Origin of the sequence: Methylocella silvestris BL2 (genome assembly GCF_000021745.1) — a bacterium.
GTDB lineage: Bacteria > Pseudomonadota > Alphaproteobacteria > Rhizobiales > Beijerinckiaceae > Methylocapsa > Methylocapsa silvestris.
In genome coordinates this window covers 1,081,316-1,538,279 of record NC_011666.1, presented here as the reverse complement: position 1 = coordinate 1,538,279, position 456,964 = coordinate 1,081,316, and the positions used below count along the sequence as shown (strand labels likewise).

Genomic DNA, 456,964 nt, shown 5'->3' with positions numbered 1-456,964 from the left:
TTATTGAGCGGTTCTCGATCCCGTCTTTTCGGCGGTGATCAAAAAAGGGGATAAACACCCCATCTTGATCTGCGAGCAACACATCGCTCCAATAGCGAACGGTTTCAGTTATACCTATCGGAAGGCGACCCATAGGAAAGTGTACCGCCGACCATCCTTTGCGTCGTGCCCCCTCGAATAAAACCTTGCCGACTTCTAGGTTTGCCTGCGCCTGGACTTCGCCTCTCTTGCAAGCGATCTCGATTTGCCGCCCTATTTTTTCCCACGGTGGCTGAGCAAGACGTTCGAAAAGAGGAGTGTTCGCGCCGACAATATCGGAAGTCGAGCTTCTCACCGGATCGTAGGACCAAGCGCCGCCACCTGCGTCGTAGGAGCGGAGGGCATGCTCAAGCTGTGGACCGGGCGTGAGCGCCGCGAGTCTCGCTAAGTCAATTTCCGATAAGCGGCGTGTCTTCATTAGGCTCCCCGACGCGGCTTTGCAGGCCGACCGTAACCTTCTGGTGCTTAAAGCATTCCAGCGTAATACTATCTGGGATTCGTAAGCCGAGCGCAACAGATGTTTTTGCTTTGTTCACAACAGTAGCCCATGGCCCTTTCGCCGCGTGCGCAATGTCAACGAGACGGCCAGGGCTCAGATGGCCATACGCGCGGAGAACTTCCTTCAAGTGGCGGCGAACTTGCCTATCGTCAGGAATTTCCAGGGCGTAAACCGCTCCCGTCATCGGGTTCCGCCCGGTTGCTCGCGTTCGGATGGGCTGATCGGCTTCGCCCTTGAATGCTTGATAGACAGCCGGATGGACCGGCCCGTATTTCCACGCTTCAAAAGCTCCCTGTACAAGCGGAACGCCGGTCCTAATGAGGAAATGACCGTGAGCGAAGTAAAGCAGCTTTTGGAGCGCGAGGTTGCTGATTGGCATCGGACCTTCCTCCTCCTTGGCGGCTAATTCCAAGAGGAGGTTAGCGACGGCGCGCGGGTCATATGGAGGCTTGATCATGACCTTTGTACCCTGTCCTTCGCTTCTAGTAATCTGATTGAGGGCGAGCTGCAAGCCAGCAATCGTTGCGGGATGGTTAGCCCAAATTTTGATGCAGCTGAGCTTTTTCGCGGATTACGCTGACACGTAAATCCGTTTACCCGCTCGTCGCCGGCAGCCGTCCCCTCTTATGCGTATGCCACAGATACCAGGCGAGCAGCGCGACCGGTATTCCGATCAGCGACGTGCCGACAAAAAACCACTCAAAGCTCATCCGTTCGATGATGAATCCCGAGGCGCCGGCAAGAAAGCTGCCGGGCAGGGCGCAGAGCGAAGTCAACAGCGCATATTGGCTCGCCGCATAATCGGTCGAGGTCAGCGACGACATGTAGGTGATCAGCACGATCGAGGCGAAGGCGTAGGCGAAACTGTCGATGCTGACGGTCGTCGCAAACAGCCAGAACTCGCCGCCGCCGTGATCGCCATGCACGGCGAGATAGGCGAGGCTCAGATGCGAGGCGGAGGCGAAGACGGTTCCGGCGAGGAGGCTCGCCATCATGCCGATGCGGGGGATGACATAGCCCGCGCCAAGGGTGCCTCCCAGCGCAACGCCGAAGCCGAAAAGTTTCGTCACCGTGGCGATGTCGCTATCCGAATAATGCAGGCTCTTGAACAGCGGGATGGCCATCGCGTTTGAAATATAACCCGGCATGCGAAACCCGGCCACCATCAACAGGATGAGAACCGCTGGCGGTCCGAGCCGGCGCATCAGATCCTTGATCGGATTGACGATGGTCGCGACGATATCGAGCGGCTCGGAATGCGCGGTCTTGTCCGACTCGGGCTCTGGCGCGAGCAGGGCGGCGATCATGCCGGGCGCCATCAACGCGGCCATGCAGAGATAGGCGGCGCGCCAGCCAAAAGCGTCGGCGAGATAGAGCGCGCCGGCGCCCGCGGCAAGATTGCCGAAGCGCCAGCCGATCTCCGACCAGGAAGACATCAACGCCTGCCGCTCTTGCGGCGCCACCGTGATCCGCCAGCCGTCGATCGTAATATCCTGCGTCGCGCCAGCGAAGCCGAGCGCGAGGCTGAAGCCGACTGTCCAGGCAAGCCAATGCGCCGGATCGCCGAAGGCGACGCCGATCAGCGAAAGCATGATTCCGATCTGCGAGAGCACGATCCAGCCGCGCCGTCGGCCGAGCAGGCGACTGAACAGGGGGGCGTCGTAGCGGTCGAGAAAAGGCGCCCACACGAATTTGAATTTATAGGCGAGCGTCAATTCGCTCATCAGGCCGAGCAGGGCGATCGGCACCTTCGCCTCCGACAGCCACGCCGATTGCGTGATGTAGACGAGCAGAAAAGGCATGCCGGAGCTAAAGCCGAGGCCGAACATCGCGCCGACGGATCGATCGGAGACGAGATGGCGCAGTCTTATCTTGTTATGCTCGCCTGCCGCCGCGACCTGATCCTGCATGACGGTGAAACCTCATCTCCGGCGTGGACGTCGGAGATTAGCACCGTGATGCGGCGGGACAGAAATCAGCCTCCCGGACGGGCGGGCGCGCTTATGCGGCTTTGCCGGACGCCAGCGCATGAACATCGGCTGCGGTGAGCATTTTCCCGCCGATGCCCCAGTCGCCTTGCTCGATTTCCTGAATACGGACCCAGGTGACAGAGCGCATCGCCTCGCCCTCGACGGAAATCATGGCTTCCGTGACCTTTTCGATCAGGCTGCGCTTTTGATGCGGCGTGAATACATCCTTGATGACATCGATTGTTACGAGCGGCATGTCTTATCTCCACAGATACTGTTTGGAAATTCGGTTCTCCTCATCCTGAGGAGCCATTTCCTGAGAAATGGCGTCTCGAAGGATGTAGTCAGAGCACGCTGTCGACGCCCTCGTGGTTCGAGACGGGCTCTTCGAGCCCTCCTCACCATGAGGCCTCTTGGAGGAAGCAAATTCTCAAACAGTCTCTCAGCAGGCGTCGATGTCGTAAAGTTAACCGGACGCCCGGCTGATTGCTTGGAGACGATCTGGAGATTTTCCGGAGAAATCGCGGAAAATTGCTATAATCCGCCCCGATGATCTATCTTTTCGAAGATTTTGAACTGGACACGGCCAGGGTCGAACTTCGGACGAATGGCGTCGCGATCGCGATCGAGCCACAGGTCTTTGCGCTGCTGTGTTTCCTCGTCGAAAGCCGTGACCGGGTCGCGACGAAGGAAGAGATCGTCGCGCGCGTTTGGAACGGGCGGGTCATCTCCGATTCCGCGATCGCCAGCCGCATCAAATCGGCGCGCCGCGCGCTCGGTGACGATGGAGGCGCGCAGCGCCTCATCCGCACAATCCATGGAATTGGCTTCCGCTTCGTCGCGGATGTCCGGCTGGCGGCGACGCGCATCGAGTCCATCGCGCCCACGGCCGAGACGGCGCCGGATACGGATCGGTCGCAAGCCGTCGAGACGTCGCGGCCGAGCATTGCGGTCCTTCCTTTTCGCCTTCTCGGCGCGGCGGATCCGCAATTTTCCATCGGCGACGCGCTTCCTCACGATCTCATCACCGAACTGTCGCGGCTACGCTGGCTCTTTGTCATCGCGAGAGGTTCGTCCTTCCGCTTTCGCGGCGCGGAGCCGGACGTCGGCCGCGTCCGGACGGCGCTGAACGTCCGCTATTGCCTGTCCGGCGTCGTAGAGATCCACCATAGCGCAATGATCATCTCGGTCGAACTTTCCGACGCCGAGGACAGCGGCGTCGTTTGGAGCGAGAGATTTCGAACGCAAGCCAGCGCGGTGCATGAGATCCGCGAAGAGATCGTCCGCGCCGTGATCAATGCGCTCGAATTGCAGATCCCGCTCAACGAGGCGCGTCGGGCGCGGCTGAAATCGCCGGAGCGTCTCGACGCATGGTCAGCCTATCATCTCGGGCTGCATCATATGTATCGCTTCAACAAAGCCGATAATTCTGTCGCAACCGCGCTGTTCGAGCGCGCTGCCGCGATGGAGCCGGGATTTGCGCGCGCCTATGCCGGCCTTTCGTTCACCCATTTTCAAAGCGCCTTTCTGAGCTACGCCGACAATGTTTCCGAGGCGGCGAATCTGGCGCAGCGCGCCGCCGAACAAAGCCTCGAACGCGATCCTGTCGATCCTTTCGGCAATTTCACCATGGGCCGCGCCTTCTGGCTTTGCGGCGATCTCGACGCCAGTCTTCCCTGGCTGGAGCGCGCCAATGCGCTCAACCCGAATTACGCCCAGGCCAAATATTCGCGAGCTTGGGCGCAGGCGCTGCTCGGCAACGCTGCGTCGAGTCGCGCGAATGTGGACGAAGCGCTGGCCCTGAGCCCGCTTGACCCGCTTCTCTATGGCATGTTCGGCGTTCGCGCTTTTTCCCATCTTGTGATGGGAGAGTCCGCCGAAGCTGCGGAATGGGCCGAGCGCGCGGCGCGCTCTCCCGGGGCGCACGCCTTGATCGAGATGATCGCCGTCCTCGCGCATGGCCTCAACGGAAACGATGCGCGCGCGAAAGCGTGGGCCCGTTCCGCGCGCGCTCGGGTTTGCGATCTCAACAAGGCCGCCTTCCTGCGCGCTTTTCCGTTTCGCGACCAACTCATGCTCAAGCGCGTTTCCGACGAGCTTGAGAGGTTCGGGTTTTAGCAAGACGCGCCAGCGCAAATGAGCGCTCTCAATCCGGGAAGCCCGCAGATGCTGCGCTGTCGTCGGTCGCGCGGAGCGCTCCGCCCGCCATCGCGGCCCACGCCCGCGCCCGCGCCTCCGGGTCGGCGTTCAGCGTGATGTCGGTCACGACTGCCGCGCTGTCGGCCCCGGCCTCGAGCACGCCCGGCGCGCGCTCCAGCGTAATCCCGCCGATGGCGACAAGGGGGATTGTGCCAATGCGCTTTTTCCATTCGCCGATGCGCGCGAGGCCTTGCGGCGCAAAGGGCATTTTCTTCAAGATCGTCGGATAGATCGGGCCGAGCGCGATATAGTCCGGCCCGGTTTCGAGCGCCCGCGCAAGCTCGGCCTCGTCATGCGTCGAGACGCCGAGTTTCAGGCCGGCCTGGCGGATCGCTTTCAGATCGGCGGTTTCGAGATCTTCCTGGCCGAGGTGAATGAAATCGCAGCCAAGGTCGATGGCATGACGCCAGTAGTCATTGACGACGAGCTGCGCGCCGCCAGCCTCGCATAAGCTCCTGGCCCTTATGATCTCTTTGCGCAAAACCTCGTCGGAGAGGTCTTTGGCGCGTAGCTGCACCAGTTTGACGCCGTAGGGCAGGAGGCGGGCGATCCAGTCGGAACTGTCGACGATCATATAAAAGCGGTCAAGCACGCTGCGCGCCCGAAAAGGCGCGGCCGATCACCGGCGTCGAGGGGGAGGCCATGTCGCGCGGCTGCATCGGATCGGCGAGGAAGCCGAGCCGGCCGGCCTCGACCGCCAGCGCAAAGGCGCGCGCCATCACGACCGGATCGCCAGCCTTGGCGATCGCCGTATTGAGCAAAATCGCATCAACGCCGAGCTCCATCGCCGCCGCTGCATGGGAGGGCGCGCCGAGACCGGCGTCGACAATCAGCGGCGTATCGGGAAAATGCGCGCGCAAGGCGCGAAGACCATAAGGGTTGTTAAGGCCGCGCCCGGTGCCGATCGGCGCGCCCCATGGCATCAACACCTCGCAGCCGGCGGCAAGTAGTTTTTCCGCGACGACGAGATCTTCTGTCGTGTAGGGAAACACCTGAAATCCGTCGCGGACCAGAATCTGAGCCGCCTCGACAAGGCCGAACACGTCGGGCTGCAGCGTATCTTCCTCGCCGATGACCTCCAGTTTGATCCAGCGCGTGTCGAACACCTCGCGCGCCATCTCGGCCGTGGTGACGGCCTCTTTCACGGTGCGGCAGCCGGCTGTATTCGGCAACACGCGCACGCCAAGTTCGCGGATCAGCGCCCAGAAATCTTCGCCGGCGCGACTTGCGCCCGACTCGCGGCGCAGCGACACGGTGACGATCTCGGGCTGGCCCGCCCGAATGGCGGCGGCGAGGATCGCGGGAGAGGGATATTGCGCCGTGCCGACGATGAGTCGGGACAGCATCGAGACGCCATAGAGGCTGAGTGTGTCCTGCGCCAACTTAGCCTCCCTGTCTAGGGCTGACGATTTCGACCGCGTCGCCTTCCTTGATCTTCGTTTGCGCGCGCTGGGTCTTGCGCACGAAACCCCGGTTAAGCGCGGTCGCTACATGACCTTCATCATAATCAAGCTCGTTCAGGAGCGCGGCGAGCGTCGTCGCGGCGACCTCAAGCGTCTTGCCGTTCACTTCGATCTTCATGCAATATCTCCGCAGCGTCGGCGCCGCGCAGCGCGACGTCGACGGCCCGCATCGCCAGCGCCGGCGCCAGCAGAAAGCCGTGCCGGTAAAGGCCGTTCAGATGGATGGTTCGATTGTCGAGTCTTATGCGCGGCAGGTTGTCGAAAAAGGCCGGCCTAACGCCGGCGCCTGTCTCGACGATCTCGGCTTCCGCGAAGGCGGGATGGACGGCATAGGCCGCGCCGAGAAGTTCGAGCATGGCGCGCGCCGTCACCCGGCCTACCTCGTGGTTTTCGATCATCGTCGCGCCGATCATGAAGCGTCCGTCGCCGCGCGGCACGATATAGACGGGGTTGCGCGGATGGATCAGCCGCACCGGGCGCGACAGCCGCACCTCTTTGGTGAAGAGGACCAGCATCTCGCCCTTGACGCCGCGCAGGTCCGGCAGGGCGTCCTTCGCGTCAAAGCCGCGGCAATCGACTGTCCAGTCGACGTCATCTTCGGCCTGCGAGGCGTCGACGCCAAAACGAAGCGCCACTTTGTCCATGGCTTTGAGGCGATCAAATAGGGCCGCGACGGCTGCGCGCGGATCGAGATGCGCCTCGTTCGGAAAAAACAGCGCGTCGTCGAAGCGGCCGGCGAGATCGGGCTCCAGCTCCGCGATCCGCTCCGCGCCGATCCGCTTGAATTCGCGCGTGCGCCGTGAAAAGCGCGTCAGCTCCGGCCGGTCTCGGGCGGGGGCGATGACGAGCGAGCCGCGCTTGAGCGCGACCGGGACGATTTGCGTCCAATAATTGAGCGATTCGATCCCGAGATCGACGACAAGAGGCTCGGCGCTCTCGGCCTCGCACCAGGGCGCGATCATGCCGCCAGCCAGAAACGAGCAGCCAAGCCCCGGCCCCTCGCGGCGCTCGATGAGTTCGACCGCGCAGCCGGCGCGCGCAAATTCAAGCGCCGCGGTCAGGCCGGCGACGCCGGCGCCGATGACACGAATGCGCAGAGGCTTCATCGGCGCGCGCCTTCGCCGCCGGCGAATTTGCCGAAACAACTACGAAGCCAAGGGTTTGGAAAAAACATGAATCTCACCATCCCTACGCCAGTGCGAGCTGGATCAGGTTCGAAGGGTCGCCGGGCCGCTTCTTGTGAGCGTCGCCAGCCTCTCAGCCCCCTGTCGGGGATCCCCTAGGCATCGTTTACAGGTAGGCCCCCACGAAAGCGCCGTCAAGGCGCGCCGACTGCGCCTCTTGGCGGAGGGGGGCGGCAAAGCGCTTGTGGAAAAGCGCGGGCAGCCGGGTAGGATGGCGGGCCGGCGCGCCGCATGATGGCGCACGCGTCGCGACCGGACGGACCTTTGCCAAAAAAAAACGTCTTCACCATCGCGCCCGGGGCGCCATTTCTGAAAACTTTTGCGGAGGCGTTTCTGGATGGACGCGTCGTCGAAGGGTTTTGCGCGGGCGAAAATCCGCTGGAGCTGGCCGAGGCGACGATCTATGTGCCGACGCGCCGCGCCGCCCGCGCGCTCACGGATGAGTTTTTTCGCGCGCTGCCGACAAAGGCGGTGCTGCTGCCGCGCATCCTGCCGCTTGGCGCGCTCGACGAAAGCGAGACGGAGCTCCTTTTCGAGGATGGCGGGGCGGATGAATTTTCGGCGCCCCTCGAACCGCCGCTCGCCATTGGCGAGATCGACCGGCGCATGCAGCTTGCCGAATTGTGTCTCTCCTGGTCGCGCCTGCTGCGGCACGCCATCGTGCGGGTCGAGGCGGACGGCGCCCGCGTCCTCGACGAGCGCGAATCGCTGCTAGTCGGCGCGACCGCCGCGGACGCCTGGGGGCTTTCCGGCGACCTTGCGCGGCTGATCGACGAACTGATCATCGAGGACATCGACTGGGCGCGCCTCGATCCGCTCGCCTCGGAGGGATTCGACGATTATTGGCGCATCACGCTCGATTTTCTCAAAATCGCCATCACGCAATGGCCGCATATTCTGGAGCAGCGCGGTCTTGTTGACCGGGCGCGGCGTCAGGTCTCGCTGATCGAACGGCAGAGCCTCGCCCTGCGCGATGCGCCGGGACTCGGTCCCGTGGTCGCGATCGGCTCCACGGGCTCCAACCGCGCGACCGCGCGGCTGCTTGACGCCATCGCCAGCGCGCCGCGCGGCGCCATCGTGCTGCCGGGCCTCGATCTGAAGCTTGACGAGGCGGCGTTCGCTCTCGTCGCCCGCGCCGCGGACGAGGGCGAGCCGGCCTTCACCCATCCGCAGGCGGCCCTGTGCCGGCTTTTGCGCACCCTCAATATGTCGCGCGACGAGGTGAGGCCGCTTGGCGCTCTTACGAAAGCGCAGGACGCGCGCGAGCGTTTTATCTCCGAGGCGCTGCGCCCAGCGGAGGCGACCGACGCCTGGATCGCCTATCGGCAGGCGATCGATCCCGCGCTGCTTGAAGAAGCGCTGGCGGGCGTGACACTGATCGAAGCCGCGGACGAACGCGAGGAAGCGCTCGCCCTCGCCATCGCCATGCGCCACGCGCTGGAGCGCCCGGACGGAACGGCGGCGCTGGTGACGCCGGACCGCGAACTTGCCCGCCGCGTCGCCGCCGAACTGCTGCGCTGGGGCGTCCGCGTCGAAGATTCGGCGGGAGAGCCGCTTGGCTCCGGCGAGGCCGGATTGCTGGCGCGACTCGTCGCCGCCTGCGCTGCCGACGATATGAGCGCGGCCACCGTCGCCGCGCTGATGGCGCATGGCGCGCTTCGTCTTGGGTTTTCGCGCGAGGAGATCGCGCGGCTCCGCCCGCTGCTTGAGATCGGCGTGCTGCGCGCGGCGGCGGGCGGGAAGCTGCGCGATCCCGCGCGCGCGATCGAACTGGCCGCAGCGCAAGCGGATGGGCCGCACGCGCATCCGGCGCAGAAGCGCATTTTTCCACGCGAATCCGACGCCCTGCGCGACTTCCTCATGCGGCTTGAGGCGGCTCTGCGGCCAATGCTGGAAGCGGGCGGCGAGCGCGATCTCGCCTTCTGGGTCGAGGCGCACCGAACCGCGCTCGCGGCGATCCGCGCCGGCGAGCCCGAAGAGGAGGATTCGGGCGAGGACGGCGAGGCTCTGGCCGCTCTGTTCGAGGAGCTTGCCTTGAGCGCGACGTCGGAAATGCGCTTCGACGCCGAGGCCTATCAGTTTTTCTTCGCGGCCGTCGCTGGCGAGGCGCGCCTCGGCGCCGCCGGCCGGACGCATCCGCGCCTGAAAATCCTCGGCCTCCTCGAAGCGCGGCTGATGGACGTCGATGTGATGCTGCTTGGCGGCCTCGATGAGTCCGTCTGGCCGCCTCAGGCGCGCGCCGACGCCTTTTTGAACCGGCCCATGCGGGCGGCGCTCGGCCTCTCGCCGCCAGAGCGCAAGCTTGGCCAGACGGCGCATGATTTCGTGCAGGCGATGGGCCGGGACAAGGTCGTTTTGAGCCGGGCGGCGAAGCGCGGCGGCGCGCCGACGGTCGCCTCGCGCTTCATCCAGCGGCTCGCCGCGCTCGGCGGTCCGGCGTGGGCGGCCTGCGCCGCCCGCGGCAAAACCTATCTTGATCTGGCGCGGCTGATCGACCGGCCGGCGGCGGCGCCGGCTCCGCTGCGGCGGCCTGAGCCAAAGCCGCCGGTCGCGCTGCGCCCGAACCGGCTCAGCGTCACGAAAATCGAGACGCTGCGGCGCGATCCTTATGCGGTCTACGCCGAGACGATTCTAAAGCTGCTTCCGCTCGATTCGATCGGCCGCACGCCGGGGCCGGCCGAAACCGGCAGCGCGATCCACGCCGCGATCGAGGCTTTTACCGCATCGTTTGGGCCGGGACCGCTGCCGGCGGGGGCGAGGGACACATTGCGCGCCCTGCTGCTCAAGGCGCTGGAGGACAATCTGGCCGATCCCGGCTTTGCCGCTTTCTATGTTCCGCGGCTCAAGCAGATGATCGATTTTTACATGGGTTTCGAGGCGTCAAGGCGCAGCGGGCTCGACGAAATCAGGACCGAGGCGGCCGGCCGGCTCGAATTTTTCCTGAGCGACGGCTCGCCCTTCGCCCTGACCGCGCGCGCCGACCGAATCGAGCGGGCAGCCAGCGGCAAGCTCAGCCTGATTGACTTCAAGACCGGCGCGCCGCCGGGGATCAAGGAAATCGAGGTCGGCTTTGCGCCGCAGCTGACGCTAGAGGCGGCGATGGCCAAGCGCGGCGCCTTCGGCCCTGCGGGGCAGGACGAGATCGACGCGCTTTACGTCAAACTCAACGGGCCGGGCGGCGGCAAGGTCAAGCCCGTCGTCTTCAAGGGGAGGACGGTCGAAGACGTCGCGGACCAGCATTTCGCGCATCTTGTCGAATTGCTGAGCCAGTTCCGCGATCCGGATCGCTCCTACCCGCCGCGCCCCTTTCCGAAATTCGCCAAGGCCTACAACGCCTATGATCACTTGGCCCGCGTCAAGGAATGGTCGGCGGGCGGCGAGAGCGAGGACGCCTGATGGACCTCGCCGCGATTTCGCCGCAGACGCTGCAAAAGCAGCGCGAAGCCTCCGACCCCGCCGCCTCGGTCTGGGTCTCCGCCAACGCCGGTTCGGGCAAGACCCATGTGCTGGCGCAGCGCGTGGTGCGGCTGCTGTTGCAGGGAACGCCGCCGTCGAAGATTCTCTGCCTGACGTTCACCAAGGCCGCCGCCGCCAATATGTCCATGCGCGTCTTCAACACGCTCGCGCGATGGACGGCGCTCGACGATGCGGAGCTGAGGCGGGCGATCGTAGCCACCGGCGCGCCGTCGCCGGACTGGCGCGAGATGCGCGAGGCGCGAAAGCTGTTCGCGCGTACGGTGGAGACGCCGGGCGGGCTGAAAATCCAGACCATCCACGCCTTCTGCGAAAGGCTGCTGCATCTCTTTCCGTTCGAGGCGAATGCGCCTTCGCGCTTCGAGGTCGCCGACGAGGAGCGGCAGGGTGAACTGCTCGCCCGCGCCCGCAACGACGTGCTGGGCAGCGCCGCGGAGGCCGATCACGAGCTTAAAGCGATCGTCGATCGAGTCGCGGGAGAATGTTCCGAATATGGCTTTGCGACGCTGCTCGAACAGGCGCTTCGCCTTCGCGCGCGGCTGCGCGAGGCCTGGCCGAAGGATCACGAGAGCGTTCTGCGCAAGGCGCTGGACGTTGCGCCGGGCCGCGACGTTGCGGCGATCCGGCAGGATATGCTGGAGGGCGGGATCGCGCCTTCGCGCTGGAGCGAACTGGCGGCCTTTCTCGAAACGGGAACCAAAACCGATTGCGATAGGGCGGCCGCTTTCCGCGACGCGGCGGCGCGTCACGCCGCTGGCGACAGTGAGGGTTGCCGCGACGTCTATCTCCAGATCTTTTTTACCGACAAAGGCGAGAAAGCCAAAAGGCTCCTGACCAGAGGCCTCGCGGCGAAAAATCTCGCGATCGAGGCCGCGCTCTACGCGGAACAAGAGCGTCTCGATCGTCTGCGGGCCGAGGAAAAATCGGCCGCGACGCTGGAGCGCTCGGCCGCGCTCGGGCGTCTCGTCGACGCCATCTTCGCGCGCTATCAAAAACTCAAATATGAGCGCGTCATCCTCGACTTCGACGATCTCGTCGCGAAGACGCTGACGCTGCTGGAGCGCTCCGACGCCTCCTGGGTGCTCTACAAGCTCGACGCGGGCATCGACCATATTCTGATCGACGAGGCGCAGGATACAAGCGAGGCGCAATGGCGCATTCTTGAGGGGCTGATGGCCGATTTCGCCGTCGGCCATGGCCGCAATCTTGCGCCGCGAACCTTCTTTGCGGTCGGCGACGAAAAGCAGTCGATCTTTTCGTTCCAGGGCGCAGCGCCGCATATGTTTCACGAGATGCAGCGCAAATTCGAGCGCAAGTTCATCAACGGCGGCGAGCGTTTCTCGCATGTGCGGCTGACCCATTCGTTCCGCTCGGCGGCTGGCGTGCTCGGCGCCGTCGACAGCGTCTTTGGCCGGGCCGAAAGCCAAAGCGGGCTGGTCGCGCCCGCCGACGTCTGGATGGGGCATGAGCCGCTAAAAACTCTTCCGAGCCTTGTCGAGATCTGGCCCTCGGTTGGAGCGGGCGGCAAGGCGGAAAACAGCGATTGGCGCCTCCCGCTCGATTTCCGCGATGAGAGCGACCCTCCGAGCCGCGTCGCAACGCGCATCGCCGAAAAAATCGCGGCGCTCATCGAGCCTCGCTCGGGCGAGCGCGTCCATGACGGCGAGAGCGGCGTTTTGCGGGCCGTCCGCGCCGGCGACATTCTCATTCTTGTGCGCACGCGCGGACCTTTCTTCGAGGCGGTGATCCGGGCGCTGAAGCAAAAGGGCGTTCCGGTCGCCGGCGCCGACCGGCTGAAGCTTGGCGAACATATCGCGGTGCAGGATCTCGTCGCGGCCGGCCGCGCCGCCCTGCTGCCGGAGGACGATCTCAATCTCGCCGCGGCGCTGAAATCGCCGCTGATCGGGCTCGACGACGACGATCTCATCGCCTTGGCGCCGGGGCGTCCCGGCAGTCTTTTTGCGGCCCTTCTTGCGTCACCCGATTCGCGCTTCAGGCCGGCGCGCGAGACGCTCGGCCGATGGCGCGCGCGCGCCGCCGCGCGGCCCTTCGCCTTCTACGCCAGCCTTCTTGGCGAGGATCAGGGCCGGCGCGCCATCGAAGGCCGGCTCGGCGTCGAGGCGGTCGACGCGGTCGACGAATTCTTGCGCCTGGCGCTCGCCCACGAGGCCGAGCCCGCGCCTTCGCTCGCCGGTTTTCTCGCCGATTTCGAGACCGTGCAGCGGGAGGTCCGGCGCGATATGGAGAGCGGCGGCGACGTCGTCCGTGTCATGACGGTCCATGCCGCGAAGGGGCTTGAGGCCAAAATCGTCTTTTTGCCCGATACCTGCGGCGGGCTCTCCGCGCAGCACGATCCAAGCGTCTTTGCGCTGGAGGAAACCCACCTCGGCGCGGCGCCTGTCGTCTGGTCGCCGCGGAAGGCCGAAGACTGCGACAAGGCGGCGGCGGCGCGAAAGCGCCTGCGCGAACTTGCCGAGGACGAATATCGCCGCCTGCTCTATGTCGCCCTGACGCGCGCCGAGGAGCGGATCTATATTTGCGGCTTTCACGGCGCCAAAAAGCCGCCGGAGCTTTGCTGGGCGAATATGATCGAGGCGACGCTCGCGCCGACCTTGCAGCAGGCGCCGGCCTTCTGGAATGTGGAGGAATTTGTTCTGCGGCGGCTATCGCCGGGGGCTGATCTGGCGGTTCAGGAGACCGCGGCGCCGGTAGAGGGAGGAAGCCTCATCGCTCCCGGATGGCTGTCGCGCCGGCTCGATCCGCTGGAAGAGCCGGCGGCGCCAATGCGCCCGTCGAGCGCGCTCGCCGCCTCCGACCGCCGCGCCGACGCCGCGGGACGGCGCGAGGCGCTGCAGCTTGGCTCGCTTACGCACATTTTGCTGCAATATCTCCCCGATCAGCCGGTCGAAGCGCGGGCGCGCGCGGGGCTGGCCTATCTCGCCGTTCGGGCGAAGGGTCTCGACGAAGCGGCCCATGAACGTCTCCTGCAAGCCGCCTTGGCGGTCATCGCCGCGCCGCAGCTTGAGCCCTTGTTCGGTGCGGGCTCCAGGGCGGAGGTCGCCGTCGCCGGCAAGATCGCGCTGCCGGGCGGAGCTTCGGTCGACGTCATCGGCCGGATCGATCGGCTGGGGCTGTCGGAGGGCGAGGTTTGGGTCGCCGACTTCAAGACCGGAGCGCCGCCAGCGCCTGGCGAGGTCCCGCAATCCTATCTGACGCAGATGGCGCTCTACCGCGCGGCGCTGCGGCCGCTTTGGCCGGAACGCCGGCTGCGCATGATTTTGATCTTTACGGAAGGCCCGCAAATCATTGAGCTCGCCGAAGCAGCCCTCGACGCGGCGCTGGCTGCTGTCGCCGCTGCGAAACGCCCGGCTCCTTGACGGGGCGGCGGCGTCTTCTTACGTTAAAATCCGAATCTGGCGGGGACTGTCCCGCCGTAGGGCGGGCGCGCCTGTCGTCGCCCCAAACGAGAGTTGCTCATGTCGTCGACCGTCAAAGTCACCGATGCGAATTTCAAATCCGACGTGGTCGGCGCCGGCGGTCCCGTCGTCGTGGATTTCTGGGCGGAATGGTGCGGCCCGTGCAAAATGATCGGTCCGGCGCTCGAGGAGATCGCCGCCGAGCTAGAGGGCAAGGTGACCATCGCCAAGCTCAACGTCGATGAAAATCCGGGCGTCGCCGGCGCTTACGGCATTCGCAGCATCCCGACGCTGATGCTGTTCAAGGACGGCAAGATGACCTCGACCAAGGTTGGCGCCGCGCCGAAGGGCGAGCTGAAGAGATGGATTTCCGAGGCCATCTGACCTTTCAAATTACCTCTGATCTTCATCCCCGGATCGGGCGAGTGTTGAAGATCATGCTTTAAAAAGCGTGCTTCTTCCGGCAAAAGGACCTCGCGAGAGGTCCTTTTTGCTTTAGAGGCCGCGTTTGGGGACAGGCATGGGCCGCTATGCGGTGAAGGAGATTTTTCCGACCCTGCAGGGGGAGGGCGCCCAGGCCGGGCGCGCCGCCGTGTTCTGTCGCTTTGCCGGCTGCAACCTCTGGTCGGGGCGCGAGAAAGACCGCGCCGCCGCCGCCTGCCCCTTCTGTGATACCGATTTCATCGGAACCGACGGCCCCGGCGGCGGCGTTTTCGGCGGCGCGGAGGAGCTCGCGGGCGCCATCGAGGCGGCCTGGCTTGGCGGACCCGCCGGCCGCTATGTCGTCTTCACCGGCGGCGAACCCTTGCTGCAACTCGACGACGCGCTGATTGCGGCCGTCCACGCCCGCGGCTTTGAAGCGGCGGTCGAGACCAATGGCACGCTTGAGCCGCCCGCCGGCGTCGATTGGCTCTGCGTCAGCCCCAAGGCCGGAGCGCCGATCGTCGTGACCGCCGGCTCGGAGCTAAAGCTCGTTTATCCGCAGGACGATCTTCTGCCGGACGCCCTGAGCGGGCTTCAGTTCGCGCATTTCTGGCTGCAGCCCATGGACGGCGCCAATGTCGACGCCAACACCAAAGCGGCGGTCGCCTATTGCCTCGCCCATCCCGATTGGCGCCTGAGCCTGCAAACCCACAAGCTCATCGGCATTCCCTAAAATAAAGCCTCAACCTTATGAAAATCACTCAGGCCTTCCATTTCGAGGCGGCGCACCGGCTGCCGCATGTCGCCGAGACGCATCGCTGCCACAGGCTGCACGGCCATTCCTATCGCGTCGAACTCGAGCTTCAGGGACCGGTCGATCCTGTGACCGGCTTCGTCGTCGATTTCTTCGATATCGAGGCGGCGTTCGGTCCGCTTCTGGCGCGTCTCGACCACCATTTTCTGAATGAGATCGAGGGTCTCGAAAACCCGACGGCCGAGCTGATCGCGATCTGGATCTTTGAGCGCATCCGGGGACCATTGCCGCAGCTTTCATGCGTAAAAGTGTTCGAGACGCCGGATTGCTGGGCCGAATATGAGGGCGCCTGAAGCCGCATGGCGGCTCGCGCGATTTTTTGTGATTGGCGCGCCGGCCTGATAAAACGAGGCGAAGCGGCCAAGCCGACGGGCCACGCGGCGTCGTCGGCGAAAGCGCCGCGATGAGGGAGCCATGGCCCGAATCAATATCGTCCATACGACGGAATACAGCTATCGCAATCCCGTCGGCCTGACCCGCCATCGCCTGATGCTGCGTCCCCGCGACAGCCACGATCTGCGGCTCAACAGCGTGACGCTTGCGGTTCATCCGACGCCCGCGAAAATGCGCTATGCGCATGATGTGTTCGACAATTCGATCTGCTATCTCGAATGGGCCGAGCCGCTGCGCACGAAAGAGCTCAGCATCGTCTCGACGCTCGACCTCACCCATTATCCGATCGGCGCCGCGCTGCCTGTCTACAGCCTCGATCCGGCGGCGGAGCTGTTTCCCTTCTCCTACGCCTCCGAGGAAGTCCCTGATCTCGGGCGCCTCACCGAGCGGCAGCAGCCGGACCCAAACCGCACGGTTGACGCCTTCGCGCGCCGCTTCGTCTCCGGGCCCGGCGAGACGCGCACGCTGCAGCTCCTGGAAGATATGACGCACGCCATAAAAGCGGAGCTGACCTATGGCGCGCGCCATGAGGAAGGAACGCAAACGGCGGCGCAAACGCTTGAGCTCGGGACCGGAACCTGCCGCGATTTTGCAATGCTGATGATCGAGGCGATCCGCAGCCTCGGCCTCGCCGCGCGTTTCGTCAGCGGCTATCTCTATGACGATCTCACCGGAACGCAGCGCGGCGGCGGCTCGACCCACGCGTGGGTCAGCGTCTACCTCCCGGGCGCCGGTTGGGTCGAATATGATCCGACCAACGGGCTGATCGCCGGCGCCAATCTCGTGCGCGTCTGCGAAACCCGCACGCCGCAACAGGCGCTGCCGGTCGCAGGCGGCTATTTTGGCGAAGCGGCTGACTTCCTTGCCATGAATGTCTGCGTTTCGGTCAGCGCCGCGCCTGTGCCTGTAGCGGCGCAGCGCGCCGGATGAGCCGCGACTCCAACGACGCCGCGGCCGCCTTCGTTTCGACCGGCCGCCTACCGCCCTCGGATCGCGTCGATGCTCTCGTTGAGGAAGCGCATCGCCTGTTCAAGGGCAACGCCGAGGGCGCGAACGCGGACATCTACCCCTCGCTGGCGCGCATGCCGAGCGACCTTTTCGGAGTCGCGGTTGCCGGCGTCGACGGCGCGCTGCATGCAAGCGGCGATTCTTCCCATGAATTCGCGATCATGAGCGTGTCGAAGCCCTTCGTCTTCGCTCTTGTCTGCGATCATCTGGGATTCGAGGCGGCCCGCGAGAGGCTGGGAGTCAACGCCACCGGATTGCCGTTCAATTCGCTCGGCGCAGTCGAACAGAGTCCGACCGGCGCGACCAATCCAATGGTCAATGCGGGAGCCATCGCCGCGACGAGCCTCGTTCCCGGCGCGAGCCTCGACGAGAAATGGGCTTTCATCGCGGAGGGGCTGGCTCGCTTTGCCGGCCGCGCGCTCGTTGTCGACGACGACATTTATGCCTGCGCCCTCGCGAGCAACGCCCGCAACCGGGCAATCGCGCAATTGCTCGAGGCGCGCGGGCGGATCTATTGCGATCCCCTTGACGCCATCGACCTTTATACGCGCCAATGTTGCCTGCAAGTCAGCGCCCTGGACCTCGCGCGGATGGGCGCTTGTCTTGCCGACGGCGGCGTCAATCCGCTGACGAAGCAGCGCGCGGCCAGCGCCGACTCCTGCAAGCGAACGCTGGCGGTAATGGCCAGCGCCGGATTCTATCAGGACTCTGGGGATTGGCTTTACGAGGTTGGCCTGCCCGGCAAAAGCGGGATCGCCGGCGGCGTCGTCGCGGTCGCGCCTGGCAAGGCAGGGCTCGGCGTGTTCGCGCCGCGGCTCGATGATGCGGGCAATAGCGTCAAGGGGCGCCTCGTCGCCCGCTTTCTGTCGGAGCGGTTGGGACTGAGCCTGTTCGCTTCACAGCCTGACGGGTGATCTCAATTGGGGTGGCCGAGCGCCCAGACATAGGCCGCGACCGCGCGAATCTCGGGCTCTGACAGGCTGACGCCGCCCATCGGCGGCATGGCGCCGCCATGTTGCTTCGGCTCCGGCACGCCGTTCGTGATCGTCGTAATGAGCGACTCAAGGCTTCCGTCGCCCCACAGCCAGGTTCCGCTCGTCAGATCGGCGCCGACCGGCGTGCCCTTGCCGTCGGTGCCGTGGCAGCCGCCGCAGGTCGCCCCGGCGATTTCGCCGGCGAAGATGCGCCGACCGAGAGCGACTTCGTCCGGGCTTGCGCCGGGGGGAATCGGCAGCGCCGCCTCGGCGCTTGCGTCGGGATGAACGCCTTCGGGCGGCTCGGCCGCGGCGGCCGTCGCGGCGGCGGAAGCCGGCTCGGGCGCGGCCTCGATCGCCGTGATGTTCGCGCCGCCCTCGAAGGTCACGCGCCAGATGCGGCCGCCCTGATCGTCCGAGATATAGAGCGCGCCGTCGGGCCCGATGGCGAGGCCCGAGGGACGATGTTCGGCTCGGCCGGGCTCTTTGTGCGCCCCGGCGAATCCGTCGGCAAATATCACATAAGGATCAGAGGCCCTGCCGTCGGAGAGCGGCTGAAACACGACATTGTAGCCGCCCTGCGGCCCCGGCGCCCGGTTCCAGGAGCCGTGAAACGCGATAAAGGCGCCGCCGCGATAGGCGGCGGGAAACTGCGCGCCATGGTAGATTTTCATGTCATTCGGAGCCCAATGGGCGGGAAAGAAGGCGACGGGCGGCGTCTTTTCCGCGCAAACGCCGATTTTCTGGCCGCCGTCTCCGCCATATTCCGGCGCCAGCACGAGCTTTTCCTGCTTGTCGTCGAAATAGCATTCGGGCCAGCCGTAATCGGCGCCATGTTTCAGCTCGACCAGAATTTCGGCAGGAAGATTTTGGCCCTCTTCCGGCGTATAGAGGCGCGGCCAATTCTCGGCGAGCTGGTCGCGGCCATGTTGGGTCGCGAAGATCCGGCCCGAGGGGTCGACGGAAAGCCCTTCGGCGTTGCGCAGCCCGGAGGCAAAACGCTCGGCCGGCGAAAAATGCTGATCGCGCTTGTTGGCGTCGTAGCGCCAGACGCCGCCTCGCGTCTCCAGCTCGACGCAAGGGTTTCGTCCGGGCGATAGCGGCATGCGGTTCTTTTCCTCGCAGGCGTTGTCGGCCGAGCCGAGATCGACATAAAGATCGCCGGCGGAGCCGATTGCGAAGGGGTGCATCGGATGATCGCCCGTTACCGGCAGGCCCGAGACGATGGTTTCCGGCTCTTGCTCCGGCGCGCCGCCGATGAGGGCGTAGCGGACGATGCGGTCGTTGATTTCCGCGTAAACCGCGCCCTTGTAGAGCGCAAGGCCTGTCCCGCCATGCCCGCCAGTGGCGACCGTCTCGCCGAAGCGGACGATCTCGTCGGCGCGTCCGTCGCCGTCCTTATCCTTGAGCGCGACGAGAAAGCCGCCTTCCGGCGGCTTGTCGTTCTTGTAGTAGACGCCGCTCCATGTGTTCACATAGACCGTGCCGTCCGGCGCGACGGCGAGCTGCCTGGCGTGGCCGATATTGTCGGCGAAGATCGTCGCGCAGAAGCCGCGCGGCAGCGAGAGGCCGGCCGAATCGCACGCCTGTTTGCGACCGCTTTCGCCTGTTTCCTGCGCTTCGGCCCACGGCGCATAGGCCGCGATAATCAACACCGCCAAGGGCGCTGCATAAAGACTGCTGAGGGTCGCGGCGGGGCGGTTCATCAGCATCATCCTCTTTGTTTTTTGGCGGGGTTTGGACCGTCAGTCGGCGCGCGGCGAGAGCGGCGCGGCGTAAAGCCTGAAGGGCAGCCGCGGACTCTCTCCGCTGCCTGAAAACAGCCCCGGGAGCTGGCCGTCCGTCACAAAAGCTGTCTCGCCGACCTGCGTCACGCTGGTCGGCGCGCCGAACCCGTCTGCGATCGTCTCGATCCTGGCGCTGTCGCCGGACACCGTCACGCGATCGAGCTTTCCGTCGCCTTCGATCATCAGGAAGTGGCTTTGATCGAGCCGCCGCAGCGCGTCAGGCGTCGTCAGCGGCCGCGACGTCTGCAGCCGCGTGATCTTGGCCGGCGCGCCGCCTTTGACGTCGATGCGGAACAATTCGCCCGGCGTGAAGGTGTTGACATAGAGATTACCGTCGCCGTCGAAGGCGATCCCATCGAGGCCGCCGCCATTTTTGGGCGGCTCGAAAAGGGAGTCGCGCAACCACACCTCGAGCCGGTCCCGAGCGCGGTCGAGTTTCAGGATTTCAGGGGCGAAAGTGTTGGTCACATAGACCGCGCCGCCGGGACCGATCGCGATGTCGTTACAGAGGGTGTGCTCGCCGGGCAGCCGGGCGCTTGTCTTTGGCGCCCCGGTCGTGAGGTCGAAGCCTTTCAGGAAGCTGCCCTCGACCTTGCTCGGTCCGGGCGTATTCAGCATCGAGGCGTCGTTGGAGCATACCCACAGGGTGTTCGATGCGTCGTCGGCGAGCACGCCGAAGATCGATCGGCTGCCAAAGGCTCCGGGCTCGATAAAAGATTCGGCTTGGCCCGCCTCTTGGGGGATTCGCATGACGCCGCCCTTGGCGACGCTGCCCACAAAGAGCGTCCCATCGGATTTCGAGGTGATGCTTTCGGGATAGACGTCGGCCCCGGGAAGGTCGATCGTCGCTGGCGCCGCGGGGGCGGGCAGAGGGGCGCCGATAAGGAGGACGAAGGCTAGGCAGAGCGCGCGGCGGCTGGAAAACTCCTGGCGCATATCGGTTCTCCTGCCGCTTTTGCGTAGCGCTGTGTATTAACGTTTTGCATAGGCTGAAAACGCGCTCAAGCGGGCGGCGTTCCGTTTAAAAGCAAAGCTTCGCCGGCGAGATAAAGGCTGCCGGCGATCAGGATGCGGGGCGGCTGACGCCAGTGCTGGACCGCGAGGAAACGCAGCGCGGCCTCGATGCTCTCGGAGGCGACCGCTGGCAGGCCAACTTCGCTTGCGGCGGCGGCGACGTCACGCGCGGGCTTGCCATAATGCTCGGCCTCGACGGGAACGGCGATCACCTGCTGGGCGAGTCCCTTGAAGGAGCGCAGAAAAGCGCCGGTGTCCTTTGTCGTCAACGTGCCGCAGATGATGACGAGCGGGCGTTCGCTCTTGTCGGCGAAATCCGCCATGGCTTCGGCGATGGCGCGGCCGCCGTCTTCATTGTGGCCGCCGTCGATCCAGATTTCGGCGCCTTTCGGGCCAAGCGCGGCGATCCGGCCCTTGACCAGATTTTGCAGGCGCGCCGGCCAATCGACCTCGATGAGGCCCCGCTCATAGACCTTCGCATCAAGCTCCGGCTCGATCAGCCGCGTGACGGCGATGGCGGTTGCGGCGTTCTGGTGCTGGTGGCGGCCGAGAAGCCGGGGCAGCGGCAGATCGATGAGGCCGCGTTCATCCTCGAAGATGAAGCGGCCATGCTCCTCCCGCGCCGAATAATCGCGCGAGGCCGCCGTCACCGGCGCGCCTTTTCGCGCCGCCTCCATGCGCAGCACGGCAAACGCCCGTTCATCCTGCGCGCCGAGCACGGCGGGAACGCCCGGCTTGAAAATGCCCGCCTTCTCATAGGCGATCTTCTCGATTGTCGAGCCGAGAAATTCCGGATGGTCGATTGAGATCGAGGTCACCACCGTCGCCAGCGGATCGGAGATCACATTGGTGGCGTCGCCGCGCCCGCCAAGACCGACTTCGAGCAGCAGATAGTCGGCCGGCGCTTCGCTGAAGATCTTGAAGGCGGCGGCTGTCGTGAACTCGAAGAACGTGATCGGCGCGCCGGCGTTGACCTCCTCGCAATGGCTGAGGGCGTCGAACAATTGGGCGTCGCCGACGAGTTTGCCGCCTCCGGCGGCGCCGAGCCGGATCCGCTCGTGGAACCGCACAAGATGCGGCGAGGTGTAAACATGGACGCGCCGGCCCGCGGCCTCAAGGATCGCCCGCATGAAGGCGATGGTCGAGCCCTTGCCATTGGTGCCGGCGACATGGATGACCGGCGGCAGTTTCTTTTGCGGCGAACCCAGCGCGACGAGCAGCCGCTCCATCCGCCCGAGCGTCAGCTCGATGTCTTTCTTGTGCAGCAGATAAAGGCGCGCCAGCAAGGCGTCGAGGGGTGTCATGGCGGCGCGCGTTCCGGACAGGTTCAGGCGGCCTCAGAGGCGCGCGGCGTGCGGGTCAGGATCGAGCAGAGGCGGGCGAGCGTCGCGCGCATGTCCTGGCGCTGCACCACCATGTCGATCATTCCGTGCGATTCGAGATATTCGGCGCGCTGGAATCCTTCCGGCAGCCGCTCCCGGATGGTCTGTTCGATCACGCGGGGGCCAGCGAAGCCGATGACGGCGCCGGGTTCGGCGATGTGGATGTCTCCCAGCATGGCGTAGGAGGCCGTGACGCCGCCGGTCGTCGGATTGGTCAGGACGACGATATAGGGCAGGTTCGCCTCGCGCAGGCGCTGCACGGCGATGGTCGTGCGCGGCATCTGCATCAGCGAAAAAATGCCCTCCTGCATGCGGGCGCCGCCCGAGGCGGTGAAGATGATGAAGGGCGCGCGGCGGTTCAACGCCGTCGTCATGCCGGTGATGATCGCCTCTCCGGCGGCCATGCCGAGCGATCCGGCGAGAAAATCAAAATCCTGGATCGCGGCGACGATCTCCATGCCCTCCAGCCGGCCGGCGGCGAGCTTGACGCAGTCCTGCGCCTCGGTTTTGGCGCGATATTCCTTGAGCCGGTCGGTGTAGCGCTTGACGTCGCGGAATTTCAGCGGATCGACCGGCGCCTCGGGCGTCGGCAGATCTTCGTAGATCCCTTCGTCGAACAGATTGGCGAGCCGCGCCTTGGGGCTGAGCCGCATATGATAGCCGGAGCCGGGCACCACGAAGAGATTGGCCTCGAGGTCCTTGTGGAACACGAGTTCGCCGCTCTCCGGGCATTTGACCCAGAGATTTTCCGGCGTCTCACGGCGAAGGAACGACCTGACCTTGGGCGGCACGACGTTGGAGATCCAGTTCATTGACCATCCTGATGCGGCGCGAAGGCGCCGTCACACACTGTCTGCGGCCCCGCCGGCGAGACCCTCGGCTCAGCCTGTCGGGACCTGGAGCTATTTAGGGGCATAAGGACCCGTTTGCGACAGAAATATAATCGTGGGCCGGAACGGAGCGCGCCGGCCCCTCAAGCCGGCGCCCGCGCAGCGGTTCGGACGCCGCCGGCAAGATCTTCGACGAGCTTCGCCACTGCCGGGACCGTGCCGGGGGTCGCGCGGCCCTCGGCGTCGAGCGAGCCGCGCAGCGCGTCGACGATCGCCGATCCGACCACGACCCCGTCGGCATGGGCTGCGATCGCCGCGGCGTCGGCGGCGGTCTTGACGCCGAATCCGACCGCGACGGGCAGTCCGGTATGGCGCTTGATCCGCGCGACGGCGCTCGCCGTCGCCGAAAAATTCGGCGTCGCTGCGCCGGTCGTGCCGGTGATCGAGACATAATAGACAAAGCCGGAGGTGTTCGCGAGCACGGCCGGGAGGCGGGCGTCGTCGGTCGTCGGCGTCGCGAGACGGATGAAATTGAGCCCCGCGGCCAGCGCCGGCAGGCAAAGCTCGGAATCTTCTTCCGGCGGAAGATCGACCACGATCAGCCCGTCGACGCCCGACTCTTTCGCGGCCTCGAGAAAGGCGTCGACGCCATAGACGTAGATTGGATTGTAATAGCCCATCAGCACGATCGGCGTCGTTTGATCCTCGCCGCGGAAGTCGGCGACGAGCTTTAGGGTTTTTGCCAGAGTGGCGCCCGCCGCAAGAGCGCGGAGGCCGGCGGCCTGGATCGCCGGCCCGTCGGCCATTGGGTCGGTGAAGGGCATTCCGACCTCGATCACATCGGCGCCGGCTTTGGGCAGCGCCTTCAGGATATCGAGGCTCGTCGCCAGATCGGGATCGCCCGCCATGACGAAGGCGACGAGCGCCGCGCGGCCCTCGACAGCGAGGTCTTTGAAGCGGCGGTCGATACGCGTTGAAGAAAAATTGTGCATGGGTTTCGCGTTCTGAGCCGTCAGGGCGCGCCCGAGGCGCATGGGAACGCAGGGCAATAGAGGATTTTTCGCATGTGGGAAAGTGTCGGGCGCTCTTGTTCGCGGACGTGGACCCATGATATTCTAGTCAGAATGACTAGAACTGATCAGCCAGGCGCCCCTCGTCCCAAAGCATCCCGACGCGCTTTGCCGCCGGGCTATTGGCTGCTGCAGGACGCTAAGGCGCGGTTCAGCGAATTGGTGCGCCGCGTGCGCAGCGAGGGGCCGCAGCATGTGACAATCCACGGGCGCGAGGAAGTCGTGGTGGTCTCCGTGGAGGAGTTCCGCCGCCTCAAGGGCGAACGCGGCGGCGAAGCGCTGATCGCCGCGATGGCCGCCTCTCCAAGCCGCGACATCGGCCTTGGCTCCACGCGCGCGCCTATGCCGGTGCGCCCCGTCGATTTGTGATGTGACGACATTTCTGCTCGACACCAACATCCTCTCCGAGCTGCGGCGCCCGAAGCCAGAACCCAAGGTGGTGTCCTTTATTGCCGCGCAGCCGCTCGAAAATCTTTACGTCAGCACAGTGACCTTCGCAGAAATCCGCTTTGGCATCGAGCTTGTCGCGGACGTCGGTCGGCGTTCGGCGCTCAATACATGGTTGGAGCAAAACCTGCGGCCGATGTTCGACCAGCGAGTCCTGCCGGTTACCGAAGACGTCATGTTCAAATGGCGCCTTCTGGTGGAGGAAGGACGCAAGGCGAGACATACATTTTCGCAACCGGACCTCATCATCGCGGCGACAGCCCTTTGCCACGGCCTCACAATTCTCTCCCGTGATACGAGCGACTATGAGCGCGCCGGCGCTCCCGTCGTTGATCCGTGGCGATAGCGCCGAGTCCACGCCGTCGCCGGGGTTGACTTGCGAACCACCGACAAGATTCTTTTGCGGCGCGGGGTTTGTTTGACTTCACGGACGCCCGGGCCGGGCGCATTATGACGCCGGCGTTTGCAACGCATCCTAACGCAAACTCGGCCAGCCTCGGAACCATAAGATGACCCCGCCGCCAGTCACTCCGGTTCCGCTTCTCGACTATCCCGACGCCTCGGTCACGGATTATCGCTTTGCGATCAGCCCGGGTGGGACGCAGGTCATCTTCGAGCGCTCGGTAGAGGCGTGACTCGGAAGCGGGAGGCATGATCCAAATTCTATCGTCCGCCTCGCGTTTTCGCCGCTGACCCATGCCGCAGCGCGCGCTTTCCCGTATCTTGGCCGCCGCCGCGACGCTCTTCATCGTGATCGCGCTGTCGTTCTTTCTGATGCGGCTTGCGCCGGGCGGCCCGTTCGATTCCGAGCGTCCGCTCGATCCGAAAATCGCCGAGAATCTGCGCCGCATCTACCGCCTCGATCTGCCGCTCTGGCGTCAGTTTCTGTTCTATCTGCAAAGTCTCGCGCAGGGCGATTTCGGGCCGAGCCTGCATTGGCGCGATTTTTCGGTAAATGAGTTGTTCGCCCATGCGTTGCCGATCTCGATGCGGCTTGGCGCGGAAGCATTGATCGTCGCGATGCTGGTCGGCGGCGCGCTCGGGATCATCGGCGCCTCCCCCAGCGCGGAGCTGCGCCAGAAGCTTGGCGCCTTCGCCGTCGACGCCGCAGCGCTGATCGGCGTCATCTTGCCGGCCTTCGTCATTGCGCCGTTGATGCAGCTTCTGTTCGGCCTGACATGGCGCATCCTGCCTGTCGGCGGCTGGGAGGACGGCGCCTGGCGCAACCAGATCCTCCCCGTCGCGACGCTCGCCTTGCCGCAGATCGCGATCGTCGCGCGGCTGATGCAAACATCCTTGCGCGACGTTCTGGCCGAGCCGCATATCCGCACGCTGCGCGCCTTCGGATTGCCGCCCCGCCACATCTACGCCCACGCGCTGCGCGCCGCGATTCTGCCGACCCTGTCCTATCTCGGCCTTGCCGCCGCCAATCTGTTGACCGGTTCGGTGATCGTCGAAACCATCTTCGGCATTCCGGGCATGGGACGCTATTTCGTCGATGGCGCGCTTGGCCGCGACTACACGCTGGTCATGGGAACCGTGGTCGTCGTCGCTGCGCTGGTCATCGCCTTCAATCTTCTCGTCGATCTCGCCTATGCCTGGCTCGATCCGCGCGTCGCGGAATCGGCGTCAGGATGAGCAGATCTATTCTGCCTTCCCTGTCGGGCGCCAATTTCTGGCAGCGGATTCCCGCGAGCGCCATGCTGCTCATCTTGATCGCGCTCGCCTGTATTTTCGGCCCTTTATTCACGCCGCATCCATTCGATCGCGTCTATCCGGATTATGTGCTGGCGCCTCCCTCGCTGGAGCCGCGTCCGAACGCGGAAGAAACGCGCGAGGCGGTCGAGGAGCTCGCCGCGCGGCTCGGCGCCAAAATAGTGTCGTTTGAACCAACAGGCGACAACGTCATCGCAAAATTCTCAAGCGACCGGACCATTGACGCGGCGGCTCTCGCGGCGCTGCCGCGCTCGGACAGGATTGGACCGCCGCGCCTCGTCTCCAGCGGCCACGACGACCAAAAAATCAGCCTCTCCATTCCCTTGCTGCGAACAATGTTTCCTTTTGGCGCCGACGCCAATGGCCGCGACCTCTTGACCCGGACATTGATCGCGGGGCGCGTCTCCCTCGCGGTTGGCTTGCTCGCCTCGCTGGTGGCGCTCGTCATCGGCGTTCTCTATGGCGCGATTGCCGGCTATGCCGGCGGGGCCGTCGACGCTTTGATGACGCGCATCGTCGAAATCATCTACGCGCTGCCCTTCATCTTTTTCGTCATCGTGCTTGTGATGGTGTTCGGGCGGCATTTCGTGCTGATCTTCATCGCCATCGGCGCGGTCGAATGGCTCGACATGGCGCGCATCGCGCGAGGACAGACGCTCGCCATCAAGGAGAAGGATTATGTCGCCGCCGCGCGCGCCTTGGGGGCGAGCCCTGCCGCGATCATCCGGCGCCATATTCTGCCCAATGCGAGCGGCCCGATCATCGCCTATCTGACGCTGCTTCTGCCGCGCGTCATATTGCTCGAAAGCTTCATTTCCTTCCTCGGTCTCGGCGTGCAGGAGCCTCTGGCGAGCTGGGGCGTATTGATCGCCGACGGCGCCCGCAACATTCAGGGCGCGCTCCACCTACTCTTTTTTCCGGCGCTGTTTCTCGGCGCAACGCTCGGCGCCTTGCAGAGTTTTGGCCAATATCTCCAGGCGATCTTTACCGACGCGGCCGGCTTCGGCGAGGAGAGCGAGCCGCGATGAGCGAGCCGCCCCTGCTCGAATTCTCGAACCTCAGCGTCTTTTATGGCGCGCGCACAATTGTCGATAACGTCAGCTTCGCTCTGGCGCGCGGCGAAACGGCGGCGCTCGTCGGCGCTTCGGGCTCCGGCAAAAGCCAGACGGTTCTCGCCGCCTTGCGGCTCCTCCCGCCGCAAGCGCGGGCGTCCGGCCGTGTCGCCTTCGAGGGCGAAGACCTTTTGAGTCTGCCCGAGCGCCGCCTCAACGCGATACGCGGCCGGCGCGTCGCGATGATTTTTCAAGAGCCGATGTCGGCGCTCGACCCGCTGTTTACGGTCGGCTCGCAGATCGCCGCCGTGCTGCGCCTGCAGGCCGGGTTTTCGCGCCGCCAAGCGCTGACGCGGGCCGCCGAGCTCCTTGACCTTGTCGGCATCGATGCGGCGAAGGAGAGGGTCGGCGCTTTTCCGCATCAGCTGTCGGGCGGCCAGCGGCAGCGCGTTTCGATCGCGATGGCGATTGCTTGCGAGCCCGACGCGCTCATCGCCGACGAGCCGACGACGGCGCTCGACGTCACCGTCGCCGCGCGCATCCTGGATCTTCTGGGCGAGCTCCGCGCGCGGCTCGGGCTCGCCATGATCTTCATCAGCCATGATCTGCAACTGGTGCGCCGTCTCGCAAGCCGCGTCTATGTGATGGAGGCCGGCTGCATCGTCGAGGCCGGCGCGACGGAAGCTGTTTTCCGCAACCCGCAGCACGCCGCAACGCAGGGGCTGGTCATCACCCCGCCGTCGCCGCGCGCGCCGCGCCAAGGTCCGGCGCCGGAAATTCTCAACGTCGAGAATCTTGGCGTCGCCTATAAGCTCCGCGGCGGCTGGTTTGGCGGGCGAGGCGAGGTCAAAGTGCTGGAAGATGTCAGCCTCAGCCTTAAGCGCGGACGAACGCTCGGGATCGTCGGCGAGTCGGGCGCCGGCAAATCCACGCTCGGCCGGGCGATTTTAAGGCTCGTCCCGGCCAGCGGCATTATCCGCTTCGAGGGGCGCGACATCGGCGGCCTCGATGAGGCGGCGCTGCGTCCGCGGCGCCGCGCCATGCAGATGGTGTTTCAGGACCCCTATGGGGCGCTCTCGCCGCGCATGCGTATCGGCGACATCGTGTCGGAGGGCCTGCTGATCCATGAGCCCGCCATTGCGCGGCGCGCGCGCGACGTGAGGGCTGCGCAGGCGCTCGAAGAGGTCTCGATCGACCCCGCCCGGCGCGACCGTCCGCCGCGCGAGTTTTCCGGCGGCCAGCGTCAGCGGATCGCCATCGCGCGGGCGATCATCCTGCGGCCGCGCCTCGTCGTGCTCGACGAGCCGACCTCGGCGCTCGACCGCGCGACGCAGATGGATATTTTGCGGCTGCTGCGCGATCTGCAGGAGGCGCATGGCCTCGCCTATATTCTGATCAGCCATGATTTGACGGCGATCAGAGCGATGGCCGACGATATCGCCGTCATGAAAAGCGGCCGCATCGTCGAGCAGGGCCCCGCCGCGGAGATCCTGGGCAGCCCGCGCGATCCCTACACGCGATTATTGATCGAGGCCCATTTTGACACGTATGGCGCGCGGCGGGATTTTTCGTCCCGCCGCTGCTAAGACGAAGCCGTTATGCTATTGGATGTGCGAACGATTGAGGCGACACAAATTTCGGGTGCGACATGATTTTTGACGGCGAGACGATCCGGGTCGAAGCGCTCGGCGGGGGGCTTTTCGAGCTGCGCTTTGATCGGAAGGGAGAGGCCGTCAACAAGCTCGACCGCCTGGCCTTCAGCGAACTGGCTCAGGCCGTTGACGCCCTCGTCAAGACGCCGGGTCTTGAGGGCGCGCTCATCACCAGCGCCAAGGACGCCTTTATCGTCGGCGCGGATATTTTCGAGTTCGTCGACGTTTTCCAGCGCGGCGAGGCGGAAGTCGCCGAATTCGTCGCGGCCAATGCGAAGATCATCACGGCGCTGAGCGATCTGCCCGCGCCGACGGTCGCCGCCATCAACGGGCTTGCGCTCGGCGGCGGCTTCGAGGTTGCGCTCGCCGCCGATTATCGCGTCATCGCCGACGCCGCGAAGGTCGGCTTTCCCGAGGTTACGCTCGGCATTTTCCCCGGATATGGCGGCACGGTGCGGCTGCCGCGCCTGATCGGCCTTGTCGAGAGCGCCAATTGGATCATCTCCGGAACGCCGCGCTCCGCCGCCGTCGCGCGAGATCAGGGGGCGGTCGACGCCGTCGCCGCGCCCGACTCCCTGTTCGAGACAGCGTTGGCGCTGCTGAAGCAGGCGGCCGCGAATCCTGGCGAGTGGCGCAAGCGCCGCCGCGAGGGAGAGCAAAGCCTCGGCATGAGCCAGGAAACAATCGCCGATTATCTCACCGGTGCGAAAGTCGAGGCGGCGCGGGCGCTGCCGCATTATCCGGCCGCCCATGACGCGGTGCAATTGCTCGAAGCCGCGGCCGGGCTCGCCCGCGACGAGGCGCTGGCGCTCGAGGCGAAGACTTTTGCGCGGACTGCGCGTTCGCAGGCGGCCGCCTCGCTGGTCGGCAATTTCGTCAACGAGCAGGCGCTGAAGAAAATCGGCAAGACATACGCCAAGACGGCCGCGCCGGTGCGCAAGGCGGCGGTCCTCGGAGCGGGCGTCATGGGCGCGGGCATCGCCTATCAGAGCGCCGTGCGCGGCGTGCCCGTGCTGCTGAAGGACGTCTCGCAAGCTGCGCTGGAATCCGGCATGGCGCACGCCGAACAGCTCCTCGACAAGCTGGTCGAGCAGGGAAGAATGCCGCAGGATCGCGCCGACGCGGTCGCGCGCTCGATCAAGCCGACCGAAAGTTTCGACGATTTTTCGGATGTGGATGTCGTCGTCGAGGCGATCATTGAGGATATCGCCATCAAATCGTCCGTCTTCCGGCAAGTCGAAGCGTCGACCGACGCAAAGACGATCCTCGCCTCGAACACCTCATCCCTGCAGATCGCCGACCTGACCCACGGCCTCGCGCGGCCGCAGAATTTCATCGGCATGCATTTCTTCAATCCCGTGCCGAAGATGGCGCTGGTCGAGGTGGTGCGCGGACCGAAAACCTCCGAAGCAGCGGTCGCCACCATCGTCGGCTATGCGAGCGCGATGGGCAAGACGCCCGTCGTCGTCGGCGATTGCCCCGGCTTCGTTGTCAACCGCGTGCTGACGCCCTATCTCATCGCCTTTCTGCAACTGGTGCGCGACGGCGTCGATTTCCGCCAGATCGACAAGGTGATGGAAGCCTTCGGCTGGCCGATGGGGCCGGCCTATCTCATCGACGTCATCGGCCTCGATATTTCGCATCACGTGGTCGAGATCGTCTCGGCCGGCTTCCCGGAGCGCATGGTCGCCGCGCACCCCTCCGCCATCGACGCACTGAAGGCCGACGGACGCCTCGGCCAGAAGAACGGGCGCGGCTTTTATCTCTATACGAAGGACGCCAAGGGGCGCCCGCGCAAGGAGACCGATCCCGCCGTCGCCGCGCTGCTCGCCTCCGTCCAGCCGCAAGGCGAAAGCTCCCTGCCGGATGCGGATATTCTCGAGCGCATGATGATCCCCCTGATTCTTGAAGCGGCGCGCTGCTTCGAGGATGGCGTTGCGGCGAGCCCCGGCGAAACCGACATGTGCCTCATCCTCGGGCTTGGCCTGCCGCGTTATCTTGGCGGCGCGCTGCGCTACGCCGACTGGCTGGGGCTGAAGAAGATTGTCGAGACCGCCGGCAAATGGCAGTCGCTTGGCGAAATCTACCGGCCGAGCGAGAAATTTTCGGCGCTGGCGGCGAGCGGCAAGGGATTTTATGGGTAGGCGGGCGCCATGAGCCATGACTTCGGGGCGCTGCCGGCTGAACTGACGCAAACGCATCCGGGCCTCGGCCTCCTGCGCTTTGCCGCTCTGCTTGGCGAAAGCGGCGACGGGCTCGATGACGAGGCGTGGGACGATATGCGCGCCGCGGTCGAGGCGGGCGTGTTGATTGGCCTCAAGCCATCCAAGATATGGCCGGAGTTGGCGCACGGCCTGATGGCCGGCGCGCCCTCCCGAATGATCGAGGCGCTACGCGCCTGCGGGGCGCTGGCCATCGCGCTGCCGGAAGTGGACGCGCTGTTTGGCGTGCCGCAGATCGCCGACGATCCGCCGCAGGTCGATCTTGGCGCCCATCTCATGAAGGCGCTCGACGAGGCGGCGAAGCGCGGCGCGCCGCTTTCCGTGCGCTTCTCCCTGCTCGTGATGAATGTCGGCAAGTCGGATTCGCCGCGCGAGCATCTGCCGTCCCACTACCGGCATATCGAGCGCGGCGGTCCGCGCATCAGGGCGATTTGCGCGCGCTTCCAGATTTCGGAGGATTGCCGTGCGCTCGCCCTATTGGCGCTCGCCGAATGCGAGCGCGTGCATCGCGCATCCGAAGTGCGGGCGGGGCCCGTCGCCCTGATGCTGGAGCGGCTCGGCGCCTTTGACGCGCCCGAAAATTTCGCGCTGCTGATGAGCATTTGTGCCTGCGACTATTGCGCTTATGGCGAGCGCTCCGGCGGCCCCTATCCCAAGGCCGAGCTGCTGACCGCCGCCCTCAACGCCTGCGCCGGAATAGGACTGGCGTCGGATCAAGGCGGGCTCGATTCCGCGGAAGCCGTCCAGACTGCGCGCGCCGCCGCAATCGCCAAGGCGTTCGGTTCGCAGCGCTGGTCCGGAAAGGCGGAATAGAACGGAAGTCCGGCTTCTCACCGGCCCTTGTTGCGGGGCTTTAGCGGGCAGGTTGCGTCGTGGCACCAGTCGATCGAGGCGAGCGCCGTGGCGGCGCCCGCGTGAATGATGACCTCTCCCTTGGAATTTGTGACCCAGATGCGCGCGCCGCTCCGGGTCTTGAGCTGAGAGGCCAGAAATTCGACATAGCACCAGGCTGCTTTCTGGTTTGGCAATTCCTCCACCGTCACCGCGGATGGACCGTCTTCGTAACTGATCTCAAACGTAAAGAGCGCCATCGCGTCAGCCGCCCGAGCGGCGGGATTCGTGCGTCGCGCGCTGAGAGGCGCTTCTGATCTGCGCCGCGACCGCGCCCTCCGCGTTTCGCACCGTGATCTCGACGCCCTGCCGATGCGCCATTTCCGTCTTTAGAAGTTTAGCGTAGCGGAGGGCGGCCTTGCGATCGGGCAAGTTCCGGACGCAGCGACTAATCGGCCCCTCTCCGTCAAAAACCTCGAAGGTGAAAAGCGGCATCGGGGACCCGGCGGCGTGTTCTGTCTATGACTCTAGAGCCGCGGCTGGTTGAAATGGCGACCCCGGTCACGGGATGAGGGCGCATCCCACAGTCACTTCAAAGCAACGGCCTTGATTCAAATCAAAGCAGCCAAAAATTGGACGAATCCAACAATCACTTTTTGAGTTTTTGCCGCCGTCTGAGGAAATTACTGTGCAGTGCAAAATGAAAGCCCAGCCCGGTTTATTGCATAGGCTTAACTATAGGTGAGACCCGCTTGGCCGCTGAATTCATTGATCATCGTGATATGCAAAATCTACGCATCGATGACCACGATTGTGGTCAAAATCAGCGCCCGGCGCGCGCGTTTTTCTGTATGGGCGGACTGAATCATTCTGCTCGAAAACAATGCGCTCAAGCGTTTGAGGCTTGGCTTGGAAGACGATTGATCGCGGAAAAGGGAAGTACGAGCGAGGCGTAGCCTAATGCGCCTCGTCCCAGTTCTGCGCCGCCTTGGCGTCGACTTGCAGCGGCACGGCGAGTTGCAGGAACGGATGCGGCGCGTCGACCATCACCTTGCGCACCACATCGATCGTGGCGTCGATCTCCTCGTCCGGCGCTTCAAACACAAGCTCGTCATGCACCTGCAACAACATCTGCGCGCTCAAGCCCGCTTTTTCCAAAGCCTCGTCCATGCGGACCATCGCGCGCCGGATGATGTCCGCCGCCGAGCCCTGGATCGGCGCGTTGATGGCGGCGCGTTCGTTAAAGGCGCGTTCCGATGGGTTTGAGGCGGTGATGCGCGGATAGTGGCATTTGCGGCCAAAAATGGTTGTCACATAGCCATTCTCGCGCGCAAATTGTTTGGTTGCGTCCATGTAGGCGCGGATGCCCGGAAAGCGCTCGAAATAGCGCTTGATATAGGCGCCGGCCTCCTCGCGCGGAATGGCCAGCTGGTTGGCGAGGCCGAATGCTGAAATGCCATAGATGATGCCGAAATTGATCGCCTTGGCGCGGCGGCGCACCTCGGGCGGCATGCCCTCGACCGGCACGCCGAACATCTCGGACGCTGTCATCGCGTGAATGTCGAGGTTCTCGGCAAAGGCGGCTCTCAGTTGCGAAATGTCGGCAATATGAGCAAGCAGGCGCAATTCAATCTGGCTGTAGTCGGCCGAGATCAGCTTCCTGCCGGGCGGCGCAATAAAAGCCTTGCGGATCTTTCGCCCCGCCTCGTTGCGCACGGGAATATTCTGCAGATTGGGCTCCGACGAGGACAACCGTCCTGTTGTCGTCGCCGCGAGCGCATAGGAGGTATGCACGCGGCCGGTCTCAGGATTGACATAGGAGGGCAGGGCGTCGGTGTAGGTCGATTTCAGTTTCGACAGCTGGCGCCAGTCGAGAATGCGGGCGGCGAGCGGGACGCCCTGTTCGGCGAGGTCGTCCAGCACGCCGGCCGCCGTCGACCAGGCGCCGGTCGCGGTTTTGCGCGCTCCCGCAAGGCCCATCTTGCCGAATAATATGTCGCCCAATTGCTTCGGCGAGCCGAGATTGAAGCTTTCGCCGGCGAGCTCGAAAATAACCGCCTCCAGCCGCGCCATATCCTGTGCGAATTCGCCGGAGAGCCTCGATAAAATCGCCCGGTCGATCGAGACGCCGCGCCGCTCCATGCGCGCGAGAGTTTCGACCATCGGCCGCTCCAGCGTCTCATAGACGGCGCTCATGCGCTCGGCCGCAAGGCGCGGCTTCAAAACCCGCCAGAGCCGCAAGGTGACGTCGGCGTCTTCGGCGGAATATTCCGTCGCCTTGTCGAGCGCGACGCGGGCGAAGCCGATGAACGTCCGGCCCGAGCCTGCGACGGCGCCGAACTGAATCGGTCTATGGCCGAAGTATTTTTCGGCGAGCACGTCCATGCCGTGATCGGTGCGGCCGGCGTCGAGCACATAAGACAGCAGCAGCGTGTCGTCGACGGGAGCGAGCCTTATGCCGCGCTGCGCCAGTACAAGCTGGTCGAATTTGGCGTTCTGCGCGATTTTGAGAACGTCCGGCGCCTCCAGCATCGGCTTCAGCCGCGCCAGCGTTTCGTCGGAGTCGAGCTGGCCGGGGACGAGATCAGCGCCGCCAAAGAGATCGCCCGCGCCCTCGCCTCGGTGGCGCAGCGGAACATAGGCGGCGCGGCCGGGGGCGAGGCAAAGCGACAGGCCGACGAGCTCGGCCTGCATCGGATCGAGCGAGGAGGTTTCCGTGTCGATCGCGATAATGCCGGATTCGATCGCTTCCGCGATATAGGCCTCGAGCCGCTCGAAGCTCACAATCGTCTCATACGCCCCGAGATCGAATTTTTCCGCACGCGCTTGCGCCGCCCGCGCAGCGGCAAGTTCGCCGGGGCCCGTCGCGATGGTCTGTTGCGGCGCCTCGGCGCCATAGCGCGCATTGCGCTTCGGCCCTTGCGGCAGATTTTCGGCGGATGGCGTTTCGGCCGCGGTGGAAACGGGCGGGGGCGCCCCGTTGCGGCCGCGCCATCCGGCTTCGCCGGCGAAATCCGGGTCCGGCTCGATCAGCGCCGGCTCGACGGCGCAAGCCTCGGCCACACGCCTGGTGAGCGTTGTAAATTCAAGCGCCTTGCAGAAGGCGACGAGGGTCTTGCCCTCCGGCGCGGCGAGGCGCAGATCGTCCAGCGGCGTTTCGACCTCGACGTCGCAGACGAGCTCCACGAGCTTTCGCGATGTGCGGATCAGCGCGACGCTATCCGCGTCGGTCAGAATCTCGCGCCGCTTCGGCTGCTTGATCTCGCCGGCGCGCGCCAGCAGCGTGTCGAGATCGCCATATTCGCCGATAAGCTGCGCGGCGGTTTTGAGGCCGATGCCGCGCGCCCCGGGCACATTATCGGTCGAATCGCCGGCCAGCGCTTGCACGTCGACGACTTTTTCGGGCGGCACGCCGAAATAAGCCAAAACCTCGTCGACGCCAATGCGGCGCTCCTCTCGCGAGCCTTTCGCGCCGGCCTCGCCGGACGCTGGATCATACATCGAGACGCCGGGCCCGATCAGCTGCATCAGATCCTTGTCGGCCGAGATAATCGTGACGTCGGCGCCGCGCTCGCGCGCTTGCCGCGCATAGGTGGCGATGAGATCGTCGGCCTCATAGCGGTCCTGCTCGACGGGAAGGAGGCCGAACGCGCGCACCGCGGCGCGCATAAGCGGAAACTGCGGGATCAGATCCTCAGGCGGCTCGGAACGGTTGCCCTTGTAGGGCGGGTAGATTTCCTTCCGGAACGAATTCTCGGATTTATCGAAAATAATGGCGAGATGGGTCGGCTTCACGCCGGCCGCGCCCTCGCGCACGAACTGGAAGATTTTGGTGCAGAACAGCCGCACCGCCCCCGTCGGCAGGCCGTCGGAGCGGTAATTATATTTGGCGTCCTGCCGGATCGACTGGAAATAGGCGCGGAACACGAAAGACGACCCGTCGACGAGAAAGACGTGGTCGCCGGACTGGACAGGCGTTTGGGAGGCTGGGGTTGGCATGGGGCTCTTGCATGAAGAATGATCGCGCCAGCATAGGCGCCAAGGCGGCGCGGCGCCACCATCAGCAGAAAATCGGCGCCGGATAAGCCGATCCCAATCCCGAATATGCAACCAAACAGGGTTCTGCTCGTTGTTGTTGGCCTGTGCTGGCGATATCCGAGGCCGGTCCGCCGGCGGCTCTCTGTTCGCGAACCCCGCTTCTTACGAGAGCACAAAATATCTCACGATCATGAAATAATGGCGTTCATAAAAAGTTTGAGAGGTTCAATCGCGGTTCTTGTCGTAAGCCTCGCAGTATCGTAGTCGACGCCTGCAGCATCAGGGGCGCGGCTATTCGTTTCCGCCGAGGCTTTTTATCAGCCAAGGTCCATTCTCGAAATCTTTGGATGAAGTTGGTCGATTGCATGGACTTCGAGGCTGTCTTCAATAGTCTTCCCGCCCCGACTATGGTTATGGACGCCGATCTGAATATCGTTGCGGCCAATCGCGCCTATCTCGACGTGACGGGTCGCGACAGCGCCAGCCTGATCGGCGTGAATGTCTTCGAGGCTTTTCCGGGCGAGGGGCCGAGCCGCGTCAAATTGCAGAAATCCTTCGAGCGGGTGCGCGACGAAGGCGTCGTGGACGTGATGCCGAGCCTCGACTATCCCATTGCCGGCGCGTATGGCGTCGAACCCCGGCGCTGGACCTGCACCCATACGCCGATCCACGGCGCGGATGGGAAAGTCGCCTATATCGTTCAGAATACAAGGGATATTTCGGCGCTCGCGCCGCCCGCCGGGCCGCAGCCGGGGCCGGGCGCGACGGGCGCAACCTCCGCGCAGCGTCTGGAGATGGCTCAGGTGCTGAACCAGACGCTTCTCACCACCGCTCATTATTTGCACCGGCTGTTCATGCACGCGAGCAATTTCATGTGCGTGCTGCGCGGGCGCGACTACGTCTACGATATGGTCAATAAATCCTACGCCGAATTTATCGGCGGACGCGACGTTGTCGGCAAGCGCATGCGTGACGTCCTGCCCGAACTGGCGAGCCAGGGCTTCATGGACGTCCTCGACAAAGTGTATAATTCGGGAGAGGCGTTCGCCGGCCGCAAGATGCGCATCCTGTTGCAGGGCGGCGACGGGCAGATCAGGGAATATTTCATCGATTTGACGTGCCAGCCGATCCTTGGCGAGGATGGAGAGGTAAGCGGCATTTTTATCGAAGGATCGGACGTCACCAACATGGTCCGGGCCGATCAGCGGCAGGCGTTGCTCATTCGGGAATTGCATCACCGCGTCCGCAACACGCTCGCGACGGTGCAGGGCGTGATGAACACGACCGCCAAGAGCTCCGCGACCATCGAGGAGTTTCAGGAAGCCTTCGCCGGGCGCATCGGCTCGCTCGCCAAGACGCATGCGGTCATGACCGATGAGCTCGATCAATGCGTCTCTTTCGAGCATCTGCTTATTCAGGAGCTTGGCCTCTACGCCGGCAATGGCCGCAATCGCGTCCATTTGAAAGGGCCGCCTGTCGAACTGCCCTCGCAGATCGCGGTGCCGCTCGGCATGGCGGTTCATGAGCTGACGACCAACGCCGTCAAGTTCGGTTCGCTTGCGTTCGAGTCGGGCCATGTCGCCGTCGAGTGGAGTCTCGCCGAGGGGCCGGCCGGGGCTGCGCTGCGCTGGGAGTGGAGCGAATCCGACGGGCCGCGGGTCGCTCCGCCCGGCCGCGAGGGATTTGGCTCGATGCTGCTGAAGCGCGTGCTCTCTCAGCAAATCGGCGCCGAGGTCAATGTCGCCTTTGAGCCGGAGGGATTCCGGCTGCGCATGCTGGTGCCGCTGCGCGCCGAGCGCTAAAGCCTAATTTGATCGATTCCAAATATTTAGTGCATCATGCCGGCCGGTGCGCCGCGCGTCGATCAACAGGAGGACGTGATGGCTGGGAAGGCGGATTTTACGGCCGACGAATGGAGCAAGATCCTCACCGCGCCGGTGCTCGCCGGCATGGCGGTCACGCTGGCGGAGCCGAGCGGCCTGTTCGGCATGATCAAGGAGGGATTCGCCAGCGGACACGCTCTCCTTGAGGCGAGAAACGATCCGGGCGCGGCCGCGCTGGCCAAGGCGGTCGTCGCCGACATTGAAACGTCGGAGGGCAGGACCGCCTCGCGCCAAGCGCTCGAGGCCGAGTTTACCGGAGCGGACCCCGGCGCGCTCAAGGCGAGGGCGCTGTCGACCCTTGCCGAAGTTGGCGCGCTTGTCGACGCCAAGGCGCCGCAGGATGCGCCGGGCTTCAAGGATTGGCTGAAACACATCGCCGAGAAGACCGCCGAAGCCTCGAGCGAAGGCGGCTTCCTTGGATTCGGCGGCGTCAGGGTGACCGAGGCGGAAAAGGCGACGGTTTCCGAAATCGCTTCGGCGCTCAAGCTTCCGGCGTGAACAACGCCTGAGGCGGCCTGCCATGGCGCTCGCCACGGCAGGCGCCGATTTTATTCGTCGCCGTTATCGTCCCCATCGTGATCGCCTGGATGGTCGTGATCGCCATGGTCGCGGTCCATCATCCCTCCGCCGGCGTGATCGTCATGCGTCATCATCGGGCCGCCATGGCCTCCCCACGGGCCAAAGCCATGCGGCCTGACGCCGTGCAGCAGGAATGGCAGGCGACGCTTCTGATCATCGCTTAAGGATTGGTAGAGCGGCGCCGCTGCGTCGGCGAGCGATTTCAAGGATTCGCCTTTGGCGAGGTCTTCTTCGCTCATCTTTCGCAGCCAGGCGATGGCGTTGGTCGGCGGCGGCTCGCTGTGGGCTTTTTCGAAGCGGTCGGAGGCGGCTTTGGCCCCGGATTTAAGAGCCGCCTCGACCGGCGGCCACAGCTTCTCCTGATCCGGCGTCAATTTGAGGCCGACGTGCAGGGCGGCGAGCCGCGCGTCGAAGAAGGCTTCGCGGTCGGCCGCCGAAAACCGCGGATGCGGCGGTCCATGCTTCTCAGGCTTGTCGGCGCCGGCGCTGGGCGGGGCGGGAGGTCCGCCGTGCGGCATGTCCTGCGCGAAGGAGTGGGCGGAAACAGCAAGGCCGCAGACGAGAGCGGCAGCGGTCAACAAAGGCAGGCGCATTTTCATTTTTGGCTCCAATGGCTGCACGATAGCCGGCTTAGTTGTTGGGCATAAAGCTTTCAAGTGACGCTTTTGTTATTCGTCCGCCCGCCAAGCTGCGATCCGGGCAAGGGGAGATTTCGCGGCCTGGACTTAACGCAAATTCAACTGCTCCCGATCAGACTCAACCGACGGTCCCCAAGGCTCTGCCAAAGGGTACGGAAAAATGGTCCGGCATAGCGGAGTGGCTCGCGTCGATGATCCAGGCGAAAAAATCGGGATCCGCCGACTTCGGCGATATTCTGGCCGGACTCCGTGGTCACGAGCCGGCAAAAGCGGCGCCCCGCGATTCATTCAAGCCGTCGAGCGATCGCAGCCCTGGCCCAGCGTCGACGATCGACGCATCTTGGGTGAAATCCGCGCAGGCGCGGGCAAAAGCCGCCTATATGGCGCAGCAGGCAGCGAAGGCGCCGAATGAAACCGCGGCGCCGCGTCCGGCCCGGGGCGCCGAACGAACCCGCGCCTCCGGGCCTTTTTCATGGGACTGGCGCGATTTCGGCGCCCGTCCGGCGCAAAACGATGCGGACGCCGCGCCGCGCGGAAGCGCTGGCGCCGCGCCGCCGAACGGGGACGAGCCGTTCGCAAACGGGCCGGTTGGCAACCCGGTTCACGCGCTGCGGCGGCTGCTCCAGCAATTTCCCTTCGCATGGCGGCGGATGAAAACGCCGGGACTCGCGGACGCTGCTCAAGAGGCGCCTGCGTCGTCGCTCCGCACCGCCCCGCCGCCGATGGGAGAGGATGAGGCTATCGCCGAAGAGCTCGGCCTCAGCGCCGATCTGGCGATCGTCGATCTGCGCCGCATCCGTCGCGATTTCGCCAAGAAGAACCATCCCGATCGCTTCGCGCCGGCGCAAAGAAGCGGCGCGGCGCGGCGCATGACCATCGCCAATATGCTCATCGACGAACGCATGAAACAGCGCCCACCGCCAAAATAGGCTTCGAGGCCTATTCGCGCCGGCGTCGATCCTAGCGCGGTCGATTGCGCGTAAGATGCGCCGAGGCGACGCTGGATTTGAATCCATCCGGCCGACAAGACTATGCTCCGCCTTTCGAAGCTGGAGCAACCGCTCCAGCCTTTCCGGATGAGGGGCGATGAGCGGACCGCAAGGCGAAAGCGTTAGTCTTTCGGTCGATCTCAACTGCGATTGCGGCGAGGGCTTCGGTCCCTACGCGATGGGCGATGACGCCGCGATGCTGGAGATCGTGTCGAGCGCCAGCGTCGCCTGCGGCTTTCACGCGGGCGATCCGCAGATCATGGCCGCCGTCTTCGCGACCGCCAGGGAGAAGGGCGTCGCGCTCGGCGCCCATCCCGGCTATCCCGATCTCTGGGGTTTTGGCCGGCGCCCGCAACAATTCAGCCTTGGCGAACTCGAGCGCCTGATCGCCTATCAGATCGGCGCGGCGCTCGGGGTCGCGGCCTTGGCCGGATGCCGCATCTCCTATGTCAAGATTCACGGCGCCTTGAGCAATCTCGCCATGGTCGAGCGCGACGTCGCGCGCGCCCTCGCCCACGCAACGAAGGCAGTCGATCGCGGCCTCTCCTTTCTCGCCATAGCCGGCACGCCGCTTGAGACAGAGGGCGCCGCTGCGGGTCTTGACGTCGCGCGCGAGATTTACGCTGACCGCGCCTATACCGATGAGGGCCTGCTCGCGCCGCGCGCGGCGCCGGGCGCCGTGCTGACCGACAAGGACGCAATCGCCGCCCGCGTTCTCGCCATGATCGGGGAGGGGGCGATCATCGCGCAATCGGGAAAACGGATCGCGGCGGCCATCGATTCCATCTGCGTGCATGGCGATCATCACGGCGCCGTCGCGACAGCGAAGCAGGTGCGGACGCGCCTCGAGGCGAAGGGAATCCGCATCGCGCCCTTTGCGGCTCCGGCTCAAAAATGATGATTGTCATATGACGGACGCCGTGGCCTACCCACGCTTCCTGCTCGCCGGCGAGCGCGCGCTGGTCGTCGAATTTGGCGAGACGATCGACCCTGCCGTCAACGCCCGCGTCGTCGCGCTCGACGCCGCGCTGGGCCGCGCCGGCCTTGACGGGGTCGTGGAGACGGTTCCGACCTATCGCTCGTTGATGATCCATTATGATCCAGCTCGAATCGCGCTCGGCGCGCTACGCTGCGCCGTCAGCATCCTGATCGTGCAGCCGGCGGGCGTCCGTGCGCCGCGCCGCTGGCGCGTGCCGGTGTGCTATGATGCGCCCTTCGCCGAAGATCTTGGGGACGTCGCCAAAAGCCTCGGGCTCTCGACCGGAGAAGTCGTCGCGCTGCAAAGCGCGGCGGTCTATCGCGTCTATATGTATGGCTTTGCCCCGGGCTATATCTTCCTCGGCGGCCTGCCGCCTGCGCTCAACATCTCGCGCCGGCCGGCGCCGCGTCCGCCTGTTCCGCCGGGATCCTTGCTGATCGCCGCGGGGCAGGCCTTGATCGCTAGCATCGCCATGCCGACGGGCTGGCATCAGATCGGCCGGACGCCGGTCAAAATCTTCGATTTCGACCGCGAGCCGATGGTTCTCGCCGAGATTGGCGACGAGATCATGTTCGATCCGATCGACGCCGCGCGCTTCGTCGAACTCAGCCAATCGGGCGCGGCAAACGCCTCGGCCTTGCAGGCAGACGGTGGCTAGAACCCTGCGCATCCTTGGCGCTGGCCCCGGCGCGACGATTCAGGACGCGGGCCGAACCGGCTATATGCGCTATGGCGTGACGCCGGCGGGGCCGATGGACCCGGCCGCCTTCGCCACGGTCGCCGCGGCGCTGGAGAACGAGCCGCACGCGGCTGCAATCGAAATTTCGGTGGGCGGTCTCAGCGTCGGTGCGGACGATGAACCCCTCTGCGTCGCTTTCGCGGGCGGGGCTTTCGATTGGCGGCGCAATGGCGACGCGCTGCCGGTCGCGGCGCGCATACGTCTGGCGCCGGGGGAGACCCTGTCCGCGCGGGCGGGGGCGTTCGGGGCCTGGGCCTATCTCGCCGTCGCCGGCGGCTTTGAGACGCCGCTCCGGCTTGGCTCCCGCGCGACTCATTTGCGCTCGCAGATCGGCGGGCTTGAGGGGCGCATGCTGCGCGCGGGCGATGCGCTGCCTTGCGGCTCCGGCGCCTTATTGACGGAGGCCGCGCTTGACGCGCCCTGGCTTGCCTCGTCGGTAGCGCCAATCCGCGTGCTGCCTGGCCCGCAGGACGATTATTTCGCGCCCGAGGCGCTCGCCGCCTTCTTTGGCGAAGTCTTCACCCTGACCCCGCGCGCCGACCGGATGGCCTATGCGTTCAGCGGTCCGCCGATCGACCATGCGCGCGGCTATAATATCGTCTCCGATGGCGTCGCCCTTGGCGCCATTCAGATCGCCGGCGATCGCGCGCCGCTGATCCTGATGGCGGACCGCCAGCCGACCGGCGGCTATCCCAAGCTAGGCCATGTCATCGGAGCCGATATCGGCCGCCTCGCGCAATTGCGGCCGGGCGAGCGCTGCCGCTTCAAAGCGGTCGGCCTGGGCGAGGCGCTGGCGGCGCAGGAGGAGTTGCAGGCGCAGATTTTGACGACCGAGCAGCGCCTGCGTCCGCTTGTCCGGCGCGCGACAACCGAGGCGCTGCTGCGCGCAAATCTGATCGATGGGGCGACCGACGCGCTCGCCGATTGAGGGCGGGCTGCCGGTCTGCCGTTCGTCTATCTGCGGCCGCCGCCGCCGTGGCCGCCTCCGCCGTGGCCCCCTCCGCCATGACCACCGCCGCCATGACCACCGCCGCCGCCGTGCCAGCCCCCGCCGTGGCCGCCGCCGCCATGCCAACCGCCTCCGCCGCCGTGCCAATTTCCGCCGCCGCCGTTCCAGCCCGGACGACCCCCGCCGTTCCAGCCGGGGCGATAGCCGCCGCCGTTCCAACCCGGACGATAGCCGCCGGGCACGCCCCAGCCGCGCCAGCCATAGCCGCCGCCCCAGCCGTAGCCTTGCCTCAATGCGTAGCCGCACCAATACCAGCCGGGGCCCTGCCAGCCATTTGGATACCAGCAATAGTTCCGGCCGCCCCAGGCGTATTGCGCCTCTTCAAGAGGCAGAGCGGCCTCGCCTTGGGCCAGCGCGCCAAGGCCGGGGCCGAACGCGGGCGCCGCTTGAGCGCCCCCTGCTGTGACGCAGGCTGTAAGCGCCAGGCCCGCCGCCATATCGATCAATCGACGCATGATGCCACTCCCTGATGTTGTCGTTGTTGTTATGGGCCCGTGATCATGAACGCCGGATGATCGGCTGGCGCGCCTAAGCCTTTTGTGCGGCGGCGATTTTTCGCGCCCGTTTTCCCAGCGTACGCAGCCGCAACGCGTTCAGCTTGATAAATCCGGCGGCGTCGCGGTGATCATAGGCGACGGCGCCCTCCTCGAAGGTCACGAGATCCTGATCATAGAGCGAGTAGGGGCTGGAGCGGCCGACGACCACCGCCGAGCCCTTGTAGAGTTTGACTCGCACGCGGCCCGCTACGAATTCCTGGCTCTTGTCGATCAGCGCCTGCAGCATTTCGCGCTCGGGCGAGAACCAGAAGCCATTGTAGATGAGCTCGGAATATTTCGGCGCGAGCTCGTCCTTAAGATGCGCTGCGCCGCGATCGAGCGTGATCGATTCGATGCCGCGATGAGCGACATAGAGGATCGTGCCGCCGGGCGTCTCATACATGCCGCGCGACTTCATGCCGACGAAGCGGTTCTCGACAAGATCGAGCCGCCCGACGCCGTTGACGCGCGCAAGTTCGTTCAGCCGGGTCAGCAAGTTTGCAGGCGACAGCGCCTCGCCGTCGATGGCGACGGGATCGCCGCGCTCGAAATCGATCTCGATATAGGTCGGCTTGTCGGGCGCGTCTTCCGGATTGACCGTGCGCGAATAGACATAGTCCGGCACTTCCTCGGCCGGGTCTTCCAGCACTTTGCCTTCGGAGGAGGCGTGCAGCAGATTGGCGTCGACCGAGAAGGGCGCGTCGCCGCGCTTGTCCTTGGCGATCGGGATCTGGTGCTGTTCGGCGAAGGCGATCAGCGCGGTGCGGGAGGTCAGGTCCCATTCGCGCCAGGGCGCGATCACCTTGATGTCGGGGTCCAGCGCATAATAGGAGAGTTCGAACCGGACCTGGTCATTGCCCTTGCCGGTCGCGCCATGGGCGACCGCGTCGGCGCCGGTTTTCTTGGCGATCTCGATCTGCTTCTTGGCGATGAGCGGCCGCGCTATCGAGGTGCCGAGCAGGTAAAGCCCCTCATATTGCGCGTTGGCGCGGAACATCGGAAACACATAGTCGCGCACGAATTCTTCGCGCAGATCCTCGATAAAAATGTTTTCCGGCTTGACGCCGAGCAGAATGGCTTTCTGGCGCGCCGGCTCGATCTCTTCGCCCTGGCCGAGATCGGCGGTGAAGGTCACGACTTCGCAGCCATAGGTCGTCTCGAGCCATTTCAGGATGATCGAGGTGTCGAGACCTCCCGAATAGGCGAGAACGACTTTTTTGATGTCTGATTGTTTGGAGGGCATTGCGAACTCGCAGGCGTTGGCGGGGCGCGCAACTATAGGGCGGGACGGATCAGGCGCAAGGGAGCGGCCCGCGGCGCCGACGGCTCGCAGGCCAATGCGCAACCCCGCGCTTGGTTGCCGCTCGGGCGCCGGACGTCAGCCCTGTGACTATTCCACCGCAATTCCTGCCGTTGATGGCCAAAAGGGCGACACAACGCCGCGCAGAGGGATACGTCATCTTGACCTTAAACGGACTTCGCCTTATCCAAATAGGCGGGACACCCTTCCCCAACGAAGGGCGCACATCTGGAAGGATGGCGAAATGCAAGCGACGATTCCCGCCGTGAAACCGGCGCGGCCCTATTTTTCGTGCGGCCCGGCGTCCAAAAGGCCAGGCTGGAGCTTTGAAAATCTGCAGAACGCCGCCCTCGGCCGTTCGCACCGCTCCGCCGTCAACCGCGCCAAGCTCAAACTCGCCATCGACCTGACGCGCGAAGTTCTGGAAGTGCCGGCGGATTACCGCATCGGCATCATTCCCGGCTCCGACACGGGCGCCGTCGAGGCGGCGTTGTGGTCGATGCTCGGCCAGCGCGGCGTCGACGTGATCGCCTGGGAAGCTTTTAGCGAGCATTGGGTCATCGACGTCGTCGAGCAGTTGCGGCTGCCGAATGTCCGCGCCACGGTCGCCGACTATGGCGAGATCGTCGATCTGTCCAGCCTCAACTTCGACAATGACGTGATTTTCGCCTGGAACGGCACGACGTCCGGCGTCTGCGTCCAGAACGGCGACTTCATCCCGGCCGACCGCAAAGGTCTGACGATCTGCGACGCGACCTCCGCCGCCTTCGGCCAAAAGCTCGATTGGGACAAGCTCGACGTCGTCACCTACTCCTGGCAAAAAGTGCTTGGCGGCGAGGCGGGGCAGGGCATGCTGATCCTCAGCCCGCGCGCGGTCGAGCGGCTTGAAACCTATACGCCGGCCTGGCCGATCCCAAAGCTGTTCCGGCTGGCGGAAAAGGGCCGTCTGATCGAAGCCATTTTCGAGGGCGAGACGATCAACACGCCGTCCATGATGTGCGTCGAGGATTATCTCGACGCGCTGAGCTGGGCGAAATCGATCGGCGGGCTTGACGCGCTGATGGCCCGCGTCGAAGCCAATGATCGGGTGATGTCCGATTGGGTCGAGCGGACGCCCTGGGTCGCCTTCCTCGCGAAGGATCCGGCGATTCGCTCGACCACCGCGGCCTGTCTCAAAATCATTGACCCTGCCGTCACATCTGGCGGCAAGCAGGCCGAGGCCGCCTTCGCAGCCGAAATCGTCAATTTTCTCGAAGCGGAAGGCTTGGCGTTCGACGTCAATTCCTATCGCGACGCGCCCCCTGGCCTGCGCATCTGGTGTGGAGCGACGGTCGACGCCGCGGATCTCGAAGCGCTGACGCACTGGCTCGATTATGCCTACGAGCGCGCGAAAGCCATGCTCTTCGCCGAAGCCGCGTAACGCGTCACACCAGCAAAACTTGCGGGCGTCCAGCTTCGACTGGGCGGCCCTCATGGGGCAATCCGCTACGCCGTCGCTGACGTGGACGTTTGGCGTTGCTTTGCGCCCGTCCCGGACGCCTGCGGGACTCAGCCAGCGGACATCAGCCGTGCAAGAGCCGACCGGTACGGCTGCTTGCAACGGTCGCTCGAACAGCTCTTCTCAAGGAGCGTCCTCATCCCGCAAGCCGCTCTCGATAATGATCGAGGACAGCCGCGACGCCGTTCGAGGATATCGAGGAATTCAGGCCTTCGGCTGCTCCTTCGGCGGCCGGTCGGGCCCTTTGCATCATTATGGATTCATAGGCGGCCACCCGCTCCCATCCCTTTGGGGCGGCAAGCGCTTCGGCGAGATCGGCGGCGTCGGCAAGGGCGAGGTTCACGCCCTCCCCGCTAAAGGGCGACATCAGGTGCGCGGCGTCGCCGAGCAGGGTGATTCCCGCCCGGCTTCGCCAGCGGTGCGAGATGGGCAGCGCATGGAGCGGGCGGACGCCGATGAAGTCGCCGCTCTCGACGATATCGGTCAGCGCGGACGCCCAGCCGGCGAACGCATCGCGCAGCAGCGCCCGAATGCGATCGGGGCCGGTCATCATCCAATCCCGCGCGGCCTGTTCTGGAATCCGCAGTCCCGCATAGCCGCGGATATGATGATGGCCGTTGCGTTGCGCGATCAGCACGCGGTTGTCGCCGACCGCGAACATCTTGCCTCCGCCAACCAGCGCATCGATCTTCGGGTGACGCTCGGCGTCGAAGCCGAACTCGACCAGCGTGACGCCCTCGTAGAGCGGCTTGGCGTCGGACAGTAGAGGACGGACGCGCGACCAGGCTCCGTCCGCGCCGACGACGATGTCGAAGCGTTCCGACGCTCCTCCGGCGACGACATCGCACCCGCCCTCCTTATGAGGGGTGACAACGTCGACTTTGCTCGTCCAGCGCACCGTAGCAGAAGGGAGCGAATTCAGCAGGATTTGGCGCAGCGCGGTTCGATCGATCTCCGGACGATTGTCTCCGGCGCCATCACGATCGAACAGCAGCACGCCATTCTGATCGTAGAGCCGATCGCCCTGATCCTCGGGCCGCGCCGCCGCACGGAACTCTTGTTCGAGCCCGGCGAGACGCATCGCGCGCTGGCCGGTCTCGGCGTGAAGATCGAGCGAGCCGCCCTGTGGGCGATCATCGGCGTGGCGGTCGCGCTCGAAGACGATCGGCTCCAAACCACGAAGGAGAAGCAGGCGAGCGAGCATCAAGCCGCCGGGGCCGCCTCCGACGATGGCAATTTTTGGCTTGGTTGTCATGACACGATCCTCCATATACATAGGAGCCTATATATTAACATAGGAGCCTATGCAATGGTTGGCGACGACTGGGACCCGACGGCTCATCCCGGCCACTATTTCAGCCGGATCGCACGCAGCCTGGCTCGTATCGGAGACGCTCGGCTCGGAAAGCTCGGGCTCGCTACCGCTCAGCTCCCTGTCTTGACCGCGTTGAAGGACGGTGAGAGCCGATCCCAGACGGAGCTCGCCCGCTGGGCTAAAGTCGAGCAGCCGACGATGGCTCAGCTCCTCGCGCGCATGGAGCGGGACGGCATGATCCAAAGGGAGCCCGATCCTGATGACCGCCGCAGCAGCCTCGTTTCCCTGACCAAGAAGGCGAAAAGCCTTTTACCCGCAGGACGCGCCATCCTGCGGCGGAGCAATGAAGAGATGACGCGTGGTCTCTCGCCGGACGAAGTGGAGACGCTGGTGTCGCTGCTCCGCCGCGTCCTGGCGAATATAGAGGTCATGGAGCGCGAATGATCGGAAGGCGGCGAAGCGCCCAAAGCGGCCTCCCCACACCGCTTTTATCGCTCCCGAAAACAGACGTTCGTCGCGCGAAAATCAAGATTTTCGCACCGGCCGCGCGTTCAGCGAATTTTGTGCGGGAGGCGCAATTCTATGCAGGCAGTTTCCCGGACTCGGGTTCATTCATCAGGGCATATTCTACACGCGGCGAATGGCCGAAGAGCTTCTTGTAGGCGCGGCTGAAGGCGGCCTCCGACTCGTAGCCGATGCGCAAGCCGATCTCGCCCACGCGAGCGTCCCGCTTTGCGAGCATGTCCCGCGCCAACGCCAAGCGCCATTCATTTTGGTAGCGCAGCGGCGAGCGTCCGACGAGAGCCGTGAACCGTTCGCAAAAGCTGGAACGGGACATGCCGACAAGGTCCGCCAGGGCGTTGATGCTCCAACGCTGCATCGGCTTCTCGTGGATGGCTTTCAAGGATCGGGCGATGCGCGCATCGGTCAGTCCTCCGAGCCACCCGGACGTCTGTCCTTTATGGACCCAACTGCGCAGGACGCGGATGACGAGAAGGTCGATGATCCGGGAAATCATCAAGGCCGCGCCGGGCTGGATGTCGCCTGCCTCGATCATCAAGAAACGCAGCATGCCATCAATCCAACCTGCCGCATCGGCGCGCTGGATATGAATGCGCTGCGGTAGAGCGAAGATCATGCTTCGAAGGCTATCTGGATCGAACCAAAAGCGGCAGACGACAAGCGTCACGCGTTGATGCGACGCGACCAGCCGCGATTCACCAGGGCCACGAGGCAGCAGCACCAAGTCGCCTGTGTCGATGACGGCGCGCGTCTGATTATCGCTTTCAATATGTAACGCGCCAGCGGTGACCACGATGACATGGGCCTCTCCAGCATCGATGTCCAATTGCTCCGCCTCCGCAAGCGCCCGCGAAAAGACCTGATCCCCGGTAAGGCGGATCTGCGCCAGCACATGGGACAGCAGATCGCCGGAGATAGCGCCACTCGACTCTCCTTCCGGACGAACAATCAAATTTTCCAGCATTTCCATCATGGCGCATCCGGGCTTCTGCCTGCAGATTAGACAGCATAAGAGCACGTTTCTACACGATAAAAAGGCCTGAAATAAAATGCCGTCCTCGGAATCCGGCGCGGTCCGCGTTTGCCAATCATCCGGACCGATGCGGCGACAGACCCGCGCACCCGTCGTCCCTCCCACGACCGGGCGCTCCCCTTTCCACCAACAGAACAGGATGTTTCCAGTGAGCAATCAAACGATCCAGACGACCAATTCGGACGCCGCATCGCAATGGCTGAGATCTTACTATTTCGTCCGCGCCGCCTTTTCGGTGGGCTGGGTGGCGGCGGCCTTTACCCTCGGGAAGAGCTCGCCGCCGGTCGCGGCGGCGCTTCTCGTCGCCTACCCCGCGTGGGACGCGATCGCCAATATCGGCGACGCGCAGCGCAGCGGCGGCGTGAAGGCCAATCCAAGCCAGGCGCTCAACGCAGCGGTTAGCATCGTAACTACAATCGCGGTCGTCATCGCCCTTGGACAAAGCCTGTACGCGGTGCTGGCGGTGTTCGGCGTCTGGGCCATTCTCTCCGGTCTGCTCCAGTTGGCGACCGGCGTGCGCCGCTGGAGGGCGGGCGCGCAGTGGGCGATGATTCTGAGCGGGGCGCAGTCGGCGCTTGCCGGCGCCTTCTTCGTCAAACTGGCGACCGGCGACGCTGCTCCCAGCATCACGGATATCGCGCCTTACGCCGCGTTCGGCGCCTTCTACTTCCTCGTTTCGGCCGTGTGGCTGACCGTGGCGCAAACACGCAGGACCGCTGTCAAACCCACAGCTTAACCTTTTCCGCGGGAGGCGCGATCGGGGCGCAAGTTTAGCTGTTGCCGAAGTCCCGCGAGAATGTCCGCTTTGACTTTCTGGTGATCCGAAGGGACTGTCCGCGCCCGGCCGCGAACGGAATGTGTGGCTCGGCGCGTAGCGGCCCTCAAGCGGACAGGCAGAAACCCGCCCAAAGCCGAACTTCAAACTGTGGCCCTACCCACGCCGCCGCTCCCTTGCGCATGCGCCCTTCGCATCCCATAGATGCCGGGACGGTCCAATCTGCTTTGGGCCGGTCTCGGCGCGACGACGCCCTATGGAATCGCTGGAGATCGCACCCGCTTGGCGCCTCGCGTCCTCATTTCCGATTCGCTCTCGCCGGCCGCGCTCGCCATTTTCAAAGCGCGCGGGGTCGAGGTCGATTTTCAGCCGGAGCTTGGCAAGGACCGCTCGCGGCTTGCCGAAATTATCGGCGATTATGACGGGCTGGCGATCCGCTCCGTGACAAAAGTGACCGCGAAGGTTCTCGAACGCGCGGAACGGCTCAAGGTCATCGGCCGCGCCGGCGTCAGCGTTGACAATATCGACCTTGCCGCGGCGACCGCCAAGGGCGTCATCGTGATGAACACGCCCTTCGGCAATTCGATCACGACGGCCGAGCACGCCATCGCGTTGATGTTCGCGCTGGCGCGGCGCATTCCCGCGGCGGACGCCTCCACCCGGCAGGGCAAATGGGAGAAGGCGCGCTTTCTCGGCGTCGAGATCACCGGCAAATGCCTCGGCCTGATCGGTTGCGGCAATGTTGGCTCGATCGTCGCGGACCGCGCCATTGGCCTGCGCATGCGCGTCATCGCCTTCGATCCGTTCTTGTCGCCGGATCGCGCCTTCGATCTCGGCGTCGAAAAGGTGGAGCTCGACGAATTGCTCGCGCGCGCCGATTTCATATCGCTGCATACGCCGGTGACGCCGCAAACGAAGAACATCCTTTCGGCTGAAAATCTCGCGCGGACGAAGCCCGGCGTCATGATCATTAACAGCTGCCGCGCCGCTTTGATCGACGAGGAGGCGCTGCTCGCCCTGCTTGAGTCGGGACATATTGCCGCCGCCGCGATGGACATCCTGGAAAAGGAGCAGCCCTCCGGCCATCCGCTGTTCAGCCACCCCAATATGATCGTAACGCCGCATCTTGGCGCATCGACCAAGGAGGCGCAGGAGAATGTCGCGGCGCAGATCGCCGAGCAGATGTCGGACTATCTGACGCGCGACGCCATTTCGAATGCGGTCAATTTCCCCTCGATCACGGCCGAGGAGGCCCCGAAGCTCAAACCCTTCATCGCGCTCGCCGATCGTCTCGGCTCCTTTGCCGGCCAGCTGATCGAGAGCAATATCGTCAAGGTTTCGATTACCTATGAGGGCGAGGTTGCCGACCTCAAGATCAAGGCGCTGTCGGCCTCGATGATTGCGGCGCTGCTGCGCCCGCTTTTGGCTGACGTCAATGTGGTGTCCGCGCCGACGGTGGCGCGCGAGCTTGGCGTCGTCATCGACGAGGTGACGCGCGCGGCGGAGGCCGATTTTGAATCAATCGTCACGCTCTGCGTCGAGGCGGGGGGCCAGGAGCGCTGCATCGCCGGCACGGTGTTCAACGACGGCAAGCCGCGCATCATCATGATCAACGGGATCAAGGTCGACGCCGCGGTCGGGCCGTCGATGGTCTATGTCACCAATGAGGACAGGCCGGGATTCATCGGCCGCTTCGCCAGCATTCTCGGCAATGCGGGCATTAATATCGCGACTTTCGCGCTCGGGCGCGATCGCGAGGGCGGATCGTCGATCGCGCTCGTTGAGGTCGACGAGAACGTGCCGGAAAAAGTGCTGGATGCGGTGCGGCGGCTTCCCGGCGTCAAAGAGGCCAAGGCGCTGCGGTTTTAGCTGGAGGCGGCCGGCGAAACTTTGAAAAAGGCCGCCTTTTGGGCGGCCTTTATTTTTGAGGCAAAAGCGCTTTGGAGCTCGCTTACGCCGCAGCGGCGGCGGGCTGCGCTTTCATGATTTCGGGATCGACGTGGGAGGCGAATTTCACGAAATTTTCGCGGAACATGTCGACCAGCTTCGTTGCCTGCGCGGCGAATTCTTCCTTCGAGGCCCAGGTCTCGACCGGATTCAAGATCGCCGATTCGATTCCCGGAACGGCGAGCGGCGTCGACAGGCCGAAATAGGGATCGACGCGATAGGCCGCCTTCGCCAAGGATCCATCCAGGGCGGCGGCAAGCAAAGCGCGCGTCACCTTGATCGGCATTCGCCGGCCGACGCCATATTTGCCTCCGGTCCAGCCGGTATTGACGAGCCAGCAATTGACGCCGTGTTTGGCGACGAGATCGCGCAGAAGATTGCCGTAGACGCTCGGGTGGCGCGACATGAAAGGCGCGCCGAAACAGGTCGAGAAAGTCGCCTGCGGTTCGCTGACGCCCTTTTCCGTCCCGGCGACCTTGGCGGTGTAGCCGGACAGAAAATGATACATCGCTTGCGCCGATTCGAGCTTGGCGATCGGCGGCAATACGCCGAAAGCGTCGCAGGTCAGCATGACGATATTGGTCGGATGGCCGGCGCGCCCGGTTTCCGATGCATTGGCGATGAAATACAGCGGATAGGCGATGCGGGTGTTCTCGGTCTTCGACGCATCGTCGAAATCGGGCTTTCGCGTGCGCGGATCGAGCACCACATTTTCCATGATCGAGCCGAAGCGCTCGGTGGTCGCGAAGATTTCGGGCTCGGCCTCGCGCGACAGCTTGATCGCCTTGGCGTAGCAGCCGCCCTCGAAATTGAAGATCCCGTCCTGGCTCCAGCCATGTTCGTCGTCGCCGACAAGCGTGCGCGAGGCGTCGGCCGAAAGGGTGGTCTTGCCGGTGCCCGAGAGGCCAAAGAACACCGTCGAGGCGCCCTCCTTGCTCACATTGGCGGAGCAGTGCATCGGCATGACGCCCACCGCAGGCAGCACGAAATTCAAATAGCTGAACACCGACTTCTTGATTTCGCCGGCGTAGCTCGTGCCGCCGATCAGTACGATCTTGCGCGTAAAATCGATCGCGACCACCGTTTGCGAGCGGCAGCCATGGCGCGCGGGATCCGCCTGGAACGAAGGCAGGTCGAGAATGGTGAGATCGCTGACGAAAGATTGAACCTCGTCCGTTGCTGGGCGAATCAGCAGGTTGCGGATGAACAGCGAGTGCCAGGCATATTCGGTGATGACGCGCGCCTTGACGCGGTTGGCCGGCTCGGCGCCGCCGAAAAGATCCTGCACGAAAACGTCGCGTCCGGCCGTATGGGCGAGCATGTCGGCGTAAAGAACGTCAAACTGCGCGGGCGTGATCGAATTGCTGTTGTCCCACCAGATAGAGCTTTCCGTCACCGCGTCGCGGACAACGAACTTATCCTTGGGGGAGCGGCCGGTATGGACGCCGGTGTCGGCGACGAGCGGGCCGTCTTTCGCGAGCTTTGCTTCACCGCGGCGGATTGCTTCCTCATAAAGCTGCGGCGCTTCAAGATTATAAAAAATCGACTTCGCCTCTTTGAGGCCGAACTGGTCGACTCCGAAGGAAGGATTGAACAAACCGGTCTCGTTAGACATCGTCTCTCCGCCAATAGGTCGGTGTCGCAGGCAGCTTGCGGCAAAGCGCCAAGCTCCCACGCATGAGCAAGGTAGACGCGCAGAATAGCCGATTAATTTCCCGGCCAATATCCGACGTTTAGGCTATGCGGATTTGATGATTAATTCTGCCCAAGCGCCATAGTTCGCAGAGCAGGCGAGCGCTTGCGTTAGACTAGGCGCGCTCAAGCTTCATCAATGCTCGGCTTCAACTTGGCGCCGCCGAGCTTATTTTGCTTGAGATCACGCATCAGGTGAGGATGTTATAAGGCCGGGCGTCGAACGCGTCCGGTTTCAAGATGGCTGCAGCAATTCGCGCGCCACTTCGGCAAGTTCTACCAGAACAGCGCGCAACTCTCCTGGCGTTTGCGCCCGCCGTGGGAACACGATCCGCGCCGCCTCATCGCCGCGCATAAGGTCGAGACCCTCGGGGTCGAGGCCGGTCGCGACCCAATCCGCGCCGCTTTTTCCGGTGAAAGCGGCAGCGTAAAGCGCGAGCGCGTCGGCGTGATCGGCGTTCATATGAGCCAGCGCGCCCTGTTCGGACGCCAGCAGCGCGTCGGCGTCGCCGACCGAGGTCAGGATCGTTGCGGCGTTGAAATTGCCGGTGCGGCCGAAGCCGCCGTTGAGATGAGCCAGCGCGACCTCGACCCGCCAGAATGAAAAATCGCCGAAATCGGCGTAAAGCGCCGACTTTGGGTGCCGCGCGAGAAAGCGCGCGCGCAGGCGGTCGCGGGCGTCGGCGTCTTCCGCGCGCGCGGCGCGCCCCGAAACCGTCAGGCGAGGATGAGCAAGGGGATCGCCCTCGCCCGTCTGAACGATGAGCAACGAGAGGCGCGGATCGCGCTCAAGCTGGCGGGTGTGCGCCGCAAGCCGCGACATCAGGAGGATCGGCGCCCCGTCGGGCGCGGTCGCTATATTGACCAGAGTGGCGAAGGGGGCGCCCTCCGCCGTCAAAGTGGCGAGCGAAGCTGCGCGGCCGACGCGCAGCAGCAGCTTGGCTTCGGCAAGCGGGTCGTAATCATCCGGCGTGGGTCGCGTCGTGGCGGCAGGCTCTTGAATCATCGCGCCAGACTAAGCGACCTGCGGCGCGATTTCAAACCATGGCGAACCCCGGCGCCGCCTAAAAGATCTATGCGCCGGAGTTTGCCATTTAAGCAAGAGTACGGGTGGGCACCGTCAATGCGCTCAAGACAAAGGTCAGTGCCAAAGAAAATAGAGCAACAGAATAACCGGTATCGGCACGCCGACAAGCCAAAGCAGAACGCTGCGTCCCATGATCGCCTCCTTGAAAGAACTGTATTGCGCGCCAAACGTCGCGAAATACTGGAAAGTTCCCGTTCTTTCGGCGGCGATATGTCCTTGGAGGTCTAGGCAAGCCGGGCGCGCCCGCGCCGCAGCCGCCGCGTTTGGATCAATGCAAGCTCACCATTTCGAGCTCACGCTCCATCGCATTGGCCACGGCCGCGTCGCGCGACTGGGTAACTGCGATCGGCGAGCCGTCGGCGGCAAGCAGAGCGAACAGACGCATTCCCGGCTGCATCACAGGCGCTTGCGGAAACAGCCTGTTCACCTCTTCCGATTGCATCGTGCGCACATAAGCGACCTGGCCGCCGCCAAGGCCCGCCAATTGTTCGTCGGTCAACTGTCCAAAATTTTCATTCTCGCCATGCGAAACCATCGTCTATCTCCTTTTTATCCTTTCCCGCGCCGGCCGGCTCAATCCTGCTTCGACGCGCGCGGCGTCAGCTCAACCGAAAGCAGGCCCCGGTCGAGACTGGCATGCGCCACTTGCATGGCTTCGCCGAGTAGAAAAACGCGCTGAAACTGACGCGTCGCAATGCCCCTGTGAAGATGGGAGCGTTCTCGCTCCTCGGTCTGACGGCCGCGAATGACGAGTTGTTCCTGCTGCTCGACGACTTCAAGCTGATCCGCGGTGAAACCCGCGACGGCGATAATGACGCGAAGCCTCGCAGGCCCGGCGCTGTCGCCTAGCACGCGCTCGATATTATAGGGCGGATAGCCGTCGGAGCTCGCTTTGACGCCGCGCGGAAAGCTGCGCTCTATTGCGCTAAAGCCCAGCACAAAAGGGGAATGTGAGTTCGACCCACGCGACATCAGCGAAGCTCTCGAAGCCTTCGACAAAGGAACCCTCGAGAGGCGTCCCGCGGCGTTTGCCGCCTTCTCGCATATGGCGCGACGCGGCGCCGATTCAAGGGCGTTCGCGGCGGCGAGGCCCCGAACGCAAAAGGCCCGGCGTCACGGCGCCGGGCCTTTTGTCTTGAACGCGCGGCGTAGCGCGCGGATGGAAGTAAGCCGTCAGGCGGCTTGCTCGATCTCCGTTTCCGTGTCGTCGACTTCAATCTCTTCCGCCTTGCCGCCGCGGCGCGGACCCTTCTGCAGCTGCGCCTCGATCGCCTTCAGCGCTTCGGTCTCCGTCAGCTTCTCCACGATGACGACTTCCCGCGCCATGCGGTCGAGCGCGGCCTCATAGAGCTGACGCTCCGAATAGGACTGCTCCGGCTGCGAATCCGAACGGTAAAGATCGCGAACGACTTCAGCGATCGCGATCAAATCGCCCGAATTGATCTTCGCCTCATATTCCTGCGCCCGGCGCGACCACATGGTGCGCTTGATGCGCGCCCGGCCGGCCAGCGTGTCGAGGGAACGGCGGACGACATCGGCCTCGGCGAGTTTGCGCATCCCGACGCTCGTCACCTTGGGCGTCGGCACCTTGAGAATCATCTTGTCCTTGACGAAGCTGATGACGAACAGTTCGAGCTTGAAGCCAGCCACTTCCTGTTCTTCGATCGCGACGATCTGACCGACCCCATGCGCCGGATAAACGATGTATTCGTTCGGCTTGAATCCGCTCTGGCGCGAGCCGGAGGCCTTGGCCGGCTTGGCGAGCGCAGCCTTCGGGTCAATGGCCGCAACCGGGGCGACAGCGGCCTCGACCACCACGGTCTCGGCAGGAGCCTCGACCTTGACCGCTACTTCAAGGGCGGTCGTTTTCTTTTCCACTTTCTTTGTCACTATATCTCGCTCGTCTGGGTCCGGGGGCGACAATGAAAACGCCGCGGCGCGAAGAGGCGCTGCTGCGTGGCTCGTAATTTTTTGCTGCGCGGCCGCCGCAGCCGTTCTGGCGGCCTGAAAGCGGGCGACGGAAACCGCCGAGACGCTCGGCGCAGGCTCCGATTTCTTATCGGCGTCTTCGGGGGCCGGATTCGCCGAATTCTTTCCGGCTGACGTTTTCTTGGCCGAAGCGTTTTTAGCTGAACTGTTTTTGATCGAAGTGTTTTTAGTCGACAAGCTCTTGTCCGAAGAAGAGGGTTTCACTGAAGCGTCGGCTTTCGCCTCGGGCGCGGTTCTCTTGACCGTCTCCCGCTCCGCTTTTCTTTGGTCCGCAGTTCTTCTTTCTTTGCCCGCCGCGCTATCTTTGGTTACAGCCGCGGCGTCGGCGATGATCTTGGCGGCGCTCTTTGGAGCGCTCTTTGCGCGAGACGAATCCGCCGCCGCCGCGCGCTTTGACGGCGCCGCGGCGCTCCGCGCCTTGATCTTGGGCTCCCCCGCATCCTGGCCGGTCTTCGCCTTAATCGTGGACGAAGACGCCTTTAATTGTTTCGATGCATTGGCAGGCGCCGCTGATTTGATTTTTGACGGCTGTAGGGTCTTCTTGACGGACCTCATCTGCGCTCCCTTTCTCGTTCCGCGTTGGAGACGGAACAAACAATCAGCGACGAACCGGGGAATTCGTCGCTGACGCGTATCGCGACGACCGGCGCAAGCCGCTCACGCAAGAGCCCTTACAGGGCGTTCTGAACGAAGACCGTCCGTTATGCGCTGGAAAACCCCCGACAGAAGCGGGGGCGCAGCATCATAAAACTATCGTCATTAGGTATTAGGCAAACCAGGACGCGGACGATGGCGAATTTTTAAGATCCCGAAACTGCAACTGTCACATAAGTGTATAGCACAGAGGTTGAAAAGAATCAAAGGATTCGAGTCCGCGCGCCGCTCTTATCCTCTAAATGCGCAAAGCTGCGCGATCCCCGATGTCAAGCGTGCGGCAGCGAACCACGTCGCAAAAAAGCCTCGATGCGCGCCGGAAACGGACGATCTAGCCTAAACATATGGACCCGGTCGCTCAACATTCCAGATCCAAAGTCATCACGATCTAATCACCCTTGCCGGGCTCGGGCGAGAAAAACTCTTTGAACTTGCCGGGTCTGCCGTCGAACTGCTTCGCGTCGGGCGCGGCTTCCCGCTTCATGGTTATATTGGGCCAGGACTGCGCCATATCAGCGTTGAGCGTGATCCATTGCTCAATTCCCGGCTCGGTGTCCGGCTTGATCGCCTCGGCCGGGCACTCAGGCTCGCAAACGCCGCAATCGATACATTCGTCCGGATGAATGACGAGCATGTTCTCGCCCTCATAGAAGCAGTCGACCGGACAAACTTCGACGCAATCCATATATTTACACTTGATGCAGTTCTCGAGGACGACATAGGTCATCACAAACGCTCCCTTGCGGACAGAGTCCGCCGCCCCGGCGGGTCCGGGGATTTATGCGGCGCGCAGCCGCTCCAACTTGCTGATCAGCCGCCGCGCGCCGAAACCCAAACGCGCGAGGCGTCGCGAAGACGCCAACGGCCAGGCGGAAACGGCTTTCCCTCCGGCGGGAGCGCCCCACTAGCGCCTTTGCGGCCGATAATCAAGGATTGGATGACTGCCCGCCGTCATGGTCGTCGCCTGGCGCAGTCACGCTCTCGCTCAATTCCTCGAACAGCAGCCGCGCTTCCGGAAACGGGCCGCGGCGTGCGCCCGGCTGCAGCACTCTCAAGACCCGCACCTGGCGCTCCAGCGCAACGGTCAGGACGTCGCCTGCTGCAACCGGCTTGGCCGGCGCGTCGATACGGCGCGCATTCAGCCGGACGTGGCCATCGAGGACCAGCCGCGCTGCCAGCGTTCGCGTCTTAGTGACGCGGGCGAACCACAGCCATTTGTCGAGACGTTGCGTCGCAGCCATGCCTTCCCTGAATCTGCGGGCAGGCCGCTCAATTGGTCATGGCGGGCCTGGATTCAAGGGAATGCGCGGGGATTCAATAAAATTTAACCAAGCAGGCCGGATCGGGCGGGCGCCAGCGGATTGTCCTGCAGCGCCGCGGCGTCGGGGCGGTCAAGCCCCGGAACATTGGCGAAAGCCCGCCACAGTCCCTCGACGAAAGCGGGCTCCATATCGCGCAGGATGAAGACGATCCGCGTCGCATGATCGGCGTCGGGCCAGGCCGCCAGCCGCACCGGCGGATGGAACACATGCTGGACGCCATGGATCACCACCGGGCGCATAGGATCGTCGCTGAGCGCGACGATTCCCTTGACCCTCAGCAGGCTGGGGCCGTGGGCGTTGCGCAGCAATTCAAGAAAGAGATCGAACGCCGCCGGCGCGATCGGCGCTTCGAATCGCATGCAAAAGGCGCGGATGCGCTCATCATGGCGGTTGACGTCGGGTTTGGCGTGCTCATGGCGGTGTCCGTCGTGATGACCATGACGGTCGTCATGATCGTGATCGGCCGCGAAAGCCTCGGCGTTGAGCCAGCGGCGCACGTCGAGCGTCTTCCGCTCAGGATTATAGAGCCCCGCGTCGAGCAGGGCGCCGGCGCCGGCCTCGCCCTTGGCCGCATCGAGCACGCGCGCGCCGGGGTTCAGACGGGCGAGGCGCTCGCGCAGGGCCAAAGCCGAGCGCTCTCCCGCTTCGCCGGTCAGAAGGTCGGTTTTTGAAAGGATGATGCGGTCGGCCATGGCGGCCTGTTTGACAGCCTCTTCATGGGCGTCGAGCGTCGCCGCGCCATTGACGGCGTCGACCAGCGTCAGCACGCCGTCGAGGCGAAAGCGCAGCATCAGATAGGGATGATACATGATGGTGTGCAGCACGGGCGCCGGATCGGCGAGGCCGGTCGTCTCGATCACGACGCGGTTGAAGGGCGCGATGCGGTCATTATCGCGCCGCCGCAAGGTATCCTCGAGGGTCGTCACGAGATCGCCGCGGATCGAGCAGCAAAGACAGCCCGAGGTCATGACAATGAGATCGTCGCCCGCCGTTTCGACAAGCAGATGATCGAGGCCGATTTCGCCGAATTCGTTGATGATCACTAGCGCGTCGGACAGCGCCTCGTCGCGCAGGAGGCGATTGAGCAGCGTCGTCTTGCCGGCGCCGAGAAAGCCGGTGATGACCGTCAGCGGGATCGGCAGCGGCGGCCGGCGCGCAGCGGGGTCCGCCTCGCGAGCCGCCGCGGCGTCGGCTTCCCTCTCGTTTCGGGACGAATCCGTGTCGCTCATTGGGTCGCGGCGGCTTGTGCTTTCTTGCCGGCGGGGGCTTGTGCGCCCTTCCCGGCAGGGGCCTGCGCGCCCTTTGTTGCGGCGGCTTTGCCCGGCGCGGGTTTCGCCTCGGCCGCGCCGTGCTTCCCTTTGTGCGACGGCGCTGGCTTGGCCTCTGGCGTCTCGACGGACGCTTCTTCCTTGGCCGCGCCATGGCGCCGGATCTTGGCCTCCTTCGCCGCGGCGGCCTTGCCATGCGGCTTCGCGCTGGCGGTCGCCGCTGCGCCATGATGGCGATGACGGGTCGCAGCGCGCTGGGCCGATTTCTCGCGGGCGGCGGCTTTCGCGCCTTTCATCGGCAGCGCCTTCGCGTCGGGCGCAAGCTTCGCCGCGCCGGCGATTGCGCCGGTTTTCGGCGCGAAGGCGCTGACCGAGGCCGGTTCTTCGTCGGCGTCGCCGCCGCGGCTCTCCGTTGCGCCGTCTGCGCCGGCATAGCCGGCGATCCGGATCGGCACCGGCTCGAAATTCGGCGGCGGCACAAGCGCGATCCGGGTCGCCATCGGCGAAATGCGCGACAGCGCGCTGGAATCATAGAAGGAGGACCCCTGCGTCGAGGAGAAGGCTTGATTGGTCGCTGCTTCCAGCGGGGCCAGCAGGCGCTCGTTTTCGGCATTGAAGGCGACCATCGCCGCGCCGCGGCTGCGGCAGACGGAGGCGCCATTGTCGGGCGGAGCGCCGCCTTGCAGCGGCAGCGCAGCCACCTGGATCGAGGGCCGGTCGATCCCGGCAAAGCCGCGATCGAAAAGGGCGGCGGCTTTGACCGTCCGAAGCGCGACATTGGGCGCGCCGAGAATGACGGCGACGAGCTTGCGGCCGCCCTGCGTCGCGCTGGCGACGACATTGAAGCCGGCGGCGCAGGTGAAGCCGGTCTTCATGCCGTCGACGCCGGGGTAGCGCCCAAGCAGATTATTGTGGTTGGCCATGACCCTGCCGCCGATTTCCAGCGCGCCGATGCTGAACAGATCGGCATGTTCAGGGAAGGTCACATAGAGCGCCCGCGCCAGCAGCGCGAGATCGCGCGCCGAGGAATAATGCTGCGGATCGGGCAGGCCGTTTGGATTGACGAAATGCGATTGCTGCATGCCGAGCGCCGCCGCCGTGGCGTTCATTTCGGCGGCGAAAGCTTCGACCGACCCGGATACGCCCTCCGCCACGGTGACGGACACGTCATTGGCCGATTTCACCATGAGAATTTTCAGCGCCGTGTCGAGCGTCACCATCGTGCCGGGACGAAAGCCCATTTTCGACGGCGGCATCGCCGCGGCGCGGCGCGAAACCACCAAGGGCGTATCGAGCGAGATGCGATGATCGCGCACGGCCTGAAGCGCGACATAAACGGTCATCAGCTTCGTCAGCGAGGCGGGAAACCAGGGCTGCGTCGCATGATCCTCATAAAGCACCGCGCCGCTGGCGAGATCCATGAGGAGGGATGGCGCGGCCTCGGCGCGCAGCGGGATGGCGAGGCAGGCAAGCGCGGCAAGAAGCAGCGCGGCTGCCCGGCCGACGAGACCGCCGCGGCTGCGCCGATGCGCCGAAAATTGCGAACAGTCCCGCGATGAGAAGTCCATGATCCTTGACGCTTCTTTAGGCCGCGCGAATCAACCAAATCCGACGCGATCGATTTCCTAGTCTAGAGCGGGACGCGGGCGAAAAACCAGTTTTCGCGCGCCCTCACGCCCTAATTATTAACGAGACAGCGCCGAGCCGCAAAACACCGTCTTACACGACCAGCTTCCATAAGCTTTGCGCAGGAGCAGCCGCTTCGCCCTGAAGCGCTTGATTTTATCCGCTCCGCCATCCGTTTCATGACCTGAACGCCGGCGAGTAGGTTCGCCGAAATCCCGCTGAAGCAGGGACTTTGCGGTTATGATGCAGCGATATTATGGCGCTCGCCCGAACTTTGCCCACGATGTTCGGGCGCTCATGCCTTGGATCACGATGATTTTTGAATCGAAATCGATCCAAACTCACAAACGCGATCGATTTTAAAAGCTTACAGCATGCGGGCTCGAAAAGGCCGCAACTTCCCCGCATCACGCTCTCGGCGATCGGACCCGTTCCGGCCTGACGCCAAGCCCAATCAGGCGCGCCGGCAGCCGCCGCAGCGGCGGCCAGATCGTAAACAGACGCAAAAACAGCGGCGGCGTCAGCTTTTTGCCCGAAAGAACCTGGGAGATCACCCGAGTTTGAATGAAAGCTTGCATCTCTTGCGTGACCTTGGCTGGAAATTCGCGCCGGGCCTGCACGCGGGCGAGGCACTCGTCCGGCGGCCGCGGCTGGCTCAAGAGCGGGACCGACAGCAGATTGGCCGCCGCGATCGCGTCCTGGATCGCCAGATTAATGCCAACTCCGCCAACCGGCGACATCGCATGCGCGCAATCGCCGATGCAAAGCAGCCCTGGCCGGTGCCATAGCGGCAGCCGGTCGATCGCAACGCTGAGGAGCTTTGCGTCGTCGACGCTGGCAAGCTCCGCGAGGCGATCGCTCATGAAAGGCGCCAGCGCCCGGATCCGCGCGCGCAATGCCTCGATTCCCTCGGCCTTCAACGCGTCGGCCGAGCCCTTGGCGATGACATAGCCGCATTGCCAATGCTCGCCGCGGTTGATGAGAACGAGCATCTGGCCGCTTTCGAGCCGGCCGAAGGTTTCATTCGGATCATCGGCGCGGCGGGACAATTTGAACCAGAGCACGTCCATCGGGGCGCCGATTTCGATTGGCGCAAAACCCGCCTCCGCGCGCACCAGCGAATGGCGCCCGTCTGCGCCAAAGGTGAGATCGGCGCGGATCGTAAAGGCGCCGTCGTCCTTCGTCTTCGCTCGGACGCCGGCGATCCGGCCGCCCTCGGTGACGAGGCCGACAGCCTCCGTCGACATGAGCAGACGGAAGGTCGGATAGTCCGCCGCTTTGCGCGCCAGAAAATTGAGAAAATCCCACTGCGGCATGAAAGCGATGAATTTGGCCTGCGTCGGCAGATGGGAGAAATCCGCGAGGGGAATGCGCGTATCGCCGATCACGGCGGCGAGTTCGCGCGCCTCCTGATGCGGCAAGCGCAAGAACTCATCTAGGAAACCGAGGTCATGCAGCGCCTCGAGCGTCGAGGGATGGATCGTGTCGCCGCGGAAATCACGCAGGAAATCGGCGTGCTTCTCCAGGACGATGACGTCGATTCCGGCGCGGGCGAGCAGCAGCCCGAGCATCATTCCCGCTGGGCCGCCGCCGACGACGCAGCAGCGGCACGACAGATCATGCGCGCCGCCGCGCGGCGAAACATTGTCTTCACGATGCTCCAAGCTGCGCCCCTCCTTCGGGCGGCGGCGCGCGAATTATGCGCCCCCCGCAAGACCTGTTCAGCCGGACGCGCATGCGCCGACTGTCTCAATGAGTGGGGGAAATCTAACCAAAAATGGTTAACGCGGCGGCGGGAGAACAGGCGCCTATTTTAGCCAAGGCCGAGAAGGGAGAAGGGAGGCGAGGCCGACCAATGGATTTCGGGGACGAACAAACAAAAAAGGCCGGCGTCGCGCCAGCCTTAGGTTGATCGCATTATGCGCCGAGCGCCCGCGCCGCGACGGCGCCCGCAAGCGACCGCCGTGAAAGCCAGCGGCAAAGCTCAGTCGTCGCCATGCGCCGATTCATTGATGGTGATCGTTTTCATCTTCGAGAAATCGACCGCGACCGGCATCTTCTCTTTGATGATCATGAGCTGATAAGTCTTGATGACATGCTCAAGCCGGCGATAGGCGTCTTTATATTCGTTGGTTGAGGCGTCGAGGTTCAAAGGCTTCAGGCAGAATTCAATGATTTCGCGCGGGCGATCGAACTTGTCCATTTAGGGCGCTCCTTTTGACCGGACAAATATACAAAAAACCGGGAGCAAGGCGAATGCCAATCGTGTTTTGCGACAAATTCTTGTTGCGCGGCGCGGGTTCGGCGGGGCCGCAAAGCTTCGCCCCAGCCGTCAGGAGCGCGCGGCGGCAAGGGCCAAGATCGAATCCGCGGCGGGCCCCCTTTGCGTCAGAAGCGAACCGCGTCGTCGCGGCTGCGGTAAAAGCCGTTGACGATGACTGCGACAGGGACATTGGCCGCGAGCGCGAGAGGGCCGGAAGAAGTGGCGAGCTTCGAGCCCTCGAACGCCAGCCGGAAAGACCAGCGCGGGCGCGCTCAGCAGCAGCCGCGGAACCGCCCCTTGCCGACTGCGTAGCGCGCCTCCTGACGCTCGCGGAAAAATTCCGTGTGGGTCATGATCGGCTTGTCTGGATGATTGAGCTGACGATGCGCGACATAGGTCTCATAGTCCGGGACGCCGACCATCAGGCGGGCGGTCTTGGTCACCATCTCGCAGACGAATCGGAGCCCTGTCGTCTCAGTCAACTCTGGCCTCCCGCCATTGCCGCGCCGCCGATCTCGACCGCGGTGCTCTTCGAGCTGCCCAGCGCCTTGCGGATATGAACCACCGCATAGAACAGGGTCGTCAGGACGACGCCGACAAACAAGGCGGCAAGCGTCGCGTCCAGATAGTCGTTGAAGATCACCCGCCGCATGGTTTCCAGATCTTTCGCCGGCGCGAGCACGTTACCCGCAGCCAACGCCTCGGAGAACTTCCGGGCGTGGCTCAGGAACCCGACGGCGGGGTTGGGACTGAACACCTTTTCCAGCCCCGCGGTGACCGTGACCACGACGAGCCAGGCGGTCGGCGCAATCGTCACCCAAGCGTAGCGCTGGCGCTTCATCTTGAACAGGACAACGGTGCAGAACATCAAAGCGATCGCGGCAAGCATCTGATTGGCTGTTCCAAACAGCGGCCATAGCGTCCAGATGCCGCCATAGGGATCGATCACGCCCTGATACAGGATGTAGCCCCACAAGACGCAGGCCAGCGCCGAGCCGATGATCGTGTTCGCCCAGGAGTTCGTCGCCTTGAAGGAGGGAACGACGGCGCCGACGTAATCCTGGATCATGAACCGCAGCACGCGGGTGCCCGCGTCGACCGTGGTCAGGATGAACAAAGCCTCAAACAGAATGATGAAATGATACCAGAGGCCCATCATCGCCCGTCCGCCGAGGAAACTCGACAGGATGGTCGCCATGCCGACGGCGAGGGTGGGCGCGCCGCCGGTGCGCGATAGGATGCTGGTCTCGCCGACATCTCGGGCAATCTGGGTCAGCATGTCGGGCGTCACGACGAAGCCCCAGTTCGAGATCGTCTGCGCCGCCTGCTCGGCGGTCGTGCCGATGAGCCCCGCCCCACTGTTCATCGCGAAGTAGATGCCCGGATGCAAAATCGAGGCGCCGATCAGGGCCATGATGGCGACGAAAGATTCCATCAACATGCCGCCATAGCCGATCAACGGAATCTGGCTCTCGTTCTCAAGCATTTTCGGCGTGGTGCCCGATGCGATGAGCGAGTGCCAGCCTGAGACGGCGCCGCAGGCGATCGTGATAAACAGGAAGGGAAACAGCCCGCCGGCCCAGACCGGTCCGGTTCCATCGATAAATTTCGTCACCGGCGGCATTTCAAGATTGGGATGCACGAGGATGATGCCGACCGCCAAAACGGCGATCGTGCCGATCTTCAGGAAGGTCGACAGATAGTCCCGCGGCGCCAGCAAAAGCCAGACAGGCAGCACAGAGGCGACGAAGCCATAGGCGATGATGCTCAGCGCCAGCGTCGTGCCGGAGAGATCGAAATAGGGTCCAATCGCCGGGTTCTCGGAGACGGCGCGACCGAAGACCAGCGAGAGCAGCAAAAGGATCGCGCCAAGGATGGACATCTCGCCAATGCGTCCCGGGCGGATGTAGCGGCTGTACACGCCCATGAACAATGCGATCGGAATCGTGCAGAAAACGGTGAAGGTCCCCCAAGGGCTTCCGATCAGAGCCTTGACGACGACGAGGGCGAGCACGGCAAGGACAATGACGCAGATCAACATCACGCCGAAGCCGGCAATGCTTCCGGCGACTGGACCCATCTCGGAGCGGACCATGTCGCCGAGCGAGCGGCCGTCGCGCCTGGTGGACAAGAACAGCACGGTCATGTCCTGGACCGCGCCGGCGAACACGACGCCAACGAGAATCCACAAGGTGCCGGGCAGATAGCCCAATTGCACCGCCAGAACCGGACCGACCAGCGGCCCGGCGCCGGCTATGGCGGCGAAATGGTGGCCGAAGACCACGTAACGGTTGGTTGGGACGTAGTCGAGACCGTCATTGTGGCGATAGGCCGGCGTCTTCCGCGTCGGATCGATGCCCAGCGCTGTATGGGCGATGAACAGACCATAAAAGCGGAAGGCGATGACATAGATGCAGACCGATGCGACGACCAGCCAGGCGGCGTTGACCGATTCTCCGCGAGTCAGGGCGACGACCCCGAAAGAAAATGCGCCGACGACTGCCACCGCAGCCCATATCAGCTTCGCTTGCAGCGTCATTGTCTCCCCCATCGCTCGACACGGATTGTCGCCCCGGTCGTTTTCGCCAGCATCCATCCTCCGGGCCTGTTTGTCCAGATTTTACATGTTCGCTTAAGCAGGCGGGCGCGTGGCCGTTGATGGTCTCCACTTCGACCGCCTTTCGGGCGCGAGAGGCGGCCGCCGGCCCGCCCCGCGCGTCTATTTCTGCTCGGCGACGATCTTGTAGCGCTCGCCCGCCTGCAGCGGCGCCGAGGCCTCAAGGCCGTTGATCAGCCGGAAGAATTCGAGCGTGCGGTCGGGCGTCGCCATTTTCTCCGCGAGATCTTCCGCGCGCTCGCCGGGCTTTGCCGTGACGATTTCGATTCGCAGCGGGTGTACGGCGCGGATTTCCTCCGGACTTGCGCGATGGAACGACGAGAGCGCGTCCTTGAACTGCCGCTCGCTGTCTTGGCTTTCGATGCGGGTCGCGAAGATCAGCCGGTAGAACTCGCCCGCCTCGAAGCGGATCACGGCGAGCCGAAAACTCCAGTCGCCGGCTTTGGCTCTGGCGATGGCCGCCGGCGAACCGTTGACGTCGACGGTCTCGATCGAGCCCTGTTCCAGACCGTCGATCCAGTCGGAGGCCATATAGGCCTCAAGCGACATGCCCGGCGGGGCCTTGACGCTGTCGAGCCGCAGCGCCTGATTGCCGTCGGCCGAGACGCCCAGCAGCGCCTTCGACGCATTCTCGAGGACAAAGCCTTCGGGAGCGGCAAAGGCGAAGCCGAGCCGGGCGTGAAGGAAGTTGCGTCCGCGCACCGTTCCTTCCGTTGGACTGTCGCCGAACACCATGCCGTCGATGGCGGAAAGATAGGCGTCGCGGTCCGTGACGCCGATGCCCGGGGCGGCGATCTGGCGCGCGACGGCGATCGCCTGCGTCACGCGCTCCGGCGTCGAAGGGTGGGTTGCGAGGATATCCGGCTTGTCCGCGCTGGCGTTCTGGCCGATCAGCGAGGTGCGCAGGACGGCGGATCGTCCGAGCGCGCCAAGGAAACGCGAGGCGCCGTAAGGGTCGAAGCCAGCCTTGGCGATCCCCTTGATGCCCATCTGGTCGGCGTCGAGCTCCTGCTGGCGCGAGAAGGTCGCGATCGTGCGCCGCGCGGAGGCTTCGATCTCCTGGCCCTTTTCCTTGTTCTGGACGACGCTCGCGGCCCGGCTGATCACCGCCGCGCGCTTTTCCTCTTCCTCCCGACGGACCGCGTGCTTTGCAGTGAGATGGGCGATCTCATGGGCCATGACGGCCGCGACTTCCGACGCGTCATTGGCGAGCGCCAGCAGGCCGCGGGTGATGAAGAGATCGTGCGGCGGCAGCGCGAAAGCGTTGACGATCGGCGAATCGAGAATCGTCACCTTATAGGGCTCGCTGCGGCGGTCGTCGGCCTTGGCGAGCTTCGCCAGAATATCATTGAGATAGCGCTCGGCGGCGGGGTCCTTGTACTCGCCGTCGAACAGGGCGACCATGCGGTTGTGCTCGGCGCTCGCCTCGCTTTCCGGCTTTGGCGGGCGCGGCGGCAGCGGCGGCGTCTCGAGTTTGAAGGATTGCTCGCCCTGCGGCTCGATCGACGCGCAGCCCGCGAGCCCGAGGGATGCGGCGAATGCGACGAGGATCGCGGCGCGCAGCGAGGACGCGGGAGGCCGGGTCGTCAGGGCTTTGCGGCGGGGAGCGACGCCGGCAAGATGTCGAGCGCCAACAATTCTCATGAAAGGCATCGCGCTCGAAGACCTGTCTTACCGCCGGGACGAAGCGGCGGCGGCGTCCTGCCCTGGCGTCATCGCTTCGATTTCGTCAGGGCGTTCAATCTCGATCTGCGGCCCGAACCGCATATCGAGCAAGCCTCGCACCCTCACTGTTTTGTCTTTCAGCGTCGAGACATCCAACCCCGCGGCCGTAAAGAGTTTCCGATTGCGTTGCAATATTGTAACGGAAAAATCCCAGCCGCGGCGCTCGCCAAACAGCAGCAGGGTACGGAATTTATCCTCCTCGACACGGGCGACGCGGCCCTCGACGATGACGCTTGTCCCGGTCTTTTCAGCAAAGGAGGCGCGGTCGCTGGCGGCGATTACCGCATAATATGGATCGCCCCAAAGGCCAAGCGCGGCGGCGCGCGCCGCGCCTTCGGCGGCAAGCAGAAAGGCGCGGCACCGCCGTCCCGCCGCGCCGGACTCAAATCGCGCCAGTCCGGCGTCGAGCGCCGCGCCCGCGACGGAGATCGGCGGCGACCCGTCGTCCTCGCCGGCCGGCGCGAACACTTCGGCATTGATGCGCCCCCAGCGATCCGGCGCGGTGAAGACGGGCCGGAAGATCACCGCCTTGCCGGAGAGCCAGGCGCCGAGCTTTTGTCCCGTTTCAATGTCGAGCTCGGGGGCGCCCGGCGTCGGGCGCGGCGGATCGAGGCCGGCGATCTTCAGCCTGCGGCCGTCGTCGAGCGTCAGCTCCAGTCGTTCGTCGACGCTTTTGACACGGGCTTTTTCGAGGTCGACGCGCCGCCGGCCCTGGCTTGCCGGCGGAATGGCGCAGTCCTCAGCCGAGTTCGCCGCTTGATTGGCCTGCGCCGCTTGCGCGGCTTGAATCCCCTCCGCCGACGCCCTCCCTGGCGCGGCGTTGAGCGCAAAACCCGCGACGAGCGCTGCGATCAGGCCCGTGACGCGAGCCTCGGCTTCCCGCTTGGCGGGCGCGGGTCCGGAGCCTGGCGGCCTCGCCGCGCGCAAGGCCTGCTTTTTGCTTCGACTTATCTTCATCGCTGTTTGCGGGCTCCCGTCCGACGACGATGGCGTTTTCATTTCCCTGGGCTTGCGTCTAAATGGGCGCCGTCTTGATCTTGGCCTTCCTTATGGATCCCGCCATCGCGGATCCGCCTCCCCGAACCGGCAGCGAGTAGCCATGGCCCGAATTCGTCGTCTATTGGTCGCCAATCGTTCTGAAATCGCCATCCGCGTGTTTCGCGCGGCGACGGAGCTCGGCATAAGGACGGTGGCGATTTACGCCGAGGAAGACAAGCTTTCGCTGCATCGCTTCAAGGCCGACGAAGCCTATCAGGTTGGCGCCGGCAAGGGTCCGCTCGAAGCCTATCTCTCGATCGAGGAAGTCATCCGCGTCGCGCGGGAAGCCAAGGTCGACGCGATCCATCCCGGCTATGGCTTCCTGTCGGAGAGCCCGGAATTCGCCGACGCCTGCGCCGAGGCGGGAATCATTTTCATCGGCCCTTCGCCGCAGACGATGCGCGAACTCGGCAATAAGGTCGCCGCGCGCAATATCGCCGTTCGGTCCGGCGCTCCGGTCATGCCGGCCACGGACCCCCTCCCGGACGATCCGGCGGAAATCAAGCGCCTCGCGCTCGGGGTCGGCTATCCCGTCATGCTGAAGGCGTCGTGGGGCGGCGGCGGGCGCGGCATGCGCCCGATCGAGAGCGAGGACAAGCTGCTCGACGCGGTGCTCAGCGCCAAGCGCGAGGCCAAGAACGCCTTCGGCAAGGATGAAGTCTATCTCGAAAAGCTGGTGCTCCGCGCGCGCCACGTCGAGGTTCAGATTTTGGGCGATTCGCACGGCAATCTCGTGCATCTCTTCGAGCGCGACTGCTCGATCCAGCGCCGCCATCAGAAAGTGGTCGAACGCGCCCCCGCGCCCTATCTCGACGAGGCGACCCGCCAGGGCCTTTGCGAGGCGGCGCTGAAAATTGGCCGGGCGACCAAATATTGCGGCGCCGGCACCGTTGAATTCCTGCTCGACGCCGACACCAACCAATTTTACTTCATCGAGGTCAATCCGCGCATTCAGGTCGAGCATACGGTGACCGAAGTCGTGACCGGCCTCGATATTGTCAAGGCGCAGATCAAAATCGCCGAAGGCAAGCGCATCGGCCGCCTCGAGGAGACCGGGATCCCCGAGCAGAAGGATATCCGCCTCTCCGGCCATGCCCTGCAATGCCGCATCACCACCGAAAATCCGGAAAATAATTTCATTCCCGATTACGGCCGCATTACAGCCTATCGCGGCGCGATGGGCTTTGGCATTCGCGTCGACGGCGGCACGGCCTATTCGGGCGCGATCGTCACCCGTTTTTACGATCCGATGCTGGAGAAGGTCACCGCCTGGGCGCCGACGCCGGAAGAGGTCATCCGGCGCATGGACCGCGCTCTGCTCGAATATCGCATCCGCGGCGTCGCCACCAATCTCGCCTTTCTGCACAACATCATCAACGATCCGCATTTTGTAGCGAATGACTACACAACCCGCTTCATCGACGACACGCCGTCGCTGTTCGACTTCAAGAAGCGCAAGGACCGCGCGACCAAGCTTCTGACCTGGGTCGCCGACGTCACCATCAACGGCCATCCGGAGACGCGGGGCAGGGCGAAGCCGCCGGCGTCCGCGCGCGCGCCGGTCGCGCCCTATTTCCCGGATCGCCCGATCCCGGACGGAACGCGCCAGCGCTTCGAGGAACTCGGCGCCAAGGGCTTCGCCGAATGGATGCGCGCCGAGGAACGCGTGCTCGTCACCGACACCACCATGCGCGACGCGCATCAATCGCTGATTGCGACGCGCATGCGCACGCGTGACATCGTCGCCGTCGCGGACGCCTACGCCAAGGGATTGCCGCAGCTGCTCTCGCTCGAATGCTGGGGCGGCGCCACCTTCGACGTTTCGATGCGCTTCCTTTCGGAAGATCCGTGGGAGCGGCTTGCGCTCGTGCGCGAACGCGCGCCGAATTTGCTGACGCAGATGCTGCTGCGCGGCGCAAACGGCGTCGGCTACACCAACTACCCGGACAATGTCGTCAAATATTTCGTGCGCCGCGCCGCGCAGGGCATCGATCTGTTCCGCATCTTCGATTGCCTCAACTGGGTCGAGAATATGCGCGTCTCGATCGACGCCGTGGTCGAGACCGGCAAGCTGGCTGAAGGCGCGATCTGCTACACCGGCGACATTTTGGATCCCGACCGCGCCAAATATTCGCTCAACTATTACGTCGGCGTCGCCAAGGATCTTGAAAAGGCCGGGTGTCATATTCTGGCGATCAAGGACATGGCCGGCCTGCTCCAGCCTGCCGGCGCGAGAATCCTGGTCAAGGCCTTGCGTGAAGAGGTCGGGCTGCCGCTGCACCTCCATACGCATGACACGTCGGGGCTGTCGGCGGCGACCGTGCTCGCCGCGGTCGACGCCGGGATCGACGCGGTCGATGCGGCGATCGATTCGATGTCGGGCATGACCTCGCAACCCTGCCTTGGCTCGATCGTCTCGGCGCTCCGCCACAGCCCGCGCGATACCGGGCTTGATCCCGAAATCATCCGCCAGCTGAGTTTTTACTGGGAGGCGGTGCGCCTGCAATACGCCGCCTTCGAGAGCGACCTCAAGGCCGGCACCTCGGAAGTCTATCTGCATGAAATGCCGGGCGGCCAGTTCACCAATCTGCGCGAACAGGCGCGCGGCCTTGGGCTCGAGACGCGCTGGCACGAAGTCGCGAAAGCCTATCGCGCCGCGAACGATCTGTTTGGCGACATCGTCAAGGTGACGCCCTCGTCCAAAGTCGTCGGCGACATGGCCTTGATGATGGTGAGCCAGAACCTGACGCCGCAGGATGTGCTCGACCCCGAGCGCGACATCGCCTTTCCGACCTCCGTCGTCGACATGCTCGCCGGCGATCTCGGTCAGCCGCCGGGCGGCTGGCCGCCGGCCTTGCAGGCAAAAGCGCTGAAGGGCGAGAAGCCGATCGAAGGACGCCCCGGGGCGCTGCTTCCGCCGACCGATCTTGGCGCGGCGCGGATCGAGGCGGAAAAGCATTGCGGCCGTCATCTTTCCGACGACGACCTCGCCTCCTACCTTATGTATCCGAAAGTGTTCACCGAGTTTTCGGCGACCGTGCGCCGCTTCGGCCCGGTTTCGACGCTGCCGACGCCGGTGTTTTTCTACGGCATGCAGCCGGGCGACGAGATCGCGATCGAGATCGAGCCCGGCAAGACGCTGGTGCTGCTGCTCGTAACCATCGGCGAAGTGGACGAGGAAGGCCACAAGAAGGTCTTTTTCGAGCTCAACGGCCAGCAGCGCATCGTCCGGGTCAAGGACCGGCTGGCGGCGGTCACCGCCGTGGTCCGGCGCAAGGCGGAGGAGGGCAATGATCATCATGTCGCCGCGCCGATGCCGGGAGCGGTCTCGACGATCGCGGTCCGCCAGGGCCAGGAGGTCAAGGCCGGCGACGTCGTTGCGACCCTCGAGGCGATGAAGATGGAGACCTCGCTGCACGCGCCCTGCAACGGCAAGATCAAGGAGATTCTTGTCGCGCCGGGTCAGCAGATCGATGCGCGCGATCTGTTGATGGTGCTGGAATAGGGCAGAGCGCTTTTTGGCGAAGCTCAATAACGGGGTTGAGGAGAAAACCGTAATGGCGGCTGACGGTCGCGCTTTTTGGCGGTCCGACTGGTTTTTCGCCGTGGCGGTGGCGACCTGCGCGCTATTTTGGTGGTCGGGCGGCGCGTTTTTCGCCAGCCTCTCCAATCCCCTTATTCTCGCGGCGATCTTTGGCCTGCTCTTCGTTGTGATTCTTGGCTCGGCGCTCTCGGCGGTCCGGCACGCGGATCACCTCGCCGCCCATTTTGGCGAGCCGTTCGGCACGCTGATCCTGACGCTCGCGGTGACCTTCATCGAGGTCATGAGCATTTCCGCCATCATGCTGCACGGCGATCCGAACCCGACGCTCGTGCGCGACACGCTGCTCTCAGTGATCATGATCAGCCTCAACGGGCTGGTCGGGCTGTCGCTCCTCACCGGCGCGCTGCGCCATAAGGAGCAGAGCTATAATCTGCAGGGCGCGAACGCCTATCTCGGTCTGATATTACCGCTCGCCGTGATGAGCGTCGTGCTGCCTGACTATACAGTCACGTCGGCGGGACCAACGCTCTCGACGCAGCAGCGATTTGTGTTGGCCCTGTTCTCCATCGCCCTCTACTGTGGTTTTCTCCTTATTCAAACAGGGCGTCACCGCGGTTATTTCACTCTTGGCGAGGAGCCGGGGCACGAACAGCGCGGCGCGGGAGGGAGTACGGTTCCGTTTCATGTCGCGATGCTGACAGCCTATCTCGTTCCAGTCGTCTATCTCGCCGAACAGATGGCTCATCCAGTCGATTATGTGATCGAGACCTTGAAACAGCCGACCATTCTCGGCGGCGTCGCGATCGCGCTTCTGGTGACGTCGCCCGAGGGCGTGAGCGCGGTGCGCGCCGCAAGAGCCAACCATCTGCAGCGCTCGATCAACATCCTTTTTGGATCGGTTCTCTCGTCGATCGGCCTCACGGTGCCGATCATGCTGCTCATCGTCTACTGGTACGGTTTGCCGATCACCCTTGGCGTCGAGCATGCTGATCTCGTCGTCTTGCTGTTGACTCTCGGCCTCAGCATCGTGACCTTCTCCAGCGGCCGGACCAATGCGCTGCAGGGCGGCGTGCATGTTCTGCTGTTCGTCACCTTCCTTTTGCTTATCGTGCAGGGTTGAGGCGAGCCTGGAGGCAGGACAGCGCCGCCCCGCCTTTCGTCAGACGCTATGTGGCGTCCGCCTCAATGCGCGTCGTCGCTGTCGTAGCCGTGCTTTGAGTCATAGGCGCTGGTATGGTCGCCGACTTCATCGCTGGGGCTCAATGTCTTGTGGGGATTACCGGAGCTCTCGGTCGTGGCGCTGCTGCGCGATTCCGACGTCTGGTTACGCTCCGAGGCGTTCTGGCCCTCGGCTGAAGCTGCGCCGGTAAAGGCGAGCATAAGCAGCGCTGTCGAAGCATAGATGAAGTTCTTCCGCATGTGAGTTCTCCGTTGTGAAGCAAAATATCCGCCGCCGTCGGCGGCGCGATGGGCCTTCTCGTCCTTTCCGAGGATCTGAAGTCCTCGCAACATTGGGCAATGCGGCGCTTTTGGTCCATTATACTTAGGTTTGCGGCCCGGCGCGGAGAGATCAAGTTCGTGATGCGACGGGAGGGTTAGCGGCCGGAGTCCGGCCCGCTCTCAGCCTCGATCCATACGGTTTCGGACTTTGGATCGAACACGATCGTCCCAAAGCTTTTGAGAAAAGATGCGCCGAGTTGGGCCGCGGGGGCCTGCATCGTCGCGATGCCGCCGCAGCTGTTCGGCGCCTTCACTGTCAGATAAAAATCCGCGATGCGCCGGATCGGCGCGCCGGCCTCCGATTCGATCACGAGCGGCCGGTCCTTGAGCCGGTAGACGGCGCGCGGCTCCGACCCGCTGCAAGTCGTGATCGTCGCTTGCTCGACAAGCTCTAGCGCGGCTCCGCTCGCTGCGAGCCGCTCGAACAGCGGCCGGTTGATATCGACGCTGTGGCGATATTTCACATCCTCATAGCCGGTGTCGATTTGCGCAAATATTGACGAGCCGCCGCCAAAATTCAGGAAAACCACCGGCACATTGGGCCGGCCGGCGGGAAGCCGTGAGGGGTCCGACGAAAAGAATCCGGCCTGCGCGATCGGTTTAAGGCCCTTCGCCGCGAGCGCCGACGCCGCGCAAGCCTCTGGTCCGAGAAAAACCTTGTCCCCGCTGAATTGCGCGCTGAGCCGCGCCAGGAAATCGGTCCCGACGACGCCAAGCTGGCCTCCCTCAGGCTGGAGCGACAGGCGCTCGAACGAGCCCGGCTTGAAGCGCCCATGCGAAAAACTGGGAAGCGAAAAATTGGAAATCTCCGTCGATCCGGCCCCGGGCGGGAGCGCGGCGGAGGACATCAGGCTCTCGGTCGCGCCATAGTCCAGAAGGAAGGCGCCGGTTACGGAGCCGGCGGTGAGCCGGATATAGGGCGAGGCGCCGCCGCCCGCGCGCTCGATTGCGAACCGCTCGCCGCCGCAGAGGGCGTCCGCCCCGCGCGCCGCGAAAAACGCGGCGGCGGCAAGGGCGAAACCGGCGATGGCGAAGATTGGAAAGCTGGCTTTGGCGAGCGCCTTCATGCGTCAGCTCTCGAAGCAGAGCGTTTCAGAAGCCGCCGCCGGTGCGGAAGCCGTCGTCGCCGCCAAAGCCTCCGCCGCCATCACCGCCAAAACCGCCGCTGCCGGGATCGATCCAGCCGCCGCCCGCGCCGCCCGGAAAATTGAAGCCGCCGTCGCCGCCAAAGCCGCTGTCGGCGCGCCGGTCGCGCTCCTGAAAGCCGCCCTGAAACACCTGGCCGAGGACGGCGCCCGTGATCGCGCCTTTGAGAAATCCGCCGAGCGCATCGGAAATCGCCGATTCATTGGAGAAGCCGCCCATCGGATTGTCATAGCCGCGGCGATAGAAGCGCGCCCGCTCCGTCTCAATCTCGTGGCGGCGCTGCGCGATCGCCTGCGCCTTGCCCAAAAGATCGACGCGCCGCCGCTCCGCCGCCGCAAGGGTCTTGTCGCCGGCCTCGATCTGCCGCACCAGGCTGTCGTCCGCCGGCGACATGGTCATCGCCGCCTTGCGATAGAGCTCGGCGATGGAGGCGCGGGAATCCGCGTCCGAAACGATTGCGACCGCCTCGGCCCCGGTCGTTTGCGCGGCGGATTTGAGGGTCCTGTCGTGCTCTGCGTCGAGCTTTTGCAGCGTCGCGTCTGCCGCCTTCAGCCGGCTGTCGGCCTCGCTCAGCGCCAGCCGCGCCGCGTCGAGGCGCTCGTTCAGCGGCTTTGCGCCGGCGGCGTCGAGGCCCGCCGCCTCGATCGCGGCCTGCTTGCGCCGCTCCTCGTCGACGGCTGCGCGACAACGCTCGGCGTGCTGGCGCAGCCGCGCCGGGATTTCCTTCAGCATGGCGTAATTCGGCCGCGCATTCTGAAAGCCGACCAGCTGCGCGACCTTTTCGTCGATGAAGCGGACGAACAGCCCGGCGCGATAGGCTGACGTGCCGAAGCCGCGCGACCACAAATACATAAACAGCGGGTCGTCCTCATAGGGCTTGGCCTTGGCCGCGCTATCGTCCGTGGCAGCGGTGGCTTTCGACTCCGCCGCTGCGAAAATTTTTTGCGCGCGGTCGACCGCCTCCTTGCTGGCGATCCAATCGCCCGAGGCGCGCACCTTCGCCTCAACGCCGGCCTGGAGATCTTCGAGCGCATTGAGGATTTCCGCGACCTCGTCGGATTTGGCGCGGCGCGCGCCTTCGGCCGCCATGCGCGCCGCCTGCGCCGCGGCGATCTTCGCCATCAACTGCTCCAGCGCCGCCCGGCCGTCATCCAGCATCTTGAGGGCCCGCTGTTCGGCGGAGGCGAGATCGCCGGCGATCTTTTCGCTTTGCATGGCGTCGAGCCGGGCTCCGGCGAGCTGCCGCAGCAGGGCCGTGCGGCCGGCGCGCAGCCCCGCAAGCTCCCGGTCCGCCGCCGCAAGCGCATTCGCGCTTTGCGTTTCCTCGGCGCGGACGGCCGCGGTCGCCTGCTCCAGCCGCCACAGCGCCTGCTGGCCAGTGATCATGCGCTCACCATTGGGTAATCGCCGCGCCGGAGGCCGGCACGGAATAATCGACGTCGAGGAAGCCGCGCCGTTTCTCGCCGAGGGTCCGATTCTGGATGATGCCGTCATCGGCCTTGTCGGCGCCGACCCGGTCGTAGGTCTGCTTGTCGACCCGCAGGCCCCATTTGGTCGTCATTTTCGTCGTCCCGTCTTCCTCGCTCTTGATCGGCAGCGCGATCGGCTGTCCGTCCGCGCCGACCGCTTCGACAATAAGATAGTAATTGCGCGCATTGGTGTTGCGGTCCGGAATGCGAAAAACGCCGCTCTTCTCGCCTGGGCTGGCGACGACCCTGATCTGATACGATTGGCGCAAATCCGCGCTCAGCGTTTTGAGGCCGTCGAGGGCCGACTTGGCTGCGGCCGGATCGGCGTTCTGCGCCGCGCGCCGTCCGTCGGCGAGCAATTCTGCGGCTCTGTCGCGGGCGGCGGGGGCCTTCGCCTCCGCGCTGGCGTCGGCATAGGCCGCCTCGAGCGCTTTCGGCAGATTGGTCGAAAGCTCGATCTGTCTCTGCTGAGCCGGCCGCTCGGCCAGAATGTAATAGCCGATCCAGGCAAGGCCGAAGAGGCCGAGCAGTCCAGCTGCGAATGCGCCGACGCGTCCGCGCCGCACCCACAGACGCGCAAGCGTGACGCCGAGGCCCGGCCGGGGCGGGGTATAGACGAAGCGGCTGTCCTTCAGGGCTTTGACGCCCTCGGCGATCACCGCATCCGACACCTCGATGCCCTGGTCACGGTAAATCTTGCGCAGCCGCGCGGTCAGCTCCTGCTCGCGGCCCTCCTCGTCAAGCTCGCGCGCGACAAAAGCTTCCTGATGCCGCAGCGTGTCGACGACGTCCATGGCGAGCATGAGGTCGTTGAGTTTTACTTCGGCGGAACCTGCGACGGCGGCGCTGTCAGCCATTGACGTCGAACGCCTTCCCTTCCGTAATCAGCTTGGCGATGCGCCGGTTGCCGGCCTCCACCGCGTCGCGGATCTCGGTGGAGTTTTTCGTCGCCATGTCGCGCATTTCGTCGACGATGCCGATCGCCCGCTCCTGATAATTAACGACGCTGTCGACGAGTTTCTTCACCGCGTCGGCGCGGATGGTCGGGCCGTAGCCGCTGCGCAGCGCCGCCTCCTGCACCGATCCGCCGATCTCGGCCAGCACCTCGATCGACTTTGACACCCCTTCTTTCATCGCATCGAGCGTCGCGGTCGATTCATGCAGGCCGAACAGGCCGGTAAAGGAGGCGCGGAGCGCCGTCAGCACGCTGTCATTGGTCGAGAAGAAGCTGACCGACTGCGCATAGACCCGCTCCTTGGCGTTGGTCGTCTGCATCAGCCGGGCCATGATGACCTCGGAGGTGTTGTAGCTGATGGTCAGATTGTCGGCGAGATCCTTGGCGATCTGATAGCGCTTCTCCTCGTTCTGGACGCGGCGAAGATGCTCATCGCGCACGAGCTCCAGATTGGCGCGTTCCGCCGGCGCTGTTCCGGCAAAATTGGCGACCGCCTCGGCCGCGGTTTTGAGGCCGGCCTTGGCGGCCGCAAGCTTCGCCTCGGCCGATTCCTGAACCTCGAGCGCCATCACTTCGGACTGCTTCATCGCGCCGCGGAAATCGCGATAGGCTTCGAGAATGCGGCCCTCGCGATCGATCTGATCGTGGGTCGCCGCGGTCACCTCGAGATAGACCGATCTGATCTTGTCGAAGCGGACGCCAATGTCGCCGCGGCTGACCTTCATCCAGACGTTGTTGACGCGCTCCATCAGATCGATTTTGCCGTCATCGAGCTGATCGACCATCATCTTGGCGTCGTCGCGGATGGAGTCGAAGCTTTTGGCGATCTCCTGGTAGCGCTGGCCGATCGACATCGCTGCGGTCTCATTGCGCACCACTTCGTTGAACACCGAGGCTTCGCCAAGGGTCTTGGCGATGACGGCGATCTTTTCGGGATCGAGATCGGAGATTTTCTCCAGCAGCGCGTTGATGGGCGCGGCCTCGATTCTGGCCGGCAGCAGTCCAAGCTCGCGCAGCGCGCCATTGGCCCTGTCGAGATATTGCATTGGAGTGCGCAGGACGACATCATTCATGGCGTAATCCTTCAAGTTGAAGCGCGGCCGGACCGCCCATCATTAAGTCAAAAGGCAGCCGACCGAAAGGCGCGGAAGCGATCAGCAAAGCTTGAGCTTCTCATCCCGATCACGAAGTGTTTTTTCTCGATGCGAGGCGGCGAAAAGGTCGATTCGAGGGGAGGATATTTTTCCGCGGTGGGGAGGTTTTGGCGGCCGACTGGGGCGTCCAAGGCTTCTGTTACGATTTGTAACTTGAATTGAGAAGCTTGTTAACATTTTGAAAAATATATGTTTATAGATGTTTACGCGGCGAGGGCGCGGCAAGGTTACAGTTTGGCTTTTGCCGCCTTGAAAACTCGATGCTATTGCTCGCGTTCATCATGGCGATCCGATTGAAATTTTCAACCGGCGCGCCGCGGCGACGAAAAACCTTTCCTTGAACCATTGGACATCCGAGCTAAGTGACCAAGTTCAACAGCCTCGAAGATCACGCGACGCGGCGCTTTCGTCTCGCCGGCAAGGCGTACCTCGAAAGCGGCGACCCCTTTTTCGCTCCGATCGACAGTCTGCGCCAGGAAGCAGCGGCAAGCGGCCGACGCTTCACGAGTTTCGCCAATTATGACTACCTTGGCCTCTCCACTCATCCTGCGGTGAAAAGCGCTGCGGCGGCGGCGCTCGACACATTCGGCGTCGGCGCGCTCGCGTCCCGCCTCGTCGGCGGCCAGCGTTCGCTGCACCATATTCTGGAAGACGACATCGCCAAATTCATCGGCGCGGAATCAGCCGTCACTCTCGTGTCAGGCTATCTCGCCAATGTGACGACAATTTCACACCTGCTCGGCTCGCGCGACGCTCTGTTCATCGACGAACTGTCGCATAATAGCATTGTCAGCGGGGCCAAAAGCGCCGTCGCCGAAACCATTATGTTCCGGCACAATGATTTCGATCATCTCGATTTCCTGCTGCGCGAACGCCGCGATCGCTATCGCAATGTGATGATCGTCGTCGAGGGCCTTTACAGCATGGACGGCGACATCGCCGACCTGCCGCGCCTTGTCGAGATCAAGGAACAGCACAACGCCTGGCTGATGATCGACGAGGCGCATTCGCTCGGCGTTCTCGGCGAGGAGGGCCGCGGCCTTTGCGAGCATTGCGGCGTCGATCCGAAGCGGGTCGATCTGATGGTCGGCACGCTATCTAAAGCGCTTGCGTCCTGCGGCGGCTTCATCGCCGGCAAATCCGCCGTGATCGACTGGATGCGCTACACATTGCCGGGCTTTGTCTATTCGGTCGGCCTGTCGCCGGTGATCTCCGCCGCCGCCGCCGCCGCTCTCCGGCTGATGCAGGAGGAACACTGGCGCATCGAGCGTCTGCGCGCCAACGCCGAACTGTTCGTCACGCTGGCGCATGAGGCCGGGCTCGACACCGGCCCCGCGATCGGACGCGGCGTCGTTCCGATCCTGTTCGCCGACAGCCTCGAGACCCTCGACGCGTCACGCCATTTGATGGAAAATGGTTTCTATGTGCCGCCAATCATCCAGATCGGCGTGCCAAAGGACCAGCCGCGGCTGCGCTTCTTCATCTCCGCCTCGCATACGCAGGAAGAGATCAAGGCGGTGATCGATCTCCTCGCCAAACGCCCGTCGATCGCGGCGGCGGTTCAGGCCGTCGAAGCCGTGAGCGCAACCTGACGCATTTTGGCCGCGCTTGACGCCTTCGCGCCCAGCTGACACCTTGCGCGCCGGTCCGCTCCTGGGGCGGGGATTGTTCCCGAATCCCGGCCGGAGAATCGCGAAATCGCGTAGGAGCGCTTCTCTTTTGGACGCTAGATCCCAAGCCGCAAAGACGGGCGCGGTCGAAATCGTTGTGGCCGACGGCGTGAAGAATTTTCTGAGCTTTTGCCGCCTGCCGCGCCAGCTTTACAAGGGCATGGAGGGTTTTGCGCCCCCGCTCGACGCCGAGCGCTGGACCCTGTATGGCGCGCGGCTCAACCCGCATTTCAAGCTGGTCGACTGGCAGGGCTGGCTCGCGCTGAAGGATGGCAAGCCGGTCGGCCGCATCATGGCGCAGATCTACAAGCCGGAGGTTCCCGCGCCGCTCGGGGCGTCGCGGGCGCAATTCGGCTGCCTCGACGCCATCGACGATGATGAAGTCGTCGCGGCCCTGACGCAAACCGCCGAAGGCTGGTTGCAGGGTCGCGGCGAAAAACTGATCTACGGACCGTTCTCGCCGTCGATCAATGGGGAACTCGGGCTGCTCGTTGAGGGATTTAACTCTCAGCCGATGGTCTTCATGACCTGGAACCCGCCCTATCTCGTCGCGGCGCTCGAGCGGCTCGGCTATGTCAAGGCGCGCGATCTGATCTCCTACCGTTACGACGTCACGCAAAAGGACCGTGAGGCGCGCCCGAGCGTGATCACGCGGCCGGAATGGCGCGACCGGCTGAAGATCCGCGAGCTCCGCCTCAACGATATGGCGGAAGAGGCCAAGATCATCATCGATATCTTCAACGACGCCTGGGCGGACAATTGGGGTTTTGTTCCGTTCACCTTGGAAGAATTCATGTCGAGCGCCGAAAGCCTGCGCTATATCATGCCGCCTGAAGGCGGCGTCATGATCGAGCTCGACGGCGTGCCCCAGGCCTTTGCGGTGGTGCTGCCCAATCTGCATGAAATCACCGCCGACCTCGGCGGACGTCTGTTTCCGTTCGGATTGCCGAAAGTCATTTCGCGCATCAGGAAGCATAAATTCACGTCGGGACGGCTGCTGCTGTTTGGCGTGCGCCGGGCGCTGCAGCGCAAAGCCGTGGGCGGCGCGGTCATCCTCGCCTTCATCGAGGAAATCAGGCGCCGTAGCGCCGACAGCTCCTATTCGAACGTCGAATTCGGCTGGGTGCTTGAAGACAATATGGGCATGCGCCGGCCGATCGAACTTGCCGGCGCGCGCATCGACAAGGTGCACCGGATTTACGAGAAAAGTCTCGCCGCCTGACGCGGGCCGTCTATATCCCTCGGGAAGGCGCGCAACTTGCCGGCGAACTAGAGTTATTCCAAGTGTTCGCCGATCACGCCGCCGCACGAAATGGCGCAAGACTGTCGCATGATTTGAAGTATGATATGAGCTGGATCAGATCGACATGAAGCGGCTCGCTCTAATCTTGGCGCGATCCATCTTCAGGAGACAAAAATGAACCTGCACGCATCAGAGTTCCGAGGCGTCGGCGTCGACGCTGCAGCGCCTGCCGCGGACGGTTTTCTCAAAACCGCTGAGCCGCGTCCCCATCCGATCCGGCGGCGCGCGATCCTCGCGGCCCATCCCGAGGTCGCGCAGCTTGTCGGCTATGACCCGCTGACGGCGGTCATCACCCTCTGCGTCGTGGCCCTGCAGGTCGCGATCGCAGCCTTCATGGGCTCGCTCGGCATCGGCTATTGGTGGCTGGCGCTCATCGTCGCCTTCTGCGTCGGCGCCTTCGCCAATCACGCGATGTTCGTCGTTATCCATGACGCCTGCCACAACGCCATCTTCAAGGGGCCGGTGTGGAACAAATGGGCCGGCATTCTCGCCGATCTTCCCAATGGCGTGCCGACCGCGATGGGCTTTCGCTATTATCACATCAAGCATCACTCCCATCTCGGCGACTACGATTACGACGCCGATCTGCCGAGCCATTGGGAAGCGCGCACGTTTGGCCACAGCTGGTACGGCAAGGCGGCGTGGATGTTCTTCTTCGCGGCCTTCCAGCTCGCCCGGCTCGGGCGGCTGCGGGGCACGGTGCCGATGTGGGGACGCTGGACTTTCATCAACGCCGCCTGCGTCATCCTGTTCGACGTCGCGATCTTGCTGGCGTTCGGGCCGAACGCGCTGGTGTATCTCCTCGCCTCATTCTGGTTCTCGGTCGGCGGCCTGCATCCGCTCGGCGCGCGCTGGGTGCAGGAGCATTTCACCAATGATCCGGCTCAGGAGACGTTCGATTATTACGGCCCGCTCAATTTCGTCGCGCTGAACATCGGCTATCACAATGAGCATCATGATTTTCCCGACATTCCGTGGCGGCGGCTGCCGGAGCTGAAGCGCATGGCGCCTGAATTCTACGATGGGCTGAAGACGCATAAATCCTGGGCTGGCCTGTTGGTCAAATTCATCTTCGACCCGGCCTATACGCTCTACACCCGCGTCGACCGCAGCGCCGCAAACAAGCCGGCGGCTGCGAAGGTCGACGGGTAGATCGCCTCTGGCGTCGGCGAAGCGGGGCTTTACGCGATCATCAAATTTACAAGCGGCCGGCGGCAATTAAATGCGCCGGCCGGGAAATCCAGGGCGCCGCTTAAAATAAAGCGGCGCCCTTTATTTTTGCCTGGAGCGTTTTACGATCTGTGGAATCGTGAAACGCCTTATCCGTTTGAAATAACATATCTTCCCATCGCAAGAGTCTGCGACTTTTGCGGTAGATGCTCTAGCACACCAACGGCGAGGCGGCGCAAGCGGCGTTGACAAGGTTGACGATATTATTGCTCGTGAAGGGCGACGCTCCCTGCTCCTTGGGAGAGGTGACGGTGTAGCCCCAACTGGTCACGCCGACGACGGTGTTGGGATCTGGATCGACGCCGGCGTCTTCGCCCGTAAACGTTGGGCCGATGCCGAAATTGAGGATCCAAGGACCGCCGCTGGAGCCGCCGTCCATGTTGGATCCGATGATCGTGTTGTTGGAGTTAGCCGGATCAATGTAGCTTTGCGAATCGCCACGCTCCATGACAGCGCCTTTGTCGAGGCCGACGGGATATCCGAGCTGCGTGATGTGCGCCTGGCCTGATGGGTTTACGCCAAATCCGCCATATGCGTAGCCGAGCCAGCCTGTCCGCTTGCCCGGCAGCGACCGGCCTTTGTAGAGGGTGATGACCGCGACGTCATTTTCGCAGACGACGCCGGGAGTGGCGCAGGAATCGCTCCCATTCACATAGCTTGGCAGCGCGAAAGCCTGAACGCCTTTCCATTTCCCATAAGGCGCCTTGCCATTATCGTAGGCCGGGACATAGACCCAGTCGGAATAATATTGGCCCGTGCCGAAATTTGCCACGCAATGCGCAGCGGTGACAAGAAGTCCGGACTTGATGAGCGACGCCGAGCAGACAAAGGTTTGGCCATTGTCCAGGAAGAACAGCTTCCCTGCTGCGCGATAGGGAAAGGAATTCTGCGTTTTGTCCTTGAGCGCGCTCGCCTGGGCGATCGTGTAAGGGTGATAGGGAGCGGCCTGTCCATTCGCCTGCGACGTCACTCCATTCGCCTGCGTCACGCCAAGCGAAGGCGTTACAGCCTTCAGCGAAGATTTCGCCGGCGCGAGCTGAATTGGGCTCGTCTGGCCGTCCCCCGAATCAGAGCCGGGAACCACGCCAACCGATGATTTTTTTGCCGCGGAGGGAGCGCGCGGCGCTCCTGGCGCGGGGGCCTTGTCGATACGAGGAAGCGGCATTGGCTTTGCGTTGGCGAAATCGATGACGCCATTGGGGTTGCCGGAAAGGGGCTGCACGCGCGACGACGACACCGCCTGCGCCTGGACTTGCGAGGCAAGTCCGCAAATCAGCACAGATAAACTCGCTGGGCCGGCCATTTTTGCAAGGCCGCTTTTGCTGAATTTCATTACCTCTCCCCGAATTCACGAATATCATTGTTGAATGCAGATAACGCCACTATACGACTCTATCCTTTGGAGTTGCTATAACAACTCATAAATGTTTTTTCAGCTAGCTTTTCTTTGGAATTTATTGTTCACGCGCTTTTAGCTATGCATGAAAGAATACAGTAGCCGCGCGCGGTGCGAACAACGAGATCTCGGCAGTAAACAGTGTCGCTCCAGGCGATGTCAGTTTCATCTCGGATACGCAAAGGCGCGCTGACAAATCCGCTCGTTGGAGCCGGATGATTTTATGGCTCAAAGCCTTCAAAGATGATCTGGTCGGCGAAATGGGCGGCCCGGCGCCGTTCTTCGTCCGTCCGAACTGTCCAGGTCATGACGGGAAGCCCAAGGCTGTGGCGGCAGAGTTGCGGCGCCGCATGCGGCAGATCGGCGACATTCCAGGAGAGAAAATCCGGCCGCGCCAGCGCGAAATCCGTGAACGCTTCCAGGCCGACGCGCTGCTTGACCGAAAGACGCGGCCAGTCGGCGGCCGTAAAATGCGCCTCGGCGATCAGGCCGACCGGCCGTCCCGGCCGGCGCGCCCGCAGGAAGGCGACGATAACGGGATCGAAGCTTTTCAGCGCGGCGGGTCCGGCGTAGGAGGACAACGCTTCGAGCGCGCGTTCGGCGAGGCGGAAATCGCTGTCGAAGCGGCTCTTGATTTCGATGATGAGGGGCGTCCGGCCGGCGACCGCGGCGAGGAAGGCGCGCAGGGTTTTGATATGGGCGTCGGCGCCGCGAAAACCCACAGTTTCGAGTTCGGCGCTGGAGAACTGAGCGACGCGGCCCTCGGCATGGGTTAGCCGGTCCAGCGTTTCGTCGTGAAACACCACAGCTTCGCCATCGCCCGCCAGTTCGAGGTCGCATTCGATGGCGTAGGCTTTAGCGATCGCCGCTTCCGCCGCGGCGATGCTGTTTTCGACGACGCCGCGCGCGATGCAGTGCAGCCCGCGATGGGCGATCGGGCGCGCCGTCAGCCAGGCCGGAGCGTCTACCGTCGCGCGGTGGCGTTTCATCGCTCGCCGTCAGGCCGAAAATTCGAACATGGCCTCGACTTCGACCGCGCTGTTCAGCGGTAGTTCGGCGACGCCGACGGTTGAGCGCGCGTGGCGTCCGGCCTCACCCAAAACCTCGACGATGAAATTGGATGCGCCGTTCATCACAGGCGGCAGATTGAAATAGCCGGGGCCGGCGTTCATGAAACCGCCGAGCCGCACGCACCGCACGATCCGGTCGAGATCGCCGAGGGCGGCCCTGGCCTGAGCCAGAACATTGATGACGCAGAGCCGCGCCGCCGCCTTGGCCGCCTCAGCCGAGACTTCCGCGCCGATCTTGCCCGCATGCGCGGGATCGATCTTGCCGTCGGCGCCAAAGGGCAGTTGACCGGAAATGACGAGCAGCGAGCCTGTCGCCACATAGCCGAGGTAATTGGCGACCGGCGCGGCCGGGGTCGGCAGAGTAACGCCAAGCGCCGCCAGTTTTGCTTCCGTCTTGCTCATGCTCAGGCTCCGTTTGTTTTGCGGAGCATATAGAGCATATTGGCGCCGGCCAGTAGCGCCCGGAGACGAAAATTTCAGCTTTCGTCAACGCCTCGCACTGCTGGCGATTTCTTCGGTCCGCCTACCAGTAGCAGGCGTTCTCGTTCTTATGGACTTCTTCGGGCGTTTCGGCGGCGCTCGGCCGCACCCAGCTGTCGTTGAAGAAGCGCTGGAATTCCTTGTCTTCTTTCCACCTGTTGCCATAGACGCCGAACAGCAGCTGCAGCGATCCGCCCATATGAATGCCGACGCCGCCGCGCTTCTTGGCGTGGGTCGCGAGCGGCAACGAAAAAGCGCCGGCTCCGATCAGCGCGACGTCGAAATCGATCGCGTCCATCTGCGCCTTCAGCTCCTCGACCGCGGCGATCCAGTCCGGTTGTTTCGGCGGGACCAACCCTGCGCTGAACGGGGCCCGGAGCGAGAGCATGGTGAAGGCGGGCAGGATGCTCTTGTCCTCCCAGATCTCCTCACGACGCTGGTATTGCTGCGAAATCGTGTCGATGAAGGGCGAGACGATCAGGACCCGCTTGCCTTCGAGAGCCGCCGTCCAGGGAGCAGACTGCAGATAGGGCTCAAGGCTCATCCGCGTCACAAGAGTCGCCTCGGGCGCGACCGTGTTGAAGATGTTGGCTTCTCCGGCGAGGCCCCAGGACGCCAAGACGTCCATATTAGCGATAGCTTCGATGAAGAAGGCGCCGAAGCGGTCGTAGAATTCGTCGGTCTTTGGAAACACGCCCGAATTGATGAACAGCGTATCCGCCGCATAGGGGGGATAGGGCGGCAAGGGTTGCCGCTTCGCGCGCGCTTCCCTGCGCTTGACGTAATGCCGGACGCCCAGCAATTCCGTGAAGCCGATTTTTCCTGCGGCCATTGGCCGCCCAGTGCGAATGGCTTCGATCACGACCGGGCCGGCGTCGACGATCGGCCGTTTTGGCTGTCCGATATTCTGCAACGCCCAGATGGCCTTGCGCGTCCGCCAAACCAATCGATGTAGAGCCGGGAACCGCCGAATAGAATCTCTGAAGTAGATGAAAGTTCCATACAGCATCAGATAGCCCTTGCGCCTCAAAGATTGAGGTCATTCGCCGATGATAAATACAACAGTTCGAGCACCCTGACAATGACAGCCCCGCCGCTCCGCGGAGAGGATTGGGCGCAACTCGCTTATTGTGTGAGCCTGGCGTGAAATCTTCGTTAGCGGTCGCGCAATCCTTTTGCTTTGCTCGCAAGCCTCCCGACCGGCAAATCGCCGGGCTTGGTTAATTGCCAGATGAATCGTTCAAATAGCGGCTCTCTGTAAGGGAAATTTAACGAAGCGCGACCAATTTTGCCAGTTTGGGGCAGCCTTCCGGCGCCAGCATTGTAACGCCGCGGATCGATTCGCGTTCAAAGCCGCGGGACACGGCCTCTCGAAGATGTCCACCGTTCATTCAAGAAACGCCAAGCAAACATCGCGCCATCCGTGACATTATGGGCGCTCCGCCCCGGACGCAGAGCAGTAAAACCCCGGCCGGCGCTGCGCGCGAGGGCCTGCCCAGCGCGCCATCGGCCTGTATAAGTTGCAAGCGCCGTCCAATCACCTTAGGCTGCACGCCTTGGCAAGATTCGTTTCCTGGGGAGGGAACCGTTTGGCCGTCGCCATCATCAAGGATCAACGAACATGTCTTACTCACATGCACGGCTCCTGATTTCCGGCGCGTTTATTTGTCTAGTCGCTGGCGGGGCCGTTGTCCGCGCCGAGGCCGGCCGAACGGCGCCGGATCAGATCAAGCCCGATCACGTCAAGATGGATCAGCTGAAGGACGCCGATCCAGCAGCCGCCATCTCGCTGACGCCGCATCGCGCCGTCTATGAGTTGAGCCTTTCAAAATCCGTCGGCGCCAAGAGCCCGACCGCCGCGCATGGCCGCATTGCGTTTGATTTCACCGGCTCTCCTTGCGAAGGCTATGTGCAGAACTTCCGGCAGATGACCGAATTGCAGCCGGCCGAAGGTCCGACCCGCGTCTCGGATATGCTTTCGGCGACCTTCGAGGATTCGGACGGCAAGACGTTCGATTTCAAGATGCAGACTCGCGTCGACAATGGCCTTGCCGAATCGATCGACGGCAAGGCGGTGAAGGCCGGCCGCGGTCCGCTGCTCGTCAATCTCGCCAAGCCGAAGCGCAGCAAGCTCGAACTCGGCGACGACGTGGTCTTTCCAACCGAGCACCTGAAGCGCATCATCGCCGCGGCAGAAGCCGGAAAGAATCTTCTCGAACTCAAAGTCTTCGACGGTTCGGACACCGGTGAAAAGCTCTTCGAGACGACGACCTATATCGGCCGTCCAATCAATACGCCGGTTCCGGAAAAGGCGGCGCAGATTGGCGAACTTGCCGGGATGACGCGATGGCCGGTTTCGATCAGCTATTTCGAAACGGGCAAAAAGGATGAAAGCCCAAGCTATATTCTTGCTTTTGACCTATATCAGAACGGAATATCGCGGGCGCTCAAGCTCGATTATGGCGATTTTATCCTCTCGGGCGAGCTCTCAAGCCTCGACATCATAACCGAATCCGCCTGCGCGAAATAGCCGGCCGCGGCGTAAGGCTGCGGCGATCGGGCCGCAGGACCAGCCCTCATTCCGTTTGACGCGCGAGCCTTCCTGCTCCTATAGAGCGGACGCGATCGGCTCCCCCGTCCTTTAACGCTTTCGATTGACACATGGCCGGCCGGACCGCTTCGGCGCGGCGTTGGCGTCATGCCGCCGGCGGTTACAGGAGCGAATTGATGCGCATTCTCGTGACCAATGACGACGGCGTCCATGCGCCCGGGCTTCGCGTGCTGGAGGAGATCGCCGCAGCGCTCTCGGATGATGTTTATGTCGTCGCGCCCGAAAGCGATCAGTCCGGCGTCGCCCATTCGCTATCGCTGAACGATCCGCTGCGGCTGCGCAGGATCTCCGAGCGGCGCTACGCCGTGAAGGGAACGCCCACCGATTGCGTCATCATGGGGGTGCGCCGCATTCTTGACGGGCGCGAGCCCGACGTCGTGCTCTCCGGCGTCAATTCCGGGCAGAATGTCGCCGAGGACGTGATCTATTCGGGAACGGTGGCGGGCGCCATGGAAGGCGCCATTCTCGGCATTCCGGCGATCGCCCTGTCGCAGGCCTATGGCCGCGCGGGCCGCGAGAAGGCCTTCTGGAGCTGCGCGCAGGCTCATGCGCCGGGCCTCATCGAGAAAATCCTGGCGACGGGCGTTCCTGCGAACACCGTGGTCAACGTCAATTTCCCCGATTGTCCGCCAGATGCGGTCGAGGGCGTCGCGGTGACGGCGCAGGGCCGGCGCGGCTATCTCGTCAATGTCGACGCGCGCTCGGACGGCCGCGGCAACCCCTATTACTGGATCGCCTTTGATCGTCCTTTTTCGGAGCCGGGGAAGGGAACCGACGTCGAGGCGCTCGCGCACAACCGCATTTCGGTGACGCCGCTGCGCCTCGATATCACCGACACGCCGACGCTGACTCGCTACGCGCAGGCGTTGCTCTAAATTCATTTGTCGCGCCGCTTCTTTGCGCCGCGCGATGCCTTGAGCTGACCCTACGGGGATCAGCGCGGACGAAGCTGGCTCTCCATCGCCGCGACGACGCTGCGAAATCCTTTCTCGCCGTCGAGCATGCGCTCCATCAACAATGCGCCTTCGAGCAGGGCGATGATTATGCGCGCCTGGCGCTGCGGATCGGCGTCGGCCCGAATAGATCCATTGGCCCGGCCTTCCTCAATCATCTGTTCCAGCCAATGGAAATGCTTTTTGAAGAAGCGCCCGACGGCGTCGCGCATTTCCACCGGAAGAAAATCGGGCGTTATCGCCAGAATGGCGCAAAGGCAGCCGAGATTTTGCTCCAGCCCGTCGAGGTAAAGGTCAGCATAGGCGCGGATGCGGCGCACGCCATCCTCGGTGGAGCGGACAATCTGCGCCATCGCGGCGTCATATCTTTGGTCATATGACGCGATCAGCGCCACGCCGAGGTCTGTCTTGCTCGGAAAATAATAGTGAATGCTTGCGGTGCGCACGCCGACCGCTGAGGCGAGATCGGCATAGCTAAACCCGTTGAAGCCGCGCGTGCGAACCAATGCCTCTCCGCAAACGAGGAGACGCTGGCGCGTGTCGCCTGTGGCCGCTTTCGGCCGCAGGCCAGCCGCTGTCGCTGTTGACGTTTTTGTCATCGGATAATTCTTGGGATGAGGCTTGCCTCCAAGGCAACTACCTATTAATAGGTAGACACTAGAAATTAACAAGGGAGACGCCGGATATGTTGAATTGGGCCGCCTATCGCGAACAGCTCATGGGAACTCTCTCGACGATCGGTGAGATCAGTCCGGGAATATTGAAGGGAAACCAAATACTCTCCGACGCGGCTCCGGCCGGCGCCGGCCTTGGCGCCAAAACGCGCGAGCTCATCGCGCTGGCCGTGGCGGTCACGACTCGGTGCGACGGCTGTATCGCGTTTCATTCCGACCTCGCGCGCAAGGCCGGGGCCACGAAAGAAGAAGTCGTTGAAGCCTTGGGCGTCGCGATCGCGCTGAACGAGGGCGCGGCGCTCATCTATTCGGCGCGGGCGATGGACGCGTTTCAGTCCGCCTGAAATCGAATTGCCGCAAAAATAGAGCCGGGAGCGTCGAGATCCAGCCTGACGCTCGCGGAATCGCGATCCGCGGCATGGCTGTGCCAATTCGGCCGCGAATGATATGAGCGGTCGGGCGAAGCGCCCGCGATTCGACGCCAGACGATGTGCGCCGGGCTCCGCCAGAGGGGAGCCCGAAGCATGCGCCAAATCGACGGGGCGCCGCCCGATCCGATCGCCGCCGCCGGATTTCCGGCTCTGCGCCCGCAATCGAAGGCGGCGTTTCTTCTCGAGATGCGGGCGCGCGGCATCCAGGACGTCAATCTTTTGCGCGCGCTCGAGACGGTTCCGCGCGAGACTTTTGTGCCGCACCGTTACCGCGACCTGGCCCGGCGCAATCTCGCCCTGCCGCTGCGCTGCGGCCAGACTCTGCCCGAGCCCTGGCTCTGCGCGCGGATGATCGAAGCGCTGTCTCTCTCGCCGCGCTGTGTTGTGCTTGAGATCGGCGCCGGCTCCGGCTACGCCGCCGCGCTGATCGCCCGCATCGCCAGCCGGATCGTGTCGTTCGAGCGCTTTCAGACCCTCGCGGTGGAAGCCGGCGCGCGGCTGGAACAGCTCGGCGTTCAAAATGCGCGTGTGATCTGGGGCGACGGCCTCGCTGGCGCCGCTGCATTCGGGCCCTTCGACAAAATCATTGTGCAGGGCGCCCTGGCCGAGCCGCCGGATGCGCTCCTCGGCGTTCTGGCGGACGGCGGCGTTCTCGTCATGGCGCGCCCCGATCGCGGCGAGCCGCGGCGCCAGCATATTGTGCGCGTGACCCGCAACGGCGGGGGCGGATTCGATGTCGCGCCGGTCTGCCCGTGCCGGATGCAGCCGATCCTTGCCGGTAAATCCCGCGCGCTTTGAGGCTGCGCGAAGACTTCCGGACGATAAGCTTAATCATTCTCTCTTTTTGTTGAAGTTGCGTTCATCTTAAACGCTCCCTTAACTCGCGTAGCCCTTAATGCGGTCATAGCTGCTGCGTCGGTGGGTTGCGTCATGAGTCACATTGCATTGGTTTATCGCTCACGCCTCGCGTTCCGGTTCGCGCTCATCGGCGTCTCCGCCAGCGTGCTTGCCGGCTGCGCAGGATCGGAGCGCATGGCCGATCCTTTCTCCAATCCGTTTTCGACGGCGCAGGCGCCGACCGATCCCGCGCCGACGTCGAGCATCAATCCGGGCGCGCCCGTGACGCCGGTGCAGTCCCGTCCGCTCGCGGCGGCCTCATCGCAGCGCCCCGCCGTCGTCGCCTCCCTGCCGGCGCATGGCGCACAGGGCCCCGCCGGCTGGACGGCTGCGGGAGGCACGCCGATCTCCATCGCGCAGGGCGAGAGCGCCGACCTCATCGCCCGCCGCTACGGCGTTCCGACCGACGCGCTGCTCAAGGCCAATGGCTTTTCGAACGCGGCGCAGGTGCAGCCCGGCGCGCGCGTCATCATTCCCGTTTATCATGCGGTTGGCGCGCCGATGGCGGTCGCGCAGGCGCCGGCTGCCGCGCCCGTCTCTGCCCCCAAGCCGGCGCGCACGCCCGACGAGATGCATGCGCAAAAGATCAAGCTTCTGAAGGGCGCCCCGGCGACGCAGCAGTTCGCGAGCGCTTCCGCCAATAGCGCGGCAAAGAGCGAAAAGCTGGGCGCTCCGCCGCGTTCGGCGGCTTTTGTCCCTGAAACCCCGAAGAAAACAGCTGAAGCCGCCGCCAAGGCCGCCGCTGCGCAGCCTGCCGTGAGCACGAAAGCGGCATCCATAAAGACGGAGCCGGTCAAGACCGCCGCTTTGACAAAGGCGGATACGCCCAAGGCTGAGACGGCGAAATCCGCGGCCCCAGCCGTCGAGGCGAAAGCGGCGGCTGAGGACGAGGGCGACTCCGGCAAGGCGGCGGGCGCCAACCCCGAATTCCGCTGGCCGGCGCGCGGCCGCATCATCCAGGCGTTCAAGCCCGGCGGCAATGACGGCATCAACATCGCCGTGCCGGAAGGCACCTCGGTGAAGGCGGCGGAGAGCGGCGTCGTCGCCTATGCCGGCAGCGAATTGAAGGGCTATGGCAATCTCATCCTGATCCGCCATCCGAACGGCTTCGTCTCGGCCTACGCCAACAATGGCGACATCGAGGTCAAGCGCGGCGAGACCGTCAAGCGCGGCCAGACCATCGCCAAATCGGGCCAGAGCGGCAATGTCGCGTCGCCGCAGCTGCATTTTGAATTGCGCAAGGGCGCGACGCCGGTCGATCCGACGCAATATCTCGCGGGTCTCTGACGCGCGTCAGATCTGCGCGGCGAAAACGAGATAGAACAGAATCTCGGCCATCTGCTCGGCGGCGCCGGCGACGTCGCCGGTCTGTCCGCCTAGCGCCACCCTGGCCAGTGCGCTCGCCGCAAGTCCCGCAAGGACGCAAGCGGCGACGGCGAACGCCGGCCGCAAGGGGTTCGCCCCGGCAGAAATCGTTAGAGCGGCGAAGATGGCTCCGAGCATCGTTGCGACGACGAGAGTTGGCGCGCGCAGGCGCCCGGCCGAAAAACCGGCGCCGCTGCTTCGCGCCGGCGGCAGAACAGAGAGCGGAATGAGAGCGGCCGCGCGCGCCGCCGCCGCCGCCCCGATCAACACCGTCCCGGCCAGAAACAGCGACCGTTCGGCGATGGCGGCGAGCGCGACGATGCGGATGAACAGAGAGAGGCCGAGCGCGAGAGCGCCGTAGGCGCCGATTCGGCTGTCGGCCATGATCTCGAGCTTGCGCGGGCGCGTGGCGCCGCCGGCCGCGTCGGCGCAATCGGCCAGCCCGTCTTCATGCAGCCCGCCGCTGGCGGCAATGAGGGCGGCGACAGAGAGAGGCGCGGCGAGGAGGGGCGCAAGGCCCAGAGTGGAAGCGGCGGCCAGAACGACGGCGGCGCTAAGACCGATCAGCGCGCCGGCCACCGGAAAAAGGCGCAGGGCGCGGCCAAAATCAGAAAAATCCTGCGGCGCTGCGGCTTCGAAGGCGAAGACGGGCAGCGGAAGTCGCGTTGCAAAACGCAGGCAGGTCAGAAGATCGATGAGAAGCAAAGAGCCGGGGCGCATTGCTTCTCATCAAGGATCGTTAGCCCCTTGTCGAGGCTCGCATCGCGCAAAGCGACGCTCAGCGCGCGTCGGACGCGGCGCCGGTGTCCTGCTGGCAAACCCAGCCGCGCTGCGTCTTCGTCCCGTCGCGGGCCGCGCCATTGAAACAATAGACCCTGACGCCGTCCTTTTCGGGGGAGGGCGCGGCGATCGAGCCGGTCGGCTCGCGATCGAGATTTTGCTGGGCGGCCGGCTGGGCGCAAACGGCGGAGATCATCGCAAAAGCGCCCGCGAGACCAAGGGCGAAGGGGGAAAATTTGTTAATCATCTCGGGTGCTCCACATAGGCATTCAGAAGATAAGGATTCGCTTCCTTCCATAGAAACGCGTTTCATCCGTTGCGACGTTATGTAGACCTGTAGATGTCGCAGTGCAACATAGAGGCTGCGGGACAGTTTGACGCGGGTTCCCTGCTTGGCCTGTACAATAACGTTTCTGTTAATAATTTCCGTGAAAGTGACTTTTGCTTTCACTAAATAAAATTTGGGGCCGCCGCGTACAAATGTCGCGATTGCGCGGCGCCGATGGCGAATGCTGCGGTGCCGAAGTCGATCCCAAAAGCGCTGCAACTTCTTGGCGTCATGCTAAGGAGGGCCCATGAGCCGGCTTCGACCGGCTATTGCCTGCCGAAAGATTCGCCATGCTCGCAGACGCCGCTCCGCTCGACTCGATCCGCCATCTGATCGGGAAGATGCCTCCTGCATCCGAACGCGCCGCCGCCGCCGCCAGAGCCCGGCAGGCGGAGTTGACGAAGCCGCAGGGCTCGCTCGGACGGCTCGAGGAGATCGCGGCTTTTCTCGCGAGCTGGCAGGGCAAGCCGTCGCCGACGCTCGACCGGCCGTTGGTCGCCGTTTTCGCGGCAAACCATGGGGTCGTCGCCAAGGGCGTCTCGGCCTATCCGCCTTCCGTCACACGCGCCATGATGCAGAATTTTTCGGCGGGCGGGGCGGCGATCAATCAGATTTGCGGCGCGTTCGGCGTCGGCCTGAAGGTTTTCGAACTCGCGCTCGACATCCCGACCAAGGACATCACCGAAGAGCCGGCGATGGAGGCGGCGGAGACAGCGGCGACCTTCGCGTTCGGCATGGAGGCGATCGATGGCGGCGTCGACCTTCTCTGCGTCGGTGAAATGGGCATCGGCAACACGACGGTCGCGGCGGCGATTTTCTATGCCCTCTACGGCGGAAGCGCCGCCGATTGGGTCGGGCGCGGCGCCGGGGTCGAGGGTGAAGCGCTCGCGCGCAAGATGGCGGCCGTCGAGACGGCCGTCGCTTTGCACCGGCCGTTCTTGAGCGACCCGCTCGAAGTGATGCGCCGACTCGGGGGCCGCGAGATCGCGGCGATGGCGGGGGCGATCGTCGCGGCGCGGATGCAGAATATTCCGGTGGTGCTCGACGGCTATGTCGTTTGTGCCGCCGCAGCGATTTTGCATGCAGTCGACAAAAGCGCGCTCGACCATTGCCTCGCCGGCCATCTGTCGGCCGAAGGCGCCCATGGCGAGGTTTTGCGCCGGCTGGGGAAAATTCCGCTGCTGGACCTTGGCATGCGGCTTGGCGAGGGGTCCGGCGCCGCGCTTGCGGTCGGCTTGATCAAGGCGGCCGTCGCCTGCCACACGGGCATGGCGACCTTCGCGGAGGCGCAGGTGGCGGGCAAGGTCGGGGGGTAGGCCGATCCTCCAAAGGGCGGTATTCTTGTTTCTGATAACGATCCGCCTACCCAAGAATCAGTCTTTTGGGAAATTCATACAAGTTGAACCGGATAGCGCCCATTTATTATGAATTCTTTGCTGGCGGCGGTATGGCGCGCGCCGGTCTTGGCGATGGTTGGCAATGCGTATTTGCGAATGACTTCAGCAAGATGAAGGCTGCAGCCTACATTCAGAACTGGGGCTCCAACCACTTTATTTTTGGAGATGTTGCGAAAATCAGGCCAGCGGACATGCCGGGCGTGGCGGATCTGGCCTGGGCATCGTTTCCCTGTCAGGATCTCTCCCTCGCGGGCGATTACCGCGGGTTAGGTCAAGCCCAAGCGAATGTGCAGACGAGATCTGGCACATTTTGGCCTTTCTGGGCGCTCATCAAAGCGCTGAAGGCAGAAGATAGGCCGCCGCGTCTCATCGTTCTGGAAAATGTATATGGCGCGCTCACCTCGCGAGGGGGTGAGGACTTTTCGGCGATCTGCTCGGCTCTTTCGGACGCGGACTATCGTTTTGGCGCTGTGGTAATCGACGCAAGGCTTTTTGTGCCGCAGAGTCGGCCCCGCGTTTTCTTTATCGCCGTCGCGCAAAATCTGCGCGTCCCTGCGACGCTGATTTCTGACGCCCCCGATGCGCGTTGGCATCCGCAAACCTTAATCAAATCGCAAACGGGAATTTCGGCCCAGGCTCGGAAGAACTGGCATTGGTGGCGCCTAGAAACGCCAGAAGCGCGAAAGCATGATTTCGCGGATCTCATTGAGGACGAACCCAAGGGCGTCGCATGGCACAGTTCGACGCAAACAAAATATCTGCTCGGTCTGATGTCTCCCCTCAACAAGGCAAAGGTGGAGGCTGCAAGAAAGCTTGGACGGAAAATTGTTGGAGGCGTTTACCGGCGTACGCGCCTTGATGAAAATGGAGCAAAATGCCAGCGCGCAGAGGTTCGGTTTGACAACGTCTCCGGATGTCTGCGCACCCCGGCGGGCGGCTCGAGCCGCCAGACGATCCTGGTCATTGATCGAGACAAAATTCGCTCGCGATTGCTCTCGCCGCGCGAAGCTGCGCGTCTGATGGGATTGGACGATAGCTACAGGCTGCCGGAACGTTATAACGACGCCTATCATATAGCCGGAGATGGCGTGTGTGCGCCGCTCGTCAGGCACCTCGCCGCGAATTTTCTTGAACCTGTGCTGGCGGCCAATGCGCGGAGCGGCGAACTGCTGGCTGCCGAATGAGCGTGACGATTCTTGGCAATTGATCTTGTTTTTCGCCGCAAGGCCGTTCGCACGCTGGTCAATCAGATTGGCTGTTATGTTCTTTGCGATCTGGACGAAATACCAATTTATGTCGGCCAATCTGTAGACAGCATTAGAAGCAGGGTTAATAGGCATTTAACATCAGCGCGATCCGACATCATCGCGAATCGCCAGATTGACGTTTGGGAAATAGCTTGGGTATGGGCCTATCCCGTAATTAACAGAGCTGAGATCAACGAATTGGAACGTCATCTCTTTCACGAGTATCATGGCAAATCAGCGTTGATGAATGGAAAAGTCCCACCGAAACCGGCGGGTGTTGAAATAGTCACAAAACCTGCTCAAATTGTTCAGGTCATGTCTGATGCCGAGATTGCGGAGAAAAGAGATCCGGCACTCAGATTACCAAGACAAGCAGAACACTACTCGCAAATCGTAGGGCACTTCCTTGCCGTGAAGAATTCGAGAGAGATCGCAGGAGCTATGCAAGCGCATTTCGATAGGCTTAGGAAATATCACAGCGAGCTTCTCGGTCTGGCGACGTCTATCGAAGGCGATAACGGCGAAGAACATTGATCGACGGCATCGCCTCGACCTATTTCCCCTCGATCAATTTGCGCGCGTCGTCGCGCAGGGCGGCCCGGCCGCTTTCGCGGAGCCAGGGCATGTGGCCGCCTTCATAGATTTTGAGCGCGACGCGGCCGGGATCGCCGAAGGGCGGGATCTGGCCGATCAGCAGCTTTGAGGCGAAATAGGGCGTCACCAGATCGGTCAGCCCATGCACAATCAGCACGCGAAACTCCGCATCGATCGCGAGCGCCTGGCTGAGGTCGCTCAAGGACTGGTTCTTGCCGCGTCCGCCGTCCCAATTCCACTGGCGGCTCACGGATTCGTTCAGGATCTCGTAGCGCGCATCGACCGGCCAGCCGAGCTTTGTCGCCGTGAGGTTGGCCATAGCGCTGGCGAAAGGCGTTTTCGTCGCATCGAGCACCGGATCGGAAAAATTCGTGTCGGCGGCGTGCGGCGAGGGATCGAAGCCGGCTATCGTCATGTCGTAGCGGCTGAAGATTTTCGCTTCCGCGCGGCCCGCCTCGCGCGCAAAGCTCGACGGGTCCACCCGGCCGCCCAGGCGGCGGACAAAGGCGGGTTCGAGGCCGGTCAGGCGCGCGACCCCATCGACGATGCGGGTCAGGGCGGCGGGGTCGCGTTCCGAGCGCAAGAGGTCGGTCAGATAAGGCCCGGAGGCAAAACTCTCGACCTCGTCAAGCGCCTTGGCGTCCGCGGGCCTCAGGCCCCGCGCCGCGGCAGTAAGCGAGGGCAATTGGGTCATCACCGGCAAAGGGCTGTTGGCCGCTTCGAACCAGCTGAAATCGATAACCGGAGAGATCAGAATAATCCCCTTGATCCCGACGCCTTCGTTTTCCTGAAGGCGCCGGGTGAGTTTTGGCGCGCGAAAACCGCCGTAGCTTTCGCCGACGATGAATTTTGGGCTTTCGAGCCTTTGATTGGACGTCAGCCATTTGCGGATGACAACGGCGAGCGCCTCGATGTCGCCGTCGACCGACAGTAACTGACGCCGCGCGCCGTCGCCCTTGGCGAGGATGCGGCTATAGCCAGTGAGCGGCGGATCGATGAACACCAGATCGGCGAAATCGAGCCAGGTCTCGGCATTGCCGACGAGCGCGGCCGGGGCGGAGGGCGAGACCGGATCCTTGCCGAGATCGAGCCGCCATGGACCGAGGGCGCCGAGGTTGAGCCAGGCGGAGGCCGCGCCGGGTCCGCCGTTGACGACGAAGACCAAGGGACGTTTGGCCGCGTCCTGACCTTCGAGGCTGTAGGCGACAGTGGCGACGTCGGCCTGCGCCTCGCCGCTCTGCGCATCGCTGAGGCGGATCGCACCGGCGACCGCCTTGAAGCGCAGGGCGCGGCCCGGCAGGTCGACGCTTTGCCGCGTCGTCGCCGGCGGCGGGAGGGGGTGAGGCGGCGTCGTCGGCGCCGCGGTTGCGGGTTTTGACGCAGCGGCCGGGGCGGATTCCGCCTCCGCGCTCGGCGCAGGCGCGGCTTCTTCAGCCGCGGCGCTCGCCAGGAACGGCGCTGTGAAAAGGCGTGCCGCGGTGAGCGAGGCTGTCACAAGGGCGATAGCCAGTGCGGCAGGCGCGGCGGCTCGCCGAAGCGCTGCCGAAACGGTGCGGATCAAGGCCTCTCCTTGCTGTTTTTCCTGCAGCGCCGTCTTTGGCGCGCCATCGCACGCGCTTTATCAGCTTTTCGCGCGCCGATCCGCCCACAAAGGCGTTAAATCACGACGATTTTCGATGAATTATTTCCATTTGCCGGACGCGCGGATCGCAATCAGGCATCCCGTCGGAAAAAATCGGGCGCCCCGTTCAGGCGATCTGCTGCGCCTCGCGCCGGGCGCGGCGGCGCTGCCGCGCGGCGCCAAGGTCCAGGTCGAGGCCGGCGCCCGGCGGAATGATGCGGGAGGCCGGAAAGATCACGATCGCCTCGGCGCCTTCGCCGACGTTGGATTTCAGGATGAAAGTTCCCTCATGCAGCTCGACGAGTCCCTTGACGATCGGGAGGCCGAGGCCTGAGCCTTCCTCGGCGTTTTTGCGGGCGAGCGCGCCGCGGCCGAAGGACGACATGACGATCGGGATCTCCTCCTCAGGAATGCCGGGCCCTGAATCGCGTACGGCGAGATATTGGCCCCCGGCGGCGGTCCAGCCGATCCGGATCCGGACGCGGCCGCCCGGCGGAGTGAATTTGACAGCGTTCGAGAGCAAATTCAACGTCATCTGCCGCACGGCGCGCTCGTCCGCCCGAATGCGCGGCAGATCCGCCTCGATCGCCTCGGTGATCGTGACGCCGCGCTTCTTGGCCCGCAGCGCCAATAGATGATGGCAATCCTCGACAATATGGTCGAGCGCCACGGCCTCCTCTTTCAGCTCCAGCCGCCCGGCTTCGATGCGGGAGAGATCGAGAATCTCATTGATCAGCATCAGCAGATGATGGCCGCTGGCGTGAATGTCGTTCGAATATTCCTTGTAGGAGGCGACGATATGGGCCCCGAACAATTCGCCTTTCATGACCTCGGAGAAACCCAGGATGGCGTTGAGCGGCGTGCGCAGCTCATGGCTCATGGTGGCGAGGAAATGGGATTTGGCGAGGTTCGCCTCCTCGGCCCGACGCCGCGCCAGATCGCTGTTCGCCTTGGACTGCTCAAGTTCGGCGATGAGATCGTCCTTTTCAGCCTGGAAGGAGAGAGCCTCGAGGGCGCTGGCGTAGAGTTTCCGGGCGAGCATCAGGAAGCAGAGCTGCGCGCCGAAGCCGAGCACGATCATCTGCGCGGCGCCGTCGGCGAGATGCGGCGCCCCGAGCAGGCTCAGCATGGCGAGGGCGACAGGGGCCATGCCGCCGACCGCCGCCGCGGGAATCGACGGGCTGATGGTCGCGTTCATCGCGGCGACCAGGAGCCCCATCACCACCGCGCAGGCGAGCGCGGCGGGATCCTCCGCATGCCCGACCAGCGCCACGAGAAGCGCGAAAATGGCGCCTTGAATGGTTTCCGCGGCGATGAAATCGCGCCGCCAGCGCCGCGCTTCGGCGTGCGCGAGGTCTTGCTGCGGGAACCGGCGCGCAATGAGCTGCGTCAGAACCTGCGCCGCGAGGCTGATGCAGAGCCATGTCACGACGGCGTCGACCTCGATCCAGGTCAGCGCGATCGCTGCGAAAATCGCGCTGAGCGTGGCCATGGTGACGGCCGAGGACCGTCGTCCCTTGGCGAACAGGGCGAGCAGGGCGGCGTCGAAATCGCGCGGATCGAAAGTTGGCGCTTCGATTCGCTCAGCTGCTCCGGTAGCGCCATCGCGTCCTTCGCCTCTGAGGCGCCCGGGGGACAGCGGCGCCGGCGGGATGGCGATGAGATCTGCGGCGATTTCCGTCATTGCCGGGCGGTTCCGCTCGTCCTGTGAACCCTTGCGAACTGCCCGGCACTATGCCGCAAAGGCATTAAGGAGCGGCTCTCCGGATCATTCGCATTGTTTGCAGTCGAAGCTGGATCGAGGCTGGCCGAGCAACGGGCAAGCCCGGCGCAAGGGAGAAATGGAAAATCGAGCGGCAGGCGGCCGGCATGTGCGCCAGCGCACATTTCAATCGGGCGCAACCGATTAGTGTTTTTTCTTTCACTCTGCAGCGCGGCGCACGGACGGGTCCGGGAGCGTCGGCGCGGCTCGACGTCGTTCTCGCCGGCCAGGCCGCGCGCCGGCGACAGGACGGTTCATGAAAGTTACCATTGTTGGGTCGGGAGACGCCTTTGGCACCGGCGGCCGCGCGCACACCTGTTTCCGCATTGACTCGGCCGCGGGCGCGGCCATCGTCGATTTCGGTGCGAGTTCGATCGCCTCCTGGAAGAGGCTCGGCCTATCCTTCGACCAGATCGACGCCGTGGCGATCTCGCATCTGCACGGGGATCATTTCGGCGGCCTGCCTTTTTTGCTGCTCGACTGCCAATTTATCGAACGCCGCACGCGGCCTCTGCTGCTGATGGGGCCGCCGGGTTTTAGGGAGCGTCTGCGCCAGGCCTGCGATGCGTTCTTTCCGGGCGGCGCCAAAATGCAGTGGAGCTTTCCCTGGCGCGTCGAGGAGATCGCGCCGGGCGAGCCCGGCCAGCTCTGCGGCTTCGCGATCGAAACCTTCGCCGTCGTCCACTCCTCGGGCTCCGCTTCGGCGGGCGTTCGGCTCAGCGACGGCAAGTCCGTCTTCGCCTATTCGGGCGACACCCAATGGACGGAGGCGCTGTTCGACATTTCCACCAACGCCGATCTCTTTCTCTGCGAATGCTATTCGGGCGACGCCGCCGTTCCGTATCATATGGACTGGCCGACGCTGAAGGCGAAGCTGCCGCGTTTTTCGGCAAAGCGCATCGTCGTCACCCATATGAGCGCGACAGCTCTGGCGCGGCGCGCCGATATGGAGCGGGAGGGGCTGACGGTCGCCGATGACGGACAAATCTTCTGCCTCGAGCCTCTCAGCGATCGCGCAGCGAATCAGAGCGTGTCGGCTATGCCTTGATTCGCCGCGGGGCGCCGTGCTGCCGCATGAACCGCGGCCAGTTCTGCGGGTCTCCGGCTCGGCGCGGCTTCTGATCGCGAGCCAGGCGCCGGGCATTCGCGTGCATCAAAGCGGCCTGCCCTTCAACGACGCCTCGGGCGACCGCCTGCGACTATGGATGAATGTGTCGCGCGACGCCTTCTATGACGAGAGCCGCATCGCGATCGCGCCGATGGGCTTTTGCTTTCCCGGCCATGGGCCGGCCCGCAGCGATCTGCCGCCGCGCCCGGAATGCCGCGCGCTCTGGCACGACGAATTGTTCGCGGCGATGGGGCAGGTCGATTGCGTGCTGGCGATCGGCCGCTATGCGCAGGATTACCACTTTGCGCGTCTTGGCCGTCCCTTGCCCAAGGGAGCCCGGCTCGACGAGATCGTGCGCCGCTGGCGCGAGTTCGCCGGGTCCGCGCCAAAAATCATCGCCCTGCCGCATCCGTCCTGGCGCAATAGCGGTTGGCTGAAGCGCAATCCCTGGTTCGACGCAGAGGTTCTGCCGGCCCTGCGCGAGGAAGTTGCGCGGTTGATCGCGTGACGGCGCCGCAGGACTTTCCAGACGCATAATCTGTCCTGCGCATTCAGCCAATGTTCAGCCGCAATGCTTCTTTCTAACGAAGGCCGGAGCAAGAGGCCGAAAGTCCTTGATTCTGTAGTATCGACGAATGGCGCTCCTGCAGCGAAGGCGCCAATAGTTAAGACCCGCCGCGAACCTCTTTCCTTGGGAAAGCCAATGCTCAGATCCGTCCTGACGGGACTCCTTGTAGCCGCTTTGACGCTTTGCCTTGGCCCCGCCAGGCCGGCGCGAGCCCAGAGCGGGGGCGCGCGGCTGGCGCTCGTCATCGGCAACGCCCAATATGCCGCGCCGCTCGCGACCGCGGCCAATGACGCGGGGCTTGTCGCCGAAACTCTGCGCGGCGCCGGTTTCGATGTCACGGGCGCCGCCAATCTCGACCAGGAATCGCTGCGTCGCGCCTTTCGCGACTTTCTCGAAAAGGCGAGTCAGGCGGGGCCGAACGCCATCGTCTTCGTCTATCTCGCCGGTCGAGGCCTTCAATATGAAGGCGAAAACTATTTCGTCCCGATCGACGCCGTGATTTCGCGCGAGGGCGATGCGGCGTTGCAGGCGGTCCGGGTCTCGGACCTGACGCGCGGGCTTGCCAGCCTGCCGCTGCGCGCCCGCATTGTCGTGCTCGACGCGGCCCGCGCCAATTCCTACGCCGCCGGCGGACACATCGCAGGCGGCCTTGCTCTCGTCGACGCCGACCCCGGCGCGCTCTACGCCTTCAACGCCGCGCCCGGCACGATCGCGCCGGACGAGCCGGGGCCCTATGGCGCCTATGCACAGGCGCTGTCGGAATTGCTGCGGCAGGGCGGCGCGCCGATCGACGTCGTCTTTTCGCAGGTCCGGCTGCGCGTCAACGAGGTGACAAAGGGGGCGTTCGCGCCCTGGGACGCCGCGAATATTTCGCCGCCGCTGATTTTGCTGGAAGGCGCGCCGAACGCCCCGCCGGTTGCGGAAAATTACGCGGCGCTTCAGGCGCGCCCGATGCGCTCTTTTCCGACGCCGGGCGAGGCTTACGCCGCGGCGCTCGAACGCGATACGATTGACGGATACCAGGAATTCCTGAGCCTTTATCCGAAGGACCCGCTGGCCCGCCGGGTACGCGCGCTGGTCGCGGCGCGGCGTGAGGCGATCACCTGGCGGCGCGCGGTGTCCGCCAATTCGGCCGACGCCTATTGGAGCTACATGCAACGCTATCCGAAAGGCCCGCATTATTATGACGCGCGGCGCAGGCTCTCGATCATCGCCGCGCCCGTCGAGCCGCCGCCGGCCTTCGACGTCTATGATTTCGGCGGACTGCCGCCGCCGCCTCCGATCGAATATGAGATCATCGATGGTCCGGTGGTGATCTTTGACGCCGGCTATCCACCGCCTCCGCCGCCGCCGCTCTATTTTCTGCCGCCGCCGCCGGTCGAATTCATCAGCCTGCCGCCGCCGCCCCCGCCGCAGGGCTTCGGATTCCTGCCGATTCCCATTCCGATTCCCATTCCGTTCGGACGCTACAACGGTCCGGCCGGGCGCTTCGATCAGCCGGATTTCGGTCATCGGCAGGGCGGCGCGGGATTTGGAGGCGCGGGAGGACCGGGTGGAGGGCAGGCGGGAGGACCGGGGGGTCAACCGGGCCAGCCCGCGCAGCCGGCGCCCGGCCAACCGCTGCCTGGTCGACCCCTGCCTGCTCAACCGCTGCCCGGCCAGCCGGCGCCGGGTCGTCCCGGTCAAGGAGGGCCGCCGATCCATGGCTTGCCGGGTCCCGGCGGCCCGCATCAGCCGCCTGGTCCCGGCGCTCCAGTTCAAAGCCAGCCTGCGCCAGGTCAACCCATCTCAAGTCAACCCATCCCAGGCCAATCCGTCCCCGGACAGCCGGGGCAGGGCGGTCCTGGAAAGCGAGGGCGCCACGGTCAGCCGGGCGCCGCTCCCGGCGGCCCGCTGGCTCCAACTCCCCCGGGATCGCCGGGCGCGGCGGTTTCAGCGCCGGGGGGCGCAGCGACGCCGCCCGATCATGCCTTGCCGGCAGGAAATAATCTGCCTCCGCTGCCCGCGGGCGGTCACAAGCCGCGGGGTCCAGGCGGCGCGGTGAAGCCGGGCGCCGTTGGCGCTTCGCCGGGCGCTATCGGCGCAGAGCCGAATCCCGTCGGCGCAGCTCCAAGGGGCGGCGGGCGTCCGCAACGGCGCCCCGGCCAGCCCCCGGCGGTTCTGCAGCCGGCGCCTTCCGATGCGGTTCCTGCTGCCCCGAGGCCCGGCGGGGCGCCAAGACCGGGACGGCCCGCTACGGAGCCCGGGGACCGGCTCGCGCCGCCCGCGCAAAGGCCTCAGGCGCCGCCCATGGAAAGGCCGCCGGCGGCCCGACCGCAGCCTGCTCCGCAGCAGATGCAGCAGCCGAGGCCTCAGCCTCAACAGATGCAGCAGCCGAGGCCCCAACCTCAGCAGATGCAGCAGCCGAGGCCCCAACCTCAACAGATGCAGCAACCGAGGCCCCAACCTCAGCAAATGCAGCAGCCGAGGCCCCAGCCTCAGCAAATGCAGCAGCAGCCGAGGCCTCAACCGCAACAAATGCAGCAGCCAAGGCCGCAGCCGCAACAAATGCAGCAGCAGGGCAAGCCGGCCGGCAAACCTCCGGCCAAGCCAGGCGAGGAAAATCACTGATGAGGAGCCGCCAAGCTCCGTCATTGCTGAGCGGCGCCCGCAAAAGGCGCAATTGCCTCGGAAATGACGGCGCTTGGCGTTTGATCAAGCGATTGTTACAGTGGGAATTATGCAACGGAGCCGCCCTTGTCGTTCCGGCGTAGAGATTGCGCGGATGGCGCATGGGAGCGCGTAGTGAGAGCAGGAGATCGCGCCGACCCGGATTTTTCGCGCATCGACGCCGCGGCGGACTCGGCTTTGCGGGGTGAGGATTGCCGCCCGCCGCGCGAGGACCATGCGCCCGAGCCTTGCGCCAAGCGGCGCGAGAGAGACGGCCATGTCTACGCCGCGCTTGATCTCGGCACCAATAATTGCCGCCTCCTGATCGCCCGGCCGCTGCCGTCGAAGCATGGCGACGCCGGATTTCGCGTGATCGATTCCTTCTCCCGCATCGTGAGGCTCGGAGAAGGGCTGTCGGTTAGCGGCCGGCTCAGCGCCGACGCGATCGAGCGGACAATCGACGCTCTCGATATCTGCCGGCAGAAGATGCTGGCGCGCGGCGTGACCCGCGCCCGGCTGATCGCGACCGAAGCCTGCCGCGCGGCGCAGAACGGAGCCGATTTCCTGCGCCGCGCGCGCCTCGAAACGGGGCTCGACCTCGAAATTGTCGATCGCGAGACGGAGGCCCATCTCGCCGCTGCGGGTTCGGCTTCGCTCGCCGACGCTGCGGCCGCCAGCGTCGTGCTGTTCGATATCGGCGGCGGCTCGTCCGAAATCGTCTGGCTCGGGCAGGCCTGTCGCGGCGATGCGTCGGCCGACAAGCCAGCCGAAACGCCGCTGCGCGAACGGGTGCGCTTCTGGGTCTCGCTGAAACTCGGCGTCGTCACTCTGGCCGAGCGGTTCGGCGGCCTCAATGTCTCCGGGGCGACCTTTGACGCCATGGTCGAACATGTCTCCGGCGAATTGCAGGATTTCGTCGCGATGGTGGGAGCGGAGCAACGCTGCGGCCGGTTTCATCTGCTCGGCACGTCGGGCACCGTGACGACCATCGCCGGCGTCTTCCTCGGTCTGTCGCGCTATGATCGCCGCCGGGTCGACGGCCTGTGGATGTCGAGCGAGGAGGTCAGCGGCGCCATCGCCTCTCTGCGCAACATGACCTATGACGAGCGCGCCATGAACGGCTGCATCGGCGTCGGCCGCGCCGATCTGGTGCTCGCTGGCTGCGCCATTCTCGAAGCGATCCGGCGCTCCTTTCCGGCCGAGCGGGTGCGCATCGCAGACCGCGGCTTGCGCGAAGGCATTTTGATGCAATTGATCGATGAGGATCTGGCCCGCGACCGGGCGGTCGAGCGGGCCGCCGGATGAGCGGCGCAAGTTCGGGCCGCGAAGGCGGACGGTCCCTCAAAACCCGCGTGAAGACCGCGCGCAAGCGCACCCTGTCCTCGACGCTCTGGCTGCAGCGGCAATTGAACGATCCCTATGTGGCGCAGGCCAAGCGCGAGGGGTTTCGCTCCCGCGCCGCCTATAAGCTCATTGAGATCGACGACCGCTTCCATTTTCTAAGACCGGGTCAGAAAATCATCGATCTTGGCGCTGCGCCAGGCGGCTGGTCGCAGGTCGCAGCCGTCCGGACCGGGGCCGCCCAGGGCGAGGGACAAACCGGCAGGGCTCGAATCATCGGCATCGACCTATTGCCGATCGAGACGCTGCCCGGCGCCGAATTCAAGGTGATGGATTTTCTTGAACCCGAGGCGCCCCGCCTGCTGACCGAGTGGCTGGGGGGCAAGGCCGACGTCGTGCTGTCGGACATGGCCGCGAACGCCACCGGCCATAAGAAAACCGACCATCTGCGCATTGTCGGGCTGGTCGAGCTCGCTGGCGATTTCGCCTGCGAGGCGCTCGCCCCCGGCGGCGCCTTTCTGGCGAAAGTGCTTCAGGGCGGCACGGAGAATGTGCTTCTCGCGAAGCTGAAGCGCGATTTCGCCGTCGTGCGCCACGTCAAGCCGCAGGCGAGCCGGGCCGATTCCTCGGAGCTTTATGTGCTGGCGACGGGATTTCGCGGCCACGCGTCATAAGACGTCAATGCGCGGTCTCCGCGTCGCCGCCCGAGCGCGACGGCCGCGTGTTGAGTTCAGCGCCCGCATCCGCCGGCAGGCGGATGAAAACCGCCGCCGAGGCGACGCCAAGCAGGCCCATCATCAAAAAGGCGAAGGTGAAGCTCCCCGGCGAAAATACCCCGGCGCCCGGATGAAGATGGGCCCAGCCCTGCAGCGCCGCGGCGCCGGCGGCGATGCCAAGGCTCAGCGACAATTGCTGGATTACCGAGGAGAAGCTGACCGCCCGGCTCATATCGGCCGTGTCGATCTCGGCATAGGCGATCGCGTTGAGCCCCGTGAACTGGAGCGAATTGACAAAGCCGCTGACGAGCAGGACGCCCATCATCAAAAACGTCGGAGTGGCCGGCGTGAAGAAGCCATAAGTCATGAGCAGAAGGCCGCTTGCGAGCGCCGCCCGGACAAGCACGCTGCGGAAGCCAAAGCGGCGCAGGATCGGCGCGGCAGTCGTCTTCATCAAGAGCGCCCCGGCCGAGGCGATGAAGGTGACCGAGCCGGATTGGAAGGCGCTATAGCCGAAGCCGACCTGAAGCATCAGCGGCAGCAGAAACGGCAGCGAGCCGATGCCGACCCGGAACAATGCGCCGCCGAGGACGCTGGCGCGAAATGTTTGCAGCCGCAAGAGCTTGAGGTCGAGCAGGGGCGCGGCGGCGCGCCGGGCGTGGACGAGGTAGCCGACGAGCGCCGCGGCCCCGACGCCGATCAGGGCGGCGATCACGGTCTCCGAGGCGAGGCCGCCGCCGGCCGCCGCGAGGCCGAAGAGGACGGCGGAAAGGCCGACGCCGGACAGGATGAAGCCGAGGACGTCGAGTGGGCCGGGATTTTCTTCCCGAACGTCCTCGACGAAGATCGAGGCGAGGACGATTCCGAGGACGCCGATCGGCGCGTTGATCCAGAAAATCCAACGCCAATGAAAATAGGTGGTGATGAAGCCGCCGAACAAGGGTCCGACTACGGGGCCGAACAGGGCCGGGACGGTCAGATAGGAGAGCGCGCGCACAAGATCGCCGCGTTCGATCGAACGCATCAGCAAGAGCCGGCCGACCGGCACCATCATGGCGCCGCCGAGGCCCTGCGCAAGGCGGCCGAGCACGAGCTCCGGCAATGTTCCGGCGAGCCCGCAGCCGATCGAGGCGAGCGTGAAGATCGCGATCGCCAGCCGGAACACCAGCCGCGCGCCATAGCGGTCGGCGACCCAGCCGCTCGCCGGAATGAACACGGCGAGCGACACGAGATAGGAGGTCAGCGCCAGCTTCAGCGAGATCGGATCTTCGCCGAGATCGGCGGCGATCGCCGGCAGCGAGGTGGCGATGACGGTGGAGTCGAGCGTCTCCATGAAGAGCGCGCAGGCGACGATCAGCGCTGTGACGGCGTAGCGGGGCATGCGGCTCCGAAGCAGGTTTTGTGGCGCTTATAGGCGTGTTTGCGCGCCGCCGCCAAACCCGCTTCGCTTTGCGCCCGGCGATCAACGTGCTATGAGCCGCCCGCAACTCTGGTCGACTCAAGCGCGGACCGCGGGCGCATTTTCGCGGGACTGTCGCTGCTTCGCCGGCAATTCAAGGAGTTGACAGATTGACCTCGATCAAGCGCCCATCGCTCAACGAAGCCTTTACATTCGACGACGTCCTGCTGCTGCCGGGCCATTCCGAGGTGATGCCGAGCGGCGTCGATCTCAAGACGCGGCTCGCCTCGACGATCACGCTTAATTTGCCGGTGATCTCCTCGGCAATGGACACGGTGACGGAGGCGCGGCTGGCGATTGCGCTGGCGCAGGCGGGCGGGATCGGCGTCATCCACCGCAATCTCGAGCCGGCCGAACAGGCCGAGGAAGTGCGCAAGGTCAAGCGCTACGAGAGCGGCATGGTGGTCGATCCGATCACCATCTTCCCCGACGAAACGCTCGCCGACGCGCTGGCGCTGATGCGCCGCCACGAGATTTCCGGCATTCCCGTCGTCGAGAGAAGCCCGGCCGGCAAGCCGGCGCGGCTCTGCGGCATTCTGACCAATCGCGACGTGCGCTTCGCCGATAATCCGTTGGAGCCGGTCTCCAATCTGATGACCAAGGAGATCATCACGGTTCGCGAGGGGGTGAGCCAGGACGAGGCGCGCCGGCTGCTGCACCAGCACCGCCTCGAAAAGCTCGTCGTCGTCGACGATGATTTCCGCTGCGTCGGCCTCGTCACCGTCAAGGACATGGAAAAAGCGACGCTGCATCCGCTCGCCTCGAAAGACTCCGAAGGGCGGCTTCGCGTCGCCGCCGCCTCGACGGTTGGCGACAAGGGTTTCGAACGCGCCGAAATGCTGGTCGACGCCGGCGTCGACTGCATCGTGATCGACACGGCGCATGGCCATTCGCAGGCGGTGCTGGATCAGGTTTTGCGCGTGAAGCGCATCTCGAACAAGGTTGCGCTGATCGCCGGCAATGTCGCGACCGCCGATGGCTGCAAGGCGCTGATCGACGCGGGCGCCGACGGCGTGAAGGTCGGCATCGGCCCGGGCTCCATCTGCACGACGCGGATCGTCGCCGGCGTCGGCGTGCCGCAGCTGACGGCCATCATGGATTGCGCCGAAGCGGCGCGCGCCCAAAACATTCCCGTGATCGCCGATGGCGGCATCAAATATTCCGGCGATCTCGCCAAGGCCATCGCGGCGGGGGCGGACACCGTCATGATCGGCTCGCTATTCGCGGGCACCGACGAGAGCCCCGGCGAGGTCTATCTCTATCAGGGCCGCTCGTTCAAATCCTACCGCGGCATGGGCTCCGTCGGGGCGATGTCGCGCGGCTCCGCGGACCGTTATTTCCAGCAGGATATCAAGGATCATCTAAAGCTCGTGCCGGAGGGCGTCGAGGGCCAGGTGCCTTACCGCGGGCCGGTCGGGGCGATCGTGCATCAGCTTGCCGGCGGCCTTCGCGCCGCCATGGGTTATGTCGGCGCGCGCGATATCGTCACCTTCCAGTCGCGGGCGCAATTCGTGCGCATCTCGGCGGCGAGTCTGCGCGAAAGCCATGTCCATGACGTCGCCATCACGCGCGAAAGCCCGAATTACCCGACCGGCGGCTGAGCGATCTCAACACAATCCACGCTTTAGGGTCGTTAAAATGGCTATAAACCCACTTAGCGTTAAATCTCCTAGGAGCAGATTGGAAAACGTGAACGTAATTCACGTTGTTCCTGACTGGTCCCTAGCCATCGGTATTTGGGATAAAAAAAAGCGGGTCCTATTGGTGCGATGGAACGGCGACGCGGAATATCGTTTAGGCAACCCTGTATCTAGTGGCTACCCGACTTGGTTCGTTCTGCCTGAGGAATTTAATGATGGCTTACTTGCCTTGGTAAACGATCCAAATCGGTCAAGTGCAGAGTCTTGGCTCGACGGGGGTCCTCTGGGTCCTTTAGATATTCCTGCAATCGACCCAGCTCACTTCACGTCATAAATGCATGTCGATTCAATCCATCCTCCTGCCCGTCTTCGTCGAGGTGGCGTTGATCTTTGCGCTCTGCCTGTGGATGATTGCGGCGCGTCACGGCAAGCCCGCGGACCCGTCCGAACCGGCGCCCGCAAAACTCATCGCCGATAGCTTTTCCAACCAGTTCGAGATCCCGGTTCTGTTTTTCGCGCTCATTCCGCTGGCGATTTTGACCCGCAAGGCCGATGTTCTGTTCGTCGTCATGTCGTGGATTTTCGTGTTGTCGCGGCTCGCCCATGCGGGCGTTCACACGACGTCGAATCGTCAGCCGCACCGGGGCGCGCTCTGGCTGCTTGGCGTTGTGACGCTCGCCGTCATGTGGATTGTCTTTGCGGTCCGCATTCTCTTGGCGCCGCTATGATCCCCGGGGCGCGCGTCGCCGCGGCGATCGAGATTCTGGACGATATCGAGACGCTCCGGCGGCCAGCCTCGGACGCCCTGAAGGATTGGGGCCTCGGCCATCGTTTCGCGGGGTCGAAAGACCGCTCGGCGATCGCCTCCCTCGTGTTCGACGCGCTGCGCAAGCGGGCCTCGAGCGCCTTCCTTATGGATGACGGCGCCTCGCGCGGGATCATGCTCGGCGCGCTGCGTCTCGCGCGTGGCCTGTCCGATGAAACCATCGAGGCTTTGTTTACGGGGGAAGGCCATACGCCGGCGCAGCTGACCAGCGCCGAGCGCGACCGGCTGAAGACGGGCGATCTTGAGGGGGCTCCGGCGCATGTCGCCGGCGATTTTCCCGATTGGCTGGAGCCTGCCCTTGCCGCCGCTTTCGGCGACCGGCTGATCGCGGAGACCGCCGCGCTCGCCGAACGCGCGCCGCTCGATCTCCGCGTCAACACATTGAAGGGCGAGCGCGACAAGGCGCTGGCGCGTCTTGCCCGCCTTCACGCGGCGCCGACGCGCTTTTCGCCGGTCGGACTGCGGCTCCCGCTGACCCCGGATGGACGCAATCCATCCCTGGCCGGCGAGCCGGATTACATCAGGGGCCGCGTCGAAATTCAGGATGAAGGCTCGCAGCTCGCGGCGCTGCTCTGCGCGGCGTCGCCCGGCGAGCAGGCGCTTGATCTTTGCGCCGGCGGCGGCGGGAAGGCGCTCGCGCTCGCCGCGATGATGCAGAACAAGGGGCAGATCTACGCCAGCGACGACGAAGGACGCCGGCTGGCGCCGATCTATGCCCGGCTCGCACGGGCCGGCGCGCGCAATGTGCAGGTTCGCCCTCCGCGCAAGGGCGAGGATTTTCTTGCCGATCTCGAAGGGCGCTGCGATCTTGTGTTGATCGACGCCCCTTGCACCGGGATCGGCGCCTGGCGGCGCAACCCAGACGCCAAATGGCGGATCCGGCCGGGCGCGCTGGAGCTGCGCATGGCCGAGCAGGATCAACTGCTCGCCGAGGCCTCGCGCTTTCTAAAGCCTCAGGGTAGAATTGTGTACGTCACCTGCTCGCTGCTGCTGGACGAGAATGAAGAACGCGTCGCGGCGTTTCTTGCCGGACACGCTGAGTTCCGCCCTGTGCCGGCGCAAGCGATGGCGGAGCGCGCCGGTCTGCCCGAGCTTTCCGGCTTCGCCTCGACGCGCGGGCCGGGACTTCGGCTCTCGCCAGCGTCAAGCGGGACGGATGGATTTTATGTCGCCATGCTAGAGCGTGGCTGATGCAGGGGGATTTTTAACGCGGTGAAATTCCGCGCGGAGGATTAGACCAAAAGGCCTATATCTTGGGCGCTTCCTTGCGTCTATTTGCGAGGGCTGGCGCCTGCCTTGCTTTATTCTCGCTCTGGACGCAGGGCATCGGCGCGCGCCTGTCCCGCCGCACCGCAACGCCGCCGCGAGACGTGCGAGGCAGGGCGCTCAACTCGAGGAAACGAGAGGCTCATGGCTTACGCGCAGATCGGACCGATAAGCGTCGACACGGCTTTGCGGGATTTCGTCGAGACCGACGTGCTGCCGGGGACAGGCGTCAAGGCGGACCAGTTCTGGACCGGCCTTGCCGGGCTGATCGAGGATTTCGCTCCGCGCATCCGGGCGCAATTGCGCTTCCGCGACGAGCTTCAATCCAAGATCGACGCCTATCACAAAATCTACGCCGCAAGATCTTTCGACATGGCCGGCTATGAGGCGTTCCTGCGCGAGATCGGCTACATTGTCCCCGAGCCGCCGGATTTTGCCATCCGCACCGAAAATACGCGCGAGGTCGCGCGCGTCTCGGGTCCTCAGCTTGTCGTTCCCGCCTCGAATGCGCGCTTTGTTCTCAACGCGGCCAACGCCCGCTGGGGCAGCCTGTTCGACGCGCTCTACGGCTCCGACGTCATACCGGAAACGCCAGGCGCCGAACGCGGCAAGGGCTACAACAAGGCGCGCGGCGCGCGCGTCATTGAATATGCGCGCAACCTGCTCGACGAGCTGGTCCCGCTGTCCAAGGGCAGCCACAAGGACGTCATCAGCTACAAGGTCGCCAACGGCGAACTCGTCGCCGAACTCGACAATGGGCTTGAGACGCGGCTGAAGCATCCTGGCCGTTTCGCCGGCTGGCGGAGGACTGGCCCCGGCTCCTTTGTCGTGCTGCTGCGCCAGCACGGCCTGCACATCGAACTCGACATTGATCCCGTCAGCCTTGTCGGCTCGGAAAGCAAATCCGGCCTCGCCGACGTCATTCTCGAAGCGGCGCTCAGCGCCATCGTCGACCTTGAGGACAGCGTCGCCGCGGTCGACGCGCAGGACAAGGTCGACGTCTATCGCAACTGGCTCGGCCTGATGAAGGGCGAACTGTCGGCGACGCTCGAGAAGAAGGGCCTGTTGATCGAACGGCGGCTCAATCCCGACCGCGTCTATACCGATCGCGACGGCGCCCCCATGGCCCTGCACGGACGCAGCCTGCTTCTCGTGCGTAATGTCGGTCATCATGTGCGCACCGACGCCGTGCTCGATGCGGACGGTCATGAGGTTCCCGAGACCATCGTCGACGCCGCCGTCACCGCGCTGATCGGCATGCATGACGTCAAGGGCGCGGGTCCGATCCACAACAGCCGCAGCGGCTCGATCTACATCGTCAAACCCAAGATGCACGGGCCGGATGAAGTGGCTCTCGCCAATGATCTGTTCGGCCGGGTCGAGGATATGCTGGGCCTCGATCGCTTCACGCTCAAAATGGGCATCATGGATGAGGAGCGGCGCACCACGGTCAATCTGAAGGCCTGCATTTTTGCCGCCGCCGACCGAGTGTTCTTCATCAATACCGGCTTCCTCGATCGCACCGGCGACGAGATCCACACCTCGATGGAGGCGGGTCCGATGATCCGCAAGGATGAGATCAAGGGGACGCCCTGGATCGCGGCCTATGAAAACAACAATGTGGATATCGGGCTCGCCTGCGGATTGCCGGGCCGAGCGCAGATCGGCAAGGGCATGTGGGCTGCGCCCGACAACATGGCCGAAATGGTCGCCAAGAAAATCGCCCATCCGCTGTCGGGCGCCAACACCGCCTGGGTGCCTTCGCCGACCGCGGCGACGCTGCATGCGCTGCATTACCATCGCGTCGACGTCGCCATGCGTCAGGCCGAGCTGCGCAAGCGCCCGCGCGCCAAGCTCACCGATATTCTGACGATCCCGCTGGCCAAGACCAATTGGGCGCCGGACGACATCAAGCAGGAGATCGAAAACAACTGCCAGGGCATTTTGGGCTATGTCGTGCGCTGGGTCGATCAGGGCATCGGCTGCTCCAAGGTGCCGGACGTCCATGACGTCGCCCTGATGGAGGATCGCGCGACGCTGCGGATCTCGAGCCAGCACATCGCCAACTGGCTGCGCCATGACATCGTGACGAAAGAGCAGGTGCTGGCCGCGTTGAAAACCATGGCCGTCGTCGTCGACCGGCAGAATGCGGGCGATCCGCTGTATGGGCCGATGGCGCCGAATTTCGACGGGCCGGCGTTTAAGGCGGCGCTCGATCTCATCTTCAAGGGCCGCGAGGAGCCGAACGGCTACACGGAAGGGTTGCTCGCCTCCTGGCGGCGCGAAGCGAAAGCTATGCAGGCGTCCTGATTTTGGCGCTCAGCGCCGGGCTGGCGTCGCGGGCTCGCGATGTTATGCTTGCGGACGGGAAGCTGTTTCAGACGGCGGGCATGATGGGAAGGGAGCGCCAGGATGGTCGAGCGGGTCGTTGCGACGGACGAAGCCATCGAGATGATCGGCCGCCTCAAGGCGGTGCACGGCGATCTGCTGTTCCATCAATCCGGCGGCTGCTGCGACGGCAGTTCACCGATGTGCTACCCGCTTGACGAATTCAAGACCGGCAAGAGCGACGTCAAGCTCGGCGCGATCGCCGGCTGCCCCGTCTTCATCGGCGCCGAGCAGTTCGAACTCTGGTCTCATACCCAGCTGATCATCGACATCGTCAAGGGCCGCGGCGCGGGCTTCTCTCTGGAATCGCCAGAGGGGGTTCGTTTCCTGACGCGCGGCCATGTTTTTACCGATGACGAAACCGCCGGCCTCGCCCCGATCGAGTCCGCGGCCTGAGCGCAAAAAAACCTTCCTTCGCAAGCGGCGCTGTTTTTGCTAAAGCTCGGCGGCACTTCCGACCCACCATCGGGTAACGCCAGCTTGGCCCTTTTTTCCGCCCTGGAGCCTGTTCCGATCAGATTGGATCGAGCTGATCGAGAAGAATACGCTCCAGCTCCTGAATCTGGACCGATTTCCTGTCGAGCGACTGATTTCTTTCGATCGGAAAGCGGTCTCGCGCCGCCTCAGCCATGAAATGGCTCTCCAACTCGCTGGCGCGAAACCTTATCCTTGGCGTCGTCTTTGTGGTGATCGTCGCGGCGCTCGGCGTCATCGGCTACATGCACAATGGCTGGAGTTTCGGCGACTCCCTGTTCATGGTGGTGCTGACGATCTTCACCGTCGGCTATGAAGAAGTCCACCCACTCGATACGATCGAACTGCGCGCGCTGACGATCGGACTGATCGCGCTCGGCTGCACCGGCATGATCTACCTGACCGGCGCGATTGTGCAGTTCATCACGCTGACGCAGATCCAGCAGATGTTGGGGCTCACCCGTATGAACAAGCAAATCGAAACTCTCTCCGACCACGTCATTGTCTGCGGGTTCGGAAGAACGGGCGCGATGCTCTCGAAAGAGCTTAAAGCCGGCAAGGCGAAATTCGTCGTCATCGAGCCCAATCCGGAGCGTTGCGCCGAGGCGCGCGAACTCGGCTATCTCTGCGTCCACGCCGACGCCGCCGACGAGGCCGCCCTGAAGCAGGCCGGCATCGAGCGGGCGCGCGCGCTCGCGACCGTCGTCTCCTCCGATCCCGTCAATGTCTTCATCACTCTGAGCGCGCGCAGCCTCAACGGCGCGGTGCAGATCATCGCGCGCGGCGAGGAGCCGTCGACCGAGCGCAAGCTGCTGCAGGCCGGGGCGGATTCGGTGATTTTGCCGGCGCATATCGGCGCCGAGCAGATCGCCTCGATGATCCTGTTTCCCTCGATCGCCGGCGTCATCCAGTCGCCCGAGCGGCGCCGGCAAATGGATCTTGATCTCCGCACGCTCGGGCTCGAACTCGAGGTGGTCGTCGCAGCCGAGGGGAGCGTCTTCACCGGGCTGACGGTCGAGGAGATCGAAAGCAAGGCGGAACGGAGCTTCTTCATCATCGCCGTGGAGCAGGCGGGCAGCCAGAAGGCCGAGCGTCCGCTTCCAGGGACGCGGATCGTCGCCGGCGACGGGGTGACGATTCTGGGCCGCGCCGGGCGCGCCAATATCCTCAATAAATTCGCCGAAGCGGCGCATTAACGCCAAGAATCTGTTTGCGCCGCGCGCGCATCATGCGAATCTGAACGCCGAGCATTCGCTGCGCGTCACGGAGCCTTCCTGCATGTCGAAGATGGCGGCGGCCTTTGCGGCTTTGCTCGCGCTTGTCGCGGCGTCGCAGTGCGCCCGTGCGGCGGACGCCGCAGCGCTCGCTCCGGCGCGGCAGATCGCCGTCGCAGGCGAATTCATCAATGACAAGGGCAAGGTCTCGCGCGATCTCAGCGGAATCGCGTGTCAGCCGGAGCTGGCCGGACGCCGGATCTGCGTCGTTATCGACGATCAGAGCCGCTTCGCTCAAGTCGCTTTTCTTGAGCAGGGCGCGCTGCGGGCCGGCCCGCGCATAAAACTGATCGCGGAGGAAAGCAGGGCGACGATCGTCGGCTCTTCTCCGACGACGGCGCAATGCCCGAAGGACGACGACAAATTCAAGGACCTTGACGGCGAGGGCGTCGCCTACGCCGCTCCCTATTTCTATGTCGTGGGGTCGCACGGATGTTCGCGCCATTCCGGCAAGTTCACGCCGTCCGCCTTCATCACCGTGCGCTTCCGCCTCAACACGTCGGGCGACCTTGTCGACGGGGACGGGAAGCCCGGCCTCGACGCCTCTGCCCCGAACACGAGCGTCGAGGCGACCTACCGCCTGTCGGACGCCCTGGCCGCCGCAGATTCCGTCGGCTCGAGCTTTGGCCGCGTGCTGAACGGGCACGGCGGGAGAACCGATGGGCTGAATGTCGAGGGCCTCGCCGTCATTGACGGGATGCTTTATGCCGGCGCGCGCGCGCCCTCCGTTGACGGCGACGCCTTTGTCATTGGCGCAAAAATCGCCGATCTGTTTGCGCCGGGCGCGAATCGCATTCCGTTGCAGATCTTCGATATTTCATTGGCTTTGGGGAAAAATACAGGGATCAGGGATCTTGCCGCGCTGCCCGGCGGCAAGCTGCTGATCCTCGCCGGGCCGACGCAGGACGATCCCGCGACGCCCTACAGCCTTTTCCTGGCGTCCCAGCTGCTGACCGGCCGCGCCACGGCGACGCCGGTCGCCCGGCTGGAGGACGTCCTCACAACGGATAAAGACGGTCGACCGATGCGGGCCAAAGCCGAGGCCGTGCTGCCGATTGCGTTGTCCGAAGGCGAACTTCGCACGATCGTCTTGTTCGACGGGCCGGCAAACGGCGCGCCGGCGGAATATCGCGCGCCAATTCCGCAGGATTAGGGAATGGTCCGATACGATTTCGATCGGTCCGCTTGGCTATGCCACAATAGATACAGGCGATGGGCGCTTGTTGAGCCTTGAAGGCGATCAAGAACGAACTGCGAAGACACCGTTCGGGCCGGAGGGGCCGCGCCAACATCCGCAATAAATTCGCCGAGGCGGCGCAATGAAAGCAGCTGTTGTCCTGGCGCGCAGGCCTTGCGCAGGACTTCGAGCGGGCGCAAAATTGTATTTTTGTTCGGGAGGGCGCGATGTTCAAGGCGTCTGTGTTTTTGGCTGCGGTGTGCATGCTGGCCTCAGCATCGGCGCTTTGCGCCGAAGCTGATGGACAGATCGTAAGCGGCAAAGAAATTAACGTTGACGGCAAATTCGTCAAGGGCGGAGACGGCGAGAAGCCCTCGCACGATCTCAGCGGGATCGCCTGCCGCCGCGAGAACGACAGTCGGCGCCGTTGCGTCGTGATCGACGACCAGGGCCTTTTCGCGCAGACGGCTATCCTCGAAGATCATGAGCTCAAGCCAAAAGACCCCGTCGAACTGATCTTCAAAACGAAAGAAGTTTACGGTGTCGCCCCTAAAGCCGGATGCCCGGATGTCGGCTTCAAGGATCTCGACGGTGAGGGCGTCGCCTATGACGGCGATTATTTCTATGTCGTCGGCTCGCACGGCTGTTCGCGTAAGAACAACGAGTTCTCCCGGTCGGCCTTCATCACGACGCGCTTCCGGCTTGATGCATCAGGCAAAGCTGTCGAGCCCGCCGAGGCGACCTATCGGTTGTCCGACGCGCTCAAGAAGGCGGATAACGTCCGCAATTTTTTCGGTAAAAACCTGAAAGACGAAAACGGACTAAACATTGAAGGCGTCGCCGTCGTCAACGGAATGCTCTATGCCGGGGCGCGGGCTCCTTCCCTCGGCGGCAAGGCCTTCATCGTTGCGGCCAAGGTCAGCGACCTTTTCGCGCCGGGGCCTTTGGAGGGCTCTTTCGATGTGCGGGAGATTACCCTGGATCTTGGCGAAGGCGTGGGGATCAGGGATCTCGCGCTCCTTTTGGACGGGCGCCTTCTTGTTCTCGCGGGGCCGGCCCAGGACCAGGACACGCTGTTCAGCCTCTATGCGGTAACGCTTCCCGAGGCGTCTGGGCCGGCGAAAAAAAAGTCCATCGCGTCGCTCGAGGATTTACCCTTCGCGAAGGACGGAGACGGAGATATGAAAAGGCCCAAGGCCGAGGCCGTGCTGCCGCTTGATGAGTCCGGCGGCAAGCTGCGTGCGCTGGTCCTGTTCGACGTGCCGAAGAACGGGAGCCCGCGCGAATATCGCGCGACCCTCCCGCCTCCATAAAACCCGCGCGCCGGCGGCCCCCTTACCTGCCGTCGCGCTTGGCCTGCATGTTCTTCGTGTGCTGGCTGACCGCGCCGAGCTTGGCGCGATTGCGCTGCTTCGTCGCCTTGCTGTCGGAGGGGCGCATGCCCTCTCCGGCGGTCCGGGTGGCCGGCCGGCGCGCGGACTCGGCTTCGCGCCTGCTGCGCAAGGCGAGAGCGCGCTGCGCGCTGTCTTTCATGGCTTCCCGCGCGGCTTTGCCCTCGCGCCGCGTGGTCTCGCCATTGATCCGCTTCATGGCGGCGGCGAGCAAATCGCGCTTGCCGCGCGATCCGGTGTCATCGGCGGCCGGGCGCGCGCCTTTCGCCGCCGCCTTGCCGCGCATCTCGCGCCGCTGCCGCGCGGCGATATCGCGGGCGCGGTCGCGCCTTTCGCGCACGAGCGTCCTCAATTTGGCGAGTTCTTCGTCGCTCAAGGCGCCGAGCGCGGGATGATGCGTTGATGCGACTAGAGCGACCTCGTCAACGCTCAATACTTGTCGCTCGTAGCGAATTCCGCGTCCCAAGATTTTCTCCAGCAATTCTTAAAGGTTGTGGTTGAGTGTATGTTCTCGTTGAAAGCGAATCGGCAGGACGATAGATGCGTGTTTCGCACGGGCAGTTTCGGACAGGCTTGTTCAGCAGTGAGGGGCGCACGGCTTTTATTCATCGCCGTCGCTTCGCCAGCGCGTTGCTCGCCGGCTTCGTCCTTGTCGCGATCGCCGTCGCCGCCCCCGAATCCTCGCCAATCCCGCGCGGCGCCACGTCGATCCATTACGCGCCAGCCGAGAATCTGGAACGTATCGACGTCGCCCTAATCGATCAAGCGCAGCGCGAGATCGACATGGCCGCCTATGTGCTGACCGACTGGCCCGTGATGCAGGCGCTGAGCCGCGCCGCGCGCCGCGGCGTCAAGATCCGCATCTATCTCGATTACGGCCGGATTGGCCAGCGCGATCCGAGCGCGCCCTTCATGGATCTCCTCGACAATCCCGACATCGAGATCGGCCTGAAACGCGCCGGCGCGCCGCTGATGCATCTGAAAAGCTACCAGATCGACGGCGCCATTTTGCGCACCGGAGCGGCGAATTTCTCGGCCTCGGGTCTGAAGAAGCAGGACAATGATCTGATCATCGTTGAAAATCCGGCTGCCGCGGCCGAATTCAAGCGGCGCTTCGAGGAGATTTTTGCCGGAAGCGAGCCGCTGCCGGCCGAAGCGCATGACCGGCGCATGAAGTTTTTCGAAGCCGGGACCGGATAGGCTCAACCTCGCAGCGCTTCTTCCAGCTCGCTGCGAAGCGATCTCATCAGCTCCGCCGCCGGCACGGCGCGGGCGAGCGGCGCGCCTTGACCCGCCCATTGCGCGCCGTAACCGCCGTGATTTTTGGCCTTTGCCGCGGCGTTGAGCGCCTTGCCGGCGTCATAAGCGATCGGATAGTCGGGGCGGGGCGCATCCGCGATCTCTTCGCCGAAGCGGGTAAATTCATTGGCGAGGCAGCGCGCCGGCCGGCCGGAAATGGCCGAGGTCATGATCGTATGCGATGCGCTCGGGCTGAACAGCGCGGCGCGATAGGCCGCGTCGGCATTCGATTCCGGGCATCCGATAAACGCCGTGCCGAGCTGCGCGGCGGCCGCGCCAAGCTTCAATGCGGCCGCGACGCCGGCGCCATCCATGATCCCGCCCGCCGCGATGACCGGCGCATCGAGCCGCCGCGCCAGCAGGCGGGTCAGCGCAAGCGTTCCGAGCCTGTCGTCGGGGGCGGCCGGATCGAACACGCCGCGATGGCCGCCAGCCTCGAAACCCTGTGCGACAATCGCATCCACCCCAGCCGCGACCGCGGTTTCGGCTTCTTTGAGGCTGGTCGCCGTCGCAAACAGCGTCGCGCCGATGGCGCGCAGCGCTTCGATGCGGTCGCCGTCGGGCAATCCGAAATGAAAGCTGACGACCTTTGGCCGCGCTTCCAGCAGCGCCGCCAGCATGGCGTCGTCCGCGACGAAGCTCGTGTATGGCTCCTGCAGCTCCTGCAGCGGCTCGGCGCCGAACGCTTCGAAGCGTGGGGCGAGACGGCGCAGCCACGCCGTCTCCCGCTCACGGTCCCGCCGCGCCGGAGCGTGACAGAACAGATTGACGTTGAAGGGCCGGTTGGTCGCCGCGCGAGTCGCCGCAAGCATGGCGCGCGCGCTGGCGGCGTCGCTCGCGCCAAGCCCAATGGAGCCGAGACCGCCGGCATTGGAGACGGCTGCGGCCAGTTGCGGCGTCGAGGTCCCCGCCATCGGCGCCTGAATGATGGGAAGATCGATCTGAAGATTCTGCAAGAATGAATTCAACGCTTCGCTCCGGCGCGGATGGGCTTGCCGCCCTCAGCTTTTGAACGCGGCGATCCCGCCATGGGCCGCCGACCATTTGGCCGGCTCGTTCAAAAAGGCCTCGACTTCGTCCAGCGTCGCTTTCTCAAAATATCGCTCCGCCCGCGCAACCTCCAGAATGTCGCGCCAGGTGACAAGATGATGAAGCGTGACGCCAAGGTCGGCCATGACTTTGGCTGCTTCCGGAAAGATGCCGTAGAAGAAAAACACGAAGACATGGTCGCATTTTTGGCCCGCCTCGCGCAGCGCCTCGCAGAAGCTGACCTTGCTGCGGCCGTCGCTGGCGAGATCCTCGACCAGCAGCGTCCGGGCGCCGTCTTGCAGCACGCCCTCGATGCGGGCGTTGCGGCCAAAGCCCTTCGGCTTCTTGCGGACATATTGCATCGGCAGCATCAGCCGCTCGGACAGCCACGCCGCGTAGGGAATGCCGGCCGTCTCGCCGCCGGCGACGATATCCAGCTGCTCATAGCCGATTTCGCGCTCGATCGTCGTCACGGCGAAGTCCAGCAGCCGGCCGCGTAGCCGCGGGAAGGAGATCAGCTTGCGCATGTCGGTATAGACGGGGCTCGCCCAGCCGGAGGTGAAGATGAAGGGCTTTTGCGGATTGAAAAGGATCGCCTCCACCTCGATCAGCATCTTTGCGGTTTCCCGGGCGATGGTCTGTTTTTCGAGGGAGGGCTGGGTCACGGCGTTCCTGTCCTTCAGCGGCTTCGGGCGGAGCCTGTCGTAATTTATTCGCTCCGATTGGCAAGGGCGCAGCTTGTAAAAAAGCCCGGAGCATTTGGAGCAATTCCAAATATCGCGTGATGAAACAAAGAGATGCGTTACATCATGATACAAAAGTTGCGCTGATTTCGCTTGAATTTATGCGTTGAATCAAATCGAAAGGCGCGTAATTGGTCGACAAAGCCGCGCCGCCCGGACCGTGCGACGGGCGGAGCGCCGGATAGACCCGCGCTGATTTAAGGATGAAGAATGATATTCCGCACCGGAAAGGACGCTCGACTTGACTGACGCGAACGGCGCTCTGCCCATCCCGCTCTCCGTTCTGGCCTTCCTGGTCCAAATGGTCGTCTACCACGGCGTCGGCCTGTGGTTCGAATGGTGCGACCGCACCGGACACATGAGCGCCTATAAGATGCGTTCGGTCGAACGCATGAGCTATTTCGAGCTTTTGCCGCGCGTGCTGATCAATCAGTTTTTCATCCTGCTTCCCTCAATGGCGGCGCTCGAATTTTTGGGCCTCGCCTTCGTCGGCGCGGCGCATCTCAATCCGCTGCATTTCATCGCGGCCATGGTCGCGATGGGCGTCGGGCACGATGTCGTGCAATATATCTCGCACCGTTTCCTGCTGCATCGGCCGGGCTGGATCCGCAAACTCGGGCATAGCGTGCATCATTCGACCGGAGCGAGCCGGGCGATCAGCGCCTGCTATATGGGCCACGTCGATTTCTTCCTCGAGATCGTGCTGCCCTATCTTATTCCCTTGATGCTGGTGTTCGCCGGCGCCGATGTGTTCTTCCATCTGCTCGTCGCCAGTCTCGGCGCGATCGGCGGGCTTTACGAACATTCCGGCTATGATTTCTCGGTGAAGCTGCCGCGCGGCCTGGGCGGGCTGAAGGGCCGCTTCTATGGCGCGCTCGCCGGGCTTTCGACCAGCAAGGCACATGCGGAGCATCATCGCCGCAGCAATGTCAGCTTCAGCGACGGCTTTGGCAGCCCCGGCATCTGCGACACGGTGTTCGGCACGCGCTGGGACCTCGTCGGCGACCGCGGCCGGCCAAGGCCGCAAGCCGGCGAACCGCAAAAAGAAGCGGCTCACCATTAGGCGCAAGCAGCTTAGGCTGGCCTGGGCGGCTGCTGCGCGAGGACGCTGCGGCTAAGGGTGAAGCGCGCCAGCTTGCGCGCTTCGCTGAACCACAGCACCACGCTCGCGAGGCCGATGCAGACCAGCCATTGATCGAGCGTCAGCGGCGCGGTTCCCATCGCCAGGTTGAGGAAGGGGACGTGGACGACCGCGACCTGCAGAGCAGCCGACAAGACGATTGCGCCCCAGAGCCAGCGATTGACGAAGAGATGCGCAAAGGCGCTTGAGGCCTCGGAGCGCGACGCGAAACAGTTGAATAATTGCGCGAGCACGAGCGTCGTGAAGCCCGCCGTGCGCGCATTGGCGAGGTCGCGCGAGCCCTCGATCAAGCCGCCCGGCAAATAGATATCGATCGTCAAAAGCGTCACGATCGCCACTGCGGCGCCGGTCAAGAGAATTTCCGCCCACATGGAGGCGTCGATGATCCGCTCGCGCGGCCGCCGCGGCTTGCGGGCCATGACGTCGTCCGTCGCAGGGTCGACGCCGAGGGCGAGCGCGGGGCCGGAGTCGGTGAGCAAATTGATCCACAGCAATTGCGTGGCGAGCAAAGGAAGCGCCAATCCGCCATAGCCGGCGGCGCCCTGGAGCCCGATGAGCGCCGCCCCGACGACGCCAAAAAAGACCGTCAGCACTTCGCCCATGTTGGACGAGAGCAGATAACGCAGACATTTGCGGATATTGTCGTAGATGGCGCGGCCCTCGGTCACGGCCGCGACGATGGTGGCGAAATTGTCGTCGGCGAGCACCATCTTGGCCGCTTCCTTGGTCGCCTCGGTTCCATTGACGCCCATGGCGACGCCGATATCGGCGGCCTTCAGCGCCGGCGCGTCGTTGACGCCGTCCCCCGTCATGGCGACGACATCTCCGTTCGCCTGCAGAGCGGCGACGATGCGGAGCTTGTGGACCGGCGCGACGCGCGCATAGACCGATGTTTCGCGGGCGGCTTTGGCGAAATCCTCATCGTCAAAGGCGTCCAGCTCGGGGCCGGTCAGCACCGGCGACCCGGCGCTCACAATGCCGAGATCCGCGGCGATGCGCGCAGCCGTGCGTGGATGGTCGCCCGTGATCATGATCACGCGCACGCCGGCTCGATGCGCCTCGTGGATCGCGCTGGCCGCCTCCGCGCGCGGCGGATCGATCATGCCGACGGCGCCGCCGTAGATGAGATCGCTCTCCAGCTCTTCGAGGGCTTGCGGCAGCTCGCCGGGGTCGAGCGGACGATAGGCGACGGCGAGCGGGCGCAGCGCCGCATCGGACAGGCCGTCGACGTCGGCGAGAAGCCGCGCTTTCCAGGCGCCGTCGAGCGCCACGACCTCCGCGCCGACGCGCAGCCGCGTGCATCGCTCCAGCAGCACGTCCGGCGCGCCCTTGGCGATGATGACGCGTTCGTCGGCGTGTTCGCGGTCGATTTCGATCGTCGACATCATTTTGCGCTCGGACGTAAATGGGATCAGCGCGACCCTCGCGAAGCGCCCGCGGCGCCAATCCGTCAGGCCGAGCTTGCGCTCCGCCACGAGGAACGCGGCTTCGGTCGGCTCGCCCTCGATCTCCCACGCCCCATCGTCGGATTGGCGCAGATCGGCGTCGCCTGCGAGACTGCCGCCGCTGAGCACGACGATTTGCTCCTGTCGCGCCATGGCTGCGCGCGTTTCGTCCCCCTGTTCCAGCCGTCCGATCGGCGCGTAGCCGACGCCCGTGATGCGGGCCGAGCCGGAAGCGGTTATCACGCGCTCGATGGTCATTTCCGAGCGCGTCAGGGTGCCGGTCTTGTCCGAAGCGATGACCGAAGCGGAGCCGAGCGTCTCCACGGAGGACAGCTCCTTGACGATGGCGTTGCGCTTCGCCATCCGCTGCACCCCGAGAGCGAGCACGACGGTCAGCGTCGCCGGCAGCCCTTCCGGAACGGCGGCGACCGCGAGGGATACGGCGAGCAGCAGGATCGTGATGACGTCATGCGCGCTGTGGATCTCGGATGAGACGAGAACCGTTCCGGCCACCACGACGCAAATAACGATGACGGCCAGCCCCAGCATGCGGCCGAGATGGCTGATTTCGCGCTCCAGCGGCGTCGGCTTCGGCGCCGTCGCCTTGAGCAATTCGGCGATCGCGCCGATCTGGCTGTCCGTCCCGGTGGCGGTGACGACGGCGCGTCCGCCGCCCCGGACAACCGTCGTTCCCTTGAAGACCATATCGCGCCGGTCGCCGATCGCCGCCGGCTGGCGCAGCGTCGCGGCGTCTTTCAACACCGCTTCGCTTTCTCCCGTCAGCGAGGCTTCCTGGACGCGCAGCGACGCCGCGCTGATGAGGCGCGCGTCCGCCCCGACCGCGTCCCCCTCGCTCAGCAAGAGCAGATCGCCACGCACAAGTTCGGCGCTTGGCGTGCGCAGCGGATGGCCATCGCGCATGACCGCCGAGGTGACGGCCGTCATCCGAGCCAGAGCGGCCACCGCGTTTTCGGCCTTCGCCGCCTGCAGATAACCGAGAAGCCCGTTGAGCGACACCACAATCAAAATGACGACAGCGTCCACCGGCCAGCCGGCTCTTCCCTCGATCACCCAGGCGACGAGCGCGACGACGATAGCGCCCATCAGGAGATAGATGAGCGGATCATCGAATTGCGCGAGGATTCGGCGCCAGACGGGCGGTCGCGGCGCCGCACGAAGTTCGTTCGGGCCGTCTTCCGCGAGACGGCGCGCGGCCTCCTTCGCGGTCAGCCCGCGTTCGAGGTCGGCGCCAACGCCTCTCGCTACGTCCTCGGCGTCAAGGACGGAGGGGTCGGCGAGCGCGTCGGCTCTCTCCATGATTCCCCGATCTTGTGATTTCGACGGCGCTATGGCTGGGGCGGCCGGGCGAATGCCGGGCAGGGCAGGGTCAGGCCGGAGCCTTCTCGACGGTCTGGATCACCTCAAATCCTTCGAACTCGGGATGGCCGAGGGTTTTCGGCTTTTGATCGCCGGCGTTCCGATGCGCAGCCCGGAACTGTTCGGATTTGGTCCAGGCGGTGAAATCATCCTGGCTGTCGAACAGTGTGTGCGAAGAATAGAGGATGTGATCCTCCCGCTCCGGCCCCCGCAGCAAATGGAATTCGATAAAGCCCGGAACCGTGTTCAACTGCGAGTCGCGATTGCGCCAGACGTCCTCGAAGGCTTGCGTCTGGTCCTTCAGGACTTTGAATCGATTCATGGCGATGAACATGGCTGGCGGTCTCCTGCGTCGATTGGTCGAGGTTCCGCATAGCTCATTTTGCCTGGAAGCGCACGCCCGGGAGAGCGCTCAGGGGGGCGCGGCGAAACGCTGCCTTCTTGGCGCGGGCCAATGTGAACCGTTTGCGCTATAATTCGTTTTCCATGAGACGCGGGAAACCCGGGCGTCAGGCGGGACGGCAAAGATCCGATGCCAGAGCATGTCAAATTCCTGCTCCGCCATGCGCTGATCGGCATTGCGATCGGCCTTTGCGCTGTGATCGCCATCGTCACGCTGGACGTCGCCCATATTGGCACCTTGATCGGACGATCGAGCCAGAAATGGCTCTGGCTCACGCTGCTGGCCGCCTCGTTCAGCTTCAGTTTCGGCGGCCTGCAAATGGCCTTCGCCATCATGCTGATCCCAAACGACGAAGAGTAGACGGAGGCGCCGCTCTCCGATCAGCGGCTCTCCGCCGCCGCCGAGGACTGTTTGGCGATGGCGTCGGCGATCTTGTCGACGCTATTGCGCAGCATCCTGGCGTAGGTCGGCGCGGGACCGTCGGGCGGCGAAAGCGATTCAACATAGAGCACGCCGCCCGGCTCTGCGCCCGTCGCCTCGGCGATCTGCTTGACCAGCCGCGGGTCGTTCGAGTTCTCGATGAAATAGATTTTCACCTTTTCGCGTCTGATCTGGTCGATCAATTTGGCGACGCCGGCGGCCGAGGCTTCCGTTTCCGTCGAAAGGCCGAGCGGTGACAGGAAGGTCACGCCATATTCCTTGCCGAAATAGCCAAAAGCGTCATGGCTGGTCAGCACCTTTCGGAGATCCTTCGGCGTCGCGTCGAATTTCGCGTGGGCGTAGGCGTTAAGGTCTTGAAGCTCCTGCACATATTTCGCGGCGTTGGCCTTGAAGTCGGCGGCGTCCTGCGGGTCCGCGGCGGCGAGCGCCTTTTCAATATTGCCAGTCCAGACGATCACATTCAGCGGAGTGTTCCAGACATGCGGATCGGTGACGGTCTTGCCGTCCTCCTCCATCTTCTGCGTCTTCACGCCATTTGAGGCGACGACGGGCTTGCCGTTATAGCCCGCCGCTTTGGCGAGCCGCTGAAACCAGCTTTCAAGACCCTCGCCACTGACGAAGGTGACATCGGCGCTCTTGATGGCCTTCGCGTCATTCGGCGAGGGCTCGAATTCATGCGGGTCGCCATTCGCCGGCACCAGGCTTTTGACGCGCACATGATCGCCGCCGACCTGTTGCACGACGTCGGCGAGGACGGTGAAGCTCGCGACGACGTCAAGCGTCCTGGCGGAAGCGGCGGAGGCTGCGGCGCCGAGGGCGGCGGAGGCGAGCAGCCGGGCGATCAGATTTGCGTAGCGCATGGAAGGCTCCTTGGCGAAATTCAGCCCGCAAGATGCGGACGCGGGAACAGCCGCCGCAAAGCGCCGGAAGGGCTGAGCAGCAGCGAGGCGGCGTAGAGCAGGCTGGCGGTGAGGATGATCGTCGGCCCCGAGGCGAAGCCGAAATGGAAGGAGACGATCAATCCGGCAAGCCCGGAAAAAGCGGCGGAGGCGGCGGCGATCGCCGCCATGCCGGGAAGCGAGCGCGCCCAGAGGCCGGCGACGGCGGCCGGCAGCATCATCATGCCGACCGCCATCAGCGTGCCGAGCGCCTGAAATCCCGCGACCAGATTGAGCACGACGAGAAACAGAAACAGAAAATGATAGGCCGACCCGCGCCCACCGACCGCGCGCAAAAAGCCAGGATCGAAACATTCCGCGACAAGCGGGCGGTAGACGAGGGCAAGCGTCGCCAGAGTGAAAGAGGCGATTCCCCCGACCAGAAACAGCGCCTGCGAATCGATCGCCAGAATGGTCCCGAACAGCACATGCAAAAGATCGATGTTCGAGCCGCGCAGCGAGACGATCAGCACGCCGAGCGCGAGTGAAGTCAGATAGAAACTGGCGAAGCTGGCGTCTTCCTTCAGCGCCGTGGTGCGGCTGACGAGGCCGGAGAGGAGCGCAACGCTGAGGCCGGCGATCAGCCCGCCGAGCCCCATGGCGGGCAACGACAGGCCGCCGGCGATAAGAAAGCCGATGGCGGCCCCTGGCAGAACGGCATGGCTCATGGCGTCGCCGACGAGGCTCATGCGCCGCAGCATGAGGAGCACGCCGACGGGACCGGAGCCAAGCCCGAGCGCGATCGAGGCGACGAGGGCGCGGCGCATGAAACCATAGTCGACGAAGGGCTCGACGATCAGCGCATAGAGGGTCAATGGCCGGCTCCGTTCGCCGGCGCGCAGGGAGGAGCGTCTTCGTCGATGCGTTCGAGCATGGCCTCGGCCCGCTTCAGATTGCCGGGCGAGAGCGCGGCCTCCGTCGGTCCCCAGCCGATTTTTTCGCGCGCAAGCAGCAGCGTTTGCGGAAAATAGGCGCGCACCTGATCGAAATCATGCAGCACGGCGATCACCGTGCGCCCGTCGCCATGCCAGCGCCGGACGATCTCGAGAAGATCGCGAGTGGTGCGCGCGTCGATGGCGGCGAAGGGTTCGTCGAGCACAAGCACGCGGGCGTCCTGCAAAAGCAGCCGCGCGAACAGGACGCGCTGGAACTGGCCCGCCGACAGCGAGCCGATCGGACGGCGCTCGAAGCCGGACAGGCCGACCGCCGACAGCGCCTCGCGCGCCTTTGTGGCGACCCCGGCCGGCACGGCGCCGAACGCGCCGATTTCCTTCCAAGCGCCAAGCAGAACCGCCTCTGCGACGGAGAGCGGAAAATGGCGGTCGATCTCGGCCGCCTGCGGCAGATAGCCGAAATCGCTGATCGCCAAGCCGCCACGATCGATGCGGCCTGCGGCGAGCGGCATCTCGCCCATCAGCGCCTTGAGCAGCGTCGATTTTCCGGCGCCGTTGGGACCCGCGACCGCCGTAAGGCTGCCCGGCGCGAAGGCGCCCGACACGTGATGCACGGCAGGATGACGATCATAGGCGATGGTCACATTTTCGAAGCGGATCGCAGCCGTGCTCATGGCAGGGAGACCGCCCAGAAAATGGCGATCCAGAGGAGGGCGATGACGGCGCCTGCAGCGAGAAGACGCTGCGCGGCTCCGCGGGCCATCAGCGCGGATGAAAAAGGGTCTTGCAGGCGGCGCGTTTTGAACATTTGCAGACAGTTGAACCTCTGGCGGCCTCGGGGAGGGGCACGCAAATGATATAACATAACATCATGGTCCGCCGTCAACCGCGCATTTTTCGCGTTCTTGGCCTCCGACGAAATGGCGGTCAGACGCCCTGCATCAACGCGCCGACATGGGCGGCCGTCGAACGCGCCAGCGCGTCAAGCGCATATCCGCCTTCGAGGAAGGAGACGATCCGGCCGCCGCAATGTTTTTGCGCCGCCTCGACCAGCTTCAGCGTGATCCAGGAGAAGTCCGCCTCGCTAAGGCGCAAATCGGCGAGGGGATCGTTGAAATGCGCGTCGAAGCCGGCCGAGATCAGGATCAGATCCGGCCGGAAAGTGTCGAGCGCGGGAAGAATGCGCGTCGTCATCGCTTCCGCGAAAACGGGTCCGCCGTCGCCGGCCCGCAGCGGCGCGTTGAAGATGTTGCCCGCGCCGGTATCCGTGAGGGCGCCGGTATAAGGAAACAGCGGCGCCTGATGCGTCGAGGCGAACAGGACGTCTTTGTGGTCCCAGAAAATCTGCTGCGTGCCATTGCCGTGATGCACGTCGAAATCAATGATCGCGACGCGCTCTGCTCCATGCCGCGTCTGCGCATAAAGCGCGGCGATCGCGATATTATTGAACAGGCAAAAGCCCATGATCCGGTTGCGTTCGGCGTGGTGGCCGGGCGGGCGCACCTCGCAGAACGCGTTGGCGACGCGCGATTGCGGGTCCATGACGCGATCGACCGCGAGGAGCCCGGCGCCGACTGCGCGATAGGCCGCCTCGAACGAGCCCGCGGAGATCGCCGTATCGCCGTCGAAGGAATAGGGCAAATTCTCGGCGTCGGTCGCGGCTGCCTTGAAACGGGCGAGATGGGAGGCGCTATGGGCGCGCAGGATTGCGGTCTCAATGTCGTCGCGCAGCGGCGCGTCCTCGCGCCGGAGCGTGGAAAACACCGGATCCTTCAGCGCGGCGTCGATCGCCCGGAGCCGCGCCGGCCGCTCGGGATGGCCGGGTCCGGGATCGTGATCGAAAAAGCCGGGGTGGGTCACGAGCAGCGTTTGCAACGCGCCGCCTGCGGCGGCGGCCGAACCCGACAAAAGCTCGGTCTGCGTCATCGCGCTGGCGAGGCAAAGTTTCAGGAATGAGCGCCTTTCGATCATGACGGCGACGAGGGCTAGGCGCGATTTGAAAGCAAGATTCGGAGCGCCATCGGCCCCCGAGACGTCCTATTCTAGCAATCGAGGTCGGCGCTTGTCACGCTCCGTGAAACCGGCAAACTCGGCAGAGAAATCGAAGATGAGCCTATTTTTTATGAACGCGCCCGAAACGCCTTTGCAAGATAGCGGCGATCCAATCGAGGCGCGCTTCGAAGCCATCGCCCGCCGCGATGCGGACGCCGGCTTCGTCTATGCCGTCCGCACCACGGGCGTCTACTGCCGGCCGGACTGCGCCGCCCGGCCGGCGCGGCGCGAAAATGTGTCGTTCTTTGCAACTGGCGCCGAGGCCGAGCGCGCGGGATTTCGCGCCTGCAAGCGGTGCCGGCCCGATCAGCCGGGCCAAGCCGAGCGCGACGCGATCCTCATCGCCCGCGCCTGCCGGACGATCGACGAGGCCGAGACGGCGCCCGCTCTCAAAAGTTTGGCCGTGGCGGCGGGCCTCAGCCCCTCTTATTTTCATCGCCTGTTCAAGGCGGCGACCGGCGTCACGCCGCGCGCCTATGCGAGCGCGAAAAGAGCCGAGCGGCTCGCGGCAGGCCTTGGCGCGGCGGTGCGGATCACCGATGCGATCTATGACGCCGGGTTCAATTCCGCGAGCCGCTTTTATGAATCCTCCAATGCGAGGCTGGGAATGACGCCAAAAGACTATCGCGACGGTGGGGCAGGGGTCGAAATGCGCTTCGCCATCGGCGAATGCTCGCTCGGTTTCGTCCTTGTCGCCGCCACCGACAAGGGCGTCTGCGCCATTTTGATCGGAGACGATCGCGATGCGCTGACCCTCAATCTACATGACCGGTTCCGCAGGGCGCGCCTCATTGGCGCCGATGCGGATTTTGGCGCGCGTCTCGCGCAGATCATCGCTCTTGTTGAGACGCCGCAGCGGAATTTCGACCTGCCGCTCGACATCATTGGCACGGCGTTTCAGCAGCAGGTCTGGCAGGCGCTGCGCGCGATCCCGCTTGGCGCGACGGCAAGCTATGCCGATGTGGCGAAAGCGATCGGCCGACCGCAGTCGGCGCGCGCCGTCGCTGGCGCCTGCGCCGCCAATCCGATCGCGGTCGCCATTCCCTGCCATCGCGTGGTGCATTCGGACGGGTCGATGTCGGGCTACCGCTGGGGCGTCGACCGCAAACGCGCACTGCTCGATCGCGAGAAGAAAAAGCCGTGACCGCAAGGCCAGGACGGCTCGCGCCCAGACGAACACGCGATGATGGGCGTCATATCTGATAGGGCCGGGCGAGGCGCGCGCTATTTCGGCCCTTTTCCGTCAACGTAATAATAGGGCTGCGAGTAGCAACTCTTCCAGGTCCGTACGATGCGCTTGCCATAGGCCTCTTCTTCAAAAGCGTAGCTGGGCCCCTCGTCGAACACGTCGAGGCCCGCGTGTTTGCGGTTCCAATGGATCAGCTCGTGCAGGACGGTCGCTTCGAGGACGAGATCGCGTTCCGGATCATTGCCCGGATTGCCGACGAGATCGCCAGCGATCAAGATCTTGTCTACGCCCTCGAAGGGCACGGTAAGGCCATACCAGTTGATCTGCAGCTTGCGCTGATAAAGATTGTCGCCGATCTTTTCTTCGCCCATGTCTTCGCAGACGGCCCGATCATTGTCGACCTTGATGTAGGGCGGATCGCCCCAGCTCAATCCATCCGATCCGGCGCTGCGTTTCGCATAGGCGCTGTAGACCTTCGGCTTGTTCTTCTTCAAATTAGAGAGATCATAAAACAGCCAGTAATAGAGATCTGGATATTTCTTTTTCTGGTCCGATTCCATCAACATGCGCCCGCTCCTTTCCGCCGCGGCGATCCATTCGGCCGGAGTTGTCGAAAGCCGTTTTAAACAAGGTAGCAGCCCGAGCCGGAAGCCGACGTGCGGGATCGCGCATGGTGCGACGGGCAATGTTGCAGGCGTCATAAGGTTAAGCCGGCAAGCTCTTGCGTCGCATTTCGCGCGGAGCGATACTTTGTTTGCCGCAAGCCGGGCCGAGGACGCTTCATTCGATTGCTAATCGGCGGCGAGGGCAGACATCAAGCGGAGATTTTATGCGTCCAGACGCTCTTAAGCCCCAGGCGGAAAACTTTGGCGTTGCAGGCGCCGCCGTTTGGATCGGCCTTGCCGCCGCCTTTAGCGCTCTGTTCAGCTTCTCCTTCGCTTGCGCGGCTCCATTCGCGGGTTTCGCCGCCTTCGCTGCATTGATAGCGCCTCGCCGTTTCGCGATGATCCTTGTCGGCGCGGCCTGGCTCGCAAACCAGTTCGTCGGCTTTCTGCTGCTCGGCTATCCGGCGACTGCCGGCAGTTTTGCGTGGGGCGCGGCGCTGGGGCTCGCCGCGCTGACCGCGGCTCTCGCCGCTTCGATTGTAATCCGGCAAACTGGCGTCCGGCCGGTCGCGACGGGGCTTGCTTTTCTCGCCGCCTTTGCGTCCTTCGAGATCGTGCTGTTTGCCGCGTCGGCTGTGCTGGCATCCGGCCCTGACGCCTTCGCGCCAGCCGTCGTCGCGCGCATTTTCGCGATCAATGCTGCGTCTTTCGCGGCTCTGTTGGCGGCGCGCCAGCTTGGGCGCGGAATTGGCCGATATGCCCCGCCGTTCCTCGCGTCACGGGGCCGCCAGCCAGCAGGGTAGTCTTCGCGACGATCTTAATGTATTATTGCGATGCGGACGTATATTGCTTAATTTTCTTTAGATATAGTATAAAACCGTTTGAAACGAAGACAATAATTTCTAGCGACAAGATTCATTCTTTATGTATTGGAGGGAGCCATGCCACAGCCCGAGGACCGGCCTGAATTTCAACTGGGCCTTACCATGTCCGGCGCGATCTCCGCCGGCGCCTATACCGCCGGCGTGTTCGATTTTTTGATCGAGGCGCTCGACCAATGGGAGCTCGCGCGCGAGGGCAAAATTCCCGGCGTCGATCCGGCGAAGATCCCCAATCATTTCGTTGGCCTCAAGGTGATCTCGGGCGCGTCGGCCGGCGCCATAACCGCCGCCGTGGGCGCCGTCGCCCTGGCGGACAAGAATCAACACCCAGTCTATTTCGATCCGGAAACGAAGCTGCGGACGAAATATTATTTGCCAAAGCTCTACGAGACCTGGGTGGTCAAGCCCACTCTTGACGCAGGAGATCCGAATTTGCCGGATTTCCTGACCAGTACGGACATCGACGGAACGCCATTCACCGACGATGATGATTATTCCGCAACGTCCGGAATCGCCAAGGCGTCGCAATGGCCGGCAAGCGCCGTCTCCTTGCTGAATGCGCGGCTGCTCGACGGGATCGCCAAATCCGCCCTCGACGTCGACGCCGTGCGTTCGCCGCGCGCCTTCGTTTCGGCTAGGCTTCATATTTATCTGACGCTGACCAATCTGCGCGGCGTGCCCTATCAAGTGCTGTTCGAGGGCGGCGACTATCAAATGCTCTCGCATGGGGATCGCGTGCATTACACGGTAGCCGGGCTTGGCGGGTGGCAGACTTCGAGCCGCTTCTCGGACGGCGACCTTGGCCGCGACATTGACGCCCTATCCTTGGCGGACGGCCGTCCCAATCAGCAATGGAAGGATTTCACCATCTGCGCGCTCGCTTCCGCCGCCTTTCCGGTCGGACTCGCGCCGCGGCAGATTTACGCCCTCTCCAAGGAATATGACGGCGCCGACGCCGGCGCCTTTCGGCGCTTTCCGGATGACGCCCTCGCCGAGTGCCGGCAAATCGAGCCGGCCTGGTCGGCGGGCTTTATCGATTTTCCATTCATGACGGCGGACGGCGGCACGATCGACAATGATCCTTTCGAATATGCCAGATTCGCCTTGAAGCCCGATGATCTTTCGGCGCGCATCGACTTCTGTCTCAAAACGGTCGACCGCGCGGTGATCATGATTTCGCCTTTCCCGCCCAACAAGCCGCCGCTGGCCGCCGGGAAGCCGACAGCCGATGTTTTCAGCATCGCCGCGGCGCTGGTTCCGTCCCTCGTCGACCAGGCGCGCTTCAAGCCGAGCGAACTCGCGCTCGCCGCCAACCCCGATCATGGCAGCCGCTATCTGATCGCGCCGCGCCGCGTGGAGGCCGACGATACCGTCGACCGCTATCCGATCGCCAGCGGACTTCTGGGCGGCTTTGGCGGCTTCGTCGCCTTGTCTTTCCGCGATCATGATTTCCAGCTCGGGCGCCGCAACTGCCAGCAATTCCTCAAAGGAACTTTCGCCGCGCCGGCGGCCAATAAGCGCATCGCCTGCTGGCCGGAGGGCGTGAAGGAAAATTTCGCGGCGGGCCGGACGAAGGAGGAAAAGGCCGACCAGAAGGAGTTGAATTATTGCCTGCTGCCACTGTTTGGCACAGCCGCAAAGGTCGTCGAATTGCCGCGCTGGCCGAGCATGTCGCGGCGCGACTTCGACGCGCTGCAAAAGCGGATCGCCGGGCGGTTCGGCGCCATCGCGCCCGTTCTCCTTCAGAACAATGTCAAAGGCGTCCTTGGATGGCTGCTCTCGCTCGCGCTGCTTCCGGGCGTCGGCGGCATCCGCAACCGGGCGCTCGACTTTATCGAGGCCACAATCCTTACCGATCTTGTGCGGCGCAACCAGATCGAGGGCGTTGGCGATCTGTCCGATGTCCCTTACTTCGCGCCCGACGATCTGCGCGAGATCCTGGCGCGATTGATCAATTGGGAGCGCAAGCCGCGCAGCGCGCAGGACATCGCCGAGTCGCTGGCCACGCTTCAAGCAAACGGTCCGGACGAAGGCAAAATTGAGCGGGCGCTCGACGCTTTGAGCGCGAGGGCCGGCAAACCCAATCTCGTCTGGCGCGCGCCCTGGACCGCCGCCGGCGGCAAAAAACTCTACGCCTTCGCCGACTGGAAGCCTGGGGTGGGCGGCAGCGCGAGCCTCTTCGTTCAGTCGGTGTTCCAGAAGCTGCGCCGTCGCGATCCAAACCAGAACCTGCCATAGCGCGGCGTGCCGGCGCAGGCCGCTCGCCGGCCAGGCGCTTTGCGCCGTCTTCCGGATTGACAAACATGCCGGGCGGCCATTTCCTTTGCGCGGAGTTGAACCGTTCGCGCGCCTGGCCCAAAGGTCGCGCAGGACGGCGCGACCGGCGCCGCGACGCGGCCAACAGCCAGGATCAACATGGCGATCGCCTCGGTATCGGAAGCGGACAGCGCCGGACTGCGGCGCATCACCGCCGTCGACAAGAAGCTCATCTTCGCCTCCTGTCTCGGCACGATCTTCGAATGGTATGATTTTTATCTCTATGTTTCGCTGACCGGCATCATAGGCGCCCAGTTCTTCGGCCAGTTCGACGAGGCGACGGCGGATCTTTTCGTATTGATCGCCTTTGCGGCCGGGTTCCTCGTGCGGCCGTTGGGAGGCCTGGTGTTCGGGCGCCTTGGCGATCTCGTCGGCCGCAAATACACTTTTCTGCTGACCATCCTGATCATGGGCTTTTCGACCTTCGTGATCGGGCTCGTGCCCGGCTATGGCGTAATTGGCGCCGCCGCGCCGGTCCTGCTGATTGTGACGCGGCTGTTGCAGGGATTGGCGATCGGCGGCGAATATGGCGGAGCGGCGATTTTCGTCGCCGAACATGCGCCACAGCGGCGGCGGGGCCTGTTCACCTCCTTCATTCAGGCGACCGCGACGCTCGGCCTCATGTCGTCGCTCATCGTGATCCTGCTCACCAAGGCGATCCTCGGCGAGGCGAATTTCATCAACTTCGGCTGGCGGATTCCGTTCCTGCTGTCGGTGGGGCTGCTTGGCGTTTCCTTGTGGATACGCCTGCAGCTCAATGAATCTCCGGCTTTCGCGAAGATCAAGGCCGATGGAACCGCCTCGCGCGCGCCGCTGAAGGACGCCTTCGGCAATTGGGCCAATGGGCGGATCGTGCTGCTCGCGCTGTTCGGCCTCACCATGGGGCAGGGCGTCATCTGGTACACGGGACAGTTCTACGCACTGTCTTTCCTGCGGCAGACGCTGCGGATCGACAATTTTACGGCGAGCGTGCTGCTCGTCTGGGCGATGGCGCTTGCCGCCGGATTCTTCGTTTTTTTCGGGTGGCTCTCGGACAGGATTGGACGCAAGCCGATCATCATGTTTGGCTGCCTCATCGCGGCGGCGACCTACATGCCGATCTTCGATCGCATCACGGCGATCGCCAATCCGGCTCTCAACACCGCCTATCAAAAAGTTTCGGTCAAAGTCATCGCCGACCCCGCCGATTGCGGCAATCTGTTTAACCCGGTCGACACGCGCAAAGCGGCGACCTCCTGCGATATCGCGCGCGACTTGCTGGCGAGCCATTCCGTGAAATATGCGCGCGAGGCCGCGCCTGCGGGGACGCAGGCGCAGATCGTGATCGGATCGGAGGGGATCGACGTTTTTGCCGCGGAGGATGTCGCCGACCCGCAGGCCGCGCGCGTGGAACTCGATCAAAAGCTCGTCGGCGCGCTGGAGCAGGCCGGCTATCCGCGGACCGACGACACAACGCGCGTTCGCATGTCGAACGCCTTCGACGTGTTTCGACCGCAGGTCGCGATGCTCATCGGCCTGTTGTTTCTTTTGGTTTTATATGTCGCAATGGTCTATGGGCCGATCGCGGCCGCGCTGGTCGAATTGTTTCCAACGCGGATCCGCTACACGTCGCTGTCGCTGCCCTATCACATCGGCAACGGCTGGTTCGGCGGCCTGCTGCCCGCCACAGCCTTCGCGATGGTCGCGGAAACGGGCGATCGTCTTTACGGGCTGTGGTATCCGATGGCGATCGCGCTCGCCTGTTTTGCGATCGGAGTCGCCTTCGTGCCGGAGACCAAGGACCGCGACATTACCGCCGGCGACTGACCCGTCGCGGCGCAACGCAAAGCGGCCGCGCGAGCGGCCGTCCGTTTGCCGCAGGCGTGTGACGATCATAGCCTCGGATATTTGATCGATCCAGAATCGGGAACGGGCCGGATTATTCGCAGACGCGGACGCGACGGTAGACATAGCCGTAGCCGTCCCACACCGCTTCCGGTTGGACCCAACAGCGCGGCGGAGGCGGCGGCGGGTAGCCGCCATAAGCAGGAGCATAATAGGCGGGCGGCGGCGGAGCGGAATTTGCGATGGCGCTGCCGGCGATGGCGCCGACGGCGAGGCCGCCAAGCAGGCCCGCCGCGACCGCGCCGGCGTCGTCGGCCTGCGCCGGAACGCTGACCGCCGCAAAGGATGCGGCGAGAACGCCAGACGCCAGACAAAGCCTGATCGTTTTACCCAAATGGTTCGGCATGAATGTCTCCGCCTTGCCGCCGCGGCGGCAGTTTCCCCTAAGGCTTTCCTTATTTCGCCTATTCGCGGCAAGATTAGGTCGAATCAACTAATAATTGGTAAGCTCAGCGCCCCGGGCGTCAGGCGCGCGACGGCTGAACCGAAAGGGCCCTGTTCTCATCTGATCGCGCCAATCGATGTTTCGTGAAAGAGCCAGAGCAGGGAGAAGCTCGGGCTGCAAAGGCCGGCGCCAATTGCCAATGCGCCGCGTCGCTGCTAGAGGATGGCGCAAAAGCGGCCGTTTAGCTTTGGCCTCGACGCTTCGTGTTCGGCTTAGACGAGGACCGAGGCGCCGATTCCTTCGCCCGTTGAGATGACATAATGCGCGAAAAGGGCAACGGGGGATTGAGACAAGGATTGCGCTCAGCATGGGAAGCCGCGAAGATCGCGGCTTAGCTGATCAAGAGTCGATCAAAGCTGCCGCCAAAACGCCGGCTTAGCTCAGTTGGTAGAGCAACTCATTTGTAATGAGAAGGTCGCGGGTTCGACTCCTGCAGCCGGCACCAAGAACTAACTTAAAATCAATTAGTTAGATTCTCCGATCAAGCGGACGACAAGCCTTGACTGGCTCGGGGCACCACCGGGGCACGCCCAAATCCTGGAAAACCACGACCTTCGTCGGCGCGGCGACTGAGTGTTGTAACAGCGAGTGTGATCGCGGCTCTTTTGACGACGCCTTCGGCGTCGCTTTGACCAAGGTCGATCCTCATACGGTGGCGACGGGCCAACGCGCGTCGAAAATTGTCGGCGCCTCCGTAGTGAATGACGCGGACGAAACGGTGGGCAAAGTCGACGATCTCCTCATAACACCGACCGAGAGGGCGCCCTACGCTATATTGTCTGTCGGCGGCATTCTCGGGCTTGGATCGAAATATGTCGTCATCCCCTTTAGCTCGCTGCAGATGCAAGATAAGCGCATCATGCTTCCCTGCGCCACGAAGGATCAGATCAAGGCCGCCTCGAAGGCGTTGCCCGACCTCGATTGCCAGCGCCTCACGGCTGAATACGCCGACAATGGTCAAGGCCCGAAACTTCTCGCCGTTGCTGAGTGAATGAAGTCGAGGCTGCAGGCTTCATTCAGCTGCTTCGGTCGATGTCGCGGTTTGCGATGAACCGCCATTTTGCGTCGACGCGGCCGCTTGCCGCGAAGAGCAAGCCCTTCTTCGCGATAAAGCCGGTAAACCAGGTTCTTGCCGATCGCCCGGCCCTCGCGTTTCAACAAGATGTGGACACGCCGATAGCCACATCGAATGCGGGTGTGAACAATCTCGTGCATGCGTCGGCGGCGGATCTCCAGACGCAGATCCCGAATGCTTGGCTTCCTCTGGGTCGATCGATGCTGGCGCGTCAGAGCGCAGGCCCGTCGCTCGCTGTAGCCGTGACACGCCGTCACGTAAGCGACAACTTTCTTCGTGAGCGCTGGCCTGGAAACTTTTTTGACAGGACATCCTGCAAGGCGGCTTTGTCCAGGCTCACTCCGCGACCAGTTTCTTCAGCTGGACGTTCTTCTCCGAAAGCTGCTTAAACTCACGGACCTGATCCGATTCATACTGCTTTTTCCATCGATGAAACGTCTGTTCGGAAATGCCGACCTACCGGATCAAGTCCGCCACCGGAGGGCCCAATTCCGCCTGCTTCAAGACTGCGACGATCTGCTCGACCGAAAACCGCTCCCTATTCATCGCCAATCTCCCGCTCCAACTCTGGGAAATCCGCCAGAAAACTAACATCAATCCTGGGCCACTTCCGCCGGGGCGCCTCACGGCCTCCACTATATCCAATTTATGATAGGGGCGGAATTTCGTGGAAGATTATGTACTGTCACGGGTCTATACCAGTAATGTCGCTTCACGTTTTGGTGACCAAGAGAATATGAGGTCAATATAGCAAAGCTAGGGCATCCGGAAGGTTGCCGCATGCTTGCGTCCGCGGATGTGGCCGTTGGCTAGCAAAATAAAGGAGGCCGACATGAGACTTCGTCGTCGGGTCTTTCGACCCATCTCACGACATATCGCCGGACTCGCTTGCATCGCCGCGATACTATCTGTGTTTCCTGTTGCTTCCGTCGGGCTGGCTCAAGATTATGGACAGTACAAAAGACCTCAGGTCATCGCGAAACGCGGTAACTTCTTTGTCGGTGGAACGCGCAACGCCAAGGACCAAATCGTCGGTCAAATGTACGTGGAATATGCGATTCCACAGACGCAGACGCACACTTATCCGCTGGTCTTCGTTCACGGCGGCGGCCAGATTGGCGTTGGCTGGAATGAAACGCCTGACGGTCGGGAAGGGTGGGCACAGTATTTCCTTCGTAAAGGATACGCCGTCTACGTCGTCGATCAGCCTGGGCGCGGCCGCTCTCCCTATAATTCCCAAATGGGGCCCCTCAGCGATCCAGGCGATTCCCTGACGGTTCGAAGGCTCTTCGCGGCGCCGGAGCGCTACAACATCTGGCCGGCCGCGAAATTCCACACACGCTGGGTCGGGCCGGCGGTGGACGGCGATCCGACGTTTGATCAGTTCCTCGCCTCGCAGGCGGCGGCAATCGACAACACGGCGCAGGAGCCGCTGACTGCGGACGCGCTGATTGCCCTCCTAGAGAAAATTGGCCCCTCTATTCTGGTGCCACATTCGCAGCCGGGATTTCCTGCCTGGCTGGTGGCCGACCGCAGGCCCGATCTCCTGAAAGCGCTGGTCACGATCGAGCCGGGCGGACCGCCGGTCGTCGCGCTGAAACCACTTGGGACGCTAAACCTTCCGTGGGGGCTGACCCTCAATCCGCTTCATTACCGCCCGGCAGTCTCAGACCCGTCTCAGCTAAAATTTGTCGACACGCCTATTCAGGGCGACCCTTACGTCAAGAGCTGTCTGTTACAAAAGGAGCCCGCCCGCCAGCTGCCGAGGATCGCACAAGTACGCATCTTATATCTTTCGAGCGAGGCAGGGTACAATACGCTCTGGGATCCGTGCACGACGCGATATCTCACTCAGGCCGGCGTGAAATTCACGTGGACCAGACTGCAGGACATAGGGATCCGGGGGAATAGTCATTTCATGTTTATCGAGAAGAACAGCGACCAGGTGGCTGGCGTGGTTCTCGATTGGCTCCAAAAGAACGTCAAAGACTGATCTCGCTGAGGAGCGGCAAAGAGCAAAAGCATCTTTGCCGCTCCTACGACTCACGCGACGGCGACGTTCGCGCAACCCGCTCGAGCTCGACACTGGGCCCTCAAGCCTAAATGCGACACTACCCAGAAAAGGAGGGGGCAATGTTCAAGATTTCAAAGCTGCGGCTTTGGGCGCGTTCGCGGCCGCGCGGTCTAAGGCTCTCCGCTGGCGCGGCGATGGCGCTAGGCTTGATGTTTGCGCTCGGAGCGCGTGCGCCGCTTGAGAGTGCTGCCGCGGGCCCTCTGGTGAATACGAAAGAGGGGCCCGTCAAAGGCGTTATCGGCAACGGCGTCGCTCAGTTTCTCGGCATTCCTTATGCGGAGCCGCCAATCGGAGATCTACGCTGGCGACCGCCGAAAAAGCACGCCCCCTGGAGCGGCGTTTTACAGGCGACCGCGTATGGACCTGTCTGCGCGCAAAGCAACCTATTCGGAGTGTTCGCCGGGCCAGCCAACAATAACGAAGACTGCCTCTATCTAAACGTCTTTACGCCGAACATCGATCCTGCAGGCAGGGAGAAGCTCCCGGTCATTGTCTGGATCCATGGCGGCGGCAATGTCGATGGTGAAACGCCCGGATACGACGGGAGCAAACTAGCCGCGCAGGGGCATACCGTCGTCGTGACAATGGAATACCGCCTCAACGTTTTTGGTTGGTTATCTCATCCGGCCCTGGACAATGAGGGACATCTCTTCGGCAACTATGGCCTCCTCGATCAGCAACTTGTGCTGAAGTGGGTGCAACGCAACATCGCGCAGTTCGGTGGCGACAAAAACAACGTCACCGTCGGCGGCCAATCCTCGGGAGCGCTCAACGCGGCCCTCAGTATGGTGTCGCCACTTGCAAAGGGATTGCTGCATCGCGTGATCTGTCAAAGCTACTGTCCTGCCCCGCTTCTGCCAGGCGGGTACTCGACCCCCTTGGCGACCGCGGAGGCCAGAGGTGTCGCCTTTGCGGTTGCGGCCGGTTGCGGCTCTGGCACGGATGCTGCCACCGCCAAATGTCTCCGCAGTCTGACGGCGGCGCAAGCTGGAGCGCTCCGGGGTAATTTCACTGCAGGGCAAGGCGTAGTCGACGGCCAAATTGTTCCGATGCAGCCAATGACCGCCTTCGCCACGGGACAGTTTAATCATGTGCCCCTGATAAATGGCGACGTTGAGGACGAACAAAACTTTTTCCTCGCAATTACCGAGTATAACTCCAACACAAACAATGCGCTTCGTACCCCGCCGACTGCAGAGCAATACTTGGCCTATGTCAACAATACTTTTGGCACGAGCGCATACCCGGCCGGCACGCCGGCGCGGATTCTAGCTCGCTATCCGCTGAATGCCTATGCAACGCCGCAACTGGTTTGGGACAGGGTCGGCACAGACGCCTCGATATGCGGGCAACGGGTGCTTGATAAAATACTGGCGCCTCAGATACCGGTTTACGTCTATGAGTTTGCCGACCAGACGGCGCCGTTCTACTTTCCGAAGATGCCGGGATTGGTTTCTCTCGCGTATCACACTTCCGATATCCAGTATCTCTTTCCGCTTTGGAGCGGTGGACCGTCGCCGCCCAGCATCGTGCGTTATCTGAACAATAAGCAGGAGAAGCTCTCAGACCAACTCGTCGCCTTCTGGGCCAACTTTGCCTGGACGGGCAATCCCAACGGGCAAGGCAATTCCCCGTGGCCGCGCTATACAACCCGCCCGTCGAAACCCGCCTGGCTGATTCAGAAGACCCCAGCCAGTTCGACGATGACTGATGCCCAATACGCAGCGCTTCGCAACTGCGACCTATGGGATTCGGTCGTGCCGCCACTGCCGTGATTGTCTGCACCGACCAAATCGCGCGGGCGCGCCGCAGAGATTGATATAACCCAGATTAACGGGTCGGCGCCGGCTTGATGACTGTGCGTCTCGTCCAGCACCACTGCGATCGATAGTCGGTGAACCCTCGACCGTAGACTGCCGCTCGTCTGGGGAGAATGCAGGACGACATTCGCCGGCGAAGGCGGCGGGGAGATTTCAAGGCGAGGATGGAATCAAAGCGGCACCGCCGCTCTCGAATCTGCATCGTCTATGCCGTGCAACCGGCCGCCTGTGCTGGCATGCGGTCCTCAAGCCTTCTCATGGCGGAAGGGCGTAGATCGCGCAGCGCGCCCGATTGACGGCGCGCCCTTGATTGCTTCACGCATGGGGCCCTCCCTTGCCGTCGCGATCGCCCTTCACGCCTGGCAAGCCGAAGAAGCGCCGGCTCGACCAACGCGCGGAGGTGATTGTCTTGGCGATCTGAGTCAGCGAGGGCCAGGTGTCCCGGCGTATTCGAATCCATTTTCCAGCACGGTGACGGTATGGTTGCGGCCATGCCATTCCCGATCAGGTGGCAGCCTGGCTTTCTTTTTGGCTCGTTCTTTGATCAACGAATATGCGTTCTTTAACGTCAGCGGCAACATCAATCACAGCGAGTCTCTGGGCAGAGATCGCCTCACCTTAATCCTAATGAAGCGCAAAATTGAGGATCGCATGCCATAGCAGTCCGTATGGCAAATGCTGCGCTACCTGCCCAGCTCCTCAGGCCAGAGATGGAGGGCCACGTTACAGATTTAGTGGGTATTTGACGAAGCTATCGGAAATGCCACGGGAGGGCGGATAGCGTTCGAAGCGTCCGATCTATCTCCTCAGGAGCCCATATCGCCCCTCCTTTCGATGCTCACAGAATAACGACGATCATGCCGGCTTCTCCATCACCAGCACATGCTCCTCACGGCGTTCGAGGAATTCACCGTCGTATGCTTCATCGACGTGATTGGAATTCCAAACCCCTGATTCCTGATTCGGCCCCTGTCGCAATCGTGGCCGAGCCATCTTTCGGACGGCGCGTCAACAGGCGTCCTGCAGAGGTTGCTGAGCTTCAGCCCGCCCGTTTGATAGACGCTGCAGATTCGATCCTCAGCCTATCCTTCACCGGCTCAACCATTGATGTGCCGGCGATCTGCGACCGTGGTTCCGCTTGCTGAGGTTCACAGGTCTTCCGCAAAGCGACGTGTGATAGAAATCTTGTCGCATGGCTTTGGATAACGTCCGGCACGCGCGTCGCAAGACCCTTTCGCTTTGACGGTGATCTTAGTGTGGGCGGGACCGGCGCCAAATTCATGGGCGCCGGCGATGCCCAGCACGAACTCTGTACGCCGGAATCTCCCCGTTGCCGAAAGGCGCGATTGCCTCGCGCACTTTGTCTCCCTCGAGGTTAGGTGCCAGCTCTCGTAACGGAAGGCGAGGGCGAACGCTCTTGGTCGAGGGCGGCAAGAATAAGCCGCCGAAGGCCTCCCATGCAGCGGAAGCTTCATATCTACTTAAACCGGCATCTCGACGCTGATCGCTTCACGGCGCGCTCTCCCCGATAGCACGAAGAAGGTTGGAGGACCGCCCGTTTTGGGCTCAATTAACGCCGATACTCGATTTCTGCCTACCGAGGGCGTTGCTGGGGTCAGAGCAAAAGCGCCGATTATGCCGATTTACGGGCTAAGTTATCATAATTATTGCTATCGCAGGAGTATTCGTTACGTCAGATTGACGTATAGAAATAAATGTATTTTTCACGACGAGATATTTGTACCAACAAATATGCCGAAAACAAATCCGGCTGCCGGCAGAAGCACATCCCAACGTCCCGCGAAATTGAGCCAAGCAGTCGAAGGGAATCGGCGTTCAAGGCAGCCGCACACCGCCTTCAATCTCTGCGATCGGGTCCGTGCCCTGGTGGGCCGGCGCATATTTCAAGGAAGCCGCGCCATACTTGCCGCTGGCATGGTCCGGCAATTTTAGTTTTACTTTCTGCTCCGCCTTTTCTAGCGTCGCTCCCCTCGTGTCCAGCTCGTGCACTGTCCATCCGTGGAAAGACTGTCCAATTCGGAGCCTCACAAGCGAATGGTTTGTTTCATCAAGAAAAACCGCCATACTTAAGAGCGGTCCATGCACTACACCAATTAGATCTAATTTGGGCTTTTCGGGCTCCCACATCTGCGGAGCCCTTGCAGGTTCTCTCTCTACACTACCTCTTCGGATATAGGGGAGGGCGCCGGACGGCGCGTCACCGAGAAAAGGGGACGCTGGCGCGTCGCGCGCAGCGATTCCAAAGAAATCGACGAGAGCGGATTGCCTTGACCCGAAGCGTTACGCACAGCCGGCGCGCTGCCGGGAACGACCGTCATGCTCTGCTGTGGGCTCATGGATTCATCAGCACCCAAGCTCTGGCTCGGAGCCTGTCCTAAGGCTATTCTGCTCACGCAATAGGCTTCTAGCGCCAAAAATATTGCTGCCCATGCGCATGAATTCATTCGGTCAAACCCTGTGCTAGTGGACGCATCAAAGTTTATGCTCTGTGAGCTATCCTGGGACACGTTCAAACATAACACAAAGTCTTCCTCCCGCGATCCTACACAGTGGCGCGCCGGTGAAAAATGTACAGGTGCGCAGAATCATTATAAAACGTGCAGGATCATGGTAGTTGGCTCCCATAGGTCATGCTAAATTACATCCGGCGAGCGCTGTTGTCTTTCGTCGAACTAGAAGACCAACTCGCGGTCGAGAAGGCTTCTCAAAGCCTCAAATGGGGAGGGAACGCATGGGTCCATTACAAAAGTACACGGCACTGATGGCGCTTCTGCTTTTTGCGGCGCCGAGCGGCAGCGCCCTTGCCCAAGTCCGCGAGGACAGGGGTCATCCGTCGGAACACGGCCCGCCGTATCAGGCTCTGCGGTTCCCGGAGGACTACGGTAGGAAGGACGCCACGGTCAAATTGGACGATGGGACCAAGATCAGCTGGTATGTGCTCGACTCCACCATCTTGTGGCCAAGGGACAATACGGTTGGGGATGCTTGGACATCTTTCAATACGCCAACGAATAACAAAAATAATCCTGGTCCGACCATCGACCGGCATCTGAGCGATCCCATCCTGCGGGGCGCGATCGATCTCCACGCCCATCACGGCCCTGACTCCTATCCGCGCTATGGAGACGCTTTCGAGGTCGCCAAGTTGATGCAGGAGCGCGGGATGCGCGGCGCGGTCTTCAAGAACCATTGGCAAGAGACGGCGAGCATCGCCTTTCTGGTCCGCAAGTACGCGGTGCCTGGCACCGGTTTCCTGGCGTTCGGCGCCGTCTGCATGGACACTCCGGAAGGCGGCGTCAACCCAAACGCCATCCGATACATGTCGGATGTCCAAGGCGGCTTTGGAGCGATCGTCTGGATGCCGACCCACGATTCCGAGCACGAGGTTCAAACCCTCAAGCAGGCTAGGCCCTACGTCCGCGTCTCCGATAACGGCAAGTTACTGCCCGAGGTCTTCGAGGTGCTAGACCTCATCAAGGAACGCAATCTCACCCTCGCCACAGGCCATGTCTCTGCTGATGAAATGATGCTCATCGTCAAGGCAGCGAGGAAGCGCGGAATCACCAAGATCATCATTACCCACGCCAATCTAGGCGCGCAATACACCGACCCGACTATCGACCAGCTCCAGGAGGTCGTCGCCAAGGGCGCTGTCGTCGAGTTTGTGTCTGGCCAAACCGCGCAAGCCGCTATCATCGACAAGATTCGCAAGTTGGGCCCCCAGAATGTCCTCATCAGCAGCGACTCCGGCCTGCCCGGGACCAATCACACCGACGCGCTTGTGACGGCCATTCAACGCCTGCGCACGGCGGGATTCAAAGAGGCGGACCTCAAACGGATGTTTCAGGACAACCCCGCAAAGGCGATAGGGCTGCCTGTTCTGTAGGGGCATCCTTGACTGATCGGCGGGCGCGGGTCGTTGCGCCTGCCGTGACGAGGAGCGTTGCGTTTGAGAATGCGGATAATATAACATTCTTGGGTGCGCGTGAGGCATAAATGCGAGTTCGCGTTCTGAGTAGAGGCTTGGCCGCGCTGTTGGCTAGCGCCGTGCCGGCGGTGGCGTAGGCCACGGCACAAACTCGTTCGGTGAACGGGCCGGTCGAATTGCCGGCTGTGATTGTAACGAGGACGGCGAGTCCAATCGCCGTCGTGGGGCGCGTGCTGAGGAGCTGGAATTATCGCTCGCCGGCCCATGCCAGCGGGATCGAGAGCCTTATGACCCTCGACGCCAAGTATGGTGCGACTCTCGCGAAAGATGCGCCGGCTGACCAGGGCGCTGACCCGATGGCGAAGTTGAAGTCGGTGCACGGCTACATTGAAACGTCTTCGCCGTCATCCAAATGTGGTTCGGGACGAAGCCGCCGGCTTTTACAGAGACGTTTTGAAGATTGGCGCCGATACACAAGAGTTTTGCCCTCTCCTCGCCGGCGCTGGCGTTCGCCAACGACACTAAGGTATATATCTCGCTGGTGATCGGCCACACACAGGGAGGAAAAGTTTTGCGATATGTCTCTTTGACTATCCCGGCACTTTGCGTCGCCATAGTTTGGGGTCAGACGCGCCCCGCGATCGCCCAGTTTTACACCCAACACAATCTGGTGTCGGACGGCGCCGCATCCGCTGATTGCGTCGACCCGAACTTGGTGGACGGGTGGGGCATCGCCGCCGGTCCTACGTCGCCGTGGTGGATCTCCGACGCCGGGACGGGCAAAACGTCTCTCTACAGTGTCGATGCTGTCTCCGCGGCGCCCCCCTGCCCGGCCTTCACCGCTTTCGCGGTTCCGGGTGCCGGAGTTCAAAGCGCGCCGACTGGCGTTGTGCGCAACGACGGGACAGGCTTCGTGGTGAACAATGGTGTCGCCGGAAGCCCGAGCGCCGCCGGCTTTATTCTGGGGAGCGCCGACGGAACCATCTCCGCGTACAGAGGCGACCCCCTCGTGGTCGTGGTGAACAACTCGGCCACGGCAGCCTATACTGGGCTGGCCATTGTCACCGGCACGGCGACCGGTGATTTTCTCTATGCCGCAAACTTCCGTGCCGGCACGGTTGACGTCTTCGACACGACGTTCACCCAGATCAACAGCACCCTTTCCGCCGACGCCTTCACCGACCCCAGCATCCCCGCCGGCTACGCGCCGTTTGGAATCCAAAACCTGGGCGGCGTCATCTATGTGACTTACGCTTTGAAAGATTCAAGCGGCAAAGAAGTGCCAGGCGAGGGACACGGCTTCGTCAACGTCTTCGACACATCAGGCAAACTCCTCTACCGTGTTGCCTCGAAGGGTCGCCTCAACTCGCCATGGGGCCTCGCGTTGGTGCCTTTCCTCGACGAGGACGCTGACCCTGAGGAAGTGAGGCCTTACGCCGGCTTTTTCAACGGAGCCTTGCTGATCGGCAATATGGGCGATGGGAAAATCAACGCCTTCGACCCCACCCAGCATGCCCAGGGTGAGTACGTCGACCGTGGCCCTCTCCTCGGTGTAAACGGAAAGCCAATCGTTATCGAGAAGCTCCGGGCTCTGGCGTTCGGTACCGACTCTTCTGCAGGTGGTAAATGGAATACGCTTTTTTTTACAGCCGGTTCTGCCGATGGAGCGCACGGTCTGTTCGGCTCGCTTGTGGAGACCGTCGGCGATAAACGCGGCGCCCTCGAAATACGCGCCGGCCAAGCAGGGGAGAACTTAACGCAGGCGATTAAGGGCGGCGCGGGGCGGCCGTGATATATCTTCGAGCTCATCCAGAAGCTTCTCGACGAACCCTTCGGAACAATGGCCAGCCAGCGGCCACGAAAAGCAATCATTGATAACTGCCATCCCGTCGGGAACGCAGGCGCTGCTATTGAGCTTGGATCTGCATTTCGACCGGTGGCTTGAGCTTCGCCCCTCGCTCGGCAGCAGGTGCGCACAGTTCCGTTTTTCCTGCTCGAAGAGGATGGTGAGGCTTGCTTGGTCCGCGTTTTGCGACCACGAATCGCCCGACCATGCGCGAAATGATCCCGGCGAGAAACAAACTCGAATCGCGCTGGCATGTGACCATTAATGCGGAATGGCGAGACGGCTATATTCGACGATTTTTTCTCGACGGCAGGCCGACGCATGGATGCAATATCTTCAACGATATAGGGGATTAAAAAACATCCGAGTGGCTAGCCCTCCGTCAGAAATGGGGTTTCATTGGACATTGCGAAACTTGGTTGAGTTCGGCCAAGATGACGTGATCCCTTGAATTCCTGCCACGGATAAGTTGGGTCCTTCGATCAGGAGAAGGACCATGCGGCGCAGCTGTTTCAGCGAGGAGCAGATCATCTCGGTTCTGAAGGAGCACGAGGCGAGGATGAAGACCGCCGACGTGTGCCTGTGCCGCAAGCACGGGATCTCGGACGCCACCCTCTACAAGTGGAAAGCAACGTACGGGGGCATGACGGCCTCCGAGACGGCCCGGCTTCGAGCGCTGGAGGAGGAGACCGGCGGCTGAAGAAGCTCTTGGCTGAGCAGATGCGCGACAATGCAGTACTGAAGGATCGATCTCCTGGGAAAAAAACTGATGTCGCCTGCGGCGCGGTTCGCGACGGTGAAGCGCGTGATCGACGATCACGGCTACTCGGAGCGCCCGGCCTGCAGGCTGATCGGGGTGGTGGTCTGCGCCCCTTGAAGTGATCCATGCCGTATGTTGGTCCGCGGACCCTTTGGAAGGATGGAGCGATGGGAATAAAGGGGCACAAACCGGAGGAGATCGTCGCCAAGCTGCGTCAGGTTGATATTCTGACGGCGCAAGGCAAGTCGATTGCCGATGCGGTGAAAACGATCGCTGTGACGGAGGCGACGTACTTCCGCTGGCGCGCGGAGTATGGCGGCCTGAAGAGCGGCCAGGTCAAGCGGCTGAAGGATCTGGAGCTGGAGAACGCCCGGCTGCGGCGGGCGGCGTCGGACCTGACCCTGGACAAGCTGATTTGACCGAAGCCACGCGGGGACACTTCTAAGCCCCGCCCGTCGCCGCGCCTGCGTGGACAAGGTCAAAGCCGAGCTGAGAGTGTCGGAGCGTCGCGCCTGCGCGGCGCTCCGGCAGCCCCGCTCCACACAGCGCAAGCCAGCCCGCGGCCGCGATGACGAGGCGGCTCTGACCGCCGACATCGTCGAGCTGGCCAAGGCTTATGGCCGCTACGGCTATCGGCGGATCACGGCTTTGCTGCGCCATGCTGGCTGGGTCGTGAACGCCAAGCGGGTGCAGCGGATCTGGCGCGCAGACAAGTTCACGCAGTCTGCGCAACAGCGCGACTGCGAGGGGCTGAAAGTCCCACAGAAACACCCAAAACGCGGCAGGCTCTGGCTGAACGACGGCTCTTGCGTGCGCCCGCGCGCCGAGCGGCCCAACCATGTCTGGTCCTATGACTTCGTCGCGGATCGGACCCAAGATGGACGGAAGTTCCGTATGCTCTGTTTGATCGACGAGTTCACCCGCGAGGCCCTGGCCATCCAGGTCAAACGCCGGCTCAACGCCACCGACGTGCTGGAGACCTTGGCCGATCTGATGATCCTGCGCGGAACGCCAGCCTATGTTCGGTCGGACAATGGCCCGGAGTTCATCGCCGTGGCCCTGCGCGAATGGATCGCCGCCGTCGGTTCAAAGACGGCCTATATCGAGCCCGGCAGCCCGTGGGAGAATGGCGCCTGCGAGAGCTTCAATTCGAATCTCCGCGACGAGCTGCTCAATGGTGAGCTGTTCTTCAGCCCAGCCGAGGCTCAGGCGATGATCGAGGCCTGGCGGCGGCATTTCAACGCCGTGCGCCCACACAGCTCGCTCGGTTACCGATCGCCAGCGCCCGAGACAATTATTCCCTGCGGCGGAAACATCGCGCCATGGGCGAGCGCGCCAGCTGTGGGAGCCGCGCGCCCGCCCACACCAACCATGGCGTCAGAGCCTGCCATGCACTAACATTGAAACTGGATCACACCTCGGGGACAGGCCAGGCCCATTAGCGTGCCGCCATCGCGATCCCAGTCCAAAGACGTGCTCCAATCGCGCGCCGTTCTGAATTAGCGGCTAGGCGCGCCTTCAGGGATGGTTGCAATGCGACGCGTGCATTCGACGTCCTGCCGATCGGGGTTTTGGTTTTCCCCGGCACGGGCATCCAGGACAATCTCGCCGACAAGGCGCGGAAGCTCGGCATTCCGGTCTGGCGGGTCGGCGCCGGCGGCGCGTGAACGCCGCTTCTTACAGCATGTCCGGCCGGAACAGCGATCTCCGGCTGATGATCTTGCCAGAGACCATGAAGACGCCGTCTCCGGTATAGTGCAGCGTCTCGGGATGTTTGGGCGATGGGGCGACATGCGCCTTCACCACCTCGAAGATGAAGAAATTGTACTTGTCGACGAGCGCGTCGTCATGCAACCGGCATTCGAAGTTCGCGTGGCATTCGTCGATCAACGGCGCATCAACCTTCTCGCCTTGCTCGGACGTCAGACCGAATTCCGCGAATTTGTCGATTTCCGCGCCTGACGTGTTGCCGATTCGGACCACCGTGTCCGTCAGCCGCGTCGTCGGCAGGTTGATGACGCATTCGCCGCTGTTCCTTGATCTGAGCATTGGTCCTCTCCAATTACGTGCCATATCGCAGCCCGACACGCGGGGGACAGGGCGAGCTTCGACGCCTCTTTATCAAGCTCTGCGCAAGCTTGCGGGCTCGCGCGGCCAAGTCGGCGGACCGGGCCTTAATGAGCCGCCTGCCGCCCATGCTCGGCGACGCGGCCACTTCTCATATTAGCCGGAATGACGGCTTTGGGCCGTTAGCAGCCGGACGGCTTTGTGGTGGTCAAAACCGAAAAGCAGACGCAACGTGGCGGTATGTTCGGACGGCTGCTTCTGGCCCGAGCTGCGATGGCCAACCAGATGCCTAATCTAGAGCCGACCGCTTTCGTGGCGCGTATTGAGCTATATGGGATGGACCGTTCGGCTGCGGGCTCAAGAATGATTCCGTCAGGCCCTCGGAGGGAATGGAATCTAGGGACAATGAAAACAACCTTAATCGAAAATTATGCGCAGATACTTTGTGCGCCGCAAGCGCCGACAGTGCGCGACCCGCATCTATTGATGGACGCAAAAGATGGCGTTAATATATACTACGCTCCATTCGAGTACATCAACCCAAGTGCACGTATTGTCCTTGTCGGGATCACGCCTGGTCCTACCCAGATGGTCAACGCAAACAACGAGGCGCGTCGCGCACTTCTCGCCGGCCAATCCACCGCAGAGGCAATCCGGGCGGCTAAGAATGTAGGCGCTTTTAGTGGCGAGCCACTTAGAAGCAATTTGATCAAACAGCTTAACCATTGGGGTTTCCACACGTGGCTGGGGCTGCCCGATTCAGCCGACCTGTTCGCGACGGCACGCCACTTAGTACAAACTACCTCCCTCCTGCGTTATCCGGTTTTTGTCAATGATGACGATTACCGAGGAATTCCAGATATGACCAAGCACCCTTTATTGCGGAAGCTCCTACTTGAGAATTTTGTTGCAGAGGTAGAAGAACTGCAAGACGCGGTGTTTGTCGGGCTCGGACCCAGCGTCCAGAAGGTGCTGAGCAATCTAATTCAGCAGCGAGTGTTGAAACCCGAAAGGGTCATTGGCGGAATGTTGCATCCATCCGGCAACTGCACATATCGAATCAATTACCTCATCAGCGAACGAATGGCGCCAGTCCCGCACGCTACCAATCCGGTGCCTTACGACCATGGCCGGCGGGCATTTCGGGAGAGGTTCCTTCTGACTTGCAGCCCCTGAAATTCTGCCGCAGTACCCTCAAGCATTATTGTGACGTGTACGATACGGCATCGGCGGTCGTGGGCTGATAGCCAGTCCGCCACCTCGCGGGGCGTGGGGGTTCGAACCCCCTAGCTTCGAAGCCGACGGGAAATGCAAGGGTTCGGGCGAATGACGTTGATGAGCGCAACTCGGGGCACACCTCCGTCGCCGAGCGAGAACTCCTCGGCGCCCAGGTCGAGGAGTCCATTGCAACGCTATACCTCCGTGCCCTCTGCGAGGGCGAGCGCATCCTCTACGTCAACGCCGAGGTACCGAACGGTGCTTTCGATCTTCGTATGGCCGAGCAAGATCTGCACGGCCCGCAAATTGCCCGTCTGCTTGTAAACGATCGACGCCTTGGTTCGACGCAGCGAATAAGGGCCGTAGTCCTCCGGGCGCAATCCGATTCCGGTTACCCATTCGTCGACGAGTCGAGCATATTGCCGCGTGCTGATGTGATCCGTATGATCGACCCGGCTCGGAAAGACAAAATCCTCGAGCGATGCCAGAATACTGCCTCGAGCGGGTTCGAGGAGCTCGAACTGAACGGGTCGGCCGGTCTTCTGCTGAATGACGATCGCGCACGAGCGAACCCGGCCACCGCTGACGAGATCGCTGATCTTGACCTTGACGACGTCGCATCCCCGCAGCTTGCTGTCGATCGCGAGATCGAACATCGCACGGTCGCGAAGTCGCCGCTCTCGATCCAGCCAGAACCGGATGACCCAAACCTGCTGCGGCCTCAGCGCGCGTTTGGCGCCAAGCTTCCGGCCCGCGTTCCATGGGCGCCGCTCTTGGGCACTCGGGTCATATTCTGAGCGTCCCATTGCCTTTCTCCTCGCGGCCATCATCGGCCAAGAGAAAACTCGGCGCCAGCGCGCTCCGAGCCGGAGGTCGGGCCGACAACGGACCGTCGGCTTTTGCGGACCGCTTCACAAATAGCTGTCGTTTTGCATCTGACCCGTTTGAGGGCATCCAAGTCTTCTCTGCGTCAGTCATCGGATCAATCAACGGACGTGCCCTTAACGCTGCGTCGCTCGAAAACGAGGCTGGGAGAGGGCGTGCCGTTCAGAACCTCCGACGCGACACGACCAAAGCGTTGGTCCTGGCTAGCCCGGTGATGGCTGCTTCGTCATCGACGTCCTCCGTTTCGGGGACTTCGCCAGCTTGGAAGCCGCACATCTCCATGAACATCCACGCCCGCAGCCAGTTGGAGATCTCGTTGACCTTCAGCTTGGAGACATCCTCCTGATAGCCGACTCCTGACGCATTCCGCGCATAGATGGCGTTGAGGTAGCTGACATAGGCCTCGCGCATCATCCCGGTCGGCCGGAATGCGAAGTTGTGCGAAATCGCCACCTCGCTCACTGAGGTGACGACCGCGCTCCACAACGGCAATTCGACCTCGCCATGGCCGCCATGCGTCAGGCCATCATTGGCGACGCGTTGAGCGAGCCGGATCAACCGTCCATCGAAGGCGTAGAGCGGAGCCTCGAACAGGTTTGCATGAAGCTCTTCACCGAGTTGCTCGGTGATTGCGTTGGCCCGCTCTGGTTCGGCCAGCCGGAAAGGGTTCAGAGCGCAGATAAACAGGCTGCTCCGGTTCGACCAAGGAATTGAGTCCCAGAACTTCCTAACGAAGCAGAAGCCGTGCAGCTGTTCTTCCTCCATCAACTGGGCTGCATAATTGCTGAGCCCGGTGAGGTGCTTTCGCGTCCACTCGTTCGGCGAGCCGTCTTCCTCCTTGTTGTCGATCCAGCCCGGCATGTCGTCGATTGTGATTACGACACAGCCCATGGCGTCGTGCGACAGGAGCTGGTTGGTGAAGCGTTTGAACTCGTCGTCGTTCGGCACGTGGAGCTGCAGCCTCAGGCTTTCGAGCGCGTCGGTGCCGAAAACCGGTGCGTAAATTACGACATCACGATCAGCGACCAGCAGGTCATATAGATAGGCCTGGCGGGTGATCTTCACGTCCATCGTCGAGACCAAGACGTTGGTAATGTCTTTATGGCCCGACAAGGCGAACATGCCTGCGACGTAATTGCTGTAGGCGAACAATTCGGAAAACGCGTTGCGCTCTGCCGCGCGGTCCACTTTTAGCTCGAGAATGAAGAGCCCGTCCTCATGGTGCCCCAGGAGATCGAGCTCCATTGGGCGGGTGTGGTCGGTGGGCAGCTTAATCTTGCTGCCCAGAAACTCTCCGTATCGAACGAATTGTGCAGTCTCTTGAGCTTGATCAAGGCCCGCGCTTTGATGATTCGCCAGAGTTGGAAGTCGTCCTCGTCGCCCAAAGGCTTTTCGTCTAACGCCGCGGTCTCGTCGACCAGGTCGGTTAACCCGGTCTTGAACAGGTAGCCGTGGACCGCCTCCTCGCTGAATTGGGCCAAATTGCTCTCCTGCGCCCAGTGGGCGATCATTACCGTCTGCGTGTAGAATACTGGTAAAACTTGGCAGTACAGTGCGGCGGGTATATTAATTTGAAGCCTGATCACGCGCAAACTGAGATTCGGCGCATGGATGCGAAAACGAACACGGAGGCGAACACTTTGGTCGATGTCGCAGGCGCCACGATTCTCCGTTTGAAAATCGAGCGCTATCGCGCCTTCCAAAAGTTCGACTGGTTCCCAAAGGCCGGCTTGAACGTGATCCTCGGCGGCGGCGACGCTGGCAAGACCACCGTCCTCGAAGCGATCGCCCTGTTCCTCAATCCGAGCAACGCTGCCCTTGTGTCTGACAATGACTGTCGGCGACGTCAGCGCAAGGACGGGTTCTTCATTGGCGCCGTGATCAGCCTCCCGCCGGACAGCAGCATCGCCACTCAGTCGCGTCCGGCGTTCCCATGGGAGTGGGATGGCAAATCAGTCCAGCAGGTGCCCGCTAAGCGCAATGGCATGCGCGCGGCCCCGTGAGAAGCCGCCGCGCGCGACAAGGGTAAGGCTCTGGTTCGGAGTCACCCCCAGCCGGCGTCGCCAGCGTATCGAGCATCTTCTGCGGCGCGCGAAAGGGCTGTGCCAGCGTGCCCGGATTGACGTCGCTGCCGGGCGGAAACGCGTCGTCGGCCGCGACGACAATATCGGCCCTCATACCGAGGCCCTGTCGCAGGATGAGCAGGCCATTTCCCGCGGCCGCCTCGCCGCACGAGGCGAGGCGGCCGCCACGACAAGGGCGTCTCCAAGATCTATTGATTTGCTGTTGTCTTTAGAGGCGGGATTAGGAAAGCGGACAGGACGGCGCAGCGCCGCCGCTAGTCGGGATCGTATATCCAGCAGGCCCCCACCCACGCGGTGGGTCCGTATAGCCGTGGCTATAGGCCGGGCTTCCAATTCCGATCCTATATTCATAGGTCGTGCAGAGCGGATTTGCCGTGGTCGGGCTGGTGTCGTTCGGAACAAGCCGCCCAACGGAGTTCATTGTGCCGCCAGCATAGCTCCAATATGTATTCGAGCTGATGGTAGGATAAACGGATTGCGCTCCTCCGGAGACATAGGATGCTGTTCCGCTATAACCAGCCCAGTTGATGTTCTGAACTCCGGCGAATCCTCCAACGATGATGTTGCCGGACCACGTGTTCCCGTTCATGGGCGAGGTGAGCGCGGGCGCGCCGCAGCCGCCATATTGAAGCGTGATCAGCGCGCCTGACGGTCCAAGGTCAAAGATATTATTTGTGATATGATTGTTCTGCCCACAGAGAAGAATCACCGCCGCAGATGCCGGAACTGAGAACGATCCCGGGGTCCCGCAAATATTCCCGGCGAAAGTCACCTGTGAAGTTGCTGCGTCACCATAGAAGCAGCGGTTATTGTCGCCAGTCACGCTGCCATAATCTTTAATGTAATTGTTAGTTATCTGAATGTTAGCAGACGTGAAGTTATAGTCCTGCGTATAGATGGCGCCCCCATCCGAGTTCTGCTGCATGCAGCGTAGGAAGACTGAGTTTCGGATGATCAGATTAGATATGTCATTTGTTCCGCCATTCGCGGAGGCGCGGATGCAAATCCCATTGGAATCCGTGACGACAATATTCGAGATCGTGTTGCTCGGAACATTTCCCTGTAAGTTCACACAGCCAGTGTCAGCATAGCGAGCCCCACTCGGAACCGTGATATTGCTGCACCCCATGTCGTGAACGTAGAGGCCGGTTAGACTGCCCGCCACAGTCGAGTTGGTGCATGTATTCGGCCCGAAGGCCGCTCCAGCGTGCCCGCAAATGCCGTTGTAGGTGACGTTTTGGATTTTGAAGTGTGAGAACTCCACATTAACGACCGAGCCTTGCAGGGAGAAGATTTCCTCCAGTATCCCGCCACCGTCGATAACCGCGCTGTTCCAAGCCGCGTTTGCCGGATCGCCGCGCCATAGCGTGCCCGCATCTGCCGGGGTCAGGACGATCGGCGCGCCGGGGGAGATCAGTCCGGCCTTGACATATGTCGCCTTGATCGCTCCGGAGCGCATCGCGGTCTGCGCCTTGCCGAGAGTGGCGAAAGGCTGCGCGTTTGTTCCTGGCCAGCCGTCACTGCCACCTGGACCGACAAAGTAGGCCGCAACTGGCGGGGCGGAGGCAATGCCAGGCCGCGAGATAAGAACAGCCGACAAAGACAAATCAAAACAATAGCTGCCTGCGGCAAGCATGAGCAGCAAGAGTACAGTGATATGTTTCAATAGGGCGCCCCTACGACGGTTGCTTTTTGAAGCTGAGGGGCGTCAACTCACCGTATACGGCGAGCGACCGCACATGCCCGAACAGTACGGCCGACTCCACGCCCATGCCCATGGTCGTTGGGGCAGCCCACGTACTCGCAGTCGCAGCGCTGGTGGGCGCGGCCCCATTATCAGTTGCGAATGATTGTTCGACTCCAAAAATGCAACCAGAATGGTATGTGACCCCCGCGCTGCGCGTCGTATTGAATACGACCAAGCTGCCGATGCCAGGGAGTGAGCAGTTTGCATTAGTTGCATTAATTGCGAGGGTTGGTTCACTGCCAGCGCCCAATGAGGCGCTGTTTCCGATGAGGCCAAAGAGCGCATCCCACCCGAAGACGATCGCGGCGCGAGTTCCTTCCACGACCCCTGTTCCTGCGAACGTAACATTGTCAAACTGTCGGGCGGCCGTTGCCGCCGTCGCTGTGATGATCGGGGATCGGGGTATAGCGCCAGTCTCTGCCTGGACCGCGTCGATGGAAACGGCATCGCCATTGGTCACGACCTGGATACAGGGCTGCGGGTTCGTTACGGTATGCGCAGCAATGCTCACGCGGGCCCACGAAGCGGTGACGGGCACGGCGCTATAGGTTGTTCTATCGATCGCCATATTGACGACGCCAGTTCCGCTGATCCTCTTGATGCAAAATTATGCTGATTGCTGCGACGAGGCAAGCGTCACTGTCTGGCAGACTGTGCCGTTTCGAGCAGACACGGCCAATGATGAAGCCGAATTGGCCGCATCATCAAGATCCGTTTGCTCCTTGACGGCTGTGGTGTTCGTTTTCGTCCATGCCGCATTCGTCAGATCGCGACTCCATAGCCTGGAGTTCGTGCTGGTACCCTCGATCAAGATATTCCGTGGGGAACTTGTATTAATGTCATGATCAAAGCGCAGCGTATTTGCTGTCGTCGAAGTCAATAGGAAGCCAGATGAGTTGAAGACAGTCGCAGCCATTCCCGTTTGCGAAGCTGTCTTCTTTCCGCCGACGCTATCAACCAGATAACTACCGACAAACACCGGCGCAGAGCGTAACGCTGCGATCGATGTTCGGGGCAGCCCTTGAACGGCTACTTACAAATCGCCCCACTGGCAGAGGATGATGGCGAGAATGTACCTCAAAGTGTTGATTATCCCCTACCGAGTCCAAACTTGATCGAAGCTTGGCTCGTGGTCCTCGTCGGGACGCCGGCGCCTGAATTTACCACCGGACAGGCATATATCAAAGTTCTTAAAGTGGCGTTGAATTCGGAATTCATGGTCCATGTGCCGCCCTGAGATGAGATGTTCGATAGGTGGATCGTTGCAAAGTGCTTTTTGCGCTCTGCCGCCGTAGAGACCGCATAAACAGCGTTATTTACGCAGATCGGACCGGATGGGTTCTGATCGATAGCTCGACATTTATAATGGTGCCGCCCGGGGGCTGGACGTCAAAACTCATCTCGACGTTATAGATTATGCCCACCGTGCCTGCCGCCCCGACAGCTCCAGATACGCGCGTTGGGCCGGAGATTGTAGCTAGCCTGCCGATCGACGTTATCGGCGTAACCGTCGCATTGTCTGTTGTCAGATCGAAAGTGGGGCTATCGCCGTTCCAGTCGGATTCAAGAGCGTGAATTTTGCTTGGGTTGAATGAGGTGAAGCCGGGGAAGACCGTCTGCGGGGCGCCCGACAATATTGCCGACGCCTGCACCGAGTGGCTGCTGTCCTCGCCCTCTGGTCCTTGGCGTTGAGGGTGCCCGAGATAATGCTCGCCTCATTGCCGACGACGCGGTTGAGAGTGCCCCCACGCGCCCGGTTGATTGATGTTGGTGACGCTGCCGGTCTGGCCGATGTTCGCCGAGCCATCAATCGCCACGCCGCCCGAAGGTCCCGCAAGAACGGGACGCGGGAGCGCCAGCAAAGCCGCGATCACGGTCATCGTGGCGAAGGGACCGTACAAAGCGCGCAACCGAGCCGAAAGGCGTTGGCGGCGGGGCAGGGCGACGGTGCGCGGGTCGAGTTGCGCGGCTTCGAATTTCGAAGTGAGCCCTCCCTGGAACGGAACAGTTGTTGCGAGGCGCGGTGAGGGCATGGCGTGCGGGTCTCCAAAGCGCCGCCGACGGACAGTACGCAATATAATATTATATATAGCAATGATATGGCTCGGCTCGCGTCAGCCGCGAAAAATGCGCACCGCCCTGTCGAGATCAGGTTTTGGAAAGACGTTGCAAAACAGGCACACCGCCCCGAGGGCGATGAGAGCGGCCGCTTGACTGGGCGCGATTAATCGCCCGCGCCATAGTCTATGGGATCGCCGCCGCGATTTCTCGCTTGTCGCTATGCCATTTACTGACGAAAAGGCTCTACGCTGGCAAGTCTGTTACGTGGAGGCGGCGGATGCCGAGTTGCGCGGGCAACCCGCCGTCGAACGAGCCTGCGCTCAGAAATTGTGGCGGAGACGACGATTGACTTTTGGTCGTTAATCTCGATGCCGGCCACTGTCTTGCCGGCCCTTTCGACGGCGCGAATTGACTGCGTAATTGCGCTGGGAACTCGACGCCGCCGGCTTTGACGTTAGTAGGGAGGCCCACCGCCGCCGCCGTTCGCATTGGCGAAGTCGATGCCCTCCTGCACCTGAGCGATCGCCCGCTGAATGAGGTCCATCGCCCGCTCTCTATGGCCTCCCTTGTTCGGGGTGGCCGCCTGGAGAGAGCCGAAGGCGTCCTGGAGCGCCCCAAGCGCGCGCTCCATATTTCCTTGATAGGCGGCGGCTGGAGAAACGCTAGCGAGGCTCGCTGCAATCGCGCTGCTTCCGGCCAAGGCCGCGACGTCGCGGCGGGTCAATTTCATCTGCTTCACGGATCGATCCTGAGGAGAATGAAGGGTCACTATGGGTGCACGATTTGCGCCTGGATGGCAATTCCGCCGGGCGTAGTGAGCGCCGAACGCCCAAAGCGGTCTGATCAATTTTGCCGTCCGGGTCGACAACTGCAAGTTGACGGCCCTGGCGGCCAGATCGCAGCAGTAGGCGCCACAGGAATCGCTAAAGACAAATATGGCTGGCGCTTATTGGAGAACGATCCTAAGCATTCGCACAATGCTTTTTCCGCGAAGCTTAGAAAAAGCGTGCTGTATATCGCCGCGCTGCATAAGTTCCACGGAGAAATTATGGGTTATCGTCCCCGCCATTTCCGATTTTGTCGCCAGTTTCGCGCCGCGCTCATTGGCTCATTCGCCGCCTTGTCCGCGCTGTTCGCGCCTGGTTTGGCGGTTCGAGCAAATGCCGCTGGCGACGCCGCGGGGCAGGGCGTTTCGTCCGAGTTTCGCGAGCCCGTAACGCTCGCGAGCAAGGATGGCGTCCTTGAGGTGAGGCTGACCGCGCGTCAGGGCGCGGCATCGCTCGATACGGTGGCCAAGCCTGTCCAGAACTTTTTGCTCTTCGATTATGAAGTGATCCGCGGCGCGCCGTCGGACGGAAAAATGTCAGGCGGCGGCCTCTATCCGGCGCCGACCTTGCAGGTTTTTCCAGGCGAGACCCTGATCGTACATCTCGACAACGCGCTGACCGACCTCACCATCGCGGACTACTTCAGTCCGCAATATACAGCGACGAACGGCGCCGTTCCGCTCTACCCGATACAAATGAAGTCGTCGCCGGTCAATTTGCATGTTCACGGCCTGCACGTCAGCCCGAAAGGCAATTCCGACAACGTCATGCTGCACATCGCGGCGGGAATGTCGAACACCTATACCTACAACATTCCAACCAACATGCCGCAGGGCGCCTACTGGTATCACAGCCACCTTCACACCTTGACAGGGCCGCAGACCTATACCGGTCTGGCTGGGCTTCTGTCGATCGGTCGAACGGACGGCAACCTCCCGGCAGTGACGGAAAAGCAGATCCCCATTCGTAACATGCTGCTTCAGTACAATTTCGTATTCGATCGCGCCGGCGGCCTGGCGCAACTCGACGATCCGGACTGGCCGCAATATGTCAGCACGATCGCCCCTCCCAAGGGCGACGAATTGGCGAAGGGCGTCTATCGCCCGCTGCTCGCCCCCGTCAACTTCGCCCAGTCCAAGGTTGGCGCGACCTATTTCACCGTCTGGTACGCGGGTCCGCTGTCGATCAGCAATGACCGTGGGCTTTTTCAGACGATTCCCAGCAATCTTCAAACGTTCACGGCGGCTAACGGCCAAACCGACAAGGACGTTCCGGCCGATCCGACGCTGCCGGACAGCAAGCGTGACGTTCAGTTCACGGTCAACGGACAGTTCGAACCGACGATCAGGAGCAAGCCGGGCCAGACCGAGATCTGGATGCTCGCGAATATCAGCGACTTTGCCTATATGAGCGTCCAGCTCACGGAGACCGCGACAGGACGGCACCCGCCGATCGCAATCGTGGGGCAGGACGGCAATCCCTCTCCCGCCGTGCATTACCCGATCACTGAAAACGGGACTCGTCTGGTGATCTCGCCTGCCAGCCGGTATGCGATCGCCGTGACGATGCCACCCGAAGGCGATCTGATCCTCGAGATGCCGCCGCGAGGCGGAGGCGCCAAGACCATCACGGCGCCCGGCGTGCTCTACGCCAACAATGGAACGGAAAATCCGCCCGCGGTGCTCGGTAGCCTCAGCGTAGTGCCTTCGGCCGTGAGCTATGTCGACGGGTTCTTCGCCTTTCCCACCCAGCTGCTGGCGCGGGCGACGCCCTCACAGGAAAAGGGTGTGACGACGCCCTTCGTCGAGGGGCAAAAGCTGGGCGCCTACACCTCCTTTGTCGAGCTGGCGGACGCCACGCCCGACGTAAAGCGGCAAATCCTGATTTCCGGCGGATTCCTGAACGACAAGGCGACGACGGCGGACCCGAAGGCCTTCGTCTACGCCTTCGATAGCGCCGCCTTCCCCAACATGCCGCTGATCCAGCCGCGCCTCGACTCGGTCGAGGAGTGGAAATTCATCAACCACAACAATGATGAGCACCCTATCCACGTCCACGTCAACGATTTCCAGGTGGTTGACTATTTCGATCCGACGACGGGCGTGCGCACGGGCCCCGACCATTTTGGCGCCGACAACAGCAACGCGCCGGCCCCGACCATGCAGATCGACGAGAGCGTGATCCAGCCGGGCATCCTGTCGATCCGCACGCGGTTTGACGATTATATCGGGCTGTTCGTTATGCATTGCCATCGCCTCAACCATGAGGACAACGGATTGATGGCGCTCATCAACGTCATTCCGGCGGTGTCCAGCTACGCGGCGGCGGCTCCGGGCGGCTCCGGCAAGCCGACGGAGGTTCGCCTGTTCGACGGCAAGGATGACCGTCATATCGCCACGGTGGTCCCCTTTCCCGGCTACGAAGGCAATGTCAGCATCGCCATGGGCGACGTCGATGGCGACGGCGTCCTCGACCTCGTCGTCGGCGCAGGCAAGGATCACGCGCCGGAAGTCGTCGTCTATTCCGGCAAGAGAAAATCCGCCAAGCCTTTCGAGACCGAACTGGCGCGGTTTCAAGCCTTCCCCTCTGAAATGCGCGGCGGCGTCTCGGTGACCGCCGCACAGATCGACGGAACGACGTCCGACAACATCGTGGTGGGTTCGGGCCCCGGTTCGCCAAGCGAAGTGCGGGTGTATGGCACAAATCTGCCGGCGTCGCCGGGCGTTGCGCCGCCGATCTTTTCGTCGTTCAAGCCGAATGCCGATGACAAGTCGGGCGTCAGCGTCGCGGCCGGTTTCGTGGATTTTTCGACCGGCCGGAACAGCCTCGTCACTGCTTCCGGTCCAGGAAGCATCGCCATGGTCAAGGTGTTCGTCTTTCCGCTGACGACGGCGATTGCGAAGGGCGATGCGCCGAAGGCGGCGATCGACAAGCCGGTCAACGAGACCGCGTTCCTGCCATTCGGCCCGGAGTACCGGGGCGGCGTCTCCATCGCGACGGGCTGGCTCGCCGGATCGCTCGGCGGCGCCAAGCGCATCATCGTCAGCCAACTCGCGGACAGGGGCGCCGTCAAGGTGTATTCGAGCGGTTCGGCGCTGGATGGGGGGCCCGCCATGTATGTGGAAAATCCTGCGCAGCACGATCATGGCGCCAAGTTCCGCGAGATCGCGAGCTTCGAGCCATTTGCCGGAGCCTCTGGCGCGCAGGTCGCCACGACGAGCACAACCATGGGCGCGAACCTGCTGGTGAGCGCAACATCCCCGCAAGGCGCGCGCGTCCTCAAATTCGATTTCGTCAGGGCGGACCCAAAGGCGACGGTTCTGCAGCCAGCGCTCCTGGGGGAGATCGTCCCCCTGGAAGGCGCGCGATCGGTCGTCGTCGGCGGCGACTAGTTCGAGGATTTTTCTGCAGCCGGCGTGGCGCCGAGGCCGCCCCGGATTTTAAGCTATTCGAAGATAAAGGGTAAAATCATAGAGGCCTCGCGACGAAAATTCCTGAAATTGGCCGCCATCAGCGGCATCACGCTTGGCGTTTCGCGCCTCGCCCTGGCTGACTCATCCGCTTTTCTGGCGCATGAAACGCTGCCGGGAAGAGGCGTTTGGAAGCCGGCGGCCGGGCGCGTCGACGGCGTCGCCAAGGCGACCGGCGCCAAGCTCTATGCTTCCGACTTCCGGGCCTCCGATCTTCCCGGTTGGCCGGCCAACACCTCGCATGCTCTCCTGGCGCGCGCAGCGGACGCAACCCATGTTTATGTAGGCTTCGACCTGACGCGGCTGGGCAAGGATGCACAGCCTTCGGTCGTGGTGACGGCCGAGGATCTCGCGCGAATTGGCGCGCGCGCGCCGGAATTCTATGCCGGGGATCTCCTCTGCCCGGTGGGCAAGACCCCGTCTTATCTCGGCCAGCCGGCGGCTTTGCTGATTTTCGAGACGTTCGACGCCTTCGATCGAGCGCGGCTCGTTTTGCGCGACGGCGATTTCCTAAAATTCGGCGCTGAAACCGGCCCGGTGGACGTCCCAAATTATGGCGCGTTCCGTTTCACCCGCGTGGCCGGCGCGACGCCGGACGCCCCCGATATCTATTCGCCGCTGCAGGAAGGCTGGATAAGCCCCGGCCTCCTCGAGAGCTCTGGGCGGCCGATCTGGAAGCCGATGCCGGTCGCCAAGGGCGGTGAATATGTCAAGGGCGCTACCTATGGCGAGGCGATCCGCGCGCGGCTTGCCGGCGATGACCCGGCCGTCCTGACGCTCGACCGTCAATTCGAGACGCAGTCGGTGGATCCGATGTTCCTCGAGCCCGAATGCGGGCTTGCGTGGTATGACCCGCATGCCGCGAACCTGGAAATCGTGCTGGGCGTGCAATCGCCGTTCGAAGCGACTGAGGCGCTCGCGTTCCTGCTCGGCGAAGCGAAGGCCGATTTCAAGCCGAAAAACATCGACGCCCAATTCGCCTATATTGGCGGGGGCTTTGGCGGCCGCGACCACACGCCGTTTCCGCTCTACGTGGCGCTGGCGGCGATGTTCTATCCGGGCCATGCGGTTCGCCTCGCGCATGACCGCCTTCAACAGTTTCAAGGCGGCGTCAAACGCCACGCGATCAAGATGCGGTCGCAGATCGGCGTCGATCGGGCAAGCGGACTGATCACGGCGTTCGCGGCCGACCACGTCCTCGATGGCGGCGGCCTGATGAACTATTCGATCAGCGTCGCCGTTGTGGCCGCAACCGGCGCGATCGGGATCTACGATATTCCCAAGGTCGACGTGACCACCGTCGCCGTTCATTCGCGTGGCGTCACCGCCGGATCCATGCGCGGCTATGGGACGCTGCAAACGATGACCGCGCTTGAGGTGTTGGTCGACGAGGCGGCGGCCGCGCTTCCGATCGATCCGATCGAGTTCCGCCGGCGCAACGCGTTGCGACCCGGCGGCCGGACAATGACCGGCAATCCTTATTCGGTCTCGGTGCGCACCCAGGAAATCCTCGACAAGCTCGATAAACATCCGATCTGGCGAACGCGTGTTGAAGAGAAGGCGCGTCCAAAACCAGGGTTCGTCGTCGGCGTCGGCGTCGCCTGCTCCGCCAAGGACTACGGAACGGGCGCGGATTGTACGCTCGGATCGATCGAGATCGATCCAAACGGCCGCATTTCGATTCACGGCGACGCAGTGGAGATGGGGAACGGCATCGGAACCGCTTTGGCCAATCGGGCCGCGCTGCATGTCGGCGGCATTGCCGACGAGGTGACGGTGGCGCAGGTCGACGTGTTCGACGCGCTCGAACTCACGACGTCCGGCGACGCCTACACAATCACCCAGACGGCCCAGGATGAGGCGGCGAAAAACCCGCGCTGGGTGCCGGCGATCAGTTCGGCGACCAGCGCTTCGATCGGCGCCCATGTCGGAACTCAGGCCGTCGCGGAAGCGGCGCGCATCATATTTCGCTTCGGACTTTGGCCCGCCGCGCTCTCGCTTTGGGGCATCGAATCGACCGATCCGAGAGCCAAGCAGTCGGATGAGGCCTACTGGCAGGGCGAGACTTTGATCATGACCGGGCTTTCCCCGCTGCCCTTGTCGGCGATTGCCGCAAAGGCGCATGCCCAGAAGGGCGTGACAGGCGCCATGGCGCACGCCTTTTCGCGCTGGGCATGGGCGCAGGGCGTATTTAACATCGCCGGCGAGGATTGGACGGCCGACATCGACGCGCTGGCGGTGCGCTACGGAGGCGGCAAGTTCACGCGCCTCCATCGCAAGATGGTCGCCTTTCCGCCCACCGACTACAATCGGATCGGCACGGCCTTTTCGTCGCTTTGCGGCACGCTGGTTCGCATCGAGATCGAGCGCGCGACAGGGGCGCTCCACATCGCGAGGGCCTATAGCGTATTGGAATGCGGCAAGGTGCTCGTTCCCGAGGTGGTGCTCGGGCAGGCGCAGGGCGGTTTTGCGATGGGCGTGGGTTACACACTGCTCGAGACTCTGCCCCCGTTTGAGGACGGGCCCGGCAATGGGCAATGGAATCTCGGCCAATATGTCGTGGCGCGCGGATCCGATTTGCCGCTGCATGATCTCGAGATCGAGATTCTGCCCCCGCTCGCATCGAACGAACCGCCGAAAGGCATGGCTGAGGTGGTGATGATTCCTGTCGTTCCGGCGCTGCTGAACGCCATCTTCGACGCGACAGGGCGCCGCTTCCAATCGCTGCCGGTCACGCAGGACATGCTGAAACAGGCGCTGGCATGACGCAACTTGCCCTGACGATCAATGGTCGCGCCCACGGACCCATGGACGTGCGCGACGATCTGACGATGAACGATTTCCTGCGCGAATATTTGGGGATGACGGGCACCAAGTTCGGATGCGGCGCCGCGCAGTGTTTAAGCTGCGCGGTCATCGTCGATCTGCCGGACGGGACAAGCCATACCGAGCCCACCTGTATTGCGCCGGCGGCAAGCTTTGACGGAAAGACGATCCGCACCATCGAGGGACACGCCGAGAACGGCCAGCTGACCGTGTTGCAGAAAGCCTTCATCGAGCATTTTGCGTTCCAGTGTGGCTATTGCACTCCGGGTTTTCTCAACGAGGGTCAGGTTCTGCTGGAGCAATTGGCGAGAACGCCGGTGGCCCGCGCCGATCTCGAGAAAACCATTGCCGATGCGCTCGACGGTCACCTTTGCCGCTGTACAGGCTACGTCAAATATCATGAGGCCGTGCGGGATGTGATTCTCGCTGACCCACATCGTTTTCTGAAGGGCGGCTGAAGCTGGGACCCGAATGCGCTCCGTGTCCCGACCTCGGCGCCCGCGCCGAACTAGTCGATATTGGCTATAGCTCGGGCGGTGGATTACCTGTCATCCTGGATATCTGGACCTTGCTGTCGGCCTTCGACTTGCCTCCCCTCGCTGCGCAGGCTGCGGCAAATTCCTGCCTTGAACATGGAGCCGGTTTGCGCGCCGGCTCCATTTTTCCATGCGCCTCGCTCTCGATGCTCCGGCGCCGGCGGCTCGACGCTGCCAAGCACGCCACGCGCCGCCGAAACGCGTGGGGTGTGCTTTAGTGGAACTTTCGTGACACATTCAGACTTCACTCATTGCAGCATGCAGGCTGCCCGGAGCAGCTTCAATGTTTAGGTCTACACACGCCTTCACCTCACTTTTGATCGAATCAAACAGCGTGATCGGCCTCCGGTTACTGAAACTGGCCATGGGCGGCTCTTCGGCAAGCGACGAAACCAGCCTCATGATCAACGAAAAGATCGACGCTGGATTTGAGGCGATGTCCACCTTGATCGCGGGCGGCTCTTTCGACGAAGTCATTGGCCGATATCGCGAACACGTCGCGGCCAACGCCGATCGGCTCAAGATCGCTTAAGCGAATCGACCTTGCGTGGTCCGCGCGCCAGCCAGCGGCCGGCGCGCGAGCAATGACGAGTGAGGCGTCTGGGGTCCCGGGCGCCAACGGCCGGCTCCGGCGCATCAGCGTAATTTGGTTCGTTTGCCGCACGTGCAAGCGTCGCGCGCCAACCTGAGTCACGCCGCCGCCCGAAGGCGCGGGAGAACACGCCCCTACAAACGCAAAGTAGCCATTCGTCTCCTCGTCCAGACTGAAGCAGAGAGCCATACAGACCTGCTGTCTGCGAGGCCATTCAGCGTCAGGGCGCTGTTGCGTCGACGGCCCTGCGGCTCATGCGTCGTCCGGCGGCGGAAAGGCCGCAGCGGGCTAACGGCTTCGCAGGCGGAAGGCCGTCGGTCCTGATTGGCAGTTTCGTCTCTGAATTCCAAGCCCGCAGCGGCCGCCGGAACAGGAATGGCCTTGGGAGTATTCCCCTGTCCGTGAATTTGTAAAGGCGCTACGATCTCCGAGCCCGCAGCCCCCAGACTAAATCGCAATCTGGTAACGAAATTATTGCCCGTGCGATGTAAAATGGATTCGCGCGCCGCTGCGTCTCGGCGCGCGTGAGAGCGCTCGAAAAGGCATCCGCCCAAAATCAGCGGACGTACCTAAGAAAATCGGCGCGTGTGTTTAACGAGGGGAAGCCGAAGTGAGCAAAAGAAGCTGGTCGATGATAAAATTCAACTCACCCACGGCGCTTCTCGCCGCAGTCGTCTCCTTTTCGAACGCCAACGCCCAAACGGCAGATCCAGCCATCGGGCGGCAGCTCGCCGAGACCGTCTGCAGCGCCTGTCATCAGGTTGGCCCCGTTCCAACGCCGCAACCTGCGAACTCAAAGGCCCCCAGCTTCGTCGACATCAGCCGCATGCCATCGACAAGCGAACTCGCGATCAAAGTCTTCCTTCGGTCGTCCCATCCGACCATGCCGAATATCATATTGGATCAACAAGAAACCGATTCCATCGCGGCTTACATCCTAAGTCTCGCAAAGCATTAATCCGCAACCGCATGTGGGTCCGCTTTTGGCGCACCGGGTTCATCATGCGGGAATCGGGTGTGAGCCTGACGTGCCGGCCGCCTCGACGCCGCGGGGCGCATCGCCGAGAACGGCTGCGCGGAGGCGCCCGACGTCTGCTTAAGCAAAGTGTTTAAAATGGAGATATGTCGGACTTCAAGACCTCGCCGATTGTAGCGGCCCGGCGACGCGCATGGAGGCGGCTCATCGCGTTAAAGGGCAAACTTACAGCTCATCATGCTAGGCGCAAAAAAAGACGTCCTGCGGGACGGGGCTTCCGCAGGACGTCCGAAGGAAAGCGTCAGAAATGATACCGGCCTGCATCGTTTGAGCCGTTCGGGCTCCAATAGCGCCGCCAATTAGCGCGCCGGTCGATCTACCGAAGGCGAATACTTACGCTTCAATTTGAATTCGATACGCTACTGGAACGAGTCACCGACCGGCCCGCGCAGGCGGCGTCGCGTCCTTTCGCCTCAACGTCACGACAACATCCACCCTTGAAACCTCGTAGCCGTCTGGCGCCTCAATATGAGCGGCGAGGTTCATTTCGCTCGATTCGATATCGCGAACCTCCTTTGTATCCTCAAAGAAATAGTGAGAATGGTCGCTTGTGTTCGTGTCAAAAATCGCCCTGTCTCCCTCGATTGCCAGACTGCGGATCAGTCCCACCTGCGCAAACAGATTGAGAACGTTGTAGACTGTGGCCATTGATGTGTGGGTATTTGCGGCTCTGGCCTCATTAGCCAAAGATTCGGCTGTTACATGCCGATCGTTCTTGCCGAAGAGCAGCCTCACGAGGCCTCGACGCTGACGAGTCGCCCGCAGACCGTAGCTCTTCAAAAAAACGCCGATCTGAGCCTTGGATAGGGCCGGAGTTCCGGCAAGATACTGCCTCCTTGAATCGTTCATGACGCATGTCCCTTTGATTTTTCTTTTTTCTTGGCATTGAAAGTATTTTTTGGAGTAGCGAACGATCGGCCTTCATGTGGTCGATTGATCTTCATGCGGGCAGTTCAAGAAAGGGCTCAATGGGCAGCTGCGGAGCGTTGCCGGCCTGTGCTTGCGCCGCGGGTGGTGAAAGCATGTGGCGCAGCCACGCGATCGATGAAGTCTTGTGTCGTGTCGGTTGTGATCGCCGTCGTGCCGGGCCCAAGGTGTTCGGCGACCTGCGTGGCGCCCGCCAGCCTGTCAATATAGGCTTGCGCAGGATTAGTTTCGATCTTGGTCGAAACCGGACCGGCGCTATTGGTTCTGAACGGCTCCCCGGACAAGCGGTCGATGAATGCGCGCGAAGGATCTTCCGCGCTCGCTTCGCGGCAAAGGAGCCCGGCCATGATGGCGGCCCCGACAAACAAAAAACTCCTGGTATTGCTCATTGAAGCGCCTCCCGCTTTTGTCGGAATTTCGGCGCCCGCATATTTCGCGTTCGCCTTGCTGACAAAGCAATCGCAGGAGGCGTGCCAGTCGACGGCAGGATCAAACAGCAATCGGAACATCGACTCGGAATCTTAAAAAACACACGCTTAAACAGTATGTTAGATGTATACGTTGCAATGGCAAAAAGGTTGACGAAAACATTGCTACAGGCATTTAGCGGGAATTGACCTGCGCTTTTCTATACAGCGTATGTCATCTGAACAGGGACCCGATGCGTCCGGTCGAGCGGTTCGCAGGCGATATGCACAGTGACGGCGACCTTTGGATTAAGCGCGAATGGCATTCCGGCAGAATCACAACAGGGCGCCGTCGCATCGCGCGCGCCCTGCTGCATGATCGCGGCGCCGAGTTTGCCTGCGCCTCCGCGAACATATCGGCGCGGCGCAGGCTTTATCGCGCCGTCACATGGATCTCACAAACGCGGATCTTCGCGCGTCGCCGCCGCCCATTCTCCCGTATAGCCGAATGTCGGATCGTCCGGCGGCAAATTGGCGACGACGCATTCCGTCGTCATGAGCGTGCTCGCTGTGATGGTGGCGTGCTGCAAGGCAAGGCGCGTCACGCGCAGCGGATCGATCACGCCGGCCTCGAATAAATCGCCGAACCGTCCCGTTCTCGCATCGCAGCCGAAGCCTTCATCGCTCGAGGCCAGCGTCTCATACGCCACGGCCAGCGCGTCCTTGCCGGAATTGTCGGCGATCCGGCGCAAGGGTTCGCCCACCGCGTCAGCGATGATCTGAATACCGTGCCTGACGGCGATATCCGTGGACGAGAGGCCGCTCAGGGCTTTTCGGCAGCGCAGAAGCCCCGCGCCGCCGCCAGGAAGCCCTCCTTCGGCTAGCGCCGCGGCGACGGCGTTTCTTGCGTTCTCGACGCGCTGGAGACGCTCTTTCATCTCCGTTTCCGTCCCGCCGCCAACATGGATTGTTGCGGTGACGCTGGACAGATTGCCGATTCGTTCGTCGAATTCCTCGAGGTCGTGCAGCTTTCCCGTGGGAGAGCCCCGATCGTTTTTTTGCAGACGTTCCGCCTCGAACCGGAGCGCATGCACCCTTTCGGCAATCTTGTCGGCGTCGCCCGCCCCGCCGAACAGGGTCGTCTCACTCTCGGTGACTTCAGCGCGGTTGGCGCGGCCGAGATCGGCGAGCTTTACATGGCTCAGTTCGTCGCCATTGTCCTCCAGGATCGCCCGACCGCCGAGAAGGCAGGCGAGATCCGCAAGGGTCTCCTTGCGGCGGTCGCCATAGGCCGGCGGCTTCACCGCAACGGCCTTCAGGACGCAACGGATATGGTTGAGCAAAATCCCGCCGAGCGCCGCTTCCTCGATGTCGTCGGCGATGATCAACAGAGATCCTTCAGCCTGCCGCACCTGATCGAGGATCGGGATCAACTCGTCGAACTGTTTGATGGGGCGATCGTAGAGGAGCACGTAGGGGTTTATCAGCTCTGCAATGCGGCGCGTCTTGTCCGTCATGAAATAGGGCGAGAGCCAGCCCTGTTCCCAATGCGCGCCTTCCTGAAACGCGATTTCGTCGCTCGTCCCATTGCCGAGGCTGACGTTGACGATGCCGTTCGGGCCGACCTTTTTGAAGGCGGAGGCCAGCAGCTCGCCGACAGATAAGTCGCCGTTCGACGCGGTCGCGGCGATGTGAACGATCGAGCGCTCATCGGCGCAGCTCTTCGCCCGTCGCTTCAGGTCCTCGACCGCGGTCTGCGTCGCAAGCTCCAGCCCCGTCCGCAGCCCGTTCGGATCAAGTCCGGAGCTCATGGCCCGCAGAACCTTGCGGGCGATGAAGCGGGCGAGCACGATGGTCGTCGTCGTGCCGTCGCCGCATTCCTTGGAAACGCGGCCCGCCATTTCCTTGAACATGTTGATTCCGGCGCTTTCGAATCGATCGTCGACGGCGATCGATCGGGCGACGGTGACCCCATCCTTGGTTACGACCGGCAGAATCCCCGAGGTGCGATGCTGGATCACCACATTGCGGCCGCGCGGTCCGAGAGTCACCTGAACCGCATCGGCCAGTAGGTTCGCGCCCGCGAGCATCCTGCGGCGCGCGGCGTCGCCATAGCGAATATCTTTTGCCATTGTTTCCTCACCTGGAACGCCGACCGCGTTCTCTTTCGTCGCTTGTGTTCTTGTTCGTTGCGCGTGTTGTATTCGGCTTGCAACGCGTCACAGCCTCTTCGCGCGGCGACGCGCAAAGCCTTGTTGGGCCACGATGCGTTTGGATTTCGCCTAAATCCAAGACCATGACCGTGATCGACCTTCGTGTTTAGAGCATGATGCCGGTCCGAAAGCCGTGATGCTATTCGGCGTCATGCTCCATCCGGCAGCCTGGTTGGCCGGCGAAAAGCCCCGCCGGCTCAGGGCGGCGTCAAAAAAGCGCGGCGCAGCGACGCCGGCTTAAAGAGGTTTGCGAGGCCGCGCGCCGGCTTTCGCTGGAGCGGAAATCGCCGGCGCCGCGGTGCCCTGGCTGTTGATCATATAGGCGCGTCCCGCGGCGACCCGCCGCTCGCGCGAACGCTCGAGGCGGCGCCAGATCCAGATCAACTTTTTGTCGTTCCAATCCATGTAGCGCTTGATGTCTTCTTCATCGGCGGGATCAAGCTGCTGCGTCCAAAGCAGCTCCAGCTCCTCGGCGCGCGCGCCGCCGATCAGGGCGCGCAGCGCCGCTTCCTCGATCTCCAATTCATGGGTTGTGGCGTCGGCGCTTTTTGCCATCGCGGCGAGAAATTGTTCGACGTCTTCGTCCATTTTTCTCTCCCAGCTATGGCGCCGTCTTGTCCCTCATTTACGCAAACCGAGCCGCGCCATCTTATGGTACAGGGTCGCGCGCGTGATCCCGAGCTGTCGGGCCGATTCCGAAATATTGCCCGCCGTCTTGGCGAGCGCCGACCGGATCGCGTCAGCCTCCCAGTCGGCGAGCGCCTTGGCCTCGAGCGAGGGCCGCCATTTGGCAAGCGTCGACAGCGCGGCCTCTCCCTCTTCGTCGCCCTGGGCCGAAGCGCTCATCTCCTTAAGAAAGTCGATCGGGAGATCGGAAACCTGGGTTTCGCGGCCTGTGGTCATGGCCAAACAGGAGCGCAGCACATTGAGCAATTCGCGAATATTGCCCGGCCATGGATGTCGCTCGAAAATATCCCAAACTTCCGCGCTCAACGTCTTGCGCTCGTCGACTCCCTGCGCCTTAAGTTCGAGCTCCCACAAATGCTCGATCAAACCGAGCTTGTCGGGACGCTCCCGCAGCGGCGGCAACCAGAATTGCGCGCCGTTCAGGCGATAGTAGAGATCGCGTCGAAACGCGCCTTTTCTGACGCAGTCGGGCAGATCGCTGTTGGTCGCCGCGATGACTTGAACGTCGACCCGGACCGGCTTCGAGCCGCCGACCGGCACGATTTCCGAACTGTCGAGCGCGCAGAGCAGCGCGGTCTGGAGATCCAGCGCCATATCGCCGATTTCGTCGAGGAACAGAACGCCTGTATGCGCTTCGACGAACTTGCCCGCCTTGCCGCCGGTGCGCGCGCCCGTGAAACTGCCGGGCACGTAGCCAAACAGCTCGCTCGAAATCAGATCGCGCGGGATCGCCGCGCAATTCACCAGCACGAGCGGCCGCCCCTTGCGGATGCCCTGCGCGTGAATCATCCGCACCAAATGATCCTTGCCGACGCCTGACTCGCCAGTGATCAGGATCGGTATCTTCTGTTTCTGGAGATTGATGGCTTTTTGCTGCGCGGCTTCGAGAACGGCGTCGCGCCATTCCTCCCCATTTCCTTCCTTGGCGCCGCGGCCCGGCGCCGCGCCCGGGGCGGCGCGGCTTCCCCCCTTGACCGTAGAGACGCGGCTGGATTGAACAATGTCCTTCTCGGGGCGCCGCCTGACGATGAATTCCGCCTTGAGCCGCCAGCCGTGTGGGATCTCGAGTTCAATCGGTTCGCCCTGGCGCGCGCAGGCGCGCAGATCGCCAAGCGTGACCCCAAGCACCGCCTCCACTTTCTTGGAAAGAATATCCGAATGACGCTCGGCGCGGAGCAGATTGAGCCCCGTGCGCGTCGCGCCGACGATCCGGCCCTGTTCATCGAGTGAGATGAGGCCGTCGAGCAGACAATCCTGGCCGGTCAGACCGGCGCTTATATTGTTCAGGCGCATTCGCAGCATGAAGGCGCCGGGAGCCTGACACTCGAACAAATTGGTTTCGACCAGATAGCCGGCGATCCGAACGAAGCCGAGCAGCGTCTGCGCCGACGAACGCTGATCGGTAATGAGGCCAAGCAGGGCGACGAGGCTTCCGTCATGCGCGAAAAGCGGATGGCCAACCGTTGCGAAGGGATGCAGGATGGACGAGAAATGCTCCTTGCCGTCGAAAGCGACAGGCTCGCGCAACACGGCGGCCGTCCCCAACCCATTGTTGCCGATGATGAGCTCGTTCCAGCTCTCGCCGAGCCGCACCAGGCGACGCCCCATCGGGCCGAGATTGGAGCCCGCGTCGAGGGCGTGAATGAGCGTGCCGGCGCTGTCGGCCAGAAGCAGGCTGACGCTTGTGTCCCGCAGCGCCGGCTGCAGATTGAACGCCATGGTCGCCAGTGCCGTTCTGACGTCGAGATTGGTCGCCGAGGTCGCGCGGGCGCCGTTCTCGAAATCCATGATCGCATGCGGACGAAGAAGGTTCGTGCGCGGCGAGAGCCTGTATTCTTCGATGCATCTGTACCAGGCTTCCGAAACTTGCGGCCGCACCCAGTCGTCGCCTTCGGGCGGCTGACCGGTCTGCATCATCCAATCCCACGCGACTCCCGGCCGATCGACGCCGAACAGGCCCGCGTCCTGTTCAGGCGCAATAGTCTCCGGATTCAGGTGTTTCGGCATTTGGACCACGGTGTACATAGCTAAGCGCCATCCTGAGAGGCGAAAGGCCTCGGAAGTCTGCTACTCTGCGGCCTGATTCTGCCCTGTTGCAAGGAACTTTTCTACATAGACGTGATCTTTCGGCACGCCATAATTTGCTGCAGCCGCGAAGGTGGCGTCGATCATTCCCGGCGGCCCGCACATGTAAATATCCGGCGCCGCTTTCGTCCCTTCAAGATGTTTGAGAAGATCATCGACGACAGTACCCCGGCTGCCCTGCCAATTGCCGTCCGGCTGCATCACCGCGACATGGGCGCTGAAGTTCGGCATCGATTCCTCCAGCTTCTTCAACTCTTCCAGATAAAACAACTCATGCTGGTGGGTGACGCCGAAGAAAAGCTTCGCTTCCTGCGGGTGCTGCTCCTGCTGCATGTAGCGGATCATGGACAGGACCGGAGACAGGCCCGTTCCGCCAGCGACGAAATAGCGAGGCCGAAAGCCATTCTCGCGCAGGTTGAACGCCCCGAATGGACCGCGCAGTTTGACGGTCAGTCCTGGCTTCGCCGCCATCGTCAGGAAATTTGAAAACTGCCCGTCGGGCAAAAGACGGATCAGGAAATCAAGCCGGGACTGCGTGCTCGTCGTCGCCATGGAATAGGATCTGCTGACGGAAGAGCCCGGAATCTCGATATCGACATATTGGCCGGGGACGAAAGGAATGCTGATCGCGGCTCCCGTCTCGGGATCTTTCGGCTCGATTTGCAGCCGCGCCACATTGGAGGAGATGCGCTCCACGGCGACAATCTCGCCCTGCCAGTCCGTATTGACCTTATGAAAGGAAATGCGATCGAAAGTGTAGGGCAGCTGAAGAACGAGATCGCTTCTTGGAAAGGTTCGGCAGAGCAGAACCACGCCCGCCTCTTCTTCATCCGGCGGGAGGGCCTGCACGCTGCAGCCGCCAAGTTCGTAATCGCCGTCGACAATCTCCGCCTTACACGTCGCGCAGCCGCCTTCGCGGCAGGAGGCGAGCAAAATTACGTCCCTCTTCAGACCCGCAGAGATGACGTCCTCGCTCGGCGAACATTCGAAGGTCAGATCGTGCTGATCTTCAGTTATCGCGCGCACCTTGAACATGTTTTCGTCCCCAAATCCCCGAATGGAGGATCGCGTTTGCGATCAGTTTCATGAGAAAAGTTCAGCGCCGTCCCCCGCGCCGGCGGCCAGGCGTTCTGCCTCTTGCGCAAACGTGCACGCCCCAGGTCCACCCGAATGCTCGATCCGCCTTCGAACGCCGGACGAAGGCTGCCGCCCGGGGCGATCCGCAACGCCCGTTTCCGATCCGCAGGGCTTAATACTGCGCGTCTGCTCTGCTGACGTCGCCGCGATCGCGGTGCTGATAAAACGACACAACGTGGCCAACAGCTTCCCGGGAAGACGATTCGCTGAGCGAACATCCCTCCTGAACGAAGTCGCCGTCCCGATGGATCTCCCACCGCCACATGCATTCGAGATCCTGGACGAACGCGCGGTATCGGCCTTCGCTGAAGATCTCCACGCGTGTCGCTTGTTGTGTGAATGAGCCCCGATCGATCGGGGAGGGCGTCAAAACATTCTCTTCTTTTTGATCAACGTTCATTATCGCAGCCCTTGCAAAAGCGCTCCCCGATTTAGTCCGAGCGCCGGCGGGAAAACCGGCCGGCGCCCAAAACGCACTGCAATGTCAAACCACGTTGCCGAGCCTCAACACCTTGACGCCGCGCTTCTTGCGCAAGTCGTCAAGCGAATCCGCATAGTAGTCGGTATTGCGCAGCTCCATCAGGCGGCTGCCAAGATACGTATCCACTTTGAAGAACAAATTCACCGGGAGCACCGGCGGCTTGTAGAGCTGCCGGAAGGTGATCAGGATTTTCTCGGCGGCGAACTTGTCCTTTTCCGCGTCAATCTTGGCGATCCAGTCTTCGGAGACAGCCTGAGCGGTCTCCCCCGTGGTCGCCTTCGTGAAGAGATCGGCGGCGGAGAAGGTCGACGATTTCAGGACGGCGAGCCGCTCCTCGATCTTCGCTTCGATAAAAAGATAATCGACGTCAAGCGCATAGCTCGTGCGGAACGGCGAGGTATTCTTTTTGCGGAAATCCTGAATGAAGGCTGTGGCGTCCTTCACCGACTTCAGCTCGGCGATTTTTTCGAGCCAGTCCGACCGCACGGGATTTTCATGAATTTTGTAGTTGGGCATTTCTTGTTCCTCCCTTTCGATCGCTCAAACGTCGGTGAGCTTGCGATCGAGGCCCATCAGCTCGGATGTAATCGTAAAGGTGTTTCCGAGCGTGTAGGCGCGACCGATGGTCGACGACACATTCACAAGAAAATCATAAATGCTGTAGGTCTTCCCGAGCAAGTCGCTCGCCTTTTCCGTATCGATCTGGATCTTGCCATCGGCCTTGATCCACCAGAAGCCGCCGCGATCCTCGACAACGAGGGTCGGATTGCGCTTCGTTTCCTCGCGCATGATGATGTCTTCGACAATCGCGTCGATTTCGTCGCTTTTCATGAGCACGAGGACCACCGTATTCGACTCATGAACGACCTGGTTTTCCTCGGCGAAAAACTCCGCCGCGAAAGCCTCGCCGGATTTCTTCATGATGCCAGCGTTATATGCGTTCTTTGCTGTCATGTTCCTACACCTTCACTTGACGTCACGAGTAATGCTGGCGATGAGCTGACCGGCGTCGACCTTGAAGTCGATTTTCTTCGCGTAATCCTCGACCCAATCGTTCACGACCCGGCCGACGGCCGCCTTGATGGCGGCGGGGTCGCTAACGCCCGCAACTTTGTCCACCTTCGCGTATATGCCAAGGAAGTCATGGAGGGCCTCGGCGGTCTTCTGCAGCCATTTGTTGGTCCAGGCGCGAAGCCAGGTCCGGTTGTGGTCTCCGAATTCCGGATCGTCTCCGAGCGAATAGAAGAACAGATCGCTCATCGCAGCCTTTGTGGTCTGGAAGTAGGTCTGCGTTTGATTGAGGAAGAACGGCGTCAGGCCGTCGCCATAGTGCGCCGCGAGGCGGCCGAAAAATTCGCGCCGGGCAAATTGACCGAACAGCGGATCATAGACGCCATGCACGGCCCAGAGGATTTCATTGAAGTCCTGAATTCCCTGCCAGGCTTCTTCCACGGTCTCGCGCGCGCCGCGGTAGATCGGGTCGGTCAGCCACACTTTTTTCGGGCCGTCGGTCGACTCCGGAAAGCCCGGAACGATCTTCGACAGAAAATTGCGTTCAAGTTGAATCATCTGGGCATTGTCGACCTTGTCGAGCGCCGCAAAGGTCGCGGTCGAACGGATCGTGTCGGACAGCGCGTCGCGCGAGACCGACGAATGCGCGTTGAACAGCCCGTATTCGCTGAACAGCAAGGCGCCCCAATATTTATCGAGAATCTCGTCGCGCCATGTCGGATCGATCGAGCGCACAGCTCCTTCGGCCGAATAGCCTTCCAGGAAACGCGTCGTGTAGCGCCACTCTTCCGCTTTGTCCTTGACATAGGGCGCATGCCAGCGGCGCGCGGGATCGCGGTGGCGATACCAATCGGTCGTGCGAAGCTCGGTGCTTTCGTTGCCCCAGGACGGCCGGCCGCCATGAAACTTCTGGGTCCAGTCGCCCCAATCGAGGCCGCCGGCGATCCAGTCGGGATTGGGTTGCGTGTAGAGCGTCAGGATTTCATATTCGCTGAGCCGCTTCCAGCGCGGCGTCACGAAATAATTCATCCGGCGTTGCGTGTCGAGTTCATGATCGGGAACGGCGGCGAGAATTTGCGCTGCTTTGTCAGGATCGGTTAGCCCGCGCTTGGTCGTCGAGGCGATAGCCATAGATAGTTTCCTCCGTTGATATTATTTCATGGCGCGACAGAGGCCATGTTGTTCGGCGTCGATCGGAAGCCGTCGGATCGACCTGGGCCGATCCGACGAAAGCTGTTTTTTAGAAGCCTGCGAGCGGATCGGCGAACACACAATTTGCCCGCTTCAGATCTTCGACGGTCCACAAATTGCTGCCTGCGACATGGGGCTGACCGATCAGGGTCTTGCCATCGGCGCGAACGCCATGTCCTTCGACGATCACATCCGACAACTCGCGGCCGCTGTATTGCTCGAAGACGCTCTGGCACTCGTAGCGCTCGGGCTCAGACAACCACATGCGCTCGCCCCAATCATCGCTGAAGGAGTGCTTCTGGCCGTTGAACTCATGCACCCTCAGCGAACCCGAGCACTTTGCGAGCGTCGGGCAGAACGGCACCTGAGACACGCGGTCGACATAGACCTGATGGCCGTTCTGGACGAGCCACTGGATCGGCAGGAATCCGCTCTTCGGATCCTCGCAGCCCAGAGCCTTCCATTCGCGCAGGATCTTGCCGTAATGCGCGTCCCATCCCGGATAGTTCGCCTCGAACCATTCCATGTCTTCTTCATCCGGCAGCGACAGCCGGAAGAAGCCGGTCGGCCACAATGCGTAGGCCAACAGGAAGAGGTCGTGGTGCGCCCAATAGGCGTCCTTTTTGGCGTCGCGCAGGCTCGGCGGGGAATTGACGCCATATTTTGCGAGACGACCAATCCAGATGCCGCCCCAATCTTCATAGACCCAACGATTCCAGGTCTTGACCCACGGCTCGACCTTGAATTTCGAGCCATATTCGAACAGCATTCCGAGCACAGGGGTGAAATATTTCTGCTGCGTCCAGAACGCATTGTTGAGATCTGTATTGAGATATTTCTGCGCCGCCGGATCATTGGCGATCGACACGACCGTCTGGTAGCCGTTCGCCATATGGCGCAGCTCGTCGGTCTCGATCGAGAGAAACACCGTCGGCGTGATTTCGTCGCCGTTCGCCGAAGCCCATTCGGTCACGGCCACGATCAGCGGGTTGGTGAAGCAAGCTTCGCCGACGAGCTGGAGATTGACCGAGCATTCGACCGCGTCGCCGGAAATGAAGCCGTCGGCGAAGACGCGCTTCATGCCCTTCCAAAGCGGTCCGATGGCGCGCGTGCGGCGCGCGTCATTGTGGCCGGCCGGATCATGGTAGTGCTTCGAGAAATAGTAATTCACGAAGCCGCATTGATGGGTGTGGCGAATTTCGTCGAGGACCTGCGCGAGATAGCCGTTCTTCTGCTCGGCGGCGCTCGCTGAATCCCACAACATCGCGGACGCCGCGATGGCGTTGTATTCACCGACTTCGAGGAAGTTGGAGGCGACCTTCATCGTCTCGCCCCAGCGCGGATGTACGCGGTTTCCAGCTTCAAGGCGGGTCAATCCGTCAAGCAGGGTGCCGAACTGGCGCTCATCCTTGACCGATTCCATCCGCGCGTATTCCTTGGCGATGAGCTTGAACTGCTCCTTGGTGTCGTTCGCCATGTGGTACTTGGTGGGGTATTTCGTCCGGTTCTGCGCGAAGTCCCAGTTGAAGCTTTGCAACCACCTATGCACTTCCTGAGGGCTTACACTTGTCGGCGCGCGGTTGGCTCCGAGTGCGTCCGACGCAGCTTTCGTCGCGGTGCTTAATGCCATATGTCTCCTCCTTGGTGCTCACATTGGACGCCGGCAGAGCCAGCAACCTTGATCTGCAGCGCCTTATCGATCGAGCGATTGAGATGGGCTCGATGTGGCGCTACCCTATCAGCAAGTGTGGCGCCGCGCTTGAGATGAATGCCAGCCAATTTAAAAAGACATGTTATTTCAATATGATGTAGAAATTCTCTAATCATGCTTGGCTGGCGCTCTCCGGCTCCTTCGGATTATTTTAATCCAGCCATCTGTCCGCAAATTTGACAAGCGTCAGACTGAACTCGACGCGGGCCAATAGAGCGGGCTTTTTGCAACGCAGCGCGCCGTCGATTGTTGTCTTTCCTGTGTAGAGATCTATTTTCTGCAGGGGGGAGAAGCGCGTCGTCTCCGCCGTTTCCGTTGCAGTGCGGCAGCTCTGTTGTGCGCTGCAATGATGTGTTTATGATTATAGGACGAATTTTCTTTGCCAAAGTCGTGGGAATTGATAGGTTGTTTCCGTGTCGGGGCGCGTTAAGTCTTACGAATGGAACTGGGGCAGGATAAAATGCACTCCGCTTGAGTTGCGCCTCTAGAAAATTTCTTCTCCATCGCAATCTGTATAAGAATAATACATATGTATAATTGCGATACAGATCGACAATGGCGCTCTCCGTTAACCTCCGCTCTGATCCTCCATTCGCTTTGTAGCGCGCACCCCCAGATCAGGGGATCAGCCGCTCGCGCAGCCTTCTGTTTTTCATCTTCAACTGTATCGATATCAGACAGTATCAGTTTTGAACTGTATTGATTTTTTACAGGCGCCGGATTCCGCGTGGGTTCAGGCTTGATGGGTTTGCTTGAGGACAGCATGAAGGGACTCGCGGCGGTTGCGCTTCTGATGATCTGGAGCCTGCCGGTCGCTGCGGGGCCGCCAACGCCGGGCTACGTCGAGGCGGCGCGCGCCTTCAGTCAGCTGCCGATCAGCGAAAGGCTCAAATTCAAAGTCCTGCTGACGGCGGCAGGATATTGGCCGGTGACCGCGGACGCCAATTTCAGCCGCCAGCTTTTTGAAGCGACGGCGCAGTATCAAAGCGACAACGGGCTTTCGGCGACCGGCGCCATAGACGAAGATCTACGCGCGCGGCTTTTTCGCGCTGGCGCGCCGCTGTTCGAGATGTGGGGATTTCGGGCGATCCCGCATCCATCGCGCGGTTACAAGATCTGGGCGCCGATGGGGCTTGGCCTGGTGGCCGAGCGGGACAAGGATGGCCTCACCTGGCGAGATCCGGCCAAGCGGGTTTGGCTGACCTATGACTACCTCCGCGACGTCAATCTCGCCAACGCCTATAAATCGGTGGTCGAGAAAGTCATTGCCGACGGCGGGCAGATCTCTTTCAAGATTTTGACGGATGACTTCTTCATCGTGTCGTCGCGCGCCAATGGGCTCGACAGTTACATTCGCTGCCAAAGCGATCGCCCGGGCGTGATTTGGCTCTCGCTGTTTTGGCTGGAGTCCGCCGCCGATCTGCATCTGGAGCGCGCGGCAGCTTTAATATCTGGGTCGCTCGCAAGTTCGATGAGCGGCGCGCCATTCGCCGATCTCTCTCAGCTGCCCTCGTCGGTCGGCTTGGCGCCGGCGGCGGACCCCGCCGGCGTCAGGCCAACGGCTGCGTTGGCGCCAGAGACGGCGCAAAAGCAGCGCGAGAACATGCCCGGAATGGGCTTCTCTGTGAACGACGAGGGATTTGTTGTAACCAGCGCCCAAATCGTCGCGTCCTGCTCGAACATCGCGGTCGCGCAGAATGGACGCGCCGCGGTCCAAGCCGAACTTGTCGCTCGCGACGACGCCGCGGATCTTGCCCTTCTCAAAACGCCGTTGAAGCCGGACGGTGTCGCCAATATTCGCTCCGACGTCCAGCTCGGCGAAACGATCGAGGCGTTTGCCTTTCCGCTCCCTCCCGCGCCGCTGAACGCGGGCGAGTTTTCTTTCGGCCGCATCACGGGCCTCACTGGCGTTGCGGGCGACGACCGCTTCCTGCAGATTTCGACGCCGGTCCAGCCGGCCGATTCTGGAAGCCCGCTTTTCGACCAGAGCGGCTATGTTGTCGGAGTCGTTTCGGCGAGGCTCGACGCCTTCAAGACCCTTGTAGCGACGAGCGGCGATGCGCCGCAAAAGGTGAACGTCGCGCTTAAAGGAAATCTCCTCGCGGGCTTTCTTGAGGGCAACCATATCGCTTTCACGGGCGCGACCGCGTCGAAGGAGATGTCGGCGCCGGCGCTGACGGCTCAGGCTCGAGCCGTGAGCGTTTCCGTCTCATGCCGATAGCAGGCGAGCGGCTGGCGCCGCTGCCATTTTGTCTGCTCCCAAGCCGAAACGCCCTTATCCTCATGTCCAGATTTGACCGGCTCGGCGGCGTCCCCTGACCGGAATCGCTGCCGTTGCGAGGTCTGTGATATAGAGAGACGACGGCCGGCCGAAGCATCGGCGCTCTCGCGCAGGCGGCTCGGCCCCGTTTTTGCGTCGGCGAATCGAGCGACGTCCAGCTGTGGAGCCATGAGCGAGGCATGACGCAACTTCCGCCGCTGCAAAGCCTCATCGACGCCGACTCGGACGGCCGCCCGGGGCCCGCCAAGTCGGCCGGGTTCGGCGCAAAGATCCGCAACTGGTTCCTGACCGGGATCGTCGTCGCCGGACCGGTCGCCGTCACCGCCTATATCGTCTGGTGGTTCGTCGACACCATCGACGCCTGGGTGCGCGGCCTGCTGCCGCAAAATGTCGTGCCGGATTTCTATTTGCCGTTTCGCGTGCCGGGACTCGGCGTCGTCCTGGCATTCCTCGGCCTGACGCTGCTCGGCTGCGCCACCCACAGCATCGCGGCGCTCGGCCTCTTCAAGATCGGCGAGGCGCTGCTCGCCCGAATGCCCGTGGTCCGCTCGATCTATAAAAGCGTGAAGCAGATTTTCGAAACGCTGTTCTCGCAGTCCGGGCAAAGTTTTCGCAAGGTCGGGATGATCGAGTTTCCGGGCAAGGGCTCCTGGTCCATCGTCTTTATTTCCCTGCCGCCGTCCTCTCTCATTGGCTCTCATCTTGCCAACGGCGAGCCCTATGTTTCAGTTTTTCTGCCCTGCGCGCCGAATCCGACCACCGGTTTCTATTTCTATGTGCCGGCCCGCGAGGTGATCGAACTGGCGATCACGCCGGAGGCCGCCGCAAAGCTGATCATGTCCTGCGGCGTCATCCAGCCCGAGGCGCCGGCGGTACTCGCCGCCGTTGCGCTCAATCCCCAGGGCGAGACCGTCTGATGTCGCGGCAGGGGGCGGCCCGGCTCACTTGGCCCGGCTCAAATTGACCTTGCGGCCCGTTCTCTCTAACACCGGAGCGCCTCCCGCGCCCAAGGGAAGCAGCCCTTTGCGGCGTCCTTGGCCGTGGCCAGGACTCAATGTCTTCAGCGGACCCCAATGGCAGTCTATACCGAAGTCTCCGACGCCGACCTCGCCGCCTTTCTTGAGCATTACAATCTCGGCCGCGTCCGCGCCCTGAAGGGCATCGCGGAAGGCGTCGAGAATTCGAATTTCGTCCTGTCGACCGAAACGGGCGTCTACATCCTGACGCTCTATGAAAAGCGCGTCGAGGAGGGGAGCCTGCCGTTCTTCCTCTCGCTGTTGGATCATCTCGCCGCGCGCGGCCTAAACTGTCCGCAGCCGGTGCGCATGCGTTCGGATGGGGCGCTCGGGCGCCTCGCCGGGCGTCCGGCGGCGATCGTGACCTTCCTCGAAGGCGTTTGCCGCAACCGGCCGAGCATTGCCGATTGCGCCCGCCTCGGGGCCGCGCTGGCGCAGCTTCACCTCGCGGCCGCCGATTTCAAGGGCTCGCGCGCCAATGCTCTCAACCTAGAAGCCTGGCCAAAACTCTTCGCGCCGATCGCCTTTCGCGCCGACGAGGTCAAAGCGGGCCTTGCGGCGACAATCTCCGCCGAGCTGAAATTCCTGCAAGCGAACTGGCCGCGGGATCTGCCGCGGGGAATCATCCACGCCGATCTCTTTCCCGACAATGTCCTGTTTCTCGGCGACGAGATCTCCGGCGTGATCGACTTCTATTTCGCCTGCGTCGACGATCTTTCCTATGACCTTGCGATCTGCCTCAACGCCTGGTGTTTCGAGCCGGGTGGCGCGTTTAACATCGACAAGGGCGCGGCGATGTTCGGCGCTTATGCAAGCCTGCGCCCCTTGAGCGCGGCGGAAGCGAAAGCCATCCCGACGCTCGCCCGGGGCGCCGCCCTGCGCTTCGCGCTGACCCGCCTCGTCGACTGGTTCAACGTTCCCCCGGGCGCGCTCGTCAATCCGAAGAATCCGCTCGAATATTTCGCCAAATTGCAAATGCTGCAGACGATCGGCGACGCGCGAGAACTCGGCGTCCTGATATGAATTGGAAGCGTCGATGCCAAAGCCAGTCGTGATCTTCACCGACGGCGCCTGTTCGGGAAATCCCGGTCCCGGCGGCTGGGGCGCCGTCATGACGTTCGGCGATCACCTCAAGGAGCTTTGCGGCGGCGAGGCGGCCACGACCAACAATCGCATGGAGCTGATGGCGGCGATCATGGCGCTCGAAGCGCTGACGCGGCCCTGCGCCGTGCAGCTCGTCACAGATTCCAACTATGTGAAAGGAGGCGTCACCACATGGCTGGCCGGATGGAAGCGCAATGGCTGGCGCACGGCGGACAAGAAACCTGTCAAGAATGTCGATCTATGGCAAAGGCTCGAAGCCGCGGCGGAAGCCCATGCGATCGAATGGCGCTGGGTCAAGGGCCATGCCGGCGACGAATTGAACGAGCGCGCCGACGCACTCGCGCGGCTCGGCATGGCTCCGTTTCTATCTGCCCGCAAAGCGGCCACGCCGTAACGATTGCAGCGGACGCAAGAGGTTCTGCTCCGCCCCGCGTTAAAGCTGATGCAAAATCGCTTCGGCGCCGGAGACGTCCGCCCTGCTGGCGCTCGCCTCGACATTGAGCTGCTGCACCACGCCGTCGTCGACCACCATCGAATAACGCTGCGACCTCACGCCAAGGCCGCGCTCGGTCAGGTCAAGGGTCAGGCCGAGCGCCTTTGCGAAATCGCCATTGCCGTCGGCGAGAAAGGACATATGCGCGCCGGCGTCGCTGGAGGCCGCCCAGGCGTTCATGACAAAGACGTCGTTGACTGCGGTGACCGCGATGGCGTCGATGCGTTTCTGTTTGAAATCGTCGAGCCTGTTGACGAAACCGGGCAGATGCACATTGCTGCATGTTGGCGTAAAGGCGCCGGGCACGCCGATCAGAACGACCCGCCGGCCTTTAAAAATATCGTCCGTCGAGCGTACGGCCGGACCCTCCGGGGTCATCACGGCGAAGCTCGCGTTTGGCAAACGATCCCCGACTTTAATTGTCATTTTTTCCCCCCTCCGTTCGCTCCGCGGCGGCGCGTCCAGCGCCGAGCTCGAGGCCGAATTCATAGCTCTCGTGCGGCGCAGCCAGCGTCACTGTGATTGGCGTAACTTGGGCAAGATCGAGGCTTTCCTCGCGCGGCACTTCCACCTCGACGATCAGGAACTCTCCCGGCTCTTCGCCGCGCCGCGACTCGAAATACCATCCGGGCGGGGATTCGACGAAGAGATCCGTCGCGCCGATCGCCGCCGCGTCGCCGCGCAGGCTGACCCGCCATGTCGGCTGGCTTGCGCCCAGATCCCGTGTGACAAGAAATTTGCCATCCCGCTCCTCGGCGCCGAGCCGGCGCGGCACCTTCGCCGCCGCCGCGTCGAGCCGGGCTTCATGGTCCAATGCGCGCGCGTCGCCTGGGGCCGCGGCGGGCAGTTTCAGCTCGACCTGGGCATTAACGGGAATGCAGATCTGCCCGCACACGGCATAATTCAGGGACAGCGACAAGAGGGCGGGGCGCCCGGCGTGGGTCAGCTTGAAGTCGAGCGGAAAAACCACCTCATCGCGATAGCCGAAGGCGTCGGAGCCACCTTCGTCGATGCGGCTTGGCGTCGGAAAGCGGACTGTCACATCTTCGACATTGTCCGACGCCGTGAAATTGAATTCCGGCGGAGCCCCCGCCTCGCCGGGATTGCGCCAATAGGTGAGGACGCCCGGCTCCAGACGAATTTCGACGCCGGCCCGGTACGAGCCGGCGTTCGCGCCGGGCGTTGCGATCAGGCGCGCCGAGGATTTCGGCCCGCCGACCCACTCGGTGGCCAGCGGCTCCGCCCGTAATTCAGCCATGAATCCGGCCGAGCATCCGGCTGTGATGGCGGCGGCGAGAAGCAGCGACGAACCGCCTGCGCGGCTTGGTCGCGTTGCCTCGTTGAAAAGCTGGAAAGACATTTGCATCAGAACGATACGATCGCGGGATCTATTCGACGTCCAACCTATTTTGCATGTGACGGCGCCGCAACCTACATTGAGGTGATCTGGAGCACGCAAGGGAGGGGGGCAAGAGTGCGAAGATGGAGTAGGGCGCGGTTTTAACCAGCGTTGGAAGCAGTTCCAGCAGAATATGGCGGAAATCATGGGTTCGAGATTGCCTCGCGACGGTGGAAAACAGGGCCATGGCGCTTTTCTTGACGGGCAATTGCTCGTCGCCATGCCCGGCATGTCCGACAACCGCTTCTCCCGCTCGGTCATCTACCTTTGCGCCCATTCCGAGGAAGGCGCGATGGGAATCATCCTCAACCGGCCTGCGCGCAAAGTGACCTTCTCCGAATTGCTGGTGCAGCTCGACGTCATCAAGGCGGATGAAATGATCCGTCTGCCTGCGCAGGCGGAGCTGGTGCAGGTGCTGAAGGGCGGCCCGGTCGAGACCGGCAGGGGCTTCGTGCTGCACTCCAATGATTTTTTCATCGACGATTCGACGCTGCCGATCGACGCCGGCGTGTCGCTGACGGCGACGATCGATATTTTACGCGCCATCGCCAAGGGCGACGGTCCCGATCGCGCCATTCTCGCCCTCGGCTATGCCGGCTGGTCGGCGGGGCAGCTCGAGGCCGAGATGCAGGACAATGGCTGGCTGAACATTCCAGCCGACCCGTCGCTGATCTTCGACGAAGCGCTCGGCTCCAAATATGAGCGCGCGCTGCAAAAGATCGGCATCGATCCCGGCCGCCTCTCCTCGGATCTCGGCCACGCCTAAGCGGCGGGCGCGGGTCAGGCGGCGCAATCAGGCTGCTATTGTGGCGGCGCCGACAAGCTTTCGGGCTTCGGCCGCGCTGATCGGGTGGCCAAAGGCGAAGCCCTGCGCGAATTCGCAGCCGAGCTGATAGAGCTCGATGGCGTCGGATTCGGCCTCCGCCCCCTCGGCGACGACCTCCATGCCGAGATCATGCGCCAGCGCGACGATCGAACGTAAAATGACGGGGCGTGCGCCATTGCCATTCTGGCGCACGAAAGAGCGGTCGATCTTGATGGTGTCGAATGGAAAACGCTGCAGATAGGCGAGCGAGGAATAGCCGGTTCCGAAATCGTCGAGCGAGAGCCCGGCGCCGAGATCGCGGATGCGGGTCAGGATTTGCGCCGCATATTCCGGATTCTCCATGACGAGGCTTTCCGTCAGCTCCAGCTTCAGCGAGCCAGGCGCGATCTCGACGCGCGAAAGCACCGATTTGACGTCCTGAAGCAAATCGTGCCGCAGCAATTGCCGCGACGAGACATTGACGCTGACGAAGATCGGCGGATCGACGTCGAGCGCGCGCTGCCATACGGCGAGCTCGCGCGCGGCGCGGTCCATGGCGAAAATCCCAAGGTCGATAATGACTCCCGTCTCCTCGGCGACGGAGATGAACTCGCCGGGATTGAGGCGACCGAGACGGGGATGGTCCCAGCGCAGCAGCGCCTCGAAACCGGCCACGGTGCGGTCCTCAAGACGGACGATCGGCTGAAACACCACTTTCATCTCGCCGCGGTCGAGCGCTCGCTTGAGATCGGCGGCAAGCCCGAAACGGTCCGAGCGAAGCGAGCGCATGGTGGCGCGGAACACCTCGATCCGGTTGCCGCCGAGACGCTTGCCGTGGCGCATCGCAATTTCGGCGTCTTTCAGCATGTCCTCGCGCTTGCCGTGGAGCTGCGGATCGTAGAAGGCGAGGCCGATCGAGGCGGTGAGGGGAATTTCCTTGTCGCTGAAGGAGACCGGCGTCGAAGCCACGCGGCGCGCCGTATTGGCGAGAGCCGTGATCTGATCGGCTTCGGATTCCGAGACGATCAGCAAAATGAATTGGTCGCCGGACAGGCGGGCGAGCGTGTCCTGCGGCTTCAGGATGCGCCCGAGCCGGCGCGCCACCGTCAACAGGATCGAATCGCCGGCCGAGAGGCCGACCTGCTCATTGATCTGCTTGAAGCGGTCGATGTCGATGCTCATCACCGCCGGCCGGATTTTCGGATCGCTCTGCGCGAGGGAGAGCGCCGCGTCGAGACGATCGAAGAACAGCTCCCGGTTCGGGAGCCCGGTCAGGTTGTCATGTACCGCGTCGTGGAGCAGCCGCTCCTCGGCGGTCTTGATTTCCGTGATGTCGCTGAGGACGCCGACAATCCGCACCACTTCGCCGTCGGCGCCGATCACCGGCCGCGCTTTCAGGCGGAACCAGAAATGCTGGCCGTCGGCCGCGCGCAGCCTGAAATCCTGGTTGATGCGGCCGCGGCGCTGTTCCAGCATGGCGTCGAGACAGGCGCGGTAGCGGTCGCGCTCGCTTTGATGCAGCACGTCGAACCAGTTCGAGGCGGGCCCTTCGAGGGCGCCGCGCTGAAGGCCGAGCTGGGCCTCGACCTCGGGGCTCACATAGACGCGGTCGGCGCTGACGTCCCAGTCGAAGATGATGTCGCCGCTGCCGGTGAAGGCCAGCGCCTTACGCTCGGCGTCCGGCACTGCGCCATGGGCGAGCCCGGCGCCGACAAAGGCGTTCTGCATGATCGTAAAGCCGATCAGCATGACGATCAGCACAAGGCCGCCAATCAGCGCCGGCGAGACGAGATCATTGGTCAGCGCGCCGGTGACGGTGAAGGCGGCCCCGACGATCCAGGCGAGCAGCAGGAACCAGGTCGGGATCAGCATCACCGCCCGGTCGTAGCCGTGGATCGCAAGATAGAGCACCAGCACGAAGCCGACGGCGCCGATCGTCGCGATGGAAATGCGCGCGACGCCGGCGGCGACCGGCGCGTCATAGACGGAAAGCCCAACGAGAGCGGCAAGGAAGATCAGCCAGATGGCGGCGACATGGGAGGCGCGCACATGCCAGCGGTTGAGATTCAAATAGGCGAAGAGAAACACCAGCAGCGTCGCGGCGAGGATCGATTCCGTGCCGGCGCGCCAGATGCGGTCCGATTGTCCCTCCGAGCCAATGATCCGTCCCCAGAAGCCGAAATCGATGCAGACATAGGCGAGCACCGTCCAGGCGAGGGCGGCGGCTGCGGGAAAAATCACGGCGCCGCGGACGACGAAGACGATGGTCAAAAACAGGGCGAGCAGGCCGGCGACGCCGATGATGATGCCCTTATAGAGGGCAAGGCTCGTCATCCGGTCCTTATAGGCGTCGGGCTCCCAAAGGTGCAGCTGCGGGAGGTTCGGGGTGCGCAATTCTGCGACATAGGTGATGGTGGTGCCGGGATCGAGCGTCAGACGGAACACGTCGGCGTCTTCGCTGTCTTCACGCTCCGGCGGAAAGCCCTGGCTGGCGGTGATCGCGGAAATGCGCGTCGCCCCGAGGTCGGGCCAGATCACGCCCGAGCCGACGAGCCGGAAATGCGGCGCGACGATCAGCCGTTCAATCTGCTCGCTGGTGTCGTTGGTCAGCGCGAACACGATCCAGTTGGGTCGCGTCCCTTCTTCGCGCGCCCGGACTTCGATGCGCCGCACGATGCCGTCCGAGCCCGGCGCCGTCGAGACGAGCAGGCGGTCGCCATCGGAATTATAGCTTTCGACGGCCTTGGTCAGGTCGATCACTTGCGAATCGAGCGGCACGCGCACCGATTCGATCGCGTTCGCCGGGCCGAGCGCGCCGGCCAGCGTCAGCGCGAGCGCACAGAGCAGGAAAAGGCAGCGGCCCAGCGCTGCAAAACCCTGCGCCATAAAACCCCGCGTTCCTTGCGCGAGACTTTTCACAGCCGGCCCTGACGCGGTCGCGCCGGCGTTTGGTCGGTTTCGACGAGGCCGTACAGCAGATGGTCCTCCCAAACCCCGTTGATGCGCAAATAGGCCCGCGCATAGCCTTCGCGCGTAAATCCGACCCGCTCCAAAAGCCGCGTCGAGGGAATATTATGCGGCAGGCAGGAGGCCTCGACCCGGTGCAGCCTGAGCGTTCCGAATGCGAAAATCACTCCGGCGCGCACGGCTCGAGTCATGAAGCCATGGTTGGCGAAAGGCTCGCCGATCCAATAGCCGAGCGTCGCCGCCTGGACGACGCCGCGCTTGACCTGACCGACGGTCAGGCCGCCGACCAGCACGTCATCATCGCGAAAGACGAGGAAGGCAAAGGATTCGTTGCTGTCGATTTCCTGCTGATGGCGCCGGACGCGGCGGCGGAAGGCGGTGCGGGTCAAATCGTCGGCCGGCCAGGTCGGCTCCCATGGCGTCAGAAAATCGCGGCTTCGCTCGCGCAGGCCCGACCATTCCTCGAAGTCGCGCATCTCCGGCGGGCGGAGATATACGCCCTCGCCGCGCAAAAATTGCGCATTCTCATTGTTCGGGCCGATCCGGAACAGAGCCACGGTCATGCCTCCTTCAACTGGCGCGCAGCCTCTGCGCGACGCGATCGGGCGCGGGGACCTTGCTGACCGGCCCAATGGCGGCGACGGTCGGGTTCGAGCGCAGCGCCTGCGCTCCGGCGGCGCGGATGTCGGCAATGTCGAGCCGGTCGATGGCGCCGATGATTTCCTCGCGCGACAGCACGCGGTCGAACGCCATCACCTGCCGCGCAATCTGTTCGCAGCGGGGCGAGGGCGATTCGAGGGCGGTCAGCAGCGAGACCTTCATCTGCGCCTTGGCGCGGCGCGCCTCGTCTTCGCTCAGCGACAAGGCGGCCTCGGCGAGGCAGTCCAGCGCGACCGGCATCAATTCCGCGACGTCCTTGGCGCTCGTCGCCGCATAGAAGCCGAAGAGGCCGGTGTCGGAATAGCCCCAATGGAAGGCGTGAATCGAATAGGCGAGGCCGCGCGTTTCGCGGACCTCCTGGAACAGGCGCGACGACATGCCGCCGCCGACTGCATTGGCGAACACCTGCAGCGCGTAGAATTCCTCCGAGGCATAGGAGAGCCCCTCGAAGCCGATGACGATATGGGCCTGTTCGAGCCGGCGCTTTAGCCGGATTTCGCCGCCCTGATAGACGGCGGCGGGCGCGGCGGCCGCGGCGGCGCGCGGCGCCAGCGCTGAAAAACGCCGTTCGACCTCATCGCAGATCTGCTCGTGATCGATCGCGCCGGCGGCGCCGATGACGGTCGCGTCGCTTGCGTAATGGCTGTCGAGATAGGCGCCGATCGCCTCGCGGCCGAAGCTCGCGATCTGGTCCGGCGTGCCGAGGATCGGCCGCCCGATCGGCTGGCCCGGAAAGGCGGTCGCGTTGAAGAGATCGAAGACAAGATCGTCCGGCGTATCGTCGACGGCGCCGATCTCCTGCAAAATGACGCCCTTCTCGCGCTCCAGCTCCTCCTTGTCGAAGGTGCTTTCGGTCAGAATGTCGGCGAGAATATCGACCGCAAGCGGCGCGTCCTCCGCCAGCACATGGGCGTAATAGGCAGTGTGCTCGGTGCTCGTCGCGGCGTTGAGGTCGCCGCCCGCGGCCTCGATCTCCTCTGCGATGGCGCGCGCGGAGCGCCGCTTGGTGCCCTTGAAAGCCATATGTTCGAGCAGATGCGACAGGCCGTGTTCGCTGCGCGATTCATGGCGCGAGCCGGCGCCGATCCACACGCCAAGCGAGGCGGTCTCAAGATGCGGCATGGCGTCGGTGACGACGCGCAGCCCGGAGGGCAGGGTCGTGATGCGCGCGCTCATGAGGCGGCCTGTGCGGATTGCTCGGCGACCGCGTCGCGGATGAAGCGTTCGACGGCGCCCTGATCGTTGGGAATGATCGAGAATTGCTCGGCGCGCTCAAGCAAGCCGTGAAGATGCGGCGGCAAGGCCGGCCGGACGCCAGTCGCGGCCTCGATCGCGTCGGGAAATTTCGCCGCATGGGCGGTGCCGAGCACCACGAGCGGCGTCGCTGCGCCCCTTGTCGCGATCTCGCGGCGGGCGGCGCCAAGGCCGACGGCGGTGTGCGGATCGGCGAGATAGCCGCTTTCGCGCCAGAGCCGGGCGATTTCCGCAGTGGTTTCCGGCTCACTGACGGAGAAGGCGTCGAAATCGGCCCGAATCGCCTTCAGCGGGGCCGGATCGATGGTGAAGCCGCGCGACTGCGACAGCTGCGCCATCCAGGCGCGGACGGCGGCGCCGTCGCGGCCCTGCGCCTCGAACAGGAGGCGCTCGAAATTCGACGACACCTGAATGTCCATCGAGGGCGATTGCGTCGCGTGAACCTCGCCCACAGCATAGGCTCCGCTCTCCAAGGCGCGCGGCAAAATGTCGTTGGAATTGGCGGCGATCACCAGCCGGTCGATCGGAAGACCCATGCGCTTGGCGATCCAGCCGGCGAAGATGTCGCCGAAATTCCCCGTCGGCGTGACGAAGGAGACCGGCCGGTGGGGCGCGCCGAGGGCCACGGCGGCGGTGAAGTAATAGACGGTCTGGGCGAGGATGCGCGCCCAGTTGATCGAATTGACGCCGCAAAGATTGAGGCTTTCGCGTAGCGGGCGATTGTTGAACAACGCTTTGACCGCGCTTTGCGCGTCGTCGAACGATCCCTCGACGGCGATGGCGTGGACGTTTGGCGCGCCCGTCGTCGTCATCTGGCGCCGCTGCACCTCCGAGACGCGCTGATGCGGATAGAGGATGAAGACTTCGACCTGAGACAGGCCGGAAAATGCCTCGATGGCGGCGGCGCCTGTGTCGCCGGAGGTCGCGCCAACGACGGTGGCGCGCTGGCCGCGCGCCTTTAAGGCGTGATCGACGAGCCGCGCCAGAAGCTGCATCGCCAGATCCTTGAACGCGAGCGTCGGACCGTGGAACAGCTCGAGCGTGAACAGATTATCGTCGAGCTGAACGAGCGGCGCCACCGCTGGATGACGGAAGCCGGCATAGGCGTCGTCGATCATGGCGCGCAGGGCGGCGGGCACGATCTCGCCGCCGATGAAGGGCGAAATCACCGCCTCGGTGACGTCGGTGTAGGATTTTCCCGAGAAGCTGGCGATGCGTTCCGCGTCAAGGCGGGGATAGGATTCAGGCAGATAGAGGCCGCCGTCCGGCGCGAGTCCAGCGAGCAGCGTCTGCGTGAACGATAGAGGAGCAGCCTCGCCGCGTGTTGAGACATATTTCAAGATGATGGATCCAAACCTCGCCGCCGTGGCGAATTCAGCAAGCTAACATAGATCGACAGGGCAAGCAGCATGAGGCGGAAACCGCCGCTGCGACAACGAAAATCAGGAGAATATGGCGCAATTTAGCGAATCGCCCGGCGGTTCTGCCAGACGAAAACGGCAAACACGCCCGCAAGGCCAAGAGCGAGGCCAAACCAGGTGAGGGCGTAGGACAGATGATTGTTGGGAAAGGCGATTTCCGTCGCCCCGCCCTCGGGTCCGCTCGCCGCCCCGCCGCGGTCGGCGTCGATGCTGAAGGGCGCGGCGCGGGTCAGGCCAAAACGCGCGGCGATGAGGGCCGGATCACGGGTGAAATACTCGCCTCTGGCGGGATCGTCGGCGGGGGTGAACAGATTGCGCGGCTCCGGCTGGCGCATCAGCCCGGTGACAGGCTGCGGCGACCCGCTCGCCGGCTCCGGCCGCGCGGCGCGATCCCTTTGCGCCAGCGGAACGAAGCCGCGGTTGACGATGACAGCGGCGCCTGACGCCAGCCTTGCCGGCGTCAGCACGAAATATCCCGGCTGGCGCAGCGCGCCGCCGGCGGCGCGAAACACCAGCGCCTCCTTGTCGAGTTCATAGACGCCCTCGAAACGCACATGACGGTATTCGTAATCCTCGGGCTTGAGCGTCGCCCAGTCGCTCTCCGGCGGCAGCGGCGCGGGAGCTGCGCCGGCGCGCGCGGCGACTTTCGCGATCAGCTCCTCTTTCCAGGCGAGGCGCTGCAATTGCCAGAGGCCCAAGCCAACGAGCAGGGCGCAGGCGGCAAGGGTCGCGGCGGCGGCGAAAGCGAGGCTGCGGCGCCCAATCGGCGGCCTTTGCTCCGTCAACGGTCGAACCGCCCTTCCTCAGCCTTGGTGCGATATTGCTGCGCGACTAGCAGCCCTTTCAGCGGGCGAGCCAGGCCGAGGCAGACGATGAGGGTGAGCGGCAGAAACAGCACAAGGTGAACCCACATCGGCGGCTCATAGACGAGTTCGGTCCAAAGCGCCGCGCCAAGAACGAGAAAGCCGCCGAGGAGCGATACGAAGACCGCTGGGCCATCGGCGGAATCGGCGAAGCCATAGTCGAGCCCGCAGACCCCACAGCGGGGCGCGAGTTCAAGAATCCCTTTGAAGAGCTTGCCTTTCCCGCACCGCGGGCAACGCCCCTTGAGCCCAACGGACAGCACCGATGGCGGGCGGTTAGCGGCTTGCTCAATCATTGAAACCTCGAAAGAAAAGCCGTCGCGCGGCAAGATCCAATCCTGCCGCGGAACGGCGCGGCTCCATAGCACAAAAGCGTCAGGCGCGCGCTGAAACCAAAGCGGCGGAGCGCGCGGGGAGCGATTGTGAATCCGGCAAACCTATGATAGTAATGGAGCTATTCTATCCGCGGTCAGCAATTGTCGCGCGGAAGGCGTCGCGCCGAACAGATGACAGAGATGGGCGGCTTTTGGCTCGTCGGATTGATTAAGCGTCACCGTTCCGCTGGAGGGAATGGCGCAAGGATGCATTTTAAGCGCAAGAGTCTCGCAGGAGACCAGACATAAGATTTCCACTCGCCAATTCGCGAATGTCCGCGATAAACGGCGTCATTGTTGAGGCGGCGAATTTCTTAGATCGAACAGACCTTTGCGGCGAATCCGTTGCGGCCAAGATTTCCTCGGCGCAATCAGGACCTACCCGGCCGCCTAACCTTCGTGGCGACGCGATCGCCGTTATCGACATTGCATCGCGCCGATCTGTTCATAGATAGCGTTAAAGGAGGCATGTGTCGTTGCGCGCGGCGGTAGATGAGAGGCTAAGCCCGCTCGAAATACCTGCATTATCGTTCGCATTTTTGCCACATTAATAAAAATCGCTTTGCCGGATCGCGCTACAGTTATTAAGTTCGCGGTGGCGTTGGAAGTTGAACATTCGCTTTAAATTCAAAGCTGCAGACATGAAATCGGCTGTTTGGCGCCTGCGCCGCGGATTTAAGCGGGTTCAGAAGCGTCATTCCTGAATGGAGACCTGAAGTGAGTTCACACCATTCCGGACAGCCGCAACCGGCATCCCCCGCGCCAAGCTTCGATCGCCGCCGCACGATTCATTCTTTCTTGTTGGAGGCGGCGGACAACTACGCCGATCGTCCGGCCATTCTATATGATGGGCATAAGACCATTCCCTTCGCGGAGCTCGATCGCCGCTCGAACCGCTTTGCCCGCTATCTTGCCGCCAAAGGCGTTCTGCCCGGATCAATCGTCGGCCTCTATCTGCCGCGCTCGCCGGAGGCGATCATCGCGATGATCGGCGCGCTGAAGACGGGAGCCGCCTTCGCTCCGCTGGATCCGTCCTATCCGGCCGACCATCTCGCCTTCATCACGGCGGACGCCGCGCCAGCGGTCGTTGTCTCCGCCGCCTCCATGACTTCGAATGCGAGCGCAGCCAATCTCTGGACTGCGCCGACGATCCTGATCGATGCGGAAGCGGCGGCGATCGCGCACGAGGACGATTCGCCGCTGCCGGAGGCGGCAAGCGGCGAGAGTCCCGCCTATGTCATGTATACGTCCGGCACGACCGGCCGCCCGAAAGGCGCCGTCGTCCCGCATCGCGCCGTGACGCGGCTCGCCTTCAACAGCTTTGCCGATCTCGGGTCCCGCGACGTCGTTCTGCAATTCGCGCCGCTCGCCTTCGACGCCTCGACCTTCGAGATCTGGAACGCGCTTCTGAATGGGGCCGCGATCGCCATCGTCGCAGAGAATCATCCAAGCTTCGCCGAACTCGGCGCCGCGATCAAAGACTACGGCGTCACCGCGGCCTGGCTGACCGCCAGCCTGTTCCACGCCATCGTCGATCGCCAGATCGAGATCTTGAAGCCGCTGCGGCTGCTCCTCGCCGGAGGGGACGTCCTATCGCCGCGCCATGTGCGCCGCGCGCTCGACGCGCTGCCGGACTGCCGCCTCGTCAATGGCTATGGCCCGACCGAGAACACAACCTTCACCTGCTGCTACGAAATTCCCCGCGATATCGCGCCGGACGCTGCGATCCCGATCGGCCGCCCGATCGATCACACTGACGTGTATGTGCTCGGCCCGGACCTCTCCCGCGCCGGCGCCGGCGAAGAAGGCGAGCTTTTCGCCGGCGGCGAGGGAGTCGCGCTCGGCTATCTCAATCGTCCGCAGCTGACGGCCGAGAAATTCCTCGCCGATCCCTTCTGCGGCGAGCCGGGGCGCCTCATGTATCGGACCGGCGATCTCGTGCGCCAGCGCGCCGATGGAATCGTCGAATTTATCGGCCGCGTCGACCGCCAGGTGAAAATTCGCGGCAAGCGCGTCGAAGTCGATGAGGTCGAAGCCCTGATCCGGCGCTTGCCGCAGGTCGCCGACGCCACTGCGCTTGTGCGATCCCGCACAGATGGCGAGCGGCAAATCATTGCTTTTGTCACGGCTCAAGGCGGCGCGACGCTTGAACTCGGAGAATTGCGTCATAGCATGCTCGAGATTGCGCCTGATTATATGGTTCCTGCGCATTTCATGATCCTTGATGAACTGCCGCGAACGCCAAACGGCAAGGTCGACCGCGCGGCTCTGCCCGAGCTTGGCGGCGCAGACGAACAAACCGCGGCGCCGGCGATTTTGGCCGCCGACGACGTGGAGCGGCGGCTCGCCGCCCTCTGGAGCAAAATTCTGAAGGTCGGCTCGGTCGGCCTCGACTCCAATTTTTTCGATCTGGGAGGGGCGTCGCTGGACGTAATGGCTTTGCAGGAAGAAATACTGAAGGAATTTCACATCGACGCGCCGATGACCGCGCTGTTCGAATTCACGACTGTCCGTTCGCTCGCGGCCCATCTCAAAAGCCGCGCGGTCCCGGCGGCGGAGGGCGCGATCGAGGCGGCCTCCGCGGACAGACAGGCGCTGGACGAACTCTCTCTCCGCAAGCAGCGTCAGGCGGAGGCTCTAAAACGCGCCTCGCGCCGCCGCGCCGTCTCCGTCAACTGAGGCGGGGCGCATGAAAGAGAACGTCGCCGTCGAGACGCCGCCGGGTGTCGCTATCATTGGCATGGCCGGTCGGTTTCCGGGCGCGGACGATGTCGCCGCGTTCTGGCGCAATCTGCGCGAAAATGTCGAATCGATCAGCCATTTCACCGACGCCGAGCTTGAGGACGCCTTCGACCCCAGCGTGCGGGGCGATCCGAATTTCGTACGCGCCCGCTCGATCCTCGAAGGCGTCGAGAATTTCGACGCGGGCTTTTTCGCAATGCATGCGCGCGAGGCGGAACTGACCGATCCGCAGCATCGCGTTTTCCTCGAATGCGCCTGGCAGGCGCTGGAGGATGCGGGCTACGATCCGGCCACCTACAAGGACGCCATCGGCGTCTTCGCCGGCTGCAGCATGAGCACCTATTTCCTGCGCAACGTCCTGAAAGACCGCGCGGCGGTGGAGCTGTTCACCAGCAATTATCAGGTCGGCAGCTATGGCGAACTGATCGGCGCGCTGCCGGACGTATTCGCGACGCGGCTCTCCTATAAGCTTGGCCTGCGCGGCCCGGCGATGACGATCCAGACCGCGTGCTCGACCTCGCTTGTCGCCATCGCCGAGGCGTGCAAAAGCCTGCTCCTGTATGAATCCGACATGGCGCTCGCCGGCGGCGTCTCGATCACCTTCCCGCAAAAGCGCGGCTATCTCGCGCTTGAAGGCGCGATGGTCTCGCCGACTGGACATGTGCGCAGCTTTGACGCCAAGGCCGACGGCACGGTGTTCGGCAGCGGCGCCGGCGTCGTCTTGCTGAAGCGGGTCGAAGACGCCATCGCCGACGGCGACACGATCTACGCCGTTATCCGCGGGACGGCGCTGAACAATGACGGCGCGGCGCGCGCGGGCTTCACGGCGCCAAGCGTCAACGGGCAGTGGGAGGTCATCGCCGCCGCCCTCGCCAACGCGGAGGTCGAGGCGCGTTCGATCTCCTATGTCGAATGTCACGGCACGGCGACGCCGCTGGGCGATCCGATCGAGGTCGCCGGCCTCACCCGGGCGTTCCGCGCGAGCACCGACGACACCGGCTTCTGCGCGCTCGGCTCGGTGAAGCCGAATGTCGGCCATCTCGACGCCGCGGCCGGCGTCGCCGGCGTCATCAAGACGGCGCTCGCGCTCAAAACGAAGCAATTGCCGGCGACGCTCCATTTCGAGACGCCCAATCCGCACATCGCCTTCGAGGGCGGCCCGTTCTATGTCAACAAGACATGGCGAGACTGGCCGCAGGAGGCGGAGCCGCGCCGCGCCGGCGTGAGCGCCTTCGGCGTCGGCGGCACCAATGCCCATATCGTGCTGGAAGAAGCGCCCCTCGCCGTCTCGGAGGCGTCAGGCCGGCCGACGCAGATCATCTGCGTTTCCGCGCGCAGCGCCGCCGCGCTCGAAAAGTCGCGAGAGAATCTCGCGGCTTATCTCGCCGAAAAGCCGCAGGCGCCGCTCGCAGACGTCGCCTTTACGATGGCGGTCGGGCGGCGCGCCTTCGCCCATCGCGCCGCGATCGTCGCCGACGATGCGGCCGCCGCTTCGGCCGCGCTGATATCGGGGCGGGACCTGGTCTTCGGCGTCCCGAAGGCGGAGCCGCGCAAGATCGCCTTCATGTTCCCGGGGCAGGGCGCGCAATATCCGGCCATGGGGCACGGTCTGTTCGAGACCGAGCCGGCCTTCGCCGACAGCATGCGGCGCAGCGCCGAAATCCTGCGGCCGATCCTGAACGCCGATCTCTGCGCGCTCCTTTATGGCGACGAGCCTGGGCGGCTGTCCGCGCAGGCGCTGCAGGCGACCGAATTCGCGCAGCCCGCTCTGTTCTCCGTGGGTCTGGCGCTGGCCGAGCTCTGGCGCCAGCGCGGCGTCGCGCCGCAGATGATGATCGGGCACAGCGTCGGCGAATTCGTCGGCGCCTGCCTCGCCGGCGTGTTCTCGCATGAGGACGCGCTGCGCCTCATCGCCGCGCGCGGCCGGCTGATGCAGGAGATGCCGTCTGGCTCGATGATGGCGGTGCGCCTGCCGGAAGCGGAGCTGCTCCCCTATCTGAAGGGCGATGTCGCGCTCGCCGCCGTCAACGGGCCAAAGCTCTGCGTCGCCGCCGGGCCGGATGAGGCGATCGCTGCGCTCGACGCGCAATTGTCCGCGCAAGGCGTCATGACGCGGCGCCTGCACACGTCGCATGCCTTCCACTCGCCCATGATGGAGCCGGCCGCGAACGCCCTGCGGAAAGTGGTCGAAGGCGTGAAGCTTTCGCCGCCGACTGCGCCGCTAATCTCGTCGACGACAGGGGGCTGGCTGACGGCCGAGGAGGCGGTTTCGCCCCATTATTGGGCCGCCCATTGCCGTGAGCCGGTGCGCTTTGCCGCGGGCCTCAAAACCCTGCTCGACGCCGCGGGGGTCGATCCGATCCTGATCGAGGCCGGGCCAGGCCTCGCTTTGTCGGCGCTGGCGCGGCAATGCGGCGCGGGGAACGCGCCGGACGCCGTGGTCGCCTCGCTGCCCGAGGCCTCACGCGAGGCGTCCGATATGGAGGTCTTCGCGCGCGCCACGGCTCAGCTCTGGTGCGCCGGCGTCGCAATCGACTGGCGCGCGGTCTATTCGAACGAAAGGCGGCTGCGGGTTCCGCTGCCGACTTATCCTTTCGAGCGCGCGCGCCACTGGCTTGAGGCGCCGCCTGTCGCGCATGCGGCTGCGGCGGTCTCGAACATCGCGCCGCGCGAGCCCGAAGTTTTGGCGTCGCTCGCCGCCGGCGCCTCTCCGGCATTTCCGACACATGAGATTTTTCCGCCAATGGCTGCAGCACCCATGACGACATCGCAATTCGATTCAGCCCCCGCGGCCGCCGGAACCATCGAGAAGCTGCAAAAACATCTTGTCGATCTTCTCGAGAGTCTGTCCGGCGAATCCGTCGCCGACGCCGCGCCTGACGCGACCTTCCTCGAAATGGGCTTCGATTCGCTGTTCCTCAGCCAAGTGACGCAACAGCTCCAGCGCGACTTCAAGGTCAAGCTGACGTTCCGGCAATTGTTGGGCGATCTCGCCACCATTCCGGCGCTTGCCGCCCATATCGAAGAGGTGCTGCCGCCGGAGATCCGCGCCGCCTATCAGCCGTCCGCGCCAGCCCCCGCTGTCGCCGCCGCGCAAGCGCCCGCCGCCGCGCCGCTTGCGGCTGCGGCCTTCGCGACGCCCGCGGCCTCTTCCCTGCCGCTGCTCGGCGCCGGCGCCTCGGGCGTGGAGCAGATCATTCGCGATCAGCTCGAAACGATGAGCCGGCTGATGGCCAATCAACTCGCTGCTCTCGGTGGCGCGCCCGCGGCGGCAGCGTCGCCTGCCGCTGCTGTCGCTGCGCCGGCCCCAGCCGCCCGGGCTCCCACGCCCGCGCCGAGCCTGGCCGCTGCCGCCTCCGCCGCAGCCGCTCCGTCCGGCGATGAGCCGAAATCCCGCTTCGAGCTCCTGGCCGCGGCCCGCTCCGCGCCGGCGGCCGACATGAATGAAATTCAGCAGCGCGCGCTCGCCGAATTGACGGAGCGCTTCAACGCGCGCTCGCCCTCGTCGAAACGGATGACGGCGGAATACCGCCCTGTGCTCGCCGATCCGCGCGCCGCGGCCGGCTTCCGGCCGGAATGGAAGGATCTCGTCTATCCCGTGGTCAGCGACCGCGCGGCGGGTTCGCGCATCTATGACGTCGACGGCAATGACTACATTGATCTCGTCAATGGCTACGGCCAGACCTTCTTCGGCCATGCCGCGCCTTTCGTCGTCGACGCCGTCGCCGCGCAGCTGAAACAGGGCTTCGCGATCGGACCGCAGTCCCATCTTGCCGGCAAGGTGGCGGCGCTCTTCTCGGAAATGACCGGCAATGAGCGCGTGACCTTCTGCAACACCGGCTCCGAGGCGGTCATGGCGGCGATGCGCATTGCGCGCACCGTGACCGGCCGGTCGACGATCGTGACCTTCACCGGCGATTATCATGGCCAGTTCGACGAGGTTCTCGTCAAGGGCGCGCTACGCTCGGGCGTCGCCCGCGCCATGCCCGCCGCCGCCGGCATCCCCAATAAATCGGTCGAGAACATGGTGGTGCTGCCCTATGGCGCGCCGGACTCGCTCGACTGGATCAGAACCCACGCCGACGACCTCGCCGCCGTGCTGGTCGAGCCGGTGCAAAGCCGCCATCCCGATCTGCGGCCGCTGGAGTTCCTGAAAGAAATCCGCGCCATCACGGAAAAATCCGGGGCGGCGCTGATCTTCGATGAGGTCGTGACCGGCTTCCGAATGCATCCGGGCGGGATGCAGCATCTGTTCGGCATCCGCGCCGATCTTGCGACCTATGGCAAGGTCGTCGGCGGCGGCCTGCCGGTCGGCATATTGGCCGGCAAGGCGGCGTTCATGGACGCGCTCGACGGCGGCCAATGGCGCTATGGCGACGACAGCTACCCTGAAACCGGCATGACCTTCTTCGCTGGCACCTTCGTGCGCCATCCGCTTGTGATGGCGGCGGTCTGGGCCGTGCTCAATCATCTGAAAGAAAAAGGCCCGGCCCTGCAGGAGGCCGTCTCGGCCCGCACGGCGGGACTGGTTCAGCGCCTCAGCGATTTCCTGCGCCAGCGCGGCGTCGATCTCCAGATCGAGAGTTTCGGCAGCCTGTTCTTCTTCAATTTCGGCAATATCTCCCGCTATGCGGGCCTGTTCTATCCGCTCATGCTCGAGCGCGGCGTCTATATCCAGGAGCATTATCCCTGCTTCCTCACAACGGCCCACAGCGAGGCCGACGTCGAGGCGATCGCCCGGGCCTTTGAGGACAGCGTCACTGCGATGCAAAAGGCGGACTTCCTGCCGGCGCCCGCGGGGCTTGGCCCCGAGCCCGAAACGGATGGTCCGCTGACCGAAGCGCAGACCGAAATCTGGCTTTCGGCCCAGCTTTCGGACGAAGCGTCCTGCGCCTTCAATGAATCAGTCACCTTGCGGCTTCGCGGCGATCTGAACCGCGACGCGCTCGAGGCCGCCCTAAACAAGGTCATCGCCAGGCACGACGCCTTGCGGGCCGTGTTCACGGCGGACGGCGCGCGTATGCAGATCCAGCCCGAGCTGACGCTGACGCTGGAGCCGCGCGATCTGTCTGATTTGCCGCGGGCCGAGGCCGAAGCCTCATGGCGGGCGGCTCTGGCGCAGGACGCGCGCACGCCTTTCGATCTCGTCGCCGGGCCGGTGATCCGCGCCAGCCTTGCTCGCTTCGCCGCGGACGATCACGCTCTGGCGCTGACGGCGCATCACATCGTCTGCGACGGTTGGTCGTTCAACGTCATCATCGACGAGGTGACGAAGCTGTACGAGGAGATCGTCGCCGATGTCGCGGCGGATTTGCCGCCGCCCATGTCGTTCCTGCGCTATGGCGCGGAGGAGCGCGCGCGGCAGAAACGCGAAGGCGCGGCAGTCGACGCCTTCTGGCTGCCGCAGTTCACGCCGCCGCCGCCGCCGCTCGAACTGCCGACGGACCGGCCGCGCCGCTTGCAGAAAAGCTTCGCTGGAGCGACATTGACGCGCCGGATCGACGCCGATCTGACGCAGCGCTTCCGCAAGGCGACGGCGAAACAGGGCTGCACGCTTTTTGTCGCGCTGCTTGCGAGCTTCGAAGTGATGCTTGCGCGCCTTGCCGGCCAGAATGAGGTCGTCGTCGGAATTCCCGCGGCGGGGCAGTCGCTCGCCGAAGCCGACAGCCTCGTCGGGCATTGCGTCAATTTCCTGCCGCTGCGCGCGCGCTGGAGCGACGGCGCGACCATGGCCGAGCACCTTGCGGCGACGCGCCAAGGCGTTCTCGCCGCCTATGAGCATCAGAGCTTCACCCTCGGCACGCTGGTGCGCAAGATGGATCGGCCGCGCGAAGCCGGGCGGCGCCCGCTCGTCGAGGTCCAGTTCAATCTCGAAAAGCTCGGCGACAAGATCCACCTGAAGGGGCTTGAGGTCGAGGCGCAGTCCAATCCCAAGGCCGCGGTGATCTTCGATTTCTTCTTCAACGTCACCGAACAGGACGGCGGGCTGCGCATCGACTGCGACTACAATACCGACCTCTACGACGAGGCGACTGTCGAGCGCTGGATCGGTCATTACCGCAGCCTCCTCGGCGCCGTCGCCGACGACGCGGCGCGTCCGATCGCGGCGCTTCCGCTGTTGTCGGCCGAACAGCGCAACTGGTTGACCAAAGGCCTCAACGACACGGCCGCGGACGATCTCGATCTGCGGCCGGTGCATGAGCTCTTCGCCGCGCAGGCCGCCAAGACGCCGGACGCCGTCGCCGCGCGCTTTGGCGAATCCGCGCTGACCTATCGCCAGCTCGACGAACGCGCCAACCGGCTCGCCAATCATCTTGCCGCGGTCGTCAAGGATTCCTCCGCCCGCATCGGCGTCGCCGCCGAACGCTCGCTCGACATGCTGGTCGTTCTGCTGGCGGTCATGAAGACGGGCTGCGCCTATGTCCCGCTCGATCCGAGCCACCCGGCGGCGCGGCTGCGGCTGGTGCTGGACAATGCGGCGGTGTCGGCCATCGTCAGCGACAACGCCTTCATGGGCGCAATGGCCTCGGGGACGCCTGTCGTCCGGCTCGACGCCGACGCCGCGGCGATCGCTGCGCGCCCTGCAACGGCGCCGGCGTTTCCTTCCGATGGCGCGCGGCCAGCCTATGTGATCTTCACCTCCGGCTCGACGGGCGTTCCGAAAGGCGTCGAGATCGCCCATCGCTCCGTCGCCAATCTCCTGTGGTCGATTGCGCGCAAGCTCGAGGCCGGCCCGCGCGACACGCTCGTCGCGGCGACGACGATCTCTTTCGATATCGCGGCGCTGGAGCTCTATATGCCGCTGATCACCGGCGGGACGGTCGTCATCGCCAGCCGAGACGACGTGCGCGGCGGCTTTGGCCTCGCCGCTCTGATCGAAAAGCCCGAAACGACGATCGTCCAGGCGACGCCCTCGCTCTGGCGGATGCTGACGGAGGCGGGGTTCAAGCCGCGCCCGGGCCTGCGGATGCTGTGCGGCGGCGAGGCGCTGCCGCGCGATCTCGCCGATCTGCTGCTCGCAAATGACGGCGAGCTGTGGAACGTTTATGGCCCGACCGAGACGACGATCTGGTCCTCGATCGGCAGGGTCAAGCCGGCGCCGGCGCCGATCACCATCGGCGAGCCGGTCGCAAACACCGGGCTTTATGTGCTCGACAAGGCGCATCAACTTGCAGCCCCCGGCGTCGTCGGCGAATTGTTCATCGGCGGCCTTGGCCTTGCGATCGGCTATTTCCGCCGTCCGGATCTCGACACAGCGGCTTTCTTCAATATCGCCGTCGACGACAGCGGTCCGCAGCGGCTGTATCGCACGGGCGATCTTGCGCGTCGCCTCGCCGATGGAAGCATCGAAGTCCTCGGCCGCGTCGACGCGCAGGTCAAATTGCGCGGATTCCGCATCGAACTCGAGGAAATCGAGGCGGCGATGCGGCAATGTCCCGGCGTGTCGGCCTTTGCCGCCGCGGTCCAGACGCCGCCGCAGGGAACCCCTCGTCTCGTCGGCTATTATGTGGCGGCGCAGCCGATACTCGCGCAGGAGCTTTCGTCCTACGCCGCGCAACGGCTGCCGGACTATATGGCGCCTGCGCTCTGGATGCGGCTCGACGCCCTGCCGTTCACGCCGAACGCCAAGCTCGACCGCAAGGCGCTGCCGCAGCCGGAGGTCGGATCAGGTGAACACAAACGCATCGTCACCGCGCCGCGCACCCCGCTCGAGGCGAAGCTCGCGGCGATCTGGGGCGAGGTGCTTCAGCTCGACGAGATTGGCGTCAATGACAATATTTTCGCGCTGGGCGCCGATTCGATCCATTTGTTCCGCATCGCCGCGCGTATGATGGCGGAAAATTTGGGTCTGGAGGCGCGCCATCTGATGCGCTTTCCTACCATTGCGGAGCTCGCCGGGGCGGCTGGCGATAAATCCGTCTCCGCAGCTAAGGCGCCATCCGCCGCGCCGTCCCTTAAAAGCTTCAGGCGAGGAGCACAGATTAAGGAAACGTCCGCGTGACGATGCCAAGAAGCGAAGAGGAATTCGACTGCATGCCAGATAACGGCGTGCAGCGTCCGGAAGCGGAAACGATGAGCCCTGTCGAAGGGCTGGTCTTTCCCTGCTCGTCCGCCCAGAAGCGCTTCTGGTTCCTCAATGCGGTCAATCCCGGCAATCCGGCGCTCAATGTGGCGTTGCGTTGGGAGGTCACCGGTCGACTGACGCCCGCAACGGCGGAGCAGGCCTTCCAGGCAATTGTCGATCGACATGAGATTCTGCGCACCCGCGTCTTCGAGCAGGAAGACGGCGAGCCGATGCAGGAGGCGCTTGCCCATCTCGCCTTTCGGCTGAGCGTGATCGACCTCAGCATGCTTAGCGAGAGCGAGCAGACCAGGGAGGCGCTGGCGCTCGGCGAACGCGAGGCGCGCAAATCCTTCGACCTTTCGGTCGCGCCGCCGATCCGCGTGACCTTCCTGCGTCTGTCGCTGGAGCGCGCCTTTCTGCTCGTCACGGTGCATCACATCGCTTTCGACGGCTGGTCGATTCGTGTGCTCGCCGAGGAGTTTGGAACGACCGCTGCGGCCATCGCCGCCAAACGCGCGGCCGATCTGCCGCCGCTGCCCCTTCAATATGGCGACTACTGCCTGTGGCAGAAGGAATATCTGGCGAGCGGCGAATTCGAGGAAGAGGCCGGCTACTGGAAGAAGCAGCTTGGCGGCGCTCCCTATTTCGAGCTTGTCCCCGATCACGAGAAACCGCCCGCGCTGACCTACAATGGCGAAATCCTCGCCGCCACCCTTCCCGCAGAGCTTGGGGATAGGATGGAGGCTTTTGCTCGCAGCCAAAATCTCACCCTGTTCAGCCTCGGCTGCGCGGTGATGGGGGCGATGCTGCATCGCTTTTCGGGCGAATCCGACATCGTCTTCGGGACCCAGATCGCCGATCGCAACGATCCGGACCTCGAGCCGATGATCGGCATGTTCGTGAATAATCTCGTGATGCGCCTCGATGCGTCGGGCGATCCGAGCTTCGAGGCGTTCCTCAAACGCGTCAACGGGACGGTGCAGGACGCGCTGATCAACCAGCGCATGCCGTTCGACAAACTGGTCGAACTCCTCAATCCGCCGCGCGATCCGAGCCGCGCACCGCTGATCTCGCTCAATTTCACCGTTCTGCGCGATGTGATGGATCACAAGCGCTACGGCGATTTCGAATTGCTCGGATTGCCCTCGCTGTCCGCCGGCTCGCTCTATGACATCTTCTTTTTCCTGGTCCATTGGCCGAGCGGCTGGCGCGTGGCCATGGAATATAATCCCGACCTATTCCAGCGCGAGACGGCCGAGAAGCTGCTCGACTTCCTGCTCGCGACATTCGACTTCGCGGTGGGGCGTCCGCAACAGAAGCTCTCCGATCTGACGCCGCCGTCGCGCGATCTGATCGACGCGCGCCGGCGCGGCGATGAACTGGGCGCCATTGAGGCCGCGCTGCTTCAGCATCCGGACGTGAAGGAGGCGGCGGTCGCGCTAAAGCCCGACAGCGCCGGCCGCGAACAGCCCTGCGCCTATATCGCGCCGCGCCCGGAGTCGCGCGCGCCGCTCGAATCATTGCCCGGAATCCTTACCGCCCATCTCGACGCCATCCTGCCTTCGGGAGCGGCGAGGCCCGCGGGGATCAGCGTCCTTTTGGCCTTGCCGCGCACCGCTCGGGGAGACGTCGATCTGCGCGGCCTGCCGGCGCCCGCGCCCTCGCTTGCGCCGCCGGTCCCGGCTGCAACGGAAGCCGCGCTCACCCCCGTGGAAATGAGGCTCGGCAAGATCTGGAGCGATCTTCTCAAGGTTGACGCCATCAAGCCGGCATCGAATTTCTTCGAGCTTGGCGGCCATTCCCTGCTCACGGTCAGGCTGATGTCGCGCGTTTTTGCGGAATTCGGCGTAAAGCTCGATCCGCTGACCTTGTTCCTCGCGCCGACGTTGCGGGAATTCGCTTCGAGGCTGCCAGAGCTGCGCAGCGCGGAGCCGACCCAGCGCCTGGTGCCGATCCAGCCTCTTGGCCACAAGACCACGATCATCGCCATCAACCATTCGGTGCTTTACTATAATCTGGCGCGCCAGATCGGCACGGACCGGCCGTTTATCGGCGTTCCGCTCATCGAGCCGGGGAGCGACGAGCCTCCGGAGCGCACGCTCGAAGAAATCGCGGTCGACTATGTCCGCGTCATTCGAGAGGCGCAGCCGCATGGACCCTACATCCTCTGCGGCCTCTGCGTCGCGGGCGCGATCGCCTATGAATCCGCGCAGCAGTTGATTGCGGCGGGCGAAGAAGTTCCGTTGCTGATCCTCTCGGATATTTGGGCGCCCGGCTACCATGCCTCACTGCCCCTGTACAGAAAGCTGATCTATCAATTCAACTATCGGCTTCATACATTACGCCACCGGATCGACACTGTCCGCACGGGCGCGGCGTCGCTGGCCGAGATGCTGTCAAGCTTCACCATCGTGCGGAAATCGCGTCTGCTCGAGGCGCTGGCCTATCTCGGACTTGTCGACGGCGACAAATTGTTGCGCCGGGTGATCGACCATGAGGAATGGCGCTTTTTGTTTTCGCTCGAAGTCGCGCGCAACGCCTATAAGATTCAGCCGATTTCCTCGGACGTCATTGCTTTCAACAGCGATGAAATCGTGACGCGCTTTGCCGATCCCAACATGGGCTGGTCCGGCCTTGTCAAGAAGCTGGCCATTCACTCGATCCCCGGATGGCATCAGGACATCTTCCGCGAGGAGGGCGCCCGTGAGATTGCCGGCTATCTGCGTCCGGAACTCGAAAAGATCGACAGCGAGTACAGGGCTCCGGCCCGCTCTTCCAAGGACTGAGGCGCGGCGTCGGCGTCGTCTTTCGCGCATGGCTCGCCGAAGTCGTTCAGCTTTTGTAAAACGGCTGCAATGTCGTTATGCGGCGCCATCGTCGTCGGGCTCTCTCCCTCGCGCCGCTGGATGCTCACGGTTCCCGCCCGCCCTTCCCGGCAGATGTCTCCATGATGAAATATCTTGATCTGCGCTTCGACCAGCTGATGGGTCGCTATGGCTTCATCCTCGGCGCGATCGTGCTCGTCATCGCGCTCGCCGGCCTGTTGTTGGCGTGGCGCTCCGACAAGGCTCCCCGAGCGCTGATCGCCCTATTGACGATCGCCCTTGCCCTTGGCGCGGTCATGTTCGGACCATCCGCTCCGCGCGTCGCCAAGGCGTTTTGGCGACTGGCCTTCGCTCCGCCGCCGCCCTCGCCCTCAGGCCCCCTGCGCGTCGGCGAGGCTTTTGTCGCGCTGGCGCCGAAGGCGCAGGGGGAAGCGACCTCCGCGCCGATCCTTGCCCGGATCTGGTATCCGGCGGCGCCTGATGCGAAGCTGGAAGCGTCCGGCGGGGCGCCAATCGATTGCGCGGCGCTCTCCCGCGCGCGCCTCGCCGATCCTGGCCCGCAGGGGCGCTTTCCGCTTCTGCTCTATGCTCCGGGCTTTGCAAACGCCGGGGACGATAATTCGTCCACCGCGGCGATGGCCAGCCATGGCTATGTCGTGCTCGCGATCAACCATCTGGACTGGACGCCGCCGCCCGGTCAGCCGCAGTCGTTTTTCGATTATTCGTCCGAGGCCGCCTATCAGGCGACCTTGCGGCGCGGCGCGGAGCATTCGATCGGCGAGGCGAAAGTCGCGCTTCAGGCGCTGGACATTCTGACCGACTGCGCCAAGGGCGATTTCGCGAAATATGTCGCTTTCGACCGCGTCGGCTTTTTTGGCTTTTCCTTCGGCGGCAGCGTCGCCGCAAACGCGGCCATTCTCGATCCGCGCGTCGTCGCTGCGGTCAATCTCGACGGCTGGGTCTTCGGTCCCGCGCTCGAAGGCGGGATTGCGAAGCCCTATATGATGCTTTTCGATGATGAGCCGCTTCCCGACGCCAAGGCGTTTGCATCGCCCGATCCGGCGACGCGCGCTTATGCCAAAGCGCAGGATGATCTGGTGCGCGAGCATGGCCGGCTATTTGAATCGCCGGATAAATACGGCTTCTGGTTCCGCAATGCGGTCCACGCCAATTTCAACGACCGGGCCTTTGGCCGCGACAATTGGCTGAGCTGGTTCTTCGCGGACCCGTCCCGCGTCAAGGCGATCCGGGAGGACTATCTTCTCGCCTTTTTCGACGCCTATCTTCGCCATAGGCCGCAAACTCTATTGAACGCGGACCCGTCGCCCTATATCGGCGTCACCCCGGTCAAGGGCCGGCCGCGATGGGCTGAAGGCGAGGAGAGGGTTCCGTTTCTCGCCTGGATCGGTTTGAGATAAAGGCGACTGATAAAATTGGGCGAGGGCGGGATTTGAGCGGCTGGATCACCGCCGTCTACAGGCTGCGCGCAGGCGCCGCCGAGGTCGAGGCGCGCGCCGAGGCGATTGCGCTTGAACAGAGCGTCGAAGCGCCGCTCGCCGCCGTGCGCGATGATTTCGTGCGTGAAAATATCGTCGGGCGCGTCGCGGCGATCGAGGATTGCGGCGGCGGCTGGTTCGAGGCGCGCATTGAGCTCGCCGCTGCTACGATCGGCTACGACGCTGGCCAATTGCTCAACATGCTGTTTGGCAACAGCTCGCTGCTTGAGGATGTGTTGCTTGTCGACGCCATTTTGCCGGCGCCGCTCGCAGCCGCGTTCGGCGGGCCCTCGCACGGGCTTGCCGCCTTGCGCGCGGAGGCTGGCGCGTCGGGCCGGGCGCTCACCTGCTCGGCGCTGAAACCGCAGGGCGTGCCTGCGGCGGAACTTGCCGAACTCGCCTTCGCTCTCTCCATGGGCGGCCTCGATTTTCTCAAGGACGATCACGGCCTTGCCGACCAGACCTATTCGCGCTTCGAGGCGCGCATCGCCGCCTGCGCCGCCGCGGTGCGCAAAGCGCGCGATCGGACGGGAGGGCGCACCCGCTATGCGCCAAGTCTCTCAGGCTCCTATCCGCAGATGCGGCAGCAGCTTCTGGCGGCGCGCGGCGAGGGGCTCGACGCCGCGCTGATTGCGCCGATGATCGCCGGTTGCTCCAATTTTCAGGCGCTGCGCGTGGAATTTCCCGATTTCGCTTTTCTGGCGCATCCGACGATGACCGGGCGCGCAATCTCGCCCGTTCTTTTCGCGCGGCTGTTTCGCCTGTTTGGCGCCGACGTGGCCATTTTCCCCAATTATGGCGGCCGATTCGGCTATTCGCCGGCGGTTTGCGAAGCCATCGCCGCCGCGCTTTTGTCAGGCGATGACGGTCTTAAGCCGAGCATTCCGGCGCCTGCCGGCGGCATGAGCGTCGAGCGCACGCCGGAACTGCTCGATCGCTACGGGCGGGACGTCATGCTGCTGATCGGCGGGGCGCTGCTCAGCGCGCCGCGCGAGGCGCTGACGGAGCAAACGCGCCGCTTCGTCGAGGCCGTCGCCAGCCATCATTATCGTTGAGCGCTATTTTCTCTTTGGATCGGATCGGGCTTAGATGGGCTCCGTCCTATGTTCCGCGGAGCAGACGCTTCGATTGCAGCAGGCAAGTCATGATGATGAGCGACGATCCTCTGTCCCGCGCCCCCGTGCGAAAATTCGACGGCGCTTTTCGCTGGGAGGGCGTCGAGCGCCGCCCCTATAAGGACGCCGCGACGGCGCCCTTCAGGGCGATCTCGCGGCAAACGCTTGCCTCCGATCCGCGCCTTGCCGGCGAATTACGCTATTTCGAGATCGAGCCCGGCGGCTTCTCGACGCTGGAGCGGCACGAGCATATGCATGCGGTGATGGCGCTACGCGGCAGCGGGTTGTGCCTCGTCGGCGACGCCGTATATGCGCTCGGCGCACATGATCTCGTGACCATCGAGCCGATGGTGTGGCATCAGTTCCGCGCCGGCCGCGACGCGCCGCTCGGCTTTCTCTGCCTCGTCAATGCGGCGCGCGACCGGCCGCAGCTGCCGACCGAGGCGGATCTCGCCGCCTTGCGAAGCTCTCCAGAGGTGGCGGCTTTTCTCGACGGGCTCATTGAGCCGGTCTAAAAAAGGGCGGCTCGAAGCCGCCCTTTTTGCTGATTTCTCTGGTCTCAATGCTCGAAGGCGGCGCCCCACGAGCCCCACACATAGATGGCGGAAAACAGGAAGAGCCACACCACGTCGACGAAATGCCAATACCAGGCGGCGAATTCGAAGCCGAGATGATGGCGCAGGGACAACTGTCCGACAAAGGCGCGCAGAAGGCAGACGGTGAGGAAAATCGTGCCGATGATCACGTGAAAGCCGTGAAATCCCGTCGCCATGAAGAAGGTGGCGCCGAAGATCGAGCCTTTGAAGGCGAAGGGCGCATGAATATATTCATAGGCCTGCACCGTGGTGAACACGACGCCAAGCGCGATGGTGAGCGCAAGGCCCGCCTTCAATCCCTTGCGGTCTCCCGTCAGCAGAGCGTGATGCGCCCAGGTGACGGTCGTGCCGGAAGTCAAAAGGATCAGCGTATTCAAGAGCGGCAGATGCCACGGATCGATGGCTTCGATGCCCTTCGGCGGCCACACGCCGCCGGTGAATTCGGCGCGGAGATATTCCTGCGCTTCACCGGGGAACAGGCTTGAATCGAAGAACGCCCAGAACCAGGCGACGAAGAACATCACCTCGGAGGCGATGAACAGGATCATGCCATAGCGAAGGCCGATCTGAACCACCGGCGTGTGGTAGCCGGCGCCCGATTCCTTGATGACGTCGAACCACCATGAGGCGGCGATGAAGACGAGCGCAATGAAGCTGACGCCAAAGATCAGCCCGCCGGGGGCGAAGGCGCCAAAGCTCAGATGCTTCATCCACACGATGCCGCCGATCGCGAGGAACAGCGCTGCGATGGAGGCGAGGACCGGCCACGGGCTCGGGTCCACGAGGTGATAGTCATGATTGGGTTTGGCGTGGGCGTCCGACATCGAATGTGACCCTTTTCCCGCTTCAAAAAAGGCTCAGCCGAGCCTGTTGCCGTCAACGGCGCGCGATGCGCCGCTCCTTAATCTTGCCTCTGGCGCGCCTAACTCGCCGCTCACAGCGGCTTGCCCGTTTTGCCGGAAGGGCTCTCTCCAGCGGCCAACTTGCCCTTCGGCTTCTGGCCGAAAAGCGTATAGGACAAAACGATCGTGTCGACGTCGGCGAGGGACTTTTCCGCCTCGAGCGCCGGATCGAGAAAAAAGACGACCGGCAGCTCGGCCGTCTCATGGCCCGCAAGGGTCATTTCATTGAAGCAGAAACAGCTGATCTTGCTAAAATAGAGCCCGGCGCTGTCAGGTCCGACATTATAGCCGGCGATCGCCGAGACGGGCTTGTCCGAGCGGTTGACGATTTTGAAGTAAACGGTCGCCGTTTGCCCGGTGCGAAGATTGATCTGCGTCGTTTCGGGCTCAAAGCTCCAGTTCAGTCCCGGCGCGACATTGGCGTCGAAGCGCACCGTCAGCTCGCGCTTGCCAGCGTTCGCCGGCGCCGTTCTCGCGACCTGCGTGGTGCCGCCGTAACCGGTCGCAGCGCAAAACATGCGGTACAGCGGGACGGCGGCGAACGACAGGCCGAGCATGGCGAGGCAGGCGGCGGCGGCGGCGGCCGCGATCAGGCGTCCCTTGCGCAGGTTCGACTTCGGGTCGGGCGAAGCGCTCATGGACATCTCAGAACGGCCGTTCCAGCACGGCGGGGCCGAGCTTGACGACCGTCACGACATAAAACAGCACGACGAAAAAGCCGATCGCAAGGGCGAGCGCCAGATTGCGCTGACGCCGGCTCTTTTCCTGCTCGGGGGTCAGTTTGACGCCCGTCATCACTGGCGTTTGCGCCTTGTCGGTCACAGTTTCATCCTTCGGCGCCGGCTCACCACGGCGTCGCGCTAGAGATCGGCAGCAGGGCGAGAATGCGTTCGGCGACGATCGCCGCGAAAAGCAGGAAAAGATAGAGAATCGAAAAGCCGAACATGCGCATGGCGACGCGGTTTGCCTGATCTCCCTCGCGCGCCAGATAGACTCGCACCGCATGAAGAATCATGACGCCGCCCAGGCCAAAGGAAAGAAGGCCATAGGCCGGCGAGGCGAAGCCGATGAAATAGGGCGTCATGCCTATCGGAGCGAGGAGCAGCGTGTAGAGCAGAATATCCCGCCGCGTGCGGTCCGGCCCCTTGACGTTCGGCAGCATCGGAATGCCGGCGCGCTCGAAATCGCCGGCCTTGACGAGGGCCAGCGCCCAGAAGTGTGGCGGCGTCCAGACGAAAATGATGGCGAACAGCGCGAGCGCGGGCAGGCTGACCTGACCGGCGACGGCAAGATAGGCGACGATCGGCGGAAAAGCGCCGGCGGCGCCGCCGATCACGATATTCTGCGGCGTCGAGCGCTTCAGCCACATCGTGTAGATGACGACGTAAAAGAAGATTGTGAAGGCGAGAAGGGCCGCGGCCGCCCAATTGGCGACGAATCCGAGCGTGATCACCGACAAAAGCGCGAGCACCATCCCAAAGGCGAGCGCGCTTTCCCGCGCCACCCGGCCTGCCGGGATGGGACGCTTCTGCGTCCGCCGCATAATGGCGTCGATGTCAGAATCATACCACATGTTGAGGGCGCCCGACGCGCCGGCGCCGGCGGCGATGGCGAGCAAGGAGGCGAAGCCGATGATCGGATTGACATGGGTCGGCGCGATCAAAACGCCGGTCAAGGCAGTGAAAATGACGAGCGACATGACCCGCGGCTTCATCAGCGCGAGATAATCCGCCGGGCTCGCGATCGAGATGGCGGCCTGGTCGATGGCTGTATTGCTGTCGCTGACGAAACTCATAAACCAGACCGCTTCGAGGTTAGCGTTTTCGCGTTGAGGCTAGGCTCGGAAGGCGGCATTGCGCGACCGCGCCGGTCGCGCAAACGCCTCAAGCGTTCTCCCCAAACATCGCCAGATTGCGGTCCCGTCATGACGGCCGGCGCGGGTCGCCGGCTCTTACGGGAGCCGTCTGGCTTTTCTTGAAGGGCGCGAAAAGCGATGCTTGCTCGTCGCGCCCTCGCGCATTGTTCAAACGCTCGCGGCGTTCTTAATGGTCCGAAGACGCTGTGATGCGCGGCAGCGTCTCGAAGGTATGGAACGGCGGCGGCGAGGACAAAGTCCATTCGAGCGTCGTCGCGCCGGCGCCCCAGGGATTGTCGCCGGCGAGGCGTTTGCGTGCGAAGGCGTCGTAAACCACGTAAAGGAACAGGCCGACGCCGATGATCGACAGATAGGAGCCGAAGGACGAAATCCGGTTCCACAGGGTGTAGGCGTCCGGATAGTCGATATAGCGCCGCGGCATGCCGGCGAGGCCGAGGAAATGCTGCGGGAAGAAGGTGAGGTTGACGCCGATGAACATCAGCCAGAAATGCACATTGGCGAGCGTCTCATTGTAGAGATAGCCCGACATTTTCGGGAACCAGTAATAGAAACCCGCAAACAGCGCGAAGACGGCTCCGAGCGAAAGCACGTAGTGGAAATGCGCCACGACGTAATAGGTCTCGTGCAGGGCGCGGTCGATGCCGGCGTTGGCGAGAACGACGCCGGTCACGCCGCCGATCGTGAACAGAAGCACGAAGCCGGTCGCCCAGATCATCGGCGGCCGGTAGGAGACCGAGCCGCCCCACATGGTGGCGATCCAGGAGAACACTTTTACGCCGGTCGGCACCGCGATCACCATGGTCGCGAAGACGAAATAGCGCTGCGTATCGAGCGACATGCCGACCGTGAACATGTGGTGCGCCCAAACGACGAAGCCGACGACGCCGATCGCGACCATGGCGTAGGCCATGCCGAGATAGCCGAAGATGGGCTTCTTCGAGAAGGTCGAGATGATGTGGCTGATGATGCCGAAGCCGGGCAGGATCAGAATGTAGACTTCGGGATGGCCGAAGAACCAGAACAGATGCTGGAACAGCAGCGGATCGCCGCCGCCCGAGGGATCGAAGAAGGTGGTGCCGAAATTGCGGTCGGTCAGCAGCATGGTGATGCCGCCCGCGAGCACGGGAAGCGACAGGAGCAGCAGGAAGGCGGTGACGAGCACCGACCATGCGAACAGCGGCATCTTGTGCAAGGTCATGCCGGGCGCGCGCATGTTGAAGATCGTGGTGATGAAATTGATCGCCCCGAGGATGGACGACGCGCCGGCGAGGTGCAGCGACAGGATGAGGAAGTCCATCGCCGGGCCGGGGTGGCCGGTGTTCGCCGACAGCGGCGGATACATCACCCAGCCGCCGCCAAAGCCCAGCATTCCCGGCGCGCCTTCCATGAACATCGACATGACGCCGAGCGTGAAGGAGGCCGGCAGCAGCCAGAAGGAGACATTGTTCATGCGCGGGAAGGCCATGTCCGGCGCGCCGATCATGATCGGCACGAACCAGTTGCCAAAGCCGCCGATGAGCGAGGGCATCACCATGAAGAAGATCATGATGATGCCATGCATGGTGATGGTGACGTTGTAGAGGTTCTTGGCGAGGTCCTTCGCCGTGTCGGCGTCGGCGCCCTGCAACACCGCAAGATGGTTGAAGATCTGAATGCCGGGCTCTTGAAGCTCCATGCGCATCAGCACGGAGAGCACGCCGCCGATGACGCCGGCGATGATCCCGAAGATGAGATACATCGTGCCGATGTCTTTGTGATTGGTCGAATAAAGATAGCGGCGCCAACCCGTCGGGTGGCCGTGCTCTTCATGAATTGTCGTGCTGGTCGCCAACGGAAAGCCTCCCTCGGAATATTTTTGTCTTACCGCGTTTCGCGGTCGTCGCCGGCCGATGTGGCGTTGTTCGCCAGTTTGACGGATTCGGAATTATTCGCGGCGAATTTCTTTGCGGCGGAGACGAGCCAAGCCGAATATGTCTCTGGGCTCACGACGCGGATCGCGATCGGCATATAGGCGTGATCTTTTCCGCACAGCTTCGAGCATTGCCCGTAGTAGATTCCCTCGCGTTCGGCCTTGAACCAGGTTTCGTTCATCCGGCCCGGCACGGCGTCGATGCGGATGCCGAAGGAGGGGATCGTGAAGGAATGGATGACGTCGGCGCCGGTGACCAGCATATGCACGACTTTGCCGACTGGCACGACTGCTTCGTTGTCGACGGAGAGCTGCCGGATGTCGCCTGGTTTTAGATCCGACTCGGGGATCAGATAAGAGTCGAAGGAAAAGCCGCCGCCCTGATCCTTTGGATAATCATAGGTCCAGAACCATTGCTTGCCGGTCGCCTTGACGGTGATGTCGGCCGGCGGGATCACAAGTTGATGCGTCAGCAGGCGGAAGGAAGGGATCGCTATGATGACGAGGATCATCACAGGCAGAACGGTCCAGGCGACCTCGAGCAGAGAATTATGCGTCGTCGTGGTGGCGACCGGGTTTTTGTTTTCGTTGTAACGGATATAAATCCAGCCGAGCAGCGCCAGCACGAACAGGCAGATGCCGACGATGATCGGCAACAGGATAAAGTCGTGGAAGGCGTGCATCTCGTGAGCAATCGGCGTGACCGCTTCCTCGAACGTCATTTGACCGGGCCGCGGAAATCCGTCAGCGCGTGCGGGGGCCGCTGAAAGAGCCGCTGCAAGCGCCGTAAACAGCGCCGCGCCCGAGAAGAGGAAAGAGCGGGAATCGAGAAGGCGGCGGGCGGACGGGGAGGCAAATCTCATCAAGATCGAGGCTCCGATTGCGCGGCTGACTACCGCGCCTACCACTTCCAATCGAACTCGTCCAGAGGCGCCGCAAGGGGGTCCCTGAGAATAGTTCAAAAACATAATTCCGGGTTGCGCGCAATCATCCCGGCCGCGCAGTCCATGCGGCGAAACAGCGCGATAGGCGTCTCGCCCGCGCTGCTTCAATGGCTTTTGGGCGCCGTCTGTCGGCGCGCGCGTCGCGGCTCGCGGCGCGGCTTTACTTGACAGCCCGACCCGATTTGCTAGGCAGCCGGGACTCGTGCGGCAAGCTGCGGCGAAGCGGATCTTAAGGCAACGGAAGGTTCAAAGAGAGCATGGCTGACGCCGACGAGGAATTTCAATCGCATGCCCCCAGCACGCTTTTGCGCGCCGCGCTGTCCTCGGCGCGGGCCGGGGCCCTTGCTGCCGCGGCTCTCCTGACCGGATTTGGCGCCGCCTCGGCGCAGGGCGTCGTGAAAAGCAAACATGGCGATTGGGAGATGCGCTGCGAGACGCCGCCCGGCGCCGCCAAGGAGCAATGCGCCCTGCTGCAGAGCGTCGCCGCCGAAGACAAGCCCAATATCAATCTGGTGGTGATCGTTCTCAAGACCGCGGACGGCAAGAGCCGCCTTTTGCGCGTCATCGCGCCGCTCGGCGTGCTGCTTCCTTCAGGGCTCGGGCTCAAGATCGACGACGCCGACGTCGGCCGCGCCGGCTTCGTGCGCTGCCTGCCGACCGGCTGCGTCGCCGAGGTGGTGATGGAGCAAAAGCTGGTCGATCAGATGAAAAGCGGAACCAACGCCACCTTCATCATCTTCCAGACGCCGGAGGAGGGCGTCGGCATTCCGCTCGCGCTCGCCGGCTTCCGCGAGGGGTTTGAGGCGCTGCCCTGAGCGTTGCGCCTGGCGCTCGCGCGATCCCGCAACGCGCCTATTCGGCCGCGAGGCGATGGACTACGAGCTGGGTCGCCGCCGTCACGGCGAGCGCCTCGGCGACCCGCCTCAGGCCGGCGCGAATCTCGGCGAACCGCTCCGAGCGCGTGACGTTCTGCTCGTCCATATAGAGGCCGCGGCTGACCTCGATCTGCAACGCATGGCGGTTGGCGCCGGGGGCGCCATAATTCTCGGTGATATAGCCCCCCGCATAGGGTTTGTTGCGCGCGACGGTGAAGCCGAGACTACGCAATTCAGCCTCGGCGACCTCGGTAAGGATCGCCGCGCAGCTCGCGCCGTGCCGGTCGCCGAGCACGAAATCGGCGCGCTGTTTCGCGGCGCCCGCCTCGGCCGCGTGGGCCGCGTGAAGTCCCGCGCCTCCCGACGGCATGGAGTGGCAGTCGATCAGCACCGCGAGGCCGTAACCAAGCTCCGCCCGTTCGATCAGGGCGGTCAGACGCGCATGATAGGGCTTGTAAAGCGTCTCGATCCGCCGCAGGGCTTCCGCAAGCGACAGACGGCGGCCATAGATTTCCTGCGCCTGGCCAACGACGCGCGGAATCGTCCCAAGTCCGCCGGCGACGCGGATCGAACGCGTATTGGCGAAGGACGGCAGCCGTCCCTCGAACATGCGCGGATCGAGTTCGTAAGGCTCGCGATTGAGGTCGAGATAGGTGCGCGGAAACAGCGCCTTGATCATCGGCGCGCCGATGCGCAGGCAATCGGCGAAAAGCGCGTCGACAAAAGCGTCCTCGGACCGGCGCAGCTGCAACGCGCTGAGCCGCGTGCGATCGAGGAAACTCTCCGGATAGATGTCGCCCGAATGCGGCGATGAAAACACCAGCGGGCAGCAGAGCGTCTCGGGCTCAATGATTTTGTAGCCGGTTCCGAACTCCGGCTCGACGTCGTCATTCCGGCCGGAGGTCTCAAAGATCATCAAGGCTCCTTGGCGGATGCGCGGCGGCGTCCTGGCGGGCAGAGGACCAATTTGCCAAGGACCTACGGCGCTGTCCATATTAATCGCTCGTAATCCGGCGCAGCTTGGAGAGAGGCGTCCGGAAAATGGCTGAGTCGGCGGTTTGCGGCGGGCAAATTTGTCACGCGCGGGCCAAAAAATTCGGCGCGATCGCGGAAACGGCGCCGCCGGCGCGATGCGGGCCGCTTTTTTTATGGGATTTTTACCAAATGATCCTTTGCTTGGGCTCCATTGCGAGGCTCCCATGAACGACATGCAATTCCCCACTCAATCCAAGCTTCAGCTTGGCAAGATCCTGCTCGCGGAAGACGATGGCGACATGCGCCGCTTCCTTGGCAAGGCGCTGCAGAACGCCGGCTATCAGGTCGCCGCGTTCGACAATGGCCTCTCGGCTTACAGCCGGCTGCGCGAGGAGCCGTTCGAACTCCTGCTCACCGATATTGTGATGCCGGAGATGGACGGCATCGAACTCGCCCGCCGCGCCACCGAACTCGACCCGGACATCAAGGTCATGTTCATCACCGGATTTGCCGCGGTTGCGCTCAACCCTGACAACAATGCGCCGCCGCAGGCGAAGGTGCTGTCGAAGCCCTTCCACCTCAAGGATCTCGTCAATGAGGTGCAGCGGCTTTTGACGGTCGAGAACGTGCGCGCGAATTGAATCTGGCGGCGCGGCTCGCCTTGGCGCATCCGTCAGAATCGAAATCGAATGACCGGCGCCTTCCCCGCCTGAAACCGCCGCGGGCGGAAACTGTTTTCGTCTCGCGCGCGTCCCTGATAGATTGGCGTTCATGACATTGCCGGCCCACCGCGCCGCATCTCGGCGATCGTTGTTTTCGCTTCGGTTTGCGCTGGGGCTCGTGTGCGCCGGCGCGACTCCCTCGCAGGCGGCCTCGCTGCAGGAATGCCTCGCCGGCCTGCGGCCGGGGATTCTCTCCAGCGGCGTCAGCGCCGCGACCTTCGACAAGGCGACGGCCGGGCTGCAGGCCGACCCCGATATTTTCGCCCTGGCGCAGGCGCAACCGGAATTCAAGACGCCGATCTGGGATTATCTTGCCGGCCTCGTCGACGACGAGCGGGTCGAGGACGGGCGCGCGCAAATGCGCAAATGGGCGCAGCCGCTGTCCGCCGCGCAGTCGCGCTATGGCGTCGACGCCGCGACGATCGTCGCGGTGTGGGGCGTCGAGTCCGATTTCGGCCGCAGCTTTGGCAAACGGCCGATCATCCAGTCGCTTGCGACGCTGTCCTGCGGCCCCTATCGCGCCGCCTATTTCCGCACGGAGCTGACGGCGGCGTTCAAGATCCTCGATCATGGCGACATCGTCCCGGAGCAATTCGTCGGCTCCTGGGCGGGCGCCTTCGGCCACACCCAATTCATGCCCTCGACCTTCCTGCGCACAGCCGTCGATTTTGATGGCGACGGACGCAGGGATCTCATCAACTCGGTTCCCGACGCGCTCGGCTCGACCGCGGCCTATCTGCGCAAGGGCGGCTGGACGCCGGGCGTCGAGTGGGGGTTTGAAGTGCGGTTGCCGCAGGGCTATGCGGGGCCGTCCGGCCGCACTCGCAAGGAGCCGATTGGCCATTGGGCGGCGCGCGGCCTCGTCAAAGTTGACGGCTCGCCGCTGGGCTCCGGCCCCAACGCCGGCCTGCTGCTGCCGGCGGGGCCGAACGGACCGGCCTTTCTCGTGACGCGCAATTTCGATGCGATCTATTCCTATAACGCCGCCGAATCCTATGCGTTGGCGATCGCGCTCCTGTCCGACCGGCTGAAAGGCCGCAAGGGACCGATAACGCCCTGGCCGACCAATGATCCCGGCCTCTCGCGCGCCGACCGGCGCGAGTTGCAGGCGCTGCTGATGCGGCGCGGCTATGATCTCGACGGCAAGGCGGACGGCGTGATCGGAACCAAGACCAAGCGGGCGATCAGCGACTTTCAGGCGAAAGCCGGCCTAGCCCCGGACGGGCGGGCCAGCGTTTCGGTGCTCGCCGCCGCGCGCGGCCGGTAAAAAACGGGCGAGCAGACGCGCCAGGATGCGCCGCTTGGGGCGGCCCAGCACATAGAGTTCATGCTTGACGGGGACGTCGCCCTCTTGCGCTGGGAAATGCTCGGCGAGCAGCGCGCCGCATTGCTCGATCGCCTTGACGAAACCGGTCGCAAGATCGCCGTCGCGCGTGCCCTGGGAGAGCGAGTCGAGCGCTCCCCGCCAAAGCGGTTTGTCGACTTTTGCCGCGATGCTCTCACTGGCGATGACGCGCACGTAATTTTCCGCAAGGGATACGAAGATCAGCACGCCGGCGGGAGTTTGCCTGCGCGTCAGGCCATGGCAGATGAACTGCTCCATCGCGTAGCGATGCGCGTGCTCAAGGCGGACATGGACGTAGGGCGCGAAATGAGGCGCGAGGCCAAAGAATGACAACACCATATAGAGGGCGGCGCAGAGGAAGATCTGTATGAGTATGAGCGGCAGCGGCGCAAGATGCGTTGTCGCGGCGAGCGCGAAAGCGCAGACGAGCGCGATCAGCGCCGACCAGGCGAGCGCATAGATCGCATATTCCTCGGACGACGGGGTCAGCACGCAGAAGATTTGGCCCTTTGTCTTCTGCTCGGCGGCGGCGATCGCCGCATTGATGCGGGCTTGATCCTCATCGGATAAAATCATGCATGCTCCCGGATCACGGCGATATTGGATGCAAAAAAACCAAACCTGGAACGCGATCGATTCCAAGACTGTCGAGGCGCTTTTCGCAAAAATTGCCGACTTTTAGATGGCGCCCGGCTTCAGAACAGCCGCGACATCGCTGGCCGGTTCAGATCTCATAGATCCGGTCGGGCAAATTGGCGCCGCTCTCCGCAGCCGGGAAATGCTCCGCGAGCACCGCCCCGCATTGTTCGGTGGCTTTGATGAAGCCCGCGGCGAGATCTCCCTCGCGGATGGCCTGCAACAATTGATCGACCGCGCTTTGCCAGACGGCTTTGTCGACCTTCGCGGCGATGCCGTCATCCGCCACGACGCGCACGTAATGTTCCGCGAGCGACACGAAAATAAGCACGCCGGCGTGATTGTCCCTGCGCGCCAGTCCGCGCGTCACGAATTGCTCGAGCGCAGCTCGATGCGCATGCTGGCGGCGCAGGGCGCGCGGCGCCAGCAGCGGGCGCAGCCGGGCGATCGAAAAAATCAGATAGAGCGCGGCGAAGACGACCGTCTGGATCAGCAGGATGCGCTGCACCGAAAATTCCGTCGTCGCGATCAGCGCCCAAGGGACGGCGAGGGCGATCAGCGCCGACCAGGCGACGGCGTAGGCGAGATAATCGGACGAACTCCGCGCCAGAACGCAGACGATCTCGCCGCTCGTCTGTCGTTCGGCGGCGGTGATGGCCGCGTTAATTCGGCGCTGGTCGTCACGCGACAAAATCATTACCAGCTCCCCGATGCGCCGCCGCCGCCGGAGGAGCCGCCGCCTCCGGAAAAGCCGCCTCCGCCCGAAAAACCGCCTCCGCCATCCCGGCCGCCGCGACCCGACGCGGCCAATATATTGATCAAGGCGGATAAAATATTGAGCCAGAACGCGGCGTTGCCTTGAGAGCTCCGGTTTTGCGCCGGCTGGCCGCCGCCCCATCGCGGGTCTTCCGCGGCGCCCGCCCCGCGTCCGGCGCGCGGCGTACGCAGAATGAGGAATACGATCAGGACGAACAGGCCGAAAACCAGCCAGGGTGCGATGGAATCCGCGCCGGATTGGCTGCGGTCGAGCCGCAGATCCGGCCGTTTTTCCCATTCGGCTGAATCTGTGGTGAGCACCGTGATGACGTCGTCGACGCCGCGCTCAATGCCGCCGCCGAAATCGCCCGTCTTGAACCGGGGCGCCATGGCGTTGGCGATAATGATTCGAGACAGCGCGTCGGTCAGCGTTCCTTCGAGCCCGTAGCCGACCTCGATCCGGACTCTCCGCTGATTGGGCGCGACGAGCATCAACACGCCATTGTTCTTGGCGCGCTCGCCAAGTTTCCATTCGCGGAAGAGCGCGTTGGCGTAGGGCTCGATCTCGTCGCCTTCCAGCGAAGGGACCGTCGCCATGACCAGCTGGATGCCCGATTTCTCCTCGAGCGCGGCGAGTTTCTGTTCAATCGCGGTTTTGGTCTGCGCCGGAATAATATTGGCCGCGTCGACGACGCGCCCCGTGAGCGCCGGAAAATTAAAAGCGAGCGCAAGGCCCGCGCAAAGAAAGGCTCCAAGGCACAGAAAGGCGCGGAGCAAGGCGGGCGCGGCGCGAAGGCGGCGGGAAAATCCCGGAGTGAGAGTCAAGGCGGCGGCTGGGCGGAAGACGCCCGGCCGCTCGACCTCAAAGGATAAAAATCGCGTCAAAACTTCACTTGCGGAGCAGTCTGCGCGGCGTCGCTCGCGGCGAAGGGCGCCAGCGGCTGCTTGCCGGCGAACACTGTCTTTGCCCAAAGCAGCGTCGGGAAAGTCCGCAGCGCGGTGTTGAATTCGCGCGCGGCTTCGATGTAGTCGCGGCGGGCGACGGCGATCCGGTTCTCGGTGCCTTCGAGTTGCGATTGCAGGGCAAGGAAGTTCTGGTTCGATTTGAGTTCGGGATAGTTTTCGCTGACGGCGAGCAGGCGGCCGAGCGCGCCGGATAATTGCGCCTGCGCCGCCTGGAACTGGCGCACTTTCTCAGGATCGGTCAGCTGCGAGGCGTCGATCGTGACCGAGGTCGCCTTGGCCCTTGCCTCGACGACGGCGGTCAGCGTTTCGCGCTCCTGTTTGGCGAAGCCCTGAACGGTCGCGACCAGATTGGGAACAAGGTCGGCGCGTCTTTGATATTGGTTTTGCACCTCGGCCCATCTGGCTTTGGCCTGTTCCTCAAGGGTCGGAATGGTGTTGTAGCCACAGCCCGAAAGAGAGAGGCCAAGCGTTACGAGCGCCAGCGCGGACAGGATCCGTCGCGCTGGCTGTCTGAACGACCATCTTGCGGAAAGATATTGCGCGGCATTCTCAAAAAAGGTCATGCTCGGGGCTCCAGCCAGAAAAGGTCGCTCCCGAAAGCCAATAAACGATCCGGCGCGCCGAAGAAAGCGGCGTCGCAATCATGCGGTTTGTGCTCGCGGAGGCTGTACGGTAAACAGGATTTGACTGGCGTGGGTTGCGCCGTCGTCTAGAGTCCCGCCAATTCATCCTCCCGCTTTGCAAAGCTTCGATAGACAGTGGCCTGATCAATGGGATTTGTGGAAAGCTTACCCTTGATCTCTCTTTACGGCGCTATTCCGCGACACTTCCTGCGCGCAGTCTTTATCCTTGTAGCGAGCGGCAGCGGCGTCGCCTCGGCGGCTTCTCCGCCTGCCGTTGCTTACGCTATGGAACTTTTTACAAGCCAGGGCTGTTCTTTCTGTCCGCCCGCCGATGCGTTACTCGCAACTCTCGCGCGAAAGCCTGACGTCGTCGCCGTTTCTTTCCCGGTCGACTATTGGGACTACATCGGCTGGAAGGATACGATGGCCTCGCCTGTTTTCGCCGCGCGCCAAAGGGCCTATGCGGCGGCCATCGGAGATCAGCACGCCTATACGCCGCAGATGATCGTCGACGGAATGCTGGGCGCCGTCGGCAGCGACCGCAAGGAGATCGAGTCGGCGATCGCTTTGAGCCGGGGCAGGGAAGGCGCGATGAGCGTTCCGGTGCGGCTGACGCAGGCCAATGGCGCGCTGGTCGTGGAGGTCGGCGACGGCGAGGGGGGACCTGCCGTGGTGCTTGCGCTGCGCGTGATGCGCTCGCGGACCGTGCATATCGGCCGCGGCGAGAATGCGGGCCGCAATGTGACCTATACGAATGTCGTCCGCGCCATGGATGAGATCGGGGTCTGGAGCGGCGCCGCCGCCACCTTCCACGCCCCCGATGTGCGCGAAGATGGCGAAGGCTATGTGATTTTCGTGCAGAAAGGGTCGCCGCAGCGGCCGGGCGTGATCCTCGGCGCCGCCAAGGCGCCGGGTTTTTGATCCGGGCTTGCCCGGCTTTGGCCGCGCAATAGTTTTTGCGGCGCCCGCTTTGCTCTCTTTCGCCTGTGAAGCTCCCGTCCTATAAGCGTGGCGATCGCCTTTCCATTGCAGCCGACGATCGGTAGGGAGCCTCCGCGAGCCATGATATTTCGTTTCCTTCCCGGCGCGGCGCTTGCTCTCGCCGGATTTTTTGCGCCGTCCCTCTGCCTTGCGGCGATCGAATCCCGCTCCAGCCAGGAGCTGGATTCGTATGGCGTTGCTCCCGCGGGACGCTGGACGGAGGCGAGGCAGACCGATCCCAAATCGGATGAGGCAAAAAAATCCGACGCCAAGAAATCGGGCGCCAAGACGGGCGATGCGAAACCGGGCGAGGCCAAGAAACCCGGCAAGCCGGTGCAGGTGGGCTCCTATGGCGATTGGGGCGCGTTTCTCGCCGAGGGCGCCAAGGACAAGACCTGCTATGCGCTGGCGACGCCGAAGGAGCGGGCGCCCGCAGCCTTGAAGCGCGACCAGGCCTACGTCTTCATCTCGAACCGGCCGGCCGAGAAGGTGCGCAACGAAGTCTCGATCATCATGGGCTTTGCGGTGAAAGACGGCGCCGACGCGCGAGCCGACATCGGCGGCGCGAATTTCAATCTCGTCGCCAAGGGCGCCAACGCCTGGATCAAAAATCCGGCGGAAGAGGCGCAATTCGTCGAGGCGCTGAAAAAAGGCTCGAAGCTGATCGTCAAGGCGCCGTCCGTAAAGGGCAATGTAACGACGGATACCTACTCCCTTTCGGGGATATCGCAGGCATTGGACAAAGTTCAGAAAGATTGCCCATAAAAACAAATGCCGGGGCGTCGAACGCCTCGATGAAGAAACGCTTGATCCGCTTTGGAGGATTGGCGCTGAAGGCGCATACTGGAATGTCACAAGGAACAGCGGGAAGGGTCGTCCGCCGCATCCCGCTCTAAACGATTGCCATCGATCGCACACATGAGTCTGGATTGGACCGATCCAAACTGATGAGTGATCCAGCTGATTTGAGGAAGGCGCCCAAAAACGCGCTGCCTGGGAGGATTACGCAAATGTCGGATAAAGTCTATCCTGTAACTGCTGAGTGGAGCAAATCCGCCTACGTCGACGCGGCCAAGTATAAGTCAATGTATGAGAGTTCGGTCTCGGAACCGGATAAGTTCTGGGGAGAGCACGGCAAGCGGATTGACTGGGTCAAACCCTACACCAAAGTCAAGAATACGTCGTTCGATCCGCACAATGTCTCGATCAAATGGTTCGAAGACGGCGTGACGAATGTCTCGACCAATTGCATCGACCGCCATTTGGCGACGCTGGGCGACCAGACCGCGATCATCTGGGAAGGCGACGACCCGAATGAATCGAAGCACATCACCTACAAGCAGCTGCACGAAGAAGTCTGCCGCCTCGCCAATGTCCTGAAGTCCTATGGGATCAGCAAGGGCGACACCGTCACGATCTATTTGCCGATGATCCCTGAGGCCGCTTACGCCATGCTGGCTTGCGCCCGGATCGGCGCCATCCATTCGATCGTGTTTGGCGGTTTCTCGGCGGATTCGCTTGGCGGCCGCATCGAGGGCTGCAAATCGAAGCTCATCATCACGGCCGACGAGGGATACCGCGGCGGACGCAAGGTGCCGCTGAAGGTCAACGCCGACGCGGCTATCAAGAAAGTCGACGGCATCGTTGAGACCATGATCGTGGTGCGGCGCACGGGAGGCAAGGTCGCCTGGACCGAGGGCCGCGACGTTTGGTACGACGAGGCGCTCGCCAAAGCCAGCCCCGACTGCCCGGCCGCAGAGATGAACGCCGAAGATCCGCTGTTCATTCTGTTCACCTCGGGCTCGACCGGCGCGCCGAAAGGCGTCGTGCATTCGACCGGCGGCTATCTCGTCTGGGCCTCGATGACCCATCAATATGTCTTCGATTATCGGCCGGGCGAGGTCTATTGGTGCACCGCCGACGTGGGCTGGGTGACCGGACACAGCTATATCGTCTATGGCCCGCTCGCCAATGGCGCAACGACGCTGATGTTCGAGGGGGTTCCGAGCTATCCCACCATCTCGCGGTTCTGGGACGTCGTCGACAAGCACCAGGTCAATATCTTTTATACGGCGCCGACGGCGATCCGCTCGCTGATGGGCGCCGGCGACGGACCGGTGAAGGCGACCAGCCGCAAGACTCTGCGCGTCCTTGGTTCGGTCGGCGAGCCGATCAATCCCGAGGCTTGGGAGTGGTACTACCGCGTTGTCGGCGAGGAGCGTTGTCCGATCGTCGACACCTGGTGGCAGACCGAGACCGGCGGCATTTTGATCAGCCCCTTGCCGGGGGCGACCGCGCTGAAGCCGGGTTCGGCAACGCAGCCCTTCTTCGGCGTGCAGCCGCAGGTGGTCGATGCGGCCGGCGAGGTGCTTGAGGGTCCCTGCAGCGGCAATCTCGTCATCGCCGATTCCTGGCCGGCGCAGATGCGCACCCTGTTCAACGATCACGAACGCTTCGTGCAGGCCTATTTCTCGGCCTATCCGGGCAAATATTTCACCGGCGACGGCTGCCGGCGCGACGAGGACGGCTATTACTGGATCACCGGCCGCGTCGACGACGTGATCAACGTCTCTGGCCACCGCCTCGGCACCGCCGAGGTGGAAAGCTCTCTGGTGGCCCACATCAAGGTCGCAGAGGCTGCGGTCGTCGGCTATCCGCACGACCTCAAGGGGCAGGGCATCTACGCCTATGTGACCCTGATGACCGGCATCGAGCCGAGCGAAGAGCTGCGGAAGGAGCTCGTGTCTTGGGTGCGCAAAGATATCGGGCCGATCGCCTCGCCCGATATCGTGCATTTCGCGCCCGGCCTGCCCAAAACCCGCTCTGGCAAGATCATGCGCCGCATCCTGCGCAAGATCGCGGAGAAGGAGTTTTCGGCTCTCGGCGACACCTCGACGCTTGCCGATCCGTCGGTGGTTGACGATCTGATTCGCGAGCGCGCGAACTAGAATTGCTCCGCCGGGCGGCCTCGCTCGGCGGCGTTGAGATGCATAGTAGGGCGTTGGACGTTCATGCTGAGCGTCTGACGCCCTAATGCTGAGTCGAAACGGTCTCGCGCAATTCGCGTCCGCGCTGCTTGCCGCGCCCAAATGTCGGTGAAATAGCCTCTAACACGCCGAGTCTCGCCTTTGGCCCGCAGTTTTCGGGGTTCTTTAGGCTTGGTTAACCATGTTGCCGGTAGCCTCGAATCGGGCGCGAGGCGCAAGCCAGGAACGTCCGATTCGGCAACATCGGCAGGCGGCAATGAGCAAGAAGCGCTTCGGCTGCGACCAACCCTTACGGTCAATCTCTCCACGCGCCGGTTCTTTCATTCTTTTCCTTGCGCGACTCGCAACGGCGGCTGCGGCGGCGTTTGCCGCCCTCCTTCTGCCGCCGCAACCCGAAGCGCTTGCGCGTGAGATCGTTGCCTTCCCGCAGCCCTATCCGGCCGGGATGATCGTCATCAAGCAGAGCGAACGAAAACTCTATCTCGTCACCGGCGACGGGCGGGCGATCCGCTATCCCGTCGCCATCGGCAAGAGCGGCAAGGCCTGGCAGGGCGAAGCCACGATCCAGGGCAAGTTCATGCGGCCGTCCTGGTCGGCGCCGGCGGACGTGCGCCGCGATCATCCCAATTTTCCCGCCGTTATTCCGGGCGGATCTCCGCGCAATCCGATGGGCGCGGCGGCGCTGACGCTCTCCCTCTCGGAGGTCGCCATTCATGGCACGACGGCGAGCATGCGAAAGTCGATCGGCGCCGCGGCGTCCTATGGCTGCATCCGCATGCTGAATGAGGACGTCGTCGATCTTTTCGGGCGGGTCAGCGTCGGAACCCCCGTGGTCGCGATTCCCTGACTTCTGTCTTGAGCCGGCGACCCACAAAACGACGGCGCCGGCCGCCGCCCTTTATTTTCGCCTCCGTTTGGCGTAACCAACCAGTCGGCTCAGGTTGCGGCGCGGGTTCGTTGCGCGCCTGACGTCGCAAACGCCGGGCCGCGCCAGCGGCGCGGTAGGTTGACGCCAGACCGTCGACTGTGTTCGATTTGCCCCCCGTCCGGCTCTGTCCGGCGCGGCGGGATCGATCCATTCGCGGCGCTTGAGATCTTGCGTCGGCCGAGAGCATCGTGCAGCCAAGCGGGGGTGCTTGGCGTCGCTAAGATGCGGCAAACAAAGGGTTTGGGCGTCCGATGTTCGAGTTTGAACGTCTGGCGCTCTGGATAAGCGCAATTTTGGACGCATGGCGTGGGAGTCATCGGTGGAAACGAAGGATCTCGATCAAACCGAGCTCGTCAATCAGATTATCGACGTCATCGTCAAGGAAGGCATGATCGATCGGGAGAAAGTCACGCCCGACGCGACGATTGAAAGCCTCGACCTCAAATCGATCGACATCGTGATGATTCTGACGGCCATCGAAGATAAATTTGACGTCTATATTCCGATGGACGGCCCGTTCCACGAGGCCAAGGACATCAAAAGCCTGATCGACGCCATCGCGGCCTATATCATCAAAGAAAAATCATAAATATGAACACTCAAAGGCGGGTCGTCGTCACCGGCATGGGCGCCGTGTCTGCAGCAGGCATTGGCGCGGACGCCTTATGGCGAGCGGCGCGCGATGGACGCTCCTGCGTCTCCGAAACGCAGTTCAACCGACCCTACCGCGGCCGCATCAAGATCTCCGCTCAGGTGCAGGGTTTTGACCCCGCGGCGCATATCGAGGCTGCGGTGCTGCCTTTCTGCGATCCGGTCACGCAATATCTGCTGACGGCCGCCGACGAGGCCGTCGCTCAGGCGGGTCTCTCACGCGCGGAGCCGATGGGGCCGCGCACGGCCTCGATCATCGGCACTGGCGTTGGCGGCATGCATACGCTCGAGGACGGGCTCTATCTTGCGCTGGTGGAGCAGGGGCGCCCGGCCCCCCTCACCGTGCCGCGCCTGATCCCGAGTTCGCCCCCCTCGAACGTCAGCATCCGCTATGGCGCGACGGGCCCCTGTTTCGCCGTCGCCAGCGCCTGCTCCTCGGCGACGCAGGCGATCGGCATTGCCGCGCAGCTGATTCGCTGGGGCGTCATCGATCGCGCCATCGTCGGCGGGACGGAAGACTGCATCACCAATAGCGCGCTGCTCGCCTGGGAGGCGCTGCGCGTGCTGACGCCCGACGCCTGCCGTCCCTTCTCCAAGGGCCGCAACGGCATGATTCTGGGCGCCGGCGCCGCGGTGTTTATCCTAGAGGCGGAAGACATCGCGCTCGCCCGCGGCGCCGTGCCGCTCGTCGAACTTGCAGGATATGGCACGACCGCTGACGCCAAGGATCAGGTGCGTCCCGACGCAAAGGGCGCCGCGGCCTGCATGAGCGAGGCCCTGCGCGACGCAGGCGTCGCCATCGACGAAATCGATTACATCAACGCCCATGGCACTGGCACGACGGTGAACGACATCACCGAAGCCGAGGCGCTCGGCTTGGTGTTCGGCGCGCGGGCGCCGCAATTGCCGGTGTCCTCGACCAAGCCCATCCACGGGCACGGGCTTGGCGCCGGCGGCGCGCTGGAGCTCGTCGTCACCATCGGCGCCGTGCGCAATAGCATCGCGCCGCCGACCATCAATTGGCGCGAGCCCGACATCAAATGTCCGGTCGACGCTGTGCCGAACGAGGCGCGGCCGATGCCGATTCGCACCGCGATGAGCAATTCCTTCGCCTTCGGCGGCATCAACGCTTCTCTCGTCGTGCGCCGCGCCGAGGCTGCCTGATGCAGGCGGCGATCGCCGAGGCCGACGAGGAGACGCTGGCGCGGCTGCCGGACCTCCGCGTCCGGACCGACGCTGAAAGCGTCGCCGCGTTCCGGCGCGCCGCTTTTCTGGAGAAGGAAAGCGAGGCCGGCGCTTCTGGCTCCGAAATTCCTGCGACTTATCCGTTCTGCTGGCTGACGTTGCCTGAGGTTCGCCCGACATTGCGCCGCATGATCGGCTGCGGCGGCGTCCTGCCCGTGCATGAGGCGCAAAGCTTCTCCTATCAGCGCCCGCTCGCCCTTGACGCCGAATACCGCCTCGATCTCATCTTCAAGCGCTCCAGCGCGCCTGACCGGCTGACCGTTTCCGGTTCGATCACGACCTTGGGCGACGAGCCCTGCGCGGCCTTCGAGACAGTGCTGCGGCTGGTGCTGACGGCGGGCGCCGCGGAATCCGCGCCATGAGCCTGCCGCCGGACGCGTCCGTCGGCGATGGGCCGAAAATCGGCGATTCGATCGGAAAGACAGAGTTTGGTCCCGTTCGGGCCGAGGATCTCGCCCGCTACGCGCTGGCCTCGGGCGACGACAATCCGCTGCATCTTGACGCCGACGTCGCCGCGGCCGCAGGCCTGAAGGCGCCGCCGATCCATGGCATGCTGATGATGAGCTGCTTTGAGCCCGCGCTGCAGCGCTGGCGGCCCGATCTCGCCATCGCCCGGATGTCGGCGAAGTTTCTGCGGCCGGTGCCCGTCGGCGACTCCATTGTCATCTCTGGCCGAATCGTCCGCGCGACCTCGGGGCCGGAGGCCGAACTGCTGTTGCGCCTGATGGCGCATGGCTCCAATGGCGATCTTGCCGTCCTCGCCGAGGCGACGCTGGCGCCCGCAAGCCGGCCCGCCCAGCTCTGACGATGGGCGCAAGAGGTCACGGCGCTGACATGACCGCGCGTTCCGTTCTCATCACCGGCGCCTCGAGCGGCATCGGCCGCGCGCTGGCGCTTGCCTATGCGCAACAGGGCGCCAGGCTTGCGCTGATCGGGCGCAACGCCGAACGACTCGAAGCCGTCGCCGAGGAGGCGCGGGCGCGCGGCGCCGAAGTGACGACGGGCCTCGTCGACGTGCGCGACCGGGCGGCGATGGCCGCTTTCATCGGCGCCGGGGATCGGCGCGCGCCCTTTGACCTCTGCATCGCCAACGCCGGCATCACGACGGGCCTCAAGCCGGGCGAAAGCTTTGAGGATCCGGACGCCGTGCGGGCTTTGCTGGCGGCCAATCTTTTTGGCGTGCTCAACACAGCCGAGCCGCTGCTCGGGCCGATGTGCGCCAGAAAGGCCGGCCAGCTCGCCTTCATCGGCTCGATCGCAGGCCTGCGTGGGCTGCCCTATTCGCCGGCCTATTGCGCCTCCAAGGCGGCTGTGCACGCCTATGCGGAATCGCTGCGCGCGCGGCTGGAGCCGGAAGGCCTCTGCGTCAGCCTCGTCATCGCCGGCTTCGTGAAAACGCCGCTGAACGACAGCATCGACGCCATGAAACCGCTCGAGATCAGCGATGCTGCAGCCGCGAAGATCATCCGCCGCGGCCTTGATCGCCGCAAGGCCGTGATCGCCTTTCCCTGGCCGCTTTATGCGCTTGCCCGATTCGGCCGCATTCTGCCGCCGCGCCTTGTCGACAAAATCTTGTCGCGAATCGTGGTGCGCGCGCCGAAGACGCAGGAGCGCGCGTCCTCGCTCGACGCGCCGTAGATCGATCGGAAATCGCTTAAGTTCAGAAGCTTGAGCGTGGACTTGGCCGGTCAGCTTGAAGCGCGTTTTATGGATTATGCTGTCGCCAACGAGCCCTTCGGAGCGCCTCAAAAAACCGTCTCAAAGCCTTCGGCTGGCCACAAATGAGGCTCTTTTAAGGCTTTGGTAATGTTAACATTTTCTGCTTTGAGACCACTCAACTCCTGCAACATTCTGTTGCAATTTGTTGGTTGTTCCAAAGCTCAGTTTAGGGCCTTTTCATCCTCGAAAGTTTCCACCCGCGGAAGTCGATCGAGCAAGGGTCCGCGTCGGCGCACAACGCGCAAGTGACGCAAAACCAAACCCCCTCGACGATTTCTTAAAGCGAAGCGCTCGATGTTTTGCAGCGTGAACGGCGTCATGTTCACGCGAAGAGGCGACGCAAGCGGATGGGAGACGGCAGTCGCGGGGGCGTGTTTTGACTCTGATTGATTTTCTGACGCTTCTCAGCGACACGGCCCTGGCGATCTCCGTAGCCGGCCTGATTTTCGTAGCCGGCGGATTTCTGGCTCTGATCGGCATCAATATTTTCGAACGCCTGCGCGGCCGCAAACTCGGCCGGCCGCTGCGCCATCTCATTCTCACCGACGCCGACCTGCCGCATGTGCTGGTGCAGATCCCCGTCTTTAACGAGCCCGAGACGGTGATCGGCGCGCTGCGCTCGGCCTCCGCGCTCGACTGGCCGCGCGACCGCCTGCATATCCAGCTGCTCGACGACAGCTTCGACGAGACCAGCGCGATTGCGGCGCGGGTGATCGGCGAATTGCACGATCGCGGCTTCAATGTCGCGCATCTGCGCCGCGGCGACCGTTCGGGCTATAAGGCGGGCGCGCTCGCGGCCGGCCTCGCCCATTCGTCGGCGCCCTATATCGCCGTGCTCGACGTCGATTTCCGGCCCCCGGCGAACTGGCTGCGCAAGATCATGCCGGCGCTGATCGCCGATCCGAAAGCAAGCTTCATCCAGTCGCGCTGCGAATTCGCCAACGCCAGCTCCAATTGGCTGACCCGCGCGCAGGGGCTGATGCTCGACGCTCATTATGTGCTGGAGCAGGCGACGCGCTATCGCGCCGGCTGGCTGTTTCAGTTCAACGGCACCGCCGGCGTGTGGCGCCGCTCCGCCATCAATGCGGCGGGCGGATGGTCCTCTGATTCGCTGTGCGAGGATCTCGACCTCACGGTGCGCGCCGAAATCGCCGGCTGGCACGGGCTGTTTTCCATGGATCCCCCGGTGCCGGGCCTCGTTCCCGACAAGGTCAAGCATTGGCGCGTGCAGCAGCGGCGCTGGTCGAACGGCTTTGTTCAGGTCGCGCGCAAGCTTCTGAAGCAAGTGTGGACGTCGGACTGGACCCTGCGCCGCAAGGCTTCGGCGCTGCTCCTCATCCTGGTGCAGACCTTCTATCCCTGCGCCGCCGTCGCTCTCGGGGCGCTCACCGCCAGCATCTTTTTGCGCTCCGGCGACGCCACCGCCTATCTGCCCGTGATCAATGTGATCGGCGCGCTGATCGCCATGGTCGCCATCGGCATGACGCTGACGCCCTATATCCTGCTGCAGCGTGGGTCGGCGACCCGCTATGTCGCGACGCTCGCCTCGCTGACGCCGCTGATGATCTTCGTCAGCCTCTCCAATGCGCCCTCGATCCTGAAGACTGTATTCGGCGCGGCGGATACCTGGACGCGCACGCCGAAGGCTCTGACCGTGCCGCTCGCGGCCCCCGGCGACCCGCTCGGCCGTTTCTGAACGCGGGGCTCCTCCACGATCGGAAAAATCCCTGTCTGGAGCTTTCGCCCGCACTGATGTAGAGCAGGGCCTCACAAGACGTGAGGAGCGGTCTTTCATGCGACTGGGCACTAACATTCGCGGCGCAATGCTCGGCGTCGCCGTCGCCGCGCTCGGAGTGAGCGCATTCGCCGAGGGCGCCTTCGCCGCAGGCGGCCTTTTGGACGGATTCAGCAGCTTCAACTGGGGCGAGTTCTTCACCTATCATGGGTCGAAGGAGAAGGCCGAAGGCAATTCGCGGCAGTCCGGCGGTCGCCATCTGTTCTGCCCCGAAATCATCATTCTCGACGGCACCGCCGCCGCGCAGACCTATGCCGGCTCGCCGCCGACCAATATGAATCTGCGCTATCAATATTCGCTCGGCGACGTCGTCCGCGAATGCGCGCTGCAAGGCGACCAGCTCGCATTGAAAATCGGCGTCGCCGGCAAGGTGCTGCTCGGGCCGGCCGGCGCTCCGGCCAGCTTTTCCGTGCCGCTCCGGGTCGCGATCATCAACACCAAGGACAATGATCCGATTGTCACCAAGCTCTATCATGTGGCGGCGACGATCCCGCAGGGCGAGGCGGTGACGGAGTTCACGCTGGTGACCGAACCGCTTCTCGTCCCCTTCATCCAGGATCACACGGAAGACGATTACACGATCAAGGTCGGCATCGACGAGGGCGCCCAGAAGGCGGCAGGCAAGGGCAAATAGCCTCGGCGCCCGGGCGATTTCTGCGTCCTGCGGCGGCCAATACGCCTTAAGTCTCAGGGCTTTTGTGGCGGCGCACCATTGACAGTGCAGCGCCGCGCGCCGATATCTGGAACGTCAATTTCCTCTCAGCGGAAGAGTCCGGTTTGGCTTTAGGCCGAGCCGGCGCCGAAGGCGCAACCGCCCCGGAAACGCTCAGGCCCACGGACCGCTGAGAGTTGACGCTCTGGAAAGCAGCCTTTCATGCGCGAAAGGCTCACCGAAGGAGGCAGCCCCGCAGGCGCCCGCTCTCTTGAGGGTCAGCGCGGGGGAACGCTCTCAGGTTCCCGGACAGAGGGGGCAAGGCCAGGCTCGATTCGTCGAGCTGCGTCTTTGCTCGAGCCTTATCCGAGGAACCCATGTCCGTTCAGTCCGCCCCCCTTCCCCTTGCGCGCACCCCCCTTTACGATCTTCATCTCGAGCTCGGCGCCCGCCTAGTCCCCTTCGCGGGCTATGAAATGCCGGTGCAATATCCGCCGGGCGTCATCGCCGAGCATCTCCACACCCGCGCCAAGGCCGGCCTGTTCGACGTCTCGCATATGGGACAGGCGCTGTTCGAGGGCGCCCACGCCTTGCGCGCGTTCGAACGGCTGACGCCCGGCGACATCGCCTCGCTCAATCCGGGGCAGATGCGCTACACGCAGCTGCTCGACGCCAACGGCCATATCCTTGACGATCTGATGGTGACGCGCCTCGCCAACGAAGGCGGCCGCCAGCGCCTGTTTCTCGTGGTCAACGCCGCGAGCAAGGCCGCCGATTTTGCCCATATCAGCGCCGCGCTGCCGGGATTTGCTCTGACGCCGCTGCCGCAGCTCGCGCTTCTGGCGCTGCAGGGACCGCAAGCCGCGGAGGTCCTCGAAAAAATCGTCCCGGTGGTCTCGCGATTGACCTTCATGCGATCCGCCGAATTCGAAGTCGATGGGGTCCGGCTGCGGATTTCCCGCTCGGGCTACACAGGGGAAGACGGCTTCGAGATTTCCCTGCCTGCCGCCAAGGCGGAAGTTTTCGCGCGGACGCTGCTGAGTGATCCGCGCGTGTTTCCGGTCGGGCTCGGCGCGCGCGATTCGCTGCGCCTCGAGGCGGGGCTTTGCCTCTGCGGCCACGACATCGACGGGGCGACGGATCCGGTCGAGGCCGGGCTTTTATGGTCGATCTCCAAACGCCGGCGCGTCGAAGGCGGCTTTCCGGGCTTTGCGCGCCTCGCGCAAGTCATGGCGCGCGGCCCGGAGCGGCGCCGCGTCGGCCTCATTCTCGATGGCAAGGCGCCCGCCCGCGAAGGCGCGGAAATCGAAACGCCGGATGGACGCGCCATCGGCCGGCTGACTTCGGGCGGCTACGCCCCGAGCCTCGGGCGTCCGATCGCCATGGGCTATGTCGCCGCGGCGGAGGCCGTTGTCGGCGCGCCGGTCAATCTGATCGTGCGCGGCAAGCCGACGCCGGCGCGGATCGCCGCGACGCCCTTCATGCCGCACGCCTATGTCAGGGGAGCCTAATGCCAAACATTCGCTACACCAAAGACCATGAATATATCAGGCCTGACCCGGACGGCGCCGTCGTCGGCATTACGGATTTCGCTCAGTCGCAATTGGGCGACGTCGTCTTCGTCGAGCTTCCCGTCATCGGCGCCGTCCTGGCGCGGGGCGCCGAGGCCGCCGTCGTCGAAAGCGTCAAGGCGGCGAGCGGCGTCAACGCGCCAGCCTCGGGCGAGGTTATCGAGGTCAATTCGGCTCTCGAAGAAAAGCCCGGCCTCGTCAACGAGGATCCGAACGGCTCAGGCTGGTTCTTCAAGCTGACGCTGGCCGACCCATCCGAACTCGACGCCCTCATGGACGAGGAGGCCTACGAGGCTTTCATCAAGACCATCGCCTGACACGGCAAAACCCGCGCGACCACCAAAGATCGAACTTTCGATTGGAACTCCATGCGCTATCTGCCCCTGAATTCTGAAGACCGCTCCGAAATGCTGGCGCGGATCGGCGTCGACTCGATCGACGCGCTGTTTTCGTCAATCCCTGAAGCAAGCCGGCTTTCGCGCGACCTCGATCTGCCGCTGCGGCGCAGCGAGATGGAGACGCAGCGCCTCTTGAGCGGTATGGCGGCGCGCAACACGCCGGCCAGCTCGGCGCCCTTCTTCATCGGCGCCGGCGCCTATAAGCATCACATCCCGGCGAGCGTCGATCATCTGATCCAGCGTTCGGAATTCTTGACGAGCTACACCCCCTATCAGCCGGAAATCTCGCAAGGCACGCTGCAGGCGATCTTCGAGTTTCAGACCCAGGTCGCGGCGCTGACCGCGATGGATGTCGCCAACGCCTCCATGTACGACGGCTCGACCGCGACGATGGAGGCCGTTCTGATGGCCCATCGCGTCACAAAGCGGCGCAAGGCTGTGCTGTCCGGCGGCCTCCATCCGCATTATGCGGACGTCGTGCGCACTGTCTCGAAGATGACGGACAATGACGCGCTGAGCCTGCCGCCCGACGTCTTCGCCGCGGAGGACCTTGCCGCCGAGATCGACGAAGAGACGTCCTGCGTCGTGGTCCAGACGCCGGACGCCTTCGGCAATTTGCGCGACCTCTCGCCGCTTGCTGCCGCGTGCAAGGAGCATGGCGCCCTTCTGATCGCCGTCTTCACCGAGGCGGTTTCGCTCGGCCTCGTCAAGCCGCCGGGCGCGATGGGCGCCGATATCGTCGTCGGCGAAGGCCAGTCGATCGGCAACGGCCTCAATTTTGGCGGCCCTTATGTCGGCCTCTTCGCCACAAGGCAAAAATATCTGCGGCAAATGCCGGGGCGCCTTTGCGGCGAGACGGTCGACGCCGATGGACGGCGCGGCTTCGTGCTGACGCTGTCGACGCGCGAGCAGCACATCAAGCGCGACAAGGCGACCTCCAGCATCTGCACCAACGCAGGGCTTTGCTGCCTCGCCTTCACTATGCATCTGACGCTGCTCGGCGAGGCGGGGCTGCGCCAGCTCGCGCGCGTCAATCACGCCAATGCGGTCGATCTCGCCGGGCGCTTCGCGCAGATCTATGGCGTGGAGGTGCTGAACCGCAGTTTTTTCAATGAATTCACCCTGCGCGTCCCCGGACCCGCCGCCGAGATCGTCGAACATCTGGCGCAAAAGGGCATTCTGGGGGGCGTGCCGGCCTCGCGCCTGTGGCCGGGCGAAGACCTCGACGATCTGATGATCGTGGCTTCGAGCGAAATCAACACTGACGAAGACCGGGCCGCCTTCGCCTCCGCTCTCAGAGGGATCGCCTAAGATGAACAGACCCGAACATCCGATCTCGGCCACCGAGACAGGGCGTCCCCGCTCCTTCACCTCCAATCGCGGCCTTTGCCTCGAAGAGGGGCTGATCTTCGAAATCGGCCGCCCGAACGTCACCGGCGTCGATATCGACGAGCCGGCGCCATTTGAAACGCGGCTCGGCGCCCTCGAGCGCGAGGAGCCGATCGGCCTGCCGGGGCTCAGCGAGCCGGAAGCGATGCGCCATTATGTGCGCCTGTCGCAAAAGAACTATTCGATCGATGCGGGCATCTATCCGCTCGGCTCCTGCACCATGAAGCATAACCCGCGGCTGAACGAGGCGATGGCCCGCCTGCCGGGTTTTGGCGACATCCATCCGCTGCAGCCGGAATCGACCGTCGCCGGCGCGCTGGAGCTGATCTCCGAATTGTCGCGCTGGCTGATGGAGATGACCGGCATGCCGGCGGTCGCCATGTCGCCGAAGGCTGGCGCGCATGGCGAGGCGTGCGGCATGATGGCGATCAAGGCGGCCATCGCCGCGCGGGGAGAGGCGGCGACCCGCCGGATCGTGCTCGTGCCGGAATCGGCGCATGGCACCAATCCGGCGAGCGCGGCGCTGGTCGGCTTTGCAACGCGCACCGTGCCTTGCGGCGCGGACGGACGCGTCGATCTTGCGGCCCTGAAAGGCCTGCTCGGACCGGACGTCGCCGCGATCATGCTGACCAATCCGAACACCTGCGGCCTGCTCGAGAGCGATATCGTCGCGATCGCCGAAGCGATGCATGAAGCCGGAGCCTATTTTTATTGCGACGGGGCGAATTTCAACGCGATCGTCGGCAAGACGCGGCCTGGCGACCTCGGCGTCGACGCGATGCATATCAATCTGCACAAGACATTTTCGACCCCGCATGGCGGCGGCGGCCCCGGCGCCGGGCCCGTCGTGCTGTCGGCCCGGCTCGCGCCCTTCGCGCCGGTCCCCTTCGTCCAAGAGGGCGAGAACGGGCTGCGGCTGGTCGAACATGTCGAGGCCGATTCGCGATCCTTTGGCCGCATGGCCGCCTTCCATGGCCAGATGGGAATGTTCGTCCGGGCGCTCTCCTACATGATGTCGCATGGCGCGGACGGATTGCGTCAAGCCTCCGAAGACGCCGTGCTGAGCGCAAATTACATCCGGGCGAGCCTCAGCGATCTGATGACGCAGCCCTTCGGCGACCAGCCCTGCATGCATGAAGTGCTGTTCGACGACGCATGGCTGAAGCCGACGGGGCTGTCCACACTCGATTTCGCCAAGGCGATGATCGACGAGGGCTATCACCCGATGACGATCTATTTCCCGCTGGTCGCGCATGGGGCGATGCTGATCGAGCCGACCGAATCGGAATCGAAGGCCTCGCTCGACCTGTTCATCGCGACTTTGCGCGATCTTGCCTTTTCCGCGCTCGACGGCGAACTCGACCGCTTTGTCGGCGCGCCGCATGATGCGCCGCGCCGGCGCCTCGACGAAACCCGCGCCGCGCGCAACCCGGTCCTGAAATGGACCGCGCCCGCGCAAGAGGGCTAGGCGCTTAGGGTCTGTTTGGGAACGCTCGCCGCTCGGGTCGAGCGATCGGCGCTTCCAAGCAGCCCTGCCTCGCCGGGCTTTTGGCCGCCTTGCAAAAATCCCCACATGAAAACTTAGGCCGCCGGGCGGCCTGAGCCGCGCCTCCTTGACTGAAACGGAGCTGCGTCAGTCTGCCTCACGGCCGTTCGGCGCTGCGCGGCGTTGTAGCCCCAGATGAAAATTTTGCAGTGCACAAAAGTTGACACATTTGTCATAAATGCTGGCTTATCCTATCCGGAGCAGCCGATCCGCTCCCGCAATTGTGACCCTCGACATTCTTTTCGCACTTGCGAGCCCGCCCAATACCATCCATATACCATCCATACAGATGGGGAACGACATGGGTGCGGAAATACACCGCCTACGCGACAAGATCTGCGATAGCGAGAAGATCACGATCAATCTCGGCTATGTCGATCTCGGCCATATCGATCTGCTTGTGCGGGAAGGATTTTATTCCAACCGGACGGACATGATCCGCACAGCCATCCGCAATCAGCTTCGGCTGCATGCGGACGACGTGAAGCAAACAATCGTGCGCGAGACCCTCGAAATCGGTCTGAGGCACTATAGCAGGGAGGATTTAGAAACGGTTAAGGCTGCCGGCGAGATGCTCAGCATCAAAGTCATCGGCCTGGCCATCATCGCCGACGACGTTCCATGCGACCTCGCGCTCTCGACTATCAAGTCGATCACGGTCCATGGCGCGCTTCAGGCGAGCAAAGTGGTCAAGATGACGCTTGCGGATCGGATTCGCTGATCGCGTGTCGGCGAAAATTTGAGATGCGGATGAGACTGCTGACCGCAATTCCAAAAGGACCAAGCAATGAAGATCACTCTCGACAGCGCGCTACGCAAGGCCACTGCGTTGACATCGCGCCAAAATCTGGTCGAGGCGACGAAAGTCATTCAACGGGCTTTGGGCGCGGCGCCCGAAACCCTGAGCGCGGCCAAACCTGCCTAAAGCGATCGCCGCGACGCCTTTGCCGGAACATCTTTCACCACGCCTACCCAGCGCTGCGACGCCTCTTTCGGAGATGTTCGACAAGCTGCGCCACGGCTTCGCGCCGGGGTTCGAATGGGCGGAGCCGACCGACGATGACGCGGCCCCGGAGACGAAGCCCGCGGGAGCTCAGTTTGTCGCGCGCTCTTTCACCTGCGCGGCCGGATCGCGCAGCTACAAGCTGTTCGTTCCCAGCAGCGCCGCCAAGAGCAAACGCAAAGCAATGCCGCTCATCGTCATGCTGCATGGCTGCAAGCAGGACCCGGATGATTTCGCGCGCGGCACCCGCATGAACGTCCTTGCCGAGGAAGATGGTTTTCTGGTCGCCTATCCGCAGCAATCCGGCAGTTCGAACCATATGGGGTGCTGGAACTGGTTCAATCTCAAGGATCAGGCGCGCGACTCCGGCGAAACCGCGATCATCGCTGGCATCGCTCGCGAGGTCATGGCGGAGTTTTCGGTCGATCCTGAGCGCGTCTTCGTTGCGGGCCTTTCTGCCGGCGGCGCCATGGCGGCCAATCTCAGCATGAGCTATCCGGATATTTTCAGGGCGGTCGGCATCCATTCCGGCCTGCCTTGCGGCGCGGCCACCGACGTCGTCTCGGCTTTCAACGCGATGCGGCACGGCGCCTCGACCACCGGCGCGACGCCGCCGGAGGTCAATGTCCGCACCATCGTGTTCCAGGGCGGCGCCGACCGAACCGTGCACCCCTCGAACGCCGATCTGATCGTCGCCTTCGCCAGCACCGGGATCAAGGGCGCCGTCGAGACGCGCGAACGCGGGGCCGGCAAGGACGGCGTTTCCTTCGAGCGCACCATCATCGCGGACGCCAAGGGCGTGCCGCAGGTGGAGTATTGGGCGCTCGAGGATTTGGGTCACGCCTGGTCGGGCGGACATTCCACCGGCTCCTTCACCGATCCGAATGGACCCGACGCCTCGCGGGAAATGCTGCGCTTTTTCATGCAGCATTGACGCCGGAGCGGAGCGAGCCGAAAGACAAAAAAGCGGGGCCGCAAGCCCCGCTTTTGTTTTGTCTTCAGACCGTCGATCTTACTGGCCGGCCTTCGGCGAAAGCGCGTCGAGCGCCTCGGCCAGACCCTTGCTGGATATAGCGGTCGAGAGTTGCTCGCCGCCGGCGTTGGTGATCGTCATCATGCCGTTGCGCCCTGCGGCGCGGAACGCCGCCAGCTGTTCCGGCGTGAGCAGCACGTCGGCAAGGCAGGCGCTATTCAGGCAGGACGAAAATGAAAGATTCGCCTTGCCGGCGTCAACGATGACTTCGGGGCCGGGCTGAAGCGTCAAATTGGCCTGCACGATTGCGACGAGCCGGGTCGGCTTGTCGGCGCTGTCGCGCACGAAAGCCAGACGCGCGACGGGCGGGAGCTGACCTTCGGGCTGCAGCACGATATCGGCCTCGCATTGTCCGGGCTGCGGATTGCAGATCACGGTCCAATCGCCAAATGTTTTCCGGCTCGGGGGCGGCGCGTTTGCGGGCTCGGCCGCCGACGGCGCGGATTGGCGCGGGGCCTCGGCGGGGGCAGGGGCGGCGGTTTGCGCAATCGCCGCAGAAGCGCAGGCGAGCGGGACGAACAGGGACAGAATCAAGCGATGGCGCATGGGCGTCGTTTCCAAAGTTTCTTGGTATGGGTCGAGAGAGCGGAAAGAGGCCGGCAGGCCGGCCTCTTTCGAGGGCAGCTTTAAGCACGATCGGCCGGCTTCGTCCAAATCGCCCCATCGCGACGATCCCGGATCGACCGATCCAGGCGAAAAACGCTGCAATTTTTCGGCGTCAGCCTTCCGTGTCGGCCTTGGCGCGGCGGCCGAAATCGGGCGCGGCGGTTTCCTGGCCAAGATCGATGATGCTGCGCCGGATGGCGCGCGTGCGGGCGAACAGATCCTGAAGCCCCTCGCCGTCGCCGCGCCGGATCATCCGTTGCAGCGCGGTCAAATCCTCGCTGAAGCGGCCCAGCATTTCCAGCACGGCGTCCTTGTTGGCCAGAAAGATGTCGCGCCACATGACGGGATCGGAGGCCGCGATTCGGGTGAAGTCGCGAAATCCGCCGGCGGAGAATTTGATGACCTCGGATTGCGTCACTTCCTCGAGATCGGCGGCAGTGCCAACGATATTATAGGCGATGAGATGCGGCACATGGCTCGTGATCGCCAGCACCAGATCGTGATGTGCGGCGCTCATGATTTCAACGTTTGCGCCGGCATGTTTCCACAAGGCGATGAGTTTTGCGACCGCGCGCGGATCGGCGTCGTCCGGCGGCGTGACGATCGTCCAGCGATTGTAAAACAGGCTGGCGAAGCCGGCGTCCGGGCCGGACTCCTCCGTTCCCGCGACAGGGTGGGCCGGGATCAGATGAACATTCGGCGGCAGCAGCGGGGCGAGCGCCGCGATGACGGCGGCCTTCACCGATCCGACGTCGGAAACGATCGTCCCATCCGCCAAATGCGGCGCCATATCGCGCGCAATATCCTCCATCGCCCCGACGGGAGCGCAGAGCACGACGAGGTCGGCGCCGGCGACGGCCTCGCCAAGCGTGTCCGGGACATGATCGGCGAGGCCGATTTCCAAAGCGCGCCGCCGCACCGCTGCGTTGGAGTCGAAGGCGATGATGCGGCGCGCAAGCCCCTTGCGGCGGACGATCCGCGCCAGCGACGAGCCGATCAGGCCGACGCCAATGATCGCCGCGCTTTCAAAAAGGGGCGCCTCCAGCGCGGGCCCAAGACCGTCCGGCAAATGCGTCAGCCCTTTGTGCGCGTCGCGATGAAATCCGCGAGCGCGGCGACGACGAGGCGATTGGCTTCTTCGGAGCCGACGGTAAGGCGCAGGCAATCGGGCAGCCCATAGGCGGCGACAGCGCGAAGGATCAGGCCGCGCGCGGTGAGAAAAGCGTCCGCCTCACGGGCTTCCTCGGCTCCGCGAAAGCGCAGCAGCAGAAAATTGCCCGCGCTGGGCGTCACCTCTATGCCGAGCGCCGCGATCTCGCGGGAAAGCCAATCGCGCCATTGATCATTGTGCGCGATGGAGGCTTCGATGTGCGCTGCGTCCGCGAGCGAGGCGAGGCCGGCGGCCATCGCCGCCGTGCTGGTGTTGAACGGCGCGCGGATGCGGTTGATGGCGTCGCAGACATGCTCCGGCGCATAGCACCAGCCGAGCCGGATCGCGGCGAGGCCGTGGATTTTCGAGAAGGTGCGCGTCATGACGACGTTTTCGCGCGCGCGAACCAGCGATTCGCCGGCCGCATAATCAGCCTGCGTCGCATATTCGGCATAGGCGGCGTCGATCACGAGCAGCACGTTCTGGGGCAGCGCGTCGGCGAGCCGCTCGACCTCGGCGATCGGCAGATAGGTGCCGGTCGGATTGTTCGGATTGGCCAAAAAGACGATTTTCGTCCGCGGTCCGACCTTGGCCAGGATCTGGTCGACGTCGGCGGTGACCTTCGTCTCCTTCGCCACAATGGGGGCCCCCCCGGCGGCGAGGATGGCGATCTTGTAGACGAGAAAGCCATGTTCGGTGAAAACGCCTTCATCGCCCGGCCCGAGATAGGCGCTCGCCAAAAGGTGAAGGATTTCGTCGGAGCCGGCGCCGCAGACGATCCGCTCCGGCTCCAGTCCGAATTTTGCGCCGATCGACATGCGCAGGACGCGGGCGGTGCCTTCGGGATAGGCCTCCAACCCTTCGGCGGCGGCGCGGACGGCCTCTTTCGCGCGCGGCGAAGGTCCGAGCGGCGTCTCATTGGACGATAATTTATAGATCCTGCCGACGCCCGGCGCCGAGCTCTTGCCCGGCACATAGGGGTCGATGCGAAACACCGCGGGAACGGGCAGGGGACGCGCGGCGCCTTCGGTCTTGGTCATTTTACCGCAAAACTCCGACGTGATTCATTGCGCGACGGCAAAAGGGGCGGGGTCGCGCCGGGCCTCGGCCGCCTTGCAGCGCGCCGCGTGGCCGCCGATCTCGACGACCGCGGCCTCGCTCACGGCGAAGGCGTCGGCCAACTCGGCGCGGCTCACTGCGCCGGGCGCTGAGACGAGGAGCGAAGCCTGCGGCCCTTCCGCGGCGGCGATGATGTCCGCCTCAATCTGCTCCAGCCGGACCTGTGGCGGGATCGCCGCGCCGCCCAGCGACACATCATAGATGATGACGTCGCGCACGGCCGCCTCGGCGAGCGGATGGGCGACGACAAACAGCGGCGTTCCGGCCGGATGATCGGGCCGCTCGACGAAGGGCAGGCGGGCGATGATTTTTGGCGCTCGCGAGTCCTTAAGGCGCCGCCACCAGCCGGACGAAGCGGGGCCGGCCGCGACCGGCACGAGCCCAAGGTCGCCGCTCGAGCGCAGCACGGCCTCGGTCACGGCGTCGGCGTCCGCGTGTGGCTGATAGGGGACCGTAAAGCCGAAGTGGAAGCGGCAACAGTCGCGCATCCGCGCATCGCCGCCCGACACGTCGGCGTGGACGGCATAGGCCGACTGCACATAGGTGAAGGTCGAGATGATGATGCGCCAGATGCTCTCGACCGTGTCGAGCGGCAGCAGGCCGCTGTGGCGGGAGACAAGCGCGCGCATCATGTCGGCTTCGCGCCCGGGGCGGAACGCAGACCTGCCCTCCAAGCCGCCGCCCTGGCGCGCCTTGGCCTCGATCAGCCGATGAATGATCTCGCCGCGCTTGATCAGGAGCTGGTGCAGCTCCGAATCGATGCAGTCGATCTCGACCCGCAAATCGGCGAGCGTTTCAAGACGGGCGGGATGGGTCATCGTGGGCTCAATGGCGCGGCTTGCTCTGGGAGCGATAAGCGTGTCTTAGCGCATTTGGCGCAGGATGTTCAAACGCGGGGCTCGACGGGCGTGAGCGCGCGCGGCTCGCGGAACCCCAGCTCGAGCACGGTCCAGACGACCGCCCCCACCAGCAGCGCGTCGACGCCGACGACATACCAATGCGACAGATTCTCGCTGACGCGCGGCTGCAGCCAATGCGCCGCGCCGGAAAACAGCACGCCAAGCGGAACGAGGCCGGCGAGCCCTGTCGGCAAGCCTCTCGCGCGCAGCCGTTTGGCCGAGAGATTGTAAAGGCTGATGCCGATGAAGATCACGCCGAGCGAATAGAAAAGCAGATAGACGAAGGTCGCGAGCGTTCGCCAGTCGATCAGGCTCGATTGCGGCGTCAGCTCGCGATAGGCGTAGGGCTCGACCAGCCGCCAGATCGTGGTCAGGATGATGAGGAGCACGGTCAAGAAGCCAAAGCCTGCGCGCCAGGTCCAGGCGTCGACCAGCCCTGCGTCCGTGCGGAAGCCGAACTGCGCCAGAAATTCCGCGAGCCTCTTTTGCATCAATCTCTCAAAAGATCGTTGATCGCCGTTTTCGCCCGCGTCTGCGCGTCGACCGTCTTGACGATCACGGCGCAATAGAGGGAGGGGCCGGGCGAGCCGTCCGGCAGCGGCTTGCCGGGCAGATTACCGGAGACCACCACGGAAAAGGGCGGCACATAGCCGATATGGATTTTGCCGGTGGCGCGGTCGATGATTTTGGTCGAGGCGGAAATAAAGGTGCCCATCGAGACCACCGCGCCCTCGCCGACGATGACGCCCTCGACGATCTCCGAGCGCGCGCCGATGAAGCAATCATCCTCGATGATGGTCGGATTGGCCTGCAACGGCTCCAGCACGCCGCCGATGCCGACGCCGCCGGAGAGATGCACATTCTTGCCGATCTGGGCGCAGGAGCCGACCGTGACCCAGGTGTCGACCATGGTATTTTGATCGACATAGGCGCCGAGATTAACGAAAGAGGGCATCAACACGACGCCCGGCGCAATATAGGCCGAGCGGCGCACGACGCAGCTCGGCACAGAGCGGAAGCCCGCCGCCGCATGCTCCTTCGCGCCCCAGCCGGCGAATTTGGAGGGGACCTTGTCCCACCAGGTCGCGCCGCCCGGCCCGCCCGGGATTTCGCCCATATCGTTGAGGCGGAAGGATAAAAGCACCGCCTTCTTCAGCCATTGATGCACGCGCCAGGATTGCGGGCCGCTCTCGCCGGCGATTTTCTCGGCGACGCGCAGCTTGCCGGCGTCGAGCAGATGAAGCGCGGCGTCGACCGCCTTGCGCACATCGCCCTGAGTCTGGGCGTTGATATTGGCGCGGTCCTCAAAGGCGGCCTCGATGATCGTTTCGAGGGCGGTATGCGTCATTTGCGGGACTTTCGGTTTGCTGGGGCGTCGGCTAGAGCCGTTACAGCTTTCGCGCCGTTGAGGCAACGGTCCTAAGTCTCTCGGAGGGGTGGGGAGCCTCTAGGCGCTCGGCTTCGCGCCGGCGACGATGTCGACGAGAAAGGCTTCGAGGTCCGCCGTGATGAAGTCGATATGCGGTGGCGCCGCCTCGCTCACCATCTCGAAGGCCTCGCGGTGGTCGATCTGCCCGGGTTTTGGCACCACCAGCGCCGTGGTCATGCCGCGCGCATGCGGCACGATCAGATTGCGGGCGAGATCCTCGAACATCACCGAACGGGCGGGGTCGACGCCATGCTTGTCGAAGAAGCGCTCGTAGGTTTCAGCGGCGGGCTTTGGCGTGAAGTCGGCCGCGACGATGTCGAAAATATCCTCGAACATTTCGTCGATTCCGAGCGCCTGCGCGGTGCGCAGCGCATGGTCGCGCGAGCCATTGGTCAGGATCAGCTTGCGGCCGGGCAGCGCGAGAATCGCGCTCGCCAGCGAATGGTTGGGTTTTAGGCCGGAGCGGTCGATATCATGCGCGAAATCGAGAAATTCCTCGGCGCTGATGCGGTGCTCCTCCATCAGGCCGCGCAGGGTCGTGCCATAGCGCTCATAATAATATTTTTGCAGCGCGCGCGATGACATGCCGTCGAGGCCGAAGAGATGCGACATGAACAAAGTGATGCGCGCGTCGATCTTCGGCCATAGGTCGCTGTCGGCGGGATAGAGCGTGTTGTCGAGATCGAAGACCCAGATGTCCTTCTGCGCGAACAGATCGGCGACGCGCGCGCGCCGCCGCAAAGAGGGGCCCAGCGGGTCGATGGCCGCCGCCGTCTCATCCGGCGTCAGGGGGTGGTCTTCGTGCTTCACCGCGTGATCAGCGTTCCCGCGCCATGGTCCGTCAGAAGCTCGACAAGCACCGCATGCGGCGTTTTTCCGTCGAGGATCACGACGCCCTCGACGCCCTGTTCGAGCGCGTAAATGCAGGTCTCCACCTTGGGGATCATGCCGCCGGTGATGACGCCTTCGGCGATCAGGGCGTGGATCTGATCAACCCGCAGCTCCTTGATCAGATTCTTGTCGCGGTCGAGCACGCCGGGCACGTCGGTCAGGAACAAAAGCCGTTTCGCCTTGAGCGCGCCGGCGATCGCGCCGGCGAAGGTGTCGGCATTGACGTTATAGGTCTCGCCATCGACCCCTTGCGCGATCGGAGCCAGCACGGGGATCAGCTCGCGGCCGAGCACCTGTTCGAGCACGGTGGCGTCGACCTTGGCCGGCTCGCCGACGAAGCCGAGATCGACGCCGTCGCTGGTGCGCGCGACCTTATGGGCGATCACCATATTGCCGTCCTTGCCGCAGAGCCCGATCGCGCGGCCGCCCTCGGCGTTGATGGAGCCGACGATCTGCTTGTTGATCGAGCCGGCGAGCACCATTTCGACGATTTCGACGGTCTCCTTGTCGGTGATCCGCAGCCCGTCGGAAAATTCGGATTTGATGCCGAGCTTCTTCAGCATGGCGCCGATCTGCGGCCCGCCGCCATGCACGACGACGGGATTGAGGCCGGACTGCTCAAGCAGCACCATGTCGCGGGCGAAATCCCGCGCGACCGTTTCGTCGCCCATCGCATGGCCGCCATATTTCACGACGACCGTCGCGTCGTCGTAATGCAGCATATGCGGCAGCGCCTGCATCAGGATGGCGGCCTGCTCCTGCGCCTTTTGCTGCTCTGTGGATGCGCCTGCGTCGGTCATGCGTTCTTTTGCCCAGCTCTGAGATCGAAGCCTATCTATCCGCCAATGATGACAAGCTCAACGCAGAGCGAGCTCGGGCGACCTGTCAATGGCCGTGCTCGGCCAGCAGCCTGGCGATGGCGGCGCGCAGCTCGGCGACGCCGTCCGCCGTCCGCGACGAGGTGAAGATCGCCTGCGGATAGGCGGCCGGACGCTTCTCGATCGCCTTCAGGGTTTCCTCGATGCGGCGCGCGGCGTCGGCCTCCTTCACCTCGTCCTGCTTGGTCAGCACGATCTGGTAGGAGAGGGCGCAGCGGTCGAGCAGATCCATCATCTCGTAATCCGGCGGCTTCAGGCCATGGCGCCCGTCGATCAGCACGAAGGCGCGCAAGAGCGGCGCGCGGCCGCGCAGATAATCCTGCATCAGCTGCGTCCAGGAGGCGATCTGCTCCTTCGAGGCGGCGGCATAGCCATAGCCCGGCATGTCGACGAGCCGCAGCCTGGCGTCGTCGATGCCGCCGCCAAGCCCAAAGAAATTGAGTTCGCGCGTGCGGCCGGGCGTATGCGAGGTGCGCGCCAGGCTCTTGCGGTTGGTCAGCGCATTGAGCAGCGAGGATTTGCCGACATTGGAGCGGCCGGCGAAAGCGATTTCCGGCGCGCCCGGCGGCGGCAGGCTGGCGACCGAGCTCGCCGCCCAGAGGAAATCACATTCGGCGGCGAATAATTTGCGGCCGACCTCGTTGAAGTCGGCGAGCGCCGCAACGGGAGCCGGGTCAATGTCGCTCAACTCGTGACCTTCTTGCGAAACAGCGACGCCAGATTGTCGAACAATTCGACCTTCACCCCCGCCCGCTTCATGATGAGCGTTTGCTGGGAGACGGACAGAATATTGTTCCAGGTCCAGTAGATGACGAGGCCGACCGGGAAGCCGCCGAGGGTGAAGGTGAAGATCACCGGCATCCAGGTGAAAATCTGCTTCTGCATCGGGTCGGCGGGCTCGGGATTGGCCTTCATCTGGACGAACATCGAGACGCCCATCAGAAGCGGCCACACGCCAATGGCGAGGAAATGACCGATCAGCGGGAGTTGCGTCGGATCGAACGGCAGCAGTCCGAACAGATTGAACAGATTGGTGGGATCAGGCGCCGAGAGATCGTGGATCCAGCCGAAGAAGGGCGCATGCCGCATTTCGATGGTGACGAACAGCACCTTGTACAGCGCGAAGAACACCGGGATCTGAATCAGCATCGGCAGACAGCCGGAGACGGGATTGATCTTCTCGCGCTTGTAGAGCGCCATCGTCTCCTGCTGCTGCTTCATCTTGTCTTCGGGATATTTTTCCCGCAGCGCCGCGATTTCGGGCGCGACCGCCTTCATCTTGGCCATCGACAGATAGCTCTTGTTGGCGAGCGGGAAGAACAGACCCTTGACGATCACAGTCGCAAGCAGGATCGCGACGCCGAAATTGCCGGTCAGCGAATAAAGGAAATGCAGCAGCCGGAACATCGGCCGGGTGATGAAATAGAACCAGCCCCAATCGATCAGGAGCTCGAATTTCTTGATGCCGAGATCGGCCTGATAGGCGTCGAGCGTATGGACTTCCTTGGCGCCGGCGAAGACGCGGCTCATCGCCTCGGTCGTGGCTCCGGGAGCGATGGTCTGCACGGGGCCGACAAAATCAGCGCGATAGGTTTTAATGCCGCTTGGCGTCGAATTGGCCGAAAAGCGCGCTTCGATCGGCGCCGCCTGGTCGGGAATGACGGTCGCGGCCCAATATTTGTCCGTGAAGCCGAGCCAGCCGCCAGCGCCGGAGAAGGTCTTATAGCCGTGGTCTTCCTTTTCGATCTTGTCGTAATGGAATTCCTGCACGCCCGCGTCGCCGATGACGCCGACAAATCCTTCATGCAGCACCGCGTAATTCACGGTTTTCGGGAGGCCGTGGCGCGCAACCAGCGCATAGGAGGCGAGCGTCACCGGCTTGGCGGATTTGTTCTCGACGCTGTCCTTGATCGTAAACATGAAGCGGTCGTCGACCGCGATCTGGCGATGGAAGACAAGGCCCTGACCATTGTCATAGGTCAGGGTGACCGGCGCCTCCGGGGTCAGCGCATCGCGATCAGCCGTCCAGACTGTGTCGGAGCGCGGCACGGCGACCGCCTCGCCGGGCGCCGGGACGAAGCCAGCCTCGGCGTAATAGGCGTCCGGCGCCCCCTGCGGCGACAGCAGCACGATGTTGGGGCTGTTCGGGTCGACCGTCTCGCGATAGCCCTTGAGCGAAACGTCGTCGAGCCGCGCGCCCTTTAGGGACAGCGAGCCGAAAATCGCCGGCGTATCGATTTTTAGCCGCGGAGAGGCGGCGAGCGCCTCGGCGCGGGTCTTGGGAAGGGCGTCAAGCGGCGAAAAATTGGCGGCGTCCTGCGGCGTCGCAGCAGACTGCGGCTGCGTTCCGGCCGGCGCATTTTGGCTCTGCGTCTGGGCAAGGCGCGCCCGGTCGGCCTGTTTCGGCGCGAAGATATAGCTCCAGCCAACGATCACGAGGCACGACAGGCCGATCGCAAGATAGAGATTCCTCGAATCCTTATTCATGTTGCTCTAGCCGCCTTTGCGCCAGGGGTCCGGCCTCAGTACCGGATCGATGTGACCATATACAGAATGGAGGCCGCCGGCGGCGGTCCACCGTCGCGGAATCAGACGCCGCCGCTCCCTTGCGGGCGGCTTTGTTGCGGCGCCTCGCGGTTTGGTCCGCGTTTGCGCGAGCGTCCGTCGGGCTTCGATTGGCTGGATTCGATTTTGTCGATCGCCCGGATCAGTTCAACCTGCATTGTTGCGAAGGCGAGGCGAAGAGCCTCGATGCGGGCGACTACTACATAGTCGCGGCAAGGCCGCGCGGGAAGGGCCTCTGCCGTGCGCAACGCTTCCTTGAACCGCCGCCGGATGCGGTTGCGCACGACGGCGCCGCCGACCTTTTTGGTGACGGTGAAGCCGAATCGCGGCGCGGCAGTGGCGCGGTCGCTTTCGGGCCGCTCCACAGCCTGAAGCGTAAAACCCTTGGCGTGGAAGCGTTTGCCCTTGGCGGCGCGAACAAAATCCGCCCGGCGTTTCAGCCGCGCCGGCGCTGCCGGAGAAGGAGCCTCCTGCACGATGCGCCTGCCTTGCTGCTGCGGCGCGCCAAGGCGCGCGGCGAACATCGCCGCGGCCGTCAGCGCCGCACGCCTTGGCTCAAGCGGAGAGTTTCTTGCGGCCCCGCGCGCGGCGCGCTGCAATGATCCGGCGCCCGCCGACAGTCGCCATCCGGGCCCGGAACCCGTGCCGGCGCTTGCGCACGAGCTTGCTCGGTTGATAAGTCCGCTTCACCGTCAACTTCCTTCAATTATTTTGCGTGTCGCCGGCCGCTGTTCGCAGCCCGCGCGTCGAGAACGCGGGCGCGACATTCGCGCCCGGCGCAGAACGCGTCTTATAAGGGCGTCGTCGTTGTGAAGTCAATTTGGCGCAGCCAATTTGCAGAGGCGGCGAGGCAGGGGCGAGGTTCAGGCCGCATCGCGCCGCGCGGTCGCCGCCGCGCTGGCGCGAATGGCGGCGATATTGGCGGCGTATTGGCCAGGGCCCCCCTTGAACACCGCCGAGCCCGCGACGAGCGTGTCGGCCCCCGCCGCCGCGACAAGCGCCGCCGTCTCCGGATTGACTCCTCCGTCGACCTCGATGCGGATCGGGCGATCGCCGATCATCGCCTTGAGCTCGGCGATTTTTTCGACCGCCGAGGGGATGAAGGCCTGGCCGCCGAAACCGGGATTGACCGACATCACCAGCACGAGATCGAGAAGATCCAGCACATGCTTGACGCTGGAGGCCGGGCTCGCCGGATTCAGCACGACGCCGGCCTTCTTGCCGAGGGCGCGGATCGCCTGCAGCGAGCGGTGCAGATGCGGGCCGGCCTCGACATGGACGGCGATGAGATCGGCGCCGGCTTGCGCAAAGGCTTCGAGATAGGGATCGCAGGGCGCGATCATCAAATGCACGTCGAAGGGCAAATGCGTATGCGGCCGCAGCGCCGCGACGATCGCCGGGCCGATCGTGATGTTCGGCACGAAATGACCGTCCATGACGTCGACGTGAATCCAGTCGGCGCCGGCCTCCGTGATGGCGCGGACTTCCTCGCCGAGCTTTGCGAAATCGGCGGACAGGATGGACGGCGCGATGACGAGCGGATTCATGATGCTGACCTTCTCAATTCGAGTTTTCCGCGTTGAACACCCGGCTCGACAATATGTCGGCCGCGTCGATCGTCATCAGATCCTCGAGGCGGACGGGGCCGTCCTGCTCGAAATAGCGGCTGGCGTGGCGCAGGCGGGCTCGGTCGAGCGCATTGCGGACCGAGCGCGCGTTGGAGAACAGCGGCTGGCGGCGCCGCTCCGTGATATAGGCCGCAAAGGCCTCTGCGCCGTCAGGGCTGAATTTATAATGCTGGGCGGCGAGCATCGATTCGGCGATCGCCATCAATTCGCTGTCCGCGTAGTCGGGAAAATCGATGTGATGCGCGATTCGCGAGCGAAAGCCCGGGTTGGAGCGGAAGAACTGATCCATGCGGTAGGCGTAGCCGGCGAGGATCACGACAAGATCCTCGCGCTGATTCTCCATCACCTGCAAAAGAATTTCGATCGCCTCCTGCCCGTAATCGCGCTCATTCTCCTGGCGATAGAGGTAATAGGCCTCGTCGATGAACAAGACGCCGCCCATCGCTTTCTTTAGGATCTCTTTCGTCTTCGGCGCGGTGTGGCCGATATATTGGCCGACAAGATCGTCGCGCGTCACCGAGACGAGATGGCCTTTGCGGATGTAGCCGAGCTTGTGCAGAATCTCCGCCATGCGGAGGGCGACCGTGGTCTTGCCGGTCCCGGCATTGCCGGTAAAGGACATATGCAGGGTCGGCGGCTCGGAGATCAGGCCGAGGCGGCGGCGCACGCGGTCGACGATGAGCAGCGCGCAGATCTGCCGGATGCGCTCCTTGACGGGGGCGAGCCCGACCAGCTCGCGGTCGAGCGTGTCGAGAACCTCCGCGACATGGGTGTCGCGCAATTCGGCGCGCAGGTCGATCGTCGCCTGCGGCGCGCCGCCATCGTCGCCGGATTGCGTTGGCTGCTCGTCATTCATCCTTCGCGTCTCTATCTCGTCGGCCGCGCCTCAATAGCGCTCCGATTCCGGCCGGTCGACCGCATAGGACTGCAGCGAATAGATCTGCCGGCGACCAGGCCCCTCGGTCCGCAGGAGGCGAAAGCCCGGCTCCTTCTCAGGACGATTGACGATGAAGGAGATGCGCACGCTCTCCCATCCAGGCGAGGCGTCGAAACCCGAAAGCCGCACATAATAGCGCCCGGCATGGGCCTTGCGGCAGGCATCGAGCTCAAGCATGACGGCGGCGGGGTCCTTGATGTCGAACATCGGCAGATCCCACATCTCCCAATAGGTGTTCCTCGGGTGCGGATCGTCCGTGTATTCGAGATTGATCGCCCATCCCTTATCGATGCAATAATGCACCTGTGACCGGATCTGATCGTCGGTGAGGTCCGGCAGGAACGAAAAGCACCCCTGTGTGACGCGCATCGGATCTCCTCGCTGGATCACGATGATTTTGGATCGAAGCCAAAATCATGAAACGTGATCGACTCCAATGGTTTGGAGCATGACGCCAGCGGCGTCATGCTTTATGCGGGCGTTGCGGTCGGGATGAAATCGGGCGAATCCGTCGACGTGTAATCAAAGCTGACGTCTTTCCAGACGTCGAGCGCCTGGCGCAGCGGCGTACATCCCCGGGCCGCATCTTCGAGGATCGTCTGGCCCTCGGCGAGCGTATCGCGTCCGCAATTGCGTGCGAAGATCATCGCTTCCAGCGCGACGCGATTGGCGGTCGCGCCTGCGGCGATTCCCATGGGATGGCCGATGGTGCCGCCGCCGAACTGCAGCACGACGTCCTCGCCAAGGAGAGCGAGCAGCTGGTGCATCTGGCCCGCGTGGATGCCGCCCGAGGCGACCGGCATCAGCTTGTTCAGCGAGGCCCAGTGCTGGTCGAAGAAAATCCCGTGTTCGAGCTGCTGCGGATTATAATCCTCGCGGCAGATGTCGTAATAGCCGCGCGTCGTATTGGGATCGCCCTCGAGCTTGCCGACGACGGTGCCGGCGTGGATATGGTCGACGCCGGCGAGCCGCATCCACTTGGCGATGACGCGGAAAGAGACGCCATGGATCTTCTGCCGCGTATAGGTCGAATGACCGGCGCGATGCAGATGCAGGATCATGTCGTTGCGGCGCGCCCATTTGGCCATGGACTGGATCGCCGTATAGCCGATCACGAGGTCGATCATGATGATGACCGAGCCGAGCTCCTTGGCGAATTCGGCCCGCTCATACATGTCTTCCATGGTGGCGGCGGTGACGTTGAGATAGGTGCCCTTGATCTCGCCGGTCGCCGCCTCGGCGCGGTTGACCGCCTCCATGCAATAGAGGAACCGGTCGCGCCAATGCATGAAGGGCTGCGAATTGATGTTTTCGTCGTCCTTGGTGAAGTCGAGCCCGCCCTTTAGCGCCTCATAGACGACGCGGCCATAATTGCGGCCGGAGAGGCCGAGCTTCGGCTTGACCGTGGCGCCGAGCAGGGGGCGGCCGAATTTGTCGAGCCGCTCGCGTTCGACGACGATGCCCGTCGCCGGCCCCTGAAAAGTCTTCACATAGGCGACCGGAAAACGCATGTCCTCAAGCCGCAGCGCCCGCAGCGGCTTGAAGCCGAAGACATTACCGATGATCGAGGCCGCGAGATTGGAGATCGAGCCCGGCTCGAACAGATCGAGATCATAGGCGATAAAGGCGAACCAGGAGCCGGGCGCATTCGGCACCGGATCGACGCGATAGCATTTGGCGCGATATTTTTCGGATGCCGTCAGCCGGTCGGTCCACACCACCGTCCAGGTCGCGGTCGAGGATTCTCCGGCGACGGCGGCCGAAGCCTCGATCGGATCGACCCCCTCCTGCGGCGTCACGCGAAAACAGGCGATGATGTCGGTCTCGCCCGGAACATAATCCGGCTGCCAATAGCCCATCTCGCGATATTCCATCACGCCCGCCGAGTAGCGGGAGCGGGGCTGAGCGGGCGGCGAGGCGGTCATCGGGCTCTCCTTCGCGTGGCGGCGCGGCGCGCCCAGCCTCTATTCCGCCGCCGAACGCTGCAGATGGGCGCGCGGCTCGAGGCTGCCCGACGCGTAGCGCTTGGCCATCGCCGACATCGGCAGCACCTTGATCTTCGAGGCGTTGCCGGCGGTGCCGAATTGTTCGAGGCGCAGCTTGCAGACCGCGCGCATAGCGTCCATCGCCGGCTTCAGGAATTTGCGTGGATCGAATTCATCCTTGAACTCGGTCGCGATGCGGCGGAACTGGCCCGTCATGGCGAGACGGCAGTCGGTGTCGATATTGACCTTGCGCACTCCATGCTTGATGCCACGAACGATCTCCTCAACCGGCACGCCGAACGTCTGACGCATGCCGCCGCCATTGGCGTTGAAAATATCTTGCAGATCCTGCGGCACCGACGACGAGCCGTGCATCACAAGATGGGTGTTCGGCAGCTTGGCGTGGATCTCCTCGATCACTTTCATCGAGAGGATTTCGCCATCGGGCTTGCGCGAAAACTTATAGGCCCCGTGCGAAGTTCCCATTGCGATGGCGAGCGCGTCGACTTTTGTGCGCATCACGAAATCGACCGCCTGGTCGGGGTCGGTCAGGAGCTGATCGCGGCTCAGCACGCCCTCGGCGCCATGGCCGTCTTCCTGTTCGCCGGTCCCATGTTCGAGCGAGCCGAGCACGCCAAGTTCGCCTTCGACCGAAGCGCCGACGAGATGGGCGACTTCGGCGACCCGGGCCGTAATCGCCACGTTGTAGTCATATGAGGCGGGGGTTTTGGCGTCGGCTTCGAGCGAGCCGTCCATCATCACCGACGAGAAGCCATATTGGATGGCGCTGAAGCAGGTCGCCTCGCCATTGCCGTGGTCCTGGTGCATGCAGATCGGGATATCCGGATACATCTCGATCAGCGCCTCGATCATCTTGGCGAGCATGATGTCGTTGGCGTAGCCGCGCGCGCCGCGGCTGGCCTGGATGATCACCGGGGCGTCGACCGAGGCGGCCGCTTCGACGATCGCGAGGCCCTGCTCCATATTGTTGATGTTGAAGGCGGGAACGCCATAATCATGCTCGGCGGCGTGATCGAGCAGCTGGCGAAGGGTAATTCGAGCCATGTCTAATCTCCGTCCACAGTGTGAATCGTGGGCCAGCCGGCCGTTCAGGCCGGCGCGTGAAGCATTGAAGGCGAGGCCCGCCCGCCGCCGCGGTCAAGCAACTCGCGGACCGTTTCCTCGCCCGGCATATTCAGCGCGCGAGCCGCGCACAAATTCGTTCAGCGCGCGAGCCGCGCGCGGGCTTCGGCGACGACCGCATCCACGGTAATGCCGAATTTCTTGTAGAGTTCGCCGGCCGGAGCGCTAGCGCCAAATGACGACATGCCGACGAAGCCGTCATCCCGGTCAAGCACAATATCCCAGCCCTGCCGCAGCGCCGCCTCGACGCCGACCCGCGGCGCCGTTCCGATGACGCTGGCGCGATAGGCGGCCGGCGCCTCGGCGAACAGCTCGAAGCAGGGGATCGACACCACGGCCGCCCTGACGCCTTCGGCGCGAAGCCGGTCGGCCGCCTCGACCGCCAAAGAAACTTCGGAGCCCGTCGCAAACAGCGTCACGTCGCGTTCGCCTTCCGGCGCGCGCAGCACATAGGCGCCGGCGGCGCTGAGATTCTCAGTCGTATGGTCGCGCCGCACGATCGGCAGATTCTGCCGCGTCAGCGCGATCACCGAGGGCGAAGTCCGGCGCTCCAGCGCGAGCTGCCAGGCCTCGGCCGTCTCGACGGCGTCCGCCGGGCGGAACACAAGCAGATTGGGAATGGCGCGCAGCGAGGCCAGGTGCTCGACCGGCTGATGCGTCGGCCCGTCCTCGCCGAGCCCGATCGAATCATGGGTCAGCACATGAATGACGCGAATGCCCATCAGCGCCGCAAGGCGGATCGCAGGCCGACTATAGTCGGCAAAGACGAGGAAGGTTCCGCCATAGGGGATGAAGCCGCCATGCAGGGCGATGCCGTTCATCGCGGCGGCCATGCCGAATTCGCGGATGCCGTAATGCAGGTAGCGACCGGAAAAATCGACCGGCGACACCGGCTTCATGTCGGCGGCCTTGGTGTTGTTGGAGCCCGTGAGGTCGGCCGAACCGCCGATCAGATTGGGCTGCGCCGGGGCGAGCTTGTCGAGCAGCTTTTGCGAAGAGATGCGCGTCGCCTGCGGCGCGTTGGCGTCGCTCGCCGCCTTCTTGAACGCTTCGACCGCGTCTGCGACCGCGGGCTCGATGTCGCCGCTGATGTCGGCCTTGAATCGCGCCTGCAGCACAGGCTCGAGCGCTGCGAGCCGCGCCTCCCAGGCGGCGCGAGGGGCCGACGCCTTCACCGCCGTCTCGCGCCAGGCGCTGGCGATCGGATCGGGGATCTCGAAAGGCGCATGCGGCCAGCCATAGGCGGCGCGCGTTCCCGCGACCTCGTCCTTGCCGAGCGCCGCGCCATGAACCGCATGGGTACCGGCCTTGGTCGGCGCGCCATAGCCGATGGTGGTGCGGCAGGCGATGAGGGTCGGCCGGTCGGAGGATTGCGCCGCCTCGAGGGCCTTCGCGACCGCCTCGGGATCATGTCCGTCGACGCTCGCTGCCGCCCATCCGGCCGCCTCGAAGCGGGCGAGCTGGTTGGTCGAATCGGCCAACGAAACCTTGCCGTCGATGGTGATGCCATTGTCATCCCAAAGAACGATCAGTTTCGACAGTTTCAGGTGCCCGGCGAGCGTGATCGCCTCCTGGCTGACACCCTCCATCAAGCAGCCGTCGCCGGCGATGACATAGGTGCGGTGATTGACGGCGCCTGAGCCAAAGCGCGCGGCGAGCAGTTTTTCGGCGATCGCCATGCCGACCGCCGCGGCGAGGCCCTGGCCGAGCGGCCCAGTCGTGGTCTCGACGCCGGCAGTGTGGCCATATTCGGGATGTCCCGGCGTCTTCGAATCGAGCTGACGGAAGCGCTCGATTTCGGCTCGCGTGACGCCCGGATAGCCGAGCAGATAGAGCAGGGAATAGAGCAGCATCGAGCCATGGCCGGCAGACAGGACGAAGCGGTCGCGGTCCGGCCACGCGGGATCGGCGGGATCGAATTTCATGAAGCGCGTAAACAGCACGGTCGCGACGTCGGCCATGCCCATCGGCATGCCGGGATGGCCGGAGTTCGCCTTCTCCACGGCGTCGATGGACAGCACGCGGATGGCGTTCGCCATCTCGGCGTCCGTCGCTCCCTTAGAAGTTTTCGTGAGCGCGTTCATCGAATTTCCGTCCTTGGGTCAGGCGCCTTCTGCGCTCGACCAGCTGCAGAATGAAAGGCGTCAGGATGAGCTGCATGGCGATGTCGAGCTTGGCGCCGGGGATGACGATGGAGTTCGCGCGCGACATGAAGCTGTCGTGGATCATCGACAGCAGATAGGGAAAGTCGATGCCGCTCGGCTTGGCGAAGCGGATGATCACCATGGATTCGTCCGCCGTCGGGATCCAGCGCGCCGTGAAGGGATTTGAGGTGTCGACCGTCGGCACGCGCTGGAAGTTAATGTCCGTCTCCGTGAACTGCGGGCAGATGTAGCGCGTATAATCTGGCATCCGGCGCAAGATCGTGTCCATCACCGCTTCGGTCGTATAGCCGCGGTCGGCGCGGTCGCGATGGATCTTCTGAATCCATTCGAGATTGATCACCGGAACGACGCCGATCTTCAGGTCGGCGTGGCGGGCTATATTGACCTTGTCGGTCACGGACGCGCCATGCAGGCCTTCATAGAACAGGAGGTCGCTGTGCGCCTGAAGCGATTTCCATTCCGTAAAAGTGCCGGGCTCCTGGCCGAATAGCGCGGCCTCGGCCTCGTCATGCACATAATGGCGGGTCTTGGCGACGCCCCGCGCGCTATAGGTGCGGAAGACCTCTTCAAGCTCATCGAGCAGATTGGCGGCCGGCCCGAAATGGCTGAAATGATTGTTGCCTCTGGCCGACTCCTCCTCCATCACGTTCCGCATTTCGATGCGATCGTAGCGGTGGAAGGCGTCGCCCTCGATATAGCAGGCGTTAATTCCCTCGCGCCGGAAAATCTGCTCGAAGGTGCGCTTGACCGAGGTGGTGCCAGCGCCCGACGAACCGGTAACCGAAATGATCGGATATCTGACCGACATGACCTTTTGAGCTTCCCCGCTCTCGTCAACACATTAGAGCATGACGCCGCCGAAGCCATGCTCCGCGCGGCGCCGGGCCGTCCGCCGATCCTTTCCGAGCGATCCCGCCGCTTGGTTCACGGAAAGGAAATATGTCAAAACAAAGCGTTACAGATTTCTTATGATGTCCGTGCGACTGAACGGCCCATTCGATCACGGTGATTTTGGATTCTAATCGCGCATAAGGCCGCGGCCGCCGAACAGCGGCGCCCGTTCGGCGGAGACTTTCGGATCGGAGCGATAGCGGGCGACGAGGCGCACCGGGTCTGCCGACCCGAAGACAAGCGGCGCGCGCTGGTGAATGGCGGTCGGCTCAATGTCGAGCAGGGGCGAAAGCCCGTCGGTCGCGACGCCGCCCGCCCGCTCGATGAGGAAAGCGACCGGAGCGCCCTCATAGAGCAGCCGCAGCCTTCCGTCGGAATAGCCCGGCCGCTGGTCGCCCGGATAGAGGAAAATGCCGCCGCGCAGCAGGATGCGATAGGCCTCCGCAACGAGGGAGGCCACCCAGCGCATATTGTAATTGCGCTTCATCGGCCCATCGAGGCCGCGGGCGCAATCCTCGATAAAGGCGCGGATCGAGGGCTCCCAATGGCGGTAATTCGAGGAATTGACCGCATATTCGGACGATTCCTTCGGAATCGGCCCTACCGTCGCCGCGTGGTAAAACTGTCCGTCGTTGCGATCGAGCGTAAAGATTTCGACCGGGCTGGCGCCGATCGCGAAGACCATCGAGGTCTGCGGACCGTAGATGACAAATCCCGCTGCGATCTGCGCGCGTCCCTTTTGCAGGAAATGGGCCTCGAGCGAGCGCGCTTCCGGAAGGGTCGGCAGCAGCGAGAAAATCGTGCCGATCGAGACATTGGCGTCGATGTTGGACGAACCGTCGAGCGGGTCCATGGAGACGACGATAGGAGCGTTCGGATTGAGCAGAAGCGCCTCTTTCAGCTCTTCCGAGACGACGCCATAGACCGGCGCGCGGCGCAGCGCCTCGACGAACATCTCATCGGCAAGGACGTCGAGCTCTTTCTGGACGTCGCCGTCGCTGTTGGTGCTTCCACGGCTGTCGCCAAGATGGCCGTAAAGCCGGCCGAGCCCGATCAGATCCGACATTTTAACGGAGGCGGCGGCGATCTCGCCAAGCGTCGCCGCGGCCGCCTCAAGACGGGCGTCGGCGCCGACGACGCGGCCGAGGTAGGCTTTCAATTCTTCTGCGCCCGAAATCCTTGGCATGTCGGCCCTTTTTGCATCATATCCTCCAGCGTTATCGCCGAAAGCCATCCGAAATAAAAGTGATTTAGGTTGAGCCGGTCTGCGGCAAGTTCTACGGAGTGCGCATGCGCCGGATGACCTTAAAGCACCTCGAAACCGTCGTCGCGGTGGCCGAGAGCGGCACCATCGCTGCGGCGGCGGACGTCCTCAATGTGACCGCCGCCGCCCTGACGTCGCGCATAAAACTGCTCGAGGACGATGTCGGCGTCGCCTTGTTCGACCGCACCGGCGGACGGCTGCGCCTGACCAGCGCGGGGCAGGAGGTGGTCACGATCGCCATGCGCGTCGATCTCCTGCTCGCCGAGCTCAAGGCGACGCTGACCGCGCATAAGGACAAGAACGCCGGCCGCGTCACGATCGGCGTCGCCTCCACCGCCAAATATTTCGCGCCACGCCTGATCGCCTCCTTCGCGCGCGGGCATCCGCGCGTCGAGATCGCGGTCACGGTCGGCAATCGCGCGACCATCGTCGCCGCGCTGCGCGAGCAGACCGTCGATGTCGCCCTGATGGGATTTCCGCCAGCGGACGTTCCGGTCGTCGCGGAGATTTTCGGCCCGCATCCGCAGGTCGTCATCGCGCCGCCCGATCACAGCATGGCCAAGCGCGTCGGCATCGACAAGACCGAGCTGTGCCATGAGGGCTTCATCATCCGCGAAGCGGGCTCAGGCACGCGCAATAATTTCGACGCTTTCTTTGGCGGATTGGTGCTGCCGCCGCCGCGCGTCCATATCGAGATCGGCTCGAACGAGACGGTCAAGCAGGCGGTGATGGCGGGCCTTGGCCTCACGCTCATCTCCGCGCACACCATCGAGGCGGAAGTCGCCGAGGGCCGTCTCGCGATCCTCGACGTCATCGGCATGCCGATCATGCGGCAATGGTATGTGGTGCGCCCGCAGGCCCGCGAGCAATCGCCGGCGGCGCGCTCGATGTGGCAGTTCATCCTTGCCGACGGCCGCGGTTTTCTGCCGAAGATCGCGTTGCCGGTGAAATAGGACGTTCTGCGCGCCCATGTCGCATGAACGCGTGAGTTGCGAGCCGGATGGTTCGATCCTGACGGTGGAAGATTTGCGTCAGCCGGCCGCGACCCCCGGCGCCAGCGCGTCGCGCAGGAATCGCCCGGCCGCGTCGAGGCCGACCTCGTCGATCGCATGGCCGAGCCGGGGCCGCGCCAGCACGGCGACCGGGACGCCTTCGCGCTCCAGCGCGGAGCGGGCCTCGGCCATCGCCGCGAAAGGCACGATCTCGTCCATCTCGCCGTGAACCAGCAGAACCGGCGGCTTCGATAAGATTTCGGCGCGAAGCGTCTCGCCGCCCCGCAGCGCGCCGGAGAAGGCAACGATCCCGGCGAGCCGCCGGCGCCGCCTCAGCCCGACATGAAGCGCCATCATCGCGCCTTGCGAAAACCCGACGAGCGCGAGCCTGTCGTCCGTCAGGCCGCGCTCGGCCAGGAGCGCGTCGAGCGTCGCGTCAAGGCTCAAGGCTGCGACGCGCATGCCCTGCAGCAGAACCGCGGGCGTGCGGTCGGCGACGCTGAACCATTGCAGCCGGTCGGGCGCAAAGTCGCAGGGAAAAGGCGCGTTGAGGGAGACGAATGCGGTTTGGGACAGATCTGGCCGCCAATAGGCGGCAAGATCGATGAGATCGGCGCCATTGGCGCCGACGCCATGCAGCAGCACGACGAGAGCGTTCGCCGCGCCGCCGGCAAGGGGCGCGAGGCTGGGGCCGTTCAGCAGCATCGGCGCGGCCTCAAATCTTCGAAGCGGGTTCGGCGGCGAGCGCGCCCAGCCAGCGCTCCGCCTGTTCGCTCACATTGGCGGGCGCCGTGCCGCCATAGCTCATGCGGCTGCGGACGGAGTTTTCGACCCCCAATACGGCGAAGACGCCGGCGTTGATCCTCGGCTCGACCGCCTGCATCTCGGCGAGCGCCAACTCCTCGAGGCCCTTATCCTGCGCGCTCGCCGCCGCGACGAGGCGCCCCGTCACATGATGCGCCTCGCGGAAGGGCAGGCCGAGCGCCTTCACCAGCCAGTCGGCGAGGTCGGTCGCGGTGGCGTAGCCGGCGCCGGCGGCCGCCTTCATGCGCTCTGTGTCGGGCTCGATATCCTTGACCATGCCGGTCATGGCGGCAAGGCAAAGCGAGAGCGAATGCAGCGCGTCGAAGGCGCCTTCTTTGTCTTCCTGCATGTCCTTCGAATAGGTCAGCGGCAGGCCCTTCATTACGACGAGGAGGCCGGTCAGCGCGCCGATCACCCGGCCGGCCTTGCCGCGCACGAGCTCGGCGGCGTCGGGGTTGCGCTTTTGCGGCATGATCGAGGAGCCGGTCGAGAATTTATCCGACAGCCGGGCGAAGCCGAACTGCGGCGTCGACCACAAAACGATCTCCTCGGCGAAACGCGACAGATGGACCGCGGCGATCGCAGCCGCGCTCAGGGTTTCCAGCACGAAATCGCGGTCCGACACGCTATCCAGCGAATTGGCGGTCGGCCGGTCGAAGCCGAGCGCGCGGGCGGTGGCGTGACGGTCGATCGGAAAAGAAGTGCCGGCTAGCGCCGCCGCGCCAAGCGGGCTTTCGTTCAGCCGCGCGCGGGCGTCGCGAAGGCGCGAGCGGTCGCGCGCGAACATCTCGACATAGGCGAGCAGATGATGGCCGAAGGTAACCGGCTGGGCCGACTGCATATGGGTGAAGCCCGGCATGACCGCGCCGGCGTAGAGCTTGGCCTTTTCGGCGAGGGCGAGCTGCAGGCCGCGCAGCTGGCCATCGAGCGCGTCGATCGTGTCGCGCACCCAGAGGCGGAAATCCAGCGCCACCTGATCGTTGCGCGAGCGCGCCGTGTGCAGCCGTCCGGCGGCGGGGCCGATCAGAGCGGCGAGGCGCGATTCGACATTCATGTGGATGTCTTCGAGCGCGCGCGAAAAGGTGAAGGCGCCGCTCTCGATTTCCGCTTTGATGGCTTCGAGGCCCTGGGTTATGTCGGCGGCGTCGTCGGCGCTGACGATTCCGACGTCGGCGAGCATGGCCACATGGGCTTTCGATCCGGCGATATCCTGCATCGCCAGCCGGTAGTCGAAGCCGATCGAGGCGTTGATCTCCTCCATGATCGCGTCCGGGCCGCTGGCGAACCGGCCGCCCCACATCTTGTTGCTCATTTCGTTACGCTCGCTAGAAGGACCTGCCCGCGCTCACGCGGACAATCGGAGAACAATGCATGGCGCGAGAAGATTTTTCGCTGGTCGGCGATCCGCGGCTTGGACGCGGCGGCGCGCGCCGCCGGCTGATAATCGCCTTCCTTCTGGTCGGCGCCGCGGTGTTGGCCTTTGTTTACGCGATGAACGCGCGGGGCGGCAAGGAGGCCGCGGCTGACGTCGCCTGTCCGGGATCGCGCCAGATCGCCAAGACGCTCGCGCCGCTCGCCCATGGCGAGGTTGCGGCTTTCGCGGTCTCGACGCAGCCGGGCCCGCTGCCCGAGCTCGTTTTCAATGGACCGGACGGCGCCCCGACGGCGCTTGCTTCATTCAGGGGCCAGACGGTGCTTTTGAATTTCTGGGCGACCTGGTGCGTGCCTTGCCGCAAGGAGATGCCCGCGCTTGACCGCCTGCAGGCGAAGGCCGGCTCGGATGGCTTCAAGGTGGTTGCGGTCAATATAGACACCGCCAAGCTTGATCGGCCGAAAGCATTTCTGAAAGAGGCGGAGATCAAAAATCTCGATTTCTTCGCCGATGAAACCGCTGGCGTGTTTCAAACGCTGAAGGGCGTCGGCAAGGCGCTGGGTCTGCCGACGACGATTCTTGTCGACCGCAACGGCTGCGATCTTGGAGTCATGGCCGGGCCGGCGGAATGGGATTCGCCCGACGCTCTCGCGCTGATCGCCGCCGCGCGAAAATAGAAAAACCCGCCCAAGCCGGGCGGGCTCTTAGGCCTCAGCCTGCCAGAGGTGGCCGATTTCAGACATAGCGCTGGCGCTTTGCGGACAAAGCCGCCCGAGGGCGGCGCTGGGCCCGCTAAAGATCAGGCCTTTGCGGGCTGCTTGACCGGGATGCCCTTGCCGGCGAGGTGGCTCGCCAGTTCGCCGCTCTGGAACATTTCGCGGACGATGTCGCAGCCGCCGATGAATTCACCCTTGACGTAAAGCTGGGGAATCGTCGGCCAGCTCGAAAACTCCTTGATTCCCTGACGGATTTCGTCCGTCTCGAGGCAGTTCACGGGCGTGTAGGGCACATCGAGATAGGACAGGATCTGGACGACCTGGCCCGAAAAGCCGCATTGCGGGAAATTCGGCGTCCCCTTCATGAACAACACGACATCGTTGGAGTCGACCGTCGACTGAATCACGTCCTTGATGGCCATTGCCAGTTCCTTTCAATTCTTTGCCGGCGAGATGAAGCGCGTCCCACCCTATTTGGGAGCTTGCGTGTTGAGCTGCAATGCATGGAGCGGGCCGCCCATGAAAGCCCCGAGGGCCTTATAGACGATCTGATGCTGCTGGAGCTTCGTCTTGCCGACGAACTCCGCCGAAGTGATGGTCGCCGACCAGTGATCCTTGTCGCCGACAAGGTCGGTGAGCTCGATCTTTGCGTCCGGGATTCCTTTTTTGATCAGCGTCTCGATATCGGCGGGTTCCATGGGCATGGTTGAAATTCCTTGATGTTGCGCGCTTTGCAGCCGCCTGAGCAATTGTCGCGCCGCAGACCGAACTTCTAGAGCGCGGCCGCCATATAATCGGGAAGCCAGCCCTCGAAGCGCGCCGAAAGATCCGCGATCAATATGGCCGCCTCGCCCTTGAGGGTCAACGCCGCGCCGCCTGTCTCGCCGATGCGGCGGCAGGGAACGCCGGCGCGCTGGGCCGCGGCGAGAACGCCGAGCGCACGCTCGGGCGAGGTCGCGACAATATAGCGCGACTGATCCTCGCCGAACCAGAAGCCATGCGCCGGGACATTGGCGGGCGCCTCGACGCTCGCGCCGACTCCTCCGGCCATCGCCATCTCCGCGAGGGCGACGGCAAGTCCGCCGTCCGATATGTCGTGGACTGCGCTGACGAGGGCCGCGCGAATCAGCTCGCGGACGAAATCGCCATTGCGCTTTTCGGCGGCGAGATCGACCGGCGGCGGCGCGCCCGCCTCGCGGCCGCAGACGTCGCGCAGATAGAGCGACTGGCCGAGCCAGCCCTCCGTGTCGCCGATCAGGAGAATGGCGTCGCCTGCGCGCCGGAAGGCGAGTTTCGCCGCAAGGCCGACGTCCGCGATGACGCCAACGCCGCCGATCGAGGGCGTCGGCGGAATGCCCTTGCCGCTGCTCTCATTGTAAAGTGAGACATTGCCGGAGACGATCGGGAAGTCGAGCGCCCGGCACGCTTCGCCGATGCCGGTCAGACAGCCGACGAACTGGCCCATGATCTCGGGTTTTTCCGGATTGCCGAAATTGAGATTGTCGGTCACGGCGCGGGGCAGGGCGCCGACGGCGGTCAGGTTGCGCCAGGCTTCCGCGACGGCCTGCCGACCGCCCGCGACGGGGTCCGCCTCGCAGTAGCGGGGCGTCACGTCGGTCGTAAGGGCAAGACCCTTCGGGCCGTCGCCAAGGCGGATCACAGCCGCGTCGCCCCCCGGCGTCTCGACGCTATTGCCAAGAATGAGATGGTCATATTGCTCGTAGATCCAGCGCTTGGAGCAAAGATCCGGCGTCGCCAGCAGCAACGCGAGCGCCCCGGCGTTTGAGAGCGGCGGCTCGATCGCGGCGGCCTCGATCTTCTCAAGCGCCGGGCTCGCGATATGCGGGCGGTCATAAAGAGGGGCGGCGTCGCCAAGCTGCTTGATCGGCAGGTCGGCTTTCACCTCGCCCTCATGTTTGACGACGAAGCGCAGCGTATCGGTGGTCTTGCCGATGATGGCGAAATCGAGCCCCCATTTGACGAAGACCGCCTTGGCCTCGGCCTCCTTTTGCGGATCGAGCACCATCAGCATGCGCTCCTGACTCTCGGAGAGCAGCATCTCATAGGCGCTCATGCCGGTCTCGCGGCAGGGCACGGCGTCGAGATCAAGTTCGATGCCGAGATCGCCCTTGGCGCCCATTTCGACTGCCGAGGAGGTCAGCCCGGCCGCGCCCATGTCCTGAATGGCGATGACGGCGCCGGTGCGCATCAGTTCGAGGCAAGCCTCTAACAGCAGCTTCTCGGTGAAAGGATCGCCGACCTGCACGGTCGGGCGCTTCGCCTCGGCGTCCTCCTCGAAAGCGGCCGAGGCCATGGTCGCGCCATGGATGCCGTCGCGGCCGGTCTTTGAGCCGAGATAGACGATCGGATTGCCGATTCCGGTCGCCTTGGCGTAGAAAATCTCATCGGCGCGGGCGATGCCCACCGCCATGGCGTTGACGAGAATATTGCCGTCATAGCCCATGTGGAACGCCGTCGCGCCGCCGACTGTCGGCACGCCGAAACTATTGCCGTAAGAGCCGATGCCGGCGACGACGCCGGAAACGAGATGGCGCGTCTTGGGGTGTTCCGGCGCGCCGAAGCGCAGCAGGTTGAGACAGGCGACGGGGCGTGCGCCCATGGTGAAGACGTCGCGCAATATGCCGCCGACTCCGGTGGCCGCGCCCTGAAAGGGCTCGATGTAGGAGGGATGGTTGTGGCTCTCCATCTTGAAGACGCAGGCCTCGCCGTCGCCGATGTCGATCACGCCGGCGTTCTCGCCCGGTCCCTGAATGACCCAGGGCGCCTTGGTCGGCAGCGCGCGCAGATGCAGCCGCGACGATTTATAGGAGCAGTGCTCGTTCCACATGGCCGAGAAAATGCCGAGCTCCGTAAAGGTCGGAACGCGGCCGATCAGATCGAGGATGCGCTGATATTCGTCCGGCTTGAGGCCGTGCGACGCGACGAGTTCGGGCGTGACGGCTGGGTCCTGTCGAGGCAATAGGATGGTCTCTTCCGCTGAAACGAAAAGCTGCGTTTGTTTGCAGGAAGCCGTCTATCCTTGGCAAGCTTCTTTCGCGCGACGTGGGGCGCCGGGGACATAGACCGCGGCGGTTCGCGTGCAAGTTTCGGCAGGGGACGGAGGAAGCGGGAAGGTTGGGCGAAGGCGCCGCAGCTCAGGCGGCTTTTCTCAAAAACCGCTCAGCCGCGCGGGATCATTGCCTCTTTTCGCCGATCCAGCCGCCGACGGCGATGAGAACGGTCGCCATTGCGGCGGCCACCTCGCTCGGCATGTCATAGGCAAGGAAGGTCTTGCACGCCCATGTGATGATGACGGCGATCGCGCCGCCCAAAGCGCCGCCCGCAACGACGGAATTGCTGGTCGAGGCTTCGGGCATTACGTTCCAAGGCCCAACTGGTTTTCAATATTTTCATCGGTCGAGCTTTGGCCGATCCTCGGGCCGATCACGCCAAAGAAAATCGCGCTGAGCGTCGGCACAAGCGCTGCGAGCCAGGCGGGAAGAGAAAACAGATTGCCTGCCGTCCCGAGGAACACGGCGAAGGCGCCGATCACGGCGCCGACGATAAGCCAAAACAAGGTGGGTTGTTTCCGTGCGAACAACGCAAATGTTCCGCCTTGGCCTTTGACGAAGCCGCGACCTTGCACGCCGCGCCTCTTGCTGGCCAACCGCGACATATTAGCGCGTTTCTGTAGCGCTCCAAAGAGGGCGTTTCAAAAAATTCGGCCGGTCGAATGGTTTCAGACAGCGACAGCGAAGGAGCGCGCGAGGCTCTCGAACAGCCCGCGCCCGTCCGTTCCCCCGACCAGCGGGTCGATCAGATTTTCCGGGTGCGGCATCATGCCGAGCACATTGAAACGCTCGGAATAGATCCCGGCGATGGCGTTGATCGAGCCGTTCGGATTGGCCGCCGGCGGCGCCTCGCCTTGCGCGTCGCAATAGCGGAAGGCGATGCGTCCTTCCCCCTCGAGCCGCGCGATTGTCTGCGCATCGGCGGCGTAATTGCCTTCGCCATGGGCGATGGCGATGCGGATAATTTGGCCCTTTTCATAAGCCGAGGCGAAGGCGGTGTCCATGCGCTCGACACGAAGATGCTGCATGCGGCAGATGAAATGAAGCCCCGCGTTGCGCATGAGGACGCCGGGCAGCAGGCCGAATTCGACGAGAATCTGAAAGCCGTTGCAAATGCCAAGCACGAGGCCGCCGCGCTCCGCGTGCGCGCGCACCGCCGCCATGATCGGCGAATGCGCCGCGATGGCGCCGCAGCGCAGATAATCGCCATAGGAAAATCCGCCGGGAAGCACCACCAGGTCGGTCCCATGCGGCAATTCGGCGTCGCCGTGCCAGACAATCTCCGCCGGCCCATGCGGTTTCAAGGCGCGAAGGGCGTCGCCTTCGCGGTTGGAGCCCGGAAACAGGATGACGGCGGATTTCATGAGGCAATGAACTCCGGCTGGACAAGATTGCGCATGGACTGGGCTCGATCGGCGAAGGATCTTTAGGAAATCTCGACCTCAAAGTCCTCGACCACCTGATTGGCGAGAAGCTTTTGGCAGGCCTGCTGCAGAAGAGCCTTGGCGGCGGCGGGATCCTGCGCTTCGATCTCGACATCGAACAGCTTGCCCTGACGCACGCTCTTGACGCCGTCGATCTGAAGCGATTTTAGCGCGCCTTCGATGGCCTTGCCCTGCGGATCGAGAATTCCGCTTCTCAAAGTGACGAAGACCCGCGCTTTCATCGCTCGCCTATCCTATGCCGGGCCGCGCAGGGCGCGCCGGTCGATCGCAAAAAACAGAAACGGAGGCCGAAGCCTCCGTGGTTTTATGAATTTGCGGCGAACCGCAAACAAGCGCTCCGTCGCCCGCGCCTTGAGAAAAGCGGCCGCCCTCTTGGGCCGCCGCCGATCCGATTGTCAGCGCACCAGCTTCGGACCGCTGGCGCGGGGCTGCTCGTTTTCCTGCAGGATGCCGAGCCGGCGCGCGACTTCCGTATAGGCCTCGACGAGGCCGCCAAGGTCGCGGCGGAAGCGGTCCTTGTCGAGCTTGTCGTTGGATTTCATGTCCCATAGCCGGCAGGAATCGGGCGAAAATTCGTCCGCCACGGCGATGCGCATCATGTCGCCTTCCCACAAGCGGCCGCATTCCATCTTGAAATCGACAAGACGGATGCCGACGCCGAGGAAGAGTCCGGTGAGGAAATCATTGACCCTTATGGCGAGCGCCATGATGTCGTCGATCTCCTGCGGGCTCGCCCAGCCGAAGGCGGTGATATGTTCTTCCGACACCATCGGATCGTGCAACTCATCGTTCTTGTAATAGAATTCGATGATGGAGCGCGGCAGCTGGGTGCCTTCCTCGATGCCAAGGCGGGTCGCGAGCGAGCCGGCCGCGACATTGCGAACGCAGATTTCCAGCGGAATGATCTCGACTTCGCGAATGAGCTGTTCGCGCATGTTGAGACGCCGGATGAAATGCGTCGGCACTCCGATGTCGTTGAGATTCTGGAAGATGTACTCGGAAATGCGGTTGTTGAGCACGCCCTTCCCGTCGATCACCTCATGTTTCTTGGCGTCGAAGGCGGTGGCGTCATCCTTGAAATGCTGGATGAGCGTACCGGGTTCTGGCCCCTCATAGAGGACTTTGGCCTTGCCTTCATAGATGCGCCGGCGGCGATTCATTGGGATTAACCGTGGCTTGAGAGGATCCATTGGCGGCGTGGCTCCTTTGGAACATCCTTGACCCGCATCCAGACGGCGGCAGCGCGTTTGGCGGCGGAAGGAGTGAAATTAGGCTCGGGCAAAGCCGCATCCGGCGGGTCTTACACGCTTTTGCGCTCTAGGGACAAGTTTTCCGTCCCGCAGATCAGACAAGCGAGAACGACCGCCGAGGGCGGCGCTCGCGCGCGGCCTGTCTCAACGCTATGATTCGACGCTGAAGATGATTCCTCCCAAGTGGATCGGCCCAGCCTATTTCTAGCAGACATCCGCTTTCGGATACAGAAAAGAAATCAATCTTGCGCATGCGTCGAATGGCGGGATGCTGAACATGCGACCATGGTTTTTTCAAGAAATCGTGTTAATTAAATGGGCGTGAAGGGCGCGATTTTAAGGTCGCCCACATAAGGGATAGTGCGCTTATGACGACTTTCGACAAACGCGAACAGGCTTTCGAGGCGCAGCTCGCGCATGACGAAGAACTGCATTTCAGGGCGATCGCGCGCCGGAACAAGTGGTTTGCGCTCTGGGCCGCCGAGAAACTTGGCAAGACGGGCGCGGACGCCGAGGCCTACGCCTCCGCTTTGGTTCATAAGGAAGTCGCCGAAGGAGCCGAACAAGCGCTTGCCGGCGTTCGCGCGGATTTCGAAAAGGCCGGAGCGCCGGTCTCCGAGCATCAGATCCAGCGCAAGCTCGACGAATTGCTTGTCGCGGCCACGGCCGACATCAAGCGCTCCTAACGAAAACTTAGGCTGCAAGCGGCAAGACTGGCCAATGGCCAATAAAAAAGCCGCCGCCCCCAGCCTGACCCGCGCCGCGCGCCACGATTTCGCGCCGGCCGACGCCGAACTGGCGTCCTGCGCGAGAGCCTGGCTCGCGCATCTTGGCGGAGAGCGACGCGTCGCTGAGCTGACGCTCGCCGCCTACTCTCGCGATCTTCGCCAATTCTTAAGCTTCGCCGCAATCCATTTTGGAGCGCCTCCTTCACTGGCGATGGTCTCGACCCTATCGCCGGCTGATCTGCGCGCTTTCATGGCCGCGCGCCGGGCGGCCGGCGTCGGCAGCCGTTCGCTGCTGCGCCAGCTCGCGGGCCTTCGCTCTTTTACGCATTATCTGCAGCGCAGCGGCGTCCAGCAGAGCGCCGCGCTCGGCGCCGTTCGCGCGCCAAAGGCGCCGCGCCGGCTGCCAAAACCGCTGACGGCCGCCGCCGCATGCGCGGTGACGAGCGTTGAATCGCGCGCGGGCGAGGACCGCCCGACATGGATTCTTGCGCGCGACGCCGCCGTTCTCGGGCTGCTCTATGGCGCGGGCTTGCGCATTTCCGAGGCGCTGTCGATTCTGCGCGCCGATGCGCCGATCGGGGAACGGGACACGCTGCGAATTACCGGCAAGGGTGGCAAGATTCGCGAGGCTCCGGTGATCGCGCCGGTGCGGCAGGCCGTCGAGGCCTATCTCAAGCTATGCCCGTATCATCTGCCGCCGGAGCGTCATCTATTCGTCGGCGCCAAGGGCGGGCCGCTCTCGCCGCGCATCATCCAGCTCGCCGTCGAGCGGATGCGCGGCGCGCTCGGCCTGCCGGATTCGGCGACGCCGCACGCGCTGCGCCATTCCTTCGCCACCCATCTTTTGAGCCGCGGCGGCGATCTGCGCTCGATCCAGGAACTGCTCGGCCACGCCTCGCTGTCGACGACCCAGATCTATACGGCGGTGGACAGCGCAAGGCTGATCGAGGCCTATCGCTCGGCGCATCCGCGCGCGGGGTGAGCGGTTGGGATTACGGCTTGCGGTTGACGCCGTCTAAAGGCAGTGTCCGGCCGCGTGGGCGTCCTCGCCGCGCAAGGGGGGGGGGGCGTTCATGTCCTGGAAGTTTAAATTCGCCTTCGTCGCGCTTGTCGCGCTGGCGATTTTCATCGGCCTCGCGGCGCTGGTGAACTCGTATAATTACTCGATCGGCACGCGCACGGGAATCATCGATAAATTATCGACCAAAGGCTTTATCTGCTGGACTCGGGAAGGGCAGCTTGCTCTGGCGAATTTCGCCAAATCGGACTCCCTGACGCAGAACAAGGGCGCCATCGACAATACGTTTTACTTTTCCGTCCCCGACAAGACGATTGAGAAGGAACTCGAGGCGATCCCTCCGGGCAGCGCGGTCAGTCTTGAATATCATCAAAAGCTGTTTCCCCTGGCCCTGCCGCTTCCGTTGCTGTGTCATCGCCGAACGGAATATGAAATCGTCGGCGTAAAGCTCGCGCCAGCCTACACTCCTGCAGTTCCCGCCCCGGCTAGGCCCTGAAACGAGCGGTGTCTGTCCGGCTATCGAGGAGGAATGTGCGCGGGTTTGACGAGGGCCTGCGGCGGCGTGTCGCGACCGGAACGGTTTTTAGCCTTGAGCGTTTTCCAGGCGCGCCCGCCGCGCGGTTCGCGGCGCTTTTCCAAGCGCGCCCGCCGCGCGGCTCGCGGCGCCACGAGAATAAAATCATGGCTGGCTATGTCGATCCGAACGGACTGAGTCAAAGCGCCGGCGTGTTGGCGGCCGTGCGCAGCCACGGGAAGGGTTTTGCGCTGGAAGTCGTCCGATGCCACAGTCGCTACCTGGCCGGCGATCACGAACGGCTCGACGGCAGCGGGCGAAGCTATTACGCCACCAGCGTTGCGACGATCGTCTTTTCACCTCCGACAGGCGCGCCCTGGTTTGCCGTGGTCAGCCTTGCGCAGGAGTGGTAGGGCCGCCATCGCAGGCGGCGATCCATGGATGTTGCGGGCAGCGAAATCCCATTGAACCGGCCCGGTACGGGCGAATTTTGCGTTTCGTTTTTTGATCGTTTGACTTTCGAAACTCTGCTGCCAATTCATTCCAGAAAATGGGCGCCGCAATGAGTTTTTTTCGGGATGTCGATCTCACTTCAATTGTAAATCAATACCAGCAACACTCCAATTTATCGCGAAGCGAGCTGACGCAAAAGATCTGCGACGAGGCCGCGACTTTGGCCCATTCGAATTCGCATGATCAAAGTTTATATTTTGCCGTCAGCGACGCGATCGCCGAGCGGAATTTCTTTAATTTCCGTCCGCCGGCCTCACTCCATTTCGAGTCCGCGGAGACCAATTGGGCGCCGGCGGCCGGCCAATTGGAAAGCGGCCGCCTCGGCCAATCGGACAATCGAGAATTTCTCGTCTGGAAGGAAGAAATCAAGAACGAGCTGGTCGCGGACAAGACGTCGCGCGGACTTCTGGCCCTTGGACGCCTCCATTACGATGAAGGCGACTACGCGCGCGCTTTTCAATATTTCCTTGAGGCGGCGAAACGCGACAATAGCCCGATTGCTTATCTTGAACTTGGTTTCCTGCACAGCCCGGGCGGGTTCAAATATGGCGAAGGAAACCAGGGCGAAAATCTGAAATACGCCTTTCAATGTTTCGACTACGCCGCCCGCAACGGCGTGGTTGAATCCTATTTCCCCCTGGCTATGGCCTACTGGAGGGGCGATGGCGTTGCAAAGGACGAAGTCAAAGCCTTCGAATGGATGAACAAGGCGCATCTGGCCGGAAGTCCTTACGCAAAAACGTTCCTCGCCGAATGCCTCGTGGATGGGAAGCTGAATGTAACCAAGAATCCGGATCTGGCGCATCAGCTCATTTTCAACGAGGCGTTGCCGGCGCTCGAGAAAGCTGGGTCAGACGCCTTCCTCGCCCGCGCCTGTTATGCGGCGGGCTATGTGCGCGAACTTGGGTTTTCTGACATCGCGGGCGCGGTCGGCCTTTATGAACGTGCGGTTGGACTTGGGTTTTCTGGCGCCGATATTTATTTTCGACTTTTCGTTATTTACAAGGATGTCCTTAAACCTTCAAACGCCACTCGCGCCCTTCATTTCTTGCGCCTCGCCGCTGATCAGAACAATCCCCACGCCCTCTATAACCTCGCCAAATTCCATCTTGATGGAACAATCCAAAGGGGAAACGAGCAGGCGGCCCTCGATTTTCTGATCCGGCATAGTAAAATCCAATATGCGGACGACTGCGCCAAGCGGCCAGGGCTTGAGCGGGGCCTGGCGAATTATCTGCTGGGGACCTTGCTGCAGCAGATGAGGTGAAAGACCGCGGCGGTTCTGCACAATCTGCGCCCGACGGACGCGCCGCCGGCCGCCTTCCCTTCCCCCCGCGCGCCTGCTATCTCGCAGGTATGACTGCGCATCCCATCAAAAACATCCGCAATTTCTCGATCGTCGCCCATATCGATCACGGCAAATCGACTCTGGCCGACCGGCTGATCCAGCAGACCGGGGCGGTCGCCGCGCGCGACATGGTCGAGCAGGTGCTGGATTCGATGGACATCGAACGCGAGCGCGGCATCACCATCAAGGCGCAGACGGTCCGGCTCGAATACAAGGCCGCTGACGGCGAGGCCTATATTCTGAACCTCATGGACACGCCCGGCCACGTCGATTTTGCCTATGAGGTGTCCCGTTCGCTCGCCGCCTGCGAGGGCTCTTTGCTCGTTGTCGACGCCAGTCAGGGCGTCGAGGCGCAGACGCTGGCCAATGTCTATCACGCGCTCGACGCCGGCCATGAGATCGTGCCAGTCCTGAACAAGATCGATCTACCCGCCGCCGAACCCGAGCGCATCAAGCAGCAGATCGAGGACGTGATCGGGCTCGACGCCTCGCACGCCGTCATGATTTCCGCCAAGACCGGCGTCGGCATCGATCTCGTGCTGGAGGCCATCGTCACGCGGCTGCCGCCGCCGCAGGGCGATGAGACTGCCCCCCTGAAGGCGCTTCTGGTCGACAGCTGGTACGATGCCTATCTTGGCGTCGTCGTGCTGGTGCGCGTCATCGACGGCGTGCTGCGCAAGGGGCAGAAGATCAAGATGATGGCCGCGGACGCCCATTATGAGGTCGATCGCATCGGCGTGTTCCGGCCGAAAATGCAGGACGCCGAACAGCTTTCTCCCGGCGAGATCGGCTTCATCACGGCGCAGATCAAGCAGGTCGCCGACACCCGCGTCGGCGACACCATCACCGACGAGCGGCGCCCCTGCGCCCAGGCGCTGCCGGGCTTCAAGCCGGCCCAGCCCGTCGTGTTCTGCGGCTTGTTCCCGGTCGACGCCGCCGATTTCGAGGATCTGCGCGCGGCGATGGGCCGGCTGCGCCTCAATGACGCGAGTTTTTCCTATGAGATGGAGAGCTCTGCGGCGCTTGGCTTTGGCTTTCGCTGCGGCTTTTTGGGCCTCTTGCACCTCGAGATCATTCAGGAGCGGCTGGAGCGCGAATTCAACCTCGATCTGATCGCGACCGCGCCTTCGGTGATCTACAAGATCGTGCAGCGCGACGGCGACACGATCGAATTGCATAATCCGGCCGATATGCCGGATCCGACAAAAATCGAGACGATCGAGGAGCCGTGGATCCGCGCGACCATTCTAACGCCCGACGACTACCTTGGCGCGGTGCTGAAGCTCTGTCAGGAGCGGCGCGGCGTGCAAGTCGATCTCAACTATGTCGGCAAGCGCGCCATGGCGGTCTATGATCTGCCGCTGAACGAAGTGGTGTTCGACTTTTACGATCGGCTGAAGTCGATCTCGAAGGGCTACGCCAGCTTCGATTACGCCATCACTGATTATCGGCCGGGCGATCTCGTCAAAATGTCGATCCTCGTCAACGCCGAGCCGGTCGACGCGCTATCCATGCTGGTGCATCGCGACCGCGCCGACACGCGCGGCCGGGTGATGGTCGAGAAGCTGAAGGAGCTGATCCCGCCGCATATGTTCCAGATCCCGATCCAGGCGGCGATCGGCGGAAAAATCATCGCGCGCGAGACGGTGCGGGCGCTGCGCAAGGATGTGACGGCGAAATGCTATGGCGGCGACGCCAGCCGCAAGCGCAAGCTCCTGGACAAGCAGAAGGCCGGCAAGAAGAAGATGCGCCAGTTCGGCAAGGTGGAGATCCCGCAGGAAGCCTTCATCGCCGCGCTGAAGATGGACGGGTGAGGCCGCAGCGGCCCCTAAATCAGATACCCGCCCCAGGCCGCGGCTTGGGCGAGGATGAGGCCCGGCGCGATCCGCAAGTTGAAGGCGCGCGCGCCGGCGCTGAGCGCTACAATGATCTTGGCCGCCGTGTTGCTCGTCATGCCGAGCATAATGGGAAGCGCGGCTTCGTGCGGCGCGAGCCTGCCGGACGCGGCAAGCGAGGCGACCGAAATGGCGGCGCTATGGGCGTCGACAAATCCCGCTGTCGCCGCTCCGATCAGCAGTCCGGCTTCACCCAGCCAGTCCTTCAGCGCCGCCGCCGCGACGAGCATCAAAGCCATCGTCGCCGCCAGCGCGAGAGCCGTCTTGATGCTGAAGGCGCGCCCCGGCCCCGGTTCGCGATCCTGCGTCTCGCCGGTCATAAAGGCGCGTGCGGTGAAAACGGCGCCGTAAAGCGTGGCGGCGCAACCGCCCGCGATCAGGGCGGGAGCGAGCGCCGCGAGCGTTGGCGCGCTGGTCGCCGCAAGCAACACAGCCAACTGGATGAATGTCGCGATGGTTGACAGAACCGCGGCGGCGACCGCCGGCCGCAGCAAGGCGGGCTCTTTGGCGGCGAGGCCGGCCATCGCGCCGATCGTCGCCGTGCTCGACGCGAATCCGGAGGCGAGCCCGGCGAGCGGAAGGCCGAAACGCGCGCCGAGCGCGCGCTTGGCGATATAGCCGAAGCCGCCGATGGTCAGGACAAGGATGACGAGGAGCCAGATCGATCGCGGATTGAGCGCGTCGAACGGCCCCATATAGCGATCCGGGAGCTGCGGAAAGATCACCAGCGTCGCTGCGGCGAAGACAAGCAGGTCCTTCACTTCAGCTTCGTTTAAAACCTTCGTTACAAAGGCGTGGAGGGGAATCTTGGCGGCGAGAAGGATCGCGACGACGACCCCGACGGCGGCGGCGAGTCGGACGTCGGCGACGGCGAGCGCGCCCAGGATCGGCATGAACGCCAGCGCCATTTCGGTGGTGAGGCCCGGATCGGAGGTGGATGTCCGCCGATAGGACACGGCGACGAGGCCCGCAACGCAGACGGCGGCGAGCGCCAGCAGAAACAGGCCGCCGATGTGAAAGGCGACGGCGCCGAACAGGGAGGCGACTGCGAAGGTTCGGATGCCTGCGGGGCCGCGCGACGGGCCGACGCCCTTGCTGCGTTCGCGCTCAAGGCCGATCAGCAATCCGAGACCAAGCGCGACGGCGAAGCTGGAAAGAGGCGGCGCGAACCAGAGCATATAGCTTCTCCGAGCGGCGCTTGCGGCGCGGCTTTTCTTTGAAGTTCCATCGCAGCGCGCGACGGAAACGGCTTGCGGCAAATGACTGAAAGCGGCCGCCATGCGTCGGCGGCGGCCCGGGATCGCGACGGATAGCCGGCGCGCGAATGCAGGGCGATGGCCTGTTGATCTGTGACATGGCGAAGTCTAGCTTGTCGTTAAAATTACGCGCATAAGCGCGGTACAGCACGGATGGGAGCCGCAAAATGAGCCAGAGCGCAGCCACGCATTCGACGCATCATCTCGGCGACGAGGCGTTCATGTCTGTCTCCGACCTCAAATCCTATGTCGCGCAGGTCGAATCTGCGAAAGCGTCCCAGTCTTACGCAGCGATACAGCAGGCCGAGAACGCGAAGCGCGATCTGATCGACAAGCTGATGAAGCGGATCGACATCACCCCGGAACGAACTCACGCCTTCATGAATCGGGTGAAGCTCGCCGCCGAACGCGGCGAATCGGAGATGCAAGTCGTTCGCTTCCCCTCGGAGATGTGCTCCGACCACGGCCGGGCCATCAACAACACGGAAGAGGGCTGGCCGGATACGCTCGTCGGCGCGCCTCGCCAGTTCTACGAGCTCTGGAAAGCGGATCTCCAGCCGCTCGGCTACGGGCTCAAGGCGATGATCGTCGATTGGCCGGCGGGATTTCCGGGCGATGTCGGCATGTTCCTCACCTGGAAATGAGGAGCGCGTGATGGGACACAAGGACGAGACGACGCGTGAGAAGGACGCGCGCCCCGCGGCCGCCGAGACGCCGGAGAAGCTGGACCGCAAGAGCTACGAGCGCGAATTGGCGACGCTCGCCGTCGAGACGGTCAAGCTACAGGAATGGGTGAAGCGCGAAGGCAGAAAGATCTGCATTGTCTTCGAGGGCCGCGACGGCGCCGGCAAGGGCGGCGCGATCAAGGCGCTGACCGAGCGCGTCAGCCCGCGTACCTTCAAGGTCATCGCGCTCGCCGCGCCGACCGACCGCGAAAAATCGCAGATGTACATCCAGCGCTATCTTCCGCATCTGCCCGCGGCCGGGGAGGTCGTGATCTTCGACCGCAGCTGGTACAATCGCGCCGGCGTCGAGCGAGTGATGGGATTTTGCTCGGACGAGCACGCCGAACAGTTTCTCACGATGACTCCGGCGGTCGAAAAGGCGATCATTCAATCGGGCGTCATTCTCCTCAAATATTGGCTGGAGGTGAGCCCGGAGGAACAGACGCGCCGGCTTTCGTCGCGCATCACGGACGGACGGAAAATCTGGAAACTGTCGGATATGGACCTCAAGTCCTACAGCCGCTGGTATGATTATTCGCGCGCCCGCGACGCCATGTTCCTAGCGACCGACACGCCCTGGGCGCCCTGGTTTGTCGTCCGCTCGGACGATAAGAAGCGCGCGCGGCTCAACATCATGAAGCATATTCTTGCGCAAATTCCCTATGAGGACATCGACCGCGAGAAGATCGAACTGCCGAAGCGGCAGAAGGCAGAGGGCTATAAGGAGCCGAATTATCCATTCAAATGGATCGAGGAAGCCTTTTAGAGCCAAAGAAGCGCCGCGCCCGGCGCGCCTGCCGGGCGCGGCTCGTCGTCAGATTGGATAGCGCAGAATGGCGGCAAGATCGCCGCCGGCCGGAATATCGGCGCGCCGGCCGGCGAGAACCTTCGCGCCGGACTGAATTACGCGGCGGGCGATCTCGTCGACGACGCCGTAATTGACCCCGTCCGCCGCCTGCGCGAAGTCGACCGCGCCCGTCTCCTCATCCACCGTGCCTGGCAGGACAACGTCCATGTCGACGATCAGCGTGTCGATGGCTCCGAAGGTCGCGGCGCGGGCCGCCTGAGCGACGTCGCCGGTCGCGCGGCCCTGTGCGCCGCGCGCCGCATAGAGATCGGCGAGCGCGGCGATTTCGCCGGCATAGATCTTGTCCAGGATGGCGCGCGCAGCGTCCGCGAGCTCGTGCTCAGATGTATGGCCGGCGCTGCCGGCGATGATCTCCTCGGCGAGATGGGGATAGCTGCAGACGCCGCGGAAGATCGAGGCAAGGGGCTCGGCGGCGGCGATGATCAGCGGGCGCTCATGGCCGGCGAGCACCGGCCGCAGCGCTTCGTCGACGGCGCGCGAATAGCGGGTCAAAAGCGCATGTTCGGTGGTTCCCCCGCCGCTCTGCGAGTCGCCCGGGCGCTCGACAAGGCTGCGTCGTCCGATCGCGGCGCTGGCGTCGCGCGGCATGCCCGGAACCTTCGCCTCGTGCGGCGGCAGGTCGGCCGACACCTCGACGAGGCGCGCGGCTCCGATGCCGATCGCGAGCACATAGGCGTCATGCGGGAAGGTCAGCGCGCGGATCAGCGGCATCAGCAAAAAGCGGTCGGAGACTTCCGTAACGGTGTTCAGTTTGTTCGCCAGGCGGAAAGTGCTGATGCGCTCCGGCGTCGCGAAGATCGCGAGGCTGTTCGCCTGATAGGCCCAGAAATCATCATCGTCGATCAGGGCGCCGACGCGTTCCTCGATCGGCCAGATCGAGCGCTTGTCAATTCCGGCCTCGGCCATTTCAGCGACGGCGGATTTCAGAAGGTTCTTGAGCTCGATCCGTTCGGCTTTGGAATCCTGCGTCAGGGGCGTCGTGCGCAAATAGAGCGAGACGGCGGGCGAGCCGCGATGGCTCGCAAGCTTGGCGATCTCGGCGCGGGTCGGAAGGTCGATGTGCAGCAAGGAGAGCTCCGTAAGATAGCGCCGTCGCGGGTTGCGGAGCGCTGGAAGAAAGAAAGGGCAGGAGACGGCGGCTGGGATGGGCGCCAGCGCAGCAGCAACGCGCCGGCAGATAGCCGCTGGAATAAGAAAGGGTGAGGTTCGGCCTGTTCGGCCGGCTCGTCCATGATCATGGTCAAGCCATCGCGGCGCGGCCTGACTCTATTGCTGCGTCAGATAGCTGCGCCGCCAGTCCACAAAAGCCTTGACCCCTTCGGCCAAAGTGGTCGCCGGCCGGTAGCCGGTCAGCTCGAAAAGCAGTCGCGTGCTGGCGAAGGTCAGCGGCACATCGCCCTTTTGCATTTCAAGGTAATTGCGTTCGGCCTTCAGCCCCGTCGCGGTTTCGATCGCCTCGATGAAATCCATCAGCCCGACTGGGCGCTCCGTCCCGATATTGACGATGCGCCAGGGCGCGACAGGCGAAAGGCTGTCGTAATCCGGCGTCGGCGAGGTCCGGCTGTCGGGCGCGGGCGGGGCCTTGTCGATGAGGAGCGCCATCGCCTCGACGAGATCGCCGACGAAGGTGAAATCCCGCTTCATCTTTCCGTGATTGAAGACGTCGATCGGCCGGCCCTCAACCATGGCGTCGACGAATTTGAACAGCGCCATGTCCGGCCGCCCCCAAGGCCCGTAGACCGTGAAGAAACGCAGCATGGTGACCGGAATTTTGAACAGATGCGCATAGGAATGGGCCATCTCCTCATTGGCCTTCTTCGTCGCGGCGTAGAAGGTCAGCGGATGGTCGGCGCGGTCGGTCTCATGGAAGGGAATTTTCGTGTTGGCGCCATAGACCGAAGAGGTCGAGGCCATCAGCGCATGCTTGGGGGGCGCCTCGCGCATCAGCTCCAGAAGATTGAACGCGCCGGTGAGATTGGCGTCGACATAGGCGCGTGGATTTTCAAGGCTGTAGCGCACGCCAGCTTGAGCCGCGAAATGATAGACGGCGTCGAATCCCGCGTCATAGACGCGTTTCAGCGCGCTTGCGTCCTCAAGCAGAATCGCATGGCTCGTAAAATACGGATTTTGCGAAAGAATCGCATTGCGCCGGCGCTTCAGCTCGGGATCATAATAATGGGTGAAGCCGTCGACCCCGACGACCTCATGGCCGTCGGCGAGCAGACGGGCGGCCATGTGAAAACCGATAAAGCCGGCGCTGCCGGTAACGAGAATGCGCATGTCAACAGTCTGTGAAAAAAGGGAAATTGACCCGAGGGTTGAAGCTGACTAAAGCATTGCTTCGAGAGCTTTCCGATCAATTCGCACGTTTCCAGCCGAATTGCCAAGGGTCAAGCTTCGCTGTTTTTCCGGACGGCGAAGCTTAAAGTCGCTTTCGTTCCCGGCGATTATGCCGGGAATTGATCGAGTCGGCTGAGACGATCTGGCGCTTGCGGTAGGCTCTTTGGAAAGGGTACAAGGCGTCAACCGGCGCCTGTCATCACAGCGAGCCTTGAGCGGGGGTTTATCCGCCCATCCAGGCCAAAGGCCCGGATCAGAAGGGAACGGAGCCTATGGAGTATCGGCGCTTCTTCGACGACGCCATCTCGAAGTTGAAGGGCGAACGGCGCTATCGCGTCTTTGCCGATCTCGCGCGCGACGCGGAAGCTTTTCCGCGGGCGGTGTGGCGGCGCGGCGAAGGCGGTCCCGAAGTCAACGTCACCGTCTGGTGCTCCAACGACTATCTGTGCATGGGCCGCCATCCGAAGGTGATCGCCGCCATGCAGGACGCGGCGCAGGCGCATGGCGTGGGAGCCGGCGGAACCCGCAATATTTCCGGCAATAATCATCCGATCGTCGAACTCGAGGCCGAACTCGCCGATTTGCACGGCAAGGAAGCCGGCCTCGTCTTCACCTCGGGCTGGATCTCCAATCTCGCCGCGATCTCGACGATCGGCGACATTCTGCCCGACTGCCTCATTCTGTCCGACCAGCTCAATCATAATTCGATGATCGAGGGGGTGCGCCGCTCCAGGGCCGAGCGCAAGATTTTCCGCCACAATGATCTTGCTCACCTCGAACAGCTGTTGGCCGAGGCCGGCGAGAGCCGCGCCAAGCTGATTGTGTTTGAAAGCCTCTATTCGATGAACGGCGATATCGCGCCGATCAACGCCATCGCCGATCTTGCGCAGCGCTATAACGCCATGACCTATATGGACGAGGTCCACGCGGTCGGCCTTTATGGCGCGCGGGGCGGCGGCATCGCCGAGCGCGACGGCGCCATGGCCCGCATCGACGTCATCGAGGGAACCCTCGCCAAGGGGTTCGGCACGCTTGGCGGCTATATTACCGGCGAGGCTTCGATCATCGATGCGGTGCGCTCCTATGCGCCATCCTTCATCTTCACGACCTCGCTGCCGCCGGCGATCGCCACCGCCGCGAAAACAGCCGTGAGCCTGTTGAAGCAGGGCGAGGGGGCCGAACTGCGCGCCCGCCACCAGCGCCAGTCGATGCTGACCAAACATGCGCTGTCGGCCGCCGGTCTGCCGGTGATGCCGAATTCATCGCATATCGTGCCGGTGCTCGTCGGCGACGCCGAGCTGTGCAAGGCGGCGACCGACATGCTGCTCGACCGGCATGCGATCTATATCCAGCCGATCAACTATCCGACCGTCGCCAAGGGCACGGAGCGGCTGCGCATCACGCCGAGCCCGCTGCATTCCGACGCCCATATCGCCCATCTGGTGGAATCGCTGGTCGATGTCTGGGCGAGCCTAAAGCTGCCCTTCGTGGAGCAGCCGAATATCGTCGAATTCCGCCGCGAAATGCCGGTCCACGCCGCCGCCGAGGCGCAATGCACCTTCCCCGAATTCTTCAAGAAGGCGGCGGAGTAGGGCGCGCCCTCATCCTGAGGAAGGCGCGCAGCGCCTGTCTCGAAGGATAGCGGCATCTTCGATGGGCGGGGCGCGTCACGGAAGGGTCGGCGGGCGCCTGTGAGCGCCGCACATTGCGCAGGGAACCATCCGGCGAAGGCCCAATGCTGGCGGTATCGACTGATGGTCGCGGCATGCTATTGGGCGTTGGATGCTTACGGCATTAATCGACGACATTGGACGGAGGAAGGCCGAGCTTGACAGCCTGCGCCCGTTGTCGGCGGCCGCCTTTGCGCAGCTCCAGAAATATTACGACGTCGAGCTGACCTATACGTCGAACGCGATAGAAGGAAATACGCTGACGCTGCGGGAAACGGCGGAAGTCATCGAGCATGGCATTACGGTTGGCGGCAAATCGCTTCGCGATCATCTGGAAGCCGTCGATCACTATGAGGCCGTGCAATGGATGCGCGACCTTGCCTCCCGAGGGGAGCCGATAGGCGAGGGAGTCGCGTGCGAATTGCATCGCCGGATCGTCGCCCGCAGCCAGTCGGCGATCGCCGGAGTCTACAGCAATCTACCCCGCCGAATCGCTGGCTCGCCCGTCGTCTTTCCAAATCCCGCTAAAATTCCGCAACTCATGCAGCGCTTCGGCGCATGGCTGGAATCGAGCCCGCCGGAGCCGGGTTCGGCGTTCGAAGCCCATTTCCGGCTCACCGCCATTCATCCCTTTGGCGACGGCAATGGGCGCACTGCGCGGCTGTTGATGAATCTCCTGTTGATCCGCGACGGCTATCCGCCGATCGCGGTGCGGCCGGAGCAACGCAAAGCCTATCTCGACGCGCTTGAGCACGGTTCGCTCACGGAGGATTTGCAGCCGTTCCAGATCTTTATGCATGAGCGCCTGGATGCGACGCTCTCGGATTATTTGAGCGCCTTCAGGCAGGCGCTGCCGCCGGGCGGCGGGTAGAGTAGGACGCAGCCGAAAGGTCTACGTTTTTAGCCATCATATTCTGCAGGCGACCTACACCTTGAGCCCATTCTGCTCCGCAAGCTGCCGCAGATCGGTCTGCGGCCTTGCGCCGATGTGTTGAATAATTTCCGCCGCCGCCAGCGCGCCGAGCTTGGCGCATTCGTCAAAATCGCGCCCGCGCGTGTAGCCGGCCAGAAATCCCGCGGCGAACAGATCGCCGGCGCCTGTTGTGTCTACAACCTGATCGACGGGAAAGGCGGGGGCCGTCACCACCATGTCGCCCCTCACCACAACACAACCCTGTTCCGAGCGCGTGACGACGCCCAGAATATTTTCGGCCTTCAGGAGCGCCACCGCCGTGTCGAAATCCGCGGTCTGGTACAGCGAATGCAATTCGCTTTCATTGGCGAAGATGATCTGCGCGCCGCCCGAACGGATGAAATCCAGAAACTCGTCGCGATAGCGGTCGACGCAAAAGGAATCGGACAGGCTCAGCGCCGTTTCGCGGCCCGCCGCCCGGGCGATTTTCGAGGCCTTGCGAAAGGCGTCCTTGGCGGCCGGCGGGTCCCACAGATAGCCTTCGAGATAGATCACGGCGGAATCTTTGATGACCGTCTCGTCGACGTCGGCTTCGGTCAGATCCTGGCAGGCGCCGAGAAACGTGTTCATGGTGCGCTGGCCGTCGGGGGTGACGAGGATCAGGCAGCGCGCGCTCTCGGCGCCGTCGCCCGCAGGCGGCGTCGAAAAGCCGACTTTCGCCGCGCGGATGTCATGGGCGAACAAGCCGCCGAGTTCGTCCGCCTTGACCTTGCCGATGAAGGCGGCGCTGCGCCCGAAGCCCGCGAGGCCGATGATGGTGTTCGCCGCCGAGCCGCCGCTGACGACCGTCGTCTGTCCCATCGCCTCATACAGCTCTTTTGCGCGCGCCTCGTCGATCAGGGTCATGCCGCCCTTGCGCAAATCATGGGCGAGCAGAAAGTCATCGTCGGCGCGGGCGATGACGTCGACGATCGCGTTGCCAAGACCGACGACGTCGTAACGGCAAGAAGAGGCGGGCATGGGTCGCTTTCTGTTGGGCTCGAAGGGATGCAAACTTAACGGGTGCTGCGGCGGAGTCTACCGCCTTGCCAAAACGTCGCGCCAGCGGCCGAGCAGCAGATCGGAGAGGGCGGCAAGGCTCGCATAGATGGCGACGCCGGAGAGGCAAATCAGCAGGAGCGCCGCGAACATGCGCGGAATGTTGAGGCGATAGCCGGCTTCGACGATGCGGAAGGCAAGGCCCGCGCCCTTGCCGCTCGCGCCCGCGGCAAGCTCGGCCGCGATCGCGCCGACCAGCGCCAGGCCGCCGCCGATGCGAAGGCCGGCGAGGAAATAGGGCAGCGCGGAGGGCGCGCGCAAAAGGATCAACATGCGCCAGCGCGAGGCGCCGTAGAGGGTGAAAAGATCGACAAGATTGCGATCGACCGAGGCGAGGCCGAGCGCCGTGTTCGACAAGATCGGAAAGAAGGCGACGAGAAAGGCGCAGGCGAGCACGGCGGATGAGGCGTCGAGATAGACGAGCAGCAGCGGCGCGATGGCGATGATCGGAGTCACCTGCAGGACGATGGCGACCGGCAGGAAGGCGCGCTCGATCCATTTCGATTGCGCGAACAGAACCGCCAGCGCGACGCCGCCGACGACCGCGGCCAAGAGAGCCTTCAGCGTCGCGTCAAGCGTGACGAAGAGGGCTGGAAATAATACGGCGCGGTCGGAGGCGAGCGTTTGAAGGATGAGGCTCGGCGCCGGCAGCACATAGGGCGGCGTGCCGTTGAAGCGGACCAGGGCCTCCCAAAGCGCAAGCGCCGCGGCGAGAACGAGCAGCGGCGGCGCCGCGCCGCGGAGCCAGCCGGCCGAGCTCAAGACGCCTCCTCGCCCATGGCCCGATGCAAAGCGTTCGAGGCCGCCTCGCACAGCGCCGCGAAAGCCGGGCTCGAGCGAAAATTCTCGGCCCCGCGCGGCGCCTCGGCGTCGATTTCCGCAACGATTCGTCCCGGGCGCGGGCTCATGACGGCGATGCGGGTCGAAAGATAGGCCGCCTCGAAAATCGAATGGGTGACGAAGACGATCGTCGCGCCGGTCTCATGGCGCAGTCGCAACAGATCGTCGTTGAGCTGGAAGCGGGTGATTTCGTCCAGCGCGGCGAAAGGTTCATCCATCAGGATGAGGGAAGGGCGGGGAGCCAGCGCGCGGGCGATCGAGACGCGCATTTTCATGCCGCCGGAAAGTTCGTTCGGAAAGGCGTTTTGGAAGGCCTCGAGCCCGACGAGCGCCAGCGCCTGCTCGACGGCGGCCGCCGCTTTGCCTCGACTTTGTCCGGCAAGGCGCAGCGGGAGAAAAACATTGTCGAACACTTTGGCCCAGGGCATCAGCGTTGGCTCCTGGAACACGAAGCCAACGCTGCCCGCCGCAAAAGAGCGGGTAAGAGTTCCGGCGCTGGGCGCCTCAAGCCCGGCGATCAGCCGCAAAATGGTCGACTTGCCGCAGCCGGACGGCCCGAGCAGAGCTAGAAATTCCTCCGCGCGAACGTCGAGATCGACGTCGCGCAGCGCCTCGACGCCGTTTTCATAGAATTTCGAGACGCCGCGGAGCTGGGCCAACTGCGGGAGCGAGGGCGGGGGCGCCTGCGTCACGGCGGACAGGGCCTACGCCATTTACGGGCGCGGAATGAGATCAAGGCCGACGCCCTTGTTGATGAATTGCAGCGTGTAGGCGCTGCGATAATCGAGATTGGGCTTGAACAATCCGGCCGCCGCCATCTTGCCGAAAAAGCTTTTGACGCGAGGCTCTGTCATGGCGCCGACGCCAAGCGTCCTTGCCTCGCCGGAAACGACGATGCCGAGCTCCTTCATCTTGTCGCGCGAATAGGCGAGCAGCTCTTTCGTCATGTCGGGATTGTCGGCAAGGATCAGCGCATCCGCCTTGCCGCTGTCGCCATACAGATAATGCAGCCAGCCGATGATCGAGGCGTCGACGAAGCGCTGCACGAGGTCGGGGTTTTTGGCGATGAGGTCGGCCCGCGTCTCGATCAGGGTTGAGTAGGAATCATAGCCATAGTCGGCGATGAGGAACGCATTGGGCCGAAAGCCGCCCTCGCGCTCGATGGCGAAAGGCTCCGACGTCGCATAGCCCTGCTGGATCGAATTTTTATCGCGGATGAAGGGGGCGGCGTTGAAATTATAGGGCTGGACCTTGTCCTCGCGAAATCCATAGGCGCTCTTCAGCCATTGATAGACCGAGACGAAGGCGTCCTTGCCGATGAAGGCGGTCGCCCGCGGCAAATCCTCGATCTTGTCGAACCCCGCGTCGGGGTGGGACATCAGAATGAAGGGGTCTTTCTGGAACAGCGCGGCGACCGCGACGAGCGGAATGTTTTGCGAGGCGGCGTCGAAGGACTGGATCAGATTGGCGGCCAAATTAAACTCGATTTTGCCGGCCGCCAGCAACAGCCTGTTGTTGGCCTGCGGCCCCCCGTGCAAAATCGAAACGTCGAGGCCATAGCGCTGATAGGTGCCGTCGGCCTTGGCCTGATAGAATCCGCCATGCTCGCCTTCGGCAAGCCAGTTGGTGGCGAAAGTCACTTTGTCGAGGGCGAGGGCGGGCGCGCCGAAAAAGGCGAAGATGAACAGGGCGGCGACAAGGGCGCCTGAGGCCCGCGATCGGCGCCGTGTTGCGAGCGGTGCAGTCATGCAGAAATCCCATGCGCCGACGCGAGGACGCGAAGCCGGCAAGGCTCATATTGCTTTTTGCCTGCGCCTCGCGAAGATGCAAGGGCTGGCTTAGCCTCCAAGGCTCCTCGCCGATAACGCCGAAGGGGCGGCGACAAAATGCTGCAGACGCGCTTCTGGTCCGAGATGAGCTGGACCGACTTTCGCGACGCCGACATGGCCGAGGTCATCGCCGTGCTGCCGGTCGCCGCGATCGAGCAGCACGGGCCGCATCTGCCGGTCGGCGTCGATCATTTCATCATGGACGGCTATATCGAGCAGGTCGCCGCGCGGTTGCCGCCCGAGCTGCCGGTGCTGTTCCTGCCGGTGCAGAGCGTCGGCTGCTCGATCGAACACGCCGATTTTCCCGGCGCCCTCAGCCTCTCGGCTGCGACCGCGATCCGCGCCTGGACCGAAATCGCCGAAAGCGTGCGCCGCGCCGGCTGCCGCAAGCTGGTGCTCCTGAACTCCCATGGCGGCAATTCGGCGATCTTGAACGTCATCGCTCATGATCTACGCGCCCGCCTCGGCATGCTGGCGGTGATGGCGTCCTGGAGCCGCTTCGGCGCGCCGGACGGGCTGTTCTCCGAAAATGAAAAGATCCACGGCGTCCACGCCGGTGATATCGAAACCTCGCTGATGCTGAGTTTTCGCCCCGATCTCGTGCGCATGGAGGAGGCCGGCGATTTCGTTCCCGAGAGCGTCGCCATCGAGAACGAATTCAACTGGCTGCGCGTCGGGCGCCCGACCGGCTTTGGATGGATGAGCCAGGATCTTTCGGAAACGGGCGCCATGGGCGACGCCGGGGGGGCCACCGCCCGCAAGGGCGAAGCCTGCGCCGATTATGGCGCGACGGCTTTTGTCGAGCTGTTGCAGGATATCGAGGGGTTCGATCTCGATCGGCTGAAGCAGGGGCCGCTCGGTTGAGCAGCCGCTCCTAAGCTTTCTGCGGCTGCGACAGCGCGTTGAGGCGCGCGAGAAGTTCGGTCGGTCCCGTCTTTGTGATGTCGGCGCGCCCGAGCGGAGCGGCCGCGCCAAGCACCTGCGGCGCCGACGGGCTCGAGGCGAAGACCATCCCGTCATAGGAGGTCGTCTCGAAATCGAAATCGCTGGAGATCTCGACGCGATAGCCGAGCGACGTCAGCTTGTTGCGGACGCCGTAATGAAGTTCCTGGGAATGAGTCGAGATGAACACATAGCTGACCTTGTGGGCGGAAAGGGTCTTCTCAGCCCCGTCCAGCATCTCGCCCTCGAAGCCCTGAATATCCGCATGTAAAATGTCGAGGTGGGTCAGATTGCGGCTCAGGAAGAACGGGTCGACCTCGAAATTGCCCTTGCCGACGAAGGCTTTGGTGAATTCCCCCTTAAAACCGTTCAATTCGAAATTGCGCTGCCCGACCCGCAGATTGGCTTCATCCGGCTCGACCATGGTCACGATGGCGCCGGGATGTTTCTTCTTCAGCCACATGGAATAATGCGCCCAGTAAGACCCAAGTTCGAGCATGGTCGGACGCGGCGGGAGCAGTTTCAGGCACTCCTGGAACACGAATTCTTCAAGCGGCTCGTGCACGCCGCGATTGATGATCAAAATGTCGCTGAATTCTTTATAATAGGCGTATTCGCCCGAGTAATGAACGCGGTTGCCATTGTGCAGCCAGACGAGATCATCTTCGACGAGGCCCGCCTGCGGGATGCGCTCGACGAGAAGGTTGATCGGATCGGAGACGATCTCCCTGAATCGGCCAATAAAATCGGCGGCGTCTGCTTTCGGCGGCACTGCTATCCCCGTCATCCCATTGGCCCGGTCTGGTCCGCGCGGCTGTCGCGCAGATTACGTATTTCAATCGAAATTTCTAGCTGCATCGCGAAGAATCGGCCTCGAGCGGCTTTTCCAGGCGGATCGCCTCGCCGCCGTCCTCGTAATAATCTTGGTAGCGGCCGAAAATGCGATAGCCGTTTTTCTCATAAAGCGCGATGGCGCTTTGATTGTCCGTGCGCACTTCGAGCCGCAGAAATCGCGCGCCATGCGCCTCGGCGGCGCGCTCGCTGGCGCGAAGCAGCATCCGGCCGAGGCCGCGTCCGTGCTGCTTGGGATCGAGCGCGATCGAATAGAGCCGCGCCCTCAATGATCCCTTGCGCAGGCCGACAAGACTATAGCCGACGACCTCATCCTGAGAGACGAGGGTCAGCATCAAGCTTCGCTTCGCGGTCAGAAAATAGCGCAGGCTCCGGCGCGTCAGCCGGTCGCCGTCGAAGACGGCGTTTTCGATGCGCTCGATCGCCGGCAGATCCTGCGCCATCGCCGGCCGAACCATCATGATAACGCTCGGGATCGAAAGCTGTCGTCGAACATGCGCGGCGGCTCAGTCCGGCCGCCAGGGATAGGTCCAGGTCTCAGTGAGCGCCTGCGATCCGCGCCGCAAGAATGCGCGGAGATCCGCCGATTGACCGCCGTCGAGCTGGACGTCGAATGCGGCGCGAAATCCCCTGACATGCGGGTTCGGCACCAGAAACGAGCGCACGATCTTGCCCTGGCTGGTCGAGGGCACGACCTCGACCGAGCCGGGATCCGTTGCGTAGAAGGGAAGATCGCCGCCGGTGAAATCGATGATGAAGCGGCGCGTGCCGGGGGCCGGAGCCTCGGCGGAGCCAAGCGCGGCGGCCGTCGTCTGATAGGTATTGAGCGCGCGTCCGTTCGGCGACAGCCGCGTCAGATTGAGGCTGGAGACGAGGCGATAGGCGTAGCTGAAAGGCTTATTGGCCTCGGGCGAATCCTTCGGCGTGAAGAAAGCGACGATATTGTCGTTGGCCTCATGCTCGGTCGGCAGCTCGACGAGATCGACATGGCCTTCGCCCCAGCTTTCGCGCGGTTCGACGAAATAGCTCGGGCGCCGCTCATAGGCGAGATCGAGGTCCTGATAATGGTCGAACTCGCGATCGCGCTGCAGCAGGCCGAACCCGCGAACGTCGCGATCGAAGAAAGAGGAGATGACGGGCTTGGTCGGGTTGCGCAAAGGCCGCCAGATCCATTCGCCAGTCGCCGAATGGATGAGAAGCCCATCCGAATCATGCAGTTCGGGGCGGAAATCCTCGTTGAAGCGGCGGTCGTTCTCGCCGAGAAAAAACATCGAGGTCAGCGGCGCGAGGCCAAAGCGGACGCCGGCCTTGCGCGGATATAGGACGGTCGACACCTCCATCGCCGTCTCGACGCCGGGAAACAGGTCGAACCGGTAGGCTCCCGTCGTCGAGGGGCTGTCGAGCAGGCCGAAGATCGTGATGCGGTCGGCGTTGACCTCGGGCGAATCGATCCAGAATTCGCGGAAGAACGGAAATTCCTCCTCCTCGCCGCCGGCGCCGATGGCGAGCGCGCGCGCCGATATGCCGTAATGCTGGTCGCGGCCGAGAAAGCGGAAATAGCTCGCGCCGAGAAAGGCGATGACCTCGTCGTAAACGCGCGGCGAATTCAGCGGATAGTGCAGCCGGAACCCGGCGAAGCCGAGATTGACCGGAATCGGCTTCTCCGGCTTCGTCCGTCCATAGTCGAACAGGCTGGTGGTAAAGGGGATCGGCGTCGGGATGCCGTCGCGGATGGTGTTGATCGTAACCGGGCGCTTGTAGAGATGTCCGAGATGAAACAGCTGCAGCCGGAACTGGCTGCCGGGGCTGTTCAGGAAAGCCTTGTCCGGCCGGAAGCGGATGTCGCGCCAGGCGTCGAAGTCGAGCTTGTTCAGCGCCTCCGGCAGAGGCGCGATCGCCGCGTCGAAGGGGGCCGAGGCGAGGTCCTTCGCGCGGCGCAGCACGTCGTCGAAATCGAATTTCGGCTGCGGCGCGGGCGAGGCGGCCGGCGCGGGCTGGCCGGCCTGGGAGGCTGCAGAGGCAAGATGCGTCGTCAACGCGCTCGAAGCGAGCAGGCCCGTGACGAGAGTGCGGCGGTTCAACAAGGTCATGAGCGATTTTGGATTTTGGAGGGCGGCGCAGGCCGGGCGGCCCGGTTCTCTGGCTTCGGCTTCAAGAGCGCCCTTGGGGTTAAAGGCCTTTTTGGCCGGCAGCAAGGCGATAGATCGCGATGATTTTGGACTCCCTCGGTCAAAAATAATGAACATCAACGATTCCAAGTCGTTAGACCGTGATGTCGATCCGAAAAGTCGGCAATTTTTTGGCGTCGTGCTCTCGCGCGACGGGGCGCTTATGTCTCGCGCGCGGCGCTGAAGAGCGGCCGAACTGTGTCTTTTGGCGCCGCCTGCGCGGCGGATGCGCAGACGGGTGAAAAAACTGCTTGAAATCCGTGCGAATCTGCCTATTTCTGCCTTTGCCCATTTTCGCACGTGCCTGTGGTCGTGTGTCGGTTGGCGGGGATCCGGACAAGAGGCCGGTTAACCGCCTGAAAAGGACCGACAGCCGGAGGCGAACCGGCGAACCCCGCCAAACGGGGGACGCGACTTAAAGCAACGACGGACCGGGCTTTTTTGGTCTCTGTCAGCCTCCACAGCTGGCTTACCGAAGAGGCTTGTCTATCTTGCCGGGCGTGCGGAGGGGATTTCCCACTCCAAGCGAAGGCCATGAACGTTTCGCAAGGCGCCTCTGCGTCCTTTCGGAGCGCGATTGTCCAACGGCGCAGCATCAGTGCGACTCGCTCTGCGAAGCTTAAGGCTTCGTGGAAACGATATCGCTCGCGAATGGCGGGTCAACTGGACCGCACGCGTCTCCAAAGCGCGCGCGTGTTTCCAGCATCGCCCTTCACCCCGAAGCTTATTCGTTTTGGCGCGGTTCTTCCCGCGCCCTTCGAAGGGATGCCGCGATGACCGATCGTATCCTGGAATTTCTGCGTAACCGTCGTGAAGACGGTCCGTGCCTCGTGCTCGACCTCGACGTCGTGCGCGAGAATTATGTGTCCTTCGCCAGCGCCATGCCGGATACGCGCGTCTATTACGCCGTGAAGGCGAACCCCGACCCGCGCGTGCTCGAACTGCTCGCAAAGCTCGGCTCGTGCTTCGATACGGCTTCGGTCGTCGAGGTCGAGGCGGCGCTCGCCAGCGGCGCGACCGCCGACCGCATCAGCTTCGGCAATACGATCAAGAAGGAGCGCGACATCAAGCGCGCCTATGAGCTTGGCGTCAGACTGTTTGCGGTCGACTGCGAGGCCGAGGTCGAGAAGATCGCGCGCGCCGCGCCCGGCTCGAAGGTGTTCTGCCGTCTGCTTTGCGACGGCAAGGGCGCCGAATGGCCGCTGTCGCGCAAGTTCGGCTGCGACGTCGATCTCGCGCCGCGTGTGCTTGAACATGCGCATCGGCTGGGCCTCGTCGCCTATGGCCTGTCGTTCCACGTCGGGTCGCAGCAACGCAATCCCGCCATGTGGGACGGCGCGCTGAAGGCCGCCTCGGCGATCTTCAACGATCTCGGCGAGCGCGGCATTGCGCTGCAGATGGTCAATCTCGGCGGCGGCTTTCCGACCCGATACCTCAAAGAGGTTCCGGCGGTGCGGGCCTATGCCCAGTCGATCATGCAGTCGCTGCGCAAGCACTTCGGCAATCACATCCCGGAGACAATCATCGAGCCGGGACGCGGCATGGTCGGCAACGCCGGCGTGATCGAGGCGGAAGTCGTTTTGATTTCAAGGAAGTCCGACGACGATGTGGTGAAGTGGGTCTATCTCGACATCGGCAAGTTCAATGGGCTCGCTGAAACCATGGACGAGATGATCCGCTATCCGATCCGCACCTCGTTCGACGGCGATGAGACCGAGCCTTGCGTGCTCGCCGGGCCGAGCTGCGATTCCGTGGACGTGCTGTATGAGAAGGACCCTTATCACCTTCCTGTCAGCCTGGAGATCGGAGCCAAAGTGCTGATCGAGGGAACAGGCGCCTATACGACGACCTATTCCAGCGTCGGCTTCAACGGCTTTCCGCCGCTCAAATCCTATGTGATTTGACGCCTTTTAGCTGAAACCGAACCGGCGCCGGCGCGTTTGTCGCCGCCGCCGGACGATTTTCCCCAATCGCTGTCCCGATCGGCCGGCGAAGGCTTTGCGCCTTCGCTTGGCGCGAGGGTTGTCGCGCATCCGGCTTAAGGCCGCGGAGGCACTGATGACCTTTGTTTTGACGCCTGTCCAGGCGGATGTTCCGCCCTTCATCGCGCTTGGCCGCGAGCCCCTGATTCATATCGCCGAGGAGATCCCGGGCGATGTTTTCGCGCGCGAAAATTTGCTCGACGCCGCCTTTGGCGAGACGCGATTCGAGAAGGCCTGCGAGCGGCTGCGCGAAGGGCGCCTGCCGGCGCGCGGACTTGCGCTTTCCATGAAGGATGGAAGCCGGCTGATCGGCACGGTGCGGCTTTGGCATGTCGACGCCGGCGGCGTCGACGCCCTGATGCTCGGCCCGCTCGCGATCGACGCCGCTTATCGTTCGCGGGGCCTCGGGCGCCGGATGATGGCCGAGGCGCTGTGGCGGGCGCAGGGCCGCGGCTGCCGCGCGGTGCTGCTGGTTGGCGATGCGCCCTATTACGAGGCGTTCGGCTTTTCGCGCCGCTTGACCCTGCGCCTTGAAATGCCGGGTCCGGTCGATGAGGCGCGTTTTCTTGGCCTCGAACTTGCCGAGGGCGCGTTGCGCGACGCGCGCGGGCTCGTCACGGCGACGGGCTCCTTCGCGGAGCGCGAATTGCTTGCCGCTTGAGGATCAGGGAGCGTCGCGGCCGCGCGGCGCTCCCCAGCTTGCCGTTCAGAACGAACCCCTGACCACGATCGTGACGCCGAAGGCCTGCTGCGTCGGGATCTTTCGGCTGAATGAGTCCGCGCTCTGTTGGCCGAGCGACCCGGTCGCGGAAATGCGAAACAGCGGCGACACGCGATAGCCGAGCGACACGCCCGCGCCGGTCAGGCTGCTGTCGCCGATCGGCAGGGCGGGTTTTACGGAGAAAATCGCCGCCGCGTCGAATTTGCCAAGTTGCAGAGCCGGCGTTTTGAAATTCGCTCCGTCGTAGACCGGATATTTCTCCAGATCGACCTGCTTGACGATCGCGCTGGAGAGAACGCCCGGCGGAATTGGAAAAACGAGCTCGAGGCGCTGCTTCATCAGATAGTCGAGCGTCGCCTTGTGGCAGTAGTCGCGCACCAATTTGTCGAATTGCGCGCCGAGTTGCGGCAGCTCGATCAGATTGCCCGACGGCGTCTCACAGAAGGTTCCGAGCGGCGGGACGAGCGAAGGCGAGGCGCCCGGCGAATTTGGCTGGCTGCGCGGCGTCAGAGCGGGAGAAGCGGATTGGCTGTCATTGTCGGGCATAGTTTCGCCTTTTGGTTTTGCGCCTGCCCTGGCGCCGGCGCGAGCGCAGAAGGGACGAAACTACCGGCCGCGGCGGCGTCGCGCTGTGCGGCGGATCACCGGTCATGAAGGCGACACGCGGCGGCAATAGGCTGGAGTCCCCTTCATTGCGCCTGCCGGCGCGCGGGCGGCCTGCCTCGGCGCCCCCCGCGCCGCGCGCCGTCCTTGACTTAGCCGCCCCTCTTGCCTAGTCGCGGAGCAGGCGTTCCGCGCATCCCCTGATCGAGACTGGAGAGAACAGAAATGACGCAATGGCCCGTGCATGGCGCGATTACCGGCCCGATCGTATTGATCGGCTTCGGATCCATCGGACGCGGCATTTTGCCCTTAATCGAGCGTCATTTCACTTTCGACAAATCGCGTTTCACAGTGATCGACCCGAAGGACAAGGATCGCGCGCTGCTCGATGAGCGCGGCATAAAATTTATCCAGAAGCCCGTCACGCGCGAGAATTTCGTCGGCCTGCTGAAGCCGCTGCTGACGGAGGGCGAGGGCCAGCCGTTCATCGTCAATCTGTCTGTCGACGTCTCCTCCGTCGCCATCATGCGTCTCGCCCATGAGGTTGGCGCGCTTTATGTCGATACGGTCGCCGAGCCCTGGGTCGGCTTTTACACCGACCCGCGCCTGACGCTGTCGGAGCGCTCCAATTACGCGCTGCGCGAAGCCGTGCTGGATCTTCGGCGCGCGGTCGGTCCGGGGCCCACGGCGGTTTCCTGCTGCGGCGCCAATCCCGGCATGGTGTCCTGGTTCGTCAAGCAGGCGCTCTTGAATGTCGCCGCCGATTGCGGGATCGACGCCGGCGAGCCGACGACGCGCGCGCATTGGGCCGAGCTGATGCGCCAGGTCGGCGTCGAAGGAATCCACATCGCCGAGCGCGACACCCAGCGCTCCGCCTCGCCAAAACCGATGGGCGTCTTCGTCAACACCTGGTCGGTCGAGGGCTTCATTTCGGAGGGGCTGCAGCCGGCCGAACTTGGCTGGGGCACCTTCGAGAAGCATATGCCGCCGGAAGGCAAGCGGCACGCCTTTGGGCCCGACTGCGCGATCTATCTGATGCACCCTGGCGCGGGCACGCGCGTGCGGTCCTGGACGCCGACCGCAAAGGCGCAGCATGGCTGGCTGATCACTCATAATGAAGCGATTTCGATCGCCGACTATTTCACCGTGCGCGAGGCCGGCGAGGTGGTCTATCGGCCGACCTGTCACTATGCCTATCGCCCCGCCGACGATGCGGTTCTCTCGCTCGACGAAATGGCGGGGCAGCAATGGGTTCCGCAGACAAAGCAGCACATTCTCGAAGAGGACGAGATCGTCGACGGCATCGACGAACTCGGCGTGCTGCTCTATGGCCACGCGAAAAACGCCTATTGGTATGGCTCGCAGCTCTCGATCGAGGAGACGCGGCGCATCGCGCCCTATCAGAACGCGACCGGGATGCAGGTCAGCTCGGCGGTGCTCGCCGCCATGGTCTGGTCGCTGGAACATCCGCGCGCCGGGATCGTCGAGGCCGATGAGCTCGATTTCCGCCGCTGTCTCGAGATCCAGCGTCCCTATCTCGGGCCGGTCATCGGCGAATACACCGACTGGACGCCGCTGAAGGACCGCGGCGCGCTGTTTTCGGAAGACCTCGATACGGAAAGCCCGTGGCAGTTCAAGAATGTGATCGTGCGGTAGGCGCATTTTTGCGCCGCCACGCCAAAAAACCGCCTTTTGCCGCCGGCCGATCCGGCGCATGATGCCGCAAAGCTAGAGCATGGGGCCGAAAACTTGCAGAGAGTTTTCGGACCGCCATTGTGCTCAAGGCGCGCGAAATCAAAATTTGTCGGGCACTCCTGCGTCGTCATCGCATCCCGATTTCAAGAGTGAAACGGGATGAGTGATCCAGCAAATTATTCCGCCGTCGGCCCGCGTTTGAAGCCCCTCCTGGAGCAGCGCCAGGCCGATGTCGAAAAGGCCAAGGTCAAGCGCTCCGGCGGCAGCCTGACCGGCGCCATCGGCGAGGCGGCCAAGACGGCCGGCTTTCGCGCCGCGCTGTTCCATCATTTCGCAACGACCGGCCGGCCCGGCGTCATCGCCGATATCCAGGGCGCCTCGCCCTTGACGAAGGTGACGCGCTCGCGCCTCGACGTCCGCGACCTCGCCGAGGATTTTCGCGACGCGGGCGCGGTCTGCATTTCAGCCGCGCAGGATCGCCGTCTCTATCGCGGCAGCCTCGCCGATTTCACCGCGGCCAAGGTCGCCAAACTGCCGATCCTCGCCAATGATCTCGTCGTCGACCAATATCAGATCATCGAGGCGCGTTACGCCGGAGCCGACGCCATTGTGCTGATCGTCGGGGTGCTTGGCCGCCAGCTCGGCGATTTTCTGGCGCGGGCCGACTCCGTCCTGCTCGATTGCCTCGTCGACGTGCGCAATGAGGCCGAGCTCGAAATCGGGCTGGAGGCCGGGGCGAATCTGATCGGCGTCAACAACCGCGATCTCGAGACGATGGAGGTCGACCCGTCGATTTGCGAAAGGCTCATTCCGCAAATCCCGCTCGACCGGGTGCTCGCGGTGGCCTCGGGCGGCCTCAAATCTCTTGAAGATATCAACCGGATGAAGGATTTGGGCGCCAAGGCCGTGCGCATCGCCGGCGCGCTGATGGAGGCGCGCGATCCTTACGAGACGCTTCACCAGCTGCTTGGAACGACGCCGCCCGAGGAGCTGGAAGAGGGCTGATCGCCTTCGCAAAAGGGCGAGCGCAAAACGCTATTCGGCGGCCAGCTGCATGTGGCCGGACTTCATCCGGAACTTGTCCATTAGCTCCAGCCCTTCGAATGTCGCGTCCTTGGCGTTGCGCAGCTTCACGTGGCCGAAGCCGCGGACCTTATGCGGCAGTTCGGCGAATTCGACCGCGATTGCGTGATTGTCGGGGGTCAGCGTCACGGCGATCTCGGTAAGCGCGCGTTCATAGCCGACGATCAGCTTGCGCTCCATGCGCCGCTCCCGCGAATAGCCGAACAGGTCGAACGGCGTTCCGCGCAGGATTTTCAGCCGCGCCAGCGTCTTGAAGACCTCCGCCATCCACGGGCCGTAGCTCGATTTCAGCAATTCGCCCTTGGCGTTTTTGCGCGCCAGCACGGGCGGGGCGAGATGGAACTCAAATTTGAGGTCGCCGTCGAACGTCGCCGCGACCTGCCGCGCGAAACTGCCGTCGGAATAGAGCCGGCCGACTTCATATTCGTCCTTGATCGCCATCAGCTTGAACAGGCCGCGCGCGACAGCCTGCGCCAGTTCGTCGCTTCCGGGCGCCTTGATCTGCTCCGCCTCGGCGATCCTCCGCACGGCGCGCAGATAGCGCTTGGCATAGGAGGCGTTCTGGTAGTCGATCAGGAATTCGGCCCGCCGGCGCATCAAGGTCTCGAGCGATTGCGGCTCCGGGGGCGCCGCGCGCGGGTTGAGCGCGGCGGCGGCGGCGGCGACCGACGCCGGATCGGCCGCGGCGCGGCGGCCCCAGAAAAAGGCCTGCCGGTTCATCGCGACGGCTTCGCCATTCAGTTCTATCGCGCGCAGCAGCGAGACTTCCTCGAGAGGCACGAAGCCCTTCTGCCAGGCAAATCCCAGCATGAACATATTGGCGCCGATGGAATTTCCCAGAAGCGTCGCGGCGGTCGCGCTGGCGTCAACGAAAAAGGCTTTGTCTCCGGCCGCCTGGCGGATTGCGCGGCGGATCGACTCTCCCGACAGGTCGAAATCCGGATCGCGGGTAAAATCGCCGGGGAAAATCTCCGCGCTATTGACGACGACCCCGGCCTCGCCCTTGCGGATGGCGGCGCGCGCCTGCGCCGAGCCGGTGACGACAAGGTCGCAGCCGAGCAGCAGATCGGCCTCGCCGGCGGCGACCCGGATCGCGTGAATATCGTCCGGCCGCGCCGCGATCTTGACGTGAGTGACCACCGGGCCGCCCTTTTGCGCTAGTCCGGCCATGTCGATCGCGCCGCAGCCCTTGCCCTCGATATGGGCGGCCATGCCGAGAATGGCGCCGATGGTCACGACGCCGGAGCCGCCGATGCCGGCGACAAGCACGCCATAGGGCCGCGCCCCGATTTCCGGCAGGCGCGGGCGCGGTAGAGTTGAGGCGTCGAAAGCCTGCGCCTCGGGCGGGCGTTTAAGCTGCGCTCCGTGCACCGTTACGAAAGCCGGGCAGAAGCCGTCGGCGCAGGAAAAATCCTTGTTGCAGGTCGATTGGTCGATCGCCCGCTTGCGGCCAAATTCGGTCTCGAGCGGCTGGATCGAGACGCAATTCGATTTGACGCCGCAATCGCCGCAGCCTTCGCAGACGAGTTCGTTGATGATGACCCGCTTCGGCGGATCCGGATATTCGCCGCGTTTGCGCCGGCGCCGCTTTTCCGCGGCGCAGGTCTGGTCGTAGATCAGGATCGAAACGCCGCGCACGTCGGCGAGCGCGCGCTGCGCCTCATCGAGTTTTTCGCGCGGAAAAATATCGAGCCCCGGCGGCCATTCGACATCGGCCGGATATTTTTGCGGCTCGTCGGTCACGACGGTGATCCGCGCGACATTCTCCGCCGCGAGCTGGCGGGCGATGCGGTCGACAGTCAGACCGCCTTCGAGGCGCTGGCCGCCGGTCATGGCGATCGCGTCGTTGAACAGGATTTTGTAGGTGATGTTGGTTTGCGCCGCGACGGCGAAGCGGATGGCGAGAATGCCGGAATGATTATAGGTCCCGTCGCCGAGATTCTGGATGACGTGCGGCCTGGTCGAGAACGGGGCCTCGCCGATCCAGTTCGCGCCCTCGCCGCCCATATGGGTGTAGCCCTCGGTGGAGCGGTCCATCGTCTGCGCCATATAATGGCAGCCGATGCCGGCATAGGCGCGCATGCCATCCGGCACTTCCGTCGAGCGGTTATGCGGGCAGCCGGAGCAGAAATAGGGCGTGCGGACCGGCAGCGTCTCGCTCGCGCCGAGCATCGCCTGCGCGCGTTCGAGCGCCGCGACGCGTTGTTCGAGATCCTCGCTGCGATTGGCGCGCAGCAGCCGGCGGCCGATGGCGATGGCGATGTCATTGGCGTCGAGCGCGCCGGGCGCCGGGAAAAGCCAGCGGCCCGCCTCGTCCTGCTTGCCGATCACGACCGGCTGGTCGGCCGAGCCATAGAGTTCGTGCCGCAGCTGCGCCTCGATCAGCGCCCGCTTTTCTTCGACGACGATGATGAGGTCGAGGCCGCGCGCGAATTCGCGCAAGGAAGCCGGCTCCAGCGGAAAGACGCAGCCGACTTTCAGAACGCGCAATCCGAGCGCATTGGCGCGCACCTCGTCAACGCCAAGGTCGTCCATCGCCTGACGCACGTCGAGATAGGATTTGCCGGCCGCGATGACGCCGATCCGCGCCTTGGCGCCGCCGGAAATGACGATCTTGTTGAGGCGGTTGGCGCGCAGCCAGGCGAGCACGGCGTCGCGCTTGAAATAATGCAGCCGCTTTTCCTGATCGAGCACGGCGTCGCGCGGGCGGATGTTGAGGCCGCCCGGGGGAGGGGCGAAATCATCCGGAAGGACGGGGCTGATCCGGTCGAGCGATCCGTCGATCGAAGCGGTCGCCTCGACGGTGTCCTTCAGGCATTTGAGGCCGACCCAGACGCCGGCGTAACGGCTGAGGGCGAAGCCGAGCAGCCCGTAATCCACGATCTCCTGTATGCCGGACGGCGAGAGGATCGGCATCATCACGTCGATGAAGGTGAATTCCGACTGATGCGCGGTGGACGAGGATTCGGCGGTATGATCGTCGCCCATCAGGGCGACCACGCCGCCATATTTCGATGTGCCCGCCAGATTGACGTGGCGCAAAACGTCGCCGGAGCGGTCGACCCCGGGGCCTTTGCCGTACCAGAGACCGAACACGCCGTCGAACTTGCCCTCGCCGCGCATTTCGGCCTGCTGCGCGCCCCAGATCGCGGTCGCGGCGAGATCCTCGTTGAGGCCGGGCTGGAATTTGATGTCGCTCGCTTCGAGCGCGGCGCCGGCGCGCAGGAAGCCATGGTCGAGGCCGCCGAGCGGCGAGCCGGGATAGCCGGAGATGAAGCCGGCGGTGTTGAGGCCGGCGCGGCGGTCGCGCTCCTTTTGCAGGAGCAGCAGGCGCACCACGGCCTGCGGGCCGGAAACGAAAATCCGGCGCTTGGCGAGATCATATTTATCGGACAGCGCGACGTCCCCGTGGGCGGGGCCTTCGGACGTCTCGAGGCGGTCGAGCGGGCCTTTCACCACGTTCGCCATCGCTGCTCTCTCCCGCCGGAGCTCCCGGCCGTCCAACCACACCCAATCCCTATAGGACGAGACGGCGCGGTTGCCAAGATTCTAGAGCAAGACAGCGGGACGACGCAAAGCATTTCGGCAGGCGCGAAGCGTAGATCCAAGTCGCGCGGGATAGTTTTCCACCGCGAACCATGTTCCGGACGGAAAAACCCCATAAGTTAACAAACAATGATGCTGGAAAAGCCGCAACTATGCGCCCAGTCATCACGTCTGGAAACAAATATATAAAGAGTGTGATCGCCGGCGAGCCCGCTTAGCGGTCATTTGCTCGGCGACTCTTCGGGGCGGCAGAACTATTCGGCTGGAACAGGGGCCTTGACGCCGCGATAGACGTAAGCGATCTCGGTCGCCGCTTCCTCTTCGTTGGCGTGCGCCGCAATGGCCGCCACCTTGTCATGATCGGGCGAGAGATGGCAGACGGGGTCGGCCGCGTTTGCGTCTCCCGTCAAGGCGAACGCCTGGCAGCGGCAGCCGCCGAAGTCGATCTCCTTGCGCGGGCAGGAGCGGCAGGGCTCCTTCATCCACTCCGTGCCGCGGAAGGCGTTGAACGCCGGCGAGGCGAACCAGACGTCGCGCAGGCTGTGGTCGCGCACGTTCCAGAATTCGAGGCCCGGAATGGTCTCCGCCGCATGGCAGGGCAGAACCTTGCCGGTCGGCGTGACATTCAGCGTCCGCTTCGCCCAGCCGCCCATGCACGCCTTGGGATGGCGGGCGTGATAGTCGGGGATCACATGATCGATGACGATGACGCCGGCATAGACCTCGCGCAGCGCCTCGACCTCGGCGATCGCAGCGTCTGCCTGCGCCTTGGTCGGCATCAAGGCGGCGCGATTGACGATGCCCCAGCCGTAATATTGGGTATGCGCGATTTCGACGCGCCGCGCCCCGAGGGCGACTGCGAGCTTGACCATCTGCCCCGCGCGCTCGGCGTTGGCGCGGTGGATCACCGCATTGACGGTGAGGGGCAGGCCGGCGGCGGTCACCCATGCGGCGACGGACTGCTTGCGCGCAAAGGCGCCCTCATAGCCGGCGATATGATCGGCCGATTTCGCCTCGGCGTCCTGGATCGAAAGCTGCACGTGATCGAGGCCGGCGTCGGCGAGCGCCTTGATGCGCTCCTGCGTCAGGCCGATGCCCGAGGTGATGAGATTTGTGTAAAGCCCGACCGAGGCGCAATGGGCGACGATCTCGACGAGGTCGCGCCGCGCCGCCGGCTCGCCGCCGGAGAGATGGGCGTGCAGCACGCCAAGCTCGGCCGCTTCCGTAAACACCTTGATCCAGGCGGCGGTGTCGAGTTCGGCCGCGCGCGAATCGAGTTCAAGCGGATTGGAGCAATAGGGGCAGGCGAGCGGGCAGCGATGGGTCAATTCGGCAAGCAGGCCGACCGGGTTCAAAATCTTGACCGGAGCGTTCATAGGTCCACCATGCGTTTGGCGGCGAGTTCGTTCAAAAGCCGCCGCACGTCTGCATCGATCTGGGCGCGGTCGGCCGCAAAGGTCGCTGCGAGGTCTTCGACGATCGCCTCGATCGTGGCGACGCCGTCGCAGCGCTTCAAGATGGCGACGGCGATGTCGTCAACTTTGACGAGGCGCTCGGGCGCAAGCAACAGCCATTGGCCGCGTGTTTCGTCGAATTTGAGCCGGACGCCGCGCGGCAGGCGGGGCACGATACCCGACCCTTGCCCCACTCCTTGCCCGGGCGCTTGGGCGGTCTCGCTCATGCCGCAGCTCCCTGCGCGGCTGTCTGGCCCGGCCGCCAAGCGCCCGGCGGGATCTCGTGCTCGACATAGGCGCCCCACAGGGCGTCAAGCTGCGACCACAGCACCGCGCATTTGAATTCGAGCGCCTTGATGACAAGATCCTGTTCGGCGCGCGTCCTGGCGTGACCGATTGAATAGGCGAGGGCGAATTCCGCGTCGCGCTGCGCTTGCGGCGGGCGCTGCGAGAAATAGGCGAGCGTCTCCCTGCTCACAAAATTGTAATGCGCCAGCATGCCGGCGACCCGTTCGCCGATGATATTCGGCGAGAACAATTCGGTCAGCGACGAGGCGACTGCTTCAACCACGCTGCGCGCGCGGCAGAATTCGACATAGGCGTCAACGGCGAAGCGCGTCGCCGGCAATATGCCTTCGGTCGAAATCACATAGTCTCTCGAAAAACCGAGGCTGTCGGTGAGCTTCAGCCAGCGCTCGATGCCGCCGTCGCCTTCGCGCAGACCGTCGTGATCCTCGATGCGCTTGCGCCACTGGCGGCGATCCTCGGAAGAGGTCAGCCGCGTCAGAACGGTCGCGTCCTTAATGGGGATCATGGATTGATAATAGTAACGGTTGAGCGCCCAGGCCTGCACTTCTTCGTAAGTGCAGCCGCCGCTGTGCAGGCGGCGATGGAAGCGGTGCAGATTGTGATAGCGCTCGGCCCCGACCTGACGCAGGCGGGCTTCCAGCTCCTCGGCGCTGAGCAGGGCTTCTTCGCCGCTCATAATGTCACCTCCATGCCGTCGTAAGCGACGTCCCACCCGGCCTTTACGACGCTTGCGCGTTCTTTCGAATCCTCGATCAGGACGGGATTCGTATTATTGATATGCACATAGATTTTTCTGGCGATTGCGCCAGAGGCGAAGCGCGCCACCGAGCCGTTTTCGCCGCTCATGGCGACATGGCCCATGCGATGCGCTGTTTTCGGCGAGAGGCCGAGCACGACCATTTCGTCATCGGTGTATGTCGTTCCGTCGAAGAACAGAACATCCGCGCCAGCGAGCCGGTTGAAGACGCGTTCATTGATGTCGGAGCAGCCCGGCACGTAGAAAAAGGTCTTCACGCCGTCGCTGATCTCAAGCCCGATCGTCGATTCGCCTTCCGCGCCGACGTCGACATTGTCCCCCTCGAGATAAAGCGGGATCTTGCCTGGCACGGGAAAGGGGGTGACCTTCAGGCCGACGCCCGTGTCGACTGTCGCATCGAGCTCGACGGGATGCAGATCGACGAGGTCTCTGTTCAACACCCCAAATACGCTCGCGCCCTCGACTTGCGCCAGGGTCGCTCCGCTGCCGAAAACGGTGAAGCTCTGCTGCTCGCGGAGGGTCAAAAGCCCAGCGAGATGGTCGATATCGCCATTGGTGACGAACACGGCCGAAATTGGCGATTGCCGGCTGGCGCCGCGGGGATGAAGCGCCGGCTGGTTGATAATCTGCTGCCGCAGATCGGGAGACGCGTTGAGAAGCAACCAATGCTCCCCATCCGCGCTCACCGCGAGACTCGATTGGCTACGCGCCTTGACGCGTTTGTCTCCACTCCAGGCAAGCTGGCACACGGGACAGTTGCAATTCCACTGGGGAAAGCCGCCGCCCGCTGCCGAGCCAAGAACGAGAATGCGCAAGGCGCGAGCCGATCAGTCGATGCTGTTGTCTGGAGCTTTAAGCTTTCAGATCTCGGCCGAAGCGTAGCTGGTCACTTCCATGCCAACGCAAACTTCAGTAATCACGGGGGTCGTCCAAGCCATATAAGCCTCCTCTGGAATTCAGGCACTAAGCCGGGCTAATTTTCCTACCTCGAACAGGTCTCAGCCCGTTCGACACTGGATATAACATCGCATCCCGCGCTTCGCCATGGCTATTTTTGTTACTTTTCGCAGGGAATCTGTCTAACCGTCTGATTTCGTTCCCTATACACGGGCAGGGCGCAGCGCCACGTTTGTTTCGATCAAAATCATCGCCGGCCCCGATGGATGTTTTGGCAACGAAAGCCGGATGCAATGCCCAATCGCTGCGGAACTTTGCGCAAATCGGCCAAGCTTTCAAAGATCAGCCGGGAAAATTAAGCGCCTATTCTCAATCATCATGTCTTGCCACGGCGTCTTACTTGGCTCGCAGCGGTTTGAACGCGATCACGATTCGCGATCTGCTGAAATCGCGGCGCCGAAGGTCGGCTACAACCACGACCGGCGCCCTTCAATTTTTTGTTCATGCGCGTCGATATGAACGCCTTTTTCCAGCGTCAGTCCGATATCGTCGAGGCCGTTCAAAAGACAATGCTTGCGGAACGGGTCGATCTCGAATCGGATGCGCCCGCCATCGGGGCCGCGGATTTCCTGCGCGTCGAGATCGATCGACAAGGTCGCGTTCGCGCCGCGCTCGGCGTCGTCCATCAGTTTTTCCAGCTCTTCCGGCGAAACGACAATGGGCAGGATGCCGTTCTTGAAGCAATTATTATAGAAAATATCGGCAAAACTCGTCGCGATCACGCATCGGATGCCGAAGTCGAGCAGCGCCCAGGGCGCATGTTCGCGCGAGGAGCCGCAGCCGAAATTGTCGCCGGCGACGAGAATCGACGCCTTGCGATAGGCCGGCTTGTTCAGCACGAAATCGGGATTTTCAGAGCCGTCCTCGCGATAACGCAATTCCGCGAAGAGCCCGCTGCCGAGACCGGTGCGCTTGATCGTCTTCAGATATTGCTTCGGGATCAGCATGTCGGTGTCGACATTGGTGATCTTGAGCGGCGCGGCGACGCCGGTGAGCGAGGTGAATTTGTCCATTTTTTTTCGCGATCCTGAGCCCCGCCGGCGCGAACAGCGCCGTGAAAGCGGGAACATTTAACAAAGCCGCGCTCTGGCGGCAACGCGCGGCAAATTGGAGAAGAAGTCAGTCTAAATTGTCGATGTCACATCCGGTACTGATCGTCGCTGACATGTTCCAGCCAGTCGACAGTCTTGCCGTCAAGCTTTTCCTGGATGGCGATATGGGTCATCCCCGTCGTCGGCGTGGCTCCGTGCCAATGTTTCTCGCCCGGCGAAAACCAGATCACGTCGCCGGGGCGGATTTCCTCGACCGGTCCGCCCTCGCGCTGCGCCCAGCCACAGCCGGCCGTGACGATCAGGGTCTGACCGAGAGGATGCGTGTGCCAGGCGGTGCGCGCGCCGGGCTCAAAAGTGACGCTGGCGCCGGCGACGCGCGCCGGATCGGGCGCACTGAACAGCGGGTCCATTCGGACGGCGCCCGTAAACCAGTCGGCCGGCCCCTTGCCGGAAGGCTGTGAGCCGCTGCGTGTGATTAGCACCTGTCGTTCTCCTTTAGCTCCAGGCGCCGATCGGCCTCGCGAGCCGGAGCTGTCAGCGCCTAGCGCGCGGCGCTTTCGATCGCCTCCATGTCGTCGTCCGACAGGCCGAAATGATGGCCGATCTCGTGAACCAGCACATGGGTGACGATCGCCCCAAGAGAATCGTCCTGCTGCGCCCAGAAATCAAGGATCGGGCGGCGATAGAGCCAGACCATATTGGGGAATTGGCCGGTTTGCATGCTGGAGGCGCCCTGCGCGAGGCCATGACCCCGAAAGAGGCCGAGCAGATCGAATTCGCTCTCGCACTCCATTTCATCAAGGGTCTCGTCATCGGGGAAATCCTCGATGCGGATCACGACGCCCTCGCACAGCTTGCGGAACTCCTCGGGTAAATCGGCGAAGGCGTCCTTCGCCATCAGATCGAAATCATCGATCGAAGGGGCGGTCAGGCGGGTCCAGTCGATGGGGGCTTTGGTCGTCGTCACGGAAGCATCCTCCGGTCGCGCGCAGGGCGCGCATTCAGACATAAGGTGAGGATAATATGGCATCAGACTGAATTTTATCAATTTAATGGACATCTCAATCGCGCCGGAGGCGGGGCCGGCGGATGCGGACATAGAGCGCGCCGGCCCCGCCATGCGGACGCGAGGCCTCCTCGAAGCCAACCACGATCGAGGCATAATCATGGGCGCGCAGCCAATGCGGCACGCTGCGGCGCAGGACGCCGGCTTCCTCCTCGCCGGGGGTTCCCGCGCCGCCGCGTCCCTTTCCCGTTACGACGAGAACGATCTTGGCTCCGTCCAGCTGCGCGCGCACCAAAAATTGACGCAAGGCGAGGCTGGCTTCGTGCGCGCGCAATCCGTGGAGATCGATCGCGGCGTCCGGCGCCATGCGGCCGCGCGAGAGCTTCTGCCGCATCCTGCGCTCGAGCGGGGCGAGCGGCGGAGCGGAGATCGCCGCCGGCGGCGTCGCTGCCCGGTTTTTCGCGGAAGCGCCCTTTGCGCTGGCGGCGACCGGCGCCGGGAGCTCGGGCGCGAGCTCAGGTTTTAGTTTCGTAGGTTCAGGTAAAATGCTGCTCCGTCGTGGTGAAATGGTCTTTGTAACGGCAAGCCACAAAGCGATTTCTTCATCGGACAGCCGGCGCAGTCGACCCCGGCCGACAGGTGGAGCGCTTTCCTTCACCGCGGCGCACTCTCTCTGGCGCCCGCTGCGGCGCATTCCCGGGCTGGAAGCAAAGCGACGAATTCGCCGGCATGTCGCACATTGCCGGCCCGCGCGCCGGCCTCATCTCCCGATCCGAAGAAGATATCCGCGCGCGCGGGACCGAGAATAGCAGAGCCGGTATCCTGCGCAATCATGAGGCGGCGCACGCGTCCGCCCTCGGACGCGGCCAGATCTACGTCGATCCAGACAGGGGTTCCATAGGCATAGAGGCTGCGGTCCACCGCGAGCGAACGCAGCGGCGTCAGCGGAAGTCCGGCGCCGCCGATCGGGCCGGCCGCCGGGTCAAGCGTCGCGTCAGCCTCGAAGAAAACATAGGAGGGATTGCGGGCCATCAGCTCCGCGCCGGCCTCGCCTTGTCTTTGGCCGTGCGCCCTGATCCAGCCTTTCAGCGCGGCGAGCGACATGGCGTCCGGCGCGATGGCGCGGCTTTCGATCAGGATCGCGCCGATCGAGCGGTAAGGCCAGCCGTTGCGCCCGGCGTAAACGAGGCGCAACAGGCACCCGTCGGCAAGGCGCACCCGCGCCGAGCCCTGCACCTGGATCAGAAAAACCTCGACCGCGTCCTTGAGCCAGACGATCGGCTGGCAAAGATGGTCGATCGCGCCCGAAAGGATGGCGGCCCGGTCGGGCAGTTTGGTATCGGCAGGACTATTGGGGCGAGACAGGATCGGCGCGGCAAAATCCGCGCTCCGGGTCAGCGAACCATCGACGACCGGCTCGTAATAGCCGGTGAAAAAGCCGGCCTGAGCGGCGCCGCGAACCGGACGAAAGGAGCTTTCAAAGAAGCGGCGCGCGGCCGGGGCGCTGACGCCGCAAGGCTCGTCGAGCGCGCGCCGGCAGATTGAAATCAGCGCCGGCGAGGGCGGCGCGGCCTGTCGCAACGGAGGCCGACCCGCAACGATTGCGGCGGCCGTCTGCCGAAACGCCGCGAAGGCGGCGGCGTGGTCGTCATCGGCGAACCCCGGAAGATCGGAGAAGGCGAGCGATTCGAGGCGGAGCGCTGCAACCATGGGCGAGGCGTCAGGCTTGGCGGAGCCTCATCGTTGGTCGCCGGTCGAGATGAGCCTCCAGTTCGGATCGCGCGCGCCAACGTCGCGGGCGAAACGCCAGGTGTCGTTGATCTCGACGACCTGTTCGGGATTGCCCTCGATCACTGTCCCCGCGGCATTGCGCGTCGCCGTGATGATCTGCGCCGAGAAGCGGACGGCGATCTCGGCCATGCGGCCGTTCAGCTCGGCGTCGGCGATCGCCCCATTGTCGATGGCGACGAATGACGTCTCGATCTTGTCGCCGCGCTTCTCGCGCTCCGTGAGCGCGGTGACGAAACTGTCGTAGACGCTCTTGTCGAGCAGATTCTGCAGCATCGGCCGGTCGCCGTCGGCAAAGCCGATCACGATCATTTCATATGCCGTCTTCGCCCCTTCGAGAAAGGATTTGATCTCGAAAGACCGGTCGGCCGCGGCGATGGCGTCAAGGCCGGCCCAGGCTTTTGAGCCGGGCTCGGCATGGGGTTTCCAGCGCGAGGAGGGATCGGCGGCTGCGGCCTGCGCGATTGGCGCGGAGGCGCCGGGCAGCGGAATCACCTTGCCCTCGCCTTCGCCGGGGCGCTTTGCGGCGGAGGGTTCGCCGGCGATAAAGGGGTTTCTCGGCGGCTTCTCCGTTCCCGTCCGCGCGCCGAGGATGCTGCGCAGCTTCCATACGACGAAGGCGGCGAGAAGCGCGAAGATGATGGTCGAGACGTCGAATGAGTTTTGCATGGGGTGCGAGTGGCTCCGGCTCAGCCGCGGCCCGTTGCGCCGCATGCTCATCCTTATCATATATGAAGTGGGGCGGCAGGCGGCGGAAATCCAGTCGGCGCGGCTCCGCGGCATCTTCGGGTGATGGTCTTATCGATGCGCCTTAGCGGCAAGATTCCGCTCTTTTTCGCTCTCTGGCTGCTTGCGGAATTCGCCGCATTCACCCTCGTGTCCGGCATGGTCGGGCTCCTGGGCGCGCTGTTTTTGTGCCTTTTGACCAGCCTTGCCGGCCTCGCCATGCTGCGCCGGCTAGGTTTTTCCACCGCGCTTCAGCTGCGGCGCGCGATGGCGGCGCGGTCGTCCGGGCAGACGGGCGCCTCGCGCGAGGCCATGCTCGACGGCGCGCTGGTCGGATTTGGCGCGGTCTTGCTGATCATTCCGGGCTTCGTGTCGGATTTCTTCGGGCTGGCGCTGGCGGCGCCGTCGGTGCGCAACTGGATTCAGGAGAGGATGAGCACGGGCCGCACCAGCCGGGGACCCGGCCGCAAGGGCGCGCCGACTCTCGTCGACCTCGATCCGCAGGAATGGTCGCGGGTCGAACAGCCGAAAGAGCCGGATCGGCTGGAGCCGACGGATCGCCGCAGCAGCTAGCCTAAATCCCCGCGTCTTCCTTCTCGGCCCGCTGCCGGCTCGTGCGGCGGCTGTCGAACAGGGAGCGAGTGAGGGTAAAGAGCGGCGCGGCGAGACGGTTCAGATCTTCGGCGCGGGCGACGAGGCTCGCGCCCCGGGTCAGTTCGCGATCCAGGGCCGCCATAGTCGTCGCAAGGCCGCTGTCGTCGTCGCGGAACCAGATGGGGAGGATGCGCGCCCAGGCGAGGGCCAGCCCTTGCAGCTTGACCGCGCCAACGGCGCCTTCCGATTCAATTCCCGCCGCTTCCAGCATGAATCGCATCGAATTGACGGTGAGCCGATTGACGGCGGCGGCGGCGATCGGATCGCGCCGCGTCCAGTCGAAAATGCTCTCGACGCCGAGCTTATAGGGGGCAAGCGCGTCGAGACGGCGCATCAGAACGTCGAACAGGCGCTCCTTCGCCGGCTCGCCGGCAAGATCCGCGTTTGGCGCGTCGAGAACCGCCTTGTCGATCTTGCGGAAGAAGCTGGCCAGAATCGCGCCCTTCGAGGGAAAATAATCCCGAAAAGTGGAGAGCGAGAGATTGGCCCGCGTCGCAACGTCCGAGATCGTGATGTCGTCCCAATTGCGCTCGCTCGCGAGCTCCAGCAGCGCCTCGACGATGGCCTCGCGCGGATCCTTCGGCGGCGACGTCAAATCGCCGGCCTCCTCTTCTGCGCCGCTTCCCGAGGATGTCTTATGCTCGTTCATCGTCAACTCCAGGCTCGCCGGCGCGGCCGGGCCGCGCCGCGCAGACTTCGCATTTTAGAGCAAGTTCACAAAAATGCTTGAGGTTTCGCTCTATCTCGCGCCGATCGCGTCGTGAACGCTGCTGCAGGGCCGGGTCACCTGCGCCCATTTGCCATTGCGCAGATTGAGCCGGCACCCGCCGTCGCTGGTCGCGACGAGGCTCGATACGAACCCCGGGGCGAGCATCACCGACCCGAACGCATTGGGCAGAAGGACGAAGCCCACATGCTCCAGATGTCGGGTGATCGTCTCGCATTTCTGGAACGCCTTGATCTCCTGTCCGTCGGTGAGGAGCACCGCGCAGCGCGTCGGACTGGCGTCGAGAAACACCTGAATATCCGACAGCCGGGCGTAATTGAAAGCGCCGGGCCTTGCCGCATTCAGCGCCAGAAAAGCGTCGGGCGCTTGCGGTTGGTCTCGCGACTGCTCCTGCGCCCTTGCCCCGGGCGGCGCGACGGCAAGGAAGATGGCGCAACCGGCCGCCAGATCGCGCCGTAGGGCAGGGGCCTGCATGGCCTAGCCTGACAGCGCCTGCGCGCGCCGGCGCGCGGCCTCGGCGGCGCGGCGCGCCAGCGGCTCCAGCCCATCCGCGGCCATCAGCACCTCAAGCGCTGCGGCCGTGGTGCCCCCCGGCGAGGTGACGCTTTCGCGCAATTGCGCCGGCGTTTTATCGGCGCTTTGAAATAGCAATTCGCCCGCCCCTTCGACCGTCGCCCGGGCGAGGCGCGCGGCGACCGGCGGCGAAAGGCCGAGCGCTTCGCCGGCCTTGGCGAGGCATTCGGCGAGATAGAACACATAGGCGGGGCCGGAGCCGGAAATGGCCGTCACGGCGTCGATCAGTCTTTCGTCCTCGACCCATTCGAAGCCGCCCGTCGCGCCGATCAAGGCTTCGGTCGCTTTCTTTTGCGTTTCGGTCAGCCCGGCCCCGGCTTTGAGCCCGGTCATGCCGCGCCCGACCGAAGCCGGTAGATTGGGCATGGCGCGGACAATCGCGCCCGCGCCGGGCAGCCGCTTTTTGACGTCGGCGATGCTCTTGCCCGCCAGAATGGAGATGACCAGCGTTTGAGGGGTCGCGAGCGCCGCGAGCGCGGTCGCCTCGTCGAGCGCCTGCGGCTTGATCGCCAGCACCAGAACTTCAGGCGCCGCCGCAGCGCCATTCAGAGAAAACCCGCGCTCCGCCGCAAGGCTGGCGAGATCCGCGCCGGCGTTGGGATCGATGACGGCGAGAGTCGCCGGGTCGAGCCCTGCGTCGAGCCAGCCGCGCAACATCGCGCCGCCCATCTTGCCCGCGCCCGCCAGGACCAGCGAGGCTGGGAAAGACGCTGCTACCGCCGGCATGGCTAAGCTTCGCCCTGGGTTTCGAACATCACGGTCTCGATCGCCTCGCGGCCGTTCTTGCCGGCCCAGACGACGAATTGGAACGCCTGATAATAGCGCTCGCAGGCCTTGACCGCGCTGGTCAGCACCGTCTGGCATTGATGGCCGTTGAGATCGGCGCCCCCCGACAGCACGATGGCGTGACGGAACATGACGATTCCGTCTTCGGTCCAGAGGTCGAAATGGCCAAGCCAGAGCTGTTCGTTGATGAGGCAGATCAGCGCGATGATCTCGCTGCGCCGCGCCGAAGGCGCCTTGAGGTCGAAGGCGCAGGCGACATGCAGCGACTCAAGATCCTCAAGCCAGGTGAAGGCGACATTGTAATCCGTCCAGCAGCCCGCCACGGTGATGGAAATCTCGTCTTCCTCGTCGCGGTCGAAGGGCCACTGATTATGCGCGGCAAGCCTCTCGATGAGATCCACGGGATGTTCCGAGCGGACGGCTTCGAATTGCGTAAGCGACATAAGGGGCCCTTCAGCACAAGCGGCCGCGGCGTTTCGCCGGGCGCGCAGCAAGGACGAAGGGGCAGCGAATGGGCGCAAAACGCGCCGACTCAAATGCCCTCTCGATCCATGAATCTGAAGGAATCACAACGCGCCCCACCTGCGCAACTGGCGTCGACCCGGTTGTCCCCTGCCTTGCAAGCCCCGGGACAGCGTAGCAGCAGTTTCGCGAAAGCCGCGAAACGCGCATGAACGGCTCGCCCCCAGCGGGCAGAGTCGCATATCGGCGCAATCGGCGCCGCGATCACACTCATGATTTTGTTTTGAAATGAGAGAGGATCATGAAGGCGATTGATTCCGGATGTTTACAGCCGGATGCGGTTTGGCTCTAATCCTCGAGACCGGCCGCCTTGCCTGTGAGCTCCGCCTCAAGCGCCGCGAGCCTGGCGCTCAATCGCTCATTTTCCGCGCGCGCCTTCGCCGCCATCTCCTTGACCGCCTCGAATTCTTCCCGGGTTACGATATTCATTGTGGAAAGAAGGCGCTCGAGCTGAGTCCGCAGCGCTGTCTCAGCTTCACGCCGCATGCCATGGGCGACCTCGCCGGCATCCGCCATCAGCCGCGTCAGATCGTCAAAAACCCTGTTTTCCTTCATTGTTCCGCTCCAATCAGGCTTTGAACTTCATGCGAGGCCGATCGCGATTCACCAAGGCGGCGCACAGCTGACATGGAGCCGAAATGATCTTCGCACAAGACTTCTCGCCGTCTTGACGCCGCAGCGCCCCCGTCGCATCACCCCTAAGATCTTGGAGCTTCGATGCCGTTTGTGATCGCCTATCCGGTCATCGATCCGGTGCTGCTTTCGATCGGCCCGCTGCCGATCCGCTGGTATGCGCTCGCCTATATCGCCGGGCTCGTCATCGGCTGGGCCTATGCGCGCCATCTCGTCGCGCGCGCTTCGTTCTGGGGCGGGCGGGTGCGTCCAGACCTCGGCGTGATCGACGATCTTCTGGTCTATACCGCGCTCGGCGTCATTTTGGGCGGACGGCTCGGCTATGTCGTTTTCTACAATCCCGCTTTCTATCTGTCGCACCCGCTCGACGTCTTCAAGCTCTGGCAGGGCGGCATGTCCTTTCACGGCGGGCTGGTCGGCGCCGGCGTCGGCGTGATGCTGCTGGCGAGGCGTCGCGGCCTGCCGACGTTAGCCCTCGGCGATATCGTCTCGGCGGTTGCGCCGATCGGGCTGTTTCTCGGGCGCATCGCCAATTTCATCAAGCCGGAGCTTTGGGGCCGGCCGACCGATGTTCCCTGGGCGATGGTGTTTCCCGGCGCGGGCGATCTGCCGCGCCATCCGAGCCAGCTTTACGAGGCCGCCGCTGAGGGCGCCCTGCTGTTCCTCCTTCTCTTCGTCGCGGTGCGCCTCGGCGCGCTGAAGCGGTCCGGCCTCGTGACGGGCCTGTTTGCGATCGGCTACGGCTGCGCCCGCATCCTGTGCGAATTTTTCCGCGAGCCCGACCCGCAACTCGGCTTTCTGTTTGGAGGAGCGACCATGGGCATGCTTCTCTCCCTGCCATTGATCGCCGCCGGCCTCGCGCTGGTCGCGTTCGCCTACCGCCGCGAGGCTGTTCCCGCATGAATCCGCTTGAAACGCTCCTGCAAGAGATGATCCTTGAAAGCGGTCCGATCAGCGTCGAGCGCTATATGGCGCTGGCGCTCGGCCATCCGGTTTACGGCTATTACCGGACGCATGTCGCGGTCGGCGCGGAGGGCGATTTCATCACCGCCCCCGAGATCAGCCAGATGTTTGGCGAGTTGATCGGCCTTTGGGCGGTCGAAGTCTGGCGCCTGATGGGCGCGCCGAAGGAGCTGAAGCTGGTTGAGCTCGGGCCCGGGCGTGGGACCCTGATGGCGGATGCGCTGCGGGCCGTGAAGATCGCGCCGGACTTCCGCGACGCCATCTCGGTTCATCTCGTCGAAATCAGCCTGCCTTTGCGCGAAAAGCAGCGCGCGGCGCTGGAGGGGCAGGGGATCAAGATCGTCTGGCATGCGAGCGTCGACGAGGTTCCCCCCGGCCCTGCGATCTTCATCGCCAATGAATTCTTCGACGCCCTGCCTGTGCGCCATTATGTGCATCGGGACGGCGGCTGGCGCGAGCGCCAGATCGGCGTCGACGAGAGCGGGCGCCTCTTCTTCGGCGTCTCCGGCGCGCATGAGAGCGCGATCGCCGCCAAGGGCGAGCCGGACGATATTCTTGAAGTCGGCGCCGGCGCTGCGCGGCTGATGACGCAGCTCGGCGTCCGCGTTGTGACGCAGGGCGGCGCCGTGCTGGCCATCGATTACGGCTACGAGGAGCCCGCGCGCGGCGAGACGCTGCAGGCGATGCGCGCGCATAAATTCGTGGATCCGCTGGAGTCTCCGGGCGAAGCCGATCTCACGGCGCATGTCAATTTTTCGGCGCTGGCGCGCGCGGCGCGCGGCGCCGGCGCGGCCGTCCATGGACCCGTCACGCAGGGGGATTTTCTGGCGCGTCTCGGCATTTTCGAGCGGGCCTCGGCGCTGGAGCGCGCCGCCGCCCCGGCGCAGCGCGCGGCGATCAACAGCGCGCTCGAGCGTCTCGCCGGCGAAGGCCTCGGCTTCGACCGTGCGACGGACATGGCTCGTCTGTTCAAGGTTCTGGCGGTGACGCGGCGCGAATTCGATCCGCCGCCGGGCTTTGCCGAGGGAGCCCCGAATGAGAGTTGAGGCGCCGTCGGAGCCGCAGGCGCTGCAGGCCCGTCTGTTGCGGCGCGAGGGGCTTTCGCACGGATTCTTTACGCGCAACGGGGGCATCTCGGCGGGCGTCTATGCGAGCCTCAACGGCGGCGTCGGATCGAAGGACGCGTCCGAGGCGGTCAAGGAAAATCGGCGGCGCATGGCGAGGCTGCTCGGCGTCGCGCCGGAGCGGCTGCTCGTTCCCTATCAGGTCCATTCGCCGGACGCGCTGATCGTGACCGGCCCGTTTAGCGCGCGTCCGCATTGCGACGGCCTGGCGACGGCGACCCCCGGTCTTGCGCTCGGCGTCACGGGAGCCGATTGCGGCATGATCCTCTTCGCCGACGAGACGGCGCGCGTGATCGGCGCGGCGCATGCGGGGTGGAAAGGCGCGCTGACCGGCGTACTTGAGTCGACGCTCTCGGCGATGGAGCAGCTGGGCGCCTCCCGCGCCGCGACGGTCGCAGCGCTCGGCCCGGCGATTGGCCAGAAAAGCTATGAGGTCGGGCCGGAATTTTTCGAGCGCTTCGTCGCCGTCTCGGACGGCTACGCAGCGTTTTTCGATCCGTCGGCGCGCGAAACGCGCTTCATGTTCGATCTTGCCGGCTTCATCGGCTTTCGGCTGCGCGCGGCCGGCATCGGCGCTTTCGAGGACCTTGCCCGCGACACCTACGCCGAGCCGGAGCATTTCTATTCCTACCGCCGCTCCGTGCATCGTGACGAGCCTGATTATGGCCGCCAGATTTCGGCGATCGCTCTGGCCTGAGCGCCGCGCTAAGTTGATTGCGCTTTGAGCAGGGCCTTGAATTCGGGCAGGCCGAATGTCGCGATTGGCTGTAGGTCGTCGTCGAGAATTTCGTAGATGACGTCCGCGACATTGCGGTTGCTGAAGAAGACGACGACGTCCTGGTCGCCGCCGCCCTCGGTATGTGGCTCGCCGCCGGCGTCGGTGGCGACATAGCTCCCAACGGGGCGTATTTCTTTCAGCTCGCCATTCGGGCGATAGATGCGCAATTCGCCCTGAACGACCAAAGTCCTGTAGTTCGCTTTATGCCTGTGCAAGGCAATCTTCTGATTGGCGGAGAATTTGAAGAGAAGATCAACGCCTTTGTTGATTTCGTCGACTTCATAAATGAAATAGGAAAGATGGTCGAAACCCTCGATGGTATGCCAGCGAATATTGCTTTCGTCGAATTGATAGACTGTCATGACTGTCGCTCCCTTGTAGAGGCTGCGCGCAGGAGCGCGCGCGCCCGTCCCCGAAACTTCGGCGCATGTTTTCGGTGGAAGCGGCAGGTTAGGAGGTCGCCGAACCCAGCATTTGCCATTTCGCGCCACAAGAGGAGATATTTGGCGTGGAGAAGCCATGACGGCCTATGCGCTCACGAGAGTCAGCACGATCGGCCCTGTCGCCGACGAGATTGAGCGCGCCGGCGGCTCTCTTGCGCGAGTTTTTCGTCGCGCCGAGTTGCCCATAAAACTCATCGAAAAACCAAATCAGCTGATCCTGCTGCGAGACCAGTTCAGGCTGATCGAAAACGCCGCGCGCGAGATTGGCGACGAGTCGCTTCCGGCGCGACTTTCAATTCATGCGGGACTTGCCGGACTAGGACCCTACGGGCGTCATTTCATGTCGTTTTCACGTTTGGGCGCGGCCATTTCAGAAGGGGTTGGCGCTTTCGCCGAATTGCTCCAGGCGGCGACGCGGATGCAGCTGGCCGTGAACGGGCGTTGGGCGAAATGGAGCTATTCCATCACGGAGCCGATCGACGTCGGCCGCCAGAAGAACGAATTGCTGGCACTTGGCTATATGATCGATCTTCTCCGTTGCTATGCGGTCAAAGGATGGGCGCCGGATCATCTCGAATTGCCGGGCGCGACGTTGCAGGCGAAGGCCGATGTTGAGGCCATTTTCGGATGCAGTCTGAAATCAGGGCCGGCGGCCGCCGTGATATTTCCGGCCGAACTTCTTCAATTGCCGAATCCGGGTTCGGCGCGGAAAGCGCCAGGCGACGATTTTTTGTTTATTCCGCCGGAGGACGACTTTCTTTCCTGCGTGTCTCACCTGATTCAGTGCGAAGCGCTCGCGGGACGCCCGAGCATCGATCGGATCGCGCGGCGTCTCGGTTTGCCCCGGCGCACGCTGCAGCGCCGGATGGAAGAACGCGGCGCGACTTTCGAATCGATGTTGCGCGCTACGTTGCTGCGGCAAGCCTCTGCTTTTCTGAAGGAGCCCGGCCTCTCCATCACCGATCTTGCGTTTGAACTCGGCTATTCCGATCCGGCGCATTTTACGCGCGCATTCCGAAGCTGGACGGGAATGTCTCCGCGGGAGTGGCGCAGTCGTCTGCAAGAGTCGCATGCTCCGAGACCGGAGGCTTTATCGAACGGATAAGGTTTCGAAACCGTCAGGCCTCTTCGTAATCGACCTGCATCAGATAAAGCCCCTCCGGCGGCGCGACGACGCCGCAACGGCGGCGGTCCTTCGCCGCCAGCGCTTCCGCCATATCCTCGACGCGCCATTTGCCCGAACCGACATGTGCGAGCGAGCCGACCATGGAGCGCACCTGCGAATGCAAAAAGGAGCGCGCGGCGACATGGATCTCGATATTTTCGCCGTCGCGCAGCACGTCGAAGCGCTCCAGCGTGCGCAGCGGGCTTTCCGCCTGACATTCGGAATCGCGAAACGTCGAGAAATCATGGAAGCCGAGCAGCGTCTGCGCCGCCTCATGCATGGCCCCGGCGTCGAGGCTGCGGCGAATGGCCCAGCACCGTCCGGCCTCAAGGGTCAAGGACGCGCGGCGGTTGATGATTTTATAGAGATAATGCCGGCGCACGGCCGAGAAACGCGCGCTGAATTCGTCGTCGACGCGCTCCGCCTTGAGGATCGCGATCGGGTTCGGCCGCAGCCAGGCGTTGGCGGCGTCGCGCAAGACATCGGGCCGCCAGTCGCGGGAAAAATCGACATGGGCGACCTGGCCCCGCGCATGGACGCCGGCGTCCGTCCGCCCGGCGCCGTGGATCGCAACCGACTCGCCGGTAAAACCGCCAAGCGCGGTCTCGATCGCTTCCTGCACGGAAAAGCCGTTGGCCTGTCTTTGCCAGCCGACGAAGGGCGCTCCGTCATATTCGATCAGGAGCTTGAAACGGGGCATCAGGAGGGAATGGCGTTGACCGCCGGCGGAAGAATGACGCCGGCCGCCAGAGAGGCGCCGCGCAAAAATTCGGCCGCGCTCATCGGCGTGCGCCCGGCGCGCTGCGCGTCGAGGATGGCGATGGCGCCCTCGCCACAAGCGATCGTCAACCTATCATCGAGCAGGGTTCCCGGCGCGCCGGCGCCGGGCGCGAGCTTTGCGCGCAAGATCTTGATGCGTTCGGGGCCCTTGCCGAGGTCGGCCTCGAAGAAGGCGCCGGGAAAGGGCGCCAGCGCGCGGATTTTATCATGCACGCGCCTGGCCGGTTCGCTCCAGTCGATGCGCGCCTCGCTTTTCTCAATTTTCGCGGCATAGGTCACGCCGTCGGCGGGTTGCGGGGTGAAGCGGAGGCTGCCGCGCGCAAGCGCCGCCAGCGCCCGCGCCATCAGATCGGCGCCGATGAGCGCCAGCCTGTCATGCACTTCGCCGGCATTTGCCTCCGGGCCGATCTCAATCCGTTCGGCGAGCGCCACCGGGCCGGTATCGAGCCCTTCTTCCATTCCCATCACCATGACGCCGGTTTCCGCGTCTCCGGCCATGATGGCGCGCTGGATCGGCGCCGCGCCGCGCCAACGCGGCAAAAGCGAAGCGTGCAGATTGAGGCATCCGCGCGGAAACAGATCGAGCGCGGCTTTAGGCAGAATCAGCCCATAGGCCACGACGATGGCGGCCTCGGCCTCGAAGCTCGCAAGCGTCGCAATGGCCTCGTCGGATTTGAGGCTCGCCGGCGTCTCGACCTTTAGCCCGAAGCGCATCGCCGCGGCATGAACGGGGGAAAGCGTTGGCTCGAGCCCGCGCCGGCCTCCGGGTTTTGGCGCGCGGCTATAGACGGCGGCGACGTCGTGGCCCTGACCGATGATTTCAGTGAGGACGGGAACGGCGAAATCCGGCGTTCCCATGAAGACGATGCGCAATTGAAAAATCCGGGTTTTGGGCGGGCGGCAGGCGCGGGCCCAGCCGGCGGGCTCGGGGAAGGTCCCCTCAAAGATCGCTGGCGGCGCCGGGTTTTTGGGCGTCCGTGTGCGGGCTGTGCGGGGCGCGCTTTGGCTCCTGCGCGTCGAGCTTCGCCGCCTTCTCGAATTTCTTGATGATGCGCGCCCGCTTCAGCCGGGAAATATGGTCGATGAACAGGACGCCATTCAGATGGTCGATCTCATGCTGCAGGCAGGTGGCGAGAAGACCGTCGGCTTCGATCTCGCGGCGGCGCCCGTCGCGGTCGAGATAGCCGACCCGCACCTTCTCGGGGCGAAAGACTTCTTCATAAAATTCCGGGATCGAGAGACAGCCTTCCTCATAGGAGGACAGTTCTTCCGAGGCCCAGAGGATTTCCGGATTAGCGAGGCAGATCGGATCGGCCTTGGCCGAATCATCGCGGCGCTTGGCGACGTCGAGGACGATCACGCGGCGGTCGACGGCGATCTGCGTTGCGGCGAGGCCGATGCCGGGCGCCTCATACATGGTCTCCAGCATATCGTCCATCAGCGCGCGCACCTCGCTGTCCACGGAGGCGACGGGCCTGGCGACGAGGCGCAGGCGTTTATCGGGCAGGATGATGATCGGGCGCAGCGGCATGATTTGAGAAATAAGGCGGGCGAGTGGGAAAAGCAATTTCGCTGCGATGGCGCGGACAATGCAATGAGCGCAATCAATCTCGACGCAATCAGACCGCCGGGAAAAGCCGCCGGATCGAGCTGATCGGCGGCCCCGCCTTCGCCAATATCCGGTCGCGGGCGTGGCGCAAAGTCTCGCTCGCGACCATCATGTGATGCGCATTGGCGTGCAGCAGCGTCTCAGCGTCGCGCATGATCCCGACATGGCCGCGCCAGAAGACGAGATCGCCGCGCCGAAGCCCTGATAAATCTTCATTGATGGGCAGGGCGTGTCCGAGCGCCTTTTCCTGCAAATCGGTATCGCGCGGCGATTTTACGCCCGCCGCGTCGAGCGCGATCTGCACGAGGCCGGAGCAATCGAGGCCAAGGCTCGACTTGCCGCCCCAAAGATAGGGCGTATGGAGGAGTTTTTCCGCGACGGCAACGAAGTCGCTCTCCTTTTCCTCGATGGGGGAAAGATGGGCGGCGAAGACAAACCCGCCTTCGCCAAGCCGCGCAAAGGAATCGCCCGCTTCGACGACGCCGACCCGCGCGCCAAGGGGCAGGGCGCCGATCGGCGGCAGCTTCATATTGGGCGCGGGATAGATAAAGCTGCGGTTGACCTTGACCCTGTGGCTTGCGGCGTTCCCGGCCGCGCCGATTTCGGCCATCGACAGATAGCCGACGTAGCCGTCGCGTTCGAGCTGCACCCAGCCAAAACCCTCGCGGTCTTCATAGAGAAGCGCCGTCTCGCCATAAAGCGCCTGGGTGTCGATCGAGACATCCGGCGCGGGCTCGGGCCTCAGATCGGCCAGCCCCGTGCGAATGCTGACCCGGACGCCCTCGACAAACTCATCCGCCTCGACCTGTCCGCGCAAATGGGCGGCGGCGAGATCGGGTCGGGCGGGGGTGAGGCGGCGGTCGAACGGCATCAGGCCTGAAGCCTCACGGCGATTTATCCTCGGCGCCGAGCTCTTCTTCCTCGGCCTCGTCGATATGCGCCACGATATGATGGACAGCGCGGGGGCATCCCGCGGGCGGCCCGCCGTAGCGCGCCTCGATGAGATCATACAGCAGCCGCGCCGCCTGGATCTCGCCGCCTTCGGGCCGGCCCGGCTTGCCCCTCGGCGTCCAGCCGTAAAGGTCGAAATGCGCCCAGGCTTTGGCCTTGGCGACGAAGCGGCGCAAAAACAGCGCGGCGGTGATCGAGCCGGCGAACGGGCCGCCGCCGACATTGTTGAGGTCGGCGATCTTGCTGTCGAGCATCTTGTCATAGGCGTCCCAGAGCGGCATGCGCCACACGGGGTCCTGCGCCGCCGTCGCAAAGCGGGCGATCTCGGCCGCGAGCTCTTCGTCCGCCGTATAGAACGGCGGCAGATCGGGGCCGAGCGCCACCCGCGCCGCGCCGGTCAGGGTCGCAAAATCAATCAGAAGATCCGGCGCGTCCTCATCGCCAAGCGCCAGCGCGTCGGCAAGAATCAGCCGCCCCTCGGCGTCGGTGTTGCCGATCTCGACGGTGAGGCCCTTGCGGCTGGCGTAGACGTCGCCTGGCCGAAAGGCGTCGCCGGAGATGGCGTTCTCGACGATCGGCAGGATGACCCGCAGCCGCACATTGAGGCCTCCTTCCATGATCATGGAGGCGAGCGACAGCGCCGTCGCCGCGCCGCCCATGTCCTTCTTCATCATCAGCATGCCGGCCGAGGGCTTGATGTCGAGGCCGCCCGAATCGAAGCAGACGCCCTTGCCGACAAGGGTGAGCTTTGGCGCAGAAGGATCGCCCCAGCAAAAATCGACGAGGCGCGGCGCGTCCGCCGATGCGCGTCCGACGGCGTGGATCAGCGGCAGGCCGGCCGCGAGCAAGGCTTCGCCCCGCGTCACCGCCGCGCTGGCCTGATGCTGCGCCGCGACGCCAAGCGCCGCCGCTTCGAGCGCGGCGGGCCCGAGATCATTGGCCGGCGTGTTGATGAGGTCGCGCCCGAGCGTCACGGCCGCGGCGATCCGCTCGATCCGCGCAGCGTCGACGCCGGCCGGCGCGCAAAGCTGCGGCGCGTCCTTGGCCGACGCGGGCCGGTAGCGCCCGAATTTATAGGCGGTCAGCAACCAGGACAGCGCGGCGAGGCTTGAATCATGCGGCTCATTAGCGAAGCGGTAGAGCCCCGGCGGCAGCGCGCCGGCGAGTTTGCCCGGCAAAAGCAGATCCTTGCCGGCGGCGGTCTCCTCCTCGATGGCGAAGATGACGGCTGCGGCCGCGCCGGTCGCATCCGGCAACAGCTGCGCCGATCCCGGCTTTGGCTCGAAATTCGAGGCTTGCGCAAAAGCCGCCGCAGCCGGGGGCAACGCGCCGCGGATCTGCGGCCAGGTCGAAGCGGCGACGAAAAAGATCGGCAGCGCGGCCTCGGAAGGTTCATGCAGGCGAGACATCAAAAAAACTCCGCAAAGCCGCAAGACCAATGAAATCCGGCGCGCCGGCTGTCTGAGCGTTAGCGTTTCGCATCTTCCTTGCAAAGGAAAAGCTGTTGCCGTCCGGCGCGGCCCGCCGGTAAATCGCACGATCTTTGGGCAATCGCGCGCCCGGCTTGAGCATGATGGCCCGCGAAGCTCAAGGAGGTGGGACCGGATCGTTTCTTGCTAAGTTCTGGTACAAAGGGTCGAAGCGCTGAAAGGAACGGGCGGGCGATGGTTTCTCGCATAGTTAAAGTCGACCCCTTCGATATCGTCGTTTTCGGCGGCACCGGGGATCTTGCCTATCGAAAGCTGTTTCCGGCGCTGTTCCGGCGCTTTCTTGACGGGCAATTTTCGGAGGGCACCCGCATCATCGGCGCCGCGCGCCACGATTACGACACTGCCTCTTTCAAGCCGACCGTCAACAAGGCGTTGCGGCAATTCGCGGCCGAGGCGACGCAAGAATCCGCTGTCGACGCCTTTTTGGCCATGGTCGATTATGTCAGCCTCGACATCGGCACGGACGCCGGCTGGGATGTGCTCGCCGCGAAATTTCCGGACAGCTCCAACTATGTCCGGGCCTTCTATCTCGCGACCGGGCCTGACCGCTTCGGCGCTGTCGCGGCGCAGCTCGCAGCCTATGGGCTGATCACGCCCGGCGCGCGCATCATCGTCGAAAAGCCGATCGGCAAGGACGCCGTCTCCGCGGCGAAAATCAATGACGCGCTGGGCGCCGTCTTCGCCGAGAGCCAGATCTACCGGATCGATCATTATCTCGGCAAGGAGACGGTGCAGAACCTGATGGCGCTGCGTTTCGCCAACGCCCTGTTTGAGCCTTTGTGGAACTCCGCCCATATCGACCATGTCGAGATCACCGTCGCCGAGTCGATCGGCGTCGAGGGCCGCGGCGCCTATTACGAAACCTCCGGCGCGCTCCGGGACATGGTGCAGAACCATTTGCTGCAGCTTCTCTGCCTTGTCGCGATGGAGGCGCCGGCCGGGTTCGAGGCCGATTCGGTGCGCGACGAGAAGCTCAAGGTGCTGAAGGCGCTGGCGCCGATCGACGCCGACAATTACGAGGCCTTCACCGTGCGGGGGCAGTATCGCGCCGGAGCCTCCGCGACGGGCGCCGTCGCCGGCTATCCGGAAGACGTCGGCAATCCGCGCACCGAGGTCGAGACCTTTGTCGCCCTGAAGGTGCATGTGAACAATTGGCGCTGGGCCGGCACGCCATTTTATCTGCGCACCGGCAAGCGACTGCCAAAGCGCGTGTCCGAGCTGATCGTTTCCTTCCGTAACGTGCCGCATTCGATTTTCGCCTCGGACGTCAAGATCCTGCCGACGCGGCTTGTCGTGCGTCTGCAGCCCGACGAAGGAATCAAGCTCTGGCTGATGCTGAAGGAGCCCGGCGCTGGCGGCATGCGCATGCGCCACGTGCCGCTCGACATGAATTTCGCCAAGGCCTTCCAGATCTATGCGCCGGAAGCCTATGAGCGTTTGCTGATGGACGTCATACGCGGCAACGCCACGCTGTTCATGCGGCGTGACGAGGTCGAGGCGGCGTGGCGCTGGATCGATCCGATCCGCGAGGCGTGGAACCAGGCGCAGCTGGAGCCGCGTTTCTACCTTGCTGGCACCTGGGGGCCAGCCTCCGCCACCGCCCTCGTCGAGCGCGACGGACGCAGCTGGTACGAGGAGACGAGCTGAGCCGGGTCGGCTTGGCTCCCGAAAGATTGCAGACGTTCCGGATCGGGATCATGCATTAAGTCTTCGGGATAGACGGCGCCGCGCCGGGAAGATCGAGAGGCTCCATGGTTCAGGACACAATCGCCCGCGTCACGGCCCGGATCGTTGAGCGCAGCCGTCCGACGCGCGAGGCCTATCTCACCCGCATGGAGGCGATGGCCCGCAAGGGGCCGCGCCGCGGCGCGCTCGGCTGCGCCAATCTCGCCCATGGCTTCGCCGCCTGCGGCGTGCATGACAAGGCGGAGCTGCGCGCCGACATTGTGCCCAATCTCGGCATCGTCACCGCCTATAACGACATGCTATCGGCGCATCAGCCCTATGAGGGTTTTCCGGCCATCATCAAGCAAGCCGCGCGCGAGGCGGGCGGCGTCGCGCAGGTCGCCGGCGGCGTGCCGGCCATGTGCGATGGCGTCACGCAAGGGCGCGCCGGCATGGAGATGTCGCTGTTCTCGCGCGACGTCATCGCGCTGTCGGCCTCAATCGCGCTGTCGCATGACATGTTTGACGCCGCGGTATTCCTCGGCATCTGCGACAAGATCGTGCCCGGCCTCGTCATCGCGGCGCAGGCCTACGGCCATCTCCCCGCCGTCTTCATTCCGGCCGGGCCGATGCCGTCGGGCATCTCGAACGACCAGAAATCCAAGGTGCGCCAGCTCTATGCCGAGGGAAAGGTCGACCGCGCCGAACTCTTGGAGGCCGAAGCCGCCTCCTATCATTCGGCGGGCACCTGCACCTTCTACGGCACGGCGAATTCGAACCAGATGCTGATGGAGGCGATGGGCCTGCATCTGCCGGGCGCCTCTTTCGTCAATCCGAATACGCCGCTGCGCGACGCGCTCACAGCCGCCGCCGCCAAGCGCGCGCTCGCCATTACGGCGCTTGGCAATGAATATACGCCAGCATCGCAAATCCTCGACGAGCGCGCCTTCGTCAATGGCGTCGTGGCGCTGCATGCGACGGGCGGCTCGACCAATCATGTGATCCATCTGGTCGCCATGGCGCGGGCGGGCGGAATCATCTTGACGCTGGAGGATTTCGGCGACCTGTCCAAAGTCGTTCCGCTGCTGACGCGGATCTATCCGAACGGTTCGGCCGACGTGAATCACTTCTCGGCGGCGGGCGGCACCGGCTATCTGATCGGCGAGCTTTTGAAGGCGGGATTGCTCAATCCGGACGCCAAAACCGTGACGGGAGCGCCGGTCGCCGACTACGCCAAGGAGCCCTATCTCGACAATGGCGAATTAAAATTCCGCGACTCGCCCTCGGCCAGCCTCGATCCGGCTGTGCTCCGTCCGTTCGAGCAGCCCTTCTCCGCCGACGGCGGCCTCAAGGTGTTGTCCGGCAATCTCGGTAGCGCCGTCATCAAGATCAGCGCGGTCGCGCCCGAGCGCCATCTGGTGCGCGCGCCGGCGCTGATTTTCCATGCGCAAGAGGAGGTCGAGGCGGCGTTCAAGGCGGGCGAGCTCAATCGCGATTTCATCGCCGTGGTGCGCTTCCAGGGGGTCAAGGCGATCGGAATGCCGGAATTGCACAAGCTGACGCCGATCCTTGCCTCGGTGATGGCGCATGGGCATCAGGTCGCGCTGGTGACGGACGGGCGGATGTCGGGCGCATCGGGCAAAGTGCCGGCGGCGATCCATGTTTCGCCGGAAGCGCAGGCCGGCGGCCCGATCGGCAAGGTCCGCGAGGGCGATATGATCACCCTCGACGCCGCCGCCGGAACGCTCATGGTCGAAATTTCGCCGGAAGAGTTCGAGCGCCGCGAACTCGCGACCTGCGATCTGGAATCCTACCATCATGGTTATGGCCGCGAGCTGTTCCACACCTTCCGCATGGTTGCGAGCGGCCCGGAATTGGGGGCGAGCAGCATCAGCTGACGCTTGTCTGGCGCGGTTTTTCTCCCGCGCCGAAAATTTTTGACATGGCCGCGCGGCGGCTTGTCTCCGCCCGCCAACTTGCATTCTGAAGGACCTCCCGCCCATGGCATATCAACACACCGACGCGACGCTTGCCTTGATGAAGCGCTCGCCGGTGATTCCGGTCATGCAGGTGATCGATGCTGCTGACGCGCTGGCGCAGACCGAGGCGCTGCTCGCCGGCGGCCTCAGCGTGCTCGAAATCACGCTGCGGACCCCCGCCGCGCTCAAATCGATCGAGATGCTGTCGCGCGCCTTTCCGGAGGCCGCGATCGGCGCCGGAACGGTCACCAACGCCGATCAGATGGAAGCCGCCATCGACGCCGGCGCGTCCTTTCTCGTCAGTCCCGGCATGACGCGCAAGCTGCTACGGTCGGCGCGCAAATCCCCGGTGCCGTTTCTTCCCGGCATCGCCACGGCGACCGAAGCGATGACGCTCTATGAGCGCGGCTTCCGCTGCATGAAATTCTTTCCGGCCGAGCCCGCCGGCGGCGCGAAATATCTCTCGTCGCTGAGCGGTCCTTTGCCCGACCTCGTCTTCTGCCCGACCGGCGGCATCGATATCGTCAAGGCCAAGGCCTATCTCGAACTCAAGAATGTCGCCTGCGTCGGCGGCTCCTGGATGGTCGCGCCCGCGCTGATCAAGGCGGGCGACTATGCCGCCATCGAAAAGCTCGCCAGGGAAGCCGCAGAGCTGCGGGCGGCCTGATCCGAGGTGGGGCGGCGGCTTGCTTGCCTAGGCGCGGGTGGGCATGAATCGCGCAGACCAACCAGGGGCGTAAGTTGGAAAAGCGCGGAGAATTTGCGGTCCGGCAATCGATCATCGACGGCTGCCTCGCCCTGGCGCGGCTCGGCGTCAATCAGGGGACGGCGGGCAATATTTCGGTCCGCTGGAACGGCGGACTGCTGATCACGCCCTCCGGTCTGCCTTATGACGAAATGGGCGCCGACGACATCGTCTTCATGGCGATGGACGGGTCTTTCCGTCATCCGCTCGCGCCTTCGTCCGAGTGGCGGTTTCACCGCGATATTTTGGCCCGCCGACCCGAAGTCGGCGCGGTGGTCCACGCCCATCCGATCTTCTGCACGGCTTTCGCCATGTGCCGGATGGAGATTCCCGCCGCTCATTACATGATCGCCGCGGCGGGCGGCCCAACCATCCGCTGCGCCCGCTATGAGAGCTATGGCACGCCGGAACTGTCCGAGGCGGCGCTCGAGGCGCTCGAGGGCCGCGCCTGCACGCTTCTCGCCAATCACGGAATGATCGCGACGGGGCCGGATCTGGCTGAAGCTTTATGGCTCGCTGTGGAAACGGAAACGCTCGCCCGGCAATATGCCGCAGCGTTGCAAATCGGCGCGCCTGTGATTCTCGACGATGCGGAGATCGCTAAGACGGTCGAGAAATTCAAGGATTACGGCCTGCGCGGGCGAAACAGGCGGGACGGCTAAGCGCCGCCTCCTTCGCAGCGCTGAAAACGAGCCAGAAGTTTCCCCTGAGACAATTTGGTGCGTTGCGGAAGAAATTGTTGCGCCGCAAGCTACGCATAAGCTCAGGCGCGCAAGCTGATCGGACTGCCGCGTCAGAGCGCTCTCAAGAGAGGCCGGCGGGCAGGGCGCCGTCTCGCTGCAAGGCGGCAAGCGTCGCGGCCGCCGCGGAAGGAGGCTTTGTTATGATCCGATCCAGACTGGAGAAAGCGGGACGGCTTTCGCGTTTTTCACTGGCGGCGCTGTTGTCTCTGACCTTTACGGTCACCGGTGCGATGGCGGGCGACACGATCATGCTGGAGCGAATCGGCGCCGTCCGTTTCATTGCAAAGGCGGAGGGATATGCAGTCGATCCTGCGCAGCGCGTGGAAATTTTTCGGCTGCAGGGGCGTCGCGTCGCAGCCGAGCAGGCTTCGCTGATGACTCGGCCCGACGCGGCGCCGGCTCAACACTAGGCGCAGCAGCATAGTGCGGATTTCGCCCGGCCCGCGGCGGGTCGAAAAAGGGCGTGGAGCGGGCGAAGGGAATCGAACCCTCGTATGAAGCTTGGGAAGCTTCCGTTCTACCATTGAACTACGCCCGCGCGCCGAAAAGCTTTAATCGGTTGGCTGGCGCAATTCAATGGCGTCGGCGCCAACTCGCGGCCCCCGTCCGCTCATCGCTCGACAAAGGAGCGAAGGCGCGAGAGGGCTGCGTCCCATTGCTCCGAAACATGATCGAGATAGGAGCGCGCCTCGGCGATCTTTTGCGGCCGGAAAGCAAAGTGGCTTTCGCGGCCGACCTTGATGCTGCTGACGAGCCCAGCGTTCTCCAGCACACGAAGATGCTTGGCGATGGCCTGCCGCGTCAGTTCGGTGTCTGCCGACAGCTTGACGATCGACTGGCTTTGCCCGTCGCTGAGCTTCGCAAGCAGGGAGAGGCGCGTGCCGTCTCCAAGGGCGGCGAAGATCGGCGCAGGGTCCGCCGGGCTCGTCGGAGCGCTATCGTTCGACATGGGTCTTGATATTCTCCAATTGCTGGATCCAGCCCGGTTCATGGGTCCGCAGCGCCTCGGAGCGCCGATGCGGCGGCAGTTTTTCGAAGCCTGATTCGACAACCCGCAGTCGCGTCCCCGCCGGAATGGGTTCGAGCCAGAACTCGACCAGCGTCGGCGTTTCTTGAGAATAATCCATCTTGGGATCAATGGCATAGGGATGCCACGTGTAGGAGAAGAAGCGCGGCGCCTCCATCTTCAGAACCTTGACCTCGAAGCTGGCGTGCTCATACCCCGGACAGGCGTTCTGGCCGCGAATGGTTTCGCCCGGCTGGAACGGGCTGTCGATCTTTGCCTTGAACCATTCGCTGAATTCGCGATGGTCCGTCAGCGCGCGCCAGACGCGTTCGATTGGCGCCTTGAGTTCGATGTGTTTTTCGATTCTGTCGATCATTGGCAACCTCCTGGTTGCCTTATCATTGACAGAGCGCGGTTAAATAGGCAACTAAAAAGTTGCGTATTGGATCGCCGCGTCAGTTCAAGACGCAGCTTTTGACCCACCAGCGCGGATGAGCGCGCAAAATTGCCTTGCGCGCCCGGGCGGCGGATTTGCAATCCTTGAACAAAGCGAAGCAGGTTGCGCCCGAGCCTGACATACGCGCGAGTTTTGCGCCGGGCGCTGAGCCGAGAATCGAGAGCACGTCGCCGATGATCGGCGCAAGCCGGCAGGCCGCCGGCTCCATGTCGTTGCGGCCTTTGGCGAGAGCCGCGATCAGCTCTTCCGGCCCCATGCCCGAGGCAAGCTTGGGATGGCCGCCGAAATCGGTGCGGGCGCCGGGCGCGATATCCATTCGCTCGAACACGCGCCGCGTCTCCAGCGGCTCATTCGGATTGACGATGAGCGCGACGAGCGGCGGCAGCTTGAGGACCGGGCCAAGCTCGTCGCCAAAGCCGCGCATGATGCGCCCCCGAGCGGCCAGGCAAACCGGAACGTCGGCTCCCGTTTTGCGCGCGGCGGCGATCAGCCTTTCGTCGTCGGGCGGAACGCCATTGGCGCGGGCCAGCAGCCGCAGCGCTGCGGCGGCGTCGGATGAGCCGCCGCCGATCCCGGCCGCGACCGGCAGACGCTTCACCAGATGAAAAGCGCCAAGATGGGCGTCGGGGATCGCCGCAGCGAAATGACGTGCGGCGCGCAGCACGAGATTGTCGGCGACCTCGCCTGCCGCCGGCGCCGTCGGCCCTTCGATCGTCAGCGACAAAGGCTCGCCTTCGATCAGCGAGAGCTGGTCGCCCGTGCGGGAAAAGACGACAAGGCTCTCAAGCTCATGCCATCCGTCGGCGCGGCGGCCAAGGATATGCAAAGTGAGATTGATCTTGGCCGGCGCGCGTTCAATGAGGGGAAGAGGCAAGGGGTTTCGCGGGTCGAAGGGGTGGTTTGTCGATGCGCCAGGAGGTTTGCGCGAACGCGCCAAAAAGCGCGGCTTCGTAAGGGGAGGCGGCCGTTCGATCGACGAAAGAGCCGCCTTCCCGCGAGCGGAGCCGAGCGGCTAGCCGCCGTTTTCCTTGGACGCCGCCTGGTCCTTGGGGTCGGCATCGGCGGCGGCGGGCTTCGGATCGTCGCTGAGGCCGTGCTCGATCTTCTTCAAGATCCTGTCCTTGTCGTCCGGCTCCGGTCCGAGATCGCGCGCGTGATTCCACTGGAAATGCGCTTCGAGTTTGCGCCCGACTTTCCAATAGGCGTCGCCAAGATGATCGTTGACCACCGGATCGGCGGGCTTCAGGTCGATGGCGCGCTCAAGCTCCTTGACGGCGTCGTCGTAGCGGCCGAGCTTGTAATTCGCCCAGCCGAGACTGTCGACGATATAGCCGTCGGTCGGATGCAGATCGACCGCCTTGTGCAGCATGGCGAAGGCCTCGTCGAGATTGAGGCCCTGGTCGACCCAGCTGTAGCCGAGATAGTTGAGGATCAGCGGCTGGTCGGGGGCGAGCGCCAGCGCCTGTTTGAAATCGGCCTCGGCAAGCGGCCATTGCTTGTTGCGCTCATAGGAAATGCCGCGGAAATAATAGAGCGCCCAGCCGGCCTTGCCCGTCTTGTTGACCTCGTCGATCGCCTTCGTGTAGGTCGCGATGGCGTCGGCATATTGCTTATGCGTGCGCTGCAGATTGCCAAGCGCGGCCAGCGCCTCGCCATTGCTCGGATGCTCGCTGACGATGCGCTTCAAAAAGGCCGATGAATCCTCGGAACGGCCCAGCGTTTCGAGGATGAGGCCGGTCTGGATGTCGGCGGTGATTCGCTGCGGGTCCTTTTCGGGAACAAGCGCATAGACGTCGATCGCCTGCTCATTCTGCTTGATGCGCTCATAGAGGTCGGCGAGCGTGATGATGGCGAGGCTGTTTTGCGGCGCAAGATAGAGCGACAGCCGCAGATAGATCATGGCCGCGAGCTCGTCGCCCTGGCGTCCGCCCGCGGCGCCAAGCCCGTAGAGCACTTCGGCGGCGCCCTGTTCGGGCGTCTTGACGACAAGGTCGAGCGGCTTGCCGGCCTTGAGATCGGCCAGTGCGGCGAGAATGCTCGGATGGCTCGGCAGGATCTGGTCGAAATCGACATAGACGGTTATCGCCTGCGCGATATCGCCCCGCCGCGCCAGGAAGCGGGCGTAGGCGTCGGCGAGGCGCAGCGTGTTCTTGTCGGCCTGATAGGCGGCCTTCAGCCGGCGCGCGGCCTCTGGCGTATTGCCCGCAACGCTGGCGATAAGACCTGCGTGATAATCCCGGAACACGCCGAAATTCTCGTCGCGCAGACGGTCGGCGAACTCCAGCGCCTTTTTCTGATTGCCTTCGCCGAGATAGGCCCAGGCGGTCAGGAGAGTCGCGGTAATGTCGCGCTGCTGGCCCGGGCCGCCGCGCATGAAATGGGCGCGGGCGGCGGCGAATTGCCCTTTCTTGATCGCCTGCACGCCAAGGACGAGATGGGCGAGCGTGTTGTCCGGCTCGCGCGCGACGAGCCGCTCGGCGAGGCTGATCGCTTCCGGCATATTGCCGTTTGACACGGCCGCGACGAAGGCGCGCTCGATCAGCTTCGGGTTGTTCGGATCAAAACGCAGCGCCTCGCGAAAAAAGGTCGCCGCCGCTACCGTGTCGCGTTCGGCGCCCGCGACCAGCGCCGCGAGGTAATTGCCGGCAGGACTCTCGCCGACCTCGAAAGGCGTCGCAATCGCAAAATTATCCCGCGTTCGCGCTTGCGCCGAGACGAAGGTCGCGGGCGTCAGCGCAATCAGGACTGCGGCAAGCGCGAGCCGCGGCAAGCTCCGGCCGCGTCTTGGCAGAATAAGGCGATCCGTCAGGCCTTTCGCGCGCTCAGCGAGACCGGCGGCCGAAGAATTCGCGCCTTTTGTCTCGATCTTATCCTGGCGCGCAGAATGGGAATGGCGCGCGGAGTTGGCTTGAAGCGACATGCGTTGCTGTTCCGTGCCTGAGGCTCGTCTAGAAGGGATGGGCGGCAATTTTCTGGCGCCGAACATGGCCGTTTTGCGTCGGCGAGGCAAGCGCCGGCGACGCTGTAAGCGAGGCGCATTCTTGCGACCGGCTCATCGGCCCGGTTCGCTCGGCTCTTTTCAGCCTTCATACGGCCGAAGCTTCGCGCCTTCTATGCGCGCGATCAACGGACGATCGCCGCGGCGGCGCGAAATCACGAATATAAAGGCCCTATGTTTGGCCCGGCCGCAATTTGTAAAAAATATGATGCCCGATCACGTCCATTTTTTCAAGACGGCGCGCCCAACGCGGGCGGACGTAATTCGCGTGATAATGCGTCGAGGCGCCGACATCCGCGACATAGGTGGCGCCGGTCGTCACTTCATTTGCGATGCGGACGGCCGAGCGCCAGGCGTCGGGCTCCGAGACGCGCAGCGCCCGGCCTTCGCAGGCGAAGGAAAATTGGCAGGCGTTGCGGCGCTGGCGGTTCTGATAGACGACGCCGCAGATCGTCGGCGGATAAAGGCCGCTCGAGACCCGGTTCAGCACCACTTGCGCGACCGCCGCCTGGCCCTGATCCGATTCGCTACGCGCTTCGAAATAGATCGCCTCGGCGAGGCAGCGCTGCTCTTGTGCGCTCCATTTGCGATCGCCGAGCGCGGCATAGGCGGAGGCGCGTGAATCGCTTGCGCCGGGGCTGACGCTCGCGCGTGGCGCGGAGCTTGTCTGGTCTTCCAGGCCCTGCGGCGGAGCATCCGGCGCGACCGCGGCGACTTCGATCGGCGTCGAATCGGCCGCTGCCGGGGTCGTCGAGCTCAGCGCGTCGGCGCGGCGGATTGGCGGCGTCGCCCCCTGCATCAGCCGCTCATTGACCGAGGCGGGGCGCATGGTCAGGGCGCTTCGCTCGGGGCGCGGCGAAGAATCGGCGAGCGGCGGGGCGGTGGTCGGCGTTTCCCCGTCCGGCCATGGCTCGAAAGCGGCGACGCTGTCCGGTCCGGCGAAGTCGGCCTCCGACGCCTCGAAGCCGCCCACCGGCCAGGCATCCTCATGCTCGAACAAAAGATCATGCGCGCGCAGATTGGCGAGGCCGCCCTCGCGCCGCAGACGCGCGTCAAATGTCGGGCGGAGCCCTACTGTCGGGTCGCCCTTGCCGGCGCGCGCGATCGTCGGCGCGGGCGCGGCGTTATGCTTGCGGTCGGCGCGCGGCTCGATTTCGTCCGCAAGCCGCTCGTGGCGACCGGCGTTTTCGGCAAAAAGACTGGCCTCGCGCAGGAAGCGCGGCGCATTGGCCAAGGGAGCTGAGGATTCGTCGGCGGAGACGCCCGGCGTTGCTGCAAACGCTCCGCCGAGGCTGGCGATCTCCTGCGGAATCAGGTTGCTGGGCGCGGTGGGCGCTCGCAGCGACAGCGGGGCGAGCGAGGCGCCGGTCACCGCTTCCTGTCCGGCGTCGGCCGGGATCGAAACCACGAGGGCGGCTCCGAGCCACCAGGGAGCGATCACGCCTGCCGCCCAGCCCAATCGCGACCTGCCCATGCCTCAACTGCGCTCCCGCCGAAGGCCGCGGCCGGACAAGACGCCGGCGCGATCGGCCAAAGGGAACTATTCGCAGTTAAGCTTTAAATTGGATTAAAGAGCCTGCAGATCAGGCGCCGATCAAAACGCGCGGCTGACGCAGAAATCGACGACATTGCTGAGGGCGAATTTCCACGGCGAGGCCGGAAACAGCTCCAGCGCGTCGCGGGCCATCGCGCCGTAATGGCGCGCGCGTTCGACCGTATCCTCGAGGGCGCGATGCTTGTGCATGGTGGCGATGGCGATTTCGAGATCGGAATCGGCAATCTCGCCGCGCTCCAGCGTGCGCCGCCAGAAATCGCGCTGCTCCGCAGTGCCGCGCCGGAACGACAGGACCACCGGAAGCGTGATCTTGCCCTCGCGGAAATCATCGCCGACATTCTTGCCGAGCTTGGCGGAGGCGCCGCCATAGTCCAGCGCGTCGTCGATCAGCTGGAAGGCGACGCCGAGATTGAGGCCATAGCCGCGGCAGGCGGCGATCTCCGCTTTCGGCCGTCCGGCGAGCAGGGGGCCGACCTCGGCCGCCGCGCCGAACAGCGCCGCCGTCTTGGCCCGAATCACGGCGAGATAATCATCCTCGCTCGTCTCGGTGTCCTTGGCGGCGGAAAGCTGCATCACCTCGCCTTCGGCGATCACCGCAGCTGCGGCGGAGAGCACGTCGAGGCAGGGCAGCGAGCCGACCTCGACCATCATCTTAAACGCTTGGCCGAGGAGAAAATCGCCGACGAGCACGCTCGCCTCATTGCCCCAAAGCATCCGCGCCGCGAGCTTGCCGCGCCGCATGTCGCTTTCATCGACGACGTCGTCGTGCAGAAGCGTCGCGGTGTGCATGAATTCGACGGAGGCGGCGAGCTTGACATGGCCCGCGCCGCGATAGTTGCAAAGACCCGCGGTGGCGAGCGTCAGCATCGGCCGCAGCCGTTTGCCCCCCGACGAGATGAGATGGTTCGCGACCTCGGGGATCATCGAGACGTCGGAGGCCGTGCGGCTCAGGATCGTCTGGTTGACGCGCTCCATGTCCGCGCTGACCAGCGCGACGAGAGGCTCGATGCCGGGTTCCGGCGTATTCTCTTCGAGGGAAATGACAACGCCCAATTCGGATACTCCGCGCCCGCCCCCGCTTCTTAGGGCGGGACCTTAAGTTTTTCAACTCGTTCGCGCCGCCGCCGCGGCCTTGCCCGGCGCGAAGCCGCATGCAAGGTATTCGAAAAGCCCGGCTGCGCCGGCGCGGCATGTAAGGGAAATCAAGTGCTCGAGCTGTTGCGCACCAATGATCTCGTGCTGATTTCACGCGTCGAGGCCTTGCTGCTGGATCTCGGCATCGGCGTTTTCGTCGCCGATGAGCATATGAGCGCGCTGGAAGGCTCGCTCGGATTTCTGCCGCGGCGCATCCTCGTCCTCGATGAAGACGTCGAGGCGGCGCGCGCCGCGCTCGCCGAGGCGGGGCTTGGCGAGGAGCTGAAGCGTGGCTGAGACGGCCGGGACCGGCCCCGTTCAGGACGACGCTTTTCTCGGCGGCAAGGTCAGGCTCTACCAAAGCGCGCGCGGACACCGGGCCGGCACCGACGCGGCGCTGCTCGCCGCCGCCGCTCCGGCTGATTTTTCGGGGCTCGTTCTCGATATTGGCGCCGGCGTCGGCGCGGCTTCGATCGCGCTTGCCGCGACGCGTCCCGGCGCGCGCATCGGCCTTGTCGAGATCGACGCGGAGGCGGCGGAGCTTGCGCGAAAAAATCTCGACCTCAACGGGATCGCCCAACGCGGCCGCGTGTTCGAGGCCGATGCGCTGTCGCCGCCAAGCCGCCGGGCCGCAGGGCTTGCCGATGAAACCGCCGATCTCGTGATCTCCAATCCGCCGTTCCTCGATCCGGCGCGGTCGCGCGCTTCGCCGGATGAGGGGCGACGGCGCGCCCATGTGATGCGGGAGGGCGGCCCGGCAGGCGTTGTGGCCTGGCTTGCGGCCTGCCTCGCGCTGACGCGTCCGGGCGGATCGTGCATCGTGATCCACCGGCCGGACAGCCTTGCGGCGCTTTTGGCGAGTCTCGAAGGCCGAGCGGGCGAGGCTGTCTTGATGCCGATCCATCCGCGCGCGGGAGCCGCCGCCATCCGCATCCTGTTGCGGGCGCGAAAAGGCAGCCGCGCGCCGCTTTCGATCGTCCCCGGACTCATCCTTCATGATGACGCGGGGTTTAGCCCGAAGTCAGAAGCCATTCATCGCGGGCAAGCCTGTCTCGACTGGTAAGATCTGCCTGCCTCACCAATAGGGATGCCAGTATCGACGATGATAGTAGGGATGATAATATCTCGGATGATAGTAATATCTGCGATAATAGCGCCTGTGATAGTAAGGACGGTAATAACGCCGGCGATAGTAATAATAGGCTTTCTCGGTGACTTGCGGTTCGGCGGGAGCGGCCAATGCGCGAATGACCGGCGCGGCCGCAACAAAACCTGACGTCGGCGCGGCGGCGGCAAGATCGGCCGTCGTCATGCAGGCGGTCAGCGCGGCGGAAATCCAGCGTTGCTTGAAATTCATCCGTATCTCCCAATAACGCTAATATAATTCAGTAACAATTGGAGCAATCGAACAGGGCGACCAAAAAAATCGTGCATCCGATCATGATTTTGTGCAACGGAAAACTTTGCCGCTTTGATAAATCCGTAGCGTGACCCTTGCAATGACATGAGCGTGGCGCTCACATGACTCGCTCGGCGCATGACAAGGAAAAGCGGGTTTCCACTTTTCGCCGTCATGCTCTAGAGCATCACGCTCCAGCGCGCCGGCCGCCTGTGTGGCCGCGCGAGAAACCGAACCGCGCAGCCGCCCACATGACCGACGCTTTCGACCTAAAAGCTCCGCCGCTCGACAAAGCTGCGCCCTCGACAAGCCTGCTCGACCCGGCGCGCTCGTTCCAGGGGCTCATCATGACGCTGCAGCGCTTCTGGGCGGAGCAGGGCTGCGTCATTCTACAGCCCTATGACATGGAGGTCGGCGCCGGAACGTTTCATCCCGCGACCACCTTGCGCGCGCTGGGGCCGAAACCGTGGAAGGCCGCCTATGTGCAGCCCTCGCGCCGGCCAAAGGACGGACGCTACGGCGAAAATCCCAACCGGCTGCAGCATTATTACCAATTTCAGGTGATCCTGAAGCCGTCGCCGCCCGATCTGCAAGCGCTCTATTTGCGCTCGCTCGCGGCGATCGGCGTGGACCTGAAACTGCACGACATCCGCTTCGTCGAGGATGATTGGGAGAGCCCGACGCTGGGCGCCTGGGGCCTTGGCTGGGAATGCTGGTGCGACGGCATGGAGGTCTCGCAATTTACCTATTTCCAGCAGGTCGCGGGGGTCGAATGCGCGCCGGTCGCGGGCGAATTGACCTATGGGCTGGAACGGCTCGCCATGTATGTGCAGGGCGTCGAAAGCGTGTTCGACCTCAATTTCAACGGCCGCGACGGCGATGAGAAAGTCACCTATGGCGACGTGTTCCGGCAGGCGGAGCAGGAATATTCGCGCTTCAATTTCGAGGCCGCCGACGTCGAACTCCTGGCCCGACATTTCCGCGACGCCGAAGCCGAATGCAAGGCGCTACTCGCGGCGGGAGAGGTCGGCGAACGCGCCCTGATCGTCCTGCCCGCCTATGACCAGTGCCTTAAGGCCTCGCATCTGTTCAATCTGCTCGACGCCCGCGGCGTGATCTCGGTCACCGAGCGGCAGAGCTATATTTTGCGAGTGCGGGAGCTCGCCAAGGCCTGCGGCGCCGCCTGGCTAAAGACCAGAGCCGGCGGCGCAGAAGACTGAGGCAGGGGGCTAGCGGCGCATCCCGCCGCCATGCATCGCGCCGCCGTGAAAGCCGCCGCCCCCGCCATGAAAGCCGCCGCCGCCCTGGCCGAAGCCGACGCTTCGGCCTGTGCGAAGGCCGCCGCCGCCGGCATAGCCGGCATAATGTCCGCTGTTCCAGCGCTGGCCGCCGCCCCAATTGCCCTGGCGATAGCCGTAAGCGGGCGCGCCGTAACCATAGCCGCCGCCGTAATAGGGGCCGCCATAACCATAGCCGCAGCCATAATAGCCGCAATCATCCGACGCGGCCGCGGCCGCTCCCAGCGACAAGGCGCCGAATGCGAGGCCGGCGGCGGCCGCGGCGCCCGGATTGTAGCCGTAGTGGCGATAGTGGCGGTGGCCGTTATAGCGATAGTGGCGATTGGTGTGGTAATTGCCGCGCCCATGATAATGGCCGCGATAGGCGATGGTCTCGATTTGTGACGGCGGGGATGTCACGAGCGCCTCGGGCGCAACGCTCATCGGGCCAGCCGAAGCCGCCGACGTCAGCGCAAACACAAGCGCGCCTGACGCGGCGGTAAGAGAAAATCTGTTCATGGCTTTGTCTCCCTTTGCAAGACCTAACGTCTGGAGCGTTGCGATGTTCCCATGCGCTGCGCGGGGTCCGGCTTGGGCGCGGTCACATTCAGTTTTTCCTTGGCGCGAGGCGCGCCAGCCCTTAGAGGCTGTCTGAAACGCCATGAGAGCCCATGCGCCGGGCGAAACCCTTTGAGCCCATGCCCGATCTTCTTCTCGAATTGTTTTCCGAAGAAATTCCCGCCCGCATGCAGGCGCAAGCGGCCGATGATCTGAAGCGTCTCGTGACCGAAGCTCTGGCGGAAAAAGGCCTCAGCTGCGAAGGCGCCGCCGCTTTTGCGACGCCGCGCCGGCTCGCGCTGCACGTCGCCGGCCTGCCGGCGCGCCAGCCCGATCTGCGCGAGGAAAAGAAAGGTCCGCGCGTCGGCTCGCCCGAGGCGGCGGTGCAGGGTTTTTTGAAAAGCGCCGGCCTCGCCTCGCTGGCGGAGGCGAAGATCGAGGTCGATCCGAAGAAGAAGACCGAATTCTATCTCGCCGTCGTCGAGCGCAAGGGGCAGCCGACGCTCGACGTTCTCGCCGAAATCCTCCCGGCCGTCATCAAGCGCTTTCCCTGGCCGAAATCGATGCGTTGGGGCGCGGCTTCGGTCAGCCCCGAGGCGCTGCGCTGGGTGCGCCCGCTGCATGCGATTATCGCGACGTTTGGGCCGGAAACGGAAGACCCCGAGATCGTGCCCTTTTCAGTCGGCGGCATTGAAGCCTCCGACGTGACCTTCGGCCATCGCTTCATGGCGCCGGGGCCGATCAAAGTCAGGCGCTTTGATGATTACGCGCCGGCGCTCGAAAAGGCCAAGGTGGTGCTGGACCCCACGCGTCGGCGAGACATCATCCTGCACGATCTGCGCGACCTCGCCTTTGCGCAAGGATTGGAACTCATCGAGGACGCGGCGCTGCTTGAGGAAGTCTCCGGCCTCGTCGAATGGCCGGTCGTGCTGACCGGCGAGTTTGACGCGGTTTTTTTGGACATTCCGCCGGAAGTTATCCGCGCCACCATCCGCGCCAATCAGAAATGCTTCGTGCTGAATGACGCGGAAAGCGGAAAGCTCGCCAATCAATTCGCGCTGGTCGCCAATATCGACGCGCCGGATGGCGGGGCGGCGATCGCCGCCGGCAACGCCCGTGTGGTGCGCGCGCGCCTGTCCGACGCCAAGTTTTTCTGGGAGACCGATCTCAAGGTCAGGCTTGAAGACCGGCTGCAGAAGCTCGAAGCTGTGACGTTTCACGAAAAGCTCGGGACGCAGCGCGAGCGGGTGAGAAGGCTGGAGGCTCTGGCGCGCCTGATCGCGCCGCAGGTCGGCGCGGACCCTGAGCTTGCCGCCCGCGCGGCGCTGCTGGCGAAAGCCGATCTTCCCTCTGAAATGGTCGGCGAATTTCCCGAGCTGCAGGGGCTGATGGGGCGCTATTACGCCGCGGCGCAGGGGGAGGCGCCGGAAGTCGCCGAGGCGATCGGCGATCATTACAAGCCGCAGGGGCCGGGCGACCGCATCCCGGCCGCGCCGGTCACGATTGCTGTCGCGCTCGCCGACAAGATTGATATTTTGGCGGGCTTTTGGGCGATCGACGAAAAGCCGACCGGCAGCAAGGACCCTTATGCGCTGCGCCGGGCGGCGCTTGGCGTCGTTGCAATCGTCCTTGAGAACCGGCTGCGCCTGCGGCTCCTGGACATTCTTGCGCTCCACAAGAAGATTGTGGACGACGACCTGCGTAAGCTTCACCTGGAACGGGCGCGGGGAGGGGGTGGCGATAGCGCTGCCATGACCGGCCAGGTCGGCCCCGATACGGTACCGGCCGATCTGCTGGGTTTCTTCGCGGACCGCCTAAAAGTCTATCTGCGCGAGCGCGGGGCGCGACATGATCTGATCGACGCTGTCTTCGCCTTGCCGGGTCAGGACGATCTGACGCTGATCCTGCGCCGCGTCGAGGCGCTCGGCGCTTTTCTTAGCGCTGAGGATGGCGCGAATCTGCTCGGCGGCTACCGCCGCGCCGCCAATATTCTGCGCGCCGAGGAGAAGAAGTTCGGAGCGGAGGAGGCGGCCTCTTATGAACTGCCCTTCTCGCCGGCGTCGTTGCGCGAGCCTGAAGAACTGGCGCTCGCCAACGTGCTCGACCCCAAAGGCGCCGAGCCGCGCTGGTCGGCGGCGATCCGCGATGAGGATTTCGAGGCCGCGATGAAGGCGCTGGCGCAGCTTCGCGCGCCGGTCGACGCCTTCTTCGAAAAAGTGACGGTCAACGCGCCCGATCCCGCGCTACGGCTGAACCGCCTGCGCCTACTGGCCGAACTGCGTCGCGCCGTCAACGGCGTCGCCGATTTCTCGCTGATCGCAGGATAGTTCCTCGATTTGCTCCCGCTGACCATTCCTTAGGGAGGGACGACCGCATCGGCGGAAAGCGCGCTTTCATGACCGGAGCGTTGAATAGCGGTGATTGCATACATCACGGTCGTCGCCGCGGGCCTCTCGTCGAGGAAACAAGCGCGCTCCGTTTCGCCGATCGCGATGCGGTTGTGATTGGCGTCGAGCGCATAGACGCGATAGCGGACCACCGCGGGGTCATAAGCTGAGACATGCTCCTTAAGAGGCTGCGGCGGGGACCAGCAGATCAGGAATCCTGACCCCTTCCGCGAAGCTGTCGGCCGAAGCGGCGCCGGCGGCGTAAAGCGCAATTGCTCCTCATAGGTGATGCCGCCGCCGGATGCGCTTGGCTCCTCGCCGCGCGCATCGCCCGTAGACGTTAATACAATCGCCATGGCGATAAGCTGCAGCCCGATCAACACTTCGCCACGTCGCTTTTTTCGAGTGGAGCTTTTTCCAAACGACAATTCAGCCAATGTTTTTGGCGCTCCAACGATGTCGACCGCAAGGAGGCCGTCGCGTCCTTGCGATCCTTCAATCATTTCACCAGGACAGGGTTCGCCTGTTTTCTGACGAACTCTTCATAGGTCAACTCCTGAAGATCCTGCGGCTTCGTGATGATGTTGGATTTACGCGCTCTGGCGGCGCTTGGCGTGGCGTTGGCGCCGTCGCCGATGGCGCCGCCGTCGAAGACAATTTCATTCCACTCGATAAAATTTGCGTTGAGGACGCTCTTTGCGCCGGAATTGTTGAGGTCGACCGCAACGTCATTGTTGTCGATCCCGCCATTCGCATTCCAGTCGACATTCTTGTTGGCGCCGTTGGCCTTTATTTTTGAGATGCCGCCACTGAACCAGCGCAAGCCGTAGGCTGCGACCAAGGGGCTGCCAAGGCCGTTCTTTTCTTTCAGCTTGTTCTCGTCCAGGGCACCGAGGTCGAAGCGCTCATAATCCAAAAGATCCTTGCCGGACTTGGACAGCCAATTGACCTGATAATTGTAGTTCATGACGCTCAAATGATTGGGCTTGTAGTTCTCGTGATCGACGCCGCCATGACGCAGGCCAAGATTGTGCCCAAGTTCATGCATGATGGTGCCAGCCTGCTCTTTGAACGTCCCCGGGTTGGAGCCCCACCCGCCCAGAGTCTCGATGAAATCGCTCTCCGGGATGCCGCGCGAAAGCCCGCTGCTGGTCCCGCCGCTGTATTTATGGGCGCACAACAGGCGATGAAAGACATGACGTTCTGCGCTGGTGAACAGCGGATCCATGATCGTGTCAAAATCGGTCCACACCGGATCCAGATTATCCTTGTGAGGGACGGCGCCTTTGCTGACGAAATGGACGGCAATGCCTTTGGACCCGCCGGGATTTGAGACGGGAGCGGCGGCGAAGGCCTTCTGCACCGCCGTGAGCACGGCCGCCGAGGGCTGATGTGACGCTCCTTCCGCCGGCCCCGCATTCATCCAGGCGTAGCCGATGAAGATATCCTTCTTCTTATAATTGGCGCCGAGCTTGGGAAGGTCGACATCGATTTTGCCGTCGCCGTCGGCGTCATATCCATAGAGCTCCCAGGCGTCGAGCAGTCCGTCTTCGTCGGTATCCTTGTTGACGCTGGCGTTGGCCGAAAGGTCGAAATAAGCGAAGAAGATATTGTCGTCGTTCGAGGGGTTTTTCGTGTCGATCCGGATAATCTTGTCGGTCTTTTTGAGATAGGGGAGCAAGGAATAAAGCTCGTCGTCGCTGCGCGGGTTGGTGGGCGTCGCCAGGGGGTTGGCAGGATTGTCGATCGCGTCGCCAACCCCTCCGACGGTAATCAACGCGCCGTTGAACGGCTTGCCGTCGTCCTCTCCGCCGGCGGCGGTCGACAGGCGCTTTCCATTCACGTCGATCGAACTATATTGTTGGATGCCGTTGGATTGGAAACTGTATGAGATTCCAAGGCCCATATTGGCGACGACGCCGGCCTTTTTCGGGTCGATCGCATTTGCGAGCACAAGTTCGAAGCGGTCGCCGGACAATTTCTGGCCGCCGAACAGTAATGAAATCGTCCGCGAACCTTTTGTCGAGGGCGCCTTGAAGACGACCACGAGGACCTCGCCGTCAATATTTGCGTTGTTCCGGATTTCGGAAAAAGTAAAACCAACGCCGCCTGGCGCCGCCGCGTCCAACTTCGGCTTTACGAACGCCGTGACATCGGCGCGAACGTTATTGAAGTAGCTTGGAAATCCAATGATATCGTTCGTTACGGCTTCGATCCAGGTGATGGAATTGCCGTCGATGGTGATGTCGCCATTGGCGATAGGCACAAAATTATTCGAGGCGGCCATCACAAAGGCCTTGTCGACAACGGCGTCCCTGCTGGGTTTCGTTACAGTTGCGACGTGGCTGACGTTGTTGCTTCCGGCCGCCGCGGCCGAAACCTGATACTTGCCATATTTCTCATAAAATCCCTTGAGGCCCGATGCGGCGAGCGCCGCATTATTCGCATCCGGCGCGACCGTGGAAGGTCGAGGCAGGGTCTTTGGAACAGTCCCCGGGATTTCGGCGGCAAGGAGAGAGTTTGCCCCAAGTAACGACAGGCCGCCCGCCAAAAATACAGCGCCGGAAAGAGCCATTTTTTTCATGTCATTGCACCGTGAGAAAAATTATCGATTATTGAATAATGAAAACATTAGATTGATATTGTTGAGTCCAACACCACACCCATCATGTAACGGACGATAGCGCAACCTGTCACTGTTGCTTGTCCGAGGCAATGGCTGATGGGGAGGCGGCGGAAATATTTTGTCGCGGCGTCACAAACGCGGCGCGTTTGCTGCGGCGCCATAAGTATTGTGGAGTGCGACTGTCTCCTCGATCACAACCGGCGCGCGCAGACGGTTGCGTTGGATCGCCTACATCCATGATCGGCCGCGCTATTCTTTGATCCGGACCGTCAGCGGCGTCAGCCCGGCGATCGTCGCCTCGATATCGTCGCCCTTCAAGACTGGTCCGACGCCCGCGGGCGTGCCGGTAAAAATGAGGTCGCCCGGCCGGATTTCGACCAATCCCGACAGGAATTGCACGATCTGCGGGACGTTCCAGATCATGTCGGAAAGGTCAGCCGATTGGCGCGTGACGCCATTCACCTTACATTCGATGGCGCCCGAGGTCAGCGTTCCGATGTCGGCCTTTCGCGTCAGCGCGCCGCAGGGCGCCGAATGATCGAAAGCTTTCGACATATCCCAGGGACGGCCTTTCGCCTTGGCCGCTGCCTGGAGGTCGCGCCGCGTCATGTCGAGGCCGACCGCATAGCCGAAGATCAAATCGTTGGCGCGCTCGGCGGGGATGTCCCGGCCGCCGCCCGAGAAAGCGACGACGAGTTCGACCTCATGCTGCAGATCGGCGGTCGCAGGCGGGTAGGGGATCGCCGCGCCATCGGGCATCAGGGCGTCGGCGGGTTTGGTGAAGAAAAACGGCGGATCGACGTCGGGGTTGCTGCCCATCTCCCGCGCGTGCTCGGAATAGTTCTGGCCAACGCAAAAAATGCGGCGCACCGGAAACAACCCGCCCGAGACAACAGCAAGCGCGACGACGGCGGGAGGATCGAAAATATAGTCGCCCATGGAAGGGATCTCCGAAGGTGGCCGATGGCTGGCGCGTAGCGGGGGCAACGCGTTAGGGACGCGCCTCCATCAGGGCGGCTTTGCAGCCCTTGGACAGGCCGGCGGCGTTGTTGTGTAGACAAGCGACGACGCGGCCTTCGCCCGGCGGCACGCCGCGGCAAAGCGCGCGATAGTCGGGCGCGCATTCGGCTCCGATCACCGCGAATTCTTCGCGGAAGCTCAAATGCCGGAAGGACTCATGCGCCGGCTGGGGCGCGGCGGTCGTCGCTGGGGGCGCGGTTGACGCCGCCGCCGGGGCCTCGGCCGCTGCGCCGGACGGCGGCGCGGAGCTTGTCGCGTTGACCGCGCTCTGACAGCCGGGGGAAAGAGACGCGAGGTTTTGGCGCAGGCAGGCGAGCGCCGCCGATCCGCCGGGCGGGACATCGGCGCAATGGGCACGATAGTCGCTGGAGCATGCGGCGCGGATGGCGCCGATTTCGGCCTGCGTCGGCTCGGCGCGCGCGGGGGCGGCGAGCAAAAGAAATCCGATCGTGAAAGCGCCGTAACGGCGGATCGCGCCGCCCGCAGCCGTTCGAATCATCGCAGCCTCCTCCCAGAGCCGGCGCAGAATGCCCGCGCCCCTGCGCGGGCGCAATGGGCGTGCCGCGCCGCGAGCGCCGTAAGGCCGCGAGCCCTATTCGACGTCGAGCGGCTCGGTTCCGGAAGGGCGGCCATCGGGGCCGAGGGTGATCTTCTCGATCCGTTGCTCCGCGCTCGTCAGCAGACGCGCGCAATGCGCCTTCAACGCCTCGCCGCGCTCATAGATGGCGATCGACTCTTCAAGACCGACGGCGCCTTTTTCGAGCTGGTCGACGATCTTTTCGAGCTCAGCGAGGGCGGCTTCGAAAGGCAGGCTCGCAACATCCTGATTCTTGATGGGCTCCGCCGCCATGCGTCTCTCGATCTTTGCCTGATTTTGCTGCGGGACATTAGCACGAACGGTCGCCGCTCAAAGCCGCACGGTCAAAAAGCGGACTTCGGCGGCCTTGGCTAATGAAGCTCCAGCGCGAAGGGCACGCCTTCGTAACAATCGGCGCCGCGGCCGATTTTTTCGATCGCCGCCGTCATGCGTCCGTCGCGCAGCAAAAAAGCGTCGGCGAGCGCGACCAGCCGCGCATTTGGCGTCGCCGTCGGCGATTTATGGCGCAAGATCGTGGCGATCTCGAATTCATCGCGTTCGGGGCTCAAGGCGCAGGCGGCGATAAAGGCCGCCGCCGTCGAGCGGCTGACCCCGGCATAGCAGTGGATCAGCATCGGCTCGGCGCGGTCCCATTGGCGGATAAAATCGAGCAGCGTCGTAACATGGTCTTCGCAGGGAAGAATATGGCCCTCGATCTCCAGCACGATGTCGGACATGGAGACATAGAGGTGCCGGCCGGCCTCGATCGTCGCGGGACGCGCGACCGGCGTGCCGCTATCCAGCAGCGTGATGAGGCTGCGCGCGCCTGTCTCCCGCGCCATATCGGGCACCTTCGCAAGCGAACAGACGTGGAGGCGGCTCATAGGTCCCATTCCTTGAAAGCGCGGGAAAGCGGGCCGCGCCGCGTTGCATCGATTTGAATGCCGCAACGCAATATAAAACTCAGCTAAATCCAACGGCGATGCAACGGAAAAGTTCATGGCTCCAGCCGCAAACTCAAGGCGCGCAACTCGGTGAGAAAGCGTTCGGCCGCCAGCGCCGGCGACCATGGCTCCCACGGGACGCCGCCATAGATTGCGATCAGCGGATCCTCGGTCAGCGGCTGATGCGCGATGCCGAGGGTCGCGCGCACTTCGCGATGGGTCCAGCCGACGACATGCACCGCCTCCGAGGCCGCGGCGACGCGATCCGCCCGCTTGTGCGGCTTTTTCTCGGCTTCCGTCCAGGGCGCAAGGCCGTAGCGCAAAGCGACGGCGCGCTCCAGGCTTTCGGTGAGCCGGCGATAGCGCTCGCCGAGGAAAGGCTTGACGACCGAAATACAGTCGAAGCCGAGCAGTCCCTCGTCGGCGTCATGCAGCAATTCGCGAAGGTCCGCGCGCGGGTCGTCGATGGCGGGATGCCACGCCCGGCGCAGCGCCAGCACCAGCAGGGAGTGCTGCGCGACGGAGAGCGGCAGATCCCAGGCCGAATGTCCGCCCCAGCGATAGGTGCGGGCGAGTCCCGTGGCGAGATCGCTGTCCTCCCAGTCAAAGGGCGTCGGATTGAGAAGATCGAGCCGCTTGCCGGAATAGAGCCTGACCCAGGCTCTGGTCGGGGCTGGACCCTCGGCGTCGCTTTGCGGCGGCGCGCCGGACTTCATGGTTTGCGGGCGAGTGCGGCGCATTCCTTGTGTCGCCAGCAGGTTGAAAGGTGATCATTGACAAGGCCGCAGGCCTGACAGAAGGCGTAGATGATGGTCGGGCCGCAGAAATTGAAGCCCCTGGCGCGCAGATCCTTCGCCATGCGCGCCGAGAGGGCGGTCTGAGCGGGGATTTCCCCCATCGAAGCAAATCTGTTCTGCACGGGAGCGCCATCGACGAAATCCCAGATATAGGTCGAAAAGCTGCTCTTTTCCTCGATGCTGATCCAGGCCTTGGCGGAAGCGACCGCCGCCAAAATCTTGGCGCGATTGCGCACGATCCCGGCGTTCTGCATCAGCGCCTCGACCTTGGCGGGCGAGAAGCGGGCGATTTTTTCGGGGTCGAACCCCGCGAACGCCTCGCGAAACGCTTCCCGCTTGCGCAGGATGGTGATCCAGGAGAGGCCGGCCTGAAAGCCGTCGAGAATCAGCTTTTCGAACAGGGCGCGGCTGTCATATTCGGGAACGCCCCATTCTTCGTCGTGATAGGCGACATACAGCGGATCGGAGCCCGGCCAAGGACAGCGACTTAAAGCGTCGGCGCCCTTGCTCATTCCGGCGCTGCGACCGCGATCGGCGTCTCGCCCGCCTTGACGACAGCGCCCGCCGCCTTGGCGTCCTCGAGCCGGTCGAGCCGGATCATGGCGAGGCCTTCCGAGCCCGAAATCGAGCCGACCTGGCCGAGCGGCGGGCCGCCCGCGGCGATCTCGACGCCGGGCGCCGGCGGCTCCCCCTCAAAGCTGAATTTGACGATCCGCTTCTTGGCCGACTTGCGGTAATGCACGCGCGCCACGACTTCCTGGCCGACGTAGCATCCCTTCTTGAAGTCGACGCCATTCAGCCAGTCGAGATTGACGTCCTGCACGAAGGCGTCGCCATAGACGAAATCGCGCCCGCCGCGCGGGACCCCGGCGGCGATGCGGCGGGCCTCATAGGCGGATTCATCGCTGTCGGAGATCCGCTCCAGCGCCTCGCGCGACGCTATGACGCGCTCTCCCATGCCGGGCGCGCGCATGTCGCGATAGACGAGGGCGCCGATTCCCGAGGGCGCCTCGCCTGCGATCAGCGCCGCGACGCCAAGCGTTTCTGAAAGGTCCTCGATGCTGATCTTGGCGCGCATCTTATGCAGGTTGAGCCGCTTCACGAGGTCCGGGGCCTGCGCCCGCACGCAATCGAAATAATATCCGGCCTCCGGTCCTTCAGGCAGCGGCACCACGAAAAAATCGAACATCAGCTTGCCCTGAGGCGAAAGCAGCGCGGAAAAGCGGCTTTCGCCGGGAGCGATGGCGAGAACGCTGTTGGTGATGAGCCTTTGCAGGAATTTTTCGGCTTCCGCCCCCAAAACCCTGACGACGCCGCGGTCGGCGAGAAAACTTAAACGACTTTCCATTGGCTTGAACCTCGACAGGGGACGGACCCGACGCTTAAGTGTCGCCGTCGCCGCCGCCTTTCAATTTTCTAACCACGGATGAACGGATGCCGCAAACATTTGATCTCCTCCTGAGGGGCGGCGCGGTCGTCGATCATAATGGCGTCGGCCTGCGCGACATTGGCGTCACGGCCGGCAAGATTGCGGCGATCGGGCAGCTGGGCGGCGCCTCCGCCGCCGAGACCATCGAAGTTTCGGGCCTGACCATCCTGCCCGGCGTCATCGACACGCAGGTCCATTTTCGCGAGCCGGGCCTGACGCATAAGGAAGATCTCGAGACCGGCTCGCGCGCGGCCGTGCTCGGCGGCGTCACTGCTGTGTTTGAAATGCCGAACACCAATCCGCTGACCACAAGCGCCGAGGCTCTCGCCGACAAGGTTTCGCGCGCGCATCATCGGATGCATTGCGACTTCGCTTTCTGGGTCGGCGGCACGGCCGATAATGTCGATCAGATCCCCGAGCTGGAGCGCCTGCCGGGCGCGGCCGGCATCAAGGTCTTCATGGGCTCATCGACCGGCTCGCTACTGGTCGAGGATGACGCCGGCGTTGAGGCGATCCTGCGCCAGACCCGGCGGCGCGCGGCGTTCCACAGCGAGGACGAGCCGCGCCTCAACGAGCGCAAGCATCTGCGCGTCGAAAACGATCCCGCCTCGCATCCGGTCTGGCGCGATGAGATCGCCGCGTTGAAATCGACGCAGCGGCTGATCCGCATCGCACGGAGCTGCGGCGCGCTGGTTCATGTGCTGCATGTCTCGACCGGCGAGGAGATTGAGTTTCTGGCGGGCCACAAGGATCTCGCCAGCGTCGAAGTGACGCCGCATCATCTGACGCTGTCGGCGGATGATTACGCCCGGCTCGGGACAAAACTGCAGATGAATCCGCCGGTGCGCGACAAGCGCCATCGCGAGACAATCTGGCGGGGGGTCGCAGAAAGCGTCGCCGATATTTTGGGCTCGGACCATGCGCCGCATACGCTGGAGGAAAAAGCAAAACCCTATCCGCAGAGCCCGTCCGGCATGACCGGGGTGCAGACTCTCGTGCCGATCATGCTCGACCATGTGGCGGCCGGGCGCCTTACGATCGAACGCTTCGTCGATCTGACCAGCGCCGGGCCGGCGCGGTTGTTTGGGATTGCGGGAAAAGGTCGCATCGCCGTCGGCTATGACGCCGATTTCACGATTGTTGATTTGAAACGCGAGGCGGTGATCGAGGATCGCTGGATCGGCTCGCGCTGCGGCTGGACGCCCTATGACGGCAAGCATGTCACAGGCTGGCCGGTCGGAACCATCGTGCGCGGCGCGCGCGTGATGTGGGAGGGCGAGATCGCCGCGCCCGCGACGGGCGAGGCGGTCCGCTTCTGGCAGGCGCTGGGTTAGCGCCCTAAGGCGCCGGCGTAAAACTCCAGTCGAAGCGGTGGTCGTGCAGACGCTGCTTCTTGTTGTCGCCGCCATATTGATCTTCGGTCGGGCTGTGGCCCTTGCGACCGCCGACAATCAGGCGGTGAATGAGGTCGGCCTTTTCCTTCTGCAGCTGGTCGGGCGTCATGGCCAGCCGGGCGGCGCTGGCCTGCGGGCAATAGAAGCGCAGATGGCCGGCGGACTGCACGCGAAAGATCACAGCCTGATCCGTTCCGTCGACGGTTGGCGTCTTGTTGTGCCGAATCTGTGCGATTGCGTGCTCGGCCTGTCCGTTGGTGATTTCATGATCGGCGCGCAGCCCCGTCCAGTCGACGCGTTCGAGTAGATCGTCGGTGTCGCTTGGCGCAATGCCTTTCGGCCACGCTTGCGATCCCTGCACGCTCTGGAAATCCGAGGTCGACAGGCCCACCGCGAAGCTCTCATAAAAGATCGTCGCGCCGCGAATCTTCATCAGCGGCACGCCCGATTGGTGAATGTGCGATTCAAGCTGATAATAGGCGCCCGAGCGCGGCGCCGTGAACACCATGCCGGTGTGGTTCGGGCCGCGGATTTTTGTCGCGGTCTGCACGCGCCAGCCGCCGGCTCCGTCCGGCAGATAGATGAAGAAGCGGTTCTGGAAGCTGTGGAACTGCGCAATGTCGCCGCGCTGCGCGGAGGCCGGCGGCACATGCTTGCCCCAGGTGTAGGGAACGGCGCCTTGGGCGATATGAAGCGCGCGATCATGATCGAGCGCGCGCGCCTCGAACAGCGCGGCATAGACCCAATGCGTGCATTCATTGCCGATGCCGGCCGGATTGTTGGTCATCTGGTCGACGCCGAATTGCGTCAGCAATCGTCTCTTGGCCGAGTCGATGTCGGTCATTGTTGAGCTCCATGGCGGGTTGTTTTCCACCATGGCGCTGGGGCGCTCACTTTGCCGTGACGAAAGGCACGAAGCGGAGTGCGCGCTTGCAGCTTGGGCCGCGCTACAGCGTCTTCATGAATCCGGCAAAGCGCATCAGCCCTTCGGGCCACGGGCCATGTCCCGACTCGGCATTGATATGGCCCGAATTGCCGGCGTCGACGAGTTCTGCGCCAAGCGTATTGGCGAGCCGCTCGGCGTCCTCGAACCCGCCGTAAAGATCATCGCGGCTGGCGATGACCAGCGCCGGAAACGGCAGCTTTTCGAGCGGATCGGCGGCAAAGGCGGCGTCGACCGAGGGGAGGGCGGCGACGCTTTCGGAAGAAGGCGGCGCCACCAGAAATGCGCCCTTGACCGGCAGCCCGCGCAATTGTTCGGCCGAATGGGCGACGGCGAGCGCGCCAAGACTATGCGCGACGAGGATCACGGGGCGTTCGGCGCGCTGAATCTCCTCGATGAGGCGCGCGCGCCAGGCTTCGAGCTGCGGCCGGTCGAAATCATCCTGCTGGACGATCCGCGAGGTCGGCAGCTTGGCGTCCCAGCGGCTTTGCCAGTGATCCGGCCCCGAGCCGCCAAGACCGGGGACGAGCAGAATATCCGCCTCCGACGTGCGCATGGGTTAAGCGCTGGCCGCGGCGGGCGACCGCGACAGTTCGGCGACCAGCCGGTCGATGAAGGTCTCGTAAAGCTTGGCCTCCATCGCCTCGAGTTTTGGCGCGCGCGTTGCGAATTCGGGGTCGTTCGCGGCGATCTCGGCGTTGATGTCGGAGAGGTGCTTTTCCTCCTCCATCAGGAGGCCGGCGATGCGTCCCGCAATCGGCGAGGCCCCGAGCGCGGTCTTGTAGACGCCGTAGACGTCAAGCGCGCGGCGCTCGATCAGCCAGGTCACATAGCAATAGACGAGCTTTGCCCGTTCGGCGTCGGGGAGCGCGGCAAAAACCTCGTCGCAGCCTTTGTCGAGGCTCTGGAAATAATCCTCCGCCTCCTCGCCGCAGAGCATGGTTTCGGGCGCATAGGCCGCGAAGGCGTCGCCGCCGACCTTGAGCGCGAGCTTCTTGAGGCCCAGCGCATGGCGGCCTTCCTCAAGCGCATGGGTCAGGATCTCGGCCGTCAGCGCCTCAGCGCGCTGGCTTTTCACGATTTTGCGGAAGCCGACATATTCGAGATAGGAGAAGGTGTTGAGCCAGCGCGCGTGAAGGTTTGCGTCCGCGACGACAGCGGCGATCGAGGCTTCAAGGCGATTGGTTGCAAGCATGGGCTCTCTTTCAGTTTTTGGGCTGCGGGCGGCCAGCCTTGGCTGGTTCAACCCTCGCCGAAGACGCGCGCAAAAATCACGTCGACGTTTTTCAGATGATAGCCGAGATCGAATAGCTGTTCGAGTTCGGCGTCGCTAAGCGCCTTCGAGACGTCTGGATCCGCCTTGAGCAGCGTCAGGAAATCGCCTTCGCCGCGCCAGACCGGCATGGCGTTGCGCTGGACATAGGCATAGGACTCCTCGCGGCTGATCCCTTTCTGGGTCAGCGCCAGCAGCACGCGCTGCGAATGGATGAGGCCGCCGAGCCGGTCCAGATTCTTCTGCATATTGGCGGGATAGATCAGCAGCCGGTCGATGACGCCGGTCATGCGCGCCAGCGCAAAGTCGAGCGTGATCGTGGCGTCGGGGCCGATCATCCGCTCGACGGAGGAATGGGAAATATCGCGTTCATGCCAGAGCGCGACATTCTCCATCGCCGGCAGCGCCATGCCGCGTATGAGGCGGGAGAGGCCGGTTACATTCTCGGTCAGCACCGGGTTGCGCTTGTGCGGCATCGCGGAGGAGCCCTTTTGCCCCTCCGAAAAAAATTCCTCGACCTCCAGCACTTCGGTGCGCTGCAAATGCCGGATCTCGATCGCGAGCCGCTCCAGCGAGGAGGCGACGACGGCGAGGGTCGCAAAGAACATGGCGTGACGATCGCGCGGAATGATCTGCGTCGAGGCCGGCTCGACGGCAAGTCCCAGCTTTTCGGCGACGTAGATTTCGACCCGCGGATCGATATTGGCGAAGGTGCCGACCGCCCCCGAGATGGCGCAGGTTGCAATTTCCTTGCGCGCATGGATCAGCCGCTCCTTGGCGCGCAAAAATTCGGCATAGGCCTGGGCGAGCTTCAGCCCGAACGTCATCGGCTCGGCATGGATGCCATGCGAGCGCCCGATCGTCGGCGTGAACTTATGCTCGAAGGCGCGCCGCCTCAGCGCGGCGAGCAGGGCGTCGACGTCCGCAATGAGGATATCGGCGGCCCGCTTCAGCTGCACCGAAAGGCAGGTGTCGAGCACGTCGGAGGACGTCATGCCCTGATGGACGAAGCGCGATTCGGGGCCGATGAATTCGCCAAGATGGGTCAAAAAGGCGATGACGTCATGCTTCGTCACTTTCTCGATTTCGTCGATGCGCGCGACGTCGAATTTAGCCCCGCCGGCCTTTTTCCAGATTGCCGCGGCGGCCTCCTTGGGGATGACGCCGATCTCGGCGAGCGCGTCGCAGGCATAGGCCTCGATCTCGAACCAGATGCGGAATCGCGTCTGCGCGTCCCAGACGGCGACCATTTCAGGGCGGGAATAACGGGGGATCATCGGCGGTCTTCCTTTCGGGGGTGCGTAGCACGGCTGCGTCGGACAAGGCAAAGCCGGCGAGCGCGCCGCTAGTTAGGATCAGAGGTCGTTTCCGAAAGGGGCCATATTCCTGGCCGCCGAAATCATGCCCGAAGCGCGGCGCGCCGCTCGGGCGGGCGGATCCCCGAGATGAGCTCGCGGGACGCGGAGAACGTGCTCCTAGGCGCTGATTTTCAACGTAAATCGTGAGTTAGCAGCGCTGGCGTCCTGTAAAAGCCGGCGTCGCCCAGTTCAATCTCTGCCCCGTATGTGCGCAATCGCGCTTGTCGCACGCCAATAGGCTTCATAGAACGACGATAAGCTGGTTCCTCGCGCAGGGCGCCGAAGACTATTTTTCGATCTCAATCAAGACTTGCGGGAGGGTGTTTATGCAGATGGTTCGGATCACGGCGCTTGCCGTTGCGTCGGTTTTTTATTCGCCGCTGGCGGTGATGGCCGAAGATGCTCCTCAAGCGCCGCAAAGTCTGCAACCCTTCGCTGAATTCATCGGCGGGATCGCCGCTTCGCAAACCGGCGCAGCAGCAAGCACGACGCCTGCCGTCGCGTCGGCCCGCTCCGCGCCGACGCAAGCGCAATCCTATCTCGCTTCGCTCTATGCGAGCGTCGACGCGAAAGCTGTGAAACATAGCTTCGTCGACGCCAATGACACGGCATTCGACTGTATTCCGATCATGCAGCAGCCGGCGCTGCAGGGCTCCAAAGAGCCGCTGCCGACGCCCCCCGATATCCCGAAAGGCATCTCGCGCGCTGCGTCGGCTGACGGGCAGGCGAAGGCGACCAATCTCAGCGCCGCCGAGACCGACCGGTTCGGCAACGCCATGGCCTGCGCAGAGGGTGCGATCCCGATGGCGCGCGTCACGCCCGAGCAGATCGGCCGCTTTGCCAGCCTGCAGGAGTTTTTTCGCAAGAGCCCCGACGGCGCCGGTTTGCCGCAGCGCGCGGCAAACCGTCAAGCGCCGGTGCCGGCGACGCATCGCTATGCGCACGCCTACCAGGAAGTGAACAATGTGGGCGGCCACAGTCTGCTGAATTTGTGGAAGCCGGCAGTCGCCGCAAGCCAGATCTTTTCCCTGTCGCAACACTGGTATGTCGGCGGCAACGGGGCCGGACTGCAAACCGCCGAGACGGGCTGGCAGGTCTATCCGAAGTTTTACAATACCCCCAAGCCGGTCTTTTTTATCTATTGGACGGCCGACGGCTACACCAACACCGGCTGCTACAATCTGACCTGCGCCGCCTTCGTTCAGACCAACAATTCCTGGGCGGTCGGCGGCGCGCTCAAGCCATGGAGCACCTCGCCGAAAAAGCAGGTCGTTCTCGAGCTCAGCTATTTCCTGTTTCAAGGCAGATGGTGGCTCTATGTGAACGGCACGGCCGCTGCGAACGCGATCGGCTATTACCCGGCCACGCTCTATAAAGGGGGCGCGATGAGCGTCGGCGCGCAGGAAATCGACTATGGCGGCGAAGTCGTCGGGACGAAAAGCTGGCCTCCCATGGGCAGCGGCAAATTTGCGAGCCTTGGCTTCGGCAAGGCCGCCTATCAGAGCGACATCTACTACTTCCCTCCGGCGGGGGCGAATGTTCCCGCGAATCTGACGGTCTCGCAGGACTGGCCCTGGGCCTATACGGGCTCTTTCAGCTATCTCAACTCTCCCAACTTCTCGACGCTCTTCTTCGGTGGGCCCGGCGGAAAGCGGTGACGATCCGGCCACCGATCGACCCGCCGAAAGCCGTTTGACGCGTGGCCGATGATTGGGCCCGTCACGAAATTGTTGCGTAAAATTGACAAAGTACGCTTGGGCAGTTGGACGTCTGGCGATCCTGGGGAGGTCGGCGTGGCATTGGACAGTGCGGGTCTGCGCGCTGACACAGTGACTCAGATCCGCGAGCGGATCGCTGCGACATCCGACGAGCGGATGAAGAGCCGCGCGAAGGTCGCATCCGGCGATTGGCGCGGCGCCGAACCCGACAATACTCGGGCCGTCGCCTATGCGGCGCGTATCGATCGGGAGGCGGGTCACGCCGAGGCGAGCCGTGGCACGAACGACTTCCAGCCGGCCGCCTTTCTTCCCGACGGCGCCAAGGCCCGGCGTGCGGTGGCACGCACAATCCTTGAGTCTTCTGGCGAGTCGCGCACAGCCACAGGGTTCCTGATAAGCGCCGACCTGTTCTTGACCAATCAGCACGTCGTCAAGGATGCGGCCGATGCGACCCTGACGCAGATCCTCTTTGATGACGAACTGGACGAGCGTGGCGAGATCCGTCCGGCGACGGCGTTCGCGCTCGATCCCGACACTCTGTTCCTGGCCTCGGAAGAAGCCCAGCTCGATTATGCGCTTATCGCGGTCGGCGCGCGCGTCCGCGGCGCTGGCGCCCTCGCTGATTTTGGCTTTTGTCCGCTGAGCCGGACGCCGGATCGCCATCAACTTGGCATCAACGCGAATATTGTTCAACATCCGGAAGGCCGTAAGAAGATCGTCGTTCTGCGTAACAACCTGATCGTTGCGCGCGACGACAATGACGGCCGGCTGTTCTACGAGACCGACACGCTTGATGGCTCGTCCGGTTCGCCGGTCTTCAACGATCTCTGGGATGTTGTTGCTCTTCATCATTACGGCGAGGCGAACGAAGATGTTGTCCTGCCCAGCGGATCAAAGACGCGCAGCGTAAATGAGGGCATCCGGATCAGCAGCATCTACGACGATCTCAGCGCAAAGGTGGCGGGTCTGGCCGGACGGGGGCGCGAACTGCTCGAACAGGCGCTCGTGCTCTGGAAGACAGATGCGCCTACGGAAAAGAAACTCACGCCGCGTCCCCGACAAACGGACGATGCCGCATCTCCAGCGGAGGCCGCCGCCGCATCCGGCAGCCGTAAGGCGCCGCCATCTCCGGATCCGATCCTCGTTTCAAAAGAGGCGCCCGCCATGCCCATTCCTGCATCTGAAGCGACGATCGTTCTCCCGCTTGAAATCACGATCCGCATCGGGACGCCAGCGAGCGTTTCGTCGCTGTCGCCTGGCGGCGCTGCGGAACGCGCCCTCGCGCCCGCGCCTCGCGCGCTTGCGGAAGCCAAGCGCATCGATCGCGATTATGCAAACCGTAATGGCTTCGATCCGACATTTGTGCCTGGACTCGACATCGATCTCGCCACGATAGTTGATCCCCTGAAAAAGAAGATCGCAGCCCTGCTAGAGCCGGCCGAAGGGCGCCTCTCGGGCGAGCTGATCTATGAGAATTTCAGCGTCGTCATGCACAAGGTGCGCCGCATCGCGATCCTGACCGCGACCAACATCGATGGCGAAACCTATATAGAGATCGACCGCAAGACCGGCCAACCCGCCGAGGAGCAGCCCAGAGCCGAAGGGGACGTCTGGTACAAGGACACCCGCATCAATGAACCCCTGACACTCACAAATGATTTCTACAGCGGATGGAGCCACATTTTCGATCGTGGGCATCTAACGCGGCGCAACGATCCGACCTGGGGTCCAAACGCTGCTCGCGCCAACGCCGACACGTTTCACTTCACGAACTGTTCGCCGCAGCATTGGAAGTTCAACGAGTCGATCGAGTTCTGGCAGGGCGTCGAGCGGTATGTTCTGGAGCAGGGCCTGTGGGAGACCGGATTCGACAAGCGCCTCAGCGTGCTCCAGGGCCCGTTGTATGACGCTCCGCAGCCGCTTTACGCGGACGACGTTGAAGTCCCGAACGCCTTCTGGAAGATCGTGGTCTGGAAAGGAAAAGGCGGCCTGAAGGCGGTCGCGCTTGTTGTCGACCAGACTGATCTGCTTTCGATCATGCGCCGCGGCGGCGGGCAGCCGGACGAGACCACGCGGGCGAAGGTGACCCAATTCCGGACAACCGTCGCGGATGTCGCCAGCCGCAGCGGGCTCCGTCTCGACGCGCTCGCTCCCTATGATACGGCCGCCGGCGGCCTGCCTCATGTTGGCGAAGCCCAGCGCGTGCTGACGAGCTTCGCACAGATCAAGGTGCGCTAGGCGGGTAAGCCGTTCGCATCCAGCGCCCCGTGATCGCGCGACCATCGCGCGCCTCAGCGGACGCCTTGACGACACGCTTGGTTTCGCCGTGGCGCAAATCTAGCGCCCTGGCGAAATGCCAACCCTATTGGGCGTTCGCTCCCCGCTCTGCTTTCAGCCGCGCGATCTCCGCTCGGATCGGCGCGAACGGCCCGTATTTATGCTGCTCCGCGCTAAAACCGTCGGCGTAGGGGCCATAGGGCGCGTCGATCGGCTTTTCGATGAGATCGGGAAAATCATGGTCGAGGCCGGGCTTTTGCGGCCGCTGCTGCGATTCGACGAAAGCGGCAACGTCCCAGGCCTCCTCGACGGATAGTTTCGGGTTCAGATAATCGGCGCCCCCCGGCATGTTCGAATGGGCGAAATTCGCCATTGTGATCAGCCGCGCCATGCCCGCGCCGTCGTTAAAACTGTCCGCGCCCCAAAGCGGCGGAACGGCATAGCCAAGGCTCAAGGCGCCCGGATCGCGCGGCACGCCGGCCCCGTCGGCGCGGTGGCAGGCGGCGCAAATCGTGGCGTAGATCGGCTCTCCGCGCTTCGGGTCGGCCGCGCGATCCAGTTCCGGGATCGCGCCGGAGCCATGGCCCGCGAGTTGCTCGCCCGGGGTCATGCCGGAGGAGAGAAAATCCAGATAGGCGACAAGCGCGGCAATCGCTGGCGAATCCGCCGGCGCGGCGCGTCCATTGAGGCTGCGGGTCAAACAGGAGTCGATCCGCTGGGGAAGCGAAATCTCGACGCCGCGCCGCTCGCTGTAGGCAGGGAAGTCGGCGATCAGGCCAAACAGCGGTAGGCCGAATTTCTTTGTTCCGGCCTCGAGGTGGCAATCGGCGCAGGCCAGATTGTTGCCGGCGAAGCGTTGCGCCGGATCGGGAGCGCCGGGCCCAATCAGCGCCGGCGTTTGCGTCACGATTTCGCGGCCCAGCCGGACAAGCCTGCCATGCGCATCGTCCGGCAGGGCCCTCATATCCGGGACGCGCCAGACGGCGTTTTGCGCGCGGGCGCCCCCTGCGGCGCCAATCGCCAGAGCCGCAAGCGCGCATAAGACGCCTGCGCACGCGCAGACGCGCCTTGCAAAAGATGCGGCCATCTAAAAACCCCCCGTAGGAACGAATCTAACTTTTGCCGAAACGCTTGCGCCAATCTGGCGGGCTCGCCGCGAAAGGCAGCGCCCGCGCCTCATAAACCGCGCGGGCGATGGCCCGCGCCAGGCAATCGGCGGCGAGCGCGCCGATCTCGATCTTGTCGGTCAATGTGGCGGGTTTGGACGCGAGCCCGGTCGCCGCCGAAAAAACCGTATCGCCGTCCATCGCCGCATGGGCTGGGCGCAGCGCGCGCGCCATGCCGTCCTGCGCCATCACGGCGAGGCGCTTGGCCTCGGACCTTGTCAGCGCCGCGTCGGTGGCGACGATCGCGATGGTCGTATTCTGCGGCTCGACGCTCTTGATTTTGAAATCCGGACTCGGCCAGAGGGCAGGCCAGCCGAGCCTGCCAAATTCCGCTTCGCGCTCATAGGGCGCCGCCCAGAAATGCGGCCCCTCGCCGATGGTCGCCCGGCCGACCGCATTGACGGCGACAAGCGCGCCGACGGTAAATCCCGAAGCGCTCTGCGCGCTCGCCGAGCCGAGGCCGCCCTTGAGATCCGCGGTGGTCGCGCCATAGCCGGCGCCCGCCGTGCCGAGCGAAAAATCCAGCCCCGCCACGGCGGCGGCTTCAAATCCGAGCCGCCAATAGATCGGCTCGCCGCCAAAATCCTTGTCGCCGCCATTGAGGAGATCGAACAGCACGGCGCCGGGGGCGATGGGCACCTTGATCGCGCCGACTGAAAAGCCCTGACCCTGCGCGCGCAAAAAGGCGGTGACGCCGCCCATCGAATCGAGGCCGTAAACAGAGCCGCCGGACAGCACGAGCGCATTGACGCTCTCGACCGTCATGCCGGGTTCGAGCAAAGCCGTGTCGCGTCCGCCGGGCGCGCCGCCGTGGATCGCGATCGAGGCAACGGCCGGGGCCTCGAACAAAACCGTCGTGACGCCGGAGGCGATCCTTGGGTCTTGGGCGTTGCCGACGCGAAGGCCGGCCACATCGGTGATCAGGTTTTTCACAGGCGGGTCTGCTGCGGGGCGGGAATAAAAAGAGGCGGGATCAGGAGGCGCTGAAGCGGTTCGCGACATCGCGCGCGAGCTTGCCGCCTTCGCTCAGAAAGCGGCTGATGACGATCTGCGCATTGGGCGAGCAGGCTTGATAGGATTGCTCATAATCATGGAAGCTGCGGTTGAACGCCCCGGCGAGCCGCTCCTTGCGGTCCTCGCTCCGGGCTTCAGCCTCGAGAAAATCCTGCATCTTCTTGCGCCAATCGTCCTTGGCGCCGCAGAGATCGTCGAGATAGGCGAGCGCGCCGAGAATTTCGGCGAGCCGCAGGACCTGCGGCTCATAGGGCGGCGGCGGCGCTTCGGGCGTCGCCGTTGCGGGGGCGGCCGGATCGGCTTTGGCGTTCGCGGCTTTGCCAGCCTCAGTCGGGGCGGGCGCGCCCTTCGCGGTTTCGGTCTTGGGCGCGGCGGCGGGCTTGGCCTCTCGCTTCGGTTTCGGCGCGGGTCTTGTGTGCTTTGGCGCCTTGGCCGGCGCGGGAGCGGGCGCAGGCGCGGGCGGCGCGAACCAAGGCATTGGAAAGGGGAGGCCGTTTTGCTGGGCCTCTTGCGCGCCCGCCGACGGCGAGGCGGCCGGAAGCAGCGCAAGCGCCGCCGCAAGGACAAGCGCCGCAGCCAAAGAAGGCGCCGTCCCGATTTGCGGTCTCCTGCTGCTAAGCGTCATGTCCCGGCCGGCTCGCGATGGCATGCCGAAACTCTAGCCATGTTTGCGCGGCTTTGAAAAGGCGCGCGCGTCAGCGCGGCGCCACGCCGGGAAGATATTTGGCGGCGGCGCCCTCGACGACCTCCGCCGTCAGCGGCGTGCAGGCGAGGCGGGCGAGAGCGCCGGGCGCCGCCCAAAGAATCCGGCCGGCTTCCGGGCCCGGCGTTCCCTCGCCGGAAATCCATTCGCCGATGAAGGAGGCGATGACGAAATGGCGCCTGATCTTGCCGCTTTCGTCACGCTCGATCGATTCGACATGGCGGTTGAAGCCGACGATGCGCGCTTCGACCTGAACCTCCTCGGCGAGTTCGCGCAGGGCCGCCGTTTCAAGCGTTTCGCCGGCCTCGACCAGCCCGCCCGGCAGCGAAAAATCGCCCGCGAAGGGCGGCCGCGTGCGGGTGGCCAGCAGCACCTCGCCGGCGCGAAATACTGCGATGCTGACGGCGAGAAAGGGATAGGCCGGATAGAGCCGGACCGCCTCTGGCGTGGGTTCACCCATGGACTTGCCGCTCACGGGTAGAGCCGCTCCTTGCGCCAGGGCGCGTCGATTGAATCGCGGCGGAAGACGATTCGGTCATGCAGCCGGAAGGCGCCGTCCGACCAGAACTCAATCTGCACCGGCGCGATCCGGTAGCCGGTCCAATAGGGCGGCCGCGGGATTTCGCCGACGGCATATCTCAGCGCATATTTGGCGACGGCTTTTTCAAGCGCGAAGCGGCTTTCGAGCGGCCGCGACTGCTGGCTCGCCCAGGCGCCGATCCGGCTTTCGCGGGCTCTTGAGGCGAAATAGGCGTCGGCTTCGGCGCCTGAGACCTGCGTCGCCGCGCCACGAAAGCGCACCTGTCGGCGCAGCGATTTCCAATGCATGACGGCGGCGGCCTTGGGATTTGCCGCAAGCTCGCGCCCCTTCGCGCTTTCCGCGTTGCTGTAGAATACAAATCCCGCCGGGCTCGCCTCCTTGAGCAGCACCATGCGGACGTCCGGAAGCCCATCGGCGTCGACGCTCGCCAGCGCCATCGCCTCCGGATCGTTCAACTCGGCCTTGCGCGCCTCGGCAAACCAGGCGTCGAACAAATCGAACGGCTCAAGCGCGTCGGTAAGGTCATCCCCCGTTAACTTGTTCAAGGCTAAATCTCCCCAGGGCATGATGCCGAAAAGTTGTAGACTCTTCGGACCGACATCATGCTCCAAACTCTCGGAATCGATCACGATTCATGATTTTGGATTGAGTCATTCCAAAATCGTCGCGATCGACGGCAACACTTTTTGCGAGCGGTTGAAGTTGTGACAGGACGGCTCGTGCGCCATTACCATCAATTATGGTCCCTCTCCAGGATTCGTCGCTCCGGCCTGCTCTTGCCCGGCTCCCTTGCGCCTGAGGGGCCGGCGGGGAGCGCCTTTCGCCTGCTGCCGCTCATGCTGGTCGGCGCCTGCCTTTCCGGCTGCGCCGTCTCGCTGCCGATCGCGACGCTGACGAGCTCCAAGGACGACGTCACCGGCTCGATCGAAAGCTCGCCGCTCGAGCGGCTGCTCGACGCCGAGGATTGGCGCCGGGCCAAGGCGGCGCTTTCAACGGCGCTCGACCCGCAGGGAAATGGCGCGGAGGTCGGCTGGGACAACCCCGAATCGGGCGCGAAGGGCTCTTTTGCGCCGCTCGGCAAAGCCTATCCGTCCGACGCCAAAATCTGCCGCGCCTTTCGCACCGACGTGCAGCGCAAAGGCGCGACGAACGCAATGGACGGCGTCGCCTGCGCCGACAAGAACGGCGACTGGGGGATCCTGGAGATCCGTCCGGCGAAGAAGGCTTGAGCCTGCCGCGCCGGCTTCCCTCCGGTTTAACGCTGGCCGCAACACTTCGAGACCGCAAGCGCGGCAATAAAGGCGCAAGCCTTGCGCGGCGCCAAGACATTCCCCATTTTCGGAACGAGACATGGGCGCCAGCGCCGGGGTCTGGGCGAGCGTTTGGAGTGGGCTCAATCGATGCGTGATCCTTATACTGTTCTTGGCGTCGCAAAGGGCGCGACTGCGGCCGAGATCAAGGCGGCTTTCCGCAAGCTCGCCAAAAAATTCCATCCCGATCAAAGCAAAGAGGTCAAGGCGAAGGAGAAATTCGCCGAGATCAGTACGGCCTATGAAATCCTCGGCGACGAAAAAAAGCGCGCCGCCTTCGATCGCGGCGAGATCGACGCCGAAGGCAAGCCGCGTCATCCGGGCTTTGAGGGCTTTGGCGCCGGCGCCGGCGGGTTTGGCGGCGGGCGCCGCGCCAACGCGGGCGCAGGCGCGGGCTTTGAAGGGTTCGAGTTCAATTTCGGCGGCGGCCGCGCCGGCGCTGGAGCGGGACCCGACCCAAGCGATATTTTCAGCGAATTATTCGGCGCCGGAGCGGCGCGTCGAGGCGGCCGCGGAGCCGGCGCGCCGCCGCCGCGCGGCGAGGATGTTGCGGCAAGCGTCAGCGTCAGCCTGAGCGACGCCGTGCATGGCGGCGCCGCCCGCGTGACCCTGCCGAGCGGGCGCACGCTCGAAGTCACCATTCCGGCGGGAATCGAGGACGGCAAGCAGATCCGCCTGAAGCGTCAGGGCGCCCCGAGCCTTGGCGGCGGCGAGCCGGGCGACGCGCTCGTCACGGTCAAAATCGCCAAACACCCTTTCCTCCGTGTCGAGGGTCGCGATCTCAGGCTCGATCTGCCGGTGACGCTTTATGAGGCGGTTCTCGGCGCCAAGATCAATGCGCCGACTCTTGACGGCGCGGTGGAGCTCGCCGTGCCGCCCGGCTCCAATGGCGGCCGCACCCTGCGGCTGCGCGGCAAGGGACTGCCCAATTCTCAGGGCGCGGCGGGCGATCTGTTGATAACCTTGCGCGTCGTGCTGCCGGACGAGACCGATCAGGAGCTTGTCGCGCTGATGCGCAAATGGGAAAGCCAGAAGCCGTATAATCCGCGCAGCGACCTTGGCTAGGATTCCCGGCCGCCGCGCTCTTGCGGCGGGCTCGCCGGCCATGCGATGAAAAACGCGCCGCCTGGCGACAGGGCGGTTCGCGCGAGACTGCAGGGGCGCCATGCGGCGGCTGATCCTCGAAGAGCCATTTTCGCGATCGGCGCTGCTCAGCCGGCGGCTTGCCGCTTTTGCCGTGGCCGTCGCGATGATCGGCGTCGCCGCGGCGCGGGCCGGGATCGATCCCCCGGCGGCGCTCGCCGTTCTCGGCGGCTCGATCGGCCTTGCGGCGGCGGCCGTGGTTTGCGCGCTGCTGGCCTTTGTCATTATCTGGCGCACCGGCCGTCAGGGGGCGGGGCAGGCGACCGCCGGGCTCCTGCTGGCGCTGCTTCTGGTCGCCTATCCGGCCTATCTCATCGTCAAGATGGCGCATCTGCCGCGATTGACCGACCTTTCGACCGATCTTGCCGATCCGCCGATATTCTCGACCTCGCGCGCCGCCCTCGCCGCTCGGGGCGGCGCGGCGCCGCAAAGCCTGCCGGCGGCGAAGCGCCGCGCGCAGGCGGCGGCCTTTCCGAAGATTCTGCCGATCCTGCTCGATCTCGAAGGCAATGAAGCCTATGGCGCCGTTCTCAAGGCGGTGGCGGCCAGCGGCTGGAAGATCGTCGAGCAGACGCCGCCCGGCGGCCGTATGGGGATTGGGCACATCGACGCCATCGCCCGCAGCATGATCTTGGGCTTTCCGTCCGACATCACGATCCGGGTGCGCCCCCTGACCGACCAGACGCGCGTCGACATCCGCTCGGCCTCGCGCTTCGGCCCGTTCGACTTCGGCGTTAACCAGCGCAATATCGCAGTGTTCGAAGCCTCGCTCGAGGCGCAGGTCGACAAGAAATAGGGCGCCTCACGCCAGCCTGAACCGGCTCGACAGCGTCGTGGTCGCGCTCTCGAAAGCGACGAGCCCGCGGTCGGAAAGGTCCTGAAGATGCGCCAGCGTCGACAGGCCGGCCGCGAAGCGCAGTTTTTCCGGCAGATTTTCATAGACATTGGCGACAATCGCCTCGACCGTGGCGTCGCCCTTTTCCAGCCGGGACAGGATCGCCTGCTCGCGCTGGCGGCGATGATGCGCGAGCGCGCGGACGAAGCGTTGCGGCTCGCTCACCGGGCCGCCATGGCCCGGCCAATAGATCCTATCGTCGCGCTGGCGCAGCCTATCGAGCGAATTCATGTAATCGCGCATTGAGCCGTCGGGGGGAATGACGACGGTGGTCGACCAGGCCATGACATGGTCGCCGGAAAATAGCGCCTGCTCCTGCGGTAGAGCGAAGGCCAGATGATTTGAGGTGTGGCCCGGCGTCTCGACGCAGACGAGCGAAAAGCCGTCGCCTTCAAAACGATCGCCGTCGCGCAGGATGCGATCTGGCGCATAGAGAAGATCATGCGAGCCGCTTCCCGCTGTTTCCGCATAGGGCGCGCAGCCAAGGATCGGCGCCCCGGTCGCGGCCTGCAGCAGACGCGCGCCCGGCGAATGATCCTTGTGTGTATGAGTGACGAGGATCGCCGCGATTTTTTCGCCCCGCAGGGCGTCGGCGAGCGCGGCCAGATGGCTTTCGCTTGCGGGACCGGGATCGATTATCGCCACCTCGCCCGCGCCGACGATGTAGGCGCAGGTGCCGGTAAAGGTCATCGGGCCGGGATTGTCGGCGACGATGCGGCGCACAAGGGGCGACAGAATTTCGAGCGTCCCGGCCGTCGCGTCGAAAGCGCGGTTGAACGCAAGCGCTTCGCTCGCGGCAGGTTCGGCTTCGCTCATGAATCTCCCTAAATGGAAAGGCGCCTCGCGGCGCCTTCTCAAGCGGGCCCGATGGCTCGGCTTTATTTCGCCTCCGGCCCGGACGGCGGAATCACCGGCGTCGAATTGGGCTCCGGAACAGGCGCGGGCTTGACGATGCCGGGATCAACTCCGGGCTTAGGTTTGATGACGCCGCCGCTTTCGTCAAGCTTGTCGCTGAGGCTGTCGCTGCGGCCGGAATTTATTGGCTCGCCCTGCTTCTCCGGGATGACTTGCGAGGTTCCGGGCGCGCCGGGGGCCGTTTGAGCCAAGGCGTAGGGCGCCGACAGCGTGGTCAACGCTGCTAGAACAAGCGCGGCTTTTCTCAACATGGCGAAGTTTCCTCATCGGACATTTCTTCGCCAACGCCCCGCTGCAGCGCTTCGTTCCGGGATGCTACCCGGCGTCGGTAATCTGGTCGGCGAGCTTTTTCTCTTCGCGGCGCATCAGGATCGCGGCGACGACCACGCCCGCGACGACGAAGAGAAGCGCCAGAACGCCAAGCGGGCCGCTGACCCGGTGCATGGCGTCGCCGAAGAAGAAGGCGCCGGCGCCCATGAGGATCGCCCAAAGCACGCCGCCGGTCGCGTTGAAGAACAGGAATTTGCCCCAGCTATATTTGTTGACGCCGGCGAGCAGCGCCGCGAGGACCCGCAAGAAGGCGACGAAGCGGCCGAAAAACACGATCTTGCCGCCGTGCTTTTCAAACAGATGCTGGCCAAGTCTTAGGCGCGATTCAGGCAGATGGATAAATTTGCCGTAGCGCACCAAAAGCTTCGCGCCGAAAGTGCGGCCGACCCAAAAGCCGATATTGTCGCCGATGATCGCGCCCGCCGCCGCCGCGATGACGACCCAGACGATATCGAGATTTCCGGTCGCCCCGGCATATCCCGCCGCCAGCAGCAGCACCGTTTCGCCGGGCAAAGGCACGCCGGCGCTCTCAAGCATGACAATAAAAAAAACGGCCCAATAGCCATGTTGGGCGATCAGCGGCTGTATTTGTTCAATGAACACGAAGGCTCCTGATGCACGGCGTCGCGCGGCCGATCTTAAAAGGATCGGGTTTGAATGGGGCCGGGCAACGCTGTTTCCGCCTCCGCAATCAAACGGGCTTCATTCTTTTTATAGAAGCGCCAGCAGAAAGTAAAAACACCCGCCGCCGCGACGAGGCCAATAAGGCCGATCGGACCGGCGATGCGATGGGCCTCGGCCCCGAACACGAAGCCGATTACGCCGAACAGGCTCGCCCAGGCCAGCGCGCCGGCGGCGTTGAACATAAAGAAGCGCGACGGGCTGAAGCGGTTCGCGCCGGCGAGAAAAGCGGCGAAGGCGCGCAGCACGGCGACGAAACGGCCGAAGAAAACAATTTTGCCGCCATGTTTTTCGAAAAGATATTGCCCGAGCTTGAGCCGGCCTTCATCGAGATGAATGAGCGGCCCGTAGCGCGCCAGCAGCGGAAAGCCAAAACGGCGCCCGGCCCAGAAGCCGAGATTGTCGCCAAAGATTGCGCCAGCGGCCGCGGCTGCGATCACGCCCGCAATATGCAGTTCGCCGCCGCCCGCATGAAGGCCCGACAGGATTGCGCCGGTGACAAGGAGCGTCTCGCCCGGAAAAGGGATGCCCGCGCTCTCGATAGCGACGCCGCAGAAGACCGCGACATAGCCGTAGCGCGCCAGCAGCTCTGGAATTTGGTCGAAGGTCATTGTGATCCTGCGGCGACGTCGTCGAAAGGAACGCGTCTAAACCTCGATCACAAGACGTGAGGGAGCAAATTTTTGTCAAGCGCGCCGCGGCCCGTCGGGGGCACGGCTTCGCCGCTTCAGCTTCTGGCGTGGGCCGCGGCCCCGGCGGCGTCTGCCTTGAGAAAGAAGGTGCCGCGCAGGAAGCGGACAGGCACGCGCTCGCCGGGCTGGAAGGTGACAGAGGCCGGCGTATCGACCTCGATGCTGGATTGCTCATAGGGGAGGGCGATTTCCGCCCGCCGCGTGGGGCCGCTGCGCCGCACCGACAGAACCTCGGCCTGAAGCGCGCCGGGGCCTTCCTCGCCGATCAGAATATCCTGTGGCCGGACGAACAGCTGGCCCTCGCCATCGCTCGAGGTTGCGAGACGGTTCGCCTTCGGCAGTTCGAGGCGGTGATCGCCAAGAAAGACCTGACCCTCGCGCAGATGCGCGCTGATGGCGGTCGACTCGCCGATAAATCCATTCACGAAGGGCGTCGCCGGATGATCGTAAATTTCGTCCGGCGTGCCAATCTGCTCGATATGGCCGCCGTTCAGAACGGCGACGCGATCGGCAAGCTCAAGAGCTTCGTCCTGATCATGAGTCACGAAGATGGTCGTATGGCCGGTGCGCGCATGGAACTCGCGCAGCCAGCTGCGCAGCTCCCGCCGCACCTTGGCGTCGAGCGCGCCGAAGGGTTCGTCGAGCAAAAGCACGCGCGGCTCGACCGCAAGCGCACGGGCGAGCGCGACCCGCTGGCGCTGACCGCCCGAGAGCTGCGACGGGCGGCGTTTTTCGAGGCCCTTCAGCTGGACGAGATCGAGCAGTTCAAGCGCGCGACGGCGGATCTCGGCTTTGGGCGGCCGCTGCGCGCGGTCGCGAACGTCAAGTCCGAAGCCGATATTGTCCTCGACGGTCAGATGTTTGAACAGCGCATAATTCTGAAAGACGAAGCCGACGCGGCGCTCCTGAACGCTCTTTTCCGAGGCGTCTTCGTCGCCGAAGAAAACCTTGCCGGAGTCGGGGAGGTCGAGGCCGGCGATGATCCGCAAAAGCGTCGTCTTGCCGCCGCCGGAGGGACCGAGCAGAGCGACAAGCTCGCCGCTGCCGACGTTGAGGCTCACCCCTTCAAGCGCTGAACGGCGGGCGCCGGGGAAGCTTTTGACGATGTCTTGAGCGCGTATCTGCATCGAATCTGCTTTCGTAATCTTGGATCGTCGCCGCGTGCGGCCCGAAGAAGCGTCGTGATCAGTGGCCGCGCGCCTTGCCGGGCAAGGCGTCGTTGAAGCGCGTTTCAAGCACGGTCTTGAGGACGAGGGTGATCAGCGCCAGCAGGGCCAGCAGCGAAGCGACGGCGAAGGCGGCCGCGATATTGTATTCATTGTAGAGAATCTCGACATGCAGCGGCATGGTGTTGGTCTTGCCGCGAATATGGCCGGAGACCACCGATACGGCGCCGAATTCGCCCATCGCGCGGGCGTTGCAGAGCAGCACGCCATAGAGCAGCGCCCATTTGATGTTGGGCAAGGTCACCCGCATGAAGGTCGAAAAGCCGCTCGCCCCGAGCGACAGCGCCGTCTCCTCATCGCCGGTGCCCTGATCCTCCATGAGGGCGATCAGTTCGCGCGCGACGAAGGGGAAGGTCACGAAGATGGTCGCCAGCACAATGCCCGGAACGGCGAAGATGATTTCAAGATCATGCGCAATGAGCCAGGGGCCGAGCAGGCCATGCGCGCCAAATAGCAGTACGAACATCAGCCCGGCGACGACGGGCGAGACGGAAAAGGGCAGATCGATCAGCGTGATGAGGAAGCTCTTGCCGGGGAAACGGAATTTGGCGATGGCCCAGGCCGCGGCGAGGCCGAACATGATATTCGCGGGCACCGCGATCGCGGCGACCGTCAGTGTGAGGCCGATCGCCGAGCGGGCGTCGGGCGAGACGAGCGCTCCCCAATAGGCAGCGATGCCATTGCTGAAAGCCTCCGTGAAGACGATGGCGAGCGGCAGGATGAGAAATAGGGCGAGGAAGACGACGGTCACGCCGATCAGCAAGGCCTTCAGAAGATCGCTTTCGCCCGTGACGGGGCTGCGCGAGCGCCGCACCGCTTTTTTTTCGGGACCGCTCAAGACGGTGTCTACGGCCGCCGTCCAGCCCGTCGCCGCCTCAGACATTCCCGAATCTCCTGCGGCTCCAGGCCTGGATCAGATTGATCGCCAAAAGGATGAAAAAGGAGATCGCGAGCATCCAGATTGCGATCGCGGTCGCTCCCTCGTAGTTGAATTCTTCGAGCTTCACGACGATCAGCAGCGGCGCAATCTCCGATATGAAAGGCAGATTGCCGGCGATGAAGATCACCGATCCGTATTCGCCGACGCCGCGGGCGAAGGCGAGGGCGAAGCCGGTGAGGAGCGCCGGCGTCAAGGCCGGCAGAATGACCCGCGACAGCGTCTGAAGCCGCGTCGCGCCGAGTGAGGCCGAGGCTTCCTCGACGTCCTGTTCGAGATCGACGATGACTGGCTGGACCGTGCGCACGATGAATGGCAGCCCGATGAAGATCAGCGCAATGACAATGCCAAGCGGCGTAAAGGCGATTTTCCAGCCGAGCGGAGCGATGAGGGCGCCGATCCAGCCATTCGGCGCATAGATCGCCGCGAGCGCGATGCCGGCGACGGCGGTCGGCAGCGCGAAAGGCAGGTCCACCGCCGCGTCGAGCAGGCGGCGGCCGGGAAACTCATAGCGGGTCAGCACCCAGGCGACGATGACGCCGAATACGACATTGATTGCAGCGGCGGCGAGGGCCAGCGTAAAACTGGTTTTCAAGGCGGCGAAGACGCGCGGCTGAACGCCGATGCTCCAGAGGCCGGAAAGTCCGAGCCCGCTCGCTTTCAAGACGAGCGCCGCCAGCGGAAGAAGCACGATAATGCTGAGGTAGACCAGCGTGTAGCCAAGAGACAAACCGAACCCCGGCAGGATCGAACTTCGCTTCAGGGACAGGGCGCTCAGGGACACGGTTAGCCTTTCGATGCGGGGCGTGACGCGCCCAATCTATTGAACTTTATCTACAGAGATTGTGGACTGTACGCTAGCCGAGATTTTCGGCTGCGGCAACCCCTATTAAACTAAATTAAAATGTATAATAATGTATTTATCGCATTTCTTGCGGATTTATCCTATATTTGCAAACTGGAGCTGTGATAGCTTGAGTCGCGGCCTCGTCCCGGGCGGTCATTTTAAGCCTCGGGCGTCGGATTGAAGGGATTGGAGGGCATTGATGGCGACGGAGTTAAGCGAGGCGCTGGTTTCACGACTTGGCGATGAGGCGGCGATCGCCGGCATCGCCGATCGATTTTGGGCGCTCAACCCGCAGCGTCTGTTGCGCATTGCAATCGAGGATCTGTTTCCGGGCAAGCTCGCGCTTGTTTCCAGTTTCGGCGCGGATTCAGCGGTGCTGCTGCATATGATCGCTGAGATCGATCGGTCGCTTCCGGTCCTTTTTCTCGACACCGGCGTCCTGTTTCCGGAAACATTGGCCTATCGAGACAAATTGATCGAGCGCCTGGGCCTCACCCACGTCGTCACTCTGGTCCCGGACGAGGCGACGCTCGAGAGCGAGGATCCCGAGACTTTTCTGTGGTCGAGCCATCCCGATCGCTGCTGCGAAATCCGCAAGGTCATTCCGCTGGCGCGGGCGCTCGACGGGTTCGACGCCTGGATCAGCGGCCGCAAGCGCTTCCAGGCATCAACGCGCGCGGCGCTGCCGCTTTTCGAGACGGAAGACAATCGCACCAAGATCAATCCGCTCGCGAACTGGTCGCCGACGCAGATCCTGAATTATCTGCGCGCCCATGATTTGCCGCGTCATGAGCTTGTCGCCAAGGGTTACCCCTCGATTGGCTGCATTCCCTGCACCTCGAAGGTAAGGCCCGGCGAGGATCCCCGCGCCGGACGCTGGCGCGGCCGCGCCAAGGTCGAATGCGGGCTTCACACGCAGTCTTTGCCGCGGGTGGCGGAGTTTGGCGCGGAGGCCGCCTCATTTCAGTCGCCGCTTAACCGGGCGCAATAGACGACGGCTTGAAGAGACCTGCCGCATCGCAGCAGAGCGGAACGGCAAGGCGGATCCCGGACGTCTAATCAAGAAAAGGTGAAATAAAAGAGCGCAGGGCGCGGTGCAGCTCTCCGTTCTTCGACGAAAAGAAGCGTGGGCGGCTTCATGTCGTCTGCATGAAGCTTCTGCTTCTTTCACGAAAAAGGAGCGCTTGAAGCGCTCCCTGTCATTTCAAGATCGAAGTTTTTGGCCCTCGACAGTTGGCGGCGGCGCTCAATCTGCCTGCGAACGGGACGCTCTTACGCGTCCGCGCTCTGCGGCGTCGCGGCGTGTTCGACGACGGGCTTCAAAATATGTTCAAGAGCGATCAGGATCGGCTGATCCGTCCCTTTCATCAGACGCCGCAGGTTTTGTTTTTCCTCGCCCCCGCAGGTGCGGCCGAACTGGACGACTGTGCGCGCGGCAAACGCGCCCATGGACATGCCATAGACGCTCGCGGTCGCCTTCACCTTGCCGGCGAAATCCGTACCGATCGAGGCGACAGCCGCATGAGCGACCTTCTCGTGGGAGCAGGAATGCACGACTTCAGCGATTAAGCACATGACACCCTCGCTTCGCTACTCGCCTTCTGGCCCATGCTAGCAGGGGAAACAGCATGGATGGAGGCTTGGTGGAGACGTTATGGCGGCTTAGGCGGCGCCGCCGGGACGTCTACATGACGTAAGTTAATACTATTCATATTAGGGCGTCAATGTGAATAATTTATGTTGCTTTGCAGCACAACTATACGGATTTTTGATCAGTCGATCCACACTTCAACAAAAGCTGATTAAGGCTCAGTTTAAATTGAACGTGGAACAATTATAAGCTTCGAGTTGGTCGAGACTGAACGACTTTACTTTAAAGTAATTACGACCGTTCCGTGAAATCCGGCAAAGTTCCGTCTCGTTGTAGGGATGCGCAGATCGCATCAAGCTTAGCCTTGGTTGCAATAACGCCTAGGCGAACGCGCGCCGCCGCGCAAAGTTCCACGAGAAATAAAATTTTTTGACAATCTTCAGGGCGTCGGCGCGGCGGAAGACGCCGGCGTCGCGGAACCCGGCGTCGCCGTCGCAAGCGGGACCACCGCACTGATCGGCGCCTCGGGGCGGGCCGGAGCGGCGGCGGGCGCGCCAGGCGCTGCAGCGGCCGGCGGCGGCAAGGGCGTGGCGTGAATGCGGTCGTCGATGGGGTTTTCGCCGAGAACCGCCTGAACATTGGAGTCTTGCGGCCGCGGCGCGGCGATCTGCGCGCCGATGGTGCGCAGCGCGTCGGGCGCGTCCGCATAGGCGCCGTGGCCGATGAATATATCAGCCTCCCGGCTCAGATCATAAACCCTGACGCCGAGCGTCTCGAGCGCCGATCGGTCGGCCGGGTTCTTCGGATCGAGCGCGCCGAGGCGCGGCCGATCACTGGTCAGCGTGCGCGAGAGCGACAAGGCGCGATCATTGGCTGCAACGAGCACGAAGATGTGCGACGCGTCGAGGCGGCTGATCTGCTGGCGGAAAACATTCAGATCGATGTCGGGAGCGGCCAGCATGATATCGCCCAGCTTGTCGTTCAGCCGCGCGCCGCCCGCGATAAAATCCTGGCGCAGCGCCTCCATGGTCAGCCAGGCCCCCATCGAATGGGCGAGGATGTGCACGCGCCCGACGTCGGGCGCATCCGTCAGCTGCCGGATCAGCTTCGCCAGCGCGTCCCGCGAGATCGTCGCATTCTCTTTCGCCGCGCCATAGTCGAGCAGATTATTCGTCGACGGCCAGGTGAACAGGACGGCGACGCCGCCAAAGCGGCCGTCCGCGACGATCTGCGCGAGCCGGAACCGCGACTCGTCATAGCTCGTGTTGAAGCCGTGCACATAAAGGAGAACGTCGCGGTTGGAGCCGATGCGCCCCGACAGATGCGTGGCGAGCGCGGCCGTAAAACCATCCTCGTCGAGCGCGCGGCGCGTCTGAAGCGCAAAATGACGCGCGGGATCGGGACTGCCGATGGAAGGGCGCTCCAATTGTCCGATCTGGTGATTGAGCGGCGCGCCGATCATCTGCAGCGAATAGCGCTCGTTTCCATCATTGCTGAGTTCGCTGGCGGGACCGCTTTCGCCCTTGCGCGTCGAGACGACAAACACCGAGGTCGGGCGCGGCCCGGCGCCCGCGCCGTCGAGATCCGTCATTCCGCCGCCGCAGCCCGCAAGCGCCAGCAGGCCGGCGATCAGCAGCGCCGGCCGGGCAAGGACGGAAATGGTTCGCGCCGCGCGCGTAAGCCGCATGTCTTCGCCTCGAAATTCGTCGCGCGCATCGATCACGATGGTTTTGGACCGGTCCAAAACCATGAAACGGGATCGACGCCAAATTTTAAAAGCATGATGTCGGCCCGAGAAGTCTGCAACTTTTCGGCATCACGCGTTAGCGCATCGGCCCCTTTCAACGCTGCGACGCTTACTGGAAGCTTAAAGGGCTGCGTCTTCTGAATGGCCCCCGATCGTGTCGGCAATGCGACGCGCGCTCGGCGAAGGCCGTTGGCGTATTGCGTCGGCGCGCTCCGTCAGCCTTGTCCGTGCGCCCAAAATCGCGCAAACCCGTCTGCACGGGCGCCGCGCCGCTTCGGGATCCAACCCCGCGAACATTCATGCGTATTCTTGTCACGGGCTTTGGCGGCTTTCCCGGCGCCCCGCGCAATCCGACCGAACGGATCATCGCCAATCTGGCCCGCCATCGGCCGCGTCTGGCGCGGGCCGGCCTCGAGCTTGATCTCAGCGTGCTCCCGGTCGTCTATGCCGAGATAGAGCCGCGCCTCGAGGCTTTGACGCGGGAGGCGGCGCCCGACGCAATTCTGCATTTTGGCCTCGCCAGCCGGCGAAGCAAGCTCTGCGTCGAGACGCGAGCCTTTAACCGCATCAGCCTCTTGCGGCCGGACGCCGCGGGAGCCTTTGCGCAAAGACGCCTTCTTCTCGCCGGCGGGAGTCAGACCGGCGTCGACGGCGTTCAGGTCCCAAGCGACGAAGGCCGGCGCGTCCCAAGCGGGGAGGGGCAAGCGCTGGCCGGTGGGAGCCAACCGCTCACAGGCAGGGATCAAATGGACCCGATCCGCGCCGGCAGGCCGCAATCTCCGAGGGGCGCCGCCCAAAGCTTAAAATCGAGCGCGCCCGCCGGCCTGATTGCCGCCAGACTTCGCCGCGGCGGGTTTCACGCCGCCGTTTCGATCGACGCCGGCGATTATGTCTGCAATCAAACCCTGTTTTTATCGTTGAGCTGCCATCCGAACGCGCTGGTCGGCTTTATCCATGTGCCGCCGCTCGCCTCGCTCCGGCCGCAGTCCTCGCTCGCCGCGCCGCGTCGGCTGCGTCGGGTCGACGAGGCAGACAGGCCAGGCAACACTCTGATCCGTGGCGGGGGGCGCCTCACTCTTGACGAGGCGGTGCGCGCCGCCGTCCTCGCCATTCTTGCGCTGATCCCGAAACTTCAATCGCGACGATTATCCCGCCGCTGAGCCCGCCGAATGAAGCGGAGACAGCGCCGGCGCCGGCGACTTGGCGAAGCGTAAACCGTGAAGCTCGCGGGAAGCTTGCCCTTTGCGAGAGTTCGCCGGAATCCGCCTTGACTCTTTTGTCTCAAGCGGGAATCTATTAGAACAAATAGCGAACATTCTGACCGTTGACTGGAGCAAGCCTTTGCTGCTGGAGCCCATGCCGCATGGCCCTGTGAAGCCGCCGACGCCGCTTGCCCATCGATCGGACCGGCTGGATTTTCTGCGCCAAAAAATCGGCTGCATCGAAAATAGCGCGCTTCCCGCAAGAAAAATCCGGTTTGGGGACAATTGCCGTCTCGACCGGGCGCTGCATGGGCTTGGCCGCGGCGTCCTGCACGAGATCGCCCCGGCTTCCGCCGGCGACGGCCCGGCCGCTTCAGGCTTCGCGCTCGCCCTTTGCGCCCGCTTCAAAGCGGAGGCCGCCCCCGGCCGCTCCGCCATCATATGGATCGTCGAGGATTTCGCCGGCCGCGAAGGGGGCGCCCCCTATGGCCCGGGGCTCGCCCTTTACGGCCTCGACCCCGCTTGCTTCATTCTGGTGCGCACGGCCAGCGCAAGGGACAGTCTCTGGACGATGGAGGAAGCCTTGAAATGCCGCGCCGCTGCGGCGGTGGTCGGCGAAATCTGGACGCTCGAAAAACTCTATGGCCTTCCCGTCTCGCGTCGTCTTGCTCTTGCGGCGCAGGCCGGCGGCGCCGGCGCCCTGCTGCTCGCCGCCGGCATGGCGGGCGGAGCCGGTCGGCTGTCGTCCTGCGCTCATACCCGCTTTGAGATTTCCGCCGCGCGCTCAGGCGGCGCGCCGCGCGGATCTCCATTGTCGGGGCTGCCGCTTCCAGCCCGGCAAGAACTGCCGCAGCCAGGCCTCGCCGCATGGTCGATCCGCATCCTCAAGGCGCGCGCGATAGGTCCCGCCAATGGCGCCGATCCTATCGCCATTCTCTGGGATCATGACGAGGGTTGTTTTCGCGATGCGTTTCCTCTCCGTTTTTCTGCCGACGCTTCCGACCGACCGGATCATCCGGCGCATGCGCGCGCAGGATCGCGGGGGATCAGCCGAGAAATCAAGGAAGGGATCAACTTCAGGCAAAGCGCCTGAGCCGCCGCGGGCGACGCTCGCCAAAATCAATGGCGCGCAAAAACTCGCCGCGATCGACGCGGAAGGGCGCCGTCTCGGCCTCAGGTCCGGCATGAATCTGGCCGATGCGCGCGCCATGCATCCGGCGCTGATCTGCGCCGAGGCGGATCCCGAAGGAGAGGCGCAGACGCTCGCCCATATCGTCGATTGGTGTCGTCGTTTCACCCCCCTGGCGGCTCTCGACGCGCCGGACGGGGTGATGCTCGACGTCAGCGGCGCGGCGCATCTTTTCGGCGGCGAGGCGAGTCTCCTGGCCGAAATCGAAGAAAGTCTTCGCCGCCAGGGCTTTTGCGCGCAAGGAGGGCTGGCTTCGACGCCTGAGGCGGCTTTCGCCCTGGCGCGCTATGGCGCGGCGGATTTTGCGGCGCGCATTTTGCCGCCGGCGCTCGATGCGGTGGAACTGGAGCGCCGCCTCGGAGGGTTGCCGCTCGCCGCCCTTCGGCTGGAGCCGGAAACGCTCAGCGCATTGGCGGAAGCGGGCTTGCGCCGGATCCGCGATGTGACGATGCGGCCGCGCGCGCCGATCGCCGCCCGCTGCGGCCTTGCTCTTTATGCGCGTCTCGACGGTTTGCTGGGTCGCGTTAAAACGCCAATATCGCCGCGCTTCGAAGCGCCCGCCTTCATGACTGAGCGGCGATTCCTCGACGGCCTTTGCCGGCGCGAGGACGTCGAGGCCTCGATCGCCGGGTTGGCGCAAGATCTTTGCGCGCTGCTCACGCGCCATGGCGAGGGCGCGCGGCGGCTCGAGGCGAGCCTCTTTCGCGTCGACGGCGAGGTCATGCATTTTACGGTTGGAACGATGCGGCCGCTGCGCGATCCGGCTCTCATCGCGCGGCTTTTTCACGAACGTTTTGAGGCCTTGAGTCTCGCCCAGGACGGCGAGGCCTTCGACGCCGGCTTCGGTTTTGACGTGATCCGCCTTGCGGCGCTTGCGCTCGAACGCAAGGATCCCGAGCAGACAGGCTGGAGCGGCCAAGATCGCGCTGAAGATCGCGCGCAAGATCATGTGGAAGATCTCGCCGAACTCATCGACAGGCTCGGCGCGCGATTGGGCTTGCGGCGGGTGACGCGGCTTGCCTTCAATGGGACGCATGCGCCGGAATTCGCCGTGATCGCGGTTCCCGCCGCGCGCTATGACTATCATCATGTGAAGTCGGAATGGCCGCGTTTTGCGGCGTCGCCAGCTGGCGGCCAGGCGCATGAAGAGGCGAAGGGAGCAAGCCCTATGCCCGCCCGCCCCATCCGGCTGCTCGAGCGTCCGGAGCCGATCGAGGCCGTCGCCGCCGTGCCCGACGGACCGCCTTTGAGATTTCGCTGGCGGCGCGTGCTGCATGAGGTCGCGGCCTTCGAGGGCCCAGAGCGCATCGCGCCCGAATGGTGGCGGGGAACGACCGCGCTCACCCGCGATTATTTCCGCGCCGAGGATTGCGAGGGACGTCGATTCTGGCTGTTCCGCGAGGGCCTCTTCGACAGGGAGACGACCCGCCCGCGCTGGTTCATGCACGGGTTTTTTGCATGAGCCCGCGCTACGCCGAACTGGCGGCGACGACGAATTTCTCCTTTCTGCGCGGCGCCTCGCATCCCGAAGAACTCGTCGCCGCGGCGATGGCTCTCGGACTTGCCGGCCTGGGGATCGCCGACCGCAATTCGCTTGCCGGCGTCGTCCGCGCCCATCGTTTTTTGAAAGCCAATAAGAGCCCGTCCTTTCATCTCGCTATCGGCGCGCGGCTCGTTTTCTGCGACGGCGCGCCAGACATACTGAGCTACCCGCGCGACCGCGCCGCCTATGGACGCCTGACGCGGCTTTTGACTCGCGCCAACGCCCGCGCGCAAAAAGGCGTCTCCCTTCTGCGTTCAAGCGACCTCATCGAAGCGGCGCAGGGACAACAGCTTATCCTCATGCCGGAAACAACATGGGAAAAGGGCGACGAAACCAGGCGATCCAGGAAAATCCACGCCGAATTGCATGATAATAATCATTATAAAAATCCTGTCGATCTTTTGGACGACGCCCATGCGCTGGCTTTTGGCCAGGAAATGCCTCTCATCGAACAGTTGCGCGAGGCCTCGAACGGGCGCCTGTGGCTTGCCGCCAAAATGACCTATGGCGTTTCAATGCGGCGCGATCTTGCAAGCCGCATCGCGCTTTCAAGAAAAACGAACACACCCCTCATCGCTGTCAATGACGTCATCATGCATACGCCCGAGCGGCGCCCGCTGCAGGATGTGCTGAGCGCCATCCGCGCGGGACAAACGCTCGATCGCTTGGGGCTCGCCCTTGAAGCCAATGCCGAACGTCATATGAAAAGCGCGGCGGAGATGGCGCGGCTTTTTGCCGGCGCGCCTCAGGCGATGGAAGAGACGCTGCGCTTTCTCGACGGGCTGGACTTCAGCCTTGATGAATTGCGCGGCGACTATCCCGAGGAATTGCGCGAAGGATTTGAAACGCCGCAAGCCGCGCTCGCTTTTTTTGCGCGCGAAGGGGCGAAGTTCCGCTTTCCGGACGGCGTTCCTCCCTCGGTCGAGACGGCGATCGCGCATGAATTGAAGCTGGTCGAACAGCTTGATTACGCGCCCTATTTCCTGACCGTACACGATATTGTGCGCTTCGCCCGCACAGAGAAGATTCTATGCCAGGGCCGCGGCTCGGCGGCGAATTCGACGCTTTGCTATTGTCTTGGCGTGACCGAGGTCAATCCCGCCTTTCACAATCTCCTGTTCGAGCGTTTTATCTCGCCTGACCGCAATGAGCCGCCCGACATCGACGTCGATTTCGAGCATGAGCGGCGCGAACAGGTCATGCAATATATCTATGCGCGTTACGGCCGCGCCCGCGCCGCTTTGACGGCGAGCGTCATCACCTATCGCGCCCGCTCGGCGATCCGCGAAGTGGGCAAGGCGTTTGGCCTCTCGGACGACGTCGTCTCGGCCCTGTCCGCGACGATCTGGGGCGGGTCGTCGTCGAGCGTCGAAGCCGGGGAGGCCCAAAAGGCCGGCTTCGATCCGACCGAGGCGCGGCTGGCGCAGACGTTAAAGCTCGCCGAGGAGTTGATCGGTTTTCCGCGCCATCTGTCGCAGCATACGGGCGGCTTCGTCATCACGCGTTCGCGGCTCGACGAGGTGGTTCCGATCATGAACGCCGCGATGGAGGATCGCACCACCATCGAATGGGACAAGGACGATCTCGACGCGCTCGGCATTTTGAAGATCGACGTGCTGGCGCTCGGCATGCTGACCTGCCTGCGCAAGGGGTTTGACCTCATCAGGGAGCATTATGGCGAAGAGCTGACCATCGCGACCCTGCCGCCGGAACAGGGCGCCGTCTATGAGATGATCTCGCGCGCCGACACGATCGGCGTTTTCCAGATCGAGAGCCGGGCGCAGATGTCGATGCTGCCGCGGCTGCGGCCGAGAGAATTCTACGATCTCGTCATTGAGGTCGCGATCGTGCGGCCAGGCCCGATTCAGGGCGACATGGTGCATCCCTATCTGCGGCGGCGACAGGGATTGGAGCCTGTCTCCTATCCCTCGAAGCAGCTCGAAGAGGTGCTGGGCAAGACCCTTGGCGTGCCCCTGTTCCAGGAACAGGCGATGAAGATCGCCATCGTCGCCGCCGGCTTCACGCCCTCCGAGGCCGATCAATTGCGCCGGGCCATGGCGACGTTCAAACATGTCGGCACAATCGGCGCCTTCCGCGCCAAGATGATCGAAGGGATGGTCGCCCGGGACTATTCACGCGACTTCGCCGAGCGCTGCTTCAAGCAGATCGAAGGTTTCGGCTCTTATGGTTTTCCGGAAAGCCACGCCGCTTCCTTCGCGCTGCTTGTTTACGCTTCGGCCTGGATGAAATGCCGCTATCCCGACGCTTTCGCCTGCGCGCTTCTCAACGCTCAGCCGATGGGATTTTATGCGCCCGCGCAAATCCTGCGCGACGCGCGCGAACATGGCGTTGGAGTCGAAGAGGTCGACGTCAATTTTTCTCATTGGGATTCGACGCTGACGCCGGCGGCTGAACGTCGGCCGCCGCATCCCCGCCACGCCTCGATGCAGGGCGAGATTTTCGCGACTTGCGGGATCAGCCTGGGATTTCGTCAGATCAAAGGCTTTGCCGAACATGATGCAACCCAGCTCGTCGCCATGCGGGACAGGGGCTATGATTCCATTCGCGATCTCTGGCTGCGCGCGGGCCTGTCTCTTGCCGTCATGGAGTTGCTTGCCGGGGCCGACGCCTTCCGCTCGCTAGGGCTCGACCGGCGCGAGGCGCTCTGGGCCGTGCGCGGCCTGAACCGCGCGGGCGACAAGGATGATCTGCCCTTGCTCAAGGACCTTAGCTGGCGCGCGACCGAAGCCGAGGCAAAGCTCCCGCCGATGCTACTTGGCGAACATGTCGTCGAGGATTATCGCCGTCTCTCCCTCTCGTTGAAGGCGCATCCGGTCTCTTTTCTGCGCGAGAGGCTGACGCAAAAAAGGATCCTGCGCGCGGATGATTTGAAGAACCAGCCTGCGGGCTCCCGCATCACCGTGGCGGGTCTCGTTCTCGTGCGCCAGCGTCCGGGCACGGCGAGCGGCGTCATTTTCCTGACGATCGAGGATGAAACGGGAATCGCCAACGCCATTGTCTGGCCGAAAATTTTTGAGCGGCTGCGCCGGATCGTCATCGGCGCCCGCTTCCTCGCCGTGACCGGCCGCTTGCAGAAAGAATCCGACGTCATCCATGTGGTGATGGAGCGCGCGGAGGATCTCAGCCCGCTGCTGGCTCTCTTGTCGGATCATGGCGGCGCGGTTTCGTCCTTGGCCCGGGCGGATGAAGTCAGGCGGCCAAATCTTCGCGATTCCCGCGCCCCGCGCGAACCGGTCGCGCCCGCGCGGTCCAAGCCTGTAGAAACGCCGTCGCCCGCGCCGCCGCAAGAGGATTGGCGCCGCGTCCTGCCGAAGGGACGAAATTTCCATTAAGCCAAGATGAGCTTAGGCCGCATCGGTGCAACCCACGAAACATGATCGATTCAAAGTATTTGGAGCATGGCGGCGGTCGGAAAATCTTGCCGCTTTCAGCACCGCCCTAGATCAAATTTATAGAATTCTTTTAAAATCGATATGTTAAGTCATGTTCCGAAAAAGCTTGCCAGATTTTCCGGAACATTTTGGCGCAAGTCAGGAACAAAGGAATTCCGGGGGCCGCTTCGATTTTGAAATCTCTGCGCTTGTCTCAATCCTTGGTAACCGCGCCTTCAAGCCACAGCCTGACGAGTTACGGCCGCCTAGCGGCCTCTTCCCTGCGCTTTATGCACTTTTTTCATATTCTTCTTTTTGTGATAGGCGGTCTTCGTCACAATGGAGCTGTCGCCGCCGCTCGTGATCGTCGTGACGCTGGAGCTCGGAATGGGCGCCGCCTCCGCCGCGGCTAATCCGCCGAGGAAAAAAGCCGCCGTCAATACGGGTATGATTTTCTTCATGAAAGCAATCCTTCCCTGCACCGGAGTCTTTTTCTGCTCCGGCTGGGCCGAATTCTTTTCGCAAACGGACAAAAAGGAAATCAAATTTTCGCAGCGCGCCGATTTTTCCTTCGCCGCTAGACGCTGCGTCTCTGAACCATGCCCGCAGTCCCGATATGCCCCGCCCGTATTTCATCGCGGGCGAGGCGCGGCCAAACTCGGGGCAATCTGGAGCCGCCGAATCTGGCCCGTTTCGCGTTGACCGAATAATCTACCCAGCCGAAATCGGGCAGACGCGGGATCGGGAAATTCAGCGACAGCTTTCCCGCCCCGCATCCCGCTCAACACTCAGCGGTCGATCACTTCCCTGATTTTCGACGGATACAATTCGCAATCACCGCGATTTAAAGCCAGCGCCGGCCGCCGCTTGGCCCTTCAACCGGCGTCGACCGCCCCTTGATCATGCGCCACACAAATAAGACCAGGACGGCGCCGACGGTCGCGCCGATCAGTCCCGCCCCTTGATCCAACCGGTACCAGCCGATCGTCTGGCCAAGCCAGGTTGCGACGAAGGCGCCGGCGATTCCGAGCAAAACGGTCATGATGAAGCCGGAGGGATTATACGGTCCGGGCGACAAAAAACGGGCGATCAGGCCCGCGATGAATCCGATCAGGATGATATAAATAATTGACATGCCGCCCTCGCAATTCGCCTCAGCGCACTACCGCGCTTCGACTTCTGAATCCGGCGCGCTTCTCTTCGCCGGATCAGACCGCCAGCCGGGACGCGCGCAACACTGAGCCAAACTCCAAACCTCTGCTTAGGTTGCGGGCAATTTCATCTTTCAAGCCGGGCGATCAGGCTCGACGTATCCCATCGCGATCCGCCCATGGCCTGAACCTCGGCGTAGAACTGATCGATCAGCGCGGCCGTCGGGAGCCTTGCGCCATTGCGGCGCGCTTCCGCGAGGCAAATCGCGAGATCCTTGCGCATCCAGTCGACCGCAAAGCCGAAGTCGAACTTGCCCTCGGTCATCGTCTTGGAGCGGTTCTCCATCTGCCAGGATTGCGCGGCGCCCTTCGAGATGACCTCGACCACCGCCTGCGGATCGAGCCCCGCGCATTTTGCAAAATGCAATCCTTCCGCCAACGCCTCGACGAGGCCTGCGATGCAGATCTGATTGACCATTTTGGTGAGCTGGCCGGACCCCGCCGGACCCATCAGGCGGACAGCCTTGGCATAGGCTGCAACAATCGGCTCGACGCGGGCGTAATGTTCCCGATCGCCGCCGCACATGATCGACAGCGCGCCATTCTCGGCCCCTGCCTGGCCGCCCGAGACGGGCGCGTCGACAAATCCTTGCCCATTCGCCGCCGCGGCCGCATTCAATTCGCGCGCCACCTCGGCCGACGCCGTCGTGTGGTCGACGAAAATCGCGCCTTGGGCGAGCCCCGCGAAAGCGCCGTCCTCGCCAAAAGCCACGCTGCGCAGGTCGGCGTCATTGCCGACGCAGGCCATCACGAACTCCTGGCCTTGCGCCGCTGCCCTTGGGGTCGGCGCGGAGGCGCCGCCATATTTTTCGACCCAGGCTTGGGCCTTGGCGGCTGACCGATTGTAGACAGTGACCGTGTGGCCCTTCAGGGCAAGATGCCCGGCCATGGGAAACCCCATCACGCCGAGACCAAGGAAAGCGATCTTCGCCATTGCCGCCTGACTTTGCTGGGCCGGCGATCGCCGGCGGGTTTTCGAAATGCCTGTTTCGGGGAAGGGCCGCCGCCTCGCGCCGAACAGCCGTCGCACAGGCGCGCCGACCGAACTTAGCGCTTTCGCCCCCGCCGGCTCAAGCGACGCGAACGCCGCAGGCGCGCCGGCCTGCCGCGACGAAGGTCAATTGATCTTGTAGTCGAAATATTTCGACTGGAGCTTTGCGAAGGAGCCGTCCGCCATTGTCTCGTCAATCGCTTTGTCGAACATCGCTTTCAGCGCGACATCCTCCTTGCGCAGACCGACGCCGACGCCGTTTCCGAAATAGGCCGCCTCATGCGGGGCGTCCGCGACGATCTTGCAGCACTGCCCCTCCTTGCGCGATTTCAGGAAATCGGAAATGGCGTCCTTGTCGCCGATGACGAGGTCGAGGCGCCCTTCCGCGAGGTCGAGAATGGCTTCCTCAAGGGTGGCATAAGGTCGGATCTCCGACTGCTTGTAGAGATCGTCGAGATAATTCTGATGCGCGCCGCCGGATTCGACGCCGATGCTGCGGCCCTTGAGGCCGGCCGGCGTCGTATCCTTGATGTCGCTTTGCATCGAGGCGATGAAAGCCGACGGCATGCGGATATAGGGTTTCGAGAAGGCGATCTTTTCTTTCGCTTCGTCGGTGATCTCCATCGCCGCCATGATCGCGTCATATTGCCGATTGAGCAGACCCGGCGTGAGGCCGTCCCAGTCCTGCGTCACGAAGCGGCACTGGAGCTTCATCCGCGCGCAGAGAAGGCGGCCGAGATCGATCTCGAAGCCGGCGAGCTCATTGTTGGAGTCGAGATAATTATAGGGCGGCCGCGCGCCTTCGCTGGCGATGACGAGCTCTTTAGGCGGAAGTTGTGGCGGCGCTTGCGCCCGCAGCGGCGGGGCCAGGACGACGGCAAGCGCGATCGCCGCAAGACAGCGGACGAGAGCGGCGAGACCAGGAGCGGCCGGGGAGGGGCGGCGGTCGCTTGCAGACAGGGCGTCTCTCCGGAGAAATCGATGGGCCGCCCCATGCGGCGCATTGTTCAAGCGAGTTTGGAGCGCGCCGATATATGAGGCAGGAAGACTGCGGCTGTCCAGCGCCAGTCTGGAATTCTTCTACTTCGTCGAGGCGCCCGATTGAACGGACCGGAGCATTCGCCTATAGCAAAATGCTTCGGCGGACCTTCTCGCTCGCCGCCAGCAATGGAGTCGATGCGGCATATGGCCAGCGAGCAAGACGTTCTTACCGCGCTTGAGGCAGTCCCCGGGCCGGACGGCGAAACGCCCCTGGCGCGATCGGGCGCGATCGCTGGCGTGTCGATCCGTGACGGCAAGGTTTACGTCTCCATTTCGATCGACCCGCAGCGCTCCGCCGCGATGGAGCCCATGCGGGTCGCGGCGGAGACCGCGCTACGCAAGCTGCGCGGGGTATCGAGCGCGCTTGTCAGCCTCACCGCGAACAGAACAGAGCAGCGGCCGCCGCCGCCTCCGGCCGCCAAGCCGCAAGCCGGCCGCAATCTGGCGATTCCGGGCGTCGCCCATATCATTGCCGTCGCCTCCGGCAAGGGCGGGGTGGGAAAATCCACCACTGCCGTCAATCTGGCGCTGAGCCTCAAGGACCTCGGTTGGCGGATCGGCATTCTCGACGCCGACATTTATGGGCCGTCCTTGCCGCGGCTGCTTGGCCTCAAGGACAAGCCGCGCAGCGAGGGCCGCACGCTCATTCCCTTGGAAGCCTATGGCGTCAAGGCGATGTCGATCGGCTTTCTCGTCGGCGAGGAGGAGGCGATGATCTGGCGCGGACCCATGGTCATGGGCGCCCTACAGCAAATGCTGCGCGACGTCGCCTGGGGCGAGCTCGACTGCCTCGTTGTCGACATGCCGCCCGGCACGGGAGACGCGCAGCTGACCATGGCGCAATCGGTCGCGCTCGCCGGCGCAGTGATCGTCTCGACGCCGCAGGATCTCGCTTTGATCGACGCGCGGCGCGGCGTCGCCATGTTCAACAAGGTCGATGTCGCAATCCTCGGCATTGTCGAAAACATGAGCTATTTCGTCTGTCCACACTGCGGCGGCCGTTCGGACATCTTCGGGCACGGCGGCGCCCGGCGCGAGGCCGAGCGCTATGGCGTGCCTTTTCTCGGCGAAGTGCCCTTGGATATGGACATTCGCGAACAGTCGGATGCGGGGCGCCCGATTGTGGTCAGCGACCCGGGCGGCGCCCACGCCAAGGTCTATCGGGAGCTTGCGGCGCAAATCAAAGCCAAGCTGGACAAAGGGGCGGCCCGCGTCGCGCCGAAGATCATCATCGAGTAGGTTTTTCATCGGACCTGGAGAAAGCGAACATGCACATGTCGACTGAAAGTCTCCTGGTCATATTGGTTGTTGGCGTCGTCGCCGGCTGGCTCGCGGGTCAAATCGCCCGCGGCGCCGGATTCGGGATCATCGGCGATCTCATCATAGGCATCGTCGGCGCCTTCATCGGCAGCTGGTTGTTGCCACAGCTCAAGATCCATCTCGGCTCGGGCATCGTCGCCGCGATTGTGAACGCCACCATTGGCGCGTTGATATTGTTGTTGATTATCAGCCTCCTGCGTGGGGGCGGCGGCCGGTGGGGCCGACGCTGGTAGCAAAGCCGACGGCTGAGGGCCGGGTCGTGACGTTCTCGACGGCGGTCGATCTCGTCTCGGGCGTCCTCGGCATCACAGGATCGGCGATGATCTTGAAAGGTCCCTTGCGCCTCGGGCTTGGCCTTGTCGCCGTCAGTCTCTTTATGCAAGTCTTGGCGCGCTCTTTGGATTGAGACAACGCGCCGGATCAGGATCGCCGCGAGAATGGGCGGCGCGCAACGAGGCTGAGCAAGGGCGGGCGTGTGTAAATCTCGCGTGTGCCGGATTGAAGGCTTATTGTGCGGTGTGCGGGCCGCACGCCCTCTCAAACCGTCCGTAGAGGGCCAAATCGGACGAGCGTTTCTCATCATGCCATACTCAATTCGGAATTCGGCAGGCGCGCCGACGCTTGCGCAAGCGATTATCGATACGATTCCGGAGCCGTTCGTCGTGCTCGACGATCAATTTCGCGTGCTCGAGGCCACCCGAGCGTTCTACGAGACTTTCAAAGTCGATCCCGCGCAAACCTTGGGCCGTCCGCTCTACGCGTTAGGCGGAGGCGAATGGGACATTCCGGCGCTTCGGCTGCTTTTGGAGACGATTCTTCCCGAACAAGCGACGATGGACGACTTCGAGGTCGCGCATGATTTCCCCAATCTCGGCCGCAAAATCCTGGTGCTTGGCGCTCGAAAGGTGCTTTCCAGCGACAGTTCCAACGCGACGATCCTGCTATCCTTCATAGATGTTACGGCCCGACGCGCGAACGAACGCGAGAAGGAAGAACTTCTCAAGCAGACCCAGGAGCTGTTGCGGCAGAAGCAGGTCCTTCTTGACGAAATGGAGCATCGCGTCGCCAACAGCCTGCAGATGATCGCGAGCATACTGCTCTTGAAGGCGCGGGCCGTCACCTCCGAGGAAACGCGCGTTCATCTTCGGGACGCCCATCAACGCGTCATGTCGATCGCGGCGGTGCAAAAGCACCTCCATGCTTCGAGCGGCGTGCGCGAGATCGAGGTCAGCTCCTATCTGTCGACGCTTTGCAGCAGCCTGGCGGCCTCTATGGTCGCCGACAGTCAGCCCATCGCGATCAAGGTGGAGGCGGATGAGGGAACGGTTGATTCGGCCAATGCGGTCAGTATTGGCCTCATCGTCACTGAGCTTTTGATCAACGCGATCAAATACGCTTTCCCCACTGACAAAGCCGATGCGCGGGTGCTCGTGAAGTATGAAATTAAAGGCCCAGACTGGAAGCTGACCGTCGCTGACAACGGGGTTGGAAAACGCGCAGGCGAGGCGCGCAGCGCAGATAGCGGGCTCGGAACCGCCATTGTCAGCGCTCTCGCCCAACAACTCGACGCTAAGATTGAAATTGCCAGCGATACAACTGGCACGAGCGTGTCAATCACGCGCGCAACCTTCACGTCGCGTTTGGCGCCGACGACGTAAAGACCCCCGCACGCCAATGCGCCGCCGCCGCGCGGGCGGCGCGGCGTCTGGCTTTTAAGGGCGACCGAAGCCGCGCGGGCGCAGCGGGGCTTAAAGCCGCCCCGTGAGAAGCAAAACGATGACAATAATCAGTATGATGCCGATGACGCCGACGCCACCGTGGCCGAAGCCGTATCCGTAGCCGCCAAAGCGGCCGCTGAACCCGCCCAGCAAAAAGATAATGAGAATGATAACGAGGATTAGTCCGAGCGACATGATGCTGGCCTTTCAGGCAGGGGCGTAGGTACAACTTAGATTAGCATCTATCCGCTCGCTGAGGCTATCTCCGATCCAGCTTCAACGGCGGTTTGCGAGATGCTCCCACAAATCTCGCGCCGCCGATGGACTTGAAGCCTGCCAAGCTCACGACCTGTCGAGGCTCGCCAGCAGCGCGTCAATCTTCATCGTTGCAAAATTGGAGAAGGTGTCGGAGATCGCATAAGGCAAAATGATCTGATCGTTGTGACGTATCGCCCCGCATGTATAGACGACATTCGGGACGTAGCCCTCACGTTCGGAAGGGTCGGGCCTGACCAGCGGCTCGCGCGAGCGCGCCAACACTTTGGAGGGGTCGCGCTTGTCCAGCAGGACCGCGCCGATTGAATATTTTCGAACCGGGCCAACGCCGTGGGTCAGCAACAGCCAGCCCTCGTCAAGCTCGATTGGAGATCCGCAATTGCCGATCTGCACGAATTCCCAGGGAAACCGTGGCTTTAGAATGGGCTGGCCGCCGTCCCATGCGTATAGATCGTCCGAATAGATAAGGTAAAGATTCTCATTATCCTGCCGGCCGATCATGGCGTATTTGCCGTTGATCTTCCTGGGGAACAGGGCCATGCCCTTGTTGCGCGCGGCAGAGCCTTTCAGAGGCGACAACCGGAACGATACAAAGTCCGAGGTCTGCAACAATTCAGATCTTATCGCCGCGCCGCTATAGGCTGTATAGGTCGCATAAAATGTCTTCTTTCCGCCGTCGGAAAACTCGACGAAACGGGCGTCTTCGATGCCGTTCGTCTGCGTTTCGGTGATCGGAAAGATCACCCGTTCGCTGATGTCTTCGTTCGGCTTGAAAATCACGTCAACGCAATCGCCATAGGGTCCGGGGATCCGCTTCGCCACTTTTGGAATTGATGCGAGCCGCGCCGGCGGATCGACGCTCACGGCCCCATCGGCGGCAATGGCTCCCGAGCGAAACGTCAGCGAGGAAATATGCCCTTCGCCTACGCCGCGAAGACTGAGGATAAAGCGGCTGCCGCCCTCCGGCGCCCCGGATTGATCCGGATGCAACACAATGCTGGGATTGAACAAGGCGGCCGCTTCGAAGGAATATTCGTGCAGAAAATAGGCTCCAACCAGTTGGCGCTGTATCTTGCTAAATGTGGAATGCGCGCTGAAGGCGTCTTCCATTTCGTCGGCCCGCGCCTCGAAAGTCTCCAGCAGGTTGCGATGGCGGCCGTTGAAATTCTCAAGAACGTCGTCGAGCTGGTGGGCGGCCGTGTCGACATCGAGCGCGAGCACCCGCTCTACGATATGATTGGCGCGCGTCTTGTCGGTGGGATTGAGATCGCGCGGCTCGGTCGCCGGCTTGAACGGCCGCACGACCACCCGTGCGGGATCAGGGCGTAGATACAGCGCCTGCCGGTTGAGAAATTTGGCTTGTGACAAAGCGCCCTCGGCTTGTTTGAGAGATTTCAGCGAGTTTCGGCGGACAGGGCAGAAGCGGCGCAGGCTTGATGCGGTCCCCGTTGATTCGGGCGAGCTGGCGGATTTCCGCGAGGCTGAGAAGGTAGGATACCACGGACTCGCCGCCCCTGTTCTCATTCGGGCGGTCGGGGTGCAGGCCATCGCGGCAGCTCCCTGTGTCCACGTCGACCAGAGGGGCGGACAAATCGTTGCGGCCGAGAAACCAGGCGAATGCGCGCGCCGCGTCGGCCTTCCATTCAGACTTGCCCTCCGCACGCCACGCCGCAAGGCAGGCCGAGATCGTCGCTGCAGCTTCGAGCGGCTGTTGATCGAACGCCTTCGGCGGCTTGCGCCTGTCCCCGAAGCTGTCTGAACCGACCGGTCTGAACAGCCCTTCGGGCGTCGTCTGGATCGTCATGAGCCAGCGCAAGGACCTCAAGCCCGCCTTGACGTAGGAGGGCGCGCCGGTCGAACGTCCGGTGACGATCAAGGCCTGAGACAAGCGCGCATTGTCATAGGCGAGTCCATCTTCGAACCAGACCCAATCGTCCGTTTCGGTCAATGACATAAGGGACATCAGCCGGTCGGCGAGGACGCTCTGGATGCGTATTGCGGTCGGATTTCTCTCGGCGACGGCGCAATACGCCTCAAGGCCAAGCAAGGCAAAGCCCCAGGCGCGGGGCGATCGGAAGCTGACGACGGTCGGCAACGCCTCCATGAACAAAGCGGCGGCCCAGCGCCGCCGCGAGGGGCTTGCGTCGCTTCGGGCGCACTCGCCCAAACACCAAAGCGTACGGCCGTGGCTATCCTCTGAGCCGCGGTCCTCAAGCCAGCGCCGATCGAAGCTCATAAAATTGCGAAACATCTTCGTGTCGGGGTTCCATGCGTGCTGCACGAAAGCGGCGAAACGCGACGACAATGCCTCCGGCAGACGCTGCTCGCCCGGCGCGTTGAGCGCACAAGCCAGCAGCAGCGCGCGGGCGTTGTCGTCGACGCAATAGCCGTGCAAACGGTCGGGCACATTGTGAACCGCATGCTGGAACAGCCCGGTGTCGTCGCACATCGAGAGAAAATGGCTAAGTTGCATCTCCGGCTGCGGCTGAGCTTCGCGCTCGATCGCGCTGCGCTCGGGCAGGAGAACGATTTTTGGCCGATCCGCCTTGCGGGCGGAATTGAACACTTCGACGTAACGCTCCGCGGTCCGTTCCCACGTCATCGATCGGCTGCTTGAATAAGCGCGCTTGCGCATGGCCTCCCGGCGCGCGTCGTCGGTCAGCAATCCCGCTACGGCGTCGCCCGTCGCGCCGGCGTCGCCGAATGGAACGAGCAGCCCGCGGCCGTCGGCGAGCAGTTCTCGCGCGTGCCAATAGGGCGTCGAAACGACCGCCTTTCCAAGCCCGAAGCTGTAGGCCAATGTGCCGGACGTCATCTGCGCTTCGTTGAGATAGGGCGTGACGTAGACGTCGCACATCGCGATAAATTCGAGCAGCGTCGATTGATCGACGAACTGGTCGAGAAAGACGACATGGTCCTCGACGCCAAGCGCCCGGACGCGTTCGATCAGGCTCTCGCGGTAGACCTCGCCGTGATCGCGGACAAGATTTGGATGCGTCGCGCCAAGAACGACATATACGGCTTCGGGACAGCGCTTCAGGACGGAGGGCATGGCGTCGATCATGACTTCGACGCCCTTGTTGGGGGAAAGCAGACCAAACGTTAAAATGACGGCTTTGCCGCCGAAGCCAAATTTGATCTTCGCCTGATCCGGCTCGACATAGGCGACGTCGGGGATTCCGTGCGGTATCAGTTCGATCTTCTCCGCAGGCGCCTGGTAAACTTCGCGGAGCAGCTCCCGGCCTTTCTCGGCCATGACGACGAGCTTTGCCGATGACGCGATGATCCGATCCATGACGCCGCGCTGCAGCGGCGTCGGCTCGGCCAGAATTGTATGAAGCGTCGTCACGACGGGCATGGTCAGGGGCCCCAGCAGCGCCATGATGCGCTTGCCCGCTTCGTCGCCGTAGATGCCGAATTCATGCTGGAGACAGGCCACATCGAACTGGCCCGCGTTCAGGAAGGCCGCGGCGCGGATGTAGTCGTCTGTCTTGTCGTCATTGACTTCAAAGCCGACGACGGGCGGATAGTCGTAGGAATGGCCGCGGTCGTTCATCGCGACGATCTGCGTCTTCAAATCCGGGAATGCGGCCGCGATCGCCCGCTGCAAATCATTCGTAAAGGTGGCGATGCCGCAGCGGCGCGGAAGCGAATTGCCGATGAAGGCGACGCGGCTGAGGCGGGTCATGGCCGCGCCTCCGTCAAGCGGTTCGATGGGCGCAAGGCCGGTTGGCGGGGCCGCGAAAGATCGCGAACCGCGGCGTTGGCGCTTTTGTCGGTGAGATTGTGCAGAATGTCGGTGATCGGCTTCGGGCCGAGATAGGTCAACAGCCCCGTAAAGCCGTCGGCGCCAGCCTTTATCTCCGCGTCGTCTTCATCGATGAAAACAGCTTCGCCGGCGATCGCCTTGACCGGTCCGATCTGAGTGTCGCCTTTGACGCCAAAGAGCCAAGTCTCGCGCTCCGCATGCAGGTCCCAATTCGATTTCGGCGCCAAAACGATCCGTTCGACGATGAAATGCGGGCTGGAGATGAGCAGCGTCCGGGCGTCGGACAAGCGCTCTTCGGCGGGCTGAGGCTCTGCCGGGCCCGTATGCGCGGCGCCCACCGCATTGTCCACATGAAGTTCCCGCCCTCGGCCGTAGTCGAACAGGCGGAATGTCGCGTCGCTTCTTTGCTGAATTTCGGCAATCACAAGCCCCGCGCCGATGGCGTGAATAGCGCCGGCAGGAACGAAGACGACCTCGTCGGCTACGACGCGGCGCCATTGAATGAGCCCGGCTATCGAGCCGTCCTCAATCGCGCTGCGCAATTGCGCAGGCTTGACCGGCCGCTTCAGCCCGATGGCGACTTTTGCTCCGGGCGCGGCCGACAGAATATACCACGCCTCGCTTTTGCCGTGGGCGAGCCCGATCGATTGCGCGAAGGCGTCGTCTGGATGAACCTGGATCGACAGCGGCGCCTTCGTGAAGAGCATTTTGAGAAGAAGCGCCGGATCCGGCGCGTTCAGATTGGCGCGCTGAAACCACAGCTCGCCGACCGCTTTATCGGCGGGAATTTTGCTCCATGGCCGCAGATCGGTGCTGCCCCAGGGTTTATGCACAATCCGAGCGGACGCATATTCGATCGCCATGATGTTCTCCTGGTTCGTCGGCTCAGATCGGCTCGATGCGACGTCAGAGACGTCAGCGCGGCCAATTGGAGGCGGGAGGTAATTCGCCGGCGACGTCGACGTGAGCGGCGTTGCTCGACGAACGCAGCTGCTTGTCGGAAAATTGGAGGCTGAGAACGCGGCCGTCTTCGGTGCGCAATCTCAGGTCCTTGCGGCCGAACGCTCCGCGCAACGCCTTGGGAGACATGCGGATTTCACCAGATCCGGCGACTTCGCCGTTCTTCGTCAGGAATCCGTCAAAATCATAATCGGCGGGACCGGCTGTCTCGCCGCCATAGGTCAGAATGCCGGCGCCGCGTAGGCCGCCAAGATACAGCATGATCGCCCGCCTTTTCTCAGCAGCGCGCGACCAATCGCACGCAGCAAATTCCGGATTCGCGAGCGTAAGCCATCTGGCTCCCGCCGGTTGCGACCGGAAGGCGCCTAATTCGGGTGGCCGTTTCGACGGTCGGGCTGCGCTGTCAGCCCTTTTTCTTGGGAAGTCCGATCGAAGTCGTCATGCCTTTAGCCAGAAGCGGCGAGACTGCGGCGGCTTCTTTTGTCTTCTTCGGCTTTCGAATCTCGCGATTGCTGCGCTTTTGCTCTTTCGCCATGCGTCCCTCCCAGGAGAAATCCGACCCCATCAGGGCCGGCAAACAAAAAGCCCCGCCGCCTTGGTGAGGCGCGGGGCCAGCAAGACGGCCAGAGCATATTTCGACCTGATGAAATCACTCGGTCGGAAAACGCTCCGGCGCCTCATCGGGTGGGAATGCCGCCCCGATCACCCGCGCGCCGACCAGTACATCCGTGGTCGCCATTGCGGGGTGATGCTTGTCCGGCGGACCCTGGCGAACCAGGGCCGCACGCCGCATTCAGCCCAGAAGCTTGAGATTGTCCGCGGACATTTTTCCGCTTTTGCGGTCGGCGACGAGCTCGAAGCCCACCTTCTGACCTTCTTGCAGATCTCCAATGCCAGCTCGCTCGACAGCGCTGATATGGACAAAGGCGTCATTGCCGCCATCGTCCGGCGCGATAAAGCCGAAGCCCTTCTGGGAGTTAAACCATTTCACGGTTCCCGTAGTCACAAGGAAACTCTTTCATAAACAGAGATGAAGTTGTACCCGCTCGCGCGGACAATCGAAAACTGAATTTTCAAATGAGAATTATCAGCGCGGCTCCGATTTGACCTACTCAGGGCCAAGTATCAGGCCGTCCATCGATAAACCCAATATGATCCGACGATGATAAATTTACAAGCACGATATCTTTATTTATTTGCCGATTCTTGCTTTGGCTGGCGCCTTATTTCGATATTTGGCTGCCGCGCAAATATTTCCCGCCGCGACGATTGCCCTGTAGGACCCGGCGCGGGGGGCCGTTATTTCATCCCCCGGTGACGCTCATATGCCGCGTCACGGCCGGTTTTGCCCCGCGACGATTGATGACGAAATCATGCCCCTTGGGCTTGCGCGCGATCGCCGCTGCAATCGTCTCATTCAGCAGCTCGTCGGACGGCGAAGCGCGGAGCGGCGCGCGGAGATCCGCCGCGTCTTCCTGCCCGAGGCACATATAGAGCGTTCCCGTGCAGGTGACGCGCACCCGGTTGCAGCCCTCGCAGAAATTATGGGTGTGCGGCGTGATGAAGCCAAGGCGGCCGCCCGTTTCCGCGACGCGAACATAGCGCGCCGGGCCGCCGGTGCGATGGTCGATCGGCTGCAGCGTATAGAGCTCCGACAGGCGCCGCTCGACGACATTGAGGGGAAGAAACTGATGCGCGCGCTCGGCCTCGATTTTGCCAAGCGGCATTACCTCGATCAGGGTGAGATCGGCCCCGCGCCGATGAGCCCACTCCAGCATGCGCGGGATCTCGTCGTCATTGACGCCCGCCAGCGCAACCATATTGATCTTCAGGGCGATGCCGGCGTCCTGCGCGGCGTCGGCGCCGCGCAGCACCTGCGCAAGGTCGCCCCAGCGCGTAATGCTCTTGAACTTTGCCGGATCGAGCGTATCGAGCGAGAGATTGAGGCGGCGCACGCCGGCCGCGGCGAGATCGGCGGCATGGCCGGCGAGCTGCGAGCCATTCGTGGTGAGCGTCAATTCTTCGAGCGCGCCGGAGTCGAGATGGCGGGACAGGGAACGGAACAAGCCCATCACGCCCCGCCTCACCAGCGGTTCGCCGCCGGTGATGCGCAGCCGGCGCACGCCGCGCGCGACGAACGCCGAGCATAGGCGATCGAGCTCCTCGAAGGTCAGAATGTCGCGCTTCGGCAGGAAATTCATGTCCTCCGACATGCAATAGACGCAGCGCATATCGCAGCGGTCCGTTACGGAAACCCGCACATAGGAGATCAGGCGCCCGAATGGATCGACGAGCGGCGATTGAGAGGATCCCTCGGAGGCTTTGGCGATCGGTGTAAAAATTGACATTTAGACGCTTGCGCTGAAGAGAGATCGGACAGACTGGAACATATATAAAGCGCCTTCAGTCGGTTGCATGAAAAAACTTTCTCAAGGGGTCAAAGTGTCGGGTCATTGGCCAAGCGAATTGCGGCTCAGGGAGAATGGCCGCATCCTTTACATTCATTTCGAGGCCGGCGGCGAATATGCGCTCGCCGCCGAATATTTGCGCGTGATGAGCCCGAGCGCGGAGGTGCAAGGCCATAGCGCCAAGGATCGCGTCACGATTGGCGGCAAGCGCAATTGCGCCGTCATCGGCGTCGATCCGGTCGGATCCTATGGCGTGCGCCTCAGCTTTGACGACATGCACACGACAGGCATCTTCACCTGGGATTATTTGTTCGATCTTGGCGCCCATTTTTCGGAAAAATGGGCGGCCTATGAAGCCGAGCTCAAGGCCAAAGGTCTTGACCGCGATCGCTCCGGCCAAGCCTGAGACCTGCGCGCGGCCATGCTATCGGACGATGACCTTCGTTCCGACTCGAACGCGATCATAAAGATCGACGACGTCTTCATTGGTCATGCGGATGCAGCCGGACGACACCGCCTGTCCAATCGTCTGCGGTTCGTTCGAGCCGTGGATGCGATAGAGGCTGCCGCCGAGATACATGGCGCGGGCGCCAAGCGGATTGTCGGGGCCGCCTTCCATGAAGCGCGGCAGGTCGGGACGCCGGCGCAGCATTTGTGCGGGCGGACGCCACGACGGCCATTCTCTTTTCATGGCGACCGTCTTGTCTCCTTTCCAGGTGAAGCCGGGACGACCGACGCCGATCCCATATCGCACCGCCTGATTGCCGGGAAGAATGTAGTAAAGGCGCCGTTCCTGCGTCGAAATGACGATGGTGCCCGCCGTATATTTTCCGTCGTAGGGCACGAGTTCGCGCGGCGGCGCGGTCGGTCGAGGGCGCGCTGTGAGTTCGGCGGGGTCCTGGCCATAGGTTGATGCAGATGATTGATATTCATAGGCAAGAACGGTTGCGGGGCAGTAGGGGAGGGCAAGCGCCAGCAATCCGCCGGCCAAGGCTGCAAGGCGACCATGCATGTATCAAGAGTCCTCAAAATCGGCGATCGAAGGGAAGCGGGCGGGACGGCCGCTGCATTCTCGCCATATTCCGGTCAAGGACGGCTCGAGGCAATGCGCCGGTCGCCGCAGCCGACACGGCCGCCTCTTTTTTCAAGCGCCGTAACCGTGCGGCAACATCCGTGCGGGATTTGCCGGCTGTCGGCCGGGCCGCTATGGTCGGCGCGAAAGTTCCAATTCGGCCCTGCGACCAGGATGAGATGCGCAGGGGCGGGCAGGACGAAGCTGCGGGCGACTTAAATTCCCGTGCTGGGACCAGACCATGCCTTTTTCGACGCCCCTTTCGATCGCGATTTTTTTCGTGATCTGGTTTGTCGTTCTTTTCGCCGTGCTGCCCTTTGGCGTCACCTCGCAACGCGAAGCCGGGGAAATTGTCAAAGGCACCGATCCGGGCGCTCCCGTCGCGCCGCGCCTGTTCGCCAAGGCGCTTTGGACGACGGCGATCGCCGCGGCCGCTTTCGCCGCGCTGGTCGTGTTCGCCCATTTCGCCAACGCCTGAGGCCGCGGTTTCGGCGCGATGCGCGCGGGTTCTATTGACGCTCAGGGCCGATAAGGTTACTTGACGCGTGCTTCCTCAAGGGAGCGCGTAGCTCAGTTGGTAGAGCATCTGACTTTTAATCAGAGGGTCATGGGTTCGAGTCCCATCGCGCTCACCAAGTAGCGCACTGTTTTCACGACGTAAATTTCTTGGCGCCTGAAGCCGTGCGTTTCGCGGCGCTGTCGTCCGCGAGCGAACCAGGGCGCGCGCGCTATTTTGCCGCGCGGATAGCTGGAGTTACGCGTGAACAAAGAATTGCCCGCTCCCGGGGCCCATGTTCTGATGGCCTGCGAAATCAGCCAGATTCGACCCTCGCCGCAGCCATGCTGAGGGAAGTGGAGCTTATGCATGCCGCCGTCCGTGATGGCGGCATGAGACAACGGCGGGAGCGGGAATTGTCTGTCACGACGGGCCCGGCGCCGTGAGCGCCACGAAAACGGTTGTTATCGTCGGCGGCGGTTTCACTGGCGCGATCTTCGGCCTGAAGTTGCACCGAAGCCGCCCGGATTGGCGCATTATCATTGCGGAGCCAAAACGGAAGCTTGGGCGCGGGGTCGCCTATGGCGCCTGCGGGCCCAATCACCTGCTCAACGTGCCCGTCAGCCGGATGGAAATCGGCCTCTCGCCGGGATTCGCCGAATGGCTCGCGAGCCGCCGCGCCTCCATCGCCGAGGCGCTGGTGGAAAGCGGGCTTGATCTTCAGGCGGCCTATGTTCCGCGCCGCCTGTTTGGCGATTATATCCAGGAACAGGTCGCCGCCGCGCTCGACGCCAAGGCGCTGGTCGGCCTCGCCTCGGTGAGGGGGGAGGTGGTGCGCCTGCTCGGCGGCTCGCGTGGCGTGCTGCTGACCGATGGGCGGGAGATCAAAGCGGATCTCGTTGTGCTGGCGATGGGCAACCTTCCGCCGGTCGCCCCCGGCGGCCCCGATCCCTGGCTCTATGACAGCGGATTTTTCATCCCCGATCCGTGGGCGATAGACGCTTTCAGCGATATCGACCCCGGCGAACCGCTGCTGCTGATCGGGACCGGCCTGACTATGGTGGATGTGGCCTTGCGGCTGGCGCAGGAAGGCCATCGCGGCAAGATGGTCGCGGTCTCGCGCCGCGGCCTCGTGCCGCGCACCCATCAGGCCGGCGGCGCATGGCCGGAGTTTCTGCACGACAAGATTCCGGCCTCTCCCCTCGCACTTACCAAAATGCTGCGCGCGGAAGTCGCTCGCGCCGAATCCCAGGGCGTCGTGTGGCAGCGCGTCTTCGACGCCGCGCGTCCGGCCGTCGCCAGCATCTGGAACGGCTGGAGCGAACTCAACCGCCGCCAATTCCTGCGCCATTTGCGGCCGCGCTGGGATGTGCATCGCCACCGCATGGCGCCCCGCGTCACCGAGGCGCTGAATCAGCTCCAGAACTCCGGCGCGCTGGAAATTCTAGCCGGGCGGATCGCCGCTTATAAACCGGCCGGCCCGCTGGTCGACGTCACGCTGCGCCTGCGAAATGGGGCGACCCGCAACTTCGGCGCCGGCCATGTCATCAATTGCACCGGGCCAGGCGGGGATTTCGCCAAAATCGCCAATCCGCTGATCGCGGACCTGCGCGAACGCCGTCTCGCCGTGCCGGATGCGTTGGGCGTCGGGCTCGAGACTCGCGATTGCGCTGTCGTCGATGGCGCCGGCAACGCCTCGCCCTGGCTGTTCGCGCTGGGGCCGCTCACCCGCCCCGCATGGTGGGAAATCACCGCTGTGCCGGAGATCAACCTGCAGATCGAGCGCCTGGTGACGCAAATGAGCCTGCCGTCCGCGGCGCGGTCCCTTACGACAGCGGATTTCCTTGATATTGGCGGCGGCATTTAATGACGCCCCTGCTGGCGCATGCGCCGCTGCCTCCTTCGCCCGCGATTTATAGCTTAATCGACGCTAACGCTGAGGCTCGGGCGGCGGCCTTGGTCCAGGCCGGAGCGGCGTCGATCCCCAGCGGAGAAGGACGCCAGACCAGATGTTGATTTCGCCAACCGGCTCCAGGAGGCGCGCGTTCCTCAGCGGCCCGCTGTCCACAGGCTCGCCCGCTGGTCGCATCACCCTTGTTGTGGAGAGACGTCCGGCCGGCAGATATCCAAGAAACTATCGATCAGCTCGATAAAACCTTGGGCGAGATCACTTGCTCGAAACACACGCAAATCCAAAGATGCGTCGCAATCCCGCCGGTTCCGTTAGTCTCTATGGGCTATAGCTAGGGTAGGGTGTACCTGTCACCTTGCCTGAGCCGGCGGCCCTGCGACGTTCCTCCCATCGGTGAGCGGGCTGCGGCTAATTCCTACCCAAGTGACTTGAAAAGCCGGACCATTCGTCCGGCTTCTTTTCGTTCCGCGTCGCGCGAACGATCGCCAGCTGGCACTCCAGCCCTCGGCGGTCTGCGCTGGTCCAGCTCACTGGCGGAAGCAAGCTTGATGGTTGTCCTATCAAAATCAAGTGTAAAATACAACCAATACGAGCGTATACATTTGTCTGTGCAGTAAATCTCAGATAATATCCGCGCCGATAAAAGAATAATGAACCATTCGACTTATGCCACGTTATGCTCATGTTAGAATGACAACGCATTAGAATTTGAAGTAATTTCGAGTTTCGAAAGATATTGTCTAATATGATTTTATCTATTTCTGCATTATTATGTGAGTTTTTCCGATATAGCATTAAATAATATATTATAGACCACGCTGCATTGTATGCCGTTCCCTTTCTGGCGCTATTTGGAGATTGGTTGTGCGTTCGGCTCAGTAGGGGTCGACCGTGAGGAAGCTTCAGAAGTTAGGCCCGAACGCGCATTGCCCTCTCGGACTGCGCCCGCCGCTTAGGCGTCTTTCATGAGGGCGCGTTGTTATCTTCCAAATAACACCGTCCTATTACGGAACGGGAGTCGGGCGACCGACTCCCGATTCTGCGTTGAGCGCTGCGAACTCAAGCGTGCTCGAACCCAACTCAACGCTTTCCCGCGCCACAACAAATGGCGAACTCCGCATCGAGCCTAAGCGCTAACCCCCTTTAAGGCTGCGCCGCTAGCGCACCAGAAAGCCGATGGCGCCCGCATTGGCGATGTCGATGAAAAACGCCGACACGAGCGGCAAGATAATGAATGCGGTCGGCGCCGCGCCATGGACCTTGGTGATCGCCGTCATATTGGCGATGGCGGTCGGCGTGGCGCCGAGGCTGATGCCGCCAAATCCCGCCGCGATAACCGCCGCCTCATAGTTGCGGCCCATGGCCGGGAAGACGACGAACAACATATAGATCACCGCGACGATCGTCTGCGCGGCGAGCACGGCGACCAGCGCCGGGCCGAGGCCGCCGAGCGTCCAGAGCTGCATGCTCATCAAGGACATCACGAGAAAGACGTTCAGCGACAGATCGGAAATCAGCGCGAGCGAGCGGCTGCGCGAGGGCCAATCGAGGCGCGGCAGCAGGCGCGGGATGGTGTTTGTGAACAAGATTGCGACCAGCAGGCAGACGACGAAGCGCGGCATGCGCACGCCCGCTTCGACCAGCGCTTCATGCGCCAGAAAGCCGATCAATATCACGATGTTGAGAACGAGAATCGTCCGCAGCAGATTGACGTGGTTGAGGTCGTCGAGTTTCGTATCGTCGGGCAGGCCGACGGAGGGCGCCTCATTCATCGGCCCGACGAGCTTGTAGCGCGATATCAGGACGCCGGCGACGGGGCCGCCGATCAGGCTGGCGATGACGAGGCCGAGCGTCGCGGAGGCGACGCCAATCTCCATCGCGTTGGCGAGCCCGAAGCGCTCCGTGATCAGAGGCGCCCAGGCGATGGTCGTGCCATGGCCGCCGATCAGCGAAGCCGAGCCGAGCAGCACAGTGATTCCCTCGGGGAGACGCAGGGCAGATGCCGCGCCCGCCGCGATCAAATTCTGGATCACCAGATAGACAAGCGTCACCGCCAGCAGCACGAGAAGCGGCCGCCCTCCGGCGACGAGATCGCCAAGCTTGGCGTTGAGGCCGATGCCGGTGAAGAAATACAACAGCAGCATGTCCCGCGCGTCGAGACTGAAATGAATTTCGACGCCGAACACCCGATAGGCGACGAGCGTCGCGAGCGCGGCCGTCAGTCCGCCCGTCACCGCTTCGGGAATGTTCCAGCGGCGCAGCGGCGCGATCAAATGATTGAGGCCGGCGCCGATAAAGAACACGACGATCGCAAGGGTGAAGGTGAGGAGCCCCGAGGCTTCAATGACTCTCATCGGAGATCGGCTGCCTTGCATGAGGGGAGGAAGCGCCTGGCGGCGCCGGCGAATGGATTGGCGCAGCTGGGTCGTCTCGCCAGCAGCGGATCGGACAAATCAGGCGCCCGGCTTGTAAGGCAAAGCTTGTCGCGTGTATAGTTGGCAAGAACGGATATCGAGAGAAATCGAGCATGGATGACAGCTCTTACGCCGCCAGGGCCGAAACGCTCGATTCTTCGAAGACTGCTGTTCCGCATTTTTCCTTTTCTACCAAAGATCTCCCGTCCACTGACCAATTCGGCGCGTGGCGCGAATTTATGTCGTCGACCGTCGAAATCCAGCGGCTCGAAGGGAAAGAGCAGGGATTTGCGGCGGATCAACAGGTGTGGAGCCTTGGCGCCTTCGCGCTGACGCACGCCCTGATGCCGGGCGAGGGACATGCGCGCGCCTGGCGCCATCTTGGCAAGGATCCGATCGATCACTGGTGCCTCGTCGTCGTCCGCGACGCCGGCCGCGATGGCTCGAGGCTGATCGGACTGCGGTCGCTCGGGCGCCCGTTCGAAGGGGCGGCGGCTGACCGCGACGTGCTGTCCCTGTTCGCGCCGCGAAGCCTGTTTCGCGGCCTCTCCAGCCTGCTCGACGCCGCGCCCGACGTCATCGCCGACGTCGGCCTCGGCGCGATTCTCGCCGATTATCTGCTCTCATTGCAGCGCAGGCTGCCCGGCGTAACCGAGGCCGACGCGCCGCAAATCGTCGAAGCGACGCGGGCGATGATCGCCGCCTGCCTGACGCCGGCGGCCGATTTGCGCGCCGCGGCGGAGGGCGCCATCGCTGCGACTGTGCTTGAGCGGGCCGATGCGATTATTTCGGCCAATCTCGCCGCCAAGGACCTCGGCCCCGAATTTCTCTGCCGCGCCCTCGGCGTCTCCCGCTCGCGGCTCTACCGGCTGTTCGAGCCGACGGGCGGGGTCAGTCGGGCGATCCAGCGCGCGCGGCTGATCCGGGCGCAGGACGCCTTGCGCGATCCGGCCGACGGGCGCCCGATTGTCGTCATTGCCGACGCGCTGGGTTTTGCCGATCCGTCGAGCTTCAGCCGGTCCTTCCGTCGAGAATTCGGCCATAGTCCCAGCGACGCGCGGAGCGCCGGGGCGCTCGGCTTTTTAGCCCCGCTGGCCGCCGCCAAACCCCTCGTTTGCGCCCCGATCGATCGTCTCGGCGACGTCCTTCGCAGCCTTCATGCCTGAGGGGGCCTCAGCAGGGAGCCTTGCGGCTTGCGGCACAGCAATCAGGATCGTCAGCACAGCGTTGGGATGAATTGCCGATGCCAGGCCCGGCGACGGATTGTATAAGCGGGCGACTCGCTTGCCAGCGGCCTCGCCATCCGGTTGGCAAAGCTTCATAAAGAACCTGAGGTAACCTATGCGCGCGACCTCCCTGACAGCAAGGTTTCTTGCGCGCAGCTTTGTTCCCTTGGCCGCGGCGGCCCTGCTGCTCGCGGGCTGCAAGGAACAGCAGGAGGAGCATGCGCCGCTGCCGCGCCCGGTCCGCGCCATCACCGCCGAAAGGAGTGAGGACGGCGAGACGGCCATGCTCACCGGACAGATTCTCGCCGAAAACGAAGCGGCGCTGGCGTTTCGGATCGGCGGCCGCATGATCGAGCGTTCCGTTGGCGTTGGCGATGCGGTGACGCCGGACAAAGTGCTGGCGAAGCTCGACCCGGTGAATGAAGAAAATGCGCTGCGCTCGGCAAGGGCGGCGCTTTCGGCGGCCGAGGGGCGGCTCGTTCAGGCGCGCAATAATTTTGATCGCCAGAATACGCTGCTGCAGCGCGGCTTCACGACGCGGGTTCTGTTCGATCAGGCCGAACAGGAATTGCGCACGTCGCAATCGGCCGTCGACGACGCGCAGGCGCAGCTGCAAATGGCCGAGGACCGGCTGAGCTTCACCGAGCTTCGCGCCAATGTGACGGGATCGGTCACGGCCCGGCTTGCCGAGGCCGGCGAGGTCGTCCAACCGGGCCAGACCATCTTCCAGGTTGCCCGCGAGGACGGCCGCGACGCGGTATTCGATGTTCCCGCCAATCTGTTGCGATCCGTGCCGGCGAACGCCCCGATCGCGGTCACTCTGACGGATGATCCGTCGACGATCGCGCAAGGACGCGTGCGCACGGTCGATCCGCAGGCCGATCCCGTCACTCGCACCTTTCGCGTCCGGGTGGGCTTGATCGATTCGCCGGCCGCGATGCGTCTTGGCGCGACCGTGACCGGCCGCGTGCAGCTCGAAGGAACTCCCGGCGTCAAGATTCCGGCGAGCGCCCTGACCAAGATCAACAATCAGCCTGCGGTCTGGATCGTCGATCCGAAAAGCTCCACCGTCGCGCTGCGCAATGTCGAAATCGCCCGCTTCGATCCGGGCTCCGTGCTGGTTTCCGAAGGGCTCGACGACGGCGACATCGTCGTCACCGCCGGGGTGCAGGCGCTTCATCCGGGCCAGGCCGTGCGTTTGCTCGGATCGCGCTCATGACAGGCCCCAATCTGTCCGAATGGGCGCTGAAAAGCCGCTCGTTCATCATCTTTCTGATGGTCGGCTTCACGGCGGCCGGGCTGCTCTCCTTCTATCGGCTGGGACGCGGCGAGGATCCGCCCTTCACCTTCCGAACCATGATCGTGCAGGCCTCCTGGCCCGGCGCGACGCTCGACGATACGGTCAAGCAGGTCACCGAGCGGATCGAACGCAAGCTGCAGGAGACGCGGGGCCTCGACTTTCTGCGCAGCTATACGACGCCGGGCCTCACCACCATCTTCGTCACGCTGAAAGGCAGCACGACGGCGAAGGAGGTGCCGGACATCTGGTATCAGGTGCGCAAGAACATCGGCGACATCCGCCACACGCTGCCGCAGGGTGTGGTCGGACCCGGCTTCAACGATGATTTCGGCGACACGTTCGGCATCATTTACGGCTTCACCGCCGATGGCTTCAGCCATCGCGAATTGCGCGACTATGTCGAGGACGTCCGCTCCAAGCTGCTCCACGTCAACGACGTCTCGAAGATCGAGATCATCGGGGCGCAGGACGAGCAGATTTTTGTTGAATTCTCAACTCAGAAACTGGCCGGGCTTGGCATTGACCGCGCCGCGCTGATCGCGGCGCTGCAAGCGCAAAATGCGGTGAGTCCGGCGGGATCGATCCAGACGGGCGACGAGAAGCTCTCGCTGCGCGTCTCCGGAGCGTTCCGGTCCGAGGACGATATTCTCAACGTCAATTTCCTGTCGAACGGGCGGCTGATCCGGCTGCGCGATATCGCCGAGGTTCGGCGCGGCTATTCCGATCCGCCGCAGCCGTTGTTCCGGGTCGACGGCAAGCCGGCGATCGGGCTCGCCATCGCCATGCGCGACGGCGGCGACATCCTCGCGCTTGGCGCCAACATCCGCAGCGAACTTGACAAAGCGGTGGCCGAACTGCCGCTCGGCGTCGAGCCGGCGCTGGTGTCCGATCAGCCGCAGGTGGTGACGACGGCGATCGGCGAATTCATGGAATCGCTCTGGCAGGCCGTCGCCATCATCATGGCGATCAGCGTGGTCAGCCTTGGCCTGCGGCCCGGCGCGATCGTCGCCCTGACGATCCCCCTGACGATCGCTATCGTCTTCCCGATCATGGAGTTTCTGGACATCGATTTGCAGCGCATCTCGCTTGGCGCGCTGATCATTTCGCTGAGCCTTCTCGTCGACGACGCCATGACGACGATCGACGCCATGACGACGCGGCTCGCGCTCGGCGACGACAAGGAGAAGGCGGCAAGCTTCGCCTATAAGACGCTGGCCTTCCCGATGCTGACTGGCACTTTCGTCACCATCGCCGGCTTCGTGCCGATCGGCTTCGCGCGCAGCGCCGCCGGCGAATATACGTTCTCGATTTTCGCCGTGGTGGCGATCGCCCTGATCGTCTCCTGGTTCGTCGCCGTGCTGTTTGCGCCGCTGCTTGGCGTCTGGCTCTTGAAGGCGCCCCCGGCGGGGGCCGCGCCGGAGAAGCCCAACATCGTGCTGCGGCTGTTCCGCTCGGTGCTTGTCGGCATGATGCGGATGCGCTGGATCTCGATCGCCGCGGCGCTCGGCTGTCTCGTCGCGGCCTTGATCGTGCTTCCGCATGTGCCGCGGCAGTTCTTTCCGGCGTCCGACCGGCCGGAGCTCGTCGTCGATCTAACCTTGCCGCAGAACGCCTCGATCTACGCAAGCGAAGCAGCCTCGGCGAAGCTCGACGCTATGCTGAAAGAGGATCCGGACGTTGCGAGCTGGAGCACCTATGTCGGCCGCGGCGCGATCCGCTTCTATCTTCCGCTGAATGTGCAACTGGCCAATGATTTCTTCTCGCAGGCGGTGGTCGTCGCCAAGGACGTCGCCGCGCGCGAACGCCTGCAGGCGAAGCTTGAAAAAGAGCTGGCCGAACAGTTGCCGACCGTCGTCGCCCGCGTGTCGCCGCTCGAGCTCGGGCCGCCGGTCGGCTGGCCGGTGCAATATCGGGTCAGCGGGCCCGACACGGGCAAGGTGCGCGAGATCGCGCTGAAACTCGCCGAAGTCATGGGCGGCAATGCGACAGTGCGCGACGTCAATTTCGACTGGATGGAGCCCGCGCGGAAGGTTCGCATCAAGATCGATCAGGATCAGGCGCGTCTTCTCGGCCTCAGTTCGCAGGCGCTGGCGACGTCGCTCAACGCGGTGATGACGGGCCTGCCGATCACGCAGGTGCGCGACGACATCTATCTCGTCAATGTCGTTGCAAGAGCGACCGACGAACAGCGGATTTCGCTCTCCACGCTGCGCTCCATGCAACTGCCGGTCGCGGGCGGGCGCACCGTGCCGCTGAGCCAGGTCGCGAGCTTCGATTTCGAACAGGAACTGCCGCTTCTGTGGCGGCGCGACCGCACGCCGACCCTGACGGTGCAAGCCGAAACCGCCAAAGGCGTCTTGCCCGAGACGGCCGTACATGCGCTGGCGCCGGCGATCGACAAGCTTCGCGCAAGCCTGCCCGATCAATATCAAATCACGACCGGCGGCACGGTCGAGGAAAGCGTTGCCTCGCAGGCCTCGGTCTTCGCTATGCTGCCTGTGGCGGCGATCCTGATGCTCTTTTTCCTGATGATGCAGCTGCAGAGTTTTGGGCGGATGTTCCTTGTCGTTGCGATCGTGCCTTTCGGCCTGATCGGCATTGTCTTCGCCCTGTTTGCGGCGAATCGGCCGCTCGGCTTCGTCGCAATCCTCGGCATTCTGGCGCTGGTCGGCATGATCGCCCGCAATGCGGTCATTCTGATCGATCAGATCGAGACGGAACGGGCGCAGGGCCGCGACATCTGGAACGCCGTCATCGAGGCGGCGCTATCGCGCTTCCGGCCGATCATGCTGACGGCGATCTCGACCGTGCTCGGCATGATCCCGATCGCGCCGACGGTGTTTTGGGGGCCGATGGCCTTCGCCATCATGGGCGGGTTGTTCGTCGCGACGATGCTGACGCTGCTTGTGTTGCCGGTGTTCTACATCACGCTGTATGGCGCGAAGGAGACGGCCGCAGCGAAGGAGCCGGTCGCTGCCTAACCGCCGCGCCGGGGCGAAGGAACAATCAACAACGGTCAATTTGGATTGTCGTTAGTCCAAAATCGCACGCCCGCCAAATCCAGAAAGCTACCGCATGCGCCGGCTCAATCCGGCGTCGCGATTCGACGTCGTATCGGACCATTCGCGGCGCGGGCCGCCACGCGAGAGTGTGGGCGCCGCTTATTTACAGTTAAGAGCGCCGCGCCGAGCCGAGCGCTCAAAAAAATGCCCGACTCGGACGAAGCTGTTGCGCCCTCGGCATGAGGCGAATTCGGATCGCCGCGCCGCGAGCTCACGCGCCTACCGCTTCTGCGCGCCGCACAAAGTATCGTTGATCTGACACTGCGGCGTGATCGACAGCCGCTCCTGTTCGGCGTTCAGCCTCGCGATTTCGGCCTGCGTGGCGGCGTCGATGTCCGTGCCCGCATTGGCGCATCCGCAGACCTGGCTGGCGCAGCAGCTGCATTTGTTGATTTGCTCGAGGGCCATGATCGCTTCAAGCCCGCTCTGTTGCGCGAGATTGCCGCACGCCTTTTTCAGGAGCGTCGCTTTCTGCGCCGGATTGGCGGTGGAGGCGCCGGTTTGACCGATTCCCAATGTCGTGCAGAGCGCGGCGTCACAACTATAGGCGACCTGAAGGCCCTTTGACCACAAGGTCGCGGTGCCCGCGCGGACGCCCGTCTTGTAGCTTTCACAGACGGCCTTGCACATCGCGCTTCCCTTGCCGACCGGATATTCGACGCTTGCCGAATAGAGCGGACAGCCCTTGTCGCCCGGCGCGTCGGCGAGACAGCCGTCGACCGGGGGATCGGGGTTGAGGGCCGGATTATGCGAGGCCGACCATATATAGGGTCCCTTGTCCTTTGCGGACCAGGGCGTCAGGACGTTGGCGTCGCACGGCCTGTTGGCCTGGCCGAGCTCGAACGGGCCGTCGTAGACGGGGCATTTGCAGGTGACGAGCTTGTTGCCCGCGCCATCGGTTTTCCCGGTCTCGTAACAGGGCGCTGTCATGCATCCGGCATATTTGCCCGCGCTGCAGGTCGTCGTCCCGCCGCCATAGTCGGCGTTCTTGACGGGCGTATAAACCGAGATCAGCTGCGCGGTCGGGATCACCACATTGTTGTTGGCGGCCGTACAGGCCGGCGCGCTGTTCCATAGCGTCTGGTTTTGAATGAACTCGCGCGGGTTGCAGTTGGCGCCGTCATGGCCGCAGACCGAGACGGTCGACAAATAGAGATCGAGATTGAGGATGGCGTTGATGTCAATGAAATAGGGCACCATCGGCGGATATTGCTCGGTGGTGAGGCCGTAGCATGTGCAGTCGGCCGTCTTGCCGTCTTTCGCCAGTTTGCAAGGGAGCGGCGGATTGCCGGACGAGCCGATCATGGGGCCTGAGAAGAAGCACAAGGCATAGGAAAAGGCACGGCCCACAGGCGGCTTGCAGGTCAGGAAATTCTCGCCCCTCAGCAGAATATCGGCGTAGGCGGGGCCGAAAATTGTTGTGTTGAGATCGTTGAACCGGAATTTCGTCGATTCTGCTTTTGCGGCGCCGATGGAAATCGCAACGATGGCGGCGACGGCAAAGAGCAACGACATGATGGGGCAAATCCATCGCGCGGACGCTTCGCCTTTCTGATGGTGGGCGTCCATTCTTTTCCTCTGGTCCCTACGCGCCTACCTTTACTGGCGGCCCCGGGGACGCCAGACTTACGCCACTCGCCGGTTTTTGCAATGATTATTGTGTGACGATTGATTTCATTCGATAATCATCATTACGTCGAAGGCAATGCGGAGAGCCTTCCTCGATGACCGCGGCGATGAAACGAAATTCTCGCTCCTCACCAGCAGACGAAAAATCGAGTGCGAGGGGTACTGGAATGCCGAAAGAGCCCGCCTCAGACGCCTTCCAGCAGCGCGTCGAGATCCATGCTCGACCGGCTGCCGAGATCCATGGCGTGCTCGTCGAGAAAGATCTGCGCGGCCTTGCGTCCCTCGTCGCGCAGAAGCGATAAAAACGCCCATTCCGCATTGAGTTTCGAGGAGGCGCCGAGCTTGGTCATAATATCGTTTTTGACCATATGGACGCGCATATTGGCCCACAGCGCGCCTTCGCTGTTTCCCGGATCGGCGACGCGCCGCAAGAGGGCCATCATGCGCAATTCCTTCAACGTGACGGCGTTGAAGGACACCTCGTTCAGACGGTTCATGATCTCGGTGGTCGTGCGCGGAACGCCTTCGCGCTCGACCGGGTTGATGGGCACGAGGATCGTATCCTGCGATTTACATTCGCGGATCAGCGGCGTGATCGTCGGATTGCCGGAATAGCCGCCGTCCCAGTAAAATTCGCCGTCGATCTCGATCGCCTGAAACATGGTTGGAAGGCAGGCCGATGCCAGCAGGACGTCCGGCGTGATGGCGGTATTTTTGAAAACCTTGCCGCGCCCGGTCCGCACATTGGTGGCGGTGACGAAAAGATTGATCGGCGAATGCGCGAGCCGCTCGAAATCGATCACCTTGGCCAGGATGTCGCGCAGCGGATTGGCCCCTTGGGGATTTAAAGTGTAGGGCGAAAACATGCGCGACATGAGTTCGGCGCCGGCATAAAAGGGCGAAAACTCCATCGTCCAGCGTCCTAGCAGCACGTCGATCGGGCCGCGCCGCAGCGGGCTGAAGCGCGCGGCTTCCGCGACTGCGCGCCAGAATGAATCCAGCGCCTCGCGCGCGGCCGGCGCGCCGCCCTTGGCGTGTCCGTCCACCAGAACGGCGGCGTTCATCGCGCCGGCCGAGGTGCCGGAGATGCCGTCGATTTCGAGCCAGGGCTCTTCGAGCAGGCGGTCGAGGACGCCCCAGGTGAAGGCGCCGTGCGAGCCGCCGCCCTGAAGGGCGAGATCGACAAGGATCGGGTCGCGCTCGATTGTACTGGTTGCTGGTTCCATCGCGATGACGCCTTGGGGTTGGGCAATGCCGCGCTGCTTAGGCTTTTAGGCGAGCTTTGCCGCAGCGTCACGCGCAATCGGGCCGCGCCCGAAGCTCACGGCGCGCCAGCCAGGGGACCGCGCCCGAGCAGCCGCAACCTCATCCGACGGGCGGCTTTCGATCTTCAGCTTTGCCGGACAACAGAATAGCGAGCCAGCGGCTCGCTGGAAATTGCTCGCAGACGGTAACGCAGGCGATCAGGATCGGAACGCCGATGAAAGTGCCCGGCAAGCCCCAGATAAATCCCCAGAAAAACACCGCGAAGACGACGGCGAAGGGCGAGATCGACAGCGTCTTCGCCGTAAACAAGGGCTCGAAATAGCTGCCGATCAGGAACTGCACCAGGGTCAATACGGCGAGGATCAAAAGCCCTGTCTCCCAGGATCCCGTTTGCGCGAAGCCGAACAGCGCCGGCAGCACGGTCGCAATCAGCGGCCCGATGAAGGGAATGTAGTTCAGCGCGAAGGATATGACGCCCCAGGCGGCCGCGAGCTCGAGGCCGACTAACGTCGCGAACCCCCAGACGATCAGGCCGGTGAGAATGCTGGCGACCGTGCGCACGAGCATATAGCGGCGAAATTTGCGGGCGGTGGCGGCTCCCGCCGCAATCAGCCTTTCGCCGGCCTCGCCGCCGACCGTGCGCAGATTTTTCGAAAACGCCTCGGCCTCCAAAAGGCCCATCGCCAGAAAGATGAAGATCAGCAGCGAGAAGCCGATCAGGCTGTTGAGCCGCAAGGCGACGGTCTGAAACAGCCGCAGCAGCCAGAGCACGTTGAAGCGCTCGGCGACGACGGTCGCGATGAAGATGTCATGTTGCTCGAGCCATTTCGCCCAGGCGAAATACAGCGCCTGAAAACGATCGAAGTTGGCGCTGAGCCATTGCCCGATCTGGCCGCCGCCCCAGGCGACCATTGACGTCAGCTTGACGACGACGATGAGGGTCACGAGAACGGTCGCGATCAGCGCCAGCCCACGCGGCAGCCTTGTCTCGAGCGCTTTCTGCAAGGGCCAGACGACGGCGATGGCGAACAGCGCGAACGCGACGGGCTCGAACACTGCATCGGCGAAATATAACGCGCCGACGACGAGAAAAGCGATGATCATCGCCGAGGCGATGCGCGTGACGCTGCTGTCCATGCTGTCAACAGGCTCCTTCGGCTGTTTGACGCCGCGCCGTCTTGAAAATCGGGGCATCGCGGCGCATGGTGCCGCTCCGCGCCGGGGCAGGCGCAAATGGGAAGAATTTCATGTCTGATCTCGTCGTCATTGTCTATCCGACAGAAGAAAAGGCCGAGCAGGTGCGCAAGGAGCTCTTCGAGCTCCAAAAAGAGTATCTGATCAAGCTTGGGGACGCTGTGATCGCCACCAAATCCGAGGATGGCCAGATCAAGCTGCATCAGGTGATCAACACCACTGCCGCCGGCGCCGTCTCCGGCAGTTTTTGGGGTCTGCTCGTCGGCGTGCTCTTCCTCAACCCGCTGCTTGGCGCGGCGATCGGCGCGGCGAGCGGCGCGCTCGGCGGCGCTCTCACCGACGTCGGCATCAATGATAATTTTATGAAGCAGCTCGCCGAAAGCATCCAGCCCGGCAACGCTGCGCTGTTTATTCTGATCGAGAGCATGACCACGGACAAGGTGGTCGCCGCGATCCAGGGCTATGGCGGCGTGGTCCTGAAGACCTCGCTCGACGAGACCAAGGAGCAGGCCCTTCGCAACGCGCTCGCCGGCCACATCGCCAGCGGGGGCGCCCAGGCGCCGAGCGAGCCCGCCCCGGCGCCATCGGGCGCCACGCCAAGCGGCGCTGCGTCTTAAGTCCTGGCGGCGTCCTTCCGGGCGCAGCCGTCAAGATCGATGCGCAAAGGAGCGGAGGCGATCGTCTCCGCTCGCACTGCCGTTCGCTTCTCCTGTTGATGAGCTATTGGACGCGTCGCGGTCCAAGGCGCTCCGCGATGCGCTCCAGAACATAGGGGAAGAACGGGTTCGACGACATGCGCAGGAGCGAGTCGAGGCTGACGATCAGCGCGCCCCGCTCGCCGCGCGGCGCGATCGCGCCGAGATTGACGCCAAAATCCTCGTTCAGGTCCGGCTGCAGTCCATAGAGCGAATCCGTCAGCGGAAACGGCAGCGCGACATGCGAGAGCGAGAACACGCCGGGCGGGAAAGAAAGGCCGAGCGGACGAGTTTGTTCATTCGTCGCGCCGGCTTCTGTCGCCTGCTCGACGACTTCGCTGGTATTGGAATTGGCGTTTGTTATGACAGCCGTCCTGAAACGGCGCGGCGCCGGCGGCATCACGCGCTGTAGCGCATTGTCGGAGGCGAGCCGAAGCAACTGCCCGAATTTGGCGCTGCGGTTCAGATCGAACAGCACGAGCTCATGACCGCCCTGTGGCAGCTGCGCGTAAAGGGATGTGATGATCGCGCGCGTCGAGACGGTAAAGTCGATTACCGATTGAAAGGTCAGGATCGGCGCGAGGGCGTCGAGGCGCCCCCTATTGGCGAGACGCGAGATTTCCTGCTGCAGCGCCTGCGTCAGCAAATAGGATTGGCGCGCGCCGTTCACCGGAAATGAATTGTATTTGAATGGATTGAATTCGGGCACGATTCCGAGCCACGCCGCTTTGGCGAAGGCCGGTAGAATGGCCGGAAGTCCGGCGAGCCCGGCGAAGCGGGCAAAGCGGGTAATGCCGACCATCGGCGAGATCAGCACCAACCGGTCGGGCCGCGTCAGCCTGGGATCCTCGATGGCGTCGAGGGCGTATTTCAGCGCGAGCGCGCCGCCGTTGGAAAATCCAACAATATGAAGGGGAAGCGAGGGACCGATGCGCGCGCGCGCCTCCCGGACGGCGAGGCGCGTCGCCGCCAGCCAGTCTTGCCATTCGATGTCGGCGAGCGCCCCCGGAACGGTGCCATGAGCGGGAAGACGGATCGCCACCGCGACATAGCCGTGATCGCGATAGGCCCGCGCGATGTGGCGCAGACTGTAGGGCGAGTCGGTCAGCCCATGCAGCAGCACGACGGCGCCGGCCGGCGCCCCGTCCGGCTCGAGTTCATAGGATCTGTTCCAATCCTGCGCGAAGCGCCCCGGATAGACGGGGCTGCCGTCGAAATAGCGGTTGACCGGAATATCGTCCTGCGGATCGAGCTTGTCGGTCACTTCCCGGCGCACGTCGGCGAAGATTTTGTCTTCCGCCTTCAGATATTTCGCCCAGTCGGCGCGGTCGAGCGCCCCGCCGTCCATCTCCTGCGGCGCGTGGGTGTGCCAGAGTTTGAGCGCCGGCCCGCGCTGGACGTCATAAATCCGCACGCCGAGCAGCGTCGCCGCAACGGCGGCCAGCACAAGCGCCGTGCGCTTTGCAATTTTCACAAGTCGGGCGCGCATGGGGAGGCCTTTTGGGGGGATGGCGTTGCAAATTCGATGCAGCCTTCAAGTTTCGCATGGCCAGGGCGGCGGCGGCGAGCTTCTTGGCTGATCGTCAACACATTTCAGCTATAAGCCGAGAGCGGATAGGAGCGAAGCCTGAGGGGTTGATGCGTATTGCGTTCGTTGCGCTGCTTTGCGTCGCGCTTGCCGCCTGCGGCCGTCCGCAGGGCGTCATGGAGCCGATCGGGGTCAGCGTCCCGAATGCGTCCCTTGTCGATCTCCTCGTCGCGACGACCCGGGCGCCGGCCAAGAATCCGGCGATTTTGTTTACCGGAGAGCGCGAGAGCAAGGTCGCTCTTGCCGATATCACCGTCTCCATTCCGCCGGCCGATCGGCGCCAGATTGGACAGGTGCAATGGCCGTCGAGCCTGCCGCCCAATCCGCTGACCGATTTCGCCACGGTGCGCGTCACGCCGCTTGCCGGCGTCGGTGAGGCGCGCGGCTGGCTGAAGCAGAATTTGCCGCGCGACCGGCGCGTGCTCGTCTTCGTGCATGGCTTCAATGTGCGCTTCGAGGAAGCCGTCTTCTCCCTCGCGCAGATCGTGCATGATTCGGGCGCCGAGGCCGCGCCCGTGTTGTTCACCTGGCCCTCGCGCGGCAATCTGTTTCAATATATCTACGACCGGGAAAGCACCAACGCCTCGCGCGATGCGCTGGAGGAAACGCTGCGCCGCATCGCGACGGACCCCTCGGTCGGCGAGGTCACGGTCATGGCCCATTCGATGGGCTCCTGGCTGGTGATGGAATCGCTGCGCCAGATGTCGATCCGCGACGGCCGCGTGTTGCCGAAGATCCGCAATGTGATCCTCGCATCGCCCGATCTTGACATCGACGTCTTCGCCGCGCAATGGGCGGAGATCAGCAAACCGCGTCCGCGGCTGACGGTGTTCAGCTCGCGGGACGATGCGGCTCTGCGGGCCTCGCGCCGCCTCGCCGGCGACGTCGACCGGCTGGGATTGATCGATCCGCTGGCCGAGCCGTTCCGGTCGGAGCTTGAACGCGCGGGCGTCGACGTGATCGACCTCACCGATCTCTCGCGTCCGGGCTCGCTCAACCATTCGAAATTCGCCGAGAATCCGGAGATCGTGCAGCTTCTCGGCAAGCGGCTGATCGCCGGCCAGAGCCTTGGCGGCGAGACGAGCCTTGGCGAGCGCGTCGGCGGCTTCGCCATGGGCGTCGGCCAGACGGTTGGCGGCGTCGCGGGCGTCGCCGTCAGCGCGCCGCTGGCGATCGTCGATCCGAACTCGCGGCGGACGTTTGACGATCAGCTGAAGCATCTTGGCGACGTGGCCAATGACACGGTCGATTCGGCGCGTCCGAATTAGATGCGCTCAGGTCGCGTGACGGCGGTCATTCGCCGCAACTTTTGTCGCCGGCGCCGATAAGCCAAGCCGGTTCGATATTCAGTTTCTCGGCGATCTTGTGCAATGTTTCGCGCGAGCCGCGCCGCCGCCCCGCTTCGAGATCGCTCAGATAGCCTTGCCCCAGGTCGGCCAAAATCGCCAGGTCGATCTGCGTCATGCCGCGCCATTTGCGCAGCGCCTTTAACAGGCTCTCGCCGCGCAACAGGGCGGTAGACACTTCGGGCGGCAGACGGGCGTCGCGTCCCGCTGTGAGATCGGCCGTGCGGGAATCGTAAATCGCGGCGTCGGCTTCATCTTCCGCGGCCTCGGCTGCGGCGGCGACAAGCGCGTCATATTCCGCGCGCGGCAGAACGACGAGTTCTTCGCCGCCGGGGGTCTTGATGATTTGTGGGCCGGTCATCTCAATTCCTCCGGTAGCTCGTCGTCTCGCGCTTGCCGATGTAGAGAGCGAGGATCGTGATTTGATCCTCGTCAAAAATTACCCGATAGCGTCCAATGCGAAGTCTGAAACCGTCGCGGCCTTTAAGCTGCTTGACGTCCCCGCGTCCATCGATCGCATAGGCGCTCAAGCCGGCGATGATCGCCTCACGCGCCAGCGGTTCGATCGCGTCGAGATCCTTGGCGGCTTGGTGAGTGAAAATGATCGTTTTCACTGCGATAATATCGCTTCGGTGTGGCAACAATTCAAGCGATATATTGCAATGATGGCAGTCAGATTCTAAAACCCCTTCGCCAGCAAGACGCCGAAGAGGATCGCCAGCGTCGCTAGCGACAGGGTCGCGGCGGGCCATCGCCGGATGGCGAGGTCGGCGCGCTCCATCAGGGCGCCAATTGGAAAGAGCGCGCGAAAACCCGCTTCCTCCGCGCCGACGATGTCTCCGGCGGCCGGCTCCGGCAGGCGGTCGCCCCAGCGGCGCAGCGCGAGCGAAAGGAGAACTCCGAGCAGGACCGGCCAGAGTCCGTCGACGAGGATCGGCGGGCTCAGCGCATAGGAGAACGTCTCGCCGAGAACGGGGAAGATCAACCAGGGAACGACCAGCGCTGCGAGCGCCGCCGCGAGCCAAGGCGCCGCCAGTCCCGCCGGCGCCTTTGCGTCCGGGTCGGTTGCGGCGCAGGCTTCGACACGCGCCACGAAATGCAGCATCAGCATGGTCGTGCCGGCCGCCGAAAGATTGGCGAGCGCGCCCACGATATAGCTGCCGAGCGTGTCCTTGACGGCGAGCTTGGCCAGCGCGCCGCCGGTCAGCGGCAGTCCGCCGAGGCTCAGCGCGAGCAGAAGCGCGGGCCAGATCACGAGCCTCAGGCGTTTCGGGCCGGTGATTGCCGCTACCCCGACCGCCAGAAACAGGGCGCCCTTGATCAGGAGATGATTGGCGCCATAAAAGGCGGCGTCGATCAATACGCCGCGATCGTCGGCGGAAAGCCCCATCCCCAGCACCACAGCGATGACGCCCATCTGACTGATGCTTGAATAGGCCAGAATCGTTTTCGGATTCTTCTGCGTGATGCCGAGAGCGACGCCATAGAAGGCGGAAAACAGCCCGGCGGCCGTCAGCGCTTCGCTCAGGCCCGGAAGGGCGGCGTCATAGGGCAGGAAACGGATGATCCCGATTACGCCGGCCTTGATGGCGGCGCCGCTCAGAACGGAGGCGGCCGCGATCGGCGCCGCCGTATAGGAAAGCGGCAGAAAGCCGTGCATCGGCACAAGCGCCATCTTCATGCAAAAGCCGGCCATGGTCAGGGCGAGCGCGGGCGCTGCGAAGGGCGATTGCGGCAGAGCGGCCATCACGTCCGTGATCAAGGGACTGCCGTTCGGCTCTCCCGCCGCGAGCAGCACGAAGCCGAACAGCAGCACTGTTTCGCCGAGCAAGGTGAAGGCAAGATAGACGGCGCCCGCTCTGGCGGCGGCGGCGTCGCCGTCATGGACGATCAGCGCGAAGGCCGGGAGGCTGACGAGGGCGAAGACAAGATAGAAGGTCAGCAAATCCGCGGCGATGAAGACGCCAAGGCTGCCGGAGAGCGTCAATAGCCAGCTGATCGCAAAGCGCAGTGCGTGCGCTCGATCGCGCATGGCGGCGGCGGCGTAAAACCCGGCGATCGTCCAAAGCAGCGCGGCGACGCCGAGCAGCACGGCCCCCGGCGCATCGAGCGCAAGGACAAGGCGCAACGCCGGCGCCGCGAAGGAGGCGGGTCCGGCGAAAGGGGCCGAAAGCGCGGCGAGGAGGCCGGGAAGCGGCGCGAGCGGCAGCAGCGTCAGCGCATGGCGGCGCGCGGCGGGAAAGAGGCAGGCGCAAGCGAGGAGGAGCGGGGTCGCCAGCGCGGCGGCAAGAAGAAGGGACGGAATGTCGATCATGGCCCCGCCACCGGCAGGCGGCCGATCTCGATCAGATTGAAAAAATTCTGCGGGGCGAAGCCGAGCAAGAGCGCAACAAGCGTCAGCGCCAGCGCGATCGCCTCCCGGCTTCGCGCCGGAGCGGATTTCAGCGTTGCAGGCTCGCCGGAAAGGGCGGGAGCAAGGATGCGATAGACATAGCCGCCGGCAAGGAGGCCGCCGGCCAGAATAACGGCGACCCAGGCCCATTGGCCGGCCTCGGCCGAGGCGGTGAGAAGAAGCCATTTGGCCGCAAAGCCGCCGCTCGGCGGCAGGCCCATCAGCGAGACGCCGCCAATCCCGAGGGCGAACGCCGTCAGCGGCATGGCGCGGCCAAGCCCACCGAGGTCCGTGATGCGGTCATGGCCGAGCGATTGCGCGGCCAGTCCGGCCGCCATGAACATGCCCGCCTTGGCGAAGGCGTGCGAGAGAGTTTGCATCACGCCGCCGATCCAGGCGTCCATGCTCCACACGCCGCCGCCGAGCGCGAGCGGGAACATCAGGAACAGATAGCCGATCTGCGCCACGGTCGAATAGGCGATCAGCAGCTTCAGCCTTTGCTGGCGCAGGGCGAGCACGCTGCCGACGAGGATCGCCGCCGATCCCAGCGCCGCCAGCATCGCCCCCGCCGTTTCCGACGGCAGTTTGGGCAGCACGTCGAACCAGAGCCGCACGATGAGAAAGAAGGGCGCCTTGACGACCAGCGCCGAGAGCACAGCGCTGCCGGCAGCGGGCGCGTTGGCGTGGGCGGGCGGCAGCCAAAGATAGAGCGGGAAGAGGGCGGTTTTGGCGAGAAGTCCAGCCGTCATCAACCCCGCCGCGGCGTAGACCGCGGGCTCCGGCTTTACGCGCGAGGCGAGCAGCAGGATGTCGAGCGTGCCATAGGCTCCGTAGATGAGGCCGACGCCAAGGAGATAGAAGACCGAGCCGAACAGAGCGAAGAGGAGGTAGCGCAGCGCGGCGACAAGCGTTTCCGGCCGCCCGTCGAGGCAGACGATGGGCACGGCGGAGAAGGTCAAAAGTTCGAGGGCGACAAAGAGATTGAAGAGATCGCCGCTGAGAAGGACGATGTTCAGCGCTGCGAACAGCCCCTGGATCAAGGTCCAGAAGGCGAAAGGCGCGCGCGCTTCCGGCTCGCCCCTGGGCGTCGCAAAACTGGACCTTGCGAAGAAGCAGGCGGCGGAAATGATCACAGCCGTGGTCAGCAGCATGATCGCCGAAAAGCCGTCGGCGCGGAGCGCAATGCCGAGCGGGGGCGCAAAGCCGCCAACGATATAGACGACTGGGGCGCCGCTCGCCAATACGCTCGACGCGATCGCCAGCGCAATCAGCACGCCGACCGGCGTCAGCGTCAGGGCGATCTGTTCGGCCCGGCGTCCGCCAAGCGCCAGCGACGCGGTCAATCCCGCGACCGGCAGGAGGATCGCAAGTATCAGCAGGACGCCGCCTGTGGTTGTCGCAAAGCCGGGCATGGCGCCTCAGTCGCCCGGCGTCGGCGAGGCGCCGGGCGCGTCCGGCTTGAGGCTGGCGCGGCCGGTCTCACTGACGAGACGGAGCAAAATGGCGATGGCGAGCGCGCTCGCTGCAAAAGCGACGACGATGCCGGTAATGACCATCGCCTGCGGCACGGGATCGGCGGGAAAGCCTGCCGCCGCGCCACGGCGGGCGATGATGCCGAAGACAAGAAAGACGCCGCTGCCGAGAATGTTGAAGGCCAGGATCTTTCGCAGCGGTCGCGGATCGGCGATGAGGCCGTAAAGGCCAAGGCCGATGAGGATTGCGCCGGTGAGGCCGGAAAGGGTCGCGGCGGTGATCATAGCGGCGCCCGCCGCGGCGGCCCGGCGACCAGCATCGGCAAGGTCACCGCGATCGACAGGGTCATGAAGGCCTCGATCAAGAGGATCAGCGGTTTGGAGAAGCCTTGCGGCAGCGCGAAGAACGCGCCGGCCGTCACGGCGCCGGATGCGCCGACGATGAGGAATACGGCGGGCCCGGCGACCAGCGCCGCGCGCAGCCATGGCGCGCCAACCGGCGGCGCCTCGGACAGCCGCGCCATCATGACGATCATCCACATGGCAGCGAGAATGGAGCCGCCCTGGAAGGCGCCGCCCGGCTCGTCCGCGCCAACCCAGACCATATGGACGCCGACGACGATGCCGATCGGGGCGAGAAGTTGCGCGAGGAAGGTGAGGGCGCCGACCGGACGCTCCGCGCGCGGAGCGATGGGCGCGCCGCCCCAATAGCGGTCCGGCGCCAGCGACCAGACGCCGATGATCGCCAGCAGAAGCACGACTTTTTCGAGCAGCGTATCGAAGGAGCGGAAGCTGATGAGAACGGCCGTAATCGGATTGCCGACCCCCGTCGCGGCGAGATTCCTGGCCGCTTGCGGGGCAAGGCTCGGGCCGGGATCGGGCAAGCTTAAAATAACCGCCGCGAGCGCGATCGTGACAAGGGCGGAGAGCGCCGCCGCCATCAGCCGCAGCGGCAGGGCGGGGCGCTCATCCTCCGCCATTTGCGCCTGGCGCAGCCGCGCCGCGGCGCTGATCAGCAGCACGCCGGTGACGCCGCCGCCGATGGCGGCCTCGGTCATCGCGACGTCGACGGCGAAGAGGCGCGCCCAGACGATCGACAGCAAGAGCCCATAGGCGACATAACCGACGATGGCGGCGAAGGCCTCGCGCGCGGCGATCGTCCAGCCGGCGATGGCGAGAACGAGCAAAGCAAGCCCGAGATCGACGACGTCGAGCGCGGTCATGCGGCCGAGCTTTCGCCGGCGGAATTTGCGCCGATCTGTTCCTTGCGCCGGATCGCGCGGGCGATGAGCTGCGCGCTGGTGGCGCCGGCGAGCTGGACGAGCGCCCAGATCGCAACGAGCTTCAAGGCGCCGAACACGCCGTCGCTGCGCGCGATGAGGCCGAGCACGATAAAGCCGAGGCCGAGATTATCGACCTTGGTCAGCGTATGCAGCCGGCACAGCGGGTCGGGAAAACGTAGAAGGCCGACCGTGCCGGCCAGGAAGAAAAAGCCGCCGACGCTGATTGCGGCGATGCTGAAAAGATCGAGCGCGCCGCTCATTTCGGCGCCGCTTCCGGCGTGTCGTCGCGCTCCGGCGGCGCGCCGCTGTTGACGAAAGCGACAGAGGCGAAGGCGGCGAGCAGAGCGAGGCCGAGCGCGACGTCTTCAAGGCCGCGCGCGGCTGTCGCCGCCGCGACGATGAGAAGCGCCGCGACGCCGCCTGTGCCGAGAAGCTGCGCGGCCATCAGGCGGTCGGCGTCGCCCGGCCCTCTGAGGACGCGCGCGAGGCCGACGGCGACGGTGAACAGGATCAAGCCCGCGGCGGCGAGGAGAAACTCAGTCATAACCCAGCGCCCGCATAAACAGGGATTCTTCGGCGGCAAGATCGGCCGCGACGGGCCGGCTGACGTCGAGACAATGGACGAGCAGCGCATCGCCCGCGTCGGTCCCGGTCGGCAGCGTTCCGGGGAGCAGGCTGCTGAACGCGCAAAACGCGCTCCGGGCGCCGCCCGGCGCGATTCGCAACGGATAGGCGATGAAGCCGGGATTCAGCGGCAGCCTTGGATCGAAAGCGCGCCAGGCGACCTCGAGGCCGGAGGCCACGGATTGGCGCGCAAAACGCGCCGACAGCGCCAGAAGCGAAAGCGGACGAATTTTTGAGCGTCCCGGCGGCATCAGGCGCAGGCTCACGAAGCTTGCCGCCGCGGCGGTCGCGAGCCCGACCGGAAGGCCTAAAAGATCGCCGCCCGCAATCATCAGCCAGAAGGCGAAAAAGCCGGCGGCGCGAACGGCGGCGGCGCCGAAACGAACGACGTCGGCGGCGTTTTGCGGATCGGGGCTGGTCTTAAACATGAAAGGCTGAAGCCCCAGGCCTGCGACGAAGCCGCAAACTTAGCAGCTTCCGTCGTGAGCTCAATGGCTTGCGACAGGAGCGCCGCCGCACGCCGTCCGGCGCTCGTGAAATTAGGGACGCAGCGCATTAGGGCGGGATGTTTGGCCGCTGCGCTCTCGTTGCGGCTGCGAAATATCCAAAAGAAGACATGATCCGGCGCCAACAGTCGCATGAGATGTCGCGGGGGTGACAGCATGGGTTTGGCGCCGCGCGCCAAGGTTCAGCGATGTTTTTGGCGTCTTGCGCTCTGCGCGTTCGCCGCTTTGCTGGGCGTCGGCGCCGCACGGGCGCAGACGGCGACGTCGGACGCGCAGAGCGACGCGCAGGATGCGCGCATCGACGCCATTCTCGCGACGCCGGGCGAGACGGCGCTCTCATCCGACGCCAATCTTTTCGCCACAGCGCCGGGCCTTGAGCAGCAGGTCAGGGCGCCGCGGTTTACTTTGAACGTTTTGACGCCTGTCTTTTTCAACTCCAACGCCCAGGCCGCAGCTGACGGCGGAACGGGATCGGTCGAGATCAGTCCGCTCGGACAATTGTCATGGGCGGCGCCCGCGCCAGACCTGCCGATTCGCTTTTCGGCGAATCTGCGCGTCGAGTCGGAGCGACTGACGGGCGTCTCAGAAGCCGATCGCGACTTTCTTGCCGGCGGGTTTCGCGCGCAATATGTCGACGCAAACGCCGATCACAGCTTTTCGCCCTATGTCGCCTACGCGCCGCGGGTCGATTTCCGGCCTCTGTTTTCGCAGGAAATCGCGACGCGTCATGACGTCAATGTCGGATTTAATACACGCATCAACTTCGGCGCGGATTTCCAGCGTCTTTCGCCAAACGGCGGGCCAGGGGATGCGGTGTGGGCGCTTGGCCTCACTGCGTTCTTGCAGGGGCGGTTCCGGGAGCCGGCGCCGGCCTCGGCCGCAATCTTTCTCATTCCCTCGATGAGTTATATCATTTCGGAGCAATGGAGTTTCAGCTTTGGCGTGCAATTCATCGGGCGGCAATTCGATGAGATTGCCGGATTTACGCGCCGGGATTTCAATGTGGAGCCGATCGCGACGCTAGGATTCGCGCTGCCGTCCTATTTGCTCGGCGACAATGAAACCGCGCGCTGGTTCGGCCGCCCGCGGCTCGATTTTCAGGCAAGCCTCGAGAGAAATGCGTCGAATCGATCAACGGCGAGCTTCACGCAGGTGACAGCGGGCGTCACGCTGCAGACCGGTTGGCGCTTCTAACTGTGAGGAAGCCGGCCGAGGCTGCGATCAGCTCGCGCCGCCGGTCGAGCAGACGATCTTTTCATATTCGTCAGCGACAGGGCCGATCGCGGATTGCGCGAGCTGGGACTGACCGAAAAGACCGCAGCTGATCGCACTCTGCACACTAGGGCCGCGAGAGGCGCTAATGGCGTTCATCGGGGAGCAATCCTCAACCGGCGTCGACATGGAGCAGACAAGAATAAGTATCTTGGTCATCAGTGCTGTTCCTGACTTTGCGGACGCCGACCTCCCGATCATTTCTCTGTTACAAGCAAGTCATATGCCAAGTTACGCGCGGCGCGACAATTTCTGCCGTCCATCAGGGCCGGAAAAGCGCCATCATCACCAATCCGAGCAGCGCTAGCGCCGCAATGGTTCTGTTGTCGTCGGCAAGGGCTCTGCGGAGATGTTTCATAAGCTTCGATCCGGCGCTGCGCCTTGGCGGAGGTGGCCGAATGACCAGCTCGCCATGGCGTCAATGAGACTGCGCCCGTATCATTAATGACGCGTTACCGCGCCCGGAGTGACACGTCGCACTCTTCGAACTCGAAGCCTAACTGCCCGCGAAAGGGGCAACAACCCCCATAAGGATATTCTCAGTAGGCGTGTCTATGATGACGATGGTGGTGATAATGGTAGCGGTTGTTCGATTGCGGGATGCCGAGCACCCCTTTGACGCCGCCCATCGCGCCGCCAACGCCAGCGCCGACCGCGCCGCCGACGACGCCTCCGACAGGTCCAGCGGCGCGATGTCCGGTCGCGGCTCCTTCCTGGGCGCCGCGAACGATGCCCTGGGCTTCAACCTGAATCGTGAGGGCGGCGAGCGCGACAATCGCCGCGGGGGCGATAAATCTATAATTCATGGCGGGTCTCCTTCTTTTCGGAAATGACTCCTATTCGATGCAAATGGTTTTGTCGCTGACCCGTTCCTTTGGGCGCGCCGCCGCCGCGCTGCTGTCGTGGGACGGCGCGCGCGCCTCGGCGCTCGGCTTGCGGGTAATAAGAGTGTCACATCGCGCGATCTATAGTCCGCGCGGCCGGCGCCCGACTCGTGACTGTCGACGCGACGATCGTTCAGCGGGAGAAGAATGATGAATGCGAGCGATGTGATGGTCCGCGACGTCGTCACCGTCGGACCCGACGACGAGATCGCCGCCGCGGTGCGGCTGCTCGTCGATCATGACGTCAGCGCTTTGCCCGTGGTGGACGCCGACGGAAGGGTTGTCGGCGTCTTGAGCGAGGCCGATCTCTTGTTTCGCGAGGAAGACGGAACCGCCCAGCCTCATTCCTGGTGGGTCGAGGCGCTGACGCCGGCGAGTATTCTGGCGCAGCAATTCGCCAAGGAGCACGGCCGCAAGGTTTCTGAGGTCATGTCGAGCGAGGTCATCTCGGCGCCCGCGGACGCGTCCCTGGCCGATATCGCTCATCTCCTTGAAAAGCGCCGCATCAAGCGCGTTCCCATCATCACGGACGGCAAGCTCGTCGGCATCGTCAGCCGCTCCAACATCATGCAGGCGCTGGCTTCGAGCGAGGCGTCGCAGAAAACGCAGGCCGTCCGCGACAGCGACCGCGAATTGCGCGACGCGATTCTGGATAAGCTCGCCGAACAGACCTGGACTGGCTTTGGCGAGCGCAACATCGTCGTCTCGGACGGCGTCGTCCACATCTGGGGCCTCGTCAACTCGCCGGAGGAGCGCAAGGCGCTGCTGGCGCTGGCCGAGAGCGTGCCGGGCGCGGGCAAGATCGCCGATGAGATGATCGCCTCCTACTGAGCGCTCCGCGCGAAGGAGGTCGAAATGCGCCCTGGAGAGCGGAGCTGCAGATCCTTGCCGGGCTTTGCGATTTAGCGATAGACTGTCGCTCAGCATTCACGGGGCCAGAGCTTGCCGGGCGCGAAAAAGCGGCCGCAGGAGCGCTTTCTGGCGTTCTCCTGACCGAAGCAGGCCATGTCGATCGCCTCCCATCACGCAGAGACGCCCGCCGCTGACGCATCCCGCCTGCTGATTCGTCTTGGCCTCGCGATCCTTCTGGTGGCGCTGCCGATCCTGACCGTCGCGCTGCGCGGCGCGATCTATGTGCTGATGCCGGTCGGCGCCATCGTTGTTCTGATCGGCGCGGCGATTGGCGCGCCTGACCATGGTCCGCGCCATCTGCGCACGGCCTTGGTGTCCCCGGGAGGCCTCGCAGCCGTGTTCCTGACCTTCTGGGCGGCCATGTCGCTGCTCTGGACGCCGTTTCCGGGCGAGGCGGGGCAGCGTTTCGCCCAGATTGTCGGCACCACCCTTCTTGTCGCCCTGGTCGCGGCCTATCTGCCGGCGCGCACGCGCCCGTTCGATCTTTATCTGCTGCCGGTCGGCGTCGCCCTCGGCGCCCTCGCGGTGCTCATCCTCGCCTTCCGCGCCCATCTGCCCTTCGGCCGCCCGCAGCCCTTCGACGATCAGCTGTTCGAACGCTCGATGATCACGCTCATCGTGCTCGTCTGGCCGGCGCTTGGCGCGCTTTGCCTGCGCGAACGCTGGATCTATGCGGCGATCCTTGCGCTGCTCGCGGCCGGCGTCGCGCTGGCCGGCTTCGCCCAGGCGGGCCTTGCGGCGATGGGCGCGGCCGCCTTTGTGTTCGCCATGGCGATGTCGGAGCCGGTCCGGCTCGCCCACCGCCTCGGACTCGTCGTCGCCGCGCTGATTCTCTTCGCCCCGGTCCTGGCGCTTGTGCTTGGCGCGCTGATCGGCATGACCCTGCAGCATCCGAACGCCGCGGCGCAATCGATCCTCGTCTGGCGTGAAATCATCCTCGCCGAATGGCCGCGCCTCTTCACCGGACATGGCTTTGACGCCGCCAATCGCACGGCCGCGCTCGGCTATCTGCCCGAGCAGACGCCGGGAAGCCTGCTTTTCGTCATCTGGTACGATCTTGGAATCATCGGCGCTGCGGGCTTCGCCTTTCTGACGGCGCAGATCTTCCTGATCACGGGCAAAATCCCGACCTCCATCGCGCCGTCGGTGCTCGCCGGCCTCACCGCGATCTTTGTCATGGCGATGCTGGGCGCCGCGGCGGCGCAGATCTGGTGGGTCACGCTGATCGACTGCGCCGTCATCGCCTATATCGTCCTGATCAAGGGGATCTACCGCTCGCAGCGGCCAGCCGCCCCCGGCGCGGAGGGGGCGGCCGATCTTGACGACGCCCGCTTCGACGCCGCCTCCGCGCGCGGGGCGTGATCGATGCGACCTTCTGGCGCAGGCGATGTTTTTGCCACGGCGCGAAGCCGAGCGCGCAAATCAAGCCAAAGGGGTATTGCCGGCGCAAGGCAAGCAGCCGTAACATCCGCCTATGATTGAGGGCGTCATCACCATCCGAAATGCGCGTGAGGGCGACGCCAAGGGCATCGCCGAGGTTCACGACGCCGCTTGGCGGGACGCCTATCGGGGCATTATCCCCGGCCGCGAACTGGAGCGGATGATCGCCCGGCGCGGCCCGCGCTGGTGGCATTCGGCGATCGTTCGTGGCTCCCGCCTGCTTGTGCTCGATTTCGATGAAACGATCGGCGGCTACGCGAGCTACGGCCGCAACCGCGTGCCCTCGCTGCGTTATGGCGGCGAAGTATTCGAGCTTTATGTCGCGCCCGAATTTCAGGGGCTCGGCTTCGGCAAGCGGCTGTTCGAGACGGCGCGCAAGGATCTCTCCGAGCACGGCTATCCGTCGTTCCTCGTCTGGGCTCTCGCCGACAATGAACGCGCGGTGGAGTTTTACAAGCGGCTCGGCGGCCTCAATGTGCGTCAGGCCAATGAACGCTTCGGCTCCGAGATCAGAGCCCGCCACGCCTTCGCGTTCGGCTGATCGTTCTCTCCCGGCGCTTTACGCGGCGCTCTGCGCCGGACGCCTCGCGGCGTTGCGTATAATGCCAAGGTTGGACTTGCCGCCCCGGGCGGGTTGACGCATAACCCCGCTCAAATCGTCCGATTTCGCCGGCGCCGCGAATCGCCGCCTGATTGCCCTGCAATTGCGTCTCGCGCCGGAGCTTGCCGGGGCATCGCCGCCTTCGTCGTAGCCGGCTACACGGAATGGGTTTGCGTTCGCGCGGATGTTGATGCGTCGCGACGCCAAAATATCGGAGCAGGGCGCGGCTGTCCGCGTCAGCGCTTCCAAGGGATCGCAAGGGACAAAGGAGACGACCATGCGCCTCGACGCAATTTCGATCGGCAAGAATCCGCCCCACGAAGTCAATGTCGTGATCGAGGTCCCCATCGGCGGCGAGCCGATCAAATATGAGCTCGACAAGGCCTCGGGCGCTCTGGTCGTCGACCGCTTCCTCTATACCTCGATGCGCTATCCCGGAAATTACGGGTTCATCCCCCATACGCTGTCGGAAGACGGCGATCCTTGCGACGTGATCGTCGCCAATACGCGCGCGATCGTGCCCGGCGCGATCATGAGCTGCAAGGTTGTCGGCGTGCTGATCATGCGCGACGAAGCAGGCCAGGATGAAAAGATCGTCGCCGTCCCGTCGGAAAAGCTGACGAAGCGCTACTCGAAGGTCGAGAATTATACCGATCTGCCGGAAATCACCCTGCATCAGATCGAGCACTTCTTCGCCCACTACAAGGATCTCGAACCCAACAAATGGGTCAAGATCGAGGGCTGGGCGGACGCCGAAAGGGCCCGTCAGATCATCGTCGAATCGATCGATCGGGCCAAGGCCGAGGTCAAGGGCTAAGCGCAACGGCCGGCGCGGATCGTCGGCCGCTCAACAGCGCTGGAGAAGCCGGCGTTTTCCGTGGGGCGGTTCGCTGATCAGTTCTTGCGGGTCAGCAGAAATACGCCCTGCTCGCCGAGCAGATTCCAGATCCAACGGCCGCGATAAGCGAGGGGCTTGCCAAACTGGTCGAGCGCGACGCCATGCTCGATGCGCGCTCCGATCGCCTGCGCGAGGTCGATGAAATCCTGAATCGTGCAAAAATGAATGTTCGGCGTCTCATACCACGGCGTCGGCAACTGGCGCGTCACCGGCATGTGGCCGCCGAAAGCGACCTGCGCCCTTATGCGCCAATGGCCGAAATTCGGGAAGGATACGATGGCGCGCCGGCCGATCCGCAACATGTGCTCGATCACCACGCGCGGACGGCGCGTCGCCTGCAACGTTTGCGATAGGATTACATAGTCGAAGGAATCGTCCGGATATTCGGCAAGATCGGTGTCGGCGTCGCCCTGGATCACCGAAAGCCCGTGCGCGACGCAATAATTGACGCCGCGCTGCGAAAGCTCGATCCCCCGCGCGTCGACGCCTTTTTCATCCGCAAGAAGCCGCAGAAGGGCGCCGTCGCCGCAGCCGACGTCGAGCACGCGGCTGTTCGGCTCGACCATGGCGGCGACGAGGAGAAGGTCGACGCGGCTCGTCGTTTCGGGCGCCGCGGCTGCGGCCTCTTTGGCGACGCTCAAGGCGCGGCCGGCGGCAGGCCGCGAGCCTTGGCGGCCGAATCGAGAAAGCCCTGCGAGGTGGCGATGAACTCCGGCAGGTCGAGCAGAAAGGCGTCGTGGCCGCGATCGGTCTCGATGTCGACGAAGGAGACCGAGGCGCCCCCGGCGTTCAGGGCGTGCACGATGGCGCGCGAGGCGGCGGTCGGATAGAGCCAGTCGGAATTGAACGAGACGACGCAAAAGCGCGCCTTGACCCCCTGAAAGGCGCGCGCCAGCGATCCGTCGTAGTCGGCGGCCAGGTCGAAATAGTCGCAAGCTCGGGTCACATAAAGATAGGAGTTCGGATCGAACCGGTCGACGAAGCTCGAGCCCTGATAGCGCAGATAATTCTCGATCTGGAATTCGGCGTCGAAGGAGAAGGTCGGCGCGTCGCGGTCCTGTAGCTTGCGGCCAAATTTGCTCTGCAGCGCCTCGTCGGACAGATAGGTGATATGCGCCGCCATGCGGGCGACGGCGAGGCCTTTGGTGGGGATGACCCCTTCCTCGAGATAGCGGCCCTTGCGCCAGTCGGGATCGGCCATCACGGCCTGCCGGCCGACCTCGTGAAAGGCGATGTTTTGCGAGGAATGTTTCGCCGCCGTGGCGATCGGCATGGCCGAGAAGACGCGCTCGGGGAAGCTCGCAACCCATTGCAGCACCTGCATGCCGCCCATCGAGCCCCCGACGACGCAAAACAGCGTATCGACGCCAAGGTGGTCGATCAGCATCGCCTGCGCCCGGACCATGTCGCGGATCGTCACGATCGGCAGCTCAAGCCCGTACGGCCGGCCTGTCTGCGGATTGAGCGAGGCCGGACCGGTCGTGCCCATGCAGCCGCCGATCACATTCGAGCAGATGACGAAATAGCGATCGGTGTCGATCGGCCGGCCGGGACCGACCATGGTGCTCCACCAGCCGGGCTTGCCCGTTACCGGATGCGCGTTGGCGACATGCTGATCGCCGGTCAGAGCATGGCAGACGAGAATGGCGTTGGATTTGGCGGCGTTGAGTTCGCCATAGGTCTGATAGGCGATCGTCCATTGATTGAGCCGGCCGCCCGAATCCATCTGCAGCGCGTGATCTGGTCCGAAATGCGCGACGAGACTATGCGGCGCGTCGACTTCGCGCAGGCCGCTGAGCTTATGGGTCAAGACGATCGTCAATGGCGTGCACGGCGTTCGATATTGCGAACATTATGTCCGGTATATGAAAGCCGGCCGTGAAAAGAGTCAAGGCTAAGCAGGATTTTCTTCTCGCAAGGCGCGCAAATCGCGGCGCATTTTGCTGTTCCGCCATGCCCGGCGAGGTCAGCTCGCCCGCTTCTGCCGCATGCCGGATTTCAGCGGCGGCTGCAGAATTTCGCCGTCCTCGGCGACGATGCCGAATTGATAATGGCCGGCGCCGTCGCGGGTGACGGAATAATGCAGCCTCTCGACGATATTATTGTTGGCGTCGAAGGTGAGGACCGCGGGGCTGAGGTTCGTGATCTCGGCGCCGTCGAGATAGACCGAGCTGCAGATGATCAATTCGTCGCCCGGCTGGCAGGTGCGCGCCGCGGCCCCGTTCAGCACGCAGCAGCGCGAGCCGCGCTGCCCGAGGATCACATAGGTCGTGATGCGCGCGCCGGAGTTCTTGTTCCAGATCTCGACGAATTCGAGCGGGAGAATGCCCGCGGCTTCGCAATGGGCGGGATCGAGCGTGATCGAGCCGTGGTATTCGAGGTTCGATTCCGTGACGCGGATGCCGTGCAGCTTGCCGCCAACCAGTTTTCGCATCTATTCCGTTCCATTCGCGGCGCGCTGTGCGCCACAGACAGCAGACCCGTTTCGATCCTGGACGCTTCATCCAGAATCATCGATCGATTCCAAGCGATTAGAGCATGACGTCGATCCGAAACTTACACTTTCGGCCGTTTCGCCGTTCGGTTATGCGGTGATCACGCCAAAACACATACGCCGGCGCAAGCGCCCGCTTGCGGCCGTTTTTCCCTCAGCCGCAGCACATGCTCTATTTTCGGCGTTTCGACAACAGGAAATGGGAAGGCCCCCCTTAGGTTGTAAGGGGCGTCAGGTCATTTTGCCGGATTGGCGCGACGCATGGGCCATGCGATAGAGCCGTCCATGTCGGATCTCGCCCATACCGCCGTCGAATTGTGCCGCGAGCTGTTGCGGCGCCCCTCTGTGACGCCGCTCGACGCCGGCGCCCAGGACTTTCTGGCGGCAAAGCTTCGCGAGGCCGGATTTGCCACGCATAGCGTCGTTTTCTCGGATGAGAGCACGCCCGATATTCAAAATCTCTACGCCCGCGCCGGCGCCGGCGGCCGGCATCTCGTCTTCGCCGGACATACCGACGTCGTGCCGCCGGGAGATTCGGCGAGCTGGCGCTTCGATCCGTTCGGCGGCGAAATGGAGGGTGGCCTGATTTTCGGCCGCGGCGCCGTGGACATGAAGGGCGCGATCGCCGCTTTCGCCGCCGCCGCCATGGCTTTCGTCGCCGAGGGCGGCGCGCAAAAAGGGTCGATCAGCTTCCTTATCACGGGCGACGAGGAAGGTCCGGCGATCAACGGCACCGACAAGCTGCTGCGCTGGGCGCATCAGCGCGGCGAGCGCTTCGATCATTGTATTCTCGGCGAGCCGACCAACCAGCAAGCACTCGGCGACATGATCAAGATCGGTCGGCGCGGTTCGCTGAACGGGACGCTGACCGTGAAAGGCGTGCAGGGCCATGTCGCCTATCCGCATCGCGCCAAAAATCCCATTCCACACCTGATGCGGCTGCTGGCGGCGCTCACGGCGGAGCCGCTCGACCAGGGCACGGAGCTGTTCGACGCCTCCAATCTCGAAATCGTCAGCGTCGACGTTGGCAATCCGACCTTCAACGTCATTCCGGCCGAGGCGCGGGCGCGCTTCAACATCCGCTTCAACGATATCTGGACGCCGGATGCGCTCGCGGCCGAGCTACGCGCGCGCGCCGAGAAGGCGGGGGCGGCAGCGGGCGCCGCTTCCGCGCTCCATTTTGAACCCTGCAATGCGCTGGCCTTCGTGACGCAGCCCGACGCGTTTACCGATCTTGTCAGCGCGGCGATCGAACAGGCGACCGGACGCAAACCAAAGCTCTCGACGAGCGGGGGCACGTCCGACGCCCGGTTCATCCGCGCCTACTGCCCCGTTCTCGAATTCGGCCTTGTCGGCTCGACCATGCACGCCGTCGACGAACGCGCGCCGGTCGAGGATATCTCTGCGCTTGCGTCAATTTACGCAGACATATTGAATTCTTACTTTAAGTAGAATTCAATCGGCGTTGATCTGCGGCGGCGTCATGCGGTTCAAGATGGCGTCGCGCTTGACGATGAGATGCCAGGCGGTGCCGAGAATATGCAGGCCGACGAAGGCGTAGACGGCCCATTGTCCTGCGACATGGAGCTTTTCGGCGGCCTCCGCTAGCGGCTTGTTCTCGGGCAGGCCGGGCAGGGTGAAGAGATTGAAATAGACGACGGGATGATTGCTCGCCGCCGACAGGATGAATCCGCTGATCGGCATGACGAGCAAGATCACATAAAGCAGCGCATGGCTGATTTTGGCGGCGAGCGCCTCCCACGGCTCGAGCGACCATGGCAGCGGCGGCGGCGGTTCGATCGCCCGCCAGAACAGCCGGAATACCACGAGCGCGAAAATGGTCACGCCCAGCGACTTGTGGATCATGAACATCGTTCCGACCCAGGGGCTCTCGCGCGGCAAGGCGATCATCACCCAGGCGACCGGCAGGATCGCGAAGACGAGAAGCGCGGTGATCCAATGCAGCGCCTGCAAAACCGGAGGATAAACGCGGGACAGAGAATCCGCGTCGAATCTGGCCTTGTCTGTCATTGCTTCAAGCCGCCTGTTCTCACGTGCAAACCTATTCTCTGATCGGGCGGAACGGCGGCGATTTTGCGGCGGGCGCAAGCGCATTTTCGTTGTCAGAACGGGAAAATACCGCCTCCTCTTGCTTGACTTGAGCTAAACTAGGACGCGTTGCGCGTTCGGAAGAATGCGTTGACGGCGCAATCGGCTTTCGCTTAACTCGCGGCCGCCAGGATGGATCGGGTCGATGCTCTGCAGGACGGAGCCTCGCCGCGCCTGTCTTCGGCTCATAACCATTGATCTGGCCGGCAAGGCCAGTTATCTAGCGGGAGGGGCAGGTTTACTTATTGTGGCTGCAGGAGATTTGAGTGAGTACAATATCTTCCTCAAGAGTGAGTACCATCTCTTCTTCTTCACGGTTGATATTCGCTACTGTCATATTTTTGTCAATTCTTTTGATTTCCATTATTTCTATTAGAAACGGATTTTTCTTCGACGACGAAATATTCAACATTCGCACCGTTTCGAGCTACAATTATTCGTCTTTATGGGATTATGTAAACAGAGAGGATGTGCATCCTCCTGTGCATTATATTATCAATAAGGCTGCTTTCGACGTTCTTGGATCATGGGAAGCGGTCAAGGTTCTGAGCGCTATACTGAACGCGCTTGGTTTGGCCATTCTTGGCTTCTTTGCGTTCGACAAGATCGACCCTCGCGCAAGACTGCCCCTGGGGATTTTTCTGGCGCTCTGCGGCACGACAATCATGTGGGGCGCATCGCTCCGCTGGTATGCCTATTTCGATCCGCTATTCGCCATCGTTTTCGCCCTTATCCTGTTTTCCGATTTCAGCCTGACCAAGCGAACGATGATCCTGGCGGGGGGAATCGTTCTCTTATTCTACGTCAACTATGAGACCTTGTGCGCCGCGCCAGTGCTGGTTGTGACGCATCTGCTGCGCGAAAGGAAGAATTTCCGGCGCGGCGACATCATAACCTTATTCATCGCGGGGCTGGTCGGCCTTGCGCTGTGCATTCCGCAACTGCTCATTTTCTTAGAGTTTGCGCGCGGACATGGCGCCAATCAGACCTCCAGCTTCCTCAGCGCGCTTTCCCAGATCGCGATCACGCTTGTCGTCGGCAACGCGGTGTTCCCGATCTCGGTCGCCGCCGGCGTTTATACTGCTCTCATTGCCGCCCTCGGCGTCTATTTCCTGTTTGTGAAGCCGAAATCGGACATCGACTGGATCGTTCTGATCGGGCTCGCGATCGGGACGCTGTTGATGGTCGTGACGGGAATTGCGATGAAGCCGCGAAATTCGGTGTTCCTGCTTCCGCTGGTTTTCCTGATCGTCGCTTCGGCCGTTGCCGCCTTGCCGCCGCTTTGGGCGCGCGCCGCGATCGCCCTGATCGCCGGCTTTCAGCTGCTCGGCGTCGTCAATGTGGCCTGGCATCGCGACACGCTCAAAGGCTCGTTTAATATTGATTATCGTGGAAGCCTTGCGACGCTCGCGGCCTGGAAGGAGCAATGCAAAGGCAAGCTCATTGTCTTCAATCATGATTCGCCGCTGAACTATCTCCTTGAGGAGAATTCGATCGGCTCCTCCTCGGTCTTTTCGCCCAAGCGCGGAACCGACATCGCCGCCCATCCCGGCGATTGCGTCGTTCTTACCAAGACCTATGCCGGCACGCTCAATGCGGATGAAGTCGCCACGCTCTATCGGATGCTCGATAATCCGGCGTTGAAGCAGGTCGCTTTCAAACAACTGGGCGAGGACCGCTATGCGGCCATAAAGTCCTGGGTCGGCAAGGAGCCTTTTCCGCAATATTCAATCGAGTTCGTTGAATATGACGTGACGTCCGATGTGACGCTGCCGGCCTGGAGCGGCGCGATCAAGCGTCTTGACGAGGGCCAGGAATAGACCCGGCTTTCGGTGCGGACAAACCCTCGATGATGTTGGACCGCATCGGCCGGGCCTCGCCGCATTAGCGCATCGGACGTTCAAGCTCGAACGTCTGATGCGCCGGACACTCTCGTTTCGCTTCATCTTGGTGACGCCACGCGCGTCCGCTTGGCTGCGCCATGCGTTAAAGCGCTTATCGATCTGGAAACATGCGACCGACAAGAAATCGCTCCACATCAATGAGTTGGAGCATGTCCTTATCGTCCAGATGATTCCATCTGGACGGGACATGCTCTAATCCATCACAAAATGCTTCGACAGCTTTAGTCCCTGGCCCTGATAATTGGAGCCCTCTCCCTCGCCGTAAAGCGCATGCGGCGCCTCCGCCATTTTCTCATAGACCAGCCGGCCGATGATCTGGCCGTCCTCCAGCACGAAGGGCACCTCGTGGCTGCGCACCTCGAGCACGGCGCGAGCGCCGGGACGATTATCGGGGGACGCGCCAAAGCCTGGATCGAAAAAGCCCGCATAATGAACGCGAAATTCGCCCATGGCCGGATCGATCGGCACCATTTCGGCGGCGAGATCGCTTGGAATGTGCAGGCGCTCCTGCGAGGCGAGGATGTAGAACTCGCCGGGATCGAGAATGAGCCGCCCGTCCGGCCGCGCGAAAATCCTGTCCCAATAATCGTCGAGCCGGTAGCCGCCGGCGCGGTCGACGTCGATGATGTCGGCGTGTTTTTGCGCGCGGTACCCGATGGCGCCGTCCGGCTGGATCGCCGCGCTCAGCGCGACCCGCACGACAAGTCCCTGACGCAAATTGAGCTCGCCGTCGACGAGGGACGCCGCCTTGTGTCGTTCGCGTAGATCGCGATCGTCGACCGCAAATCCGGTGCGTTCGAGCTGCTGCGAATTCAGCCGCCGGAAGCGGATCTGGTTCAGTTTCGATCCTTTGCGAACGCGCACCGAAAAGCTGCGCGGCGACACCTCGGCGTAGAGCGGCCCCTCATAGGCGCGGGCGACGCGGTCGAACACCTCCGAATTATCGGTGATGAGCCGCGTGAAAATGTCGAGCCGGCCGGTCGAGCTTTTCGGATTAGCGAAAGCCGCGATGCTGTCGGGCAGGCGCAGATGCTCGATCAGCGGGATGACATAGACGCAGCCGCGCTCCAGCACGGCGCCCTGTTCGAGGCTGATTGCATCCTCGTCCCGGGCGAAGGCGCGCAGCTGCTCCATCACCGTGCGTTCGCGCCCCGGCAAGAAGCTGGCCCGCACGCGATAGGCCCGCGCGCCGAGGCGCAGGTCAAGGCTCGCCGGCTGAAGCTGTCGCTCGTCAAGGGCGTCCGCCGCCTGGATCATGCGGCGCGTCGCCATCAGCTCGATCTTCTGGCGGGACAGCAGTCCGAAATGCGGGCCGAAATCATCCTGATCCAGTTTCGGGAAAAGCGATTGCATGGATCCTGACAGGTCGCGGAGCAGGGCGGGCGCGCCGGCGCCAAAGCTTAAAGCTTGAGGCGCGGAAAGGAAAAGCCTAATCCAGCCTCCTGCGGCGAGCTTGCTCTCAAGCCCTGGTTATCCACACCGCGATGGGAGAGACGATGACGGATTCCTTTGGCGGCTCTAAGCCCTTGCGTCCCGCGACGCTGCTGGTTCATGGCGGCGGCGTCCGCACCCCCTTCGGCGAGACGTCTGAGGCGCTGTTTTTGACGCAGGGCTATGTGTTCGCCTCGATGGAAGCCTGCGCCGCGCGCTTTGCCGGCGAAGAGCCGGGCTTTGTCTATTCGCGCTACGGCAATCCGACGGTCGCGATGTTCGAGGGCCGCATGGCGCTGCTCGAAGGCGCCGAGGCTGCGCGGGCGACCGCGACCGGCATGGCCGCAGTGACGGCCTCGGTGATGTCGCAGGTCCGGGCCGGCGATCATGTCGTCGCCGCCCGCGCGCTGTTCGGCGCCTGCCGCTATATCGTCGAGGACCATCTGCCGCGCTATGGCGTCGCTTCGACCCTCGTCGACGGCGATGATCTTGACCAATGGCGCGCTGCCGTGCGGCTGGAAACCAAGGTCTTCTTTCTGGAAAGCCCGACCAACCCCTGTCTCGACGTCTATGACATCGCCGCGATCGCAAAGATCGCTCATGACGCCGGCGCGATCCTCGTCGTCGATAATGTGTTTGCGACGCCGATGCTGCAAAAGCCGTTGACGCTCGGCGCCGACCTCGTCGTCTATTCGGCGACGAAGCACATCGACGGCGGCGGCCGGTGTCTTGGCGGCGTCATCCTCGGCGCGAAAGCGCTGGTCGAGGGCGATCTACAGCAGTTCTTGCGGCAGACCGGCCCCGCGCTCTCGCCCTTCAACGCCTGGGTGCTGTTGAAGGCCCTCGAGACGCTGGCGATCCGCGTCGAACGGCAGACGAAGAGCGCCGCCCGAATCGCGGATTTCTTGAGCGAGCAGCCGGCCGTCGCCTTCGTGCGCTACCCTGGCCGCGCCGATCATCCGCACGCCGACATCGCGCGGCGACAGATGTCCGGCGGCGGCACGCTGGTCGCCTTCGAGATCGTCGGCGGCAAACCGGCCGCTTTCGCCTTCGGCCGCGCCCTGAAGCTCATCAAGATTTCAAGCAATCTTGGCGACGCCAAAAGCCTGATCACCCATCCGGCGACGACGACGCATCACCGGCTGCCCCCGGAGGCGCGGGCGGCGCTCGGCGTCTCGGAGGGGCTGGTGCGTCTGTCGGTCGGGCTCGAGGACGAAGAGGACCTGATCGACGATCTCAAGGCGGCGCTCGACGCGCTCCAACGCCAGGACATCGCCGCGGAGTGAGACGACGGCGCCGCGTGCCTTTTTCCCGCGGGTTAAGCTATGATAAGTTTATGCCGCGATGCCGGCTCAAAGGACGCCTCGGATCACCCCCATGTACAGCGCAGTCACCCAGGATATCCAGATTACCGTCCTGCCCGAATTCATCCCTGAGCGCTCGAACGCCGATCAGGCGATGTTCTTCTGGGCCTATACGGTCGAGATCGCCAATCAGAGCGAAAAGACTGTGCAGCTGACCGCGCGCCATTGGAAAATCACCGATGGCAACGGCAGGCTGGAGGAAGTGCAGGGCCCGGGCGTCGTCGGGGAGCAGCCCATTCTGAAGCCGGGAGAAACCTTCCGCTACACCTCCGGCTCGAATCTCACGACGCCCTCCGGCATCATGACCGGCGCCTATCGCATGGTCGATGAGAACGGCGAGGAATTCGACGCGCAGATCCCGGTGTTTTCGCTGGATTCGCCCTTCGTGCGCCGCGTTCTCAATTGAGACGCCGGCGCGCTGGCGCCCGCGCCTCCGCTTGCAGAGACAGAAGGCGGGCCTTTGATGAATGTGATGCAGGAGCCTTCCGCCGCAAGGCTTGAGGCCGCGATCGCCATGCTGGAGCGGCTCGTCGGCTTCGATACCGAAAGCTCGAAATCGAATCTGGCGCTGGTCGCGGCGGTGGAGACTTATCTGCGCGAGTGCGGGGCCGATTACGTCAAGATCCCCAATGCGATTGGCGACAAGGCGGCGCTGTTCATCACCATCGGGCCAAAGATCGATGGCGGCGTCGTGCTCTCCGGCCATACCGACGTCGTGCCGGTCGAGGGACAAAGCTGGAGCAGCGATCCGTTCCAGCTGCGCCGCGAGGAGGGCCGTCTCTACGGCCGCGGCGCTTGCGACATGAAAGGCTTCGATTCGATCTGCCTCGCGATGATCCCTGAGTTTCAGAAGGCGGCGCTGTCGCGGCCGATCCATATTCTTTTGAGTTACGACGAGGAGACGACCTGCCGCGGTTCGCTCGACACGATCCGGCGCTTTGGCGCCGATCTGCCGCGTCCCGGCGCAATCCTCGTCGGCGAACCGACCTTGATGCAGGTGGCGGACGCGCATAAGGCGATCGTCACCTATCGCACCATCGTTCATGGCCATGAGGCGCATTCGTCAAAACCCTATCTCGGCGCCAACGCCGTCGAGACGGCCTGCGATCTCGTTACCGAGCTTTATCGTTTCAATGAGGAGCTTGGCCGGCGCGGCGATCCCTCGGGCCGGTTCGACCCGCCGGCCTCGACCATCGAGGTCGGCGTCATCCATGGCGGCACGGCGCGCAATATTCTCGCCAAGCAATGCGCCTTCGACTGGGAGTTCCGGAGCCTGCCGGACACGCCACAAAACCTCGCTTTGGCGCATCTTGAGAGCTATATCGCCCGCGTCGCGCTGCCGAATTTGACCCGCAACGCCAAGGACGCCTCGATTGAGACCTTCGCCGAGGTCGAGGTGCCCGGCCTTGGACCCGCGCCGGGCTCCGTGGCGGAGTCGCTTGCGCTAAAGCTTGCGCGATCGAACAGCACCATCAGCGTGCCCTATGCGACGGAAGCCGGACAGTTCCAGGCAGCCGGCGCGCCGACCGTGGTGTGCGGCCCCGGCTCGATCGACCAGGCGCATCAGCCGGATGAGTTTTTGGAGATCGCGCAGGTCGAGGCCGGCATAGAATTCATGCGGCGGCTGGCGAAGGAGCTGAGCTGAGCCAAAGGGCGACGTTCACGGCTCCAGTTCGGAATCCCAGTAAAGATAATCCATCCAGCTATCGTGCAGATAATTCGGCGGAAACAGCCGGCCGTTCTGGTGCAGATCGTTGACGGTGGGCTGGTAGGGCTTGTGCGCCGGCCACATGCGGGCTTCGCCGGGCAGCCTGTCGCTCTTGCGCAGATTGCAGCTGGAGCAGGCGGCGACGACATTTTCCCAGGTCGTCATGCCCCCCTTGGAGCGGGGCGTCACATGATCGAAGGTCAGATCCTGACGGGACCCGCAATATTGGCAGCTGAAGCGGTCGCGCAGGAAGACATTGAATCGGGTAAAGGCGGGATGGCGGGACGGTTTTATATAGGTCTTGAGCGAAACCACCGAGGGCAACAGCATTTCGAAGCTCGGACTTCGCACCGCCTTGTCGTAATTCGAGACGATATTGACGCGATCCAGAAACACCGCTTTGATCGCGTCCTGCCAGGACCAGAGCGACAAAGGATAGTAGCTCAGCGGCCGGAAGTCGGCGTTGAGTACAAGGGCCGGACACGCTTCCGGCGAAGCAGTAGCATGGAAATGGACCGTCAATTCAGACGCCTCTCCTTTTGCGCTCCCGCATTAGCTGCGCTGGGCTAATTCGTCAATTCGATTTCGCTTTACCTTGATGCGGCGATTCGCCCGGATATTGTACGGCGCGGATGACGCAGCTGTGAAGGCGCGCAAGCAAGACGCGCGATCAGGCTGGATCACGATGGATGATCGGATTGCTTAACGGGTCGGGATCGGCGTTCCGCTGCGGTAATCATAGAAGCCGCGTTGCGTCTTGCGCCCCAGCCAGCCGGCCTCGACATATTTGACCAGCAACGGGCAGGGCCGATATTTCGAATCGGCGAGCCCCTCATGCAGCACCTGCATCACCGAGAGCACCGTATCGAGCCCGATGAAGTCGGCGAGCTGTAGCGGCCCCATCGGATGATTGGCGCCGAGGCGCATCGCCGTGTCGATCGCCTCGACCGAGCCGACGCCCTCATAGAGCGTATAGATCGCCTCATTGATCATCGGCAGCAGAATGCGGTTGACGATGAAGGCCGGAAAATCCTCCGACACCGTATAGGTCTTGCCGAGACGAATAATGAGATCCTTCGCGGCCTCGAAGGTTTCGTTCTCCGTGGCGATGCCGCGGATCAGCTCGACCAGCTGCATGCGCGCCACCGGATTCATGAAATGAATGCCGATGAACCGCTCCGGACGGTCGGTGACCGAGGCGAGCCGCGTGATCGAGATCGACGACGTATTGCTGGCCAGCAGCGCGTCGGCGCGAGCCGAGGCGCAAACCTGGCTGAAGATCTTGCGCTTGACCTCTTCGTTCTCGGAAGCGGCCTCGATGATCAGATCGCAATCGCCGAATGCGCCATAGTCGGCCGCCGGCTTGATGCGGGCGAGCGCGGCGTCGCGCGTCGCGGAATCGAATTGCTGGCGCTCGACCTGCTTGGCGAGGCTCGCGCCGACGACGGACAGGCCGGTCTTGATGCGCTCTTCCGAAATGTCGTTGAGGGCGACATCAATGCCGGCCAAGGCGCAGACCTGTGCGATCCCCGTGCCCATCTGACCAGCGCCGATCACCCCGATTTTGTTAATGGCCATTTTTTCTTTCCATTGGCGGAATCGCGTCGCGGGCCGTTTGCCCCGCAAAATCCGCTGCGGTGTTGGACCCGACGCGGCGAGCGCCGCTCTTTGAGCAGAAGCCAAAGCGCCCATGGTCAAGCCGACAAGACTTCTAGAACGGAAAATCTGTCTTGACCATATTCAAAACTTCGGAGGGCGCATAAGCAAATGGCGGCGAATTCCGGAGTTTAAACCGCCGACTGCCCAATGCGCGCGGCGAGGACTGACCACGCAATAACGTCGCGGCGCGCGGCGAAGTTTCGCGGCCGGGACGGGAAATTGCTCTTTTGGGCCTGGCGGGTTTTGGCGGTCGGCTCGGCCTCTCGAGGGTCTAACTTTGACGCGATTCGAAGCGTCGGCAACAAGCGAATTCGCTTGGCGTCGCCAACAGCCGCCAGGACGCCGTCAAAACGCCGCCGCCCGGTAAGAGACTTAGATGACGGATATTCAGTTTTTGCGGCCGCGCGAGGAAGCGCCGTGGTTTGGACTCGGGCTTCCGGCCTCATGCTCCAAGAGGGGCGGCCAGTTCAAACGGAGGCTCGACGGCCGGGGCGCCCTGATAGCGCAGCCGCGGATCGCCGCGAAAATTATACGATCCGACATGCGTGAGCTTGCCCTCGGTGTCGAGCCAGATTTTTCCGCCAATGTCGCGCCACCGCTGGCAGAAGGCGAAATCCTCGCTGACATAGGCGCCCGTATCGCGATCGATCAGGCAATCGAACAGAGCATAGCTCGCCGCGCTGGTGACGGCGTTGGAATAGGCGTGCGCTCCCGCGTAGCGCGTTTCGGGGTAGGCGGCGATCATCCGCTCAACGACCTGCCGCTTGATCAGCATGAAGCCGCCGCCGCAATAGATCGCGGTGCAAAAACGCCCGCGCTGTTCGCGGTCGGAGCCGGCCGAGGCCGCGCCGACATAAAGCAGCGGCGCCGTCTCGAACCCTTCGCGTCGCGCCGCCGCGCGCAGGATGGCCGGATTGCTCCAGTCGATCACCTTCAAAGGATAGACGCCGGCGACGAAATCCTGATTGAAATTGAGCATATGCAGCACCTGTTCGGGCTCGAAGCCGATATCGGCGTCGATGAACAGCAGATGCGTCGCGCCTTGCATCATCAGGAACTGGCTGACGAGCGTGTTCCGGCTGCGGGTGATGAGGGAATCATGGCCGAGCAGGGCCAGCGTCGCGTCGAATCCGGCGGCAGCGGCGAGCTGCACGAGGCCAAGCACCGATTGCATGTAATGCTGGGAGACGAGGCCTCCGAAACAGGGGGTGGCGATGAACACCAGCGGTCGTTCGACGGGTTTGATCATTGTCTTCCTTAAAGGCCGCGGCCCTTTGCGCGACGTCATCCCGAAGGCCGCCCAGTCCTGAACCTCGAACCCTGCGCGAGGCCTTCGTCCGGCCGATTCGGACTGCAATTGTCGCTGCCGGATCGGCAGGCGCCGTTAAGCCTAATGAAAGGTTACGTCCCCGCGCCGCCAAATCTCCGCTACTGTGGCTCCTCTGTTTGACGGACCGGGGTCGTCTTGCCGCCGTCCGGAAGAGCAGCGTCTTTACTTCAATTTCAACAGCGGGCGCATGATGTCGCAGACGTCTTTCATGAAAACGGAAGGAGCCGTGTCCTTCGGCGAAAAGCTTGCCGCCTCCGACCAGTTCGTGGCGTTGTTCAAGGAAGGCATGGATCTTGTCGGCGCCGCCGCCGCCTATCTCGACGGGGAAGGGCGCAAGGAGGCGCAGGCCCTGCCGCGGCCCGTTGCGCTCGCCTATGCGGTCGAAAGCATGCGGCTCACCACGCGGCTGATGCAGATCGCGTCGTGGCTGCTGCTGCAGCGCGCCGTCAACGAAGGCGAACTCAGCCGCGCCGAGGCGGCGAGCGAAAAGCGCCGCATTCGCCTCGCGCGTCAGGACGCCGTGTCGTCCGAGGATCTTCTGACAGAGCTGCCGCGGCGGCTTTGCGAGCTTGTCGAACTCTCGTTAAGGGTGCAGGCCCGCATCCGCCATCTCGACGGACTGATCTATGATCCGGCTCCGGGCGCGCGGCCGTCCATGCCGAAAAGTCCGGTCGCCGGCCAGATCGCGCAGTTGCAGGCGGCTTTCGCGCAAGATTCGCGCGTCTGACGCGCGAGGAGGTTTAGCTCCCTCGGATTAGGCCGTTTTCGGCGCTCGGGGAGAGGCGGCGCAGAGCGCTGCGGCCGCCGCGAGCGCGGCAAGGCCCGCCGGTATCATCAGACTGGCCTCGACGGCGCGGAGCAGCGAGGGCCCTGTGGCGCCAAGCCAGCTCTGGCCGGCGCCTGCGTCCTCGAGACGCCACGAGAGGCTGGCTGTGGCGGCGGCGACGCCAAGGCTGGCGCCGAGAACGCGCATCAGGTTTAGCATCGAGCCGGCTTCGCCCGAGAGGCGCGCGGGCGCGGCCTCGACGGTGCTGTGATTGTTGGGGGCGATAAATGCGCCCAGTCCCACGCCGAACAGCGCGAAGGCCGCCGCTGCGACGAGATGCCCGCCGCCCGAGTCTTGCCCGCTGATGACCAGCATCAGCAGAGCGACGAGACAGCAGGCCATTCCCGCGGCGCTGAGCAGCGGCGCGCCAAGCCGGTCGCTGAGCGCGCCGCTGAACGGCGCCGTCGCCCCGAGCGCGACCGGAATGATCGCCAGACGAAGTCCCGCAGCTGCGGGACTGTCGCCATAGCCATGTTCCAGCGCAAACGACATCAGGAAGAACATGCTGTAGAGCAGGGCGTAAGCCAGCGCGACGGCGATCGCCCCGCAGCAGAAGGCTCTGCTGCGGAATAGAAGCAGATCAACCAGCGGCCGGGGCGATGCGCGTTCGTGCCGGATGAGGAGCCAGCCCAGCGCCGACGACCCAGCAAGGAAAGCCATTGTGAGCGGCGAGGTCAGGGCCGAGAGATGGTTGAGCGCCACGATGAGGAAGATGAGCGCCGGCCCGATCAGGACGGCGCCGCGCCAATCGAACCGCATGTCCTGCTCGGTCGTCTCCGTTTGCGGCAGCGCCAGCCATCCAACGATGATGGCGGCGGCCCCGAACGGCGCGGCGAGCCAGAACAGCCATCGCCAGTCGAGCGCGGCGAGGATCAGGCCGCCGATGGCAGGCCCCGCGCTCATGCCGACCGCCTGCGCCGCTGCGAAGATTCCAAGCGCCTTGCCGCGCTGTTTCGGGCCTATCGCGGCCACGAGAATGGAGATGCTGTTGGCGCCCAGCAGCGAGCCGCCGATCCCCTGCAGAACGCGGAAGACGATCAGTTCGCTGAGACTGGTGGAGAGGCCGCATAAAGCGCTTGCGATGACGAACAGAGCGTATCCCGCGAGATAAAGCGACTTCCGGCCGAAGATCTCGCACAGCCGCCCGAAGATCGGCAAAAATGACGCGAAGGCGACGAGATAGGCCAGTGCGACCCAGCTGACCTGTTGCAGCGGCGCAGCGAACGTTTTGCCGAGAGTCGGCAAGGCGAGCTGGACGATGGTGGCGTCCAGCTGGCCGAGGAAGGCGCCGATGCAAACCAGCCCGACCACCAGCCAGGGGCGCCAGGTCTGACGCGCAATCCACGCGAGAGGCGCCGGCTCGCGGCCAAGACGGCGAATGATTGCGCGAAGGGGTCGCCGCGGCGCGGCGCCACTTTCGGTTGGCTCACGCATTCCGCCGCCTCGGCCCCATCGCAATTCCCTGGCGGGCATCAGAATGTCAGGAAGGAACTTAGGCAAAGGCGGGCGACGCCGCTGACGCCTTTAAGTCTCGCACTCTTAACCAGTAGATGGAGCCGTGCGGCCGAAAGGCGCTCCAGCCGCCGCCACGCCGGCTTACTTCTTGCCGAAGCTCAGGCCGCTGAAGCGCGAATTGAAGCGCGACAGGCGCCCGCCGCGGTCGAGCAGCTGTGCGGAGCCGCCGGTCCAGGCCGGATGGGTTTTGGGGTCGATGTCGAGGTTGAGGGTCGCGCCTTCCGACCCATAGGTCGAGCGGGTCAAGAACTCGGTCCCGTCGGTCATCACGACCTTGACCAGGTGATATTGCGGGTGGATATCGGCTTTCATCGGGACTGCCTCAAACTCTCGAAAACGCTGCGCCAGCGCGCTTGGGCCGATCCGCCCATCGGGACATGACGGCGGCGGCCTCGAAACGGTCATGACTGGAAGACGGGGCCTATAGCAAAGGCGCGCCGCCATGGCAAGGCGGCGTCCGGCCAGCCTCCAGCGGCGGTCATGGCGCGAGAATGCGAAACACCGCCTGCTTGGAGAAAAACTCATAAGTCTGGGCGAAGCGGCGGCTGGCTGCGAACCCTGGCGGCGGCAATCCGCCGCCAGCGCCTGCAGCCTTGAACGGCGCGCCGCCCTCCTGGCTTTGGCTCGCGCGCGGCGCGAATACAGCATCATCGCGCGCTTTACTCACGGGCGGCGATTGTGTACCGCAATCAGATCCCGGCCAATGCGCCGGGATTGTTTTTTGCAAGCAAAGCGCGCCGAATGCGCCGGCTTCAGCTCTTGAAGACGCGCGATGCGTCAAGACGCGCGACCCGTGAAGAAGCGATTTAAATGGCGAATGTTGTGGTGGTCGGCGCCCAATGGGGCGACGAAGGCAAGGGAAAAATCGTCGATTGGCTGTCGATCGAGGCCGACATCGTCGTGCGCTTTCAGGGCGGCCACAACGCCGGCCATACGCTGGTCATCGGCAATCAGGTCTATAAGCTGGCGCTGCTGCCGTCCGGCATCGTGCGGCCGGGAAAGCTGTCGGTCATCGGCAACGGCGTCGTGCTCGATCCGCATCATCTCGTCGACGAGATCGCCAAGATTTCCGCCCAAGGGGTCACGGTGACGCCGGACAATCTGAAGATCGCCGACAATGTCACGCTCATTCTGGCGCTGCACCGGGAGCTCGACGCGCATCGCGAATCCGCCTCGGTCGCGGGCGTCAAGATCGGCACGACCAAGCGCGGCATCGGGCCGGCCTATGAAGACAAGGTCGGCCGGCGCGCGATCCGGCTGATGGATCTCGCCGAGCCGGATTCGCTCGATGAAAAGATCGACCGTCTGCTCGCCCATCATGACCCGCTGCGGCGCGGGCTTGGGCTCGAGCCCGTGCCCCGCGCCGCGATCCGCGCCGAGCTCGAAGACGTCGCGCCGAAAGTGCTGCCCTATATGGATGCGGTCTGGGATCTGCTCGAGACGGCGCGCCGCGACGGCAAACGCATTTTATTCGAAGGCGCGCAGGGCGCGCTGCTCGACGTCGATCATGGCACCTATCCCTTTGTCACCTCGTCGAACACCGTCGCGGCGAACGCCGCCACGGGTTCGGGGCTGGGGCCGAAGGCGATCGGCTATGTGCTGGGCATCGCTAAGGCCTATACGACGCGGGTCGGCGGCGGCCCGTTTCCGACGGAGCTCCATGACGAAACCGGCCAGCGGCTCGGCGACCGCGGGCATGAATTCGGCACCAACACCGGCCGGCGGCGGCGCTGCGGCTGGTTCGACGCGGTGCTGGTGCGCCAGACGGTGAAAACCTCCGGCATCGACGGCATCGCCCTGACCAAGCTCGACATTCTCGACGGTTTCGAGGAGATCAAAGTCTGCGTCGGCTATTTGCTTGATGGGGAGCGCATCAATCGCTTTCCGGCGAGTCAGGCCGCGCAGGCCCGCGTCACGCCCATCTATGAGACGATGGAGGGCTGGGCCGGCACGACGGCCGGCGCCCGCTCCTGGGCGGAACTGCCGGCGCAGGCCATTAAATATGTGCGCCGCATCGAGGAGCTGATCGAGGCGCCCGTCGCGCTGCTCTCGACCAGTCCGCAGCGGGCCGACACCATTCTGGTGCATAATCCCTTCCGCGACTGAAACGGGAAAATCTTGGCGGATGAACGCTTTAGGGCATGTTCTCGTCAAAATGCCCAGCCATGCTGCTTATGCAGACGGCGGGACGGGAGCGCCGATGCGAACCGATATCACGCCCTAATCACTTGAAATCGAAGAGGTTCATCTGTCTGGATCGATTGGTCGAGACTCGATGGAACAGATTGAGTCGCGTGATATAAGCGGCCTCAACGATTGACGGATCAACGCGCGAATGGTCTGAACCCGACATGGCTGATTACTATCCGCTGCTCGCCAGGGCCGTCGCAGGGCTCGCCGATCCGACCCCGCAAGCGCGCAGCGCCATCTATGACCGCGCCCGCAATGCGCTGCTCGGGCAGTTGCGCCGTCTCGACCCGCCGATCGCCGATGAAGAAATCGATCGCGAAAGCGTCGCGCTCGAAGACGCCGTCGCGCGGCTCGAGGCCGATTTCACTCCGAAGCCGCCTGAAGCTGCGTCGCCCGAACCCCCGCCGCCGGAGTTCCACCCGCCGCAGCCTCAGCCCGAGCGCGCGGACATCGCCGCGGCGCCGATCGAGCCGACGGTCGCCGAGCGCCCCAATGAGCCATCCGCGCCGCATGAGATCGCGGGCGAACCTTCTTTTGCCGGGACCCCTGACGCGCCCCATGCGCCGGAAGCGGAACCGCAGGCGGAGCCTCAGGAGCGCCCGCCTGCCGCAGCGGCGGAGACGCCGGCGCCGGCTGCTTCCCCTCCCGGGGAGGGCGCTGATGACAACGCGGCGCAAAAGATCAAGGACGATTCGGCAAAGCCCGACTTCAGAGCCGGGCGGCCGTCGAGCCTGCAGACGCGCCCGCCGATGTTCTTCAAAGCGCGGCGCGACAAGACGACCCCGGAGCCGGCGCCCGGCGCGATCCTTCCGCCGCGCCGGCCGCTGGGAACGAGTTTGCTGCGCATGCCGCCGCGAGTCCCGGCGGCGCCGGTGGCCGCTCCCGCGCCAGGATTCACGCCTGAGCCGCCGCCCAAAGCTGAGCCTGCTCCCGAGCCTCTCCCGGACCAGCCGGCGCACGGGGACGAAAACGGGTGGCGGGAGCCCGTATTCGAGCCGCGCGAGGCGGAGCTGCGGCGCTGGGAGATGGAGGGCGAGCCGCGATGGGACGCCCCCGCGCCGGCTCCCCTCGGTGAGGCGCCGGCGGATGAATGGGCGCGGTCCGATTTTGCGCCGCCCGCGCCTGAGGCCGACGCCCCCGCGCGCGACGAAGGCGGGTCCGATCCGGCGTCGGCGGCTCCGATCCGGCCGCGCGCGGAGGCGCAGCGGCCCTTCGCGCCGCAGCCGCGCCGCGAGGACGCCGCGCCGCGCCGACTGTGGCTCGTCGGCTTTATCCTTGGACTGCTGGTGTTTCTCGTCGCGATCGCGGCCTATCAGCTGCGCGACCGGCCTGAAGAATTGCGGCAGCGCGCCGCCGCGCCGCTCATCATCCCGGAGCCCGCGCCCAGCGGCAAGATTGTCGATCGTATTGGCGGCGGCCAGAACCAGCCGCAAGATTCCGCGGCCGGATCGCCGCCTGCGACGTCCCCGGCGCCGTCTTCTGCGGCGCGCGGCGCCCCGACTGCGGTTGAGCCCGAAACCCAGAGCGCGCGCCGGGCGGCGCTGCTCGTCGAAGCGCCTGAGGAGCCGAACAAGGTCAGAACCTTCCTCGGCGCGGTAAACTGGAAAGTCGATAATGTCACCAGCGGGCCGAATGACCCGCTGAGCATGGCGGTGCATGCGACGGTCGAGATTCCGGAAGAAAAGCTCGAAATCGTCATGACGCTGCAGAAAAACTTCGACAGCAGCCTGCCGGCCTCGCACACAATGAAGATCCAGTTCATCGAGGGCGCGGACAGCCCGCTCGGCTCCGTGCAGCAGATCAGCGTGCCGCAGATGCGCCTCGAGGACACGGCGACCGGCGACGCGCTGAACGGTGTCCCCGTTCAGATCACCGACAATACATTTCTCGTCGGGCTCACAAGCGGGAGCCCGGAGGCGGGCAATCTCGATCTGTTGAAGTCGCGCGGATGGATCGACGTGCCGATCCTCTTGAGCAACGGCAAGATCGCCAAGCTGACGTTCGAGAAGGGTCCCGCCGGCGACCGCGCGATCGACGATGCGATCGCCGCCTGGAAGGGGCAATAGCAACGCCCGGCGCTAACGCGCGTCGAACGCCGCAACCTCCTTGCTGACCCGGCCCGCGAGATCGCGCAGGGCGCCCTCCGGCAGCGATCCAGCCAAAGCGTAACGGGCTCCTCCCGCCTGCCGCCAGCTCGCGACCGCGCCGGCCGCTCCAGCTTCGCTCGAAAGGCTCATCTGCGCCGCGCCGCCTGCCGCGCCGTCGTCCTTGCCGGCGATGCAGAGCGCCACCGGCTGCGCGCTTCCTTTTGCGTAGAACAGGCAGAACGGCTCTTCGCCTGGATCGCCGCTTGCGCCCTGCCCCGCGCGCGCGCCGATGAGCGCATAGCCGGCGTCCGACAGATTGGGGACAATCAGGGCGCTGCCCGCGGCCGCGGAAGCGGAGCCGCTTCTCGCAGTTTTGCCATTGAAGCCGGACAGGGCGTCGCGCGCGCGTTGCGCCATAGCGTCGTCGGCCGCTGTCGCGGGCGGTCCGCGCCAGATCGAACCCGCCTGCCGGCCAGGGAGATGGTCGCTGAAATAAACCAGGGCGAGAGCGGCGCCGGCGCCCGCGGCGAAGGCCGCGACAAGTGCGAGCTTTCTCCTGCGGGCGGCGCGGCGCGCGGACTCATCGCGCCGGATCGGTTCGTTCCCGTCATCGGCAAGAGCGCTCCTTGCCGCGCTGGCCGGCGTCCCCGACGGCGAGGAGCCGCAGGACCGAATCAGGCGGGGAAGCGTGCGTTTTCGGTAGGGCACGAGGACTGGAGCGGGCGGCTCGGCTTCGACCCGCGCGAAGGCGGCGCGCAGCGCTTTTCCTTGCTGGCGCCAGATTTCCACCCGCTCCGCGGCGGCGGGGGAAGATGCGATGTAGCTCTCGACAGCGCGGCGCTGCTCGGCGCTGAGCTCGCCGTCGACAAAGGCCATCAAATCTTCGTCGTTGATCGCGGGCGGAGCGCCGCTCATGGCGTCCGGCTTATTTGACGAGGCGCAAATAGGGCGCCTGCGGCTTCGTCCGGCGCGCCGGAGGCCGATCCGAAATATCGCGCGGTAATCTGTCACGCGCGCGCGACAGCCGCGCAATCAGAAGAGGCCGCGAGATTTTGAGAATCCTTGCGGCTTCGACATAGGAAAATCCCTCGAGCGCCACGAGAAGAAGCGCTTCGCGCTCTTCGAGCTTCAAGGCGCCTAGCGCCGCTCCAACCGCGTCCGTGGACGAATGCGCGTTTGCGGCTTTCTCGGAGGCATGAAGCTCCGTGGCGAAGACGGCGGCCGCGCGCGCGCCGGATTGCGGCGGCGTGAAGCTGGACGTGTTCGGTCCCGGCGCGGCGCCCGTCGCCTGTCCCATGATCGAACCCGGCGCCGCCTGCGCCCGGGCGCGAAGCTGATCGCGGTTCGCCTCAATCAGCATGGCATAGGCTTGCGCGTCGACATCGCGTCGCCCCTGCAGCGCGCCCATCTCAAAAAAATGCCGCAAAACCGCTCCGGCGAGCGCGTCGGCAGACCGGGCCGCGCCTGCATCTCCGGCGACGAGAGCCCGCGCACAACGCCGCAGCCGCGGCGCAAGCAGGTTCAATTCCTCTCGCAAACTCAACCTCGCGCTCCATCCCCCGGCGCATCCCGGCGACATCGTCCCGCCGCGCTCTAATATAATAAGCTGCGCCGCGCCTCGTGCATACCGGAAGAAACAAATTTTGATTAAGGGCTGCCGGACTCGCCCGGGTTAACCATTCGCGATCCTTGCTTTACGCCGCGATAGTCCTTAAACGCGGCTGACGCTGCGGCCGTTCCATCGATGCCGCCTTTACCCCCTCATGTCCGGACCGAGAATGACGCAACCGGAAGCTATGACAGATGATCTGATCCGGTCCGGCCCGCTTGCGGGCAAGCGCGGCCTCATTCTTGGCCTCGCCAATAATCGGTCGATCGCCTGGGGGATCGCCAAGGCGGCGCGCGACGCCGGGGCGGAACTCGCTTTCACCTTTCAGGGCGAGTCGCTCGGCAAGAGGGTGCGCCCGCTCGCGGCCGAACTTGGCGGCGTGGTCGTCGGCCATTGCGACGTGACCGACGCCGCAAGTCTTGACGCCGTCTTCGGCGAGATCGAGCGCAGCTGGGGCAAGCTCGACTTTGTCGTTCATTGCGTCGCCTTCTCCGATAAGGACGAGCTGACCGGGCGCTATGTCAACACGACGGCGGAAAATTTCAGCAATACGCTGCTGGTCTCCTGCTATTCCTTCACCGCTATCGCGCAGCGGGCCGAACGGCTGATGCCGGATGGCGGGTCGCTGTTGACCCTGACCTATTACGGCGCCGAAAAATGGATGCCGCATTATAATGTGATGGGCGTCGCCAAGGCCGCGCTTGAAGCCAGCGTGCGCTATCTTGCGGCCGACCTCGGCGAGAAGAATATCCGCGTCAACGCCATTTCGGCAGGTCCCATCAAGACGCTTGCAGCCTCGGGGATTGGCGATTTCCGCTATATTTTGAAGTGGAACGAATATAACGCGCCGCTGCGCCGCTCCGTCTCTATCGAGGAAGTGGGCGAAAGCGCCGTCTTCCTGCTCTCGTCCATGGCGCGCGGGGTGACGGGCGAAATTCTCCATGTCGACGCCGGCTATCATATTGTCGGAATGAAGAATCCTGCCGCGCCCGACATCGGCGCGCTGGGCAAGGAGTAATTCTGGCGTTTACGCCCTCGATCCTCCGCTTTATAAGAACCCCTCTAAGCTAGGCGCCCGCTTCCCGCACGCGCCTGTTCACGCGCCATTAAGGCTCACATTCGCATGTTTGGCGCGAACCCTCCGCGTCAGGCGGCGGGCGTCGGAAACTTGCGCGCGTGAGGCCACGATCGATATCGGGGCGGCAGACATGAGGCTGGCGTGTGGCGGCGTTGGGCGCCTTCGCCGCAAAACGGCTCGCGATCGGGCTCTGCGGACGAGCTTGGCGCGATGATGGAACCAGGACCCGACATGACGCAGAACGGCGCGGCGACTGCCGATGCGCAAGAGGCTACGGGGACAGCGCAGTGCGTATTGCGCGGCCTGCGCTTGCCGAACCTGCGGCGCGACGAGCTCCTGTGCGAGATTTTTGCCGCCACAGTCGCCGCCGATCCGGACGCGCTGGCGATGGTGACGCGCGACGGCGCGCTGACCTACGCTGAAGTCGATGAGAGAGCAGAGGCGATCGCCCGCGGCCTTCTGCGCGCGGGCCTGCGTCCGGGAGACATCGCCGGCCTGTGGATGCCGCGCGGCCACGAGCTTTTGATCGGACAGATCGCCATCGCCAAGATCGGCGCCGCCTGGCTCCCCTTCGACGGCGATGCGCCCGTTGACCGGATCGCTGTCTGCCTCGATGACGCCGCCGCCAAGCTGATTGTGACCACGGCGGATTTCGCCGCAAAACTCGCCGGCCGCGTCGGATGCGCCATTCTGACGCCGCGCGAGCTTGCCGATTATTCGACAGATGAAAAAATCGATGCGCGCGCGCTCGGCGCAACGCCCGATTCCCCCGCTTATCTAATCTATACGTCGGGTTCGACCGGGACGCCGAAAGGCATCGTCATCACCGGCGCCAATATCTGCCATTATTTGCGCGCGGCGAATGAGATCTACCGGCTTGACGCCACGGATGTGATGTTTCAGGGCGCTTCGGTCGCCTTCGATCTGTCGATGGAAGAGATCTGGCTCCCTTATCTTGTTGGCGCGCGGCTGTTCGTTGCGACGCCGGAGGTCATGGGCGAGGCCGACAAGCTGCCCGAAATCATGGAGGCGAATGGCGTCACCGTCCTCGACACGGTGCCGACGCTGCTCGCGTTGCTGCCGCGCGACGTCGTGACGCTGCGGGTGATCATTCTGGGCGGCGAGGCCTGTCCGCCCGCAATCGCGGGCCGCTGGTGCAAGCCGGGGCGGAAGATCTTCAACTCCTACGGTCCGACCGAGGCGACCGTCGTCGCCACCATCGCCGAGGTGCAGCCGGGCGCGGCCGTTACGATCGGCGGTCCGATCCCGAACTATTCCTGTTACGTCGTCGATGATGAACTTCATCTCGTAGCGCCGGGCAGCGAGGGGGAGCTTCTAATCGGCGGCCCCGGCGTCGCGCGCGGCTATTTGAAGCGTCCGGAGCTGACGGCCGAGAAATTTATTCCCAATCCGTTTCCCGTCGCGGACTTCGATGCGGCGACCGGCGATCCGGTGCTTTATCGCTCCGGAGACGCCGTCGCGATCAACGAGGCCGGCGAAATCCTGTTTCGCGGCCGCATCGACGATCAGGTCAAGGTGCGCGGCTTCCGGGTCGAGCTCGGCGAGATCGAGGCGAAGCTCGGCGATCTTGAAGGCGTCGCCCACGCCGCCGTGGTTCTGCGCAATGATGCGGGCGTCGATCAGCTTGTCGCCTTCCTCGTGCCGGCGCCCGGCGCGGTCGAGGCCGGCGCGCTCGAGACTCGCGTATTGCGCGGCGCGCTGCGGGCGAGCCTGCCGCCCTATATGGTGCCGAGCCGTTTCGAATCGATCGCCACCCTGCCGAAACTGTCGTCCGGCAAGGTCGACCGCAAGAGCCTGAAGCTCGTCCGGCTCGCCGAGGTCGATTCCAGCGAGGCGCAGGAAGATCCACGCACATCGACGGAAGCCAGCCTGCTCGCCGCCGCGAAGGAGGTGCTGCCGCCGCAGGCGATTCCCTTCGACGCCGATTTCTTCACGGACCTTGGCGGCCATTCGCTTCTCGCCGCGCGCTTCATCTCGATTGTCCGCAAGACGCAGGCGCTCTCCCGCGTCACGCTTCAGGACGTCTATTCGGCGCGGACGCTGCGCGGCATTGGCGAACTCATCGATCGTAAATGGGCGCATCTCGCCGGGCCTGCCGATCTTGGCTTCGACCCGCCGCCGCTGCTGCGGCGCTTTCTCTGCGGCCTGGCCCAGGCCGTCGCTTTGCCAATCATCCTTGCGCTCGTCACGGCGCAATGGCTTGGCGTCTTCGTCAGCTACATGCTGCTGACCGGCGCTGAAGCGGCGATCGGCGAGGAGATCATCTCGCTGATCGCCGTCTATATGTGCATCAACATCGTCACCGTCGCCATCACCATCGCGGCGAAATGGCTGATCATCGGGCGCACCAAGCCGGGCCGCTACCCGTTGTGGGGCGTCTATTATTTCCGCTGGTGGCTGGCGCGGCGGTTCATCGGGCTCGTCCACATCAAATGGTTTTCCGGCTCTCCCTTTATGCGCTTTTATCTGCGCGCGCTCGGGGCGAAGGTCGGCAAGGACGCCATCATCGGCGAGGTCGACGCCGGCGCGATCGACCTCATCTCCTTCGGCGACGGCGCGAGCGTCGGCTCGATCGCCAATCTCGCCAATGCGCGGGTCGAGGGCGGCGAACTCATCATTGGTTCGATCGAGATCGGCGCAGACGCCTATATCGGCTCGTCCTGCGTCATCGAGGAAGATGTCGTGATCGGACGCGGCGCCGAGATCGGCGATCTGAGCGCGATCGGCGCCGGCGGGCGCATTGGCGATTATGAGAGCTGGGACGGCTCGCCTGTGCGCCAGACCGGCAAGATCGACCCCTCCGAGCTCGGCGCCGCCTCGATCGGCTCGATCCCGCGCCGTTTCGCAATGGGCGGCGTCTATCTCGCGCTGCTGCTGGCCATTCCGCCGCTCGGCCTGTTGCCCATCTTCCCCGCCTTCTGGGTGTTCGACCGGATCGACGACATTATCGGCATCGGCGACATCGACCGCTTCCATTATATGATGATGATCCCGATCATGGCGTGGCCGACCGCCTTCGTCATGGTTCTGGTGACGGTGGGCTTCATCGCCGCGTGCCGCTGGATCATCCTGCCGCGCGTGCGCGAGGGGACCTATTCGGTCCATTCCTGGTTTTATCTGCGCAAATGGGCGGTGACGCTCGCGACCGAGATCACCCTCGAAACGCTGTCCTCGCTTTACGCCACCGTCTATATGCGCGGCTGGTATCGGCTGATGGGCGCGAAGATCGGCAAGGACGCCGAAATCTCGACCAATCTGTCCGGCCGCTATGACCTCGTCGAGATCGGCGAAAAGAACTTCATCGCCGATGAAGTGGTGTTCGGCGACGAGGAAGTGCGCAACGGCTGGATGGTGCTGCGGCGCGTCAAGACAGGGCCGCGGGTCTTTGTGGGCAATAGCGCCGTGATTCCGACCGGCGCCGACATTCCGGCCAATGCGCTGATCGGCATCAAGTCGAAGCCGCCGGCGAACCACCTCATGAATGAGGGCGACACCTGGTTCGGATCGCCGCCGATCAAATTGCCGGTGCGGCAGAAATTCGACGCCGGCGGCGCCAACTGGACCTATGAAGCGCCCAAGTGGAAGAAATTCGCCCGCGCCTGCTTCGAGGCGGTGATGATCTCGATGCCGACGATGCTGTTCATCACGCTCGGCACCTGGGCGGTCGAATGGTTCAGCGCGAGCGTGCTGGACGGCGATTATGGCGCGGTCGCGGTGCAGTTCACATTCTCGTCGGTCGCCATCTGCCTGATGCTGACCATCGTCGTGATCGTGCTGAAATGGCTGACCATGGGGCGCTATGAGCCTATGGTGAAGCCGATGTGGTCCTGGTGGGCGATGCGCACCGAGGCCGTGGCCGTGATCTATTGGGGCATGGCCGGCAAGGTGCTGCTCGATCATTTGCGCGGCACGCCGTTCCTGCCTTGGATGATGCGCCTGTTCGGGGCGAAATTCGGCAAGGGCGTTTATATGGACATGACCGACATCACCGAATTCGACTGTGTCAAGGTCGGCGATTTTGCCGCGCTGAATGCGATCTCCGCGCTGCAGACGCATCTTTACGAGGATCGCGTGATGAAGGTCGGCCGCGTCGCCATCGCCGACGGCGTCACCATCGGGGCCGGCTCGACGGTTCTCTATGATACTCTCGTCGGCGATTATGCGCGGCTCGGACCGCTGACGCTGGTGATGAAGGGCGAGCAGATTCCGCCCCATTCCGAATGGGTCGGCGCGCCGGCCGAGCCAAAAGGCGCGGCCGACGTCATCGTAGAGAAGGAAGCGGCATAAGCGCTAGCCTGCGTCGGCGCGGCGGCGGACGGCGGCGAACACGTCGGCAAACATCTGCGGCGTCAGCACGCCCGTATTGGTGTTGTAGCGGGAGCAATGGTAGCTATCGAACAGCGCCAGATCGCGCCCATTGGCGCGCGGGAGCTTATGCTCTGCGCCATGGGCGAAAGGGAAGGCCGATAGCTTCGCCCCCAGCGCCCGCAGAATCGACTCATGGGCGATCCGGCCGAGCGCGACGACCACGGAGAGATGGGCGGACCGTTCAAGCGTCGCTTTGAGAAAGCTCCGGCAGGTCGCGATTTCCTCAGGCGTCGGCTTGTTCTGCGGCGGCACGCACCGCACGGCGTTGCTGATCGCGCAATCACGCAGCCTGAGGCCGTCGTCGCGGCTCGCGCCATAGACGCCCGTCGCGAAGCCATAGGCCAGCAAAGTCGAATAAAGAAGATCGCCCGCGTAATCGCCGGTAAAGGGGCGCCCGGTGCGGTTGGCGCCGCGCAGGCCGGGCGCGAGCCCGACAATCAGGACGGGCGCCGAAGGGTCGCCAAAAGTGGGGACAGGCGCGTTGCTCCAGCCGGGCTGTTCCTCGCGCAGCGACCTCCGCAACGCCGCAAGACGCGGACAAAGCGGGCAGTCAATCGGCGGTTCGAGCACGCGGAGCGCGACAGCGGCGGCGGAACGATCCAATGCCATGGGCGGCGGCGCCGAGGCGGCCGGCCGAGCTCTCAGTCGAGCCGGTCGTCCGCGAGTTCGGCGTCAAGCGCCGGCGAGGCCGGCGAGCGGCGCTCGGCGCTCCGATGCGCCCGCTCCGGGCGGTCCCCGGCGTCGCGGCCGATCTTGGAGGCGAGATGGATGATGTCGATGAATTCGTCGGCCTGACGGCGCAATTCGTCGGCGACCATCGCCGGCTGCGTGGCGTTCGTGGAGACGACGGACACGCGCACGCCCTTGCGCTGGATCGCCTCGACGAGCGAACGGAAATCGCCGTCGCCGGAAAATAGCACGATATGGTCGAGATGTTCGGCCATCTCCATCGCGTCAACGGCGAGTTCGATGTCCATATTGCCCTTGACTTTGCGGCGGCCGAGGGAGTCGACGAATTCCTTGGTCGGCTTCGTCACGACCGAATAGCCATTATAATCCAGCCAGTCGACCAGTGGACGGATCGAGGAATATTCCTGGTCTTCAACCAGAGCCGTATAATAAAACGCGCGGATCAATTTGCCGCGGCTCTGAAATTCTTTGAGCAGCCGTTTGTAATCAATATCGAAGCCTAACGATTTCGCGGTCGCATAAAGGTTGGCGCCGTCGATAAAAAGCGCAATTCGCTCTTGGTCTGCCATATTTTGTTTGCTCTTCAATACTTGATTACAACCAAACTCGAAACTCACGTCGAGCAAGCTAAGCCCTGGGAGATAGAATCAAGCCACGACAATTGCAACTCACAGGAAGTGTGAACGGTTCCGACAAAAAATTTACAAAAATTGATAGCAGTGTCAAAAGATAACTTTGCGGCCAATTGTCGTCCCGCTCAAAGATGCTCGCGCAAGATCATGACCAAATATGGCCCCTCACTGGATAATTTGGAGTCTTTCCTGGGCTTTATTCCGGCGCGGCGCGAGGCGGCCAAACATTAATTGCTTGCTTCGCGAGCGCTTTGCGAGATAAATCCGCATTCATCCGAACATGCGCCTATTTATGAAGGAGCGAGCGCTTCATGGCCCGCGTCACCGTTGAAGATTGCGTCGACAAGGTTGAGAACCGGTTCGAACTCGTGCTGCTTGCGAGCCATCGCGCCCGCATGATCGCCGCGGGCGCGCCGATTACGATCGATCGCGACAATGACAAAAACCCTGTCGTGTCGCTTCGCGAGATCGCCGATTCCACCCTGACGCCGGACGATCTCAAGGAAGACCTCATTCAGTCGTTGCAGAAGCACGTTGAGGTCGACGAGCCGGAGTCGGAGGTCGTTCCCGCCCTGTCGTCGGCGCCGCAGAACCCGGAAGCGATCGGCGACATCCAGTTCGACCGCATGACCGAGGAAGATTTGCTGCGCGGCCTCGAAGGGCTTGTGCCGCCGGCCGAAACCGAAGACGATTCCGAATAGGCGGCTTTCAAAATCGGCCAGAGTCTGTCAGCCTGATCGAGCGTCGGCCTTGGCCGGCGCGGCGGATTTTGAGCCTGACGGCGCCGGAAGCGAAGCTTGGGCCGCGATTGCTGGGGCGCATTGTCGCGCGTGGGCGCGGCTTTGACGCAAATTCAAGAATCGATCCCGCGGGAGAGCGGCCGAACGGCTCGCGACGCCCGGGCAAGTCTTCAGGCTTTGCGTCTCGCCTCCGGCCGGATTTCGAGACAGCTATGCTTGCGCCGCGACCGGAGGCAGGCGTCGCCTGAAGCAGCGGACCCAACCGAGCTATGATGCGGCAATATGAACTCGTCGACCGGGTGCGGCGCTATAATCCGCAGGCCGACGAAATATTGCTCAATCGGGCCTATGTTTACGCGATGAAGGCGCATGGCTCGCAAAAGCGAGCCTCGGGCGATCCCTATTTCTCCCATCCGCTCGAAGTCGCCGCGATCCTCACCGACATGAAGCTCGACGATGCGACGATCGTCGCCGCCGTGCTGCATGACACGATCGAAGACACCGACTCGACGCGTGAAGAGATCGACCGGCTGTTCGGCCAGGATATCGGCCGTCTCGTTGATGGGCTGACCAAGCTCAAGAAGCTCGATCTCGTCTCGAAAAAGGCGGCGCACGCCGAGAACTTCCGCAAGC

At 63.6% G+C, this 456,964-nt stretch carries 417 protein-coding genes, 3 tRNA genes, 3 pseudogenes and 3 riboswitches (2 of these 426 cut by a window edge); of the genes and pseudogenes, 179 read left to right on the top strand and 244 right to left on the bottom strand.

Translation table 11 applies throughout. The features are described 5' to 3' along the window. The 4 genes from socB to MSIL_RS07250 form a co-directional block, all read right to left on the bottom strand. Nucleotides 1-457 carry the 5' portion of a type VI toxin-antitoxin system SocB family DNA replication inhibitor toxin gene (gene socB / locus MSIL_RS21230; protein ID WP_012590457.1) on the bottom strand. The gene continues 269 nt to the left of window position 1, outside the view, so only the first 457 of its 726 coding nucleotides appear in the window; it begins with the start codon at nt 455-457; its stop codon lies off the left edge, out of view. Beyond that, entirely contained in the window at nt 429-995 is a 567-nt protein-coding gene (socA, locus tag MSIL_RS07260) for a type VI toxin-antitoxin system SocA family antitoxin (protein WP_012590456.1), read from the bottom strand. The genes socB and socA overlap by 29 nt, the downstream gene beginning before the upstream one ends. Before the next feature lie 136 nt (nt 996-1,131). Further along, entirely contained in the window at nt 1,132-2,448 is a 1,317-nt protein-coding gene (locus tag MSIL_RS07255) for an AmpG family muropeptide MFS transporter (protein ID WP_012590455.1), read from the bottom strand. Between the two features lie 91 nt (nt 2,449-2,539). After that, nucleotides 2,540-2,764, bottom strand: a complete 225-nt coding sequence (locus MSIL_RS07250) for a tautomerase family protein (protein ID WP_012590454.1) — start codon at nt 2,762-2,764, stop codon at nt 2,540-2,542. Nucleotides 2,765-3,057: 293 nt separating this feature from the next. On the opposite strand from MSIL_RS07250, the gene MSIL_RS07245 reads away from it, so the two are divergent. Beyond that, the gene (locus MSIL_RS07245) at nt 3,058-4,626 is read left to right on the top strand and encodes a winged helix-turn-helix domain-containing tetratricopeptide repeat protein (protein ID WP_012590453.1); all 1,569 of its coding nucleotides are present in this window, start codon (nt 3,058-3,060) and stop codon (nt 4,624-4,626) included. 28 nt (nt 4,627-4,654) lie between these two features. Here MSIL_RS07245 and MSIL_RS07240 read toward each other — a convergent pair whose 3' ends face one another. The 4 genes from MSIL_RS07240 to MSIL_RS07225 are packed head-to-tail and all read right to left on the bottom strand — an operon-like array spanning nt 4,655 to nt 7,267. After that, nucleotides 4,655-5,281, bottom strand: coding sequence for a thiamine phosphate synthase (locus MSIL_RS07240; protein WP_012590452.1), 627 nt, complete (start codon nt 5,279-5,281; stop codon nt 4,655-4,657). 10 nt (nt 5,282-5,291) lie between these two features. After that, complete coding sequence (locus MSIL_RS07235) at nt 5,292-6,089, bottom strand: thiazole synthase (RefSeq protein ID WP_012590451.1); 798 nt, start codon at nt 6,087-6,089, stop codon at nt 5,292-5,294. 1 nt (nt 6,090) lies between these two features. Continuing rightward, complete coding sequence (gene thiS / locus MSIL_RS07230; RefSeq protein ID WP_012590450.1) at nt 6,091-6,288, bottom strand: sulfur carrier protein ThiS; 198 nt, start codon at nt 6,286-6,288, stop codon at nt 6,091-6,093. Then, nucleotides 6,257-7,267 (bottom strand): FAD-dependent oxidoreductase, encoded by a 1,011-nt coding sequence (locus MSIL_RS07225; RefSeq protein ID WP_085985892.1) that lies wholly within the window; start codon nt 7,265-7,267, stop codon nt 6,257-6,259. The genes thiS and MSIL_RS07225 overlap by 32 nt, the downstream gene beginning before the upstream one ends. Before the next feature lie 71 nt (nt 7,268-7,338). Next, nucleotides 7,339-7,461: riboswitch (TPP riboswitch) on the bottom strand. Nucleotides 7,462-7,618: 157 nt separating this feature from the next. Between MSIL_RS07225 and addB the strand changes: the two genes are divergently transcribed. The 7 genes from addB to glsA all read left to right on the top strand — a co-directional run bounded on the left by addB (nt 7,619) and on the right by glsA (nt 17,796). Beyond that, on the top strand, nt 7,619-10,750 hold the full coding sequence (gene addB, locus MSIL_RS07220; protein WP_012590448.1) for a double-strand break repair protein AddB: 3,132 nt from the start codon (nt 7,619-7,621) through the stop codon (nt 10,748-10,750). Continuing rightward, on the top strand, nt 10,750-14,205 hold the full coding sequence (gene addA / locus MSIL_RS07215; RefSeq protein WP_012590447.1) for a double-strand break repair helicase AddA: 3,456 nt from the start codon (nt 10,750-10,752) through the stop codon (nt 14,203-14,205). Before addB ends, addA begins: the two co-directional genes overlap by 1 nt. Before the next feature lie 99 nt (nt 14,206-14,304). Further along, on the top strand, nt 14,305-14,628 hold the full coding sequence (trxA, locus tag MSIL_RS07210) for a thioredoxin TrxA (protein WP_012590446.1): 324 nt from the start codon (nt 14,305-14,307) through the stop codon (nt 14,626-14,628). Between the two features lie 136 nt (nt 14,629-14,764). Then, entirely contained in the window at nt 14,765-15,400 is a 636-nt protein-coding gene (queE, locus tag MSIL_RS07205; RefSeq protein WP_012590445.1) for a 7-carboxy-7-deazaguanine synthase, read from the top strand. 17 nt (nt 15,401-15,417) lie between these two features. Further along, nucleotides 15,418-15,774, top strand: coding sequence for a 6-carboxytetrahydropterin synthase QueD (queD, locus tag MSIL_RS07200; protein WP_012590444.1), 357 nt, complete (start codon nt 15,418-15,420; stop codon nt 15,772-15,774). A gap of 121 nt (nt 15,775-15,895) precedes the next feature. Next, nucleotides 15,896-16,804 (top strand): transglutaminase family protein, encoded by a 909-nt coding sequence (locus MSIL_RS07195; protein WP_012590443.1) that lies wholly within the window; start codon nt 15,896-15,898, stop codon nt 16,802-16,804. After that, complete coding sequence (gene glsA / locus MSIL_RS07190) at nt 16,801-17,796, top strand: glutaminase A (protein ID WP_012590442.1); 996 nt, start codon at nt 16,801-16,803, stop codon at nt 17,794-17,796. The genes MSIL_RS07195 and glsA overlap by 4 nt, the downstream gene beginning before the upstream one ends. 2 nt (nt 17,797-17,798) lie before the next feature. Here glsA and MSIL_RS07185 read toward each other — a convergent pair whose 3' ends face one another. The 5 genes from MSIL_RS07185 to trpA form a co-directional block, all read right to left on the bottom strand. Further along, nucleotides 17,799-19,562, bottom strand: coding sequence for a PQQ-dependent sugar dehydrogenase (locus MSIL_RS07185; RefSeq protein ID WP_012590441.1), 1,764 nt, complete (start codon nt 19,560-19,562; stop codon nt 17,799-17,801). A gap of 39 nt (nt 19,563-19,601) precedes the next feature. After that, entirely contained in the window at nt 19,602-20,579 is a 978-nt protein-coding gene (locus MSIL_RS07180) for an NHL repeat-containing protein (protein WP_012590440.1), read from the bottom strand. A 65-nt stretch (nt 20,580-20,644) separates the two neighbouring features. Further along, nucleotides 20,645-21,961 (bottom strand): bifunctional folylpolyglutamate synthase/dihydrofolate synthase, encoded by a 1,317-nt coding sequence (locus MSIL_RS07175; RefSeq protein WP_012590439.1) that lies wholly within the window; start codon nt 21,959-21,961, stop codon nt 20,645-20,647. Nucleotides 21,962-21,984: 23 nt separating this feature from the next. Further along, on the bottom strand, nt 21,985-22,851 hold the full coding sequence (gene accD / locus MSIL_RS07170; protein ID WP_012590438.1) for an acetyl-CoA carboxylase, carboxyltransferase subunit beta: 867 nt from the start codon (nt 22,849-22,851) through the stop codon (nt 21,985-21,987). A 161-nt stretch (nt 22,852-23,012) separates the two neighbouring features. Continuing rightward, nucleotides 23,013-23,861: a tryptophan synthase subunit alpha gene (gene trpA / locus MSIL_RS07165; protein ID WP_012590437.1), complete on the bottom strand. Its 849-nt coding sequence runs from the start codon at nt 23,859-23,861 to the stop codon at nt 23,013-23,015. Nucleotides 23,862-24,047: 186 nt separating this feature from the next. Here trpA and MSIL_RS07160 point away from each other — a divergent pair, with 186 nt between their 5' ends. The 8 genes from MSIL_RS07160 (at nt 24,048) to MSIL_RS07130 (ending at nt 31,841) form a co-directional block, all read left to right on the top strand. Further along, the gene (locus MSIL_RS07160; RefSeq protein WP_012590436.1) at nt 24,048-24,308 is read left to right on the top strand and encodes a type II toxin-antitoxin system prevent-host-death family antitoxin; all 261 of its coding nucleotides are present in this window, start codon (nt 24,048-24,050) and stop codon (nt 24,306-24,308) included. A 1-nt stretch (nt 24,309) separates the two neighbouring features. Then, nucleotides 24,310-24,732, top strand: coding sequence for a type II toxin-antitoxin system VapC family toxin (locus tag MSIL_RS07155; protein ID WP_012590435.1), 423 nt, complete (start codon nt 24,310-24,312; stop codon nt 24,730-24,732). 163 nt (nt 24,733-24,895) lie between these two features. Further along, the gene (locus MSIL_RS22180) at nt 24,896-25,021 is read left to right on the top strand and encodes a hypothetical protein (RefSeq protein WP_012590434.1); all 126 of its coding nucleotides are present in this window, start codon (nt 24,896-24,898) and stop codon (nt 25,019-25,021) included. 61 nt (nt 25,022-25,082) lie between these two features. Next, nucleotides 25,083-26,024 (top strand): ABC transporter permease subunit, encoded by a 942-nt coding sequence (locus tag MSIL_RS07150; protein ID WP_012590433.1) that lies wholly within the window; start codon nt 25,083-25,085, stop codon nt 26,022-26,024. After that, on the top strand, nt 26,021-27,130 hold the full coding sequence (locus tag MSIL_RS07145) for an ABC transporter permease (RefSeq protein ID WP_012590432.1): 1,110 nt from the start codon (nt 26,021-26,023) through the stop codon (nt 27,128-27,130). The genes MSIL_RS07150 and MSIL_RS07145 overlap by 4 nt, the downstream gene beginning before the upstream one ends. Beyond that, nucleotides 27,127-28,740 (top strand): ABC transporter ATP-binding protein, encoded by a 1,614-nt coding sequence (locus MSIL_RS07140; protein WP_012590431.1) that lies wholly within the window; start codon nt 27,127-27,129, stop codon nt 28,738-28,740. The genes MSIL_RS07145 and MSIL_RS07140 overlap by 4 nt, the downstream gene beginning before the upstream one ends. 62 nt (nt 28,741-28,802) lie before the next feature. Then, nucleotides 28,803-30,950: a fatty acid oxidation complex subunit alpha FadB gene (fadB, locus tag MSIL_RS07135; RefSeq protein ID WP_012590430.1), complete on the top strand. Its 2,148-nt coding sequence runs from the start codon at nt 28,803-28,805 to the stop codon at nt 30,948-30,950. Between the two features lie 9 nt (nt 30,951-30,959). Beyond that, on the top strand, nt 30,960-31,841 hold the full coding sequence (locus MSIL_RS07130; protein ID WP_012590429.1) for a tRNA nucleotidyltransferase: 882 nt from the start codon (nt 30,960-30,962) through the stop codon (nt 31,839-31,841). 17 nt (nt 31,842-31,858) lie between these two features. Here the strand turns inward: MSIL_RS07130 and MSIL_RS07125 are convergent, their stop codons facing one another. Next, nucleotides 31,859-32,119, bottom strand: coding sequence for a hypothetical protein (locus tag MSIL_RS07125; protein WP_012590428.1), 261 nt, complete (start codon nt 32,117-32,119; stop codon nt 31,859-31,861). A 697-nt stretch (nt 32,120-32,816) separates the two neighbouring features. Next, on the bottom strand, nt 32,817-35,858 hold the full coding sequence (polA, locus tag MSIL_RS07115) for a DNA polymerase I (RefSeq protein ID WP_012590426.1): 3,042 nt from the start codon (nt 35,856-35,858) through the stop codon (nt 32,817-32,819). Between the two features lie 386 nt (nt 35,859-36,244). Between polA and MSIL_RS07110 the strand changes: the two genes are divergently transcribed. Both MSIL_RS07110 and MSIL_RS07105 read left to right on the top strand, forming a co-directional pair. Further along, on the top strand, nt 36,245-37,699 hold the full coding sequence (locus MSIL_RS07110) for a sensor histidine kinase (RefSeq protein ID WP_012590425.1): 1,455 nt from the start codon (nt 36,245-36,247) through the stop codon (nt 37,697-37,699). 78 nt (nt 37,700-37,777) lie between these two features. After that, a complete protein-coding gene (locus MSIL_RS07105; protein ID WP_012590424.1) occupies nt 37,778-38,278 on the top strand; it encodes a hypothetical protein in 501 nt (166 codons plus the stop codon). Between the two features lie 50 nt (nt 38,279-38,328). Here MSIL_RS07105 and MSIL_RS07100 read toward each other — a convergent pair whose 3' ends face one another. Further along, nucleotides 38,329-38,958, bottom strand: coding sequence for a Spy/CpxP family protein refolding chaperone (locus MSIL_RS07100; protein ID WP_012590423.1), 630 nt, complete (start codon nt 38,956-38,958; stop codon nt 38,329-38,331). Between the two features lie 230 nt (nt 38,959-39,188). Here MSIL_RS07100 and MSIL_RS21620 point away from each other — a divergent pair, with 230 nt between their 5' ends. From MSIL_RS21620 to MSIL_RS07080, 4 genes are all read left to right on the top strand, one after another. Then, nucleotides 39,189-39,926 carry a hypothetical protein gene (locus MSIL_RS21620; RefSeq protein ID WP_012590422.1) on the top strand — a complete coding sequence of 246 codons (738 nt, stop codon included), beginning with the start codon at nt 39,189-39,191 and terminating at the stop codon, nt 39,924-39,926. A gap of 157 nt (nt 39,927-40,083) precedes the next feature. Continuing rightward, nucleotides 40,084-40,884, top strand: coding sequence for a LamB/YcsF family protein (locus MSIL_RS07090; RefSeq protein ID WP_012590421.1), 801 nt, complete (start codon nt 40,084-40,086; stop codon nt 40,882-40,884). A 10-nt stretch (nt 40,885-40,894) separates the two neighbouring features. Next, complete coding sequence (locus tag MSIL_RS07085; RefSeq protein WP_012590420.1) at nt 40,895-41,623, top strand: 5-oxoprolinase subunit B family protein; 729 nt, start codon at nt 40,895-40,897, stop codon at nt 41,621-41,623. Beyond that, a complete protein-coding gene (locus tag MSIL_RS07080; protein WP_012590419.1) occupies nt 41,616-42,632 on the top strand; it encodes a 5-oxoprolinase subunit C family protein in 1,017 nt (338 codons plus the stop codon). The genes MSIL_RS07085 and MSIL_RS07080 overlap by 8 nt, the downstream gene beginning before the upstream one ends. 26 nt (nt 42,633-42,658) lie before the next feature. On the opposite strand, the gene MSIL_RS07075 is transcribed toward MSIL_RS07080, so the two are convergent. Further along, a complete protein-coding gene (locus tag MSIL_RS07075; RefSeq protein ID WP_012590418.1) occupies nt 42,659-43,168 on the bottom strand; it encodes a hypothetical protein in 510 nt (169 codons plus the stop codon). A 73-nt stretch (nt 43,169-43,241) separates the two neighbouring features. Further along, nucleotides 43,242-44,492, bottom strand: a complete 1,251-nt coding sequence (locus MSIL_RS07070) for an argininosuccinate synthase (protein ID WP_012590417.1) — start codon at nt 44,490-44,492, stop codon at nt 43,242-43,244. Nucleotides 44,493-44,793: 301 nt separating this feature from the next. On the opposite strand from MSIL_RS07070, the gene MSIL_RS07065 reads away from it, so the two are divergent. Continuing rightward, nucleotides 44,794-45,969 carry a phosphoserine transaminase gene (locus MSIL_RS07065; protein ID WP_012590416.1) on the top strand — a complete coding sequence of 392 codons (1,176 nt, stop codon included), beginning with the start codon at nt 44,794-44,796 and terminating at the stop codon, nt 45,967-45,969. A 214-nt stretch (nt 45,970-46,183) separates the two neighbouring features. On the opposite strand, the gene MSIL_RS07060 is transcribed toward MSIL_RS07065, so the two are convergent. Continuing rightward, a complete protein-coding gene (locus tag MSIL_RS07060; RefSeq protein WP_012590415.1) occupies nt 46,184-47,302 on the bottom strand; it encodes an FAD-dependent oxidoreductase in 1,119 nt (372 codons plus the stop codon). A 54-nt stretch (nt 47,303-47,356) separates the two neighbouring features. On the opposite strand from MSIL_RS07060, the gene MSIL_RS07055 reads away from it, so the two are divergent. Further along, the gene (locus MSIL_RS07055) at nt 47,357-47,806 is read left to right on the top strand and encodes a MarR family winged helix-turn-helix transcriptional regulator (RefSeq protein ID WP_012590414.1); all 450 of its coding nucleotides are present in this window, start codon (nt 47,357-47,359) and stop codon (nt 47,804-47,806) included. 136 nt (nt 47,807-47,942) lie between these two features. Here the strand turns inward: MSIL_RS07055 and MSIL_RS07050 are convergent, their stop codons facing one another. Further along, nucleotides 47,943-48,857 carry an AraC family transcriptional regulator gene (locus MSIL_RS07050; RefSeq protein ID WP_012590413.1) on the bottom strand — a complete coding sequence of 305 codons (915 nt, stop codon included), beginning with the start codon at nt 48,855-48,857 and terminating at the stop codon, nt 47,943-47,945. Nucleotides 48,858-49,065: 208 nt separating this feature from the next. On the opposite strand from MSIL_RS07050, the gene MSIL_RS07045 reads away from it, so the two are divergent. Continuing rightward, on the top strand, nt 49,066-49,653 hold the full coding sequence (locus tag MSIL_RS07045) for a DUF308 domain-containing protein (RefSeq protein ID WP_012590412.1): 588 nt from the start codon (nt 49,066-49,068) through the stop codon (nt 49,651-49,653). A 321-nt stretch (nt 49,654-49,974) separates the two neighbouring features. Next, a complete protein-coding gene (gene serA, locus MSIL_RS07040; protein ID WP_012590411.1) occupies nt 49,975-51,561 on the top strand; it encodes a phosphoglycerate dehydrogenase in 1,587 nt (528 codons plus the stop codon). 82 nt (nt 51,562-51,643) lie between these two features. Here the strand turns inward: serA and MSIL_RS07035 are convergent, their stop codons facing one another. From MSIL_RS07035 to MSIL_RS21900, 5 genes are all read right to left on the bottom strand, one after another. Continuing rightward, complete coding sequence (locus tag MSIL_RS07035; RefSeq protein WP_012590410.1) at nt 51,644-53,254, bottom strand: phosphoenolpyruvate carboxykinase; 1,611 nt, start codon at nt 53,252-53,254, stop codon at nt 51,644-51,646. A 312-nt stretch (nt 53,255-53,566) separates the two neighbouring features. After that, the gene (locus MSIL_RS07030) at nt 53,567-54,337 is read right to left on the bottom strand and encodes a HugZ family pyridoxamine 5'-phosphate oxidase (protein WP_012590409.1); all 771 of its coding nucleotides are present in this window, start codon (nt 54,335-54,337) and stop codon (nt 53,567-53,569) included. A gap of 349 nt (nt 54,338-54,686) precedes the next feature. Continuing rightward, nucleotides 54,687-54,953: a BQ00720 family protein gene (locus tag MSIL_RS07025; RefSeq protein WP_012590408.1), complete on the bottom strand. Its 267-nt coding sequence runs from the start codon at nt 54,951-54,953 to the stop codon at nt 54,687-54,689. Nucleotides 54,954-54,991: 38 nt separating this feature from the next. After that, the gene (locus tag MSIL_RS07020; protein WP_012590407.1) at nt 54,992-55,390 is read right to left on the bottom strand and encodes an Hsp20 family protein; all 399 of its coding nucleotides are present in this window, start codon (nt 55,388-55,390) and stop codon (nt 54,992-54,994) included. Nucleotides 55,391-55,591: 201 nt separating this feature from the next. Beyond that, entirely contained in the window at nt 55,592-56,308 is a 717-nt protein-coding gene (locus MSIL_RS21900; protein ID WP_244406231.1) for a CarD family transcriptional regulator, read from the bottom strand. A 220-nt stretch (nt 56,309-56,528) separates the two neighbouring features. On the opposite strand from MSIL_RS21900, the gene MSIL_RS21895 reads away from it, so the two are divergent. After that, the gene (locus MSIL_RS21895) at nt 56,529-57,035 is read left to right on the top strand and encodes a hypothetical protein (RefSeq protein WP_244406230.1); all 507 of its coding nucleotides are present in this window, start codon (nt 56,529-56,531) and stop codon (nt 57,033-57,035) included. Nucleotides 57,036-57,449: 414 nt separating this feature from the next. On the opposite strand, the gene fdxA is transcribed toward MSIL_RS21895, so the two are convergent. The 10 genes from fdxA to MSIL_RS20085 form a co-directional block, all read right to left on the bottom strand. Beyond that, entirely contained in the window at nt 57,450-57,788 is a 339-nt protein-coding gene (gene fdxA, locus MSIL_RS07010; RefSeq protein WP_012590405.1) for a ferredoxin FdxA, read from the bottom strand. A 199-nt stretch (nt 57,789-57,987) separates the two neighbouring features. Further along, nucleotides 57,988-58,302, bottom strand: a complete 315-nt coding sequence (locus MSIL_RS07005) for an RNA-binding S4 domain-containing protein (protein WP_012590404.1) — start codon at nt 58,300-58,302, stop codon at nt 57,988-57,990. 83 nt (nt 58,303-58,385) lie between these two features. Then, nucleotides 58,386-59,612 carry a CobW family GTP-binding protein gene (locus tag MSIL_RS07000; RefSeq protein WP_012590403.1) on the bottom strand — a complete coding sequence of 409 codons (1,227 nt, stop codon included), beginning with the start codon at nt 59,610-59,612 and terminating at the stop codon, nt 58,386-58,388. Continuing rightward, nucleotides 59,609-61,219: a D-alanyl-D-alanine carboxypeptidase family protein gene (locus tag MSIL_RS06995; protein ID WP_012590402.1), complete on the bottom strand. Its 1,611-nt coding sequence runs from the start codon at nt 61,217-61,219 to the stop codon at nt 59,609-59,611. Before MSIL_RS06995 ends, MSIL_RS07000 begins: the two co-directional genes overlap by 4 nt. Before the next feature lie 465 nt (nt 61,220-61,684). Further along, nucleotides 61,685-62,941 (bottom strand): FAD-dependent oxidoreductase, encoded by a 1,257-nt coding sequence (locus MSIL_RS06990; protein WP_012590401.1) that lies wholly within the window; start codon nt 62,939-62,941, stop codon nt 61,685-61,687. 320 nt (nt 62,942-63,261) lie between these two features. After that, complete coding sequence (locus MSIL_RS06985; RefSeq protein ID WP_012590400.1) at nt 63,262-63,480, bottom strand: hypothetical protein; 219 nt, start codon at nt 63,478-63,480, stop codon at nt 63,262-63,264. Nucleotides 63,481-63,812: 332 nt separating this feature from the next. Next, nucleotides 63,813-64,022, bottom strand: coding sequence for a YbdD/YjiX family protein (locus MSIL_RS06980; RefSeq protein ID WP_012590399.1), 210 nt, complete (start codon nt 64,020-64,022; stop codon nt 63,813-63,815). Beyond that, on the bottom strand, nt 64,019-66,079 hold the full coding sequence (locus MSIL_RS06975) for a carbon starvation CstA family protein (protein ID WP_041367716.1): 2,061 nt from the start codon (nt 66,077-66,079) through the stop codon (nt 64,019-64,021). The genes MSIL_RS06980 and MSIL_RS06975 overlap by 4 nt, the downstream gene beginning before the upstream one ends. Nucleotides 66,080-66,259: 180 nt before the next feature. Further along, complete coding sequence (locus MSIL_RS06970) at nt 66,260-67,801, bottom strand: M48 family metalloprotease (RefSeq protein WP_148213042.1); 1,542 nt, start codon at nt 67,799-67,801, stop codon at nt 66,260-66,262. 27 nt (nt 67,802-67,828) lie between these two features. After that, nucleotides 67,829-68,809, bottom strand: a complete 981-nt coding sequence (locus MSIL_RS20085; protein WP_049768119.1) for a hypothetical protein — start codon at nt 68,807-68,809, stop codon at nt 67,829-67,831. A gap of 172 nt (nt 68,810-68,981) precedes the next feature. Between MSIL_RS20085 and pyc the strand changes: the two genes are divergently transcribed. Further along, nucleotides 68,982-72,425: a pyruvate carboxylase gene (pyc, locus tag MSIL_RS06960; RefSeq protein WP_012590395.1), complete on the top strand. Its 3,444-nt coding sequence runs from the start codon at nt 68,982-68,984 to the stop codon at nt 72,423-72,425. Nucleotides 72,426-72,477: 52 nt separating this feature from the next. Continuing rightward, nucleotides 72,478-73,584, top strand: a complete 1,107-nt coding sequence (locus MSIL_RS06955; protein WP_012590394.1) for a calcium:cation antiporter — start codon at nt 72,478-72,480, stop codon at nt 73,582-73,584. 62 nt (nt 73,585-73,646) lie between these two features. Here MSIL_RS06955 and MSIL_RS06950 read toward each other — a convergent pair whose 3' ends face one another. From MSIL_RS06950 to MSIL_RS06930, 5 genes are all read right to left on the bottom strand, one after another. Continuing rightward, complete coding sequence (locus MSIL_RS06950; RefSeq protein ID WP_012590393.1) at nt 73,647-73,883, bottom strand: hypothetical protein; 237 nt, start codon at nt 73,881-73,883, stop codon at nt 73,647-73,649. A 176-nt stretch (nt 73,884-74,059) separates the two neighbouring features. Next, entirely contained in the window at nt 74,060-75,031 is a 972-nt protein-coding gene (locus MSIL_RS06945; protein WP_012590392.1) for a hypothetical protein, read from the bottom strand. Nucleotides 75,032-75,056: 25 nt separating this feature from the next. Then, nucleotides 75,057-76,496 carry a coiled-coil domain-containing protein gene (locus MSIL_RS06940; protein ID WP_012590391.1) on the bottom strand — a complete coding sequence of 480 codons (1,440 nt, stop codon included), beginning with the start codon at nt 76,494-76,496 and terminating at the stop codon, nt 75,057-75,059. Nucleotides 76,497-76,500: 4 nt separating this feature from the next. Further along, nucleotides 76,501-77,436, bottom strand: coding sequence for a DUF6384 family protein (locus tag MSIL_RS06935; RefSeq protein ID WP_012590390.1), 936 nt, complete (start codon nt 77,434-77,436; stop codon nt 76,501-76,503). Beyond that, on the bottom strand, nt 77,429-78,607 hold the full coding sequence (locus MSIL_RS06930) for a hypothetical protein (protein WP_012590389.1): 1,179 nt from the start codon (nt 78,605-78,607) through the stop codon (nt 77,429-77,431). The genes MSIL_RS06935 and MSIL_RS06930 overlap by 8 nt, the downstream gene beginning before the upstream one ends. Nucleotides 78,608-79,050: 443 nt before the next feature. On the opposite strand from MSIL_RS06930, the gene MSIL_RS06925 reads away from it, so the two are divergent. The 3 genes from MSIL_RS06925 to MSIL_RS06915 all read left to right on the top strand — a co-directional run bounded on the left by MSIL_RS06925 (nt 79,051) and on the right by MSIL_RS06915 (nt 82,813). After that, entirely contained in the window at nt 79,051-80,280 is a 1,230-nt protein-coding gene (locus tag MSIL_RS06925) for an aminotransferase class I/II-fold pyridoxal phosphate-dependent enzyme (RefSeq protein ID WP_012590388.1), read from the top strand. A gap of 127 nt (nt 80,281-80,407) precedes the next feature. Beyond that, a complete protein-coding gene (locus MSIL_RS06920) occupies nt 80,408-81,580 on the top strand; it encodes a hypothetical protein (RefSeq protein WP_012590387.1) in 1,173 nt (390 codons plus the stop codon). A 195-nt stretch (nt 81,581-81,775) separates the two neighbouring features. Further along, nucleotides 81,776-82,813, top strand: coding sequence for a fatty acid desaturase (locus tag MSIL_RS06915; RefSeq protein ID WP_012590386.1), 1,038 nt, complete (start codon nt 81,776-81,778; stop codon nt 82,811-82,813). A 229-nt stretch (nt 82,814-83,042) separates the two neighbouring features. Here the strand turns inward: MSIL_RS06915 and MSIL_RS06910 are convergent, their stop codons facing one another. From MSIL_RS06910 to MSIL_RS20080, 4 genes are all read right to left on the bottom strand, one after another. Continuing rightward, nucleotides 83,043-84,224 carry a trypsin-like serine peptidase gene (locus MSIL_RS06910; protein ID WP_012590385.1) on the bottom strand — a complete coding sequence of 394 codons (1,182 nt, stop codon included), beginning with the start codon at nt 84,222-84,224 and terminating at the stop codon, nt 83,043-83,045. A gap of 284 nt (nt 84,225-84,508) precedes the next feature. After that, entirely contained in the window at nt 84,509-85,276 is a 768-nt protein-coding gene (locus MSIL_RS06905) for a glycerophosphodiester phosphodiesterase family protein (RefSeq protein ID WP_012590384.1), read from the bottom strand. Nucleotides 85,277-85,285: 9 nt separating this feature from the next. Continuing rightward, nucleotides 85,286-85,759 (bottom strand): RidA family protein, encoded by a 474-nt coding sequence (locus tag MSIL_RS06900; RefSeq protein WP_012590383.1) that lies wholly within the window; start codon nt 85,757-85,759, stop codon nt 85,286-85,288. A gap of 121 nt (nt 85,760-85,880) precedes the next feature. Continuing rightward, complete coding sequence (locus MSIL_RS20080) at nt 85,881-86,750, bottom strand: hypothetical protein (protein WP_148213041.1); 870 nt, start codon at nt 86,748-86,750, stop codon at nt 85,881-85,883. 708 nt (nt 86,751-87,458) lie between these two features. Between MSIL_RS20080 and MSIL_RS06890 the strand changes: the two genes are divergently transcribed. Together MSIL_RS06890 and surE are read left to right on the top strand one after the other, a co-directional pair. After that, entirely contained in the window at nt 87,459-88,367 is a 909-nt protein-coding gene (locus MSIL_RS06890; RefSeq protein WP_012590381.1) for a cell envelope integrity EipB family protein, read from the top strand. Between the two features lie 197 nt (nt 88,368-88,564). Beyond that, a complete protein-coding gene (gene surE, locus MSIL_RS06885) occupies nt 88,565-89,323 on the top strand; it encodes a 5'/3'-nucleotidase SurE (protein WP_012590380.1) in 759 nt (252 codons plus the stop codon). Nucleotides 89,324-89,382: 59 nt separating this feature from the next. On the opposite strand, the gene MSIL_RS06880 is transcribed toward surE, so the two are convergent. After that, on the bottom strand, nt 89,383-90,000 hold the full coding sequence (locus MSIL_RS06880) for a TetR/AcrR family transcriptional regulator (RefSeq protein WP_012590379.1): 618 nt from the start codon (nt 89,998-90,000) through the stop codon (nt 89,383-89,385). Nucleotides 90,001-90,086: 86 nt separating this feature from the next. On the opposite strand from MSIL_RS06880, the gene MSIL_RS06875 reads away from it, so the two are divergent. The 3 genes from MSIL_RS06875 (at nt 90,087) to MSIL_RS06860 (ending at nt 92,690) form a co-directional block, all read left to right on the top strand. Further along, complete coding sequence (locus tag MSIL_RS06875) at nt 90,087-90,419, top strand: carboxymuconolactone decarboxylase family protein (protein ID WP_012590378.1); 333 nt, start codon at nt 90,087-90,089, stop codon at nt 90,417-90,419. Nucleotides 90,420-90,599: 180 nt separating this feature from the next. Beyond that, on the top strand, nt 90,600-91,304 hold the full coding sequence (locus MSIL_RS06865; protein ID WP_012590377.1) for a protein-L-isoaspartate O-methyltransferase family protein: 705 nt from the start codon (nt 90,600-90,602) through the stop codon (nt 91,302-91,304). Between the two features lie 132 nt (nt 91,305-91,436). Next, entirely contained in the window at nt 91,437-92,690 is a 1,254-nt protein-coding gene (locus MSIL_RS06860; protein WP_012590376.1) for a peptidoglycan DD-metalloendopeptidase family protein, read from the top strand. 6 nt (nt 92,691-92,696) lie between these two features. On the opposite strand, the gene cobS is transcribed toward MSIL_RS06860, so the two are convergent. Together cobS and MSIL_RS20075 are read right to left on the bottom strand one after the other, a co-directional pair. After that, nucleotides 92,697-93,488: an adenosylcobinamide-GDP ribazoletransferase gene (gene cobS / locus MSIL_RS06855; protein ID WP_012590375.1), complete on the bottom strand. Its 792-nt coding sequence runs from the start codon at nt 93,486-93,488 to the stop codon at nt 92,697-92,699. A gap of 58 nt (nt 93,489-93,546) precedes the next feature. Next, complete coding sequence (locus tag MSIL_RS20075; RefSeq protein ID WP_012590374.1) at nt 93,547-93,795, bottom strand: hypothetical protein; 249 nt, start codon at nt 93,793-93,795, stop codon at nt 93,547-93,549. Between the two features lie 371 nt (nt 93,796-94,166). Here MSIL_RS20075 and cobT point away from each other — a divergent pair, with 371 nt between their 5' ends. The 3 genes from cobT (at nt 94,167) to MSIL_RS20600 (ending at nt 97,054) form a co-directional block, all read left to right on the top strand. Then, complete coding sequence (gene cobT / locus MSIL_RS06850) at nt 94,167-95,192, top strand: nicotinate-nucleotide--dimethylbenzimidazole phosphoribosyltransferase (RefSeq protein WP_012590373.1); 1,026 nt, start codon at nt 94,167-94,169, stop codon at nt 95,190-95,192. A gap of 83 nt (nt 95,193-95,275) precedes the next feature. After that, nucleotides 95,276-96,457, top strand: a complete 1,182-nt coding sequence (locus MSIL_RS06845; RefSeq protein WP_012590372.1) for a DNA cytosine methyltransferase — start codon at nt 95,276-95,278, stop codon at nt 96,455-96,457. A gap of 12 nt (nt 96,458-96,469) precedes the next feature. Further along, a complete protein-coding gene (locus MSIL_RS20600; protein WP_083772186.1) occupies nt 96,470-97,054 on the top strand; it encodes a GIY-YIG nuclease family protein in 585 nt (194 codons plus the stop codon). 19 nt (nt 97,055-97,073) lie between these two features. Here the strand turns inward: MSIL_RS20600 and MSIL_RS06840 are convergent, their stop codons facing one another. Together MSIL_RS06840 and MSIL_RS22175 are read right to left on the bottom strand one after the other, a co-directional pair. After that, nucleotides 97,074-98,675: a S10 family peptidase gene (locus tag MSIL_RS06840; RefSeq protein WP_012590371.1), complete on the bottom strand. Its 1,602-nt coding sequence runs from the start codon at nt 98,673-98,675 to the stop codon at nt 97,074-97,076. A gap of 187 nt (nt 98,676-98,862) precedes the next feature. Then, nucleotides 98,863-100,419, bottom strand: coding sequence for a sensor histidine kinase (locus tag MSIL_RS22175; protein ID WP_012590370.1), 1,557 nt, complete (start codon nt 100,417-100,419; stop codon nt 98,863-98,865). A gap of 334 nt (nt 100,420-100,753) precedes the next feature. Between MSIL_RS22175 and MSIL_RS06830 the strand changes: the two genes are divergently transcribed. The 5 genes from MSIL_RS06830 (at nt 100,754) to MSIL_RS06805 (ending at nt 106,837) form a co-directional block, all read left to right on the top strand. Further along, nucleotides 100,754-101,545 (top strand): MBL fold metallo-hydrolase, encoded by a 792-nt coding sequence (locus MSIL_RS06830; protein ID WP_012590369.1) that lies wholly within the window; start codon nt 100,754-100,756, stop codon nt 101,543-101,545. Continuing rightward, nucleotides 101,472-102,113 carry a uracil-DNA glycosylase family protein gene (locus MSIL_RS06825; RefSeq protein WP_041367709.1) on the top strand — a complete coding sequence of 214 codons (642 nt, stop codon included), beginning with the start codon at nt 101,472-101,474 and terminating at the stop codon, nt 102,111-102,113. The genes MSIL_RS06830 and MSIL_RS06825 overlap by 74 nt, the downstream gene beginning before the upstream one ends. A 195-nt stretch (nt 102,114-102,308) precedes the next feature. Continuing rightward, nucleotides 102,309-104,783: a caspase family protein gene (locus MSIL_RS06820; RefSeq protein ID WP_012590367.1), complete on the top strand. Its 2,475-nt coding sequence runs from the start codon at nt 102,309-102,311 to the stop codon at nt 104,781-104,783. Nucleotides 104,784-104,957: 174 nt separating this feature from the next. Continuing rightward, complete coding sequence (locus tag MSIL_RS06810; RefSeq protein WP_012590366.1) at nt 104,958-106,127, top strand: Ppx/GppA phosphatase family protein; 1,170 nt, start codon at nt 104,958-104,960, stop codon at nt 106,125-106,127. Continuing rightward, the gene (locus tag MSIL_RS06805; protein WP_012590365.1) at nt 106,124-106,837 is read left to right on the top strand and encodes an RlmE family RNA methyltransferase; all 714 of its coding nucleotides are present in this window, start codon (nt 106,124-106,126) and stop codon (nt 106,835-106,837) included. Before MSIL_RS06810 ends, MSIL_RS06805 begins: the two co-directional genes overlap by 4 nt. Nucleotides 106,838-106,841: 4 nt before the next feature. On the opposite strand, the gene MSIL_RS06800 is transcribed toward MSIL_RS06805, so the two are convergent. Continuing rightward, entirely contained in the window at nt 106,842-108,260 is a 1,419-nt protein-coding gene (locus MSIL_RS06800) for an MFS transporter (protein ID WP_012590364.1), read from the bottom strand. A 188-nt stretch (nt 108,261-108,448) separates the two neighbouring features. Here MSIL_RS06800 and guaB point away from each other — a divergent pair, with 188 nt between their 5' ends. From guaB to MSIL_RS06760, 8 genes are all read left to right on the top strand, one after another. After that, a complete protein-coding gene (gene guaB, locus MSIL_RS06795) occupies nt 108,449-109,939 on the top strand; it encodes an IMP dehydrogenase (RefSeq protein WP_012590363.1) in 1,491 nt (496 codons plus the stop codon). A gap of 377 nt (nt 109,940-110,316) precedes the next feature. After that, nucleotides 110,317-110,706: an MAPEG family protein gene (locus MSIL_RS06790; RefSeq protein ID WP_012590362.1), complete on the top strand. Its 390-nt coding sequence runs from the start codon at nt 110,317-110,319 to the stop codon at nt 110,704-110,706. Then, complete coding sequence (locus tag MSIL_RS06785; protein WP_012590361.1) at nt 110,703-111,995, top strand: RsmB/NOP family class I SAM-dependent RNA methyltransferase; 1,293 nt, start codon at nt 110,703-110,705, stop codon at nt 111,993-111,995. Before MSIL_RS06790 ends, MSIL_RS06785 begins: the two co-directional genes overlap by 4 nt. Before the next feature lie 219 nt (nt 111,996-112,214). Then, nucleotides 112,215-114,380 carry a malate synthase G gene (locus tag MSIL_RS06780; protein ID WP_012590360.1) on the top strand — a complete coding sequence of 722 codons (2,166 nt, stop codon included), beginning with the start codon at nt 112,215-112,217 and terminating at the stop codon, nt 114,378-114,380. 102 nt (nt 114,381-114,482) lie between these two features. Beyond that, on the top strand, nt 114,483-114,854 hold the full coding sequence (locus MSIL_RS06775) for a DUF779 domain-containing protein (protein WP_012590359.1): 372 nt from the start codon (nt 114,483-114,485) through the stop codon (nt 114,852-114,854). 233 nt (nt 114,855-115,087) lie between these two features. After that, nucleotides 115,088-116,128: a potassium channel family protein gene (locus MSIL_RS06770; protein ID WP_012590358.1), complete on the top strand. Its 1,041-nt coding sequence runs from the start codon at nt 115,088-115,090 to the stop codon at nt 116,126-116,128. An 82-nt stretch (nt 116,129-116,210) separates the two neighbouring features. Beyond that, nucleotides 116,211-117,359 carry a DUF3616 domain-containing protein gene (locus MSIL_RS06765; RefSeq protein WP_012590357.1) on the top strand — a complete coding sequence of 383 codons (1,149 nt, stop codon included), beginning with the start codon at nt 116,211-116,213 and terminating at the stop codon, nt 117,357-117,359. Nucleotides 117,360-117,610: 251 nt separating this feature from the next. Next, a complete protein-coding gene (locus tag MSIL_RS06760) occupies nt 117,611-118,696 on the top strand; it encodes a DUF3616 domain-containing protein (RefSeq protein ID WP_012590356.1) in 1,086 nt (361 codons plus the stop codon). A gap of 22 nt (nt 118,697-118,718) precedes the next feature. Here the strand turns inward: MSIL_RS06760 and MSIL_RS06755 are convergent, their stop codons facing one another. Continuing rightward, complete coding sequence (locus MSIL_RS06755; RefSeq protein ID WP_083772185.1) at nt 118,719-119,207, bottom strand: hypothetical protein; 489 nt, start codon at nt 119,205-119,207, stop codon at nt 118,719-118,721. A gap of 107 nt (nt 119,208-119,314) precedes the next feature. Here MSIL_RS06755 and MSIL_RS06750 point away from each other — a divergent pair, with 107 nt between their 5' ends. After that, the gene (locus MSIL_RS06750) at nt 119,315-119,974 is read left to right on the top strand and encodes a phospholipase D-like domain-containing protein (protein WP_012590354.1); all 660 of its coding nucleotides are present in this window, start codon (nt 119,315-119,317) and stop codon (nt 119,972-119,974) included. 2 nt (nt 119,975-119,976) lie between these two features. Here MSIL_RS06750 and MSIL_RS06745 read toward each other — a convergent pair whose 3' ends face one another. Together MSIL_RS06745 and MSIL_RS06740 are read right to left on the bottom strand one after the other, a co-directional pair. Beyond that, on the bottom strand, nt 119,977-121,041 hold the full coding sequence (locus MSIL_RS06745; protein ID WP_012590353.1) for an NAD(P)H-dependent flavin oxidoreductase: 1,065 nt from the start codon (nt 121,039-121,041) through the stop codon (nt 119,977-119,979). Nucleotides 121,042-121,074: 33 nt separating this feature from the next. Next, nucleotides 121,075-121,767: an orotate phosphoribosyltransferase gene (locus MSIL_RS06740; protein ID WP_012590352.1), complete on the bottom strand. Its 693-nt coding sequence runs from the start codon at nt 121,765-121,767 to the stop codon at nt 121,075-121,077. A 319-nt stretch (nt 121,768-122,086) separates the two neighbouring features. On the opposite strand from MSIL_RS06740, the gene MSIL_RS06735 reads away from it, so the two are divergent. Beyond that, on the top strand, nt 122,087-122,908 hold the full coding sequence (locus MSIL_RS06735; protein ID WP_012590351.1) for a sterol desaturase family protein: 822 nt from the start codon (nt 122,087-122,089) through the stop codon (nt 122,906-122,908). 11 nt (nt 122,909-122,919) lie between these two features. Here the strand turns inward: MSIL_RS06735 and MSIL_RS06730 are convergent, their stop codons facing one another. Together MSIL_RS06730 and hmuQ are read right to left on the bottom strand one after the other, a co-directional pair. Then, nucleotides 122,920-125,748, bottom strand: coding sequence for a cation-translocating P-type ATPase (locus tag MSIL_RS06730; protein ID WP_012590350.1), 2,829 nt, complete (start codon nt 125,746-125,748; stop codon nt 122,920-122,922). Between the two features lie 70 nt (nt 125,749-125,818). Continuing rightward, a complete protein-coding gene (gene hmuQ, locus MSIL_RS06725) occupies nt 125,819-126,142 on the bottom strand; it encodes a heme-degrading protein HmuQ (protein ID WP_012590349.1) in 324 nt (107 codons plus the stop codon). A gap of 198 nt (nt 126,143-126,340) precedes the next feature. Between hmuQ and MSIL_RS06720 the strand changes: the two genes are divergently transcribed. Next, the gene (locus tag MSIL_RS06720; RefSeq protein WP_012590348.1) at nt 126,341-126,571 is read left to right on the top strand and encodes a hypothetical protein; all 231 of its coding nucleotides are present in this window, start codon (nt 126,341-126,343) and stop codon (nt 126,569-126,571) included. Nucleotides 126,572-126,591: 20 nt separating this feature from the next. On the opposite strand, the gene MSIL_RS06715 is transcribed toward MSIL_RS06720, so the two are convergent. The 4 genes from MSIL_RS06715 to MSIL_RS06700 all read right to left on the bottom strand — a co-directional run bounded on the left by MSIL_RS06715 (nt 126,592) and on the right by MSIL_RS06700 (nt 130,409). Further along, entirely contained in the window at nt 126,592-127,512 is a 921-nt protein-coding gene (locus MSIL_RS06715; protein WP_012590347.1) for a metal ABC transporter solute-binding protein, Zn/Mn family, read from the bottom strand. A 20-nt stretch (nt 127,513-127,532) separates the two neighbouring features. Then, nucleotides 127,533-128,357 carry a metal ABC transporter permease gene (locus tag MSIL_RS06710; protein ID WP_425277115.1) on the bottom strand — a complete coding sequence of 275 codons (825 nt, stop codon included), beginning with the start codon at nt 128,355-128,357 and terminating at the stop codon, nt 127,533-127,535. Nucleotides 128,358-128,401: 44 nt separating this feature from the next. Beyond that, nucleotides 128,402-129,157 (bottom strand): metal ABC transporter ATP-binding protein, encoded by a 756-nt coding sequence (locus tag MSIL_RS06705; protein WP_012590345.1) that lies wholly within the window; start codon nt 129,155-129,157, stop codon nt 128,402-128,404. A 253-nt stretch (nt 129,158-129,410) separates the two neighbouring features. Continuing rightward, a complete protein-coding gene (locus MSIL_RS06700; protein WP_244406228.1) occupies nt 129,411-130,409 on the bottom strand; it encodes a histone deacetylase family protein in 999 nt (332 codons plus the stop codon). Nucleotides 130,410-130,605: 196 nt separating this feature from the next. Here MSIL_RS06700 and ada point away from each other — a divergent pair, with 196 nt between their 5' ends. Then, a complete protein-coding gene (ada, locus tag MSIL_RS06695) occupies nt 130,606-131,679 on the top strand; it encodes a bifunctional DNA-binding transcriptional regulator/O6-methylguanine-DNA methyltransferase Ada (protein ID WP_012590342.1) in 1,074 nt (357 codons plus the stop codon). A gap of 80 nt (nt 131,680-131,759) precedes the next feature. On the opposite strand, the gene MSIL_RS06690 is transcribed toward ada, so the two are convergent. Continuing rightward, complete coding sequence (locus MSIL_RS06690; RefSeq protein ID WP_012590341.1) at nt 131,760-132,290, bottom strand: hypothetical protein; 531 nt, start codon at nt 132,288-132,290, stop codon at nt 131,760-131,762. Between the two features lie 263 nt (nt 132,291-132,553). Here MSIL_RS06690 and MSIL_RS06685 point away from each other — a divergent pair, with 263 nt between their 5' ends. The 3 genes from MSIL_RS06685 to MSIL_RS06670 all read left to right on the top strand — a co-directional run bounded on the left by MSIL_RS06685 (nt 132,554) and on the right by MSIL_RS06670 (nt 137,332). Further along, nucleotides 132,554-133,132, top strand: a complete 579-nt coding sequence (locus MSIL_RS06685; protein WP_012590340.1) for a hypothetical protein — start codon at nt 132,554-132,556, stop codon at nt 133,130-133,132. A 138-nt stretch (nt 133,133-133,270) separates the two neighbouring features. Then, the gene (locus MSIL_RS06680; RefSeq protein WP_012590339.1) at nt 133,271-135,448 is read left to right on the top strand and encodes a patatin-like phospholipase domain-containing protein; all 2,178 of its coding nucleotides are present in this window, start codon (nt 133,271-133,273) and stop codon (nt 135,446-135,448) included. A gap of 177 nt (nt 135,449-135,625) precedes the next feature. Continuing rightward, nucleotides 135,626-137,332 carry an MFS transporter gene (locus MSIL_RS06670; protein WP_012590338.1) on the top strand — a complete coding sequence of 569 codons (1,707 nt, stop codon included), beginning with the start codon at nt 135,626-135,628 and terminating at the stop codon, nt 137,330-137,332. 112 nt (nt 137,333-137,444) lie between these two features. On the opposite strand, the gene MSIL_RS06665 is transcribed toward MSIL_RS06670, so the two are convergent. Then, entirely contained in the window at nt 137,445-137,756 is a 312-nt protein-coding gene (locus MSIL_RS06665; RefSeq protein WP_012590337.1) for a hypothetical protein, read from the bottom strand. A 468-nt stretch (nt 137,757-138,224) separates the two neighbouring features. Between MSIL_RS06665 and MSIL_RS06660 the strand changes: the two genes are divergently transcribed. Together MSIL_RS06660 and MSIL_RS22320 are read left to right on the top strand one after the other, a co-directional pair. Continuing rightward, nucleotides 138,225-138,300, top strand: a tRNA-Thr gene (locus MSIL_RS06660). Between the two features lie 54 nt (nt 138,301-138,354). After that, the gene (locus MSIL_RS22320; RefSeq protein ID WP_012590336.1) at nt 138,355-138,846 is read left to right on the top strand and encodes a PRC-barrel domain-containing protein; all 492 of its coding nucleotides are present in this window, start codon (nt 138,355-138,357) and stop codon (nt 138,844-138,846) included. On the opposite strand, the gene MSIL_RS22315 is transcribed toward MSIL_RS22320, so the two are convergent. Together MSIL_RS22315 and MSIL_RS22310 are read right to left on the bottom strand one after the other, a co-directional pair. After that, the gene (locus MSIL_RS22315) at nt 138,813-139,070 is read right to left on the bottom strand and encodes an IS3 family transposase (RefSeq protein WP_148213040.1); all 258 of its coding nucleotides are present in this window, start codon (nt 139,068-139,070) and stop codon (nt 138,813-138,815) included. The two genes, MSIL_RS22320 and MSIL_RS22315, sit on opposite strands and share 34 nt — an antisense overlap. Before the next feature lie 196 nt (nt 139,071-139,266). After that, nucleotides 139,267-139,380, bottom strand: coding sequence for a hypothetical protein (locus MSIL_RS22310; protein WP_148213194.1), 114 nt, complete (start codon nt 139,378-139,380; stop codon nt 139,267-139,269). 382 nt (nt 139,381-139,762) lie between these two features. Between MSIL_RS22310 and MSIL_RS06645 the strand changes: the two genes are divergently transcribed. Continuing rightward, nucleotides 139,763-140,923, top strand: a complete 1,161-nt coding sequence (locus MSIL_RS06645; RefSeq protein ID WP_012590335.1) for an alpha/beta hydrolase — start codon at nt 139,763-139,765, stop codon at nt 140,921-140,923. Between the two features lie 140 nt (nt 140,924-141,063). Continuing rightward, the gene (locus tag MSIL_RS06640; protein ID WP_012590334.1) at nt 141,064-142,779 is read left to right on the top strand and encodes a carboxylesterase/lipase family protein; all 1,716 of its coding nucleotides are present in this window, start codon (nt 141,064-141,066) and stop codon (nt 142,777-142,779) included. A gap of 360 nt (nt 142,780-143,139) precedes the next feature. Here MSIL_RS06640 and MSIL_RS22410 read toward each other — a convergent pair whose 3' ends face one another. Together MSIL_RS22410 and MSIL_RS06635 are read right to left on the bottom strand one after the other, a co-directional pair. After that, nucleotides 143,140-143,322, bottom strand: coding sequence for a DUF2924 domain-containing protein (locus tag MSIL_RS22410; protein WP_083772182.1), 183 nt, complete (start codon nt 143,320-143,322; stop codon nt 143,140-143,142). A gap of 1,338 nt (nt 143,323-144,660) precedes the next feature. After that, complete coding sequence (locus tag MSIL_RS06635) at nt 144,661-144,972, bottom strand: hypothetical protein (RefSeq protein ID WP_012590333.1); 312 nt, start codon at nt 144,970-144,972, stop codon at nt 144,661-144,663. Between the two features lie 604 nt (nt 144,973-145,576). Between MSIL_RS06635 and MSIL_RS06630 the strand changes: the two genes are divergently transcribed. The 4 genes and pseudogenes from MSIL_RS06630 to MSIL_RS06605 all read left to right on the top strand — a co-directional run bounded on the left by MSIL_RS06630 (nt 145,577) and on the right by MSIL_RS06605 (nt 150,777). Beyond that, entirely contained in the window at nt 145,577-146,731 is a 1,155-nt protein-coding gene (locus tag MSIL_RS06630) for a DUF6282 family protein (RefSeq protein ID WP_012590332.1), read from the top strand. A 502-nt stretch (nt 146,732-147,233) separates the two neighbouring features. Then, nucleotides 147,234-148,565 (top strand): TIGR03118 family protein, encoded by a 1,332-nt coding sequence (locus MSIL_RS06625; RefSeq protein ID WP_012590331.1) that lies wholly within the window; start codon nt 147,234-147,236, stop codon nt 148,563-148,565. 550 nt (nt 148,566-149,115) lie between these two features. Further along, nucleotides 149,116-149,478 (top strand): annotated as a pseudogene (locus MSIL_RS06615) (transposase); the annotation flags it as partial. A 68-nt stretch (nt 149,479-149,546) separates the two neighbouring features. Further along, nucleotides 149,547-150,777 (top strand): IS3-like element ISMsi2 family transposase gene (locus MSIL_RS06605; RefSeq protein WP_085985868.1). Its coding sequence is split into 2 segments (ribosomal slippage): nt 149,547-149,794 and nt 149,793-150,777, totalling 1,233 coding nucleotides; the frame shifts between segments, so codons are not numbered across the junction. A gap of 279 nt (nt 150,778-151,056) precedes the next feature. Here the strand turns inward: MSIL_RS06605 and MSIL_RS06600 are convergent. After that, nucleotides 151,057-151,416 (bottom strand): annotated as a pseudogene (locus tag MSIL_RS06600) (flavin reductase family protein); the annotation flags it as partial. Nucleotides 151,417-151,647: 231 nt separating this feature from the next. Here MSIL_RS06600 and MSIL_RS06595 point away from each other — a divergent pair. Beyond that, complete coding sequence (locus MSIL_RS06595) at nt 151,648-152,622, top strand: hypothetical protein (protein ID WP_210160583.1); 975 nt, start codon at nt 151,648-151,650, stop codon at nt 152,620-152,622. A 236-nt stretch (nt 152,623-152,858) separates the two neighbouring features. Here the strand turns inward: MSIL_RS06595 and MSIL_RS06590 are convergent, their stop codons facing one another. From MSIL_RS06590 to MSIL_RS21615, 3 genes are all read right to left on the bottom strand, one after another. After that, on the bottom strand, nt 152,859-153,470 hold the full coding sequence (locus MSIL_RS06590) for a tyrosine-type recombinase/integrase (protein ID WP_012590325.1): 612 nt from the start codon (nt 153,468-153,470) through the stop codon (nt 152,859-152,861). Between the two features lie 241 nt (nt 153,471-153,711). Further along, complete coding sequence (locus MSIL_RS06585; protein ID WP_187148710.1) at nt 153,712-154,794, bottom strand: hypothetical protein; 1,083 nt, start codon at nt 154,792-154,794, stop codon at nt 153,712-153,714. After that, complete coding sequence (locus tag MSIL_RS21615) at nt 154,740-155,060, bottom strand: hypothetical protein (RefSeq protein WP_012590323.1); 321 nt, start codon at nt 155,058-155,060, stop codon at nt 154,740-154,742. The genes MSIL_RS06585 and MSIL_RS21615 overlap by 55 nt, the downstream gene beginning before the upstream one ends. A gap of 129 nt (nt 155,061-155,189) precedes the next feature. Between MSIL_RS21615 and MSIL_RS06575 the strand changes: the two genes are divergently transcribed. After that, a complete protein-coding gene (locus MSIL_RS06575) occupies nt 155,190-155,552 on the top strand; it encodes an AAA family ATPase (RefSeq protein WP_244406227.1) in 363 nt (120 codons plus the stop codon). Nucleotides 155,553-155,853: 301 nt separating this feature from the next. Here the strand turns inward: MSIL_RS06575 and MSIL_RS06570 are convergent, their stop codons facing one another. Continuing rightward, nucleotides 155,854-157,299, bottom strand: a complete 1,446-nt coding sequence (locus MSIL_RS06570) for a hypothetical protein (protein WP_012590321.1) — start codon at nt 157,297-157,299, stop codon at nt 155,854-155,856. 1,102 nt (nt 157,300-158,401) lie between these two features. Here MSIL_RS06570 and MSIL_RS21215 point away from each other — a divergent pair. After that, nucleotides 158,402-158,617, top strand: coding sequence for a hypothetical protein (locus tag MSIL_RS21215; protein WP_148213039.1), 216 nt, complete (start codon nt 158,402-158,404; stop codon nt 158,615-158,617). Between the two features lie 478 nt (nt 158,618-159,095). Here the strand turns inward: MSIL_RS21215 and MSIL_RS06560 are convergent, their stop codons facing one another. Then, the gene (locus MSIL_RS06560; protein WP_012590318.1) at nt 159,096-159,413 is read right to left on the bottom strand and encodes a hypothetical protein; all 318 of its coding nucleotides are present in this window, start codon (nt 159,411-159,413) and stop codon (nt 159,096-159,098) included. A 482-nt stretch (nt 159,414-159,895) separates the two neighbouring features. Continuing rightward, complete coding sequence (locus MSIL_RS06555; protein ID WP_041367694.1) at nt 159,896-160,171, bottom strand: hypothetical protein; 276 nt, start codon at nt 160,169-160,171, stop codon at nt 159,896-159,898. Between the two features lie 414 nt (nt 160,172-160,585). On the opposite strand from MSIL_RS06555, the gene MSIL_RS06550 reads away from it, so the two are divergent. The 5 genes from MSIL_RS06550 (at nt 160,586) to MSIL_RS06530 (ending at nt 168,650) form a co-directional block, all read left to right on the top strand. Beyond that, a complete protein-coding gene (locus MSIL_RS06550; RefSeq protein WP_244406226.1) occupies nt 160,586-163,660 on the top strand; it encodes a multicopper oxidase domain-containing protein in 3,075 nt (1,024 codons plus the stop codon). Nucleotides 163,661-163,738: 78 nt separating this feature from the next. Beyond that, a complete protein-coding gene (locus MSIL_RS06545; RefSeq protein WP_041368637.1) occupies nt 163,739-166,504 on the top strand; it encodes a xanthine dehydrogenase family protein molybdopterin-binding subunit in 2,766 nt (921 codons plus the stop codon). After that, the gene (locus MSIL_RS06540) at nt 166,501-167,022 is read left to right on the top strand and encodes a (2Fe-2S)-binding protein (RefSeq protein WP_012590314.1); all 522 of its coding nucleotides are present in this window, start codon (nt 166,501-166,503) and stop codon (nt 167,020-167,022) included. Before MSIL_RS06545 ends, MSIL_RS06540 begins: the two co-directional genes overlap by 4 nt. Nucleotides 167,023-167,383: 361 nt before the next feature. Then, nucleotides 167,384-167,632, top strand: a complete 249-nt coding sequence (locus MSIL_RS06535) for a hypothetical protein (protein WP_012590313.1) — start codon at nt 167,384-167,386, stop codon at nt 167,630-167,632. 691 nt (nt 167,633-168,323) lie between these two features. Beyond that, entirely contained in the window at nt 168,324-168,650 is a 327-nt protein-coding gene (locus tag MSIL_RS06530; RefSeq protein WP_049768112.1) for a c-type cytochrome, read from the top strand. Nucleotides 168,651-169,100: 450 nt separating this feature from the next. Here MSIL_RS06530 and irrA read toward each other — a convergent pair whose 3' ends face one another. The 11 genes from irrA to mmoX form a co-directional block, all read right to left on the bottom strand. After that, a complete protein-coding gene (irrA, locus tag MSIL_RS06525) occupies nt 169,101-169,577 on the bottom strand; it encodes an iron response transcriptional regulator IrrA (RefSeq protein ID WP_012590311.1) in 477 nt (158 codons plus the stop codon). 116 nt (nt 169,578-169,693) lie between these two features. Continuing rightward, a complete protein-coding gene (locus tag MSIL_RS06520; RefSeq protein WP_012590310.1) occupies nt 169,694-170,044 on the bottom strand; it encodes a hypothetical protein in 351 nt (116 codons plus the stop codon). A 473-nt stretch (nt 170,045-170,517) separates the two neighbouring features. Continuing rightward, nucleotides 170,518-172,194: an Hsp60 family chaperonin gene (locus tag MSIL_RS06515; protein ID WP_012590309.1), complete on the bottom strand. Its 1,677-nt coding sequence runs from the start codon at nt 172,192-172,194 to the stop codon at nt 170,518-170,520. 318 nt (nt 172,195-172,512) lie between these two features. Continuing rightward, nucleotides 172,513-172,863: a hypothetical protein gene (locus MSIL_RS06510; protein WP_012590308.1), complete on the bottom strand. Its 351-nt coding sequence runs from the start codon at nt 172,861-172,863 to the stop codon at nt 172,513-172,515. Between the two features lie 33 nt (nt 172,864-172,896). Further along, nucleotides 172,897-174,987: a sigma-54-dependent Fis family transcriptional regulator gene (locus MSIL_RS06505; protein ID WP_041367690.1), complete on the bottom strand. Its 2,091-nt coding sequence runs from the start codon at nt 174,985-174,987 to the stop codon at nt 172,897-172,899. 42 nt (nt 174,988-175,029) lie between these two features. After that, nucleotides 175,030-176,082 (bottom strand): aromatic/alkene monooxygenase hydroxylase FAD-binding subunit MmoC, encoded by a 1,053-nt coding sequence (mmoC, locus tag MSIL_RS06500; protein WP_012590306.1) that lies wholly within the window; start codon nt 176,080-176,082, stop codon nt 175,030-175,032. A gap of 214 nt (nt 176,083-176,296) precedes the next feature. Then, nucleotides 176,297-176,584 (bottom strand): soluble methane monooxygenase-binding protein MmoD, encoded by a 288-nt coding sequence (gene mmoD / locus MSIL_RS06495; RefSeq protein ID WP_012590305.1) that lies wholly within the window; start codon nt 176,582-176,584, stop codon nt 176,297-176,299. Between the two features lie 84 nt (nt 176,585-176,668). Then, nucleotides 176,669-177,181, bottom strand: coding sequence for an aromatic/alkene monooxygenase hydroxylase subunit gamma (gene mmoZ / locus MSIL_RS06490; RefSeq protein WP_012590304.1), 513 nt, complete (start codon nt 177,179-177,181; stop codon nt 176,669-176,671). A 24-nt stretch (nt 177,182-177,205) separates the two neighbouring features. Next, nucleotides 177,206-177,619, bottom strand: coding sequence for a methane monooxygenase regulator MmoB (gene mmoB, locus MSIL_RS06485; RefSeq protein ID WP_012590303.1), 414 nt, complete (start codon nt 177,617-177,619; stop codon nt 177,206-177,208). Between the two features lie 12 nt (nt 177,620-177,631). Beyond that, nucleotides 177,632-178,807 carry an aromatic/alkene monooxygenase hydroxylase subunit beta gene (gene mmoY / locus MSIL_RS06480; protein WP_012590302.1) on the bottom strand — a complete coding sequence of 392 codons (1,176 nt, stop codon included), beginning with the start codon at nt 178,805-178,807 and terminating at the stop codon, nt 177,632-177,634. A 109-nt stretch (nt 178,808-178,916) separates the two neighbouring features. Continuing rightward, nucleotides 178,917-180,497 (bottom strand): aromatic/alkene monooxygenase hydroxylase subunit alpha, encoded by a 1,581-nt coding sequence (gene mmoX / locus MSIL_RS06475; protein ID WP_012590301.1) that lies wholly within the window; start codon nt 180,495-180,497, stop codon nt 178,917-178,919. A gap of 808 nt (nt 180,498-181,305) precedes the next feature. On the opposite strand from mmoX, the gene MSIL_RS20070 reads away from it, so the two are divergent. The 4 genes from MSIL_RS20070 to rnhA all read left to right on the top strand — a co-directional run bounded on the left by MSIL_RS20070 (nt 181,306) and on the right by rnhA (nt 185,373). Beyond that, nucleotides 181,306-182,799, top strand: coding sequence for a serine protease (locus tag MSIL_RS20070; protein WP_187148709.1), 1,494 nt, complete (start codon nt 181,306-181,308; stop codon nt 182,797-182,799). A 239-nt stretch (nt 182,800-183,038) separates the two neighbouring features. Next, nucleotides 183,039-183,776: a DUF502 domain-containing protein gene (locus MSIL_RS06465; RefSeq protein ID WP_012590299.1), complete on the top strand. Its 738-nt coding sequence runs from the start codon at nt 183,039-183,041 to the stop codon at nt 183,774-183,776. A 156-nt stretch (nt 183,777-183,932) separates the two neighbouring features. Further along, nucleotides 183,933-184,898: a homoserine kinase gene (gene thrB / locus MSIL_RS06460; protein WP_012590298.1), complete on the top strand. Its 966-nt coding sequence runs from the start codon at nt 183,933-183,935 to the stop codon at nt 184,896-184,898. Nucleotides 184,899-184,911: 13 nt separating this feature from the next. After that, nucleotides 184,912-185,373, top strand: a complete 462-nt coding sequence (rnhA, locus tag MSIL_RS06455; protein ID WP_012590297.1) for a ribonuclease HI — start codon at nt 184,912-184,914, stop codon at nt 185,371-185,373. A 39-nt stretch (nt 185,374-185,412) separates the two neighbouring features. On the opposite strand, the gene MSIL_RS06450 is transcribed toward rnhA, so the two are convergent. Next, entirely contained in the window at nt 185,413-185,898 is a 486-nt protein-coding gene (locus tag MSIL_RS06450; RefSeq protein ID WP_012590296.1) for a peroxiredoxin, read from the bottom strand. After that, nucleotides 185,888-186,730 (bottom strand): protein-disulfide reductase DsbD domain-containing protein, encoded by an 843-nt coding sequence (locus MSIL_RS20065; protein ID WP_187148708.1) that lies wholly within the window; start codon nt 186,728-186,730, stop codon nt 185,888-185,890. The genes MSIL_RS06450 and MSIL_RS20065 overlap by 11 nt, the downstream gene beginning before the upstream one ends. Nucleotides 186,731-187,016: 286 nt before the next feature. Here MSIL_RS20065 and MSIL_RS06440 point away from each other — a divergent pair, with 286 nt between their 5' ends. After that, nucleotides 187,017-187,637 (top strand): YqgE/AlgH family protein, encoded by a 621-nt coding sequence (locus tag MSIL_RS06440; RefSeq protein ID WP_012590294.1) that lies wholly within the window; start codon nt 187,017-187,019, stop codon nt 187,635-187,637. A 27-nt stretch (nt 187,638-187,664) separates the two neighbouring features. Here the strand turns inward: MSIL_RS06440 and MSIL_RS06435 are convergent, their stop codons facing one another. The 6 genes from MSIL_RS06435 to MSIL_RS06410 form a co-directional block, all read right to left on the bottom strand. Continuing rightward, complete coding sequence (locus MSIL_RS06435; RefSeq protein WP_012590293.1) at nt 187,665-190,562, bottom strand: EAL domain-containing protein; 2,898 nt, start codon at nt 190,560-190,562, stop codon at nt 187,665-187,667. Between the two features lie 29 nt (nt 190,563-190,591). Further along, nucleotides 190,592-191,200: a GNAT family N-acetyltransferase gene (locus MSIL_RS06430; RefSeq protein WP_012590292.1), complete on the bottom strand. Its 609-nt coding sequence runs from the start codon at nt 191,198-191,200 to the stop codon at nt 190,592-190,594. Nucleotides 191,201-191,213: 13 nt separating this feature from the next. Continuing rightward, nucleotides 191,214-192,479: a M16 family metallopeptidase gene (locus MSIL_RS06425; protein ID WP_012590291.1), complete on the bottom strand. Its 1,266-nt coding sequence runs from the start codon at nt 192,477-192,479 to the stop codon at nt 191,214-191,216. Further along, the gene (gene thrC, locus MSIL_RS06420) at nt 192,476-193,897 is read right to left on the bottom strand and encodes a threonine synthase (protein WP_012590290.1); all 1,422 of its coding nucleotides are present in this window, start codon (nt 193,895-193,897) and stop codon (nt 192,476-192,478) included. The genes MSIL_RS06425 and thrC overlap by 4 nt, the downstream gene beginning before the upstream one ends. Before the next feature lie 122 nt (nt 193,898-194,019). Then, on the bottom strand, nt 194,020-194,763 hold the full coding sequence (locus MSIL_RS06415) for an SURF1 family protein (protein ID WP_012590289.1): 744 nt from the start codon (nt 194,761-194,763) through the stop codon (nt 194,020-194,022). Further along, on the bottom strand, nt 194,760-195,137 hold the full coding sequence (locus tag MSIL_RS06410; RefSeq protein WP_012590288.1) for a DUF983 domain-containing protein: 378 nt from the start codon (nt 195,135-195,137) through the stop codon (nt 194,760-194,762). The genes MSIL_RS06415 and MSIL_RS06410 overlap by 4 nt, the downstream gene beginning before the upstream one ends. An 876-nt stretch (nt 195,138-196,013) precedes the next feature. On the opposite strand from MSIL_RS06410, the gene MSIL_RS06405 reads away from it, so the two are divergent. From MSIL_RS06405 to MSIL_RS06380, 6 genes are all read left to right on the top strand, one after another. Next, the gene (locus tag MSIL_RS06405; RefSeq protein WP_148213037.1) at nt 196,014-197,894 is read left to right on the top strand and encodes a non-ribosomal peptide synthetase; all 1,881 of its coding nucleotides are present in this window, start codon (nt 196,014-196,016) and stop codon (nt 197,892-197,894) included. 10 nt (nt 197,895-197,904) lie between these two features. After that, nucleotides 197,905-205,959 (top strand): hybrid non-ribosomal peptide synthetase/type I polyketide synthase, encoded by an 8,055-nt coding sequence (locus tag MSIL_RS06400; protein ID WP_012590286.1) that lies wholly within the window; start codon nt 197,905-197,907, stop codon nt 205,957-205,959. A gap of 32 nt (nt 205,960-205,991) precedes the next feature. Then, complete coding sequence (locus tag MSIL_RS20060) at nt 205,992-208,808, top strand: condensation domain-containing protein (RefSeq protein ID WP_012590285.1); 2,817 nt, start codon at nt 205,992-205,994, stop codon at nt 208,806-208,808. Nucleotides 208,809-208,969: 161 nt separating this feature from the next. Further along, nucleotides 208,970-210,265, top strand: a complete 1,296-nt coding sequence (locus MSIL_RS06390) for an alpha/beta hydrolase (RefSeq protein WP_012590284.1) — start codon at nt 208,970-208,972, stop codon at nt 210,263-210,265. Nucleotides 210,266-210,297: 32 nt separating this feature from the next. After that, the gene (locus MSIL_RS06385; protein ID WP_012590283.1) at nt 210,298-211,398 is read left to right on the top strand and encodes a RuBisCO large subunit C-terminal-like domain-containing protein; all 1,101 of its coding nucleotides are present in this window, start codon (nt 210,298-210,300) and stop codon (nt 211,396-211,398) included. A gap of 95 nt (nt 211,399-211,493) precedes the next feature. Beyond that, entirely contained in the window at nt 211,494-211,973 is a 480-nt protein-coding gene (locus MSIL_RS06380; protein ID WP_041368620.1) for a cupin domain-containing protein, read from the top strand. A 44-nt stretch (nt 211,974-212,017) separates the two neighbouring features. Here MSIL_RS06380 and MSIL_RS06375 read toward each other — a convergent pair whose 3' ends face one another. From MSIL_RS06375 to coxB, 6 genes are all read right to left on the bottom strand, one after another. Continuing rightward, on the bottom strand, nt 212,018-212,878 hold the full coding sequence (locus tag MSIL_RS06375) for a cytochrome c oxidase subunit 3 (RefSeq protein ID WP_012590281.1): 861 nt from the start codon (nt 212,876-212,878) through the stop codon (nt 212,018-212,020). Between the two features lie 110 nt (nt 212,879-212,988). Continuing rightward, nucleotides 212,989-213,594, bottom strand: coding sequence for a cytochrome c oxidase assembly protein (locus tag MSIL_RS06370; protein WP_012590280.1), 606 nt, complete (start codon nt 213,592-213,594; stop codon nt 212,989-212,991). A gap of 7 nt (nt 213,595-213,601) precedes the next feature. Beyond that, entirely contained in the window at nt 213,602-213,778 is a 177-nt protein-coding gene (locus MSIL_RS21610) for a hypothetical protein (protein ID WP_012590279.1), read from the bottom strand. A gap of 22 nt (nt 213,779-213,800) precedes the next feature. Next, on the bottom strand, nt 213,801-214,751 hold the full coding sequence (locus MSIL_RS06365) for a heme o synthase (RefSeq protein WP_012590278.1): 951 nt from the start codon (nt 214,749-214,751) through the stop codon (nt 213,801-213,803). Between the two features lie 247 nt (nt 214,752-214,998). After that, nucleotides 214,999-216,663 (bottom strand): cytochrome c oxidase subunit I, encoded by a 1,665-nt coding sequence (ctaD, locus tag MSIL_RS06360; protein WP_012590277.1) that lies wholly within the window; start codon nt 216,661-216,663, stop codon nt 214,999-215,001. A 29-nt stretch (nt 216,664-216,692) separates the two neighbouring features. Beyond that, entirely contained in the window at nt 216,693-217,604 is a 912-nt protein-coding gene (coxB, locus tag MSIL_RS06355; protein WP_012590276.1) for a cytochrome c oxidase subunit II, read from the bottom strand. Between the two features lie 338 nt (nt 217,605-217,942). Here coxB and MSIL_RS06350 point away from each other — a divergent pair, with 338 nt between their 5' ends. After that, on the top strand, nt 217,943-218,500 hold the full coding sequence (locus MSIL_RS06350; protein WP_012590275.1) for an invasion associated locus B family protein: 558 nt from the start codon (nt 217,943-217,945) through the stop codon (nt 218,498-218,500). 37 nt (nt 218,501-218,537) lie between these two features. Here the strand turns inward: MSIL_RS06350 and MSIL_RS06345 are convergent, their stop codons facing one another. Then, nucleotides 218,538-219,476: an N-formylglutamate amidohydrolase gene (locus MSIL_RS06345; RefSeq protein ID WP_012590274.1), complete on the bottom strand. Its 939-nt coding sequence runs from the start codon at nt 219,474-219,476 to the stop codon at nt 218,538-218,540. Nucleotides 219,477-219,759: 283 nt separating this feature from the next. Between MSIL_RS06345 and cpdR the strand changes: the two genes are divergently transcribed. Both cpdR and MSIL_RS06335 read left to right on the top strand, forming a co-directional pair. Then, complete coding sequence (gene cpdR, locus MSIL_RS06340; RefSeq protein WP_012590273.1) at nt 219,760-220,176, top strand: cell cycle two-component system response regulator CpdR; 417 nt, start codon at nt 219,760-219,762, stop codon at nt 220,174-220,176. 130 nt (nt 220,177-220,306) lie between these two features. Then, nucleotides 220,307-221,524: a lytic murein transglycosylase gene (locus MSIL_RS06335; protein WP_012590272.1), complete on the top strand. Its 1,218-nt coding sequence runs from the start codon at nt 220,307-220,309 to the stop codon at nt 221,522-221,524. Here the strand turns inward: MSIL_RS06335 and MSIL_RS06330 are convergent. From MSIL_RS06330 to MSIL_RS06315, 4 genes are all read right to left on the bottom strand, one after another. Continuing rightward, nucleotides 221,468-222,178 carry a TPM domain-containing protein gene (locus tag MSIL_RS06330; protein ID WP_012590271.1) on the bottom strand — a complete coding sequence of 237 codons (711 nt, stop codon included), beginning with the start codon at nt 222,176-222,178 and terminating at the stop codon, nt 221,468-221,470. The genes MSIL_RS06335 and MSIL_RS06330 overlap by 57 nt on opposite strands. A 148-nt stretch (nt 222,179-222,326) precedes the next feature. Beyond that, complete coding sequence (locus MSIL_RS06325) at nt 222,327-222,935, bottom strand: TPM domain-containing protein (RefSeq protein WP_012590270.1); 609 nt, start codon at nt 222,933-222,935, stop codon at nt 222,327-222,329. Beyond that, the gene (locus MSIL_RS06320; protein WP_012590269.1) at nt 222,935-223,819 is read right to left on the bottom strand and encodes a TPM domain-containing protein; all 885 of its coding nucleotides are present in this window, start codon (nt 223,817-223,819) and stop codon (nt 222,935-222,937) included. Before MSIL_RS06320 ends, MSIL_RS06325 begins: the two co-directional genes overlap by 1 nt. Before the next feature lie 56 nt (nt 223,820-223,875). Then, the gene (locus MSIL_RS06315; RefSeq protein WP_012590268.1) at nt 223,876-224,523 is read right to left on the bottom strand and encodes a LemA family protein; all 648 of its coding nucleotides are present in this window, start codon (nt 224,521-224,523) and stop codon (nt 223,876-223,878) included. 345 nt (nt 224,524-224,868) lie between these two features. Between MSIL_RS06315 and MSIL_RS06310 the strand changes: the two genes are divergently transcribed. The 17 genes from MSIL_RS06310 (at nt 224,869) to MSIL_RS06230 (ending at nt 242,382) form a co-directional block, all read left to right on the top strand. Continuing rightward, entirely contained in the window at nt 224,869-225,504 is a 636-nt protein-coding gene (locus MSIL_RS06310; protein WP_012590267.1) for a DUF1223 domain-containing protein, read from the top strand. 141 nt (nt 225,505-225,645) lie between these two features. Continuing rightward, the gene (locus MSIL_RS06305; protein WP_012590266.1) at nt 225,646-226,329 is read left to right on the top strand and encodes an invasion associated locus B family protein; all 684 of its coding nucleotides are present in this window, start codon (nt 225,646-225,648) and stop codon (nt 226,327-226,329) included. Nucleotides 226,330-226,574: 245 nt separating this feature from the next. Beyond that, on the top strand, nt 226,575-228,512 hold the full coding sequence (acs, locus tag MSIL_RS06300; RefSeq protein ID WP_012590265.1) for an acetate--CoA ligase: 1,938 nt from the start codon (nt 226,575-226,577) through the stop codon (nt 228,510-228,512). Between the two features lie 295 nt (nt 228,513-228,807). Next, nucleotides 228,808-229,398 (top strand): L,D-transpeptidase, encoded by a 591-nt coding sequence (locus tag MSIL_RS06295; protein ID WP_012590264.1) that lies wholly within the window; start codon nt 228,808-228,810, stop codon nt 229,396-229,398. A 400-nt stretch (nt 229,399-229,798) separates the two neighbouring features. Beyond that, nucleotides 229,799-230,068 (top strand): acyl carrier protein, encoded by a 270-nt coding sequence (locus MSIL_RS06290; protein ID WP_012590263.1) that lies wholly within the window; start codon nt 229,799-229,801, stop codon nt 230,066-230,068. A 2-nt stretch (nt 230,069-230,070) separates the two neighbouring features. Beyond that, nucleotides 230,071-231,294, top strand: coding sequence for a beta-ketoacyl-[acyl-carrier-protein] synthase family protein (locus MSIL_RS06285; RefSeq protein ID WP_012590262.1), 1,224 nt, complete (start codon nt 230,071-230,073; stop codon nt 231,292-231,294). Further along, nucleotides 231,294-231,737 (top strand): hypothetical protein, encoded by a 444-nt coding sequence (locus MSIL_RS06280; protein ID WP_012590261.1) that lies wholly within the window; start codon nt 231,294-231,296, stop codon nt 231,735-231,737. Before MSIL_RS06285 ends, MSIL_RS06280 begins: the two co-directional genes overlap by 1 nt. Continuing rightward, complete coding sequence (locus MSIL_RS06275; protein WP_012590260.1) at nt 231,734-232,180, top strand: MaoC family dehydratase; 447 nt, start codon at nt 231,734-231,736, stop codon at nt 232,178-232,180. Before MSIL_RS06280 ends, MSIL_RS06275 begins: the two co-directional genes overlap by 4 nt. 29 nt (nt 232,181-232,209) lie before the next feature. After that, entirely contained in the window at nt 232,210-233,013 is an 804-nt protein-coding gene (locus MSIL_RS06270; RefSeq protein WP_012590259.1) for an SDR family NAD(P)-dependent oxidoreductase, read from the top strand. A 457-nt stretch (nt 233,014-233,470) separates the two neighbouring features. Further along, nucleotides 233,471-234,790, top strand: a complete 1,320-nt coding sequence (locus tag MSIL_RS06265) for a glycosyltransferase family 2 protein (protein ID WP_012590258.1) — start codon at nt 233,471-233,473, stop codon at nt 234,788-234,790. A 97-nt stretch (nt 234,791-234,887) separates the two neighbouring features. Then, complete coding sequence (locus tag MSIL_RS06260) at nt 234,888-235,523, top strand: hypothetical protein (RefSeq protein ID WP_012590257.1); 636 nt, start codon at nt 234,888-234,890, stop codon at nt 235,521-235,523. 119 nt (nt 235,524-235,642) lie between these two features. After that, nucleotides 235,643-235,741: riboswitch (glycine riboswitch) on the top strand. 3 nt (nt 235,742-235,744) lie between these two features. Continuing rightward, nucleotides 235,745-235,856, top strand: a riboswitch (glycine riboswitch). Nucleotides 235,857-235,918: 62 nt separating this feature from the next. Then, on the top strand, nt 235,919-237,052 hold the full coding sequence (gcvT, locus tag MSIL_RS06255) for a glycine cleavage system aminomethyltransferase GcvT (RefSeq protein ID WP_012590256.1): 1,134 nt from the start codon (nt 235,919-235,921) through the stop codon (nt 237,050-237,052). Beyond that, complete coding sequence (gene gcvH / locus MSIL_RS06250) at nt 237,052-237,429, top strand: glycine cleavage system protein GcvH (protein WP_012590255.1); 378 nt, start codon at nt 237,052-237,054, stop codon at nt 237,427-237,429. Before gcvT ends, gcvH begins: the two co-directional genes overlap by 1 nt. 51 nt (nt 237,430-237,480) lie before the next feature. After that, the gene (gene gcvPA, locus MSIL_RS06245; protein ID WP_012590254.1) at nt 237,481-238,821 is read left to right on the top strand and encodes an aminomethyl-transferring glycine dehydrogenase subunit GcvPA; all 1,341 of its coding nucleotides are present in this window, start codon (nt 237,481-237,483) and stop codon (nt 238,819-238,821) included. Between the two features lies 1 nt (nt 238,822). After that, nucleotides 238,823-240,367 (top strand): aminomethyl-transferring glycine dehydrogenase subunit GcvPB, encoded by a 1,545-nt coding sequence (gene gcvPB, locus MSIL_RS06240; RefSeq protein WP_012590253.1) that lies wholly within the window; start codon nt 238,823-238,825, stop codon nt 240,365-240,367. A gap of 379 nt (nt 240,368-240,746) precedes the next feature. After that, complete coding sequence (locus MSIL_RS06235; RefSeq protein ID WP_012590252.1) at nt 240,747-241,166, top strand: CopG family transcriptional regulator; 420 nt, start codon at nt 240,747-240,749, stop codon at nt 241,164-241,166. Between the two features lie 277 nt (nt 241,167-241,443). Then, on the top strand, nt 241,444-242,382 hold the full coding sequence (locus MSIL_RS06230) for an extracellular catalytic domain type 1 short-chain-length polyhydroxyalkanoate depolymerase (RefSeq protein WP_012590250.1): 939 nt from the start codon (nt 241,444-241,446) through the stop codon (nt 242,380-242,382). Between the two features lie 78 nt (nt 242,383-242,460). Here MSIL_RS06230 and MSIL_RS06225 read toward each other — a convergent pair whose 3' ends face one another. The 20 genes from MSIL_RS06225 to MSIL_RS06135 all read right to left on the bottom strand — a co-directional run bounded on the left by MSIL_RS06225 (nt 242,461) and on the right by MSIL_RS06135 (nt 261,953). Continuing rightward, entirely contained in the window at nt 242,461-243,027 is a 567-nt protein-coding gene (locus MSIL_RS06225) for an invasion associated locus B family protein (protein ID WP_012590249.1), read from the bottom strand. 172 nt (nt 243,028-243,199) lie between these two features. Continuing rightward, nucleotides 243,200-244,156 carry a prephenate/arogenate dehydrogenase family protein gene (locus MSIL_RS06220; protein ID WP_012590248.1) on the bottom strand — a complete coding sequence of 319 codons (957 nt, stop codon included), beginning with the start codon at nt 244,154-244,156 and terminating at the stop codon, nt 243,200-243,202. A gap of 5 nt (nt 244,157-244,161) precedes the next feature. After that, nucleotides 244,162-245,277: a histidinol-phosphate transaminase gene (gene hisC, locus MSIL_RS06215; RefSeq protein WP_012590247.1), complete on the bottom strand. Its 1,116-nt coding sequence runs from the start codon at nt 245,275-245,277 to the stop codon at nt 244,162-244,164. 24 nt (nt 245,278-245,301) lie between these two features. Beyond that, nucleotides 245,302-246,174 (bottom strand): chorismate mutase, encoded by an 873-nt coding sequence (locus MSIL_RS06210; protein WP_012590246.1) that lies wholly within the window; start codon nt 246,172-246,174, stop codon nt 245,302-245,304. Nucleotides 246,175-246,242: 68 nt separating this feature from the next. Next, on the bottom strand, nt 246,243-246,746 hold the full coding sequence (locus tag MSIL_RS06205; protein WP_012590245.1) for a hypothetical protein: 504 nt from the start codon (nt 246,744-246,746) through the stop codon (nt 246,243-246,245). Then, nucleotides 246,746-247,603: a 2,3,4,5-tetrahydropyridine-2,6-dicarboxylate N-succinyltransferase gene (dapD, locus tag MSIL_RS06200; RefSeq protein ID WP_012590244.1), complete on the bottom strand. Its 858-nt coding sequence runs from the start codon at nt 247,601-247,603 to the stop codon at nt 246,746-246,748. Before dapD ends, MSIL_RS06205 begins: the two co-directional genes overlap by 1 nt. A 99-nt stretch (nt 247,604-247,702) precedes the next feature. Then, nucleotides 247,703-248,425 carry a pyrimidine 5'-nucleotidase gene (locus MSIL_RS06195; RefSeq protein ID WP_012590243.1) on the bottom strand — a complete coding sequence of 241 codons (723 nt, stop codon included), beginning with the start codon at nt 248,423-248,425 and terminating at the stop codon, nt 247,703-247,705. Between the two features lie 65 nt (nt 248,426-248,490). Then, a complete protein-coding gene (gene argB / locus MSIL_RS06190) occupies nt 248,491-249,375 on the bottom strand; it encodes an acetylglutamate kinase (protein ID WP_012590242.1) in 885 nt (294 codons plus the stop codon). An 85-nt stretch (nt 249,376-249,460) separates the two neighbouring features. After that, nucleotides 249,461-250,141 carry a ribosome biogenesis GTP-binding protein YihA/YsxC gene (yihA, locus tag MSIL_RS06185; protein ID WP_012590241.1) on the bottom strand — a complete coding sequence of 227 codons (681 nt, stop codon included), beginning with the start codon at nt 250,139-250,141 and terminating at the stop codon, nt 249,461-249,463. After that, the gene (gene yidC / locus MSIL_RS06180; RefSeq protein ID WP_012590240.1) at nt 250,138-251,940 is read right to left on the bottom strand and encodes a membrane protein insertase YidC; all 1,803 of its coding nucleotides are present in this window, start codon (nt 251,938-251,940) and stop codon (nt 250,138-250,140) included. The genes yihA and yidC overlap by 4 nt, the downstream gene beginning before the upstream one ends. A 101-nt stretch (nt 251,941-252,041) precedes the next feature. Further along, on the bottom strand, nt 252,042-252,542 hold the full coding sequence (rnpA, locus tag MSIL_RS06175; RefSeq protein ID WP_083772179.1) for a ribonuclease P protein component: 501 nt from the start codon (nt 252,540-252,542) through the stop codon (nt 252,042-252,044). A gap of 31 nt (nt 252,543-252,573) precedes the next feature. Then, nucleotides 252,574-252,708, bottom strand: coding sequence for a 50S ribosomal protein L34 (gene rpmH, locus MSIL_RS20575; RefSeq protein WP_012590238.1), 135 nt, complete (start codon nt 252,706-252,708; stop codon nt 252,574-252,576). 173 nt (nt 252,709-252,881) lie between these two features. After that, the gene (gene rpe, locus MSIL_RS06170; RefSeq protein WP_012590237.1) at nt 252,882-253,565 is read right to left on the bottom strand and encodes a ribulose-phosphate 3-epimerase; all 684 of its coding nucleotides are present in this window, start codon (nt 253,563-253,565) and stop codon (nt 252,882-252,884) included. Between the two features lie 13 nt (nt 253,566-253,578). After that, nucleotides 253,579-254,502 carry a CbbX protein gene (cbbX, locus tag MSIL_RS06165; RefSeq protein ID WP_012590236.1) on the bottom strand — a complete coding sequence of 308 codons (924 nt, stop codon included), beginning with the start codon at nt 254,500-254,502 and terminating at the stop codon, nt 253,579-253,581. Between the two features lie 30 nt (nt 254,503-254,532). Then, nucleotides 254,533-254,952: a ribulose bisphosphate carboxylase small subunit gene (locus MSIL_RS06160; RefSeq protein WP_012590235.1), complete on the bottom strand. Its 420-nt coding sequence runs from the start codon at nt 254,950-254,952 to the stop codon at nt 254,533-254,535. Between the two features lie 101 nt (nt 254,953-255,053). Further along, entirely contained in the window at nt 255,054-256,508 is a 1,455-nt protein-coding gene (locus MSIL_RS06155; protein WP_012590234.1) for a form I ribulose bisphosphate carboxylase large subunit, read from the bottom strand. 39 nt (nt 256,509-256,547) lie between these two features. Further along, a complete protein-coding gene (fba, locus tag MSIL_RS06150) occupies nt 256,548-257,633 on the bottom strand; it encodes a class II fructose-bisphosphate aldolase (RefSeq protein ID WP_012590233.1) in 1,086 nt (361 codons plus the stop codon). Between the two features lie 158 nt (nt 257,634-257,791). Next, complete coding sequence (gene tkt / locus MSIL_RS06145) at nt 257,792-259,795, bottom strand: transketolase (RefSeq protein WP_012590232.1); 2,004 nt, start codon at nt 259,793-259,795, stop codon at nt 257,792-257,794. Further along, nucleotides 259,770-260,684, bottom strand: a complete 915-nt coding sequence (locus MSIL_RS06140) for a phosphoribulokinase (RefSeq protein WP_012590231.1) — start codon at nt 260,682-260,684, stop codon at nt 259,770-259,772. Before MSIL_RS06140 ends, tkt begins: the two co-directional genes overlap by 26 nt. A 210-nt stretch (nt 260,685-260,894) precedes the next feature. Beyond that, nucleotides 260,895-261,953 carry a class 1 fructose-bisphosphatase gene (locus tag MSIL_RS06135; protein WP_012590230.1) on the bottom strand — a complete coding sequence of 353 codons (1,059 nt, stop codon included), beginning with the start codon at nt 261,951-261,953 and terminating at the stop codon, nt 260,895-260,897. A 104-nt stretch (nt 261,954-262,057) separates the two neighbouring features. Between MSIL_RS06135 and MSIL_RS06130 the strand changes: the two genes are divergently transcribed. Continuing rightward, the gene (locus MSIL_RS06130) at nt 262,058-262,984 is read left to right on the top strand and encodes a LysR family transcriptional regulator (RefSeq protein WP_012590229.1); all 927 of its coding nucleotides are present in this window, start codon (nt 262,058-262,060) and stop codon (nt 262,982-262,984) included. Between the two features lie 78 nt (nt 262,985-263,062). Here MSIL_RS06130 and MSIL_RS06125 read toward each other — a convergent pair whose 3' ends face one another. Next, nucleotides 263,063-263,728 (bottom strand): alpha/beta hydrolase, encoded by a 666-nt coding sequence (locus MSIL_RS06125; protein WP_012590228.1) that lies wholly within the window; start codon nt 263,726-263,728, stop codon nt 263,063-263,065. A gap of 10 nt (nt 263,729-263,738) precedes the next feature. Further along, the gene (gene argH, locus MSIL_RS06120; RefSeq protein ID WP_012590227.1) at nt 263,739-265,139 is read right to left on the bottom strand and encodes an argininosuccinate lyase; all 1,401 of its coding nucleotides are present in this window, start codon (nt 265,137-265,139) and stop codon (nt 263,739-263,741) included. 59 nt (nt 265,140-265,198) lie between these two features. Between argH and tlpA the strand changes: the two genes are divergently transcribed. Further along, entirely contained in the window at nt 265,199-265,876 is a 678-nt protein-coding gene (gene tlpA / locus MSIL_RS06115; RefSeq protein ID WP_012590226.1) for a thiol:disulfide interchange protein TlpA, read from the top strand. 122 nt (nt 265,877-265,998) lie between these two features. Here the strand turns inward: tlpA and grxD are convergent, their stop codons facing one another. From grxD to purC, 8 genes are all read right to left on the bottom strand, one after another. Further along, nucleotides 265,999-266,337, bottom strand: a complete 339-nt coding sequence (grxD, locus tag MSIL_RS06110) for a Grx4 family monothiol glutaredoxin (RefSeq protein ID WP_012590225.1) — start codon at nt 266,335-266,337, stop codon at nt 265,999-266,001. Between the two features lie 48 nt (nt 266,338-266,385). Then, nucleotides 266,386-266,619, bottom strand: coding sequence for a BolA/IbaG family iron-sulfur metabolism protein (locus tag MSIL_RS06105; RefSeq protein WP_012590224.1), 234 nt, complete (start codon nt 266,617-266,619; stop codon nt 266,386-266,388). 68 nt (nt 266,620-266,687) lie between these two features. Then, nucleotides 266,688-268,895: a phosphoribosylformylglycinamidine synthase subunit PurL gene (purL, locus tag MSIL_RS06100; RefSeq protein ID WP_012590223.1), complete on the bottom strand. Its 2,208-nt coding sequence runs from the start codon at nt 268,893-268,895 to the stop codon at nt 266,688-266,690. Nucleotides 268,896-269,109: 214 nt separating this feature from the next. After that, nucleotides 269,110-269,292, bottom strand: coding sequence for a hypothetical protein (locus tag MSIL_RS06095; protein WP_012590222.1), 183 nt, complete (start codon nt 269,290-269,292; stop codon nt 269,110-269,112). Then, complete coding sequence (locus MSIL_RS06090; RefSeq protein WP_148213034.1) at nt 269,292-269,492, bottom strand: hypothetical protein; 201 nt, start codon at nt 269,490-269,492, stop codon at nt 269,292-269,294. The genes MSIL_RS06095 and MSIL_RS06090 overlap by 1 nt, the downstream gene beginning before the upstream one ends. A 162-nt stretch (nt 269,493-269,654) precedes the next feature. Then, nucleotides 269,655-270,350 (bottom strand): phosphoribosylformylglycinamidine synthase subunit PurQ, encoded by a 696-nt coding sequence (gene purQ, locus MSIL_RS06085; RefSeq protein ID WP_012590220.1) that lies wholly within the window; start codon nt 270,348-270,350, stop codon nt 269,655-269,657. 62 nt (nt 270,351-270,412) lie between these two features. Further along, nucleotides 270,413-270,652, bottom strand: a complete 240-nt coding sequence (purS, locus tag MSIL_RS06080) for a phosphoribosylformylglycinamidine synthase subunit PurS (RefSeq protein WP_012590219.1) — start codon at nt 270,650-270,652, stop codon at nt 270,413-270,415. Between the two features lie 174 nt (nt 270,653-270,826). Next, complete coding sequence (gene purC, locus MSIL_RS06075) at nt 270,827-271,621, bottom strand: phosphoribosylaminoimidazolesuccinocarboxamide synthase (RefSeq protein ID WP_012590218.1); 795 nt, start codon at nt 271,619-271,621, stop codon at nt 270,827-270,829. 428 nt (nt 271,622-272,049) lie between these two features. Here purC and MSIL_RS06070 point away from each other — a divergent pair, with 428 nt between their 5' ends. The 6 genes from MSIL_RS06070 (at nt 272,050) to lepA (ending at nt 277,616) form a co-directional block, all read left to right on the top strand. Continuing rightward, the gene (locus tag MSIL_RS06070; protein ID WP_012590217.1) at nt 272,050-272,367 is read left to right on the top strand and encodes a DUF1476 domain-containing protein; all 318 of its coding nucleotides are present in this window, start codon (nt 272,050-272,052) and stop codon (nt 272,365-272,367) included. Nucleotides 272,368-272,431: 64 nt separating this feature from the next. Next, nucleotides 272,432-273,391: a tyrosine recombinase XerC gene (locus MSIL_RS06065; RefSeq protein ID WP_425277114.1), complete on the top strand. Its 960-nt coding sequence runs from the start codon at nt 272,432-272,434 to the stop codon at nt 273,389-273,391. A gap of 91 nt (nt 273,392-273,482) precedes the next feature. Continuing rightward, entirely contained in the window at nt 273,483-273,923 is a 441-nt protein-coding gene (locus MSIL_RS06060) for a hypothetical protein (protein ID WP_012590215.1), read from the top strand. Between the two features lie 185 nt (nt 273,924-274,108). After that, nucleotides 274,109-274,354, top strand: a complete 246-nt coding sequence (locus tag MSIL_RS21210) for a hypothetical protein (protein ID WP_148213033.1) — start codon at nt 274,109-274,111, stop codon at nt 274,352-274,354. 260 nt (nt 274,355-274,614) lie between these two features. After that, nucleotides 274,615-275,721, top strand: a complete 1,107-nt coding sequence (locus MSIL_RS06050; RefSeq protein WP_187148707.1) for a tetratricopeptide repeat protein — start codon at nt 274,615-274,617, stop codon at nt 275,719-275,721. Between the two features lie 89 nt (nt 275,722-275,810). After that, a complete protein-coding gene (lepA, locus tag MSIL_RS06045) occupies nt 275,811-277,616 on the top strand; it encodes a translation elongation factor 4 (protein ID WP_012590212.1) in 1,806 nt (601 codons plus the stop codon). 14 nt (nt 277,617-277,630) lie between these two features. Here lepA and MSIL_RS06040 read toward each other — a convergent pair whose 3' ends face one another. After that, the gene (locus tag MSIL_RS06040; RefSeq protein WP_012590211.1) at nt 277,631-278,875 is read right to left on the bottom strand and encodes an MgtC/SapB family protein; all 1,245 of its coding nucleotides are present in this window, start codon (nt 278,873-278,875) and stop codon (nt 277,631-277,633) included. A gap of 245 nt (nt 278,876-279,120) precedes the next feature. On the opposite strand from MSIL_RS06040, the gene MSIL_RS06035 reads away from it, so the two are divergent. Together MSIL_RS06035 and ppk2 are read left to right on the top strand one after the other, a co-directional pair. Next, a complete protein-coding gene (locus tag MSIL_RS06035) occupies nt 279,121-279,597 on the top strand; it encodes a hypothetical protein (protein WP_012590210.1) in 477 nt (158 codons plus the stop codon). 10 nt (nt 279,598-279,607) lie between these two features. Further along, nucleotides 279,608-280,444 (top strand): polyphosphate kinase 2, encoded by an 837-nt coding sequence (gene ppk2, locus MSIL_RS06030; RefSeq protein WP_012590209.1) that lies wholly within the window; start codon nt 279,608-279,610, stop codon nt 280,442-280,444. Nucleotides 280,445-280,492: 48 nt separating this feature from the next. Here the strand turns inward: ppk2 and MSIL_RS06025 are convergent, their stop codons facing one another. Both MSIL_RS06025 and MSIL_RS06020 read right to left on the bottom strand, forming a co-directional pair. Next, nucleotides 280,493-281,614, bottom strand: a complete 1,122-nt coding sequence (locus MSIL_RS06025) for a baeRF11 domain-containing protein (RefSeq protein ID WP_012590208.1) — start codon at nt 281,612-281,614, stop codon at nt 280,493-280,495. A gap of 198 nt (nt 281,615-281,812) precedes the next feature. Beyond that, nucleotides 281,813-282,826 (bottom strand): NAD-dependent epimerase/dehydratase family protein, encoded by a 1,014-nt coding sequence (locus tag MSIL_RS06020; RefSeq protein ID WP_012590207.1) that lies wholly within the window; start codon nt 282,824-282,826, stop codon nt 281,813-281,815. 332 nt (nt 282,827-283,158) lie between these two features. On the opposite strand from MSIL_RS06020, the gene hemA reads away from it, so the two are divergent. Together hemA and MSIL_RS06010 are read left to right on the top strand one after the other, a co-directional pair. After that, nucleotides 283,159-284,478 carry a 5-aminolevulinate synthase gene (gene hemA, locus MSIL_RS06015; RefSeq protein WP_012590206.1) on the top strand — a complete coding sequence of 440 codons (1,320 nt, stop codon included), beginning with the start codon at nt 283,159-283,161 and terminating at the stop codon, nt 284,476-284,478. A gap of 190 nt (nt 284,479-284,668) precedes the next feature. After that, a complete protein-coding gene (locus MSIL_RS06010) occupies nt 284,669-285,427 on the top strand; it encodes a Fic family protein (RefSeq protein WP_012590205.1) in 759 nt (252 codons plus the stop codon). Between the two features lie 54 nt (nt 285,428-285,481). Here the strand turns inward: MSIL_RS06010 and MSIL_RS06005 are convergent, their stop codons facing one another. Genes MSIL_RS06005 through MSIL_RS05990 form a run of 4 tightly spaced genes read right to left on the bottom strand, consistent with a single transcriptional unit; the run spans nt 285,482 to nt 289,155 of the window. Further along, on the bottom strand, nt 285,482-286,489 hold the full coding sequence (locus MSIL_RS06005; protein ID WP_012590204.1) for an adenosine kinase: 1,008 nt from the start codon (nt 286,487-286,489) through the stop codon (nt 285,482-285,484). A gap of 57 nt (nt 286,490-286,546) precedes the next feature. Continuing rightward, nucleotides 286,547-287,329: an ABC transporter permease gene (locus tag MSIL_RS06000; RefSeq protein ID WP_012590203.1), complete on the bottom strand. Its 783-nt coding sequence runs from the start codon at nt 287,327-287,329 to the stop codon at nt 286,547-286,549. Next, the gene (locus tag MSIL_RS05995) at nt 287,326-288,099 is read right to left on the bottom strand and encodes an ABC transporter ATP-binding protein (protein WP_012590202.1); all 774 of its coding nucleotides are present in this window, start codon (nt 288,097-288,099) and stop codon (nt 287,326-287,328) included. Before MSIL_RS05995 ends, MSIL_RS06000 begins: the two co-directional genes overlap by 4 nt. 21 nt (nt 288,100-288,120) lie before the next feature. After that, complete coding sequence (locus MSIL_RS05990) at nt 288,121-289,155, bottom strand: ABC transporter substrate-binding protein (RefSeq protein WP_012590201.1); 1,035 nt, start codon at nt 289,153-289,155, stop codon at nt 288,121-288,123. 138 nt (nt 289,156-289,293) lie between these two features. On the opposite strand from MSIL_RS05990, the gene MSIL_RS05985 reads away from it, so the two are divergent. Beyond that, on the top strand, nt 289,294-290,100 hold the full coding sequence (locus MSIL_RS05985; RefSeq protein WP_012590200.1) for a creatininase family protein: 807 nt from the start codon (nt 289,294-289,296) through the stop codon (nt 290,098-290,100). A gap of 10 nt (nt 290,101-290,110) precedes the next feature. On the opposite strand, the gene MSIL_RS05980 is transcribed toward MSIL_RS05985, so the two are convergent. From MSIL_RS05980 to MSIL_RS05970, 3 genes are all read right to left on the bottom strand, one after another. Then, nucleotides 290,111-290,950, bottom strand: a complete 840-nt coding sequence (locus MSIL_RS05980) for an FkbM family methyltransferase (RefSeq protein ID WP_244406223.1) — start codon at nt 290,948-290,950, stop codon at nt 290,111-290,113. Between the two features lie 76 nt (nt 290,951-291,026). Then, nucleotides 291,027-291,491 (bottom strand): GNAT family N-acetyltransferase, encoded by a 465-nt coding sequence (locus MSIL_RS05975; protein WP_012590198.1) that lies wholly within the window; start codon nt 291,489-291,491, stop codon nt 291,027-291,029. A 45-nt stretch (nt 291,492-291,536) separates the two neighbouring features. Further along, nucleotides 291,537-293,120 carry an OpgD/OpgG family glucan biosynthesis protein gene (locus MSIL_RS05970; RefSeq protein ID WP_012590197.1) on the bottom strand — a complete coding sequence of 528 codons (1,584 nt, stop codon included), beginning with the start codon at nt 293,118-293,120 and terminating at the stop codon, nt 291,537-291,539. Between the two features lie 851 nt (nt 293,121-293,971). Here MSIL_RS05970 and MSIL_RS05960 point away from each other — a divergent pair. Together MSIL_RS05960 and MSIL_RS05955 are read left to right on the top strand one after the other, a co-directional pair. Then, nucleotides 293,972-295,102: a type III PLP-dependent enzyme gene (locus tag MSIL_RS05960; RefSeq protein ID WP_012590196.1), complete on the top strand. Its 1,131-nt coding sequence runs from the start codon at nt 293,972-293,974 to the stop codon at nt 295,100-295,102. Nucleotides 295,103-295,256: 154 nt separating this feature from the next. After that, the gene (locus MSIL_RS05955; RefSeq protein ID WP_012590195.1) at nt 295,257-295,841 is read left to right on the top strand and encodes a GNAT family N-acetyltransferase; all 585 of its coding nucleotides are present in this window, start codon (nt 295,257-295,259) and stop codon (nt 295,839-295,841) included. A gap of 45 nt (nt 295,842-295,886) precedes the next feature. Here MSIL_RS05955 and MSIL_RS05950 read toward each other — a convergent pair whose 3' ends face one another. Next, nucleotides 295,887-296,447, bottom strand: a complete 561-nt coding sequence (locus tag MSIL_RS05950) for a hypothetical protein (RefSeq protein ID WP_012590194.1) — start codon at nt 296,445-296,447, stop codon at nt 295,887-295,889. Between the two features lie 282 nt (nt 296,448-296,729). Here MSIL_RS05950 and MSIL_RS05945 point away from each other — a divergent pair, with 282 nt between their 5' ends. After that, nucleotides 296,730-298,160 (top strand): homospermidine synthase, encoded by a 1,431-nt coding sequence (locus MSIL_RS05945; protein ID WP_012590193.1) that lies wholly within the window; start codon nt 296,730-296,732, stop codon nt 298,158-298,160. A 198-nt stretch (nt 298,161-298,358) separates the two neighbouring features. After that, the gene (locus MSIL_RS05940) at nt 298,359-299,204 is read left to right on the top strand and encodes an indole-3-glycerol phosphate synthase TrpC (RefSeq protein ID WP_012590192.1); all 846 of its coding nucleotides are present in this window, start codon (nt 298,359-298,361) and stop codon (nt 299,202-299,204) included. A gap of 30 nt (nt 299,205-299,234) precedes the next feature. Here MSIL_RS05940 and MSIL_RS05935 read toward each other — a convergent pair whose 3' ends face one another. From MSIL_RS05935 to MSIL_RS05885, 11 genes and pseudogenes are all read right to left on the bottom strand, one after another. Continuing rightward, a complete protein-coding gene (locus MSIL_RS05935; RefSeq protein ID WP_012590191.1) occupies nt 299,235-302,750 on the bottom strand; it encodes an indolepyruvate ferredoxin oxidoreductase family protein in 3,516 nt (1,171 codons plus the stop codon). A 332-nt stretch (nt 302,751-303,082) separates the two neighbouring features. Continuing rightward, nucleotides 303,083-304,204 carry a pyrroloquinoline quinone biosynthesis protein PqqE gene (pqqE, locus tag MSIL_RS05930; RefSeq protein ID WP_012590190.1) on the bottom strand — a complete coding sequence of 374 codons (1,122 nt, stop codon included), beginning with the start codon at nt 304,202-304,204 and terminating at the stop codon, nt 303,083-303,085. Further along, a pseudogene (pqqC, locus tag MSIL_RS05920) lies at nt 304,201-305,267 on the bottom strand (pyrroloquinoline-quinone synthase PqqC). Before pqqC ends, pqqE begins: the two are co-directional and overlap by 4 nt. Continuing rightward, complete coding sequence (pqqB, locus tag MSIL_RS05915; protein ID WP_012590187.1) at nt 305,264-306,163, bottom strand: pyrroloquinoline quinone biosynthesis protein PqqB; 900 nt, start codon at nt 306,161-306,163, stop codon at nt 305,264-305,266. Before pqqB ends, pqqC begins: the two are co-directional and overlap by 4 nt. A 45-nt stretch (nt 306,164-306,208) precedes the next feature. After that, nucleotides 306,209-306,286, bottom strand: a complete 78-nt coding sequence (gene pqqA / locus MSIL_RS22305) for a pyrroloquinoline quinone precursor peptide PqqA (protein ID WP_083772291.1) — start codon at nt 306,284-306,286, stop codon at nt 306,209-306,211. A gap of 426 nt (nt 306,287-306,712) precedes the next feature. After that, nucleotides 306,713-307,318 carry a 3-isopropylmalate dehydratase small subunit gene (gene leuD / locus MSIL_RS05910; RefSeq protein ID WP_012590186.1) on the bottom strand — a complete coding sequence of 202 codons (606 nt, stop codon included), beginning with the start codon at nt 307,316-307,318 and terminating at the stop codon, nt 306,713-306,715. Nucleotides 307,319-307,443: 125 nt separating this feature from the next. Beyond that, nucleotides 307,444-307,839, bottom strand: coding sequence for a (R)-mandelonitrile lyase (locus tag MSIL_RS05905; protein ID WP_012590185.1), 396 nt, complete (start codon nt 307,837-307,839; stop codon nt 307,444-307,446). 59 nt (nt 307,840-307,898) lie between these two features. Beyond that, nucleotides 307,899-308,324, bottom strand: coding sequence for a metallopeptidase family protein (locus MSIL_RS05900; protein ID WP_012590184.1), 426 nt, complete (start codon nt 308,322-308,324; stop codon nt 307,899-307,901). A gap of 94 nt (nt 308,325-308,418) precedes the next feature. Further along, nucleotides 308,419-308,757 carry a Smr/MutS family protein gene (locus MSIL_RS22300; protein WP_425277110.1) on the bottom strand — a complete coding sequence of 113 codons (339 nt, stop codon included), beginning with the start codon at nt 308,755-308,757 and terminating at the stop codon, nt 308,419-308,421. Nucleotides 308,758-309,017: 260 nt separating this feature from the next. Further along, complete coding sequence (gene mltA, locus MSIL_RS05890) at nt 309,018-310,073, bottom strand: murein transglycosylase A (protein ID WP_012590182.1); 1,056 nt, start codon at nt 310,071-310,073, stop codon at nt 309,018-309,020. A gap of 27 nt (nt 310,074-310,100) precedes the next feature. Further along, nucleotides 310,101-310,820 carry a Tim44/TimA family putative adaptor protein gene (locus MSIL_RS05885; protein ID WP_012590181.1) on the bottom strand — a complete coding sequence of 240 codons (720 nt, stop codon included), beginning with the start codon at nt 310,818-310,820 and terminating at the stop codon, nt 310,101-310,103. 123 nt (nt 310,821-310,943) lie between these two features. On the opposite strand from MSIL_RS05885, the gene MSIL_RS05880 reads away from it, so the two are divergent. Further along, the gene (locus tag MSIL_RS05880) at nt 310,944-311,450 is read left to right on the top strand and encodes an FxsA family protein (protein WP_012590180.1); all 507 of its coding nucleotides are present in this window, start codon (nt 310,944-310,946) and stop codon (nt 311,448-311,450) included. A gap of 1 nt (nt 311,451) precedes the next feature. Here MSIL_RS05880 and MSIL_RS05875 read toward each other — a convergent pair whose 3' ends face one another. From MSIL_RS05875 to MSIL_RS05855, 5 genes are all read right to left on the bottom strand, one after another. Then, nucleotides 311,452-312,180: a TetR/AcrR family transcriptional regulator gene (locus MSIL_RS05875; RefSeq protein WP_012590179.1), complete on the bottom strand. Its 729-nt coding sequence runs from the start codon at nt 312,178-312,180 to the stop codon at nt 311,452-311,454. Between the two features lie 90 nt (nt 312,181-312,270). After that, a complete protein-coding gene (locus MSIL_RS05870) occupies nt 312,271-312,732 on the bottom strand; it encodes a hypothetical protein (RefSeq protein WP_012590178.1) in 462 nt (153 codons plus the stop codon). A 3-nt stretch (nt 312,733-312,735) separates the two neighbouring features. Next, complete coding sequence (gene proC / locus MSIL_RS05865) at nt 312,736-313,557, bottom strand: pyrroline-5-carboxylate reductase (protein WP_012590177.1); 822 nt, start codon at nt 313,555-313,557, stop codon at nt 312,736-312,738. Nucleotides 313,558-313,559: 2 nt separating this feature from the next. After that, nucleotides 313,560-314,060: a type III secretion system chaperone family protein gene (locus MSIL_RS05860; protein ID WP_012590176.1), complete on the bottom strand. Its 501-nt coding sequence runs from the start codon at nt 314,058-314,060 to the stop codon at nt 313,560-313,562. A 367-nt stretch (nt 314,061-314,427) separates the two neighbouring features. Beyond that, nucleotides 314,428-314,694 (bottom strand): accessory factor UbiK family protein, encoded by a 267-nt coding sequence (locus MSIL_RS05855; protein WP_012590175.1) that lies wholly within the window; start codon nt 314,692-314,694, stop codon nt 314,428-314,430. A 162-nt stretch (nt 314,695-314,856) separates the two neighbouring features. Here MSIL_RS05855 and lgt point away from each other — a divergent pair, with 162 nt between their 5' ends. The 3 genes from lgt to pgeF are packed head-to-tail and all read left to right on the top strand — an operon-like array spanning nt 314,857 to nt 317,556. Further along, complete coding sequence (lgt, locus tag MSIL_RS05850) at nt 314,857-315,675, top strand: prolipoprotein diacylglyceryl transferase (RefSeq protein WP_012590174.1); 819 nt, start codon at nt 314,857-314,859, stop codon at nt 315,673-315,675. Next, on the top strand, nt 315,672-316,781 hold the full coding sequence (locus MSIL_RS05845) for a class I SAM-dependent methyltransferase (RefSeq protein WP_012590173.1): 1,110 nt from the start codon (nt 315,672-315,674) through the stop codon (nt 316,779-316,781). The genes lgt and MSIL_RS05845 overlap by 4 nt, the downstream gene beginning before the upstream one ends. Then, nucleotides 316,771-317,556: a peptidoglycan editing factor PgeF gene (pgeF, locus tag MSIL_RS05840; protein WP_012590172.1), complete on the top strand. Its 786-nt coding sequence runs from the start codon at nt 316,771-316,773 to the stop codon at nt 317,554-317,556. The genes MSIL_RS05845 and pgeF overlap by 11 nt, the downstream gene beginning before the upstream one ends. 8 nt (nt 317,557-317,564) lie before the next feature. On the opposite strand, the gene MSIL_RS05835 is transcribed toward pgeF, so the two are convergent. Continuing rightward, on the bottom strand, nt 317,565-317,999 hold the full coding sequence (locus MSIL_RS05835) for a cupin domain-containing protein (RefSeq protein WP_012590171.1): 435 nt from the start codon (nt 317,997-317,999) through the stop codon (nt 317,565-317,567). 157 nt (nt 318,000-318,156) lie between these two features. On the opposite strand from MSIL_RS05835, the gene MSIL_RS05830 reads away from it, so the two are divergent. After that, a complete protein-coding gene (locus tag MSIL_RS05830; RefSeq protein ID WP_012590170.1) occupies nt 318,157-319,185 on the top strand; it encodes an AraC family transcriptional regulator in 1,029 nt (342 codons plus the stop codon). Nucleotides 319,186-319,198: 13 nt separating this feature from the next. On the opposite strand, the gene truA is transcribed toward MSIL_RS05830, so the two are convergent. From truA to MSIL_RS05805, 5 genes are all read right to left on the bottom strand, one after another. Further along, nucleotides 319,199-319,945 carry a tRNA pseudouridine(38-40) synthase TruA gene (gene truA / locus MSIL_RS05825; protein WP_012590169.1) on the bottom strand — a complete coding sequence of 249 codons (747 nt, stop codon included), beginning with the start codon at nt 319,943-319,945 and terminating at the stop codon, nt 319,199-319,201. Further along, complete coding sequence (gene fmt / locus MSIL_RS05820) at nt 319,945-320,898, bottom strand: methionyl-tRNA formyltransferase (RefSeq protein WP_041367672.1); 954 nt, start codon at nt 320,896-320,898, stop codon at nt 319,945-319,947. The genes truA and fmt overlap by 1 nt, the downstream gene beginning before the upstream one ends. A 67-nt stretch (nt 320,899-320,965) precedes the next feature. Next, the gene (gene def, locus MSIL_RS05815; RefSeq protein WP_012590167.1) at nt 320,966-321,556 is read right to left on the bottom strand and encodes a peptide deformylase; all 591 of its coding nucleotides are present in this window, start codon (nt 321,554-321,556) and stop codon (nt 320,966-320,968) included. An 88-nt stretch (nt 321,557-321,644) separates the two neighbouring features. Continuing rightward, nucleotides 321,645-322,505 carry a C40 family peptidase gene (locus MSIL_RS05810; RefSeq protein ID WP_012590166.1) on the bottom strand — a complete coding sequence of 287 codons (861 nt, stop codon included), beginning with the start codon at nt 322,503-322,505 and terminating at the stop codon, nt 321,645-321,647. Nucleotides 322,506-322,518: 13 nt separating this feature from the next. Next, nucleotides 322,519-323,994, bottom strand: coding sequence for a leucyl aminopeptidase family protein (locus tag MSIL_RS05805; protein WP_012590165.1), 1,476 nt, complete (start codon nt 323,992-323,994; stop codon nt 322,519-322,521). 255 nt (nt 323,995-324,249) lie between these two features. On the opposite strand from MSIL_RS05805, the gene zwf reads away from it, so the two are divergent. The 5 genes from zwf to MSIL_RS05780 all read left to right on the top strand — a co-directional run bounded on the left by zwf (nt 324,250) and on the right by MSIL_RS05780 (nt 329,617). Beyond that, on the top strand, nt 324,250-325,722 hold the full coding sequence (gene zwf, locus MSIL_RS05800) for a glucose-6-phosphate dehydrogenase (protein ID WP_012590164.1): 1,473 nt from the start codon (nt 324,250-324,252) through the stop codon (nt 325,720-325,722). Between the two features lie 104 nt (nt 325,723-325,826). Then, nucleotides 325,827-327,638 (top strand): phosphogluconate dehydratase, encoded by a 1,812-nt coding sequence (gene edd, locus MSIL_RS05795; RefSeq protein WP_012590163.1) that lies wholly within the window; start codon nt 325,827-325,829, stop codon nt 327,636-327,638. 103 nt (nt 327,639-327,741) lie between these two features. Further along, nucleotides 327,742-328,386, top strand: coding sequence for a bifunctional 4-hydroxy-2-oxoglutarate aldolase/2-dehydro-3-deoxy-phosphogluconate aldolase (gene eda, locus MSIL_RS05790; protein ID WP_012590162.1), 645 nt, complete (start codon nt 327,742-327,744; stop codon nt 328,384-328,386). 74 nt (nt 328,387-328,460) lie between these two features. Further along, nucleotides 328,461-329,126 carry a class II aldolase/adducin family protein gene (locus MSIL_RS05785; protein ID WP_012590161.1) on the top strand — a complete coding sequence of 222 codons (666 nt, stop codon included), beginning with the start codon at nt 328,461-328,463 and terminating at the stop codon, nt 329,124-329,126. A gap of 221 nt (nt 329,127-329,347) precedes the next feature. Next, a complete protein-coding gene (locus MSIL_RS05780; protein WP_012590160.1) occupies nt 329,348-329,617 on the top strand; it encodes a hypothetical protein in 270 nt (89 codons plus the stop codon). 54 nt (nt 329,618-329,671) lie between these two features. Here MSIL_RS05780 and MSIL_RS05775 read toward each other — a convergent pair. The 7 genes from MSIL_RS05775 to MSIL_RS05745 all read right to left on the bottom strand — a co-directional run bounded on the left by MSIL_RS05775 (nt 329,672) and on the right by MSIL_RS05745 (nt 336,276). Further along, a tRNA-Gly gene (locus MSIL_RS05775) sits at nt 329,672-329,745 on the bottom strand. Nucleotides 329,746-329,817: 72 nt separating this feature from the next. Further along, nucleotides 329,818-330,156: an ArsR/SmtB family transcription factor gene (locus MSIL_RS05770; protein WP_012590159.1), complete on the bottom strand. Its 339-nt coding sequence runs from the start codon at nt 330,154-330,156 to the stop codon at nt 329,818-329,820. Continuing rightward, nucleotides 330,143-330,589 carry an SRPBCC family protein gene (locus MSIL_RS05765; protein WP_012590158.1) on the bottom strand — a complete coding sequence of 149 codons (447 nt, stop codon included), beginning with the start codon at nt 330,587-330,589 and terminating at the stop codon, nt 330,143-330,145. Before MSIL_RS05765 ends, MSIL_RS05770 begins: the two co-directional genes overlap by 14 nt. A gap of 79 nt (nt 330,590-330,668) precedes the next feature. Further along, the gene (locus tag MSIL_RS05760) at nt 330,669-331,544 is read right to left on the bottom strand and encodes a 4-(cytidine 5'-diphospho)-2-C-methyl-D-erythritol kinase (RefSeq protein ID WP_012590157.1); all 876 of its coding nucleotides are present in this window, start codon (nt 331,542-331,544) and stop codon (nt 330,669-330,671) included. Nucleotides 331,545-331,682: 138 nt separating this feature from the next. After that, nucleotides 331,683-333,440, bottom strand: a complete 1,758-nt coding sequence (locus MSIL_RS05755) for a tetratricopeptide repeat protein (RefSeq protein WP_012590156.1) — start codon at nt 333,438-333,440, stop codon at nt 331,683-331,685. Nucleotides 333,441-333,840: 400 nt separating this feature from the next. After that, on the bottom strand, nt 333,841-335,142 hold the full coding sequence (locus tag MSIL_RS05750; protein WP_012590155.1) for a cell wall hydrolase: 1,302 nt from the start codon (nt 335,140-335,142) through the stop codon (nt 333,841-333,843). Nucleotides 335,143-335,262: 120 nt separating this feature from the next. Then, complete coding sequence (locus MSIL_RS05745) at nt 335,263-336,276, bottom strand: polyprenyl synthetase family protein (RefSeq protein WP_012590154.1); 1,014 nt, start codon at nt 336,274-336,276, stop codon at nt 335,263-335,265. 153 nt (nt 336,277-336,429) lie between these two features. Here MSIL_RS05745 and MSIL_RS05740 point away from each other — a divergent pair, with 153 nt between their 5' ends. Then, nucleotides 336,430-336,654, top strand: coding sequence for a putative signal transducing protein (locus MSIL_RS05740; protein WP_012590153.1), 225 nt, complete (start codon nt 336,430-336,432; stop codon nt 336,652-336,654). Next, nucleotides 336,647-337,420, top strand: a complete 774-nt coding sequence (locus MSIL_RS05735; RefSeq protein ID WP_012590152.1) for a tRNA1(Val) (adenine(37)-N6)-methyltransferase — start codon at nt 336,647-336,649, stop codon at nt 337,418-337,420. The genes MSIL_RS05740 and MSIL_RS05735 overlap by 8 nt, the downstream gene beginning before the upstream one ends. A 12-nt stretch (nt 337,421-337,432) precedes the next feature. On the opposite strand, the gene MSIL_RS05730 is transcribed toward MSIL_RS05735, so the two are convergent. Next, nucleotides 337,433-337,714, bottom strand: coding sequence for a hypothetical protein (locus tag MSIL_RS05730; protein WP_012590151.1), 282 nt, complete (start codon nt 337,712-337,714; stop codon nt 337,433-337,435). Nucleotides 337,715-338,007: 293 nt separating this feature from the next. On the opposite strand from MSIL_RS05730, the gene MSIL_RS05725 reads away from it, so the two are divergent. Continuing rightward, nucleotides 338,008-338,976, top strand: coding sequence for a glycine--tRNA ligase subunit alpha (locus MSIL_RS05725; RefSeq protein WP_012590150.1), 969 nt, complete (start codon nt 338,008-338,010; stop codon nt 338,974-338,976). 9 nt (nt 338,977-338,985) lie between these two features. Here MSIL_RS05725 and MSIL_RS21010 read toward each other — a convergent pair whose 3' ends face one another. Beyond that, a complete protein-coding gene (locus MSIL_RS21010; RefSeq protein WP_012590149.1) occupies nt 338,986-339,552 on the bottom strand; it encodes a hypothetical protein in 567 nt (188 codons plus the stop codon). 179 nt (nt 339,553-339,731) lie between these two features. Between MSIL_RS21010 and glyS the strand changes: the two genes are divergently transcribed. After that, nucleotides 339,732-341,918 carry a glycine--tRNA ligase subunit beta gene (gene glyS / locus MSIL_RS05710; protein WP_041367668.1) on the top strand — a complete coding sequence of 729 codons (2,187 nt, stop codon included), beginning with the start codon at nt 339,732-339,734 and terminating at the stop codon, nt 341,916-341,918. 29 nt (nt 341,919-341,947) lie between these two features. Here glyS and MSIL_RS05705 read toward each other — a convergent pair whose 3' ends face one another. The 9 genes from MSIL_RS05705 to ygfZ all read right to left on the bottom strand — a co-directional run bounded on the left by MSIL_RS05705 (nt 341,948) and on the right by ygfZ (nt 349,290). Further along, complete coding sequence (locus MSIL_RS05705; protein WP_148213031.1) at nt 341,948-342,334, bottom strand: hypothetical protein; 387 nt, start codon at nt 342,332-342,334, stop codon at nt 341,948-341,950. 143 nt (nt 342,335-342,477) lie between these two features. After that, nucleotides 342,478-344,562: a zinc metalloprotease gene (locus tag MSIL_RS05700; RefSeq protein WP_012590146.1), complete on the bottom strand. Its 2,085-nt coding sequence runs from the start codon at nt 344,560-344,562 to the stop codon at nt 342,478-342,480. Nucleotides 344,563-344,853: 291 nt separating this feature from the next. Further along, nucleotides 344,854-345,543, bottom strand: coding sequence for a fumarylacetoacetate hydrolase family protein (locus tag MSIL_RS05695; RefSeq protein WP_012590145.1), 690 nt, complete (start codon nt 345,541-345,543; stop codon nt 344,854-344,856). 52 nt (nt 345,544-345,595) lie between these two features. After that, a complete protein-coding gene (locus MSIL_RS05690) occupies nt 345,596-346,123 on the bottom strand; it encodes a cysteine rich repeat-containing protein (protein ID WP_012590144.1) in 528 nt (175 codons plus the stop codon). Between the two features lie 93 nt (nt 346,124-346,216). Then, nucleotides 346,217-346,474, bottom strand: coding sequence for an exodeoxyribonuclease VII small subunit (locus MSIL_RS05685; protein WP_012590143.1), 258 nt, complete (start codon nt 346,472-346,474; stop codon nt 346,217-346,219). A 98-nt stretch (nt 346,475-346,572) separates the two neighbouring features. After that, the gene (locus MSIL_RS05680; protein ID WP_012590142.1) at nt 346,573-347,085 is read right to left on the bottom strand and encodes a tyrosine phosphatase family protein; all 513 of its coding nucleotides are present in this window, start codon (nt 347,083-347,085) and stop codon (nt 346,573-346,575) included. 113 nt (nt 347,086-347,198) lie between these two features. Continuing rightward, complete coding sequence (locus MSIL_RS05675; protein ID WP_041367666.1) at nt 347,199-347,885, bottom strand: phosphohydrolase; 687 nt, start codon at nt 347,883-347,885, stop codon at nt 347,199-347,201. Then, the gene (locus MSIL_RS05670; protein WP_012590140.1) at nt 347,858-348,454 is read right to left on the bottom strand and encodes a DNA-3-methyladenine glycosylase I; all 597 of its coding nucleotides are present in this window, start codon (nt 348,452-348,454) and stop codon (nt 347,858-347,860) included. The genes MSIL_RS05675 and MSIL_RS05670 overlap by 28 nt, the downstream gene beginning before the upstream one ends. Further along, on the bottom strand, nt 348,451-349,290 hold the full coding sequence (gene ygfZ / locus MSIL_RS05665; protein WP_012590139.1) for a CAF17-like 4Fe-4S cluster assembly/insertion protein YgfZ: 840 nt from the start codon (nt 349,288-349,290) through the stop codon (nt 348,451-348,453). Before ygfZ ends, MSIL_RS05670 begins: the two co-directional genes overlap by 4 nt. 86 nt (nt 349,291-349,376) lie before the next feature. Between ygfZ and MSIL_RS05660 the strand changes: the two genes are divergently transcribed. Then, nucleotides 349,377-350,705, top strand: coding sequence for a dihydroorotase (locus tag MSIL_RS05660; protein WP_012590138.1), 1,329 nt, complete (start codon nt 349,377-349,379; stop codon nt 350,703-350,705). Nucleotides 350,706-350,709: 4 nt separating this feature from the next. Here the strand turns inward: MSIL_RS05660 and MSIL_RS05655 are convergent, their stop codons facing one another. From MSIL_RS05655 to purB, 4 genes are all read right to left on the bottom strand, one after another. Then, nucleotides 350,710-351,609, bottom strand: coding sequence for a hypothetical protein (locus MSIL_RS05655; protein WP_012590137.1), 900 nt, complete (start codon nt 351,607-351,609; stop codon nt 350,710-350,712). A 103-nt stretch (nt 351,610-351,712) separates the two neighbouring features. After that, complete coding sequence (locus tag MSIL_RS05650; protein WP_012590136.1) at nt 351,713-352,264, bottom strand: RBBP9/YdeN family alpha/beta hydrolase; 552 nt, start codon at nt 352,262-352,264, stop codon at nt 351,713-351,715. A gap of 3 nt (nt 352,265-352,267) precedes the next feature. After that, on the bottom strand, nt 352,268-352,903 hold the full coding sequence (locus MSIL_RS05645) for a hypothetical protein (RefSeq protein WP_012590135.1): 636 nt from the start codon (nt 352,901-352,903) through the stop codon (nt 352,268-352,270). 47 nt (nt 352,904-352,950) lie between these two features. Then, nucleotides 352,951-354,258 (bottom strand): adenylosuccinate lyase, encoded by a 1,308-nt coding sequence (purB, locus tag MSIL_RS05640; RefSeq protein ID WP_012590134.1) that lies wholly within the window; start codon nt 354,256-354,258, stop codon nt 352,951-352,953. A 407-nt stretch (nt 354,259-354,665) separates the two neighbouring features. On the opposite strand from purB, the gene MSIL_RS05635 reads away from it, so the two are divergent. Both MSIL_RS05635 and MSIL_RS05630 read left to right on the top strand, forming a co-directional pair. Continuing rightward, complete coding sequence (locus MSIL_RS05635; protein ID WP_012590133.1) at nt 354,666-355,997, top strand: neprosin family prolyl endopeptidase; 1,332 nt, start codon at nt 354,666-354,668, stop codon at nt 355,995-355,997. Between the two features lie 135 nt (nt 355,998-356,132). Continuing rightward, nucleotides 356,133-358,295 carry a DNA/RNA non-specific endonuclease gene (locus tag MSIL_RS05630; protein WP_012590132.1) on the top strand — a complete coding sequence of 721 codons (2,163 nt, stop codon included), beginning with the start codon at nt 356,133-356,135 and terminating at the stop codon, nt 358,293-358,295. Nucleotides 358,296-358,419: 124 nt separating this feature from the next. Here MSIL_RS05630 and MSIL_RS05625 read toward each other — a convergent pair whose 3' ends face one another. The 5 genes from MSIL_RS05625 to pdxH all read right to left on the bottom strand — a co-directional run bounded on the left by MSIL_RS05625 (nt 358,420) and on the right by pdxH (nt 362,303). Continuing rightward, nucleotides 358,420-359,298: a c-type cytochrome gene (locus MSIL_RS05625; RefSeq protein ID WP_244406222.1), complete on the bottom strand. Its 879-nt coding sequence runs from the start codon at nt 359,296-359,298 to the stop codon at nt 358,420-358,422. Nucleotides 359,299-359,446: 148 nt separating this feature from the next. Next, a complete protein-coding gene (locus MSIL_RS05620; protein ID WP_012590130.1) occupies nt 359,447-360,433 on the bottom strand; it encodes a P1 family peptidase in 987 nt (328 codons plus the stop codon). 40 nt (nt 360,434-360,473) lie between these two features. Further along, nucleotides 360,474-361,094, bottom strand: coding sequence for a TIGR02301 family protein (locus MSIL_RS05615; RefSeq protein WP_049768102.1), 621 nt, complete (start codon nt 361,092-361,094; stop codon nt 360,474-360,476). Nucleotides 361,095-361,209: 115 nt separating this feature from the next. Beyond that, nucleotides 361,210-361,692, bottom strand: coding sequence for an NUDIX hydrolase (locus MSIL_RS05610; protein WP_244406221.1), 483 nt, complete (start codon nt 361,690-361,692; stop codon nt 361,210-361,212). Continuing rightward, nucleotides 361,689-362,303: a pyridoxamine 5'-phosphate oxidase gene (gene pdxH / locus MSIL_RS05605; protein WP_012590127.1), complete on the bottom strand. Its 615-nt coding sequence runs from the start codon at nt 362,301-362,303 to the stop codon at nt 361,689-361,691. The genes MSIL_RS05610 and pdxH overlap by 4 nt, the downstream gene beginning before the upstream one ends. Nucleotides 362,304-362,477: 174 nt before the next feature. On the opposite strand from pdxH, the gene MSIL_RS05600 reads away from it, so the two are divergent. The 3 genes from MSIL_RS05600 (at nt 362,478) to MSIL_RS05590 (ending at nt 365,007) form a co-directional block, all read left to right on the top strand. After that, entirely contained in the window at nt 362,478-362,987 is a 510-nt protein-coding gene (locus MSIL_RS05600; protein WP_012590126.1) for an RT0821/Lpp0805 family surface protein, read from the top strand. Between the two features lie 171 nt (nt 362,988-363,158). Beyond that, nucleotides 363,159-364,133: a DnaJ C-terminal domain-containing protein gene (locus MSIL_RS05595; protein ID WP_012590125.1), complete on the top strand. Its 975-nt coding sequence runs from the start codon at nt 363,159-363,161 to the stop codon at nt 364,131-364,133. 100 nt (nt 364,134-364,233) lie between these two features. After that, complete coding sequence (locus MSIL_RS05590) at nt 364,234-365,007, top strand: DUF1499 domain-containing protein (protein WP_012590124.1); 774 nt, start codon at nt 364,234-364,236, stop codon at nt 365,005-365,007. Nucleotides 365,008-365,013: 6 nt separating this feature from the next. Here MSIL_RS05590 and MSIL_RS05585 read toward each other — a convergent pair whose 3' ends face one another. The 7 genes from MSIL_RS05585 to cysT all read right to left on the bottom strand — a co-directional run bounded on the left by MSIL_RS05585 (nt 365,014) and on the right by cysT (nt 370,671). After that, entirely contained in the window at nt 365,014-365,922 is a 909-nt protein-coding gene (locus MSIL_RS05585) for an MBL fold metallo-hydrolase (protein WP_012590123.1), read from the bottom strand. Nucleotides 365,923-365,984: 62 nt separating this feature from the next. Beyond that, nucleotides 365,985-366,272 carry an invasion associated locus B family protein gene (locus MSIL_RS05580; protein ID WP_012590122.1) on the bottom strand — a complete coding sequence of 96 codons (288 nt, stop codon included), beginning with the start codon at nt 366,270-366,272 and terminating at the stop codon, nt 365,985-365,987. Between the two features lie 64 nt (nt 366,273-366,336). After that, nucleotides 366,337-366,954, bottom strand: a complete 618-nt coding sequence (locus tag MSIL_RS05575; RefSeq protein ID WP_012590121.1) for a DedA family protein — start codon at nt 366,952-366,954, stop codon at nt 366,337-366,339. A gap of 35 nt (nt 366,955-366,989) precedes the next feature. Continuing rightward, complete coding sequence (locus tag MSIL_RS05570; RefSeq protein ID WP_012590120.1) at nt 366,990-367,643, bottom strand: DedA family protein; 654 nt, start codon at nt 367,641-367,643, stop codon at nt 366,990-366,992. Between the two features lie 116 nt (nt 367,644-367,759). Beyond that, nucleotides 367,760-368,851 carry a sulfate/molybdate ABC transporter ATP-binding protein gene (locus MSIL_RS05565; RefSeq protein WP_012590119.1) on the bottom strand — a complete coding sequence of 364 codons (1,092 nt, stop codon included), beginning with the start codon at nt 368,849-368,851 and terminating at the stop codon, nt 367,760-367,762. Between the two features lie 58 nt (nt 368,852-368,909). Next, complete coding sequence (cysW, locus tag MSIL_RS05560) at nt 368,910-369,833, bottom strand: sulfate ABC transporter permease subunit CysW (protein ID WP_083772174.1); 924 nt, start codon at nt 369,831-369,833, stop codon at nt 368,910-368,912. After that, complete coding sequence (cysT, locus tag MSIL_RS05555) at nt 369,826-370,671, bottom strand: sulfate ABC transporter permease subunit CysT (protein WP_012590117.1); 846 nt, start codon at nt 370,669-370,671, stop codon at nt 369,826-369,828. Before cysT ends, cysW begins: the two co-directional genes overlap by 8 nt. Before the next feature lie 262 nt (nt 370,672-370,933). On the opposite strand from cysT, the gene MSIL_RS05550 reads away from it, so the two are divergent. Beyond that, nucleotides 370,934-371,725, top strand: a complete 792-nt coding sequence (locus MSIL_RS05550; protein WP_012590116.1) for a phosphoadenylyl-sulfate reductase — start codon at nt 370,934-370,936, stop codon at nt 371,723-371,725. Nucleotides 371,726-372,006: 281 nt separating this feature from the next. On the opposite strand, the gene MSIL_RS05545 is transcribed toward MSIL_RS05550, so the two are convergent. Beyond that, a complete protein-coding gene (locus MSIL_RS05545; RefSeq protein ID WP_012590115.1) occupies nt 372,007-372,309 on the bottom strand; it encodes a hypothetical protein in 303 nt (100 codons plus the stop codon). Between the two features lie 455 nt (nt 372,310-372,764). Beyond that, entirely contained in the window at nt 372,765-374,075 is a 1,311-nt protein-coding gene (locus MSIL_RS05540; RefSeq protein ID WP_244406220.1) for an alpha/beta hydrolase, read from the bottom strand. 296 nt (nt 374,076-374,371) lie between these two features. On the opposite strand from MSIL_RS05540, the gene MSIL_RS05535 reads away from it, so the two are divergent. The 4 genes from MSIL_RS05535 (at nt 374,372) to MSIL_RS05520 (ending at nt 381,359) form a co-directional block, all read left to right on the top strand. Then, the gene (locus MSIL_RS05535; protein ID WP_012590113.1) at nt 374,372-375,232 is read left to right on the top strand and encodes a pyroglutamyl-peptidase I; all 861 of its coding nucleotides are present in this window, start codon (nt 374,372-374,374) and stop codon (nt 375,230-375,232) included. Nucleotides 375,233-375,413: 181 nt separating this feature from the next. Continuing rightward, nucleotides 375,414-376,367 (top strand): ImuA family protein, encoded by a 954-nt coding sequence (locus tag MSIL_RS21870; RefSeq protein ID WP_012590112.1) that lies wholly within the window; start codon nt 375,414-375,416, stop codon nt 376,365-376,367. Beyond that, on the top strand, nt 376,297-377,925 hold the full coding sequence (locus tag MSIL_RS05525) for a Y-family DNA polymerase (RefSeq protein WP_244406267.1): 1,629 nt from the start codon (nt 376,297-376,299) through the stop codon (nt 377,923-377,925). Before MSIL_RS21870 ends, MSIL_RS05525 begins: the two co-directional genes overlap by 71 nt. Next, on the top strand, nt 377,922-381,359 hold the full coding sequence (locus MSIL_RS05520; RefSeq protein ID WP_012590110.1) for an error-prone DNA polymerase: 3,438 nt from the start codon (nt 377,922-377,924) through the stop codon (nt 381,357-381,359). The genes MSIL_RS05525 and MSIL_RS05520 overlap by 4 nt, the downstream gene beginning before the upstream one ends. A gap of 305 nt (nt 381,360-381,664) precedes the next feature. On the opposite strand, the gene MSIL_RS21205 is transcribed toward MSIL_RS05520, so the two are convergent. From MSIL_RS21205 to MSIL_RS05500, 4 genes are all read right to left on the bottom strand, one after another. Further along, on the bottom strand, nt 381,665-381,859 hold the full coding sequence (locus tag MSIL_RS21205) for a hypothetical protein (protein ID WP_012590109.1): 195 nt from the start codon (nt 381,857-381,859) through the stop codon (nt 381,665-381,667). Between the two features lie 383 nt (nt 381,860-382,242). Beyond that, nucleotides 382,243-382,533, bottom strand: a complete 291-nt coding sequence (locus MSIL_RS05510) for a GlsB/YeaQ/YmgE family stress response membrane protein (protein WP_012590108.1) — start codon at nt 382,531-382,533, stop codon at nt 382,243-382,245. 143 nt (nt 382,534-382,676) lie between these two features. Further along, nucleotides 382,677-383,543: an NAD(P)-dependent oxidoreductase gene (locus MSIL_RS05505; protein WP_012590107.1), complete on the bottom strand. Its 867-nt coding sequence runs from the start codon at nt 383,541-383,543 to the stop codon at nt 382,677-382,679. Between the two features lie 183 nt (nt 383,544-383,726). Then, nucleotides 383,727-384,611, bottom strand: a complete 885-nt coding sequence (locus tag MSIL_RS05500; RefSeq protein ID WP_012590106.1) for a transporter substrate-binding domain-containing protein — start codon at nt 384,609-384,611, stop codon at nt 383,727-383,729. Nucleotides 384,612-384,785: 174 nt separating this feature from the next. Between MSIL_RS05500 and apbC the strand changes: the two genes are divergently transcribed. The 4 genes from apbC to MSIL_RS05480 all read left to right on the top strand — a co-directional run bounded on the left by apbC (nt 384,786) and on the right by MSIL_RS05480 (nt 387,619). After that, nucleotides 384,786-385,880 carry an iron-sulfur cluster carrier protein ApbC gene (apbC, locus tag MSIL_RS05495; RefSeq protein WP_012590105.1) on the top strand — a complete coding sequence of 365 codons (1,095 nt, stop codon included), beginning with the start codon at nt 384,786-384,788 and terminating at the stop codon, nt 385,878-385,880. Nucleotides 385,881-385,909: 29 nt separating this feature from the next. After that, the gene (locus MSIL_RS05490) at nt 385,910-386,194 is read left to right on the top strand and encodes a GlsB/YeaQ/YmgE family stress response membrane protein (RefSeq protein WP_012590104.1); all 285 of its coding nucleotides are present in this window, start codon (nt 385,910-385,912) and stop codon (nt 386,192-386,194) included. Then, nucleotides 386,176-386,367: a hypothetical protein gene (locus MSIL_RS05485; protein WP_041367658.1), complete on the top strand. Its 192-nt coding sequence runs from the start codon at nt 386,176-386,178 to the stop codon at nt 386,365-386,367. Before MSIL_RS05490 ends, MSIL_RS05485 begins: the two co-directional genes overlap by 19 nt. A 175-nt stretch (nt 386,368-386,542) precedes the next feature. Beyond that, nucleotides 386,543-387,619, top strand: coding sequence for a sensor histidine kinase (locus MSIL_RS05480; RefSeq protein WP_012590102.1), 1,077 nt, complete (start codon nt 386,543-386,545; stop codon nt 387,617-387,619). 90 nt (nt 387,620-387,709) lie between these two features. Here the strand turns inward: MSIL_RS05480 and MSIL_RS20560 are convergent, their stop codons facing one another. The 7 genes from MSIL_RS20560 to moaA form a co-directional block, all read right to left on the bottom strand. Continuing rightward, on the bottom strand, nt 387,710-387,874 hold the full coding sequence (locus tag MSIL_RS20560; RefSeq protein WP_012590101.1) for a DUF3309 family protein: 165 nt from the start codon (nt 387,872-387,874) through the stop codon (nt 387,710-387,712). A gap of 147 nt (nt 387,875-388,021) precedes the next feature. Continuing rightward, nucleotides 388,022-389,323 (bottom strand): glycoside hydrolase family 130 protein, encoded by a 1,302-nt coding sequence (locus tag MSIL_RS05475; RefSeq protein WP_012590100.1) that lies wholly within the window; start codon nt 389,321-389,323, stop codon nt 388,022-388,024. Beyond that, on the bottom strand, nt 389,274-391,643 hold the full coding sequence (locus MSIL_RS05470) for a glycosyltransferase family 4 protein (protein ID WP_012590099.1): 2,370 nt from the start codon (nt 391,641-391,643) through the stop codon (nt 389,274-389,276). Before MSIL_RS05470 ends, MSIL_RS05475 begins: the two co-directional genes overlap by 50 nt. After that, nucleotides 391,640-392,587 carry a class I mannose-6-phosphate isomerase gene (locus tag MSIL_RS05465; protein ID WP_012590098.1) on the bottom strand — a complete coding sequence of 316 codons (948 nt, stop codon included), beginning with the start codon at nt 392,585-392,587 and terminating at the stop codon, nt 391,640-391,642. The genes MSIL_RS05470 and MSIL_RS05465 overlap by 4 nt, the downstream gene beginning before the upstream one ends. Nucleotides 392,588-392,639: 52 nt before the next feature. Beyond that, on the bottom strand, nt 392,640-392,945 hold the full coding sequence (locus MSIL_RS05460; protein ID WP_012590097.1) for a hypothetical protein: 306 nt from the start codon (nt 392,943-392,945) through the stop codon (nt 392,640-392,642). A gap of 532 nt (nt 392,946-393,477) precedes the next feature. Then, complete coding sequence (locus MSIL_RS05455) at nt 393,478-393,690, bottom strand: cold-shock protein (protein ID WP_012590095.1); 213 nt, start codon at nt 393,688-393,690, stop codon at nt 393,478-393,480. Nucleotides 393,691-393,988: 298 nt separating this feature from the next. After that, complete coding sequence (moaA, locus tag MSIL_RS05450; protein ID WP_012590094.1) at nt 393,989-395,032, bottom strand: GTP 3',8-cyclase MoaA; 1,044 nt, start codon at nt 395,030-395,032, stop codon at nt 393,989-393,991. 67 nt (nt 395,033-395,099) lie between these two features. Between moaA and MSIL_RS05445 the strand changes: the two genes are divergently transcribed. Next, on the top strand, nt 395,100-395,498 hold the full coding sequence (locus tag MSIL_RS05445) for a gamma-butyrobetaine hydroxylase family protein (protein ID WP_012590093.1): 399 nt from the start codon (nt 395,100-395,102) through the stop codon (nt 395,496-395,498). A gap of 18 nt (nt 395,499-395,516) precedes the next feature. Here the strand turns inward: MSIL_RS05445 and MSIL_RS05440 are convergent, their stop codons facing one another. Then, nucleotides 395,517-396,104: a L,D-transpeptidase gene (locus MSIL_RS05440; protein ID WP_012590092.1), complete on the bottom strand. Its 588-nt coding sequence runs from the start codon at nt 396,102-396,104 to the stop codon at nt 395,517-395,519. A 301-nt stretch (nt 396,105-396,405) separates the two neighbouring features. On the opposite strand from MSIL_RS05440, the gene MSIL_RS05435 reads away from it, so the two are divergent. The 3 genes from MSIL_RS05435 (at nt 396,406) to MSIL_RS05425 (ending at nt 398,527) form a co-directional block, all read left to right on the top strand. Beyond that, nucleotides 396,406-396,642, top strand: a complete 237-nt coding sequence (locus tag MSIL_RS05435) for a DUF1467 family protein (protein WP_012590091.1) — start codon at nt 396,406-396,408, stop codon at nt 396,640-396,642. 81 nt (nt 396,643-396,723) lie between these two features. Continuing rightward, a tRNA-Lys gene (locus MSIL_RS05430) sits at nt 396,724-396,799 on the top strand. Between the two features lie 303 nt (nt 396,800-397,102). After that, the gene (locus MSIL_RS05425) at nt 397,103-398,527 is read left to right on the top strand and encodes an FAD/NAD(P)-binding protein (RefSeq protein ID WP_012590090.1); all 1,425 of its coding nucleotides are present in this window, start codon (nt 397,103-397,105) and stop codon (nt 398,525-398,527) included. 1,202 nt (nt 398,528-399,729) lie between these two features. Here the strand turns inward: MSIL_RS05425 and gltS are convergent. Then, nucleotides 399,730-400,926: a sodium/glutamate symporter gene (gene gltS, locus MSIL_RS05420; protein ID WP_012590089.1), complete on the bottom strand. Its 1,197-nt coding sequence runs from the start codon at nt 400,924-400,926 to the stop codon at nt 399,730-399,732. Between the two features lie 299 nt (nt 400,927-401,225). On the opposite strand from gltS, the gene MSIL_RS05415 reads away from it, so the two are divergent. From MSIL_RS05415 to MSIL_RS05405, 3 genes are all read left to right on the top strand, one after another. Further along, a complete protein-coding gene (locus MSIL_RS05415) occupies nt 401,226-402,152 on the top strand; it encodes a helix-turn-helix domain-containing protein (RefSeq protein WP_187148706.1) in 927 nt (308 codons plus the stop codon). Between the two features lie 175 nt (nt 402,153-402,327). Then, entirely contained in the window at nt 402,328-403,431 is a 1,104-nt protein-coding gene (locus tag MSIL_RS05410) for an efflux RND transporter periplasmic adaptor subunit (protein WP_012590087.1), read from the top strand. Then, nucleotides 403,428-406,493, top strand: coding sequence for an efflux RND transporter permease subunit (locus MSIL_RS05405; protein WP_012590086.1), 3,066 nt, complete (start codon nt 403,428-403,430; stop codon nt 406,491-406,493). Before MSIL_RS05410 ends, MSIL_RS05405 begins: the two co-directional genes overlap by 4 nt. A gap of 300 nt (nt 406,494-406,793) precedes the next feature. Here the strand turns inward: MSIL_RS05405 and MSIL_RS05400 are convergent, their stop codons facing one another. The 3 genes from MSIL_RS05400 to MSIL_RS05390 form a co-directional block, all read right to left on the bottom strand. Then, nucleotides 406,794-408,089 (bottom strand): hypothetical protein, encoded by a 1,296-nt coding sequence (locus MSIL_RS05400; RefSeq protein ID WP_148213030.1) that lies wholly within the window; start codon nt 408,087-408,089, stop codon nt 406,794-406,796. A 299-nt stretch (nt 408,090-408,388) separates the two neighbouring features. Further along, nucleotides 408,389-409,429, bottom strand: a complete 1,041-nt coding sequence (locus tag MSIL_RS05395; RefSeq protein ID WP_012590084.1) for a patatin-like phospholipase family protein — start codon at nt 409,427-409,429, stop codon at nt 408,389-408,391. A gap of 139 nt (nt 409,430-409,568) precedes the next feature. Next, on the bottom strand, nt 409,569-410,606 hold the full coding sequence (locus MSIL_RS05390) for an AI-2E family transporter (protein WP_012590083.1): 1,038 nt from the start codon (nt 410,604-410,606) through the stop codon (nt 409,569-409,571). Nucleotides 410,607-410,716: 110 nt separating this feature from the next. Here MSIL_RS05390 and MSIL_RS05385 point away from each other — a divergent pair, with 110 nt between their 5' ends. Beyond that, entirely contained in the window at nt 410,717-411,280 is a 564-nt protein-coding gene (locus MSIL_RS05385; RefSeq protein ID WP_012590082.1) for a DUF1269 domain-containing protein, read from the top strand. A gap of 103 nt (nt 411,281-411,383) precedes the next feature. Here MSIL_RS05385 and MSIL_RS05380 read toward each other — a convergent pair whose 3' ends face one another. Continuing rightward, nucleotides 411,384-412,847, bottom strand: coding sequence for an alpha/beta hydrolase (locus tag MSIL_RS05380; protein WP_012590081.1), 1,464 nt, complete (start codon nt 412,845-412,847; stop codon nt 411,384-411,386). A gap of 149 nt (nt 412,848-412,996) precedes the next feature. Here MSIL_RS05380 and MSIL_RS05375 point away from each other — a divergent pair, with 149 nt between their 5' ends. Further along, complete coding sequence (locus tag MSIL_RS05375; protein WP_012590080.1) at nt 412,997-414,214, top strand: alpha/beta hydrolase; 1,218 nt, start codon at nt 412,997-412,999, stop codon at nt 414,212-414,214. Between the two features lie 25 nt (nt 414,215-414,239). Here MSIL_RS05375 and MSIL_RS05370 read toward each other — a convergent pair whose 3' ends face one another. The 9 genes from MSIL_RS05370 to MSIL_RS05330 all read right to left on the bottom strand — a co-directional run bounded on the left by MSIL_RS05370 (nt 414,240) and on the right by MSIL_RS05330 (nt 420,491). Then, on the bottom strand, nt 414,240-414,653 hold the full coding sequence (locus tag MSIL_RS05370) for a helix-turn-helix domain-containing protein (RefSeq protein WP_012590079.1): 414 nt from the start codon (nt 414,651-414,653) through the stop codon (nt 414,240-414,242). A gap of 1 nt (nt 414,654) precedes the next feature. Continuing rightward, a complete protein-coding gene (locus MSIL_RS05365) occupies nt 414,655-414,906 on the bottom strand; it encodes a type II toxin-antitoxin system RelE family toxin (RefSeq protein WP_012590078.1) in 252 nt (83 codons plus the stop codon). Nucleotides 414,907-414,971: 65 nt separating this feature from the next. After that, nucleotides 414,972-416,606 (bottom strand): complex I subunit 5 family protein, encoded by a 1,635-nt coding sequence (locus MSIL_RS05360; protein ID WP_012590077.1) that lies wholly within the window; start codon nt 416,604-416,606, stop codon nt 414,972-414,974. Next, on the bottom strand, nt 416,603-418,096 hold the full coding sequence (locus tag MSIL_RS05355) for a complex I subunit 5 family protein (protein WP_012590076.1): 1,494 nt from the start codon (nt 418,094-418,096) through the stop codon (nt 416,603-416,605). Before MSIL_RS05355 ends, MSIL_RS05360 begins: the two co-directional genes overlap by 4 nt. 6 nt (nt 418,097-418,102) lie before the next feature. After that, a complete protein-coding gene (locus tag MSIL_RS05350; protein ID WP_012590075.1) occupies nt 418,103-418,441 on the bottom strand; it encodes an NADH-quinone oxidoreductase subunit K in 339 nt (112 codons plus the stop codon). Further along, entirely contained in the window at nt 418,438-419,379 is a 942-nt protein-coding gene (locus tag MSIL_RS05345; RefSeq protein ID WP_012590074.1) for a hydrogenase subunit MbhD domain-containing protein, read from the bottom strand. Before MSIL_RS05345 ends, MSIL_RS05350 begins: the two co-directional genes overlap by 4 nt. Next, nucleotides 419,376-419,699 (bottom strand): cation:proton antiporter, encoded by a 324-nt coding sequence (locus tag MSIL_RS05340; protein ID WP_012590073.1) that lies wholly within the window; start codon nt 419,697-419,699, stop codon nt 419,376-419,378. Before MSIL_RS05340 ends, MSIL_RS05345 begins: the two co-directional genes overlap by 4 nt. Next, entirely contained in the window at nt 419,696-419,983 is a 288-nt protein-coding gene (locus MSIL_RS05335; protein ID WP_012590072.1) for an MrpF/PhaF family protein, read from the bottom strand. The genes MSIL_RS05340 and MSIL_RS05335 overlap by 4 nt, the downstream gene beginning before the upstream one ends. Further along, nucleotides 419,976-420,491, bottom strand: a complete 516-nt coding sequence (locus tag MSIL_RS05330; RefSeq protein WP_012590071.1) for a Na+/H+ antiporter subunit E — start codon at nt 420,489-420,491, stop codon at nt 419,976-419,978. The genes MSIL_RS05335 and MSIL_RS05330 overlap by 8 nt, the downstream gene beginning before the upstream one ends. A 234-nt stretch (nt 420,492-420,725) precedes the next feature. On the opposite strand from MSIL_RS05330, the gene MSIL_RS05325 reads away from it, so the two are divergent. After that, complete coding sequence (locus MSIL_RS05325) at nt 420,726-421,763, top strand: hypothetical protein (protein ID WP_012590070.1); 1,038 nt, start codon at nt 420,726-420,728, stop codon at nt 421,761-421,763. Between the two features lie 27 nt (nt 421,764-421,790). Here MSIL_RS05325 and MSIL_RS20555 read toward each other — a convergent pair whose 3' ends face one another. Both MSIL_RS20555 and MSIL_RS05320 read right to left on the bottom strand, forming a co-directional pair. Continuing rightward, entirely contained in the window at nt 421,791-422,000 is a 210-nt protein-coding gene (locus MSIL_RS20555; protein ID WP_012590069.1) for a hypothetical protein, read from the bottom strand. Nucleotides 422,001-422,380: 380 nt separating this feature from the next. After that, nucleotides 422,381-422,647: a hypothetical protein gene (locus MSIL_RS05320; protein WP_012590068.1), complete on the bottom strand. Its 267-nt coding sequence runs from the start codon at nt 422,645-422,647 to the stop codon at nt 422,381-422,383. 225 nt (nt 422,648-422,872) lie between these two features. On the opposite strand from MSIL_RS05320, the gene MSIL_RS05310 reads away from it, so the two are divergent. The 4 genes from MSIL_RS05310 (at nt 422,873) to ppa (ending at nt 426,495) form a co-directional block, all read left to right on the top strand. Beyond that, on the top strand, nt 422,873-423,556 hold the full coding sequence (locus tag MSIL_RS05310) for a CBS domain-containing protein (RefSeq protein WP_083772171.1): 684 nt from the start codon (nt 422,873-422,875) through the stop codon (nt 423,554-423,556). 174 nt (nt 423,557-423,730) lie between these two features. After that, the gene (locus MSIL_RS05305) at nt 423,731-424,999 is read left to right on the top strand and encodes a hypothetical protein (RefSeq protein ID WP_012590066.1); all 1,269 of its coding nucleotides are present in this window, start codon (nt 423,731-423,733) and stop codon (nt 424,997-424,999) included. Between the two features lie 112 nt (nt 425,000-425,111). Further along, the gene (locus MSIL_RS05300; protein ID WP_012590065.1) at nt 425,112-425,618 is read left to right on the top strand and encodes a GNAT family N-acetyltransferase; all 507 of its coding nucleotides are present in this window, start codon (nt 425,112-425,114) and stop codon (nt 425,616-425,618) included. Nucleotides 425,619-425,955: 337 nt separating this feature from the next. Next, complete coding sequence (gene ppa / locus MSIL_RS05295) at nt 425,956-426,495, top strand: inorganic diphosphatase (RefSeq protein WP_012590064.1); 540 nt, start codon at nt 425,956-425,958, stop codon at nt 426,493-426,495. Nucleotides 426,496-426,572: 77 nt separating this feature from the next. Here ppa and metW read toward each other — a convergent pair whose 3' ends face one another. From metW to panD, 3 genes are all read right to left on the bottom strand, one after another. Further along, nucleotides 426,573-427,217 carry a methionine biosynthesis protein MetW gene (gene metW, locus MSIL_RS21005; protein WP_012590063.1) on the bottom strand — a complete coding sequence of 215 codons (645 nt, stop codon included), beginning with the start codon at nt 427,215-427,217 and terminating at the stop codon, nt 426,573-426,575. Next, a complete protein-coding gene (metX, locus tag MSIL_RS21000; protein ID WP_244406266.1) occupies nt 427,214-428,302 on the bottom strand; it encodes a homoserine O-acetyltransferase MetX in 1,089 nt (362 codons plus the stop codon). Before metX ends, metW begins: the two co-directional genes overlap by 4 nt. 240 nt (nt 428,303-428,542) lie before the next feature. After that, on the bottom strand, nt 428,543-429,010 hold the full coding sequence (gene panD, locus MSIL_RS05280; protein ID WP_012590061.1) for an aspartate 1-decarboxylase: 468 nt from the start codon (nt 429,008-429,010) through the stop codon (nt 428,543-428,545). A gap of 345 nt (nt 429,011-429,355) precedes the next feature. Between panD and dapE the strand changes: the two genes are divergently transcribed. After that, the gene (dapE, locus tag MSIL_RS05275; protein WP_012590060.1) at nt 429,356-430,522 is read left to right on the top strand and encodes a succinyl-diaminopimelate desuccinylase; all 1,167 of its coding nucleotides are present in this window, start codon (nt 429,356-429,358) and stop codon (nt 430,520-430,522) included. Between the two features lie 3 nt (nt 430,523-430,525). Here dapE and MSIL_RS05270 read toward each other — a convergent pair whose 3' ends face one another. Then, on the bottom strand, nt 430,526-431,101 hold the full coding sequence (locus MSIL_RS05270) for a cytochrome b (RefSeq protein ID WP_012590059.1): 576 nt from the start codon (nt 431,099-431,101) through the stop codon (nt 430,526-430,528). A 560-nt stretch (nt 431,102-431,661) separates the two neighbouring features. Between MSIL_RS05270 and MSIL_RS05265 the strand changes: the two genes are divergently transcribed. Beyond that, complete coding sequence (locus MSIL_RS05265) at nt 431,662-432,999, top strand: hypothetical protein (RefSeq protein WP_148213028.1); 1,338 nt, start codon at nt 431,662-431,664, stop codon at nt 432,997-432,999. Nucleotides 433,000-433,275: 276 nt separating this feature from the next. Here the strand turns inward: MSIL_RS05265 and MSIL_RS05255 are convergent, their stop codons facing one another. Further along, a complete protein-coding gene (locus MSIL_RS05255; RefSeq protein ID WP_012590056.1) occupies nt 433,276-434,436 on the bottom strand; it encodes a 2'-deoxycytidine 5'-triphosphate deaminase in 1,161 nt (386 codons plus the stop codon). A 143-nt stretch (nt 434,437-434,579) separates the two neighbouring features. On the opposite strand from MSIL_RS05255, the gene metZ reads away from it, so the two are divergent. The 3 genes from metZ (at nt 434,580) to argE (ending at nt 437,523) form a co-directional block, all read left to right on the top strand. Then, entirely contained in the window at nt 434,580-435,800 is a 1,221-nt protein-coding gene (metZ, locus tag MSIL_RS05250; RefSeq protein ID WP_012590055.1) for an O-succinylhomoserine sulfhydrylase, read from the top strand. A 91-nt stretch (nt 435,801-435,891) separates the two neighbouring features. Beyond that, nucleotides 435,892-436,284 carry a Co2+/Mg2+ efflux protein ApaG gene (apaG, locus tag MSIL_RS05245; protein ID WP_012590054.1) on the top strand — a complete coding sequence of 131 codons (393 nt, stop codon included), beginning with the start codon at nt 435,892-435,894 and terminating at the stop codon, nt 436,282-436,284. A 66-nt stretch (nt 436,285-436,350) separates the two neighbouring features. Further along, entirely contained in the window at nt 436,351-437,523 is a 1,173-nt protein-coding gene (argE, locus tag MSIL_RS05240; RefSeq protein WP_041368529.1) for an acetylornithine deacetylase, read from the top strand. A gap of 15 nt (nt 437,524-437,538) precedes the next feature. On the opposite strand, the gene MSIL_RS05235 is transcribed toward argE, so the two are convergent. From MSIL_RS05235 to MSIL_RS05225, 3 genes are all read right to left on the bottom strand, one after another. Then, the gene (locus MSIL_RS05235; RefSeq protein ID WP_012590052.1) at nt 437,539-438,108 is read right to left on the bottom strand and encodes an HNH endonuclease; all 570 of its coding nucleotides are present in this window, start codon (nt 438,106-438,108) and stop codon (nt 437,539-437,541) included. 180 nt (nt 438,109-438,288) lie between these two features. After that, entirely contained in the window at nt 438,289-439,164 is an 876-nt protein-coding gene (locus MSIL_RS05230) for a 3-hydroxybutyryl-CoA dehydrogenase (RefSeq protein ID WP_012590051.1), read from the bottom strand. 523 nt (nt 439,165-439,687) lie between these two features. Then, nucleotides 439,688-440,494: a hypothetical protein gene (locus MSIL_RS05225; RefSeq protein WP_012590050.1), complete on the bottom strand. Its 807-nt coding sequence runs from the start codon at nt 440,492-440,494 to the stop codon at nt 439,688-439,690. 289 nt (nt 440,495-440,783) lie between these two features. On the opposite strand from MSIL_RS05225, the gene rcdA reads away from it, so the two are divergent. Then, nucleotides 440,784-441,302, top strand: a complete 519-nt coding sequence (gene rcdA / locus MSIL_RS05220; protein ID WP_244406219.1) for a protease adaptor protein RcdA — start codon at nt 440,784-440,786, stop codon at nt 441,300-441,302. Nucleotides 441,303-441,329: 27 nt separating this feature from the next. On the opposite strand, the gene MSIL_RS05215 is transcribed toward rcdA, so the two are convergent. The 3 genes from MSIL_RS05215 to MSIL_RS21200 form a co-directional block, all read right to left on the bottom strand. Next, nucleotides 441,330-442,835, bottom strand: coding sequence for an MFS transporter (locus MSIL_RS05215; protein WP_041367647.1), 1,506 nt, complete (start codon nt 442,833-442,835; stop codon nt 441,330-441,332). A gap of 162 nt (nt 442,836-442,997) precedes the next feature. Next, a complete protein-coding gene (gene rpmE / locus MSIL_RS05210; RefSeq protein WP_012590047.1) occupies nt 442,998-443,228 on the bottom strand; it encodes a 50S ribosomal protein L31 in 231 nt (76 codons plus the stop codon). Between the two features lie 166 nt (nt 443,229-443,394). Then, nucleotides 443,395-443,697, bottom strand: a complete 303-nt coding sequence (locus MSIL_RS21200; RefSeq protein ID WP_148213026.1) for a hypothetical protein — start codon at nt 443,695-443,697, stop codon at nt 443,395-443,397. 29 nt (nt 443,698-443,726) lie between these two features. Between MSIL_RS21200 and MSIL_RS05200 the strand changes: the two genes are divergently transcribed. Both MSIL_RS05200 and MSIL_RS20050 read left to right on the top strand, forming a co-directional pair. Further along, on the top strand, nt 443,727-445,022 hold the full coding sequence (locus MSIL_RS05200; protein ID WP_012590046.1) for an adenylosuccinate synthase: 1,296 nt from the start codon (nt 443,727-443,729) through the stop codon (nt 445,020-445,022). A gap of 245 nt (nt 445,023-445,267) precedes the next feature. After that, a complete protein-coding gene (locus tag MSIL_RS20050) occupies nt 445,268-447,172 on the top strand; it encodes a chromosomal replication initiator protein DnaA (RefSeq protein ID WP_012590045.1) in 1,905 nt (634 codons plus the stop codon). A 12-nt stretch (nt 447,173-447,184) separates the two neighbouring features. Here the strand turns inward: MSIL_RS20050 and MSIL_RS05190 are convergent, their stop codons facing one another. Continuing rightward, the gene (locus MSIL_RS05190) at nt 447,185-448,108 is read right to left on the bottom strand and encodes an anti-sigma factor family protein (protein WP_012590044.1); all 924 of its coding nucleotides are present in this window, start codon (nt 448,106-448,108) and stop codon (nt 447,185-447,187) included. A 10-nt stretch (nt 448,109-448,118) separates the two neighbouring features. After that, nucleotides 448,119-448,619, bottom strand: coding sequence for an RNA polymerase sigma factor (locus MSIL_RS20045; RefSeq protein WP_012590043.1), 501 nt, complete (start codon nt 448,617-448,619; stop codon nt 448,119-448,121). Between the two features lie 352 nt (nt 448,620-448,971). Between MSIL_RS20045 and fabI the strand changes: the two genes are divergently transcribed. Together fabI and MSIL_RS05175 are read left to right on the top strand one after the other, a co-directional pair. Then, on the top strand, nt 448,972-449,820 hold the full coding sequence (gene fabI / locus MSIL_RS05180) for an enoyl-ACP reductase FabI (RefSeq protein ID WP_012590042.1): 849 nt from the start codon (nt 448,972-448,974) through the stop codon (nt 449,818-449,820). Nucleotides 449,821-450,111: 291 nt separating this feature from the next. Next, a complete protein-coding gene (locus MSIL_RS05175) occupies nt 450,112-454,188 on the top strand; it encodes a Pls/PosA family non-ribosomal peptide synthetase (RefSeq protein ID WP_012590041.1) in 4,077 nt (1,358 codons plus the stop codon). A gap of 3 nt (nt 454,189-454,191) precedes the next feature. Here the strand turns inward: MSIL_RS05175 and MSIL_RS05170 are convergent, their stop codons facing one another. Both MSIL_RS05170 and MSIL_RS05165 read right to left on the bottom strand, forming a co-directional pair. After that, nucleotides 454,192-454,878 carry a uracil-DNA glycosylase gene (locus tag MSIL_RS05170; RefSeq protein ID WP_012590040.1) on the bottom strand — a complete coding sequence of 229 codons (687 nt, stop codon included), beginning with the start codon at nt 454,876-454,878 and terminating at the stop codon, nt 454,192-454,194. A gap of 32 nt (nt 454,879-454,910) precedes the next feature. Then, complete coding sequence (locus MSIL_RS05165) at nt 454,911-455,528, bottom strand: LabA-like NYN domain-containing protein (RefSeq protein ID WP_012590039.1); 618 nt, start codon at nt 455,526-455,528, stop codon at nt 454,911-454,913. A 374-nt stretch (nt 455,529-455,902) separates the two neighbouring features. On the opposite strand from MSIL_RS05165, the gene rpoZ reads away from it, so the two are divergent. Together rpoZ and MSIL_RS05150 are read left to right on the top strand one after the other, a co-directional pair. After that, complete coding sequence (gene rpoZ / locus MSIL_RS05160; protein ID WP_012590038.1) at nt 455,903-456,292, top strand: DNA-directed RNA polymerase subunit omega; 390 nt, start codon at nt 455,903-455,905, stop codon at nt 456,290-456,292. A 308-nt stretch (nt 456,293-456,600) separates the two neighbouring features. After that, nucleotides 456,601-456,964, top strand: the 5' end (the start) of a protein-coding gene (locus MSIL_RS05150) for a RelA/SpoT family protein (RefSeq protein WP_041367639.1). It continues 1,850 nt past the right edge of the window; 364 of the gene's 2,214 nt are visible here — the first part of the coding sequence; it begins with the start codon at nt 456,601-456,603; the stop codon falls past the right edge of the window.

Excerpts from the sequence above, each read along its gene's own strand:
- socA (WP_012590456.1), bottom strand. The coding sequence starts at position 995 with ATGATCAAGCCTCCATATGACCCGCGCGCCGTCGCTAACCTCCTCTTG.
- MSIL_RS07255 (WP_012590455.1), bottom strand. The coding sequence starts at position 2,448 with ATGCAGGATCAGGTCGCGGCGGCAGGCGAGCATAACAAGATAAGACTG.
- MSIL_RS07250 (WP_012590454.1), bottom strand. The coding sequence starts at position 2,764 with ATGCCGCTCGTAACAATCGATGTCATCAAGGATGTATTCACGCCGCAT.
- MSIL_RS07245 (WP_012590453.1), top strand. The coding sequence starts at position 3,058 with ATGATCTATCTTTTCGAAGATTTTGAACTGGACACGGCCAGGGTCGAA.
- MSIL_RS07240 (WP_012590452.1), bottom strand. The coding sequence starts at position 5,281 with ATGATCGTCGACAGTTCCGACTGGATCGCCCGCCTCCTGCCCTACGGC.
- thiS (WP_012590450.1), bottom strand. The coding sequence starts at position 6,288 with ATGAAGATCGAAGTGAACGGCAAGACGCTTGAGGTCGCCGCGACGACG.
- addA (WP_012590447.1), top strand. The coding sequence starts at position 10,750 with ATGGACCTCGCCGCGATTTCGCCGCAGACGCTGCAAAAGCAGCGCGAA.
- trxA (WP_012590446.1), top strand. The coding sequence starts at position 14,305 with ATGTCGTCGACCGTCAAAGTCACCGATGCGAATTTCAAATCCGACGTG.
- queE (WP_012590445.1), top strand. The coding sequence starts at position 14,765 with ATGGGCCGCTATGCGGTGAAGGAGATTTTTCCGACCCTGCAGGGGGAG.
- queD (WP_012590444.1), top strand. The coding sequence starts at position 15,418 with ATGAAAATCACTCAGGCCTTCCATTTCGAGGCGGCGCACCGGCTGCCG.
- MSIL_RS07195 (WP_012590443.1), top strand. The coding sequence starts at position 15,896 with ATGGCCCGAATCAATATCGTCCATACGACGGAATACAGCTATCGCAAT.
- glsA (WP_012590442.1), top strand. The coding sequence starts at position 16,801 with ATGAGCCGCGACTCCAACGACGCCGCGGCCGCCTTCGTTTCGACCGGC.
- MSIL_RS07185 (WP_012590441.1), bottom strand. The coding sequence starts at position 19,562 with ATGAACCGCCCCGCCGCGACCCTCAGCAGTCTTTATGCAGCGCCCTTG.
- MSIL_RS07180 (WP_012590440.1), bottom strand. The coding sequence starts at position 20,579 with ATGCGCCAGGAGTTTTCCAGCCGCCGCGCGCTCTGCCTAGCCTTCGTC.
- MSIL_RS07175 (WP_012590439.1), bottom strand. The coding sequence starts at position 21,961 with ATGACACCCCTCGACGCCTTGCTGGCGCGCCTTTATCTGCTGCACAAG.
- accD (WP_012590438.1), bottom strand. The coding sequence starts at position 22,851 with ATGAACTGGATCTCCAACGTCGTGCCGCCCAAGGTCAGGTCGTTCCTT.
- trpA (WP_012590437.1), bottom strand. The coding sequence starts at position 23,861 with ATGCACAATTTTTCTTCAACGCGTATCGACCGCCGCTTCAAAGACCTC.
- MSIL_RS22180 (WP_012590434.1), top strand. The coding sequence starts at position 24,896 with ATGACCCCGCCGCCAGTCACTCCGGTTCCGCTTCTCGACTATCCCGAC.
- MSIL_RS07150 (WP_012590433.1), top strand. The coding sequence starts at position 25,083 with ATGCCGCAGCGCGCGCTTTCCCGTATCTTGGCCGCCGCCGCGACGCTC.
- MSIL_RS07145 (WP_012590432.1), top strand. The coding sequence starts at position 26,021 with ATGAGCAGATCTATTCTGCCTTCCCTGTCGGGCGCCAATTTCTGGCAG.
- MSIL_RS07140 (WP_012590431.1), top strand. The coding sequence starts at position 27,127 with ATGAGCGAGCCGCCCCTGCTCGAATTCTCGAACCTCAGCGTCTTTTAT.
- fadB (WP_012590430.1), top strand. The coding sequence starts at position 28,803 with ATGATTTTTGACGGCGAGACGATCCGGGTCGAAGCGCTCGGCGGGGGG.
- MSIL_RS07130 (WP_012590429.1), top strand. The coding sequence starts at position 30,960 with ATGAGCCATGACTTCGGGGCGCTGCCGGCTGAACTGACGCAAACGCAT.
- MSIL_RS07125 (WP_012590428.1), bottom strand. The coding sequence starts at position 32,119 with ATGGCGCTCTTTACGTTTGAGATCAGTTACGAAGACGGTCCATCCGCG.
- polA (WP_012590426.1), bottom strand. The coding sequence starts at position 35,858 with ATGCCAACCCCAGCCTCCCAAACGCCTGTCCAGTCCGGCGACCACGTC.
- MSIL_RS07110 (WP_012590425.1), top strand. The coding sequence starts at position 36,245 with ATGAAGTTGGTCGATTGCATGGACTTCGAGGCTGTCTTCAATAGTCTT.
- MSIL_RS07105 (WP_012590424.1), top strand. The coding sequence starts at position 37,778 with ATGGCTGGGAAGGCGGATTTTACGGCCGACGAATGGAGCAAGATCCTC.
- MSIL_RS07100 (WP_012590423.1), bottom strand. The coding sequence starts at position 38,958 with ATGAAAATGCGCCTGCCTTTGTTGACCGCTGCCGCTCTCGTCTGCGGC.
- MSIL_RS21620 (WP_012590422.1), top strand. The coding sequence starts at position 39,189 with ATGATCCAGGCGAAAAAATCGGGATCCGCCGACTTCGGCGATATTCTG.
- MSIL_RS07090 (WP_012590421.1), top strand. The coding sequence starts at position 40,084 with ATGAGCGGACCGCAAGGCGAAAGCGTTAGTCTTTCGGTCGATCTCAAC.
- MSIL_RS07085 (WP_012590420.1), top strand. The coding sequence starts at position 40,895 with ATGACGGACGCCGTGGCCTACCCACGCTTCCTGCTCGCCGGCGAGCGC.
- MSIL_RS07075 (WP_012590418.1), bottom strand. The coding sequence starts at position 43,168 with ATGCGTCGATTGATCGATATGGCGGCGGGCCTGGCGCTTACAGCCTGC.
- MSIL_RS07070 (WP_012590417.1), bottom strand. The coding sequence starts at position 44,492 with ATGCCCTCCAAACAATCAGACATCAAAAAAGTCGTTCTCGCCTATTCG.
- MSIL_RS07065 (WP_012590416.1), top strand. The coding sequence starts at position 44,794 with ATGCAAGCGACGATTCCCGCCGTGAAACCGGCGCGGCCCTATTTTTCG.
- MSIL_RS07060 (WP_012590415.1), bottom strand. The coding sequence starts at position 47,302 with ATGACAACCAAGCCAAAAATTGCCATCGTCGGAGGCGGCCCCGGCGGC.
- MSIL_RS07055 (WP_012590414.1), top strand. The coding sequence starts at position 47,357 with ATGGTTGGCGACGACTGGGACCCGACGGCTCATCCCGGCCACTATTTC.
- MSIL_RS07050 (WP_012590413.1), bottom strand. The coding sequence starts at position 48,857 with ATGATGGAAATGCTGGAAAATTTGATTGTTCGTCCGGAAGGAGAGTCG.
- MSIL_RS07035 (WP_012590410.1), bottom strand. The coding sequence starts at position 53,254 with ATGTCTAACGAGACCGGTTTGTTCAATCCTTCCTTCGGAGTCGACCAG.
- MSIL_RS07030 (WP_012590409.1), bottom strand. The coding sequence starts at position 54,337 with ATGATTCAAGAGCCTGCCGCCACGACGCGACCCACGCCGGATGATTAC.
- MSIL_RS07025 (WP_012590408.1), bottom strand. The coding sequence starts at position 54,953 with ATGGTTTCGCATGGCGAGAATGAAAATTTTGGACAGTTGACCGACGAA.
- MSIL_RS07020 (WP_012590407.1), bottom strand. The coding sequence starts at position 55,390 with ATGTCGCGTGGGTCGAACTCACATTCCCCTTTTGTGCTGGGCTTTAGC.
- fdxA (WP_012590405.1), bottom strand. The coding sequence starts at position 57,788 with ATGACCTATGTCGTCCTCGAGAACTGCATCAAGTGTAAATATATGGAT.
- MSIL_RS07005 (WP_012590404.1), bottom strand. The coding sequence starts at position 58,302 with ATGGCTGCGACGCAACGTCTCGACAAATGGCTGTGGTTCGCCCGCGTC.
- MSIL_RS07000 (WP_012590403.1), bottom strand. The coding sequence starts at position 59,612 with ATGAGCGACACGGATTCGTCCCGAAACGAGAGGGAAGCCGACGCCGCG.
- MSIL_RS06995 (WP_012590402.1), bottom strand. The coding sequence starts at position 61,219 with ATGGACTTCTCATCGCGGGACTGTTCGCAATTTTCGGCGCATCGGCGC.
- MSIL_RS06985 (WP_012590400.1), bottom strand. The coding sequence starts at position 63,480 with ATGGACAAGTTCGATCGCCCGCGCGAAATCATTGAATTCTGCCTGAAG.
- MSIL_RS06975 (WP_041367716.1), bottom strand. The coding sequence starts at position 66,079 with ATGACGCTGCAAGCGAAGCTGATATGGGCTGCGGTGGCAGTCGTCGGC.
- MSIL_RS06970 (WP_148213042.1), bottom strand. The coding sequence starts at position 67,801 with ATGAGAATTGTTGGCGCTCGACATCTTGCCGGCGTCGCTCCCCGCCGC.
- pyc (WP_012590395.1), top strand. The coding sequence starts at position 68,982 with ATGGCCCGAATTCGTCGTCTATTGGTCGCCAATCGTTCTGAAATCGCC.
- MSIL_RS06955 (WP_012590394.1), top strand. The coding sequence starts at position 72,478 with ATGGCGGCTGACGGTCGCGCTTTTTGGCGGTCCGACTGGTTTTTCGCC.
- MSIL_RS06950 (WP_012590393.1), bottom strand. The coding sequence starts at position 73,883 with ATGCGGAAGAACTTCATCTATGCTTCGACAGCGCTGCTTATGCTCGCC.
- MSIL_RS06945 (WP_012590392.1), bottom strand. The coding sequence starts at position 75,031 with ATGAAGGCGCTCGCCAAAGCCAGCTTTCCAATCTTCGCCATCGCCGGT.
- MSIL_RS06940 (WP_012590391.1), bottom strand. The coding sequence starts at position 76,496 with ATGATCACTGGCCAGCAGGCGCTGTGGCGGCTGGAGCAGGCGACCGCG.
- MSIL_RS06935 (WP_012590390.1), bottom strand. The coding sequence starts at position 77,436 with ATGGCTGACAGCGCCGCCGTCGCAGGTTCCGCCGAAGTAAAACTCAAC.
- MSIL_RS06930 (WP_012590389.1), bottom strand. The coding sequence starts at position 78,607 with ATGAATGATGTCGTCCTGCGCACTCCAATGCAATATCTCGACAGGGCC.
- MSIL_RS06915 (WP_012590386.1), top strand. The coding sequence starts at position 81,776 with ATGAACCTGCACGCATCAGAGTTCCGAGGCGTCGGCGTCGACGCTGCA.
- MSIL_RS06910 (WP_012590385.1), bottom strand. The coding sequence starts at position 84,224 with ATGAAATTCAGCAAAAGCGGCCTTGCAAAAATGGCCGGCCCAGCGAGT.
- MSIL_RS06905 (WP_012590384.1), bottom strand. The coding sequence starts at position 85,276 with ATGAAACGCCACCGCGCGACGGTAGACGCTCCGGCCTGGCTGACGGCG.
- MSIL_RS06900 (WP_012590383.1), bottom strand. The coding sequence starts at position 85,759 with ATGAGCAAGACGGAAGCAAAACTGGCGGCGCTTGGCGTTACTCTGCCG.
- MSIL_RS06890 (WP_012590381.1), top strand. The coding sequence starts at position 87,459 with ATGTCTTACTCACATGCACGGCTCCTGATTTCCGGCGCGTTTATTTGT.
- surE (WP_012590380.1), top strand. The coding sequence starts at position 88,565 with ATGCGCATTCTCGTGACCAATGACGACGGCGTCCATGCGCCCGGGCTT.
- MSIL_RS06880 (WP_012590379.1), bottom strand. The coding sequence starts at position 90,000 with ATGACAAAAACGTCAACAGCGACAGCGGCTGGCCTGCGGCCGAAAGCG.
- MSIL_RS06875 (WP_012590378.1), top strand. The coding sequence starts at position 90,087 with ATGTTGAATTGGGCCGCCTATCGCGAACAGCTCATGGGAACTCTCTCG.
- MSIL_RS06865 (WP_012590377.1), top strand. The coding sequence starts at position 90,600 with ATGCGCCAAATCGACGGGGCGCCGCCCGATCCGATCGCCGCCGCCGGA.
- MSIL_RS06860 (WP_012590376.1), top strand. The coding sequence starts at position 91,437 with ATGAGTCACATTGCATTGGTTTATCGCTCACGCCTCGCGTTCCGGTTC.
- cobS (WP_012590375.1), bottom strand. The coding sequence starts at position 93,488 with ATGCGCCCCGGCTCTTTGCTTCTCATCGATCTTCTGACCTGCCTGCGT.
- MSIL_RS20075 (WP_012590374.1), bottom strand. The coding sequence starts at position 93,795 with ATGATTAACAAATTTTCCCCCTTCGCCCTTGGTCTCGCGGGCGCTTTT.
- cobT (WP_012590373.1), top strand. The coding sequence starts at position 94,167 with ATGCTCGCAGACGCCGCTCCGCTCGACTCGATCCGCCATCTGATCGGG.
- MSIL_RS22175 (WP_012590370.1), bottom strand. The coding sequence starts at position 100,419 with ATGACGGAAATCGCCGCAGATCTCATCGCCATCCCGCCGGCGCCGCTG.
- MSIL_RS06830 (WP_012590369.1), top strand. The coding sequence starts at position 100,754 with ATGAAAGTTACCATTGTTGGGTCGGGAGACGCCTTTGGCACCGGCGGC.
- MSIL_RS06825 (WP_041367709.1), top strand. The coding sequence starts at position 101,472 with ATGACGGACAAATCTTCTGCCTCGAGCCTCTCAGCGATCGCGCAGCGA.
- MSIL_RS06820 (WP_012590367.1), top strand. The coding sequence starts at position 102,309 with ATGCTCAGATCCGTCCTGACGGGACTCCTTGTAGCCGCTTTGACGCTT.
- MSIL_RS06805 (WP_012590365.1), top strand. The coding sequence starts at position 106,124 with ATGAGCGGCGCAAGTTCGGGCCGCGAAGGCGGACGGTCCCTCAAAACC.
- MSIL_RS06800 (WP_012590364.1), bottom strand. The coding sequence starts at position 108,260 with ATGCCCCGCTACGCCGTCACAGCGCTGATCGTCGCCTGCGCGCTCTTC.
- MSIL_RS06790 (WP_012590362.1), top strand. The coding sequence starts at position 110,317 with ATGTCGATTCAATCCATCCTCCTGCCCGTCTTCGTCGAGGTGGCGTTG.
- MSIL_RS06785 (WP_012590361.1), top strand. The coding sequence starts at position 110,703 with ATGATCCCCGGGGCGCGCGTCGCCGCGGCGATCGAGATTCTGGACGAT.
- MSIL_RS06780 (WP_012590360.1), top strand. The coding sequence starts at position 112,215 with ATGGCTTACGCGCAGATCGGACCGATAAGCGTCGACACGGCTTTGCGG.
- MSIL_RS06775 (WP_012590359.1), top strand. The coding sequence starts at position 114,483 with ATGGTCGAGCGGGTCGTTGCGACGGACGAAGCCATCGAGATGATCGGC.
- MSIL_RS06770 (WP_012590358.1), top strand. The coding sequence starts at position 115,088 with ATGAAATGGCTCTCCAACTCGCTGGCGCGAAACCTTATCCTTGGCGTC.
- MSIL_RS06765 (WP_012590357.1), top strand. The coding sequence starts at position 116,211 with ATGTCGAAGATGGCGGCGGCCTTTGCGGCTTTGCTCGCGCTTGTCGCG.
- MSIL_RS06760 (WP_012590356.1), top strand. The coding sequence starts at position 117,611 with ATGTTCAAGGCGTCTGTGTTTTTGGCTGCGGTGTGCATGCTGGCCTCA.
- MSIL_RS06750 (WP_012590354.1), top strand. The coding sequence starts at position 119,315 with ATGCGTGTTTCGCACGGGCAGTTTCGGACAGGCTTGTTCAGCAGTGAG.
- MSIL_RS06730 (WP_012590350.1), bottom strand. The coding sequence starts at position 125,748 with ATGGAGAGAGCCGACGCGCTCGCCGACCCCTCCGTCCTTGACGCCGAG.
- hmuQ (WP_012590349.1), bottom strand. The coding sequence starts at position 126,142 with ATGTTCATCGCCATGAATCGATTCAAAGTCCTGAAGGACCAGACGCAA.
- MSIL_RS06720 (WP_012590348.1), top strand. The coding sequence starts at position 126,341 with ATGCCAGAGCATGTCAAATTCCTGCTCCGCCATGCGCTGATCGGCATT.
- MSIL_RS06715 (WP_012590347.1), bottom strand. The coding sequence starts at position 127,512 with ATGCGCTACGCAAATCTGATCGCCCGGCTGCTCGCCTCCGCCGCCCTC.
- MSIL_RS06710 (WP_425277115.1), bottom strand. The coding sequence starts at position 128,357 with ATGCGCCGCGCCCTCGTCGCCTCGATCGCGCTCGGGCTTGGCTCCGGT.
- MSIL_RS06705 (WP_012590345.1), bottom strand. The coding sequence starts at position 129,157 with ATGAGCACGGCTGCGATCCGCTTCGAAAATGTGACCATCGCCTATGAT.
- MSIL_RS06700 (WP_244406228.1), bottom strand. The coding sequence starts at position 130,409 with ATGACGCAGACCGAGCTTTTGTCGGGTTCGGCCGCCGCCGCAGGCGGC.
- ada (WP_012590342.1), top strand. The coding sequence starts at position 130,606 with ATGAACGCGCCCGAAACGCCTTTGCAAGATAGCGGCGATCCAATCGAG.
- MSIL_RS06690 (WP_012590341.1), bottom strand. The coding sequence starts at position 132,290 with ATGTTGATGGAATCGGACCAGAAAAAGAAATATCCAGATCTCTATTAC.
- MSIL_RS06685 (WP_012590340.1), top strand. The coding sequence starts at position 132,554 with ATGCGTCCAGACGCTCTTAAGCCCCAGGCGGAAAACTTTGGCGTTGCA.
- MSIL_RS06680 (WP_012590339.1), top strand. The coding sequence starts at position 133,271 with ATGCCACAGCCCGAGGACCGGCCTGAATTTCAACTGGGCCTTACCATG.
- MSIL_RS06670 (WP_012590338.1), top strand. The coding sequence starts at position 135,626 with ATGGCGATCGCCTCGGTATCGGAAGCGGACAGCGCCGGACTGCGGCGC.
- MSIL_RS06665 (WP_012590337.1), bottom strand. The coding sequence starts at position 137,756 with ATGCCGAACCATTTGGGTAAAACGATCAGGCTTTGTCTGGCGTCTGGC.
- MSIL_RS22315 (WP_148213040.1), bottom strand. The coding sequence starts at position 139,070 with ATGCACGAGATTGTTCACACCCGCATTCGATGTGGCTATCGGCGTGTC.
- MSIL_RS06645 (WP_012590335.1), top strand. The coding sequence starts at position 139,763 with ATGAGACTTCGTCGTCGGGTCTTTCGACCCATCTCACGACATATCGCC.
- MSIL_RS06640 (WP_012590334.1), top strand. The coding sequence starts at position 141,064 with ATGTTCAAGATTTCAAAGCTGCGGCTTTGGGCGCGTTCGCGGCCGCGC.
- MSIL_RS22410 (WP_083772182.1), bottom strand. The coding sequence starts at position 143,322 with ATGGCATGGCCGCAACCATACCGTCACCGTGCTGGAAAATGGATTCGA.
- MSIL_RS06635 (WP_012590333.1), bottom strand. The coding sequence starts at position 144,972 with ATGTGGGAGCCCGAAAAGCCCAAATTAGATCTAATTGGTGTAGTGCAT.
- MSIL_RS06630 (WP_012590332.1), top strand. The coding sequence starts at position 145,577 with ATGGGTCCATTACAAAAGTACACGGCACTGATGGCGCTTCTGCTTTTT.
- MSIL_RS06590 (WP_012590325.1), bottom strand. The coding sequence starts at position 153,470 with ATGGGACGCTCAGAATATGACCCGAGTGCCCAAGAGCGGCGCCCATGG.
- MSIL_RS06585 (WP_187148710.1), bottom strand. The coding sequence starts at position 154,794 with ATGGAGCTCGATCTCCTGGGGCACCATGAGGACGGGCTCTTCATTCTC.
- MSIL_RS21615 (WP_012590323.1), bottom strand. The coding sequence starts at position 155,060 with ATGATCGCCCACTGGGCGCAGGAGAGCAATTTGGCCCAATTCAGCGAG.
- MSIL_RS06560 (WP_012590318.1), bottom strand. The coding sequence starts at position 159,413 with ATGCCCTCACCGCGCCTCGCAACAACTGTTCCGTTCCAGGGAGGGCTC.
- MSIL_RS06555 (WP_041367694.1), bottom strand. The coding sequence starts at position 160,171 with ATGAAATTGACCCGCCGCGACGTCGCGGCCTTGGCCGGAAGCAGCGCG.
- MSIL_RS06540 (WP_012590314.1), top strand. The coding sequence starts at position 166,501 with ATGACGCAACTTGCCCTGACGATCAATGGTCGCGCCCACGGACCCATG.
- MSIL_RS06535 (WP_012590313.1), top strand. The coding sequence starts at position 167,384 with ATGTTTAGGTCTACACACGCCTTCACCTCACTTTTGATCGAATCAAAC.
- MSIL_RS06530 (WP_049768112.1), top strand. The coding sequence starts at position 168,324 with ATGATAAAATTCAACTCACCCACGGCGCTTCTCGCCGCAGTCGTCTCC.
- irrA (WP_012590311.1), bottom strand. The coding sequence starts at position 169,577 with ATGAACGATTCAAGGAGGCAGTATCTTGCCGGAACTCCGGCCCTATCC.
- MSIL_RS06520 (WP_012590310.1), bottom strand. The coding sequence starts at position 170,044 with ATGAGCAATACCAGGAGTTTTTTGTTTGTCGGGGCCGCCATCATGGCC.
- MSIL_RS06515 (WP_012590309.1), bottom strand. The coding sequence starts at position 172,194 with ATGGCAAAAGATATTCGCTATGGCGACGCCGCGCGCCGCAGGATGCTC.
- MSIL_RS06510 (WP_012590308.1), bottom strand. The coding sequence starts at position 172,863 with ATGGACGAAGACGTCGAACAATTTCTCGCCGCGATGGCAAAAAGCGCC.
- MSIL_RS06505 (WP_041367690.1), bottom strand. The coding sequence starts at position 174,987 with ATGTACACCGTGGTCCAAATGCCGAAACACCTGAATCCGGAGACTATT.
- mmoC (WP_012590306.1), bottom strand. The coding sequence starts at position 176,082 with ATGTTCAAGGTGCGCGCGATAACTGAAGATCAGCACGATCTGACCTTC.
- mmoD (WP_012590305.1), bottom strand. The coding sequence starts at position 176,584 with ATGAACGTTGATCAAAAAGAAGAGAATGTTTTGACGCCCTCCCCGATC.
- mmoZ (WP_012590304.1), bottom strand. The coding sequence starts at position 177,181 with ATGCCCAACTACAAAATTCATGAAAATCCCGTGCGGTCGGACTGGCTC.
- mmoB (WP_012590303.1), bottom strand. The coding sequence starts at position 177,619 with ATGACAGCAAAGAACGCATATAACGCTGGCATCATGAAGAAATCCGGC.
- mmoY (WP_012590302.1), bottom strand. The coding sequence starts at position 178,807 with ATGGCTATCGCCTCGACGACCAAGCGCGGGCTAACCGATCCTGACAAA.
- mmoX (WP_012590301.1), bottom strand. The coding sequence starts at position 180,497 with ATGGCATTAAGCACCGCGACGAAAGCTGCGTCGGACGCACTCGGAGCC.
- MSIL_RS06465 (WP_012590299.1), top strand. The coding sequence starts at position 183,039 with ATGACGCAACTTCCGCCGCTGCAAAGCCTCATCGACGCCGACTCGGAC.
- thrB (WP_012590298.1), top strand. The coding sequence starts at position 183,933 with ATGGCAGTCTATACCGAAGTCTCCGACGCCGACCTCGCCGCCTTTCTT.
- rnhA (WP_012590297.1), top strand. The coding sequence starts at position 184,912 with ATGCCAAAGCCAGTCGTGATCTTCACCGACGGCGCCTGTTCGGGAAAT.
- MSIL_RS06450 (WP_012590296.1), bottom strand. The coding sequence starts at position 185,898 with ATGACAATTAAAGTCGGGGATCGTTTGCCAAACGCGAGCTTCGCCGTG.
- MSIL_RS20065 (WP_187148708.1), bottom strand. The coding sequence starts at position 186,730 with ATGGCTGAATTACGGGCGGAGCCGCTGGCCACCGAGTGGGTCGGCGGG.
- MSIL_RS06440 (WP_012590294.1), top strand. The coding sequence starts at position 187,017 with ATGGGTTCGAGATTGCCTCGCGACGGTGGAAAACAGGGCCATGGCGCT.
- MSIL_RS06435 (WP_012590293.1), bottom strand. The coding sequence starts at position 190,562 with ATGGCGCAGGGTTTTGCAGCGCTGGGCCGCTGCCTTTTCCTGCTCTGT.
- MSIL_RS06425 (WP_012590291.1), bottom strand. The coding sequence starts at position 192,479 with ATGAGCGCGCGCATCACGACCCTGCCCTCCGGGCTGCGCGTCGTCACC.
- MSIL_RS06410 (WP_012590288.1), bottom strand. The coding sequence starts at position 195,137 with ATGATTGAGCAAGCCGCTAACCGCCCGCCATCGGTGCTGTCCGTTGGG.
- MSIL_RS06400 (WP_012590286.1), top strand. The coding sequence starts at position 197,905 with ATGAAAGAGAACGTCGCCGTCGAGACGCCGCCGGGTGTCGCTATCATT.
- MSIL_RS20060 (WP_012590285.1), top strand. The coding sequence starts at position 205,992 with ATGCCAGATAACGGCGTGCAGCGTCCGGAAGCGGAAACGATGAGCCCT.
- MSIL_RS06390 (WP_012590284.1), top strand. The coding sequence starts at position 208,970 with ATGATGAAATATCTTGATCTGCGCTTCGACCAGCTGATGGGTCGCTAT.
- MSIL_RS06380 (WP_041368620.1), top strand. The coding sequence starts at position 211,494 with ATGAGCGACGATCCTCTGTCCCGCGCCCCCGTGCGAAAATTCGACGGC.
- MSIL_RS06375 (WP_012590281.1), bottom strand. The coding sequence starts at position 212,878 with ATGTCGGACGCCCACGCCAAACCCAATCATGACTATCACCTCGTGGAC.
- MSIL_RS06370 (WP_012590280.1), bottom strand. The coding sequence starts at position 213,594 with ATGAGCGCTTCGCCCGACCCGAAGTCGAACCTGCGCAAGGGACGCCTG.
- MSIL_RS06365 (WP_012590278.1), bottom strand. The coding sequence starts at position 214,751 with ATGAGTTTCGTCAGCGACAGCAATACAGCCATCGACCAGGCCGCCATC.
- coxB (WP_012590276.1), bottom strand. The coding sequence starts at position 217,604 with ATGAGATTTGCCTCCCCGTCCGCCCGCCGCCTTCTCGATTCCCGCTCT.
- MSIL_RS06350 (WP_012590275.1), top strand. The coding sequence starts at position 217,943 with ATGGCTGACGCCGACGAGGAATTTCAATCGCATGCCCCCAGCACGCTT.
- MSIL_RS06345 (WP_012590274.1), bottom strand. The coding sequence starts at position 219,476 with ATGATCTTTGAGACCTCCGGCCGGAATGACGACGTCGAGCCGGAGTTC.
- cpdR (WP_012590273.1), top strand. The coding sequence starts at position 219,760 with ATGAACGACATGCAATTCCCCACTCAATCCAAGCTTCAGCTTGGCAAG.
- MSIL_RS06335 (WP_012590272.1), top strand. The coding sequence starts at position 220,307 with ATGACATTGCCGGCCCACCGCGCCGCATCTCGGCGATCGTTGTTTTCG.
- MSIL_RS06330 (WP_012590271.1), bottom strand. The coding sequence starts at position 222,178 with ATGATTTTATCCGATGAGGATCAAGCCCGCATCAATGCGGCGATCGCC.
- MSIL_RS06325 (WP_012590270.1), bottom strand. The coding sequence starts at position 222,935 with ATGATTTTGTCGCGTGACGACCAGCGCCGAATTAACGCGGCCATCACC.
- MSIL_RS06315 (WP_012590268.1), bottom strand. The coding sequence starts at position 224,523 with ATGACCTTTTTTGAGAATGCCGCGCAATATCTTTCCGCAAGATGGTCG.
- MSIL_RS06310 (WP_012590267.1), top strand. The coding sequence starts at position 224,869 with ATGGAACTTTTTACAAGCCAGGGCTGTTCTTTCTGTCCGCCCGCCGAT.
- MSIL_RS06305 (WP_012590266.1), top strand. The coding sequence starts at position 225,646 with ATGATATTTCGTTTCCTTCCCGGCGCGGCGCTTGCTCTCGCCGGATTT.
- acs (WP_012590265.1), top strand. The coding sequence starts at position 226,575 with ATGTCGGATAAAGTCTATCCTGTAACTGCTGAGTGGAGCAAATCCGCC.
- MSIL_RS06295 (WP_012590264.1), top strand. The coding sequence starts at position 228,808 with ATGAGCAAGAAGCGCTTCGGCTGCGACCAACCCTTACGGTCAATCTCT.
- MSIL_RS06285 (WP_012590262.1), top strand. The coding sequence starts at position 230,071 with ATGAACACTCAAAGGCGGGTCGTCGTCACCGGCATGGGCGCCGTGTCT.
- MSIL_RS06280 (WP_012590261.1), top strand. The coding sequence starts at position 231,294 with ATGCAGGCGGCGATCGCCGAGGCCGACGAGGAGACGCTGGCGCGGCTG.
- MSIL_RS06275 (WP_012590260.1), top strand. The coding sequence starts at position 231,734 with ATGAGCCTGCCGCCGGACGCGTCCGTCGGCGATGGGCCGAAAATCGGC.
- MSIL_RS06270 (WP_012590259.1), top strand. The coding sequence starts at position 232,210 with ATGACCGCGCGTTCCGTTCTCATCACCGGCGCCTCGAGCGGCATCGGC.
- MSIL_RS06260 (WP_012590257.1), top strand. The coding sequence starts at position 234,888 with ATGCGACTGGGCACTAACATTCGCGGCGCAATGCTCGGCGTCGCCGTC.
- gcvT (WP_012590256.1), top strand. The coding sequence starts at position 235,919 with ATGTCCGTTCAGTCCGCCCCCCTTCCCCTTGCGCGCACCCCCCTTTAC.
- gcvH (WP_012590255.1), top strand. The coding sequence starts at position 237,052 with ATGCCAAACATTCGCTACACCAAAGACCATGAATATATCAGGCCTGAC.
- gcvPA (WP_012590254.1), top strand. The coding sequence starts at position 237,481 with ATGCGCTATCTGCCCCTGAATTCTGAAGACCGCTCCGAAATGCTGGCG.
- gcvPB (WP_012590253.1), top strand. The coding sequence starts at position 238,823 with ATGAACAGACCCGAACATCCGATCTCGGCCACCGAGACAGGGCGTCCC.
- MSIL_RS06235 (WP_012590252.1), top strand. The coding sequence starts at position 240,747 with ATGGGTGCGGAAATACACCGCCTACGCGACAAGATCTGCGATAGCGAG.
- MSIL_RS06230 (WP_012590250.1), top strand. The coding sequence starts at position 241,444 with ATGTTCGACAAGCTGCGCCACGGCTTCGCGCCGGGGTTCGAATGGGCG.
- MSIL_RS06225 (WP_012590249.1), bottom strand. The coding sequence starts at position 243,027 with ATGCGCCATCGCTTGATTCTGTCCCTGTTCGTCCCGCTCGCCTGCGCT.
- hisC (WP_012590247.1), bottom strand. The coding sequence starts at position 245,277 with ATGACCAAGACCGAAGGCGCCGCGCGTCCCCTGCCCGTTCCCGCGGTG.
- MSIL_RS06210 (WP_012590246.1), bottom strand. The coding sequence starts at position 246,174 with ATGACCCATCCCGCCCGTCTTGAAACGCTCGCCGATTTGCGGGTCGAG.
- MSIL_RS06205 (WP_012590245.1), bottom strand. The coding sequence starts at position 246,746 with ATGCAAAAGAGGCTCGCGGAATTTCTGGCGCAGTTCGGCTTCCGCACG.
- dapD (WP_012590244.1), bottom strand. The coding sequence starts at position 247,603 with ATGACGCATACCGCCCTCGAAACGATCATCGAGGCCGCCTTTGAGGAC.
- argB (WP_012590242.1), bottom strand. The coding sequence starts at position 249,375 with ATGACCGACGCAGGCGCATCCACAGAGCAGCAAAAGGCGCAGGAGCAG.
- yidC (WP_012590240.1), bottom strand. The coding sequence starts at position 251,940 with ATGAATAAGGATTCGAGGAATCTCTATCTTGCGATCGGCCTGTCGTGC.
- rnpA (WP_083772179.1), bottom strand. The coding sequence starts at position 252,542 with ATGTTCGCCGCGCGCCTTGGCGCGCCGCAGCAGCAAGGCAGGCGCATC.
- rpe (WP_012590237.1), bottom strand. The coding sequence starts at position 253,565 with ATGAATCCGCTCGTCATCGCGCCGTCCATCCTGTCCGCCGATTTCGCA.
- cbbX (WP_012590236.1), bottom strand. The coding sequence starts at position 254,502 with ATGAATGACGAGCAGCCAACGCAATCCGGCGACGATGGCGGCGCGCCG.
- MSIL_RS06160 (WP_012590235.1), bottom strand. The coding sequence starts at position 254,952 with ATGCGCGTCACACAGGGGTGCTTTTCGTTCCTGCCGGACCTCACCGAC.
- MSIL_RS06155 (WP_012590234.1), bottom strand. The coding sequence starts at position 256,508 with ATGACCGCCTCGCCGCCCGCTCAGCCCCGCTCCCGCTACTCGGCGGGC.
- fba (WP_012590233.1), bottom strand. The coding sequence starts at position 257,633 with ATGGCTCGAATTACCCTTCGCCAGCTGCTCGATCACGCCGCCGAGCAT.
- tkt (WP_012590232.1), bottom strand. The coding sequence starts at position 259,795 with ATGAACGCGCTCACGAAAACTTCTAAGGGAGCGACGGACGCCGAGATG.
- MSIL_RS06140 (WP_012590231.1), bottom strand. The coding sequence starts at position 260,684 with ATGTCGGTCAGATATCCGATCATTTCGGTTACCGGTTCGTCGGGCGCT.
- MSIL_RS06135 (WP_012590230.1), bottom strand. The coding sequence starts at position 261,953 with ATGCCAAGGATTTCGGGCGCAGAAGAATTGAAAGCCTACCTCGGCCGC.
- MSIL_RS06130 (WP_012590229.1), top strand. The coding sequence starts at position 262,058 with ATGCGCCGGATGACCTTAAAGCACCTCGAAACCGTCGTCGCGGTGGCC.
- MSIL_RS06125 (WP_012590228.1), bottom strand. The coding sequence starts at position 263,728 with ATGCTGCTGAACGGCCCCAGCCTCGCGCCCCTTGCCGGCGGCGCGGCG.
- argH (WP_012590227.1), bottom strand. The coding sequence starts at position 265,139 with ATGAGCAACAAGATGTGGGGCGGCCGGTTCGCCAGCGGCCCGGACGCG.
- tlpA (WP_012590226.1), top strand. The coding sequence starts at position 265,199 with ATGGCGCGAGAAGATTTTTCGCTGGTCGGCGATCCGCGGCTTGGACGC.
- grxD (WP_012590225.1), bottom strand. The coding sequence starts at position 266,337 with ATGGCCATCAAGGACGTGATTCAGTCGACGGTCGACTCCAACGATGTC.
- MSIL_RS06105 (WP_012590224.1), bottom strand. The coding sequence starts at position 266,619 with ATGCCCATGGAACCCGCCGATATCGAGACGCTGATCAAAAAAGGAATC.
- MSIL_RS06095 (WP_012590222.1), bottom strand. The coding sequence starts at position 269,292 with ATGCCCGAAGCCTCGACCAGCAATTCCGTCGTTGCGGGCGGCGCTTTG.
- purQ (WP_012590220.1), bottom strand. The coding sequence starts at position 270,350 with ATGAAATCCGCCGTCATCCTGTTTCCGGGCTCCAACCGCGAAGGCGAC.
- purS (WP_012590219.1), bottom strand. The coding sequence starts at position 270,652 with ATGAAAGCGCGGGTCTTCGTCACTTTGAGAAGCGGAATTCTCGATCCG.
- purC (WP_012590218.1), bottom strand. The coding sequence starts at position 271,621 with ATGGATCCTCTCAAGCCACGGTTAATCCCAATGAATCGCCGCCGGCGC.
- MSIL_RS06070 (WP_012590217.1), top strand. The coding sequence starts at position 272,050 with ATGACGACTTTCGACAAACGCGAACAGGCTTTCGAGGCGCAGCTCGCG.
- MSIL_RS06060 (WP_012590215.1), top strand. The coding sequence starts at position 273,483 with ATGTCCTGGAAGTTTAAATTCGCCTTCGTCGCGCTTGTCGCGCTGGCG.
- MSIL_RS21210 (WP_148213033.1), top strand. The coding sequence starts at position 274,109 with ATGGCTGGCTATGTCGATCCGAACGGACTGAGTCAAAGCGCCGGCGTG.
- lepA (WP_012590212.1), top strand. The coding sequence starts at position 275,811 with ATGACTGCGCATCCCATCAAAAACATCCGCAATTTCTCGATCGTCGCC.
- MSIL_RS06040 (WP_012590211.1), bottom strand. The coding sequence starts at position 278,875 with ATGCTCTGGTTCGCGCCGCCTCTTTCCAGCTTCGCCGTCGCGCTTGGT.
- MSIL_RS06035 (WP_012590210.1), top strand. The coding sequence starts at position 279,121 with ATGAGCCAGAGCGCAGCCACGCATTCGACGCATCATCTCGGCGACGAG.
- ppk2 (WP_012590209.1), top strand. The coding sequence starts at position 279,608 with ATGGGACACAAGGACGAGACGACGCGTGAGAAGGACGCGCGCCCCGCG.
- MSIL_RS06020 (WP_012590207.1), bottom strand. The coding sequence starts at position 282,826 with ATGCGCATTCTCGTTACCGGCAGCGCCGGCTTTATCGGTTTTCACATG.
- hemA (WP_012590206.1), top strand. The coding sequence starts at position 283,159 with ATGGAGTATCGGCGCTTCTTCGACGACGCCATCTCGAAGTTGAAGGGC.
- MSIL_RS06010 (WP_012590205.1), top strand. The coding sequence starts at position 284,669 with ATGCTTACGGCATTAATCGACGACATTGGACGGAGGAAGGCCGAGCTT.
- MSIL_RS06005 (WP_012590204.1), bottom strand. The coding sequence starts at position 286,489 with ATGCCCGCCTCTTCTTGCCGTTACGACGTCGTCGGTCTTGGCAACGCG.
- MSIL_RS05990 (WP_012590201.1), bottom strand. The coding sequence starts at position 289,155 with ATGACTGCACCGCTCGCAACACGGCGCCGATCGCGGGCCTCAGGCGCC.
- MSIL_RS05985 (WP_012590200.1), top strand. The coding sequence starts at position 289,294 with ATGCTGCAGACGCGCTTCTGGTCCGAGATGAGCTGGACCGACTTTCGC.
- MSIL_RS05975 (WP_012590198.1), bottom strand. The coding sequence starts at position 291,491 with ATGATGGTTCGGCCGGCGATGGCGCAGGATCTGCCGGCGATCGAGCGC.
- MSIL_RS05970 (WP_012590197.1), bottom strand. The coding sequence starts at position 293,120 with ATGACCTTGTTGAACCGCCGCACTCTCGTCACGGGCCTGCTCGCTTCG.
- MSIL_RS05960 (WP_012590196.1), top strand. The coding sequence starts at position 293,972 with ATGACCGATCGTATCCTGGAATTTCTGCGTAACCGTCGTGAAGACGGT.
- MSIL_RS05955 (WP_012590195.1), top strand. The coding sequence starts at position 295,257 with ATGACCTTTGTTTTGACGCCTGTCCAGGCGGATGTTCCGCCCTTCATC.
- MSIL_RS05950 (WP_012590194.1), bottom strand. The coding sequence starts at position 296,447 with ATGCCCGACAATGACAGCCAATCCGCTTCTCCCGCTCTGACGCCGCGC.
- MSIL_RS05945 (WP_012590193.1), top strand. The coding sequence starts at position 296,730 with ATGACGCAATGGCCCGTGCATGGCGCGATTACCGGCCCGATCGTATTG.
- MSIL_RS05940 (WP_012590192.1), top strand. The coding sequence starts at position 298,359 with ATGAGTGATCCAGCAAATTATTCCGCCGTCGGCCCGCGTTTGAAGCCC.
- MSIL_RS05935 (WP_012590191.1), bottom strand. The coding sequence starts at position 302,750 with ATGGCGAACGTGGTGAAAGGCCCGCTCGACCGCCTCGAGACGTCCGAA.
- pqqE (WP_012590190.1), bottom strand. The coding sequence starts at position 304,204 with ATGAACGCTCCGGTCAAGATTTTGAACCCGGTCGGCCTGCTTGCCGAA.
- pqqA (WP_083772291.1), bottom strand. The coding sequence starts at position 306,286 with ATGGCTTGGACGACCCCCGTGATTACTGAAGTTTGCGTTGGCATGGAA.
- leuD (WP_012590186.1), bottom strand. The coding sequence starts at position 307,318 with ATGGACAAATTCACCTCGCTCACCGGCGTCGCCGCGCCGCTCAAGATC.
- MSIL_RS22300 (WP_425277110.1), bottom strand. The coding sequence starts at position 308,757 with ATGCGGCAGAAGCTCTCGCGCGGCCGCATGGCGCCGGACGCCGCGATC.
- mltA (WP_012590182.1), bottom strand. The coding sequence starts at position 310,073 with ATGGTTGCAGCGCTCCGCCTCGAATCGCTCGCCTTCTCCGATCTTCCG.
- MSIL_RS05885 (WP_012590181.1), bottom strand. The coding sequence starts at position 310,820 with ATGCAAAACTCATTCGACGTCTCGACCATCATCTTCGCGCTTCTCGCC.
- MSIL_RS05880 (WP_012590180.1), top strand. The coding sequence starts at position 310,944 with ATGGTCTTATCGATGCGCCTTAGCGGCAAGATTCCGCTCTTTTTCGCT.
- MSIL_RS05875 (WP_012590179.1), bottom strand. The coding sequence starts at position 312,180 with ATGAACGAGCATAAGACATCCTCGGGAAGCGGCGCAGAAGAGGAGGCC.
- MSIL_RS05870 (WP_012590178.1), bottom strand. The coding sequence starts at position 312,732 with ATGCAGGCCCCTGCCCTACGGCGCGATCTGGCGGCCGGTTGCGCCATC.
- proC (WP_012590177.1), bottom strand. The coding sequence starts at position 313,557 with ATGCCGGCGGTAGCAGCGTCTTTCCCAGCCTCGCTGGTCCTGGCGGGC.
- MSIL_RS05860 (WP_012590176.1), bottom strand. The coding sequence starts at position 314,060 with ATGTCGCTTACGCAATTCGAAGCCGTCCGCTCGGAACATCCCGTGGAT.
- MSIL_RS05855 (WP_012590175.1), bottom strand. The coding sequence starts at position 314,694 with ATGAAGGAAAACAGGGTTTTTGACGATCTGACGCGGCTGATGGCGGAT.
- lgt (WP_012590174.1), top strand. The coding sequence starts at position 314,857 with ATGCCGTTTGTGATCGCCTATCCGGTCATCGATCCGGTGCTGCTTTCG.
- MSIL_RS05845 (WP_012590173.1), top strand. The coding sequence starts at position 315,672 with ATGAATCCGCTTGAAACGCTCCTGCAAGAGATGATCCTTGAAAGCGGT.
- pgeF (WP_012590172.1), top strand. The coding sequence starts at position 316,771 with ATGAGAGTTGAGGCGCCGTCGGAGCCGCAGGCGCTGCAGGCCCGTCTG.
- MSIL_RS05835 (WP_012590171.1), bottom strand. The coding sequence starts at position 317,999 with ATGACAGTCTATCAATTCGACGAAAGCAATATTCGCTGGCATACCATC.
- MSIL_RS05830 (WP_012590170.1), top strand. The coding sequence starts at position 318,157 with ATGACGGCCTATGCGCTCACGAGAGTCAGCACGATCGGCCCTGTCGCC.
- truA (WP_012590169.1), bottom strand. The coding sequence starts at position 319,945 with ATGCCCCGTTTCAAGCTCCTGATCGAATATGACGGAGCGCCCTTCGTC.
- def (WP_012590167.1), bottom strand. The coding sequence starts at position 321,556 with ATGCCGCTGCGCCCGATCATCATCCTGCCCGATAAACGCCTGCGCCTC.
- MSIL_RS05810 (WP_012590166.1), bottom strand. The coding sequence starts at position 322,505 with ATGCCGTTCGACCGCCGCCTCACCCCCGCCCGACCCGATCTCGCCGCC.
- MSIL_RS05805 (WP_012590165.1), bottom strand. The coding sequence starts at position 323,994 with ATGTCTCGCCTGCATGAACCTTCCGAGGCCGCGCTGCCGATCTTTTTC.
- zwf (WP_012590164.1), top strand. The coding sequence starts at position 324,250 with ATGGTTTCTCGCATAGTTAAAGTCGACCCCTTCGATATCGTCGTTTTC.
- edd (WP_012590163.1), top strand. The coding sequence starts at position 325,827 with ATGGTTCAGGACACAATCGCCCGCGTCACGGCCCGGATCGTTGAGCGC.
- eda (WP_012590162.1), top strand. The coding sequence starts at position 327,742 with ATGGCATATCAACACACCGACGCGACGCTTGCCTTGATGAAGCGCTCG.
- MSIL_RS05780 (WP_012590160.1), top strand. The coding sequence starts at position 329,348 with ATGATCCGATCCAGACTGGAGAAAGCGGGACGGCTTTCGCGTTTTTCA.
- MSIL_RS05770 (WP_012590159.1), bottom strand. The coding sequence starts at position 330,156 with ATGTCGAACGATAGCGCTCCGACGAGCCCGGCGGACCCTGCGCCGATC.
- MSIL_RS05765 (WP_012590158.1), bottom strand. The coding sequence starts at position 330,589 with ATGATCGACAGAATCGAAAAACACATCGAACTCAAGGCGCCAATCGAA.
- MSIL_RS05750 (WP_012590155.1), bottom strand. The coding sequence starts at position 335,142 with ATGGGCAGGTCGCGATTGGGCTGGGCGGCAGGCGTGATCGCTCCCTGG.
- MSIL_RS05730 (WP_012590151.1), bottom strand. The coding sequence starts at position 337,714 with ATGAATTTCAAGCAACGCTGGATTTCCGCCGCGCTGACCGCCTGCATG.
- MSIL_RS05725 (WP_012590150.1), top strand. The coding sequence starts at position 338,008 with ATGACCGACGCTTTCGACCTAAAAGCTCCGCCGCTCGACAAAGCTGCG.
- MSIL_RS21010 (WP_012590149.1), bottom strand. The coding sequence starts at position 339,552 with ATGAACAGATTTTCTCTTACCGCCGCGTCAGGCGCGCTTGTGTTTGCG.
- glyS (WP_041367668.1), top strand. The coding sequence starts at position 339,732 with ATGCCCGATCTTCTTCTCGAATTGTTTTCCGAAGAAATTCCCGCCCGC.
- MSIL_RS05705 (WP_148213031.1), bottom strand. The coding sequence starts at position 342,334 with ATGGCGATTGTATTAACGTCTACGGGCGATGCGCGCGGCGAGGAGCCA.
- MSIL_RS05700 (WP_012590146.1), bottom strand. The coding sequence starts at position 344,562 with ATGAAAAAAATGGCTCTTTCCGGCGCTGTATTTTTGGCGGGCGGCCTG.
- MSIL_RS05695 (WP_012590145.1), bottom strand. The coding sequence starts at position 345,543 with ATGGGCGACTATATTTTCGATCCTCCCGCCGTCGTCGCGCTTGCTGTT.
- MSIL_RS05690 (WP_012590144.1), bottom strand. The coding sequence starts at position 346,123 with ATGATTCGAACGGCTGCGGGCGGCGCGATCCGCCGTTACGGCGCTTTC.
- MSIL_RS05685 (WP_012590143.1), bottom strand. The coding sequence starts at position 346,474 with ATGGCGGCGGAGCCCATCAAGAATCAGGATGTTGCGAGCCTGCCTTTC.
- MSIL_RS05680 (WP_012590142.1), bottom strand. The coding sequence starts at position 347,085 with ATGAGCCGCCTCCACGTCTGTTCGCTTGCGAAGGTGCCCGATATGGCG.
- MSIL_RS05675 (WP_041367666.1), bottom strand. The coding sequence starts at position 347,885 with ATGCGCCGCACTCGCCCGCAAACCATGAAGTCCGGCGCGCCGCCGCAA.
- MSIL_RS05670 (WP_012590140.1), bottom strand. The coding sequence starts at position 348,454 with ATGAGCAAGGGCGCCGACGCTTTAAGTCGCTGTCCTTGGCCGGGCTCC.
- ygfZ (WP_012590139.1), bottom strand. The coding sequence starts at position 349,290 with ATGGAAAGTCGTTTAAGTTTTCTCGCCGACCGCGGCGTCGTCAGGGTT.
- MSIL_RS05660 (WP_012590138.1), top strand. The coding sequence starts at position 349,377 with ATGCCGCAAACATTTGATCTCCTCCTGAGGGGCGGCGCGGTCGTCGAT.
- MSIL_RS05655 (WP_012590137.1), bottom strand. The coding sequence starts at position 351,609 with ATGACCGACATCGACTCGGCCAAGAGACGATTGCTGACGCAATTCGGC.
- MSIL_RS05650 (WP_012590136.1), bottom strand. The coding sequence starts at position 352,264 with ATGCGCACGTCGGAGGCGGATATTCTGCTCGTCCCCGGTCTTGGCGGC.
- MSIL_RS05645 (WP_012590135.1), bottom strand. The coding sequence starts at position 352,903 with ATGCTTGCAACCAATCGCCTTGAAGCCTCGATCGCCGCTGTCGTCGCG.
- purB (WP_012590134.1), bottom strand. The coding sequence starts at position 354,258 with ATGATCCCCCGTTATTCCCGCCCTGAAATGGTCGCCGTCTGGGACGCG.
- MSIL_RS05635 (WP_012590133.1), top strand. The coding sequence starts at position 354,666 with ATGCAGATGGTTCGGATCACGGCGCTTGCCGTTGCGTCGGTTTTTTAT.
- MSIL_RS05625 (WP_244406222.1), bottom strand. The coding sequence starts at position 359,298 with ATGAGGGCCCTGCCGGACGATGCGCATGGCAGGCTTGTCCGGCTGGGC.
- MSIL_RS05595 (WP_012590125.1), top strand. The coding sequence starts at position 363,159 with ATGCGTGATCCTTATACTGTTCTTGGCGTCGCAAAGGGCGCGACTGCG.
- MSIL_RS05590 (WP_012590124.1), top strand. The coding sequence starts at position 364,234 with ATGCGGCGGCTGATCCTCGAAGAGCCATTTTCGCGATCGGCGCTGCTC.
- MSIL_RS05585 (WP_012590123.1), bottom strand. The coding sequence starts at position 365,922 with ATGAGCGAAGCCGAACCTGCCGCGAGCGAAGCGCTTGCGTTCAACCGC.
- MSIL_RS05580 (WP_012590122.1), bottom strand. The coding sequence starts at position 366,272 with ATGTTGAGAAAAGCCGCGCTTGTTCTAGCAGCGTTGACCACGCTGTCG.
- MSIL_RS05570 (WP_012590120.1), bottom strand. The coding sequence starts at position 367,643 with ATGACCTTCGACCAAATTCCAGAGCTGCTGGCGCGCTACGGCTATGTC.
- MSIL_RS05565 (WP_012590119.1), bottom strand. The coding sequence starts at position 368,851 with ATGCAGATACGCGCTCAAGACATCGTCAAAAGCTTCCCCGGCGCCCGC.
- cysW (WP_083772174.1), bottom strand. The coding sequence starts at position 369,833 with ATGTCTGAGGCGGCGACGGGCTGGACGGCGGCCGTAGACACCGTCTTG.
- MSIL_RS05550 (WP_012590116.1), top strand. The coding sequence starts at position 370,934 with ATGGCGACGGAGTTAAGCGAGGCGCTGGTTTCACGACTTGGCGATGAG.
- MSIL_RS05545 (WP_012590115.1), bottom strand. The coding sequence starts at position 372,309 with ATGTGCTTAATCGCTGAAGTCGTGCATTCCTGCTCCCACGAGAAGGTC.
- MSIL_RS05540 (WP_244406220.1), bottom strand. The coding sequence starts at position 374,075 with ATGGTTTTGGACCGGTCCAAAACCATCGTGATCGATGCGCGCGACGAA.
- MSIL_RS05535 (WP_012590113.1), top strand. The coding sequence starts at position 374,372 with ATGCGTATTCTTGTCACGGGCTTTGGCGGCTTTCCCGGCGCCCCGCGC.
- MSIL_RS05525 (WP_244406267.1), top strand. The coding sequence starts at position 376,297 with ATGCGCGCGCAGGATCGCGGGGGATCAGCCGAGAAATCAAGGAAGGGA.
- MSIL_RS05520 (WP_012590110.1), top strand. The coding sequence starts at position 377,922 with ATGAGCCCGCGCTACGCCGAACTGGCGGCGACGACGAATTTCTCCTTT.
- MSIL_RS21205 (WP_012590109.1), bottom strand. The coding sequence starts at position 381,859 with ATGAAGAAAATCATACCCGTATTGACGGCGGCTTTTTTCCTCGGCGGA.
- MSIL_RS05510 (WP_012590108.1), bottom strand. The coding sequence starts at position 382,533 with ATGTCAATTATTTATATCATCCTGATCGGATTCATCGCGGGCCTGATC.
- MSIL_RS05505 (WP_012590107.1), bottom strand. The coding sequence starts at position 383,543 with ATGGCGAAGATCGCTTTCCTTGGTCTCGGCGTGATGGGGTTTCCCATG.
- apbC (WP_012590105.1), top strand. The coding sequence starts at position 384,786 with ATGGCCAGCGAGCAAGACGTTCTTACCGCGCTTGAGGCAGTCCCCGGG.
- MSIL_RS05490 (WP_012590104.1), top strand. The coding sequence starts at position 385,910 with ATGCACATGTCGACTGAAAGTCTCCTGGTCATATTGGTTGTTGGCGTC.
- MSIL_RS05480 (WP_012590102.1), top strand. The coding sequence starts at position 386,543 with ATGCCATACTCAATTCGGAATTCGGCAGGCGCGCCGACGCTTGCGCAA.
- MSIL_RS20560 (WP_012590101.1), bottom strand. The coding sequence starts at position 387,874 with ATGTCGCTCGGACTAATCCTCGTTATCATTCTCATTATCTTTTTGCTG.
- MSIL_RS05470 (WP_012590099.1), bottom strand. The coding sequence starts at position 391,643 with ATGACCCGCCTCAGCCGCGTCGCCTTCATCGGCAATTCGCTTCCGCGC.
- MSIL_RS05465 (WP_012590098.1), bottom strand. The coding sequence starts at position 392,587 with ATGGCGATCGAATATGCGTCCGCTCGGATTGTGCATAAACCCTGGGGC.
- MSIL_RS05460 (WP_012590097.1), bottom strand. The coding sequence starts at position 392,945 with ATGCTGTATCTTGGCGGCCTACGCGGCGCCGGCATTCTGACCTATGGC.
- moaA (WP_012590094.1), bottom strand. The coding sequence starts at position 395,032 with ATGTCAATTTTTACACCGATCGCCAAAGCCTCCGAGGGATCCTCTCAA.
- MSIL_RS05445 (WP_012590093.1), top strand. The coding sequence starts at position 395,100 with ATGAAAAAACTTTCTCAAGGGGTCAAAGTGTCGGGTCATTGGCCAAGC.
- MSIL_RS05440 (WP_012590092.1), bottom strand. The coding sequence starts at position 396,104 with ATGCATGGTCGCCTTGCAGCCTTGGCCGGCGGATTGCTGGCGCTTGCC.
- MSIL_RS05435 (WP_012590091.1), top strand. The coding sequence starts at position 396,406 with ATGCCTTTTTCGACGCCCCTTTCGATCGCGATTTTTTTCGTGATCTGG.
- gltS (WP_012590089.1), bottom strand. The coding sequence starts at position 400,926 with ATGAGAGTCATTGAAGCCTCGGGGCTCCTCACCTTCACCCTTGCGATC.
- MSIL_RS05415 (WP_187148706.1), top strand. The coding sequence starts at position 401,226 with ATGTCGTCGACCGTCGAAATCCAGCGGCTCGAAGGGAAAGAGCAGGGA.
- MSIL_RS05410 (WP_012590087.1), top strand. The coding sequence starts at position 402,328 with ATGCGCGCGACCTCCCTGACAGCAAGGTTTCTTGCGCGCAGCTTTGTT.
- MSIL_RS05405 (WP_012590086.1), top strand. The coding sequence starts at position 403,428 with ATGACAGGCCCCAATCTGTCCGAATGGGCGCTGAAAAGCCGCTCGTTC.
- MSIL_RS05400 (WP_148213030.1), bottom strand. The coding sequence starts at position 408,089 with ATGTCGTTGCTCTTTGCCGTCGCCGCCATCGTTGCGATTTCCATCGGC.
- MSIL_RS05395 (WP_012590084.1), bottom strand. The coding sequence starts at position 409,429 with ATGGAACCAGCAACCAGTACAATCGAGCGCGACCCGATCCTTGTCGAT.
- MSIL_RS05390 (WP_012590083.1), bottom strand. The coding sequence starts at position 410,606 with ATGGACAGCAGCGTCACGCGCATCGCCTCGGCGATGATCATCGCTTTT.
- MSIL_RS05385 (WP_012590082.1), top strand. The coding sequence starts at position 410,717 with ATGTCTGATCTCGTCGTCATTGTCTATCCGACAGAAGAAAAGGCCGAG.
- MSIL_RS05380 (WP_012590081.1), bottom strand. The coding sequence starts at position 412,847 with ATGCGCGCCCGACTTGTGAAAATTGCAAAGCGCACGGCGCTTGTGCTG.
- MSIL_RS05375 (WP_012590080.1), top strand. The coding sequence starts at position 412,997 with ATGCGTATTGCGTTCGTTGCGCTGCTTTGCGTCGCGCTTGCCGCCTGC.
- MSIL_RS05370 (WP_012590079.1), bottom strand. The coding sequence starts at position 414,653 with ATGACCGGCCCACAAATCATCAAGACCCCCGGCGGCGAAGAACTCGTC.
- MSIL_RS05360 (WP_012590077.1), bottom strand. The coding sequence starts at position 416,606 with ATGATCGACATTCCGTCCCTTCTTCTTGCCGCCGCGCTGGCGACCCCG.
- MSIL_RS05355 (WP_012590076.1), bottom strand. The coding sequence starts at position 418,096 with ATGCCCGGCTTTGCGACAACCACAGGCGGCGTCCTGCTGATACTTGCG.
- MSIL_RS05350 (WP_012590075.1), bottom strand. The coding sequence starts at position 418,441 with ATGATCACCGCCGCGACCCTTTCCGGCCTCACCGGCGCAATCCTCATC.
- MSIL_RS05345 (WP_012590074.1), bottom strand. The coding sequence starts at position 419,379 with ATGACCGCGCTCGACGTCGTCGATCTCGGGCTTGCTTTGCTCGTTCTC.
- MSIL_RS05340 (WP_012590073.1), bottom strand. The coding sequence starts at position 419,699 with ATGAGCGGCGCGCTCGATCTTTTCAGCATCGCCGCAATCAGCGTCGGC.
- MSIL_RS05335 (WP_012590072.1), bottom strand. The coding sequence starts at position 419,983 with ATGACTGAGTTTCTCCTCGCCGCCGCGGGCTTGATCCTGTTCACCGTC.
- MSIL_RS05330 (WP_012590071.1), bottom strand. The coding sequence starts at position 420,491 with ATGTTTAAGACCAGCCCCGATCCGCAAAACGCCGCCGACGTCGTTCGT.
- MSIL_RS05325 (WP_012590070.1), top strand. The coding sequence starts at position 420,726 with ATGGGTTTGGCGCCGCGCGCCAAGGTTCAGCGATGTTTTTGGCGTCTT.
- MSIL_RS20555 (WP_012590069.1), bottom strand. The coding sequence starts at position 422,000 with ATGACCAAGATACTTATTCTTGTCTGCTCCATGTCGACGCCGGTTGAG.
- MSIL_RS05320 (WP_012590068.1), bottom strand. The coding sequence starts at position 422,647 with ATGAATTATAGATTTATCGCCCCCGCGGCGATTGTCGCGCTCGCCGCC.
- MSIL_RS05310 (WP_083772171.1), top strand. The coding sequence starts at position 422,873 with ATGATGAATGCGAGCGATGTGATGGTCCGCGACGTCGTCACCGTCGGA.
- MSIL_RS05305 (WP_012590066.1), top strand. The coding sequence starts at position 423,731 with ATGTCGATCGCCTCCCATCACGCAGAGACGCCCGCCGCTGACGCATCC.
- MSIL_RS05300 (WP_012590065.1), top strand. The coding sequence starts at position 425,112 with ATGATTGAGGGCGTCATCACCATCCGAAATGCGCGTGAGGGCGACGCC.
- ppa (WP_012590064.1), top strand. The coding sequence starts at position 425,956 with ATGCGCCTCGACGCAATTTCGATCGGCAAGAATCCGCCCCACGAAGTC.
- metX (WP_244406266.1), bottom strand. The coding sequence starts at position 428,302 with ATGGATTCGGGCGGCCGGCTCAATCAATGGACGATCGCCTATCAGACC.
- panD (WP_012590061.1), bottom strand. The coding sequence starts at position 429,010 with ATGCGAAAACTGGTTGGCGGCAAGCTGCACGGCATCCGCGTCACGGAA.
- dapE (WP_012590060.1), top strand. The coding sequence starts at position 429,356 with ATGTCGGATCTCGCCCATACCGCCGTCGAATTGTGCCGCGAGCTGTTG.
- MSIL_RS05270 (WP_012590059.1), bottom strand. The coding sequence starts at position 431,101 with ATGACAGACAAGGCCAGATTCGACGCGGATTCTCTGTCCCGCGTTTAT.
- MSIL_RS05255 (WP_012590056.1), bottom strand. The coding sequence starts at position 434,436 with ATGCAATCGCTTTTCCCGAAACTGGATCAGGATGATTTCGGCCCGCAT.
- metZ (WP_012590055.1), top strand. The coding sequence starts at position 434,580 with ATGACGGATTCCTTTGGCGGCTCTAAGCCCTTGCGTCCCGCGACGCTG.
- apaG (WP_012590054.1), top strand. The coding sequence starts at position 435,892 with ATGTACAGCGCAGTCACCCAGGATATCCAGATTACCGTCCTGCCCGAA.
- argE (WP_041368529.1), top strand. The coding sequence starts at position 436,351 with ATGCAGGAGCCTTCCGCCGCAAGGCTTGAGGCCGCGATCGCCATGCTG.
- MSIL_RS05230 (WP_012590051.1), bottom strand. The coding sequence starts at position 439,164 with ATGGCCATTAACAAAATCGGGGTGATCGGCGCTGGTCAGATGGGCACG.
- MSIL_RS05225 (WP_012590050.1), bottom strand. The coding sequence starts at position 440,494 with ATGATCAAACCCGTCGAACGACCGCTGGTGTTCATCGCCACCCCCTGT.
- rcdA (WP_244406219.1), top strand. The coding sequence starts at position 440,784 with ATGAAAACGGAAGGAGCCGTGTCCTTCGGCGAAAAGCTTGCCGCCTCC.
- MSIL_RS05215 (WP_041367647.1), bottom strand. The coding sequence starts at position 442,835 with ATGCGTGAGCCAACCGAAAGTGGCGCCGCGCCGCGGCGACCCCTTCGC.
- rpmE (WP_012590047.1), bottom strand. The coding sequence starts at position 443,228 with ATGAAAGCCGATATCCACCCGCAATATCACCTGGTCAAGGTCGTGATG.
- MSIL_RS05200 (WP_012590046.1), top strand. The coding sequence starts at position 443,727 with ATGGCGAATGTTGTGGTGGTCGGCGCCCAATGGGGCGACGAAGGCAAG.
- MSIL_RS20050 (WP_012590045.1), top strand. The coding sequence starts at position 445,268 with ATGGCTGATTACTATCCGCTGCTCGCCAGGGCCGTCGCAGGGCTCGCC.
- MSIL_RS05190 (WP_012590044.1), bottom strand. The coding sequence starts at position 448,108 with ATGAGCGGCGCTCCGCCCGCGATCAACGACGAAGATTTGATGGCCTTT.
- fabI (WP_012590042.1), top strand. The coding sequence starts at position 448,972 with ATGACGCAACCGGAAGCTATGACAGATGATCTGATCCGGTCCGGCCCG.
- MSIL_RS05175 (WP_012590041.1), top strand. The coding sequence starts at position 450,112 with ATGACGCAGAACGGCGCGGCGACTGCCGATGCGCAAGAGGCTACGGGG.
- MSIL_RS05170 (WP_012590040.1), bottom strand. The coding sequence starts at position 454,878 with ATGGCATTGGATCGTTCCGCCGCCGCTGTCGCGCTCCGCGTGCTCGAA.
- MSIL_RS05165 (WP_012590039.1), bottom strand. The coding sequence starts at position 455,528 with ATGGCAGACCAAGAGCGAATTGCGCTTTTTATCGACGGCGCCAACCTT.
- rpoZ (WP_012590038.1), top strand. The coding sequence starts at position 455,903 with ATGGCCCGCGTCACCGTTGAAGATTGCGTCGACAAGGTTGAGAACCGG.